This is a genomic window from Rhizobium sp. Rhizsp82, from assembly GCF_047325115.1.
Taxonomy (GTDB): domain Bacteria; phylum Pseudomonadota; class Alphaproteobacteria; order Rhizobiales; family Rhizobiaceae; genus Rhizobium.
This window is the reverse complement of sequence record NZ_CP168571.1, coordinates 57,672-487,500: the sequence shown is the minus strand read 5'-3', so window position 1 is coordinate 487,500 and position 429,829 is coordinate 57,672. Positions and strand designations below refer to the sequence as shown.

Here is a 429,829-nt window from a genome sequence, read left to right as displayed (position 1 = left end):
GCCGGCAGCAGGAACAGCGTCTCGAGCCGCTTGTCGCGGATCAGCGCCTGCGGCAGCTTGGCATCACCCTGGATGACGTTGACCAGATCGTAGACGACCCGGCGCTCGGCGCCCATGACCAGATCGAGATTGCGCAGACCGACGTCGAAATCGACGACGACAACCTTCTCGTTGCGCTGCGCGAGTGCTGCGCCGAGTGCCGCGGTGGAGGTCGTCTTGCCAACGCCACCCTTACCCGAGGTAACAACTATGACCTTACCCATATCCCCTCTCCTGCTCCTGAACCAATTCGTCTGTTAAATGAGCCGCGATGCCATGATCGCGTCGTTTTCGAGCCAAAGCTGCGCGGAGTGGCCGCGCAGGTCCGCGGGCAGATCGTCCGCGGTCTTGTAAATGCCGTCGATCGCCAGAAGCTCGGCTTCGAGCTTGCGGCAGAATATGCGCGCCGATGCATTGCCGACGGAACCCGCAAGCGCCCGGCCGCGCAGCGCGCCGTAAATATGAATGGAACCGCCGGCGATCACTTCGGCGCCCGAGGCGACCGAACCGATGATCGTCACATCGCCTTCCGGGAAGATGATCGACTGGCCGGAGCGCACCGGCTCGTGCAGTACTATCGAGGAGAGCGGTGCGCGGGTGATCACCTGCGGTGCCACGACCTGCACCGGCTCTTCAGCCTTCGGTGCGGAACCCTTTGCAGGCGCAGGCGCCGTTTCCGTCACCTCGACATCCGGCGCCGGGCGGCCGCCCGTCATGCCCGGAGGCATCGTCGCGTCAAGCTGCGAGGGACGCGCGCCTTCGATCCCCATGATCCGCACATTGCGCTCGGCGAGAGCCGCAATCATCGATTTCAGCAGCGCCCGGTCCGCCTGCAGGTCCGAAACGTCGAGAACCACGGGACGCCCCAGGAAGAATCCTGCCGAGCGCGAGGCCAGATCGTCGAGCCGGACCAGCCACTCCTCGAAGGGCAGATCGGGCGTCAAAACGACCGCCAGGAACGAACGGCCTTTGATACGGATGGAGCGTGCGTCGGTTAACACATTAGCAATCTTGGTTAATTTTTGATTGCTTCGGTGTAGCTGCTTCGTGGTTAACAAATAGTTAACGCGGGGCTCCCGGCCGCTACATTCGGTTAACGGCCGGGGGGCTTTGCAAAGGGCCGTGGCAGACGCGCCACAGGCTACTTTATCTCGACGGCGAGGTCCTCGACCTTGGGCGCCGTCTTGACCAGTCCCATCTGCTGCATGAAGGCGCCGAAGCGCTCGTAGCGGCCGGTATCGAGAGCGGCGGGGCGCTTGGCGAAGCGCGGCAGCGTGTCGAAGAAGGCCTTGCGGTTCAGCTCGTCATTGAGATCAGGATAGGCCTTGATGAACATCTGCCAGGCATCATCGGGGTGGTTGGTGATGAAGACGGAGGCCTGTTCGATCGCACCGAGGAAGCGCGGCAGCCGCGAATCGGCGGCCGAATCGCGATGGGCGATGAAGATCAGTTCGTCATAGGGCGGCACGCCGTTTTCTTCCGGGTAGAAGGCCATGCCCTCATGACCCTCGAGCTTCATCTGTGTCAGCTCGAAATTGCGGAAACCGCCGACGGTCGCATCGACCTTGCCCGCGATCAGCGACGGCGAGAGCGAGAAGTTGACGTTGACGAGCTCGACATCGTCCTTCTTGAGACCGGCATTTTCGAGCATCCGCTTCAGCATCGCATCCTCGAAGCCGGTGACGGAGAAGCCGACCTTCTTGCCCTTCAGATCGGCGAGGCTCTTGATCGGCCCGTCGGCCAGCACGGTCACCGTATTCAGCGGCGTTTCGACCAGCGTGCCGATGCGGACGATCGGCAATCCGGCTTCATGATCGAGATAGAGATTGGGCTGGTAGTGGATGCCGATATCGGCCTGCTTGGCAGCGACGAGACGCGGCACCGCGGAGGGATCGGCAGGCGGAATGAGGGTGACGTCGAGACCAGCCGCGGCGAACAGGCCCTTCTCTTGAGCGATCACCATCGGCGCGTGGTCCGGATTGACGAACCATTCGAGCATGACCGTCAGCTTGTCGTTGGCGAAGGAGGGCGACGCGAGGGTCGCGATCGCAAGGAGAGTGGCGGATATCAGACGCAGCATGTTTGCTCCATGATTATGCGGGAAGAAGAAGTCAGTTCGTGGTTGCCCATGGGGTCCAGCCGGAGGTGAGCCTGTCGACGGCGACGCGGCAGATGACGGTCATGGCGGCGAGCACGGCCATGGCGGCAAAGACCATGTCCGTCTGCATGCGGGCATTGGCCTGGACCATGACGAAGCCGAGGCCGGAGGACGCGCCGACCCATTCGCCGATCACGGCGCCGAGTGGCGCGAGGGGTGCAGCGATCCTGAGGCCGGAGACGAGGGACGGCAGGGCGAGCGGCAGGCGGATCCGCATCAGCGTCTGCCAATGGCTGGCCTCGGTCAGCGACACGGCATCGAGAATATCCCGCTCGGTGCGGCGCAGCCCGTCGGCAAAGGCGGAGGCGACGGGAAAGAAGATGATGATCGTCGCCATGGCGATCTTCGAGGCGATGCCGAAACCGAGCCAGATAACCAGGATCGGCGCCAGCACGAAGACAGGGAAAGCCTGCAGGATCAGTACCATCGGCCAGACGAGCGTGGCGGCAGCCGGAAAGGCGGCGAGCGCGAAGGCGACGGCAGCGCCCGATATGGCGCCGCAGAGCAGGCCGAGGACGATTTCGAGCGCCGTCGTCAGGCTCTGCTCAAGCAGGAAGAGCGGCTGCCTGCCGAAGACGGCGACGACGTCGGCAGGCGACGGCAGAATGAAATGCGCGGGCGCGAAGACCCAGATGACCGCCTGCCAGAGAGCGATAAGCAGGGCCACGCCGCCGAGGGCGTTGAGCGGACGCATCGCTAGGCCTTCGCGCGGGCCGGATGCGGGAACGGAAAGACAGACATGACGAAGCGATCTCCAGACAGAATTGGAGATCCAGGCAAAGCGAAGAAGAAGGGGAGATACCGCCGGTATCTTGTTCCGTTCCTACGCCGGCATGACCCGGATCAGGTTCAAGGGTCCGGCTCACCGCCATCTCAGCATCGTCAGATGCTCCCCTCGGAATGGGCGGAACCTGTCGTTTTCCCGGCCTGAAGTCAATGGCGCATCTGTCGCAGGCCGGTCGCCAGTCTTGTATTCCGGGGTCTCAGCTACAAAATTAATTAGAGACTTTTGGATCAGGCACCCTACTTGACCCTTAAGCATTAGGGAGACCGAATATGAAATTCGTTATTCTCACCGCGCTGGCTGCCTCACTTGCCGGCATTTCCGCTCAGGCCGCGGACCTGACGCCGCCGCCCGCCCCTGTCGAGCCCGAAGCGATAACACCTGTCTTCACCTGGTCCGGCCCCTATATCGGCGCCGAGGGTGGCTATAGCTGGAACACCTTCGATCCTTCCGGGGCATCGGATGTCGATGCCAATGGCGGCATTCTCGGCGTCTTCGGCGGCTATAACTATCAGTTCGACAACAACTGGGTTGTCGGTGTCGAAGGTGACGTCCTGCACAACTGGAACAAAGAGGATGTAGCCTTTGGCTCGGTCGAGACGACCTGGCAGGGCTCGGTTCGCGCCCGCGTCGGCTATGCCTTCGACAATGCGCTGATCTACGGCACCGCCGGCTGGGCGATCGCCCGGGCCGAGGCCAATCCGGATGTCGGGCCCGACGAATCGGATACGCTGAACGGCTGGACGATCGGGGCCGGCATCGATTACGCCTTCACCCAGAATATCTTTGCCCGCGGCGAATATCGCTACACCGATTACGGCAGCGGCAATTTCGGCGCGGCTGGCGGCGATTTCGACCTGAACCAGAACACCATCATGATCGGCGTCGGCGTCAAGTTCTAGGCGCCACTCGTTCTCTCCAATGTAAGGGCACGCCTTCATTCAGCGTGCCCTTTTCTATGATCGCCGGTACGCTTTCCAACATCTCGTGGAAAACCGGAACACCGTGTTGCACTAATTTAGGACTTCGACAAAAGTCATTCCCATCATGAGGAATGCTCACATGCTGTCGGGTCTCGGAACAATCACCATCACGGACGAGAACTATAGTGAGCATGTCGCCTTCGAGCTCGGAGAGCGCGATGGCCTGCTTTTCGGCGGCGAGGAAGTGCTGCGCAGAGCGCAGCGGGCCAAGAAGGTCTTCCTGTTTCTGCTGACCTCGCGGCGCGAATTGCGTATCCGCATTGCCAATGTCGAGCATAGCTGCGCCAATTTTGTCGTCATCAGCGAGCCCCTGCCCGCCGCCTGACATGCGAATGGCCACGATGGCCTGAGCGCATCGTGGCCGCCCTGACGCCGCCTGTGAGGGCAGGCCGCGCCTTAGTTCAGGTGTTCGAAATCCGCCATGTTCTTCTGGGTGACGAGCTGGAAGGGGATCCAGACCTCGCGGTCGAGCTTCTCGCCCTTGATCGCCTTCATCGCGGCATCGATCGATCCCTTGCCCTGGCCCTTGGCATCCTGAAACACGGTGACCTTGAGATCGCCTGTCTTCATCGCCTGCAGCGCCTCGGGCGTCGCGTCGATGCCTGAGACGATGATCTTGTCGGTCGAGGCGCCGGCGGCCTTCAGCGCCGAAATCGCGCCAAGCGCCATCTCGTCATTATTGGCGATGATGGCATCGAATTCGACGCCCGATGTCAGCCAGTTGGAAACCAGATCGGCGCCGTTGACGCGGCTCCAGTTGCCGACCTGCTCCTGGGCGACGTTGATGCCGCTGCATTCCGGCGTCTTGACGACATCGTGGACGTCCTGCGTGCGCTGGCGTGCCGCCTGGCTGGTGAGATCGCCGATCATGATGACGACATTGCCCTTGCCACCGAGCATGCGACACACCTCCTTGGTCTGCAGCGTACCGGATTCGGTTTCGTTGGAGCCGACGAAGGCCTGCTGCTTGCCGAGCGTGTTGAGGTCGGTCGGTTGAACGTTGACATAGATGAGCGGGATGCCGGCATCTTCGGCAACCTTGCTGAGAGCGGGCGTGCCATCTGAATCGACGGGGTCAACGATGATGGCGGAGACGCCGCCGGCGGCAAAATTCTTCACCTGATCGAGCTGCTTGTTGACGTCGGTCGTCGCATCTTCGATCTGCAGCTCCACGCCGATCGACTTGGCGTAGTCTTCCATGCCGTTGACGATCAGCGTCTGAAAGTTATTCGACAGCGTGCCCATCGAAACACCGATACGGTCGGCGGCGTGCGCCTGCGACGCAAGCACCAGCGCAACGGCGCTGGTGGTCAGCAATTTCAGCATGTTCTCTCCTCCCAGAGATAAGGCGGCGCCAGGCGGCCGCAGGAAAACGTTAGCCGGGGAAGGCCGTGCGGTCCGCCGATAATTTGATGAAAACGCCTCATTTGCAGGGCATCCGCATAGCAAAAAAGGCCCGGCTCTGAAGCCGGGCCTTTCTCGGTCGCTCGCTTGGGAAATCAGTCAGCTCGCCTGCTGCTCGCCGCGCGCCTTCTTTTCGGCGCGGCGCCTTGCCTGCTCCATGAAGCGCTTGTCCATGCGCTCCTGGGCTTCGGGCGAGCCGTCGTGAAAAGTGCCGAACCACTTGTCGAGCGGGATGACGCCATCGGCATAATTGCACTCGAAATACTTGTGATGGAGATAGTGGTCGTAGCTGTGGGTATCGATGGCGCTCTCCTCGCCGACGACGATCTTGTCGAAGCCCGCGTGGCCGGGTGCCGGGGCAAGGCCCGCATGTGCCAGGTGGAAGATCGCGTGCACTGGGTTGGACGGGACGATCCAGTGGATCAGCACACCGGAGAAATAGAGAAGGTGCTCGATCGGGTGCATGGCGAGACCGGACCAGGGGCCGGGATTGACGTTGTTATGATGCAGCTTGTGGACGGCATGATAGAGCGGCGGCCAGTGGATGAGGCGGTGCACCAGATAGAAGTGCAGGTCGCGGAAAGTCGGAATAAAGAACATCACGACGGCGCAATAGACCGGGTGCTCGGCGAAGGACACATAGGGAATGATGCCGTTGGCAAAAGCCCAGAGCGTCAGCACCTCGAAGGCGGTCCAGATCGGAACGGCACTGGCAAAGGTCCAAATGACGTTGTCGACCGTCTGGTTGCCGAACAGGAAAGCATCGTTGCCGACAGAGGGCCATTTTGCGTTGAACTTGAAGCTCGTGCCCTGCTTCTTCTGCATGTAGAGGCGCAGATGGAAGGCGCCGAAGAAGACCAGCACGATCGCCGCATTGCGGATGAGCAGATAGGCGATCCAGCCGATCGAGAAGGTCTTTGCCGTCTCCAGCGACGGCGTGGCGTAGAGCCAGAGCAGGGTGCCGATCACCGCGTAAAGGACGTTCCAGGGCATCAGATAGCCCGGATAGCCAAACAGCCATTTCAGGAAACGCAGCGGCTGGACCGGCCAGATGAACACAGGCGGATACTGGATGAGCTTGAACGGCGCCCAGTCGCCGCGTTTGTTGCGTTTGCCGTATAGTGTGTCGTCCATCTGAAATCCTCCAACTCGTGAGGCAAAAATTACCGCAGCCGCAGGGCCAATTCCCATCGCTGTTTTGATGTGTTTTGATCAATTGCGGTATTTCGCCCGAGAGGCTGGAATGCTTGACTGTCCAGGCGAGTTTGGGGGAGGTTTTGATGAAAAAGACGACGCTGCAGGATGTCGCCCGGGAGGCACGACTGGGGATCGCCACCGTCGAGCGGGTCATCAACGGCCGCGGCGGCGTCACCGAAAAGACCGCCGAGAAGGTCATCCGCGCCGCCAAGAAGCTCGGCTATGGCGAGCGTTCGACCGAGACCCATCGTGGCGCAATCCGCATCGAGGTCATTCTTGTCAGGCCAGAGACGTCGTTCTTTGCCCGGCTGAACCAGGCTTTCGAGCGCATCTCCGCTTCGCTCGACCGCGCCGTGATCCTGCACCGCACCTTCATCAAGGAAAGCGATCCGATCGGCATGGCGCACCACATCGCCAATCCGAGCTTTCGTCGCTCGGGGCTAATCATCTGTTCGCAGGATCATCCGAAGGTGATCGAGGCGCTACGCCAGGTGCGTGCCTCAGGCGTCGAGGTCGCCCAGGTCGTGACCCGGTGCGACGACGCGGAAGTCCCCTATCTCGGCATCGACAATTATGCGGCTGGCCGCAGTGCCGCCTATTATATGTCGGGCATGCTGGCCGCACGTCCCGGTCATTTCGCTGCCATCTGCCATAGCGGCTCCTACTCGAACCACCGCCAGCGCATCCAGGGATTTTCCGACTATATGGCCGAGCGCGGCTCCGAAGGCCACGCGCTCTCGCTGGTGATGATGGGCCGCGACGACGATCTGCAATGCGCCGAGCTGCTGGGAGAAGCGCTCAGGCGCGACCCCGAGATCATCGGCGTCTATTCGGCCGGCGGCGGTGACGAGGGCGTTGCGATCGTCCTGCAGCAATGGGCGAAGCAGCGGGATATCTTCTGGGTCGGCCACGAGCTGACCGAAAAGAAGAAGCGCTATCTCGAAAACGGCCTTCTCGACATCTGTCTCGACCAGGCGCCCGAAGTGCAGGCGCGCCGCTCGGTCGATCTCATCCTGCGCAAGCTCGACATCATCCGCACCGAGGTCATCACCGATCCCGTGCGGTTCATGACCGTCAGCGCGCAGAATCTTTGAACACCATACCCGGGAGGTAGGCCATGCAGACCCTCAACGTCTTCCAGTCGCTCTGGGCGATGGAGCTTCGAAGCGCGAGAGAACCGGAGCGATCGCTGGAGGAAAATATCCGCCTGATCGCGGAGGCGGGCTTCGATGGTGTCAGCGCCCACTGGTACGATCGCGACTATGTGCAGAACCTCGCCAGCCTGTTGAAAGAGCATAGCCTGAAGGCGGAGGGTCAGTGCTTTCCGAAGACGATCGACGACTTGAAGCCGGCGCTGGAGAATGCGGCGGAGTTCGGTGTTGCCCATCTCTGCCTGCAGCCGGATGTCCGGTTGCGCCGGATCGAGGATTGCCTGCCGCTGCTCGAAGGCTGGCATCGTCTGGCCGAAGAGGCGCGCATCCCTGTCTTCATCGAGACGCATCGCGACCGGATGACGACGGATCTCTTCTTCACCCTCGACCTGATGGACCGCCTGCCGGATCTGAAGCTTCTCGGTGACCTCTCGCATTTCCTGGTCGGCCGCGAATTCGCCTGGCCGGTTTCCGATGAGAACCACGCGCTGATCAACCGCATTCTCGACAGTTCCTGGGCCTTCCACGGCCGCGTCGCCTCCCGCGAGCAGGTGCAGATCGAGATCTCCTTCCCGCATCACAAGCCCTGGCTCGATCTCTTCATGACCTGGTGGGAGTATGGCTTCCTCAGCTGGAGGGGACGTGCCGGACCGGATGAGGTGCTCGCCTTCACCTGCGAGCTCGGCCCGAAACCCTATGCGATCACCGGGCGCGATGGCGAAGACAGCACCGATCGCTGGCATGAAGCCCTGTTCCTGAAAGACGAGATCAGAGCGCTCTGGTCGCGGCTCTGAAGGATCAGCAGATCAAACGCGGTAGAGCGCGGGTTTTTCGTGCTGAGCCACGGCAACCCGCTCCCCCGATTTCCAGGCTTGCAGGCAGGCCTTGGTGACCTGCATCGCCATGAAGCCATCAAAGGCGCTAGCCCCGGTCGGCGTTCCGCTCAGGATACCCGCCGTCCATGCCTCCAACTGCGCGCGATAGGCCTGGCGGAAACGCGGGCGCCAGTCGGCGGGCGTGCGGAAGCCATCGTTGCCTTTCACGCGCAGAGACGTATGGGGCGACGGATCGAGCGCCACCGTCCCGTCCTCGCAGACGAGCTCGGCGCGGACATCATAGCCATATTGCGCGTCGGTAAAGATCTCGATGTCGACGACGACGCCCGAAGCGGTTTGCAGCAGGATGAATTGCGGCTGGCGGTTCGGCGCATTGCGCGTCGCCGGAGGGCTTGCGACGTAGGCCGAGACGATTTCCTCGTCGAGCAGGAAGCGGGCGATGTCGAATTCGTGGCCGGCGGAATTTGCGATGACGAGATCCGAGGTCAGGTAATCTGGCGCAACCGCATTGCGGTGAATGCAATGGAGAAACAGGGCGCGGCCGAACTCGCCCGTGTTCAGCGCCTGCTTCATCTCGCGATAACCAGGGTCGAAGCGGCGCATGAAGCCGACCTGCACCAGGCGGCGGCCGGCTTTCTCCTCGGCGCGGATGATCTCTTCGGCTTCCGGAAGGCTTGAGGCGAGCGGCTTTTCGACGAGAACCGGCTTGCCGGCGGCAATTGCTTTCAATGCCAGCGCCGCATGCGTCTCATCGGGCGAGCAGACCATGACGGCGTCGATCTCGGGATCGGCGATCAGCGCATCGGCTTCTGCGATCACCCGCACGCCAAGCTGCCCGGCGACGGAAATCGCCCGCTCGCGGCTGAAATCCTGCACGGCGACGAGCCTTGCATTGGCGACACCCTCGGCAAGGATTGCGGCATGGTCGCTGCCCATCACGCCTGTGCCGATAATGCCGATCCTGATCTCTGCCATTGAATTTCCTCCCAGAATTTCGCAGATCCAACCCTAGCCGCGTGGCAGCAGGGATTTCAAGTTCACTGCAGGCGAAGTCAGTTCGCTTGCGTCGGGTGTCGCATGTTTGGCGATCAGCATCTCGGCGAGCCGGATGTCCTTGGCGATCCTGTTGCCCGGACCCCAGCCGCTCGCCGAGACGAGACGGCCGTTTTCGGCAAGATGGAAGAGAATGAAGGCGTCCTCGCCGATATTGCGGCGCACTGCTGACACTGCCTTATCCGCAAGCCCCGCGATCTGCAGCGTGTAATCGAACTGATCCGACCAGAACCATGGCACGGCTTCATAGGGCCCGGCGTCGCCGAGCATGCTTGCCGCCGCATGGGCGCCCTGATCCTGCGCATTGCGCCAGGCTTCGAGCCGGATCCGCCGCCCGTCATAGGGGAAGGAGCAGCAGTCGCCGGCAGCGAAGATGGCAGGATCAGACGTCTGTAGTGTCTGATCGACGGCAATGCCGTTTTCGATCGTAAGCCCTGCCTGCGCCGCGAGCTCGACGCGCGGCTGGGCGCCGATACCGACGACGAGCATATCGGCGTTCACCACAGTCCCGTCAGCCAATGTCAGGCTGACGCCGTCGCTACTGCCTGTGAGGCGCTCGATCCCGAATCCGCGAAGAATGCTGATACCGTTTGCCTCATGCAGCGCCTGGACTTTCTCGGCAATCGCCTCCGGCACGGCCCGCATCAGGATGCGCGGCAGCGCCTCGATGACGGTCACCTCAAGGCCGCGCTTTCGTGCCGAAGCGGCAAGTTCGAGACCAATGAAACCGGCGCCGATAATGGCAAGATGGCTGCCTAGCGACAGTCGCCCGGAAAGACGCGCCGCTTCGTCATGGGTGCGGAGATAGAAGACATGTTCCAGACCTTCGGCAGCCGGCAGCCGCCGGGGTGAGGCACCGGTTGCGAGCAGCAATTTGTCATATTGGAGCGTGCGGCCGCTCGCCAAACGGACCGTCCTGCTGTCGCGATCGATCCGGACCGCCGCGTCATCGGTGACAACTGCTATCCCCCGCTCGGCAAAGGCAGCGCCTTCGGCAATGAAGGGTGGCAATGCGCCCTCTGACACCAGCATATGCTGCTTGGAAAGCCGCGGGCGCTCGTAGGGCAGATGCGGCTCTTCGCCGACAAGCGTGATGCTTCCATCAAAGCCTTGCTCGCGCAGCGCCATGGCGGCCCGCGCCCCACACTGCCCGGCCCCTATGATGACGAAATCGGCCATCGGCATCACTCCAGACCGAGATAGACCGCGCCATCCTCGACCTTCACGGGGTAGGTCCTGAGGTTGACGCAGACGGGGGCGCCACGGGCCTCGCCGGTGCGATAGTCGAAGCGGCCGTTATGCTTCGGACATTCGACGATGTTGTCCATGACCAGCCCGTCAGCCAGATGCACCTTCTCATGCGTGCACATGCCGTCGGTCGCAAAGAACTTGTCATCGGGGCTGCGATAGACCGCGAATGTCCTGCCGGCGTGATCAAAACGGATCACATCCTCATTCTCGACATCGTCGATCTCGCAGGCCTTGATCCAGTTGCTCATCCCATCCTCCCGAAGTTCATGGCGTTTGATCGGAAACTAGGCGAGAGCGCCTGACTTGGCGGGATAATTCTTGATCAAATTCCATCAATCGCATCGGCGCCTGACAGCGCAGGACCAAGCTTGGGCGACCGTCAACATTATTTCTGAAAACCGTTTGACTAAATAAAAACTCGGTGCGAAGCTGATCGTGTTCTTGGGGGCAGTGACATGACGTTGCGCGGTACCAATCAGGAATCAGGCCGTCCGTACAACCGGCGTATCGTCCTCGAGGCGATCCGGCTGAACGGCCCGGTCACACGCGCCGAGATCGCCAAGCGCGTCGGCCTGACGGTGCAGACCGTTTCCACCATCGTCCGCGAGCTCGAAGAACAGGGCTACATCCTCTCCGTCCGTGAAGAGCCGAAAGGGCGCGGCATTCCCCCGTCGGTGCTCAGGATCAACCCTGAAGGCGGTTATGTCGCCGGCATCCATCTGACGCCGCTCGGCATCGATGCCGCACTCGTCGATCTCAGCGGCAATATCGTCCAGAGCGCCCATCGCACCGCCCCGAACGTCGCCCCCGACCTCGCCTTCCGGCTGATCGGCGAACTCGTTGCCGAACTGCGCGGTACCGGCGAGACGAAACGGATCCTGAGCGCCGGCATGGCGCTGCCCGGTCCTTTCGGCGTCGAATCCATGAGCTTCATCGGCCCGACGACGATGACGGGCTGGAAGGATGTGCCGCTCAAGGAGCGGCTCGGCGAGGCTTCCGGCCTGCCCGCCTTCATCGATACCGACATGGCCTGTGCCGCCCTTGGCGAACAGCTCTACGGCCTGGGCGCTGAGCTCTCGAATTACTACTACCTCTATTTCGGCGTCGGCCTTGGCGGTGCCATGGTTCATGACGGCGCGGTGATGCGCGGCGGCTGGGGCAATGCCGGTGAAATCGGCCATATCCCAGCTGTTCCCGATGGCGAGCCCTGCCCCTGTGGCAACCACGGCTGCCTCGAGCGCTATCTCTCGCTCGACGCCTTCAATCGCCGTGGCCTGTCGCAGCAGATGTGGGCCGAGGAAATCCGCCCGATCTTCCACAATGCCATCCGCACCATCGAGAACCTGCTCGATCCGCAGACGATCGTGCTTGGCGGGCTAGCCCCGCCGGAACTCATCGAAAAGCTGGTCGCTTCAGTGGGCCTGCCGAACTCGGTTGCCGTGCGCGAGGGCCGCAGCCACCCGCGGCTTGTGATGGCGAGCGACTGCCAGAACTCGGTGCTGCGCGGTGCGGCTGCCCTTGCAGTCTCCAGCCTGCTCTCGCCGCGTTTCGGCCAGATGTTTTCCACCCCTGACGAGAAAGGGATCGCCGCATGAGCGAACCGCTGCTGGTGCTCGACAATATCCGCAAGAATTTCGGCGCCATCGAAGCGCTGAAGGGCGTCAGCTTCTCGATCGGCAAGGGCGAGGTCGTGGCGCTGCTCGGCGATAACGGCGCGGGCAAGTCGACGCTGGTGAAGATCATTTCCGGCGGGCTGGAGCCGAGCTCGGGACGGATGATCTTCGAAGGCCGTGACTACGTGGCGAAAACTCCGGCCGAGGCAAAGGCGGCGGGTGTCGAGACCGTCTATCAGGACCTGTCGCTTGCAACCAATGTCGATGTCGTCGCCAATTTCTTCATGGGCCGCGAGATCACCCGCAAGGTGCTCGGCATCCCCTTCCTCGACGAGCGCGCCATGGAAAAGGTGGTCGGCGATGCGCTTGCCAATGCCGGCACCCGCATTCCCTCGCTGCGTACCAAGGTCGAGCATCTCTCGGGCGGCCAGCGTCAGGCGATCGAGCTCAACCGCTTCGTCCATTGGGGCGGCAAGCTGGTGCTGCTCGACGAACCCTTTGCCGCGCTCGGCGTCGAGCAGACGCGGCGCGGCCTGGAGATGATCCGCCACGTCGCCAACCAGGGCATCGGCGTCGTCATCATCACCCACATCATGCAGCAGGCCTTCCAGGTGGCCGACCGCATCGTGGTGATCCGCCAGGGCGTCGTCGCGGGCGATGTCGAGACATCGAAGACAAATGCAGACGCGGTGATCGGCATGATCACCGGACAAAACCTCGCCGGTGCCGGACCGGTGGGGTCATAAAAACTGAGGGTCCGGCGCAAAAGGAGAGAACGACATGAAGCGAATAGTCTTAGCCGCGCTGACCGTTCTGGCGCTCGGCCTGTCATTGATGACGACTGCCTTCGCGCAGTCGAAAGGCACCGTCTATTACCTCGTCCCGACGCTGCTTGACGAATTCCAGACCGGCTCGGTCAGCGCGCTCGAGATGTTTCTCAAGCAGACCGGCTATGAAATGAAGACGCTGAACGCCGACAACAAGACGGATGCGCAGCAATCGCAGATGAACGACGTCATCGCGCTGAAACCCGCGGCGATCATCCTTGCCGCCGTCGATTTCAACGCGCTGAAACCCTCGATCGAGGCCGCCCGTGCAGCCGGTATCCCGGTCGTCGAATTCGATCGCCAGATCACCTCGACGCCATCCGATTTCACCTCCGTCGCCGGAACGATCGAGATCGGTTACGTCGCCGCCGAACAGGCGGAAAAGCTCCTGAAGGCGAAGAATGGCGATGTGAAGGGCAAGGTTCTCCAGGTTCTCGGCGACCCCGGCGATCCCTACACGCTCGACATCCAGAAGGGCTTCGAAGAGAAGATGAAGGCCTTCCCCGATGTGAAGATCATCTCGGTGCCCGCCATGCAGTGGGAAGCCAGCAATGCCGGAACGATCGTTTCCGACCAGATGCTCGCCAATCCTGATATCGACCTGATCTTCAGCCATGCCGCGCATCTCTCGGTCGCCGCCGTCGCTTCGCTTGAAGCGGCCGGCAAGAAGCCCGGCAACGTCATGCTGATGAGCTCGAACGGTGCTCCTGTCGGTCTCGACCTGATCCGCAAGGGCTGGCTGAATGTCGAAGTCGAGCAGCCGCTTTATGCCCAGGCCGCAGCCGTTGCCATGTTCATGGACAAGATCGCCAAGAAGGAAGAGATCAAGCCCGGCGAATATGACGTGCTCGGCCTGAAGGGCGTCGTCACCAAGGAGGCATGGGGTCCGAACATCAAGATCCCCGGTGCCGCGATCACCAAGGAGAATGTCGACGACCCGGCCTTCTGGGGCAACCAGAAAGCGCCGACCGCTCAGGTGAAATCCGTCGAATGAGCGACATTCCAGCGCCCGGGCTTCAAGGCCCGGGCTCCCTCAAAGACAACCGGAGCGGCCGTATGACACCTCGCACGCGTCAATTCTTTGAGCTCGTCCTCGACAATCTCGTCTGGTTCATGCTCATCTTCGTGCTCGCCGTCTTTTCGGCGCTCGTCCCGAACTATTTCCAGCTCGGCATCTTCGCCAATATCATCGAGGCTTCCAGCGTTCTCGGCGTCATGTCGATCGGCCTGGCGCTGGTCATCATCGCCGGTCACATGGACCTCTCGGTGGAATCGGTCGCCGCCCTTTCGGCAATGGCCGTCGGCATCCTGTTCTGCTCGGCCGGTATCGGCATGGGCTTCACGCTCAGCCCCGAATGGCTGATGGTGCCTGTCTCGCTGCTGATCGCGCTGGCCGTCGGCGGGCTGATCGGACTGCTCAACGGCTTCCTGATCGTCAAGGTGAAGATGAATGCCTTCATCATCACGCTTGCCTCCTACATCTGGGTACGCGGCATCGTGCTCGCCGTCTCCGGCGGCCGCTCGGCCCAGGATCTGGCGCCCGCCATCCGTTGGTTCGGCATCCAGCGCCTCATCGGCCTGCCGCTGACGGCCTGGATCGCAATCGCCTGCTTCATCGTGTTTTCGGTGATGATGGCGAAAACCCCGTTCGGCCGGCATCTGACGATGATCGGCGGCAACGAGACGGCAACCTTCCGCGCTGGCATTCCGGTGCAACGCAACCTGATCATCGCCTTCGTGATGGCCGGTGCGATCGCCGGGCTCGCCGGCTGGCTGCTGGCCATCCGCACCTCGGGCGCCACTGCCAATCTCGGCGTCGGCCTGCTCTTCAACGCCTTCGCGGCCGTCGTCATCGGCGGCGTCAGCCTGAAGGGCGGCGTTGGTGCGCTTCCCGGCGTCTATGCCGGCGTACTTCTCCTGTCGTCGATCAATACGGCGATCAATCTCATGGGCCTGCCTGCCAATTTCACCCAGGTGATCCACGGCTTCCTGGTGCTGGCGGCGGTCCTTCTCGATACCTTCAAGCAAAAACTGCGTCAGAGGCTCGCATGACCGGAAGACTGGACGGAAAAATCGCAATCGTCATCGGCGCTGCCCGCGGCATCGGCAAAGCAACCGCCAAGCGCTTTCAGGAAGAAGGCGCGACGATCGTTCTCGCCGACTACGAAGAGGAAGGCGGCCGCGCCGCCGCCGCAGACCTCGGCGTCGCCTTCTTCAAGACCGACATTTCCAAGATGGAAGATGCGAAGGCCGTCGTCGCATTCGCGGTCGAGACCTATGGCAGGCTCGATATCATCGTCCAGAATGCCGGGGTCTATCCCTGGCAACTGATCGAGGACACCAGCCCCGAAGATTGGGACAATGTGATCGCGGTCAACCTGCGCGGCTCCTTCAATGCGGCACGCGCAGCCCTCGATCCGATGAAGAAGCAGGGCTATGGCCGTATCCTCTTCACCTCGTCGATCACCGGCCCGCATGTGACGAGCCCGGGCCATGGGCATTACTCGGCGACCAAGGCGGGGATCAACGGTTTCATCCGCGCAGCGGCCCTCGAGTTCTCCTCCTATGGCATCACCGTCAATGGCGTGGAGCCGGGCAATATCATGACCGAGGCCATGCAGCTTCACCGCGGCCCGGCCTTCATCAAGAACATGGAGGATGCGATCCCGCTCGGCCGGCTCGGCAGCCCGCGCGATGTGGCCAATGCCTTCCTGTTCCTCGCATCCGACGATGCGAGCTACATCACCGGCACGACCATCGTTGTCGATGGCGGGCAGCTGTTGCCCGAGGGAAGCGATTTTAAACTGCAGCCGTCGTGAGGCGGCTCATCACGCCCTCGTTACCAAACTCTTAACCAGCGCTATTGACCTTCCAGCCCCCATCTCTAATTCCGCTCGCAGGGGCAGCAGTTGGAAGTGATATGAAAGTACTGATAGTTGAGGACGAGGGCATCATCGCTTGGGATCTCGAAAGCATGGTGCTCGACAACGGCTTTGAAGTCGCAGGGCTCGCAAGAACGGAAATCGAAGCCATAGCACTGGCACGGCGGGCCGATATCGCCCTCGTCGATGTCCAGCTCGCCGACGGGCCGACCGGCCCGCAGATCGCCCGCACGCTGATCGATCAATACGGCATCGAAGTCGTCTTCATGACCGGCAATCCGGAACTGGTCGCCGACTTCGAGGGCGCAGTCAACGTCGTGACCAAGCCGCATCATCTCGACAAGGTGAAGGCAGCGCTGATGGACGCGCTGGCAGCGCGAACCCGAAAACAGGACGCGCGCTCCAACGGCGGCCTGACGCCGCCCCGGACAGTGCTCAGCGCCTGACGCGCCAGTACCGCTCCCTGTAGCCGGAGCCGTCACCCATATATTTCAGGAGTTCTTCCCGCGCATCGAGGCCGGGGAAGATTTCGGCGATCTGGGATTCATATTTCAGGATCGCCGCAAACTTCCGCTCGAAATCGACGGCGATATCGACAGGCCCGTCGATCGTCCACTTCGTCCGCTCCAATGCGGCAGGCACATTGTCCGGATAATTCGGCGGGAAGAAACCGGCCGAATAGGGAATATCCTCGTAGAAATAGACTTCCGCATCCGACGCGTCGTGAATGCCGCGGAACGTCTCCGTCGTCACCACATGATCGAGGTGCCGCCCGACCGCCATCGGGCAGAGAACGATGGTCGGCCTTATCCCCGCAAGCCATTGCCCAAGAAGCGCCCGCACCTCGTCCCATGCGGGATCATCGGCGACGGGAGGCGAAAAGACCGCCTGGCGCGTAGCATAGAGGGACGCACCATCCGGGCCGCGGCGATAGATCGAATCCGACAGGCCACCATGGATGTGATCCGCGCCGAGATAACCGATCGAGGCGATATCCTCCCTGCGGCGCACCTCGTATGGATTGGCGCCCAGACCCCACCACTCGTGGAGTTCACGAACCAGCGGCGACGGCTCACCGCCGATATCGGTATCGGCGGTGAAGATCGTCGCTGCGACGACGGTGATGCCATCCCTCACCGCTGTGTCCATGAGACCACCGCAGCTGAGCACCGCATCATCGAGATGCGGCGAAAGGATCAGGATGCGATCGTCCTTGGTGAGCTTTGTGAGCATTGCGGGCGTCCGTGGATGCAGGTTTCATCGTCTGCTCCCATGGATATACGACCCTGCCAAAGATACCAGCGCCGCTTTAGCCAACTCTCCGCAGCAGCCGAAAGATCGGGACGATGGCGGCAATGCAGAGCACGGCAGCGCCACCAAACAGGCTCTCATAGCCGAGACGCTCGGCAAGCCATCCCGCACCGAGGCCTCCTACAATGCTGACGATCCCATCCATGCACTGGAAGACCGTGAAATCGACGCCGGCCTGGCGCGGATCCGACCAGTCCATGAACTGGGCATAGAGGGCAACAAAGCCAATCGACATGATGCCTGAGGAGCTGGCAATGGCGATGGCAAGCGTCGCGGATCGCGGCATCCCGCCGCCGAGACCGGCATAGAGCAGACCGGCAAGCAGGAGCGCCTGGACGGCGAGCGATCCCGCAAGTACCGCCCGCGTCCCGAACATGCGCACCAGCGCTCCGCCCGCAAGCGCGCCAGCAAGGCCGACAAACATGCTTCCCGCGCCATTGAGCAGGCCGATGGTGGCGAGATCGAAGCCCTGGTCGATCAGGAACGGCCCGAGCATCGAGAGCCCCCATTTCTGGGCAGCAACGAAGAGCGCCGTCGCAATCATTCCGCGGCGGATCTCGGGCCGCCTGATGGTTGCGGCAAGTGAGGGCGTATGGCTGCGCTGCCGCTCGCCTTCGTTTGCCGCAGGGCCAAGCGAAAACGGCAGGCTGAGCGCCAGGATCGCACCGGCCATGATGAAGCAGGCATATTGCCAGCCGATCTTGTCCACCAGCACCAGGAACAGCCCGCCGCCGATCGCCGAGCCGAGGTAGGAGCCGCCAACCTGTGCCGCATTGCCCCAGCCGTGATGCCGCTTGGCGAGGTTTTCGACAGCATAGCCATCACAGGCGATGTCGACCGTCGAAGCCACCAGCGCGACGAAGGCGAGCGTCAGGATCACCGGCAGCAGCACCGCGGGCTGCAGGATGCCGACCGCGACGATACCGGCAACGCAAAGGAGATTGCCGCTCATGACGATGACGTTCGAACGGTTGCGGCCAATGGCCGGCAGGCGGAACCGCTCGATATGCGGCGACCACAGGAATTTCACCGCCCAGGGAAGCACGGTCAGATAAAGGAGGCCGATCTGGTCGAGCGGCAATCCCTGTTGTCTCAGCACGGCGGGAAGGCCGAGCATGGTCAGCCCGCCGATGACGCTTTGGGCCACGTAGACGCCGCCGATAGCGACGAAGATGGCGACCGGCGACGGGAACGCTGCGGGTGAGGCTTCGCTGGCGGACATCAGAACCGGTACCTCACGCTACCGACGATCTTGCGGCCTTCGTCGTAGTAGCAAAAGCCCGTGGTGCAGACCTGATCCACCTGATCGAGAAGGTTGGTCGCGTTGACCTGCAGCTTGACGCCTTCCATCGACGGGTTGAGCTTGCCGAGATCATAACGAAGTGCTGCATCGACGAAGGTGCGGGCACCGTTGTTCAAGACCGGCGTATGCTTGTTGTCGCCGAAGCTCGAGCCGACATAGCGAACGCCGGCGCCGACACCCAGCCCCTCGAGAGGACCGCTCTGAACCTCGTAATCCGCCCAGAGCGAGGCCATGTGATAGGGCGAGGAATTGAGCTGATTGCCGACCGTCTCGGGCGTCAGCTTGGTGATCTCGACGTCGTTATAGGAGTAGCCGCCGGTGAAGCTGAGGCCGTTATCCAGCGACGCCGTGACTTCGAGCTCGAAGCCGCGCGAGCGCAGGTCGAGCTGGCGCAGGAGATTGACGCCCGACGAGGTCTCGTAGACCGAGGCGTTCTTCTGGTCGATGTTGAAATAGGCCGCAGAGATCAGCACGTTCTGATCCGGTATCTGGTACTTCAGCCCGATTTCATATTGCTCGCCGAGCGTCGGATTTGCCTGGTGGCCGACACCGCCGCTGGTCAGCACGACGCCCGGATTTGCGACATAGGAGGTGCCGTAGCTGATGTAAGGCATGACGTTCCAGGGCGTCACATAGCCGATCGATGCGCGCCCTGTCGTCTCGCTGTCGTTGCGCACGTAGTCGACGCCGCCGGGCGTGTATTCGCTCCGGTGCCAGTCGTGGCGAAGTCCCGCCGCGATCCGCCAACTGCCGATCTCGATCTGATCCTGCAGGTAGATGCCGATCGAGTTCTGCTTCTGCTTTTCGAAATAGGTCAGCGCCGGCACATAGGTGTAGGTATCCGTGAAGAGATCAGGCCCGGAGCCCTGGCGGGCATCATATGTCATGAAGCTGTAGTCGACACCGGCGATCAGCTTGTGCTGGGCAGCGCCGGTGCTGAAATCGCCTTCGAGATAGGTGTCCGCCGCGAGACCGTGATTGTCCTCGTACCCGATCCCGGGATAGTCGGCGAAAACCCATTCCTGACGGGCGGAGAGATCGGAATAGCGCAGCTTGTGATGCAGCGTCAGGCCTTCGGTCAGCTCGTGCTCGAATTCGTAGCCGACGCGCCACTGCTTTTGCGTGAAATCGTTGAACCGCTCATCACCGCCGTAAACAGGCGTTGCCCCGATCGACGACCCTGAACTGTCGTAGTTGTTGATGTAGCCCCAGGTGCCGCCGGTGGTGGAATCCATATATTCGCCAAGAATGGTCAGCTTGGTTCCTTCGTCCGGCTGCCAGGTGAAGGCAGGCGCGATCATCAGCCTGTCGTCCTTGATGGCCTCGATCTCGTTGCGGGCATCGCGGGCGACGCCGGTCAGCCGGTAGAGGAAGACACCGTCATCGGTCACCGGTCCGGAAAGATCGAAAGCGGCCTGAACGCGGCCGTAGGAACCATATTGCAGTTCGATTTCCCGCAACTGCTCCTCCGTCGGGCGCTTCGAGATGATATCGACGATACCGCCGGAGCTGCTGGCGCCGTAGATGGATGCAGCCGGTCCACGCAGGACCGTCAATGCCTCGACGCCATAAGGCTCGATGCGGAAGAGCCCGTTCGGGCTGCTGATCTGGCGCAGGCCATCGCGGAAGATGCCGGTATAGGTGAGGTCTATGCCGCGGATCTTGAAGGCGTCGTAACGTGGCTCGGCGCCATACTGGCCGGCGCGGACACCGGGCGTATAGCTTACGGCCTCGCCAACATTCTGCGGAAGGCGGTCGTCGAGCTGCTTGCGGCTGATGACCGAGACGGACTGGGCAGTCTCGGCAACTGGCGTATCGGTCTTCATCGCCGTGCGTCCGGATTTCGGCACGTAGCCATCTGTCTCGACGATCTTTGCAACGCCCTGATCGCGCCCTTCGACAACGATCGGCGCTAGGTTCGTCGCGCCATCACCGGAGGCCGGTTTCTCCTGCTCTGCAGATTGTCCCCAGGCGGTATCGGCAGCCGCGACCGCAAGCAATGCAGCAGCCGAAAGCAGCTGCAGTTTTTTAAGTTTCAATGACATCTCTACGCCCCCACACTCATCGCCGGAAAAGGATTCAAAAACATGAGTCTTAGAATCAACTTTATGCGTAGCTAGCAAAAGCCAAAGGCGAGGCGCAAGGTCTCAAGGGCAAAAACTGCAACCGTGGTGTGCTATTGATCTGAATTTAAAAGGATATCAGTTCGCCTGGACGAGGCTGAAGCGATGCGCTGAGCCCACTCCAGCCTCTCAGCGACGCATCATTTTGGCTGCTACCAGCACTTGAAACCGGCGCCGCGATCCCCAAATGAGCGCGTGACCCGCTGGTCCGGGCCCCTCTGGCGAAAGCTTCGGCACTTTCGCGATGTCGGACCATTTCCGACATTCGCGCCGACGCCAAGGGAGCACCACCTTGATCTCCGAAATCGCCGCCTGGCTTTTTGCCCTGTTCGTCGTCGATCCGCTGCACGCTGAAATCCGCGAGCGCGTCGATGCCGCCAATCTTCCGGTTCAGGCTCTGCAGCAATCGCAGCAATGCGTTGCGACCCACGGCCCGCGCCTGCTGCAGCGCGCCGGCGAAGAGCCTGTATGGGCAACCGGCACGGCAATCGGCATCGCCACCGGCTGGACCTCGCCGACAACACTCTTCGACACCAGCGATCCCAATTGCGCGGCCCTGACGCAGATCTTCCAGGGTGAACGCGGCGACGCCGAGGCCTGATGCATGGCGGATGCGCAGCGATCAGAGGGCGTGGCCTCGCGCACGCTCGCCAGCCTTGCCGCCACCGCCCGCGAGCGGGACGGCCTCAGCATCGGCGAAGTCATCGATGAAATGGGACCGTCGGGCTTCGGGTTTGTTATCCTGCTGCTCGCCATCCCGCCGCTGATCCCGATCCCCGGGCCATTCGGCGCGGTATTCGGCACGGCGCTGGCGATCATCTCCCTGCAATTCGTCTTCGGCGCCCGCAGCCCCTGGCTGCCCGGGATCCTCCGCAACCGCCGCCTCTCCGGCAAGGTCTTCGAGAGCATGGAGCGTCACGCCGGACCGATGGTGCGGCAGGTCGAGAAGCTGATCCGGCCACAGCGCATGAAGGCCCTCGCCGGCCGCTTCCTCCCATGCCTGCTCGGCGTCCCGGTCTTCGCACTCGCGATCGTCATCGCCCTGCCGATCCCCTTCGGCAATATCGCACCCGCCGTCGCCATCTGCGTCATGGCCGTCGGCCTCATCGAGCGCGATGGCCTGGTCATTTTGGGCGGGCTCGCGCTGACTGCGGTCGCCGCTGTCGCGACGGTCTTCCTGTTTCGCGGTGCGGCTACGTTGATTGCTGCTGCATAAAGCGATGATGGCCGATCGCGGAAAGCCGCGACCGGCCATCGCTTTCTATCAGCCTTCCAGCCACTTCACCTGTTCCGGCGTCAGCTTGATGTCGAGCGCCGAGAGGCTGTCTTCCAGTTCGGCGATCGTTCGCGGGCCGATCAGCGGGATGACCGGGAACGGCTGGGCGACGACATAGGCGAGCGCGATGTGGATCGGGCTGCGGCCGAGCTTGTTGGCGAGTTCGATTGCCCGGTCGCGGCGTTCGAAGTTGCGATCCGAATACCAGCAACGGACAATCTCCTCGTCGTCCTGCTTGTCGCGCCCGGCGCGGTCGGTGAAGAAGCCGCGGCCCTGGCTCGACCAGGCGAAGTTCGGGATCTGCTTCTTGTTCAGCCACGCCTTCCACTCGTCGTCCGAAGCCGCGACGCAACCGGCCCAGATCGGATCCAGCATCTCGGCCAGCGAGAAGTTGTTGGAAAGGGCGGCCGGCGCCGTCTTGTGGTTCTTGTCGGCATAGGCGATCGCCTCTTCCATGCGCGCCCGCGTCCAGTTCGAGCCGCCGAAGATGCCGCGGATGCGGCCGCGCTTGACCTCCGCATCCATCGCATCGACGAATTCGCCGACCGGCACGGCTGTATTGTCGCGGTGCATGAAATAGATATCGACATAATCGGTCTTCAGCCGGTCGAGCGACTGGTCGAGTTGCTTGGCGATCATGTCAGGGTAGCAAAGCGGCGAATGGGCGCCCTTGCCGATCAGCACGATCTCATCACGCGGAACCTTGCGGCTCGTGTGCCAGTCGCCGAAGATAGCCTCGGTCTTGCCGCCGCCATAGACATAGGCCGTGTCGAAGGCATTGCCGCCTGCCTCGTAGAAGGCATCGAGCGTCAACGATGCGGCGGCAAAATTCGGGAAGAATTCGAAGCCGAGTGTGACGACAGAGGCGGGCTTCAGGATGCCCGGAATTTCACGCTTCGGAATGCTGTTGCCGAGCTTGACCGGTGCGCCTGCGAGATTGAGCGTCCGCTTCGTTGCCTTCTCGACCCCGTATTCCAGGCCGACGGAAGCGCGCCACTGGTCGAGAACCCTGAGGTTTCCGACAGAATCGGCCCAGCTCATGCCCGGCGACGTGAACTCATGCTTTCCAGCGCGGATCGCATCGCCAGCGGCATCGACCTCGAAGGAATAGAGCCAGCGGTCTTCCTTGATCTCGACCGTCTCCTGCTCGTTGCCCTTGATGATCTCGATCTTGCCGGTGCCGCCCTTGTGGCCGGATGCGAACCAGAAATCCTTGACCTCGATGCGGCCGTCCGAGCCGATGATGCGCAGCGTGTTGTCCTGGTTCGCCATGATCGAGCACGAGACTTCGGCGATGATCGAGTTCGGGAATTTCAGGACAGCCGAGGCCCATTCATCGACACCGGACTGGCCGAGATGGGCAACGCCCGAGACCTTTTCCGGCTCCAGGAAAGGCTTGCCTTCGGCAGCACCTGCGATCAGCCGCGCCATCGAGACCGGATAGCCGCCGACATCGAGGATACCGCCGCCCGCGGTGTCGTTGGAAAACAGCCGGTGCTCGGGGCGGAAAGTGCCCATGTTGAAACCGAAGCTCGAGCGGATGATCCTGACGGTGCCGATGACGCCGCTCTTCACCAGCTCGACGATCTTCGCCGTCTGCGGATGGACGCGGTACATGAAGGCTTCGCCGGCAAAGACGCCGGCCTTCCTGGCCTCGTGATAGATGGCGTCCGCATCGTAAGCGGAAAGCGCGATCGGCTTTTCGACGAGCACATGCTTGCCTGCGCGGATTGCCTTGATCGCCCATTCGGCATGGCCGGTATGCGGCGTGGCGATATAGATCGCGTCGATTTCAGGGTCGGTAAGCAGCGCGTCATAACCCTTGACGATGCGGGCGCCCGGGAAACCGTCGCCGAGGCCGGGCTTGTCGGGATTGCGCGTCGCGATGGCCGAAAGCTTGCCGGTCCGCGAATGCGCGATGCCATCCGCAAAGGTGCGGGCGATGGTGCCGGGACCGATGATGCCCCAGCGGATCGGTTGTTCTGAGCTCATATCTATTCCTCTTTCATAAAATGCGTCTTGGGATTGCGGATGGTCAGCGCAGGCGTTGGCCCGCGCTGTCGAACAGGAAACTGCGTTTGGCGGAGAGCGAGACGGTCAGGCTGTCGCGATTGCCGGTGGCGCGCGATTCCGGCCGCTCGATAATGAGCTGCTCGCCGCCGAGCGTTGCGTAGATGTAGCTGGTATTGCCGAGATGCTCGGCGACATCGACGCTGACGGTCAAGTCGGCATCGCCCTTGCCGGCATCGCCGAAATGTTCAGGGCGAACGCCGAGCGTCACTTCGGTGCCCTCGGCGAGCGCAGCCGAAAGCGGCAATGTCAGCCGGACATTCTTGTCGGCGGTGAGCGCGATCGTCAGTCCCGCAGCATCCTTGCCTGTGACAACAGCCTTGATGAAATTCATCTTCGGCGAGCCGACGAAGCCGGCGACGAACTGGTTTGCCGGATCGTCGTAGAGATCGAGCGGCGCGCCGACCTGCTCGATATTGCCGGCGCGCAGCACGACGATCTTGTCGGCAAGCGTCATCGCCTCCGTCTGGTCGTGAGTCACATAGATCATCGTCGTGCCGAGCTGCTTGTGCAGGCGGGAGATTTCGACGCGCATTTGCACGCGCAATTCGGCATCGAGGTTCGACAGCGGTTCGTCGAACAGAAAGACCTCGGGCTCGCGCACGATGGCGCGGCCGATCGCGACGCGCTGGCGCTGGCCGCCGGAAAGCTGCTTCGGGCGGCGCTGCATCAGCTCGTTGATCTGCAGGATCCCGGCGGCGTGCTGGACGCGCTTTTCGGTATCTTCCTTGGGATTGCCGTTCATCCGCAGGCCGAAGGAGAGGTTTTCGGCCACCGTCATATGCGGATAGAGCGCGTAGGACTGGAAGACCATGGCGATGCCGCGGTCGGCGGGCTCGACATCGTTGACCACCTTGCCCCCGATATTGATTTCGCCGCCGGAAACATCCTCCAGCCCGGCGATCATGCGCAGGAGCGTGGACTTGCCGCAGCCGGACGGGCCGACGAAGACGACGAACTCGCCGTCCTTGACCTTCAGATTGGCGCCATGGATGATTTCGAGAGCGCCGTAGCGCTTGATGACGTTCGTGAGTGAAAGCTCTGCCATGCGGCTCCCCGATTATTTGATTGCGCCGGCAGCGATGCCGGCGATGAAGTGGCGCTGCAGGAGCACGAAGATGATGAGGATCGGCGCGGTCAGCATTGTGGCACCCGCCATGATGCCGCCCCAGGACACCTTGGTGAGGCCGATCAGCGTTCCCAATGCGACCGGTGCCGTCATCATCGCCGGGCGCGAGTTGATCAGCAGCGGCCAGAGATAGTTGTTCCACGACACCAGGAAGAGAATGATGGCGAGCGCCGCCATGGTCGGCCGCGCCAAGGGCAGCGCGATCCTGAGGAAAATCTGCCATTCCTTGACGCCCTCGACGCGCGCCGCATCGAACAGCTCGTTCGGCATCATCGAGAAAGACTGGCGCATGAAGAGCACGCCGAGCGAATTGAAGAGCGGCGGAACGATGAGCGCCACCCAGGTATTCGCCAGCTTGAACTCGCGCGCCACCATGATGAACTGCGGGATGACGACCACGGCAAAGGGCAGCGTAATGGTGCCGAGGATGATGGCGACGACGACGGAGCGCCCGGCGAAGCGATAGCGAGCCAGCGCCCAGCCGGCCATCGAGGTCAAGAGCACCGAAAGAACGGTGTAGATGACGGCGACCGAGATCGATGTGAACATCGCTCGGGTGAAGCCGGTCTGCGCTTCCAGATCCTGGAAGTTCGTGACGAAATTCGTTGACGGCAGCAGCACGATCTCCGGGCTGAAGATGCCGTAATCGGGCATGGTCGAGAAGATGAACATCATCCAGAGCGGAAAGAGCCAGACGATCGCCAGCGGTGTCAGCACCGCATGCAGCGCGATCTTTCTGAGGAGAAGCGATTGCGATTTGGATTTCATTTCGGCTCCCTCCCGACCCACAGATTGAGCAGCGAGATTGCAACGGCGAGCGCTGCCATTGTGTAAGCGACGGCTGACGCATAACCGAAGTTCAGCGACAGGAACCCCTGGCGGTAGAGCAGCAGGCCAAGCGTCTCCGTGCCACCACCCGGACCGCCGCGATTGGTGATCAGAAACGGTTCGGTGAAGAGCTGCATCGTGCCGATAACCGAGAGCACCACGCAGAAGAGGATGATCGGCTTCAGCAGCGGCAGGGTGATGTGGAAGAATTGCTGCGTCTTGCTAACGCGATCGAGCGTCGCGGCTTCATAGACATCGTCAGGAATGGACTGCAGGCCGGCCAGAATGATGATGGCGTTATAGCCCGCCCAGCGCCAGGTCACCGCGATGATGACGAGCGCCATGGCGGCGTTGGCATTGTCGAACCAGGAAACGGCGGGCAGACCGACAGAGGTGATGAGCTTGTTGACGATGCCGAAATCGATGCTGAACATCAGCCGGAAGACGGCCGCATAGGCGACCTCGCCGACGACGACAGGCGCGAAAAAGGCAAAGCGGAAGAGCGGCCGCAGCTTCAGGAGCGGCGAATTCAGGAGCACCGCCATGACAGTGGCGATCGCGATCATCACCGGAACCTGGATCACCAGGATGATCAGCGTGTTGTAGAGCGCGTTGTAGAAAGCCGGGTCGCCGAACAGGCGCCCCCAATTGGCCGAGAGGCTGAACTTCCACGGATTGACGCGCGTATTCTGAAACGAAATCAGAAACGAGCTGATGATCGGCCACACCCAGAAGGTGGCGAAAACAATAAGATAGGGCGCGAGGAACGCGTAGGCGCTCCGGTTGCGGATCGGCATATTTTCCTCCTCACAGACGCAACGAGCCATCCCGGGGGATGGAGCGCCGGGCGCGCGGGGCGCCCGGCTTCGTCACTTATTCTGCGACCGGAAGACCCGTCGCGGTGGCGATCTGCTTGGCAGCGTCGTCAAGCGCTGCCTTGGCATCCGGATAGCCACCGGCGAAATACTTGGTCTGCGATGCCTTGTAGATGGCGTCCGCATCCGTCTGGAACTGCGTGCCGCGGCTCGGCACGATCTTCGGCAGGGTCGAGAGAATGTCGGCCCAGACCTTCTGGCCGCCCCAATAGGGCTGCGGCTCGTTGACGAACGGGTCCTGGACGGCAGAGAGCAGCGAGGGAACAAGGCCGAAGGACTTCAGCATCGTCACCTGGCCTTCATTGGTGGCCAGCGCGTAGTTGATGTAGTTCCAGGCCGCTTCCTTGTTTTCGGAATTGGCAGCGATCGCCAGCGACGAACCGCCGAGGTTGGCGGCATGCGGGCCATCAGCCGTCAGGCTCGGCATCATATAGACGCCCCACTTGCCGGAAAGATCGGGCGAGCCGGAGCGGATCGTGCCTTCATACCAGCCGCCATACATCTGGCTGGCGACCTTGCCTGCGGTGTTTGCCTGGATCTTTTCGTCCCAGATGGCGGCCGTCAGCGTGCCGGCATCCTTCATCTGCTTGACCTTTTCGAGGGTCGCGACGCAGGCGGGCTTGTTGATGGTGATCGACTGGCCATCCTCGGAGAAATAGCCGCAGCCCTGCTCGTTGGAGATCATGCGGAACCATTCGCTGTCGCCGTTGAAATCGGCCTGGGCCATGACGACGCCGGGATTGGCTTCGGAAATTTTCTTGCCGGCAGCGATGAAATCGTCCCAGGTCTTGATGCTTGCCGGATCGACACCGGCCTTTTCATAGAAATCGCGGCGGTAGAAGACGGCGACCGGGCCGGAATCCCACGGCATGGCGTAGGCGACATCGCCGACTTCCAGCTCGGTGCGCTTGAAGTCGGGGAATTTCGCCTGGATATCGGCGTTGTAGCCGAGGTCCTTCAGGTTGGTGAAGCAATCCGGGAAGCGGTTCCAGAAGATTTCCGCTTCGAAGTTTTCGACGGTGACGATGTCAGGCAGGCCGTCTCCTCCGGCGGCGCAGGCGGCCAGCATCTTGTCGAAGACCTGCTGGTTGCCGAGATCCTGAACGTCGACTTTGACGTCGGGGTATTTCTTGTTGAAGCCTTCCACAGTGGATTTCAGCGCCGATGCGGCGACGTTCCAGCTCCAGATGGTGAGCGTGCCCTGCTCTGCATAAGCGGAGCCGGAAGCAAGAAGCGCGACAGCAGCCGTCGCGCCGATAAGATTGAAGCGCATTGAAAATCCTCCCTTTTCAATTGCCGTCCCTTAGCGAACGTGCCTACACTAGCTTGCAGGCACCGGCTGTCTCCTAAAAAGGGAATATGGATTTGGCGGAAAGTAAGGTCGCGGGAAGAGCCATCTATCAACCGGGTGCGAGCAGCATCGAGGGCCTACCCACCGCTTTGCAGATGTTCCACGCCCATCCGCCCGTCATGGTCATGCCCCACTGGCACGCGCAGGTCGAGGTCAACTATGTGATGCGCGGCACCGTGCATTACCGCATGAGCGACCACCAATTTTCGCTGAAGGCCGGCGAGATGTGTCTGTTCTGGGGCGGCCAGCCGCATCAGATGGACGAATCATCGGACGATTCGATTTATGCGGGCGCCCATCTGCCGCTCGTCTATTTCTTCCGCATGCGCCTGCCCGTTGCCATCTCCAGCCAGCTGATGCGCGGCGCGACCATGCTGACCTCGGCGACCGATGCCGCCGACAACGAGAATTTCGCCCGCTGGCACCGCTACGCGACCTCCGGCGACCCGGCAAAGTCGCAGCATGCCGTCGACGAGCTGCTCCTGCGCATCGAGCGTATTCTGCTCGAACCCTATTCGATGATCGGCCTTGGCGCCGAGCTTGCCGAGAACGATCCGCCCTACGCCCAGTCGTCGCGCAACGTGGCGCGCATGTGCGATTTCATCGCCGCCAACTTCATGGAGGATATCGACACGATCGATATCGCCCGCGCCGCCGATCTTCATCCGAAATACGCGATGAACCTGTTCAAGAAATCGACCGGCATGACGCTCAGCAAATATGTGAACCTGCTGCGGCTCTCGCGCGCCCAGGCGATGCTGATGAGCGAGGAGGCCAACGTGCTGCAGGTCGCCATGGACAGCGGCTTCGGTTCGATCAGCGCCTTCAACAAATCCTTCCGGCACATCGCCGGCATGTCGCCCTCCGATTTCCGTCGCGACCTGCGCTCTTCGGGAATTTCGACGGCAAACTGAACCCATTCACATCAAACACGGAGACGTCCCCATGGCCGGAAGACTGGCAGGCAAGATTGCGATCATTTCCGGCGGCGCGACGGGCATGGGTGGGGCGGCATCGAAGCTCTTTGCAGCCGAGGGAGCAAAGGTGGCGATCATCGACCGCAACGAGGCAGCGTCCGCCGAGACCGTGAAGGCGATCCGGGATGCCGGTGGTACCGCCGAATACTGGGTCGCCGATGTCTCCGACGAGAAGGCCGTCAATGATGCGGTGAAAGGCGTCGAGGAGAAGTTCGGCGCGGTCACGGTGCTCTTCAACCACGCCGGCACGATCGTCATCAAGCCGTTCCTCGAAACGACCCTCGAGGAGTGGGAGTGGCTGCACGGCGTCAACGTCCGCTCGATGTTCCTGATGACCAAGGCCGTGCTGCCGAAGATGATTGCATCAGGTGGCGGCTCTATCGTCTGCACCTCGTCTATCTCGGCCGTTGCGGCAACGCCGATGGAAGTGCTCTACGACACGACAAAGGGCGCCGTGCATATGTTTGCCCGCGCCATCGCCGTCGAGTTCCGCGACCGCAATATCCGTTGCAATGCCGTCTGCCCCGGCTTCATCCGCACGCCGCATGGCCTGCGCGAGGTCGCCGAACTGCAGAAGCTCGGCGTCGATGTCTCCGACGCGGCGATCGCCGCCCAGCAGGGCCGGATCGGCGAGCCCGAGGATGTGGCGCGAGCCGCGCTTTACCTTGCCAGCGACGACTCGAATTTCGTCAACGGCGTCCATCTCTTCGTCGACAACGGCTTCACGGCGATCTGAAAGGTTTTGGTAACCACGACTGGCCAAATCGCCGCAGTGGATAAAATAGATAGCGAATAATTTGAATCCTATCGAATTTGGTGCTATATACGCCGCATGACCTCCTACAACAGCCTTCAGCGCGTCTTTACCGCCAACCTGCTTTCGACCGGCCGCCAATGGCGCCGTGCGGTCGATCTCGCTCTCAGCAGCCACGGAATTTCCGAGGCCTGTGCTGCCCCCCTGCTCTGGATCGGCCGCCTCGGCGGCGGTGTCCGGCAAGTGGTGCTCGCAAGCAATGTCGGCATCGAGGGCCCGTCGCTGGTGCGTCTTCTCGACCAGCTCGAGACGCTCGGTCTTGTCGTGCGCAAGGACGACCCGGCCGACCGCCGGGCCAAGGGTCTCTACCTGACCGAAGAAGGCAGCGCGCTCGCGGCGCGCATGGAAGCCGTGCTCGACGAGCTGCGCGGACGCATCATGCAGGACGTCAGCAAGGCTGACCTCGAAGCCGCCGTGCGTGTGCTTCAGGCCTTCGACAATATCGACGTGACGCAGACAGGCGCCATCGAAAAGGAAATCGAGGCAGCGTCGTGACACCTGGATGGCGTGACTGGTTGTTTTCGGGCAAGGCGTTCCTTGCGTCGATGCTGGCGCTTTTCGTGGCGCTTTCGCTCGGTCTGCCGCGACCCTATTGGGCGATGGCGGCCGTCTATGTCGTGGCCAATCCACTGGCAGGCGCCACGAGCTCCAAGGGGCTCTATCGCGCGCTCGGCACGCTGCTCGGCGCGTCGGCGGCCGTGTTCTTCGTTCCCCTCTTCGTCAACGCTCCTGAACTGCTGTCGATCGTGGTCGCGCTGTGGACGGGCACGCTGCTTTTCATCTCGATGCTTGATCGCAGTGCCAGAAGCTATGTCTTCATGCTTGCCGGCTATTCGCTGCCAATGATCGCCCTGCCCTCCGTCGGCTCGCCGGAAACGGTCTTCGATACGGCGCTTGCCCGTTCGGAAGAGATCATCATCGGCATCGTCTGCGCCAGCCTAGTCAGCGCGGTCGTCTTCCCGGCCAGCGTCAGCTCGCTGCTTGGCCAGCGCATCACCACCTGGCTCGACGATGCCGGAAGCTGGGCCGACGAGATCCTGCGCGGCGAAGGCGCCTCGCCCGCGACCCCGCTGAAGCGGCAGAAGCTCGCCTCCGACGTCACCGGCCTCGATCTCGTCATCAGCCAGCTCGGCCATGATGCCAACGGCCGCGATATCGTGCGCCATTCGCGCGAACTGCGCGGCAGATTGCTGATGCTGCTACCGCTGTTTTCCTCCCTCGCCGACCGCCTCCATGCCCTGAAATCATCAGGACAGGAGCTGCCGCCGGCACTTTCCGTTCTGCTCAACGACGCCGCATCCTGGCTGCAGCAGGGCGGCGCCGGAAAGCCGGATGGAACAGGCGCCAAGCTGCGCCGCCGCATCGATGACGTGCAGACATCCGAAAGCAACGAGACCGGCTGGAATGCGCTACTCTATCGCAGCGCGCTCGCCCGCCTCGGCGAGATCGTCGATCTCTGGCACGATTGCCTGACGTTGCGCGACGAGATCGCCAGCGGCCGTCATGCGGGCCCGTGGCATCCGGTTTTTCGTCATCGCCAGGTGGTTGGTCGCGTCCGGCACTATGATTTTGCGCTGATTGCCTTTGCTGCCGGTTCGGTCGTGGCGGGCATTGCCGTGGCCTGCTTCTTCTGGATCTTCACCGGCTGGCAGAATGGCGCGGGCTTCGTGACCATGGCGGCCGTCGCCTGCTCGTTCTTTGCGGCGATGGATCGCCCAGCACCCTTCATCCGCTCGATGTTCATCTGGTCGGCGGTGAGCCTTGTGATCTCCTTCACCTACATCTTTGCCATCCTGCCAGCGGTCAATTCCTATGAGCTCCTGGTGGTGGCCTTCGCCCCGCCATTCCTGCTGCTCGGTCTTCTGATCACCCGCCCGCAGTTCAACATGCTGGCGATGCTGCTCTCGGTGAACAGCGCCTCCTTCATTGCCCTGCAGGATCGCTATACGTCCGACTTCACGACCTTCACCAACGAGGCGATCGCAGCCCTTGCCGGCATCGGCTTTGCCCTCGTCTGGACGCTGATCGCACGACCCTTCGGCGCCGAACTTGCCGCCTGGCGGCTGGTGCGCGCCGGGTGGAAGGATCTGGCGGAAACGGCGGCCGGCGAGCGCCGCACCGATCATGAACGGCTCTCCGGCCGCATCCTCGACCGCCTCGGCCAGCTCGTTCCGCGCCTGGCCGCGGTCGAAGACCGGGAGCTCAAGAAGGTGGACGGCTTTGCCGATGTCCGTCTCGGCTTCAACGTTTTGATGCTACAGACGAAGCGGAAGGAACTGAGCGGCGCGAGCGCCCTCTCCATCGGCCGCGTCCTTGCAGGCGTTTCCGAATTCTACCGGTCGCGGCTCGATGCCGGCCAGGCGATCGATCCGCCCGACACGTTGCGGGCAGCAATCGACGACAGCCTGGGAACGATCGCCCATGAACAGGCGGAGACCCGCGATAACATAGACGCGCTGGTTGGCCTCCGCCGCGCACTCTTCCCCGAGGCGCCGCCACCCGAACATTGGCCCGCGCCCGAGACCATCCCCACCCCTCTTCAGATTGCAGCCGAGTAAACTGTCATGCCTGCCGAATTCGATCTTTACGGCGTCTATGTGCCGCGCCTTCTCGTTCTCATGGTGCTCTCTCTTCTTCTCGTGATGATCGTCCGCCGCGGACTGAGCTGGCTCGGCGCCTATTCGCTCGTCTGGCACCGCGGCCTCTTCGATCTCTCCCTCTATGTGCTGCTCCTTGGAGCGGTCTCCTCTCTGACACGCTGGTACTTCGCATGAATACGCTGAAATCAATCTCCCGCCTGCTCGTCACCCTCGCCTTCGTTGCCGCTGCCGCCTATGCCGGCCATGGCCTCTGGGTGCATTACATGGATGAACCCTGGACGCGCGACGCGCGCCTGCGCGCCGATGTCGTCGGCATCGCGCCCGATGTGTCCGGCCTCGTCAGCGACGTCGCGGTCAAGGACAACCAGTCGGTCAAGAAGGGCGACGTCCTCTTCCGCGTCGATGGCGAACGGTTCAAGATTGCGCTCGCTCAGACCGAAGCGGCCCTCGAAGGCGCCAAGGCGGCCCTCGAACAGGCCCGCCGCGAAACCGAGCGCCAGGAGCGCCTCGGCGACGCTGCCTCGATGCAGCAGAAGGAACAGGCGCGCACCGCCGCCGACCAGGCCGAAGCCACCTACCTCCAGGCCGTCGCCAACCGCGATCTGGCCCAGCTCAATCTCGACCGCTCCGCCGTCAAGGCCACCGTCAACGGCACGGTCTCGAACCTCAGCCTGCGCCCGGGCGACTACGTGACGGCGGGAACGGCGAAGATTGCGCTCGTTGATACGGATTCGCTGCGCGTCGAAGGCTATTTCGAGGAAACCAAGCTGCCGCGCATCCATGTCGGCGACAGCGTCACCATCCATCTGATGGGCCATCGCCAGACGCTGGAAGGCCATGTCGACAGCATCGCCACCGGCATCGAGGATCGCGAGCGCACCTCGGGTACGGGGCTGCTTGCCAATATCAACCCGACCTTCAGCTGGGTGCGCCTGGCGCAGCGCGTTCCCGTCCGCATCAATCTCGACAAGGTGCCTGATGACATCAAGCTGATCGCCGGCCTGACGGCAACGGTCGAGGTCGGCGGCCACAGCGGCGACCTCGCATCGCTGAACTGAGGCTTCTCAGAAGTCCCAATCCTCGTCTTCGGTAGCCACCGCTTTACCGATGACGTAGGACGAGCCGGAGCCCGAGAAGAAGTCGTGGTTCTCGTCGGCATTCGGCGAGAGCGCCGACAGGATCGCCGGATTGACCTTGCAGGCTTCCGGCGGAAACAGCGCTTCGTAGCCGAGGTTCATCAGCGCCTTGTTGGCGTTGTAATGCAGGAACTTCTTAACGTCTTCGGTCAGCCCGACGCCGTCATAGAGCGCCTCGGTATATTTTGCCTCGTTGTCGTAGAGCTCCAGCAGCAGATCGAAGGCGAAGTCCTTGATCTCTTGGCGGCTCGCCTCCGGCAGGCGCTCGACGGCGCGCTGGAACTTGTAGCCGATATAATAGCCATGCACCGCCTCGTCGCGGATGATCAGGCGGATCATGTCGGCCGTATTGGTGAGCTTGGCGCGGCTCGACCAGTACATCGGCAGATAGAAGCCGGAATAGAACAGGAAGCTTTCGAGGAAGACGCTCGCAACCTTCTTCTTCAAGGGATCGCCCGAGGCATATTGCTCCATGATCAGCGCCGACTTCCGTTGCAGGAACTCGTTCTCCTCCGACCAGCGATAGGCGTCGTCGACATCCGGCGTCAGGCAGAGCGTCGAGAAGATCGACGAATAGGAGCGTGCGTGCACGGCCTCCATGAAGGAGATGTTGGAGAGCACTGCCTCCTCATGCTGGGTCGCGGCATCCGCCATCAGCTTCACCGAGCCGACGCCGTTCTGGATCGTGTCGAGCAGCGTCAGCCCGGTGAAGACGCGGATCGTCAGCTGCTGTTCTTCGGGCTTCAGCGTCGCCCAGGAGGGGATGTCGTTCGATAGCGGCACCTTTTCAGGGAGCCAGAAATTGCCGGTTAGGCGGTTCCAAACTTCGAGGTCCTTGTCGTCCTCGATGCGGTTCCAGTTGATGGCGCGGATGCGCGATGCGGGTTTGGCATGCATGTTCATGGGAAATCTTTTCCTCAATCAATTCTGTCGGAGAGCGCGGCCCCCTCATCCGCCTGCCGGCACCTTCTCCCCGCTGGGGAGAAGGGACTTGTGGCAGCATCTCTTCAGACCTCGTCCCCTCTCCCCAGCGGGGAGAGGGTTAGGGTGAGGGGGCTCCGGTCTCAAACCTCTCGGTAGGACATCGAAATCAAAGCGTGCACGAAACACACCCTTCCACCTGCGTCCCCTCCAGCGCCATCTGGCGAAGGCGGATGTAGTAGATGGTCTTGATGCCCTTCTTCCAGGCGTAGATCTGCGCCTTGTTGATGTCGCGGGTCGTCGCGGTGTCGCGAAAGAACAGCGTCAGCGACAGGCCCTGGTCGACATGCTGGGTCGCCGCCGCATAGGTGTCGATGATCTTCTCCGGCCCGATCTCGTAGGCATCCTGGTAATAGTCGAGGTTGTCGTTGGTCATGAAGGCGGCCGGGTAATAGACGCGGCCGATCTTGCCTTCCTTGCGGATCTCGATCTTCGAGACGATCGGGTGGATCGAGGAGGTCGAGTGGTTGATGTAGGAGATCGATCCGGTCGGCGGCACTGCCTGCAGGTTCTGGTTATAGAGACCGCCCGACATGACCGCTTGCCTCAGCGCCATCCAGTCTTCCTGCGTGGGAATTTCGATACCGGCATTGGTGAACAGGTCAGCAACCGTCTGCGTGGCTGGTTTCCATTCCTGCTCGGTGTATTTGTCGAAATATTCGCCGGACGCGTATTTCGAGTTCTCGAAACCCTTGAAGCTCTGGCCACGCTCGACTGCCAGCCGGTTCGACGCACGGATGGCATGGTAGGTCACCGTGTAGAAATACATGTTGGTGAAATCGACGCCCGCTTCGGAGCCGTAATGGATCCGCTCGCGGGCGAGATAGCCATGCAGGTTCATCTGTCCGAGACCGATGGCGTGGCTTTCGTCATTGCCCTTCTCGATCGACGGGACCGAGGAGATATGGCTCATGTCGGAAACCGCCGTCAGCGCCCGGATCGAGGTCTCGATCGTCTTGCCGAAATTGGCCGAATCCATTGCTGCGGCGATGTTCAGCGAGCCGAGATTGCAGGAGATGTCCTTGCCCATGTGCTTGTAGGACAGGTCGTCGTTATATTCGCTGGCCTCGCTGACCTGCAGGATTTCCGAGCAGAGATTGCTCATGGTGATGCGCCCGGCGATCGGGTTCGCCTTGTTCACCGTGTCCTCGAACATGATGTAGGGATAGCCGCTCTCGAACTGGATTTCGGCAATCACCTGGAAGAAGTCGCGCGCCTTGATCTTCTTTTTGCGGATGCGGCTGTCGGCCACCATCTCGCGATACTTTACGCTGACCGAGATCTCGGTGAATGGTACGCCATAGACGCGTTCCACGTCGTAGGGCGAGAACAGGTACATATCCTCGTTGTTCTTGGCGAGCTCGAAGGTGATGTCGGGGATGACGACGCCGAGCGACAGCGTCTTGATGCGGATCTTTTCGTCGGCATTTTCGCGCTTGGTGTCGAGGAAGCGCATGATATCAGGGTGATGCGCATTCAGGTAGACCGCACCGGCCCCTTGCCGCGCGCCGAGCTGGTTCGCGTAGGAGAATGCGTCTTCCAGGAGCTTCATCACCGGAATGATGCCCGACGACTGGTTCTCGATATGCTTGATCGGCGCACCGGCCTCGCGGATGTTGGTCAGCGACAACGCCACGCCGCCGCCGCGCTTGGAAAGCTGCAGCGCCGAATTGATCGAGCGGCCGATCGATTCCATATTGTCCTCGACCCGCATCAGGAAGCAGGAGACGAGCTCGCCGCGCTGCTTCTTGCCGGCGTTGAGAAAGGTCGGCGTCGCCGGCTGGAAGCGGCCGGAAATGATCTCGTCGACCATGTCGCGTGCGAGCGCCTCGTTGCCGCGCGCCAGCGCCAGCGCCACCATGCAGATACGGTCTTCGTAGCGCTCCAGATAGCGCTTCCCGTCGAAGGTCTTCAGTGTGTAGCTGGTGTAATATTTGAAGGCGCCGAGAAAGGTCGGGAACCGGAATTTCTTCTCATAGGCATGATCGAAGAGATCGCGGACGAAATTGAACGAATACTGGTCAAGCACCTCCTGCTCGTAATAGCCCTCGGTCACCAGATAATCGAGCTTCTCCCGGAGGTTATGGAAGAAGACGGTGTTCTGGTTGACGTGCTGCAGGAAATACTGCTTGGCCGCCTGCCGGTCCTTGTCCAGCTGGATCTTCCCCTCGCCGTCATAGAGGTTCAGCATCGCGTTCAGCGCGTGATAATCCAGCGCGGCATCAGCGGCCTGCGCCTTCAAGGGGCGCTCGAGAACTGCCGTGTCCAAAATCGTTCCAATCCGTGTTTGACATTGGCGACGTCGTCAGCCGTGCCGAGGAGCTCGAACCTGTAGAGGTACGGCACCTGGCATTTGCGCGAGATGATGTCGCCGGCGAGCCCGTAGGTCTCTCCGAAGTTGCTGTTGCCCGCAGCGATCACGCCGCGAAGGTTCGAACGGTTTGCCGCATCGTTCAAGAAACGGATCACCTGTTTGGGAACGGCCCCCTTGCCGCCCTCGCCGCTATAGGTCGGGACGACAAGCACATAGGGCGACCCTGCCTGCAGGGTCTCGCCGGTAATGGGGATGCGCCGGGCGGGAAGGCCGAGCTTCTCGACGAAACGATGGGTGTTCTCCGACCGGCTGGAAAAATAGACGATCTCGCCCATCGCGGCAGCCGATCAGGCGAGCGCGCTGATCATGTCGGGGCGGAAGCCGGCCCAATGCTGCTCGCCGGCGATGACGACGGGAACCTGGCGGTAGCCGAGGCCCTGCACCAGCTCATAGGCAGCGCTATCGGTGGAAACATCGATGATCGTGTAGTCGATGCCCTGGCGGTCGAGGGCGCGGGTGGTCGCGGTGCACTGGACGCAGGCGGGCTTGCTGTAGACGGTGATGCTCATTGGAAAACCTCGTGACTGGAAGGCATGGGATATCGCTCGGACATCCGCCGATGTCCGCGCTTGGGAAGATCGAAATGGAAGGCAGCCGTTGCCGATTGCCGGGCGTCAGCAGCCCGTCATTCGCGCCGGTATGATCTGAAACTCAAAGACATAAGACTTCACCCCGAAGTGGCTCAAGCAGGACACACCGGAGGAAGCGAAGAGCCGCATCATGCGCGCACCTCATCGCTCGCCAGCCGGACACCCCGCCCGTGGACGTTTTCGCTCAAGGCAGGTCTCCTGGCTTGCGGATCATCACATTCATCCCGGCCTTCCCGGGTCCTCATGACCCAGTGACCCGAAATGGGACAGATGCTCGCCGCTTACAGTTGCGGGGGCAGCTCCGGCATTGTCCCGCATTGCAGCGGGCCTCACCGAATTCCCGTCTTAGCCCACGACCCCGACGAATCGTGAGAACCTCGAACACTAGATATAGTACGCGAGTCAAAATCAGCGTCAATAATTTGTTTGCCAACAGCACTGAGGAAAGTGGGGAAATCCGATGAACATGGTGAATGGGGAGTAAACGCAGCCGGTGTATCAAGGCCGCCCGCTCCCCTCCCGCGATCAATCCGCAGCCGAAAATCGATACGCAGTGCCCTGCCGCTCGGCATAGCCGACGCCGGGATAGGCCCAGTGGTAGCCGAGCAGCTTGAGCTTTTCGCCGGCGGCACGGTCGAGCATCGTCTTGCGGTTTGCGAGCGCGATCTCCGGCTCGGTGTCAAAGCCGAAGTGCCAGTCCGGGTGCTCGAAGAAGACGACATTGCTGGTTGCCGCATCGCCGGTGATCAGCAGATTGTCGCGGCCGCGAAGTTCGAGCGAGATATGGCCGGGCGTATGCCCGCGCGTGCTGACCGCCTGCATGCCGGAAACGATGTCGTCGCCGGGCTTTACCAGCGTCAGGCGATCCCTGACGGCGTTGAGATCGCGCTGGGCGCCACGGGCAAAGCCGTGAAGCGCTTCGGGCATGTGGATCTCGAAATCCTTGTCCGTCCAGAAGGCCCATTCCGCTTCGCTGACATAGTAGTCGGCATTCGGATAGAGCAGCGTTCCGTCGGGATTGACTGTGGCGCCGGAGTGATCGGGATGGACATGGGTAAAGATCACCTTGGTGATCGCTTCAGGATCGATGCCGGCGGCCTTCAGATTTCCTGCGAGGCGGCCCGCGGTATCCTGAAAGCGCGTGCCCGATCCGTTGTCGACGAGGATCAAATCCTTGCCTACCCGGATCAGCGGAATGTTGACCTGGAAAGGAGCGACCGTCGCATCGCCGCCGATACGGCCGAGGATGGCGGGGCGATCCTCCGCCGGCGTATCCGGCAGAATGATCTGGTCCGGCAGCATGATGAAACCATCGCTGAAGACGGTTATGTCGAATGCACCATGTTCGAAGCTATAGGGCTTGGTTTCGGTTATGCGGGTCATCTGGACACCCTCCGGTTTCGGTGAAAGGCAGGGCGGCGCCGGGATCGGTGGCACCGCCCGCGACAGGGGTTATGAACGGGCGAACTCGAGGAGATCGGCGTTCAGCTGATCCTTGTGGGTATCCGTCAGGCCATGCGGCGCACCGGGATAGACCTTGAGGATCGCGTGCGGGATGAGCGTCTTGGAAGCGCGGCCGGCGGCATCGATCGGCACGATCTGGTCGTCGTCTCCATGCACGATCAGCGTCGGCACGTCGAACTTCTTCAGATCCTCGGTAAAATCGGTCTGCGAGAAGGCGACGACGCTGTCGTAGGTGTTCTTGTGGCCGCCCATCATGCCCTGCATCCAGAAGCTGTCGATCATGCCCTGCGAAGCCTTGGCGCCCGGACGGTTGAAGCCGAAGAACGGGCCGCCGGCGATATCCTTGTAGAGCTGCGAGCGATCCTTCAGGCTCGCCGCCTGGATGCCGTCGAAGACCTCCTTCGGCAGGCCGCCCGGGTTCTTGTCGGTCTTGACCATCAGCGGCGGCACGGCGGAGATAAGGCCGGCCTTGGCGACGCGGCCCGTGCCGTGGCGGCCGATATAGCGGCTGATTTCGCCGCCGCCGGTCGAAAAGCCGATCAGGATGATATCCTTGAGATCGAGCTGCTCGATGAGATCGGAGAGGTCATCGGCATAGTGGTCCATGTCGTTGCCGTCCCACGGCTGGCTGGACCGTCCATGGCCGCGGCGGTCATGGGTGATGACGCGGAAGCCGTTATTGGCGAGATGGAAGGCCTGCGCTTCCCAGCTGTCGGCCGAAAGCGGCCAGCCGTGGCTGAGGATGACCGTCTGGCCCTTGCCCCAGTCCTTGTAATAGATTTCGACGCCGTCGCGGGTGATGATCCTGCTGCCCATGGTCCGTGCTCCTTCGTTGCTCTGGTTGGCCTTCGTTTCGGCCTTGGCTGGGGTTGCGATGGCGGAAAGTGCGGTTGCCGTCGCTGCTGCGCCGAATGCGCCGGCCAGCATGTTTCTGCGGGAAATCGTTGCGGTTGCTGCTTCTGCTTGTGCCATTGTCCTGTCCTCCGGTTGGTCTCTCAGATCTCGTCGCGTCCTGTCCGGTGCGCTGGTTGATTTGATAGACCCGCGGGCCTAGGCTCTCGACGGGCGAAGCTGACAACGATGGGGGCGGAATTGACAAAAGCGGCTTTGGACGCGCCGGTGGATATCGGCATCGTCATTTATCCGGGTGCCCTGATGTCGGCGATCTATGGTCTGACCGATATGTTCCAGGTGGCCGGCATGCAGGCAGCCGAGCACAGCGAGACCGCGCCGCAGGTGCGCGTCAGCCACTGGCACCTGCAAGAGGACGGTTCCGTCCGCAAGATGTTCGAAAGCCAGCCCGGCACCGGCGAGAAGCTGATGGCGCTGATCCTACCGCCGACGCTGAACGATCTGCCGGTCGGCCGCCGCATGGGCAGCCTTCCCGGCTGGATCCGCGCCCGCCACGCCGAGGGAACGACGATCTGCTCGGTCTGCGGTGGCGCCTATCTCTTGGCAGAAACCGGCCTCGCCTCCGGCCGCACGATCACCACACACTGGTCGCATCAGGAGCTGATCGCCAGTCGCTACGGCGATGTCGGGGTCAACACCGACAAGCTGATCATCGACGAGGGCGATATCATGACTGCCGGCGGCATGATGGCCTGGATCAATCTCGGGCTGAAACTCGTCGATCGGTTGATGGGCTCGAGCGTCATGCTGGCGACCGCGCGATTCATGCTGGTTGATCCCGGCGCCCGCGAGCAGAGCTACTACGCCACCTTCTCGCCGAAGCTCGATCATGGCGACACCGTGATCCTGAAGATCCAGCACTGGCTACATGGGACGAACGTGAAAGGATTGACGCTGCTTGCCATGGCCGAGCGCGCCGGGCTTGGCGAGCGCACCTTCCTGCGCCGCTTCCAGAAGGCGACGGGCATCAATCCGACCGAATACTGCCAGCGCCTGCGGATCGCCAAGTCCCGTGAGCTGCTCGAGCGGTCGCATATGACGATCGAGCAAGTGGCCTGGCAGAGCGGCTACGAGGATCCGAAGACATACCGCAAGGTTTTCAGGAAGATTCTCGGCCTCACACCGGCCGAATACCGCATCCGCTTCTCGCTCGGCCGCGGGCAGCCGGCAGCATTGCCGGCCTAGTTTCGCAGCCTAGGAGAGAAGCATCGAGGACGGAGCGCTGGTCTCGACCGGCGCCTGCAGCTTCTGGGCCGCAAGCACGACTTCGACGCGGTTGCGGGCGTCGAGTTTCTGCATCAGGAGCGTCATGTAGTGCTTGACCGTCTTCTCGCTGATATCGAGCATGCTGGCGATTTCGCGGTTGGTCTTGCCCTGCAGCAGGTAGTTGACGATCTGCTCCTCGCGGGCGCTGAGCCGCTTTTGCATCTGCGCCTTGCGGCGGATTTCCGCCGTCTTCATCGACAGGATGACCTTGGTGGCAAAGCCCGGCGTGATGAAAGTGCTGCCGTCATGGACGGTCTTGATCGCCTCGTAGAGATCGCGCGCCGTGCTGCCCTTGAGCACATAGCCGCAGACGCCGAGATTGAGAACCTGGATCGCCGTGTCGATATTGGCAGTCGCCGTGAAGACCACGACCTTGGTGCCTTCGTAATTCTTCTGGATCAGCTCAAGCGCCGCCAGCGTGTCGCCCGGCATGCTGAGATCGGTGACGAGGACATCGGGACGATGCTCCTCGACGATCTTCAGGGCGTCGATGGCATTCTCACCGCGCGCCGTGACCCGGAGGTCATCCTTAGCGGAGTAAAGATTAACCAGTCCATCCAGTAATATTGGATGATCATCTACGAACGCGACCGAGATAGACATGATGACGAATAACCCCCTCGTCTTTCTATCCAACAGCTCTAATGTAATCAGAGCAAAACATAAAGCTGGATTTTAATGCTTGGTTAACTTCATCGTATTTGTGTCTATTCCACATCTATGCTTATAGCTACCTATCAATTCGGCTAGTTCCGGCTCAATGGGCGGCGGCATCCGCCTGCTGCAGTTCCAGCGTCATCGCCAGCACCATGCCGCCATCCGGGCGCTTGCCGATGGTCAGCGACCCGCCGAAGCTTTCGATGCGCTGGCGAAGGCCGTAAAGGCCCATTCCGCCTTCGCGCGCCGCAAGCGGCAGCGTCCCCGCAGGCAGACCGTCATCCTCGACCGAAATCGAGACGACCGGCATGTCGATCCGACATCGGACACGCTGGCCGTTGGCGCCGGCATGTCGGTAGGCATTGTTGAGCCCCTCCTGCACGAAGCGGTAGATGCAGGTCTTCAGCGCCGGGGGCAGATCGGCATTCGTACCGCTTGAGGTGAAGGCGACCTTGGTTCGCGTGCGCGCCTCGTGCTGCTTGATCGCCTCGGCCACCACATCCTTGGCCCAGAGATGCAGGATCTCCGGCAGGAGCAGCGACTTCGTCACCGTGCGCGTTTCGATGAGCGCTTCCCCCAGCGCCTTGTTCGTCGCGTCGAGAGCCCTGTCGCGCTCGTCCTTGCGGGTCAGGTCCCGCAGCTCGTCGAGCTGCAGGATGGCGAGCGTCATCAGCTGAACGGGACCATCATGCAGATCGGCGCCGATGCGGCGGATGAAGGTCTCGTTCATGTTGGCGAGCTCCATCGAGGCGCGCCGCGCCGTATCGCGCAGCTCCATCAGCTCCTTGGAAGCCAGCTCCGCCTCCTCGGCGCGATGGCTCAGCGCATGGCGCTGGGTCTCGATCGTCCGGCTGCCGCGCCTGACGATCAGGAACAGGCCGAGCATGACGACGAATGAAAACAGAGCGACGGTCGCCCAGGTGACGATCCGCAGGCGCGCGACTTCGCCGGCGAAGCCACTCGGATCCTCGTGTATCTCGGCGACACCGATAATTCTCCCCGAGGCTTGGTCGTGCAGCGGGCTGTATATCTCAAGATACTGGGTGTCGATGTTGCGGAATGTATGCTCATCGGCATGAAGGTCCGCATAGACGGCAACGATATCACCTTTAAGGGCGCGCTTGAGGCCCTCCGGAAAACTGAACCGATGGCCGATCATCTGCTTAGTCCGCGAGTAGGCGACGGTACCGTCGGGTGCCCATATCTCGATATGCGGAAACCGCGCCTTGAAATCCGGATCGTCGAACAGCGAATCCAGAAGCTCGATGCTGGCCGCCGGAAGAACCTTCGAGAGCGCCAGCGCCTGGACCTCCGCCTCCGTCAGGCTCTGCACCAGAAGCGCTGTCGTCCCTGCCTTGCTGTTCAGCGCCTTGTCGGACACCAGCCGCGTCGTCAGATAGCCGGCCGAGAGCGTGGCGATCAGAATGACGAGGCCGCTCGCAATCAGAAACTGCGTCGAAAGCGTCCGGTGCGCCACCCAGGCGATCACATGCGTGAACAGCCGCGAGCGCTGCTGCGCTGGCTCCTTCACCTCTTCATGCACGTTAATATCCCCACCCTAAAGTATTCACTCGGCAAAACGTCCCCCAATGCCGATCAGGCTTCTATCGTCGCAGTATTGCGGCGCGAAAGAAAGGACCATTTTTATACTATAGACGCAGGCCGATTCTATCAGACCAAAGGCCAATTCATCATAGGACTTTGCTCCCGGAGTAATAAGGACCGAAGACCTGCTCCGCCGGTGGACGAACATCGAAAACATCGTCCGACCATGCGCCGTCAAAACCCCGGCAATTTTCCGCAAGATCGCATCATCCCAAGCCAGCCGTACAAGGCGGGCTTCTTGAAACATCAGGGGCAATTCAACCCCGCCGGCTTCGCAGCGCGATCCGGCGGACAGGACAAGTTTGCGAAAAACCAGGCGCCGGGACAGCGCGCCGACGGAGGGGAAAATGGTAACGCTTGTAAGACACGACCTCGAATTCATCCTGAAGCAGATCGCCATCGCCGAACAGCATGCGGCCGGCGGCGACCTCGCAGCACTCGTCGCCGAAGCCGGCGAAGCCGCCGGCGCGACCGGCACCGGTGCGCCGCAGGCACATCTCCTGCCTTACGGTCTCAGGACAGTCGACGGCAGCTACGATAATCTGCTCGACGGCAAGGAAACCTGGGGCGCAGCCGACCAGCCGTTCACGCCGCTGGTGCAGCCGAACTACCTCAACGAGAACGATGACACGCTGGCATTCGGCCCGGGAACGGTTCTCACCAACGGCAACTATACGCCGGGCACGCCCAGTGCCGTCGGCCCGGGCACCGTCGTTGATGCCGATCCGCGTATCATCTCCAACCTGATCGTCGATCAGACCAGCAACAACCCCGCAGCGATCATGGTCTATGACGCCCTGCTCGCCGAGGGTAAGGCGGCGACCCGCTCGCCGATGCAGGACGCCAACGGCGCCGCCGTCGTCCATGCGAATGACGTGATCGGTCCCGACGGCACCGTTCTCGCCGCGGCCGGTACGCCCGTCTACGTCTACACGTTCGAAAACGTCTCGCCCGATATCGGCGATTCCGCACCTTACAACTCGATGTTCACGCTGTTCGGCCAGTTCTTCGACCACGGCCTCGACCTCGTCGCCAAGGGCGGCGCCGGTACGGTCTATATCCCGCTGTCGCCGGATGACCCGCTCTACAATCCTGCATCGCCGCATACCAATTTCATGGTCCTGACCCGCGCCAGCCGCACCCCGGACGGCGAAGTCGCCGCCAACACCACGACCCCCTGGGTCGACCAGAACCAGACCTACACCTCGCATGCCTCGCATCAGGTCTTCCTGCGCGAATATGTCATGCACGACGGCAAGCCGGTCGCGACCGGCAACCTGCTGGACGGCGCCCGCGGCCTGCCGACCTGGGCCGACATCAAGGAACAGGCCCGCGAGATGCTCGGCATCGAGCTGACGGATGCCGATGTCACCAACATCCCGCTGCTGCGCACCGATCCCTACGGCCGCTTCATTCCCGATGCCAACGGCTATGCGCAGGTCATCACCGGCATTGGCGCCGACGGCATCCCGAACACGGCTGACGACATCGTCGTCTCCGGCACGCCGGGCGCCCCGGTCAGCACAGCCGGGGCCGTTCGCATCGGCCATGCCTTCCTCGACGATATCGCCCATGCCGCCGTTCCCGTACTCGTCGGTGGCGTGCTTGTAGCCGATGCCGATGACATCGCCGGCAATCCGGTCGCGACGAACACACGCGGCCAGAATGTCGAGTATGACAACGAACTGCTCGACGCCCACTACATCACCGGCGACGGCCGCGGTAACGAAAACATCGGCCTCACCTCGATCCACCACATCTTCCATTCGGAGCACAACAGCGTCGTCGAACAGACGAAGCAGGTCGTCCTCGACAGCGCCGATCTGGTCTTCATCAACCAGTGGCTCCTCGAGCCGATCACCACATTGCCGACGAGCGAAGCCGAGCTCGAAGGCCTTGTCTGGAACGGCGAGCGCCTCTTCCAGGCCGGCCGCTTCACGACCGAAATGCAGTATCAGCATCTGGTCTTCGAAGAATTCGGCCGCAAGATGCAGCCGGATATCGACGCCTTCCTCTTCGAGCCGTCGACGGATATCAATCCGGCGATCTTTGCCGAATTCGCCCACGCGGTTTACCGCTTCGGCCACTCGATGCTGAACCAGGATATCGACCGTCTCGTCGAAAATCCCGATGGAACCTTCAGCTTCGACAACATCACCCTCTTCGACGGCTTCCTGAACCCGCTCGAACTCGGCGAGGTCGATGCCAACGGCGATGTGCTGATCGATCACGACCAGGCAGCCGGCGCGATCATCCGCGGCATGACCCGCCAGGGCGGCAACGAGATCGACGAGTTCGTCACCGACGTGCTGCGCAACCAGCTGGTCGGCATTCCGCTCGACCTTGCTGCGCTCAACATCGCCCGCGGCCGCGACGTCGGCCTGCCGACGCTCAACGAGGCGCGTGCACAGTTCTATCAGGCAGCCGGCCAGGACACGCAGCTGAAGCCCTATGTCAGCTGGACGGACTTCGCGCTGAACCTGCAGAACACCGCCTCGATCGTCAATTTCATCGCCGCCTACGGCACGCATTCGTCGATCACCGGCGCAACGTCGCTCGACGCCAAGCGCGCCGCAGCCGCATCCATCGTGCTCAACACGGCGGGCGCACCGGCCGACCGCCTCGACTTCCTGAATTCGACCGGCACCTGGGCGAATGCCGAGACCGGCCTGAACGACATCGACCTCTGGATCGGCGGCCTTGCCGAGAAGAAGATGGATTTCGGCGGCATGCTGGGCTCCACCTTCTCCTTCGTCTTCGAACTGCAGATGGAAAACCTGCAGGAATCCGACCGCTTCTACTATCTCTCGCGTGTCCAGGGCCTGAACCTTCTCAACGAGCTGGAAAACAACTCGCTGAGCAAGATCATCATGCGCAATACCGATCTCGGCGCCGGCACGACGTCTCTGCCGGGCGACATCTTCTCGACACCCGACCATACGCTTGAGATGGACATCTCCAAGCAGGTCGGCCTGGACCCGGTCTTCACCGACGCGATCCTGCAGGCTCTGACGCCGCTGGTCGTGCGCCGCGACACCGATGGTGACGGCGATCTCGACTACATGGCCTATCACGGCGGCGATCATGTCGTCATGGGCGGCACGGATGAAGACGACACGATCATTGCCGGCGAAGGCGACGACACGATCTGGGGCTATGGCGGCAACGACACGCTCGAAGCCGGCTACGGCGTCGACCATGTCCACGGCGGCGACGGCGACGACATCATCACCAATGCCGGCACCGATATCGGCGCGGCCGACTTCCTGCATGGCGAAGGCGGCAACGACGTCATCCACGGCGGCAGCGGCCTGGCGCTGATCTTCGGCAATGACGGCAAGGACTTCATCATTGCCGGTCCTGACGGCAAGCACGTGCTCGGCGGCCTCGGCGATGACTTCATCCGCGGCGGTGATGGCGGCGACTTCCTGATGGGCAACGAAGGAAACGACTGGATCGAAGGCGGCGGGCGTTTCGACACGCTCTCGGGTGAAAACTCCGAACTGTTCTTCAACTCCTCGATCATCGGCCACGACGTCCTGAACGGCGACGGCAGCGACACCGACTACGACGCCGAATCCGGCGACGACATCATGTTCCAGGGCGATGGCATCCAGCGCAGCAACGGCATGGCCGGTTTCGACTGGGCGATCCACAAGGGCGACGACACGGCGGCCAATTCCGATCTCGGCATCCCGCTCTTCGCCACCCAGGAAGCCTTCATCCTGCGCGACCGATTCGACCTCGTCGAAGGTCTGTCCGGCTGGATCCACGACGACGTGCTCACCGGCCGCGTCGCGCCCACCAATGCCCGGGCGGAACTGCAGAACACCGCAGCGATCCCCGGCACCGGCAGCCCGCTCGAAAGCTACTCGAACGCGCTGCTTGAAAAGAACCTCAGCCTGATCAACGGCCTCTCGGCGCTCGTCGCCCATCGTGCCCGCACCACCGTCACCGTCAACGGCGTCACCGAGACGATCGTGATGGATACGGCCGATGCCTCCGACATCCTGCTCGGCGGCGGCGGTGACGACGTCATCACCGGCCTGGCCGGCGACGACATCATCGACGGCGACCGCTGGCTGAACGTCCGCATCCGCATCAACGACCTCAACGGCAACGAAATCGGCTCGTCCGACGGCCTCTCCAAGGGCGTTTTCGACGACGACGGTAACGCGATGTTCGGTGGACGGTCGCTGAGCGACCTGATGTTCGACCGCACGCTTAACCCAAGTCAGCTTGAGATCGTCCGCGAGATCATTGACGGCGAAGAGGAAGGCGACATCGACACGGCTGTCTATACCGACGTCCGCGCCAATTACACGATCACCCAGAATGCGGATGGCAGCATCACCGTCGCCCATACCGGCTTCGACGCTGACGGCGGCCCGGATGGCGAGGAGGAAACCGTCGGCAACCCGGTTTCCGACGGCACCGACCGCCTCTTCAATATCGAGAAGCTGCGCTTTGCCGACGGCGAATACTCGCTCAGCCCTCCGCAGCTCCAGCTCTATACGCTCGATCGTGGCCAGTATTTGGACGACTTCAGCCCGTCCAGCTACACGGGCTCCGATGGCACGACGCCCTGGACCACACCGTGGACCGAGAGCAGCGATAGCGGTGGCGCAACAGGTGGAGATGTACTCGTCACTGGTGGCGAACTCGTCTTCGACGAAAATGGCAACGGTGCCACGGTCCAGCGTGTCGCCAACCTTGCCGGAGCAACATCGGCTCGCCTGACCTACGATGTCGACGAAAGCGGCCTCGATCAGGGCGACAGCGTCACGGTCTGGTTTGCCGCCAATGGCGTCAATTTCATCCAGGTCGATCTCATCAACTCCAGCACCAACAGCGACCAGCGCAGCATCGACCTCAACGGCCCTTTTACGGCAGGCGCGATCATCCGCTTCACGTCAACCGCACTCGGCAATAACGACATCGTCAATATCGACAATGTCGCGATCGAGTTCACCCGCCCGGCAGCCGCACCCTCGACGAACTACGCGGCGACCTTTGTGGAGAATGGCGACCCGATCGCCATCGCCTCCGGCCCTACCATCACCGACGAAGACGGCCAGATTGTCTCCGCACGGATCGTGCTGACCAACGCCCAGAACGGCGACCTGCTGACCGCAGGCACGCTTCCGGCTGGGATCACGGCCCAGACCGACACGTCTGTCGCCGGCCAGATCGCGATAACGCTGACGGGGACCGCCACCCTTGCTGCCTACCAGGCGGCGATCCAGGCGATCTCCTTCGGCAATAACTCCGATCAGCCGGGAACCGTGCCACGCGTCATCACCGTCGTCGTCAATGACGGCCTGATGAACAGCAATCCATCGACAGCAACGATCTCGGTCACCGCGGTCAATGATGCACCCGTTGCGGGCAATGACAACATCATCACCAACGTCGAAACCGGCAGCTTCACGGTTCCGGAATGGGCGCTGCTCGCCAACGACACCGACGTCGATAGCGTTCTCAACATTACCGGCGCGACGGAAAACCAGACGAGCTTTGCCGTCTCGGTCAATGCGGCCGGCGATGTCAGCGTCACCCATTCGACGACGCAGCAGCGCACTTTCACCTACACTGTGAGCGATGGCGCCGCGACGGACACGGCCAGCGTCACGGTCACACGCGACACCGGCAGCGTCAACGGCACCGGTGGTGACAACATCCTCATCGGCGACAACGACGGCGACACCTTCGACGGCGGCACCGGCAACGACATCATCCTCGCCGGTGGCGGCAACGACACCATCGTCTGGAACGCCAACAACAACAACGCCGCAACAGACGGACGCGACATCGTCGATGGCGGCGCCGGTACCGATACGTTCGACCTCAACGGCCGCACCGGCCAGGGCGGCAACGAGACCTTCCGCATCTATACGCGGCAGGCCGCCGAACTTGCCGGCATCACCGGGCTGATGGCGACGACCGAAATCGTCATCACCCGCAACGGTACCGACAACGCTTCCATCATCGCAGAGCTCGACAATATCGAGGAGATCACCGTCGGCAACATCACGCTCGACGACGGCACGCCGACAGGCGGTGTGACCGGCGGCGACACGATCACCGTCATCGGCGACTTCTCGCAGACCAGCCTGGCGCTGAACACCATCACCATCGATGGCACCGATGGCGACGATGTCATCGACATCTCGGCGCTGCAGTCCGCCCACCGTATCGTCTTCCGCTCGAGCGGCGGTCACGACACGATCGTCGGCACGCTGCGTCCGCAGGATGTCATCGAACTGCCTGAGGGCCTCACCGCCGCCGACTTCGAAACGACTGTCGATGACGAAGGGCGCACGGTGATGACCCGTGACGGCAGCTCGATCACCTTCGTCGGTCCTGAAGGGTCAGTACCGCCGGTTGATCCCGGTGACGACGACCACGAAGAGGAAGAAGAAGAGCAGGAAGGTAGCGATGACGGTGATGACGACGACAACGGCGAGCAGCCGTCCGGTGGCGAAGGCCCGGCTCCGGCCACGCCTCGCACGCTGATCGGAACAGGTGCAGGCGAGGCCCTGCTCGGTGCGGCAGCCGCCGACATCATCCTCGCCGGCGACGGTAACGACATCCTCGTCGGCGAAGCCGGCGGCGACATCCTCCGCGGTGAAGGCGGCAACGACCTGATCACCGGCGGCGCGGGTGCCGATGTCACCTCGGGCGGCGACGGCGACGACGAGATCCATGGCGGCGCCGATGCCGACCATATCTTCGGCGACGCGGGTGCCGACCGGCTCTACGGCGACGATGGCGACGACGTCATCGAAGGCGGCGCAGGCGACGACCAGGTATGGGCGGGTGCCGGCAACGACCTCATCCTCGCCAAGCTCAACGACGGCTCCGACACTTACTGGGGTGGAGACGGCAACGACACGCTCGACTATGCCGCGGCCACGACCAACCTCACGGTCGATCTCGGCAACGGCTTCATGGGCAGAGGCAGCGTCGCGGGATCGAGCACCGGAAACGACACCGTCTACGGCTTCGAAAACTTCATCGGCGGTTCCGGCCACGACACGATCACCGCGTCGCTCGCCGTCAACATCATCGATGGCGGCGCTGGCGAAGATGTCTTCCGCTTCACCTCGGCGGCAGCGGCCAACGGCGACAAGATCTACGGCTTCCAGCCGGGCGACAAGATCGACTTCTCGGCCATCGACGCCAACACGTCGGTTGCCGGTGTCCAGGGCTTTGCCCTGAAGGCAGGCTCGATCACCGCCGCAGGCCAGATCGCCGTCAGCCACGAGACCATCGATGGCGAGGCCTTCACGGTGCTGCGCGGCAACGTCAACGCCGATCCGGAAGAAGACTTCGAACTGATGATCGCGGGCACCCATAACCTGAAGGCATCGGACTTCAACGGGGTCTCCTGATCGATGGCTCTGCCCCATGGCCGCTGACGGCCATGGGGCGCGCCGAATGAATTGCCGGAGGGGAAAATCATGGCAACGAAGAAGAAAGAGCCGCAGTACAAGATCGACAAGGCACGCGGCATCCTGACCTATCTGTTCGGCCTGTCCGGGCTTATCAACATCCTGGCGCTCACCGGCGCCTTCTACATGCTGCAGATCTACGACCGGGCGCTCGCCAGCGGCAGCATCTCCACCCTGATCGCACTCTCGGTCCTGGCGATCGGCCTCTATCTCTTCCAGGGTGTCTTCGACATCCTGCGCTCGCAGATCCTCGTGCGCCTCGGCGCCCGGATGGATACGACGCTGGCGCCGCTGACGCACCAGGTCGTCGTCGAGATGCCGCGCTACGGCTATTCGACCGCCGAAGCCGCCGAGCGCGGCCGCGATGTCGATACGCTGCGCAGCTTCCTCGGCGGCCAGGGGCCGATCGCTCTCTTCGACCTGCCGTGGATCCCGATCTACCTCGTCTTCGTCTGGCTTCTGCATCCGGTGCTCGGCATGCTGACGCTTGGCGGTGCCGCGGTTCTCGCCGGTCTGACGATCCTTGCCGAAGTTCTCACACGCCGCCATGCGCAGACGATGATCAAGGCGGCCGTCACCCGCAATGCCGTTCTCGACTCCAATACCCGCAACAGCGAAGTCCTGCATGCCATGGGCATGACACAGCGTGCGGTCGACCGTTTCGAGCGCGCCAACCGCTACCACCTCGAACACCAGACCAAGACCTCCGATATCGGCGGCACGCTGTCAGGCCTCTCCAAGGTGCTGCGCATGATGCTGCAATCGGCGATCCTCGGTCTCGGCGCTTATCTGGCGATCGGCGGCGAACTCTCGGCCGGCGCCATCGTTGCCGCCTCGATCGTCACCAGCCGCGCGCTTGCCCCCGTCGATCTCGCGATCGCCCAATGGAAGAGCGTCGTCTCGGCCCGCCGCAGCTATCACCGCATCCAGGAAACGCTCGCCGTGCTGAACGGCAAGGACGAGTTCATCCCGCTTCCCGAACCGAAGGAAAGCCTGAAGATCGAGGGCTTGACGACGGTTGCTCCGAGCACCGGCGCCGTACTGCTCAGCGAAGTCAGCTTCGAGCTGAAGGCCGGCCAGGCGCTCGGCCTCATCGGCCCGAGCGGCGGCGGCAAGACGACGCTGGTCAAGAGCCTGCTTGGCATCTGGCCGGCGCTGCGCGGCTCCGTACGCGTCGATGGCGCCGATCTCGGCCAGTGGAACACCGATTTCTTCCGCGATCACGTCGGCTACCTGCCGCAGGACGTGGCGCTGATGGACGGCACGATCTCGGACAATATCTGCCGCTTTGCAGAAGAGCCCGATCCGCGCAAGATCATCCTTGCCGCCAAGGCCGCCGGCATCCACGACATGATCGTCCACTTGCGCGACGGCTACCAGACCGAACTCGGCCCGCATGGCACCGCGCTTTCCGCCGGTCAGCGCCAGCGCGTGGCGCTTGCCCGCGCGCTCTACGGCGAGCCCTTCCTGGTGGTGCTCGACGAGCCGAATTCCAATCTCGACGCCGAAGGCGAAGAGGCGCTGACGACGGCCATTCTCTCGGTCCGGCGCCGCGGCGGCATCGTCGTCATCATCGCCCACCGCCCGAGTGCGCTGCAGGCGGTCGACATGGTCGGCCTGCTGCAGAACGGCAAGCTCGTCTCCTTCGGCCCGAAGGAAACGCTGCTGCAACCGAAGGCGCGGCCGATCGCGGTCGAGAAGTCGTTCGCCGAACGGCCGGCGCGCACCACCGCGGCAGAATAGGGAGGGCGTCATGGAGGAGAAGCTCACCCTTGGCCTGCCGGATGCGCAGGCAGCGATCGCCCCGATCAACAAGTATCGGGAAAAGGAAGAGGAGAAGCGCAGCGCGCGCAAATTCTTCGTGCCGCTGACCGCCTTCTCCGCCCTCGCCATGATGTTCGGCAAGGCCGAGCCGGAGGCGAAGAACCAGCAGACGGAAAGCCGCGAGAAGGAAGAAGGCCCGGCAGCGCGCGACGATTACGAAGTCATCGAGGATGTCACGGCCTTCCTGCAGCAGCTCGCCAGCGAGGAATACCCTGTCGAGACCGAGCAGCAGCCCGCGGTGCGCCTGAGCTTCCGCACCACGCTCTTCTACGTTTCCGAACTGCCGGAGCGCGTCCAGCGCGGCGTCGTCACCATCACCGCCAACGACAACCGCCGCAGCATCATCGATACCGGCGAGGGTTTCGAGTTCCCCTCGCCGCGCTCGCCGCTCAGCCTCGATTTCCAGCCACGCCCATCCCGCGGCACTCCCGGGCATGGCGGCGGCGGCCAATCTTCAGAAGACGATCCCAACCGGGCGCCGATGAGTTTCGGACGGCCGATCTTCTCGAGCGGCTTCGTCAACCTGTCGGCGCTGGTGCTGCTCGACGATCTGCTCGCCCATATCTACGATCCCGATGGCGACACGCTGAGCATCAACGATATCAGGGTCACCTCCGGCCAGATCCGCTCCTATGGCGCCGATGTCTGGCTCTATACGCCGCAGCGCGGCTTCGTCGGCGACGTCACCTTCACTTACGACGTTTCGGATGGCGCAGCCGAGATCCGCACCGCCGCGATCTTCCGACTGCAGAAGGCGCCGCCGCATGAATTGCAAGGCACTGAAGGCGACGACACGCTGACCGGCACGCCGGGCGAAGACCTGATCGCCGGCCTCGGCGGCAACGACACGATCTACGGCCGCGAGAGCGACGACGTCATCAATGGTGGCGCGGGCGACGACCTGATCCTCGGCGGCGACGGCAACGACACGCTCTATGGCGGCGCCGGTCACGACACGCTGTTCGGCGGCCATGGCAACGACGTGCTCTTCGGCGAAGACGGCAACGACCGCCTGTTCGGCGAGGCTGGCAACGATATCCTGATCGCAGGGCGCGGCGACGACCAGCTGAGCGGCGGTACCGGCGCCGACCGCATGTTCGGCGAAGAAGGCAATGACGACCTGCTCGGCGAAGCCGGCGACGACTATCTCGACGGCGGCGACGGCGCGGACACGCTGACCGGCGGCAGTGGCAATGACGTGGTGATTGCCGGCAAGGGCGACGATGTCATCAAGGCCGGACTCGCCGGCGAAGAAGCGCGCGCTTCGACCGCGCCCTCCAGCGACGGCAACGACACCTATTCCGGCGGTGAAGGCCATGACGTCTATGATGTCAGGAGCGCCCGCAAGGCGATCACCGCCGATCTGTCGCAGGGCACTGCGACAGGCGAGGAGATCGGTAGCGACCGCCTCACCGAGATCGAAGGCGTGCTCGCGGGCTCGGGCAACGACACGCTGACCGGCAATGACGAAGCCAATCTGCTTTCCGGCGGCGAGGGCAACGACGTCCTCTGCGGCCTCGATGGCGACGACAGCATTTCCGGCGGCAAGGGCGACGATGTCGTCGTCGTGCGCGGCCGCACCGGCGATGATGATGAAGACGACGACGATGGCGACGACGACTATTGCGGCGATGACGGCTTCGACACACTCGATCTCGCCGCGCTCGTGCAGGAAGTCATCGCCGATCTCGAAGCACAGCTCGCCGAAGGCCAGGAGATCGGCCGCGATACGATCATCGGCTTCGAGGCCGTCATCGGCGGCGCCGGTCATGACCGTCTCTCCGGCAACTCCGCCGACAACATCCTCGTTGGCGGTGACGGCAACGACCGCCTCTCCGGGCGCGACGGCGACGACGTGCTGACCGGTGGCGATGGCAACGACACCGTTTCCGGCGATGACGGCGACGATATCGTGCTGGCCGCCGTTCATGCCGCCGACGAAGACCGCGATGGCCGCAGCGATGGCGACGACAGCTACAAAGGTGGCGACGGCTTCGACACCTACAGCGCCGCAGGCGCCGTCCATGCCGTCATCATCGACCTCGACCGTGGAACCGCGACCGGCGTCGATATCGGCGCCGACACGCTCGACGGATTCGAAGCCGCGATCGGCGGCAGTGGCGCCGATATGCTGATCGCCGGCAACGGCTTGAATTTCCTGGCGGGCGGCGATGGCGCCGATGTCTTCGTGTTCCGCAGCCTCGCGGCGCTCGAAAACGATGGCGATGGCCGCGACGAGATCCGTGATTTCACTGTCGGCGACAGGATCGACTTCTCGGAAATCGCTGCCGGCATCGGCGGTCTGGTCTTCGGTGGCGATGATAGCGGCGGCCCGCAGGCGGCGCCAAACCGCATCGTCCTCTATCACGAGAATTTCGAGGGCGGCGACCGGACGATCGTCAAGGCGATCATCGATTTCGACCGGGACGAGGATTTTGAGATCCTTCTCTACGGCCGCCACGAACTGACCGAACAGGATTTCATTCTCGCAGCACGCGAGCCCAGCCAGGACGGCGTCACGCCGCATCAGAGCTGATCAAGAACAAGGACAATGAGGGGAAAGCACATGCAACCGGCAAAGAAAGAAACCCAGAAGCAGTTCGGCATATCCGGGCGCATCTATCTGTCCGCGTTCCTGGCAGGCGCGCTGGTCTTCGGCATCGGCGGCTGGGCGGCGCAGGCCAAGCTCTCGGGTGCCGTCATCGCGCAGGGGCAGGTCGCCGTCTCGCAACAAGTCAAGGTGATCCAGCACCGCGATGGCGGCATCGTCTCCGAGATCCTCGTGCGCAACGGCGATGCGGTGCGCAAGGGCTCGGTGCTCTTCCGCCTCGACGAGACGCAGACGCGCGTCGAGCTGACCATCGTCCAGGGCCAGCTGCAGCAGATGCTGGCGATGATGACCCGCCTCACGGCCGAGCGCGATGGCGCCAAGTCCCTTGACTTCAAGGGCCTTGCCATCCCCGCCCCGCTCCTCGAAAGCGAGACCAAGCTGTTCAGCGAAAATCTCGGCATGCTGACCAACCAGAAGGAGCAACTGCGCCTGCAGATCATCCAGCTGGAGCAGCAGGTGGCCGCCTATCGCGCCCAGGCCCAGTCGAACGAGGCGGAGCAGGAAATCATCGACAAGGAGCTGCAGAAGGCCAACAACCTTCTTGCCAAGGGCTTGATCCAGGTGGCCCAGCAGCGCGATCTCGCCCGGCAGAAGGCCCGCAACGAAGGCGCCAAGGGCGAGCTGATGGCGCGCATGGCCGAGACCGAAAACGAGATCAGCGAGGTTCGCATCAAGCTGCTGTCGCTCGACCAGAACCACCGCAAGGAAGCACAGACCGAGATCGTCGCGCTCGAAGCCAAGGTGGCGGAGCTCAGGGAACGCGAAGTCGCCGCCCGCGACCGGCTGACCCGCATGGAGGTCCGCGCCCCGGTCGACGGCCTGATCTATGACATGCAGATCCACACGATCGGAGGCATTGTCGGCGCCGGCGCGACCGTGATGTCCGTCGTCCCCGATAGCGAAGAGATGAGCGTCGAAATCCAGGTGCCACCGGCCGATATCGACCGTATCGCCCCGGGCCAGCCCGCCCGCATGCGCTTCACCGCCTTCAACCAGCGCACCACGCCGGAATTCCACGGCACCGTCGATGTGGTCGCTGCGGCGACCGCAACCGACCGCGCAACCGGCCGGCCCTACTATCTCGCGACCATCACGCCAGCCGATCTTCTGGCGCTCGGATCGCGCAAATTGATGCCCGGCATGCCTGTCGAGGTCTATGTCCAGACGGAGGAGCGCAGCGCCCTCTCCTACCTCGCCAAACCCTTTACGGATCAGATGATGCGGGCGTTTCGCGAGGAGTGATTGGCTTCCGCGAAACGTATCGGCAGCCGCGGCCCGGAGCGTACCGCCATCGCTCCGGGCCGCGCGCCGTTAACCCTTCGTTAACTATATTGGACCAGCCTTGCCGCTATCGAGGCCTCCCCGGAGGCGCGCTTCCAAGCTAAGTTGAGGTGGTAAGATGCGGCTCGTTACACTGCCCGGAAAGATACTCGCCAAGACAAACCATACGCTGATCATCATGGGCGACGGCGCGGCGCGACAGGCCGTCTGTGTGCTTGATGAAGCCCTGAAGGCTGCCAATCGTGTTGATGCGGTGCGCCAGCATCTCGGGCTGATCGAGCGCATCGCCAGCGGCAAGACCGACCGCGGCGAGGTCGCCTTCGACGGCCGCGTCTGGATTACCTCCGCCGATTTGGCCAGCGATCACGGCGGGCGCCTGCACTAGCGGTCGAAGAATTCCTGCCACTGCTTTTCGCCGGCCATGCAATCGCTCTTCGGCGCCGTGGCAGCCTTCTGGATTTCCGGCCAGGGCGTCACCCCGCTGACTTCGAGGACCAGCTTGCGGCGCACAGCAACGCCGAAATCCTCGATCTTGTAGACCGGCAGCACGAAAGCGCCGGGACCGCCGATGACGCAATCGGCATAATAGTTGTCGAGACCGCCGGGAGCGCCCGAGGGCCGCAGCATCAAGGCCAGTCCGTTGATGATCAAGCCCGCCTCCACGGCCTTGTCGCGCGTCGGGGCAACCGGGCTTCCGGCATTGTTGGTACCGTCGCCTGAGACGTCGATCACCTGCCGCATGGCGGAATAAGGACTGGTGACGATCATCGTCGCCCCCTGCGTGATCGCCGTCGAAATCGAGGTGCGGCGCTGGGTATTCAGCGGCCGCTCCTCCAGCCTGTTGGCAAAGGCGAGCGCATCGTCCTCGTTCTCGATGACATGCCAGTCGATCACCGAACCGGGCACGACATAGCCCGCCCACTCGAAATAGCTGATGGCGATCCGGCCGGTCAGCCCGCCCTTGACCGCATCGATGAATTCCCTGTGCTTGAGCGCCTCGACATAGCCTTCGCGTTGGATGCGGACCTCCTCGAAATCCATCGACCGGGATGTATCGACAGCAAGTACGAGCTTGACATCGACCTCGTTCGACCCGGCTTGCGCCAGGACAGGCGCGCTTCCCGAAAGACTCATGAGTATCGCGAGCGTCTCAAACATCGGCAATCCAATCACCGGCTATGGAGTCCGGAAAGGATATAGTCCGCCCCTTTCATCTGCCAATGAGGCAGGGAAAGTTTGCGCCTGTGCCAAAGATATGCGTCCGCGCGACGCACGTTTTCCTTGCGTTAAGCACAGATCGAGATCGAATGGCACAATCTCTGATGTACGCCGTTTTCGCTGCATGTCAGGCTTTCTGCACCATATGCGGCAGCTGAACAGCGACCGCAACGGCAACTTCGCGATGATGACCGCGATCGTCTTGCCTGTGCTCATCGGCGGCGCGGGACTTGCGATCGATCTCGGCAACATCATGCTGTCCCAGCGGCAGCTTCAGGAGGCAACCGATTCCGCGGCTCTTGCAGTCGCCACGGCCCTCGCCGACGGCAAGGTCGACGACACCGGTGGAAAGGCGCTCGCCAAGGACTTTGTCAGCGGCCAGATGGCGAACACGGTGAGCGCAGCGGCAGCCTCCGCCATCAAGAGTGCGACGAACACGACGATAACGACAACGACCAACGGCACTGCCAAATCGTTCACGGTCGCCGTCAGTTCATCGGCAAACATCACCTTGACACCGCTGATGGGGCTCCTGGCCGGCAATACGCGGACGATCACCGCGTCGAGCAATAGCGCCAGCGGATCGGGCAGCACCAAGAACGGGCTCTCGATGGAGGTGCTTGTCGATGAGTCCGGATCGATGGCGCAGAATACGACAACGGTGAAAAACACACCCTGCCTCATCCCGCTCTTGAACGGCTGCCTGCTTTACGGCCCGCCCGTTTACGTCACCAAGATCGAAGCCCTCAAACAGGCCGCCACCGCACTCTTCGACGCACTGGACAAGTCTGACCCCACCCCCCGATATGTCCGGACAGGGGTGATCTCCTATACGAATGGCATCAAAGGCAAATCGGCAATGGCCTGGGGAACGAGCGACTCCCGGCGCTACGTCACCAACATGACGCTAGCGCCGACGGGTGGCACCGATGCGACAACATCTGTCAACACCGCGACCACGGCGATCAAGAAGAACGGCTATGGGACCGACACCGAGAGTGTCGAGCAAATGAAGAAAAACAATGCCAATTCCGATCGGGTCATCATCCTGATGACAGATGGGGAAATGACCGGGAATTCCGACCAGTGGAGCAAGACCCTCGACCAGTCGGTGCGAGACGAATGCGCGGCCGCCAAGAGCGCAGGCATTGTCATTTATACTGTAGCCTTCATGGCGCCCGAGAACGGCAAGAGCCTGCTCAGATACTGTGCCTCGTCACCGGCCAATTACTACGAACCGAACACGATGGACGGGCTGGTTGCCGCCTTCGCCTCGATCGCCGAGACTGCGACCAAATCTGTCAGCCGCCTGACCAACTAGCCCTACGCACGCCGCCGATCTGTCGAGGACCGCTCGACCCAATCGGCCACCGCCCTGTTGCGTCCTTTCGCCTTGGCGCTCAACAGTGCCGCATCGGCGCGCAGGAGCACATCCGCCGAAGGGGTGTCCGCCGTCGATGATGCCGCGCCGAGGGAGATCGTCACCGCACCCAGCAGGCGGCCGTGATAGGTGACCGGCGTTGCCGCAATCAGCGTGCGCAGTTTCTCGGCGAGATCGAGCGCGCTGCCTTCGGCACCACCTTCGAGCAGGATCGCGAACTCCTCGCCACCGAAGCGATAGACCGTGCCCGCCTCGCCCACCGTCTCCGACAGGATCGCGGAGACGCGGCGCATCACCTCGTCGCCGGCGTCATGGCCGAATTCGTCGTTGAAGCGCTTGAAGTGATCGATATCCACCATCATGGCGATCACCTCGCCCTGTTCGTCTCTGGCGATCCGGTTCAGCGCATCATCCAGCGACCGGCGGTTCAGGAGGCCTGTGAGCCCGTCGCGGATCGCGAGGCTCATCAGCCGGTCGCGCAGCTGCAGATTGGCAACGCCGAGGCCGATATTCTCGGCGATCAGCTCGAAATAAAGACGCGCCGAGGCAATTGCATGACTGTCCGAAGCGCCTTCGAAATAGAGCAAGCCGACCGTATCGCCCTGCGCTGAGAGCGGGACGCAAATGCCCATCTCGTCTGCATGTTCCAGATGCTGGCAAGGAATATCGCCGGCAGCGGCATCGCTGACATGCGGACGGCCGCGCCGCAGCGCCCAGCATTCAGCCGACGTCAGCACGGGGCCGGCGCGGCGCGGTTCGCGCCAGCTGCCGATTGAGCTCAGCGCCGTGCGGCTGTCGTTCATGACATAGAGATGGCCGGCGAAGTCGGGGAAAATCTGCGGCGCGAAGAGCGAGACCACCTCGGCGAGCTCCTCCTGCCGCTGGCAGGCCTGCAGGCGGTGCATCATCTGCAGGATGAGATCCTTGGTGCGCTGGTCCGCCCGGCGCTCGGCATCCAGCCGCTCGCGCTCCAGGCCATTATCGCGAAAAATCTGGATGGCGTCGTTCATCTCGCCGATCTCGTCGCGCCGGTTATCGGTCAAGACCTCGACGGCATAATCCTGTCGCGCCAGCCGGTTGACGATCCCGGTCATGCGCATCAGCGGCATGGCCACACGCCGCCGCAGCACGAAATAGAGCACCCCGAGGAAAACCGCCGCCGTCAGGCCGAGGAGGCTTTTGGCCACCGCACCCCAGAAGTCGCTCCATTGCTTGGCGTCAGTGAGAGCATCATTGGTGCGGGTGGCGATGAGGTCAGTCAGCTGGCGAACGCTCGTCAGCAGATCGCTCTGCACCCGCTCGTGTTCGGCGCCGTAAAGCATCTGGCGCGCGCCTTCCTGATCGCCATTCGCATAGGCGGTTACCGCGCGCTCTTCGATCGCATCGAGCGCTTCGCCATCCTGCTCGATCTCCTGGATCAGAGCCATTTCCTGCTGCAGCAGAGCGGCGGCCTTGAAGGATTTCAGCGCCTGCTCGCGATCACGCTCGCCATTCTCGTCGCCACGGAAGGCCTGGAGATGGCGGTCTTCGCCGCGCATCACAAAGAGACGCGCATCCTCGCTGGTCTGCTCGGCCGCCATGGTCAGGCGCTCGGAAAGCTCGTCCAGCGCCTGGCTTTCGACGACCGTCTGCCGCTCGTGATCGGCGCTGCGCGCCGACAGGATGAAGGCACCGCCTGACAGCAGCGTCAGACCGACCGTGACGCCGTAAGCCCAGTTGGTGATCGTGCTAATCCGCATGTCGAAATCTCGCCTGCACGAAAGTCTGTGTCCTAAATCGTACGTCGATATGTGGACCTTAACGATCGAGCGTTAAATGAGTATTTAATAATAAGCGTGAAGGTTGAGCCACCAAAACGGGAACCGGGCATGGCGATACCACAGCTGCTTCAAGCGCAACAACGCGAAAATGTGGAGCTGGCGCAGCAGAGCGCGGCGCTGACGACGATCGACCGGGCGCTGAAGACCTTGCGCCGGCACCTGAAGATGGATGTCGCCTTCGTCTCGCGCTTCATGCCCGACCACCGTCTCTTCCGGAATGTCGATAGCGCCGCCTATCCTTCGCCGCTTCAGGCAGGCGACCTTCTGCCGCTCCATGACGGCTATTGCTACAAGGTGGTGACCGGCCAGCTGCCACGGCTCATTCCCGATACGTCGCTCTGCCCGGAAGCGATGGAGATCCCAGCGACGCATCAGATGCCAATCGGCGCCCATGTCAGCGTGCCGCTGGTGCTTCATGACGGGCGCATCTACGGGACGCTCTGCTGCTTTTCGAGACATGCCGATCCGACGCTGAACGAGCGCGACCTCGAGATCATGAATGCCTTTGCCGAGCTCATCGCCAGCCAGATCAGCGATGAGATCCGCCACAATCTCGATTTCTCGGAGCGACTGCTGCGTATCACCGAAGCGCTGGCGTTGCGCGAGCCGGCGATCGTCTTCCAGCCGATCTTCGCCATGGCCGACCGCCAGATCGTCGGGCTCGAGGCGCTGGCGCGCTTCGGCGGCGAACCGAAACGCTCGCCGGATATCTGGATCTCGGAAGCAGCCGATGTCGGCATGCGCTCGCGCGTCGAGCGCCAGGCGATCGAGAATGCCATCGACGAGTTCACGACCATCGGCGATGATACGATCTCGCTGTCGCTGAACGTCTCGGCGGCGACCATCGTCGACAGTTCGCTCGATATCGTGCTGCGCCATCTGCCGCTGGACCGGGTCATTCTCGAAGTCACCGAACACGAGAAAATCTACGATTACCAGCAACTCGCCGCCGCCCTCCATCCCCTGCGCGAGCGCGGGGTCCGCATTGCCATCGACGATGCCGGATCGGGCTATGCCAGCATGCGCCACGTCCTGAACATCCGGCCTGACATCATCAAGTTCGACATCAGCCTGACCAAGGATATCGAGACCGACAGCGTCAAGCGGGCGCTTGCCCATGCGCTGGTGACCTTCGCCCATCATACCGGCAGCCTTGTCGTCGGTGAGGGTGTCGAGACGGCATCGGAGTTGCGCACGCTCGGCGATCTCGGCGTCGATCTCGTCCAGGGCTATCATCTCGGCCGTCCCGTCGCCGCCGATCTTGTGCGCCAGCATCTGATGGCGAACTGACGATCTCTCGTCAGCCCCGCACGGCACTAGCAAATTTCGGATTGCGGATCGCCCAGCTGACGAGATCGACCTCGATATCGTCGAACCATGCCTCCAGCACCTGCCAACGATAGCTCATCTCATCGAGCAAGGGATGCTGGAGCTCGTGATAGGCATTGGTCAGTTCGGCGATCGCCGCGGTGTCGATCGGTTCTTCCCGGGACTTTTGCTGGAGGGTTTCGAGATATTCGGCCTGGTTCTGATCATGCGCGCGCTTGACCTGCATGTATGTGCGCAGCGTCACGAGAACTTGGTCTTTGTTGGCCATGAGTCGAATCCCGTTTGGAATCCGAATACCGCGAACCGCATATTCGCGCCAACGAAAAAGCCGGATCGCTAATATTTGTGATCACGCAAAAAGGGCGACCGCCGGCCGCCCTTTGCATGCTTAAACTCTTGCCGGATCAGGCGGCGCTGCGCTTCGGCAGCTTCCAGCCCGGGCGGATGAAATGGCAGGTATAGCCATTCGGGATCCGCTCCAGATAATCCTGGTGCTCCGGTTCAGCTTCCCAGAAGTCGCTGACCGCAGTCACTTCCGTCACCACCTTGCCCGGCCACAGGCCGGAGGCATCGACATCGGCGATCGTGTCTTCGGCAACGCGCTTCTGCTCGTCGCTCGTGTAGAAGATCGCCGAGCGGTAGCTCGGGCCGCGGTCGTTGCCCTGGCGGTCCTTCGTCGACGGATCGTGGATCTGGAAGAAGAATTCCAGAAGCTCGCGATAGCTGATCTTGGCCGGATCGAAGATGATTTCGATCGCTTCGGCGTGGTTGCCGTGATTGCGATAGGTCGCATTGGCCACCTCGCCGCCGCTATAGCCGACGCGGGTTGAGATGACGCCGTTATAGCGGCGAATGAGGTCCTGCATGCCCCAGAAGCAGCCGCCTGCGAGAACTGCGCGTTCCGTCGTCATTGAACTTCCTCCACCTGGTCGAGATAGGCACCGTATCCTTCCGCTTCCATGCTGTCGCGATGGACGAAGCGGAGCGATGCCGAGTTGATGCAATAGCGCAGGCCGCCGCGATCGCGCGGGCCGTCAGGGAAAACGTGGCCGAGATGGCTGTCACCGTGGCTGGAGCGCACCTCGGTGCGAACCATGCCGTGCGAGACGTCGGTGAGTTCCGCGACATTGGCGGGCTCGACCGGCTTGGTAAAGCTCGGCCAGCCGCAGCCGGATTCGTACTTGTCGGACGAGGCAAAGAGCGGCTCGCCGGACACGATGTCGACGTAGATGCCGGGCTCCTTGTTGTCGAGATATTCGCCCGTTCCGGGCCGTTCGGTCCCGGACTGCTGGGTCACACGGTACTGCTCCGGCGTCAGCTTGGCGATGGCGTCGGCACTCTTGGTGTAGTGCTGCATGTTTCTTCTCCTAGCGATCGATCGCCTGCACCAGCGTCCGGAAACGTGGGATCGGAACTGGACGAGGGTGGCGGATCGTTAAGCGCTATATAGGCATCCGCCTCGTAGTTTGTCAGGTCATACCAAGGCTAAACTTTGTATCACAACGTATCTGCGGGGCTCAGTTCCGGAAGACGAGGCAGGTGCCGTTGTTCTTGCGGATCTCGGCGCAGAGCTGGTCCGCCTCGGCGCGGGTCTGGCGGGCAATGCGCGTTACATAGCGCGGGCGGAAGCCGAAACTGCGGTCGCGCTGGCGCATGACCAGCGGCTGTTCGGCATTGAGCGGCGCCGGCAGCCGCTCGACGGCCGCCATGAACAGGCGGCGCGCCGCATCGGGATTGGCATGGGCGGCCAGCTGTACGCCCCAGGGCATCCATGTACCCTCGTTCTGCCAGACGGGCTCGCGCAGCTTCCGGCTTTCGGCAAGGGCAACACAGCTATCGAGGAAGGTCTTGGTCTTGTCGAGCGCAGGGGCCGCGATCTCCGGCGCCTCGCCCTTCCAGTCCTCGACACTGTGCGAGGTGATGCCGATGACATAGGCGCGGGTCTCCGACGGCAGGCCACCGCCGCCGAGATAGCTCGCAAGTCTGTTCTCGCCCGCATTATAGGCGGCCGCGGCCAGGCCGAGATTGCCGAAGCGGTCACGCAACTCGTCGAGATATTCCGCTGATTTCTGCAGCGCCTCCAGAACATCGTAGCTGTTTTGCAGACCGCGCAGCTTCGCCGTACCCGGCATGAACTGGGCGATGCCCTCGGCGCCCTTGTAGCTCAGGGCATCGGCGCGAAACCGGCTCTCGCGCCAGATCAGCCGCGCGAAATAGTCCGGCGGCAGCTCGAAATCGGCGGCGGAGCGCTCTATGGCACTGCAGAGATCGCGGTTGAAGCTGTCCTTGCGGATGCAAAGCGTCTCGCCCGTTCCAGACGCCGAGCGGGTATAGAGACATCCGGCAGGCGCCGGTCCTTCCGGCTCGCCTGCCGCGAAAGCGGAAGGGGCCGGCGACCATGCAGCGAGAACCGCTGCGAAGAGCGCCAACCAACGCGGTGATGACTGCCTCACTGCCTTCATCTGGTTCCGGCACCGCCAAGCAGCGCCGCCATCACATGGCTAATGTAGCCATACGAGATGCTTTGACGCCTCCCGTCAAGAGCAGGACCGGCGCCGACATCTGCCAGCGCCGGTCATTCGATCAGGCGGCGCGGACCTTGCGACCGCCGCGTGCCCATTCCGGCAACCAGTCGCCATGGGCGACGAGGAGATCGTCGACCAGCGACCAGATCTGGTCGAGATCGAGCTCGGCCGCCGTATGCGGGTCCATCATCGCCGCATGGTAGATATGCTCGCGATTTTCCGTCATCAGCGCCTGGACCGTCAGTTCCTGAACGTTGATATTCGTGCGCATCAGCGCCGTCAGCTGCGGCGGCAGGGCGCCGATATAGGTCGGCTGGATGCCGGAGGCATCGACGAGGCAGGGCACTTCGGCGGCGCAATTTTCCGGCAGCGAGGTGATGCAGCCGTTGTTGCGGACATTGCCGTAGATGACCGAAGGCTCGCCGGTCCAGACCGAGTTGATGATCGAGGAGGCATACTCCTTCGACTGCTTGACCTCGATCGTGTTGGCAGAGCGGTAGGTCTCCGCCTGGCCCTTCCAGCGCTCGATCTGCTCGATGCAGCGCTTCGGATATTCGTCGAGCGGGATGCCGAATTTCTCGATCAGGTCCTCGCGGCCTTCCTTGATGAAATAAGGCGTGTATTCGGCGAAATGCTCTGAGCTTTCGGTGACGAAATAGCCGAGGCGGGTGAGCATCTCGTAGCGCACCTTGTTCGGGCAGCGCGGGTTCCAGCCGGGTTTCGGCGCACGGCCCTCGCGGTAGCCGCGCACCAGATCCGGATAGAGATCGCGGTAGGAGCCGTCGGGCTGGCGATGCTCGAATTTCAGGTAGAAGGCCATGTGGTTGATGCCGGCCGAACGGTAGCGGATTTCCTCGTAGGGGATATCGAGGTCGTGGGCCAGTTCCATCGCCGTGCCCTGCACCGAGTGGCAGAGGCCGACCTGCTTGATCGTCGGGTACTTCTCCGAGATCGCCCAGGTGTTGATCGCCATCGGGTTGACGTATTGCAGCATGATCGCCTCGGGGCAGACCGCGAGCATGTCCTCGCAGATCTTCCAGAGATGCGGCACGGTGCGCAGACCGCGCATGATGCCGCCGACGCCGAGCGTATCGGCGATCGTCTGGCGCAGGCCGTATTTCTTCGGCACTTCGAAATCGGTTACCGTGCAGGGCTCGTAGCCACCGATCTGGAAGGCGACGACGACGAAATTGGCGCCGGCCAGCGCCTTGCGCTGATCCGAATAGGTTTCCGCCTTGGCGCTGACGCCCAGCGTCGAGATCAGCTTGTTGACGACGATGGCACTCTCTTCGAGACGCTGCGGATTGATGTCCATCAGCGCGATCGTGGCGCCCGACAGCGCCGGGCGCTGCAGGATGTCGCCGACGATGTTCTTCATGAAAACGGTGGAGCCAGCTCCGATGAACGTAATTCTGGGATTTGCCATGTAAACCTCCGGCAGATGCAAATCAGGCTACCTCGAAAGCGGCTTTGACGAGCCGTTCGGTGTAAGCGGTCTTGGGATTGGTGAGAACTTCGTTGACTGGACCCTCTTCCATGATCTTGCCATGCTGCATGACGATCACGCGGTGGCAGAGGGCGCGCACGACCTTGAGATCATGCGAAATGAACAGGTAGCTGAGGCCGCGCTCGTCCTGCAGCTTGCGCAGCAGCTCGATGATCTGCGCCTGGACGGAAAGATCGAGCGCCGAGGTCGGCTCGTCGAGCAGGATGAACTCCGGTTCGAGGGCAATGGCGCGGGCAATGGCGATACGCTGGCGCTGGCCACCCGAGAACTCGTGCGGGAAGCGCGACAGGATATTGCCCGGCATGCCTGCCGCCGAAAGCGCGTCGCGCACGCGGTCGAGACGCTCCGCCTTGGTGGCGCCGAGCCGGTTGACGACGAGCCCCTCCTCGATGATCTGGCCGATCGTCATGCGCGGATTGAGCGACGAGAAAGGATCCTGGAAAACGATCTGCATGCGCGCGCGCAGCGGCCGCATTTCGGATCGCGACTTACCGTGGATCGGCTGCCGGTCGAAATAGATCTCGCCGGTATCGGGGTCGTTAAGGCGCACCAGCGCCTGCCCGAAGGTCGTCTTTCCCGAACCGGACTCGCCGACGAGGCCCAGCGTCTCGTGCCGGCGCAGCGTCAGATTGAGGCTGTCGACGGCGACCAGTTCCTTCAGCTCAGGCTTGAAGAAGCCGCCATGGCGCATCATGAAGGAAACGCGGACGCCGCGCGCATCGAGAATGATATCCGATCCCTCAGGCAGCGGATTGGCCTGGCCGCGCGGCTCCGATGCCAGAAGATGCTTGGTATAGGGATGCTGCGGGTTGGCAAAGAGCTGCTCGGTCGTGTTGTGCTCGCGCATTTCGCCGTGCTGCATCACATAGACGTAGTCGGAAAACTGGCGAACGACCGTCAGGTCGTGGGTGATGAGGATCACCGCCATCCGCAACTCTTTCTGGAGGTTGCGAATGAGGTTGAGGATCTGCGCCTGGACGGTGACGTCGAGCGCCGTCGTCGGCTCGTCGGCGATCAGCACATCGGGGTTGTTCGACAGCGCCATGGCGATCATCACGCGCTGGCGCTGGCCGCCGGAGAGCTGGTGCGGATACTGCTTCAGCCGCGCTTCCGGATCAGGAATCTGCACCTGCTTCAGGAGCTCCAGCGCCCTCGCCTCGGCCTGCTTGCGGCTGACCTTGTTGTGGACGCGGATCGCTTCGACGATCTGGCTGCCGATCGTATAGATCGGGTTCAGCGAGCTCATCGGCTCCTGGAAGATCATCGAGATCCGGTTGCCGCGCAGCTTGCGGCGCGCCGGCTCGGAAAATTTCAGGATATTCTTGCCTTCATACTCGACGGTCGATTTCGGCGAGGTCATGGCACGCTTCGACAAGAGCCCCATGACGGTACGCGCCGTCACCGACTTGCCGGAGCCGGATTCGCCGACGATGGCGATCGTCTCGCCGCGATAGAGCTGGAAGGAAATATCCTTCACCGCTTCGACGAGACCGTGCTCGACCTTGAAGTTCACGCCGATATTGCGGGCGTCGATGATCGGGCTTTCCTTGCGGCCGTCATGATCGTGACGGACGGGCGGAGCAAAGGAACTGACAAGAGCAAGAGCCATCTTCATCACCTCAGTAAGGATCGACCGCATCGCGCAGACCGTCGCCCAGCGCATTGAAGGCGAAGACGGTGACGAGCACGAAGCCGACGGGGGCGAGAATCCACGGATAGGTCCCGATGACGGAGTAGTTCGCCGTATCCTGCAGCATCAGCCCCCAGGAGATCAGCGGCGGCTTCACGGCAAAGCCGAGGAAGCCAAGGAAGGATTCGAGCAGCACGACGCTCGGGATATGCAGCGTCACCGCCACGATCACATGGCTCATCACATTCGGCAGGATGTGCTGGAAGATGATGCGCCGGTCGGTCGCTCCGACAGCCATTGCGGCGCGCACATAGTCGATGCGCGCGAGCGCCAGCGTCTTGCCGCGCACCTCGCGTGACATCTGTGCCCAGCCGAGCGCTGACATGACGAAGATCACGAAGGCGAGGAAGATATTGGTCGGCGCGGTGATCGGGATCAGCGAGGTCAGCGCTAGGTAAAGCGGCAGTTGCGGGAAGGCGAGCACCAGTTCGACGAAGCGCTGCACCCAGACGTCGAACGCGCCGCCGAAATAGCCGGAGACCATGCCGACCGTCGTGCCGACGATGGTGACGATGAAGACGACGGTGAGCGCGATCATCAGCGAGATGCGCGAGCCGACGATGGCGCGGGAGAGCACGTCACGGCCGAACTTGTCGGTGCCGAGGAAATGCACCGGCTGGCCATCGACCGAGCCGAAGAAGTGGCGGTCGGCGGGGATCAGGCCGAGCAGCCTGTATTCCGCACCCTTGACGAAGAAGCCGAGCACCCGCGGATTGTCATAGTCTGGCCCGACGATCGGCTGGAAGGTGACGGGGTCGAGCTCCTCGGAATCGGCAAGCGCATAGACCCGCGGCCAGACGAGATTACCATCCTTGTCATGGATGCTCATGACCTGCGGCGGCGCAAAGCCGACATCGGTCGCCTTCGGATCGAGCGGCGCGAAGAAATCGGCAAAGATCGCCATGATCAGCAGCAGCCCGACGAGGATCAGCCCCATCATGCCGGTCCAGGAGCGGCGAAGGCGGCGCCAGACGAGAGCGAGATAGCTCTCGTTGCCATGAGCGGTCGCCTTGACGTTTTCTTCGTGCGGAGGCGGCGGAGAGGAATCGAATGCCAGCATCTCAGGCACCTCCATATTGGCGGACGCGCGGGTCGAGCATGGCAAGCAGCATGTCGGCGATGATGTTGCCGACGATCAGTGTGGCCGAGAGCACCAGCATGAAAGTGGCGGTGACATAGACGTCGCCGATCGCCATCGAGCCGACGATGGCCGGACCGACGGTCGGCAGGGCGAAGATGATCGCCGTCTCGATTTCGCCGGTCAGCATGTAGGGCAAGACGACGCCCTGATACATGACGAGTGGATGCAGCGCATTCGGAACCGCATGGCGCATGACGACGGCACTGCCCGAGAGACCCTTGGCACGGGCCGTCTCGACATATTGGGCATTCAGCGTATCCAGCAGATTGCCGCGCATGACGCGCATGTTGTAGGCGAGCCCGCCGAAGGTGGCGATCGCGACCACCGGCCAGACATGGCTGACGAGATCGACGAATTTCGCCCAGGACCACGGCGCCCCGCCATATTGCGGCGAGAAGAAGCTGCCGATTTCGCTGACATTGAACTGGAAGACCAGGAGATAGACGATGATCAGCGCCATGAGGAAGCGCGGCACCGTCATGCCGAGGAACGAGATGCCCGAGAGCAGGCTGTCGATCCAGGTGTACTGGCGCGTTGCCGCCCAGATGCCGAAGGTTATGCCGAGGATCGATGCAAAGATATGGCAGACCAGCGCCAGGGCCAGCGTGCGCGGCAGGCGCTCGCCGACGACATCGGCAACCGGCTTGTTGTAGAACATGCTGTAGCCGAAATCGCCTTCGGTGATGATGCCCTTCATCCAGTTGAAATACTGGACGACCATCGGCTTATCGAGGCCATGCTCGACGCGGTAGGCCTGCGCCTGTTCCTCGGCCTGCGCGAAGGACGCGCCACTCTGATTGATCAGCTGCGAGCGGATGTAATCGGCATAGTCGCCGGGTGGCGCCTGGATGATCGCGAAAGTCACCACGCTCAGAATGAAGAGGACGGGGATCGCCGAGGCGATGCGCATGAGCAGGAATCGTAGCATCGGACGGTTCGCTTCTCCTTGCCGCCAGTCGCTCGTCTAGCGCGGCCGGCTTGTTGATTATGCCCGGCCGCGCGCAGCACGCGCGGCCGGAAGCTCATTCGGTTGGGAGGGAGCTCTTAGTTGATCGGACCCTTGTCTCCGGGCTTGCCGGGCAGCTGTTCGGGGAACAGCTCGTACTTGCCCTGCTTGTCGGCAGCGACCCACAGACGCTCGCGGATGACGGAATCTTCAGCCCAGTTGAACATGAAGATCGGCGTACCCTGCGGGACGTTCGAGAAGCGCTTGTTGACGATCAGCGCACCCGGATATTCCGTGAGGCCGACGGTATCGACATGCTCGGTCGCGGTCTTCTGATACTGCTTCATCAGGTTGACGCGCTCGTCATTATCCTGCGTCGTGCGGAACTTGTTGACGATATCGGCAAGCTCCTTTTCGTAGGGCAGGAGATCGAGCTGATCATCCTTACCGGCGCGGTGGTGCCAGCTGGTGCGCGGACCGACGGCGGCAAGCTGTTCGGTATTCTGCACCACGGATGCGAGTTCCGTCGCATTGCGCTGGATCAGCCAGTCGAACTGGCCGGCATAGTGGGCATTGTCGCGCTTGGGACCATCGAGCGCATTGATGATGACCTTGATGCCGAGCTTTTCCATCTGCCCGACGACGCCTTCCGCAAGGCTCTTGTCGGTGGCGTAGCCGTTGTTGACGAGCAGCACGACCTCGACATCCTTGCCGCCGGCAGTCCCCGCCGGGAAGTTCACGAAGCCATCACCGTCGGTATCCTTGAGGCCGACCTTGGCGAGCAGCGCCTTGGCGCCTGCCAGGTCGAAGGGATAGTAGACTGTGGAGTTGCGATCGTAGAAGCTCGTGCCCGAAGACAGGCCGCCCGGATAGATCGCAGTGAACGGACCCTTGACGAGCGAGTCGCCGATCGCCTTGCGGTCGACCGCCATGGTGACGGCCTTGCGGAAGTCCTCGTTGCGGTTGAGGTTGCGGATCGCCTCGCCGCGCTCGTCCGGGTCACCCCAGCCGTTGGCGGACAGGTTCATGCGCATGTTGTAGCCGATCAGGCGCGGGCCGAAGGCGAGACGCGCCGGAGCGGTCTTTTCGGCAGCGCGCTTCAGCGACGCCACGAAGTTTTCCGGCTGCTCGAGGTTCGAGAAGTCACCGGAGCCGGCAACAGCCTGAACGTCGCGGTCTGCCCAGGTCGAGAGCTTGTAGTGCAGCTCGTTGAGGTAAGGCAGCTGATTGCCCTTCTCGTCGACCTTCCAGTAGTAGGGGTTGCGACGCATGACGATGATATCGTCAGGACGATATTCGACCGGCACCCAGGCGCCCATGACCGGCATGTTCATGAATTCCGGCGGGAAGGCGTTCTTGAACTGGTCGTAGGTGTTCTTCGAATATTTCGGATGCTGCGGCTTCAGGATATGCGACGGACCCGGGCAGAAGTTCGGGTAGGCCATCGTATAGAGATACTGCTTCGGGAAGGCATCCTTGAAGGTCCACTCGACCGTGTAGTCGTCGATCTTCTTGAGCGTCGTTCCCTCGCCGAAGGCCTCAGGCGATGCGCCGCCGCCAAGCGGTGAAACGTTCGGGTCGATGACCTCGTCTTCCCAGTAGAACATGATGTCGTCGGCGTTGAACGGCGCGCCGTCCGACCATTTCGCACCTTCGATCAGATGCATGGTCAGCTTGTGACCGTCGGCAGACCATTCCCAGCCCTTGGCTAGGTTCGGAAGCGGCTCGGTGTCCTTGGCTTCGACCTGGAAGAGCGGCGCGGTGCGCGTCAGGCATTCGGAGAGGCCGATATCGATGCCGCCCCAGCCCTGCGTCTGGCCGGCGCCATAGTTCCAGCCTTCCGGACGGCCGCCGATAACATGGCGCATCGTGTCGCCATAGACGCCGATACCGTCAGGCATGTTGCCGGTCTTGAAAACCAGCGGCTCCTTGGGAAGGCGATCCTTGACCGGCGGCAGTTTGCCGGTGTCGACGAAATTCTTCTTCACCCAATCGGGCTCGTTATACGAAGGAAGCGCCTTGAACTCCTCAATGGAGTCGCGCGACACATATTTGATCTTGCCTTCCGCCGGGAACTGCGGCGGCGCAGGCGGCGTTGTCGGTTCGGAAGCGTAGGCATTCAAGGCAGCAACTGAAACGCCGAGCGCCAGCCCTGCCAGGATGCCGATCTTGCGGAAATTCGTCATCGTCTCTCCCTCTTGTTCCGGAGCGCTTGCACGCGTCTCCGCTTCTCCTCAAAGAATGATGAAGCAAGCCTTGGCGCGGCGGCCTTCCTCCCGAAGAACCGCCGCGGCTTGCCTCACCGGAAAATCAGACCGCCTGCTTCAGCGCCGCCTTTTCGGCGCGAAGCTCTTCGATCGAGCGGACGTTGCGGCGGGCTGCACCGGCCCATTCCTTCGTCTTGACCTTGGAATTCGCCAGGCGCTCCTTGGCGGCCGGTACGGCGTCGGCATATTGCGGCAGCCAGCGTGCCTGGGCGACGACCATTTCATCCACCATCTGCCAGACTTCTTCCGGCGTCGAGACCGCACCGACGAGCGGGTCGTGCAGCACGGCGAGCTTCAGCAGATCGATATCGCCGGAGATTGCCGCGTGAACCGACATGCGCTGGACGTTGATCGACGCCATGCAGGTTGCGGCGCAGGCTTCCGGAATGGTGATGCCGGAGACCATGTTGATGCCGAAGCGGTCGACGAAGCCGGGCGATTCGATGATCGCATCCGACGGCAGGTTGGTGATCACGCCGTTGTTCTTGACGTTGAAGTGACCGCGATAGACCCGGCCGGTTTCCAGCGCTTCCAGAATATGGCTCGCATGCTCGTTGGAGCGCTTGGCCGGATCGATCGGCTTTTCGGCCGATGCGAGGAATTGCGGGAACTCGGTTTCGAACCAGTTGCGGGTTTCGGTCGAGTGGCGGAGGTAGCCGCCGGTCTCGCCGTGTATCCAGTCCGACATGTCGATCCATTTGGTGATTTCGTCAGGACGCTTGCGGTACCAGGGCAGGTATTCCGAGAGGTGACCGTTGCTTTCCGTCGAATAGACACCGAAGCGCTTCAGGACGTCGATGCGCAGCTTTTCCTGCTGCGAGAAGACAGGATGCGCCTCGAAGGCGGCAACCAGCTCCTCCTTGCCGATCTTGCGGCCGTTGAGCTTCAGATCGATGAACCAGGTCTGGTGGTTGATGCCCGAGCAGATGTAGTCGAGCTCGCTCTGCGACTTGGCGCCGAGCACTTCGGCGATCTGTTCGGCCCCATGCTGGACGCCGTGGCAGAGGCCGACCGTATCGACCTTGCCGTACTCGATCGCAGCCCAGGTGTTCATCGCCATCGGGTTTGCGTAGTTGAGGAATTTCGCGCCCGGCTCAGCCAGCTCGCGGATATCCTTGCAGAAGTCGAGAATGACGGGGATGTTGCGCTGGCCGTAAAGAATGCCGCCAGCGCAGATCGTATCGCCGACGCACTGGTCGATACCGTATTTCAGCGGGATCCTGATGTCGTCGGCATAGGCTTCGAGGCCGCCGACGCGCACGCAGCTGATGATGTAGCGCGCACCGGCGATCGCCTCGCGGCGGTTGGTCGTCGCCGTCACCTTGGTCGGCAGCTTGTTGGATTCGACGATCTTGTCGAGGATCGCCTTGATCATCTGCAGGTTATGCTCGCTGAGATCGGTCAGCGCGAATTCGATGTCCTTGAATTCCGGAACGCACAGGATGTCCGTGAACAGCTTCTTGGTGAAGCCGACGCTGCCTGCCCCGATGATAGCGATTTTGAAACTCATGTCCTTCACCTCGGTCCGATCGAATGTTACGTAGAAAGAAGACAAAAGGGTACCAGGCCGCCCGCTGGCGCAGGCGATCGAAAATCACTGGAAATGAAACCTGTATTCCTCCCAGCCGTTCGTCCAGCCGCGATCTCTTCCTCTTATGCGAGGGGATTATGCGTATATTCGATGAGGCGGCCAGAGAAGGATTATGCTTTCGAGGGTAATTTTGTGCTGCAGGATTTGATCGCCAACGGACAGGCCATGAGGACCGTTTCGCTGCCCCGCGGACGCCAGCGGCTGCACGCCATGCCGACCAGCGCCGGCTATGAGGTGCGCGAGAACGAGACCTATGATTGGGACGGGCGCAAGCGCGGCCAGACGCCGTTTACGGTGCTGCAGCACACGATCAGCGGCAGCGGCCATCTGCGCTACCAGAACCGCAACTACAAGCTCCAGGGCGGCGACACGATGATGGTGCTGGTGCCGCACAATCACCGCTACTGGCTCGAAAAGGGCGAGCGCTGGGAGTATTTCTGGATCTCGATGAACGGTGACGAGACGCTGCGCATCCACAAGATGGTGATGGCGCTGTCCGGCCCGGTCCTCAAACTGCAGCCATCGACCATCGATCACCTCGCCGATTGCAGCCTGCGTCTCGTCAAGGGCGCCACGACCCCGGGCTCAGCCTCGGCGATCGCCTACGAGGCGGCGATGGCGCTTTACGACGACGTCTTCGGCTCTCCATCCTTCATGGCCGAGCAGAGCCTGATGCAGCCGGTCATCGACCACATCAACACCAATCTGGAAAAACCGCTCCCGGTCAGCGAGCTTGCTGCCATCGTCGGCCTGAGCCGTGCCCACTTCTCGCGCAGCTTCGCCGACAGCGAAGGCGTGCCGCCCGCCGAATACGTGCTGCAGCAGCGCTTGCAGCGCGCAGCCAAGCTGCTGACCAAGGCAGATTTCCTGCCGGTCAAGGAAGTGTCGATCATGTGCGGCTTCGAAGACGCCAACTACTTCGCCAAGGTCTTCCGCCGCGTCTACGGCATCACGCCGACCGAATTCCGCACCACGGGCATGTATGCCAGCATCGGCCGCAGCCGGTAGGCGTCGGGACGGCCACGGCCGCCCCTCGCCCGATCATCAGATCGACCAGAGCGCGCCGCCGTCGCAGGCAACGGCCTGGCCGGTGATGTAGCCGGCCTTGTCGGAGGCGAGGAAGGTCGCGAGTGCCGCGAATTCCTCCGGGCGGCCGATGCGGCCCATCGGGATCATCTTGCTGACCTTGTCGAGGTCGAGCTTGGCTTCGGCCAACCGCTCGGTCATCGTGTAGCCGGGCATCAGCGCGTTGACGGTGATGCCGCTTGCGGCAAATTCGCGGCTTAGCGTCTTGGTCAGGCCGTGAAGCCCGGCGCGCAAGGCGTTGGAGATCGTGAAATTATTGATCGGCTCCTTTGCGGCGATCGAGGTGACCAGCAGGACGCGGCCCCAGTTGCGCTCGCGCATGCCCGGCAGTGCCGCGCCGATCGCGTCGGTGGCGCTGACGAACAGGCCCTCGAAGGCATTGCGCCAGTCGTCGCTGGCGATGTTCTCGAAGGGCATGGTCGGCGGACCGCCGGTGTTGACGACGAGAATATCGACCTTGCCGAGCGCCGCCACCGCCTGATCGACGACAGCGCGTCCGGCCGAGGGCTGGCGCAGGTCGGCCACGAACGGCGTCGCTCCGAGCCGCCCGGCGGCATCCTTCAGCCGCTCTTCGTCGCGGGCGCAGATCGCGACCTTGACGCCTTCCGCCGAAAGCTCCTTGGCGATCGCAAAGCCAAGCCCTTTCGAAGCGCCCATCACGAGCGCCGTTTTACCGTTCAAGCCAAGATCCATGGCAACCTCTTCTTCAAATCGTTCTTCGTCTCAAAAATCAGGAACCGCTGACCTCGACGCTGCCGATGCCGGAGACATCGAAGCGGTAGGTGAAAGGCCCGGTCGGAAAGCGCGTGGTGACGATGCTGCCGGTCATGACGATGTCGCCCTTGCGCAGCATCCGCCCGGATGCCGCCAGATGGTTCGCAAGCCAGGCAAGCGGCACGTAGGGATGACCGAGAACATCGGCGCCCAGCCCGCGGGCAAATTCGGTGCCGTCGAGATAGGCAACACCCGTCGCCTCCTCCATCTTCGCCGGCGGCGGCGTGAAGGCGCCGAGCACGACGCCGGCATTCCAGGAATTGTCGGCGATCAGCGTGCCGCAATGGAGAACGCTGTAATCGGCATGCCGGTCGTCGACGATCTCGATCGCTGCTGCGACCGCATCGACGGCGGCCCCCGCCGTTTCCGGCGTGAACGGCACGTCTGACGGCAAGAGGTCCTGGCCGAGCCGGACGCAGATCTCGAATTCGAGGCCGAGGCGGTGATAGTCGGCATGCGCCAGATGCGCGCCGGTGAAGGCGACGCGGCGCTTGAAGATCGTGCCGTGGATCGGCTGGTCGATGCCGCACATGTCCTGCATGCGCTTCGAGGTCAGGCCGATCTTGTAGCCGGCAGTCTCGTCGCCGTCGCGGATCGCGGCGATATACTTTTCCTGCACATTATAGGCGTCGGCGAGGTCGTTGATGCCCTCAAGCCGGTGAAAATTCGTGCCGCTGCGATGCTCGGCAACCAGCGTGCCGGCGAGTTCGGCGCTCTTGTCGGTCAAATCTCATCCTCCCGTTTTTCTCCTCCCATAGATGTTTCGCAGCGCGCTGAACAGCCACCTTGATCCGAACAGCCACCGTGAAATGTCTTCCAGGATGCCCGGGCGGAGCGAAGCATCCTGGAAGACGACCGGCCCGGTGTCCGGTTGCCGGGCCGATGGCTTTAATCGGAGAGATCGACCGTATCGAACTGGAAGGCGCCGAGCGGACTCTGGACGAAACCGACCACATTCTTGCGCATCGGCACGACCGCGAGCGAATGGTCCAGCGTGTCCCAGGGCGCTTCGCGCTTGAAGAGGGCTTGCGCCTCCTCATAGAGCTTGGTGCGGGCGGCGGTGTCGGTGGTTTCCTTCGCCTTGATCACCAGCGCGTCGAAGTCCTTGTTGCACCACTGCGCCCAGTTGTTGCCGCCGACGGCATCGCAGCTCAGCATCGCACCCAAGAAATTGTCGGGGTCGCCATTGTCGCCGGTCCAGCCGAGGATGACCGCGCCGTCGCGATCCTTCGCCTTGACCCGCTTAAGATATTCGGCCCATTCGTAGGTGACGATCTCCGTCTTGACGCCGATGGCGGCAAGATCGGCCTGCATCAGCTCGGCTGCGCGCCGCGCGTTCAGCATGTAGGGCCGCGAGACCGGCATCGCCCAGATCTTCATCGACAGATCCTTGACACCGGCAGCCTCGAGCGCCGCCTTTGCCGCCTTGGGATCATAGGGATCGTCCTTGATGGCATTGTTATAGGACCACATGCCCGGCGGGATCGGGTTCTTGGCGACCGTCGCCGCCCCCTGGAACACCGCATCGACGATCGCCTGCTTGTTGATCGCCATGTTGAGCGCCCGGCGGACCTCCGGCTTGTCGAACGGCGCCTGCATCGTGTTGTAGGCGAGGAAGGAGACATTCAAGCCGGCGAGCTCGGAGACCTTGAGATCGGGATTGGCCTTCATCGCCGCGACATCGACCGAGTTCGGATAGGACATCAGATTACATTCGCCTGCGGTCAGCCGCTGGTAGCGCTGCGTGGCATCGGGCGTGATGGCAAAGACCAGATCGTCGATCTTCGGCTTGCCTGCCCAATATCCGGCATTGGCCTTGTAGCGGATGACGGCATCCTGCTGGTAGCTGACGAGGCCGAAGGGGCCGGTGCCGACGGGCAGCTGGTTCATCTGCGCCATCTTGCCATCGGCCTGCAGCTTGTCGGCATATTCCTTCGACAGGATCGAGGCGAAAGGCGTGGCGATATTGGCGATGAACGGCGCCTCCTTGCGCTTCAGGACAAAGCGCACCGTCATGTCGTCGACCTTGTCGATCGACTGGATCAGATCGCCCATCCCCAGCGCGTCGAAATATTCCCAGGTGGCGGCGCCGGTATATTGATGCCAGGGATTGTCGGACTTCCACTGGCGCACGAAGGAGAAGATCACGTCGTCGGCATTCATGTCGCGTGTCGGCGTGAAATAGTCAGTCGTCTGGAATTTCACGTTCGGGCGCAGCTTGAACGTATATTGCAGCCCGTCGTCCGACACCTGATAGCTCTCGGCGAGAGCCGGAATGACCTCGGTCGTTCCCTTCTTGAACTCGACGAGCCTGTCAAAGATCGTTTGCCCGACGGCGTCGTAGGTGGTGCCGCTGGTGCTCAGCGCCGGATCGAAGCCGGAGGGCGAGGCCTCCGAACAGTAGACGAAGGTTTTTGCGCTCGCACTCGTGGCCCAAGCCGGCGCGAGCACAATCGCTGCGGCCAAGGCTATTTTCTGAAACATCGAAGTCTCCCAGTCGTCAGTGAGTTGGGTTTTATTATCCACTGCCTGCTTCCGGCATGATCCAGGCCCGGCTTTGCCTGGTCACGCCGGCTTCCCGCTTTATGCTTGTTGCCGGACAGGCTCCGCCCCCGGAGCCTGCAGTCTCTCAGAGGTCGTCGACGACGGCCGCGAGCGCTTCCAGAGAAGCCGCCCCGAAAAGCCGCGAACGGCGCGGCGACCAGCCGTTCCGCTCGTCGGGATGGAAGATGTCGTCGAGGAAGGGCAGCTCGATGATGAAGGAGACGCAGCCGAATGTTTCCGCCGTCCAGGAGATCGCCATGGCGAGCGGATCGGTGCCGGGCGCATGGTCGTAGTTTGGCTTCGGCAGGTCGGGCGTGTAGTTCGGCGAGGCGACGAGCAAGGCATCCTCGAAACGCTTCAAGAGGGTCGCCTGCTTGTTCGACCATGACGGCACACCGACTGGCCGTACCGGCCAGGGATGATGATTGCTTTCATCGCCATGGATGTCGTAGCAGAAATGCACGCCGGTCTGGCGCATCCGCTCGCGCACGAACCAGGTCTCCGGGCTTTCCTCGACTGTCGTCGTGCTCCAGGAACGGTTGAGATCGACATAGCCGGCATTGTAGCGATGGAAGCCCTTGATGCTGCCGTCCGGGTTCATGTTCGGAACCACGTAGAAGACGGCGCGCTCGAGCAGCGACTGCGACAAGGGGTCGGCGGTATCGATCAGCCGGTCGAGAAGCGCCTCGGCGGCAAACTCGGTCATCGACTCGCCGGGATGCTGGCGCGCCAGCACCCAGCAGGATTTCTTGCCCGGGCCGGGCTTGCCGACGGTGACGAGATCGATGCTGCGCCCCTCGAGCGTCTTGCCGAGGCTCTCGACCTTTGCCAGCGGGCTCGCTGCGCAGCGTTCGATCAACGAGAAGCGTTCCGTCTCGGTATAGGGCGCATGATAGGCGTAGGAGACGCGATCCTGCTCCGGCCGGTGGCTCCATTTCAATGAGGAGCCGTCGAATGTCGCGGGAATACGGAACCAGTCCTTGCGGTCATAGGAGGCGACGATCCGGTAGTCCTTGAAGCCGCGCGACCAGCGGCTCTTGCCGGCATCCTCGAGCGTATAGTGACAGTCCCTGCCCTTTGCGCCGGTGGCGGCGAAATAGAAGCCCATGAACTCGTCGGATCCTTCGCGGTCGGGAAGGATCGCCAGCCGCATCGCCGCCCAATCGCTTTCGTCGATGACCTTGATGCGCCCGGAATCGAAATTACTGCTGATTTTACTCATCGCTCAACACTACTCCGCAGTTGCCGTGACTTGCCGGCCGACCTGTTCTGCGAAGCGGGCGACCGGATGCTGGTGTTAGCCCATCATGTCTTCGACCGGTTCCTCTCGCGCGGCGCCGGTCTGATCGAGGTGATCCCGGCCTCGCTTGTCAGGGCCTCGTAGCGGGCCGAGATGACGGAGGTCAGTGTCTGGAGGTGGCGTTCGAAATAGGCCTCCTCCTTGTGGAACAGCCGCTCCAGGCTGAGGCCGCGGATGGCGATGAGCGTGAACTCCAGGAGTTCGAAGATCTCCCTCTTGTTCTTGCCCATGTCGACATGCTCTTCGAGCCAGCGGTAGCGGACTTCGCGGATCGCTTCCATGCGGTCCGAAACGGTGCTTGGCCGCACCTCGGCCTCGGCGCGCGTGCCGATCAGGATCTCCCAGATTGCCCAATATTCCGGATCGCCGTAGACGCCCCAGAAATAGCGCACCAGCTTGCCGACATTCAGCCGCCCGTGGGTTGCGAGGTTCTTCTGCTTGGTGAAGTCGTCGAGCACCCGTTCGGCCAGGTGATCATAGACAGTGAACAGCAATTCGAACTTGGTCGGGAAATGGTGGTGCAGCGCACCGGTCGTCAGCCCCGCCTCCTTGGCGACGTTGGCGGTCGTCAATCCCGAGAAGCCGATCTTGTGCAGCAGCGTCGTTGCGGCGCGGATCAGCTGGACCCGCGTCTCCGCGCTGCGGTCTGCCTGTGTACGTCTGACTTGGCGGGGCTGATCGGTCATGAGGCGATATAAATACATATCAGTCGGAATGTAAATACATACTAGTCGGAATGTAAGTTGAACTTTCAAGACCGCCGGGACAACCGGAAACCACCGGGTCAGCCGACCGAAGCGGGCGCCCGCCCGCTGCCGCGCGTCCCTTCGATCGAGAGCCTTAATGAGGATGGGGCGGGAGAGGCCACGGCTCCGCCAGGCCGGGCCTAGCGGCAGCCTCCGAGCCGGCATGTGCGAACGCCCAGGCTCAGAAATAGATCGACATCAGCAGGTCCTGGTCGAAATCGCCGAAACCCTTGCCGAAGATATTCATGCCGCCGGGATTGTCGGCCTTCTCGTCGATGCCGATGCGGAAGCGGATCGAGTGGTGGTCGGCGATGCCGAGCGAGGCGATGGTCTGGGTCGAGACCATGGCGCCGTCGATCCAGGTGCCGGTTTCGTCGATCGTCCAGGTTTTCAGCTTGCCGTATTGCGAACCCGAAAGCTTCCACCAGGCAGGCGAATACATGCCGCGGCGGTCGCCGAAATCGCCCGGCGAGGTCCAGTGGCCGGCCTTGATTCCGTTTATCCAGATCGAGATGTCGGATGGCCAGTTGGCATTGGTCGCGGGCGTTTCCGAGCTGAGTTCGGCGGAGAATTCGACCTTGCGGATCTTCTTGCCGGACACCTTGGCATTGTTCGGGAACTTGTATTCGACATAGCCGCGGGTGAACCACAGCAATGCCGCCTGCATGCGCTGCGGGTCGAGGAAGACCTCCTGCACATCGAGCATGCCGATGACATTGTTGACGGAACAGAGGCCGCAGGGCGCACCCACCTCGAACTCGGTAAAGAGGCCGATCGGCATGCTGACGGTGACGACGTCTTCGCTCGCCTTGGTGCCGCTGCTGTCGAAGCGGATCAGGATCTCGTCATAGATGCTGGAGCAGACCTTCTGGTTGCCCTTCGTCGCCTTCATCGTCTGGGTCTGGATCAGGCCCGCCTGCTCGAGCGACTTCAAATTCGTCGCCGTCGTCGACTGCGGCAAGCCCATCTGTGCCGCGATGTCGTTGACATTCAGCGGCCCCTTCTGGCGCAGCAGGTTGAGGATTTCGATGCGCGTCGGAGAACCGAGTGCCTGGACGACATCGGCGTCCCTCATCGGATCGACGGTTAGAAGCTTCGTCTCCATATTATAATACTGGTTCTCCAGTCTTTCTTGTTGGTTTCAGCTGATATCATGGGCGCATGCACTGTGTCGCTGCTCAAATTTTACTAGGGGCCGGTCCGCGCCTCGGGAGAACTCTCGCGGACCGGCAGGGGCCTTCTCACCTCGGCCCGAAAGCAAAGTCTCATGCACGTCACCCCTTGATGCCGGACGACAGCATCAGCGCCTGCGTCACCCGCTTCTGAAACAGCAGATAGGCAACCGCCACCGGCATCGCAGCCAGAATGGCGACCGCCATGTCGCGCGCATATTTGACGCCGAAGGCATCGCGGGTCTGTGTGATGCCGACCGTGATCGTCATCATGTCGTCCGAGTTGGTGACGAGGAACGGCCAGAGGAAGGCATTCCAGGCCATGATGTAGGTGATGATCGCCAGCGCCGTGGTGATCCCCCAGTTCAGGGGCAGATAGAGCTTGAAGAGGATCTGGAACTCGCCGCAGCCATCGAGCTTGGCCGCTTCGCGCAGCTCCTTCGGCACGGAATCGAAGAACTGCTTGTAGACGATGACAACGACGGGGACGATCAGCTGCGGCAGGATGATGCCGCCCCAGGTGTTGATCAGGTTCAGCTTGTGCATCAGCACGAACTGCGAAATCACCAGCGCCTGCGACGGCACCATGAAGCTTGCCAGGATGATGCCGTAAAGCAGCTTGCGGCCGGGAAAGACGATCTGCGACAGCGCATAGGCGCACATGACGCTGATCAGGATGACGACGATGGTCACCGTGACCGAGGTCACGATCGAATTCAGGTACCAGGTCGAGAGCTTGGTCTCGAACAGCGCATAGTAATAGCCCGAGAAGTTCAGGACGTCGGGGATGAAGGTCGTCTTTGCCACGACCTCCTGCTCCGGCTTGATCGAGGTGATGACCGCCCAGTAGATCGGGAAGGCCCACATGCAGGCGATCAGGAGCGTCAGGACGAGAAGCAGCGCATTGCCGATTGTCTTGCCGGGCATCTCAGCGCTCCCTTACACGCAGCAACTGGTACTGCAGCACCGACACGACGACGATGATCATGAACAGGATCACCGCGACGGCCGAGCCCGTGCCGCCATGGTTCGAACGGAAGGCTTCGCGATAGACGAGTTGCAGGAGCACGTAGGTCGAATTGAACGGCCCGCCCTCGGTCAGCAGATAGACCTGGTCGAAGATCTTCAGCTGCAGGATCAGCTGCAGCGTCAGCACCAGCGCCGTGACCGGCCAGATCAGCGGCCAGGTGATGCGCTTGAAGCACTGCCAGCGCGTCGCGCCATCCAGCATCGCCGCCTCATAGTAATCGTTCGGAATGTTGCGGAGGCCAGCGATGAAAAGCAGCAGGTTGAAGCTGTTGGTCCACCAGACGGTGACCAGCGCCACCATCGGCATGGCCCAGATTGGATCGCGAAAGACGCTGACGCGCTTGCCGGTCGCTGCCTCGATAACGAATTGCGCGACGCCGAACTGCTGGTCGAGAACCCACTTCCAGATCTGCGTGACGACGGAAACGGGAAGGATATAGGGGATGAAGAAGAGCACCAGCACCAGGCTCTGCACCCAGCCCTTGAGACGCACGACCATCAGCGCCAGGCCGAGGCCGATCAGTGTGTTCGGGATGACCGTCAGCACGACGAAATAGCCGGTATTCCAGGCAGACGTATAGAAGAGCTTCTGGTGGAAGAGCTTCACGTAATTGTCGAAGCCCACCCACTGGCCCTCGCCGACCAGCGGCGCGTCCGTGAAGCTCAGCTCAAACATCTTGTAGACTGGATAGGCAAAGACGGTCGCATAGGCGATCAGGAACGGGGCGATCATGGCGATCGCCGTCAGCGTCTTGCGTCTCTTCTCGGTATTGACCACAGATCATCTCCCACAGCGGAAGTGCTGGCCGGGGAAGCCCCCCGGCCAGCCGCTCGTTACTTCTGGCTTTCCAGCTCTTCGCGCATCTGGTCGATCGCATCGGCCGGATCAAGCTGGCCGTTGAGCGCGGGAACCACGAAGTTCTGGGTTGCCTCGTAGATCGGGCCGGCAACGCCTGCGAGCTTGGAAACCGGGTCGAAGACGGCGGTATCGGCGAGTTTCGCATAGGTGGCGTTCGGCTGCATGCCCTTGAACTCCTGGCTGTCGGTCACCGGCTTGTAGGCAGGGATGTGACCGGCGCTGGCCCAGGAAATGCTGTGCTCGTTCATCCAGGCGATGATCTGCAGCACGGCCTTCAGCTTCTCGGGCGAGATCGGCTTGCTCTCGCTGTTCGGCACGGCGAAGGAGTGGGAGTCAGCCCAGGTGGCCTGCGTGCCCATCAGGTTCGGGATTTCGATCGCGCCCCATTCGAAGCCGAGTTCGCCCTTCTTGGCGAGGTCAGTCATGGTCGGCACTTCCCAGACCCCGTTGACGTGCATCGCAGCCTTGCCGGAGGTGAAGAGCGCGATCGAGGCTTCGTAGGAGATCAGCTTCGGCGAATAGCCTGTTGAAACCCAGTTCGCCATGGTCTGCAGCGCCTTGACGCCGGCATCGCCCGGAAGGATCTGGTCGCCGTCCATGAACTTGGCGCCCTGCTGGGCGATCAGGGTGTAGAAGACGCGCCACATCGAGCCGCCTTCGTCGGTATGCAGAGACAGCGGATATTCGACCTTGCCGGTTGCCTTGATCTTCTCGAGCGCGGCATTGAAATTGTCGAGGCCATCAAGGCCCTTCGGCAGGCCATCGTCACCCAGCAGGCCGGCTTCCTTCAGGATGTTCTTGTTGTAATAGAGAACGATCGAGTGGACGTCGAAGGGGATGCCGTAGACCTTGTTGTCGAAGGTCGCCTGCTTCCAGGCCGCATCGACATAATTCTCCTTCTTGATGCCGGCTGATGCCAGTTCCTCATCGCTGAAGGGGCGCAGGATGCCGGTCGGAACGGCCAGTGGATAGCGCGACATGTGATAGGTCATGATATCGGGCTGCTGGCCGACGGCAGCTGCCGTCTGCACCTTGGTATAGAAGGGCACGCCCCATTCCAGCGTCGTGGCGTTGATCTTGATGTCAGGATGGGTGTCGTTGAATTCCTTGATCAGCGCCTTCATGCGCACGCCGTCGCCGCCGCTCAGGAAGTCCCACCAGGTCACATCTGTCTGCGCGAATGCGGCCGCCGAGGGCAGCAATGCAATGGCCGCCGAAACGGCGAGTTTCACAAGCTTTCTCACGTTTGTTCCTCCTCTTAAACATGGGTTACGGGTCACCCCGGGTCGCGGGATGGCGCTTTCCGCGCGCCTCCTCCAAGGATTGCGGATCACATTTCTGCAGTCATGCTCCGGCCGCCGATCCCCTCGGCGGCCATCCATCAGCTGAGCCTTCTGCCTTCGGCATCGAAAGCCAGCATTTCAGACACTCTCAGCGAGAGGCTGATCTTCTCCTTCGGCTGAGGCCTGCTCTCGCGGCACTCGACCGTCATTTCCGCACCGGTTGCCGTCAGCACATGCAGATAGCCGGTGCCACCGAGCTCCTCGGTGAATTCAGCCGTCACCGGCAGCGTCACGCCCTCCCCGGCGCCAAGGCCGATATGTTCAGGGCGAACGCCGACATGAACGGGCGCGCCGGTGTCGACGGGCGCCCGCGTCGGCAGGTCGAAGGCCTGGCCGGCTGCATCGTCAAGTTCGATACGGGCCGAGCCCTGCCCTGCCGCGACAACCTTGCCCTTCAGGAAATTCATGCCCGGCGAGCCGATGAAGCCGGCGACAAACATATTCGCGGGATCGCGGTAGAGATCGAGCGGAGCGCCGACCTGCTGAACGACGCCGTCTTTCAGCACAACGATTTTGTCGGCCAGCGTCATCGCCTCAACCTGGTCATGGGTGACGTAGACCATGGTGGCGCCGATCTGTCGGTGCAGGCGGGCAATCTCCATGCGCATTTTCACGCGCAGTTCCGCGTCCAGATTGGAGAGCGGCTCGTCGAACAGGAAGACGCGCGGCTCACGCACGATGGCACGGCCGATGGCGACGCGCTGGCGCTGGCCGCCGGAGAGCTGGCTCGGCTTGTGCTGCAGATAGTCGGTCAACCGCAGGATATCGGCCGCCGCCTTCACCTTCTGCTGGATCTCCGCTTTCGGCCGCTTTGCGATCGACAGGCTGAAGGCCATGTTCTCGAAGACCGAGAGATGCGGGTAGAGCGCGTAGGACTGGAAGACCATCGCCACGCCGCGCTTCGACGCCTCGCGATGCGTCACGTCCTCGTTCTCAATGCTGATTTGGCCGCCGCTCGTTTCCTCGAGCCCGGCGATCATTCTCAGCAGTGTCGACTTTCCGCAGCCGGACGGGCCGACGAAGACGGCGAACTCGCCCTGCTCGATCTCGATATCGACGCCGTGGATGACCTTGAAGGCTCCGAACGACTTGCTGACCTCGGTCAGTTTGATCCCAGACATATGTCCTCCCGGTTGGAACTCCCATCGGGGCAGCCTCCTCCGCTGCCCCGGTGGCAATCAGTTCACGCCGAAGCGACAGAGAGCAGGATGAAATGGTAGGACTTCGCCGGCAGCGAGCCGGTGAGCTTGCCCTCATCGGTGATCTGCAGCCCGGAACCCGCCTTGGGAACGATGCGGTTCTGGTCCTCGACCGAGTTGCGCGCCTTCAGATCATCGCCGACCATCGTGTGATGCTGGAGGATCTTCGCGCCCTTGAAGCCCTGAAGATCGACATCGAGGTCCATCGCCTCGTCGAGGCTGCGGTTGATCGCAAAGACGGCGATCGTCTTGCCGTCTTCCTGCTGAACCGCCGAGAGATCGAGATAGGGAACGTCCTGCGCCACGTCGCAATCGTAAGTCGGGCCTGACGCAGAGACCGAGAGCGCGGTGCCACGGCCATATTTCGAGGCAAATTGCAGCGGGTAGTAGATCGACTGGCGCCATGCCGGGCCGCCGGCCTTGGTCAGGATCGGCGCGATGACGTTGACGAGCTGCGCCATGCAGGCGATCTTGACACGGTCGGAGCGGCGGATGAAGACGTTGATCAGCGATGCCACGAAGATCGCGTCCTCGAGATTGTAGAGTTCTTCGAGCAGTGGCGGGGCTTCCGGCCAATCCCAGTTCTTGTAGCGCTGGTCGTCTTCCTTGCGGTCGTGATACCAGACGTTCCATTCGTCGAAGCAGATCTTCACGTCGCGCTTCGAGCGCTTCTTGGCCTTGATGTAATCGATAACGCCGCCGATGGTGACGATGTAGCGGTCGAGCTCGATCGCCTTGGCGTAGTAGTTCAGCGTATCGTTTTCCTCGTTGCCGAAATACTTGTGCAGCGAGATGTAGTCGACGCTGTCATAGCTCGCATCGAGAACGGTCGCTTCCCATTCGGGATAGGACTTCATCTTGTCGTTGGACGAGCCGCAGACCACGGTTTCGAGCGTCTTGTCGAAATACTTGAAGGCCTTGGACACTTCGTTGGCGAGATGGCCATATTCGGCCGCCGTCTTGTGGCCAACCTGCCAGGGACCGTCGATCTCGTTGCCGAGGCACCAGATGCGGACATTGTGCGGATCCTTGTAGCCGTGCTTGGCGCGAAGGTCGCTCCAGTAGGTGCCGCCGGGATGATTGCAATATTCAAGGAAGTTGCGGGCGTCGTTGAGGCCGCGCGAACCGAGGTTCATCGCCAGCATCATCTCGGTCTTGGCAAGCTTCGACCAGTCGGCGAATTCGTTGACGCCCATCTGGTTAGTTTCGCGGGTGCGCCAGGCCAGATCGAGGCGGGTCGGGCGCTGGTCGCGCGGCCCGATACCGTCTTCCCAGTGATAGGCCGAAACGAAATTGCCGCCCGGATAACGCACGATCGGCATATCGAGATCGCGCACCATATCAAGAACATCGGTACGGAAACCGTCCTTATCAGCCTTTTCGTGACCCGGCTCATAAATACCGGTGTAGACGGCACGGCCCATATGCTCGAGAAATGAGCCATAGACGCGCTTGTCGACGTTCGAAATCGTGAATTCCCGGTTCAGGGTGGCTTTAGCCCGCATGCTTGGTGTTCCTCATTTATTGAATTTGATTTTTTGCCACGCTATTCTGGGAGATTTTTTAAATCAAGCTTTTTGTTTTATATCAAAAAATCAGTTTTAGTTAGCGTCCCAAAGCGATCTGCGGCTCCATTTCGGCCGGTCAACTGCCGCACGAAATCGGTTGCATAGCAACGTCTTCGGTATCGCTTAAATTGAGACTTTCGTTACCAAGCTTTATCCATTTCGAATGGCGCATATTGCTGCGCGCCAAGGGCTATGCGAGGTTTCCCGCCTGACACCGTTCCCAATCAATGGCAGGACCAGATCCAGATGCGTCACCTCAACTGTTTGCGCCTCATCGCAGCAGTCGCCCTCGGCACCATCGCGGTATCGAGCACTCCAGTCCTTGCCGAACAGCCGTCCCACCCGTGGCCGCAGACGCAGAGCGACATTCCCGCAGACCCGGATGTGCGCTTCGGAGTTCTGCCGAACGGCATGCGCTATGCGATCATGCACAACGCCACCCCGCCCGGGCAGGCGGCGATTCGCTTCCGCATCGGCTCGGGTTCGCTCGACGAGAACGACGACCAGCAGGGACTGGCGCATTTTCTCGAGCATATGGCTTTCAAGGGCTCGGCCCATGTTCCCGAAGGCGAGATGATTCGCATCCTGCAGCGCAAGGGACTGGCCTTCGGCCCCGATACCAACGCCAATACCGCCTATGACGAAACGGTCTACTCGCTCGATCTGCCGGAGGTCGACAGCGACACGCTCTCGACCGGCCTGATGCTGATGCGGGAAACCGCCAGCGAACTGACGCTCGATGCCGGCGCCTTCGATCGCGAGCGCGGCGTGATCCTGTCGGAAGAAAGGTTACGCGACACGCCGCAATATCGGGCAGCAATCGGCATCACCAACATCCTGCTTGAAGGACAGCGCGCCGCTTCGCGCTCGCCGATCGGCAAGGTCGATATCATCAAGACGGCTCCGGTCGATCGCGTCCGCGACTACTACAATGCCAATTACCGTCCGGACCGGGCGGCCTTGATGGTCGTCGGCGACGTCGATCCGGCCGCGCTGGAGGCCGATATCCGCAAGCGGTTCGGCGACTGGCAGGCTCATGGTGCGCCAGCACCTGCACCTGATCTCGGCGCCCTGAAGCCGAAGACGGAAAGCGTCGATCTCCTGACCATCCCGAGTGGCATGACGAGCGCCCAGATCGTCTGGACGCGTCCTTTCGATGCCGCCCCGGACACCTACGCCAAACGGCGCCAGCAGATGGTGGAAGATCTTGGTCTTTCAGTGCTGCGGCGGCGCTTCTCGACGATCGCCAGCAAGCCCAACGCGCCCTTTACCGGCGCCAATGCCGGCTCGCAGGACATTCTGGAATCTGCCCACGCGGTGATGATCACCGCGAACAGCGATCCGGAAAAGTGGCAGGTTGCCCTAAGCAGCATCGAACAGGAGCAGCGCCGTCTCCTGCAATTCGGCGTATCGCAGCAGGAGCTCGACCGCGAGGTCACCGAATATCGCGCCTACCTGCAATCAGCGGCCTCGGGTGCGGCGACGCGCACGAGCACCGATCTCGCCTCTTCGCTCGCCTACACTGTCGATAGCGACCAGGTCTTTACTTCTCCGGCCGACGATCTCGCGCTCTTCGAAAAGATGACGAAGGATATCAGCGCCAAGGAAGTCAACGACGCCCTGCCCACCACCTTTTCCGGCAACGGCCCACAGGTCGTGCTGATGACGGCGGAGCCGCCGAAGGGCGGTACCGATGAGATCAAGAAAGCCTACGAGGCCTCCCGTGCGGTGACGGTCGCCGCCCCCGAAACCGCTGCAAACCTCGTCTGGCCCTATACCGATTTCGGCACGCCCGGCACGGTCGCCGAGCGCCGTGAGGTCAGCGATCTCGGCCTGACGATGGTGCGCTTTGCCAATGGCGTGCGCCTGACCGTCAAGCCCACCAAGCTGAGAGCCGACGAGGTTCTGGTGCGCGAGGATATCGGCTATGGCCGCAACAGCCTGCCGAAGGATCAGACATCCGTGCTCTGGGCGTCGCCCGCCGTCGTTCTCTCGGGCGTGAAAGCCATGGATTACCCCGATATTCAACGGGTGCTGGCAGCCAACATGTTCAACATCGACTTCTCGGTGGAGGACGGTGCGTTCCGGTTCAACGGTCAGACGCGGACCAGGGATCTCCTGATCCAGTTGCAGCTGATGACCGCCTATACGTCGGACCCGGCATACCGCCCGGAGGTCTTCGACCGCGTCAAGCAGGCCTATCTGAACGGGCTCAACCAATATGCCGCAACGCCCGGCGGCGTCATCAGCCGCGACTTTGCCGGATTGGTGCATGGCGGCGATCCACGCTGGACCTTCCCGGAACGAGCCGAGCTGGCCTCCTCGCAGCCGAGCGAATTCGAAAAACTCTTCAACGACAGGGCCGATCAGCCTGACCGTGGTCGGCGACATCACGGCCGACGAAGCGATCGCGCTGACGGCGCGGACATTCGGCGCCCTGCCCGCCCGCCCCGACAGCGCTCCGCATGGCGAGACGGCGAGCTTCCCGGCGGCCCAGGCGGCGCCTGCGATCGGCACACATACGGGACGGCCGGATAATGCCGCGGCGATCGTCGCCGCACCTGTCGGCGACATGCTCTCCGATCTGCCGCGGTCCTTCACGGCAAATCTGACCTCGCAGGTCATCCAGAACCGGCTGATCGACCAGTTCCGCATCGCCGAGGGCGCGAGCTACAGCGTCCAGGCGGATGTCGACCTCTCCAAGGACATTCCGGGCTACGGCTATGCCTATATCTATGTCGACACCACGCCGGCGAAGCTGCCCCGCTTCTTCGAGCTCGTCGACCAGGTCTCGGCCGACCTGAAGGCAAAGGACATTTCGGATGACGAGCTCGCCCGGGCCCGGGCGCCGATCATCGAAACCCTGAAACACCGCCAGCAGAGCAACGAATACTGGATCGAATATCTGCAGAACGCGCAGACGGATCCGCGTGGTCTCGATCGCGTGCGCGCCAATCTTACCGGCTACGACACGATCACTGCCAAGGACGTCCGCGCCTTCGCCAACGACTATCTCAAGCCGGAGAAATTCTGGAAGTTCGAGGTGCTGCCAGCGGCCGGCCAATAGCCGGCCGGACCGGCGGGGTCACAGCTTCAGCTCGGGATCCTGCCAGATCCGGAAGCCGCCCTTGAAGGCGTTTTCGTTGTCGCCGCGGCGGCAGTCTTCCGGCAGGTCCTTGATCTTGTCGACATTGCCGCCGCCGATGACGATGTAGTCGGGCTGCAGCGCCGCCTTCAGCCGCGCGGCTACATCGGCAACAGATTTGCGCCACTTCGTCTTGCCATGTGCCTCCAGCCCGCGCAGGCCGACATAGTCCTCGAAGGTCTGCTTCTTCTTGTAAGGCAGATGCGCTAGCTCCATCGGCAGGCAGACCTTGTCGACGACCATCGCCGCGCCGAGGCCGGTGCCGAGACCGAGAAACAGCATGCGCCCGCCCTCATAGCTGCCGATCGCCTGCATCAGCGCGTCGTTGACGAGCTTCAGCGGCTTGCCGAAGGCCTTTTCGAAATCATAGTCCTTCCAGCCGGGTGCCAGATTGTGCGGATCGAGCGACGGCCGGTTGTTTTCGATCGGGCCGGGATAGCCCATGCCGATCACGTCGAATTCCAGCCCCTTCGCCATTTCCTTGACCGCCTTGACCATCTTGTCCGGCGACATGTCCGGACCCGAGACCATCGCCCGCTTTTCGCCGCCGGTGCTGAGGAGCACTTTGACATGCGAACCACCGAGATCGATGGCGAGGACCGTCTTCTGCGTGGTGGAGCTATCGGCGGGGGCGTCCATGGGGAAATCCTGCTTTGAAATGTCGCGTTGATAGGCCGGGGAGGGAAGAACTAGGTCGTGACCGCGATCTGGAAATCCCGGCCCTCCCAGTCGTTTCGGCCGGTCCAGAAGATCGTGAAGGAAATGACCGAGCCGACAGCGATACCATCCGTCGGGAGGTCGGCGATCCAGGTGCCCATCGACGTGTCCCGCGCCGTCACATCATGTACCGTGTTCCAGCCATCCGCCGACCAGTGGACATAGGCGGGCTCGAACAGCTCGAAGCGCAGCAGGCGCCCGGCCGAAATGGTGTCGTAGGTCGAGTTGGTGCGCCAGATCCACGGCGCTGGAGCGGGCTGGCCCTTGACGTAGCGCGCCAATGTCTGAGGCGGCATGTCGAAGACGGCGCCGTCCTTCAGCGAGCGCAACAGCTTGATATGCTCGGCATGCGCCCAGACGAGCGGCATGGCACTGCCCGAGCGGCGGCCGAGGAAAAGCTCCTTGTCGGCGATATCGGCCTCGTCCCAGATCTGCTCCGGCAGCAGGCCGCCGGGGCTTGCAGATGCCTCCAGCGTCGCCAGCAGCCTGGTGGCCTCTTCGGTCCGTCCGGCCGCGATCTCGAAATGCGCCCGCTCGCCGGTCAGAAGCGGCCAGAGGCGGCCTATACCGGCCCCATCGAAGGGCGAGCCGTCCTCCTTCTCGCCGTAGCCATCCTCGTTGTAGCGATACCAGTACGGGCCGGCCGGAAGGTCGCGTTTCAGCAGCGCGTCGATCGCCTTCACCGTATTGACGATCCGCGGATCATCAGCCGCCCGCAAGCCGAAACGGACGAGCGCCAGTGCATCCGGGCTGACGAGCAGACCGGATTCCAGCGTCATGTCCGCATTGGTGCGGTTCTTGATCGGCACCAGCGCCGGGGAGCGCTTGTGCCCTTCGCCGGTGAAGCTGCCGATCCGCATGTAGTAGCCGTGGATGCCGAGGCTTTTCGACAGCTCCGTCCCGGTCGCGTAGGTCCAGCTTTCGATCTGCTCGTTCCAGCTATCGGCGACTTCACGCAGGTAGCGCCCCACATCCGCCTTGCCGGAAGCATCCATGGCATCGGCGGCCGCAAGCAGCCCGGCGATCTCGACGGCAAGCGTAAAGGGCGAATAGCCGCCGTCCTCTTCCCACCGGTCCTGCTGGGTGCAGGGACCGTTCCGGACGATATAGCGGGCGGCAGCCCGGATCATCGCCGTGTAGCGGCCGGCATCGGCAGCGCCGATCACCTTTGCCCGCAGCAGCATGTCGTAAAGCAGGATCGGAAAGGCGGTTTCGTCCATCTGGATGCCTTTCCAGTAGGGGCGCCCGTCCAGCCAGGAATTCTGCACCCAGTGGCCGTCGGCCTCCTGCGTCGCCACAAGATAATCGAGGACGGCAAGCGCATCCTTTTTGGCACCGGCCGCCAGCAGCCCGCCCGCGGTCTCCACGAGATCTCGCGTCCAGACCAGATGGTAGCCACCGAGATCATCGTCACCCTTCGCCGAACCCCAGGGGATCGAAAGGCTGGCTATGATCGCGCCAGAGGCATCGTCGCGATGGGTGGCGAGAACGCTGGTGCTAACACGGTAACGGTTGAGCTCGCGCGGATCATGCGGCTCGTCGAGCGGCAGAAGCTTGCCCTGCCATTCGCGCCAGCCTGACTTGAATGTCTTCAGCGCCGGTTCGATGCCCTGCTGCAGGCTGAGCAGCACACGGAAGGCAGCCTCCTCGGGCTGCGTTCCGAAGCCGAGCGCAAGCAGGGCACGCCCGCCCGTCTGCGACAGGTCGATCGTACCGCCAAGTGCGACATTGCCGTCCTCGGCGCGCTGATAGTCCTCGCGCAGACCTTGGCCTCGCGACAAAGTCTGCCACGCATCGGAAAAGCCGACGAAGCCAACCGAGCGCGCAAGCCACGGCACCGACGAGGCGACCGCCAGCGAGCGGCCTGTACCGTAAGCAAAGAGCATCGGATGCCCCTTGAAATCGTCGTACCAGCCTGTGTTGTTGGCGCCGCCATTGACGAGATGCGGCGAGACGATCGCGTGCAGCTGATAATCCTGGAGATCACCGACCAGCGCTTCGAAATGGATGTCCTGCAGCACGACTTCACGATCGGGATCGGCGAGGATCACCTTGGTGATCCGGTAACGGCCGTCTCTGGATGTGTTGGTCAGGCGAAAGGCGGGAACGCCGTCTTCAAGCGTTTCGACGAGATGATCGGCATCGCGCTTCTCTTCGGAGAAATAGTCCTTGGCTGTCACCACGAAGCCGAAATCGCGGATGCTCGCCTGGTCAAGACGCGGCGCGTAGACCTCGTTGAGGATGCCGTGGCTGGCGGTGAACCAGAGATTGCCCGCCTCCCCGGCAGCGCGCCCGACGGCGGTCTTGTCGCTTGAGGTCCAGCGCGGCTCGATGCCCGGCGCGCCCGGAGGGGTGGATGGCTGCGACACTGACCTGATCCTCCGTCTTGGGCTTCGGCGCAGTGAAGATAGTGCGCGCGAGGCATCAGGAAAGCACCTGACGCGGAAGCTGTCGAGGAGAGAGTGATCGGGGATGCGGCTAGGGCGTCAAGGTGACGCGGCCGGCATCATCCGGCCGGTGCAAAATGGCTCATCGCGCCGGTGAAGGGCTTCGCCAGCGGCGAGGCGTAGGAGCCGCGCTTGCTCGTCGAAAGACCGAGCGAGACCAGCGCTTCCGCCTGCTTGACGGCGGCCGCAACGCCATCGACGACGGGCACACCGTAATGCGCCTGGAGTTCCCGGGCGAGATCGGTCATGCCGGCGCAGCCGAGCACGATCGCCTCGGCGCCATCTTCGGCAAGCGCCCGCTCGATCTCGGCGCGCAGCGTGCCGATCGCGCCCGAGGCTTCGTTCTCCAGCTCAAGAACCGGGATATCCGAGGCGCGAACCTTGGCCCGGTCGCCCATGCCGTAGCGCCGGACCAGGTTGTCGATCAGCACGCGCGAGCGCTCCAGCGTCGTCACCACCGTGAAGCGCTGCGCCAGAAATCCGGCGGTCGCCACGGCGGATTCGCAGAGGCCGAGCACGGGCACGTCGCAGAAGCTGCGGGCGGCCTCCAGCCCGGTATCGTCGAAACAGGCGATGATGGCCGCATCGTAGCCGTCCGTCTGCCGCTCCTTCAACTCTGCCAGCAGACCGGGGATAGCTAGCGCGCCGTCATAGTGCCCCTCGATCGATACCGGCCCCATCCGCGAGGTCGCGGCGATGATTTCGGTGCCGGATGCGGCGACCACGCGGGCGGCAACCGCAGCCTTTTCGGTCATCGAGGCCGTAGTATTCGGATTGACCAGCAATATGCGCATCTTATTTGATCTTTGCCTGACGGCGGCCGAGCATTGTCATGATGCCGAGCGTGCCGAGGATGATGGTGAAGGAGAAGACCGTCGTGACCGTGCCAAGTGCATAGAGCACCGGCGTCGTGACGTTTGTGGTCATGCCGTAAATTTCGAGCGGCAGCGTGTTGTAGCTGCCTGAAGTCATCAGTGTGCGGGCGAATTCGTCGTAGGAAAGCGTGAAGCCGAACAGGCCGACGCCGATCAGGCTTGGCAGGATCATCGGCAGAACCACATGGCGGAAGGTCTGCCAGGAGCTGGCGCCAAGATCGCGCGCCGCCTCTTCGTAAGCCGGCGAAAAGCGGTTAAAGACGGCAAACATGATCAACACGCCGAAGGGCAGCGTCCAGGTGAGATGGGCGCCGAAAGCCGAAGAATACCAGGCGGGCTTCAGGCCGCTCTGCTGGAAGACGACGCCGATGCCGAGCGAGATGATGATCGAGGGCACGACGAGGCTCGCAACCGTTGCATAGAAGAGCGCGGTGGATCCCCGGAACTTCCGGCGGAAGGCGAGACCGGCGAGCAGCGAGACCACGACCGTCACCACCATGACCATCAGGCCGAGCGTGAACGAGCGGGTGAAGGAGGCGCCGAAATCGCCGACCGCCTGCTTCTCGAAGAGATTGAAGAACCAGTGTACCGAGACGCCATTCAGCGGGAAGGTCAGGCCGCCATCCGGCCCCTGGAAGGACAGGATCAGGATCGCCGAGAGCGGGCCATAGAGAAACAGCACGAAGACGATGAAGAACAGGGCGAGCACATAGAATTCGAGGCTGCGCGTTTCGCGGTTCATCTCAGAGCTCCTTGCGGATATCGACGACGCGCAGGATGGCGGCGACCATCAGGAGCACGACGGCGAGAAGGACGACGGCATTGGCGGCCGCCGCCGGATATTGCAGCAGCGACATCTGGTTCTTCATCATTAGCGCCACCGAGGCGCTCTGCCCGCCGGACATGACCTGGACGGTAGAAAAGTCGGCCATGACGAGGGTAACGACGAAGATCGAACCGATCGCCATGCCGGGCTTTGCGAGCGGCAGCACGACATTCCACAGCACCTGCCAACCGCTGGCGCCGGCATCGCGCGCCGCCTCGAACAGCGAGCGGTCGATGCGCATCAGCGTGTTGAAGATCGGCGTCACCATGAATAGCGTGTAGAGGTGGACCATGGCGAGCACGACGGCAAAATCGGAATAGAGCAGCCACTCGACCGGCTGCGGCACGATGCCTGCGGAGACCAGCGCCTGATTGACGAGGCCGTTGCGGCCGAGAACCGGGATCCAGGAAATCATGCGGATGATGTTCGAGGTCATGAAGGGGACGGTGCAGACGAGGAACAGGATCATCTGCGTCGAGGTCTTGCGGATATGGAAGGCCAGGAAGTAGGCGACCCAGAAGCCGATGAAGAGCGTCAGCGCCCAGACGATTACGGTGAATTTCAGCGTGTTGAGATAGGTCTTCCAGGTGACCCAGGAACCGAGCGTATCGGTGTAGTTCATGGTCAGGAAGGCCGGATAGAGACCGGCAAAATCGTAGTCCCAGAAGCTGACGACGGCGATCATGGCAATCGGCAGCAGGAAGAAGGCTCCGAGAATGACGAAGAGCGGCAGCGCCTGCAGATAGGAGATCGCCACCGACGGTAGACGGGCGCTGCGGCGTCGGACGCGGTCGAGTTTTTCAGCCGGCTGTGCGGAAGCGATCGTTGCCATCTGCCATCCTCTCGGACTTTTGAAACGGAGAGCGAGAGGGATCCAAAGACCCCTCCCCAGCCCTCCCCACAAGGGGGAGGGAGAAGTTCTGTCGCGGCCTCTGCTAACTCCCTCCGCTTTCTGGGGAGGGGAAACCGCAACCGCCTTAAGCGGCGATGAACTCGTTCCAGCGGCGGACCATGTAGCGGTCCTCGTCCATGACGGAGTTCCAGCAGGCGACATGGCCCATGCGCTCTTCGAAGGAGCCGCCGTCGCGGACTGCACCGGCCTTTTCCATGACCTTGCCTTCCGGAGACAGAATATCGCCCTGCGCCGCCTTGCCTTCGATCCAGTAGCCCCACTCGTCGGCCGTCATGAAGTTCTTGGCCGTGTCCATGCAGGCCGAGTAGTAGCCCTGGCGGTTGAGGTAGCCGCCGACCCAGCCGGACGTGTACCAGTTGATGTATTCATAGGCCGCATCGAGCTCGGCGCCCTTGAGGTGCGAGGCGAGGCCGAGGCCGCCGCCCCACGAGCGGTAGCCTTCCTTGAGCGGCTGATATTTGCAGGCGATGCCCTTGGAGCGGACGGCGGCGACGGCCGGCGACCACATGGACTGGATGATGACTTCGCCGGAGGCCATAAGGTTGACGGACTCGTCGAAGCTCTTCCAGAAGGCGCGGAACTGGCCGTCGCCCTTGGCCTTGATCAGGAATTCGATCGTCTTGTCGATCTCTTCCTTGGTCATGTTGCCCTTGTCGGCATATTTGATGTTGCCGAGCGATTCCATGATCATCGCGGCATCCATGATGCCGATCGACGGGATGTTGAGGATCGAGGTCTTGCCCTTGAACTTCGGATCCATGATATCGGCCCAGCTGGTGATATCGCGGCCGACGAGATCGGGACGGATGCCGAGCGTATCGGCATTGTAGATGGTCGGCATCATGGTGAAGAGTTCGGTCTCGCTCTTGGCGAAGGTCTTGGCATCGGCGCTCTCGACATAGCCGACGGTGTGCGGCGCGGTGCCCTGGGCGATGACGCTGTCCGGCTTCAGCTTGCCGTTCTTAAAGAGCGGAACGACCTTGTCGTAATATTTCAGCTTCTTGACGTCCATCGGCTGGATGACGCCGGTCGGATAGACCTTCTTCAGGATCCAGTATTCGATGTCGGCAATATCGTAGCTGTCAGGCTGGGTAACGGCGCGCTGGGCAGCCGCGTCGGAATCGGTCGCCGTCATTTCGAGCGTAATGCCGAGATCCTTCTTGCACTGTTCGGCGATCGCATTGATGTTCGAAACGCCGGTGCCGAACTGGCGCAGCGTGATGTTGGACTGCGCCCAGATCGTCGGGAAGCCAGTGATCAGGCCGGAGCCGGCAGCAGCGCCGATTGCGGCAGCGCCGGTCTTGAGAAGCGAGCGGCGGGAGATACCCGTCTGCGGCTTTGTCGTCTTTTCAGTCGTCATGTCAGTTCCCCTTCTTATGGTGGTGAGGTTCATGCACGGCCGAGGAGGACGGCGTCCTCCAGAGCCCAACTCAGAGACACCGCATCGCCGACCGATACGGGTTTGGCGAAATAATCGCCGTCGCTCGCGATGACCGTGAAGTCGTCACTGCCCGCGCCGATGACGGTGATCTTCACCGTCGCGCCGCGATATTCGATGTTGGAGACGATGCCGCCGAAGCCGAGCGTCTTGTCGTTCGCCGCCTCGAGGCGGACGCGGTCGGTGCGCACGCCGATATCGACCGGCTCACCGGCCAGCTTGCCGTTGCCGCGCACCGAAAAGGTCTGCCCCTCCGGCGCTTCCAGCACGAGCATGTCGTCCTTGACCGAAACGACGCGGCCGGAGAGCACGTTGTGATCGCCCATGAAGCGGGCGACGAAGGCGGTTGCCGGCTGCTCGAAGACCTGGCGCGGCGAAGCCGCCTGCTCGATCTTGCCGTCGTTCATGATAACGATCACGTCGGCGAGCGCCATCGCCTCTTCCTGGCTGTGCGTCACATGCACGAAAGTGATGCCGAGGGTCTTCTGCAGCTTCTTGAGCTCGGCGCGCATGCGGATCTTCAGGAACGGATCGAGCGCCGACAGCGGCTCGTCGAGCAGCAGCGCTTCCGGATCGGTGATCAACGCGCGCGCCAGCGCCACGCGTTGCTGCTGACCGCCGGAAAGCTGCGCCGGACGGCGGGATGCATAGACGTCCATTTGCATCAGCTTCAGCATCTCGAGCGCCTTGGCGCGGCGCTCTTCCTTCTCGACGCCCTTCATCTTCAGCGAGAAGGCGACATTGTCGACGAGGTCGAGATGCGGGAAGAGCGCATAGGACTGGAACATCATCGCCGTGCCGCGCTTGGCCGGCGGAAAGTCGGTTACGACAGTGTTGCCGAGACGCACGTCGCCCGATGAAATGGTCTCGTGGCCTGCGATCATCCGCAGTGTCGAGGTCTTGCCGCAGCCCGACGGGCCAAGGAAGCAGCAGTATGACCCTGCCGGGATCTTGAGGCTGATGGCATGCACCGCTGTCGTGGAGCCATAGACCTTGGAAACGGATGCAATATCGATCTCTGCCGCTTTCGACATCATGTCTTCCCCTGTTCGAGTAAGACAATGCATCTGCCGTGCCAGTTTCTATTGCACTGCGTCAAAGCCCTAGAATTCAATGGGAATCGGCGCCAGACCGGCGAAAGCCCAATTTAGAGGCGGTGAAAATTCTGCACAGGAAATAGGCTTTCGTCTGCAATTTACGCAAAGGATCGTATACAATTTGAGCGCCATTTTGCGCGCAAAATTCGTTTAACTTTTGACCCGAAGCTGGCTATCATTGCGGTTGCAAGAGGTGCCTTTTCCAATGACCCCATCAGCCAACGCGCTACCGCAGGGCGACGATTCAGCCGATAGCAGCACGCAGCAGATCCGCGACGCCATCCGCGAAGCGATCGTCGAGCGGCGGCTTTCGCCCGGAACCAAGCTGTCGGAAGCGGACGTCGGAAACCTCTTCAACGTCAGCCGCACTCTGGCACGCGCCGCCCTCCAGGCACTCTCCTATGAAGGGCTGGTCAGCGTCGAGAAAAACCGCGGCGCCTTCGTCGCCTACCCCTCGCCCGAGGAAGCGCGGCAGATCTTTGCGGCCCGCCGGCTCGTCGAGCCCGGCATCCTGCGCGAGGCGGCTGCCCGCATCACGCCGTCGCAAATCCAGTACCTGAGGCAGTTGCTGCAGGAAGAGGGCCGGCTGATTGGCGAACGCGGCCAGACGGCCCGGCGCGCCGAGATCAAGGCCTCTGGTGACTTTCATCTGACGCTGGCAACGATCTCCGGCAATGCCATCATGCAGCGCTTCATGGAGGAGCTGGTCGCCCGCTCCTCGTTGGTCATTGCCCTCTACGGCCAGTCCGCCGTTTCGAGCTGCGGCCATTCCGAACATGGCGATATTGTCACCGCCATCGAGACCAACGATCTCGACCGCGCCTGCCATCTGATGGTGCATCACATCTCCCATATCGAAGCCGATCTCGACCTTCGCGAGCGCAAGGGCTTCGGCCTCAAGGAAGCCTTCTCGATCTGAGACGCGGCACGCCTGACGGGCAAATCTCTGCTTTTCTTCCAGAATTCCCGCTCTAGTTCCAAAAAAGGGAGCCTGAGCGGCTGACATTCAAGGAGGAGTTCATGAGCGGTGTGCCGTTGGAAACCTTGCCGGAGCAGCCGGAGCTGAAGCGGGTGATGGGGCCGGGACTGCTGCTCCTCTTCATCGTCGGCGACATCCTCGGCACCGGCATCTACGCGCTGACCGGACAGGTCGCGGCCGAAGTCGGCGGCGTCGTCTGGCTTCCTTTCCTGATCGCCTTCGTCGTCGCGCTGCTGACGGCGCTCAGCTATCTCGAGCTGGTCACCAAGTATCCGCGCGCGGCCGGTGCGGCGCTTTATACCCACAAGGCCTTCGGCATCCACTTCCTGACTTTCCTGATCGCCTTTGCCGTCATGTCCTCGGGCATCACCTCGGCCTCGACGGCATCGCGCGCCTTCGCCGCCAATTTCTCGGAAGCCTTCGGTTTCGATTTCGGCGATTTCGGCGTCACCTTCGTCGCCGTTGCCTTCATCGCCTTGGTCGCCGCCGTCAATTTCCGCGGGGTGGGCGAGAGCGTGAAGCTTAACGTGCTCCTGACCGTCGTCGAACTGACGGGCTTGCTGATCATCATCGGCATCGGCTTCTGGGCGATCGCGGGCGGCGAAGGCGATGTGTCGCGCGCCTGGACCTTCCAGCCGAGCAGCGAGCACGGCGTCTTCTGGTCCGTCATCGCGGCGACGACGCTCGCCTTCTTCGCCATGGTCGGCTTCGAGGATTCGGTCAACATGGCCGAGGAGTGCAAGCAGCCGAGCCGGATTTTCCCGAAGGTGCTGCTCGGCGGTCTCTTCATCACCGGCGTCATCTATGTGCTGGTCGCCATTTCGGCGATCACGCTGGTGCCGGCCGCCGAACTTGGCGAAGGCGAGACGCCGCTCCTGAAGGTCGTGCAGGCGGGAGCGCCGAATTTCCCGATCGGCGTCTTCGGCATCATCACCATGTTTGCGGTCGCCAATTCGGCGCTGATCAATATGATGATGGCAAGCCGGCTGATCTACGGCATGAGCCGCGAGCAGGTGCTGCCCGAAGTGCTCGGCAAGGTGCATGCCGGCCGCAAGACGCCCTACATAGCGATCGGCTTCACCTCGCTGCTTGCCGTCGGGCTGATCCTGTTTGCCGGTGGCGTACCCGCGCTTGGCGGCACGACGGCGCTGCTCCTGCTCGGCGTTTTCGCCGTCGTCAACATCGCCGTCCTCGTGCTGCGCAAGGACAAGGTCGATCACCCGCATTTCCGCACCCCGACCATCGTACCGATCCTCGGTGCCGCGACCTGCCTTTTCCTGGTCGGCCCATGGACCGGGCGCGATCCCGTTCAGTACGCCATCGCTGCGGTCCTGATCGGCATTGGCGTCGTCCTCTGGTTCGCGACGATCGGCTTCATGCGAAGCGCGAACCAGAGTGCTTAGTGCGAAGACTGCTGCTTGGCGCGGGCAACGATCTGCGTCGGGTTGACGAACTGCAGCGCGATGATGAGCCAGAAGAGCGTCGTGATCATGTAGATCACCGCCATCGCATCGATCGACTGCGCGGCGCGCACGCCCGAGGCGAAGACCGCGTAATAGAGCGACACGACAAGCGTCTGCGTCGTCGGCCCGGCGATCAGGAAGGTCAGCTCGAACATGGCGATGGTGCGCACCAGCACCAAGAGCAGCGCGGCCAGCATGCCGGGCAGAAGCAGCGGCAGCAGAATGCGGATAAAGAGGCTCGTCGTTCCCGCCCCGAAGACGCGGGCCGCCGCCTCGATACGCGGATCGATCTGCTCGATGAACGGAATCATGACCAGCACGACGAAGGGGAAGGACGGCACGAGATTGATCAGCACCACGCCCCAGAACGTACCGCCGAGACCAAGCTGATAGAGCACGGTGGCAAGCGGAATGCCGTAAGTCAGTGGCGGAATGAGGAGCGGCAGCAGGAAAAGCAGCACGATCAGCTTCTTGCCCGCAAAATCCCGCCGCGCCAGCGCGTAAGCAGTCATCACGCCGAGGATCCCCGAGATCAGCGTCACGGTGAACACGATCTCGAAGGTGACGAGCACAACGCTCGACAGCTGGAACTCCTTCCAGGCGCTGAAATACCAGCGCGTCGTCCAGCCGGCCGGCAGCCAGGTGCCGAGCCAGCGCGTCGAGAAGGAATTGATGATGACGACGGCGATGACGGCAAGCAGGTTGAGGATGAAGAGCGCGGCAACGGCCCAGACGGCAAAGCGCCAGATTTTCGATGTCAGTCCCTGATCACGGATCATGGCTCAGCCTTTCGTGCCGCCGGCAGGGCCGCGATAGAAGAAGGAACGGCAGCCGAGGATCGCCACCACGACGACGAGTTCGACGGCTCCCATGATGAGCGCGATCGCCGAACCCAGCGAATGATCATACTGCTCGAAGGCCGCCTGATAGGCCGCGATCGAGATGACGCGCGTCGGCCCGGCCGGGGCACCGAGCAGCACGGCGGAGGGGAAGACCGCGAAGGCCTGCACGAAGGCGAGGCAGAAGGTGACGGCCAGCCCCGGCACCAGAAGCGGCAGGAAGACCCGGAAGAAGCGCTGGCGCGGGCTGGCGCCGAGCGTCGCCGCTGCCTGTTCGATCGCCGGGTCGATGCCGGTGACGTAGGAGAGCGTGAGCAGGAAGGCGAAGGGAAAGCCGGTGATCAGCAGCGAGGCGAAGACGCCCCAGTAATTGTTGGTGAGCTTGACGGGATCGCTGAAGATGCCGAGCGCCAGCAGCGTGTGATTGAACCAGCCGCGCGGACCGAGGAACGTCAGGAGACCATCAGCGACGAAGACGGTACCGAGCGTGATCGGCAGCACAAGGATGGTCGTCAGCAACCGCTGGCGCCGCATGAGGCGGACGCGAAACGCAATCGGCACGGCGAGCGTTAGGTTGACGATGGTGACAGGCAGCGCCAGCCACATGGTCGCGCCGATGGTGTTGTACTGAAAGGGATCGCTGAAGAACTTGACGTAATTCGCATACCACGCCCCACCATCCTTCGGCGTCAGCGAATCGACGACGCCGTAGATGAACGGATAGACGAACAGCGCGATCATGAAGATCAGGCCGGGCAGGACCAGCAAGGTCGTGCCGTCGAGGCCGCGGGCGGCAAGCCGGGTGCGGAGCGACGGCCCGCTCATGCGGGAGTTCCCTTGAAGAGCAGCGCCCGTCCGGCGACGGGCTGCAACCGCGTCTCGGCGCCGCGCGCCAGCGGGTCATCGGCGCGGAAATAGAGGTCCGACCCATCCTTGGCCTTGGCCATGCCGAAGAAGGCGCGGCCGCGATATTCCATGCTGGCAACCGTCGCCGGGATGCCATCCGCGGCGCCCGTCGCGACAAGATCTTCCGGGCGAACGGAGAGGACGGCGCTTTCGCCGGCCTGCAGCGGCGTGCGCATCGTGCCCGTCAACCGCGCACCGGCAGCCTCGATCGTGGCTTCGTCACCGGAAACCGAAACGACCTTGCCGGGAATGCGGGTTCGGAAGCCCATGAAGTCTGCGACATTCAGATTGACCGGCCGCTGATAGAGATCCTGCGGCGTACCGATCTGTTCGATATGGCCCTGGCTCATGACGACGATGCGGTCGGCAAGCGACAGCGCCTCGTCCTGGTCGTGGGTAACGTAAATCGTGGTCGAGCCGATCTGGTCGTGGATGCCGCGGATTTCGGCGCGCATCTCGAGACGCAGCTTGGCATCGAGGTTCGACAGCGGCTCGTCCATGAGGACAATCGGCGGGCGGATGACGACGGCACGCGCAATCGCCACGCGCTGCTGCTGGCCACCGGAGAGCTGACCGGGCAGTTTTTCCGCCTGGCTTTCCAGCCGCACCAGCGCCAGCGCATCATTGATCCGCTTGTCAGCCTCCGGTCCCTTGATGCCCTGCATGGCAAGGCCGAAGCCGACATTCTTGCGCACGCTCATATGCGGGAAGAGGGCGTAGCTCTGAAACACCATGCCGAAGCCGCGCTTTTCAGGCTCCAGCTGATCGATGCGGTTGCCGCCGAGACGGATTTCGCCGCCGGAAAGGCCGAGCAGTCCGGCAATACAGTTCAGTGCCGTCGACTTGCCGCAGCCGGACGGGCCGAGCAGCGCGATGAACTCACCGGGCTCGATAGCGAGATCGATACCGTCGAGCGCGTTATAGGCGCCGAACGAGCGGCGGATGCCGTCGAGTTCGAGGCGGGCATTGTTGCGCGAAGACGGCGCAGCGTTCTGGACTGGCGCGTTCAATCCAAGCTCCATATGTCAAAAGCAATGAGGGGCGCCGGCTCAACCGGCCGGCGCCGTTTTTGAGATCAGCCCTTCTTGGCGCCGATCTTTTCGTCCCAGATACGGAAGGCTTCGACGAGCTGCTTCGGCTCGAGCGGCGTTTCCAGCGGGTTGTTGGCAATCCAGTCGGCATATTCAGGACGGCCGAATTCCTTGATCACGTCCTGACTTTCCTGCGGCGCCATGTCGATCGTCACGTCCTTGACGGCCGGACCCGGATAGAAATAGCCGGCGTCATAGGCGATCGCCTGCTGCTTAGGCTGCAGGATGTAGTTCAGGACATCCATCAGCACCGCGACTTTCTCGTCGGAAACGCCCTTCGGAATGACGGCGTAGTGGGCATCGGTGACCCAGTGGAAGCCATCAAGCTTCTGTACCTTGGCTTCGGCCGGAACGATGCCGAGCGCACGCGGGTTGATATCCCAGCCTGTGGTCGTGGCGACGATGTCGCGCGTGCCTTCGCCGAGTTCCTTGAAGACGACGGCGGTGCCGGTCGGGTAATATTCGATATTCTCGCCGAGAGCGGCCAGATATTCCCAGGTCTTCGACCAGCCCTTTGCCGGATCGCGCGGATCGCTGTCGCCGAGCAGATAGGGAAGGCCCATGAGCAGCGTGCGGCCGGGGCCGGAATTGGCCGGACGGGCATAGAGGAACTTGTTCTTGTTCTGCTTGGTCCAGTCGAGCAGTTCCTGCGCCGTCTTCGGCGGGGTCGCGACCTTGTCGGGCATATATTCGATCAGCGGGCCCGACGGATAATAGGTGACGACGACGCCCTGATCCTTGGCGAGGCCCTGCATCTTGAAGGCCTGCGGCTGCAGGATGCTTTCGAGGTTCGGCAGTTCGGATTTGTGGGCGCCGAGATCGATCCAGAGGCCCTGGTCGACACCGGCCGACAGCGCGTCGGTGCCGGTCAGCACCAGATCGATATCGACCTTGCCTGCGGCCTGCTGCGCCTTGATCTTGCCCGGCAGTTCCGGTGCCGGTGCCTTGGTGAAGGCAAAGCTCGATACCCAATCGGCCTTCTCGGCAGCATAGGCTTCGAACATGCCCTGGGTCAGCGCCAGGTTACCCGCGACGTCTGCGATGGTGATGGTGACAGGGCTGGCAGGCTTCTTTGCCTGCGCGAAAAGCCGGTTCGGCAGCATGCCGGCGACCGCAACGCCCGCCGCGGTGCTGACGAATGTTCTGCGTGTGATGTTCATGACGGTCTCTCCTCCTCTTGTGCTGTTGTCGGCGAATGAACCCGGACAACCAGCTCTCCCGTGATCTGCCAGGCGAGATCAAAGCGCCGGCTCAACCACCGAAAAGCGGTTGAAAGCCTTGCAAAGCGACCGCTCCTCTTCGGCAAGCCTTGGCAATGGATGAGGATTGATATACTAGTATGCACAACAGAGTCAACGTGCAGGAAATAGCATGCGGCAGGCATCCGGTTCCGAAGCGATCGACTTTCCGCCTATGACGGAAAGACCGGCGAAGCTGCGCCGCGTGACGACTGCCGATGCCATTTTCAACCAGCTCTATGCGGATATCGTCTCGCTGCGCATGCCGCCGGGAATGCCGCTGCAGGAGAAGAAGATCGCCGAGGAATTCGGCGTCAGCCGCACCCCGGTGCGTGAAGCCCTGCTACGACTTGCCGAAGGCGGCCTCGTCGATATCTACCCGCAATCGGCGACCGTCGTTTCCCGTGTTCCGGTTTCCGCCATTCCCGAAGCCGTTGTCGTTCGCAAGGCGCTGGAGACGACGACAGTCGAAGCTGCGACTCGCGGCGCGACACCGGCTGATATCCAGCGGCTCGACATGATCATCAGCCGGCAGAAATCGCTGGCCTCGCTCGGCGACACCTCGGGTTTCCACGAGGAAGACGAGGCCTTCCATGAGGCGATCACCCGCATTGCCGGTTACCCCGGCATCTGGACGATCCTGAAGACGGTAAAGGTGCAGATCGACCGCGCCCGCCGCCTGACGCTGCCGGCGCTCGGGCGCATGGACAATGTGGTACGCGAGCATATCGTCATCCGCGACGCGATTGCCGGTCATGACGTGGAGGCCGCCCGCGAGGCGATGTTGCATCACCTCAGCGCCGTCATCCCTGACGTGGCGGAGCTGCGCACCCGCTATCCCGATTATTTCTGCTGATCCCGGCAGGGCAACGAAACAAGAAACAGAAGACAGACGAGGAGGAAACCGATGCGGCAAGGATGGAGATGGTTTGGGCCTGAAGCCCCGGTGACACTGGACGAGGTGCGCCAGACCGGCGCGACGAACATCGTCTCCTCGCTGCATCAGGTGCCGATCGGCCGCGCCTGGACCGAAAGGGAAGTCGCCGAGCGCAAGTCGATGATCGAGACGACGCCCGCCGGGCGCTCGCCGCTCGTCTGGTCGGTTGTCGAAAGCATCCCGATCCCCGATGCGGTCAAGCGCAAGGGCGGCAAGGCGAAGGCCGAGATCGAAGCCTGGATCGCCAGCATGGAAGCAGTCGCAGCCTGCGATATCCCGATCATCTGCTACAATTTCATGCCCGTCGTCGACTGGACCCGCACCGAGCTCGACTACATCACGCCGACAGGCGCGACCGCCATGCGCTTCGATCACGAGCGCTTCGCCGCCTTCGATCTCTTCGTGCTGCAGCGCCAGAGCGCCGGCGATGACTATTCGGCCGAGGACCAGAGGCGCGCGCGCGAGGTCTATGACGAGATGAGTGAGGAGGAGATTTCGGAAATCACCCGCATCATCACCTCGGCCTTGCCTGGATCGACCACCGAGCCGCTGACGATCCCCGGTTTCCGCGAGGTCCTGTCTGCCTATGCCGGCATCGATGCGGCGAAGCTGCGCCAGCACCTGATCGAGTTCCTGCAGGCCGTCACCCCGGCCGCCGAAGCCCGCGGCGTCAAGCTGACGCTGCATCCCGATGATCCGCCGCGCTCGCTCTTCGGCCTGCCGCGCATCGCCTCAAGCGCCGAGGACTACGCCGCCCTCTTCGACGCCGTGCCATCGCCGGCCAACGGCATGTGCTACTGCACCGGCAGCCTCGGCGTGCGCGCCGAAAACGACATGCCTGAAATCGCCCGCCGCTTCGCCTCCCGCATCTATTTCGCGCATCTGCGTGCCACCAAGCGCGAAGGCGACGGCCGCTCGTTCCACGAGAGCGCCCACCTTGAGGGCGACGTCAATATGGTCGCTGTGCTCAAGGAACTCGTCGCCGAGGACAACAAGCGCGGCGCCAGCGACCAGATCGTCTTCCGCTCCGACCACGGCCACCGCATGCTCGACGACCTCAACAAGACGGTCACGCCGGGCTATCCGGCAATCGGCCGCATGCGCGGTCTCGCAGAGCTCAGGGGCATTCTCTACGCCCTGGGCTCGATCCCGTCGTAAAACAGAAAAGGCGGCATCCCGGATGCCGCCTTTTTTCATGAGCGCCCGAGCGGCGGCGCTCACTCTTCTCAAGCGGCAGACTTATCCGCAGCCGTTGCCAGCACCTCTTCGGCCCACTGGTTCAGGCTCTTGCCCGCCAGCTCCGCCGCCCGTGCCGCACGGGCGTGGACATCAGGGTCGACACGGAACATCATCTTGCCGGAATAGGTTTTCTGCGGCTCCTTGCCGAGCTTCCGGCAGGTTTCGATATAATCGTCGACCGCTTCGTGAAAGGCCGTCTTCAGGCCTTCGACCGTATCCGCATGAAAGCCGATGACATCGGAAATGGCGGCGATATTGCCGAAAAAGATCTCGTCTTCAGCGTCGAACTCAATGCGCGCTGCATATCCGTTGTAATTCATGACATTCATGGCTCAACTCCCAATAACTGCAGGAAGCGCCGGGCATCCTTGACCTGGTAGCGCTTGGCTTCCTTCTGCGGATGCGGCCGATGAAAAAAGGCCAGTTTGCCGTCCTTCTCGAACCTCACGCGCGAGCCGCTTCCTTCGATGATGGTGCAGCCGACGGCGACGAGCAGGCTTTCAATGTCGTCCCAGATGATCGAGCCGGAGACCGGATCGTGGAAGACTGCCTGCAGTGTCCGTCGATGCCGCCCGTTCATCAGCAATAAAGGTAAGCGATGCTAGCATTTTTTGCAAGCATCACCGTTTCGGCACCGCCTTCAGATAGGCTGCGATTGCCTCGATATCGCTCTTCGGCAGGTGGGCGATGTTTTGCTGGACTTCGGTCATCGAGCCGCCGGCCGAGTCGAAATCCGGGGTGAAGCCGGTTTCGAGGTAGTTGGCGATGTCGGCTTCGCTCCAGTTGCCGACGTCCTGGCCGCCGGGGGTGATGTTGGGGATACGTCCCTCGCCTTCCGGGTTCGGCGCGCCTGCCAGCCACATGTCGGGCTTGAAGCCGCCCAACGCATCGCGCGGGGTATGGCATTCGCCGCAATGGCCGGGACCTTCGACCAGATACTGGCCGCGCTTCAGCTTGTCGTCGGCGTTCGCCAGCACGACGCGCGGCTGGTCGTTGAAATAGAGGAGCTTCCAGCCGCCAAGCGCCAGTCGGATATTATAGGGGAACGGCAGTTCGTGCGGCGGGGCGACATTGGTGCTCTTCGGCAGCGTCTTGATGTAGCCGAAGAGGTCGTTGACGTCCTTGTCACTGAGGCGCGCATAGGAGCCGTAGGGGAAGGACGGGTAGAGATGCTGGCCCTGCGGGCCGACGCCGCGCTTCATGGCATTGCCGAATTGCGCCAGCGTCCAGGTGCCGATGCCGGCCGTCTCGTCGGGCGAGATATTCGGGACATGGAAGGTGCCGAAGGGGCTCTTCAGCGCCAGACCGCCCGACAGCGTCAGCTTGGCATCGCCTTCAGAACCGGGCGCCGCATGGCAACTGACGCAGCCGCCCGCCCAGAACACCGTCTCGCCGTTCTTCACATCGGGCGCGCCGAGATCGGCCCAGTGGCTTTCAGGCAGCGGATTGGGCGCGGTGATGAAATAGAAGGCCGCGCCGCCGATGATGACGACGCCGATCAGACAGAGCACGAAGCGGATGAACCTGCGGACCATCGGCCGCTACCCCCATGTTTTTTACCAGATATCCCGGCTGAACATAAACCGGTCCGCACCCGCGGCAAGGCAGGGGCGGACCGAAAGCTTTAAGGATGGGGAAGACCTACCGCTATTCCTTGATGCGGTAGGCCTGATGACAGCCGCCGCAATTGGCGCCGAGCGTCTTCAGCGCGCCGCCGACACCGGCCTGATCTGCCGGAAGCTGGGCAAGAATGGTGTCCGCGTCAGCGCTCAGCTTGTCTGCCCGCGCCTTGAAGTCCGCCATGTTTTCCCAGATCTTTGGGCTGGCTTCCTTGTCGCCCTGCTCGGTACCCGGCTTGAACTGGTCCGGGAAGGCCTTGGCGGTTTCCGAAATAGTGGTGAGCGCGGCCTTGACGGCCTCGGCATCGTAGGGCTTTTCGCCCTTGGCGATCGCCGTCATGGCCCCGACCGAACCGCCGATCTTCTTCATCATGGCTTCACGCGCTTCATGCGTGCCGTCCTGTGCGAAGACCGCCGTGGCCGCCATTCCGGCAACCATGACAGCTGCCGCTATCGCTTTGAACTTCATAGTGTCGACTCCTCTTGGATACCGAGGGCTTAGAATCCCGGCGCCTCTTATTCGCGGCCGCATGATGGCAAATTTATGCGGGCCGCGAAGTAACAAGTGGGTGATATGACAGGGATTTCAAATTGGTAGGGTGCTAGCGAGAATGGCGCCGTCGCGCCCGGAGCCTCCTCACCCCGCTGACGCCACCTTCTCCCCGAGGGGAGAAGTGTCCCGAAAGTTTCAGGCGCAACTTGCTGCGGCGGGGATGAGGGGGCCACAGGCGCAAGGTTCTGCTATGCCGCCCGGAACTCGATCGCCCCGTTGTTCACGAAGCAGGTCTTGTCGAACAGGCCAAGGTCCAGCGGGTTCGGCAGCCTGACGTCGCCGATATCCGGGCAAGGCTTCAGCGCCGGGTCGTAGGACCGGTCGATCTGCGAGATGAAGACGATGACGATGCCCCTTTCCCGCGCGAAAGCTTTCAGAGCGCGGACCTGGGTCATCAGATCAGGATTGTCGCGCTTCTGGTCGAGGATCTGCAGATAATCGATCACGGCGAGCGTGCCGCGCGGCGCGGATGCAAGGCGGGCGGCGATATAATCGGCGCTGATCGCGTCGGACGTGTCGAACTCGAACAGGTCCCGGAAGCGCTCGAAATCCGCGCCGATCGCGGCGAAGCGATCGAGAACGTCCCGGCCGGTATATTCGAGCGTGAAGAAGGCGCTGCGATTGCCGGATTTCATCGCCTCGACGGCGAGCTCCAGGCTCATCAGCGTCTTGCCGTGGCCCGGACGTGCGCAGAGCAGCACGAGATCGCCGGGTTCAAGACGGGCGAAAAGCGCGCTGCCGGGCAGGACTTCGGTCATCCTGGCGGAGAGCAGGCTCCAGCCGCCGAAGCCTTCACCGGCGGCGATCCGGTCGAGCGCTTCGTGAAGGGGGATCTTCTCTTGGCGGGAAAGCAGTCTTGCCTTGCGTTTCAGGCGATAGACAGGTGCAGACAGTTTCATCAAAACCTCCTGATGCGAGCAAATGCTGCACTCCCTCCTTATGCGTCATGCCCGAACAGTGGGTTCGATAGTCAAATGCCCTGCATGATCGATACTTTCCCGATGGAGGGGGGAGGCACGGGCGGTGCCAGAATCAGATGATAGCTCAATTGCCGCCCGCCGAGAATGACACTTCCGTCTGCCATCCATGCCAGGCCGTCAGCACCGCAACGACGATCAGCAGCGCACCGGCGACACGGCCGATCAGGATCGTGGCGGCGGGGTTGGCGATCAGCAGCGTGCGGCTGCGGTCGGCGGTGAAGGCGACGGCGCCGTAGATGGCGAACTGGGTGGCGAGCGTCATGGCCCCCATGATGACGCCCTGCATCCAGATCGGGCCATAGGCGGGCTTCAGGAATTGCGGATAGACCGCGAGCATGAAGAGATAGGCCTTGGGATTGATCAGGCAGGTGATGGCGCCCTGGCGGAAGGCGCGCCAGTCGGTGCGCACGGCGCCGTCGCCGACGGTTTCCACCCGGATCGAAGAACGGATCAGCGTGAAGCCGATCCAGACCATGTAAGCGGCGCCGATGAAGAGCAGCGGCGCAAAGAGCGAGGGCAGCAGGCTGGCGAGAATGCCGACACCGATCGCGCCATAGAGCGAATGAACCGCCCCGCCCGCCATGATGCCCGCCGTTGCCGCCATGCCGCGGCCCCTGCCCCCGGTCAGCGCATTGGCGAGAACGAAGAGCATATCCATGCCGGGAACGATGATGATGCCGAAGAGAAGGGTGAAGTAGAGCCAGAGGTTTTCGCTGTAGGTCATGTCAGTTGCCCATTCGATATCAGGCGGCGCATTCCTGTTCTCCACCTGTGATTTCAATCCGATAGGCAGGTGCTATACGCGTGGGCAACTGACAGTGTATTGTCAGGAGCGTTTCAACGGGCGGGCAAAATGCGCAAGGCATCGCGGCTTTTCGAGATCATCCAGATTCTCCGGCTTTCGAAGAAGCCGATGACGGCGCAGGCGATGGCCGACCGTCTGGAAGTGACGGTGCGCTCGATCTACCGCGATATCGCCGCGCTACAGGCGATGCGCGTGCCAATCGAGGGCGGGCGCGGCATCGGCTATATCATGCGGCCCGGCTTCGACCTGCCGCCGCTGATGTTCTCGATCGAGGAGACCGAGGCGATCGTGCTGTCGCTGGCGCTGCTCGAGCGGACCGGCGACGAGGAGCTGAAGCAGGCGGCACGGCGCGTGAACCAGAAGATCGCCGGCGCGGTCCCGGCGCCGCTGCGCCAGGCGATGGAAAGCAAGGCGCTCTACGCCTGGGGCACGGTGGCGCCGCCGCCCGCAAGCTTCGATCTCGGGCTGGCGCGCCGGGCGATCCGCGACGAGCAGAAACTGGTGCTCGACTATCGCGACGAGCTTGGCCGCGCCACCGAGCGCGTCATCCGGCCGATCGCGCTGATCTACTATTCGCACTATGCCAATCTGGTCGGCTGGTGCGAGCTGCGCCAGGCGATCCGCAATTTCCGCAGCGACCGCATCGCCCATTGCGAGGCCGGCGACGCCTTCTTCCGCGGCGATGGCGACAGGCTGCGCGCCGACTGGATGAGCGGCTGGGCCAATCCTCCGGCCTGACATCAGGCAATCTTCGCCCTATGTTGCGGTTATCCCCGAGGAATCAGCATGGGAGTGGAGGAATGCGCAAGGCAATCGTCGTCTGGGGCGGATGGAAGGGCCACGAGCCGGAGGAATGCGCCGCAATTGTCGGCGACATGTTGCGCCGGGAGGGCTTTTCGACCGAAGTGACCGGCGATCTCGGTATCTTCGGCTCGCCTGACGTTGCCAGAGCCGACCTGCTGGTGCCGATCATCACCGGCGAGAAGCTGGAAAAGGCACATGCCGATGCGCTGGTCGAGGCGGTGCGCGGCGGGCTGGGGCTCGGCGGCCCGCATGGGGCGCTGGCGACCTCCTTCAAGGAAAGCGCGCCGTTCCGCTACGTCTCCGGCGTCACCTGGGTCTCGCATCCCGGCAACATCATCGACTTCCGCGTCAACATCACCAGGCAGAGCGATCCGCTTGTCTCCGGAATTCCGGATTTCGATTACCGCTCGGAGCAATATTACCTGCATTACGACCCGACCGTCGAAGTGCTGGCGACGACGACCTTTTCCGGCGAACACGACGAGGCGGCCCGCAATGTCGTGATGCCAGTCGTCTTCAAGCGCCATTTCGGCAGCGGCAGGGTGTTCTACTCCGCACTCGGCCATGTGGCGGCCGAATACGAGCATCCGCATATGCGTGAAATCCTGCGCCGCGGCCTCTTGTGGGCAGCGCGCGACTGAGCTGCCGCGCGCCTTCCGTTTCAGAGATTGGCGCCGCCGGAGACTTCGATGCGCTGGCCGTTGACCCAGCGGTTTTCGGCGGAGAGCAGCGAGGCGATCATCGGGCCGAGGTCTTCGGCGAGACCCGGGCGGCCGAGCGCCGTCTGGTCGGAGACCATCTTGTTGTAGACGGGGTTGTCGCGCACGATGCCGCCGCTGAAATCGGTCTGGACGGCGCCGGGGGCGACCGTATTGGCGGTGATGCCGCGCGGGCCGAGCTCCTTGGCGAGATAGCGGGTGAAGACTTCGATCGCGCCTTTCACCGAGGCATAGGCAGAGATGCCGGGAACGGTAAAGCGGGCAAGGCCGCTGGAGATATTGATGATGCGGCCGCCGTCGTTGATGAGGGGCAGCAGCTTCTGCGTCAGGAAATAAACGCCCTTGAAGTGGACGTTGACGAGCTCGTCGAAGGCCTCTTCCGTCGTCTCTGATATCGGCGCGTGATAGCTGTTGCCGGCATTGTTGACGAGGTACTCGAAGCGATTGGCGCCAAGCGCCCGCAGCGCCTCTTTCGCCTTGCCGACGAAGGCGTCGAAATCGGCGACGCGACCGGTATCGAGCTGGATGGCGACGGCCCTTGCGCCATGCGCCTCGATGGCAGCAACGGCGGCTTCGGCTTCTGCTTGATTTGCGCGGTAAGTGAAGATCACGTCGACGCCGCGGTTTGCCAGCGCCTCGACCGTGTTGCGGCCGATGCCTCGGCTGCCGCCGGTGACAATCGCGATCTTATGCTTTGAATTCACTTGGTTTTCACTGGACATCCTGGCATTCCCTTGTTGGAGTGGATGCCTAGACGGTAGGCCCGAGGCCGCCTTTTGTTGATGCCGGAACTCTCGAATTTCTTGCCTATTCCTCCAGCCTCCTTGCGGGATGGCGCACAGCGGCGCATAGCTTGGGGCAAGGAGTTCCAGACCATGCTGACACCATTGAGACACGCCATCCTCGACTATATCGACAGGCTCGCCGGCGATGCCGAAGGGCGTTTCGAGACGCCCGTGAAGGCGCTGTCGGTCTCGCGCGTCAGCCAGCCGGTCATGCCCCGCCACATGATCTACCGGCCGACGATCTGCATCGTGGTGCAGGGCGCCAAGCAGATCATGGTCGGCGACCGGGTGTTCGATTATCGCGAGATGCAGTCGCTGGTCGTTACCTTCGAGGTGCCGGCGCTCGGGCAGATCACCGAGGCCAGCAGGGAGGCGCCCTATATCGGCCTCAACATCGATTTCGATGTGGCGATCCTGCGCGAGGTGATGGAGGCGATGGAAGAGCCGCCGCGCCCGGCAGGCGAAGGGGCGGCCGGCGTCTTCGTGCAGGATTTCGACGGGGTGCTGGCCGATTGCGTGCTGCGGCTGGTGAAGCTGACGGAGACGCCGAAGGCGATCCCGGTTCTCTATCCCGCGATCATGCGCGAGATCTGCTACTGGCTACTGACCGGACCGAACGGCCGCGAAGTCTGCAAGCTGGCGCTGCCAGGCAGCCATGCGAGGCGGATGACCGACGCGATCAACCTGCTGCGCGACAATTTCACCGCACCCATGCGCATCGAGCAGCTGGCAGCGGCAGCGCGCATGAGCCCCTCCTCCTTCCACCAGCATTTCAAGGACATGACGGCGATGACGCCGCTGCAATATCAGAAGAACCTGCGGCTGCTGGAGGCACGACGCCTGATGGTGGCGGATGGCGCGAGCGTCGCAAGCGCCGCCTATCAGGTGGGCTATGAAAGCGCTTCACAGTTCAGCCGCGAATATTCCCGTACCTTCGGCACGCCGCCGAAACGCGATGTGACGGAAATCAAGGCAATGCCGTTCCAGGCTGTGGCTTAAACGCGGAGTTGATCCTATCGATCCGATGGAAATCGAAATTCGCTAAACTGCAACCCAAGATAATGGTACTTTGTTTTAATTCACGTTGCACAGTTCTAGCCAGAAGGCGTGACTAACGATGGGTGTGAACAAGCGATGAGCGGGCTGATTTTCGTTGCCTTTGTGGTCACATTCCTGCTGATCGTCGGATTATTTGCTTATTTGCCGACAGTGCTCTTCTGCATACTCATTCCAACAATAGCGTACTGCGTGCGGGCGTGGCACCCACTGGCCATCGCCGTGCTCTTTTCTGTCTATGCTGGCATCCCGTATTTTCTATGGCATCAGGCCGGAATCGCAACGGAGAGAGCAGAGAACGCCTATCAGGCGAATATCAATGCACTGCCGAGGCTACAATTACCAGCTGATCTACCGGATACAGTGCTAGTTAAAACGCAGCACGATGTTACGGTACAGGACTTTCACAACCTGAGCTGCGGCATGAAAGTTCATCCGGGAGAGAACGACTCTCGGGAACTCACGCTAAGTCCAACAACACCGGCTCGCTACCTGCTCTTGGATCTCTCGCCGGATAACCCCTTGCCCGAGCCTGGCCGAAGGCCGCAGGGTAGAGATGGTCCATTTGCCCTGTTTCTTGTTGAGGCGGAGAGACGCACCCTGATCAGATATCATCTTAAGGTGCATTTTGGCCGGCCGACTTTCCCGCCAATTCTCTCCATGTGGGGGTGGGCGCGGGAGAGAAATATCATTCGCGACCACGATCCGCTCGTGGACAACGCAGTGATCTTCATGCGCGATACTCTGGGCCGCTGTGCCGATTTTGCGCTCTACAAAATGTAGTTTGTATTTGTCGCAGCGTTCGCCCACCAGGCTGCTCTAAGCCGGGCCCGCGAAGCGGGCGGATGCCTCATACCCGAAGCACCCGCCCGTTCCGCTTATTCGGCAGCCTTCAGCGAGGAAATGATGCCCTGCAGCTCGGCTCCGTGGGCTTCCTGCGTGCCCTGCGAGCCCCAATAGGTGATGACCAGCAGCTTGCCGGCCTTCGGCGAGAGCAGCGAGAGGCCGACATTGACATCGCCGTCGTCGTCCTTGCCGGTCCAGTCGAAATTGGTCATGTCCATGCCGTTGATCTGCTCGTCGGACTTCTTCTGCGTCGAGCCGTCGATCTTCACGCCGTTCTTCTGGAGGAAGGCGATGGCATCGTCGATGACCTTGTCGGTGGTCTTCTCGTCGGCAACATCGATCGACAGATAGATGGCGGAATCTTCAGAGGTCGCCTGGATCCCGGTATCGGTTTCCTCAGGGTTCCAGCTGTCGGGAATGGCGATTTCGGCGATCGGCGCGTCGCCCGGGAATTGCAGCGTCTTGGCCTGAGCGATACCGGGCAGCAGCGCGGCGATAACGGCGCCTGCAAGCAAGAATTTCATAGTATGGTGTCCTCTATGGGAGTTGGGGGGCAACAAGCCATAGCGCAGCTCAGTTAATGGAAATCAGGATGTTTCGCATCGCGATGCCGGTTTCGCGCCATCTGCCCAAAAATGGTCCAGCGGCGCCTCTCAATCCAGGTCCTCCGGAATGAAACCGCCGGTCTGGCGGCGCCAGAGACGGGCGAAGAGACCGTCGCGTTCGGCGAGTTCAACGGGCGCGCCCTCCTCGATGATCCGGCCCTGATCGAGCACCACGATCCGGTCCATGCTGGCAATGGTCGAGAGGCGGTGGGCAATGGCGATCACCGTCTTGCCCTGCATCACCAGATTGAGCCGCTCCTGGATCGCCGCCTCGGATTCGCTGTCGAGTGCCGAGGTCGCCTCGTCGAGCACAAGGATCGGCGCATTCTTCAGGAGCACGCGGGCGATCGCGACGCGCTGGCGCTGTCCCCCGGACAGCCTGATGCCGCGGTCGCCGACAAAGGCCTCGTAGCCCTTGCGGCCGTCGCTATCGGCAAGGTCGGCGATAAAGGCATCGGCCTTGGCCATACGCGCCGCTTCCTCGATCTCGGCCTGCTCTGCCTCCGGGCGGCCATAGCGGATATTGTCGCCGACAGAGCGATGCAGCAGCGCGACATCCTGAGCGATGACGCCGATATTGCGGCGCAGACTCATCTGCGTCACCGCGCTTATATCCTGACCGTCGATCAGGATCCTGCCATCGGGAATATCGTAGAAGCGCAGCAGCAGGTTTGCGAGTGTCGTCTTGCCGGCACCCGACAGACCGACAAGACCAAGCTTCTCCCCGGGCCGAACCGTCAGCGAGAGCCCATCGATCACTGAAGGTCCCGATTTGTAGGCGAAGCTGACATTCTCGATACGGATTTCGCCGCGCCCGACCTTCAGCTCCCCGGCATCCGGCCGGTCGATGATATCAGGCGGCGTCGTCATGACGGGCATGGCATCCTTGATCGTGCCGACCGCCCGGAAGATCTGCTCGCCCATCTGCAGGAAGGTGTAGGTGTGGCCGGAGAGCCGCTGCAGGATATAGACGGCGGCGGCAAACTGGCCGATGCTGATGAAGCCCCTGACGAGACCGGAAAAGCCGATCGCCAACACCGTCAGCCAGAGCGCCATGTTGAGCGCGACGACGATCAGCTCCGAGGTGCGGTAGATCCGCTGTTCCTCGTGCTGGATGCGCACCGAATTGCCGATGATGCGGCGGATGGCGCCGGCCTCGCTGTCTTCGGCGGCAAACTGCTTGATCATCTGCATGTTGGTATAGAGATCGGTGATGGCGCCGGCGACGATGCTGCGCTGTTTGGCGGAGCGGCGCGAGCGCTCGGCAAAGACCGGCGCCATGCGGATGGCGAGCAGCACGTTGAGCGCGATCCAGATGACGACGGGCAGCGCCATCTGCCAGGAGAGCGTCAACAGGAGAATGACGGAACCGGCCAGCTGCAGCAGGAAGCGCGGGACTGTCTGGAAGGCGGCGATGATCTGCTGCTGCACGGCGGAGGCGACCTGCGACAGGCGCGACGCCACCTGCCCGGCATAGAGATCGTGAACGAAGGCCAGATCCTGCCGCTCCACCGCCTTGTGCCCCTGCCACTGGATGGCAGCGGGCATGCCGATGCCGAGTGTGTGCGACGTGAAAGTATTGACCAGGAACGAGGCGACCGGCATCGCCGGAAAGATCAGCAGGCCGAGGAAAGTCAAGAGCAGCCACTCGTCTTCCAGAAAGGCCACGGCACCCTTCTGCGTGACGCCATCGACGATGACGGACAGCCCCCAGACGACCGACAGGTTGATCGCCTCCATGGCCATCGAGGCGGCGGCCAGCGAAAACAGCACGCCGCGGAACATTGCGATGAAATGCAGCAGAACCGTCGCCGGCCCCTTGGCGGGCAGCGGCCTGTAGGGAATGTCGAGCGGCCTTATAAGGCGCTCGAAGGGACGGTAGATCGTATCTGAAATCGACATGGCTCGCTCGTGTGAGGGATCGAGATAGGACGAGAACTCAGTTACGCGGGGGCGCATAGGAACATCGATCGGCTGCAATCTCAATTAGAAAATACACGGCGGAGAGGGCGATATGGCCTGAAAGCTGCACCTGAAGACAGCTTTTGATTGTCTTTTCAGACCCTCCGTCACCGCGGCCAATACGATTGTCCGATTTTTCGTACAGCCCGTGCGGATTGTCGCCGCTTATGCCGGGAACCAAACCGGCCTATTTCTCGTCTATCCCGAAACGGAGGCAGACCATGTCCAATCTCGCAAAAGCAGGAACATTTACGCTCGGTAGCCGCACGGTGAACCGGCTCGGCTACGGCGCCATGCAGCTCGCAGGCAAGGGTGTCTTCGGCCCGCCGAAGGACCGCGCCGAGGCAGTCGCGGTTCTGCGTGAAGCCGTCGAAAGCGGCGTCAACCATATCGACACCAGCGACTTTTACGGGCCGCACGTCACCAATCAGATCATCAAGGAAGCGCTGCATCCCTACAGAGACGATCTGGTGATCGTCACCAAGATCGGCGCCAAGCGCGGGCCGGATGCCTCGTGGAACCCAGCCTTTTCGAAGGCAGAGCTAACCCTGGCGGTGCATGACAACCTGCGCAATCTCGGCCTCGATGCGATCGAGGTGGTCAACCTGCGCGCCATGTTCGATGTGCACGGACCGGCCGAGGGATCGCTGGAGGAGCCGCTGACGGTACTGGCCGATCTTCAGCGCCAGGGGCTGATCAAGCATATCGGCCTCTCCAACGTCACCGCAAAGCAGGTGGCTGATGGGCGCAAGATCACCGAGATCGTCTGCGTCCAGAACCAGTACAACCTCGCCCATCGCGGCGATGACGCGCTGGTCGATGCGCTGGCGGCGGCCGGCACCGCCTATGTGCCGTTCTTCCCGCTCGGCGGCTTCTCGCCGCTGCAGTCGACAACGCTTTCCGACGTCGCCGCGCGCCTTGGCGCCACGCCGCTGCAGGTGGCGCTCGCCTGGCTGTTGCAGAGAGCGCCGAATATCCTGCTGATCCCCGGTACATCGTCGCGGGCGCATCTGCGCGAAAATCTCGCGGTGGCGGATATCGCCCTGCCCCCGGAGGCGCTGACCGCGCTCGAGGCAATCTGAAAGCAAGATGCCCGGGCTCGCCCGGGCATCTTACACTAGCCCATCAGGTCGGTCATGATGGCCGTGACAGCGTCCAGTGCCGGACCGGCCCCGGAGACGCCCTTGCTGATCTGGTCCTTCGCCCAGGCGGACTGGACTTCCCGATATCGCGTAGCGTCGCTCCAGCGGGAGACTTCGCCGGGCTCAAGAATACGCACGGTCGCACCCGCCTTGCGGAGATCATCGAGTTGCGCCTCCAGGCTTGACGCCATTGCGGCACCGAGCGTCGGGTAGGAGCTGCGAGCCGCGCGGCGGATAGCATCCCGGTCCTCCGCCGCGAGGCTATCCCAGACGGTCTTGTTGATCGCCAGCAAATAGACGTGACCGAGCCACAGGTCATCGGACACCAGAACATGCGGTGCCGCCTCGTGAACCCCAAGCATGAAGCCGCTATCGACATTGACCATCAAGCCATCGAGCGTCTTCTGCTTCATTGCCTCGTAGATCTCCGGCCCCCAATGCATGGTGACGGGCGTCGCACCGGCATTGCGCAGGAAATCGAGATGCCAGAAGCTCGCCGAGCGCCATTTACCGCCCTTCAGACCATCAAGACCGACCATCGGCGCCGTGCTGAAGAAGGCGACTGGATAGCCAGTCCCGAAGAAGACCGGCACGACGTTGTTGTGCTCCAGCTCCGCCGCAAAAGCCGGAACATCGTCATAGACACGGCTGAAGAAATCGATCTGCCGGCCACCAGCCGGACCCACGGGAAAGCTCTTGAAGATCTGGTGCAGCGGCAATTCCTTGGCCGTATATTCCGGCACGACGGTCGCCATATCTGCACCGGACTTGCTGACCGCGCTGAGCGCGTCATAGGCGGCAGCGATCTCTCCATTCCAGTGATCTTCGATCTTCAGGCGTCCATGCGATTCCCGCTCGATCGCCGGAAACACGACATCGCGCAGAAAGCGCGTGCGCATGCCGCCAAGCGGTTCGTGATCGCTGAACTTGAGGACGCGCGGCTGCGCGGCCGCTTCTGACGGCAGCGCTGCGCAAGCGGCGGCTCCGGCGGCGGAAGCGAGAAAGAGCCTGCGGCTTATGCCGGTATTTGCGGTCATGCTGTCTGCCTCGCTCATCGTCTCACCTCTCATATCGATACCTCGCCGTCCCTTGCTTGACCGGGATGCTGCTCAAAAATATACCTGAACAATCCTTCAGTTCGGTATTCGCATTTGAATGACCCCGTTCCGCAGAGCCTGAAACCCCGCAAAAGCCCGATCCAGGCGCGCTCGGGCGCGACCGTCGAAGCCGTTCACGAAGCCGCGATTCAGGTTTTGCTGGCGGATGGACTGGCGAAATTCACGACGACCCGGGTGGCGGACCGCGCCGGGGTCTCGGTCGGCACGCTCTACCAGTATTTCCCCAACAAGCAGGCGCTGCTGTTTGCCATCCTCAGCCGCCACTTCGAGGAGATCGCCGCAGCGCTGGAAGGCATTCCGCTGACCCGCGACCGGCAACCGCTCAGCACCATCGCCCACGCGATTGCCGACGCCTATGTCTCGGTGAAGACCGCCCGCCCTGAAGCAACGACCGCACTCTACCGCGTCGCCGGCGCCATCGACCAGTTCCGCCTCTCCACCGACATCTTCAAAAGGCTGGAAACGGCAGTGACACGCGCACTCGCCAACGCCCGCGACGCCTCGTTCCGCGACCCCGCCCGTGCATCCTTCACCCTCCTCTCAGCCCTCGCCGGCCTCTCGCGCGGCAGCTTCGCCGGCCTGGTGGCGGGTCCCGAGGTTCTGGAGAGGTTTAGCGACGAGGCGCGACTATTGGCTGCAGCCTATCTGCGAGCAGCGGCGGAAGGTTAAGGCTCAGACGAAAAAGACCCGCCTATCGCAAGGCGGGTCTTTGACTGTGACAGATCCGGATAGCGGCGGGAGCGCCGAAGATCAGTTCGTCTTGCTGGAGAGGGTCGTCGAAAGGTTGGAGAACGTATTGTTCAGCGTGCCGCCAAGGCTGGTTGCGCCGGTGATGAGGGCGACCGAAATCAGGGCTGCGATCAGGCCGTATTCAATTGCGGTTGCGCCGGATTGGTCCTTGAGCAGACGAAGCATAAGGGTCTTCATGGGGGCTGTCCTTCGTATGAGATTGTAAAAAAGCAGATTCAATGCAGAGAAATATTCGGATATTTTATTTTAGCTCTCGTAAAATTGCTTGGTTAACGATTCATAAAAGGCATCATTATGCGCGTCGCTTTGATAGCCGCGGCGTGCCTATACTAATTTTCACGTATTTTAAGCCAGAAGATCCGTGTCGTTACTGCAATAACAACAAATACCCGACGCTGAAAAACGCCGGGTATCCTTCTCAAGACCAGGAAATTGCTTCAATCAGAACTTAACGTTCCAACCTGAGCGCAACCATACATTGGGATCATCACCCTCCGTGGTAACATTGAGGCCGAGCGAGGCGGTGCCGCCTGCGACGTCGAACTCGGTACCGACGGCACCGCGCAGCCAAAGCTGCTTGACGTCTTCACCCGCGAAGTCGAAGGCCGAGAGGCCGACGATTTCGCCGCTGATGCCAGCCGTGTTCTTCTCGAAGCGGTAATCGACTTCGGTACGGGCCGTTAGGCGGACAGTGTCCGTCAGCTCGTGGAGGAAGTCGACGCCGATACGGGCGACGGTCGAGTGGTCGTTGACGGAATCGAAGGCCGATGGGAACGAACCGCCCTCTTCCGTGTAGCCGTCCATATGCGAGTGCGCATAGGTCAAGCTGGCATAGGGCGTCAGCTTGGTGCCCGCGATCGTCGCAGCATTCAGCCAGTCGAAGCGGATCTTGGCGCCATAGGTGTCGACGTCGGTTTCGCCATGCGAATAATCCATGGCGGCGCCGTTCATATAGCCGCGGTGAACGTTCATCCGGCCGGTCGAGTAGTAGCCGCCGATCGTGGCATAGACGTTGCTGCTCCCGAGCGCGATGGTGGCTTCAGGCGCCATGTAGAAAGCCGCCTGATGGAAGTCGCCGCCGGTTTCGATGTCCTGCTTGGTGTAGAGACCACCGCCGGCAAAGCGGGCAGTGACACCTTCGGCAAGGCCGTAGCCGAAGGTCACGTCGCCGATGCCGACGCCGCCGTTGGAAACACGGCTGTCGTCATAGCCGATGTCGGCTGTGAAGGCGACAGAGCGTTGGCCGAGGCCAAGAAGGTCGCGCATAGGCTCGCCATGGGCGCCCTGGAGAACCGTATTGGCGTAGCCGAGACCGACCTGTGCCGAGGGCTTGGCGGCGATGGTGGTGTTGTACTGGTCGACGTCGATGATGCCGGAGCCGCCGCGAGCGATAAAGACGCCTCCATTATCCAAGTCACCGACTATGACGGTGCCGTCGGCGGAGATGCCGGTTGCCGTCTTCGTCACGTCGTCGCCGATGTCCTCACCTTGCCGGCTCAGCCAGTCCTCGACGGTCTCCATGCCAAAGGCTTCCGTCCAGCGGAATGCATGGGAGGCGTTGAGAAGACCCACTTGACCGACCACGACCGATCCATCGCCGCTGACGGCATTGGCGACAGAGAAATCGCTGTCCAACCCGTTGATGTCTTTCATCCCACTGGCCGTCCAGCGGAAAGCATGATTGGCACTGCCAACGCCAGCGTTGCCAATAATGACGGAGCCGTCCTCACTGGCGGCCTTTGCGCTTGACCACTGTCCACCCTCAAGGTGGCCGAGATCCTCGATATCCTGACCGTCGTTCGTCCAGCGGACTGCACGGCTTATACCGGCATTTGCGCCATCGGCCGCGACGCCGACGATGACCTTTCCATCGCCGCTGACGCCGAATGCCTGCGAGAATCCGTCGCCGTTCAGCCCGTCGAGACCTTGGATCTGGTTATTCTTCCAGCGGAAAGCCTGCCGGCTTGCAGAGTTGACCGTGCTGCTGAAGTTCGAATAGCCGACAACGACCGAACCGTCTCCGCTGACGCCAGTCGCGTAGGATCCGGTTGCATCATCCAGCCCGCCGAGGTCGTTGATGTCTCCATTCGTCCAGCTCACGGCATGCATACCATCCCAGCTTTGTGACGTACCGACGATAACCGAACCATCTTCGTTGACCGCCAAAGCTTCCGTCAAGCTGCTCACGGAGCTGCTCGTAGCCATCAACGAATAGATGGGAAGCGCATGAAGGGCGATCCATTCGCGGTCGACGGTGCTCCAGTAGAAGGCGCGCTCTTCATCTATGGTGCCAACGATAACCTTGCCGTTGCCACTGATCCCTGAGCTGGCAATCCCGTCAGATCCGGGAATAGGGTCCCACAACTCACTATTTCCCGCTTCACCCGCCCGCGCGACGCCCATGCCAGCTGCAAGCAATCCCGCCGAGAAAACCAGCGTCAGCGCCGAGGTTTCCAGAAGACGCCGCCCAAATCCGGCGGCCGTCCGATCTTTAATTTTCTTCATCATTGTCAAAAAGCTCACCCTGCTTTTTCAATAGCTTAAAAAGGAAATAAACTACGCATCCCCAACTTGCGGCCACACACAAACGGGCGGCCAGGCTGCTTTCGAGCAAGGCGAAAAGGGCATGTCAACATGGTTGCAATTCAGTATGAATTACACAAAAGGTTGCTGTATTAGCGCAATTTATGCGCTAATATTTGCCGCAACCTGCGCCGCCGCAGCCTCGGCAAGAACGTGCTCAAGAGCTTGATTAGTTTCAAAGCGGCACAGGACCGAGGTCAAAACCTCTGGCCAAATGCCAAAAAAGGTCCGGCCCGATGGCATCAAGGCACAATCTTGCCAGGTTTTTCAATGGGCTGAGCGGCGGCGAATCATCCCCGCCCCGGCAATAAAAAACGGCGCCGGTTCTCCGGGCGCCGTTTGCTCTCATTCCATCCAGCCTGCGCCCCGCCGCATATGGCGAGGCTGTTGCCGGTCTACTTCTTCTTGGTGTCGCTTTCGCTCGATTTCACCTGCGAGCCAAGAGTGGGGGCAGCCTTTGGCGCCGCCTTGTCCTTCTTCGGCTTGCGTGCCTCCTTGTTGCTGCGAACCTGCCCCTTAGCCATGATCGTCTCCTCCGGTTGAAGGCCTAGCTAGCATCCCATTCGACGAAAATAGCAAGAGCGTGAACCCTCTCCTGACGCAAAATCGCTGCCCGTGCTAATCTGGGCCCATCAGCCGATGGAGGGCATGGCGATGCGGAAAGGCGACGACGTCTTTGCGGGCTCGATTCCCGAGAATTACGACCGCCATATGGTACCGCTGATCTTCGCGCCCTTCGCGGCGGATCTGGCGCGGCGAGCGGTGGCGCTTTCGCCGCAAGCGGTGCTGGAAACGGCAGCGGGGACAGGGGTGGTGACGCGGGCCTTGGCGCCGGAGCTGCCCGCCGGGACGCGCTATGTCGCCAGCGATCTGAACCAGCCGATCCTCGACTATGCCGCTTCGCGGCAGCCCACCGGCAACCCTGTCGAATGGCGCCAGGCGGATGCGTTGGCGCTGCCCTTCGAGGATGCGAGCTTCGATCTCGTCTGCTGCCAGTTCGGGGCGATGTTCTTCCCCGACCGGCCGGCCGCCTATCGCGAGGCAAGGCGGGTGCTGAAGCCCGGCGGCCACTTCCTCTTCAGCGTCTGGGACCGGATCGAGGAAAACGTCTTCGCCAATGACGTCACCGAGGAGCTCGCCGATATCTTCCCGGACGACCCGCCGCGTTTTCTGGCCCGCACGCCGCACGGCTATCACGACAAGGCGCTGATCCGCCGCGACCTCGAAGCCGCCGGCTTCTCTTCCATCGCGATCGAGACGCGAGCCGAGGAAAGCCACGCCGCCTCGGTGCGCATCGTCGCGCTCGCCTATTGCCAGGGCACGCTGCTGCGAACCGAGATCGAGGCGAGAAAGCCGGGCGAGCTGCAGGCGGTGACCGATTACGTGGCGCTGGAGCTCGCGCGGAAGCATGGCGACAGCTCGGTGGCCGCGAAGATCCAGGCGCATGTGATTTTGGCGGCGGCGTAACGTCGCCCGTTAAGACGCCTCAATAAAGCGTCCGCTTATAATCCGCTTCCAGCTGGTCGTCGATGTCGCGCATCGCGCGTTCGTCGCTCGGCGCGCCGGTTGTTTCGTCAAGGATGATCTTCACCAGCGACGGCATTTCGCTGCGGTCCTGCCGGTAGTCCGGGTCCCAGAGATGGGAGCGGCGGAAGGCCTTGGCGCAATGCATGAAGACCTCGTCGACTTCGATGACGATGGCGAGCTTCGGCGCGCGACCGTTTACCGCCATGCTCTCCAGAAGCGCAGGTTCCGTCGTCAGTCTCGCGCGGCCATTGACGCGCAGCGTGTCGTCGAAGCCGGGGATGATGAAGAGCAGGCCGACGCTGGGATTGGCGAGTATGTTGACCAGCGTGTCGAGACGATTGTTTCCCGGCCGGTCGGGTATCGCCAGCGTCCGCTCGTCGAGAATCCGGACGAAACCAGCGGGATCGCCGCGCGGGCTGACATCCGCTTTTCCATCGATGTTCTGCGTGCCGATGCAGAGGAAAGGCGAACGGCGGATAAAATCCTGCGCGTGCGGGCCGAGCGTGTCGCGGCACTTCTGGATCGCCAGGGCATGCGTTGCTTCGAACAGACCGCGCAAAGCCTGTTCGTCCGCTATTGCAAATGCAGGATCGAGCTCGAACGCCTTCATCATAGCACCTCTCCTCCTCACGGCAACAAATCTGATGTACGTACCTCATTTACTGGATACACCAAACGCTGTTTGCGATCAAGCCGAGCTCCCTGTGTGCCGGAGGGCACCAGCCCAAACGAAAACACCCGGCGCTCTCGCACCGGGTGTCAGCAAATCCGTTCTGTCCGAACCGATTACTTCGTGGCTTCTTCGTAGCGCTCCAGGACGTAGTCCCAGTTGATCAGGCTGTCGACGAAGGCCTCGAGGTACTTCGGGCGGGCGTTGCGGTAGTCGATGTAATAGGAGTGTTCCCAGACGTCGACGCCGAGGATCGGGGTGGCGCCGTGGACGAGCGGGTTTTCGCCGTTCGGGGTCTTGGAGATTTCGAGTTTGCCGTTCTTGACGGAAACCCAGGCCCAGCCGGAGCCGAACTGCGTGGCGCCGGCATTGGCGAAATCGGCCTTGAACTTGTCATAGCCGCCGAGGTCGGAGTTGAAGGCAGCTTCGAGCTTGCCCGGCAGCTTGTTGCCGCCGCCGCCCTTCTTCATCCACTTCCAGAAGTGGACGTGGTTGTAGTGCTGGGCAGCATTGTTGAAGAGGCCGGCATTGGTGCCGAAGGACTTCTTGACGACTTCCTCGAGCGAAAGGTCGGCCATGCCTGCTTCAGCAGCCAGCTTGTTGCCGTTGTCGACATAAGCCTTGTGGTGCTTGTCGTGATGGAACTCCAGCGTTTCCTTCGACATGAAGGGCGAAAGCGCTTCGTAGTCGTACGGGAGTGCGGGCAATTCGAAAGCCATTGTAAGTCTCCTCTTGGCAATGGGTTGCGTGATCGGCAGGTGAGGCGGAACATAGGAGCCGAAGTTCGGCGTGGCAACGGCGGAACGATCAAAAAACGGAGCGTCAGAGGAAAAATTGCCTTGATTGCGGGCTTGGCTTTCTGCCCCCAAATCACCGATGATGCCGATGCAAAACCGGCAGGATCCGCAACAGCGAACTGAACGAGGCCATGATGCAGAGGAATAAAATCCGCTTTCTCCCCGCCCTCCTCCTGACTTTTGCCGCCGGCAGCGCCTCCGCCTCCTCGGACGACGCCTGGAAGGATTTTGCCGATGACGTGGCGGCGAAATGCAAGGAGGCGGCGACACCCTCGCTCGAATTTGCCAGAGCCGTCGTCGATCCGTTCGGCAGCGAGCATTACGGGCTGGCGCTGGTAACGGGCAAGCCGAAGGGCGGCAATGGCTTCGTCACCCATATCTGCGTCTACGACAAGCAGTCGAAGGCGGCCGAGATCGGCACCGAACTGAAGACCGACGAGCTCGACCTGCTGCCCGACGAATGAAGACTGGCAGCGGCGGTAACGAATCTTAAAAAACTGTTGATTTCATGGAACGATGCTTTGACAGGCGCCGGTTTTCGCGGCCTAGATGCGTCTACAAGTTATCCGGGCAAAGATCGTTAGGGCAACCTTTGATAGGATCAGCTTAATTAGCGTGAATTGATAGTTTCAGACTGCTTTTTGACATTCATTTTCTGGGGCGCGTGATGGTCATGAGTTTTTTCCGCCGGGGCGAAGAGCCGGGCAAGACGGATATTCGCAGCACTGGCCAGGCCTACCGGCCGGTCTCCATCACCGAGCAGCCGATGGCGCCGCAGCCGGCAGCCCCGCAACCCTACCAGATGCCGGAGATCGATGATTTCCAGGCTTTCGGTTCGGTGCTCGAAGAAAACCAGCGCAATTCCAAGGAACTCGTCGCCGGCCTTTCGGCCTTGCAGGATCGCGTCTCGGCACTGATCGGCGCCCATGACCAGTCCCTCAACGATACCGGCAGGCTGCAGGCCGAATGCGCCCGTATCAGCTCGCTGCTCGATTACGAAAGCAGCGCGCGGCGCAAGGCCGATGCGGACAATGCCCGGCTCGCCTCCGAGAACAAGGACATCCGCACCGCCAACGGCCAGTACCGCATAGAGATCGAAGCGGTGCGCGACGAGCTGACCAAGCTGCAGAACGTCCATGGCGTGACCTGCGAGGAATTCTCGATCATCGAAAGCCGGCTGATCGACGCGGAGCGCGAGCTTGCCGCCCGCGCCATGCAGTATGACGAGGCCTCGACGCTGTTGAAGCGCGCCCAGCAGGATCTGGACAGCCGCAGCCGCGAACTTTCCGCCACCCGCGACAAGCTGGACAGCGAGACCACCGCGCTGCAGCTGCTGACCGAAACCTCGCGGCGCGAAAGCGCCTCGCAGGCACGCGACATCGCCCGGCTGACGGAAGAGCGCGGTCACCTGAAGGCCGGCCTGATGGAACAGGAAGGCCTGGTTTCCAACCTGCAGACGGCGATCGCCAAGCTGAAGCAGGAATTGTCGCTGGTCGAGGAGCGCCACAAGCGCGCCGAGGTCGAGCTGCACACGATCACCACCTCCTCGGCGCTCGAGATCGCCCATCTGACGACGAAGAGCGACGCTGTCGGCTCCAAGGCGGAGCTTGTCGAAAAGCTGCTGATCACCGCCAACGGCCGCAACAAGATGACCGACGAGGAACTGCAGTCGGCGCGCGGCGAGATGAAGCGGCTGAAATCGGAACTGGCGGCAACCATTTCGCGCGCCGAGCGTGTCGAGGACGAGCTGCGCCGCACCCGCGTGACCGGCACCGAGAACGAGACCGCCCGTCGCGAACTCTCCGCCTATAACAACGAGCTGACCGCGAAGCTGCGCGAAGCCGAAACCCTGCGCACCCGCCGCGACCGCGAGGCGGACGCGATGAAGCGCGACCTCGATACCCGCATGGACAGCGACCGCCACGAGATCGGCCAGCTCAGAACCAGCCTGGAGATCGCCAAGTCGGAAATCCGCCAGCTGCGCGCCGAGCGTGCCATCCTCAACGGCCAGCTGGAAGTGGCTCGCGGCGACAGGCCTTCGGCGCCGGTCATGGAAGAAGCGGAAGAGCTGCGCATGCCAGCAGCCACCTACTCGCCGCTGATCGATATTTCCGAGAAGTCGCTGCCGATGGTTTTGCTGGCGAACGGGAAATGCCCGGCGAGCCGATGCGCGTACCGCCTGCGGAGTAAGCGGCACGCTCATTTTGAAGGCCTTGTTTTCGCCGGGATTTTAAGGGTTTCTTAAGAGGATACCGACCGGAGGAAAACCATGGCGCTTGGCGCATCTCACCGCCTGCACGACGGCATCGAAGCCGTCGAAACGATGACGCGCTTTGCGCTCGCGGTCCTCGCGCTCGCTTCCGGCGTCTATACCTATCTCGGCGTGCGCAGTCTTCTCGACGGCTCGCCGACCTCCACCTTCTTCGCGGCGCTGATCTATTCGGCGGCGGTCTCGGTGGCCATTTATGCCTTCTGGACCTATCTCGCCCGCTTCTATCCGCATGTGACGACGGTGGCGGCGCGCACCGCCCTGCTCGGCATCATGGCGCTCGGCTGCGCGATGATCATCGCCATGGCGAGCTGGCTGAATGCGGCGGCGCTTGCGGGTTCGGCAGCCCTCGAACAGCACCTTGCCGAAACGCTGGAAGACTATACCGGCGACCTCGATCGGGCGCACCAGAATGCGCTGGCGGCGCAGAGCCTTCTGCCGGATATCCAGCGCACGCAGGAACGCTTCCAGCGGCTCGCCGATCAGGAGCGCGAGACCGGCGCTCTGACCGGCACGACAGGCGCGGGCAGCGTCGTGCAGCTGCTCTCGCAGATGGCTTCGCAGCTGACGGAGCTGCAGAATAACATCAATGCCTCTCGCGAACGCGTCACCACCCTCTTCGACGATGGCCGCAAGCATCTGGAAACGATGCGGACGCTGGTTTCAGCGCCAGGCGCCATCGATCAGCGCGCCGATCAATTCGCCGCCGAGGTCGTTGCACTCACCGGCGTCATCACTTCGCTGGAACAGACCTCGATCGCCCCTTCGGTCAAACGCGCCGCCGAAGACCTGTCGCTCGGCTTCATCGCCCCTGTTGCCGATGGCCGCGAGGCGGAACTTGCCAACCGCCAGGATCAGGTGATGGAGACGATCCGCTCCTCGGTTGCGGCACAATCCAAGGTCCTGTCGCAGGCGGCCGACCAGATTCTGGCGCGCGAGCCCGTGGGCGAACGGCGCTTCGTGCCGCTGTCCTCGGCCGAAGCCGTGCTGCGCTATGCGTCTGATTTCATCCCCAGCTGGGCGGGTGCGATCTCGATCGACCTTCTGCCGGGCGTGCTGGTTCTGATGCTGTCGGTAGCGCATGGGGCGCTGCGGCGGCAGGAGCAGGCCATGCCATTCGCCGAGCGGATCACCGCCGCCGAACTTCTGGAGGCGATCGAGGTGCAGCGCGCGCTGCAGGCGCGCGGCATCGATATCGAGGCGGTCGTCGCGAGGGCGGAAGCCAAGGCCGATGCGAGGGCGGAGGGCCATGCGGAAGCGACGTCCGAAGCACATGCCGCCGATGCGCCTGAACCCGAGCCTTCCAACGTCACCAGCCTCGACCTGCCCGGCAAGCCGCCGCGCAAGGGACCACAGGCATGAAGATCGAGGCGGCGGGAGACCAGCTGAAACGCAAGCTGCTTTCGATCGACGATTCGACGCTGCCGCGGCTGGTGCTGCATGCGCTGATCGCCGCCGCCGTCGCCTTCCTCGTCATCGACTTCCGCAACCTGATGATCGCCAATGCCGAGCTGCCGGTCTTCGATCCGGCGGCCCCCGACAGCATGCCAGTGCTGCCACCCGTGCTAACCGATGGCGAGCCTGACAACGCGCCATCCGAAATCACCACCAGCGTCGAGCTGCTGAAACAGCCGATCACTTTCGAGCTCCAGCCCGGCGGCATCCTGCTTGCGCGCGGCGCGATCGACTATGGCGCAGCCGGACGTTTTCAGCAGGAGATCGAGGCCCGCGGCGAATATGTGAAGACGGTATCGCTGGATTCGCCCGGTGGCGCCGTCGGTGATGCGCTCGCCATGTCGAAGCTGATCCGCGAGAAGAAGATCGGCACGAAGGTCGTCAAAGGCGCGCTCTGCGCCTCCTCCTGCCCGATCGTGCTCGCCGGCGGCATCACCCGCAACGCCGAGGACGGCGCCGTCATCGGCGTCCATCAGGTCTTCAACGGCTCGAAGGAGAAGCTCTCGCCGGAGCGCGCCATGTCCGATGCGCAGCGGACCACCGCCGACGTCACCCGTCATCTCGACGAGATGGGCATCAAGCCCGGCCTCTGGATCCACGCGATGGAGACGCCGCCGGACCGGCTCTACTACCTGAGGCCCGAGGAGATGAAGGAATTCGCGCTGGTCACCACCGGGGAGAAGACGGCGGCAGCAGCGAAGGTGAAGTGATCAGGATTGGCTTTGCGGATGGGGCTGGCCTCCTGAGCGCAAACAAAAACCGGGGCGAATGCCCCGGTTTCCTTTTCAAGCCGTTCGGCTCAGTAGCGATCGTAGCCGCCCCAGCCGCGCTCGCGGTAATATGGGCGCGGGCGTTCCCAGCCGCCACCCCAGCCCCAGCGCGGCGGCGGAGGACGGTGCCAGTAGCGGACCGGCGGTGCGTAACGGCGATACTCGTTGCGGCGGCATTCGCCCCAGCGGGTCATGTGCCAGCCGCGGCCGCAGGCGTAGTCGACCTTGGTCACGTCGGGCGTGACAGTCGTGTTTGCAGTAAGCGGCGCAACCGGCATCGCTTCAGCGGATATCGCCGAAAGGCCTCCGATAACGAGCGCTGCTGCCAGCGTGATGATCTTCATTGCGAATCTCCAAAATTTCCAGCCAGGATGGAGCTTCTGCCGATCGCGCTGAACCGGTGATGAACCTGACGTTCATCTGAAATAAGGCAATTTACTGCTGATGCGTCTGCACCAGCCTGGAGGTCTTTTCCGGATGAATTTGCGGCCAGTTGCTGTTGGGCGCAGGTGCGCTGCCCATCGCCGAGATGGAGACAACGATTGCCGTTACGGCCGAGAAGAGCACGAGTGCATAGGTCATGAGCTTCGATCCTTCGGGGTTGGTTCCCAGCCACCCTGGCGCGCAAACTGCTCCGGGAGGATGAATCAAAGCCTAAGCAACATGGTTAAACCCACGTGTTTTTCCCGTTAAGGAACAAGGCGGGGGATGAAGTGGCACGATCCGGGTTCATCCGGAACTTTTCTCAGCCCCCGCGTGTTGTTTCCCGAACGTCGGTTTCGGGGGAATTTCATGACGCTCGATTTCCTGTTTTTCGTGTTGGTGGGCTTCTGTGCGCAGATCGTCGATGGGGCGCTCGGCATGGCTTTCGGGGTGCTGTCGACGACGAGCCTTCTGGCGCTCGGGGTACCGGCGGCCAATGCCAGTGCCATGACGCATGTGGCGGAGATGTTTACGACCGCTGCCTCCGGCGCGTCTCATGCCTATCAGCGCAATGTCGACTGGAAGCTCGTGGCGCGGCTGGCGCCGGCAGGGATGATCGGCGGCGCGGTCGGCGCCTATATTCTCGCCAATGTCGACGGCAAGGTGATCGAGCCCTTCGTCTCCGCCTATCTGATCGCCATCGGCCTCATCATTCTCTACAAGGCCTTCCGGCCGCGCTGGCCGCGCGATGTGCATGACTGGGCGGTGCCGCCGGTCGGTCTCTGCGGCGGTGTGCTCGATGCGATCGGCGGTGGCGGATGGGGGCCGATCGTGACAAGCACGCTGGTCGGGCGCGGCCATGATCCGAAGAAGGTAATCGGTTCGACCAATCTTACCGAATTTGCCGTGACGCTGGTGATCTCGCTGACTTTCGTGGTGACGCTCGGCTGGTCGGAACTGGATTCGGCGATCGGGCTGATCATCGGCGGCGTGATCGCCGCCCCCTTCGGCGCGCTGCTCGTCAAGCGGCTGCCGGTAAAGCCCTTGATGATCGCCGTCTCGATCATCATCATTGCGACATCGGCAATCCGCTTGTTCTAGGGAGGGCAACGCGATGCAGTATCACCAGGGACGACTGATCGATCATGTGCATCTGAGAGTGCGGGATCTGGAAAAGAGCCGGGTGTTCTACCAGGCGGTCCTCAGCGCGCTCGGACGGCGCTTCACGCATGAGGGCGAGAATTTCTTTTCCTCGGACGAGCTCTATGTCGATGCCGCCGAGAGCTATGTCAGCCACCTGCACCTCGCCTTCCAGGCCGCCGATCAGGACGCGGTCCAGCGATTCTACGAAGCGGGACTGGCGCATGGCGGGCGCGAGCACGGCGCGCCGGGCGAGCGGCATTATCATGCCGGCTACTATGCCTGCTTCCTGCTCGACCCCGACGGCAACAATATCGAGGCCGTCTATCATGGGCCGGCGACACGCTCGGCCCACGAAATCGTCATCGAGCGCTAGGCTTCGCGACCGAAATAGACGTCCACCGAAGCGACCTTGCCGCCCCTGAAGCGGAAGCTTTCCATGTTGCGGAAAGCGGTACCGTCATGCTTGACGGCGCGGTAGCGGACAGCCGCCTCGTCGCCTTCAATTGAGAGATATTCGATCTCGATGGCCCCGAAAGGCGGCTTCTCGGGCCAGCAGCGCTCGAAATAGGCATCACGGCCGATATGGTCGTCACGCGGGCTCGAAAAGGTGAAGTCATCCGCCAGCATCGGCCGCGCCAGATCCTTGCGGCCCTGGACATAGGCGGCGAACAGGCCTCGGATGATGGCTTCGTGCTCGTTGCTGCTGCTCATTGCAACCTCCGTTATCTGATTGCATTTCGCAATTGGTTTATAGCAAAAATCGACCTTTAGGGCAAACCAGCCGACGGTTCGGGGCCGAACCGTCCTTGGCAGGGCGCAAAGCCGGGCGTAACCTGGCCCTCCCCCAAGATTGCAATGCAAGAGCCCCTGATATGACCGACACCCCGATGGACGCAGCAGATGCCGCGGCCGGGTCCGTTTACTGGAAGCGCAACCTGACGATCTCGCTGATCGGCTCCTTCACCACGATCGTGGCGATGACGCTGCTGCTTCCCTTCCTGCCGCTCTATGTCGAGGAGCTCGGTGTCAGCGATCACCCCGCGATCGTGCAGTGGTCGGGCATCGCCTATGGGGCGACCTTCTTTGCCGCAGCCTTCGTGGCGCCGCTCTGGGGCAGGCTCGGCGATATCTACGGCCGCAAGCTGATGCTGGTGCGCGCCAGCCTGGGCATGACGATCGCCATCTCGCTGATGGGCATGGCGGGTGACGTCTGGCAGCTGGTGGCGCTGCGCCTCTTCGTTGGCCTGGCGGGTGGTTACTCCTCGGGCTCGATGGTGCTGGTCGCGACACAGACGCCGAAGGACCGTTCGGCCTGGGCGCTCGGCATGCTCTCTTCGGGCATCATGGCCGGCAATCTCGTCGGCCCCCTGATCGGCGGGGTTCTGCCGCCGATCATCGGCATTCGCGGCACGTTTCTGGCGGCCGGCGGCATCATCTTCCTCGCCTTCCTGGCGACGGCGTTCCTGATCAAGGAAGAGAAATCCCCTTCCCGCAAGCAGGCGGCGAAGGCGAGCGGCGGCTGGAGCTCCATCCCCGACAAGGGGCCGGTGATCGCCATGCTGTTGACCGGCATGCTGCTGATGCTCGCCAATATGTCGATCGAGCCGATCATCACCGTCTATGTGGCGCAGCTCGCCAAGGAGCAGTCGCAGGTGACGATGATATCAGGCGTCGTCATGTCGGCGGCGGCGCTCGGCAGCATCCTGTCGGCCTCGCGGCTCGGCAAGCTGGCCGACCGGATCGGCCATTGGCCGGTTATCGCCGGAGCGCTGGCTGTCGCAGCGGTGCTGCTGATCCCGCAGGCGTTCGTCACCAGTTCCTGGCAGCTGATCATCCTGCGCTTCCTGATGGGGATCGCGCTCGGCGGCTTGCTTCCGTGTATTTCCGCCGTCATTCGCCATAGCGTTCCAGACAGCGCGGCGGGCAGCATTCTCGGTCTCTCGGTCTCGTCGCAATATGTCGGCCAGGTCGCCGGTCCCGTGCTCGGCGGCTTCGTCGGCGGCCATATCGGCATGCCCTCGGTCTTCCTCGGAACCTGCGTGCTGCTGGCCGGCGGCGCGGTCTTCACGTGGATTGTGAAGCCAAAAGACGAAAACTGAGACTATCGTTTGCAACTCCTGCCGCTATGATTGCGTTTCAGAACGAAACCGCATGCAACGGGGGAAACGGAGTTTGCAGCAGATATTCGTCACCGATCGTCTCATTTTGCGCCCGCGCACGCTGGCTGATCTCGATGACTGTATGGCGATGGACCGCGACCCCGAGGTGACACGCTACATCCCCGGCCCCTGGGCCGATCCAGAAGCGCATCGCCGTTTCGTCATCAACCGCATGGAAAGCGATTTCGGCGAAGGTCTCGGCTACTGGTCGATCTTTTCCAAAACGGCGCCGAAGCAGTTTCTCGGCTGGATCATGCTGATCCCCTACGACACGATCGGCCCGGATATCGAAATCGGCTGGCGCCTGAACCGCCACGCCTGGGGTCAGGGCTACGCGACGGAAGCCGCCCGCCCGGTACTCGACCACGGCTTCGACACGCTCAACTTGCCGCGGATCGTCGCGAATATCTTCGCCGGCAACGATGCATCGATCAAGGTGGCGGAGAAGCTCGGGATGAAGTTCCTGAGCGACGAGGTCTCGGATGGCCTGCCCTGCAAGGATTACGGGATCACGCAGGATGAGCGTGCGCGGATGCTGGCAGTGTGAGGGCGCAGCTGGTGCTTTCGCCCTGAGGAATTGACGGCAGTGGGTGAGCCCCCTCACCCTGCCCTCTCCCCGAGGGGAGAGGGGATGTAGGCGCGCGACGCGAAACGGTATTCCCTTCTCCCCGCGGGGAGAAGGTGGCCCATAGGGCCGGATGAGGGGGCCGCGGGCGCTGGCTTGGCGATTGCGGCCTTACCTACGGCTCATTCGCCGCTCGCCGTCCGCCCATAAGCCCAGTTCATGTAAAGCTCGAGCGCCTTGCGGGTGACCGGGCCTTCCTGGAAGTCGCGGCCATCGAGACGGTTCACGCCGACGACCTTGGAGTAGTTGCCGGAGGTGAAGATCTCGTCGGCACCCATGAAGTCTTCGACGGAGAGCGTTGCCTCGCGCACGTCGAAACCGGCCTGGCGCAACAGGCCCATGACGCGGGCGCGGGTGATGCCTGCGAGGAAGGTGCGGTTGGCGACGGGGGTGAAGACCACGCCGTCCTTGACCATGAAGACATTCGAGGATGCCGTTTCGACGACGTTGCCGTTGGTGTCGCGCATCAGCGCGTTGTCGAAGCCGCGCGAGCGGGCCTCGGCGATGGCGCGGCCGGAATTCGGGTAGAGCGAGCCGGCCTTGGCGTCGGTCATCGCCGTCTCGGGCGTCGGGCGGCGGAAGGGCGAAACGGTCAGCGACGAGCCGCCATGGCCGCCCATCGGCGCTTCGAAAAGGCAGAGGACGAAACGGGTCGATTCCGGATCGGCGGTGACGACGCTAAAGGGGGCGCCGTGTTCTGCCCAGTACATCGGCTTGATGTAGATCGGTGTCTTGCCGTCGAACTTCTTGATGCCTTCCCACGCGAGAGCCTCGATTTCCTCGGGCGTCTTGGTCGGCTTCAGGCCCATGTTGAGCGCCGAGCGGTTGATGCGCTGGCAGTGCTGGTCGAGATCCGGGGCGATGCCATCGAACCAGCGGGCGCCGTCGAAGACGGTGGAGGCGAGCCACATCGCATGCGAGGTCGGGCCGATCAGCGGCGGATTGCCGGAAAGCCACTCACCATCGACATAGGTCCATGTGGTCGAGCGGGGCGCTGTGTTGACGGCCATTTTTCTTCTCCTCAAACAAGTTGCAGCAGCAAAATCCTTCCCCGTTGGCGGGGTCAAGGAGAAACTCGTGCGCCAAAACCGGACGCAAGAAAATGGCGCGGGCGCATCGCAAGCCGCAACAATCCATCGTCGCGCTTCACGCGGATGCGATGGGTCTATCAGCAAAAATGATGGAATCCTGTGGCGTCCGCGTGCGATGATATGGACGGAATCGCAGACGAAGGAGAGCCCGATGAAAGCCATGTATTACGACGCCTTCGGCAAGACGCCGGAGATCCGCACCGTGGCCGATCCCTCGCCTTCGGAAGACGGCGTCGTCATCGCCGTCGGCGCCACCGGGCTCTGCCGCAGCGACTGGCACGGCTGGATGGGCCACGACCCCGACATCCGCCTGCCGCATGTGCCGGGCCACGAGCTTGCCGGCAAGGTGGTGGCAACGGGCAAGGGCGTGATGCGCTTCAAGGTCGGCGACCGCGTCACCGTACCCTTCGTTTCCGGCTGCGGCCATTGCGGCGAGTGCCATTCGGGCAACCAGCAGGTCTGCCCCAACCAGTTCCAGCCTGGCTTCACCCATTGGGGTTCGTTCGCCGAATATGTGGCGATCGATTATGCCGAGACCAATCTCGTGCATCTGCCCGAGGAGATCGACGATGCGACCGCCGCGAGCCTCGGCTGCCGCTTCGCCACCTCGTTCCGCGCCGTGGCGGACCAGGCGCGCACCGGCCCCGGCGAATGGATCGCCATCCACGGCTGCGGCGGCGTCGGCCTCTCGGCGATCATGATTGCCGCGGCGCTCGGCGCCAATCCTGTTGCCATCGACATCTCCGACGAGAAGCTCGCGTTTGCCCGCGAATGCGGCGCGGTGGCGACGATCAATGCGGCGACCGTCGGCGACGTCCCGGAAGCGGTACGCGAGATCACAAAGGGTGGTGCGCATGTCTCGATCGACGCGCTCGGCCATCCCGTCACCTGCTTCAACTCGATCAAGAACCTGCGCCGCCGCGGGCGCCATGTGCAGATTGGCCTGATGCTCGGCGATCACTCGACGCCGCAGATCCCGATGGCGCAGGTGATCGGCCACGAGCTGGAGATCTATGGCAGCCACGGCATGCAGGCCTGGCGCTACGACGCGATGCTCTCCATGCTTTCGGCCGGCAAGATCGCGCCTCAGAAGCTGATCGGCAAGCGCATCAGCCTCGAGGAGGGAGTTCCGGCGCTGGTGGCAATGGAGCGCTCCGAAGGGCTCGGCATCAGCGTCATCACCCAATTCTGATTGGCCTCTTGGAATGTTCGGGATCGGGACAGTCGAGGCGCAATCGTTAACTATTTATTGGTGTATTTAGTCGAATTGCAATTTATAATACATGAGGCATAATCCCGCTCGCCCGGAATGACTCCGGCGTGGAGGGGACCATGACAGTTCGATTCATCCTGTCGATCGATGGCGGCGGCATTCGCGGCCTCATTCCAGCAATCATCATCGAGGAGCTCGCCAGGCGCCTGAAGGGGCCGGCGATGCACGAGGTTTTTGACCTGATCGGCGGCACCTCGACCGGCGGCATCATCGCGGCAGGGCTCACCTGCCCGAACCCGAAGAACAAGAAGACCGCCGCCTGCACGCCCGGTGATCTCGTCAAGCTCTATGCGGACGAAGGCAAGGATATCTTCTACTCGAAACTGATCTCGCGGATCATCAATATCGGCGGCTGGCAGGAAGAACGCTACAGCGCGGCGACGCTGGAAGAAAAGCTGCAGGCGCGGCTCGGCGCCAACACACTGATCGCCGACGGGCTGACGAAGGTGCTGATCACCGCCTACGACATCCACCAGCGCGAAGCGGTGTTCATGACCAATTGCGATATGGAGAATGCCAAGTTCCGCTTCTGGGAAGCAGCGCGCGGCTCCTCCGCGGCACCCACCTATTTCGAGCCGGCGCTGGTCGAGAACCTGGCAAAACCCGCCGGCGACGAGCAGCGGAAGATCCCGCTGATCGATGGCGGCGTCTTCGCCAACGATCCGGTTCTGGCCGCCTATGTCGAGGCCCGCAAGCTCTGGCAGGCGGCGAGCGACAGTTTCGTCGTGCTCTCGCTCGGCACCGGGCGGCAGAACCGCAAGATCCCCTATCAGCAGGCCAAGGACTGGGGCGCCTTCGGCTGGATCAACCCGCAGAACGGCACGCCGCTGATCTCCGTGCTGATGCAGGGACAGGCGAGCACGGCAGCCTATCAGGCCAACAAGCTGCTGAACCCGAAGGGTGCCAAGCTGAACGCCGAGGGCTCCACCGACATGAGCTTTGCCAAGCCCGAAACACTCGCCTATTTCCGCATCGACGGGAGGCTGCAGGGCGCCAATGACGATCTCGACGATGCCAGCGCCACGAATATCGAGCAGTTGAGGACCGTGGCCGAACGGTTCATCGCCGACAACGGCGCCGTGCTCGACGCGGTGGTAGGCCGCATCAAGACGGAGAAGAAGATCTAGAGGGTCGCCATACCCGCGAACAGCGCCGAGAGACGTTCCCAGATGGCGCTGACCCTCGGCACGTCCCTGAGGCCGGGCGGCGCCAGCATCCAGAGTTCGCGGTCAGGCATAACGGCACCGAAATCGATCTCGACGAGCGAGGGATATTGCCGTGCCTGGAACCGCTGGAGCATCGCGACACCCATGCCGCCCGCGGCGGCGACGGCCTGGGTGATGGCGCTGCCGGAGCGCACCGAATAGGGATGGCGCGCATGGTGGGTCTCCAGCCAGCGGGCTTCGGCGATCAGCAGGTCGCTGTCGAGGTCGAATCCGATCAACGGCACGGCTTCGCCACTCCTCCAGCGGGCAGCCACCGCCTCGCTGGCATAGAAGCCGTGGGTAATCGTTGCGACACGCTTGCCGGTGAGATCGCTATCCGCAGGGCGGCCGAGCCGCAGCGCGATATCGGCTTCGCGATGCGCAAGACTATGGACGCGGACATCGGTCAGAATCTCAAGCTCGATGCCTGGAAGCCCATCGAGGATTTTGCCGAGATGCGGCGCCAGAAGCAGATCGGCAACCGAGCGGATGGTCGTCAACCGCACGCGCCCGCTCGGCCCCTCCGGCGACACGAGCCGATCGCGGATGACGGAGGCCGCGGTCGCCATCGACGTCGTCTCCGCCGATATCGACTGCCCCTGCACGGTCAGGACATATCCATCCGGGCGGCGCTCGAAGAGCTGGACGCCGAGCGTCATTTCCAGCGCCGATATGCGGCGGGCGACGGTGGCGTGATTGACCTTGAGCGCGCGGGCCGCCGCCGACAGGCTGCCATGGCGAGCGAGCGCCGCAAAGAAGCGCAGGTCTTCCCAGTCGATATCTGTGCGTTTCTGCTCAGTCATTGCGCTTAAATAGCGAATATTCGCTCATGACGGAAGCCGCTATTCCTGCGCTGCCAACCGAAACAGGAGATAGATCCATGGCTCCCCTCACCCTTCTTCAGCGCAGCGGCGCCACCGCCGAAGCCGCCGACTGGCAGAAAGCCGTCATCGTGGTGATCGACGCGCAGAACGACTATGTCGACGGAAGCCTGCCGCTCACCGGCGTGGAAGCGGCCGTCGCCGAAATCCGCCACCTGCTCGATCTGGCGCGCGAAAACGGCGTTCCCGTCGTTCATGTCATCCATAAGTCGGGAGCGGGAAGCTGGCTCTTTGACCCCAGCTCGCACGGCGCCGAAATCATTGCGGCGCTGGCGCCCGTCAACGGCGAACGCGTGGTCGAAAAGACGCTGCCGAATGCCTTTGCCGGAACGGACCTCCATGCCGTCCTGACCGGCATAGCCAGGGAAACCGGCAGGAGCGAACTTGTGCTCACCGGCTTCATGACCCACATGTGCGTCGGCGCCACGGCGCGCGCGGCACTCGATCTCGGCTTGAAGTCGACGGTCATCGCCTCGGCCACAGCAACACGCGACCTGCCGGACCCGCTGGGCGGCGTGATCCCGGCCGAGACGGTCCAGAGAACGGCGCTTGCCGAGATCGCCGATCGCTTCGCGACCGTAGCACGCGACATCTCAGCCGTTGCCAAACGCGCCGCGAAGGTCTAACGGGCGTGCCGTAAGAAAAAGAATGAAAGGGACGTTAATGTCCAACTCCAGTGTTAAGACTTTGGCGCAGACGGGCGCGAAGGTCTATTTCGTGGCCGGCGACCGCATCGAGCGGCAAGTCCGGCTGCAAGGCTCCTGGCTGAGCATCGTCGACGTCACCGTTCCGGCCGGCGGCAGCGCCACGCCCGAGGTGATCGACAGCCCGCAGGTGCTGCGCGTCATCGCGGGACGCCTGTCGATCTGGCGGATGGCCGATGGACGGCGCGAAGAGATCGCCGCACTCGCCGGCGATATCGTTTCGATCGCCGCGCATCAGGCCTATGGCTATGCCAATCCCGATAACGTCGAGATGATGTTTTCCGCCACCATCGACAGCGCCAGCGGCGAGGCTCTGGTCACCGCAGGCGAGACACCCGCATTGCCCGGCCCGATCCAACGGATCGGGCCTGCCGCAAACAGCGACGGCACAACCATCCGTGCCGCATAAACCCTTGAAAAGGCGCCTCATTGCAGGCGCCTTTTTCGTTCCAGTTCACCTGGATGTCATCAGGCAGCGCATATAAGCCCCGGTGAATTGCTGATAGAGAAGAGCCGCGGCGCGCCAGCCGGCGATCCGCAGAAAGAAAGCCAAGCAGGAGGTTCCCCATGGCATGGTCTGCCAGCCAATACGTCAAATTCGAGGATGAACGGACGCGCCCGGCGCGCGATCTTCTGGCGCAGGTGCCGCTGGCATCCGTCAGGAACGCCATCGACCTCGGCTGCGGACCCGGCAATTCGACGGAGCTGATCATCGACCGCTACGGCGTCGAGAATGTTTCCGGTCTCGACAGCGACGACAACATGCTGGAAGCCGCCCGCAAGCGCCTGCCGCAGACGCGCTTCGACAAGGCCGATCTCTCGGCCTGGCGGCCCTCCGGCCAGCCCGACCTGCTGTTTGCCAACGCCGTCTTCCAGTGGCTGCCAAATCACCTCGACGTCTTCGAGCGCCTGATCGATGGCTTGGCGCCGGGCGGTGTTCTCGCCGTGCAGATGCCCGATAACCTCGCGGAGCCGACGCATCTCGCGATGGAAGAGACCGCCCATGCCGGGCCGTGGAAAGCCAATTTCGAGAAGAAGAGCGTGCGCCGCAACCCGCTGCCGCCGGCATCGACCTATTACAGCCGCCTCTCCCCCAAGGCTGCGCGTGTGGATATCTGGCACACGATCTACAATCATCCGATGGCCGATGCTGCCGCGATCGTCGAATGGCTGAAAGGCACCGGACTGATGCCCTATCTCGCGCAGGCGGGTGAAGAGCACCGCGAGGCCTTCCTTGCGGATTACCTCTCGCGTATCGAAAAGGCCCATCCGAAAATGGCCGATGGCCGCGTGCTGCTGCGCTTCCCGCGGATTTTCATGGTGGCGGTGAAGGCTTAGGGGGCCGCCGGGGCGTCCCCGTCGTCATCAAGGACGACGTTCCTGCCGTGATGGAATACTCGCAGGATCGTCACTTTGCCCGCTCCGACGAGGAAGGCGATCGTCGCCTTCTTCTTGAAGCCTACCGTTCGCAAGCCCGGCCGCAGATGATCATGGCTGCGGCCGCGTTCGGGGAAGGTTTCGAATTCCTCGCAATAGTCGATGATGTGATCAACGTACGTCCGGGCGCTGATGACCCGCCACATCGGCCAGATACAGATAAATTTGCTGCAAGTCCGCTTCGGCCAGAGGATCGAAGGCGACAGCGTATTTCATTTCCGTTCGGACTTGCCGGCGTGTTGGCCGTCCATGAAGGATTGAAGGCGCTTTCGCGTCTCGGCGATCGGTATCGCCCGGCCGGGATCGGCATCCTGCGCATCGGCAGCAGGAAGAACCTCTTCCAGCAACCACTTGTCGATGGCCGCACTCTGCGCGCTCAACGCACGCAAACCGGCGCGGATGACCTCGCTTTCGCTGGCATACTCACCCGACGAAACCTTGTCCTTGACCATCTGCGCCATCTCGACCGGCAACGTGATGCTGAGTGCTTGTGTGGTGCGCATTGCGATATCCTCGATACGATTAAATCATATCAAGCTTCGCCGCATTCTACAAACCAGATGCACCCTACCCCCGCCGCGCCGCCTCGATCTTGGCGATGTCGATCTTCTGCATCGTCATCATCGCATCGAAGGCGCGCTTGGCTTCCGCGGGATTTGCCTTCAGCGCTTCGCTCAGCACCCGCGGGGTGATCTGCCACGACAGGCCCCATTTATCCTTGCACCAGCCGCAATCGCTTTCCTTGCCGCCATTGCCGACGATAGCGTTCCAGTAGCGGTCGGTTTCTTCCTGATCCTCGGTGGCAATCTGGAAGGAGAAGGCCTCGCTGTGCTTGAAGGCCGGGCCGCCGTTGAGGCCGATGCAGTCAATGCCGGCGACAGTAAACTCGACGACCAGGACATCGCCCTCCTTGCCATCCGGATAATTGCCCGGCGCGCGGACCACAGCGGTCACGGCGCTGTCGGGAAAGGTCGCCGCGTAGAAGCCGGCAGCCTCCTCGGCATCTCCGTTATACCAGAGGCAGATGGTGTTCTTGGCCATGATGCGTTTTCTCCCATTCGCTTTCCATTGCCTGGAGACATAAGGGCCGCCTTGAATTTCTCCAGTCCGGATGCGGCTTCAGGCGGCGATGGCGATATGGCGCTCGCACGGCTTCGGTGATAGGCCGGTGGCCTCGCCCGCCCGCAGCATCCCGCCTGCAGCCCAAGGAGTTCGACATGCCCAGCCCCACCGCCGATCATCTGGAAAGCTTTCTCGGCAACCGCCGTCTCAGCCAGCAGATTGCCTTCATCCTCGAAGTCGAGAAGCTGAAGACCGTGCTGCGCCGGACGCTGCTTCTCGATCGCTCGCGGGTCGAGAACGATGCCGAGCACACCTGGCAGCTGGCGCTGATGGCGATGGTGCTTTCGGAGCATTCGCGCGAGAAGGTCGAGCTCGTCCGCGTTCTGAAGATGCTGCTGATCCACGACATCGTCGAGATCGATGCCGGCGATACCTTCGCCTATGACACCGTGCTTGCCGCCAGCCAGGCGGAACGCGAACTGAAGGCCGCCGAGCGGATCTTCGCGCTGCTGCCGGAAGATCAGGCTAAAGAATTCCGGGCGCTCTGGGATGAGTTCGAAGCGAAGGCTTCGGCCGAATCCCGCTTCGCCAATGCCATGGACCGGTTGCAGCCGCTGCTGCACAATTTCTTCACCGAAGGCGGCACCTGGAGCTCGGGCGGGATAACGGCGGCAAATGTCGAGCGCCGCATGCAGCCGATCAGCATGGCTTCCGACACGCTCGGCGATCTCAGCGCCCAGTTGATCGCGCTCGCCGTCGAGCAGGGCATTCTGGCGCCGGCGCCGCAGGAGGCCTGAGCCGATCGGCGGGTGGCGGCGTCTGCGTCACGCCGCCCGCTTGCCCGCGCCGCGCCGCCGCTTATATTCGCCTGACCAGCCAAGGAGCGAGACGCCATGACCGATGCCGTGCCCACCCCGCCCGCAACGCTTGTCATCTTCGGCGCCACGGGCGACCTGACGCGACGCCTGCTCATTCCTGCGATCATCAACCTGACGCGAAGCGGCCTCGTCGGCGACGATCTCAATATTCTCGGCATCGGCATCGACCAGGGCGACGACGAGATGCTGCGCGGCAAGCTCGACGACTTTCTCTCCGGCCTCGGCGGCGACCAGCCGCTTTCGAAGGACGAGGCATGGCTGAAGCTGCGCAAGCGCATCTCCTATCTCGCCGGCGATTTCACCAAGGACGAAATCTATGGCGAGATCGGCAAGCGGCTGAATGGCAACGCCGCCTTCTATCTCGCCGTGCCGCCGCGCTTCTTCGGCGAGATCGTCGAGCGTCTGGCGGCCAACAAGCTGACCGGCGAAGGCGAGAATTGCTTCCGCCGCATTGCCATCGAAAAACCCTTCGGCACCGATCTCGCCTCAGCCAAGGCGCTCAACGCGCAGATCCTCTCCCAGGTTGCGGAGAGCCAAGTTTACCGGCTCGACCATTTCCTCGGCAAGGAAACGGTGCAGAACCTAATGACGGCGCGCTTTGCCAACATGATGATCGAGGCGCTGTGGAACAACCGCTATATCGACAACGTGCAGATCACCGCCGCCGAGATCGTCGATGTCGGCTCGCGCGGCGCCTTCTACGACGCGACCGGCGCGCTGCGCGACATGGTGCCGAACCACCTCTTCCAGCTTCTGGCGATGATCGCCATGGAGCCGCCGAACAGCTTTGATGCCGAGGCGATCCGCAACGAGAAGAGCAAGGTGCTGAAGGCGCTGCGCGTCTATACGCCCGAGGAGGCGAAGACCCATGGCGTGCGCGGCGTCTATACCGCGGGCAAGCTCAACGGCGCCGATATCACCGCCTATCACGATACGCCGCAAGTGGCGCCCGGCAGCAAGACCGAGACCTTCGTGGCCCTGAAGCTCTATGCCGATACCTGGCGCTGGGCGGGCGTGCCCTTCTATCTCCGCACCGGCAAGGCGATGACGGCGCGCGATACCGAGATCGTCGTCACCTTCCAGCCGGTGCCCTTCGCGCAGTTCCGCGAGACCGAGGTCAACCGCCGCCTGCCGCCGAACCGGCTGATCATCCAGGTGCAGCCGGATGAAGGCATGAGCATGGAAATCTCCATCAAGTCCCCCGGCCTTTCCGTCGATACCGTGCCGGTGTCGCTCGATTTCCGCTACGCCGACAAATTCGATATCGGCAAGATGACCGGCTACGAGTCGCTGATCTACGACCTGATGATCGGCGACCAGACGTTGTTCCAGCGCGCCGACGGCATCGAGGCCGGCTGGGCCGCCGTCCAGCCCTTCCTTGATCTCTGGGCCAGGGAAGGCGAGCCGGAAGCCTATGCGCCGGGCACGATGGGCCCGGCCTGCGCCGACGAGCTCATCGAGCGCGACAACCGCCACTGGCACGATATCGGCGCGATCGCCAAGAAGACGTAACCGCCCGGTTCAAGCCACGCGGCAGAAATGCTAGGTTTCCTCAGGACCAGTCGACAGTCCACGCATGGCTGAATGTCGATCGGTCCAAAACCAAAAAGGCCCGGAGCCCGGCTGACGCCCCCTTTGCCCGCCTCCGCATTGCGCGCACGCGCGTTAAAAAGGGAGGCATTCGCATGCAGACTTCAGTTCTGTTCTGGCGCCGCACCGATATCGAAGGGTTCGAGCGCCTGACGCTCAGCGTCGGCGCCGAAAGCGTGACGGCATCGTCGACCGTTCTCTGTCTCGAAGACGGCGGCTTCCGCCTCGACCATCACTGGCGGCTCGACGGCGGCTGGAGCGCGCAATCGGTCACCGTCGAGCGCTGGAACGGCCGCGACCATAGGAAGCTGACGCTGGAGCGCGTGCCCGGCGGCTGGGAAGTCGACGGCTTGCCCCGCCCCGATCTCGACGGCGCCGACGAACCCGACCTCTCCGTCACCCCTTTCTGCAACACCTTCCCGATCCGCCGCACACCGGAAACACCAGGCAGTACCCTCCCCCTCGACACCGCCTTCATCGACGGCCCGGCCATGACCGTGACCCGCTCGAAGCAGCGCTACGACCGGCAGGGGCCGGGGCGCGTGCGCTATATCGATCTCGGGTTATCGATTGGCTTCGAGGCCGATCTCAGGGTGGATGAGCGGGGGCTGGTGGTGTTTTATGAGCACTTGTTTGAAAGGGTGGCTCCTCCCGCCTGATGGCCAGATGTTGCTATTTCGTTCCTGCCTCGCTTCTATAGGCGGCAACGCGCCGATTCGGGAGATGGATTTGTGATCGGGATGACGAGTGGAGCACGCCAGACACCGGCAGGGCGGCCTGCATCGTGAAAGCCTACCTCGCCATTCTAGCCATGCCCGCAGCCCGCTGGTCCTATATCGCCGCCTTCGTCGCGCGGTTGCCGATCGCCATGGTGCCGCTCAGCCTGCTGATCTTCGTCGAGGCAGCGACAGGATCCTACGCGCATGGCGGTCTCGTCTCTGGCGCCTTTGCGCTCGGCAGCGCCTTGTCCGTGCCCTTCTGGGGACGGGCGCTTGATAGAGGCTCCCACCGGCGCGTCATAGCAGGAACCTCGCTCACCTCGGCCGCTTTCCTCGCCCTCGCGCTGATCGGCACCGCGCAGCACTGGAGCCTGCCCGCCATCGCGGGATTATCGCTCGGCGTCGGCCTGTTCTTTCCGCCGATCACCCCGGCGATGCGCGTCGCCTGGCGGCGTTTGGTCCCTGACGGTTCCGGCCTGTTGGCGCCAGCCTATGCACTCGACGCGGTAGCGGTTGAAACGCTGTTCGTCCTTGGACCGCTGGTGGTCGGCGGCCTCTATGGCGGCGGCCCCACCCTTCCCGTGATCGCCACCTCCATCCTGCTTGCGACGGGTGGCGTGGGTTATGCCGCCTCTCCGGCGGGGCGCGTCAGCGGCGAGGCGGACGGCCGATCGGCGGGCGACGCTCCCGGCGCCGTCCTTTTGCAGCCGGGCATCCTGCTTGTCGCAATCATTGCAGCCACCATGGCGGTCGGCTTCGGCCAGATGGACGTCGCGCTGACTTCCGCGGCGCAGGCGATCTCCACCCATGGCCTGATGCTCGGCCTGATGTTTGCCGCCGTCGCCATCGGCAGCATTGGCGGCGGCCTGTTCTTCGGCGCAAGGGAATGGCGCTTTTCCGCCTATCGCCTGCTTGCCGCATCGCTCGGCGGCTTCGGCCTCGGACTCGCCGGCGCCGGACTTGGCCTATGGCTGGCACTCCCGCCGCTTCTGCTGCTGCCCATTCTGACACTTACCGGGCTATTCATCTCCCCGGGCCTGCTCGTCATGCAGCAAATGATCGATCAGATACTGCCGCCCGGACGGACATCGGAGGGCCAGGCGCTGCTCAATGCAATGCTAACAGCAGGCGGAGCGGCAGGGATGGCGCTGGGCGGCTTGTGGGCTGATGCGGGGCCACCGATGCTGGTGTTTTTCGCGGCGGCGGGGACGCTTTTGGTTGGGGCGGGGATAGCGGGGTCGGCTGGTGAAAGACTGAGGGATGCCAAGACATAGTCTATGCGTGCTGGCAGTTCGACGATGGAGGAAACGATCGTCGAGAGAAGGAAAAAGTATACTGGTTGAGACCATTCAGAGCAGGGATCGACCCAGTCGGATTCATCGACCCGCAGGTAGCTCACCGCATAATCCGAGGCAGAGCATCTGACTACTTTAAAGCGATAGAGGACTCCCGTGAACAACACTCGCAATCAGCATTTCGTACCACGTGCTTACCTTCGTGGCTTTGCGAAGGGTTCGCCAGCCTATGCGGACAAGTTCCAGACTTTTGTCACTGACTTAGTTCGCCAGAAATCATTCACGACGGAAGTCCGCAATGTAGCCGCCTTGCGTGATTTTAACCGCGTCGAATTTGAGGGCGACGAGCATGATCCCAATATTCTAGAAGCGGCCTATGGCATTTTCGAAAGTTCGGCGGCATCGGCTATCCGAAGAATAGGGCGGAAGGGACAATTTGAGGGCGAGGACAAAATCACAGTTCTGAATCTTATTGCCCTGATGGCGACCAGAAATCCGCGGTTGCGGAAGAACTGGTCTGATTTTCAACAACGTCTCTATAAGACTATTGCCGCCATCACGGTTTCATCACGAGAGCGGTTCGAAAGCATAGCCAGACGAGCTGAGGCGGTCCGTCCGGCTGATGTGCGACGTGAAATCAAGCCAGAAGACTACGATAACGTGAAAGCCCTTGTGTCTTCAGATGAATACGACGTCATCACTCACCAAAACACACACATCAATCTCGAACTAAAAACTTTCGAGACGGTCCTGAGCACTCTAGTTGACCGGAAATGGATTCTTCAAATCGCGGCAAAGGCTGCTGGAGATTTCGTGACTTGCGATCATCCCGTTGTTCTCCGAAGCACCCGCGAATTGCCTGGCATTTTCGGACACCGTGCTGGTCATGGCATGCGAAATACGATGCTCTTGTTTCCGCTGACGCATCGCATGTCTCTTGTTGGTCTTTTTGAAGGCCAAGATGGCGTTATCCCCGTAGGAGCAAAATTAGTGGCACGCACGAATTCGATGATCATCGATAATGCCGACGCTCAAATCTATGCTTTTAACGATAGTTTTCAGTATTGGAAAAGTCACAGATTGCACCAGGGCAAGGAACTGTATCGGGATACGGACGCCGCACGGCGAACTGACGAACGCAATGACTAAGGCCGATCTATTGAGCCCCCCAATCCCACCGCATCTCCCAGCTATCGAGCACGTAGATCAAGTGGCTGCGACCTGCAGTTCGGTGAGATGGGCAAGCCCGCGCCTTCGCGCGGCGCGCAGGATGAGGTCGCCTTGATCGAGTACGGCGGCACCCAGGAGAGCTGGAGCCGTGTAAGCCAATGAAGCTTTCAGGAGCCTCGAAACCCCCAGCACTAAAAACCACCCAGTTTATTCAACTTATCCTTTACATATCGATGGTTACCTCATGCGGGATTGCCACGATTGTGTGAGGCCGCAGTTGTTTAAATTCGCCCGGGCAGGTGTTCTGTCAGCGATTTTGATCGGATCGCTCCTGTATTTGCCGCCGTTTAACGGCTACGTGCGCGATACCGTGGACTTCTTCGACAAGAGGCCGCGCGAGACCGCGCTGTTTATCGGCAACAGCCGGACGTTCTATCACAACATGCCCGACATGGTGCGCTCGATCGCCGACTCCGCCGGCTATCCCAACATGCTGCAGGTCGTCATGGACGCCGAGCCGGGCGTCAGCCTGGAAACGCATATGGGCGACCCGAATACGCAGGCTTTGCTGGCGCAGCGCTGGGACCATGTCGTCCTGCAGGTCCTGAGCAGCGACCAATACAGCGCCGAGCGCGCCGGCCGGACATGGGAGGTCGCCGCCGATCTGATCCGGGAAGCGCAGGCGAAAGGGTCCACGCCCGCGATGTTCGTGACCTGGCGCTACACCGATCAGTGCAAGGACAATCAAGGCATGCCGAAATCGGCAGCCGGCGTATCGCCTTCGGGCTATGCCAACATGCACCGCAACATCCAGGAGCAGCATGCGCGCCTGGCCGCATTGACCGGGGTCGATCTCGTCAATGTCGGCCTTGTCTGGGAAGACCTGCAGAGCCGTCCGCAGTCCTTCACCCTCTATGACGACTGCAACCATCCGTCGATCTACGGCAGCTATCTCTCGGCGCTGATGTTCTACGGCTATTTCTCGAAGCGTGAGGTGGCGGATGTCACTTTCAAGCCGCGTGAAATTTCACCTGAAGATGCCAGGATGCTGCGATCAGTCGTTTCCCGGTATTTCAAGGAAAAGGCAATCGCCACTCCTCCATCTGCCGATCTTGGTGGAGGAGATGGGACGTCCGGGCCGGGCTGAACACCGGCTCTATGCGGGTTTTCCGGCGGCAATAAAGATTGCCGTTCGCGATCAGCTAATGCAACCAGAGAAGAAAAATTAACGTCCGTTAAACAATCTTATGATTGTATTGCCTTGGTTGGGGCAAAACATCATGACGGACATCAAACTGAGCGGGCGGCGCCACGATCTCGATGCGTTGCGCGTTTTATGCTTCGGTACACTTATTATCTATCATACGAGCCTCGCATACGGCACGCGAACATGGCTGCTCAACGCAAGTGACGGTAGCCGCCTCATCGATCTGATTGCGGCGGGTTCCCATCCGTGGCGGATGAGCCTGCTTTTCTTCATCTCGGGCCTCGTCACGCAGTCGCTGCTGCGCAACAGGTCGATCAGCGAGGTTCGCACGGCGCGCACGCGGCAATTGCTCCTGCCGTTTGTGCTGGGCGTCCTGCTGATTGTCCCCCCGCAATTCTATCTATCGCAGCACAATCCTTTTCCGGGCCTGTCTTACTGGGAATTCTGGAAAGCGTACATCGTGTCCGGGCTGAGGTTCGAACATCTGTGGTTCCTGGCCTATCTCTGGATCTACATGTTCCTGTGGTCGCTGCTATGGCCATGCATCCAGCGACTTTGTCCGAATTTGCCGTCCGCCTTCGCAAATCAGCTCCGGGGCGCGAAGCTGCTGCTGATCCCGATCATCTTCCTTTCCGTCCTCAGGGTCTGGCTCTACCCGATCTTCGGCGAGACGCTGGTGATCAGCACCGACGTCTACGCGCATCTCGTCTATTTCCCGATGTTCCTGGCGGGCTCGCTACTGATGAACGAGCCGTCGTTCTGGCGCGAGGTGGACCGGCAACGATGGGTGAGCGGCGGCCTTGCCATCCTCTCCTTTCTCATCATCGCAACAGTCGTTCTTGCCGTTCCGCAGGACTATCGGCCGGATAGCCTCGTCATCCCGATGCGGATCGTCAGATCGATCTTCCAATGGTGCGCCATACTGGCGCTGCTGGGATTTGCGGCCAGGATCGCCAATCGCCCCAACCCGGTGATCGCCTTCCTGAACAGGTCGATGATGACCTATTATGTGGTCCACCAGACGATCATCATCATCGTTGCCTATTACATCGCGAAGTTGGGCATGCTGAATATCAGCTCTTTCATCCCCGTGATGCTGATCACCGCGATCGGCTGTGGCGTGATCGGCGAGGCGCAGAAACTGGCAATGAGATATCTTCCCGTTGTGATCTCAAGATTGGTCGCCTTGGTGAGAGTGCCCACCAAGCTATCGCCACCGGGCGCCGCGCTGGACTAGCCGCTGAGGCCACGGCGTTCACTCCGCCGTGTCCCCCTCAATCCCACCGCATCTCCCTCACCACCTCGATAAATGCCCTCAGCTTCGCCGGAATATGCCGCCTGCCGGGATAGTAGAGGCACAAGCCGGGATAGGGCGCCGTCCAGTCCTCGAGCACGCGGATCAGGCGGCCGGCCGCTAAATCTTCGCCGAGCTGCCATTCGCTGAGATAGGCGAGGCCCGCGCCTTCGCGGGCGGCGCGCAGGATGAGGTCGCTTTCGTCGAGGATGAGATTGCCGGGCACGTCCATGGTAAAGGCGTCGCCGCGCCTTTCGAATTCCCAGCGGTAGATGCTGCCGCTGGCCATGCGGGCGCGGATGCAGCGGTGGGTTTCGAGATCGGCCGGGGTTTTCGGCCGCGAGCGGGTGCTGAAATAGGCGGGCGAGCCGACGATGGCCGGGCGGATCAGGCGGTTGATCGGCACCGATATCATGTCAGGCGGCACGGCTTCGAGAATGCGGATGCCGGCGTCGAAGCCCTGGGCGTTGATATCGACCAGCGCCCCCTCGGTGACGATCTCCAACTGCATGCGGGGATAGCGCCGCAGATATTCCAGCGCCAGCGGCGCCAGCACCATGCGTGCGGCACCAACGGACGTGTTGATGCGCAGCATGCCCGAGGGTTCCGAGCGGTGCTCGTCGGTAAGATCGATGGCATTGCGGATGGCCGTCAGCGCCGGGGTGATCTCGGCGACGAACTGCTCGCCCGCCGATGAAAGCGTGACGCTGCGGGTCGTGCGGTTGAACAGGCGCACGCCGAGCCGGGCCTCGAGCGCGGCGATCTGCTGGCTGAGCGCCGAGGAGGATATCCCGAGCTCGCGGGCGGCGGCGCGGAAGCCGCCCTTTGCCGCCACCGTCACCACCGCTTCCAGCTCCGCCAGTGTGCCGCGCATCATTGTCCCGATTTTCTTATCAGCTCGTCCTTTATTCGACAGCTTATCAGAGCAATCGACCGATGCCAGATAGGGCGTATCGCAGACAGGAGAAAAGCGATGCGCAACATTACCGAGATCTATATCGACGGCGCCTTCGTGACGCCGCATGGCGAGGAGATCGCCGAACTCTTCAACCCCTCGACGGAGGAAAAGATCGGCACCGTCCGTCTTGGCGACCGCGAGGATGCGCGCGCCGCGATCGCCGCCGCCAAGCGCGCCTTCCCGGCGTCTTCGCGCACCAGCAAGGCCGAGCGGATCGACATGCTGCAGCGGCTGGCGGCGGCCGTTTCGGCCCGTGCCGGGGAGATGACGGCGGCGATGGCCGAAGAATACGGAGCGCCGCAATATTTCACCGGCTTCTCCGTCCCCTACGCCGCCTCCGCCTTCCTGAAGATGGCCGAAGTGCTTGAGACCTATGATTTCGCCCGCGTGATCGGCCGCGCCGAGGTGACCATGCAGCCGCTCGGCGTCGTCGCGGCAATCACGCCATGGAACAGCAATTACGGTTTCATCTGCGCCAAGCTCGCCACGGCACTCGCCGCCGGCTGCACCGTGGTCATCAAGCCGAGCGAGATGAGCGCCATCCAGACGCAGCTGATCACCGAATGCCTGCACGAAGCGGGACTGCCGAAGGGCGTGTTCAACATCGTCAACGGCCGCGGCGATGTCGTCGGCGCCGAGTTCAGCGCGCATCCTGATATCGCCAAGGTGAGCTTCACCGGCTCCACCGCCGTCGGCAAGCAGATCCTGCGATCCGGCGCCGAGACGCTGAAGCGGGTGACGCTGGAGCTCGGCGGCAAGGGGCCGAACATCATTCTCGACGATGCCGATCTCGACAGCGCGATCCCGACCGTGCTGATGATGGGGCTCGCCAATAGCGGCCAGGCCTGCATCGCCGGAACGCGCATTCTGGCACCCGAGAGCCGGATGGCCGAGATCCTGCCGCGGCTGAAGGCCGGGGCCGAAGCGATCAAGACAGGTGATCCCAGTGATCCGGAGGTCAAGATAGGGCCGATGGTGAGCCAGAAGCAATATGAGCGGGTGCAATCCTATATCCGCCTCGGCGAAGAGGAAGGAGCCGAGCTGCTAACCGGCGGTCCCGGCAGACCGGAGGGGCTGGAGCGCGGCTGGTTCGTACGCCCGACGATCTTCGCCAATGTCCATAACGGCATGCGCATCGCCCGCGAGGAAATCTTCGGACCGGTTCTCTCGGTGATCCCCTACAGGGACGAGGAGGACGCCATCCGGATCGCCAACGACACGAGCTACGGTCTGCAGGCCTATGTCCATTCCAGCGATCCGGCCCGCGCCAGGCGCGTGGCCGAACAGATGGAATCCGGCCGCGTCGTCATCAACGGCGCGCCGCATGAGCCCTTGGCACCCTTCGGCGGCTTCAAACAGTCAGGGATCGGGCGCGAGTTCGGGGTCTTCGGGCTGGAGGCGTTTCTGGAGCCGCGGGCGATCTTGGCTTGATGGTTAGGGCACCCGTGCGGCGATGGCGATACGGGTGCCATTACTGTTCGGGCACCTCACGCTCTTGCAGTCGGGTTTGTCCGATCTCTAAGGCTCTGAAGTTCACGCATCGCAGTGACTGTATCTTCAATGCCAACAAAAGCCAGTCTCAGCATGGTCTTGCCATCGGATGTGTCCTGAACCTCTTGGCGGAAGACGACGTTGCCCCATCCGAGAAGATTTTCGCGAAACTCGATGGCGTTGATTGCGTTTGGTCCAAAAGTCAGGACGCGCTTCCGGAAAAGCTTGGACACGATGAGAACGCGGCGATCTGTAATGGCATAGCCTGTCCACGGCGCCGCGATGGCTTCCATGATCGCCTTGCCGGCTATTCCAATCCCGACGAAAACGAAAAGAGAGGAGAAAAGGGCCAGAGGAATACTATCGGGCCGGCTGCCGTCCAGCAGAAACGGACCCAGCGGGGTACCCCCAACGATCGCAAAAACAATGCCGAAACCGATGTTCATGGCATTGCTCAAGAGCATCGCCAACGCAGTCGGCTGGCCGCTCCATCGCAGGACCTCGCCCGGCTGCAATTCGGAGAGCACGATATTTCTGGCATCCATCTGCTGAGACATGTTCGCGCCCTCCGCAACCGGACAATAGCATAACGCCGTCGGCCCACAATCGCGACCGAGCACCGCGGTCATCGGTTGGTCCTCCCGAAATTTCAGGAGTATAAAATGACCGTTAGCGTTGTATAAACAAGCATGCATATGCTGCCCGTAGCAACCGATCAGCGAATCGATCGCGCGAGACGGTTGGACCAAACGACGGGGACTGAATTGGCAGCCTGGTTTTACAAGCATCTTAACAGGGAAGTCGGCCCGGTCTCAGAAACCGAAATTCGTATTCTGCTCGAAAGCGGTCAACTGACGCCGGGGACAAAGGTGCGCACCGGGCCCGACAGTGACTGGCGCTCGATTGCGACAGCATTTGCGACGGATATGGCGACCTTGGCCGAGGCCGCAGAGACCCGGATTCCAGGAAGCGAAGGTTGGCTGACAGACGCACCCCGGGCGGATGAACGGCGTGAGCCTCAGCACTATTTCTATAATCGCGGCAAAGTTGCCAAGCCGCTTCTCATTGGCCTTGCCCTCGCCGTCGGCCTCGGCCTGGCAGGATTCCGATCCCATAGCGAAGCGGCTGCATTTGCCTACCTCGCCTATGCCTCCGCCGGGTTTTTCGCGCTGGCCGTCGTGATCTGGACGAGACGATTGCTGCAGCGTGAACCTGCTCTGACGATGGATCCCGAGGGCTTCAGGCTCGCCGAGTTTTCTGAAGACCGGGTTCCCTGGACGGCCGTGCGTGATGCCGTGAGGCACCGCTCAAGACACGCCGACAATCTCATTTTCGAGCTCGACCGCGACGTCGCCAAGACCCTCCGGCTCGCTGGCCTGAAAGGGCTGATGCAGCGGTGCCTCGGCAGGTCACGCAACAAGGCCACCGTCATGATCGCACATATGCGGGCAAAGCCGGATGTCATCGTGCGCGAAGCCAATGCCTATCTCGCAAGGGCGCAGGTGACCCGTCCACTGTCGCCGGTCGAGCAGGCGCAGGCGGCGGCGGAACAGGCGATGTCCGGAAGGCTGGAGCGCGATCGCCCGCTGATCACCTACCTTCTGATGGTGTTGCTGAGCGCGATCTACACCTGCGAGGTGGTGTTCGGCGTCGATGCCGGAGACCACGGGGCGCCCTCGATACGAACGCTTTTCGTCTTCGGCGGCACGATGCACGACAGCATCTTCATCGATCACAACTATTGGCGCCTATTTACCGCCCCGTTCCTGCATGCCGACTTTCTCCACATCCTGTTCAATCTGGTCGGCCTATGGCTGGCGGGGCGCCGGCTTGAGCCGCTCGTCGGGCGCCGCTGGTTTACCGCGCTGTTCCTGGTCAGCGCGCTGGGTGGCTCCGTGGCCTCCATTCTCTTCAACCCGCCGAACCTCGTCGGGATCGGCGCGTCCGGCGGCATTGTCGGCCTGTTCAGCGCGCTCATTGTCGCCAGCTTCCGATTTCCCGCAGGCGCGACGCGAACCGGATTGCAGATTTCGGCCGCCCGCGTTCTCATCCCCTCACTCCTGCCGCTCATCCATGCGGCCAGAGACGGAAACCAGATCGACTACGCCAGCCATACCGGCGGCGCGATTGCCGGCGCAATCGCGATGTTTGCCCTGCTCAGGATCTGGCCTCTGGAGGCAAATATCCCGCGGTTTCCGCGGGTCGCCTCCCTGCTGGGCGGCGCCTACTGTCTGGTCCTGTTGCTGGCGCTCTTCCCCATTCTCGTTGCCAGGCAGGATATTGTCGCAGATCCGTTCCTGAATTTCGTTGCCGGCCGCTACACGGAGGCGGCTTCGATATTCACGGAGAAATCGGAGAAGGGCGGAGAGCCTGCGCCCTATTACCTTCTCTGGCGATACCTCGCTCAGGTTCGCGGCGCAGATCCACAGGCGAGCAGCAATCTGCGAAATGCATTCGCGGCCGCACCCGACATCTGGCCGAAGCCGGTCTCGAAATTGCTGCTCGGCGAGGCAAGCGAAGAGGCCACCATAGCAGCAGCCGGAAACGACAACCAAAGATGCGAGGCGACGTTCTACGTGGGCGAGTGGTATCTCCTTCACGGCAAGCGCGACGTGGCCAGAGATCATTTTGCCAAGGCGCTGGCCTGGTGCCCGAAGACATACATGGAGTTTGATGGCGCCAGGGGCGAGTTGCAGCTGATGGCTGGAATAAAGCCCTGACACCGTCGCAACCTGGGAGAGGATGAAATGAAAATCGAAGTCGGCATTCTGGCGATCATCTTGACGGCATTATCCCATGGAACCTGCGACGCCGCCAAATTTCCTTCCTACTGGCAAAAGACGATGACCAACGATCCGGCAACGAATTACTTCGTTGCCCAGTCGATGAAGCCGCTTGGCAGCAGCGATGCGCAGACGCTGCGCGTCGTCCAGCTCGCCGGCGTTGCCGGTACGCAATGCCGCGGCGCCGCGCTCAACAGCAAGGCGATGCGAGCCTACAAGAAATCGACGGGCTATGAAGGAATAAAAGGCAAGGCCTATGACGACGCAGCATTTCTGGCCGACGACAGCTTCAAGTATTTCAATTTCGGCGCACTCGCGCATCTCTGTGCCGGCACCGACTATCTGTTCGGCCCTGAAGGGCATCTCGCTCCAGGATTGGTCAGAGCGGGCAAGGGCGTTCCGATCGCATCATACGATCCCCAGAACCCTTATGTGCGCCTGAAGCAACTCAAGCGGCCTCAACGATAAGCACACATACCCCCTGCCCGCCCGCAACACCGCGGGCGGCCGCTTGGGGCAGGTGAGCCCAGCCTAGTTGGCGCGGTCCGGGCAGGCCGCGTTGACGGTGCCGTCGTGGCGGCTGGTGCGGGTGTTCTCGCGCTCGCACGGCGCCGTCCAGCTCGACGGCCGGACGATAGTGATCGTGCCGGTTTCGATCGGGTCCAGCGGGATTTCCAGACCGCTCTGCTGGGCGTCATATTCCGGCGACGTGCCGGGAGGCGGGCTGCCGTCGAAACGGCCGTTGGTATCGACGCCCATGCTCGACTGAGCGAAGGCCGGAGCTGCAATGAGAAGCACTATGGATGTCACTGAAATGAGTTTACGCATGATCGTTATCCTTCCGGTGTGATCATCGCCTCTGAAACAGCAAATTGAGTGGTTTTGTTCCGCAGGTGCAGGCGGCAGGCGTCATCAAATTTCGGCGATTGGAAATGCCGGGTTAAGCGGGTTTGCGGCTGTCTCATTTCCGGGCTCGAAGCCGCAAGCAATGGACCCGCCAAGAAACGGATTCAACGACTTCGTGCCAGATACCATGAGTGGCTCGTATGCGTTTGAAAAAACAACTCTTTGCCAATCAGGCGTGCGGCGAAATATCTCATTGGTTGCCGGAGGAAGCGGAGCGTAGATCGTGAGATCTCGATGGAGGCTGATCTTGCCTGAAACCGCGCCAGTCCAATGTGCCGACGCCTGGAATTTCCGGCGGATCCTTCAAGCTGTCGTGCTTTCGGCGATTTGCGCCTTCTACTCACACACCCTCGATTTCTGGGCGGTCGGCACCGCCAGTGGGTTAAGAGGCATTTTCGACCTGTTGGGTGGCCTGCTGCTGATCCTGACGACGATCGGTTTTTTACTCGTTATGTTAATCAGCACCATCGTTTGCGTGTTTCGTCTCCGCTTCCGCAGACTTGCCAGCAACGTACTCGCGTTCCTTTGTATCCCCGTCTGTCTGACGACGCTGATGCTCGTACCGCTTTTCGACCCGTGGTTCTGGTATGTCGTCGTAAACCAGTCGGCCTTCGAAGCCGAGGCAGCCGCCAAAACGCCGAAAGAGGGTTCAAAAATTGTCATCATCACAGGGCGCGATATCTCGACCGGCCTCGCCGGAGCAGGCGACAATCATTTCGTCCAGATTGTCTATAGCGGTGCTGACCCGAATACATTGAAATCCTCGGATCCCCTCTTGTCGCATATCTACGGTAAATTCTACCGGCAGGACGAACACTGGTAATGCCTGCCGAGCAACCGAAGCGACACGACACAAAGCCCCGCGCAATGCGCGAGGCTTTCATCTTAAGAACGCAATTCAGTTCAGACGAACTGGCTCAGGCCCGGTACCGAGGCCACCACCTGGTCGACGATCTCGTCGCCGGCATATTGCTTGGCGACGGCGATGGTTTCCTTGGCGAGCGCGGTGATCTCGCTCATGCCGAGGCCTTCGCTCATCAGCTGCTGTCCGAGGCCCATGATACCACCGCCGCCACCGAGCGCGCTCATCAAGCCGCCGAGCAGGCCGCCGCCACCGGCGCCCTCACCGTTGAACTGGGCGACGAGATCGGCGCCGCCGGGAATCGCTTCGATCATCTTGGCCACCGGACCGTCATCGGCTTCGCGCTGCAGGAAACCGAGCATCATGCCGAGCGCCTTTTCGGCGAGGTCGGGCGCAATGCCCACGCGGTCGGCAATCTGGGTCACAACTTCATTCATCGTCAGCCTCCTGTTATTTGACGTTAACGTCAACGTTAATCGAACTTCTTCCGCAACTCAAGCGGCCTTCGACAGGACCGCGTATCGTCCAGAATTGCTTTTAATGCAAACAGTTGCTGCCATCACACTCCCTGCTTATAACAGGTACAAGATAGGAAAATGAATGCGGCTGATCTTCGCATTCCAGCTTTAGCGGCGGCCTTGGCCCAAGGGAGAATTGGCAATGCTTGAAGACGGCAAGATTTTCATCGGCGCCAGCCGCAATCCTGATGATAGCATCAACAAACCGGAATATCTGGACCTGAAATTCGGCAATCGCCACGGCCTCGTCACCGGGGCCACCGGCACCGGCAAGACGGTGACGCTGCAGGTGCTGGCAGAGGGTTTTTCGAAGGCCGGCGTGCCCGTCTTCTGCGGCGACATCAAGGGCGACCTTTCGGGCATCGCCGCCAAGGGCGAAGCCAAGGATTTCCTGACCAAGCGCGCCGAGCAGATCGGTTTCACCGATTACGAGTTCGACCAGTTTCCGGTCATCTTCTGGGATCTCTTCGGCGAGAAGGGCCATCGCGTGCGCACCACCATCGCCGAGATGGGACCGCTGCTGCTGGCGCGGTTGATGGATGCCTCGGAGCCGCAGGAAGGCGTCATCAACATCGCCTTCAAGATCGCCGACAAGGCCGGTTTGCCGCTGCTCGACCTCAAGGATTTCTCCTCGCTGCTGAACTACATGGCCGAGAATGCCAGCGAGCTTTCCAACCAGTTCGGCCTGATCTCCAAGGCCTCGGTCGGCTCGATCCAGCGCGCCATGCTGGTGCTCGAGCAGCAGGGTGCCGAGCATTTCTTCGGCGAACCGGCGCTGAAGATCTCCGACATCATGCGCACCGACAATCGCGGCTACGGCCAGATCTCGGTGCTGGCCGCCGACAAGCTGATGATGAACCCGCGGCTCTACGCCACCTTCCTGCTGTGGCTGCTCTCCGAACTCTTCGAGGAGCTGCCTGAAGTCGGCGACCCCGACAAGCCGAAGCTGGTGTTCTTCTTCGACGAGGCGCATCTGCTGTTCAACGACGCGCCGAAGGTTTTGACCGAGCGTGTCGAACAGGTCGTGCGCCTGATCCGCTCCAAGGGCGTCGGCGTCTATTTCGTGACGCAGAACCCGCTCGACGTGCCGGAAACCGTGCTCGCCCAGCTCGGCAACCGCGTGCAGCATGCGCTGCGCGCCTATTCGCCGCGCGAGCAGAAGGCGGTGAAGACCGCCGCCGATACCTTCCGCCCCAACCCGGCTTTCGATTGCGCCACCGTCATCACCACGCTTGGCACCGGCGAGGCGCTGGTGTCGACACTGGAGGCCAAGGGCGCGCCGTCGATCGTCGAGCGCACGCTGATCCGCCCGCCGTCCGGCCGCGTCGGCCCGCTTACCGATGCGGAGCGCCAGCAGGTGATGGACCACAGCCCTGTGCTCGGCGTTTATGACGAAGACGTCGACCGCGAATCCGCCTTCGAAATCCTCGCCGCCCGCGCCAAGAAGGCGGCCGATTCCGAAGCCGCCAAGCAGGCGCAGGAGGCTCAGCCGACGGAAGCCGGGACGACCTCCGGCTGGAGCCTGCCGGGCTTCGGCGGCGGTGACGACGACAAGCAGAGCAGTCAGGGCCGCGGACGTTCGTCGGGCTACCAGCGCGAGACGGTGGTGGAAGCGGCGATGAAGAGTGTTGCGCGAACGGTGGCGACGCAGGTCGGCCGGGCGCTGGTGCGTGGGATCTTGGGGAGTTTGAAGCGGTAGGCTTTTCGGGCGGGTTCACCCCCCTCTGCCCTGCCGGGCATCTCCCCCACAAGGGGGGAGATTGGCTAGGGGCGCTCGCTCGCGACACTTTACCGTTGGGTAGTACGACCCTACCGCACTCCCTGGCGCGGGAGACTTCTTAAGTAAGCATATGAGTCATTCACCGCGTACACACGCGGTGAATGACAAGCAGAGGAAAGAGGGCGGTTGAGGCGGCGCCTCCAGCCGATCTCCCCCCTTGTGGGGGAGATGCCCGGCAGGGCAGAGGGGGGTGCCCTGACCCATTACCGCTTCCGCACAAACTCCGTCCGCAATACCAGCCCCTTGATCGCATCATGGCGGCAGTCGATTTCTTCCGGATTATCCGTCAGCCGGATCGAGCGGATCACCGTGCCCTGCTTCAGCGTCTGGCCGGCGCCCTTGACCTTCAGGTCCTTGATCAGCGTGACGGAGTCCCCGTCCCGAAGCACGTTGCCAGAGGCGTCGCGGACTTCTGCGGCAGCGGCGGCGGCTGCCAGTTCGGATGCCGGGCGCCATTCGCCTGTTGCTTCGTCGTAAACGTAATCGTCGTCACCGGCTGCCATCGGCCGCTCTCCTTGAAATGAATGTCAGTATGAGACCGGCGCTTACAGGAGCGGGAGGGCGGCGGCAAGACCGGTGTGCCCGCAGCGTACAGTTGCGAAGCGGGCGGCGCGATGCTATTTCATTGCCATGCGCTCAAAGAGAAAGGAGGGTCACGTGCAGAATTTCTATTTCCGGTATTACCGGCAGCGTGGCCCCGTCAACGCCCTGCAGATGCGTTTGCAGGGCTGACCAGAGACCGTTTCTCGAGACACCTCTTCCTGGTCTGCCCCTCGTGGCATGCAGCGCCTGCCCCCCGTGGTTTGCGGCTGCAATCATCTATCCACCGCCGCTGACGCATTCATCGATGATGGCCTGATGCCCTCGATGAATCCGGCGCGCGGACCGACCAGAGAGTTTCTGACATGACCCTCATCAATATCCGCAATCTCGGCATCACCCTGTCGTCGCCGCTGTTTTCCAGGCTCAATCTCGCCGTCAACGCCGGCGACCGGATCGGGCTCGTGGCCGCCAACGGGCGGGGGAAATCAACCCTGTTCCGCTGCATGGCCGGCGCGCTTGAGGCAACCGAGGGCGAGATCACCCGCGCCCGCGGGGCGACCGTCGGCTATGTCGAGCAGAATGTGCCCGCCCCGCTCCTCCCCCTCTCCTTCTACGAGGCGGTGCTCGATGCCCTGCCCGCGGAACAGGCGGAGAGCGAAAGCTGGCGCGTCGATGTCGCGCTTGAAGGGCTGGAGGTGCCGGAGGAGTTCCGCAGCCGTGCGCTTTTGGCGCTGAGCGGCGGTTGGCAGCGGCTGGCGATGCTGGCGCGTGTCGCGGTGACCGAGCCCGATGTGCTGATGCTGGACGAGCCGACCAACCATCTCGATCTCGGCAAGATCGCCATGCTCGAGACCTGGCTCAATGCCCTTCCGCGCGACACGGCTGTCGTCATTGCCAGCCATGACCGCGCCTTTCTCGATGCCGTCAGCAACCGGACGCTGTTCCTGCGACCCGAGAATTCGCAGCTCTTTGCGCTGCCCTATTCGCAGGCGCGCGCAGCGCTCGACGAGACGGATGCCGCAGATGCCAAGCGCTACGAGCGCGACATGAAGGCGGCCGATCAGCTGCGCCGGCAGGCGGCCAAGCTTCACAATATCGGCGTCAACTCCGGCAGCGACCTGCTGGTGGTCAAGACCAAGCAGCTGAAGCAGCGGGCGGAGAAGCTGGAGGATGCGGCAAAGCCGGCGCATCTGGAGCGCTCGGCCGGCACGATCAAGCTCGGCAATCGCGGCACCCATGCCAAGGTGCTTGTTACCCTCGATGATGCCGAGGTGCGCACGCCGGATGGAACCGTGCTGTTCAAGACCGGCAAGCAGTTCATCTGCCAGGGCGATCGGATCGTGCTGCTTGGGGAGAACGGTGCGGGCAAGTCGCGCTTCATCGCCATGCTGCGCAAGGCGATCGGCAACCCCGAGGCCGCGCAGGACGGCATCAAGGCGACGCCCTCGCTGGTGCTCGGCTATGCCGATCAGGCGCTGGCCGATCTCAGGGATGCCGACACGCCGATGGAGACGATCATCCGCCGCTTCGATGTCGGCGACCAGCGGGCGCGCGCCTTGCTCGCCGGTGCGGGGATGACGATCGACATGCAGGCGAAGCCGCTCGGGCGCCTTTCCGGCGGGCAGAAGGCGCGCCTCGGCATGCTGGTTCTGCGGCTGACGGAGCCGAACTTCTACCTGCTGGACGAGCCGACCAACCATCTCGACATCGACGGACAGGAAGCGCTGGAGGGCGAGCTGATGGCGCATCAGGCAAGCTGCCTGCTCGTCTCCCACGACCGCAGCTTCGTGCGCGCCACCGGCAACCGCTTCTGGCAGATCGAGCGCAAGCGGCTGGTGGAGGTGGAGAGCCCGGAAGGGTTCTTTGCTGCGGCGGCGGCTGCGGGAGCGGACTAAGCTTAGAGGGCAGTCGCGGCCTCAGCGGCCGCGACTGGCTGATGGCTTCAGGGCAGCGCCTTGGCGCTTCGCCCGAAATAGGGCTGGCGTTGCGTTTCGTTGGCCTGCAGGGAGTGGCGAAGCCGCAGCAGATCCTTCCGGGCGACGAGGCCGGCGAGCTGGCCGCTCTCGGGATCGACGATCGGAATGCGGCCCGCATCCGTCGCCAGCATCAGGTCGGCGACATAGCCGACCGTGTCGTCGGGATGGGCGAGCGGCAGGGAAGCATCGGAGACGAGATCGGCGAGCGGCTGATCGAGCTCCGCCCTCTCCTGCTGCCAGCGCAAGACATCGCCACGCGAGACCAGCCCCTTGAGAATGCCGAGCTCGTCGACAACGGGATAGACGCGGTGCGTTTTCTCCTTAGTCGTGAAATGGCCGATCGCCTCGGCGACCGTCATGTCGGCCCGGAAGCTGTCGACGTCAGAGATCATGATGTCGCGGGCGCGGGAGAATTCGAAGGGATCGATGCCGTATTCGCGGGTGATGTGCTGGCCGCGGCGGGCGATCTTTTCGGTGAGGATCGAGCGGCGCAGCAGCAGCACGGTGACGGCATAGGCCGAAACCGTCGCCGCCAGCAGCGGCAGCAGAGCGGAGACGTCGCCGGTCAGCTCGACGGCGAAGAAGGTGCCGGTCAGCGGCGCGCGCATCGTGCCGCCCATCATCGCGGCCATGCCGAGCAGCGCCCAGAAGCCGGGATCGCCGGGCAATACCAGGCCGACCAGCCAGCCGAGCGCGCCGCCGAAGATCAGCAGCGGCGCCAAGACGCCGCCCGATGTGCCTGACGACAGCGCGACAAGCCAGATCGCCGCCTTGACGAGCAGGATCGTCAGCACCGCTTGCGGCAGCATCTTGCTGTTCAGGAGACCGTCGATGATATCGTAGCCGACGCCGAGGACGCGCGGCTCGATCAGGCCGCCGAGGCCGATGATCAGCCCGCCGAGCGCCGGGCACCACATCCAGTGAATCGGCAATGCCTCGAAGAGATCCTCGATCTTGTAGAGCAGTGTCGTCAGGATGCCCGATTGCAGGCCGGAGACGATGCCCATGCCGGCACAGAGCAGGATGCCCCACCAGGGCAGGTCCATGTGGAACTGCTTGGGAAAGAGAGCGCCAGCCTCGAAAAGGAAGGGGCGCCAGCAGATCGAGACACAGGCTCCAACGGCGACAGGAATGAAGCTGCGTGGCTTCCATTCGAACAGCAGAAGCTCGACGGCGAGCATGATAGCGGCGATCGGCGAGCCGAAGATCGCCGTCATGCCGGCTGCGGCGCCGGCGACGAGCAGCGTCTTGCGCTCGGCGGAACTCAGATGGAAGCACTGGGCAAAGAGCGAGCCGATGGCCCCACCCGTCATGATGATCGGGCCTTCCGCGCCGAAGGGGCCGCCGGTTCCGATCGAGATTGCCGAGGAGACCGGCTTCAGGATCGCGACCTTGGGCGACATCCGGCTGCCGCCGATCAGGATCGCCTCGATCGCTTCAGGAATGCCGTGGCCCCTGATCTTCTCGGAGCCGAAGCGGGCCATCAGGCCGATGACGAGGCCGCCGAGAACCGGGATGGCGACCATCCAGAGCGAACGCGGCGCCTCGGCCAGCGAAACCGCATGGATGCTGAAGCGGCCGAACCAGACGAGGTTGGTGACCAGCGAGATGAGGCTGACCAGCACCCAGGCGGCAAAGGCGCCGCCGGTGCCGACGATCACCGCCATGCCGATGAGGGCGATGACGCGCTTGTCCGTGGTGAAATCTCCGGCCTCGCGCCGGGAAAGGCCGCCCATGAAATCATGCGGCCGGTGTTTGCTGTGTGGGGACATCGGGGTTCCTGTTGACAGGCTGGCAATGCCGGGCCAGATATATCGTATTACGATATAAATCAAGTCATGGTTTGAGGATGAGTGAGATGCCCGGAGAAAGCCTGTCAGAGATGGAATATGAGGCGCTTGCCAATGTGAGATACCGGATCCGCAAGTTCCGTCAGTTCAGCGCCGAAGCCGCAGATCGCCTCGGGCTGTCGCCGCAGGAGCATCAGGCGCTGCTCGCGATCAAGGGGCTCGGCATTGGTGGCGCGATGAGCGTTTCCAGCCTCGCGGAAAAGCTCTTCCTCACACCGGCAGCCGCGGCAGAACTGGCGGCGACGCTGCAGGCGCGCGGCCATCTGACTGTGCACATCAAGCCCAAACGCCGCGCGCATGTGCGATTGACAGATCAGGCAGAAGAGCTATTGCGTCGGCTGACACCTGCTCACCTCCACGAAATCCGCGAGATGGCGCCGGAACTGATGCAGGCACTACGCGCGCTGCAGGATCACCGGCGGATGGAGATGGCGGCATGGATGCAGTGACGGCGGGGGATTGATGGCCAGGAAGCCGAAGGACGATCTGACGGATGCCGATTACGAGGCGCTTTCCAATCTGCGCTACACGCTGCGCCGCTTCATGGATTTCAGCGCCTCCGCGGCCCAGGAGGAAGGTCTGCCGGCGCAGCAGCATCAGGCGCTGCTGGCAATCAGGGGCCACCGCAGCGAGGAGGCGATGACCATCGGCCTGCTCGCCGAGCGGCTGCTGATCGCCCCGCATTCGGCAACCGAGCTCGTCGGCCGCCTGGTGACCGCCGGCTACGTGTCACGCAACGCCGACCCGAACGACAAGCGCCGCCAGACGCTGGCGCTAACTGCCAAGGCCGAAACCGTGCTCAAGCGGCTGACCGCCATTCACCTCACCGAAATCCGCGACCTGGCGCCACGGCTGATCGCCATCCTGCATGGCCTGCAGGATGGGGTAGAACTCCAGGACGATCCCTGGTCGGATTAGGCGTCAGCCTCCCCACCAATCTCCCTCGCCACCTCCGATATCAGCGAACGCAGCCAGCGGTGCGCGGGGTCGTGGCGGTAGCGAACGTGCCAGGCGATCTCGACGGGGAAGGTGCCGAGATCGGCGGGGGCGGGCAGGATCTTCAGGCGGGTGTCGCGGGCGAGCCGCCGGCAGATCTGGCGCGGCAGCGTGGTGCAATAGTCGGTGGCGGCGATCATTTCCGGCACGGCGAGGAAATGGGTGACGGATACGGCGACCTCACGGCGCAGGCCGCGCTGCTCCAGTGCCTGGAACAGGCCGGCGCGCAGACGCCCAGGCGGCAGCACGTTGACATGCTTCAGCCGCTCGTAATCTTCCTTCGAGATACTGTCGCCGATCTCGGGATGATCGGCGCGGACGACGCAGGCGAGCCCGTCATCCATCAGGTGCTGCACGACCATATTGTCCGGCGGATCGGTGATGCGGCCGAGCACCATCTCCGTCGTGCCCGAGACGGCACCGGTTTCGGAAAGATCGCTGCCGAAGGGGATGAGGCGGAGCTTGATGCCATCGGCGCGCTCCCGGAGGCGAGCGACGACTTCAGGCATCAGCACGAATTCGACATAGCTGTTCGGCGCGACGGTGAAGAGACGCGATGCCTTTTCCGGATCGAATTCCTGCTGGCCGAGGATCAGCTCGTCGAACTGCGCCAGCGCCGTGCGGATCACCGGGGCCATCTCTTCGGCAAGCTGTGTCGGGCGCATGCCGTAGCGCTCACGAATGAACAGCGGATCGCGCAGCGTGTCGCGCAGGCGGTTCAGCGCGTTCGACAGCGCCGGCTGGGTAATCCCCAGACGCTCGGCGGCGCGGGTGACGTTGCGCTCCTCCATGAGGGCGAGGAAGACGGGCATCAGGTTCAGGTCGTATCGCATCCAGTTATAATTCCATGCGAATATCTGGAATAGAACAAATAAATTTCCGAAATACGTTGAGAAACAGCATCATCCAGTTATCGAAACGAGGCCAGAGGGCCAAGGAGATGACAATGAGCAAGGGTAAAGTTCTCGTAATCGGTTCGAATGCAACGCGCATCGAAACCAAGGGCGGCCGCACCGGCGCAACCGGCCAGTATCTGAACGAAACCGTGGTTCCGGCGATGGCGGTGATCGCAGCCGGTTACGAGGTAGTGCTCGCCACCCCCAACGGCACCAAGCCGCATATCGACGAGGTCTCCGACAAAGCCGATCATTTCGGCGGCGACGAGGCGGCCTACCGCAAGGCCAAGGCCTTCTACGCCGAGGACCCCTCGATGAACAATGTGCGCACACTGGCGGCGGTGATTGCCGAAGGCCTGGATGACTATGCCGGCGTCTTCGTGCCCGGTGGCCAGGCACCGGTCGTCGACCTGATGCAGGATCCCGATCTCGGCGAAATCCTGCGCCACTTCCATGAGAAGGCCAAACCGACCGCGCTTCTCTGCCACGGCCCGATCGCCGTTGCCTCGGCCATGCCGCATGCCCGCGAATTCCGCGCCGCCCTTGTCGCCGGCGACCCGCTGAAGGCTGCGGAATGGGCCAGGGATTGGCAATATGCCGGCTATCAGATGACCGTCTTCTCCAACAGCGAAGAAAAGATCGTCGAGGACTACATTCTTCACGCCAAGCTCTATTTCAACGTCGTCGATGCGCTGCAGACGGCCGGGGGCAAGGTGGTGACGACAGCGGTCGATTTCGAACCGCACGTCATCGTCGATCGTGAACTGATCACCGGCCAGAACCCGCGTTCCGACCATCCGCTCGCCGCCAGGCTGGTCGAGGCTCTCGACCGCGCGACGGCAGCCTGAGACTGGGGGAAGACAGCCATGCCGCATCCCGTGAAGATCATGGCGATCCTCGCCGCCCGGCCTGGCAAGGCCGAGGAACTGGAAGCGCTCCTTTCCGGCATGGCACCCGCCTGCCGGGCGGAGCCGGGCAATCTGCGCTGGGACATCTGGCGCCATCAGGCCGATGCCACGCGCTTCGCGCTTGATGAACTCTACCAGGATAATGACGCGGTGGCCGCCCACCGCCAGACCCCGCATTTCAAGGCCTATCTCGCAAAGATCAACGATCTCGCCGAACGCACCGCGCTCGTGCTCGATCCCGCCGATATCGGCTGACCCTGACAACAAGGAGAGGACAGACCAATGGCACTCAAGGATATTCTACCGAGCAAGCTCGGTTTCGGCGCCGCGCCGCTCGGCAACATGTTCCGCGACATTCCGGAAGCGGAAGCACAGGCAACCGTCGATGCCGCCTGGAACGACGGCATCCGCTACTTCGACAACGCGCCCTTCTATGGCGCTGGTCTTGCGGAAATCCGCATGGGCGACGCGCTGGCCGGCAAGAAGCGCGACGATTACGTGATCAGCACCAAGGTCGGCCGCGTCATCCTCGACGAGATCGAGGATGTCAGCGCCCGCGATCTTGGCGAGAAGGGCGAGGTCTTCAAGTACGGCCGCCCGAACAAGATCGTCAACGACTACTCGGCGGACGCCACCCTGCGCTCGATCGAGGACAGCCTGAAGCGGCTGAAGACCGACCGGATCGATATCGCCTTCGTGCACGACGTCGCTCAGGACTTTTACGGCGACGAATGGCTCGATGTCTTCGAGACCGCCCGCAAGGGTGCCTTCAAGGCGCTCGACCGGCTGCGCGACGAGGGCGTGATCAAGGCCTGGGGTCTCGGCGTCAATCGCGTGGAGCCGATCGAACTGCTGCTCGGCCTGCAGGGGCCACGCCCCGACGGCTTCCTGCTTGCCGGCCGCTATACGCTGCTCGACCATGACCGCGCGCTGCAGCGGGTGATGCCGCTGGTTGCCGAACGCGGGCTCGGCATCGTCGCCGGCGGTCCCTACAGCTCCGGCGCGCTCGTCGGCGGGCCGAATTTCGAATATGCGCCGGCCACGCCTGCGATCCTCGACAAGGTGGCGCGCATCAAGGCGATCGCCGACCGCCACGGCGTCAGCATGAAGGCTGCGGGCCTGCAATTCTCGCTTGCCCATCCGGCCGTCGCCGCCGTCATCCCGGGCGCCAGCAAGCCCGACCGTATCTCCGAAGACAGCGCGGCGCTGAACGAGACGGTTCCTGCCGAATTCTGGCGGGACCTGCGCAAGGCCGGCGTCATCAACCCCGAGGCACCGCTGCCGCACGGGCAGTGAGCTCAGCTAGGGATATCGAGCGCGACCCAAGGCAAGGCGTTTTCATCGAAGACGCTCTGCCCTGGCGTCAGCGTTTCCGGCTCCTCGAAACAGCCGAGCGCAATGGCGATCAGCTGGTCGCGAAATTCCGGCAGCCAATAGACCGTCGAGCCGCAGGACGGGCAAAAGTGGAAAGTGATCGATTTGCCGCTCCGGCCCAGGCGGCTGTAGGTCTGCGAGACACCAGCGCATTCCACCCACCCCTTGTCGAAGAAGACGGCGACGCCGAAGGCGCTGCCGGTTCGCTGACGGCAGGCTGCGCAGTGACAAACGGATATCGTCAGCGGATCGCCTTCGGCAGTGGCCGAGAGCTTGCCGCAGGAACAGGATGCCAGGCGTTTCATGGCCATCTCCTTGGTTTGCAGACAGGGGCGGGCCCCAGAGCCGCCGCCGGGCAAACCGCGCGATGGCTTCAGAATGCCTTGGGGGCCGCGACGAACAGGTTGGGCTTGCCGCCCGTCAGCGTAAACAGGCTGAGCTTGCGCTCGACGCCGCCCGAAGCGTTCAGGCGGAAGAGGCCGGTAATGCCGCGGAAGCCGGTCTTGCTGGTCAGGTTCTCCGCGGTCAGCGCCTTGGCATCCTTGGTGCGGATGATGCCGGAGGCGATCGCCACCGCGTCGTAACCATAGGCGGCGTTGGCCGTCAGCGGGCGGCGGTAGTGGCGCTGGTAGCGCTCCGAGATCATCGAGGCGCCCTCGGGATCGACCATGGCGATCAGCGCGCCCTGCACCGACGGGCTCGTATAAGACTGCTGCGGCCAGCCGCTGGTGCCGACCAGCGTGATATTGTTGAAGCCCGCGGCCTTGATCGCGCCCGCAACCGTGGTGACGATAACCGACTTGCCGAGCACGACGACGGTATCGGCGCCCTGCATCTGCGCCTTGCTCTTGGCGACGGCATCCGCGGCAGAAGCATCCGAGAGCGCATAGCGCGCCGAGCCGAGATAGGTGCCGCCGCCGGCGCGAACGGCATTCGAAATCTCCGCCTCGCCCATAGCCGTCAACTCGGTCGTCGCGAAGACGAAAACCTTCTTGTGCCCGCCGGCAACAGCCGTGCGCGCGCCTTCGGCGGCGCTATCGGTCTCGTCGGAGACGAAATTATAGACATTGCCCGTCGCCGTCGGGACCGGGGCACCGAGATTTATCAGCGGCGGACGGTCAGCCGAGGGAATGGCTGCGACAGCGGCGGCCGTTGCCTGCGGCGCAAAGCTGACGAGCAGCGCCGAATTGCGCGCCTTGGCGGCCGAAACGGCGGACGCCACCGCAGCCGGGCCGCTTCCGACATCGATCACCTTGACGAAGACCTGGCCGTTGCCGACTTCGCCGGTGCCGAGCGCTGCGCCATCGCGGATATCGCGGGCCTCACCTTCATAGATGCCGCTTGCGCCCTTCGGAATCAGCAGGGTGATCTCGGCGCCGGTCTCGCCGAAGCTTTCCTCAACATCGCTGGACGGCGCCTTGATATCGGTGTTCTTGACCGTGTTGGAGAGACCATCGCCATCCGCCTGGCAACCGGCAAGAAAGCCGCCGGCCAAGAGCGCCAGAACCGGAACCATGCGGCGCATCGCACCAGACGTCTTGAGAGCCGCCTGGCGTAAACCATGCGCGCGCCCGGTGTTCACATTCAGATGCGGCGTCACTGTTTCCCCCGAGGATGCGATGTCGCGGCCTTTGGCGGCCTTTTTAGAATGGGCTTATTTCTGCACCGGGCGGGCGCGAAAATCAAACCATTCCCCCAAACTTGGTTGACGCAAACGCTAAACTTTTATGCGTCTTTGACCGGAATATTTATACTTGCATTTCCCAAGCTTCCACACCGCATATTTATAGCTCATCGGTACATTACTCTCAAACAGTGAGAGAAAAATCCGATGAAGCGCAGCACAAAATCAAAAATACTTGCAGCTTTTACTTTTGCATCTTTCGCATCTCTTCTTGGTTCGGCGCCTGCAAACGCTGGACCGTTGGTTTCCCCGCAGATTTCTGCAACGACCTATGCCAGCGTTGCTTCGGAAAATACCCTGGCTGCACTTGCAAGTGCCGCAAGTATATCCGGCCTCTACGGCATGGTTGAGACCGCTTACAGCGGTATCACGGCAAGCTTCCAGCGCATTGATCTTGCCGCCATTGCACGGCCGCAACAGGTGGACGAACCGCAGACGACCGCCTCGATCAAGCCCGACATGCCGGCCAAGCCCGCCGCCTCGAAGGATGCGGTGTTCGGCTCGGTCACCATTCCCTTCAAGCGGCTCGCCGCCGTGAAGCGCTTCGCGCCGTCGCTCGCCGAAATGGAAAGCGGCGCGGCGATCAACTGCAACGCCAAGGGCTGCACCAACGCCGCGCAGGTGATCAAGGCCGCCCTCGGCCAGGCATCGCAGGCCTCGATCCGCGATAAGCTGAACACCGTCAACGCCGCCGTCAACCACGCCATCCGCTACCGCAAGGATATCGAGACCTACAAGGTCGCCGATTACTGGGCGACGCCATCGGAAACGCTCGCCCGCCAGCAGGGCGACTGCGAAGATTTCGCGATCCTGAAGATGGCGGCGCTGAAGGCAGAGGGCGTCGACATGAAGGACATGTCGATCGTGGTTCTCTTCGACCAGAAGCGTCACTTCTACCACGCCGTGCTCTCGGTCGCCGTCAACGGCAACTACTTCATCCTCGACAACATGCGCGACCAGGTTCTGACCGACAATCGCCTGCCCGACTACCAGCCGCTCTACTCGATCACATCGGGCAAGGGCTATCTCCACGGCCTGCGCGCCGGCAACAAACAGGTGGCTTCCGCCATGCCGCTCGAAAAAGTCGCCCCTGGCGAAGGTGTCCCCTACTGAGCCTCAGGCGATATCGAGCGGAGTGCAAGAGCCGGCCTTTGAGGCCGGCTTTTTGTTTCCGAACATCCCCCCCCCCATCCCTGTGCTTGCAACACGAATGAGGGAAGGTGGTGGAACCTTGCACCCCACTTCTACCCCCGTATGATAGCGGCCATCCGAAACACCATGGCATCACATGCGCATCTTTCTCGTTCGACACGGCGAATCTCTCGGCAATCTCAGCGACAGCGCCTATCGCCAGTTCGGCGATCACAACGTCCCGCTGACGGAGTGGGGTTACCGCCAGGCGCTGGCGGCAGGAGAGAGCATCACGGCCTATCTCGGCGGTCTCACCGACGCCGCGCCAAAAGCCACGATCTGGCATTCGCCCTATCTGCGCACCCGCCAGACCAAGGATGCGATCCTGGAAGCCCTGCCTGCGGCCGCCGTCGGCGCGGTGCTTGAGGACTACCTGCTGCGCGAACAGGATTTCGGCCTGTTCACCGAGATCTACGACCGCGCCGAGCAGCGGCGGAAATTTCCGGAGGAATTCGAGAAATGGGCGCGACTGCGCAACAATAGCGGCAAATTCTATGCCCGCCCGCCGGATGGCGAGAGCCGGGCCGATGTGGCGCAGCGCGTGCGGCTCTTCCTGCTGACAGTCATGCACGATATCGGCCGCGGCAACGATACCGCCATCATCGTCGGCCACGGCGTCACCAACCGGGCCTTCGAGATGAACTTCCTGCATCACGGCATCGACTGGTTCGAACACTCCGACAACCCTGGCAATGCCGACGTGACGCTGATCGAGGGCACGCATGCCGAAGGTTACAGCTCAATGCTGCTGCACAAGGCCGATGACCGCACGCCGGAAGCCGCAACAGAACTGCGCGCAGCCCATGGCTCGGATCTGACGATCACACCGAAATCAAATAGTTAGATCAGTAGCGGGAGATATAGCCGACCAGCATCGGCTTTTCGTGCGTCGGCGCCAGTGCCAGGTTGATCTGGCCCTTCATCGCCTGCGAACCGGCGGCAATGCTGAAGCCGGTGTTCAGCGTCTTGCCCTTGTTCATCGCAAGCGTTGCCATCGCATCCTCGATCTGCGTATCGATCGAGAAACGCAGGCTCTTGGTCAGCTGCGCCGCATCGCCCATCGGCAGGCGGTGGCGCAGCATCGACAGGAAGGCATCGTTGAAGAGCTGGATCTTCTTGTCCAGCGTCAGCAGGATGGTGGGTGACGGCGAGGCCTGGATCAGCGCATTCAGATTGGCCATCGAGGAGACATCCTCGACCGTATCGAGACGCTTCAGCGCCCATTTGAAGCTGAGCACGCGCAGCAGCGAGGCGAGGTTGCCCGTCTCCGGCATCTGTGCCGCGGTGTGATGCACGAGATCGGCAGTCGTCATCTTCCCGGCCGACGACATGCGGCCGAGGCCGTCCCAATAGATCCGCTCAAGACGAATGCCACGGCGCTCCCCGCCGCGGCCGGCAACGGCGCGGAAACGCGGCTCGATCTCTTCGGCGTCGATCGCCGGCAGCTGCTCGTCGACGGGCTCGGCATTGGCGAGATCAGTTGCGGCGGCCTTGCTGATCAGCATCTACCGCTCCGTCAGCGCTTCAGAGCGCGCCTTGTTGATCGGCTTCAGGAGGTAGCTCAGAACGGTCTTATTGCCGGTCATGATTTCGACCGAGGCGACCATGCCCGGGATGATCGGATAGGCCTTGCCGTTGCGCGAGAGCTCGGACTTTTCAGTCTTCACCTGCACGAGATAATAGGTCTCGCCCTTTTCCTTCTCGACGAGGCTGTCCGCCGAGATATTCTCGACGACGCCTTCGAGGCCGCCGAAGATCGAGAAGTCGTAGGCGGTGATCTTGACGACGGCCGGCTGGCCGCGGCGGACGAAAGCGACATCGCGCGGCGAAATTTTCGCTTCGATCAGCAGCGTATCGGCGGTCGGCACGATGCCGGCGATGACGCGGCCCGGATCGACATAGGCACCGATCGTGTTGACCTCGAGCGTGTTGACGATGCCGTCGACAGGCGAGCGGATATCGGTGCGCTTGACGCGGTCCGAAGCGCCGCGGATCGTCTCGTCGACAACGGAGAGCTCGGCCAGCGTCGTCGCCTTTTCGGTAAGCGCCTGCTGACGCAGCTCCAGCGCCAGATCGCCAACCTGCAGCTTGGCTTCCTGAACGGCAGCTTCGAGGCGATCGATACTTTCCTGATAGACCTTGAGCTGGCCCTGCTGATCGGTGAGATCGCGCTCGACCTTGAGCATTTCGGTCTGGGCAACCAGCTTCTTGTCGCTCAGCGGCTTGATCAGGTCGTACTGGCGCTTGGCGCCGTCGATGTTGTCGGTCAGGCGGGCGATGTTGGCATGCGCCTCGTTGAGCTCGTTCTCGCGCTGCTTGACGCGCTCCTGGAGAACACCGAGCTTGTTCTCATAGCTCGCACGGTCGGCGGCAAAGAGGTTTTCTTCGTTGTCACAGACCGGTTTGGCAACGGAGAGAATCTCAGCAGGGCAGACGAATTTCGTGTCGTAGAGACCGGCTTCCTCGAGCTTCAGGCGGGCGACCTTGGCGCCGAGCGCGCGGGCCTTGGCAACGGATTCACCGAGCGTCGAGGCGGTCGTCGTATTGTCGAGCTGCACCAGCAGCTGGCCCTTGCGGACGACCTGGCCGAGCGTGACGGCGATCTGCTGGACGACGCCGGGTTCCGACGACTGGATGATCTGCGTCTTCGAGACCGGGATGACCTTACCCTCGCCGCGGGCGATTTCATCGATGCTGGCGAAGGCCGCCCAAGCAAGGAAGCTCGCGATCAGCAGAGCGCAGAGCGCCAGGATGGCACGGGCAAAGAGCGGCGGATTGTCGATCTGGGCGCGGTTCATCGGACAACTCCTGCGGCAGCCGGAGCTGCCGGGGCAGCGGCGGCCGGACGCGGCTGCTGCATCGCCTGGATGACGGCCTGCTTCGGGCCATCAGCGATGATCTTGCCCTTGTCGATGACGATCAGGCGATCGACCAGCTCCAGCATGCTGTGACGATGCGTGGCGATCAGCAGCGTCGTCTCGGGGCCGAAGGCATTCGACAAGCGCGAGATCAGGTGGCGTTCGGTCGCAAGGTCCATGGCGCCGGAGGGCTCGTCGAGGAAGACGATCTTGGGCTTGGTCAGCAACAGGCGGGCAATGGTCAGCGCCTGCTTCTGGCCGCTCGACAGGTTGGTGCCGCGCTCGCCGACCGGCATGTCGAAGCCGCGCGGATGATTGCCGACGAATTCGTCGACACCGGTGATGCGGGCGACCTGCAGCAGTTCCTCATCGGAGGCATCGGCGCGGCCGATCAGCAGGTTTTCCTTGACGGTGCCGGAGAAGAGATCCGAGGACTGGCCCGCGACGGCGACGGCCGAACGGACTTCCGCCATATGATACTGGCGGATATCGACGCCATCGATCAGCACGCGGCCGGCAGCCGGCGCAAAGAGGCCATCGAGCAGGCGTCCGAGTGTCGTCTTGCCGGAGCCGATGCGGCCGATAATGCCGATCTTTTCGCCGGGGCGGACATTGAAGGACAGGCCGTTGATGACAGGGTGATCCGAGCCCGGATACTGGAACGACACGTTCTGGAAGCTGAAGCCGCCATGGGCGATCTGGCGGTTGACGAAGCCGACCGTGGACGGCCGGTCGTCGGGCTGTTCCATGATCTTGTCGAGGATGCGCAGCGACATGGTGGCCTGGCGGAAACGCGCCAGCGTCATGGCGATCTGGCCGAGCGGCGCGCCGGCGCGGCTTGCCAGCATCACGGTGGCGACGATAGCGCCCATGGCGATGCGGCCCTCGGAGAATTCATAGGTACCGGCGATGACGATGAAGACGCTGACCATCTGCTGGATCAGCATCGTCGTGTTGATCGCATTGGTGGAGATATGCTTGATGTCTTCGCTGGTGCGGCTCGAATATTTCGTCAGTTCCTGCCAGCGGCGCAGCATGGTGGCTTCGGCGCGTAGGCTCTTCAGCGTTTCGATGGTCGAGATCGTCTCGACCAGCAGCGACTGTCGGCGCGAGGCCTCGTTTGCCGCCGTTGCCATGCGCTTGCCGATCGCCGCCTGCGCCCAGAGGCCGATGGCGACGGAGGCGACCAGAGCGACGGCGGGAATGACGACGAGCCAGCCGGAGATCAGATAGATCACGAACAGGAAGATGAACACGAAGAGGCTGTCGATGAGGACGCCGATCGTGTTCGAGGTGAAGAATTCGCGAACGAACTCATATTGCGTGACGCGGTTGGCATATTCGCCCGTCGACATCGGCCGCGAGGCGAGCGTCGAGTTCAGCACCTTGTCGAAGATCATCTGCGACAGGCGCAGATCCGCCTTGCGGCCGGCATAGTCGATCAGCGAGGAGCGCGCGGTCTTCAGCAGGAAATCGAAGAGATAGGCGAGCGAGATACCGGCCGAGAGAACCCAGAGCGTCGGCATCGCCTTGTTCGGTAGCACGCGGTCATAGACGTTCATCGTGAACAGCGGCGAGCCGAGCGCGATGAGGTTGATGAACAGCGCCGCGACCATGACGCGGACATAGGTGCGCCAGTAGGGCGCCAGCGTCGTTGCCAGCCAGTGGCGCCTCTCGATCTCGACGGCGTTGCCGACAAGCGCCTCTTCCGAAGCGTTCTGATAATAGAGCGTGAAGGCGAAAGCCGTATGTGGCTTCAGCGCCGCGAGCTCCTGCCGCGTGATACGGATTGGCGCACCCGGGATCGCCACGATATCGGTAACGTAGGAGCCGTCTTCGGCGATCTCGAGCAGCGGCAGCACGCCGCCATCTGCAAAGGCGACGATCGCAGGACAGTCGAAATTGCCGGTGCGGCAATCGCGCTCTTCGTGCTTGATGACCTGCAGGCCGATACGCTCGGCCATGCGCTCGACATCGTCGACCTCGAGCGATTCGGTGATCTCATCCGGCAGGCCGGAAAAGAGCACCGTATCCGAGGATGGACGGCCATAGAACGCAGCCACAGACTTGAAAGCGGCTTTGAATGTTTGCAGCGGCGTGCCGCTGGAAGTTTCGAGCGCTACGTTCAGCATTGTTCCATGGCCGTGTCGACTACTGCTGTCGAATTGGCGCTAGGAGGTCCAGGGGCATGCCAGCCTTCTGCGTGGACTGCAGCTCGACATAACCCGGATCAGCGACGCCCGCGGGGACAACAAACTCTTCCCGCGCATAAGCCTTGGCCTGCTCGACCGGACGCAGCTTCATGGTCTGAAGCAGGTTACCGGAGGCAGCCAGGATCTTGTATTCGGCAAACAGCGAGGCAACGCGCGCCGTGTCTGCCAGAACTCTGGTGTTGAAATTGGTGTTCTGCGCGTCCAGCACGTCGAGCAGCGAGCGCTGGCCGACACCGAACTGCTGACGGTAGGACGAAACGAGCTGGGCGTTGGTCTGCGCCTGCTTACCGAGGATACCGGCAAGGGTACCGCGGCTGGTGCGCTCATTCCAAGCGGAACGGACCGACTGCTCGACTTCGCGCTGCACCTGAGCCAGCGCGTAACGCTGCTCGCCGGCGCGGCGGATCTGCTCCTGCTCGCGGGCCGTATCGATACCGCCGCGATAGAGGTTCCAGCGGGCAACGACACGAACCTGGTAGTCGTTGGTGTTGCCTTCGTCGCCATCGATGTCATCGCCGACGCGGGCGGTGCCTTCGAGATCGACCTTCGGCAGGTAGTTGGCGCGCGACCCGCGAACGCCGGCATCGGCGGCATCGACATCGGCATTGGCCGAGTAGATGCGCGGGCTGTTCTTGGCAGCGACGAAGACCGCGTCATTCAATGTCTTCGGCAGGAACTTGCTGACCGACGGCGGGGTGGACGCATTGGTGATCGGCTCGCCGACGGCCTGGAGGAAGCGGATGCGGGTCGCTTCCAGCTCTTCCTTGGCTTCCTGGAGGCGGGCCTGAGCAGCCTGCTGACGCTCGACGCCCTGCAGGCGGTCGGCATCGGTGAGCGTACCGCCCTTGATGCTCTGCTCGATATTGCCGAGGATCTGGTTGTGGAAGCCGACGTTATCCTGCGCCGCCTTCACGATCTGGTTCTGGAGGATGTATTCCAGATAATCCTGCGTGACTTCGAGGGCGAGCGCTTCCGAGCGTTCGAGAACGCGGAACGAGGCGCCATCGACGCGGGCGGCCTGCTGCTCGACCTGCGAGCGGCGGCTGCCGCCGTCAAACAACGTCTGCGTAACGGTAAGACCAACTTCGCCCGGCTTCAGGTAATCATGGTCCGACGTCAGCGTACCTGTGCTGGAATTGGACAGCCTGCGGCGGCCGACACCAGCTTCAAGATCCACGGACGGCAAGTAAAGGCCGCGTGCCTGGCGCAGCTCAAATTCGACAGCTTCACGATCCTTGGCAGCCTGCAAGATCTGCGGGTTCGTCTTCATCGTCTTTTCGATCGCCTGCTGCAAGGTCATTGCATCGGCGTTAATCGAAAACGCGAAGCTGAAAGCAACGGTAGCGGACAGAGCCGCAAAAATTCTTTTGCCTTTAAACAAGACTGATGCCCCTCAACATCTCAGATTCACCGGGCGAAACCCATATAACCACCAAGATATAGCCGATTATGCTTCCACCCAAAAATGTTCAGGGACAGTTAACCTTGGGAAGGCCTTTTCGGGTCAGAACGCGAAAATTTGAATAAAATTAAGGAAGTAGCAAGGGGTTTGAGACCCCAAAACGGTTAACGGCGACCCCTGTTTTCAGGGGCCGCCGTTAACCTTGAGAGGTGTCGATTCGGGGCTTTCGGAGGTCGCCGGACGCCCCTTGTTGCGAGGTCAGCGCCTGGGTGCCACGAGGCAGAAATAGGCCCCCTGCGGATCGATGCCGTTGATCACCCAGCTGCCGCCCGGAACCTCCATCGGACCGAAGACGATCTTGCCGCCTCCCGATGTAACGCGCTCGATCGCACTGTCGATTTCGGGCACGTTGAAGTAATAGGCCCAGTAAGTCGCCGGCATGTCGGCCGGCTTGGTCATCATGCCGCCGGTCTGCTTTCCGTGTTCGGCGAAGATGCGATAAGTGCCCATCTCGCCCATGTCGAAGTCGTGATCCTTGGTCCAGCCGAAGATCTTCGCATAGAAATCGAATGCCTGCTGCCAGTCCCCGGACATCAGTTCGTGCCAACCGACATGGCCGGGCGTTGCCATGTCCGGCCGCCAGCCGTCGTCATTTTCCATCGGGAATGGCGTCATGATGCAGAGAACGGCGTCGCTCGGGTCAGCGACGACGGCGAAGCGGCCGATCGTCGGGATATCCTCGGGCGGGCGGCGGACGCTGCCGCCATTGGCGGCGAAATCCCGGGCGGACTGATCGACGTCATCGACCGCGACATAGCCCGTCCAGTTCGGCGGGATGCCCTGCCCTTCGAGCTCGGCCGGAAACTGCATCATGCCGGCGACGCCGCGGCCATTGGCCTCGAAGATCGTATAAACGCCCATCTCGCCCATCGGCATTTCCTTGGTCGCCCAGCCGACGACCGAGCCGTAGAATTTTGCAGCTGCCGCCGGATCAGGCGTCATCAGCTCGCACCATATGAACTTGCCATGCGTATCGGATGCCATGATCTTTCCCTTTCAGACTATCGGATGTCATTTCCATCGGGCGCCCTGGACGCGCCGGGGATTACGGCTTGCGTGCGTAGCGCGCTTGCATGAATTGCTTCCAGCTGCCGTCGGCCTGCTTGGCCGATGAGGTAAAGGTGCGGTTGTCATCGTCTATGAAGGCGATCTGTTCGCGGTAATCCTGCTCGGCGCCGGAAAACTCGAAATCAGGACCGCGGGTATAGAGGGTAAGAACCTTGCCATCGGGCGACATCTCCCCTTCATAGATCCACATATGGTCCATCATCGAGCCGATCCAGGTGCCGATATATTTGCCCCTGGAGGCGGAGTAGCCGAGGGTCAACACCGTGGTTCCGGCGCCACAACCCGGCACGTCGCCGTTTCCTTCGGCGACGAACCAGATGCCGTGAAGCGAGCGGACCACCTCGGTCCATTGCTCGTTTGGGCTCATGTCCTTGGACGTAACGCTCCAGGTGCCGACGAGCTTTTCGAGAAAGCGGTGCTCCTCGCGCACCTTTGCAGGTTCCATCATCCTTCATCCTCCCTTGAATGATGTTGGCTTGAACGATGCTGGCAGATGTCAGTGACAGCAGGATGGACCGTTCCTGGCGCTCTCGTATTCGTCATGGCGCTTGACGAAATCCATGGTCGAGGTCTCGTTGCGGCCCTTCGGGGCGCAGTCGAGCACCATCAGTGTGCCGAGCGCTTCCTCGCCGCCGCGGGCATAGTTGGAATAGGTGTGGAAGATCTCGCCCTTGTCGTTCTTGTAGAAGACGCTCATGCCGGGAAGTTCGTCATGGGCATCCTCGGACTTGATCTCGGTGAAATTGTAGAAAACCTTGCCCTTGGCCAGATCCTCGGGCGTGAAGGAGACGTGGTAGTCGAAGTTGAAATCGCTGTTCAGTGACGAGACCCAGGGGAATTTCCAGCCCATGCGCTTCTTGTAGGCTTCGATCCGCTCGACCGGGGCGCGGGCAACGGCAACCCAGGTGACATCGTGATTGTTGAGATGCGGCAGCATGCCGTCGACATGATCGGACAGAAACGAGCAGCCGGTGCAGCCTTCCTTCCATTCCGGCCCCATCATGAAATGATAGACCATCAGCTGGCTGCGGCCATCGAAGAGATCGGAGAGCGACTTCTGGCCCGACGGCGTATCGAAGCGATAGTCCTTGTCGACCTTGACCCAGGGCAGCGCCATACGCTCAGCGCGCAGCTTGTCGCGCTGGCGGGTCTCTTCCTTTTCCTTGAGCAACAGCGCGCGGCGGGCTTCGAGCCATTCTTCGCGGGAAACGACAGCATTCTGCATGATCGCACGCCCTCCTCCGGCGTGGCCGGCAAGGACCGGCATTTCGTTCTGCTTCGCTTGACTAAATAGATTGATATCAATAGAAATAGATCATGTCAAATTCGGCCGAGATTCCCTATTCCACAACGCTTCTGGTGCGAGACACCTGCCTCTGCCTGCATGTTCAGCGGGCCGCGCGGGCCCTCGCCCGGCTGTTCGACGATGCACTGCGTCCTGTCGGCCTCACCAACGGGCAATTCTCGCTGATGATGTCGCTCAACCGGCCGGAGCCGCCGCCGATGGGGCCGGTCGCCAATCTGCTGGCCATGGACCAGACGACGCTGACCGCCGCCCTGAAGCCGCTGCAGCGCCGTGGATGGGTAAATGTGACGCCGAGCCCGAAAGACAAGCGCTCGCGGCTCCTGAGCCTGACGGCCGAGGGCAAATCGGCGCTCGCCGCTGCCGTGCCGATCTGGCAGAGCACGCATGCGATGCTGGAAGACAAGCTGCCTGGCGCCAATGGCGACGGGTTGCGCGCGATGCTGCTGTCGCTCTGCTGATCAGGGCGCGATGCGCGGATCGGCGCCGAAATCGGCGCGCGAGAAACCGATCCTGACCTTCGGAAATTCGCAGATCGCCTGAACGCCCGTGGCCGACAGCCGGATGCGCCAGGTCTGCCGCTCGGTGGGTTCGCGGGCGCTGAAGACGCTGGCGGTCAGCAGCGCAATATTGCGGCCATGACGGGGATCGCGCACGGATTCATAGAGGATCGCTTCGCCACCGGCAGCGCGGGCGGCTTCGGCCAGCGCCTGGCATGGCTCGTAATTCTGCAGGTCCGTCCATGCGGCGCGGTCGCGGTCGAGCGGCGGGGCCGTCAAATCGAGCGCTGCCCTGGTCGAAACCGGTGCCGAAAAGGCGGTATATTCGGCGGCATTGGCGGGCAGCGGTGTATCAGGCGAATCCGCGAAGAACAGCAGGCGGTAGAAGGCCATTTCCGACAGCGCCGTCTCGACCTTTTCCGACGCGTAGAAGACCCCGAGCGTGCGCCCTGCCCGGCGGAAGCGCGAGCCGTGCGGATAGACGGCGCTGTAGCGGAAAGGCGTCGCCAGCAGATAATCCAGCCCCTGACATTCAGGCGGCAATGCCGGCTTGCTCTCTTCCAGCAGGTTTTCGAGCAGCGACTGCTCCTCCAGCGTATCGACGAGCTTCAGCGTCGAGATCTGATGCTGCGCCTCCACCAGCCGCCAGAAGTGGCCGGAGATGGCACGCAACTCAGACGACAGCGCGGCGGGCGTCCAGATAGGCAAGGACATCGGTGAGGCCTGATATGCTGACGATCTTGTCGAGGGGCGTGGCGCCGAGCGCCGTATTGGCATTGCGCAGCCACTGCCGCGCCACCGCCTCGTCGCCGCCGACGATCGCATCGAGCGAGCGGAACAGCCGCACCAGCAGGATGGCGAGCTCGAACGGCTTGCTGTTGCGCTCCAGCAGATGATCCTGCCGCTTCATGCGCGAAACGGTAGCTTCGGAAACGCCGAGCACGGCTGACAATGTGCGCGCGCTGATGCCAAGCCGATCGGCAGCGTTGACGGCGGCTTTGGTGATGACGGCGGCTTCGGCGATCGCGCGGGTTTGATCGGGGCTTGGTACAGGCATGCGGCTATCCTTTCCTTGGAAAGAATATAGCGATTTTACTTCATATGAAAAGAGGCTCGAGTTGGTCCTCGCGCTCGCCCACGCTCCCTCACTCCTGCGACAAGCAAAGCAATGAGGGAGCGTGTGGTTGGTGGCGCGACCTGGCTCCTCACCTCGCGGCAAGCGCAAGCGTCCGCGCCTCGCATCCCTTCTCCCCTCGGAGGTCCTAAGGACGGGTCGAGACCGTTGGCTCGACCCCGGTGGGTAGGGTGAGGGGGCTCCGCTCAGCCAACAGAATCCAAACCAAGCGCCAGCTGACGATCAAGCTGCTCGATCTCGGGCTTGGTCAGCACAATCCCCTCGGCAAGCGACTTCACGCGTGCCGTATACCGCCGCTGCGACGGAAGCCGAGCGCCCTGGCCGGCGATGGCTTCGAAGAGCAGTTCGGCGCGGGCGAAGGGATCACCGGCGCGGCCGGCCGCGAAGGCCTTCGGCGAGAAGGCAAGCACCAGTTCGCCGTGGCGTGGGGCGAGCGTCGTGGTGCCGAGATAATCGAGGACCTCGGGGCTGGTGAGGTCGCCGATCATGATGCCGGCGAGCAGTTCGACCATCGTGCTGATCGCCGAGCCCTTGTGGCCGCCGAAGGGCAGCATGGCGCCTGCAAGTGCAGCTTCCGGCTCGATGGTCGGCTCGCCGTTGGCGTCGATCGCCCAGCCCTCGGGCAGTTTCTTTCCGGCGCGGCGATGCAGCTCGATTTCGCCGCGAGCGGCGACCGAGGTGGCGAAGTCGTAGACGTAAGGCGTCTTGTCGGGGCGCGGCCAGCCGAAGGCGAGCGGGTTGGTGCCGAGCAGTGGTTTATTGCCGCCTGCCGGTGCGACGGTCGCATAGCTTGGGCACATGACGATGGCGGCGAGACCTTCGGCGGCGACCGCCTCGACCTCCGGCCAGAGCGCTGAGAAATGCGTGCAGTCGTTGATGACGAGGGCCGCAAGACCGGAGGTGCGGGCGCGCTCGGCAAGCAGCGGCAGGCCGAGTTCGAAAGCCGGATTGGCAAAGCCGCCTTTGGCATTGACCTTGACGATTGCCGACTGCTCCGGCTGCGGCTCGACTTCGGGCACTGCATCCGGCGTCACCTTGCCCGCCTTGATGGTGCGCAGCACACCTTCGATACGGTAGATGCCGTGCGATTTGCAGGCATCGCGCTCGCCCGCGGTGATCACCCGGGTGACGGCCGCTGCCTGGATGGCATTCATCCCGGCCTTGCGGAAAATCGCCACGACGCGGGCTTCGAGCTCGGCGAGCGTCAATGTGGAAGTGTCGGTCATCTCTGTGTCCTGTTTCTCGGCGGGCCGGATTATTTCGCTGTGGGCGCCAGCTGCTGCGCGACCAGCGCCAGCCAGTAATTGACGCCGTGAATGATCGCGTCATCGTTGAAATCATAGGCCGGGTTGTGCAGGTCGGCGCTGTCGCCGTTGCCGAGCCAGATGAAGGCGCCGGGCCGCTTCTCCAGCATGTACGAGAAATCTTCCGAACCCATGGTCGGCGGATAGTTGTCGTCGACGCGGCCGTCGCCGGCAACGCGGCGGGCGGCCGATACGGCGACCTTGGTCTTCTCGGCATCGTTGACGGTCACAGGGTAGCCCGGGCGCCAGTCGATCTCGGCCTCGGCGGCGAAGGCCTTGGCGGTCATGGTGACCACGTCGCGGAAGCGGGCCTCGACGGCTTTGCGGGTCTTCGGCTGCATGGTGCGGATCGTGCCGCCGATCTTGACGGCGGGCGGGATGACGTTCAGCGCCCGGTCGCTGCCGCCGTTGACATAGGTGATCGACACGACAACCGGATCGAAGGGATCGGTGAAGCGCGAGGCGATCGACTGCAGCGCGGAAATCATATGCGCCATGACGACCACGGGGTCGTGGCTGAGATGCGGAGAGGCGGCATGACCACCCTTGCCGTTGATGGTGATGACGAAGCGGTCGCCGCCGGCCATCAGCGGGCCGCTGCGGATCGCAAAGGAACCGACCGCGAGACCCGGCTCATTATGCATGCCATAGACTTCCTCGATGCCGAAGCGCTCGAGCACGCCTTCCTCGATCATCACCCGGCCGCCGCCGCCGCCTTCTTCAGCCGGCTGGAAGATCAGGACGGCCTTGCCGGCGAAATCGCGGTTGGCGGCGAGATGCTTGGCGGTCGCAAGCAGCATGGCGGTATGCCCGTCATGGCCGCAGGCATGCATCATGTTCTCGACCTTGGAGGCATAGGGCAGGTTCGTCTGCTCCGACATCGGCAGGGCGTCCATATCGCAGCGGAGCGCAATCGTCTTTCCCGCGCCGCGCGAACCGTTGATGACAGCAACGACGCCGGATGTGGCGAGCCCGGTCACCACTTCATCGCAGCCGAATTCCTTCAGCTTCTCGGTCACGAGCGCCGATGTCTTCGGCAGATCGAAAAGCAGCTCCGGGTGCTGGTGGATGGTGCGGCGCCATCCCTTGGCTTCTTCGGCAAGGGCGGCGAGGGTGGAATCGGGCGTCATGGGAGCCTCCGGAAACGCATTGGCCTTCAACTGGGTAACGGCATAGCCCGCCACCGGGCCGTTTTCCACAGTGCAGTCGTTCCAGCCCGGACTTTTTCACCGTTTCACCCAATTGGGGGCGGTAGAATCGCGACGAATATCCGATTATACTGCAATCAGTAGACGGGGAATTTGATGTATCGCGAAGAAACAATTCCTGCACTTGTCATAAAGCTTGTGTCGGTTGCCAATAAAGTCACTGATCTTTCCGATGTCGGGAAGCGAGACCTGGTGCAGGATACGGTCCTCAAGGTCGAGAACATCTGTGAATTGCTTGGCGGCGGCCATGACAATCTGCGCGTGATCGCGGATGAGTTGTGGGGTGCCGTCTTCGAACTTGGTGCCGGCAAAAGCACCGATGCACAGCTGAGAACCGCGCTTCTGGGGCTCGCCGCCGCCGCTGCCGATCTCCACAGCAGCGCCAAACCCGTTCCCGCGACGTCCCCCACGCCGCAGCGAACCATCCACTGATCCATCCCCAAACTCTCTTCGCGCGAATTAGCATCATCGAACGCTTGACATCGCTGCGGTTAAGGACGAAGCCGCATTCGGCGCCGATTGCGCCGGCATAGCGGGGCAATGCAGGAAAAATGAAACCGAGTTCAGCGACGGCGGCAGCCGGAAACGTCATCATGACAGGCATCGTCTTCATGCTGATCGGCGATATGCTTTTCGCGCTGAACGATGCGATGGGCAAATGGCTGGTGGCGAGCTTCGCGGTCGGCCAGGTGCTTGTCATTCGCTCCGTCGGCGCCTTCATCGTGCTTGGGCCGATGATTGCCCGCCAGGGGCCGGGCGCGCTGTTCCGGGTCGAGCGGAAACCGCTCCATCTGATGCGGGTGCTGATGACCACCTGCGATGTCGGCCTCTTTTATGCGGCGGTCGCCTATCTGCCGCTTGCCGATGTCATGACCTTCTATATGGCCGGGCCGATCTACGTTGCGGCGCTGTCGCATTTCTTCCTGGGCGAAAAGATCGGCTGGCGGCGCTGGCTCGCGGTGTTCGTCGGCTTTGTCGGCGTCATCATTGCGCTGCGTCCCTCCTCGGCGATGCTGTCGCTGCCGTCGCTCTTCGGCCTGGCCGGCAGTCTCTCCTTCGCGCTGACGCTCGTCATGAACCGCTATCTGCGCTCTACCAGCGACACGACGCTGGTGACCTGGCAGACACTTGCGGCGCTGGCGACCGGTATCGCCGTGGTGCTCCTGACCGGCGACTGGCGGCAGGCGAGCATGATCGACTGGGGCGGCATGCTGCTTCTCGGTGTCGTTGCCACCTGCGCGCATCTGCTGATTACCCGGGCGCTGAAACTCGCGCCCGCTTCGCTTCTCGCACCGCTGCAATATACGCTGCTGCTCTGGGCGATCGTGCTTGGCTATGTCTTCTTCAGCGACGTGCCGGATGCGCAGATCATCGTCGGCGCTGTCATCATCGTGTTTGCGGGCCTCTTCATCTTCCACCGCAAGAACCTGAAAGAGACAGTCCCCGAGGAAGCGGTCCCGGTCGACGGCCACTGAACTTTTAGTGGCCGCCGGGCGCAGCGCCGTGTTTCAGGTCGATGCGCCGCAGGATCAGCGCCAGCGGCACCATCAGCGCCGAGATCACCATCAGCACATGGAAGACGTCGATATAGGCGAGATAGCTCGCCTGCGTCTGCACCTGCGTGCCGATCCAGCCTGTCGCCTGCGCCTGCGCGTCGAGCAGGCTTGAGCCGCGGTCGGTGAAGAACTGGGTCGCCTGGTTGAAGGCATTGGTATAGCCGGGATCCGACGGGATCACGTGCTCCACGAGCCGGCTCTGATGCCATTGTTCGCGATGCGCCAGCACGTTCGAGGCGATCGACACGCCGATCGAGCCGCCGGTATTGCGCGCCGCATTGATCAGCGCCGAGGCCTGGTCGGTCTGGTCGGGGCGCAGGCCATCATAGGAGGCCGCGGTGATCGGGATGAAGATCAGCGGCAGGCCGAGGCCGAGATAGAGACGCGACCAGACGAAGAAGCCGAAGTTCAGGTCGGCGTTCAGCCGCGTCATGTCCCACATGGCAAGCGCGATGATGCCCATGCCGATGGCGATCAGATATTTCGGCTGGAACATGCCGGTCAGGCGGCCGGCCGCAAACATCATTGCCATCGTCACCAGCCCGCCCGGAGACAGCGCCAGACCGGCCCAGGTCGCGGTGTAGCCGTAGTTGGTCTGCAGCACCTGCGGCACGAACTGCGTGGTGGCGATCAGGATCGCGCCCGTCGCCAGCATGACGATGACGCAGGCGCCGAACTGGCGGCTTGCCAGCAGACGGACGTCGATCACCGGGTTCGATTTCGTCAGCAGCCAGGGAATGGCAAGCAGAAGCGCGAGCGCCGAAATCGCCGATACGACGATGATGAAATTGGAGCCGAACCAGTCCTCCGTCTGGCCACGGTCGAGAACCAGCTCCAGCGCGCCGAGGAAGGTGGCTACGAGCAGGAAGCCGGTGATGTCGAAACGCGTCCCCTTCCTGCGCATCTCGGCGCGTTCCTTCCTCAGCGTCTCAGGCTCCTTCACCAGCATGTAGACGAGGATGAAGGCGAAGACGCCGACTGGGCCGTTAATCAGGAAACACCAGTGCCAGGAGAAATTGTCGGAGAGATAGCCGCCAAGCGTCGGGCCAATGACAGGCGCGACGACGACGGCGACACCGAACATCGCAAAGGCCTGGCCGCGTTTGGCGGGTGGGAAGGAGTCGGCGAGGATGGACTGCGAGATCGGCACCATGCCGCCGCCGGCAAAGCCCTGGATCATCCGGAAGACCAGAAGGGATTGGAGGTTCCAGGCAAGGCCGCAGCAGATCGAGGCGACCGTGAATGTCGCGAGGCAGAGCAGATAGAAGCGCCGCCGCCCGTAGCGCTTGGCGATGAAACTTGAGGCAACCAGAATGATCGCGTTCGAGACGAGATAGGTGGTGACGACCCAGGAGGCCTCGTCGGCGCTGACGGCCAGTCCGCCGGAGATGTAGCGCAGCGCCACGTTGGCGATCGTCGTGTCGAGCACTTCCATGAAGGTCGCGAGCGACACGACCATCGCGATGAGCCATGGGTTCGAGGTGCCGGACGCAGCTTTTGGTGCGCCTCCGGCCGTGGTTGCTGCGCCGCTCATCTCAGTTCCTCGGCTGCACCGTCACCGTCGGGATCACCGACATGCCGGGGCCGATGGCGATATCCTTCGGCCAGTTGTCGACCACGATCTTGACCGGCACGCGCTGGGTGACCTTCACGTAGTTGCCCGTCGCGTTCTCGGCCGGAAGCAGCGAGAAGGCGGTGCCGGAGCCGGGCTGCACGGAATCGATCTTTCCCTTCAGCACATGGTCCGGATAGGCATCGATCGTCACATCGACCGGCTGTCCCGGACGCATGTCGGTCAGCTGGGTTTCCTTGAAATTGGCGGTCACCCAGATTTCGTCCGGCACGAACATCGAGATCGCCTGACCGGCCTGCACATATTGGCCCTTGGATCCGCTGAGCTTGACGACGCGGCCCGGCTGGGCGGCGGTGATCGTCGTATAGTCGAGGTTCTGCTGTGCGGCTTCGGCCTGCGCCTCGGCCTGATGCAGGCTGGCGATAGCGCTTGCCTTCTGCGCCTCGGCCGCGGCCTGGTTCTTGACGGCCGAGGTCACGCTTGCCTGCGACTGGGCATAGCTCGCCTGGCCCTGGCGGAGCGTCGATGCGGCCTGTTGGGCCGCCTGTTCGGAGCCCGCGCCGCTTTTCACCAGCTGCTGCTGGCGGTCGTTCTCGTCCTTGGCATATTGGAGGGCCGCAGCCGCCGATGTCTGCTGCGCCTTCGCCTCGTCGATCGCCGCACCCGCAGCCGCAATCTGCGCATCGGCGCTCGCGACTGCCGCCTTGGCAACGCCGATCTGCCCGTTCGCCTGATCCAGCGCGATCTGGTAGTCGCGCGGATCGATCTTGGCGATCACCGCACCAGCATCGACATGCTGGTTATCGGAGACCGGAACATCCGCCACATAACCGGAAATCTTGGCCGCAACCGAGAAACTGCGCGCATCGATAAAGGCGTCGTCGGTGCTTTCATAGGGATGGAAATAGATGAGCCAGACGAAATAGCCGATCACGGCAACGGCAATGATCGCGACGACGATCAGCAGCGTTGCCAGCGGATGGCGGCGGATGATCGACGGCTTCTTCTCTTCCGTCTCGTCCCGCTGCTCTGCTTCGGGACTTGCCGTCTGCGGGCTCGCGCCCTTCCCCGTCTCCACGCGTTCGTCTTCATCCAGTTGCGGTGTCTTGCGCTTGGTCTGGGTCACGGCGGCTCTCGTTCATGAGGGAGGAACAGCCGGGAGAACGCGTCAGATCTGCTTTCTGTTCCTCGCCAAAACGCCGCGGCCTTTGAGCTGGCTATTGCGTGTCGATGCGCAATCCCTGCTCGTCGAAAAGGTGCCAATGGCCGGCCCGTGGTGCGATCTTCAGTGTATCGCCGCGCTCGACCCGGCTCTGCCCCTGCTGGTGCACGAGGATCGGCTCTCCGTTCTGCAAGGTGCAATGCAGATAGCTGTTGGCGCCATGCTGTTCTGCGACGGTCAGGTTCGCCGGCCAGCCGGTGTCGCCGACGATGATGTCCTCCGGGCGGATGCCGAGCGTCGCCTTGGCGCCGACGGGAAGGTCGATCCCGAGCGGCAGCGTTAGCGGAGGAAGGCCATTGCCCTCGAAAGTGACGGAGCCGCTGCCTGAAGCGGTGATCTGGCCGTCGATCAAGTTCATGCGCGGCGAGCCGATAAAGCCGGCGACGAAGGTGTTGCGCGGCTTGTTGTAGAGCTCAAGCGGCGCGCCGACCTGTTCGACCACGCCCTTGCGCAGAACGACGATCTTGTCGGCCATGGTCATGGCCTCGATCTGATCGTGCGTCACATAGATCATCGTGTTGCCGAGGCGCTCGTGCAGCTTGGTGATCTCGACGCGCATCAGCACGCGCAGCTCGGCATCGAGGTTGGAAAGCGGCTCGTCGAAGAGGAAGATCTTCGGATCACGGGTGATCGCCCGGCCGATCGCGACGCGCTGGCGCTGGCCGCCGGAAAGCTGACGCGGCCGGCGCTCCAGCAGCGCATCGATCTGCAGCAGTCGCCCTGCGGCCTCGACGCGCTTGTTGATCTCCTCCTTCGGCATGTGGATGTTTTCAAGCCCGAAGCTCAGGTTCTGGCGCACCGTCATGTGCGGATAGAGCGCATAGGATTGAAACACCATGGCGACACCGCGGTCGGCCGCCGGCGTGTCGATAACGCTGCCGCCGTCGATGCGGATATCGCCCCCCGTCGTCTCCTCAAGGCCGGCGATCATCCGTAGCAAGGTCGACTTGCCGCAGCCCGACGGTCCGACGAAGACGACGAATTCGCCGTCCTTGATATCGAGGTTGATGCTCGGGATCACCTCCAGCGCACCAAAGGATTTCCTGACATTTTCGAGAACGAGATTGGCCATGGATAAAACTCACTTGATGCCTGTGGAAGCGATGCCCGTGGTGATGTAGCGCTGCAGGAAGATGAAGGCGCAGGCGAGCGGCAGCGCCGTCAGCGTCGTCATGGCGAGCAGCATGTCGTAGCGCACCTCGAATTCGCTCTGGAAGGAATTGAGAGCGAGCTGCAGCGTGTAGACCTCGCGCTTGTTGAGGACGACGAGCGGCAGCAGGAAGTCGTTCCAGCGCGACAGGATCGAGAAGATCGCGACAACGGCAAGCGCCGGCGACGACAGCGGCAGGACGATGCGCCAGAAAATCCGCCATTCGCTGGCGTGGTCCATGCGGGCGGCCTCGATCAGTTCGTCCGGGATCGTCAGCATATACTGGCGCAGCAGGAAAACCCCGGTCGGTGTCGCCACGGTCGGCAGGATCACGCCCCAGAGATTGCCGACGAGACCGAGCTCGGAGACGATCAGATAGGTCGGAACGAGCACGACAGTCGCCGGGATCATCAGCGTCGAGAGGATCGAGACGAGCGCAACGTTGCTGCCGGCGAAACGGTATTTCGACAGCGCGAAGGCCGCCATCGAGTTCATGATCAGCGTGATGATCGTCGCCACGACGGTGATGAACAGGCTGTTATAGACATAGAGGCCGATCGCCTGGCCGGAGCTCGCGACAAGGTTCGTATAATTCTCGGTTGCGAGGCGCAACTTTCGGACAGGCACAGCATCCGTCACCGCGATCGTGACCCGGCCGGCGGCCGGATTGTCGGGGTCGATCATCTGGGCGTTCTTACCGACACGGCGGATCTGCGCCAGACGATCCTTGCTGCCGTCCTTCATCGTCACGTCGAAGAGCGGCAGCGGCTGGTCGAAGCCTTCGACCGTGACCGTCTCGCTCGCATAGGGCAGGATGCTCGGCGGAAATTCCTGCAGGCTCGATTGCGTCTTGAATGACGACAGCACCATCCAGGCAACCGGCGTGAACATGATCAGCAGGCCAAGTACGAGGAAGCCGTAAGTCAGCCAGTCGCTGAAATCGAGCCGCTTGCGGCCGCGGCGTGCGAAAAGCAGGCTGCGGGCCGATGTTTCGGACTTGGACAGGGCAGCATCAGCCATTCTGCGAACCTTTCGACAAGCGGAGCTGGATGCCCGTGAAGATCAGGAGCACGACACCGAGCAGCAGCGATGCCGCGGCGGCCAGTCCGAAATTGCGCGGCTGCACCGCAAAGCCGACCTCGTAGATATATTGAACGATCAGCATGGTCGCCGATCCCGGGCCGCCGCCGGTCAGCACATAGAGCTCGTCGAAGGTCTGCACCGAGCGGATGACGCAGAGCACGAAGACGACGAGGAGAACGGGCTTGAGAAGCGGAAGGGTGATGCGGGTGAAGACGCGCCAGTTGGTAGCAGAGTCCATTTTGGCCGCCTCGTAGACGTCACGCGGGATCGATTGCAGTCCGGCCAGCAGGATGATCGTATAGAAGCCCATATGCGCCCAGACGGTGACGAAGACCGACCAGAAGAAGGCCGTGTTCGGAAAGACCAGCCAGTTGACCGGGGACAGCCCGGCCCAGATCAGGATGCCGTTCAGCGCGCCATTGCGCTGCAGGATCCATTGCCAGGTCAGCGCCACGACGACGGGTGACAGCATTACGGGAAAGAAGAAGACGGCACGGAAGAACCCGCGCCCGCGGATTTCCCGGTTGAGGCAGACGGCGGCGAGCAGCGCCACCCCGATCATGCAGATGACCTGGATCGGCACGAAGACCAGGCTGTTGCCGACCGCTCGCCAGAAGAGATCGGTCGTGCAGCTCGATGCATCGAGATAATTGCCGCAATCGAACAGCGTCTCGTAGTTGAAGCCGCCGATATAGGGGCGTTCGCTTGGATAGAGCCGGTCGCTGCCGGTGACGGAATAATAGACGTTGATGGCGACGGGCAGCAGCGAGAAGAGGGTCACCGCCAGGAGGTTCGGGATGAGGAAGACCCATGGCATCCGCTTGATACCGAGGAGCTTCTGCAGCCCGGTCATCACGGGCTCCACAATCCGTGCCGGCAGCATTGCGATGCCGCCGGTGGTGTTTGCGAATTGGGCCTTTATGCCCATGCTCGTCTCCTTCGGGTCTGGGCTTATTGACCAGCGGCCTTGATGGCTGTCTCGACATCCTGCTTGACGCGGGCAAGAGCCGTGTCGACGTCAAGTTCGCCGTTCAGCACCTGGCTGATGCGTGTCGTCATCGCGTTCATCATGGCGCGCTGATAGCGCCAGCCCTGGAAGCGGTAGGCGGCAGGCGCCATCTTCGGGATCTGGCCGATATAGGTCGCAAGCGATTCCTGCGTGCGCTTCGACGCACCCGGATATTGCACGCCGCCCTCGATCAGCGACTTCGCTGCGGGGATCTCGACCGCTGCCGAGACGATCTCGGCATTGTTCTTCGATTGCGCCAGATAGTCGATGAACTTGCCGACGGCTTCGGGGTTCTTGGTATGCTTGAAGCCGACAAGCGCGCCGCCGCCGGGCATCACGGTGCAGGACGACGGGCCGCAGGGGGCTGGCGCCACTTCCCAATCGAAGAGGTCGCCCACTTCCCGGTCCATCTGGCTGAGCGTCCAGGAGCCGCCGAAGTAGAGCACGGTCTTGGCGTTCAGGAAGTCGGAGAACAACTCGCGGTGCGTTGCGCCGCCGACGGCACCCCAGAGGTCCATCGGCATCGTGCCGTCCTTGTGCCAGGCAACGAATTGCTCGACGGCATCCTTCAGGCCCTTGTCGATGACCGGCTGACCCTTGTCGTCGACGAGTTCGGCGCCGTAGCTGATTGCCAGGCTGGCGAAGCGATGGCCGGAACGGTCCATTTCCATCGCGAATTCGGTATTGGTGGCCTTTGCGACCTTGCGGGTGGCATCCGCCCACTCGGCCCAGGTCGCTCCCTCCTTCGGCACGGGCACGCCTGCCTGTTCGAACAGCGTCAGGTTCACATAGGCGCCGTTCACCGTCAGCGTCGTCGGCATGCCGTTGATCGCCTTGCCGTTCGGATCGAGACCGCGCAGCCATTGAAGCGTCTGGTGATATTCCTTGTCGAAATTCGCGGCATCGACATAGGGCGTGAGATCGAGATAGTAGCGGCTGAGGCCGCCGAGATCGGTGATGATAGCGGCATCCGGTCCCTGGCCGGATTCCAGCTGCACCGGCAGGCTCTCGACCAGCGACTGGTAGGGCACGACCTCCAGTTTCACCTTGATGCCTGAATTTTCCTGCTCGAAGCGTTTGACGACCGGTTCCATGGTCGGGCAGCCGAAGCCGAGGTCGTCGCAGAAGACTGTGATTTCCTGCGCCCGGGCAATACCCGTCAGCGCCGTGGCTGCAAGCAGCGCAGACGCTGCCCACAGGCCAATGCGGGTGAGTTTCATATTCAAGCTCCTCCAGCGATCGCGGCTAAGGGCCTCCCGCCCAGTCAGGCGATCTGTCTAAAACATGTCTGGTCTTACCAGATTGTCAACCGCCTTTCGGAAAGAAATTTCTAAAAGCCTGATACACGCCGGTATGCGCCGCATTTGTCGCATATGGCGCGCAAAAACATTCTTGACAGCTGTGGGGTTTGAGTATCTGGTTTGACCAGATTGAGGAGAAGAGAGGCCGCGCTCCCACGGTCTTTGCAGGAGGAATATACCAAAATGTTGAGATTTGCCGTCGTCGGGATCGACCATGGGCATACGTTCGATCACGTGAAGGGATTGCTTGCGGCGGGTGGGGAGTTTGTCGGCTATTGCCCGAAAACTTCGGTCCCGGCGCTGCTCGATAATTTCAAGAAAACCTATCCGGATACGCCGCAGATTGATCGCGAGGCGCTGTTTGCCGATCCGTCCATCAATGTCATCTGCATCGCCGCGATCCCGCGCGATCGCGCCGGTCTGGCGATCCGCGCCATGAAGGCCGGCAAGGATGTGATGACCGACAAGCCTGGCGTCACCACTTTCGCACAGCTGGAAGAGGTTAAGAAGACCGTTGCCGAGACCGGCCGTATCTTCTCGATCTGCTTCTCGGAGCGCCATTGCGTGCGTTCCGCCGTCAAGGCGGGCAAGCTCGTCAAGGAAGGTGCGGTCGGAAGAGTCATCCAGACGATCGGCATGGGGCCGCACAAGCTGCAGCTGCCGACCCGGCCGGACTGGTTCTTCGATCCCGAAGCTTTCGGCGGCATCATCGTCGACATCGCGTCGCACCAAGTCGATCAGTTCCTGTTCTATACCGGCTCGACCACGGGCGAGGTCGTCGCGAGCTCCATCGGCAATTTCGGCATGCCGGAAAAGCCGAAGTTCGAGGATTTCGGCGAGGTGTTGCTGCGCTCGGATCGCGGTTCCGGTTATGTCCGCGTCGACTGGTTCACCCCCGAAGGTCTCGGCACTTGGGGTGACGGGCGCCTGACCATTCTCGGCACCGAAGGCTATATCGAGCTGCGCAAGTACATCGATATTTCCGGCCGTCCCGGCAAGGACCACCTGTTCTTGGTCAACGGCACGGAAAACAGGCACATCGATTGCAGCGACGAAAAGCTCGATTACTTCGACGCCTTCACCGCCGACGTTCGCGACCGCTCCGAAACGGCGATGACCCAGGCGCATGTCTATGAGGTCTGCCGCCTTTCGCTGGAAGCGCAGACCAAGGCCGTCCGGCTCGGCGGACGCTAGGAGGAGATATCATGACCAAGAAATTGCGCGTTGGCGTCATCGGCGCCGGTATCGCCGCCCGCCACATGATCGGCTACGACTGGAACAAGGATCTCTTCGAGGTTCCCGTTCTCTGCTCTCTCGATGAAGATCGCGGCCGCGAATTGTGCGCCAAGCACGGCATCCCCGAATATACGCAGAATGCCGACGAGCTCTTCGCCCGCGACGATCTCGACATCATCGACGTCTCGACCCCGCCGGATTCGCATTTCGAGCTCTGCAAGAAGGGTATCGAGTTAGGCAAGCATGTCATCTGCGAGAAGCCGCTTTTCGGCTCGATTGCCGATGTCGATGAGATGAGCCGCATTGTCGCCCGCTCGGGCAAGAAGCTGATGCCGATCTTCCAGTATCGCTATGGATCCGGCCTGCAGAAGCTGAAGCGGCTGATCGAACTCGGCCTGACCGGCCGCCCGTTCATGACGACGATCGAGACCCATTGGTGGCGCGGTCCCGCCTATTACGAAGTTCCGTGGCGCGGCAAGTGGAAGAGTGAACTCGGCGGCGGCCTTCTCGGACACGCGATCCACGCCCATGACATGCTGAACTACGTGCATGGCGCCTGCGCTGAAGTTTTCGCCTATGGCGCGACGCTGGTGAACAAGATCGAGGTCGAGGACACGATGGCGCTTGCCGTCAAGATGCAGAACGGCTCGCTGGCAACGCTGTCGATGACGCTCGGTTCCCGCAAGGAGATCTCGCGCCTGCGTTTCTGCTTCCACGATCTCGTTGCCGAAAGCATCCTTGAGCCCTACACGATGGGCCGCGATCCCTGGACCTTCATCGCCGGGACCGAAGAGCACCAGAAGCGGGTCGATGACGCGCTTGCCGGCTATGAGCCGACGGAAGACGGCTACACCCGCCAGTTCGAGCTCTTCCATCAGGCAATCATCGACGGCAAGGAGCCGCCGGTGACGCTGCAGGATGCGCGCAATTCGCTGGAACTCGTCAGCGCTGCCTATTATTCGCAGCGCACCGGCAAACCGACGCCGATGCCGATCACGGCGGAGCACCCGCTCTACCGGTCGTGGCTGCCCGAAGAAGAGCGCCGCATGGCCGCCAGCGCCTGAGGCTGGTTATCGAAACGGCGCCACCCGGCTTTAGAGGGTGGCGCGCAAGGAGAAGAAGATGGAAGCAGCCGCACCACCGCTGAGGGTCCAGGGGGAACAGCGGCTCTACCAGATCGTCGCGCGGCGGATCGCCCGGATGATCGAGGCGAATGTCAAGAATCCCGACTGGCGCATGCCTTCCGAGCGCGAGCTTGCGGAAGAGCTCGAGGTCAGCCGCCCCGTCGTGCGCGAGGCGGTGATCGCGCTCGAAATGCGCGGCCTCGTCGAAGTGAAGGGCCGGGCCGGTATCGTCGTGCTGCCGGTCCGCGGCAACCAGGTGAATTTCGACAAGATCAATGCCGATGCCGGGCCGGGACCGTTTGAGTTACTGGAAGCCCGGCTTGCGATCGAATCCAGCGCGGCGGCGATGGCCGCCGAGCGGGCGACGAATTACGATATCGCGGTGCTCGAAGAATGCATTGCGCAGATGGAACACGAGACCGATGTCACCCTGCTCAACGAAAAGGGCGACCGCGATTTCCACATGACCATCGCCCGGATGACCGGCAACGCGATCATCGTCTCGATCGTCGAGGCGCTCTGGGTGCAGCGCGACGAGTCGCTGATGTGGAAGAAGCTGCATGAGCACATTCACGCACCCAGCGTCCGGCCGCTGTGGATCGGCGATCACCATGCGGTTCTGACGGCGCTCAAACTGCGCAATCCCGACGCCGCCTACAAGGCGATGGCCCGCCATATCCGCAATGTCAGCAACGAGCTGATGGAAGCCGACGAACGCGGCCGCTTCGCGCCTGATGTGATGCAGGCCGATGAGGGCAAGACGCGGTAATCAAGCGAAGACGTAAGCCCAATAAAAAGCTCCCGTGGCGTAAGCCAGGGAGCTTTTTTTCAATGGAGCGATCCGCCTTTAGCCGCCGGCGCGCAGCGGCCCGAGATTGAGCGATGCGCTGTTGTAGGCCGGGCGCGGCGTTGGCAGGACGACGCGGGTGGGCGGGGTCAGCACATCGGCGGCGGGCTGCAGCTGTGGTGCCTGCAGGGTCTGGGGTGCCGGCTGCGCCTGGAATTGCATCTGCATCTGTGAGGCCTGCGGCAGCGAGCCTGTGGAGGCGGGCTGGAGGGCCAGGGCGGGTGCGGCTTCGCCGGGCATCGCAGCCGGGACCGGGCCGGTCTCCGGCAGCAGGATTTCGAACGGCGCCGGGCCATCCGGATCAGCGGCGGCGACCTGCGTATAGGCGACCTGTGTCGAAGGCGGCGGCGGAGCGCCGACGGCAGGCGTTGCCGGGGCCGGCTGCGGCGCAGCGCTATACTGCTCGACGCCGGCGAACTGGACGGCGCCCGAGCGCTGGTCGTTGGAAACGTAGTTCATCGCGACTTCATAGGAAGGCATCGGCGCCGGCGTCTGCAATTCGCCGTCCTTGCCGCGCTTCTCGTAGAAGACGTTGCCGCCGGCGGCGGTGACGTAGTGCATATTGCCATAGGGGAATCTCAGCCCCTCGGTATGGAAGAACATCGCTTCCTTGACGCCCGGATGGCGGGCGCCGCGCAGAATGTCGTCGGCGGCAGCATCGAGCTGCGGCTCGGCAACCGGCTCGACTGTGCGGGTCAGGACGCCAGGCGCAAACTGCTTCTTCTGGCCGACAACACCGCAGATGGAATCGGAATAGGCCTGCGAGGTCAGGCGGTTCATCACCACAGTACCGACGGCCATATAGCCATCACGATCCGAATGCTCGGATTCGAAATACATCGCGCGCTTCAGGCACTCGCGGTCCTTGGCGGTGTAATTATAGGTGACTTTGCCCGGAGCGGCGGCGACTGTCTTCTTCGCTGCGGGCGTTGCTTTGGCATCGAGTGCGTCCGGCTCGTTGGCCGTGCTGCAACCCGTGACGGCCAGTCCTGCGAACAAAATCGCGGAGATGGTTTTGCCCCTCAACGGCAGTGCCTCCCAAGTTTTATCGGTCCAGCCCCAAATCACTCGGCGAGACGTTGTACCTCACGTTCCCGATTATGCCAAACACATTTCGTGATCGGCTTTTTTAAGGCAGCTTGGCAAACAAGTCGTTAAGCAGCGGCTTTTTTCGCAATCGTGGTCGTGCATCCGGAGGCTTCGAGGGCGGCCGATGCCACCTCGATGAACAGTCTGCGGAACCAGACGGCCCGGCCGTCGGCCTGGTCGACGCGGCGGTAAAGCATGGAGACGGGATCGGCCGGAATGTCGAAGGGCAGCCTGGCGATCGCCAGGCCGTGCAGCTGTGCCATGCAACGGGCGATTGCTTCGGGCACCGTCGCGATCGCCGGCATTGCCTTCAGCGCCGTCGGCAGCGCCGAGAAGCGGGGCACGCTGGCGGCAACCGTCCGCTTCTGGCCGATGCGGGCAAGCGCGATGTCCAGCGTGGTCGCCGCCACGTCGCTGTCATAGGCGATGGTAATATGCGGGTTGGCGACGAAATCGGCGAGGCCGAGCGGTGCCTTCAGATGGAGCTGAGTGGGGTCGTAAATCGACATCGAGCATTGCTCGAACAGCGGCTCCCGTACGTGCCATGAGGCCGGTTCGTCATGGACGGCGACACTGAAGTCATAGGCGCCGTCATCGAGAAGCTTGGCCGCCTCTCGCTTTTCCGAGGCGACGCCGATCAGCTTCGCGCCGGGCGCCAGCCGCCGCAGGCGCGCCGCCAGCGGGCCGAAGAAGGCGGTCTCGAGATTGTCGCACATGCTGATGCGGAACTCGCCTTCATAGCTTGCGGGCTCGAAGGCGGCGGGTGGACGGATGGCTTTCTCGATGCAGGTGAGCGCCTCCTCGATGACCGGCGCGATCGACAGCGCCCGCGGCGTCGGCTGCAAGCCACGCCCGACGCGCACGAAAAGTTCGTCGTTCAGCGCCTCCCGCAATCGCTTCAGGGCGGCTGAAAGCCCGGGCTGCCCGAGCAGCAGCCGTTCGGCCGCGCGGCTGACATTGCGCTCCTGCATCAGCACCGAGAAGGCGAGAAGCAGGTTCAGGTCGATCTTTCTAAGGGTCGCATCGTTTATCATTATCAGTAATACCTGCCATGGGTACTATCAATTTGCAATAGGATTAGGAGATGGTCATTTTCTCGTTCCCTGCCGCTTCCTCCCAACCGCGGCAGCCGAAAGGAACGATTTCGATGACACTCTCCCAATCGCCAAGGGGCGCGGGGCTGGCATTGCTGCTGCTCTGCGCCGCCAATTTCCTTGATGCCATGGATGTTTCCACCATCGGCGTGGCGCTGCCCGCCATCCAGGCGGAACTTGGGATGCCGGCCACCTCGCTGCAATGGGCCGTCAGCGCCTATGTGCTGGGCTATGGCGGCTTCCTGCTGCTCGGCGGCCGCGTCGCCGATGTCTTCGGCCATCGCCGCGTCTTCCTCTGGTCGCTCGCTGTCTTCGCCGCCGCCAGCATCGCCGGCGGCTTCGTGGACAGCGGCCCGACACTGATCGCCGCCCGTCTGATCAAGGGCATCGCCGCCGCCTTTACCGCGCCTGCTGCACTCGCCCTGCTGCTCTCCGTCTTCGGGGAAGGCAATGCCCGCGCCAAGGCGCTCGGCGTCTTCGCCTCGACGGGGGCGACCGGCTTCGTGCTCGGCATGGTTCTCGGCGGTGCCGCCACCATCATCAGCTGGCGGGCGACGCTGGTCATGGGCGCCCCGGTGGCGATCCTTGCACTGATCGCCGCTCCCTATGTGCTGCCGCGCGACGTGGCGCTCGGCGGCAAGCGCCCCTCCTTCGACTGGGCCGGCGCGCTGACCATCACCCCCGGCCTGCTGCTCTTCGTCTTCGGCATCACCAATGCCGCTGCCGAGGGCTGGAATGCGGTCCCGACCTGGGGCTCGCTCGTTGCCGCCGCAGTGCTGATCGGCCTCTTCCTCGTTGTCGAATCCCGGCACAAGGATCCGATGGTGCCGCTCGGCATCTTCCGCAAGGCGAAGCTCAGCCATGCCAACCTGCTGGCAGCCCTTTTCCAGGGCGTCTATGTCGGCTTCCAGTTCATCGCCACGCTCTATTATCAGGATGAACTCGGCTGGTCGGCCTTTGCGACCGGGTTCTGCTTCGCCTTCGGCGGCGTCTGCGTCATGGTGCTGGCACCGCGCTTCGCCACGATCGCACAGAACCGCGGCACGACGGCGCTGATGACTGCAGGCGTCGCCCTGCAGGCCTCGAGCTATATCTTCTGGGTGCTGGCCGCCGGCCACGTCAATCCGGTGCTGCTCGTTGCGCTGTCGCAGATCCCACTCGGCGTCGGCTATGCGATGACCTATCCGTCGGTGCAGGTTGCGGCACTCTCTGATGTCGAGGAAGACAAGTCGGGCCTCGCCTCCGGTCTGCTCTTCGCCGCCTTCCAGATCGGCGGCGGCATCGTGCTCGCAGCAGCCTCCGCCGTCTTCAGTGCCGCCCCGTCGATGAGCTACGACGCCTATACCGCGGGCGTCAGCTTCGTCGCCATCCTCTCGGTGCTGGTGGTCCTCTTCGCCGCTCTCGGTCCGCGCGGCTCCCGCGCTGCAGTCCCGGCCGCCTATCAGGCCGCCGAATAACAAAACCGGCCCGCGCCATCGGCGCGGGTCTCTTCACTCCGCGCCGTTCAAATTCGACCGCAGGCCTTCCAGCAGCTTGCGGATCTCCGTCATTTCATCGAGCGTGCAGCCGATCGCGTCGCCGATCGAGCCCATGATCATATCGACCTCGCCGCGCATCGCGTCGCCCTTCGGCGTCAGCGAGACCAGCACCTGGCGCTCGTCACGGGAATCGCGGGTGCGCTTGATCAGGCCGTTCTGTTCCAGCCGCTTCAGGAGTGGCGAGAGCGTGCCGGAATCGAGGTCGAGCTTTTCGCCGATCGTCTTCACCGGCAATTCCGATTTTTCCCAGAGCACCAGCATGGCCAGATATTGCGGGTAGGTGAGGCCGACCTTGTCGAGGATCGGCTTGTAGGCGCGGGTGAAGGCGTGCGCCGTCGAATAGACCGCGAAACAGAGCTGGCGCTCCAGCTTCTTTTCCTCTGCCGGTATTTCCATCGTCCTTGCCGTCTGCGCTTTCATATCCGTGTGTCCTGTCTCTGCAATTGTCGTCTTTTCAGATTCCGAATGCAATTTGCAAAATTCACTTGCGTACAATTTAATTGCGCATTATATAAATCGCAACCCCAGCGCAAAGGAGACTGACATGCCTATCCTCTACACCACCCAAGCATCCGCCACCGGTGGCCGCGCCGGCCGCGCCGTAACCGATAACGGCGTTCTCGACGTCACGCTGACGGTTCCGAAGGAACTCGGCGGCGACGGCGCCACCGGCACCAACCCGGAACAACTCTTTGCCGCTGGCTACTCCGCCTGCTTCCTCGGCGCTCTGAAATTTGTCGCTGGCCAGCAGAAGGTCAAGATTCCGGAAGACGCGACGGTCTCCGCCAAGGTCGGCATCGGCCCGCGCGAAGACGGCACGGGCTTCGGCATCGAAGTGGCGCTGACGGTCCACATCCCGGGCCTCGATCGCGAAACGGCTGAAAAGCTTGCCGCCGCCGCCCACATCGTCTGCCCGTACAGCCACGCGATGCGCACCTCGACCGAAGTTCCGGTCACGGTTGCCTGATTGCGCTTCACCTTCTCCCCGCGGGGAGAGCGACTGTCTTTGGCGTCAAGCGTTTTGCCATGGTTTTGCGTCCCGGATGATAGCGTTGAGGATGGTGAGGAGCTTTCGCATGGTTGCGACGATGGCGACGATCTTCGGCTTGCCCGCGGCGACGAGCCGGTCGCGGAAGGCCTTGAGACCTGGGTTGTGACGGCTTGCGACGAGGGCGGCCATGAACAGAACGGCGCGCACCTTGCCTCTGCCGCCGCCGATGAAGCTCTTGCCCTTCCATTTGCCCGACTGCCGCGTCCAGGGCGCCAATCCTGCCAGTGAGGCGATCTGGCGCCGGTCGAGGCTGCCGAGCTCCGGCAGTTCGGCCAGCAGCGTGCGGGCCGTTGTCGACCCGACGCCTGGCACGGAGACCAGCAGGCTCTCGCGCACCCGCCATATCGGCGACTTGCGGATATGGTCGTCGAGATCGGCATCGAGGCTTTCGAGTTCGCGCCGCAAGGCCGCAAGCAAGCGCTTGATGCTTTTCTGCGCCTGTCTTGCCAACACCATACGCAGCCGGTTCTCCTCGGCAACGATCATCTGCACGATCTGGCGCCTGCGGGCGACGAGTTCCGAAAGAGCCTGCGTCTCGGCATCGCGCAGAGGCCGGATCTCGGGCTTGGTCGCCAGCACGAAGGCGGCAATGACGGCCGCATCGATCGGGTCGGTCTTGGCCTTGCGGCCAATGGCATTGGCATAGGCACGCACCTGCGCCGGATTGACGACGAGCACCGTCAGGCCTGCCGATGACAGTCCGGCCACAGCTTGCGTCTCGAACCCGCCAGTCGCCTCAAGCGCGATCGCATCGGCCCCGATCGCCTTCAGTCGGCCGGTCAGCTCGCCAATGCCGGCATCGTCGTTGTCCACCGCAAAAGCCTCGCCCTGCGGAAGCACCGCCACGTCGAGCCGGTCTTTCGAAACATCGATGCCTACTATCGTCTCCATCGGATCCCATCCTTGCCTAAGCGGGCTTTGCCTGCGCAAGCGGCCCTGGCGACTGTTCGGGTTCAATGGAACGGCGGACGGAGACCCAGGCTCTCCCACGGGCTTGGTGTCCCAAAGGTGCATCGGTCTTCCATCCGCCACCGCGATAGGCATTACAGCCTCGATAGCGGATAAAGGGAAGTTACAAAGGTGGCGGCAGCCGGATGAGGGGGCCGCGCACGCTCAGCCTCCCTCATCTCCGCACCCTAAGGGCTTCGCCACAGGATCTGACAGAGGTCCAGCCGGCCCCAACTCCTTGGGGTGACAAGCGACTCTTCTCGCTGCTCAGACGCGCGGCGGCTGGCTTCCCCTGACATCCCGTGGGCGCAACCCCAAGGGCATCGGAAAGAGAGAAGCCATAAGAAAAGCGGCTGGAGTTACCTCCAGCCGCCTCAAAACTCAGACCTCAAAGAAGCCCTCAGGCCTTGTACTTCGCAACCGCACCCGGGAGCTTGCTCCACTCGGCGTACCAGCTGTTGAACAGCTTGAACTGGCTCTCGACATAGCCGCGCTGGCTGTCGCTGAGCACGTCGCTTTCGTTGAAGTGCAGCGTGTATTCTTCGTCACCCTTCAGCACCATCATGTGCTTGAAGAACAGCACGAGATCCGGGCCTTCGTCGAAGGAAGAGAGAACGGCGAGTGCCTGTTCCAGTTCCTGGGCGCGCTGGCGGGCGTCGACGTCACCCTTGGCTGCAGCCTGGGAGAGATTGCAGAGCGTGATGACTTCCTTCGGCAGGACGTTGCCGATGCCGGTGATGGCGCCGGTTGCGCCGCAATTGACGAAGCCGTGGAAGACGGCCGTGTCGACGCCGATCATCAGCGAGACGCCGTCATCGCGGCTGGTGATGTTTTCAGCCGCATAGCGCATATCCGCCGGGCCACCGAATTCCTTGAAGCCGACAAGGTTGGAATGTTCGGCGCGCAGCGCGAAGAACAGGTCGGCGCGGGTGGCGAAGCCGTAATAGGGGCTGTTGTAGATGACAGCCGGAAGATCGGGAGCAGCAGAAAGGATCGCCTTGAAATGGGACTTCTGGGCAGCGATGACCGAACCGCGGGAGAGGACGCGCGGGATGACCATCAAGCCCTGGGCGCCGACCTTTTGGGCATGCGCCGCATGGGCGACGGCGGACGCCGTGTTAACTGCACCGGTGCCGACGATGACCGGAACGCCGGCCTTGACCAGGCGCTCGACGCCTTCCATGCGCTGCTCGTCGCTAAGGAGCGGCCAGTCACCCATAGAGCCGCAATAGACGACGGCCGACATACCGTCGGCGATCAGCTGCTTGCCCTTGCGCACCAGCTGATCGAAATCAGGAGTGCGGTCCTTCTTGCAGGGGGTCATGAGCGCCGGGATGACGCCGGAAAAGATCTTGGCCTTCATGTCAAACTCCTTCAGCGGATAGCGAATGATCGTAGCTACAAAGGCGCAAAATCAGCTGCGCTTCAAGCTCTGATATATCATCTAGCACTTTGTATTTTATTTGTCGACAAGAATTCGACGACGCCTCACAAATCGATATCGTGCCGCTGGTTTCGCGAAAACAGCGTCTGGATCTGGGCGACGATCTGCTCGGCATGCGCCTTCGCGAGCCGGTCGGCAGCGTCGACGTCGCGGGCCTCGATTGCGGCGATCATGTCCTCGTGCTCGTCGACGAATTGCTGCGGCAGCCGGTCGCCATAGGACTGGTAGTAGAGCCTGAGGATCCGGCGGCCCTCGTCGAGCAGCCGGTTGAACAGGCTGATGTAATAGGGATTGCGTCCGGCCTCGGCGATCGCCGCGTGCAGCGCAGCGTTGGTGGCGATCATCGCCAGCGCATCCTGCGCCTCGGCGGCAGCGGTAAAGCGCCCCTGCTCCGCCCGGATCGCCTTCAGATCCTCGGGGCGGTGATACTGCGCCGCAAGCCGCGTCGTCACCCGGTACATCAGCACCAGAGCATCGAAGAAGGTGTGCATGTTGAGGAAATCGATATTCGCCACCATCGTCGAGCGGTTCGGCAGCGTATCGATCAGTCCCTCGCCCGAAAGCCGCACCAGCGCCTCGCGGATCGGCGTGCGCGACATGCCGAACCGCTCGGCGAGCTGCACCTCGTCGATCGGGCTACCCGGCGGCAGCACAAGATCGAGGATCTCGTCGCGCAGCACTTCATAGACCATCTTCACCCCGGAGCCGCGTTTGCGCTCGGGAACGGAGGCCGGGTCGGTATCGGTCATCGGCAGAATCCTTGTCTCTGACCTATCGAGTAAGGGCGGGCGCCAGCCGGATCAATCTTTTTCGGCATGCCCGCCCGCGCAACGGTGGAACACCACAAACAGGTTTACAGTCGCATACTGACATGTTAGTCAACATGTCACTGACCTCAGGGAGATGAAACGGTGGCGGGATTTGGTTTGTCGGTCGCTCTGGCGACGCCTTTCAAGAGCAGCGGAGCGATCGCGGCGGATGTGATGCTTGCACAGGCGAAGCGTTGCCTGGCATCCGGATGCGAGAGCGTCACGCTGTTCGGGACGACCGGCGAAGGCGCCTCGGTCGGCACCCAGGAACGCGAGCGCATTATCGACGCCTTTCTGGCCGCAGGCATCAAGCCATCGCAGATCGTCGTTGGTGTGCTGGTCGATGCGGCCGAAGATGCTGCCCATCAGATGGGGCAGGCACTGGCAAAGGGTGTGCGCAACATCCTTCTTGCTCCACCGTCCTATTTCAAGAACGTCGCCGATGACGGTCTCTTCGCTTGGTACGCGGATGTTTTTGCGCAGGTCGGAGACAAAGCGCGCGACGTTCTCGTTTACAACATCCCCTCGGTCACCATGGTCGCGCTCAGCATTGAGCTGATCGGCCGGCTGCGCAGTGCCTTCCCGTCGATCGTCACAGGTGTGAAGGATTCCTCGGGCGACTGGCCCTACACCGAAGTGCTGCTGCGCCAGCATGGCGATCTCATCATCCTGATCGGTGACGAACGGCATCTCGCCAAGGGTGTCCGCCTCGGCGGCCAGGGCGCTATCTCCGGCATGGCGAATTTCGCGCCGCTCGAAGTGCGGGCCATGGCGGTCGACGGCAAGGACGATATCCGCGTCGAGCGCTTCGTTGCCGAGCTTCTCAAGCATCCGGTGACACCGGCGGTGAAAGTCATGGTAGCAACCATGACCGGTGACGAAACATGGCTTGCAGTCCGTCCGCCTTTGACGTCAATCTCCGCCGACGGCAGGCGTGAGCTTGCGGCCGCCTTCGACAGCCTTTTCCAGACGAAGGCGGCTTGAGCGGCAATGTACGAGGAGAAGCCCATGGATGGAGCCGACGAGCAGCCGACGCTGCGGGAGAAAGCTTACGAGAGCTTTACCCGGCATCTGCTGGCCCGCGACGTCCGCCCTGGGCAATTCGTCTCCCAGCGCCGTCTGGTGGAACTGACGGGACTGACGCTCGGCGCCATTCGCGAACTGATCCCGCGGCTGGAGGCCGAAGGGCTGATCAAGACCGTGCCGCAGCGTGGATTGCAGATTGCCCATATCGACCTCAACCTGATCCGCGAAGCCTTTCAGCTTCGCCTCTTTCTGGAGAAGGAGGCCGTTGCGCTTTTCACGCAGTCGGCGACCGACGACACGATTGCGGCGATGCTCGCGACCCATCGTGAGATCGTCGCGGCGATCGAAGGCGGCAATGCTTCGCACGAGCTCGAAGGCTATGCGCAGGCGGTCGACTGGGGCATGCACGACGCCTTCATCGATGCGCTCGGCAACACGATCATTTCGAACGCCTACCGTGTCAATTCGATCAAGATGCGCCTGATCAGCCAGGAGCGCTTCCGCATCGACGGCCGCGTCGGCCCGGTCATGGGCGAGCATCTGCGGGTGCTGGAAGCGATCGAACGGCGCAACACAAATGAAGCGGTCGAGGCGCTCGCCGCGCATATCAATCACGCACGGAGCCGCGCGCTGAGATTATAGACGAAACGCCCGCGGTGAGGAGATCGCAGGGCATAAGGAGGAGGAGGAGAGACTAGCATGGCATCTTCATTCATCAATCCCACACGTCGCGGGTTCCTCGCGGGATCGGCCGCGATCGGCGCCGCCGGTCTGCTCGGCGTCAAGCCGGCATCGGCAGCCGTCGATTGGAAGCGCTTCGCCGGCACGACGCTCGAGGTCAATCTCGTCAAGAGCCCGCGCAGCGAGACCATTCTCAAGTATCTCAGCGAATTCGAAGAGATGACCGGCATTAAGGTCAATGCCGAGGCAACGCCGGAACAGCAGCAGCGCCAGAAGACGACGATCGAGCTGTCTTCCGGCAAGCCGAGCTTCGATGTCGTGCATCTCAGCTATCACGTCCAGAAGCGCCAGTTCGAAAAGGGCGGCTGGCTCGCCGATATCAGCGAATTCGTCAAGGATCCGTCGCTCACCGACCCGTCGCTCGTCGAGAGCGATTTCGCTGAAGCCGGCCTGACCTTCGCCAAGGATTCCGACGGCAAGCTGCGTTCGCTTCCCTTCTCGGTCGACTACTGGATCGTCTACTGGAACAAGGAACTCTTCGAGAAGAAGGGCCTGTCCTACCCCTCGACCTTCGAGGAAATGGTCAAGGCTGCCGAAGCCCTGACCGACAAGAGCACCAATACCTACGGCTTCGTCGCCCGCGGCCTGAAAAACGCCAACGTTCCCGTCTGGACGACGCTAATGCTCGGTTACGGCGGGACGCCGCTCGGCCCCGACGGCAAGCTGCGCACGACCTCCGACGAAGCTGTCGCTGCAGCAAAGATGTATCAGGAACTGATGACCAAGGCCGCGCCCGTCGGCGTTTCCGGCTTCAACTGGGCGGAGGCGCAGTCGGCCTTCCTTCAGGGCAAGATCGGCATGTGGCTCGACGGCGTCGGCTTCGCGCCGCCGATCGAGAACCCGGAAAAGTCCCGTGTTGTCGGCAAGGTCGGCTATGGCGTGATGCCGAAGGGCCCGAAGGCTCAGGCCGCTGCCACGACCGGTGACGGCATCGGCGTGGTCGCTGCCAGCAAGAACAAGGAAGCCGCCTACCTGTTTTGTCAGTGGGTCATTTCCAAGGAGATGGGTGCCCGTCTGCTGCAGGCCGGTGCCGGCGTGCCGTTCCGCAATTCCGTTCTCGAGGATCCGAAGGTCCGCGAAGGCGTCAAGATGCCGAGCGCATGGGTCGATGCCGTTGCCGCTTCGGCAAAGGTCTCGCAGCTGGCTCTGCCGGTCATCATCCCGGTCACCGAGTTCCGCGACATCTATGGCGTCGGCCTCACCAACATGATCGGCGGCGCCGATCCGGCCGCCGAACTGAAGACCGCAACCGCGCAGTTCGAGCCGGTCCTGGCACGAAGCGAGGGATAATGGCAGCCGTGAGCATGGAAACCGCGCGGAGCGATAGCGCCGCCAAGAACGGGGGCAAGCTGCGGCTTGCTCCCAATTACTGGCCCTTCGTGATCCCGGCACTTGTCGTCATTGCCGCGGTCATCGTCTTTCCGTGGGTTTTCACGCTCTGGATGAGCGTGAACAGCTGGACGCTTGGCCAGCCCGTCGTCTTTGCGGGTCTGGACAATTACGTCAGGCTGTTTACCGATTTCCGCTTCTGGGAGTCCCTCTGGCACACAGCGCTCTATACGCTGCTTGCAGTCGTGGCGCCTCTCTTCTTCGGCACGCTCGCTGCCCTGATCTTTGACGCGCAGTTTCCGCTGCGCGGTTTCCTGCGCGGCATCTTCGTCATGCCGATGATGGCAACCCCTGTCGCCATCGCGCTGGTCTGGACGATGATGTTCCATCCGCAACTCGGCGTGCTCAACTATCTCCTGTCGCTTGTTGGCATCGGCCCGCAGGAATGGATCTACAACCAAACCAGCGTCATCCCGTCGCTCGTTCTCGTCGAGACCTGGCAGTGGACGCCGCTGATCATGCTGATCGTGCTCGGCGGGCTAGCCGCCGTGCCGCGCGAGCCGTTCGAGAGCGCGGAAATCGATGGCGCCAATGCCTGGCAGAAATTCCGCTATCTGACACTGCCGATGATCGCCCCTTTCCTGATGATCGGCGTCATCATCCGCTCGATCGATGCGGTAAAGAGCTTCGACATCATTTATGCGATGACCCAGGGTGGTCCCGGCACGGCGTCGGAGACGATCAATATCTACCTCTACAACACGGCCTTCTCCTACTACGACATCGGCTATGCATCGGCGATGGCCGTCATCTTTTTCGTCATCATCGTCGCCCTCTCCTTCGTGCTGATGATGGTTCGCCAGCGCGCCAACTGGACCGATGTGGAGACACGATGATGAAGCGCAAGACGATCGATCGCATCGGGCTGTTCTTCGTGGCACTGGTCATGGTGTCGCCCGTCATCCTGTTCTTCCTATGGATGATCTCGTTGTCGCTGAAATACGAGATCGACAACGGCGCCTATCCGCCGATCCTGATTCCGGAACGCTTCGCCTGGTCGAACTATCTGCAGGTCTTTCAGGAGAACAATTTCTTCCTGTATTTCTGGAACTCGATCCTGGTGACTGGCGGCGCAACCCTGCTCGCCCTGCTGATCGGCGTTCCGGCCGGCTACGGCATCGCGCGGCTGAAGGCCGAGCGCTCGGCGATGGTGATCATGATCGCCCGCATGACGCCCGGCCTCTCCTTCCTGATCCCGCTTTTCCTGCTGTTTCAGTGGCTGAACCTGCTTGGGACGCTCTGGCCGCAGATCATCATCCATCTCGTCGTCACGGTCCCGATCGTCGTGTGGATCATGATCGGCTATTTCGAGACGACCCCAATGGAGCTTGAGGAAGCCGCCAGCATCGATGGCGCCACGCCTTGGCAGGTCTTCCGGCTGGTGGCGCTGCCGATCGCCAAGCCCGGCATCGTCGTCGCCTTCATTCTCTCGGTGATCTTCTCCTGGAACAACTTCGTCTTCGGCATCGTGCTGGCAAGCCGCGAGACCCGCACGCTGCCGGTTGCCGTCTACAACATGCTGTCCTTCGAACAGGTCAGCTGGGGACCGCTTGCCGCAGCCGCATTGATCGTCACGCTGCCGGTGCTGGTGCTGACGATGTTCGCGCAGAGACAGATCGTTGCGGGCCTCACGGCCGGTGCAGTCAAGGGCGGCTGACAGGCCGCATACAGGGAACGATTACATGGCAACCGTCAATATCAGGAATGTCCAGAAGCGCTTCGGCGCCGTCAACGTCATCCATGGCATCAATGTCGATATCGCCGACGGCGAATTCGTGGTGCTTGTGGGGCCGTCGGGCTGCGGCAAGTCCACATTGCTCCGGATGATCGCCGGCCTCGAGGAGACCAGCGACGGCGAAATCCGCATCGGTGCCCGCGACGTCAGCAATCTGCCGGCCCGCGACCGCGATATCGCCATGGTGTTCCAGAACTACGCGCTCTATCCGCACATGAGCGTTGCCGACAACATGGGCTTTGCGCTGAAGCTGAAGAAGGCCGATGCGGCTGAGATCACTGGGCGCGTCAACAAGGCGGCGGCAATCCTCGGCCTTGAAAAGCTGCTCGACCGCTATCCTAAGCAGCTCTCCGGCGGCCAGCGCCAGCGTGTCGCCATGGGCCGGGCCCTGGTGCGTGATCCGCAGGTCTTCCTATTCGATGAACCGCTTTCCAATCTCGACGCCAAGCTGCGCGTGCAGATGCGCGCCGAGATCAAGTCCCTGCATCAGCGTATCAAGACGACGACTATCTATGTCACGCACGACCAGATCGAGGCCATGACAATGGCCGACAAGATCGTCGTCCTGCATGACGGCGTCATCGAGCAGGTCGGCGCACCGCTGGAGCTTTACGACCGCCCCGCCAACCTCTTCGTCGCGGGTTTCATCGGCTCGCCGTCGATGAACTTTCTGGACGGCCGTATCGAGGAAGGCGTGTTCCGCACGGACAAGGGTCTTGTCCTGCCGCTGCCGGAGAACCTCAAGCTGTCGCCTCCGGCGGGACCTCTGGTTTATGGCGTGCGCCCGGAACATATCCGCAGCACCGCGAGTGGCATTGCCGGAACGGTCGGGCTGGTCGAAGGCACGGGGTCGGAGATCTTCGCCAAGCTGGACTGCGGCGGCGAGGAAATCTCCTGCCTGTTTCGCGAGCGGCTGACGATCGGCTACGGCGACAAGCTGACGGTTTCGATCGATCCCGCCCATATCCACCTCTTCGATAAAGCCAGCGGACAGCGGATCTGACGGCTGCGATGAGCGCTCCGGCCAAACCCCGCCATGTGCTTTTCGTCGGCGCCGCCGTGCTCGACACGTTGTTTCGCGTGCGCTCGATCCCGGCGCGGCCCTGCAAGGTTTTGCCGGACGAAATGCTGCAGGTCGCCGAGGGCATGGCGTCGAGCGCCGCTTATGCTGCCGTCAGGCTCGGCGGCATGGCAAGCCTCTGGGCTGCCGTCGGGGATGATGCCGCCGGTCAGCAGATAACATCGGAGCTTGCGGATGCCGGCATCAATGTCGAGGGCGTGCTGCAGGCGGCCGGAGCGCGCTCGGCGGTGTCGACGATCCTGATCGACGATGACGGCGAGCGGCTGATCGTACCCTTTTACGACAAGCGCCTTCACCACGAGATCCGCGACGTCACGCCCGGCGACCTCGCCGGCTTCGATGCCGTCATGGTGGACGTCCGCTGGCCTGCGCTGGCTGTCAAGGTATTGCGCGCGGCCAGACAGGCCGGAATGCCCGCAATCCTCGACGGCGACGTCGCGCCCGCAGCCGCGCTCGATATGCTGGCAGCCGAGGGCGACCACCTGCTCTTCTCCGAGCCCGCCGCGCATCTGCTGTCGGACAGCCCCGACCCGGCCGAAGCCGCAGCGATCCTCAAGAGACGCTATCCGCATGCGCTGGTCGCGGTCACCGCAGGCGAACATGGGTGCTATTGGTGGAACGAGGCGGCGGGGGCAGTCGCGCATGTCGCGACTTTCCCCGTCAAAGCCGTCGATACGCTCGCGGCGGGCGATATCTTCCACGGCGCTTACGCGCTGCTGACTGCCGAAGGATTAGCAGCGCAGGAGGCGATCCGCATGGCATCGGCCGCGGCAGCGTTGAAATGCACCGTCTTCGGCGGACGTCTCGGTGCACCCGATAGGGCCGCCGTGCTCGCGCTGATGAGCGGCCACTAGCCCTCAGACCCGGCCCTTCATCGAGCGGATCAGATTACGGCTGCGTCTGAGCGCAGTGAATGCCGCACCGATGGCGACGATCCAGAGGGCGGCGCGGAGGATATCGTTGTGAAGCCCGGCGAACGGTTCGAAGATCGACAGCACGGCGGAGGCGGTGACCGTTGCCATGCGGTGCTGCTTGGCCATCGGGCCGGAGAAATCGGCGCCCTGACCGGAGGCGCGGCCGAGTTCGCGGACATAGGCGGTCAGCACCGCGAAGGCCGCCGCCGCCCAGCCGAGGCCGGGATAGCCGATGCCAAGACCGATGCCGGCGAAAACAAGGATATCGGCGGCGCGGTCCGGAAACTCGTTCCAGAATGGCCCGTCGGCCGCCGCCTTGCCGCCCTCGACGGCGACCATGCCGTCGAACAGGTTGCAGAGCAGACGGAGCTGGCAAGAGAGCGCTGCGAGAAGCAGGAAGACGATCCGGGCGGAGCCCAGCCCCTGTCCCGCGAGGTAGAAGAACAGACCGGCGACCGCCGCGGCAAGGATGCTCGCCTGCGAGATCTGGTTCGGGGTAACCGATTTTCCGGCGAGCCAGCGCGCGGTCGACTGCGCCCACCAGCTGTTGCGGCTCGTCAGCGGACGGCGGTCTCCGGTCTCGGTCACGTCAGCTCCTCCCTTTCGATATCGAATAATTATAGAGCGCAGCATAGCTCGTCGAAACGAGAAGCGGCACGGCAATGGTCTTCAGGATTTCAGGCGTGCCGCTCAGCATGTGGAAAGTGACGAGCAGCGTCCCCGAACCCAACAAGGCGATCACCGGCGGCGCGACGAGGCGAAGCGGGCCGGAAAATATTGCCGACAGCCTCTCGACCACCCGCTTCAGAAACAGCGTCAGGCAACCCGACAGCGCGCCCTGCACCAGACCTGCCAAGAACATGCGCGGCAGGGGATAGGCGCGGTTGGCAAACAGCGCCCAGCTCCCCATCGCCACGAAGGCAAAGGCGACATGAACAGCGCTGCTTCGGCCAAGCCGCGCGACGAGGCCGCTCATGTCAGCGACCACCAGTAGCGGACGAGGTGGAAGAAGATCGGCGCCGAGAAGACCACCGAATCCAGCCGGTCGATCAGCCCGCCATGGCCCTCGATGATATGGCCCCAGTCCTTGACGCCGCGGTCACGCTTGATGGCCGACATGACGAGGCCGCCGAAGAAGCCCATCAGCGTGATGATCAGCGCCAGAAGGCCGGCCTGAAACGGCGTAAACGGGGTAATCCACCAGAGTGCCGCACCGATCAGCGTGGCGCTGGCAATGCCGCCGACGAAGCCCTCGACCGTCTTCGACGGCGAGAGTTTCGGAGCGATCTTGGTGCGCCCGAAGAGCTTGCCCCAGACATATTGCAGCACGTCGGAAAGCTGCACGACGATGACCAGGAAGGCGATGAGGAGAACGTTGCGGCCCTCGTAGCCTGGGATGGTCAAGGTCAACAGTGCCGGTACATGCGAGGCGCAGAAGACGCAGATCATCAGCGCCCATTGCACTTCGGCAATGCGGATCAGGAAGCGCTCGGTATCGCCGCGCAGCACCGAGACGATCGGCATCAGCAGGAAGGCATAGACGGGCACGAAGATGGAATAGATGCCGTATTCCTCCGCCCAGAGTAGATAATACTGGATCGGCAGGACGACGAAGAAGGCCGAGGCCAGCGCCCAGTGATCGGCCCGCTTGGTATTGGTGAGCGTGATGAATTCGCGCAGCGCCGCAAACGAGCAGAAGGCGAAAAGGATGATGACGCCCGCCCGGCCCGCCAGGAAGGCGATGCCGATGAAGATCACCATGATCCACCAGGCCTTGATGCGGGCATTCAGGTTTTCGATGGCGCTGTTTGCGCCGTCGGGCGAGAATTTCTTCTGCAGCACATAGCCGACCGCCGAAGCGACGATCAGGATGCCAAAGATGCCGAGAACCAGGGTGATGAGATCGGATTGAGCCTCGTTCATTCCGCAGCCCCTGCATGCTTGGGAGACAGCGCCAGCAATGCCCCGCGCGTCCGTTCGATAAATGCCTCCTTGGCCTCGCCCGCCTCAAGCCGCATCGGACTGCCGAAGGTGACGGTGCAGATCAGCGGGATCGGCACGATCTCTCCCTTCGGCATGACGCGGTTGAGATTGTTGATCCAGACGGGCACGAAATCGAGCTCCGGCCGCGCCTCGGCGAGATGGAAGATGCCGCTCTTGAAGGGCAGCAGCGGCTCCTCGGTCTGGTTTCTCGTGCCTTCGGGGAAGACGATCAGCGACGAACCGCTGTCGATCGCCGCCGCCATCTGCTCGATCGGGTCCTCGGTCCGGTGCTCCCTGTCACGCTGGATCAACACCGAGTTGAAGACATCGCGGCCAATGAAGGTACTGAGCGATGACTTCAGCCAGTATTCGGCGCCGGCGACCGGCCGGGCGCGCCGCCGCATCCGGGGCGGCAGCACCGCCCAGACCAGGATGAAATCGCCATGGCTGGAATGATTGGCAAAATAGACGCAGCGGCGGGGCGGCAGCCCCTCCGCCGACCAGATGGCACGCACCGCGGTGATGGCGCGCGCAAAGAGCACGATCGCCACCGCTGCAGGCTTGGCTAAGAAACGTCGCAAGTCTTGCATCGAGGTTCCTGCATTCAGGGTTGCAGAAACCTAGCCGCGTTTTAGGCGGACGTGAAGCAGCGCAGTAAGCCGGGTAAGATTTCCACAGGCGGCCGGCGTCAGGCCGACCGCGCTTCGCTTTCCTCGACCTCTGCGGAAACGAGGATCTTGTCGACGCGGCGGCCGTCGAGATCGATGACCTCGAAGCGCCAGCCGTTCTTGACGAAGCTCTCGCCGAGTTCCGGCAGGTGCTTCAGTTCCTCGAGGATCAGGCCCGCAACCGTCTGGAACTCGATGTCGTCATCAAGCTTGAAGCTCATGAACTCGGCGAATTCGTCGATCGGCGTCCAGCCGGAAACGAGATAGGAACCATCCGTGCGGCGAACGATCGCCTGCTCTTCGGACGGACCTTCGAGCAACGCGCCCATGATCGCTTCCATGATGTCGCCGGACGAGATGATGCCTTCGAAATGGCCGTATTCGTCATAGACGAGCACCATATGCACCGGCGACTTGCGGATCGCCTGGATCGCGTGGGTGGCGGTCGACAGGTCCGAGATGACCGGGACTTCGTGGGCCAGCGCCTGGATATCGGCATGGCCGTTGCTGTTCATCGCGTCATAGTAATCCTTGACGAAGAGCACGCCGAAGACTTCGTCGGAACTGCCGCGGCGCACCGGAACGCGCGAACGGCGCGTCTCTTGCAGCTGCTTGCGGATTTCTTCCGGAGTGTCGTCGATATCGACGACCTCGACATCACGGCGCGGCGTCATCAGCGCGCGCGCCGTGCGGTCAGCCAGGCGCATGACGCCTGAAATCATTGCCGATTCTTCGCTCTCGATAACGCCGGCGCTCTGCGCCTCGGCAAGAACGGTCTTGATCTCTTCGTCGGTCACGCCATCGCTGACCTTGCCGGACTGGCCAAGCAGCCTCAGCACCAGCTTGCCCGATGCATCGAGCAGCCAGACGAGCGGCAGCGCGAATTTCGACAGCACGACCATGGCCGGCGCCACCTTGGCGGCAACCGCTTCCGGCTCCCGCAGCGCGATCTGCTTCGGCACGAGTTCGCCGACGATCAGCGACAGATAGGTGATAGCGACGACGACGGTACCGACGCCGAGCGCATCAGAGAGTGCGGGGCCAACGCCCTGCTCGGAGAGCCACTGTGTCAGGCGGCCGCCGAGGGTGGCGCCCGAAAAGGCACCCGAGAGAACGCCGACCAGCGTGATGCCAATCTGCACGGTGGACAGAAAGCGTCCGGGATTTTCAGCAAGTCTGATGGCTTGAGTGGCGCCCCGGCTTCCGTGATCGGCGAGAACTTTAAGACGGGCGGGACGGGAAGAAACGACAGCAAGTTCGGACATGGCGAGCACACCGTTCAGAACGGTGAGCAATACCACGATAATGATTTCGACTAACAAAAGAAGCCTATAACATCGACAAGGATGGCCCCAAGATAAGGGCAAAGCGCTGACAATGAAAGCAAACGATCCGCGGAATTGCGGATATTTTTCAGTTCTCTTCTGACATTTCCGGGAGGAAGGCGGTACCGGGACGCCTCCGAACCGCTACACGCTGGCCTTGCGGAAGAGCATTGCCGCCTCGTCGACGGTCACCAGAGCGGTCACCGCCTGACCATGCTCGATGCCCGAGGAGATCAGCGGCGAGGCGTCACCCTCGATGCCATCGGCGGTCACCGTCAGCCCCAATCCATGGCCGAGACCGGCAAGCGCCCGCATCATCCGCGCCGAGCGGTCGTCGTTCAGATTTTCCGTGAAGCGCCGGTCGATCTTCACCTTGTCGAGCTTGAATTCCTGGATGTGATAGAGATTGGAATAGCCGGTGCCGAAATGGTCGAGCGTCATCGTCACGCCGGTTTCGCGCAGTGGCGCCAGCGCCTGCTTGGCGGTCTCGAAATCGCGCACCAGCGTTGCCTCGGCGATTTCCACTTCCAGCCGGTGCGGATCGAAATTGCAGGTCTTCAGGATCGACAGGATGGTCTGGCCGAGATTGGCATCCCGCAGCTGACCGGGGAAGATATCGATCGACAGCCTCGTTTCGGGCGGCCAGTTGCGTGCTCCGGCGCAAGCGCGTTTGAGCACGCTTTCGAACAGCGCATGGATCATGCCGGTCTCTTCGGCGATTGCCAGGAAGCGCTCGACGGGCACTTCCGTCTCTTCCATTTCCCAATAAGGCACAGCCTCGAAAGCAGTTACTTCGCCGGTATTAAGATCGAAGGAGGGCCGGAAGCGCGGTTCGATGGCGCCGTCCGCCATCGCCTTGCGTAGCGCCACTTCCATGCGGCCCCTCTCCTTCAGGAGCAGATCCATTTCCTCTTCGAAGAAGCGGATCGCCGAGCGCTGCTCGCCCTTGGCGCGGTAGAGCGCGACATCCGCCTTTCGCACCAGTTCGCTCGGCTGTTCGCCATCCCGCGGATAGAGCGAGATGCCGATTCCGGTGCCGATCTGGTGGATGATCGAGCCGGTGGCGATCGGATCGGCAAAGGCCTGGACGATGCGCATCGCGAGCGTCGTCGCGGCTTCGGCGCCCAAGAGATGCGGCGCCAGAATGACGAATTCGTCGCCGCCGAGACGGGCGACGAGATCGCCGGGCCGCACTGCAGAAAGAAGGCGCTGGGCGACGATCAGCAGCACCTCGTCACCGGCGCCGTGGCCGTAGCTGTCATTGATCTTCTTGAAGCCGTTGAGATCGAGCAGGAAAATGCCGTGCTGCTGGCCGGCCGCCGGCGGCGAGGAAGCCGCGACGCGCAGCGCGTCGTCGAACTGGCGCCGGTTGGCGAGACCCGTCAACGGATCCTGAAAGGCCAGTTCGCGTGCCTTGCGCTCGGCCACGATGCGGCGCGTCGTCTCACGCTTCTGGTCGATATAGCGGCGCACGGCAAAGACCAGCATGCCGACGGCGAGCAGCCCGCCCAGCATCAGCGCCTCATCGAGCTCGATCGTCTCCTCGGCCGCGCTGACCGCGCCTTCGGTGACGAAAATATCGACCTCGAAGGCGACATAGGCGACGACGAGCATCGCCGCTATGAGAATGAGAAGATCGTGTATCGAAACCCGATGCCGCATGTAGAACTGCCTGATATCACTGCGCTTCACGTCTTGTCTCCAAGCGCCTAAATCTGCGCGATTATCGGGGCTGCGCGTTAACGCTTCCTGCACGTGCAGCCTCACCCCGGCACAACTCGACGCGTCATCCACAGGGAACTTTTGTCCGCCTCGCCGGTTCCTTCTCCTCAACGAGCCTGGGGAGAATTATCTCATGACACAGATCCGTGAAACCGAACGCCGCGGCCGCACCCTGCGTGGCCGTCCCTACAGTCTGAGCGAGTTTGCGGAAAAATATGGCCTGGAAGATGACCAGGCAGAAGACCTCTTCTCGCGCTTCGGCCCGTCCTCGATCGAACTCGATCTGCTGATGGCCGCCAAGCGCCGTCCTCCGATCCGGCTTGAACAGGTCCTGCTCTGAGACGGGCCTTCAGTTCGGCCGAACATGCCGGTTTGTGACGCAAAGGACGGGTGATGAACACCACGGCGACAGCGACAAAGAAAGGCAAGGCGAACCCGGCGCTGATGAAGGCGCGGGCCGTTCCGCAGCTGATCGATCCGGACGCCGAACCCTTTGTCGCCGATGCCGTGCGCGAACTCGTCGATTGCAAGATCCCGTTCCTGGTCGCCGGCACCTATGCGGTCTGCGCCTATACCGGCATTACCCGGCAGACGAAGGATTTCGACATCTTCTGCAAGGCAGGCGACTACGGCCGTATCCTTGGGCATTTCAAGGAGAAGGGCTATGTCGTCGAGGTCGAAGACGAGCGCTGGCTCGGCAAGGTTTTCAAGGGCAAGCATTTCTTCGACGTGATCTTCGCCTCGACCAACGGCACCATGCCGGTCGGCGACGACTGGTTTCAGGATGCCCGGCAGGTGGAGATGTGCGGCTCTCCTGTCTGGATCATCAGTCCGACCGAGCTTCTATGGTCGAAATTCTTCGTGCAGCTGCGCCACCGCTATGACGGCGCCGACATCGCCCATGTCATCCTGCGCGCCCACGACAAGATCGATTGGCGGAAGCTGCTCGGATACATGGAAGTGCACTGGGAAGTGCTGTTGATCGCCATTTTGAACTTCCGCTGGATCTACCCGACCGAGCGCGACAAGGTTCCGCAATGGCTGCTCGACGAACTCCTGGAGCGCCTGGCTGCCCAGCGCGAATTGCCCCTGCCGCAGATGCGCATCTGCCGCGGCCGCATGTATTCGCGCGTCGATTTCGAAATAGACGTCAAGGAATGGGGCTTTGCCGATGTCGGCGGAGAGGGCCAGCCCCGTGGCGAATGGGAAGATCGAGATGGCTGAGAAGAATAGAAAGGTCCGCGTCGCCGCCGTCGCCGACCTGCACGTGAAGGAAGACGGCGGCAAATCCTACAAGGAGCTGTTCGGCGAGATATCGAGCGTCGCCGATATTCTCGTCATGGCCGGCGACCTGACCGATCTCGGCAAGCCGAAGGAAGCGGAACTGCTCGCTGCCGACCTGCGCAGCTGCACCGTTCCCGTTGTCGCCGTGCTTGGCAATCACGACCATGAAAGCGGTTCGGTCGATGACGTGACTCAGATCCTGACGGATGCCGGCGTCAAGCTTCTCAACGGCCAGGCGGCCGAGATTTCAGGCGTTGGCTTCGTCGGCGTCAAGGGCTTCGCCGGCGGCTTCGGCCGCCACATGCTGGGCTCCTTCGGCGAAAGTGCTATCAAGGCGATGGTGGCCGAAAGCGTCGAGGAATCGATGCGGCTGGAAAACGCCATGCGCCAGGTGCGCGCCGAAAAATCCATGGTGATCCTGCATTATGCGCCGATCGCCGAGACGGTGGCCGGAGAGCCGCTGGAAATCTATCCGTTCCTCGGCTCCTCGCGCCTAGCCGAGACCATCGACCGTTTCAAGGTCGATGCCGTCGTCCACGGCCATGCCCATCGCGGCACCTATGAGGGCCGCACACCGGGCGGCGCCCCTGTTTTCAACGTTGCCGCCCATATCGAGAAACCGACGGGCAAGGCCTACGCACTTCTGGAGCTTTGAACTGTGAATACCCGGCAAGCGATCTTCCGGAATTTCATGATTTCGACGCTGCCAGCCGCCGATTTCGCCAAGCTGGAGCCGCTGCTGGAGCGCGTCTTACTGCCGCTCGGCGAAGAGGTGGAGAAGCCCAACCAGCCGCTGGAATTTGCCTATTTCATGGAAAGCGGCCTCGCCTCGACCATCGCCTCGATGTCGCGCGGCCGCGATATCGAAGTCGGCGTCATCGGCTGGGAAGGCTTCGTCGGCTCATCGGTTGTGCTCTGGGACGATCAGGGGCCGTTCAAAACCTATATCCAGATACCCGGCGAGGCCTATCGCATACGGTCCGGGGAACTCATGGAACTGATGGACGCCCGGCCGCAGATGCGCCGCCATTTCGGCCGTTTCACCCGGGCGCTGAACCTGCAGGTCGCCTCGACCGCCTGGACCAACGGCCATACCGTGCTGGAAAACCGGCTGGCCCGCTGGCTGCTGATGGTACATGATCGCATCGAAGGACAGAAACTGGCGCTGACCCATGAGTTCCTGTCGATCATGCTCGGCGTGCGCCGCCCCGGTGTCACCGTCGCGCTGCATATGCTTGAGGGAAAGGGGCTGATCCGCTCGCACCGCTCCGAGATCACCATCATCGACCGCGAGGGCCTGAAGCAGCAGGCCAATGGCAGCTATGGCCGCACGGAAGCCGAATATGAGCGCGTGCTAGGCTGGAAAATCCGTTGATCAGACCAGGCTGCCCCAAGCTTCGTTCCAGAGATCCGGATTGCCGGTCACGACCGCGACCTCGATGAATCCGTAGTGCACACGGACATCCTCGGCCCGCTCGATCGCCAGCGGCACATAGGTCGGGTAGAGATAGTTTCCCGCATCCGTCTCGGCATTTGCCGGCCATTCGACATCGGCAACGACACTATCCTCGATGACCCTCAGGATCAGGCGCACGGCTGTGTTGGGCACATCCTGTGATCGCGCATATCGATGGAACGTTCTCGCCGCCACGCCGGACACTCCGTTCTTTGGGTGTCGAACTTCAAAACCGGTGATGTTGTTCCATTCCGGCGATCGCTCATCTTTGTACGGTAAGAGACAGTCGGTTGTACTGCAATTTCAAGGCGGTAGGTTCCTTTTCAATCGAGTCGGCTTTACCCCGCCGGCCGTGGGGACGAGAATGCCAACTGAAGAGCGCCACTACCGCAATGAACTGCTGAAAAGCCTCGATGCCAGCGATCTGGCTCTTCTTTCCCCGCATCTCGAATTCGTGACGCTCGATATCCCCTACCAGATCGAAAAGGCGCATGTGCCCGTCGATTTCGTCATCTTCCTGGAATCAGGTCTCGCCTCGATCGTCGCCCGCCTCTCGGGCGGGCGGGACATCGAGGTCGGCATTGCCGGACGCGAAGGAATGACCGGGGCCGCGATCGTCCTCGGCGGCGAGCAATCCCCGAACATGACGTTCATGCAGGTCTCCGGTACGGGCTACCGAATCACCTCTGCGGCGCTGCAAACGGCAATCGACACGAGCGCCACATTGCGCGCCAAGCTGCTTGCCTATGTTCAGGCCTTTCTGGCGCAAATGTCGTCGACCGTGCTGGCAAACGGTCATGCGAAACTCGAAGAGCGACTCGCGCGCTGGCTGTTGATGGTCCATGACCGCATGGACGGCAATACCATCTCGCTGACCCACGAATTCCTCGCCGTCATGCTGGGTGTCCGCCGCCCCGGCATCACTGTCGCACTCCATATTCTCGAGGGAAAAGGCCTTGTTCGCGCCAATCGCGGCCAGATCACTATCCTCAGCCGCCGGGGCCTGATGGAAGAGGCGAACGGCTCCTATGGCGCGGCGGAAGAGGAGTACCGCAGGTTGCTCGGAGTGGCATTGTCGCGGCTGAATCAGTAGCTCATAATTCAATAGATATTGATATGCATATCCTTCGCAGTGTTATAAAAATAACACAAGAATTTATACTGCCCTTTTTTGGGGTAATCCAAGAAGTTAGACTTTTGGTGCCCCGGCACGTGCCAGCATTACGCGAAAATTAACCCATAATTAGGGCTTCCAACATATTTCTATTTTTGGCCGTGGGGGTCTCAGAAACCAAGGCTAGAGATGTGCGGCTTCCTGCCGGGCGTCTTCGGTTTAGGAACCGGCGTCTCAAATGCGAGGCGCCGTACGCATGATGCTTGTCCTAAGCGACTGCTCTCTCGAGCGATGTCTTCCGAAACATTTCGTCTAAGCCGATCGGCCTTGCAGTTGTGCACGGCACGAGCCCCCGTGTCTGCAGTTGGGGATCTGCCAACTTCTTGGGAACGACGCGCGGACGAATGACACTGTCACCGCTAACGCCAGTGCAAGGGCACCTTTCATGACCTCGATCGTTACTTCTCTCTCTGCAAATCAAATCAAAGCTCTTTCCGCTACAACCATCAAAGCCTTTACCAAGGACGACGTTGCAGAATTCTCCGTCGACCAGCTGAAGCTTCTCAACAAGACGCAGGTTGCTGCCTTCGAAGCCGAAGATGTGGGCGCTCTCGGTTCCGACCAGCTCGGCGCGATCTCCACAGCCGCGATCGGCGGCCTCAGCGCCGCCCAGATCGGTGCAATCGATGCCACCAAGTTCAAGGACCTGAGCAACGCCCAGGTCGCTGCCTTCAGCACCACCCAGATGGCCGCGCTTTCCGCCGATCAGGTCGAAAACCTGACCTCCGACCAGATCAAGGGCCTGAGCGCCGCGCAGATCGGTTCGCTCGGCGCAGACGACATCGCCAAGTTCTCGGCTGATGAAGTTGGCGCCATCAGCGCCAAGGCAATCGCAGGCCTGAGCAACGACGCCGTCGCCGGCCTGACCGACGACCAGATCGCCAAGCTCAGCACCGACCAGATCGCGGCGCTGACCACGAAGCAGATGACTGCGCTGACCTCGGCCCAGCTCGGCAAGTTCAGCGAAGCACAGATGGGCGCCCTGTCGGCCGTACAGGTCGGCGCTCTCAGCACCACCCAGGTTGGTGGCTTCAGCGGTGACCAGGTCGGCCAGCTCAGCCTCAAGGCTGTTGCCGGTCTCAAGGCAACCCAGATCACCGCCATGACGTCGTCTCAGGTTGAAGGCTTTACCGCCGACCAGGCAGGCGTTCTGAGTGCTGCGCAGGTCGCCGGCTTCACCGCCACCAACATCACGGGCCTCTCCGAAGATGCTGTTGCCAAGCTCGGCACCAAGGCAATCGTCAGCCTGAAGAATGAAGCAATCGCCGTCCTCACCGAAGACCAGGTTGGTGCACTCTCCGCCGGCCAGATCGGCGCGATGACCGCCAAGCAGATCACCGGCTTCACGTCGGCGCAGATCGGCAAGTTCAGCGATGAGCAGATGGGCGCCCTGACGGCGGTTCAGGTCAGCTCGCTGACCAATGACCAGATCAGCGGCCTCTCTGCCGACCAGATCGGCAAGCTGAGCGACAAGGCTGTCGTCGGCCTGAAGGCCACGCAGATCGCTGCCATGACCGACGAACAGGTTGGCGGCATGACCGACACCCAGGCTGGCCTGCTCACGGCAGCCCAGGTTGGCGGCTTTAGCGCAACCAACATCACCGGCCTCTCCGAAACCGGTGTCGCCAAGCTCAGCACCAAGGCAATCGCTGGCCTGAAGAACGAAGCAATCGCTGTCCTCAGCGACGATCAGGTTGGCGCTCTCTCCGCTGCTCAGGTCGGCGTGCTCAGCACCAAGCAGATCACCGGCTTCACCGCCGCTCAGCTCGGCAAGTTCAGCGATGAACAGATCGGCGCTCTCACTGCAGCTCAGGTCGGCTCGCTGACCAACGACCAGATCACCGGTCTCTCTGCCGCCCAGATCGGCAAGATCAGCGACAAGGCCGTCGCAGGCCTCAAGGCTACGCAGATCAGCGCGATGACAGACGTGCAGCTCGAAGGACTGAGCGTTGCTCAGGCCGGCGCTCTCTCGGCTGCCCAGGTTGGTGCTCTCTCGGCTGACGACATCAAGAAGTTCTCTGCCGACGAAATCGGTGCGATCAGCACCAAGGCGATCGGCGGCCTGAGCAACGATGCGATCGGCGTCCTGACCGAAGCACAGGTTGGCAAGCTCTCCGCTGGCCAGATCGGCGCGATGACTGCCAAGCAGATCACCGGCTTCTCCGCAGCGCAGCTCGGCAAGTTCAGCGATGAACAGATGGGCGCTCTGACGGCAGTCCAGGTCGGCTCGCTGACCAACGACCAGATCGGCGGCCTGACGGCAGATCAGATCGGCAAGCTCAGCGACAAGGCCGTCGTTGGCCTGAAGGCAACGCAGATCACTGCCATGACCGACGAACAGGTTGGCGGTATCACCGACACCCAGGCTGGCCTGCTGTCCGCAGCACAGGTTGCCGGCTTCACCGCTGACAACATCACCGGCCTCTCCGAGACCGGTGTCGCCAAGCTCAGCACGAAGTCAATCACCAGCCTCGCAAACGCAGCGATTGCTGTTCTCAGCGATGATCAGCTCGGCGCACTGTCCGCTGCACAGGTCGGCGTACTCAGCACCAAGCAGATCACCGCCTTCACGGCTGATCAGCTCGGCAAGTTCAGCGATGAACAGATGGGCGCCCTGACGTCAGCTCAGGTCGGCTCGCTGACCAACGATCAGATCGCAGGTCTCTCTGCCGCCCAGATCGGCAAGATCAGCGACAAGGCCGTCGCAGGCCTCAAGGCTACGCAGATCAGCGCGATGACAGACGTGCAGCTCGAAGGACTGAGCGTTGCTCAGGCCGGCGCTCTCTCGGCTGCCCAGGTTGGTGCTCTCTCGGCTGACGACATCAAGAAGTTCTCTGCCGACGAAATCGGTGCGATCAGCACCAAGGCGATCGGCGGCCTGAGCAACGATGCGATCGGCGTCCTGACCGAAGCACAGGTTGGCAAGCTCTCCGCTGGCCAGATCGGCGCGATGACTGCCAAGCAGATCACCGGCTTCTCCGCAGCGCAGCTCGGCAAGTTCAGCGATGAACAGATGGGCGCTCTGACGGCAGTCCAGGTCGGCTCGCTGACCAACGACCAGATCGGCGGCCTGACGGCAGATCAGATCGGCAAGCTCAGCGACAAGGCCGTCGTTGGCCTGAAGGCAACGCAGATCACTGCCATGACCGACGAACAGGTTGGCGGTATCACCGACACCCAGGCTGGCCTGCTGTCCGCAGCACAGGTTGCCGGCTTCACCGCTGACAACATCACCGGCCTCTCCGAGACCGGTGTCGCCAAGCTCAGCACGAAGTCAATCACCAGCCTCGCAAACGCAGCGATTGCTGTTCTCAGCGATGATCAGCTCGGCGCACTGTCCGCTGCACAGGTCGGCGTACTCAGCACCAAGCAGATCACCGCCTTCACGGCTGATCAGCTCGGCAAGTTCAGCGATGAACAGATGGGCGCCCTGACGTCAGCTCAGGTCGGCTCGCTGACCAACGATCAGATCGCAGGTCTCTCTGCCGCTCAGATCGGCAAGCTCAGCGACAAGGCGGTCGCGGGTCTGAAGGCAACGCAGATCGCTGCGATGACGGATACCCAGGTGGCAGGCATCTCCGACACTCAGGCCGGTCTCATGACCGCGGCTCAGGTCGGCGGCTTCACCGCTGCGAATGTCACCAAGCTGTCTGAGGATGCTGTTGCGAAGATCAGCACCAAGTCGATCAGCGGCATGAAGAACGAAGCCATCGCCGTTCTGACCGACGGTCAGGTTGCGAAGCTCTCGGCTGCACAGATCGGCGCGGTTACGACCACGCAGGTCACTGCCTTCACCGCAGGTCAGCTCGGCAAGTTCAGCGATGAACAGGTCGGCGCCCTGACGGCGGCTCAGGCTGGCGCTCTGACGACCACGCAGATCGGTGGCTTCACGGACGACCAGATCGGCAAGCTGAGCGACAAGGCTGTTTCCGGTCTCAAGGCAACGCAGATCACTGCCCTGACCGACGAACAGGTTGGCGGCATCACCGACACCCAGGCGGCCCTCCTGACGGCAGCCCAGGTTGGCGGCTTCAGCGCTACCAACATCACCGGCCTGTCTGAAGACGCAGTTGCCAAGATCGGTACCAAGGCCATCCCTGGCCTGAAGAACGAGGCAATCGCCGTCCTCAGCGATGACCAGCTTGGCGCTCTCTCTGCCGAACAGATCGGTGCAGTCACGACCACGCAGGTCGCCGGCTTCACCGCAGGTCAGCTCGGCAAGTTCAGCGATGAGCAGATCGGCGCCCTGACGGCCGCTCAGGTCGGCGCTCTGAGCGATACGCAGATCGCCGGCTTCTCGGCCGCCCAGATCGGCAAGCTCAGCAACGCCGCTGTCGGCGGACTGAAGGCAACCCAGATCTCCGGCATGTCCGACGTGCAGCTCGAAGGGCTCAGCGTCGCTCAGGCAGGTGCTCTCTCGGCTGCCCAGGTCGGCGCCCTGTCGGCTGATGACGTCAAGAAGTTCTCTGCCGATGAAATTGGCGCCATCAGCGCCAAGGCGATCAACGGCCTTAAGAACGACGCCATCGGTGTTCTGACCGAAGAACAGATCGGCAAGCTGAGCACGGATCAGATCTCCGGCCTGCTCTCGACCCAGATGGCTGGCTTCTCGGCTGCCCAGCTCGGCAAGTTCAGCAGCGCACAGATGGGTGCCCTCTCTGCAGTACAGGTCGGCGCTCTGACCACTGACCAGATCGCTGGCTTCTCCGCTGACCAGATCGGCCAGCTGAGCAACGCAGGCACCACCGGCCTCAAGGCAACGCAGATCACTGCGATGACCGACGAGCAGGTTGGTGGCCTGACGGCGACCCAGGCTGGTCTCCTGACCGCAGTTCAGACTGCTGGCCTCACGGCCGACAACATCACCGGCCTCTCCGAGGATGGTGTGGCTGCGATCACCAAGGCTGCAGTCGCAGGTCTGAGCAACACCGCCATCGGTGCACTGAGCGACGACCAGATCGGCAAGCTGTCGGTCGACCAGATCGGTGCGGTCTCCGCCAAGCAGATCACCGGCTTTACGGCTGGCCAGCTCGGCAAGTTCAGCGATGCCCAGCTCGGTGCCCTCTCGGCGGTCCAGGTTGGCGCGCTGACGGACGAGCAGATCGCTGGTCTCTCTGCTGCCCAGATTGGCAAGCTCAGCGTAACGGCCGTCACCGGTCTGAAGGCCTCCCAGATCACCGGGATGTCGGCAGAGCAGATCGGCGGCTTGACCTCCGACCAGACTGCAAAGCTGACCGCCACGCAGATCGCCGCCATGTCGCCTGAAGACCTCAAGGAGTTCTCCGAGGAAGACATCGCAGCCATCAACGTCAAGGCAATCTCCGGCATCGCTGCCGAAGATATCGCTGGCCTCGACGAGGATCCGCTGAAGGCCTTCACCTCGGACCAGATCCAGGCGATGAACGACACGCAGATCGGCGCAGTCGCAGCGGCAATCGCCGCCTACGGCGAAGCATAAGAACGTCCCCTAGGGACAACGGAAAGGCGCGGCCACAAGCCGCGCCTTTCTTGTTTTCCGGCCTTCGGCCGTCATTTCCGGCCGCCGGCCGATAAATCGCAGTACGCTTTCGTACCCAACGGCACACCCCCCGGAACGCAGCCCATCAAGCGGCATTACCCTTCCACCAGAAGGAAACCGCCATGACCCAGACTGCAGTTGCCTTGTCCGGCCACCAGGCCGAAATCGTCTCTCTTCTTCCCGCCCTCAAATCTTTCGCCCGGCGCTTCGAGCGCGGAGAGAACGATGCCGACGATCTTGTGCAGGAGACGCTGTCGCGGGCGCTCGGGCATATGGACCAGTTTCACGACGGTACCAGCCTGAAATCCTGGCTTTTCACCATCATGCGCAACACCTATTGCAGCGCCTACCGGCGTCGCCGGCGCGAGCCGGTCGGCTCCGTCGACGATCTCAGCGATTACCAGCTGCCGGTGAAATCGACGCAGGACTGGGCGATGCGGGCGCTCGATGTCCAGGCGGCGATCGCCAAACTTCGCAACACGCATCGCGTCGCCCTTCTCCTCGTCGTTTCGGGCGCTAGTTATGAAGAGGCGGCGGTCATCTGCAATTGTGAAATCGGCACGATCAAGAGCCGGGTCAATCGCGCCCGCTGCCATCTGCTGGAAATGCTCGGCGAGACCGAATTTTCGGAAGCGACATCCATTCATTAAATCATTGCTGGAGAACGTGATGGCCGATGCCAGAGACGAGTGGATCGCCAAGCGCGCCTATGCGCTTTGGGAACTTTCCGGCCACCTGAGCGGACATGATGCGGAACACTGGATACAGGCCGTCCGCGAACGCGACGAACTGGAGCGCACCCGCGCCTCGCTCGATGGCGCCGAGGTTCTGGTTCGCTTTCGCCTGAAGTCACCAACGGCCAAGCCTTCGGCCCGCGACCGCCATCGCAGCACGGGCCGCTGAGCTCTTTTTATCCCAAACCCGCCGCCTGACGCACCCGGCTGCGCGACAGCGGCAGATCGGTCAAACGCTTGCCCGTCGCGTTGCGGATGGCGTTGGCGACGGCTGCCGAGGTTGGCCCCTGCGCCGCCTCGCCGGTGCCCAGGAAGGGCTGGCCGGGGCGGTCGACCACATGCACCTCGATACTTTCAGGGACGCTGGCAAAGCGCAGGATCGGATAGCTCGACCAGTCTGTGCTGGTGATCCGCGTGCGGTCGAAGGTGACCTGCTCGTAGAGCGTCCAGCTGATCGATTGCAGGATCCCGCCTTCCGTCTGGTTGCGGATGCCGTCAGGATTGACCGCCTGGCCACTATCGATGGCGGCAACGGCACGGAGCACCTGCACGCGGCCGGTTTCGCGCTCGATGCGCGCTTCGAGCGCCAGCGCCAGATAGGCGGCGTGGTTCTTGTAGCGCGCAAAGGCGAAGCCGCGGCCATGGCCCTGCGGCACCTCCCCCTGACCCCAGCCGAATTTCTCCGCCGCCATTTTCACGACGTCGCTGGCGCGGCTGTCCTGAAGATGGCGCAGGCGGAACTCGACCGGATCGGCCTTGGCGGCGATCGCCAGTTCATCCATCGTGCTCTCGATCGAGAAGACATTGGCATAGGCGCCGAGCCCGCGGAGCGCCGAGACGCGGATCGGCATATCCGGCAGGAAATGCCACAGGATCTTCCGGTTCGGGATCGCATAGAGGGGATCGGCATTGCGGTCGCCATTGCCGTTCGGATTGATCGAAAGCTTCGGCAGTTTCAGCGGCACTGCATCCGCCTTGGTGCGCCCGGCAAGCAGCGATCCGGCATCGCCGGGACGAGTGCCATGCGAGTTGCTCCAGAGATCGTAGGTCCAGTTGTCGATCTTGCCGGAAGCGTCGAGCGATGCCCTGACCTTGGTCACCATACCCGGCCCATAAGGCTCCCAGCCATGCTCCTGCTCGCGCATCCACTGGACGCGGACCGGACGGCCGGGGACCTTCATGGCGATCAGCGCCGCATCCGCGGCCGCGTCATCGGCGCCGTTATGGCCATAGCAGCCGGAGCCCTCCATATGGATCACCCGCACCTTGTCCTCCGGCAGGCCGATCATCTGAGCGATCGCCGTGCGATCCGGAAAGACACCCTGCGTATGCGACCAGACGTCGATCATGCCGTCCTGCTTCAGATGTGCCACGCCGCAGGAGGGACCAATCGAACCATGCATATGGTAGGGCCGCGTGAAGGTCGCCTCGTAGGTTGCGCCGTTAGGAAAGGCGGGTGCACCCGATTCCGCAACGGTGCCGACCTCCTTCTCCATGCCGACAAGAACGGTGTAGAGATCGGCCTGGTCCGGCAGCGTTGCCGGCTCATCCCAGTGGGCTACTTTCTCCAACGCGCGCATCGCCTTGACCACATGCCATTCGCGGTCGGCGACGACGGCGAGGAAATTGCCGTCGCGGATGACCGAGACGACGCCGGGCATTGCTTCGATCGGCGTGGCGTCGAGTTCCTTCAGCGTCGCGCCATAGCTTGGCGGGCGGATGACGCGGGCATGCACCATGCCCTCCAGCTTCAGATCCTGAACATAGGCAACGCCGCCGGTGACCTTTCCGGGAATATCGACGCGCTGCACATCCCGGCCGATGACACGCAGCATATCCGGCGCCTTCAGCTTCGATTTCGGCTGCGCTTCGACATGCAGAAACTGACCGGCAACGAGTTCGCCGTAGGTCGCAGATTTTCCATCAGGACCGCTGACCGATTTCTTCTGCGCCTTCAGCTGTTCGGGCGGCAGCGAGAAGCGGCGCGCGGCTTCGGCGATCAACATCTCGCGCACCTGCGCCGCCGCATTGCGGATCGCCGTGCCGCTGTTCTGCATCGACTGGCTTCCGGCCGTGAAGCCTTCATCGGGCGTGCGGCCGGTATCGGCAGTGACCAGCGTGATGTCGCCGGGCTCAACCTCCAGCTCTTCCGCCGCCACCTGGATCAGCGGCGTGCGGATGCCCTGTCCGAGCTCCGCCTTGCCGGTGAACACGGTGATCCTGCCATCGGCATCGATCCTGATCCAGCTATCGAGATAACGGTCGTCATCAAGGCTGCCCGGCAGCTTGGGCTTGTCGGGTGCCGCAGCGGGCGCGTCCTGCGCAAAGGCCCGGACAACGGAGAAGCTGACGACGAGGGCGCCGGTTCCGGCAAGCAGGCCGCGGCGGGTGATTTCGTCCCTGGTGAGAATGTCCATCAGCCGGCACTCCTGTTTGCGGCCGGCAATTCGGCGGCCTCCATGAGCTCGCTCGCGCGCCGGACGGCGGCGAGAATGCGCATATGCGTGCCGCATCGACAGAGATTGGTGCGCAGCGCGTTGCGGATCTCGTCGTCGCTCGGCTTGGCGTTCTGCTTCAGCAGTGCCGCAGCGCTCATCATCATCCCGGCGATACAGTAGCCGCATTGCGCCGACTGCTTTTCGATGAAGGCGGCCTGCAGCGGTCCGGGCTTGTCGATCGTCCCGAGACCCTCGACGGTGACGATCTCCTTGCCCTCGACCGCGATCAGCGGCGTGACGCAGGAAAGCACCGCCTGTCCATCGACCATGACGGTGCAGGCGCCGCACTGGCCGAGACCGCAGCCGAACTTGGCGGCATTGAGCTCGAGATCGTTTCTGAGAACATAGAGCAGCGGCGTATCCGGCTCGCTGTCGATCTGATGGCTCTGTCCATTCACATTGAGTGTCGTCATTGCGCTGCCTTTGCGCCGACATTGGACGGCGCCCTTTCAATGCCTTCGGAAGGACGGACGGCGACGAAATAATCGCCGGATCGGGTGCGGCCCACCTGTTGCGGCAGATCGGCCCACGCCGGTTTGCCATCGGCGAAGCGCTGGCGGAGATAGCCGAGGAGATCGGCAACCTGCTGGTCGTTCAATGCGCCGCCGAAGGCGGGCATGACCGCGCTTGCCTGGCCATCGGCCGGCGGCAGGCCGAACAGGGTGACGTTGATGATGTTCTGCGGGTTCGGCGCGTTGACTGCGGTGCTGAGGTGGAAGTTCATGCCGCCGAAGGGCGGCTTCTTGCCCGCCTCGTGACAGCTGGCGCAGGTGGCCATGTAGATCTGCGCGCCGGGATGTGAAGCGAGATCGCCGGATGGTTTGGCATCGACGGCTGCCGTCACGATGCCGTCGGCCTCCGAACCGAACTGCTTCTTCAGCTCCTCGCCCTTGGCGGCGCGATCGGCGGACGGCTCGCCCATGCCGGAAGCGACATAGGTGGCGATCGCCTCGACATCGGCATCCGGAAGCGCTGCGAGATTGCCGGTGACCTCCGCCATCGGGCCGCGCGAGACGCCGTGCAATTCGTGATAGCCGTGGCGCAGATAGAAGGCGATCGCATCCTTGTCCCAGGGGATCGGCGCGCGGCTATCGGCATTGATCGCATAGGCCTGCCAGCCCTCCGCCTCGCCGCCGGCGAAATGCTTCGCCTTGTCTTCAGCGCCGAGCGAATTGCGCGGCGTGTGGCAGGCGCCGCAATGGCCGAGACCTTCGGCGAGATAGGCGCCGCGGTTCCATTCATCGCTCTGCTGCGGATCGGGCGCAAAGGCGCCGTCATCGAAGAACAGCAGCTTCCAGCCGGCAAGGATCGGGCGGACATCGAGCGGGAAAGGCAGCTCGTTCTTCGGCGCCGTCGCCTTCACCGGCGTGCGCGTCATCAGATAGGCATAGAGCGCCTTGTTGTCCTCGTCGGTGACCCGGGTGAAATGATCATAGGGGAAAGCCGGATAGAGGTGTTCCCCCTGCCGGTCGACACCATGACGCATGGCACGCTGGAAGGCCGCCTCGCTCCAGAGACCGATGCCGGTCTCTTCATCCGGGGTGATGTTCGTCGAATAGATCGTCCCGAAAGGCGTCGGCAGCTTCAGGCCCCCGGAAAACGCCTCCTTCCCGGGAACCGTATGACAGGCAATACAGTTTCCGACCGCCGCGAGGCTGGCGCCATGGGCGACCAAGGCGGGATCGAACGGCTGCCGGTCGGCGACTTTCTGCGGCGCTATCTCCGAATTCCAGGCAAGGAAGAAGAAAGCGAGGCCGAGAATGATGAAAAGCGTGATGATCGTAGAGAGAACGCGAATGGCTCGCATTGCGGATCAGGCCCTCCCAGCCGCGCAAACCGATCCGATTAAACGCGGAAGGAGAATTAAAGTTCCCGCAATATGAGAATTTTTATGCGCGCCTGATGGCCTTGCGCGCCGGCTTCTGTTCCGGCCGGACCACGCGCAGAGCATCGTTTTCGGCAGCGCGCATCAGCCGGCCGGTACGGCGCAGCATCTCGATCAGCTCATTTCCATCCGCCGAGGCGCGTGTTCTTTCCAACTGCTCGTATTCGGCGGCGGCCTGCTGCCAGTGAGCGCCGCCGCGATCATGCGGGCGGCCCTCTTCTTCCCAGATGGAATAGGCGCGCTGATTGATCCAATCGTCTTTGTTACGGCTCATGGTATCCAACTGAAATATGTAATTTAATCTACAGAGGAGACTGCCAGAGCAGACTTACGGAGTCGTTACTTGCGCATGTAAAATCCGAGCAAGAATTGTTTGTCGCGGGGCTTTAGTTTTTACGCTCGGCAAGCTCGATGATGATGCCGTCGGGATCGCGCACGAAGGCCACCTTGTGCAGCACTTCGGGGTTGTAGGTGAAGCGCGGCCGCTCCTTGAGATCGACGCCGGCCGCCTCGAGTTTGGCAAAGGTTTCATCGACGCTTGTGTAAAGGAAAGTCAGATGGCGGAGCCCGGCGGTATCGTCTGGCACATCGACGGCCCGCTTGGCGCCGTTCACCGGCGCGATGATCTCCAGCATGCCGCCGCCGGCATCGAGAAAGGCGAGATCCGAGCCGTCATCGGTCTTTTTCCTGAGATGCAGCGTCAGGCCGAGAAGATCGCAATAGAATGCAACGGCCTGGTCCATATTGCTGACGGTCATGCCGACATGTTCGAAGGATTTCAGCATTGCGGACGGGGCCTCCTCTCCCCGGGTACACGTTTGAAAGCCGGTCCCGACCCTAGACGCTGAGAGCTCTGCCGCAAGTCCGAAATCTAGCCTTTCAACCAAACGTGCAGTCTGTTTTTCCGGCAACCGGCCTTGCCGCCGCGGAGCGAATGTGATCGATTTCCGGCGCTGCTGGAGGGCGGCAATCAGATGATAAAATGAGCGATCGCTCATCAGCATTGGAGGGCTCATCATGTCTCAGCTTCTCGACGCCGCCGCCTCGGCCGGTCTCTTCGTCGGCCGCGTCTGGAACCCCAAGGTTTCAGGCCCGTCGATCGTCACCATCCGCGACGGACAGCTGATCGACATCACCTCCAGGGATGCACCGACGCTGAGCGCGCTTCTCGAGCGGGACGATCCGGCCGCCTTCGTGCGCGCCGCGAAGGGCGAGGCGATCGGCACGCTTGACGATGTTTCCAAGAACAGCAGCGGCAAGCCCGATGCATCGAAGCCCTATCTTCTGGCTCCCGCCGACCTGCAGGCGATCAAAGCCTGCGGCGTCACCTTCGCGCAGTCGATGATCGAGCGCGTCATCGAGGAAAAGGCGGCCGGCAATCCTGACCGCGCCGCCTCGATCCGTGACCGCGTCGGCGCGCTGATCGGCGGCAGCCTTGCCAATATCAAGGCCGGCTCGCCGGAAGCCGCCAAGGTCAAGCAGGCGCTGATCGAAGAGGGCATGTGGTCGCAATATCTGGAAGTCGGCATCGGCCCGGATGCCGAGGTCTTCACCAAGTCGCCGGTCCTGTCCTCGGTCGGCTGGGGTGCGGATGTCGGCCTGCACCCGATCTCCACCTGGAACAATCCGGAGCCGGAAATCGTGCTCGCGGTAAACAGCCGCGGCGAGATCAAGGGCGCGACGCTCGGCAACGACGTCAACCTGCGCGACGTCGAGGGCCGCTCGGCGCTGCTGCTCGGCAAGGCGAAGGATAACAACGCCTCCTGCTCGATCGGCCCGTTCATCCGCCTGTTCGACCAGAGCTTCACGCTGGATGACGTGCGCAAGGCCGAGCTCGACCTCAAGGTAACCGGCGAAGACGGCTTCGTCCTGCATGGCAAGAGCTCGATGTCGAAGATCAGCCGCGACCCGGCCGATCTCGTCAAGCAGACCTGCGGCGCCCATCACCAGTATCCTGACGGCTTCATGCTGTTCCTCGGCACGCTGTTTGCGCCGACGCAGGATCGCGATGCCAAGAATCAGGGCTTTACCCACAAGATCGGCGATATCGTCGAGATCTCCTCGGCGGGGCTTGGGACGCTTGCCAATACCGTGCGCCTCTCCACCGAATGCCCGCCCTGGACCTTCGGCATCTCGGCGCTGATGGGCAATCTCGCAAAGCGCAGTCTCCTCTGACCGCCGATTGCCCTGCGCCGGAAAATCGGGTTAGAACCGTGCCATGAACGACAACGTCATCAAATTCAAAAAGCCGAACAAGCCGAAGCCCCCGCGCCAGATCAACCCGGCGCTGCGCAAGCTGATCGTGGTGCTGACCATCGTGGCCCTTTTCGCTATCGCCTGGGCCTATTTCAACTATTTCGGCGGCCAGCCGGGCGTTTGAGATTCACAGGCGCGGCCAGGCCATCATCGCGACATCGATCATATGATGGAGCGCGCTGCTGTCTGCGCCGGCATTCGGGAAATTCAGCACTGCCTGCAGCACGCCGAGATAGTACCAGGCGAGCGCCTCCACGTCCGCATCCCGGCTGAGCTCGCCCGTGGCAATCGCCCGGCGCAGTAGCGCAGCGAAGATCTGCCGCTGATCGGCTGCCGCCTGCAGGGCCGCCGCCTGCCCTTCTGCGCTCAACTCACCCTTTTCCACGCAGCTTCGGGCAATCAGGCAGCCGGCCGGACGGCTTATCGGCTGTTCCGGCAAGAAGCCGCGCAGGATCGCCTCGACGGCGCCGCGTGCGGAGGGCGCCTCGGCGCCGTTCATGCGCGCAAGCACGCGCCGCGTATAGGCCGCCAGCGCCTCGCGAAACAGTCCGTCCTTGTCGCCGAAGCGTTGATAGATGCTTGAGCGTGAAAGGCCGGTCGCCTCCGTCAGGTCGCTGATCGAGGCCGCCGCATAGCCCTGGCGCCAGAAGACGATCAGGGCGGCATCGATAACGGCAGCCTCGTCGAATTGCGGTTTTCCGCTCATGCATCCTCGCTTGACATCTTGGAACGATCGGTTCAACTATAATGGAACAGTCGTTCCAAGATACATAGGTTGTGCCTCCATGCCAAACGAATCTTTGCAATCCGCTTCGACCAGCCGCATCGCAATCGCCGGTTCCACCGGCCGCGTCGGCGCCGAACTTACCCGGCTTCTGACCGCTGATCCCATGACCCCGGTGGCGCTGACCCGCCGGCCCGACGCCACCGGCATAGCCGAAGGCGCGGAGATCGCCGTCATCGATTTCGACCGGCCGGAGACTTTGGCGTCAGCGCTTTCGGGTGCGGACCGTCTGTTTCTCTCGCATGGCACCTCTGCGCGGCAGGTGACCAACGAGATCGCATTGATCGATGCCGCCGTTGGCGCCGGGGTGCGCCATATCGTCAAGCTCTCGGCACTCGGCCCGGCAACCCGGCTCAACCCCTTCGCCTGGCACATGGAGATCGAGGCGCATCTCGCGCGCCAGCCGGTCGCCTCCACCGTGCTGCGGCCATCCGCCTTTCCCGATATCCTGAAACGGTCGGCGGCCGAGATCGCTACCGGACAATGGGCGGGCGCGGCCGGAAACGGCCGGGTGAATTTCATCGACACCGCCGACATTGCAAGAGCGGCACGCGCCGCCCTGCTGGAAGAAGTCTGGCCGTGGTCGCAGCGCGCCTATCACCTGACGGGTTCGCGCGCCTGGACGATGGCGGAAGTCGCCGCCGAGCTTTCCGCCCAGCTCGGACGGCCAGTCACTTACGGACATCGCTCGCCGGAACAACAGCATGCGGCACTGTTGGCAGGCGGTCTGCCGCCCTTCGTCGCCGAACTGCTGCTCGGTCTCGACCAGGTCTTCCGCGAATCCGTTCTCGGCGAGACGACCTCGACCGTCGAGGCGCTGACCGGCACGCCGCCGAAGAGCCTGCCGCAATGGCTGAAGGAAAACCTCGCCGCCTTCCGCTGAGCTGCGCTCGACGAGGCTTAGGCCGGCTGCAGATCGCAGCCGGCTGCTGGTTACCAATTGAACGTCAGCTTGCCCATCACCGTGCGCCCGTCGCCATAGGTGCAGCCGAACGAGCTGCAGCTGGCGATATAGTCCTTGTCGGCAAGGTTGCGGAAATTGAGCGAGGCGGTGATGCCTTCCTTCTTGTAGGTCAGCGCCGCATCGAAGAGGGTGACGGCGTCGAGGTCGTAGATATGCAGCGCTGCAGGGCTGCCGTATGTGGCATATCCATAGCGCTCGCCGACATAGCGAACACCGGCACCGATGCCTACACCTTCGAGCGGAGAGCCTTCGGCAAAGCTGTAATCGACCCAGAGGCTGGCGGCGTGTTCGGGAACGTTGTCGAGCGGAAGGCCGTTCAGCAATGTCCCGGGCGCATCAGCCTTGGCATCCGTGTAGGTATAGGCTGCGCGAAGATTCAGGCCATCGGTCAGGCTCGTTACACCTTCGAGCTCAACACCTCTGACACGGACTTCGCCGATCTGATTGGTCACCGAAGTGCCGCCAATGCTCTGGGTGTTCGAAACATTCTTCTGGCGGAGATCGTAGACCGCTGCAGAGAAAAATCCGTCCCAACCATCAGGCTGATATTTCACGCCAATCTCGAGCTGCTTGCCTTCGGTCGGCACAGGGTTCGCCAAGCTGGTCGACGGCGCGACCGGTTCGAACGACGTGCTATAGTTGATGTAAGGGGCAATACCGTTATCGAAAACATAGCCCAGGCCCGCGCGGCCCGTCAGCTTGTGGTCGTTCTGATCCAGTGATCTGCTGACCGGCGTTGCCGGCAGGAAATTGGTCGTGTCGCCCTCAGTGCTCGCCCAATCCTGACGCAGCCCGAAGGTTGCCCGCCAATTATTGTAGGCCATCTCGTCCTGAATATAGATGCCAACCTGACTAAGATCGGTGTCCACTATCGTGTCAGTGGTTCGCGAGAGCAGACTGATCGGACCACCATAGACCGGGTTCAAGATATCGAGCGGCGTCGCCCGGAAGAATCGCGTGTGAACGTTGTTGCTGAAATATCGGTAGTCGAGCCCCACCAGGAGCTTATGCTCCAAATCACCTGTCTCAAACTCACCAAGCAGGTTGTTGTCGACGCTGAACGTATTGAGCAATTCGTCCTGAAAGGTCGCATTGCGAAGAATTGAATGGCCATCCGCTCCGACGCCCGGACCGTAGGCGGGATTTGCAACAGTCGAAGACATCCCCAGCGCCTGATAGTTCCAGTCGAAATTCGAGTAGCGAAGGTTCTGGCGGAAGGTCCAGGTGTCGTTGAGGCGGTGCTCGAATTCATAACCGAGATTGGTCAGCGTCCGGTTGGAATGATCGAAACTCTTGTCGCCGACATAGAAGTCGCGGCCGAGCGTATCGGCGAAGAGCGCCGGGACGCCGGACGGCGTGCTTGGATTGTCGTGCTGCACGCTCGTCAGGATCGTCAGCTTGGTGTCTTCGTCGGGCTGCCAGGTGAAAGCGGGGGCGATGAAATAGCGGTCGTTGTCGAGCTCATCGACCTGCGCGCTCGCGGTGCGGGCAAGGCCGGTGACGCGATAGGCGAAGTCCGAGCCGTCGGTGACCGGGCCACCGACGTCGAAATAGGTGCCGTAGGTATCGTAGCTGCCGAACTGCAGGCCGATCTCGCCGAAGCTGTCGAAGGTCGGGCGCTTGCTGATCAGGTTGATGATACCGCCCGGATTGCCCTGACCGAACATCACGGAGGCCGGGCCGCGCAGCACTTCGATGCGCTCCAGCTGGTAGGGATCGATCGCCGGCGCGCCGGCCGTGCGCATCAGTCTCAGACCATTCAAATATTGCGACTGGCGGCCATCGAACCCACGGATGCGCGGCGCGTCGAAGCGCGGATCCGAGCCGCCTGGCTGGCTGACGACGCCGGGGGTATAGTCGAGCGCCTGGCCGACGGTCTGGGCGTTCTGCGCCTTCAGCTGATCGGCCGTGATCACCGAGATCGACTGCTGCGTTTCGAGGATCGGCGTTCCCGTCTTCGTCGCCGTCGAGCTGGTCTTGGCGACAAAGCCCTTCACCGGCGCCTTCGGATCTTCCTTGGTCTGCCCCTGCACGGTGATCGGCGCAAGCTCGGTAGGCTCCTGTGCAAAGGCCGCGGCCGGAAGAAGCGCTGCTGCGCAAACGGTGGACAGCAGGACGAGCGAAACATTCTTCAGGCGCACGGCAACCTCATGGAGACCCGGACGGGGCGATCCGTCTCAAAACTTGATAATTTCAGTCACGTTACTAGACGGATTCATTTCGATGATCCAATAAGGTCGTCAGCGTTTTTCAGAAGCGCGGATTATGAAAAGAGGTGGCATTTGATCAGTAGCGCAGCTCTCGAGCTCAGGCATCTGAGATATTTCGTGGCCCTCGCCGAGGAGCAGAATTTCGAGCGTGCCGCGGCGCGGCTCGGGATTGCGCAGCCGGGTCTCAGCCAGCAGATCATCAAGCTCGAGGCGCTGTTAGGCGTATCGCTTCTGGATCGCAGCCGCCGCTCGCTGCGCCTGACCCGGCCGGGACTGGAGCTCGCAGAGCAGGGCCGGCGTGTTCTCGGACTTGCGGAAAGCGCCGTCGAGGCCGTCCACCGGGCGGCGAAGGGCGATCTGGAGCGCGTCGCCGTCGGCTATGTCGCCTCGGCGGCCTATTCCGGCGTGCTCGGCGATGCGTTGTCGAAGTTCAAGGCGTCGCGGCCCGGAGTCGAGTTTCAGCTGATCGAGATCGAAATGCGCCAGCAGCTGGAAAAGATCGCCGACAAGACGCTCGATCTCGGCTTCATCCGCCCGCCGATTGCGCTGCCAGCGGGGCTGGCGGCCGAGATCGCTATGCGCGAAGAATTCGTCGTGGCGCTGCCGGCGAACCACGCCCACGCAGCATCGCCGTCCGTCGCGCTGAAATCCTTGGCCGGCGAAGTCTTCATCACCCCGCGCCAGCCGCCCGATGTCGGCTTTCACCGCAATACGATCGCCGCCTGCCGGGAAGCAGGTTTCGTGCCGGATATCAACAGCTCCGGCCGCGACTTCATTACCATCGCGAGCATGGTCGTGCTCGGCACCGGCGTGGCGCTGGTGCCACGCTCGTTCCAATGCGTGCAGCTGCCGGGAATTGCCTATACCAGGCTGAAGGGCTCCTCGGTCACCTCGGACCTGGCGATCGCCTACCGGAAAGTCGAGCCCTCGCCGATCATCAAGAGCTTCATCGCCCATTTCAAGAAGAGCCTGTCGCGCGACGAGGACAGCTTCTGAGAGGGATCACGTATTGCGCCTGATCCCCTGCAGGAGGTCGAGCACCGAATTTGCGGCGTCGAGCACATTGGTGCCGGGGCCGAAGACGGCGGCAACGCCGTGGTCGGTGAGGAACTGGTAGTCCTGCCGCGGAATGACGCCGCCGCAGACGACGATGACATCGCCACCGCCCTTGGCCTTCAGCGCGTCGACCAGCTGCGGCAGCAGCGTCTTGTGGCCGGCAGCCAGCGACGAGACGCCGATGACATTGACCTTTTCGTTCAGCGCCATGCCGGCCGCCTCATCAGGCGTCTGGAAGAGCGGACCGGCCAGCACATCGAAGCCGACATCGCCGAAGGCCGAGGCGATCACCTTGGCACCGCGGTCGTGTCCGTCCTGGCCGAGCTTGGCGACCATGATCTTCGGCTTGCGGCCAAGGCTGGCGCTGATATCCGCCATGCGAGCCTTCAGGATTTCGAGTTCCGGCTGATCGCGATAGGCTTCGCCATAGACATCCCTGATCACCTCGGGCACCGCGGCGTGATCGCCGAAGGCCTGGCGCATCGCATCCGATATCTCGCCGACAGTGGCGCGTGCCCGCGCCGCCTCGACGGCAGCGGCAAGCAGATTGCCCTCTCCGCTGCGGGCGACCTCTGAGAGCGCTTCCAGCGTCTCACGCACCTTGCCGCTGTCACGGCGGCGGCGGGTATCCTCGATGCGCTTGACCTGCGCGGCGCGCACCGCGGCATTGTCGATCGCCAGGATTTCCAGCTCTTCCTCAGTTTCCAGCCGGTATTTATTGACGCCGACGATCACCTCGTCGCCCTTGTCGACCGCCGCCTGACGGCGCGTCGCGGCTTCCTCGATCAACCGTTTGGGCAAGCCTTCGTTGACGGCCTTCGTCATGCCGCCGAGCGCCTCGACCTCCTCGATCAGCGCCCAGGCCTTGTCGGCAAGTTCCTTCGTCAGGCTCTCGACATAATAGGAGCCTGCGAGGGGATCGACGACCTTGGTGACGCCGGTCTCGTGCTGCAGGATCAGCTGCGTGTTACGGGCGATGCGGGCCGAAAATTCCGTCGGCAGCGCGATCGCCTCGTCGAAGGAATTGGTGTGCAGCGACTGCGTGCCGCCGAGCACCGCCGACATCGCCTCGAAGGCGGTTCTGACGATATTGTTGTAGGGATCCTGCTCCTGCAGCGAGACGCCTGACGTCTGGCAGTGGGTGCGCAGCATCAGCGAGGAGGCCTTCTTCGGCTCGAATTCCTCCATGATCTTCGTCCAGAGCAGACGGGCGGCACGCAGCTTGGCGGCCTCCATGAAGAAGTTCATGCCGATCGCGAAGAAGAACGAGAGGCGGCCGGCGAAGTCGTCGACGTTCAGTCCCTTGGCGATCGCCGCCCGCACATATTCGCGCCCGTCGGCCAGCGTGAAGGCGAGCTCCTGCACCAGCGTCGCGCCCGCCTCCTGCATGTGATAGCCGGAGATCGAGATCGAGTTGAACTTCGGCATCTCCCTGGCCGTATATTCGATGATATCGGCCACGATCCGCATCGAGGGCTCGGGCGGATAGATGTAGGTGTTGCGGACCATGAACTCCTTGAGGATGTCGTTCTGGATGGTCCCCGAGAGATCGGCGCGCGACACGCCCTGCTCTTCGCCCGCAACGATGAAAGAGGCGAGGATCGGGATGACGGCACCGTTCATCGTCATCGACACCGAGATCTTTTCGAGCGGAATGCCGGCGAACAGGATCTTCATGTCCTCGACGCTGTCGATCGCCACGCCGGCCTTGCCGACATCGCCCTCGACCCGCGGATGGTCGCTGTCATAGCCGCGGTGGGTAGCGAGATCGAAGGCGACGGACACGCCCTGCTGACCGGCGGCGAGCGCCTTGCGATAGAAGGCGTTGGAGGCTTCGGCGGTCGAGAACCCGGCATACTGGCGGATCGTCCAGGGGCGCCCGGCATACATCGTGGCGCGCGGTCCGCGGGTGAAGGGCGCAAGGCCCGGCATGCTGTCCAGATGATCGGCAGAGGCGAGATCGTCGGCGGTATAGAGCGGCTTGACGTCGATGCCCTCGGGCGTCTTCCAGACGAGCGTCTCAGGCGAGGCTTTCAGTTCCTTCTCGGCCAAAGCCTGCCAATCGCCAACCGTCTTCTTCGTCATGTCATCCTCCGGCATGTCATTGCGCCGCACGCTATCACCTGGAACGCATGCGGCGCGATAGGGCCTTAGGATAATTTACGCGACGCGCTGCGTCACGCGCCCGGTCATGCGTGGGCGTGCTTCGGTATCTTCGGCAGGAAGATCGTCAGCAGGCCGAGCAGCGGCAGGTAGGAGCAGATGCGATAGACGAATTCGATGCCGTGGCTATCGGCAAAATCGCCGAGAAAGGCAGCGCCGAGACCGCCGGCGCCAAAGGCGAAGCCGAAGAACACACCGGCAATCAACCCGACACGGCCCGGCACCAGCTCCTGCGCGAAAACGACGATTGCCGAGAAGGCGGAGGCGAAGATCAGGCCGATGACCACACTGAGAACACCGGTCCAGAACAGGTTCGCATAAGGCAGCAGCAGTGCGAAGGGAATGACGCCGAGGATCGAGAACCAGATGACGAAGCGGGCACCGAGACGGTCGCCGATCGGGCCGCCGAGGAAGGTGCCGACGGCAACGGAACCGAGGAACAGGAAGAGCATCAGCTGCGCCTGCTGAACGCCGAGCTGGAAGCGGTCGATCACATAGAAGGTGAAATAGCTGGAGACGCTCGCCATGTAGACGTTCTTGGTCGCGGTCAGCAACACGAGGATGAGCAGGGCGACGACGACCTTGTTCTGCGGCAGCGGCAGCGTGCGGCTGACGGCGGGCTTGCCGGCATTCTGGCGGCGGTGGCTCATGTACCAGTTACCAACCCAGCCGAGCACGATCATGCCGACGAGCGCGATGCCCGACAGCCAGGAGACGCTGTGCTGGCCGAGCGGGAAGACGATGAAGGCGGCAATCAGCGGGCCGATCGCCTGGCCGGCATTGCCGCCGACCTGGAAGAAGGACTGCGCGAAGCCGTGGCGACCGCCGGAGGCCAGACGCGCAACGCGCGAGGATTCCGGATGGAAGACGGCCGAACCGAAGCCGATGAGGCTGGCGGCGACGAGCAGCAGCTCGAAGCTGCCGGCATTGCCGAGCAGGATCAGGCCGCAGAAGGTGCTCGCCATGCCGACCGGCAGCGAATAGGGCATCGGCCAGCGATCGGTGAAGATGCCGACGAAGGGCTGTAGCAGCGACGCCGTGACCTGGAAGGTCATCGTCAGCAGGCCGATCTGCACGAAGTCGAGGTTATAATTGGCCTTGAAGAGCGGATAGAGCGACGCAAGAAGCGACTGCATGATGTCGTTCAGCATGTGGCAGAAGCTGACTGCCATCAGGATCGACATTGTCGTCTTCTGGAAACGCGGCGCGGTTTCGCTCACTACGGCCATAGGTATTCCTCCTGCAGCAAAGGTTTGTGCTGCGGTCATGTGCTGAAGAAATGGAAGCGTTCGGGATCGGGGGCTGATGGGCTCGATGGCGTTCGCTGACAGAGCATGTATCGCAACTTCTCTTTGCGGCACAGCCCGCTTTCCGCGGGAGCGGTACGCCGATGCCTAAATTTTGCGCGGCTGCGCCATTTTTGCTTCGGCTGCTTCCCCGCGGCGCGGTTTGCATGTCACGGCCTTCCTGAAGTAAGGGGTATCGAAACGCAAATTCAGGGAACCGCATGCAGGCGCCGACGTCTTCACCCGCTCTCGAAGTCAGCACCATCAGCCGCAGCTTCGGCGCGCAGGCAGCCCTTGCCGGGCTGTCGCTGACGGTCAATCGCGGCGAGATCGTCACACTGGTCGGCCATTCCGGCTGCGGCAAGTCGACTTTGCTGCGCGTCATCGCCGGGATCGAACGGCCGGATGCCGGCTCCGTGCGGCTCGACGGCGAGGAAGTATCCGGGGCGCAGCGCTTCGTCGAGCCCGAGGCACGCAATATCGGCTTCGTATTTCAGGACTACGCGCTCTTTCCGCATCTGACGGCGATGGAGAACATTCTCTTCGGCCTGCGCAAGCGCCCGAAGGCCGAAGCAGCAGCGATGGCCGACGAGGTTGTCCGCATTGCCGGCATCGCGCATCTCATCGATCGCTATCCGCATATGCTCTCGGGCGGCGAGCAGCAGCGTGTCGCGCTGGCCCGGGCGCTCGCTCCGCGGCCGCGAATTCTCCTGATGGACGAGCCCTTCTCCAATCTCGACCAGGGCCTTCGCGATCAGGTGCGCGGCGAGACGATCGGGCTGATCCGTTCGCTCGGCACGACCGCGATCATCGTCACCCACGATCCGCAGGAAGCTTTGTCGGCCGGTGACCGTGTCGTGCTGATGCGCGCCGGTGAGATCGTTCAGCAGGGCTCCGGCTACGACCTGCATGACCGGCCGAACTGCGCCTATGCCGCGGATTTCTTCTCGCCCTCCAACAAGATCCCCGGGATCAACCGGAACGGGCGGATGGAAACGGCAATCGGCAGCTTCGCCCACGAGCTCGATCTCGGGGAGCAGGACGCGGCCACGGTCTTTATCCGGCTTCAGGACGTCGCGGTCTCGCTCGGCGACGGCGCCATCGCCGCCAGGATCGAGGGACGAGCCTTCCACGGCGAGGTCGAGGAACTGACGCTTGCGGTCGATGGCCTTGCCGCGCCGCTGAAAGCGCGGACCATGCGGCGCCTGCCGGAAACGGCGCGTGCGGTGACGATTTCGGTCGAGAACGCCCGCGTCTTCGCTTCCGTTTGAGAGCCGCCGACATATCACGTCTTCGTGATGCTTCGGCTTAAAACTTGACTATTACCCTCAAGAACTGCAGCTACGGGGCGCATTCATTTACGGGGGTAGATATGATGCAAGTTAAAATGTCCGCGGCATTCGCCGCTGTTTCTCTGTGCGCTCTTCCGGTTACTGTTTCGGCCGCCGAGCTCAATCTCTACACGACAAGAGAGCCGGCGCTGATCGCGCCGCTTCTGGAAGCCTACACGGCAAAGACCGGCACCAAGGTCAACACCGTGTTCCTGAAGGATGGTCTTGCCGAACGCGTGGCAAGCGAAGGCGAAGCCTCTCCGGCAGATATCCTGATGGCCGTCGACGCCGGCAATCTGGTCGATCTCGCCGAAAAGGGCGTCACCCAGCCGATCGAATCCGCAACGCTCAACGCCGCCATTCCGGAACAGCTTCGCGATGCGAAGGGCTACTGGTTCGGCCTGTCGATGCGCGCCCGCGTGCTCTACGCCGCCAAGGATGTCGATCTGACGGCCTTCAACTACGAAGACCTCGCCGATCCCAAGTGGAAGGGCAAGATCTGCATCCGTTCGGGCCAGCATCCGTACAACACGGCTCTGTTTGCCGACTACATTGCCCATTACGGCGAAGCCGAAACCGAGAAGTGGCTTTCCGGCGTCAAGGACAACCTCGCCCGCAAGGCGGCCGGTGGTGACCGCGACGGCGCCAAGGACATCCTCGGCGGCGTCTGCGATATCGCCATTGCCAATTCCTACTATGTCGGCCTCATGCGCTCCGGTAAGGGCGGCGAGGATCAGGTGAAGTGGGGCGAGGCGATCAAGGTTGTCCTGCCGACCTTCAAGAACGGCGGCACGCAGGTCAACATCAGCGGTGCGGCTGTTGCAAAGCACGCGCCGAACAAGGCCGAAGCCGTGAAGCTTCTCGAATATCTCGTCTCCGACGAGGCGCAGAAGATCTATGCTGAAGCCAACTACGAATATCCGGTCAAGGCTGGCGCCTCGGTCGATCCGATCATCGCCTCCTTCGGCGAGTTGAAGATCGACAGCAAGCCGCTTGCCGAGATCGTCGGCTACCGCAAGGAGGCGAGCGCGCTCGTCGACAAGGTCGGTTTCGACAACTAAGGCGATCGGGGCGCTGGTTACCCGGCGCCCCTTCCCTTCCCGGATGATCGCATGTCCCTGATATCAGCGGCAAACCGCCCGGCGAGGCGGCCCGTCAGCGCCTGGCTTTCCGGAGCCGGGCTTGTTGCGTTTCTCGTCCTGCTGCCCTTCGGCGGCCTTGCCTTCGAAGCCTTCAAGGGCTCGCCGTCGCTCTGGAGCCATCTGTTTTCGACCATTCTGCCGGTCGCACTCGCCGATACCGTGATCCTGCTTGGTGGCGTCGGGTTGATGACGGCAGCAATAGGCACGACAACAGCGTGGCTTGTAACCGCCTATGATTTTCCCGGCCGCCGCATTCTCGAATGGGCGCTGCTGCTGCCGCTCGCGGTGCCGACCTACATCGTCGCCTATGCCTATCTCGATATCCTGCACCCGATCGGCTCGGTGCAGGGCGCGATCCGCTGGATGCTCGGCTACGAGAGCCCGCGGCAGTTTCGCCTGCCGGATATCCGCTCGATGATCGGCTGCATCCTGCTGCTCGGCATGGTGCTCTATCCCTATGTCTATATCCCTGTCAGAGCGATGTTCCTGACGCAGTCGGCCAATCTCATCGAGGCCGGGCGGATGCTCGGCATCACCAGGCGCGGAGCCTTCTGGCACATCGCCCTGCCGCTCGCCCGCCCGGCCGTTGCTGTCGGCGTCAGCCTGGCGCTGATGGAGACGCTGAACGATGTGGGTGCCGCCGAATTCCTCGGCGTGCGAACGCTGACCGTCTCGATCTACACGACCTGGATCACCCGCACCGACTTGCCCGGCGCCTCGCAGATTGCGCTTGCATTGCTTTTCATCGTCGTGGCGCTGATCGCCATCGAGCGCTGGGCGCGGCGCAATCAGCGCTACGCCACCGACAGCCGCCGCAGCCGCGGCCTGCAGCCGCAAAAGGTGTCTAGACCCAAGGGCATCGTGCTCGCGGTTCTCGGCTTCCTGCCTGTTATCCTCGGCTTCGGCGCGCCGGCTATCTACCTGGCTTCCGAAGCCTGGAAGCGCTTCCGCTTCGCCGGCGTTTCCGCCAATTTCCTCAGCGAAGCGGTCAACACCGTCCTTTTCGCATCGATCGCCACTGCCGCCGCGATCCTTCTTGGCCTGATGCTCGCCTATGCGGCTCGCCTGCGGCCCGGTACCGGCTCGTCGTCACTGCTGCGCCTTGCCGCAACCGGCTATGCCGCGCCGGGCACTGTCGTTGCGATCGGCGTGCTGATCGTTCTCGGCGGTGCCGACCGGCTGATCTTTCATGCCGGTGCGCAATGGTTCGGCATCGCCACCGGACTGTTCTTCATGGGATCGGGAGCGGCGCTCGTCTATGCGCTGACGGTCCGCTTCCTGGCGATTTCGGCGGGTGGCATTGACGCCGGATTGGCGCGCATTCCCGTCTCGCTCGACCACGCATCGCGCACGCTGGGACAGACGCCATCGGGCACATTCCGCCTCGTGCACCTGCCACTGTCGAAAACGGCGATCGCCGCTGCCGCGCTTCTGGTCTTCGTCGATTGCGTCAAGGAATTGCCGGCGACGCTGCTGTTGCGCCCACTGAATGTCGAGACCTTCGCCACGCATCTCTACGGCGAGGCGGCCCGAGGTACCTATGAGGAGGCATCGATCGCCGCTCTCGCAATCGTGCTCGTCAGCCTGCTGCCGGTCATCCTGCTATCGCGGGTCGGCAGTATCAAACGCTGAAAGACGCCCGCGCGCTTTGCACGCGGGCGCCTCATCTTAGCCTTCGCGCTCGAAGAGGGCGTCGGTTTCCTGCCAGAGAACCTCGGGGATCGGCAGTTTCGCCCAGTCGAGATTCTGCGCGATGCGCTCCGGTCGGCTCATGCCGAGGACGGCCGCTGAGACCTGCGGATTGCGGAAGGCGAACTGGATCGCCGCCGCCTGAAGCGGAACGCCGTGACGCGTGCAGATCTCCTCGATCCTCTTTGCCCTTGCGACCACATGCTCAGGCGGCGCGCCGTAATCGAAGGTCGCTCCCGAGCTGGCGGCGCCGGTTGCGAGAATGCCGGAATTGAACACCCCGGCAACGACGATCTCGACGCCCTGACGCTGTGCTTCCGGCAAAAGGTCAGCCTCGGCCGCCCGGTCGAGCAATGTGTAGCGCCCGGCCATCATCACCGCATCGAGCGCGCAGGTCTTGATGAACCGCGTTGCGACGTCGCTCTCGTTGACACCGACGCCGATCGCCTTGATGTGACCGGCCTTCCTGAGATCGTCGAGCGCCCGGTAACAGCCCTCGACGGCTTCGTTGAAGCGCCGCTCATAGGCATCGCCATGGGTGAAGCGGTCGACATCGTGGATATAGACCAGATCGAAATCGGCAATACCCAGCCGGCTCGCCGACTGCTCCAGCGAGCGCATCGTTCCGGCATAGCTGTAGTCGAAGACCGGCTTGAGCCGCAGCGGCGAGGCCCAGAGGCCATAATCGACCGCCTCGCCATAGGGCGGCGCCATATAGCGCCCGGCCTTGGTCGAGACGGTGACGGTCTTGCGATCGATCGTCCGCAGGAAGGTGCCTAGACGCAATTCGCTCAGCCCGTGGCCATAGAGCGGCGCGGTATCGAAGTAGCGCATCCCGCCTCCATAGGCCGCAGCCAGCACCTCGGCCGCCTGCGCCTCGGTGACATCGCGATAGAGCGTGCCGATGCCGCTCGCGCCGAAGCCAAGACGCGAGGCAAAGCCGATCTTGCTCGGGGTCATAGTGTCACTCATACCCTGCGCTCCTGAAAGCCGGGGAGACGATAGGCCTCGATGGCGTTCAGCCCGAAGATCCGCTCCCGCTCGGCGCTGGAAAGATCCTTGAGGCATTGCTGCAGCGCCTCGATAACGCGGTCGTAGCTCGCCGCCACCAGGCAGACCGGCCAGTCGGTACCGAACATGCAGCGGTCGGTGCCGAAGACGTCGAGCACCTCATGGACATAGGGCTTGAGATCCTCCGGCGTCCAGCTCTGCCAGTTCGCTTCGGTGACCATGCCCGATAGCTTGCACCAGACGTGATCGCGCTGCCCCCTGAACTGACGGATCAGCACCGCCCATTCGTCGAAGCCGCGATTGCGGATCTCGGGCTTCGAAATGTGGTCGAGCACGAAGCGCATCTCCGGGAAGGCCTGCGTCGTGGTGATGCAGGAGGGCAGCTGCGGCAGGTTCGGCACCAGGTCATAGACCAGACCGGAAGCCTGAACCGCCAGAAGCCCGGCCTTCACATCGGCGCGCAACAGCCAGTTCGGATCGCGCTCCGTCTGGATCAGGTGACGCACGCCGACCAGCCATTTGCCTTCGGGCGAAGACTTGAGTTCGGCAAGCGTCTGGCCGAGCTTCGGGTCGGTCAGGTCCACCCAGCCGACGACGCCGGCGACGAAATCCGTGGCTTCGGCCGTGCGGATGAAGTCCCAGGTCTCGCCGAGATCGTTCCAGGTCTGGACGAGAACGGTGCCGGCGACGCCATTTTTCTGCAAAGCCGGGCGAAGATCATCAGGCTCGAAGACGCGGTTGATCGGCTCGAACGGGCCGCTCAGCCAGCCGTAGTCGCCGCCGCTGGCGGGATCCCAGAAGTGATGATGGGAATCGATGATAGGGCTCGTCATAGCTGAAATCCCCTACCAGCGCTGATGCACATACTGCTTGATGTAGGTGTCGTAGATCGACTTGATCTCCCGCATCGCACTGTCGGAAATGGCCGGAAGACCGGCAGCTTCGGCATTCGAGCTCGCCTGCGCCGGATTGCGCGCACCGGGGATCGCCACCGTCACGGCGTCGAACATTAGAATCCAGCGCAGCGCGAATTTCGCCATGGCCGTATCGCCTGAAACGAGCGGACGAACCTTTTCGACAGCTTCGAGACCGACTTCATAGGGCACGCCCGAGAAAGTCTCGCCGACATCGAACGCCTCGCCATTGCGGTTGAACAGGCGATGGTCATTAGCCTCGAACTTGGTGTCCTTCTTGAACTTCCCGGACAAGAGACCGCTTGCCAGCGGCACGCGGGCAATGATCGCCACCTTCTTTTCCAGGGCCTGCTTGAAGAAATGCTCGATCGGACGCTGGCGGAAGGCATTGAAGATGATCTGGACGCTGACGACGCCCGGATATTCGATCGCCTTCAGCGCTTCCTCGACGCGCTCGACGCTGACGCCGTAATTGCGGATCTTGCCCTTCTCGACCAGCTTGTCGAGGCGGCCGAAGACCTCAGGGTGGTAGTAGAGATCCGTCGGCGGGCAATGCAGCTGCACGAGATCGAGGCAATCGGTCTCCAGGTTCTTTAGGCTGCGATCGATCCAGCCGTCGAGGTTTTCGGCGCTGTAGCCCTCGACTGATTGTTGCGGCAGGCGACGCCCGGCCTTTGTGGCGATGAACGGACGCTCCCCGCCCCGCTCCTTCATCACCTTGGCAATCAGCCGCTCCGAATGGCCGTCACCATAGACGTCGGCCGTATCGATGAAGGTGACGCCGGTATCGAGAGCGGCGTGAAGGGCGGTGAGTGCCTCCTCGTCATTCACTTCCCCCCATGCTGCGCCGATCGCCCAGGCGCCAAATCCGATCTCGCTGACCTTCCGGCCGGTGCGGCCGAATTCCTTGGTTCGCATAACTCACTCCCTCGTTTTGCGGCGGCCGGCACGCCGGCGCCGCTTGGTTGGACTTGCTTGACATTCTCCGTCAACCCAATTATCAGAAAACAGGGTTGTACGACAACCCGGTAAGTACGCAAAATCTGCATCGGGAGGATGAGACCGTGCGATCACTTGTTTTGGGAGGCATTTCTCTAGCGCTGGGCCTCGGCGCGTCTATGCAAATGGCAGCCGCCGAAGACACGATCAAGATCGGCGTCGTCGCGGCGGAATCGGGCGCTTTCGTCTCGGCCGGTCACACCCTGCCGGCGGGCGTCGGCCTCGCGGTCAAGGAAATCAACGACGCGGGAGGCGTCAAGGTTGGTGACAAGACCTACAAGGTCGAGATGGTCAAGCGCGACGACCGCACCGATATCTCCACCGCAATCGCGGCAACGCAGGAGCTTGTCCGCGACGAAAAAGTCTCGGCGATCTTCGGTTCCGAAACCCATGACTTCACGCTGGCGATGACCAAAATCACCCAGCCCGCCAAGGTCATCCAGTTTGCCGGCAACAGCACGCTGGCCAAGATCCTGAACCCGCAGTCCGTCGCCCCCGGCGCTGAGGATCACTATCTCTTCCAGTCCGAGCCGCAGGAATTCCAGCGCTCCGGCTCGACCGCCCGCGGCGTTCTCAGCCTGCTGACGCCGCTTGTCGGCCATCCGCTGAAAAAATCCGTCGTCATCGTCGGCAACGACGCGACCGGTCAGTTCCTGACTTCCTACTACGTCAAGGCACTGAAGGCCGAGGGCCAGGAAGTGCCTGAAGTCATTTCCTATCCGCCTGATACCACCGACTTCTCGCCGTTCCTGACACGCGCCAAGAGCCTCAATCCTGACGTCGTGCACTTCTGGTACAATGGCGACTCGACGCTGACGGCGCTGCCGCAGGCGCTCGAACTCGGCGTTGCCCCGAGCTACTTCCTGTTCGGCGTCGATCCGGGCATCTGGAAGGAGCGTGGCCTCTCCGCCGACGTGCCGGTGGCCATGAGCTGCGTGCCGATCTGCTGGGGTGAATCCTCCAACGCCAACGCGAAGACCTATTTCAAGGCCTATTTCGCAGCCGGCGCCCCGAAGGGCGTGACCTCCTCGGTCTCGCTGCTCTACTACGATTATGTGCACATGCTCGCCGAAGCCTGGACCAAGGCCGGTTCGCTCGATCCGGACAAGACGGTCGCAGCGCTTGAATCGCTGCACCACAAGGGCGTCGTCTCCGACGATCTCTCCTTCAACAAGAGCCACCAGGTGACCCACGCAACCGAGGTCTGCGCCGCAGCTCCGGGTGGCGACATCTCCTGCGCGATGCAGCAGCCACCCGCCGAAGCCCCCGCGGAATAAACTGCCGATGCGCCTCCCGCCGGCCCCCTGCGCCGGCGGGACTTTCATTCAGAAAACCGACGGGCCGCCCGTGCGGTCCGCGCAACAGCGGAACAGGGCTGTGGACATTCTCATTCAGCAAATCCTCAACGGTCTGTCGATCGCAAGCGTCATCACGCTGATCGCCGTCGGGGTTACCTTGATCTTCGGACTGACCGGCATCATCAATTTCGCCCATGGCGAATTCCTGATGATCGGCAGCATCGTGACCTGGCTCGCCGTGCAGGCAGGCCTCAGCTTCTATCTGGCTCTTGTGCTCGCCATTCTCGCCGTCGGGGTCATGGGCTTCGTTCTCGAGCGCGCGCTCTTCCGCTTCACGCTCACGCGCCCGACCAACGGCTTCATCGTTTCGCTCGGCCTGATCGTCGTGCTGCAGCACATCGTCATCTTCTTCTATGACCCGAACCAGAAGAGCATTCCGCGGCCGCTGACCGGCATCTGGGATGTCGCGGGCGTGCGCATCGCCTCGGTTCGCGTCATGGTCATCCTCGTCACCATCGCCGTCGTGGCGCTCACTTTCGTCATGGTCACCCGCAGCCGCTATGGCCGCGCGCTCCGCGCCGCCGTCGACGATCGCGATACCGCGGCCCTGATGGGTATTCCGGTGCGCCGCTATATCACCGGCGTCTTCGTGCTCGGCAGCGCCCTTGCCGGTCTCGGCGGCGCGCTGCTGATCGCGCTCTTTCCGATCACGCCGTTCACCGGCGGCACGATGGTCATGAAGGGATTTGCGGTCGCGCTGATCGGCGGCCTCGGAAACCTGACGGGGGCCGTCGTCGCCGGCCTTATCCTCGGCATCGTCGAGGGCTTCAGCGCCGGTTACGGCTTCTCCGCCTGGACCGACGCCTATTCCTTCGCCCTGATGATCCTCGTTCTGCTCTTCCGCCCGAACGGCCTGTTCGGCGGCACCAGCGGCCCGAAGATGGCGTGACGCACGAAAGGCACATGCTATGAACACCCCTCTTTCGTCGCTCCGCTCGCTGGCCCCGGCTCTCGTCGTGCTGGCGATCCTAGCCTTCGTTCCGGCAATCGGCGCCAGCAACCGCATGCTGTCGCTCGCCATTTCGGCCGGTATCAACATCGTCGCCCTCTACGGCCTCTCGGTACTTTTCGGTCAGACCGGCATTCTCTCGATGGGACATGCGGCACTCGTCGGCGTCGGCGCCTATGCCGCCGCGCTCCTTGCCCGCGACACCGGCATCGGCTTCTGGCTGGCGCTGCCGATCGGCGGCATTGCGGCAGCGGCCTTTGCAGCAATCATCGGCGTGCCGTCGCTGCGCGTCAGCGGCCACCACTTCGTCATCATGACCTTCGCCTTCGGCCAGCTGCTGACCATCGTGCTGACCAATGGCGGTGACTTCACCGGGGCGGCAACCGGGCTCGACCTGCAGCTTCCCGTGAACTTCTTCGGCATGCGCGCCGACGATCTCGTGCCGTACTACTTCGTCGTCCTGGCCTTCGTGACGCTCAGCGCCATCGCCAGCTGGGCGATCATCAACTCACCCTATGGCCGCACGCTTCGCGCCATCCGCGAAAACGAGAAGCTGGCCGGCTCGCTCGGCATCAATGTCGGCCGCCACAAAATCGGCGCCTTCGTCGTCAGCGGCGTCTTTGCCGGCGTCTCCGGCGTGCTGCTCGCCTATTTCCTGCGCCACATCTCCCCAAGCCAGTTCGCCTCCTTCCCCAGCATCTACCTGGCACTGATGGTGATGATCGGCGGCGCGCGGTTGCTTCTCGGGCCGATTGCCGGCGGCATTCTCGTGTCCTTCCTGCCGGAGGTTCTGAACCTCGACCCGGTCCAGTCGCGCATTCTCTACGGCGTCTGCCTGATCGCGGTCATCCTGCTTCTGCCGAACGGCCTGATTGCCGGCCTCGCCGATGGATGGCAGCGGCTGTTCGGCGCCAGCCGCAAACAGGCGCCGTCCCCTGCCGCCGGACGCAACCACGCTTCGGAGGCCGGACGATGAACGCCATTCTCGAAATATCGGGCTTGAAGAAGCAGTTCGGCGGCGTCACCGCGCTCTCCGGCGTCGATCTCTCGATCGAAGAGGGCGAGATCCTCGGCATTGTCGGGCCGAACGGCTCGGGCAAGACGACGCTCTTCAATGTCATCACCGGCGTCTACAAGCCGACCGAGGGGCACGTCACCTGGCGCGGCCGCGATATCACCCGCCTTGCGGCCCACGAAGTCTCCGGCGCCGGCATCGGCTACACGTTCCAGCAGGCCATGGCATTTCCCGGGCTGTCCGTACTCGAAAACGTCCAGATCGCCTGCGAACACGCCCGCAAGACCAGCCGTCCCTATCCCTGGACGACGCCGACGGCATTGCTCGACTTCGTCGGCCTGACGGCGCTCGCCAATGAGCGCGCCGGTGTCCTGCCCTTCGGCAATCTTCGCCTTCTCGGCATCGCACTGGCGCTCGCAACCCACCCCTCGCTGATCCTGCTCGACGAACCGGCCGCCGGCCTCAATGACCGCGAGACGGCAACGCTTGTCGGCCTGGTGAAGCAGTTCCCCGGCCACGGCATCAGCGTCTGCGTCATCGATCACGACATGAAGCTGATGCAGATGCTCTGCAAGCGTCTGGTGGTTCTCGACTTCGGGTCGAAGATCGCCGACGGCCCGACACAGGCCGTGCTGTCCGATCCGAAAGTGCTGGAAGTCTATCTCGGAGGTGCGCTTTGATGCTGCTCAATGTTACAAACGTGACGACGGGCTATGGCGCGACGGTCGTCAATCGCGATGTTTCACTCACCCTGGAAGACGGCGAGATCATCACCATTCTCGGTCCGAACGGCGCAGGCAAATCGACGCTGCTGCGGACCATCGTCGGCCTCGTCAAACCGCGGTCGGGAAGCGTCAGCTTCGCCGGCGAGAACGTCACCGGCCGCACGCCCGACATCATGGCCAAGCGCGGCGTCGTCCTCGTTCCCGAGGGGCGGCGGATCTTTGCCGACATGTCGGTCGAGGAAAATCTCCGGCTTGGCGCCTATGCTCGGCGCGACACGGATGCCGTCGAGACCGACGTCAAGACCATGGAAAGCTTCTTTCCGATCCTTGCGACCAAACGCCAGCAGAAAGGCGGATCGCTGAGCGGCGGCCAGCAGCAGATGCTGGCGATTGCCCGCGGGCTGATGGCGCGCCCGCGCGTGCTCCTGCTCGACGAGCCCTCGCTGGGCCTCTCGCCGCTGCTGGTGAAAGAAATCCAGCAGATCATCCTGAATATCGGCAAGAGCTTCGGCGCCTCCGTTCTGCTGGTCGAGCAGAATGCCGGGCTGGCGCTCTCGGTCGCCAGCCGCGGCTACCTGATGCAGAACGGCCGGATCGCAACATCGGGGCCGATTGCCGAACTCAAGGACATGTCGCTGATGCGCGAGCTCTATCTCGGCGGCGTGGCGGAGCAGGCCTGACATGAACGAAATCGCCCTCTCCTATGGCCGCGGCCATCTCGACATCACCCTTCCACCGGGCGCCCGCCCGGCGGTGATCCGAAAGCAGGCACTTCCGAAGCTCGCCGACCCCAAGGCGGCCATTCGGGGCGCTCTCGACAATCCGATCGCCTCGGCACCGCTTGCCGAGCTTGCAAGGGGACGCAGAAGCGCCTGCATTCTGATCTGCGACATCACCCGGCCGGTGCCGAATCGGCTGTTCCTGCGCCCGATGATCGAGACGATGATTGCGTCCGGCATTGCTCGCGAAAAAATCTCGGTGCTGGTCGCAACCGGCCTTCACCGCCCCAATCTCGGCGATGAACTGGCCGAACTCGTCGGCGATCCCTGGGTTCTCGAGAATGTCAGGGTCGAGAACCACTACGCCCGCGATGAAGATGCCCATGTCGATTTCGGCTTCACGAAGACACGAAACACGCCGGTCAAGCTCGACCGGCTGTTTGCCGAGGCCGATCTCAAGATTGCCACCGGCCTCGTCGAGCCGCATTTCATGGCCGGCTGGTCCGGCGGGCGCAAGGTCATCGCACCGGGTGTCGCCCATCACGAGACGATCCGCACCTTCCACTCGGCCCGCTTCATGGAAGACCCGCTCGCGGTGCAGTGTAATCTGATCGGCAATCCCCTGCACGAGGAGCAGCTGGAGATCGTCCGCATGCTCGGCGAGGTCTTTGCGCTGAATACGGTGCTGGACGAGGAGCGCGACCTCGTCTGCGTCACCTTCGGCGAGATCATCGCCAGCCACCAGGCGGCCGTCGATTTCGTCAGCGGCGCGACGCAGGTGCCGATGGACCGCAAGTTTTCGACCGTCGTCACTTCGTCCGCCGGCTATCCGCTCGACAAGACCTATTACCAGACGATCAAGGGCATGGTGACGCCGCTCGATATCCTGAAGCCCGGCGGCACGCTGATCATCGCGTCGGAATGTTCCGAAGGCTTCGGTTCGCCCGAATTCCGCGAGGCGCAGGCGCGCCTTGTAGAACTCGGCCCTGAACGCTTCCTGGCGACGCTCACGGCCAAGAGCCTTGCCGAAATCGATGAATGGCAGACGGAAATGCAGCTGAAGCCGATGCGGCTCGGCCGGGTCGAACTCTATACGACCGGGCTTTCCGGCGGCGACCAGGAGCTGACCGGCGTCGGCGTGATCGACGACCTGACGGCCGCGATCGCCCGCAGCATTTCACGAAGCGGCGATCCCGATGTCGCGATCATTCCGGAGGGGCCCTATGTCGTGCCTCGCTATGCGGGCTGACCGGCTATCGATGAAGGCGGGCGTCGCGGAGCTCTTCGAAGCGCGCCGTGCTCTTCGACAGGTGAGCGCGCAGCGCCTTGCGCGCCGCCGCTTCATTGCCATCGCGGATCGCCTGGAAGATCGCGTGATGTTCCTTGCGCATGCGGGCTGCATGTCCCTCGCGCTCGAGCGCCGTCATGTTGTCGAGCCGCGCCCACTGGCGCGGCACCATGGCCGTTCCAAACGTGTCGAACAGCCGCCCGTAATAGGAATTCTGCGTTGCGACCAGGATCGAGCGATGGAAGGCGAAATCCTCTTCGGCCCCGTAGCCGCCCTGTTCGATCGCCTGATCGAGCGCATCCAGCCGCGCCTGCATGCGAGCGATATCCTCAGGCGTGCGCCGCAGGGCCGCAAGACCTGCGGCCTCATACTCGATGCCGATGCGCAGTTCGAGAACGCGCAGCACTTCGTCGATCGATTCCAGGTCGTTCGGGATGATGGAGAAGGAGCGCGGCGTCGGATCGTTGGAAACGAAAGCGCCGAGACCCTGGCGTGTGGTGATCAGCCCCTTGGCCCTGAGCGTCGCCAGCGCCTCGCGCACTATGGTGCGGCTCACGCCCGTCGCTTCCATGATCGCCTGCTCGGTCGGCAGGCGCTGGCCGGGCTTCAGGTCGCCGGATTCGATCTGCGCGATCAGGCTGTCGGCCAGTCCGCTGCGCAGATTGGGCGTCTGCGGGATGGTGTTGAAAACCGCGCTGTCCCTGTCCTTCATTCCGTTCCGAAGTCCAATCTCGCCGTCCGGCGCCGGGCTGCCAATACTGCCGTTGCTAAACCATACCACTAGAAAAAGCAAAAGCCCGCATACCGGGATACCGAAACCAACCGGGAGGAAAGCATGAAAGAGAAAATCGGGTTCATCGGTCTCGGCGCCATGGGCTCCGGCATGGCCGCCAACCTTCTGAGCAAGGGCTGGCCGCTGACCGTGATGGCGCATCGCAGACGCGAAGCCGTGGAGGCGCTGAAGGCGCAGGGCGCCAGCGAAGCGGCGACGCCCAGGGAATTGGCACAGGCATCCGACGTGGTGATCCTGTGCGTCACCGGATCGGAGGAGGTCCAGCAACTGCTGTCGGGTGCGGATGGCCTGCTTGCCTCCGGCAAGCGGATGCTGCTGATCGACTGCTCGACATCCAACCCGGCCGTGACGATCAGGCTTGCCGCCGAGCTTTCGGAGCAGGGCATCACGCTCGTCGATGCGCCGCTCGCCCGCACGCCGAAGGAAGCGGCGGAGGGCAAGCTGGATGTGATGGCGGGTGGATCTGCCGATGGTATTGCCCGCGCCCGACCGATCCTCGAAGCCTTCGCCGCCCGCATCATCGAGACCGGTCCCGCCGGAACGGGACATACGATGAAGCTTCTGAACAACTTCGTGTCGATGGGCTATTCGGCAATCTATTCCGAAGCGCTGATGATCGCCGCCAAGGCGGGGTTGACACCAGAGGTTTTCGACAGCGTGCTGCGCGGCAGCCGCATGGATTGCGGCTTCTACCAGGCCTTCTTCGAATTCGTTTTGAACCGCAACGAGAACGCCCAGCGTTTCGCGATGGCCAATGCACTGAAGGACATGTCCTACCTCGCCTCGCTCGCCCAGGCACTGCAGGCGGTCAACCCGGTCGGTGCAGCCGTGCGCAACAGCTTTGCAACCGCAGTCGCCGCCGGCCAGGGGCAATCCTTCGTACCGGCGCTCTCGGATGTCATCGCGGCGGCGAACGGCGTGTCGCTCACCGCCCACAGGACCGGAAAATAGGGACGGAAACGTGCTCGAAATTCACCTCGATCCGGTGGGCGGTATTGCAGGCGACATGTTCGTCGCCGCCCTTCTCGATTTTCGGCCAGACCTGCAGGAAGGCCTGCAGGCGACAATACTGCTTTGCCCGCTGATCGAGCGCGTCGATTGCGCGCTTGTTGCCCATGACGACGGCATCCTCACCGGCCGCCGCTTCATTGTGAGCCATCGCGATCATGGGCCTGACCACGCGCATGATCACGGCCACGGGCATCATCACCACCATCATGGCCATCATCACCATGAACATGAAGCCCACGATCACGGCACGGATCACCACACACGCGGCCACGTAGCCTGGCGGACGATCCGCGATGCTCTGGCACATTCGTCCCTCGATGCCGAAACCATACGCCATGCCACCGGCATCTTCGGAAAGCTCGCCGAGGCCGAGGGGCGGGTGCATGGGAAAGCGCCTGACGACGTGACGTTCCACGAAGTCGGCGCCTGGGATTCCATTGCCGATATCGTCGCCGCCGGATGGCTGATCGGCCAGGTCGGCGCGACCGGCTGGACCGTCGGCCCCATTCCGCTCGGCAGCGGCCGGGTGAAGACCGCGCACGGGCTTCTTCCTGTCCCGGCACCGGCGACCGTTCACCTGCTCCAGGGCTTCGATGTCATCGACGACGGCATTGCCGGCGAGCGGGTGACGCCGACCGGTGCGGCAATCCTCGCCTATCTCTGCGAGAAGCCGGCGGCTCCCGGGCGCAGGGCTTTGAAGGCTTCGAGCCACGGTTTCGGCAGCAAGCGGCTGGCGGGCGTCAGCAACTGCCTGCGGCTGCTCGCCTTCGAGCGGCGGGAAAACGCAGCTATCAGCGAGGAGACAATCGCAGTCCTCGAATGCGAGATCGACGACCAGACCGGCGAGGACATCGCCCAGGCGATCGACAGGTTGCGCAGCCAGGACGGCGTGCGCGATGTCATCCAGGCGCCAGTGTTCGGCAAGAAGGGCCGGATGATGACGCATCTGCGCGTGCTTGTCGACCCGGCCGCAAAGGAAGAGGTCGCCAATGCCATCCTCGACGAGACGACGACGATCGGCCTGCGGCTTTCGACGGCGGCGCGCATGACGCTGCGCCGCGAAAAAGAAACCGTCGAGCACGGCGGCCAGGTCTTTGCCTTCAAGTTGGTCGAGCGCCCGTCCGGGCGAAGTGCCAAGCTCGAAGCCGATACGCTGGCCTCGACGTCGGGTGCGGCCGCCCGTAACGGGTTGCGCCGATTGCTGGAAGGACTGCTGAAGCAGAAGAGGGGAGATCTGCTGTGAGAGACGCGCTCGACACGGTGCTCGACACGCTGGGCGACGTCTCGATCGCCGTCAGCGGCGGCATCGACTCGCTGACGCTGGCGACGATCGCCGTCCAGCGCCTGGGCGCCGGGCGTGCCGGCATCATGCACGCCGTTTCGCCGGCCGTGCCGCCGGAGGCGACGGAGCGGGTGCGGATGCTCGCCGACAAAGAAGGCTGGGAACTGCAGCTGATCGATGCCGGCGAATTCTCCGACCCCGATTACATCGCCAACCCCCTCAATCGCTGCTTCTTCTGCAAGGGCAATCTCTACGGCGCCATCACCGCACGGACCACCCGGCAGGTGCTGTCGGGCACCAATCTGGACGATCTCGGCGAATACCGGCCGGGCCTTGATGCCGCCCGCAATTTCTCTGTCAGGCATCCCTTCGTGGAGGCCGGGATCGGCAAGGCCGATGTGCGGCGTCTCGCGCGCGAGGCTGGTCTCGGAGACCTGTCGGAACTGCCGGCTTCGCCTTGCCTTTCCAGCCGGATCGAGACATCGATCGCCATCGACGCCGGAACGCTGGCGGCGGTGCATCGCATCGAGACTTTCCTCACCCAGGCGATCAGCCCGAAGACCGTCCGCTGCCGCATCCGCCGCAACGGCGTCGTCATCGAACTGGATCCCGGCAGCCTTCAGCGCACAGGGGACATGGGCGCCGTTATCAGCGAGATGCTGCCTGAAGCCTATCAGGATAGGCCGGTGACCTTCGAGCCCTACCGCAACGGCAGCGCCTTCATCGGTGCACGGCCATGAGCAGCACCGATACCGTCTTCGATTTCACCCGGGCCGAGCGCATCGGTCTCAGCGAAGCCGTCTTCTGCGCCGGGAAATCGCCGCAGCAGATCGCGGGCATTCTCGAAAGCGCAAGTGCGCGTGATGCGAGCCTGCTTCTGACCCGTCTCGATGCGGCAAAACACGATGCACTACCGGCGCATCTCAAGGCACAAACCGACTGGTGCGAGACGTCGAAGACGGCCTATTTCGGACAGCTGCCGCCGCTGTCGCTCACCGGAAAGGTTGCGATCGTTTCAGCGGGAACATCGGATGCCCCGGCAGCGCGCGAGGCCGAACGCACCCTTCGCCACGCCGGCGTCGAGTCCACCTTCATCATCGATGTCGGCGTCGCCGGTCTCTGGCGGCTGATGGACAGAGTCGAGGACATCAGCCGTTTTCCAATCGTCATCGCCGTTGCTGGAATGGATGCGGCGCTCGCAAGCGTCCTTGGCGGCCTCTATGGCGGCGCCCTCATCTGCGTCCCGACCTCTGTCGGCTATGGTGCCGCCGAAGAGGGCCGTACGGCGCTGAATGCGATGCTCGCCAGCTGTGCGCCCGGCCTTCTCGTCACCAATATCGACAATGGCTATGGCGCAGCCTGCGCAGCCCTTCGGCTGCTCAACACCATGCAGCTTCGGTAAGTGGGGAGCCGTAAAGGCGGCTCCCCATTGTCGTCAAGCAGCGTCAACAGTCAGCTGCGTCTGTTCGCCGAGACCCTCGATGCCGAGCTTGATCGTCTGGCCCGCCGTCAGGAAGACCGGCGGCTTCATGCCGAGGCCGACGCCCGGGGGCGTGCCGGTCGAGATGATGTCGCCCGGCTGCAGGCTCATGAATTGCGAGATGTAGTGGACGAGGAAGGAAACGCCGAAGATCATCGTCTTCGTCGAGCCGTTCTGGCGCATCACGCCATCGACGGAGAGCCACATCTTCAGATCCTGCGGATCGGCGACTTCGTCGCGCGTCACCATCCAGGGGCCGATCGGGCCGAAACTGTCGGCCGACTTGCCCTTGGTCCACTGGCCGCCGCGTTCCGCCTGGAATTCGCGCTCCGAGACGTCGTTGATCAGGCAATAGCCGGCGACATGCTTCATCGCATCGGCTTCCGAGACGTAGCGGGCTTCATCGCCGATGACGATGCCGAGCTCGACTTCCCAATCGGTCTTCTTCGACTTGAGGGGAATGATGACATTATCGTTGGGGCCGGTGATGGCGCTCGTCGCCTTCATGAACAGGATCGGCTCTGCGGGAATGGCAGCGCCCGTCTCGGCAGCATGGTCGGCATAGTTCAGGCCGACGCAGATGAACTTGCCGGTGCGCGAAACGCAGGGACCAAGCCGGCCTGGCTCGGCGACGACGGGCAGGCTTTCGATGTCGATGGCAGCGATCTTGGCGAGGCCCGCAGCCGTCAGATTGGCGCCGGCGACGTCATCGATCTGACCGCTCAGGTCTCTCACCTTGCCGTTCCTGTCGAGGATGCCGGGCTTTTCGGCGCCGCGCTGACCGTATCTCAGAAGCTTCATATCGATTATCCGTTCAAGGGGTTTGTCTTCAGGCGTTCGCCCAACCGCCATCGATGACGAGGGCATTGCCGGTCATGAAGGCCGATTCATTGCTGGCGAGGTAGACGACGAGATCGGCGACTTCTTCCGCGGTGCCAAGCCGTCCCATCGGCTGGCGGGCGATGAAGCCAGCCCGCGCCTGATCGTAGTCGCCGAGCGCACGCATACGATCCTGCAGCGACGGGCTTTCGACCGTGCCCGGGCAGATGGCGTTGGCGCGGATGCCCTTGCCGACATAATCGAGCGCCACCGATTTCGTCAGGCCGATGACGGCAGCCTTCGTGGTGCCATAGATGAAGCGGTTCGGTGCGGCGATGACGGTCGAGGCGACCGAGGCCATGTTGACGATCGAGCCGCCACCGCGCTCGATCATGCCCGGCAGGAAGGCCCGGATCATCCGGTACATGGCGCGGATGTTCAGGTTGACGGAAAAGTCGAAGGCGTCCTCGTCGCAATCGAGGATCGAACCGTGATGGACGAAGCCGGCGCAGTTGAAGAGGATATCGGGGGCACCGATCTCACCGGCAAAGGCGGTAATTTCGGCCGGGTTCAGCACATCGAGCTTGCGCGTCGTCACACCGGCATGTTCGTTCAGCGTTTCAAGCTTGGCAGCGTCGATATCGGTCGCCCAGACACGGGCGCCCTCACGCAGGAAGGCCAGCACCGTGGCACGCCCCATCCCCTGCCCGGCCGCCGTGACGACGGCCGTCTTTCCCTCAAGTCTTCCAGTCATGTCTGATCCTCAACAGATTACTCGGATTGTTCTCCGGCAAGACCGACGCGGCTTGCGGCGCCATGGAGATGGTCGCGCATCGCATCGCGGGCTTCGTCACCATCGCCTGCCTCGATCGCATCGAGGATACGCTGGTGTTCGCCGAGCGTGACGGCTGCCAGGTCTTCCGAGCGCTGCTGGTTGCCCGATGCGAGAATGGATTCGCGCACCCGCTCGGAAACGAACATCAGGAACTGCACCATGTAGACATTGCCGGTCGCCGCAGCGACGGTCTTGTGGAATTCGAGATCGGTCTTCAGCCACATGACGCTGCCATAAGGCGCATCGCGCATGGTCACCAGCGCCTCCTTCATGGCGCTGAGATCGTCGGCAGTCCGCCGCTTGGCGGCAAGGGCTGCGGCCTCGACTTCGAGGATGCCGCGAAGCTCGAAGAGCGACTGGAAGGCGTTCGCCTGCTGCAGCGCCTCGTAATCGATGGTCAGCACGGTGGCGTTCGGCTGATCGGCGACGAAGGCGCCGCGGCCCTGCTGAGACCAGATGCGCCCCTCGGAGCGCAAGCGCGCGATGGCCTCACGCACGACATTGCGGCTGACGCCGAATGTCTGCGCAAGCTGCTGTTCGGTCGGAAGCTGATCGCCCGGCCGCAGACGCCCTTGGGCGATCTCGCGCGAGATCGAGCTCGCGACCAGCGTCGACAGATGCGGCCCCCGATTGACCTTGTCGAGTTTCAACGTCATTCCCTACCCCTCTGCACTGCCTGCTGCACTTGCCAATATACGCCCCTCGCTCAACAGATGCTTCGGGTCGAATGCATCCTTGATCCGGCGCGAAAGTTCCAGCGTCAAGGGGTCGGCGCGCTTCAGGAAGGCGCTCTGCTTGACGCGGCCGATGCCGTGCTCGGCGCTGATCGAGCCGCCATGCTTGTCCGTCACGTCGAAGATCACCTCTTCCGTCGCGTGAAAGAGAGCATCGTACTGATCGGCAGGCATGCCGACGGGCGGCACGATGTTCAGATGAATATTGCCGTCGCCGACATGGCCGTAGGTCACCGCGATCGCTTCCGGGTACTTGCTCGACAACGCGTCCAGCGTGTCAGTCACGAATTCCGCGAGGCTCGAAATGGAAACGGACACATCCGTCCTGAGATATCGTCCGCCACGCCCTTGCGCCTCCACCATCATTTCACGCAGCAGCCAGAGGCGGTCGCCCTGTGCCTTGCTGCTTGCTATGACGCCGTCGAGGACGAGATCGGATGCATCGGCGAGGAAACCTTCGAGCAGAGCCCGGAGATCGACACGCCCGGCTGCCGACGCCTCGATCAGCACATAGACGGGATAGGGCTCGCTCAGCGGATCGGGCAGGTCGTCCCGGGAGTTGATGGCGATCTCCAGACCGCCGCGCAGGATCAGTTCGAACGCAGTCAGGAGATCGCTGCACTGGCGGCGCGCCCGCGCATAGAGCTGCATCGCGTCATCGACGGAGGAGAGGCCGACGAGCGCCGTCTCCACCTGTTCCGGCTTCGGAAACACTTTTAGCGCCACAGCAGTGACGATGCCGAGCGTGCCCTCGCTGCCGATGAAAAGCTGCTTCAGATCATAACCGCGATTGTCCTTGCGCAGCGTCCTGAGGCCATTCCAGATGCGGCCATCGGCGAGCACGACCTCAAGGCCGAGAACCAGATCGCGGGTCATGCCGTAGCGCAGCACGTTGAAACCACCGGCATTGGTCGAGACATTGCCGCCGATGCGGCAGGTCCCCTGTGCGCCAAAAGTGATCGGCAGGATACAGTCCTTCGCCTCGGCATGGCGCTTGGCATCTTCGAGAATGCAGCCGGCATCGACGATCATGGCGAAATCGATCGGATTGACCGAGCGCACCTTGTTCATCCGCTCCAGCGAGACGACCACTTCGCCGCCCGGGTAACTGGCAACCGCCGCGCCGACGAGACCGGTCAATCCGCCCTGGGGAACGACGTGGATTTTCTCTTGGTGACAGAAGGCCATCAGCTGGCTGAGCTCTTCGGCCGAACGAGGCCGCGCAACCGCCAGCGGGCGGCCGTAATGCTCGCCGGACCAGTCACGGCTATAGCGCTCGAGTGCCTCGCCATCCGTCAGCAACAGGTCTGCCGGCATGGCGGCAGCGAGGGCGGCGAGCGCTCTTTCCTGCAGGGGCGAATGGGCATTCATGCGGTTGCTCCGGTTCAGCGGGAAAACATCTGGACAATTGGGTCACTTACATGGTTATCATACAACACTGGTTTCGAACATCAAGTGCAGGGTTACTTTCCGCTGCTCGCCATTCGCTAAAAACCAGTGTAAAATCGATAACTTGCAGGAGGATCCGTATTATGACCGCAGCGTCCGGCCAATTTCGAAATATGCACACCATGATCCGCGTGTTCGACCTCGACAGGTCGATCAAGTTCTACACGGAACTGCTCGGGATGACGCTTCTGCGCAAGGATGACTATCCGGGCGGAAAGTTCACCAACGCCTTCGTCGGTTACGGTCCGGAGGAGACCGACACCGTCATCGAACTGACCTATAACTGGGGCCGCGAAGAGCCCTACGAACTCGGCACCGGCTTCGGCCACCTGGCGCTCGGCGTCAACGACATCTACGCCGTCTGCGCCGCGCTCGAAAAGCAGGGCGCCAAGATCCCGCGCCCGCCGGGCCCGATGATGCACGGCACGACCCATATCGCCTTCATCGAAGACCCCGATGGCTACAAGATCGAGCTGATCGGCCTCGACACGATGTAACGGCCGGTCTGTTTTCGGAGAGCCGCGCCCCTGGGCGCGGCTTTTTTTGTTGAGAGCCATCCTCATTTGATGATCGCAATCTTGCTGCGGTCGATGGTGATGGCGACAGCGAGGATCAGCACCGAACCGAAGACGACGTTTTCGGCAAAGATATTGATGCCGATGAAGGTCATGCCGATGCGCACGATCGAGATGATCAGCGCGCCGACCGCCGTTCGCGCCACACCGCCGAGGCCGCCGGTGATGGCGGTACCGCCAACGATGACGGCAGCGATCGCCGGCAGGAGCAGCTGGTTGGCGAGATTCGGCGAGCCGCTGGAAAGACGGGCGGCAAGGATGCAGCCGGCAATCGCCGCCAGCATGCCCGAGATCGCAAAAGCGACGATCTTGGTGCGCTCGACATTGATGCCCGCCGCAATCGCCGCAGGCTCACCGGCACCGATCGCCAGACTGTGGCGGCCGAAGCGGGTATAGCGCAGGCCGACAAAGGCCAGGATGCCAATGACGGCGGCAATCCAGATGACGGTCGGAAGACCGGCAAAATTGCCGTTGATCCAGGCCGTGTTTTCACGGCCACCCTCTTCGATGGTGATCGCCCGTCCAGCCGCGGCCCAGAGCGCGATACCGGCAACGACGCCACCAGTCGCCAAGGTAGCGACGAAGGATGGCACCTTCAGCCGAACATGGACGTAGCCGCTGAGCACGCCGAAGATGAGGCCCGACAGGATCGCGACCGGGAAGGCGAGCATACCGATCTGCGGCAAGAGCTGCGCCAGGATGACGCTCGAGAGCGATGCCACCGACTGGATCGACAGATCGATGCCACCGATCAGGATGACGAAGGTCACGCCCGCGGCGAGGATGAAAAGCACTGCCGTGTTCGACAGGAGCAGGATCAGCGTATCACCGGTGAGGAAGCCCGGCGCCGCCACCTCGATGACCAGCACCAGCACGACGAGCAGCGCCGGCGGAATGGCGCCCTGCATCCAGCCTGCCGTGAGAAGGGATTTGATGTCCTTGAACATGATTGCCTCCTCACACCATTGCCGCAACGAGATCGACCTGATCCGGTTTGGCACCCGGAGCCGCATCGAAATGAGCGGTCACCGCACCGTCGCGCATCACCAGCACGCGATGCGACAGGCCGATCGTTTCTTCCAGCGTGTCCGATATCAAAAGGATCGCGACGCCTTCCGAGGAAAGCTGCCGGACGAGCTCGTAGACCTCTTCCTTGGCGCCGACATCGAGGCCGCGGGTCGGATGATCGAGGATCAGGATCCGTGATCCTGCCGTCATCCAGCGCGCCAGCACCACCTTCTGCTGGTTGCCGCCCGAGAGCTTACGGCAGGCAATATCCGGTCCCGGCGCCTTGATGCGCAGCCGCTTGATCCAGTCGGCGGCGAGCTTGCGTTCACGCCGGTAATCGATCGCGCCGCCGCGCATGACGGAGGAGAGATCGGCAAGGCTGATATTTTCGGCGATCGACAGGAACATCACCAGCCCCTCGACGCGCCGTTCGCGGGGGATATAGCCGATGCTCTTGCGCACCGCCTGCTCCGGCGAACGGAAATGCACCGGCTCGCCATTGATCTTAAGCGTACCGGCCGTATGCGTCAGGAAGCCGCCGATCGCCCGCGTCACCTCTTCGCGGCCGGAGCCGACGACGCCGGCAATGCCGACGATCTCGCCAGCACGGATCTGCAGGTCGACATCGTGGAATGCGCCGTCGATCGACAGCCTGCTGGCATCGACGACGATCTCGCTTTTCGGCGGCAGCTGCTTGTCTTCCTTGTAATAGGTCGATTGCAGCCCGCGGCCGACCATGATCTCGTGAAGCTCGGGACCGGTAACATCGGCGGCCCGATGCTCGGCCACCACCTGGCCGTCCTTCATCGTGTAGACGCGGTCGGAGATGCGCAGCACTTCATCCAGGCGGTGCGAGACGAAGACGAAGCTTGCCCGCGATTTCAGAGAGCGCACCCGCTTGAAGAGCACGTCGATATCGCTACCGCTCAAGACCGATGTTGGCTCGTCGAGCAGGATGACGAGCGGGCGCGAGACAGTCTCTTCCAGCGTCAGCGCCTTGGCGAGCTCGACCATCTGGCGGGCCGCGAAGGTCAGTTCCGAGGTCCGCGCCGTGACATCGATATCGACGCCGATCTTTTCGAGCTGGCGGCGGGCGGCGGCGCGCATCGCCTTCCAGTCCATGATGCCGAAGCGGACGAACTGGTCTTCCTGGCCGAGATAGATGTTTTCGGCGACCGAGAGGTTGAGAAGCAGGGACTGTTCCTGAAACACCATGCCGATGCCGTGGGCCGCGCCATCGCGCGCATTGCGCAGCTTCAACGGCTGCCCGTCGAGCATGAGCGTGCCGCCATCGGGCTGGTGCGTTCCGGCGAGGATCCGCATCAGCGTCGATTTACCGGCACCATTTTCGCCGATGAGGCCAACGACCTCGTTCGGGCGGATTTCAAGCGAGACGTTCTTCAATGCGTGAACGCCGGCGAAGGATTTGCTGATTTCGTTGGCTGACAACATGGCGGTCACTTCACGATCTGGAGGCGCAGGCGGTCGAGCGACAGCGCAACGGCGGCGATGATCATCAGGCCCTGCACGGTCTGCTGCACATAGGGCGAGACGCCGAGCAGGATCATGCCGTTGCTGAGCACGGTGACGATCAGCACGCCGACCAGCGTGTTGATGACCCCGCCTTCACCGCCGGTCAGCGCCGTTCCGCCGACGACGACGGCGGTCACGGCGGCAAACAGGCGGCCATCGGCGATGACGGCATCCGAGCGGCCAAGCTGGGCGGCAGCCAGCACGCCGGCAACGCCGAAGAAGAAGCCGGCGAGCCCGAAGGCCATGATGCGGACACGGCGCAGATTGATGCCCGAAAGCTCGGCCACATCCTCACCGCCGCCGATCGCCATGATGTGGCGTCCAAGGCGGGTGTAATATTGAACCGTGCAGGCAATCAGGAAGGCGGCAAGCGCCACCCAGACTGCCACCGGCAATCCGAGAAAGCGCGCCAGCGCCAGATCGCGGATCGACGGATCCATCAGACGCACGGCCGAACCGCCGAGCATATAGACAGAGATCCCGAGCCCGATGAACCAGACGCCGAGCGTCGCCATGAAGGACGGGATCCTCAGGAACGTCTGGATGATGCCGGTCGTGAAGCCCATCAGCGTGCTGGCAGCGATGGCGGCGATCACGGCGAGCCAGCCATAGGCATTGGCATTCGCATCATTGGTGGCCAGCAGCACGGTGACCATTGCGGCCACCGACAGCGATCCCTCGACCGAAAGATCGATGCTGCCGAGCAGGATGATGAAGGTGAGCCCCATGGCAAGCGTCAGCGGCACCGCGGCGGAATTGGCGATGCGCACGAGATTGCGCGGCTCGATGAAGTTGGGATTGGCGATGGTGATCAGAATGCAGAGTGCGATCAGCACCAATGCCGGGGCATAGGCGCGCAAGCGCTTGCGATCGAGCCCGCCGAACAGGCGGCTTCCAACAGTCGGCATGTCACCTGCCTGTTCGCTTTTGGTCATAGTCTTGATGTTTTCGGCATTGATGGTCAACAGACTGCACCTCGCTGCGTCATCCGAAGTTGCTGGCAGGCGCGGAAAGCGCCCGCCAGCGAGGAGGCAACCGCGGAGGAGCCGCTGGCTGCGGGAGGAGACACACTGCCGCTTAGGCGCGGATCGCACCCGTGACGCGGCCCCACAGGTCGTTCCAGTCCAGTGTCGGATGGGAGTCGATGTTGGTCTTGTAGTATTCCTCGACATTCTCCTTCGCGATCAGCACGGCCTTGCCGTAGAATTCGCGATGGTCGGCCGGCTCCTTGGCCGGGTCGAACTTCTTCTGGAGCGCGGCGAGACCGATCGCCAGGCCCATGCCGCCCTGCCAGAACGGATCGGACGTCACGGTGCAGGCGAACTCGCCCTTGCGCACCGCATCGACCGCAGCCTTGATGCCGTCGACGCCGACGACCGGGACCTTGCCCGCGAGGTTTTCAGCGCGCAGCGCCTCGAGTGCGCCGGTGCCCATGTCGTCATTGGCGGCCCAGATGCCCTTCACGTCGTCGCCGAAGCGGGTCAGCAGGTTGCTCGTCAGGTCATAGGCTTCTGAAGACTTCCAGTTCGCCACCTGGAAATCCAGGAGCTTGATGTTGGTGTTAGCCGCCAGCGCGTCTTCCAGGCCCTTCTTGCGTTCGATCGCCGCGGTGTTGGAGATCTGGCCGCCGAGCGCGATGATGCCGCCGGAGCCGCCGATCGACTTGAAGAGGATTTCGGCGATCTGCTTGCCGCTGGAAATGCCGTCAAACTCGATATGCGAGACGTAGTTCGGGTTGAAGTCCTTCGGATGCAGGTCCGCCGGCTTGTTCCACTGGGTCACGACATAGGCGCCGGCCTTGGCGCAGGCCTCGACGATCGGGCGCGCATCCGGCGTATCGTTCGGGTCGGAATTCAGCACCATGTTGCCGCCGGTCTTGGCGAGCATGGCCTTGATGTCGGCAATGCCCTTTTCGCTGTTGCCTTCGGAAACCAGCGTGACGTGGTCGAGGCCGATGGCGGAGGCGAAGGCCTCGGCACCAGTCTTCCAGACCGCATGATACGGATTGGAAAGCGAGCGGATAGACGTGACAAGCGTCGGCTTGTCGGCGGCGAAGAGCTGCTTGGGCAGCGCTGCGACGGTTGCGCCCGCCGCGACGGTTGCCAGAAACGATCTGCGGTTCATGCTGCCGAAATGCGAATTTATCTTATCGATCATTCGAAAACCTCCCGTTGAATGACGAAGATGGCGATGCCGTCCTTCTTTCCCCGGCACCGCGATCTGAAGCAACGTCGTCATAGCATTTGTACGACAACCCTTCAAGACGATAACCGTACCCTTTCTCTTGACGAGGGGCAAGAGACTTGAGATTGTGATCGCGAATTGATGCCGCGGCAACGAGGAGCGCCCGGCATCACATGCATTTTACGGAGGAGAGAATGCCCGATTACATCATCGTCGGGGGCGGCTCGGCGGGATGCGTGCTTGCTGCGCGCCTGAGCGAAGACCCTGATGTTTCCGTGACCCTGCTGGAAGCCGGCCCGCGCGACAGCAATATGTATATCCATCTCCCCGTAGGCTTCTTCAAGATGACGGCCGGCCCGCTGATCTGGGGCTATGAGACGGTGGCAGGGCGCGAGATCGCCGGGCGCAAGATGGTCTATCCGCAAGCCCGCGTGCTCGGCGGCGGCAGCTCGATCAACGCACAGGTCTTCACCCGCGGCTGCCCCGAGGATTACGACGGCTGGCGCGACCTCGAGGGATGCGCTGGCTGGGGCTACGAGGATGTGCGCCCCTATTTCCGGAAATCAGAAGGCAATGACACCTTCGGCGGCGCTCACCACGGCACCGAAGGACCGCTCGGCGTCAGCTCGCAGAACCCGCATCCACTGACGCGCGTCTTCGTGCGCGCCGCGCAGGAAGCCGGTCTTCCCTTCAATCCCGATTTCAATGCCGGATCGCAGGCAGGCGCCGGTTTCTATCAGACAACGACGAAAAATGGGCGCCGTAGCAGCACCGCCGTCGGCTATCTGAAGCCCGCTGCACATCGCAGGAACCTGACGGTGCGCACCGATACCGCCGTCAACAGGATCGTCATCGAGAATGGCTGCGCTGTCGGCATCGAGATCATCGAGAACGGCCGGGCGGTGCTGTTAAGGGCCGAGCGCGAAGTCATCCTGACATCGGGCGCCATCGGTTCGCCGAAGATGCTGATGCTCTCGGGCCTCGGCCCCGCCGACGAGCTGCGGGCGCTCGATATCGACGTCGTCAGGGATCTGCCGCAGGTCGGCAAGAACCTGCAGGACCACATGGATGTCGACGTCCTCGCCGAACTCAGCGGCTCGCACGGCATCGACCGCTACAAGAAGCGTCACTGGCAGGTCGCGGCCGGGATCGAGTACGCCCTGTTCGGCAAGGGGCCGGCGGCCTCCAACATCGTCGAGGGCGGCGGCTTCTGGTGGGGCGACAAGGCCGAGAAGACCCCGGATCTGCAGTTCCACTTCCTGCCGGGCGCAGGCGTCGAGGAGGGAATCGGCGGCGTGCCCGGCGGCAATGGCTGCACGCTGAATTCCTATCACGTGCGGCCGCGCTCGCGCGGGACGGTAACTCTGCGCTCGAAGGATCCATCCGTCCCTCCGGCGATCGATCCGAACGCCTTCGCCGAACCCTACGATCTGGAACGCGCCGTCGACGGCATCAAGATCTGCCAGGAGATCCTCTCCCAGCCGGCCTTCCGGCCCTTCGTCAGACGGCTGCATCTGCCTGACGGCAATATCCGCACGCAGGAGGAATACCGGCAATTCGCCCGGCAATACGGCCGCTCGGCCTATCACCCCGTCGGCACATGCCGCATGGGCGGTGGCGAGGATGCTGTCGTCGATCCGGATCTCAAGGTGCGCGGCATCGATCGGCTCCGGGTCTGCGACAGTTCCGTCATGCCGCGGCTGATCTCGTCGAACACCAATGCCGCCACCATCATGATTGCCGAGAAAGCGGCCGATATTCTCAAAGGCGTCTTGCAGCGGCAGCCGCAGCACGATTACGCATAGTAATGACATCAAGCGCAGATCATTCCATGACCCATTCCATCTCCTCGCCGCGTGAATTCCTTGCTTCGCTTTTCCACGCCGCCGTCAAGGCCGCCGACCCGCTGACGGGGATCAGGGCGCATTTGCCGGAAAAGCCGAAGGGCAAAACGGTGGTGATCGGCGCAGGCAAGGGCGCAGCGCAGATGGCGCGGGCATTGGAGAGCCTCTGGGACGGCCCGCTCGAAGGCGTCGTCGTCACTCGCTACGGCTACGGGTGCGAGACAGAGCATGTCGAGATCATCGAGGCATCGCATCCGGTTCCCGATGCCGCCGGTCTCACCGCATCAAAGCGGCTGCTCGAAACGGTCCGGGACCTGACGGCCGATGACCTCGTTATCGCACTGGTCTGCGGCGGCGGTTCGGCGCTGCTGCCATCGCCGCCGGAGGGACTGACGCTCGACGACGAGATTGCGCTGAACGAGATGCTGTTGGCATCCGGCGCGCCGATCTCGGCGATGAATGTCGTGCGCAAGCATCTCTCGATGATCAAGGGTGGCCGTCTCGCCGCCGCGACCAAGGCCCGCATCGTCAGCCTCATCGTCTCGGACATTCCGGGCGACAACCCGGCCCATGTCGCGTCAGGCCCGACCGTCCCCGATCGCTCGACCCGGCACGAGGCGCTGGAGATTATCACGCAATACGGACTGAAGCTGCCGCAGGCGGCGCTCGACCATCTGAATTCGGAGAGGGCAGACGCGCCGCTGCCTGACGATCCGGCCTTTGCCCGCAACAGCCACCATATCATTGCTTCCGCAGGCGTTTCGCTGGAAGCCGCTGCCGCGCTCGCGCGCGAACAGGGTATCGAAGCCGCGATCCTGTCTGACGCGATCGAGGGAGAGTCCCGCGACGTTGCGCTCGTCCATGCAGCCATCGCCAAGGAAGTGCTCGGCCGCAACCGCCCGTTCGCCAAACCCGTCGTCATCCTCTCCGGCGGCGAGACGACGGTGACGCTGCGCGCCAAGGGCGGCAAGGGTGGCCGCAACGGCGAATTCGCGCTCGCCGCCGCCCTCGCGCTCGACGGCCACGACATCCACCTGCTCGCTGCCGACACCGACGGCATCGACGGATCGGAGAACAATGCCGGCGCCTTCGCCGATGGCGGCACTGTCAAGCGCCTGCGCGGCGCCGGTCTCGACCCGCGCCGCGTGCTCGACGGCAATGACAGCTATAGCGGCTTCAAGGCGATCGGCGACCTCTTCGAGACAGGCCCGACCGGGACCAATGTCAACGATTTCAGAGCCATCCTGATCCTGTAAGGCGACCCGCCATGAAACATCTGCTCTTCATCGGCACGCTCAACCAGCCGACCTCCTATTTCGAAGGCGCCAATGGCGATGGCCTCTCGGTCCATCTCTTCGATGACGAGACCCTGACCGCCGAGCGGCTGGCTTCCGCACCGCAGATCGTCAATCCGACCTTCCTCTCGCCGACGCCGGACGGTAGCCTCGTCTATGCCAATTCCGAGATCGAGGGCTGGTACGAGGGTTTGGTCACTGCCCTGTCCTTCGACAGGAAGACCGGACGCCTTGATCACCTCAACATGCAGCCTTCGCTTGGCGCAACGACGGCGCATAACGCGATTTCCCGGGATGGACGGCATCTCTTCGTCGTCAATTACGCGATGGGTGCGGGTGGCCCGGATCAGGCACTGGTCGCCTTCGAACGCCGGGCAGACGGCTCGTTGGCGCCCGGCCGCATCAGCGCCGCGCAATCCGGCACCGGCCCCAATGCCTCCCGACAGGAACGCAGCCATCCGCACAGCGTCACCGAGATTGCGCCCAATCTGCTGCTGGTCGCCGATCTCGGCACCGACAGGCTGACGGTCTACAGCCTGGAAAGCGGGCAACTCGAAAAGATCAGCGAGACCGCCACACGGCCAGGCGCCGGACCGCGCCATGCCGCGCTGCATCAGTCCGGGCGCTTCGTCTTCGTCATCAACGAACTCGACTCGACGGTGGCAAGCTACCGGATCGGCGCAGGCGGGAAGTCACTCAAAGAGATCGGCGTCTATCCGACCGTTCCCGATCAGGCCGCTGCCGCAAACCACGCCTCCGACCTGCAGATTTCGCCTGACGGACGGTTTCTCTACGGCGCCAATCGCGGCCATGACAGCATCGCAGTCTTCGCGGTCGATGCTGAAACCGGCAGGCTCTCGCCAATGGGTCAGGTCCCCTGCGGTGGCCGGACGCCGCGCAATCTCGCGATCGCCCCGCAAGGCGGCCACCTGCTTTGTGCCAATCAGGACAGCGACGTCGTCAGCATCTTTGCCCGCGATGCGGAAACCGGATCGCTGGTTGACAGCGGCAAGACCATTCGCATCGGCACGCCGATGTGCCTGCGTTTCGCCAGGGCCTGAGCGGTGGCCGCTCAGTGCTTGAGGATCTGGCTGAGGAACAGCTTGGTCCGCTCGTGCTGCGGATTGGTGAAGAAGTCGTTCGGCTTGCCTTCCTCGACGATCTGGCCTGAATTCATGAAGATCACCCGGTCGGCGACGGCGCGGGCGAAGCCCATTTCGTGCGTCACGCAGACCATCGTCATGCCGTCCTTGGCAAGCCCGGTCATCGTCTCCAGCACTTCAGAAACCATTTCCGGGTCGAGCGCCGAGGTCGGCTCGTCGAAGAGCATCACGGCCGGCTGCATGCAGAGCGAGCGGGCAATGGCGACGCGCTGCTGCTGACCGCCCGAAAGCTGGATCGGATATTTGTTGGCCTGTTCGGGAATACGCACGCGCTCTAAAAATTTCAGCGCCGTCTTCTTGGCTTCCGCCTCCGGCACGCCCTTGATCCACATTGGGCCGACCATGCAGTTCATCAGCACCGTCATATGCGGGAAGAGATTGAAGTGCTGGAACACCATCCCGACATTCTTGCGGACCTCGCCGACATTGCGCATCTTGTTGTGCAGCGTGATGCCGTTGACCGAAATCTCGCCTTCCTGATGCGCTTCCAGCCGGTTGAAGCAGCGGATCAGCGTCGACTTGCCGGAGCCCGAAGGGCCGCAGACGACGATGCGCTCGCCCTTGCTGACCGTCAGGTTGATATCCTTCAGCACCTGGAAGGCGCCGTACCACTTGGAAACGTTCTTCGCTTCGATGATCTTGTCGCCGTTCATCGGACTTTGCTCCTGGCGTAATGACGCTCGATGCGGGATTGGATGAGCTCCAGGCAGATCGACATGATCCAGTAGAGCATGGCGGCCGAGATCAGCATTTCCATGTGCTGAAAGGTCTTCTGGCCGAGCGTGCGGGCGAGGAACATCAGTTCCCAGACGCCGATCACCGAGACCAGCGAGCTGTCCTTCAGCATGGAGATGAACTGGTTGCCGGTCGGCGGGATGATGACCGGCAGCGCCTGCGGCAGGATGATCTTGCGCATGGTGATGCCGAAGCCGAAGCCGATCGAGCGCGAGGCCTCCCACTGGCCGCGGTCGATGCTCTGGATGCCCGAGCGGAAAATCTCCGTCATGTAGGCGCCGTAGCAGAGCGACAGGGCGAGAATACCGGCCGGAACCGCATCGATGACGAAGCCGAGCTGCGGCAGGCCGAGATAGATCAGGTAGACCTGCATGAGGAGCGGCAGGCCGCGGAAGAACGACGTGTAGAAGCTGGCGATCGCATAGGCGAAGCCATTGGTCGAAAGCTTGGCGACGGCGCCGAGAATGGCGATCGCCGAGGCGATGACGATCGAGATTGCCGAGACATAGATCGTCGTCACCAGGCCCTGGGTAATCATGAAGGGCAGTTTTTCGGCGATGAACGGCAGGCTCAGATGAAAGGTCGCGAAGAAGGCGAGGAACAGAAGCAACAGTTCCAGCCAGACAACGGCGATCTGCACCCTGAGCGGCGCAAAGCCGATCAGCACGACATTGAGCACGAACATGACGGCGATGACGAAGGCGATCGCGAAACGTCCATACAGCCCGCTGGCTGCGGGATCGCCGATCACGGGGCGCATCAATTCGCCCATCGCCGTGCCGGTCATGTTGAACATCAGGAAGAAAGCCAGCACGACCGCAAACATCGTCGCGATGAACCACGGCTTATGGACGAGCACTTCAGACTCGACGGTATCGGGATAAAGCATCTCTTGTCCCTTGCGGCAAATCGACGGTCCGGTTGCCCGGACCGTCCGCTTCTGGCGGTGGTTACTTTACGACCGTATAGTCTACGCCATACCACTTCACGGAGAGCTTGCTCAGTGTGCCATCGGCCTGCATGCCCTTCACGGCTTCAGCGATCTTGTCGTTGAATTCCTTGTCGCCATGCTCGATCGCAACAGCGAGCGGCTCGTAGAAGACCGGGTCGCCGATCTGCTTGATCGGGTAGCCGGCCTTCACCGCATCGAGAATGCTCGGCAGCGAGGAGACGACGGCATCGAGACGGGTGCCGTCACCGAGACGCAGGTCGTCGAAGGCGGTGGTCGAGTTGGCGTAGGACTTCACTTCCTTCGGCTTGAACTCGTATTTGAAGGGAGGCGCGCCGGCAGCATCAAGCGTCAGGTCGCCCTTGGCATAGGCTTCAAAGGTCGAGGTTGCCGTGGTGCCGACCACCTTGCCGTCGAGATCGGAAAGCTTCGTCGCCTTGCTGTCTTTGTGAACGGCAACGGCTGCCGGGGTGTAGTAGTAGACGGCCGGGAAATCGAAGATCTCGGCGCGCTTCTTGGTCGGCGTCATCGAGCCGACATGCATGTCCCAGCGGCCCGCCCAGTTGCCGGCAGTGATGATGTCCCAGCCCGGGGTCACGAACTCGACCTTCACGCCGAGACGCTTGCCGATATCCTTGGCGACATCGACGTCGAAGCCGTCGAGTTCGTTCTTCTCGTTCATGAAGGATTGCGGCGCCCAGTTGGCGTCGGTCGCAACCTTCAGGTCCTTGGCCGCCATGACGCGGTCGAGGACGGCACCGGCATTGGCCGGCAGCGCCGCGAAGGCGACGGCAAGCGATGCTGCCGCTGCGGAAATCTTGGTCAGTCTGTTCATGCGATGGTTCCCTTTATTGTCATTCTTGGTTTTTGGCCCGGGCTCATTCCCGTACCGTCATGCAATCTTGATGTCGAAGAGACCTTTTCGTCTTCCGGCGATTTGAAGCAGCCGCAGGCCGGTCGCTTCCTTGAATCGATGGAAGTCAGAGCTCTCCTTTCTGACGCATCTCGTCGCGAATGGAGCGGGCGACCCGGAAGGCCTCGACGCCGGCCGGAATGCCGCAATAAACCGCGATCTGTACGAGTGCTGCCCTCAGTTCGTCATCGGTCAGGCCATTGCGGATCGCGCCGCGAAAATGGATGCCGAATTCATGCATGCGGTTCAGCGCCGCCAGCATGCCGAGGTTGAGGAGGCTGCGCTGCTTGAGGTCGAGCCCTTCGTCGGTCCAGGCCGTGCCCCAGCAATATTCGTTGAGCACATCCTGAAACGGTGCCGAGAAGCTGTCGGCGCCGTTGATGGCGCGGTCGACATAGTCGTCACCCAGTACCTTGCGGCGAACGGCCTCGCCGCTTTTTCTGAGCGCCTCATCCATGGTTCGTCTCCTTGGCGGCCAGGAAGCCGCGCATCAGGTTCGCCACCGTTTCCGGCGCCTCGATGAGAATGGAATGGCGCAGGCCCGGCAGGATCGACAGCGTCGAGCCCGGAATGCGCTCGTGCATGTAGCGAGCCATGCGCGGATTGGATCCGGCATCGTCCTCGCCCGTCGCGATCAGCGTCGGGCAGCGGATCTGGTCGAGGAAGCCGCCGAAGTCGGTCTCGGCGAGCACGCGGTAGGCGGCCGCATAGCATTCCGGATCGTTCTCGGCATCGCGCCGGCGAAGCCTTGCGATGATCTCCGGGTTCGCGGCCTGGAATTCTTCGGTCAGCCAACGCGACAGCGAGGCATTGTGATGGTCGGCTGGCGTACCTGCCCGCAACGCCGCAAGGCGCTCCAGAACCCGCGTCCGCTCTTCCGGCGTGCGGCCGGCCACCGTGGAGAGCAGCACCAGCTTGCGCAGCCGGTCGAGATGGGTCAGCGCCAGGCGCTGGGCGATCAACCCGCCGAGCGAGAAGCCGGCGAGATTGAAACTCGAGAAGCCTGCCTTGTCGGCGAGCGCCAGCGCCTCGTTGACGAAATCGTCGATCTCGTAGCGGCCCTTCACCCGGCTCGATTGGCCGTGGCCGCGCAGGTCGAAGGTCAGGATGGTGAAACTGTCCTTCAGGCGCTCGACCACACCCGACCACGCCTCCAGATAGGAGCCGACGCCGTGGATGCAGACCAGCGGATCGCCGCTACCGTCGATCCGGTAGTTGAGCGTCACGTCTCCGACGGTATGGCGCTGTGCCTCTGCCATGTCAGCCTGCCGCCGCCTTGCGCTGCTTGTCCTTTTCGCGCGCCGCGAAGAAGGGCATGATTTCCTTGACGAACAGTTCGATCGTCCGCTTCTGCAGCTCGAAGGGCAGGTTGAAGGTCAGGCCGAGGCAGTATTGATCGACACCGGCTTCTTCATAGACCAGCAGCTTCTCGATCGCCTCGTCGGGTGTGCCGAACATCAGGTTCTTGCGGATATTGTCCGGATTGTAGTTGTCCTTGCCCTTGACCGCTTCATAGGGCACCGCTTCCGGGAAACCTTCGCGGACATTGCCGATATTCTGCATCAGGTTTTCGAAGGCGCGGCCGTAATCCATGCTGTGCTTGACGGCCAGTTCCCAGCCGTCGGCCTTGTCGTAAACGCAGGTGCGGCGCTGCATCATGAAGCGCGGGCGCGGTACCTCGGGATGATCGGCAACCGCCTTGTTGAACTTGTCGGCCAGAACCTGGATCTCGGCTGCCGGCTGCGAAAGCGGCGTGGAGAGGATGCTGGCGCCATTGGCGATCGCCCAGTCGAAGGAGCCCGGATCGCGGGCCGCGACCCAGATCGGCGGATGCGGCTGCTGCAGTGGCTTGGGCACCGACGTGGCGGTCGGGAATTTCCAGTAGTGCCCGTCATGGGCGTAGTCGCCGGCCCAGAGCTTCTTCACAGCCGGGACGATCTCCTTCATGTAGGCGACGCCTTCCTGCTGCGGCATGCCGCCAGCCATCCGGTCGAACTCATACTGGTAGGAGCCGCGGGCGATGCCGAATTCCAGGCGGCCGTTGGTGAGATGATCGCAGAGCGCGGATTCGCCGGCGAGGCGGATCGGGGTCCAGTATGGCGCAACGAGCGTCGAGGTACCCAGCCGGATCTGCTCAGTGTGCTGCGCCAGCCAGACCAGCGTCTGGAACGGATTGGGAGAGATCGTGCATTCGATCGTGTGGTGCTCGGCGGTCCAGAGCGCCTCGAAACCGCCTTCGTCGGCCATCCGTGCCAATTGCAGGAGATTGTTCTTGACCGTCGACATCGGGATGTCGGGCGAGAAGCGTTCCATAGTCAGCGATACTGCGAATTTCATCTGCTAGCCTCCCTTTCGGGTTCAATTTTGTGCGTGCCGTCACTTCAGACGGATGACGAAGGGGTCCTGCATGGCGCCGGAATAATCGATGATGACGTTCTTCAGCCGTGAGAACTCGTGCATCACCTCGAAGCCGCCGCGCCGGCCGTAACCGCTTTCCTTGAAGCCGCCATTGGCGGACATGAAGGAGGCAGAGCGATAGGTATTGACCCAGACGGTGCCGGCCTCGATCTGGTTGGCGAAGCGAAGCGCCCGATCGATGTCCTTGGTCCAGATGCCGGAGGCGAGGCCGTAATGGCTGTCATTGGCAAGCGTGATCATCTCCGCCTCGTCGCGGAACGGCATGACGCCGACCACGGGGCCGAAGATTTCGTCGCGCATGAAGCCCATGTCGTTCTGCGCATCGACCATGACGGTAGGCTCGTAGTACCAGCCGCCGCTCGAGAGACCTTCCTTCCGCGGACGGCGGCCACCGGCCGCGACCTTGGCACCTTCCTTGACGCCCGACGCAACATAACCCTCGACCTTGGAAAGCTGGTCGGCGAGCGCCAGCGGGCCGATATCGGTATCATCGACCGTCGGCAGGCCGACCCGGATGCGGGCAGTGCGGGCGATCAGCGCATCAATGAACTTGTCGTAGATGCTGGCTTCGACGAAGCAGCGCGAACCGGCAACGCAGGTCTGCCCGGCAGCGGCAAAAACGCCGGAGACGACGCCGTTGACGGCATGCTCGATCTCGACATCGCCGAAGACCACATGCGGCGACTTTCCGCCGAGTTCCATCGAGCAGGGCACGAGGTTCTGCGCGGCATTGCCGGCGATACGGCGGCCGGTCGCGGTGCTGCCGGTGAAGACATATTTGGCGACGCCCGGATGGCGGGTCAGCGCCTCGCCGGCGCTCTTGCCGGTGCCGGTGACGACGTTGACGACGCCGGCCGGGAAGCCGGCTTCATGGATCAGTTCGGCCAGCGCCAGCGTCGAGGCGGTCGCATGCTCCGACGGCTTGATGACCACGGTGTTGCCGATCGCCAGGCATGGCGCCAGCGTGCCGGTCAGCAGCATCAGCGGCGAATTCCAGGGCGTGATCATGCCGACGACGCCGAGCGGTTCGCGCAGGTTGATGTTCAGCGTATCGGCCCGGTTGATCGGAATGGTGTCGCCCTGCAGCTTGTCGGCCATGCCGGCGAAATAGTGATAGCTATCAGGCATCGACCGCATCTGCGCCCGGGTTTCCTTGAGCAGCTTGCCGTTGTCTCGCGTCTCGATCTCGGCGAGCGTATCGGCATTGGCGCGGACGAGTTCCGCGAGCTTGCGGACCAGCGCACCGCGGTCCGTCTGCGTCATGCGCCGCCAGGCCGGGTTGCGGAAGGCGGCATTCGCGGCAGCGACGGCCGCCGCTACGTCGTCGGCATCGGCTTCGGCCAGATCGTACCAGCGCTCGCCGGTGGTCGGGTCGTAGCTGGCGATGTAGTTGCCGTTCTTCGGCGCCACGAATTCGCCATTGATGAACAGGCCCTGTCGCGACCCTTCGATGGAGCTTACCGTCGTCTTCATGTCACTGTCCTTGGTCTTGGGAGGCTTGGATCCAGGCACGCGCTTCGCCGTCGATCATCGCGACGCGGCCGCCGTCGTCCGAATCCATGTAGATGCCGAACCGGCCCGCCTGCCGCTCGCGGACGTAGCGGCGCAGCATGGAGCGCAGTTCGTGGGTGGCGATCGCTTCGTAAGGCAGATCGTCGATGGCGAAGAAGCGCAGGTCCGCAGGCAGGTTGACGCCCGCCCCCTCGCCCGCCAACCGGGCACGATAGACGAGATAGCCGGGATCGCTGTCGGCTACGTCGAAGACGGAATAGAGGAAGGTCTCTTCCGGAACGAGGCTCAGCGCATCTCCGCCTTCGACCACCAACTGGCTGTCGGCCTTGCGGCGGCGCGCCGAGGGAAGCACCCAGCCACCCTTGCCATCCGAGCGCAACAGCAGGCCGTCGCCGGCTTCGATCAGATAGCCGATGATCATCCCATGCGAGGCGAGCCATCCCGATGGCAGCGGATCCTTGACGCTGGCATAGCGGCCGCGGCAGAAGCCGAGCGGCGCCGTCGGGCTGGTGCCGAAAGCCCGGACTTCGCCGATCAGCACCGCATGATCACCGGCATCGACGGTATTGTATGTCGTGCAGTCGAACCAGGTGAGGCTGTCGGTCAGGACAGGCGCGCCGGTATGGATATGGTCGTGGGTGACGGACTGGAACTTGTCCGGCGACTTGGAGGCAAAGGTCGCGGATACGCCGACCTGTCCTTCATGGAGGATATTGACCGCGAAGCAACCGGCGCCGGTGAAAGCCTGATAGCTGGATGCCGACTTGGCGATGCAGACCAGCAGCAGCGGCGGATCGAGCGAGACGGAGGTGAAGGAATTCGCCGTCATGCCACGCGGCGTTCCGTCCTCGTCACGGGTGGTGATGACGGTGACGCCGGTTACGAAGGTTCCGAAGGCTCGGCGCAGGGCGATCGGGTCGATCGGCGCATCCGCCTTTGCCGCTATCTCCACCATCTCTCAGCGCCTCCTCGTGCTTGATGAGGAGAGGCTATCGTTGCCGGTGCAGCCGTTCTTCCTTGGCTTCGACGGAGTGAGCGGAAAACTTCTGCTGCGATCCGTAGGAGACGAAAAGCGGCCAGCAGCAAGCGCTGTAAAACCACGGATACCGGTCGGCGGAGGTTACTTTTCGGCGCTGACCCGATTGTCGATGACACCGTGCAGGCGGATCGCCAGCTCGACGGCGAAGCGCTTCTCGGGCGTCTCTACATCGACGCCGAAAAGCTCCTGGATGCGAGACAACCGGTAGCGCAGCGTCGTCACATGCAGGCCCATCGTATCGGCGCAGGCCTGACTGCGGCAGCCTTCCTGCAGATAGGTGGAAAGCGTCTCGAGATAGGGCGTGCCGTTCTCACGGTCATGCTCGGCGATGGCGCCGACGCTTTCCTGCACGAAGCTGCGCACATCGCCTGCCTCGGATGCCGCCACCAGCATCGGCAGCGGCCCGAAATCCTGCGCCGAGACGGCACCGGTGAGCCCAAAGGACCGGCCGATGCGGATCATCCGGCTGCAGCGTTCCCAGGCGGCCGGATAATCGGACAGCGCCGCGCAACGATTGCCCGCAACGACGACAGGCGGCTCGTCGAAATAGCGGCCGAGCTCCTCGGCGATCCGACGCGTCAGCTTGACCGTGCGCTCCTGCCGCTTGCTCGCGTCGTGGGGCACGAGGCAGACGACGCCGCCATCAATGGCGATCAGATTTGCCTGCAGCGAGGCCTGTTGCATGATGCGGGCAAGCGTATGCTCGACATCGACGGAGGCACCGCCGAAGGCTTTCGTCTTGTCGGGGAAATCGATGACGATCATCTGCTGCGGCGTGGCGAAATTCAGCCCCAGGCGCTGGGCGCGCTGGGCGACATCGCCGGCATTGCGCCAGCGGGCCTCGACGACCTCGAAGAACAGCTCCGTCTGTGTTCTCGTTTCGAAGCGGAAGCGGATAAAGCTGCGCATCATCTGGACGCTGAGCGCGAACTTGGCGCTGTCGAGCATCAACAGATCGAGATCGCTGAATTCGCGCGAGGTCGGAAAGATGATCAATGCGCCGACCAGCTGATTATCGACCGTCAGCGGCTCGATGCGCGCCGAGATCTTGAAGCGCTGCGCGCCATCATCGAGAAACAGGCTGGCGGCATCGGTGGCGCCACGATCGATCGCCTCGCGCGCCGACTTCATCAAGGGACGGGCAAGCGTCGTCGCTGCCGCTTCCTGCCAGGAGGCCTCATCGTAGAGCGCATTCGGCGGGCGTCCTGCAATCACCTGATTGGCGGTGAAATCGACGACGACGGTCGGGTTCGGCAGCATCATGCCGACCATGGCCGAGAGCGGCGCGACGGCACCGTCGCTGAGCACATGTTCGAGCAGCGAGGTATGCGCCTGCAGCGCCCGCTCGAGCCGCTGTGCCGCACGCTTTTCGGCCTCCAGCCGGTGTTCGCGCTCGACGGCGATGGCGCCCATGTGGATGATGGCGCCGAGAAAGGCGAGGTCGTCCTCGGAGACGTCGGTGATCTGGCGCGAGATGACGCTCAGCACCATCGGCCGGCCCTCCGCGTCCTTGCAGTTCATCGGCATGACGACGACGGTGCGGTAATCGCGCTCGAAGGCTTCCTTGCGGTAGCCGGGAAACTCGACGGACTCGCGGGCGTCGCGGAGATAGACGGGCTCGTTGCGCTGCAGGGCAATCAGCGACGGGCTGGTCGCGAGCTCCCACTTCTCAGGCAGCTGCCGCTCGATCAGCGTCGGATCGTAGCGGACGATGACACAGGCATAACCATGCGCCGCATCGATGCCCATGATCGAGCCGAGCGACCAATGGGCATGGCGGCAGGCTGCCGCAATCAGATGCTGCAGCACGGTCTGCAGATCGCCGCCGCTGTTGATCTGGCTTGCGACGTCGCGGAGCGCCAATATCTGAGACTTCTGATCCAAACTGCCTCGCTCCCTCCAGCTGCCCGCATCATGCGCGCGCATTCGGCGGAAATCTACTCCGTTTCGATGGAAGCCGACGCAACGCCCTTCCGCCGATCGGAGGAAGACGTTCGCCGTTTAACCGCTAGGCTTTTGGGAGTTTCAACATTTCGTATCGGCGCAAGGCATGACACTCGGCATTAGAAAGATATCCACCTTCCTCGAAGAAACGCATGTCGAAGGCGGCAAGGCGGCAGCTCGGCCGGTGACCATGGTCGTCGTCGCGGCCGTCATCCAGAACCCCTGGGCCGGGCGCGGCTTCGTCGAGGATCTGCGGCCGGAGATCATCCGCATCGCCGGCGACCTCAGCCATGAGATGACGATGCGACTGCTGCGCCAGATGGATGCCGGCAAGATAGAGGCCTGCGGCAAGGCGGCAGCGGTCGGCATCAACGGCGAGATCGAGCACGCGTCGGCGATGATCCACACGCTGCGCTTCGGCAATCCGTTCCGCGAAGCGATCGGCGGCACCAACTACCTGGAATTCGCCAATACCCGCAACGGCCCGGGCGCGCTTCTGTCGCTGCCGATGATGCACAAGAGCGAGAGCGGCAAGCGCTCGCATTTTCTGACCGCCAATTTCCTGATTGCCGATGCACCCGGCCCGGACGAAATCGTCGTGGCGATCGGCGCCGCCGATGGCGGCAGGCCGCATGCCCGCATCGCCGACCGTTTCCAGGATATTGCGGAGATGGAAGCCGAGATGGCCGCCAAGGGTTAGTCAGCCCGCCGGGCGGGGCGGCGGCATCAGGCCGCCGTGCGCTTCCAGTTGGACTTGACCGACGAACCGTCGTCGCGCTGCACGGCGCGGCGGTTCAGCTTGAACAGGCTGACGAGCTGCGACAGCGCGTCGGCACCGAGCGCCAGCGTGCTCGAGATCGCCGTGGTGCGGGCGCTCATCGCCGCATTTTCCTGCGTCATCCGGTCGAGACGTCCAACCGCCTTGCTGATTTCGCCGAGACCCGTGGTCTGCTCGTCCGCGGCCTTGGCGATCTTGTCGACATTGCCGTCGATGCGCTTCACGAGGACGTCGATTTCCTTCAGCGCCTCGCCGGTCTCGCCGACGAGACGGACACCTTCGAGAACCTCGGCGCCCGAATTGTTGATCAGCACCTTGATTTCCTTGGCGGCATTGGCCGAACGCTGGGCGAGTTCGCGCACTTCCTGCGCCACGACCGCAAAGCCCTTGCCAGCTTCACCGGCACGCGCGGCCTCGACGCCGGCGTTCAGCGCCAGCAGATTGGTCTGGAAGGCGATCTCGTCGATGACGCCGATAATCTGGCTGATTTCGCGCGATGCCGCCTCGATGCGCTGCATGGCATCGACGGTCTGCTGCACGACCTCCGTCGAAGCGGCGGTCGAGACGCGGGCGCTCTGGACGAGCTGGCGCGTTTCCTTGGTATTTTCAGTGGACGAACGGACCGTCGCGGTGATCTCGCTCAGAGCCGCCGTCGTCTCGTCGAGGGCGGCTGCCTGTTCGCGGGAGCGCTCGGCCAGGTGCTCCGAGGCTTCGCGCACTTCCTGGCTGCTCTTGCTCAGGTCGCCGGTCTGGCCGAGAACGTTGACGAGGGTCTTCTGGAACTCGCCGATCGACTTGTTGAAGTCGCGGCGCAGGCGCTCGAATTCACCGACGAAGGGCTCGTCGAGGGTGATACGGATATTGCACTGTGAGAGCCGCTCCAGCGCCGAACCGAGCTCTTCGACGGCATGCATGCGATCGGTCACGTCGATCGCGAATTTCACAACCTTGAAGACTTCGCCATTGTGATCGAGGATCGGGTTGTAGGAGGCCTGGATGAAGATGCGCTTTTTATCCTTGCCGAGCCGCATGAACTGGCCGTTCGAGAACTTGCCGGTGCGCAGGTCGGCCCAGAAGTCGCGATATTCCTGAGACTGGGCATAGCCCGGCTCGCAGAACATCGAGTGGTGCTTGCCGACGATCTCGTCGGCCGAATATCCGAGCACCGAAAGGAAATTCTCGTTGGCGCCGAGAATGCGTCCGTCGGGCGTGAACTCGATGACTGCCTGAACGCGCGACAGCGCCGCGAGCTTGCCGGCATCCTCGGCGCTTTTGCGCTTGATCGCGGTGATGTCGGTGGCGATCTTGACGACCTTGTAGGGCTTGCCGCGGCGGAAGACCGGATTGTAGGAAGCCTCGATCCAGATTTCCTGGCCGCTCTTGGCGCGGCGGCGATACTGGCACTGGTCGTATTCGCCGCGCGCCAGCTTCGCCCAGAAGGCCCGGTATTCTTCGGATTTCGCCTCGTCGGGCAGCACGAACATGCTGTGGTGGCGGCCGACGATCTCGGATCGCTGGTAGCCGACCGCTTTGCAGAAATTCTCGTTCGCCGTCAGGATATTGCCCTTCAGATCGAACTCGATGATGGCCTGCGAGCGGCTCAGCGCATCGATAACAGCCGATGCATCCAGGCCGAGAATGGAAAAGCGAGACATGCAGTAAGAACCCCCGGTGACCACAGGCTTCTCCGCCGCACGCAAAGAGCAGCCAAAGACCTTTTGGTGAACAGTAGGGGGACAGCGTTAATTAGCGATTAAGCATGTCTAAAGCTTGGATATTTTCAATTACGCGTTTGCTGCGCGGCAGGACGGCCCGCCTCTCGGCGCGCCGTCTTGCGATGAAGGAAGATCAGTTGGTGATCTCCGGCTCGACCAGTTTTGCCAGGTTGCGCAGCGATTCCTGCCAGCCGAGATAGCAGGCTTCCGGCGGAATGAGATCCGGAACGCCGGCCTGGGTGATGTCGACCTCGGTGCCGACGGACACCTTCTTCAGGATCACCGTGACTTCCATTTCGCCGGGCAGGTTCGGATCGTCGAACTTGTCGGTGTAGCGCACGCGCTCGCCCGGGATCAGCTCCTTGAATTCGCCGCCGAAGGAATGGCTATCGCCGTTGGTAAAATTGCGGAACGACATCTTGAACGTGCCGCCGACCTTCGGCTCCATGTGGTGGACAGTGCAGGCAAAGCCGTTCGGCGGCAGCCACTTCGCCAGTGCATCGGCCTCGATGAAGGCGCGGTAGATCTTCTGAGGGCTGGTGGCCAGCACGCGGTGCAGACGGATGGTACTCGGCATGGTTCGGTTTCCTCCTTTGATTGCGTGGACATCCCAAGGACGTGCGTCGCCGCCGCAATCCGACAGCGCAGTTTCGATTTAGCCAAGAAATATGCCGCCCGGGCCGAAGGCAAGCCCGCACGCTGTGATCTCTGCCAGCAAAATCTATTCGTCCGGTTACATTGTTGTACGACAAATTCTGTGCCACTATGCCATTCGCAATGGCGCCGCGGCCCGTTCCGCTGGCGCACGGATGAACAGGATGGTCAAGGAAGAGAAATGCCCGATCTGGAGAAGAGAAGCGTAACCAAAGGCGGCCTTGCGGTCACCACCATGGGCTTGGGAGGAACGGGCCTTGGCAATATGTACCGGGCGACCGATCCGAAGGTGGCACACGAGACCGTGCATGCCGCCTTTGAAAACGGGCTGCGCTATTTCGATACCGCCCCGGTCTACGGCTTCGGCCTTGCCGAAACGCGGCTCGGGGAGGCGATCCGCACGCTACCGCGCAGTGAGATCGTGATTTCCTCCAAGGTCGGCTACGATCTGGTGCCGATCCCCCAGAGCGAGGTCAAACCCGTGCTCTGGGACGAGGCACCACCCTTCCGCGCCGATTTCGACTATTCGCGCGATGCCGTGCTGCGCTCGATCGAGGGATCGCTGAAACGGCTCGGCACCGACTATATCGACATGCTGGCAATCCACGATCCCGACGAGGCGATCCATTTTGCCAAGGGTGAGGATCCCTACGCCCGCAGCCGCTTCAAGGAAGCGATGGACGGCGCCTACCCCGCGCTCGACGAACTGCGGTCGCAAGGCGTGATCAAGGCGATCGGCGTCGGCATCAACCAGTGGCAGATGCTGTCGGATTTTGTCGAGGCCGGTCAGTTCGACTATTTCCTGCTCGCCGGACGCTACACGCTGCTCGAACAGGAGCCGCTCGCGACCCTTCTCCCCGCCTGCGAGCGCAAGGGCACCAAGCTGGTCATCGGCGGCCCCTATAATTCCGGGATTTTGGCGACCGGCGCGGTCAACGGCGCGACTTTCAATACCCGCAATGCACCGGCCGAAGTGCTCGATAAGGTGGCGAAGCTCGCAGCCGTCTGCGACAACTACAAGGTTCCGCTCGCCGCCGCTGCGCTGCAGTTTCCGCTGGCGCACAAGCTCGTCGTCAGCGTCATTCCCGGCGCCCGCTCGGTGGAGGAACTCGAGCAGAACCTCTCCTATCTCCATTGGCCGATCCCGGCAGCGCTCTGGTCGGATCTGCGGGCGCAGGGCCTGATCGATCCCGCCGCTCCGCTTCCGGCCGGTGGCTGATGCAGTTGCGGCCGGCCGCGGCGGTGATCGGCGAGTTCGAGACGCTTCTGTCCTCCCGGCGCGCCGATCTCATTGCAGCGGCCGGTCTGCCGGAACTCGAACTCTTCGGGCAGCGGACGCGGCTGCTGCTGGTTCGCGAACCTGCATCCCCTATCCCCAACTCGCCGGCCCTGAAGGCGCGGGCCCGGCGCACCGCTGAAACACTCGGAAAGATCGGCGTGACGCCGGTTCTCGTGACCGGCGATCCCGCCTCCTCCCTGGCAATTGCGCTCGGTGATGCCGGATGGGGTGTGTTTCGGGACGGTGTCGATCTCCGTCCGCGCGGCGAGCTCATGCTGGACGCAAAGCCGATCCCCGCTTCAAAAACCAAACTCTCGCTGCTCTGCGCCCTCTGGCATCTTCGCCATCGACCCTTCACGGCAGCGGAACTCGGCCGATCCGCCGGCATCTCGGCAACGTCGGCCCGCACCGCCATCGCTGAAGCAATACAGGCCGGGTGGGTCAGCCGGAATCGCGATGTCGGCGCTCATCTCTACCGCCTCGACCATCCCCAAGCGATCGTCGACAACCTGCCCCATGCGGCGTCGTCACGGCCGAACCGCTGGCAGCATTTCGCCCTGGCGCCGGATCATCTGGCAGCGCTGCCGCAGCGGCTCGACGGCTTCTGCCGCAGTCATCGGATCGGCTATGCCCTGACCGGCCGATATGCCGCCACCTATTTCCTCGGCCGCCGGCAGGACGTGCCGGAGCTGCAGGTCAGGCTCGCCCCGACCGCCGAATTTGCTGATCTGCTCTCTCATCTGCGCGCTGTGCCCGCGCCAGCGCCCGCGAATCTCGCAATCGTGATATCGGCCGATGCCGCGAGCTGGCTGCATGGAAGGCGGGTACACGGCCTCGACCTTGCGAACCCGCTCGTCGTCATGACCGACCTCTTGGAAACGAAGAGCTTGGAAACAAACGCATTTCAGGCTTGGCTGGAAGCAGAAGCGCAGCGCCCGGAAAATGTCCAAAACCACCCGTAAGTACTATATACACAAGCGCGCAGCGGCGAATGGTCCATCCCCAGAAGTAGTGATTGAATTTTTCACTTAGCTCATACACTATCTATTGGCCCCCCAAGTGATCGGTCTCCCGCAAGGACGCCCATCGAACCTCGCGGTAAACGGAAAAAACAAATGAACGCCAAGGCCCCGAATGCAATCGACGTCTATGTCGGCTCCCGAGTAAGAATGCGCCGGCTCCTTCTCGGCCTCAGCCAGGAAAGGTTGGCCGATCAGATCGGCGTGACGTTCCAGCAGGTCCAGAAGTATGAGAAGGGCATGAACCGCATCGGCGCCAGCCGCCTGCAGAAGATCGCCGAAGTGCTTTCGGCGCCGCCGAGCTATTTCTTCCAGCAGGAAGACTCTCAGCCGCTGACGCTCGAAGGCCTGGAAATGCCACAGAAGGCCGATCCGGTCTCCGAATTCCTGCGCTCCAAGGAAGGCCTCGCGCTCAACCGCGCCTTCCTGAAGATCAACGACCCGCAGATCCGCGAAAAGATCGTCTCGCTGGTCAAGGCCATGGCGCAGGCCGAAGGCCATCGCGACACCGCGGTCGGCGCTTCCGCTTCGGAAACCAGCCAGCCGCTGAACGGCTAAGCAGCCGTCAGTATCAAAGTTTCGAAGGCGCGGCCGAAAGGTTCGCGCCTTTGCCATATCCTGTAGCGGCGATGTCACGCCGATTGCGGAATTTGAAGTTGAATCTGCAAGTGTTTTCTGATGCCTGCAGGTGTGTCACGCTTGTGTCACGCGCGCCGCGCGAGAACTTCCCCTAACGTCACATTGCCGCCACGTCCCAAGGCGGCGATCTGACGAGGTTTGACAATGGAAGATGCGGTCATCGACGTCACCCATGCGAAGAGCGAAGAGCAGCTGAAGGAGCTGGCATCGCTGGCAAGACTGATTGCTTTCGCACGCGAAAATGCCAAGGAGCTGAGTGCCGAATTCCCGGCGCATTGCCTCGACCTGGCGCTCAATTCCCTGCTTCAGGACCTTCAGAACAGCGCAGCACCGGCTATCGCCGAAGAAGGTCAGCGTATCGAGGCAGCTTTCGCAGTACGCCACTGAACGAGACATTCTCTCACTCCGGAAAGCCGGAGTGAGACGATCTCTCGGATTTCGTTGCTCTATCTGATTAAACGTTACAGCAGATCATCCGGCTGCATTTAAGAGACGACATTCCTGATGAAGCGAACGGTCTCTCTGCCGTTGTTGAGATAGGAATAGATCTGCGCCGAGCTGTAGATCGCAAAGGTTCCGGCCGGATAATCGGTCTCGGTGCCGCTGAGCGACAGCGTCAGCACGCCCTCGATGATGAAGATCATTTCGTGCCAGCCCTGCGGATCAGGCTCGGCATCATAGCGTTCGCCGGCTTCGAGCGACCAGTGCCACATCTGCGTCTCATGCGCGGCGGGTGCCGTGCCAAGCAGCACGCCGGAGCTTGCTGGGCCGCGCCCGCGCCAAGTCACTTCGTTGATATCGGATGAGGACGTGCGGTTCGGATCGCGAACGAGATCGACGAAGCCGACCCCCATGGCTGCCGCCAGCTTGTCGAGACTGGAGAGGCTGATATTGGCATCGCCCGCCTCGACAGCGACGATCATTCGCCTGCTGATGCCCGAAGCTTCCGCCAGCGCTACCTGGCTCAGACCCGAGGCCTGCCTTAGTCTGCGAAGATTTCCAGAAACATGCGACAAGACATCGCCCCCGCCTTGACTGTGCAATATATTGCTCATAGGCTTCCTCTAATCACATTGGGCAGTCAGATCAATCGCGATCTCGCCGTGCGTCCTATCCGGCCGCGCGAACGGATAGCTGCGTTCCATCGGCTGTTCCGCATGTAAAGGCGAGGAAAGCATGACGCAACCGATCGTTCTCCACGAAGCCGATATCACGGCGCTTCTTCCGAAAGTCGATGTCCGCTCGGTGCTGGAGCGCATGTTCCGGGCGCTGGCCGACGGCGATGCCGTACAGCCGCCACAGACGCTCAGCCTCTTCCCGCGCGATGCCGGCGACTTCATCACCTATCTCGGCGTTCTTGCCGGCGAAAAAGTCTTCGGCGCCAAGCTCTCTCCCTACATCCCCGGCGACGGCAAGGCGCTGGTCACGGCCTGGACGCTGCTGATGTCGATGGAAACCGGCGAGCCGGTTCTCCTCTGCGACTCCAAGAAGCTGACGACCGAGCGCACCGCCGCGACCTCCGTCATCGCCGCCGATGTGCTAGCCGATGCCGGTGCCTCGGTACTGACCATCGTCGGCTCCGGCCCGGTGGCGCTGGCGCACCTGCGCTATGCCGAGGCGATCCGGCCGTGGAAAGAGATCCGCATCGCCTCGCCGAATATCGCCGGCCGCACCGGCATTCCCGAGAAGAGCGCTGCCGGCTGCAGCATCACCAAGTTTACCGACGTCAACCAGGCAGTGCGCGGCGCCGATGTCGTTCTGCTCTGCACCTCATCGGGCAAGCCGGTCATCGATACGGCCGCGCTCTCGAAGGCCGCCGTCGTCACCTCGATCAGCACCAATGTGGCCAATGCCCATGAAGTCGATCCGGCAGCGCTGTCGGGCTTCGACGTGTACTGCGACTACCGCGCCACGACGCCCGCTTCGGCCGGTGAAATGAAGCTTGCCGCCGCTTCCGGCGCCTGGAGCCCGGATGCGCTTTGCGGCGACCTTCCGGAACTGCTTGCCGGACGGGCAAGGGCCCCGAGCCGCGAACGCCCGGCCTTCTTCCGCTCGATCGGCCTCGGCCTCGAGGATGTCGCCGCTGCCGTCGCCCTGCTCGCCGCTGCACGCAGCCAATAATCGTAATACCGAGGAGAATGACATGAAGATCCGCAATTTCGGCGTCGAAATCTGGATGAACAAGTACGAGACGACGTGCGAGCTCAATCTGGCCGAGACCTGCGTCGAATCCCTGACCGTCGCCGAACTGCTCGACATGGCGGGCAAGACCGACATCGCCGCCGAACTGCTGCCGCTCAAGCTGACCTATGGCGAGATCGAAGGCAGCGTTCGCCTGCGCAATCTGGTGGCCGGTCTCTATGAAAACCAGAAGCTCGAAAACACCGTCATCACCCATGGCGCGATCGGCGCCAATGCGCTCGTTCACCTGACGCTCGTCGAGCGTGGCGACCGCGTCATCTCCGTGCTGCCGACCTATCAGCAGCACTATTCGATCCCCGAAAGCATCGGCGCCGATATCCAGATCCTGAAGCTCACCGAAAAGACCGGCTTCCTGCCCGATCTCGAAGAGCTGAAAAAGCTGGCAACGCCGGGCACCAAGCTGATCGCCATCAACAACCCGAACAATCCGACCGGTTCGCTGATGGACCGCGCCTATCTCGAAAAAATCGTCGAGATCGCCCGTGCATGCGGCGCCTGGATCCTCTGCGACGAAGTCTATCGCGGTACGGATCAGCAAGGCGAAGACGGCATGACCGCCTCGATCGCCGATCTCTACGAAAAGGGCATCAGCACCGGCAGCATGTCGAAGACCTATTCGCTGGCGGGGCTGCGCCTCGGCTGGATCGTCGCGCCGGAAGAGCTGATCCACGCGGTCTCCGTCCACCGCGACTACAACACGATCAGCGTCGGCCGTCTCGACGACCATTTCGCGGCGATCGCGCTGGAGAACAAGGACAAGATCCTGAAGCGCAGCCACGAGATCACCCGCTCGGCGCTGGCAATCCTCTCCGACTGGGTCGATGCCGAACCGCTGATTTCCTGGATCAAGCCGAAATCCGGCACGACCGCGCTTCTGAAATACGACCTGCCGATCACCTCCGAAGAATTCTGCCTGCGTCTGCTCGACCAGAAGGGCGTGATGCTGACGCCGGGCAGCGCCATGGACATGGAGGGCTATCTGCGCATCGGCTACACCAATGGCGAAGACGTGCTGAAGGAAGGCCTGAAGCGTATCTCGCAATTCCTGAAGGAAGCCGCCGCTTCGGCCGCCTGATCTCCACCCATCCCAAGAATTCCTGCCGCCCGTCCCGGGCGGCGGATTGAGTCCGTTTCCAAACAAAAGGGGAATTTCATGAAACGACTTTTGACCGTACTCGCTCTCTCGATGCTCGCCGGCGCCGCCTCGGCCGACGAACTGCGGATCGGCACCAGCGCCGACTACCCGCCGTGGGAATCCGTCGATGCCGGCGGCAACATCATCGGCTTCGACAAGGATGTCGGCGACGAGATTTGCAAGCGCATCGCGGCAACCTGCAACTGGCAGAACCAGGCCTATGACGGCCTGCTGCCGGGCCTGCAGGTCGGCAAGTTCGACCTCGTCATCTCCGGCGTCTCGATCAATGACGAGCGCTCGCAGAAGGTCGACTTCTCGGTTGCCTATGCTGATGCGCCGAACGCCATCGTCACCGCTCCGGGCAGCGATGCCGCTTCCGCCAAGTCCGCTGCCGATCTCGCCAAGGCGCTCGGCAAGGCTGCCATCGGCGTACAGTCCGGCTCGACCCACGAGCAGGTCATCCGCGCGCACTTCCCGGATGCCGACGTGCGCGTCTACGACCGTCCCGACCAGATCGCCGACGACCTCGTTGCCGGCCGCATCGACGCCGGCCTGATGGAACGCTCCGCCTGGGAGCCGCTCATCAAGGAACGCGGCGCCGACAAGCTCGCCTATGCCGGCCCGCTGCTGACCAGCGCCGACTTCCCGGAATTCGGCAAGGGCCAGGGCGTTGCCATGGGCAAGGGCAAGACCGAGCTGAAGACCAAGGTCGATGGCGCTGTCGATGCGATGCTGAAGGACGGCACGGTCAAGACCATCGCCGAAAAGTGGTTCGGCTACGACATCTCCAAGAAGTGATGGCAGGCGGGAGGCGGTATTCCCGCCTCCCGTTTTCAGGAGACACTATGCGCATTCCCGCCGACATTCTTGCCGCCGCCGTCAAAGACCTGTCCGATCTCGTCGCGATCCCGTCCGTCAGCGCCCGTGGCGAAGGCATGGAAGCCTGCGCCGACAGCATCGAACGGCTGCTGACCGAGGCGGGTTTTGCCACCGAACAACATGCCGGCGATGTCGGCCCCTTCGTGGTCGGCGAAACCGGCGACGGCCTCTTCACGCTGGTGATCTATAATCACTACGACGTGCAGCCGGAAGATCCGGTCGATCTCTGGACCGCGCCGCCCTTCACGCTCTCCGAACGCGACGGCCGCCTCTATGGCCGCGGTTCGGCAGACGACAAGGGTGAATTCGTCAGCCGCCTCGCCGGCTGGCGCGAATTCCGCAAGACCTATCCCGGCCCCCTGCCCTTCAAGCTGATCTGGATCGCCGAGGGCGAAGAGGAGATCGGCAGCCCGTCGCTCAACCGCTTCCTCGACAAGCGCTTCCCCGATACCAAGGCCGATCTCTGCTGGTGGGAATATGGCGAGGTCGACAAATCCGGCCGCCCGATCATCCTGATGGGCTTCAAGGGCATCCTCGCCGTCGAGCTCGAATGCCGCACGGCGCGCGCCGATCTTCATTCCAGCCTCGGCGCCATCTTCGACAACCCGCTCTGGCGTCTGGCTGCTGCGATCTCGTCGCTGCGCGATGCCTCCGGGCGTATCCTGATCGACGGCTTCTACGACAGCGTCATCGCGCCCGATCCGCGCAGCCGCGAGCTTGCCGCAAAGCCCCCCTTCCCGCTCGAAAGCCTGCAAGAGGAGACCGGCGGACGGCGGCTGCTCGAAGGCGTCGATGCCGCGACCTTCTATGAACATCTGAATTTCGAGCCCTGCCTCAACGTCAACGGCTTCCACGGCGGCTATGACGGCGAAGGCGCCAAGACCGTGCTGCCCTGCACCGGCATGGCGAAACTCGACTTCCGCCTGGCGCCGGGCCAGAACCCGGTTGAGATCGCCGAGCTGCTGCGCCGCCATCTCGACGCCAAAGGATTTGACGATATCGCGCTGAAGGTTCTCGATGCCGAAGTGCTGGGGGTCCGAAGCGATCCGTCGCATGCGGCTGTCGATCTCGGCGCCGAGCTGCTGGAGAAATGGTTCGGCCGCCCGGCGATCATCCAGCCAAGTTCGGCCGCATCCGGCCTTGCCCATCCCTTCATCCACAAATTCGGCGCCACCCTGTTCGGCGCCGGGCTGACGCATCATGGCGCCATGCTGCACTCGCCCGACGAAAACATCCTCGTCTCGCATTTCGAAAACATGATCGGCTTCTCGGCGGAATTCTTTGCCGCACTCGCCGGCCGCTTCGGATCGGCGCCGGAGGCAGAACCGCATGTTTGAGGCGCTCTACCAATATCAAGGACAACTGCTGCAGGGGCTGACGACGACGCTGATCGTCGCCTTCGGCAGCTTCGTCGTCGGCTTCCTGATCGCCGCCGTACTGGCACCCGCTGCCGTCTATGGCAATTCGCTGACCCGGCGGATCATCATGGGCTATGTCGGACTGATCCGCGGCCTTCCGGAACTGCTGGTAATCTTCCTGATCTTCTACGGCGGCACCGTACTGCTGACCAAGCTTGCCGGCCGCTATGTCGAGGTCGACGCGCTGACCGCCGGCATCGCCTCGCTCTCGGTCGTCTCCGCCGCTTATCTCACCGAGATCCTCCGCGGCGCGCTTCTGAGCGTCGCGCAAGGACAATGGGAGGCGGCACTCTCGCTCGGCTTCCGCCGCCCGCGCGCCTTCCTGCTCGTCGTCCTGCCGCAGATGATGGTGAAGGCGCTGCCGGGGCTCACCAACCAGTGGCTGGTCATCCTCAAGGAAAGCGCCCTCGTTTCGGTGATCGGCCTCGAGGAGCTGATGCGCAAATCGGTGGTGGCAGCAGGAGCGACCCACCAGCCGCTCGCCTTCTATCTCGCAGCCGCCGGCTTCTACGTCATCGTGACCGGGATCTCGACCTTGCTGCTCAAGGCCTACGAGACGCGGCTGACGCCGCATATGAGGTAAGCCATGCTGTCCTTCGATCTCTTCCTGCCCGCCTTCATGGCCGTCAAGAACGGCTTCCTTCTGACGATCCTGATCACCATCGCCAGCTTCGCGCTCGGCCAGCTGCTCGCCCTGCCGATCGCGCTGGCGCTGACCTCGGACCGGAAGGCGATCCGCGCGCCGTTATCGACCTATACATTCCTGGTGCGCGGCAGCCCGCTACTCGTCCAGCTCTTCATCATCTATTACGGCCTCGGGCAGATCGACGCCGTGCGCCACAGCATCTTCTGGCCGCTGCTGCGCAATCCCGTCTATTGCGCCATCCTGGCGATCGGCCTGAACTCGGCCGCCTATGCCGGCGAGCTGATTGCCGGCGCCATCCGCCAGCTACCGGCAGGCCAATGGGAAGCGGGCAAGGCGCTCGGCCTTCACCACCGCATCCTGCTGATCAAGGTGATCCTGCCACAGGCCTACCGCGCCATCCTCCCGGCACTCGGCAACGAGCTCATCCTGGTGATGAAAGGATCGACGCTCGCCAGCGCCGTCACCGTCATGGAAATGACCGGCGCCGCCCGCGTCTTCGTCGCCAAGACCTACGCCCCCTTCGAAACCTTCCTGATCGCCGGCACCTGCTACCTGCTGATGGGCGCAGTCTTCGGCCGTATCTTCCGGGCGATCGAGGCGAAGGTTGCGATTCCGGGAAGGTGATGGCGGTCATCACAACGGAGCCGCTTTCAGGCCGCTCCGGTATCGCTCGCAAGCCCTAGCGCTGTCGCCTGTAATAGCTGGCGCAGGCGCGGCGCGAAATCGAGCGCGACATGACCCCACCTCGGCTCCTGCGCATATAATCTCGCAAGCGTCGGTGTCGGGTGCGACACCTGCCAGAGACCTGAGGCCAACATTAGTGTCGTAGCGACAAGGCCCGCGATTTGCTCGCCGGTCATGCTTCCCGCCCCCTCCACCGCAGCGACGATATCATCATGCGCGGCGAAGGCGTTGGTCTTGTAACGACGAGCACGCTCGATATCGACGTCCCCCTCAAGGCTGAGCGTCACATGGGTCAGCAGGTCGCAAAAGACCGGCATGGACGTGATGGTGTCAACGAACAGTCCAGCAATCTCCGCCGGTCCCAAGCCAGCTCGGCCGCTAAGTGTGGCCACGATCGCATCCCGCCAGCGCCGCCAACCACGTTCGGCGAGTTCGAGCAGCAGTTCCTCTTTGCTCGCATAATATCGCAGCACGCCCGTACGGTGCAGCCCAACGCGCTCGGTCACGGCAGCGACGGTGATGAACCGGATGCCGCCGAGCTCAATAGCCAAAGCTTCGGCGGCATCAAGCAAAGCCTCCGAACGCTGCTGTTTGTCTTCGATCGACCGAGCTCTCTCTCTCATTCGTCTTCCCTACGCTATCCAAAACGAGAGAGCCACCCCTTGTAACACATCGCAATGTTCGTTAAATGCATTTAACGCATCATTAGGTGCGTTATTAATGATGGTCGAGTAAAAAGGAAATTTCCCGTGAAGGCTGTCCAAGCTACTGGCTTCGGTGATCCAAACGTTCTCAAGATGGTTGATCTTCCTGATCCCGCGCCCGATCCGGGCCAGGTGGCGATCGATGTCACCCACGCCGCTGTCGGCCTCATCGACTTGCTCTTCCGCCAAGGCCAGTTCAAGGATGTGCCCGGCATGGCGCAGCCGCCGTTTGTCCCCGGGCTCGAAGTGGCGGGAACGATACGGGCGCTTGGTGAAGGCGTGACGGGCTTTAACGTTGGGGAGAAGGTTGTCGCAATGTCCGGCACGGGCACGGGCGGCTACGCATCCGTCTATATCGCTCCGACGCACGTTGTCATTTCAACCGAAGGCTATGCGATCGATCCGGCCCTTGCCGTCTCCGTCATTCCCAACGCCGCAATGGCCCATGTTGCCCTTACTCGTGTCGCCCATCTCTCCGAGGGAGAGACGGTGCTCGTCCACGGCGCGCTCGGGGGATTTGCCGCGGCGTTCCCGGGAATTGCCAAGCGACTTGGCGCCTCGCGCGTTGTCGGCTCGGTGCGCGCGAGCAAGCTCGAAGCCGCCGCCAGAACGAAGCTGCCTTATGACCGGATCGTCGATTCAGCCGATCTGACCAGTGCCTTGGCGGACGAGAAGTTCGATGTCGTCGTCGACGCTGTCGGCGGAGCGGTCCGAAGCCAGAGCTTCGCATTGATGAGGCCGGGCAGCAGGCTCATCGTTGCCGGCAACGCCAGCGGCGACTGGAGCCACGAAGTGAAGACCAATGATCTTTGGCTCGGTTGCGTTTCGGTGACCGGTTTCAATGCCGGCGCCTATCTGCCGACACATCCGCACACCATTCGCCCCGCATTGGAAGCGGCGTTGAGGGTCGCAGCGGACGGCCTGGGCGAAATGGAAATCGACGTGCTGCCTTTCAGCAAAGCCGTCACCGCACATGAGCGCATGGAGAGTCGCGCACTCAACGGCCGGATCGTGCTCACGCCGGACGGCTGATCTGCGAAGTGCATGAGTTAGAGAGTGAGGAGCGTGCCACGACCATCACGGCACGCTTCTTGGATCGCTGCGCTCCGACACCACTGTCCGGCTCGCGCCGCGCGCCGATCTCGCTCGACCGGGTATCCCCCTCGCAAAGCTGTGGCTGGCGGGTGTTTCGCATTGCTCAAACAGCACAAATCCGGTGTAGAATGAGGCATCAGCTGGCGGATGTGATTCGATTCGCGGCTTTCGGGACCCAAAACGGCCAGATGCTAATGCGCTGATATGGTTAACCTTCATTCTCAAACGGAAATGAAGAGCCACATTTCTTCCGCTGCCCATGCTGCCTCCGGATTGACCGCTGAATCGCTGCCGATTCTTAGCCGGCGACGATTTTCACGGTGAAAAAAGCCTCGAAGAAAGCGGGTTAAGCCCCTGTTAACCCTAATTGCCTTGCAAGAAAATGAGAATCGGAGCTAAATGCGCTTTCAAAGCCCGTAAGGCGTTTAAATCGCATTTTCGAGATTTCCATGAATATGGCAACGACAATTGATAAGGCAATTTCTGACGTCGATCAGCTGATCATCGCTCAGGCCCAGGAACTGTCAGACAAGCTGAAGCAGCATCGTCTGGAAATGTTCCCGCCGCGGGCGATGAAGGATCTGCGCGAGTTTCAGCTCGCCGAGGCCGCGCGCTTTCTGGGCGTCACCAGCGGCTATTTGAGAAATCTGTCGCTGGAGGGCAAGGGCCCCCTCCCCCAGGTCACGTCATCGGGCCGCCGTTCCTATACGGCCGAGCAAATGGACGAAATGCGCCAGTTCCTGGATCAGAACGCCCGCGGCGGCACGCGCTATGTTCCCCACCGCAAGGGCAGCGAGCATCTACAGGTCGTCGCCGTCGTCAACTTCAAGGGCGGTAGCGGCAAAACCACCAGTGCCGCCCATCTCGCCCAGCACCTGGCGCTCACCGGCCACCGTGTTCTTGCCGTCGATCTCGACCCGCAGGCTTCGCTTTCGGCGATCCATGGCTTCCAGCCGGAGTTCGACGTCAACGAGAACGAGACGCTCTATGCGGCGATCCGTTATGACGACGAGCGGCGGCCGCTGAAGGAAATCATTCGCAAGACCAATTTCCCGAACCTTGATCTGGTGCCCGGCAATCTCGAGCTCATGGAGTTCGAGCATGATACGCCGCGCGTTCTAGCGCAGGGCAAGACCAGCGATTACGGCCGCATCTTCTTTGCCCGTCTCGATGAGGCGCTGTCCTCCGTTGCCGATGACTATGATGTCGTGGTTATCGACTGCCCGCCGCAGCTGGGCTTCCTGACGATGAGCGCCATCTGCGGCGCGACCGCGGTTCTGATCACGGTTCACCCGCAGATGCTCGACGTCATGTCGATGTGCCAGTTCCTGCAGATGCTCGGCGAAGTGCTGAACACGCTGAAGGGCGCCGGCGGCAACATGAACCTCGACTGGCTGCGCTATCTCGTGACCCGCTACGATCCGCAGGACGGACCGCAGACGCAGATGGTCGCCTTCATGCGCTCGATGTTCCGCAACCACGTGCTCACCAATCCGATGCTGCGCAGCGTGGCAATCTCGGATGCGGCGATGACCAACCAGACGCTTTACGAAGTCGAGCGCAGCGCCTTTACCCGCGCCACCTATGACCGCGCGATGGAGGCCATGGATGCCGTCAATGGTGAGATTGCCGATCTGATCCACAAAGCCTGGGGCCGCAAATGACCCGGGCGCAATTGACCACAGCAGCCAGATCGATGGGCCGGAGGGAGATAAATGGCACGTAAGAACATCCTCTCGGGCCTGATGGACGATTCCAAGAAGTTTACCGCCGTAAACAACGAGCCCGACTCGGCTGCCGAGAAGCAGATCACCTTCAAGGGTATTGGCGCGCTCGGCGCGGTGACGCGCAGCATCGATGCGCTGGCTGCCCGGGCCGATGCCGCACGCGATATCGAAGAAAAGCTGGCGCATGGCGAGACGGTAATCGATCTCGACACGGCGCTGATCGAGGATTCCTTCGTCGCCGACCGCCTGGTGCAGACCGACGAGCAGTTCCAGGAGCTTCTGGAAGCGATCCGTACGCGCGGGCAGGACTCCCCTATTCTCGTGCGTCCGCATCCGCAGAAAGACGGCAAGTATCAGATCGCCTTTGGCCATCGCCGCGCACGCGTTGCGAAAGAGCTTGGCCGGCCGGTTCGCGCCGTCGTCAAGAAGCTCGACGATCGCGACCACGTCATCGCCCAGGGCCAGGAAAACTCCGCCCGCGCCGATCTCTCCTTCATCGAACGTACGATGTTTGCCGATAAGCTCGACAAGCTCGGTTTCGACCGCGAGACCATCATGTCGGCGCTCAGCGCTGACAAGACGACGATCTCGAAGATGCTGTCGGTCACCCGCCGCATTCCCGCCGATGTGCTCTCAGCCATCGGTGCGGCTCGTGCGATTGGCCGTGACCGCTGGCATGAGCTCTCGGTCAAGTTCGAGGAAGAGAATGCGCCAGAGCGCGCCAAGCTCTTTGTCGAGACCGATGATTTCATCGCTGCGGAACCCGACACCCGCTTTGATCTGCTTGCCGGATTCCTCAGCCGCAAGCCGTCTTCGACAGCCGCAACGCATGCTGAACCCGCTGCCGTAACGCAGTGGCAGCGCCGCGACGGCTCGGTCAAGGCGAAGATCAAGAATGACGGGAAGCAATTCACGATCGCGCTGAAGGCAGCCAAGGCATCGGCCTTCGGCGCCTATATCGCAGACAATCTGGATCGTCTCTTTGAGGCGTTCGAGAAGGATCAATTGTCAGGAAAGAACGGAGATCAATAGCAAAAGAAAAGGCCCCCAAAACGTTGCCGTAGTGGAAGCCCTCTCTGATCTAGACACCCAGAGAATCACATTTCCACTCCCCATAGTCAAGAGTCTTCGGCACCTATTTTTGGTGAGCCCATATCTTTTGCCTTGAAGAAGGCGAAGAAAAATGGACAGCGGACGTGTGACGACGCCTTTCGGGCGGCGGCCGATGACGCTTGGCTTGCTCGCAAGTCAGATCAAGGCACAAAAGATCGAGGAAAGCCCTTCGGTCGACAAATGGAAAATCCATCGCGCCCTTTGCCAGGCCAAACCTCTGCTCGATATTTCGGACAGAGCGCTTGCCGTGCTGAATGCGCTTTTATCTTTTTATCCCCACAACGAGCTCTCCAGCGAGCGCAATCTCGTTGTCTTTCCCTCCAATACGCAGCTGTCGATCCGCTGCCATGGCATGGCCGAGCCGACGGTTCGCCGTCATATGGCCGCACTCGTTTCCGCAGGTCTCGTCATCCGCAAGGATAGTCCGAACGGCAAGCGCTATGCCCGCAAGACCCGGCAGGGCGATATCAGCGAGGCCTACGGATTTTCGCTGGCGCCATTGCTTGCGCGTGCTGCCGAGATCGAGCGTCTTGCGGAAAAGGTCGCTGCCGAGCGCTTGCATGTGCAGCTGATCAAGGAGCGGCTGACCTTGTGCCGCCGGGATATTTCCAAGCTGATTAGCGCTGCGATCACCGAAGAAGCCGGAGGTGATTGGTGGCGCGTCCAGGAAGCTTTTCACCTAATCCTGAACAAGCTTCCGCGGGTCGCTCCGCCGCATCTGATCGCGTCAGTTCTGGCAGAACTCGAAGATCTCCGCACCGAAATCCTCAAGCGGCTGGAAACACAGGTTAAAACGGAAAATTCGAGCGCCAATGACTCTCAAAATGAGCGGCACATACAGATAACAGAATCCGAATCTTATCTTGATTCTGAAGCGCGGCCGGAAAGCGCAGAGATCGAGTTTACCACCGTAAACTCCGTCAACCACGCTAACACCATGCATGCCGAAGATGACGCTTCCGTTACAGCAGAGAATGTTATCCCCAGCTCTGTGTCTCTCAGTACCATCATCGATTATTGCCCCGACATCGCCCTCTACGGACCGAATGCGAGAGTGCGGAATTGGCAGGATCTCATTCAGGCCACCACGCTCGTCAGCACCATGCTGCAGATCGGACCATCCGCCTATCGGCAAGCATCAGCGGCAATGGGACCGCAAAATGCCGCTGCCGTCGTCGCCTGCATTCTTCAGAAAGGCGAGAGCGTGACGTCACCCGGCGGATATCTGCGTTCTCTGGCACGGCTTGCGGAGCAGGGACGGTTCAATGCGTGGCCAATGCTGGCGGCTCTGAGGCGGAACTCGGTTTCCGGTGAGAGAGGCGCGCAACCAGCACCGTATGCACCTCCGCCGAACTGAGGGAAAGAAAATTGCTTTTCAGTTCCGTTGCGAAAAGAAAACCGAATAGAAACAATTGCATCTCGTTCGGCTGAAAACGCAACCGGAGTGATCAAAACCGAAGAAATCCAATAAATTCAGGCTTCTAGAGGCTGCGTCTGTTTCCATCGAGATAGAGCAGCCAGCCGGTGCCGATCAGGCCGGACAAGGCGCCGACCAGCGCGGTCCCGGAATAGGTGGTCACGGCGGTGCCGGCAGCGAAGAGCAGGGCGCTCAAACCGGCGCTGAGGAAGATGTTGACCGAGATCAGTGCGCTTCCGAGGCCGGGTCGTTCAGCGATCAGGTCCTGGAGATAGGTGATCGGAATGCTGATCAGGGCTGCGGCACCGATGCCGCTGATGAGGGTGAGGGCATAGACATGCCACGGTTCGTAGGCGACGGCGAGAAGCAGCAGGTAGACGGCGTAGATCACGGCGCCGGCCGCCAGTGCCTTGAGCTGGCTGATGACCCGCAGCATGCGCGACCAGATGATGATGAAGACGACTTCGAGAAAGGCGACGATGCCGACGAGAATACCGACATCGGCAACCGTCCCATGCGCGGCACCGGTCACCACCAGCGGCAGGATGGCGCCGTTGACATGAAGCGTGCTGCTGATCAACGCAATGGCGACGACGCGTCCAAAGATCTTCGGCGAGATCACCTGGCCGAGGGCTGCGAGATAGGAGAGGTGATGGGTGGCAGCGCGATCGGTTCCGCTTTGCCGCGGCAGGAAGAGGCCGATCAGCCCGAGACAGACCAGGCAGGAAATGCAGGCAAAGAGATAGGCGGGCAGCATGGTCGGCGAACCGGACAGCAGGATGCCGGTCAATCCGGGAACCAGCACCCAGGAGAGCGAGATCATCGCGCGGACGCCGGAATTGACGGTCGCGACTTCGCTACGCTCCATCTTTCCCGTCGCGGAACGAACATTGGCGAAGAGCAGCGAGTTCAGAGAGCCATAAACGGGAAGCAGGAGCAGGGCGCTGAGAACGAAGATCTCCTGCGTCGGAAAGACGAAGATCGCGCCGTAACCGATAATCCCAAAGACCGCCGCAACCAGCATCATCGTCCGATATTCGCCGAGCCGGTCCGCCAGATTGCCGAGCAGGATGCTGACGATGACGTTCACCGTGGCTGCGGCAAAGATCAGCGCCGAGTAGAGCGCGTTCGACAGGCCGAGCTCGCGGATGCCGACGACGGACTGGTAGGGCGAGGTCGTGGCTCCGGCAAAGCCAAAGGTGAAGATGGCAATCATGCTCACCCGGATAGCCGGGTTGCGGAAGACGTCGGGGATCAGGCGTTTCATTGTCGTCGTTCGAGGCTAGAGGCGCGCCGAGGCGGACGGGGAGGAAGATCCCATCCGCACTCGGATCGCGGCAGATCGGTTTCAGTCGCGCCAGCGGGAGGAAAGGCGCGCCTGCGGCGTGTAGCTGAAATTCTTGTCGAAGGGAAAGGCCGGACGGCTGCGCCGCAGACTTATCAGATTTTCGATGTCCTGGCCGACCACACCCTCGGTCAAGGCCATCAGGTTCGGGTTGGCGATCGGCGCCAGCTCGGGGGAGAGATATCCGGATTTGACGACGAGCAACCGCACTGCTTTCGGATCGAGGCCAAGCTGGGTGAAATCGGCGATGTTGTGATAGGGGCGGCGGCGCGCCGCGAGCACGACGCTTACACCACCGGTTCTGACCACGGCTTCACGCTCGGCAGCGGAGCCGGGATCGTGGAGCGTCACGACTTCGGCGTCGAAACTGACGGGCGCGCTCGACGGATCGAGACTGCCGCCGACGGAAAGCGCTATTCGCGCACCCTTGCCCGCCGCAAAGCAGGCGTCGACGGCCAGGCGATCGGTAATGCCGGCAAAGAGGGCATCGTCGAAACCGCGGGCGAGGACGGCGCTCAGTACATCGGCACGGTCGCCAACGCCGCCGCCGGTCGGATTATCGGCGGAATCGGCGAGAATGACGGGCGCTGTCGCGGATTTTCCGGCAATATCGAGCATCTCGCCCAGCGGACCGGTCACCGGACCAAAGCGGAAATCGGACCGCGCGTCCCAATAGGATTGGGCGATGCGGTTTACTGCAGTCAACACCGCGTCCTTGTCGGTGCCGGTCGCAACCGCGCAAGCCGTCGCCCGAGGCTCGTCGGCCCAGACATAGCCGATCATCAGATTGGCATCGAGAACGCCAGCTATTGCATCGTGGTCGGGCAGCTTGGCGTAAAGGCTTTTGGCAGGCTCGTCTTCGGTCGAGGTCCGCTCACCCGGCCAGAGAACCGGAACCGGCGCCCATGCGACGCCCGGCCGCTTTCCGGTCCTCAGCGCTTCCAGAAGCATCGACCAGGCGCGGACCATCGTCTCGCGCACATCGATATGTGGCGCCGTGCGATAGGCGGCGAAGATGTCGAGCTGGTCGATGATGCGCTGGCTGACATTGCCGTGCAGGTCATAACTCGCCGCGACAATGCAGGCGTCGCCGACAACATCGCGCGGCGCCGAGATCCAGTCGCCCTCGGCGTCGTCCATGCCCTCGACATTCACGGCACCATGCATCGCAAGATAGAGCCCGTCGAGCGGCAGCGCCGCCTTCAGCCGTTCGATAAACTCGGCCTTGAAGCTTTCATAGGCGACGCGCGAGACGGGGCCGCCGGGGACAGCGCGGGCGTGAAGCAGCGGCGAAAGCTCGGCGGCGCTGCCATCGAGAAAATCGAACTGCGGTGCGCGGAGAAGTTCCTCCCCGCGCAACACCCTGAAATCGTCGACCGACATCAGCACCGGCGAATAGGTGCTGCATTCGGTATGGAGCCCGCCGATCGCGATCCGCATCGCTTCCTCCTCAGAGTTTCGGGCTGAGCGGAACGATGGCCGCGAAGCGATCCCAATCCTTCAAGGCCTTCGGCGTCCAGGCTGCTTCGGCAATCGCCGGCAGGCGCGGGAAGACGAGGCGGTTGAAATAGCCGCGCGACAGGAAGTGTTCGGACCAGATGCAGGCCTGAACGCCCTTCAGCTTGTGCTGCAGTTCCTCGGGGAATTCGCCGGCCGCTTCGTAGGCATAGGTATGTGCCGGCGGCACGGTGCCGGCCCAGCTTGCGCCCGGTTCCTGAAAGGCGGTCGCTTGAACCATGTCGAGATAATAGGCCTGGCCCGGCGTCATCACGACGTCGTAGCCTTCCCTGGCGAGCTCGATGCCGACCTGCGGGTTTTCCCAGGCCATCAGCAGCGTGTCCTCGGAAGCGACGCCACCGCCATGAGACACTTCGTTCCAGCCGGAGAGCTTGCGGCCGCGCGCCGTCAGCATCGCCTTGACCTTCTTGAGGAAATAGGACTGCAGGCCGAAGGTGCCGTTGGTGATGCCTTCTTCTTCCATCAGCTTCTTCGCCATCGGCGAGGCAAGCCACGACCCGTTCGCCACCTCGTCGCCGCCGATATGGATGTAGGTGGAGGGGAAGAGCTCGACCATCTCGTCGAACACCTTTTCGAGGAATTCGTAGGTGAGCGCGACGGCCGGGTTCAGCGCGTTGTTCGGATAGCCCTGGACCGAGTGGTAGCTGTCAGGCGCCTCCTGGCCGTCGGTCAGATCGGGCAGGGCGATCAGCGTCGCGGCATTGTGGCCGGGAATATCGATCTCGGGGATGACCTCGACATTGAGAGCGCCGGCGTGGGCAACGATGTCACGGATATCGTCCTGCGAATAGAAGCCGCCAACCGGTTCTGCGCCGTTGCCGAGCTGCGGCAGCAGCGGCTCGTCGGGACCGCGCAGGACGCCCGTCGTCGTCAGTTGCGGATAGGCCTTGATCTCCAGGCGCCAGGCCTCGTCGTCGCTCAGGTGCCAATGGAAGATGTTGAGCTTGAACCAGGCGAGGATATCGATCAGCCGCTTGACGTCGGCCACCGGATAGAACTGGCGGGAAACGTCGAGATGGCAACCGCGCCAGCCATAGCGCGGCTTGTCGGAGATCGTGCCCGAGATCGGGAAGCGGAACTTGCCCTTGGTGACGCGAGCACCGTTCAAAAGCTGGGCAAGCGTCGTCAGGCCGTATTGGCGCCCGGCCGCGCCGGAATAGGCGAGCGTCACGCGGTCGGCTGCGAAAGTCAGCTTGTAGGCTTCGGCATCGAGCGCCGCATCCTTGCTGAAAGTGAGCGCCCGGCCCTGCGGCGAGGGCACGAGATTGAAGACGGAATGATCGCTTTCGAAAAGACGGCGCGTCAGCGAGATGACGGTCGAGATCGCCGAGAGCTCCTCGCTCGAGGCGCCCTGCGGATAGAGCACGACCGGGAAATCATCGCCGGGCTTGGCATCGATTTGGGCCGGCCAGGGCTGCAGCGCGAAAGGCAGGTCAAGGCGTCCTTCGGGCAGCAGAACCGGCGGCGGCTCGCTGGCCGCGCCTTCGAGCAGTAGATCGGAAACGGCGACCGGCACATGCTTGCCGGAGGACAGCGTCAGATAGGCAGATTTGGCGCCATCGGTGCAATGCTGCGCCTTGCGATGGAGGCCGGCGACTGTGAAGGTCCAGCTCTCGCCGGGCGCGACGCTCAGGCCGGCCGGCGGGCCGAATTCGTGGAAATTGGCATTGCGGCGCAGGAAGGTGGCGTTGCCGCAGGCGGCAGCATCGATGACGCGGGTCAGCGAGGTATAGACGAGCTTGAAACCGGAAAGCGCCTCATCGGACAGGTTGAAAAGCGTGAAAGTGAATTCGCCGTTCGGTCCCCCGTTGGGGTTCCAGCTGTTCTCAAGGCGGTAGTAAACCGGTTTCATATCTCGTTCCTCTCATTTTCTCTTATGTTTTTCAGTAGTGCTCGGACTGGGAGAAGGTGCGGGCGAGCTCCGCTTGGCCAGCCGTCAGGCCGCAATCGACCGGCAGGCAGACGCCGGTAATGGCAGCCGCCATCGGCCCGGCCAGGAAGCTCACGGCATTGGCGACGTCCTTAGGATCGACGACGCGCTGCAGCGGATACCAGCGGCGGGCATCCTCGAAGACATTGGGATTGGCCGCAGCCCGCGCTTCCCAGGCCTGCGTCTTCACAGTGCCGGGGGCAACGGCATTCGAGCGGATACCGAACTTGCCGTATTCCACGGCGACCAGCCGTGTGAAATGCAGCAGCCCCGCCTTGGCGGCGCTATAGGCCGGATGGCCGAAGACATTCATGCCGTTGACGGAGGCGATATTGACGACCGAGCCCTTCGAGGCCTTCAGCTGGTCCTCGACGGCCCGGAAGGTCAGGAAAGCGGCTTCAAGATTGAGCGCATTGTCGGCGCGCCAGATCTCGGGCGTCGTATCATGCAGGCTGACGGCGCGCGCAGCACCGGCATTATTGACGAGGGTGCGCAGGCTGCCGGTTCCGGCGGCGCGCTCGGCGAGAGCCGCGACACTGGCCTCGCCCGTCACGTCGCATTGAACGGCAATGAAGCGGCCGGCATCGCCGAGCTTTCCGGCGGTCGCGGCGGCAGCCTTGGCGTCGATATCGGCAAGCAGGATGACGTCATGATCATCGGCAAGCCGGGCGGCGATCGCCGCGCCGATATCGCCTGCTGCTCCCGTCACGATGGCCACCGATTGTGTCATTGCCGCTTCCCTCTTGTTTATCAGTCTCCGAGCAGCTGCTTGTCGTCGCTGCCGTCACGGTGGGTGACCAGCTGCTGCTTGATGCGTCTCAGCGTCGTCGTCGCCTTCGGCTGGATGGCGTAGGCAACGAGGCTCGCCAGAATGTCGACGGTCGCGATATAGGCGATGCGCGTCGAGGTCGGGCGATAGATATTGGTGCCCTCGGGCAGGTCGATCGGCACGACGACCTCGGCCGCCTTGGCGACCGCGCTGCCGGTCTGCGTCAGCGCGATGGTCTTCACCTTCGCTTCGCGCGCCAAGGCGAAAGCGCGCACCAGCTCGGCATTGCGGCCGGAGAATGAGGAGCCGATGATCACGTCGCCGGATTTCGCTGCGGCAGCCATCATCAGCTGCATGCTGTGGTCGGAACTGGCGGTGATCCGCAGGCCGAGGCGGAAGAGACGGTTCTGCAGCTCGTCGGCGATCATCGAGGAATTGCCGCCGGAGCCGAAGGCGTAGATCATCTCGGCCTTGGAGATCAGCCCGACGGCCGCCTCGATCGCGGCGAGATCCAACGAGCGGTGCAGCAGGAAGAGGGCGTTCTGCGCCTTGGTGATGATGTCCTGGGCGACATCGGCCGGATCGCCGCTCTTCGATTCCGGCTTCAGGTAGCGAACGCCGATATGGGCGGTGCGGGCAAGCTGCACCTTGAAATCCGAAAAGCTCTCGCAGCCGAGCCGGCGGCAGAAGCGCGTCACCGTCGGCGGCGAAACCTGCGCCCGTTCGGCAAGTTCGATGATCGAGGCATTCACCGCGAATTCGAAATCGTTGACTATGATCTCGGCGATGCGGCTCTCGGAGGCTGAGAGCCGGCTCTTGTCTTCCTGCAATGTAGAAAAGATATCCAAGCCGGTCCCCCGTAATCGCCGCCGTCAGTCTTTCTTCTTATAGGCGACGCAGTCGATCTCGACCTTGCAATCCACCATCATGGACGATTGGACGCAGGCGCGCGCCGGCGGGTGCTCGCCGAAATATTCCTGATAGATCTTGTTGAAGGTCCAGAAGTCGCGGGGATCGTCGAGCCAGACGCCGACGCGCACGATATCCTCGACGCCGTAGCCGGCCTCATGGAGAATGGCGATCAGATTGGCGATCGTCTTGTGCGTCTGCGGGATGATATTGCCTTCGATGATCTCGCCATTTTCCATGGCCACCTGGCCGGAAACATAGAGCCAGCCATCGGCTTCCACGGCGCGCGCGAAAGGCAGCGGCTTGCCACCGGCGCCGGTTTGAACAGTGCCATATCGCTTGATGGACATACGCGGATCCCTGCAAATTATTTTCTTGATAAGTTGACAAGTGACCATAGAAAGCGGAATTTGACCAGCGAAAAACGCCATTTATGAAAACTATTTAAATCGGGGGCGAGCATGCGTGATCCTTTCAAGAATCCTTTCCCCTCCTCCGATACCGCCAGACACTCTATCTGGGAGATGCTGGTGACGCGCGATATCGATGCGTTTCTGGCCGCCGACTGGTCCGCCGTCGAGCATGATTTCGTCGAGGAAGGCTTCATCGGCATCGATGGCCGCAAGGAAGTCAGCCCCGACAAATGGCGCCTCGCCTTCCCGACGCTGAAAGCCTATCGCGACGAGTGGCTGACGCAGGCCAAGGACTTCGCGACGCAGAGCTTTGCCGAGGATACCCGCACGGCGATCTTCACCACCACGACCCTCGAAGATATCGAGATCGAAGGCGAGATGGCGCTTGTCCGCAAGAAGTTTGACGGAGGCCTGACCAAGAGCGACGGCAGCCGCGACATCATGCAGTGGCAGACGCTCTATTATTGCAGGCTCCACGAAGGACGGTGGAAGATCTGCGGATTCACCGGCTACCTGCCGAACCCGATGGGTTGACGCGGGGCCGACAAAACAAGGCCAACTCACTTGCGCATTTTCACGGCAGCACTGGCGACCGAGACCAATACCTTTTCCCCGATCTGTGTGGATCGCCGCGCCTTCGAGGCATCCCTCTATGCGCCGCCTGGCCAGCATCCGGAAACGCCGACGCTCTGCACCGCGCCGATCACCGTCGGCCGCCGCGTCACTGCCGAAAAGGGCTGGGAGCTGATCGAGGGCACGGCCACCTGGGCCGACCCCGCCGGCCTCGTCAACCGCAATACCTATGAAGAGCTGCGCGACGAGATCCTCGGACAGCTGCGCGCAGCAATGCCCGTCGATGCCATCGTCATGGGCCTGCACGGCGCCATGGTCGCTGCCGGATATGAGGATACCGAAGGCGATCTCCTGAGCCGCATACGCGAGATGGTCGGACCCGACGTGCTGATCTGCGCCGAACTCGATCCGCACAGCCATCTGACGAAGAAGCGTATCGAAGCGCTGAACTTTGCCGTCTATTTCAAGGAATTCCCGCATACCGATTTCGTCGATCGCGCCGAGGACCTGTGGCGGATCGCCGTCGATGCGCTTGAGGGCCGGGTAAAGCCTGTGAATTCGGTGTTCGATTGCCGGATGATCGACGTTTTCCCGACCTCGCGCGATCCGATGCGCTCCTTCGTCGACAAGATCATGCGCATCGAGAAGGAAGACCCGGAGGTCCTGTCGATCTCGGTCGTTCACGGCTTTATGGTCGGCGACGTGCCGGAGATGGGCACCAAGCTGCTGGTCGTCACCGACAACAAGCCGCAAAAGGGTGCGGCGCTCGCGCGCGAACTCGGCATGGAGCTGTTTTCCAAGCGTGGCACGTTCATGGTGCCGCAGATCGACGAGAAGGAAGCGGTTTCCCGCGCGATCGCCGCCAAGGCCTGGCCGGTGGTCATCGCCGATGTCTGGGACAATCCGGGCGGCGGTACGGCGGGCGATGCGACGGTCATCCTCGAGGAATTGCTGGCCCGCGGTGTGACGAGCGCTGCGATCGGCACGATCTGGGATCCGATCGCCGTCCAGATCTGCTTTGCGGCGGGCGAGGGGGCTGAGATCCCGCTCCGCTTCGGCGCCAAATCTGCACCCGGCACCGGCAATCCCGTCGATGGCATGGTGAAGGTCGTCAAGCTGGTGAAGAATGCCGAGATGCAGTTCGGCGAGAGCCTGGCGCCTTTCGGCGATGCCGCGCATATCGTACTCGACGGTATCGACATCATTCTCAACTCGACGCGGGCGCAAAGCTTTGATCCGAGCCTGTTTTCGGTAATGGGCATCGATCCGGCAAAACAGAAGATCCTGGTCATCAAATCGACCAACCACTTCTTCGCCTCCTTCTCGAAGATTGCCGCCGAGATCCTTTACTGCTCGGCGGGAACGCCCTATCCCAATAATCCGGCGACGACGCCTTACCGCCGGGCGCCGAAGAACATCTGGCCGATCGTGGCCGATCCTCATGGAAGCGAACGCGGAGCCGCCTGAGATGCATGACAACCAGTTTGCCGTCGTCGCCAAGGCTGGTGACAGGATCGCGGATCTCTCGACCCCCCGCCCCGTCATCGACGAAGACAAGCTGGCCGCCAATATTCACCGGGTTCAGTCCTATATGGACGAGCACGGCCTGAATTTTCGCCCGCATATCAAGACGCACAAGATCCCCGCGCTCGCCGTTGCCCAGGTGGCGGCCGGCGCCAAGGGGATCAATTGCCAGAAGGTCACCGAGGCCGAGGTCTTCGCGGCCGCCGGCTTCGAAGACATCCTGATCACCTTCAATATTCTCGGCCCGCAGAAGCTCGACCGGCTCGGCGCTCTGAACGACCGTATTTCCGGTCTCAAGGTGGTGGCCGACAGCGACGTCACGGTCGATGGCCTGTCTGCGCATTTTTCCGGCCGCAAGCCGCTGACCGTGCTCGTCGAGTGCGATACCGGCGGCGCGCGCTGCGGCGTCCAGACGCCGGAACAGGCGGCCTCGCTTGCCAAGCGCATCGCCGCTGCCGACGGCCTGACCTTCGGCGGCATTCTCACCTACCCGAAGCCGCAGGCGGCCGATGCCGTCGAAGCCTTCATCCAGGCGACGCTGCAGCAGCTGGAAGCCGAAGGCATCGCCTGCCCGATCGTCAGCAACGGCGGCACGCCGAGCCTTTTCGACGCCCATCTCGTCAAGTCGGCCACCGAACACCGGGCCGGAACCTACATCTACAACGACCGACAGATGATCCGCATGGGCCACTGCACGGAGGACGACTGCGCCATGTATATCGTCGCGACCGTCGTCTCCCGGCCGAACGGCGATCGCGCCGTCATTGATGCCGGTTCGAAGGCGCTGACCTCGGATCTGCAGGGTTTCAGCGATTTCGGCCTTGTGGTCGGCTATCCCGAGGCGAAGATCGCCAGCCTTTCCGAAGAGCATGGCGTGATCGACCTCTCTGCCTGCACCGGACCGCGCCCGCAGATCGGCGAGAAGATCTTCATCATCCCCAACCACACCTGCGTCGTCTCGAACCTCTTCGACACCATGGTGTTTCACCGCAACGGCGTCGTCACCCGCGTCGAGGAAGTCGCGGCCCGCGGCCTTGTCTGGTAGCCGACCTGCCATTCGCGCTTGCGCCTGCGGCCACATCCGCTAGATGGAGGCCAACGAGCGAAGGAGAGCGGCGTGGAAGAACAAATCCAGATCGGAAATCGCGGTGATTTCGGCCAATGGGCGATCGAAGTCGCCAAGCTGATCGTCAGCGAACAGGGCTTCGAGCTTGCCAGGTCCGCGCGCGATGGCGACGAGAACGATGTTCGTGCCGCGGGTGCCGCACTCGGGCAGGCGATCACCAATGCATTGATGGAAGTCTATGACGGCCTGACCGACGGCGAATAATGCGCGGGCCTGGGCCCAGGGTTCGTCTCACTTGAGACGCATCTCGACAGCAGAGAAAAACAGCTTAATTCTGTGCCGCGTGATGTTCGCGAGGAAGGGCGATGCTGAAACACAGGTCCACGGCTGCGAAACGGGCACTGGGCGCGAAATCCGCGTCATTGTCCGGCAATCCGCCGACCTATGAGCACATCGTCACCAACGCCAATGAGACTTTTCTCTGGCGGGTTGACGATTATCCCTGGGAGCGCAACGTCTGGAACTATCACCCCGAGATCGAAATCCATCTTCTGCGAAATTCCAGCGGGATGGCCTTCGTGGGCGATCATATCGGTGAGTTCCATTCCGGTTACCTGACCGTCGTCGGCCCGAACCTGCCGCATGACTGGGTCACGGCAACGGAGCCTGGCGAGATCATAAAGGGGCGGGATGTCGTCATCCAGTTTGACCCCGACCGCGTGCGAGGCATTTCGGCAGCCTTTCCGGAGTTTGGACAGCTCGACGAGTTCTTTCGCAGGTCCGAGCGCGGACTTGTCTATGTCGGAGCGACGAGGGCAAAAGCCGCTGAAATGATCGAGCAGATGGGCGATCTGACAGGGTTTTCGCGATTGTCCCTCTTTGTCCAGCTCCTTGATCTGCTTGCTTCATCCACCGAGTACGAGCTTCTCTCGTCACCGGAATTCGCTCCGAAGCTCGAAACGGAGTCACTGGACGCGCTTCAGAAGTCGCTGATCTACATCTTTCAGAATCTCGCCACGGATATCCATATGGCGGAGGTCGCCGAGCTTGCCGGCATGAGCGAGAGCGCCTTCTCGCGCTTCTTCAAGAAAAACACGGGCAATACCTTCACCGACCACGTCAACAAGCTGCGCATCTGGCAGGCCTGCAAGCTGTTGTCCGATACGGATATGCCGATCACCGATATCTGTTTTGAGGTGGGATATCTGAACATCTCCAATTTCAATCGGACGTTTCTGCGCCACCACAAGGTCACTCCGTCGGCATATCGCCGGCTGACGACCCAGCGGCGGCCTGTGCGACCCGCAGACCAAACGGCCGCATAACGCATTAAAGTATAGATTTGTCGCATGGTGCGCGCTAGTTCGCCGCAAGAGACTTCGTACTATGACCACAGCGATCGACATCGCTGGGAGGCGCAGACGGGATCGGGAAATCCATAGTCTGCTCGGTAGTTTTGGGAGATTCACACATGAAACCGATGAAGACGCTCGTTTCGAGCATTGCTATCGCATGCGCTTTTTTCGGCGCTGCAACATCCTTCGCAGCCGCAGCAGAGTGCTCCGGCACCATCCGCGTGCTCGCTCAGCCCCGCGATGGATTGACCCTTCTTGAGAAGTACAAGGACGAGTTCACGAAGCTCAGCGGAGGCGCTGACTTCCAGATCGACTACCTGAACGAGAACGATCGCCGCGCCAAGACCAAGGCCGACGCCTCGACGATCGGGAAGTACAACGTGTACTATATTGACGAAGCCAACGTCGCGCTGTTTGCGTCGTCCGGCTGGGTCGCGCCTCTGCTCGACTACTACCCCAAGGACTATGACTACGCCGACTTCGATCCGGGCCGCCAGAAGGTTGCGACTTTTGACGGCAAGGTATGGTTCGCGCCGCTGACCGGTGGCGGCGACCTGATGGTCTATCGCAAGGACCTGCTTGAAGCGGCCGGAATCCAGCCGCCCAAGACCCTCGACGAATATGTTGCCGCGGTCGAAAAGCTCAACCAGCCCGACAAGGGCATCTATGGCACGGCGCTTCGCGGTCAGCGCGGCTCGGGCGCGAACGTCTGGCGCTGGATGCCGTTCTTCAAGGGCTTCGGCGGCAACTGGTTCGATGGCAAGACGCCGGCATTCGACAGCGATGCGGCAGTGAAGGCGACGGAAACCTATCTCAAGCTCTTCAAATATTCGGCTCCGGGCAGCCAGACCGGTGGCTGGGACGAAGCCGTCGGGGCCTTTACCTCGGGCCAGGTGGCGATGCTGATCGAATCCACGCCGCTCGTCGGCATGGCGCTCGACAAGAAGTCTTCGCAGGTCGCCGACAAGATCGGTTACCTGCCGCCTCCGACACCGCTGACTGGTGGTGGCTATGGCCACGGTCTGGCAATCGGCACCAAGGCGAACAAGGATGACGCGGCCAAGCAGTGCGCCGGCCTGTTCATCGGCTGGGCGACGTCGAAGGAGAATGAGCAGCGTCGCCTTGCGGAAGGCCAGTTCAGCGAGCTGAACCGCACAAGCGTGATGACCAGCCCGAAGTTTGCCGAAATGTACGGCCCGGCACTCGGCCAGGCCCTGGCCGATACCGGCAAGGTCACGGCCGTGAACTTCTGGCAGAACCCGCAGTGGCCCGATCTCGGCGACCGTTGGGGTATCATCCTCGAAGAGCTGATCACCGGCAGCCGCACCGACATCAAGGGTGGCCTCGACGAGCTGAACGACTTTGCCAAGGATCTGGCGTCGCGCAGCCAGTAATCAGCAACCCATTCGATCCATGTCCCGGCGGGTGCGTCCCGCCGGGTTTGCTTTCCATCGGCGTGCCGCCGCCGGAGGTTTTCCCGTGAAAAACAAGCTTGCCCTGCAAACAGTCTTTCTGACGCCGGCGATGGTCGTCCTGGCCATCCTTGCGCTTGTGCCGACTGTCTACGCCATCGTCATCTCATTCCAGGACCGGGAGCTCAGCCGTCCCGATGGCCGCTTCATCGGTTTCGCGAACTATATCTCGCTCTTCTCCGACAGACGCTTCCTCAACTCGATCCAGGTGTCGCTCACCTGGGAAGTGCTGACCGTCACGGCAACCCTCGTGATTGCCGTCGGCCTCGGGATATTGCTGTTCGAATGTGCCTCGCCAAAGGCACGAAACGTGCTTTCGCTTCTGTTTCTGATGCCTGTGATCCTGCCACGGGTTTCCGCGGCTTTCGTCTGGAAATTCGCCTTCCATCCGCTCTACGGCATCATCACCTATCCCTACAAGGCGATCACCGGCCAGCCGCTTGATCTCTTGTCTAGCCCCTTGACCGCGCTTGGCACCGTCGCTCTGGTCGACGTCTGGCAATGGGGTCTGTTCTTCTCGGTGATCGTGCTCAAGCTGCTCGAGACGCTGCCTCCGCAGCCTTTCGAGGCTGCCAGGCTCGATCACGCGCGGACCTGGGAGGTCTACGCCTACGTCGCTTTGCCGATGTTGAAGGCGCCGCTGATCTCGCTGGCTTTCGTCAAGATGATCGAGTCCCTTCGTGCCTTCGACCTCATCTACGTGATGACGCGTGGCGGGCCGGGTATCTCCACCGAAACCCTCGATATGTATGCCTTCTCGCAAGGTTTTATCGAGTCAGGCCGGATTTCATACGCTTCGAGCATGGCGGTGCTCATGATGATCGCAACCTCGGTCGCCTTCACATTTATTTGGAAGAGGGCCAAGGTATGAGGAAGTTCAAGTTCGGCCGTCTTGCCGGCCAGGCCATTCTCGCACTCGCGGCGTTCTCGGCCGTGTTCCCGGTATTCTGGACGACCCTCAACGCCTTCAAGAACCGCGTCGATATCGTTACGCCGACGCCGTTGTTCTTCTTCACCCCAACCCTCGACAATTTCGCCTATGTACTCGGTCGCGACAGCGTCTTCGCAGGATTGGTCAACTCGCTTATCATTTCCGGCACAGCCGTGTTGATCGGCGCGGTTCTCGGTCTGCCGGCGGCCTATGCAATCGCGCGCTATCCGAACCGCTGGTCAAAGGACATCCAGTTCTTCGTTCTGTCCCTGCGCTTCTTGCCCCCGGTGGCGGTGGCGATCCCGCTGATGGTTATCTGGCTGGATTTCGGTTTCTACGACACCCGGCTGTCGATGATCGTGACCTATACGCTTCTGACGCTCGCAACGGTGGTCTGGCTCAGCGTCCCGGCCTTTGCGCGTGTTCCCAAGGAAGTCGAAGAAGCCGCCCGCGTCGATGGATATGGGCTGTTTTCGATCTTCTTCCTGATTGCGTTGCCGATTGCGGCGCGGTCGCTGATCGGAGCGGTGGCCTTCAGTTTCGTTCTTGTCTGGAACGAATTCCTGATCGCGCTGATGCTGACCACTTCCGACGCCAAGACGCTGCCGATCGTGGCTTCTGAACTCACCCAGCTCGGCCGGGACGTCCCTTGGGGCATCCTCAACGCGTCGGTCGTCCTGCTATCCATTCCCCCGCTGCTCTTCCTCGGAGTCCTGAGCGGGATGCTGAACAGCGCCTTCAAGCGCAAGTCGTCTTAGTCAAAAGGAATCTTGAAAATGGAAGCTCTCGTTCTGGAGCAAAAGGGCGTATTGGCGTTGAGGGATATCGATCTGCCGCTGGCCGTCGGACCTGACGACGTGAAGATCAAGATCAACACGGTCGGCGTTTGCGGAAGCGACGTGCACTATTACACCCACGGTGCCATCGGCCCGTTTGTTCTCAGGGAACCGATGGTTCTCGGTCACGAGGCTGCCGGCACCGTTGTCGAAGTCGGATCGAACGTGAAGAGCCTTGCCGTCGGCGACCGGGTCTGCATGGAGCCCGGTATTCCGAACCTCTCGTCGCGCGCCTCGAAGCTCGGCATCTACAATGTCGACCCGAGCGTCCGCTTCTGGGCGACGCCACCCATTCACGGCGTGCTGACGCCCTACACGGTGCATCCGGCCGCCTTCACATACAAGCTCCCGGACAATGTTTCGTTCGCCGAAGGGGCGATGGTCGAGCCGTTTGCGATCGGCATGCAGGCGGCAGCCCGTGCCCGTATCGCGCCGGGCGACGTCGCCGCGGTGATCGGCTGTGGCCCGATCGGCATCATGGTGGCTCTCGCAGCGCTCGCCGGTGGGTGCAGCCGGGTCTACATCTCGGACTTCAGCGCCGAGAAGCTGGAGATCGCCGGACGCTATCCCGGCATTATCCCCGTAAATATCGCCGAGCGGGCGCTCAAGGATGTCATCGCCTCCGAGACCGAAGCCTGGGGCGCCGACGTCGTGTTCGAGGCGAGCGGCAGCCCCAAGGCCTATCAAGGCCTCTTCGATCTCGTCCGCCCCGGCGGAACGCTGGTCATGGTCGGTCTGCCGGTCGAGCCCGTTCAGTTCGACGTCTCCGGCGCGATCGCCAAGGAAGTGCGTATCGAAACCGTCTTCAGATATGCCAACATCTTCGATCGGGCGCTTCAGCTCATTGCTTCCGGAAAGGTCGATCTCAAGCCGCTGATCACCGAAACCTTCGATTTCCGCGAAAGCGTGAAGGCGTTCGAACGGGCGGCCTCTGCCCGTCCGACCGATGTCAAGCTGCAGATCCTGATGGAAGCGGGAGAAAACTGATGTCCAATATCGCCTGCGCCAACGTAGACAAGAGCTACGGTTCCATCAACGTCATCAAGGACTTCAATCTCGATGTGGCTGACCGGGAGTTCATCGTTTTCCTCGGCCCGTCCGGCTGCGGAAAATCCACGCTCCTCAGAATGATCGCCGGGCTGGAAGAGATTTCCGGCGGCTCGGTCTCGATTGGCGGAACCGAGGTCAACGATCTCGAGCCCCGCGACCGCGGCGTAGCGATGGTTTTCCAGAATTACGCGCTCTATCCGCACATGACGATCTACGACAATATCGCATTCGGCCTCAAGCGGATGAAAGTTCCCAAGAGCGAGATCGACCAGCGGATCAAGGCGGTCGCCGCCACACTTGGCCTCGAGCCGTATCTCACGCGCAAGCCGACCGAGCTTTCAGGCGGCCAGCAGCAGCGTGTCGCGATCGCGCGCGCGATGATCAAGACGCCCAAGGTGTTCCTGTTCGACGAGCCGCTTTCGAACCTCGACGCCAAGCTCCGTCATCACATGCGGGTCGAGATCGCAAGGCTTCACCGGAAGCTGCAGACCACGACGATCTACGTCACGCATGATCAGCTTGAAGCGATGACGCTTGCCGACCGCATCGTTCTGATGAAGGGGGGGGCGATCGAGCAGGTTGGAACGCCGGCCGAGATATACGAACGCCCGAGAACGCTGTTCGTGGCGGGCTTCATCGGCACGCCGAACATGAACCTGATCGATGTTTCGGTCGCCAGAGGCGAGCGCGGCTGGATCCTTCGCGCTGAAGGCTCGGACATCCATATCGTCGGCGACGCATTCTCGCTCACGGAAGGCCAGAAGGTGGTCCTCGGCATTCGGCCGCCCGACCTTGCCGCCGCGCCGCCCGGCGCCGCCAACGCGCTTTCCGGCCTGGCCGACCTTATCGAGTTTCACGGCAACGATGCCCTGGTCACTTTCCAGGTCGCAGGAAAGGAAGTGGGCGCACTGGTAAAGGCCGCGTCCTGCCCCAAGTCGGGCGATCGCGTCTCGTTTGCGCTCGATGAGACGCGCATCCATCTGTTCGACGCCGGCACGGGGCTGACCCTGCGCCGGTCCGGTGTGAACTAGAATTTGCTTCGGTCCGTCGCCCCGCGCGGCGGACCGGGCGCTCGCAGCTTACGCTGCGTGCAACTTGAAGACTTCAGCGGAGTGGGCTGGCACGAAATTCTGCTCGAAAGCCGTCTCGTCGTAGACAGAAAAAATGCCCCGATGATCGCGAACGACGAAATCGGCAGGCTGAGCTCTGAGAGCCTCCGGGCCGTTGAATACCGTGACCCCCGTCGCGGAGATAACCATCCCGCCACGGTCGTAGCATTCGCCAACCCAACCCGGCAAAGTGTCCCAGCTTTCTCCCGATGCCGAAATGATCTCGCGAGCGCGGACAACTTCAACCCGGCTCGGTATTTTCAGATATTCGCGCATCGGCTCGAACATTGCCCCTTCGGGATGCAGCAGTTTCCTGCCGCATCTCCAATCGTCAGACTGCAGAATCGCTAGCGCTAGGCTAATGCCTCCTTTGCCGATGAACGGCAATCGAAACTTCGAATGTTCACAGGTTGGCCCGGTGATCGCGGTGAAAATGACACAAGTCACTTGGCTGGGTAACGCTGGCGCAATCGGTGCTCGAACAGCACGCCGAACGCTCAGCCGAAACTTGCGGATGGCATCCGCCCCTTCACAGATTGTAAAGCGATTCCATGTCTGTTCGGGTCTCGTCAACTTGGCGTCTTGGTTGCCCGCTACGTCTCTTTTGAGATGCAGCTGAAAGTAGGCGGTTCGGAGGTTTCGTTTGGGTCTGACGCTGGCAAAAATCGAGGAGCTTGCACCGGATCAAGGCTCATTGGCAGCGGCGAAGAAGCTTTTGAGGCCTTCGAGCTGGCCGACGATTGCCGAGGATCGCGCCGGGCTCATCTGGGGGGAGTGCCAGGGTTCGGGAGCGACCCCTTACAGGATCTCGGTGACCGAGGCCGATGCCGGCTATAAGTGCAGCTGTCCGAGCCGGAAATTTCCCTGCAAGCATTCGCTCGCCCTGATGTGGATGCGGGTCGAGGGCAAGGTGGATTTTCAGGAGCGGCCGGTGCCGGACTGGGTGAGCGACTGGCTTGCGCGCCGTCGCGGTCCATCGGCCGCGTCACCGGCGTCCGCACCCGAAAAGCCCAAGGCTTCGATCTCGGCCATCGAGGAGATTGAGGCTGAGGCCGATCCCAAGGCGGAAGCCCGGGCGGCGGCTGCCCGCGAGCGGAATCGGCTCGAACGCGAGACGTCGATCACAAACGGTCTTGATGAACTGGATATCTGGCTTGCCGACCAGACGGATGCTGGGCTTGCAGCCTTTCCGGCAAAGGCGTCTGCCGTCTGCCGGGTTATGGCTCAGCGTCTGTTCGATGCAAAGGCAGCCGGTCTGGCGCTTCGGGTGGATACAATGCCCAGCCGCCTGTTTGCGCTCCCCGACGCAGAGCGTCCGATGGCCGCGATACGCGAGCTTGGCATGCTGCACCTGCTTGCTGAGGCCTATCGCCGGCAAAATGATCTCTCCGAACCCATGCGCCATGATATCCGGCAGCTGGTCGGCTGGAACGTCACGCGCGAGGCGCTGCTGGAAGACAAGCAGGCACTGCGCGTTTCGGGAACATGGCGGGTCTGGGCGGTCCGCAGCGAGGTGCAGCCCGACAAGTTGCGGCGGATCGAGACCTGGCTTCAGGGCGATGACAGGCAGGCGGTCCTCATCGAATATGTCCCGGTGTCGACCGGAGCGTCTTCAAGTGGTTATAGTGTCGGCGATGCCTTCGAGGCCGAATTGGTCTTCTACCCCGCGAGCGTGGCGCTCCGTGCGTTGATCGCCAATCAGCTGACCGGCGCGGAGCCTTCCGATGCGCCTTTGGCTCTCCCAGAGCAGAATCTGGCCGCAGCCTACGGATTGTATGAAGACGCGCTGATCGAAAAGCCCTGGCTCCAGGAATATCCGATGATGTTTCGTGGGGCACGGCTCAGGCGATCGGGCGATGCTTTCTACCTGCATGACGGCGAGATCAGCCTGCCTGTCGCAAGGTCGCAATCGACTGTCAGCTGGCCGCTGCTGCAATTCGAGACGATCGATGGGGCCGCTCTCTGGGATGGCAGTGAGCTGATGCTTTGCTGGTCGGAGACGGCACTGGGGCGGTGGACGGCATGATCGCAGGAAGACTGAAGACCGCAATTCTGCCGAAGCTTCTTACCGGCGCCCGCGATGGCCTGCCGCTTGACGCGATCGGTGCGACGGATCCCCTGCAGGCTCTCGCATTGGCCGCTCAGGCCCTGCGGTTTGACCGTCCGCCGCAGCCGCCGCAATTTCAGATCGAGGATGTGATCGCGGACAGTGCCACGATCATGCCGGACGCGGCGCGCAAACTTCTGATCCGTCTTATGGCGGGCAAGGGCCAGGCATCGCTGTCCGCCGCGATCGTGCGAAAGCTTGTCGAACGGAAGCTGAGGCTGCATCCCTTCGATCTGCCGAAGCTGGAAACCTTCGTGAAAGCCCATGCGGAAGATCTCGGTGCGGAAGCGCTTGCCTTTTCCGAGCGGGAGAAGCCGGTCGCTCAGAAGCAGAATTACTTCGCGCCCGATCGCCTGAGCGACGAAAACTGGGTGCTTGCGACGCCGGCGGTGAAGGCGGGCTATATCAGCGGCCGCCGGGCAATCGATCCGGACGCGGCGAGGACGTTGGTCGAAGCGGTCTGGAAAACGGAGGATGCCGATAGCCGCTTCCGTCTGCTTGGCGCCTTTCGTGAGCGTCTTTCGGAAGCCGATACACCGTTCCTGAAGAGCCTCGAAAAGGATCGCGCACCACGTGTTCGCGCGCTGGCGCAGAGATTGATCGTGAAACTGCCTGGTTTCGAGGGCAGCGATCCTGCGCTGCGCGAGGTGTTGGAGCGCATCAAGGTTTCGAAATCCGGGCTCATATTCAAGAAGACGGTTCTGACGCTGGAACTGCCTGCGACCGTGCGGGATCACACCAAGAGGGCCTGGCTCAATCAAGCCTTCGGGCCGATCGGCCTTGAGATGCTTGCCGGCGCGCTGTCGCTCTCGGTGGAGGCCATGATTGCTGCCGCTGAAAAGCAGAACGATCTGCTGCTGGCCTTCTTTCTCATGGCAACACAGGACGGGCGGCTCGATGTCGTGGAAATGGTCACCGACGGCCATCTGCCCGATGCCTGGGCGCTGGTTGATGCGACGGATGATGAAGCGCTGGCCGACTACAATCAGGACATGCGGCGCGCCTGGGTTGCCCATGTCTTCCGGCCGGACAGATGGGGAAGCGATACGACGCCATGGGTGATCCGTCGTATGGCGATGCTGTTGGCCGCAGAAGCAACCGAGAAGATGTTCGCCGATGTGCTGAGATCCAAGCCATGGCTTGCCCTTCGCAAGCCAAATGCCGGCTACGATGCGGATATCATCGACGACATGGCCGCCATGTGCCCGCCGGCGATGCGTCCGGCCTTGCGAACGGAGTTCGCTGCGCTCGACCCCGCCAAAACCGGCAACGCCATTCTTTTCCTCGATCTTATGAATAGCCTGGAGACCGACCATGTCTGAAGCCCACCTTCGCCGCCCTGCGGAAGAAATCTATGCCGGCGAGCTGGCCGCGCTTGCAAAGGGCGACGATCGCCCGCGGCCGAGCAACTGGAAACTGTCTCCGCAGGCCGTGGTGACCTATCTGCTGGGCGGAAAGGCATCCGATGGAACCGCGATCACCGCCAAATATGTCGGCAATCGACGGCTGATCGAAACCGCTGTCGCGACGCTGGCGACCGACCGGGCGCTATTGCTGCTCGGGCTTCCGGGCACTGCCAAATCGTGGGTTTCAGAACACCTCGCCGCAGCGATCTCCGGTTCGTCGCAGCGTCTCATCCAATGCACGGCCGGCACTGACGAAAACCAGATCCGCTATGGCTGGAACTACGCCCTGCTTCTGGCTAAAGGGCCTTCGCCCGAGGCTCTCGTCAAGACGCCGCTGGTGCGGGCGATGGAGGAGGGCACGCTCTTGCGGCTCGAAGAGCTGACCCGCATGGGCTCGGATGTGCAGGACACGCTGATCACCGTGCTTTCCGAAAAGACGTTGCCCGTACCGGAACTCGATATCGCCATCGGCGCGGAACGGGGCTTCAATATCATCGCCACGGCGAACAATCGTGACAAGGGCGTCAACGATCTCTCCTCGGCGCTGAAGCGGCGTTTCAACGTCGTCGTGCTGCCGTCGCCGAGCTCGCTCGATGAGGAAACGCAGATTGTCGTGAAGCGTGTCGGCGAGATCGGCACCAATCTCAGCCTGCCGCCAATCCAGCCGGCCGACAAGGAGCTGGCGCGCGTCGTCACCTTGTTCCGCGAAATTCGCGATGGCAAGACGCTGAACGGCAAGACCAAGCTCAAGACCTCGACCGGTACGCTCTCGACGGCGGAAGCCATTTCCGTCGGCGTCTCGGCCTGGACGGAGGCGGCCTATTTCGGCAACGGCCGGATCGATGCCAATGCGCTTGCCACCAACATCGTCGGTGCCGTGGTCAAGGATCCGGTGCAGGACAGCGTGGCGCTGTCCGAATATCTGGAAACCGTGGTGCGCACGCGCGACGGCTGGAGCGATCTCTACGAGGCCATCCGCGAGGTGATCTGATGGCTGCCAAGCGAAAGGCGCATCTCTTCGGCATCCGCCATCACGGACCGGGCTCGGCGGCGCTTCTCAAGGGCGCGCTCGACGCCCTCGATCCCGCCTGCGTTTTGATCGAGGGCGCGCCGGAGGGGGATGCACTCATCCAGTATGCGGCGCTGCCCGGCATGAAGCCACCGCTGGCGATGCTGTTCTATGCTGCGGACGAGCCGGCAAATGCCGTATTCGCGCCTTTCGCGGAATTCTCGCCGGAATGGGTTGCGATGCAATGGGCGCTCGCCCGTGGCCGCGCCGTACGCTTCATCGATTGGCCGGCTTCCGTGTCCCTCGCGCTTGCCAAGGCAGCCAAGGAGGAGGCCCGCTCGACCCTCGAGAAACCCGACGAGGTGCAGGACGAAGGGAGTGATGCCGCAGCGGATGAGGGCTCGGCACTCCGCTTCGACCCGCTCGATCTCCTGGCGGAAGCGGCCGGATATGGCGACGGCGAGAGTTTCTGGAACGGGCTGATCGAGCAGCATGGCGGCGGCCAGTCGCCGCTCGAAATCTTTGCCGCCATCGAAACCGCCATGACGGAAGCGCGTCAATACCAGTCGGATGCCGGAGGCATGAGTGATCGGCAACGGCTGCGCGAGAGCCGCCGGGAGGCCTTCATGCGCGGGCATATCCGCGATGCGCTGAAGAGCCATGAGGGCGAGGTCGCGGTCGTGGTAGGCGCCTGGCATATCGGCGGGCTTCGTGAGGAAACGACGGCTGCCGAGGACCGCGCCATCGTCAAGGATCTACCGAAGATCAAGGTGGAAGCAACCTGGGCGCCGTGGAGCGACGGGCGTCTCAGCTATGCGTCGGGCTATGGCGCGGGCGTCATCTCGCCTGGCTGGTACCGGCATCTCTGGGGGCTCTATTCCGGCGATCGGCATGATGGCCCGGAAGCCTTTGCCGCCGTCTGGCAGGCACGGACCGCAACCCTTTTGCGGCAGGAAGGTTTCGATGCCTCCACGGCCTCGGCCATCGAGGCGGCGCGGCTTGCACTTGGGCTCGCCAGCATGCGGGGTCTGAGCATGCCAGGCCTGGCCGAAATGCGGGATGCCTCTCTGTCGTCGCTGTGCCATGGCGACGGCCTGCAGCTCGCGATGATCGAGCGCAAACTCTACATGGGAAACCGCATCGGCGAAATCGACGAGGCGGTGCCTCAGATGCCGCTCGCCAGGGACTTCGAGGCCTGGTGCAAGAGGACGCGGCTGAAGCCGGAAGAGGCGGTGAGCGAGATAAAGCTGGACCTGCGCAGCGAGGCGGGCCTGCTGAAATCCACCTTCCTGCATCGGCTCAACCTGATCGGCATCCAGTGGGGGCGGCTGATCGATGCGGAGGCCGGAAGAGGGACATATCGCGAAATCTGGCGCCTCACCTGGTCTCCGGATATGTCGGTGGCACTGGCCGAAGCGCTTGTCTGGGGTCTGACGATCGAACAGGCTGCCGCGGCCGCAACGATCGATCGCGGCCGGAAGGCGGAAGGTATCGCGCCGCTTTCTGATCTGGTGCGGGGCGCCCTTGTCGCCGATCTTCCTGATGCGGCAAGTGCCTGCATCGGTCTTCTGCAGGCTGCAGCCGTCCAGAGCAACGACATTACCGATCTCATGAATGCGGTGCCGCCGCTTGTGCGCATCGTGCGCTATGGCACCGCCCGCAAGCTGCCGGAGCCGGAGCTGCGGGCGCTGGTCACCGCGATCAGCGTCGAGGTGAATGCCGGCGTGCGCATCGGTTCACGCCAGCTGGATGAGGACGCGACGTCGAAACGCATGAGCGCGATGCGCGCCTTCGACGAAGCGCTTGGCCTTTTCAGCGATGCCGCGCTGCTGGCGGAATGGCGCCGCCAGCTTGCGCTGCTGGTCGATGACGACCAGGCGGTGGAGCCAGCCGTCGGCTTCAGCCTGCGCCGGCTGCACGATCTCGGCATCTGGGATAGGCAGCAGGTTTCAGCAGCCTTTTCCCGCCAGATCGTCGGCGAGGAGCCGGCACGCGCTGGCCCCTTCATCGAGGCATTTATCGCAGGCTCGGCAGAGGTTCTGATCCAGGGTCAGACGTTGCTCTTGCTGATCGACGAGTGGCTTTGTGGGCTGGACGAGGCGGTCCTCGTCGAAAGCTTGCCGCTTCTGCGCCGCGCCATGTCGGGCTTCGATGCGAGCGGCCGGAAAAGGATCATGGAACGGATCGCCGGCGGACGAAGAGAAACCTTGCCTGCCAAAGCCGAAACCGCGGACAATTCCGCCTTCGAACGCGCCTTGCCGCTTCTGAAGCACATTCTGGGAATGAGCCAATGACCTCCGAACAGATCCGCCGCTGGAAGCTTGCTCTCGGCGATGACGATATGGAAGGGCTTGGCGAACGCGATCGGCGGCTGAGCCAGGCACTGTCGGCTCTCTATGATGGCGAGGGCAAGAAGGGGCGCGGCGGGCTTGGGGCTTCTTCACCGAAGGTCTCCCGCTGGCTCGGCGATATCCGCGAATTCTTTCCGACGCCGGTCGTGCAGGTCATCCAGAAGGATGCCTTCGAGCGCCTGAACCTCAAGGCGCTGATGATGGAGCCGGAGTTCCTGGAAACCCTGGAACCGGACGTCCACCTCGTCGCCGATCTGATTTCGCTGCGTGGCGCCATGCCGGAAAAGACCATGGAGACCGCCCGCACCGTTGTCGACAAGGTCGTCGCGGACCTGATGAAACGGCTGCAATCCAAGACGGTGGAGAAGCTGACCGGCGCGGTGAACCGCTCTAAGCGAACGCACCGGCCGCGGCATGCCGATATCGACTGGCCGCGCACCATCCGCGCCAATCTCCGCCACTATCAGAAGGACTACAATACGGTCGTACCGGAGACGCTTGTCGGCTTTGCCCGCAAGACGCGAACGCGCGCCGATCTCGACCATGTCCTGCTCTGCGTCGACCAGTCGGGCTCGATGGCGCCATCGGTCGTCTATGCCTCGATCTTTGCTGCGGTCATGGCTTCGCTGCCGGTTCTGTCGACGAAGCTGGTCTGCTTCGACACCTCGATCGTCGACCTCACCGAGGATCTTGCCGATCCGGTCCAGGTGCTCTTCGGCGTTCAGCTCGGCGGCGGCACGGATATCAATGCCGCACTTGCCTATTGCGAGACCAAGATCGACCGGCCGGCCAAGACGCATCTGGTGCTGATCACCGATCTCTACGAGGGCGGCGATGCAGACGCGATGCTGGCGCGGGTGGCGGCGCTGAAACAATCCGGCGTCAACGTCATCGTGCTCCTGGCGCTCTCCGACGACGGCCGGCCAAGCTACGATAGCCGTCACGCCGGTGCTATTGCTGCAATGGACTGCCCGGTTTTCGCCTGCACGCCGGATCAGTTCCCCGATCTGATGGCGACGGCTCTGACGAAGCAGGATATCGGCCAATGGGCCAGCGCAAACGGCATCGAGCTCATCCGAGGAAGCGAACCCTGAAATCAAGGACTGCTCGATGAGCGGAGGCATCGCGAGGATGCCGGCCCCTAGCCAATCATCGCTTGAACTCCGGCGCTCGCCACCTTCGTTACCTCCTTGAGCTCTTCGCGCGTGTTGCCGTCCCGGGCCTGTACCGACAAGCCCTGAAGAACAGCAAGAATGTAGCGGGCAACGGACGAAGCCCGATCTTCAGGCAGCCAACGCTGCAGTGTGCCGGCAATCGCGAGACGCATTTCGTTGCGCCTATCTGCGAGCTCTTTCGCCAGATCGGAATGTTCGGCCGCAGTTTGCAGCATGCCGCTCGAAATCATGCATCCGCGCTCCCCTGCGGGATCAACGACCGCATCGATGGCCCTGGCGAAAAGGGTGTCGACGGTTTCGGCAAGCGTTTCCTTCTCTCCCAGATCCTTCAAGGCACCCGGAAGGCCGAAGTAATGGTCGAGCGCCTCCCGGTAGAGGCCGGCCTTGCTGCCGAAGGCGGAGTAGATGCTTGGGGGAGCGACGCCAATCGCCTCGGTGAGATCGTTTAGAGAAACGCCCTCGTATCCATGCCGCCAGAAGAGGTGCATTGCGGTGTCAACCGCCTCTGCTCTGTCAAAGGTACGCGGGCCTCCGCGGCGCCGCTTGATTGTCTTATCCATAGCGATCACTAAAAACAAGTTGACACCAAAAATCAAGCCTGTAGTTTTTAGCGGTCACTAAAGACAAGTGATTGCGGTTCCGGAAGCCATTCTGGCGCGGTGGAGCCGCAGGCCAGATCACGAGCCGATCAAATCGATCCAACCAACGCGGAAGCCTCGCCTTCCGCGAACGAAGAAGTGCGTCATGAAAAGAGAGAAAATTGTAAAAGCCGTCCGCGGGATGCTGACATCGGTCATCCTGCTCGGTCTGTCATCCGTCGCGATGGCCGCGGAGAAGGATTACACAGTCAAGGCACCCGACGGTGTCGACATTGCCGTGCAGGAAACTGGCAATCCAGCAGGGAGGCCGATCGTCTTCATCCACGGCTTGCTTGGCAGCCATCTCAACTGGGACAAGCAGACTGGCAGCGCCGATCTGCAGCAATTCCGCCTGATCAGTTACGACATGCGCGGGCATGGTCAGTCCGGAAAGCCTGACGGGGTCGAATTCTATCACGATGGCCGCCGCTGGGCCGACGATCTTTCGGTGGTACTCAAGGCAAGCGGCGCGAAAAACCCCGTTCTCGTCGGATGGTCGCTGGGCGGTGTCGTCCTTTCCAACTACCTCGCTGCTTACGGGGACGGTGGCATAGGCGGCATCGTCTATGTGGACGGCGTCATCGATCTCAATGCCGAGCTCATCACATCGCATCCGCAGGTCTATGCCGGGATGGCATCTGACGACCTCAGAACACATCTCGATGCGGTACGCACATTCCTCAGCCTTTGCTTCGAAACGCAGCCCGACAGGGCGACATTCGAGCGCCTGCTGTCAAATGCCGCCATGGCCTCTTGGGTCATGACGAAGGCGACACCCTCGATGACGGTCTCCGTCGCGCAAGGCCTTCCCAAGGCGCAGGTTCCGGTTTTGCTGCTCTATGGGGGCAAGGACAATCTCGTGAAGGTCCAGCCCAGCATCGATCGGGCCCGCGAACTCAATCCGAAAATCCGGACAAAGATCTACGCCAACTCGGGTCACGCACCGTTCCTCGAAGAAGCCGCCCGCTTCAACCGCGACCTGTCCGCCTTCGCCGGTTCTGTTTCCACGGCGAACTGATTTCGACTTCGGGGCGGGCGAGGCGTCCGCCCCGAGCGACCAGCATCTTCGGGCTGTCCGGCATTGTCTGAGCGTAATGACGATAATATAGGGCTTTTCCGACGTGGAACCTTGGCGAAGTGCGCAAGCCGCGAAGACGGCGGCGCACCGATGCATGCATATTGAAGGCCTGGAGAATATGGACGATCAGAAGCACGGTGTAGCAATGCAGGCGCGTCACGTGCCGTTTCCCACCTCGATCAGCAAGGAGGCTCTGGCTGTGCTTGAGCGGATGGTACGGGAGGATGGCGTGCCGCTCAACGCCATGCACAGCATGCCGGGCCCGGATGACCGGGATGGATGGATGAAGATCAAAGCCGCCGTCGACATGCAATATTCGGCGGCGGTGGCAAGGCTCGCCGGAAGCCTGCATTCCAGTGCGGATACCATCAAAGTGAGCGAGGCAACGATCCATGTCGCGACCCCGCATAAAACGTTCGATCCCGCTCGCGCCTATCTCGATCTCCATGGCGGTGCGCTTGTGTTCGGCGGTGGAGAGGCCTGCCTGGCCGGCGCCCGGATGCAGGCAGACCAGCATGGAGTGCTCTGCTATGGCGTCGACTACCGGATGCCGCCCGAGCATCCCTATCCAGCGGCACTCGACGACTGCGTCGCGGCCTATCGCTACATTCTTGAGCGGCATGCGCCTGGAGACATCGTTGTTGGCGGCCGGTCGGCCGGAGGAAATCTCGCGGCCGCGTTGATGCTGCGAGCGCGCGATGAAGGGCTTCCGATGCCGTCCGGCCTGGTATTGCTATCCCCCCAGGCCGACCTGACGGAATCCGGCGACAGCTTTGAAACCAACGGGATGATCGACGTGGTGCTGCCCAGCTCGCTGATGTCCAGCAATCTACTCTACGCCAATGGTGCAGACCTGAAGCACCCCTACGTCTCGCCCCTGTTCGGCGATCTCAAGGGGCTGCCGGCGACCTTTCTCCAGACTGGTACGCGCGATCTCTTTCTGTCCAACACGGTTCGCATGCATCGTGCCTTGATAGCAGCTGGCGTCAAGGCGGAGTTGCATGTCTTCGAAGCCATGCCGCATGGCGGTTTCATGGGCGGGACGCCGGAGGATCGCGAGTTGCAGAAGGCGGTTTCGCGTTTCGTGCAGGACCGTTGGGCATGCACCATCGTTCACGCAGGCGAATGAGGAGCTATGTGCAGAAGGCCGGCGATGGCCGATCAAGCCGCGAGCGCCGCGACTGTCCGATGCTTTTCCGCGCCGGAGATCAGCAGTAGCTTACTCACCGTCGTGGCGGTGGGGGAAAGAAAATCGCCTGCTTGCGGTTTCAATTCCAGGCGCGATACGCGCGGACACCCTGTCGCCTTGCTTGTCGATTGCTTTGGAAAACGGCCGATTCGCGGCGAAAGTGGCGCATTTCTCAGGGTGACAGCCTCACGTCTTTCCAGCCACTGGCCGTCAGCTCGTTCGCCCAACGCAGGTGATTTTCGCCGCTGACGTCCAGCCATTCAAGTCGAGAGAGACGAACGACGATAACCGCCAGTCTCGCGAATGCCACGTCCGGATTGTCGAGGGCGGCGCGATGCAATGCATCGCCGTCATCGCCAATGGCAGTTCCGGGAGCCAGAGGCATTTTGAAAAGTGCGGCGGTTCGCTCCGGCAGTGCTGCCCAGATCTCGTGCCGCTCTTGCTCGTCGGTGATGAGTTGAGCGTCGCCGGAGAGGCGTAGCTGGATCATTCGGGCGGGATCGAAGCCGAGGAGCGAAACGCGCGGGTCGCGGCCGATCTCGATTGCTTTTGGCGATCTGGTGTCGGTGATGAACGTAATCGTTCCCTCCTTCGGATCACAGCGCCGGAGCACGACGGTGCGCAGCTGCGGTGAGCCGTCGAGCCCGGATGTCGCGAGCTGAAGGAAGTTGAACGGCGATCTGCTGCGCGCGGCGTTTGCAAGCTCGTCCCAGGTTCTCTCGGCTATTGATGTCATCGCAAAATGGACAGGTCTCCTATCGTCGTTCGACGTAAAGCTATTCACTCAGCGCATGCAAGGCTTTCCGGATTGGCTATTTATGTGATCGGCCTAAAACACTATTTTCCGCGACTTCGATCCACCGGACCAAGCCCTTGCAACCCCATTTCGAATGCACGCGCGCCAACAAATCCCTGCGCAATCTCTCGAACAAGATCTTCTATCTGATCGCTGCAGTGATCATGCTCGCCCTGTGGGCAGGCGGTGGCGACAGGCAAACCGGGCATCAGGCTTCCGTCGCACAGGCAAGCGCGAGATCCTAACGCTTCTTACGCGCAGGCGCGGCTAGGCCCTGGGAATATAGTCGAGCCCGATGTCTATTGCCTGCGGCCGCCCGTCGATCGATATGGTCGTGATCCGAGGCGCGGTGCGCGCGATCACCCTTCCGCCCTTGATAACGGCTAGGCGAACCGGCTTGAGGCGAAGCGCTTCCAGCGGATCGGCCGCCTGAAGGATGACGAGGTCGGCATTGCAGCCCTTGTCCAGCCCATAGCCTTCGAGCCCGAGGGTTTTCGCCGAGTTGACGGTCAGGGCCTCGAAAATCTTCTTCTTGTCCTCCACGCCCGCCATCTGCGCCACATGGATCGCCATATGGCCGACCTCCAGCATGTCGCCGGAACCCATCGAATACCAGGGGTCCATGACGCAGTCGTGCCCGAAGGACACGTTGAGGCCGGCATCCATCAGCTCGCGTACGCGCGTCATACCGCGGCGCTTGGGATAGGTGTCATGCCGGCCCTGCAGCATGATGTTGATCAGCGGGTTCGGGATGACGTTGATCCGCGCCTCGGCCATCAGCGGAATGAGCTTCGAGACATAGTAGTTGTCCATCGAATGCATCGAGGTCAGGTGCGAGCCGGCCACCCGGCCCTGCAAGCCGAAACGGACTGTTTCGGCGGCAAGCGTTTCGATATGGCGCGAGTGAGGATCGTCGGTTTCGTCGCAATGCATGTCGACCGGCAGGCCGCGGTCGGCGGCGATGCGGCAGAGCGCCTCCACCGAAAGGCGCCCCTCATCCATCGTGCGCTCGAAATGCGGAATGCCGCCGACGATATCGACACCCATGTCGAGGGCGCGATTGAGCGAAGCGACCCCGTCCGCGGCGCGGTAGTACCCATCCTGCGGGAAGGCGACGAGCTGCAGGTCGATATAGGGCTTCACCCGCTCCTTGACCTCGAGCAGGGCCTCCGCCGTCACCAGTTTCGGATCAGAGGTGTCGACGTGGCTGCGGATGAAGAGCAGGCCCTGGCTGACGGCGAGGTCGCAATATCTGAGTGCGCGCTCGACCAGTTCCTCCTTCGTCACGATCGGCCGCAATTCACCCCAGAGCGCAATGCCTTCGAGCAATGTGCCCGAGACATTCATGCGCGGCAGGCCGAGCGACAATGTCGCATCCATGTGAAAATGCGGATCGATGAAGGGTGGCGAGACCAGGCGATTGGTCGCCATGATCTCCTCGCCGGCCGTTGCTTCGATATTTTTCTCGACGGCCGCGATCAGGCCGCCGGAAACGGCGATGTCCATTCCCTTGCGTCCATCAGGCAGGTTGGCATCGCGGATGATCAGATCGAACATGGCTGGCTCCTTTTCGGAAAATTATCGTTCGCCGCGGCGGTAGGGTTGCATCAGCGCCTGCGGCACGCGGGCGCGCCGCGCCATGACGGCGAGCGCGACGATGGACAAGATATACGGCGTCATCAGGAAGATCTGGTAGGGCACGCCGCTGACGGCAGTCTGCAGCCTGAGCTGAAAGGCATCGAAAAAGGCGAAGAGCAGGGCGCCGAACAGCGCGCGGCCCGGCCGCCACGATGCAAAGACAACGAGCGCGATGCAGATCCAGCCGCGGCCCTGCACCATCGTCGGAAAGAAGCTGTTGAACGCCGACAGGGTCAGGAAGGCACCGCCGACGGCCATCAGCGCGCTGCCGGCGACGATCGCGCCATAGCGGATCCGCACCGGATTTAGTCCCTGCGCTTCTGCCGCATGCGGATTTTCACCGGTCATGCGAATGGCCAGCCCGAAAGGCGTGCGAAAGATCACGTATCCCATCAGAAGCGCGACGGCGATCGCCAGATAGGTCGGCGCCGTCTGCGTGAAGAGCGCCGGGCCGATGAAGGGCAGGGATGAGAGGCCGGGAATGTCGATCGGCTGGAACGGCACGATCGTCGGCGGGGTGCCGGCGACGGGAACGATCAGCCGGAACACGTAGTAGCTGAAGCTGGAGGCAAAGAGCGTCACGCCGAGGCCCGTGACATGCTGCGAAAGACCGAGCGTCACCGTCAGCAGCGAATGCAGCAATCCGAACAGGCCGCCGGCGAGTGCCGCCACCAGCAATCCCGTCCAGAGATCGGCACCGTGATAGACGGCAAGCCAGCCGATCATGGCGCCGAAGGTCATGATCCCCTCGATGCCGAGATTGAGCACGCCTGCGCGCTCGCAGAGCAGGGCGCCGAGAGTGCCGAAGATCAGCGGCGTCGCGATGCGCAGGATCGCCGCCCAGAGGCCGGCCGATGCAAGGATGTCGATCAGCGTGCTCATCGGCGGATCCTATACTGCGTGAAGAACAGTGCCACGACCATCGTCAGAAGCGAAAGCGCGACCGTGACGTCGGCAATATAGGTCGGGATGCCCAGGCTGCGGCTCATGCCGTCGGCGCCGACAAACATCACGGCCGTAAACAGCGCCGCGAAGATGACGCCAATCGGATTGAGGTTCGCCAGCATGGCAACCACGATGCCGGAATAGCCGAAGCCCGGCGAGAGGTCGGTGGTCACATAGCCCCTGACGCCCATCACCTCGATGGCACCGGCAAGGCCCGCCAGCCCGCCGGAGATGCAGGCGACCTTGACCAGCGTGCGGGCGAGCGGAACGCCGGCGAAGACGGCCCCCTGCGGATTGAGCCCGGCAGCCCGCGACTGCATGCCGAAGACGGTGCGCGACTGGATGAAATGGATGGCGATCGCCAGGCCGATGGCAATCGCCAGGCCGATATGGAGGCGAGAGCGGGCAAGCAGCTTCGGCAACATGGCGTGATCTGCGACCGACTGCGATTGCGGCCAGCCGAAGGCGAGGGGATCTTTGAGCACGCCATCGATCAGCATCGAAACGAAGAGAATGGCGATGAAGTTCATGAGCAGGCTGGTGACGACCTCATCGACCGAAAAGCGCAGGCGCAGCCAGAGCGGCACGAGGATCAACACCATGCCGGCGGCGGCGCCAATGACGAGGAGGAGAGGAATGAGCGCGACGGAGGGCAGGCCGGCAAGCAGTTTCGAGCCGAAGGCGGCGACCGCGATGGCGCCGAAATAGAACTGCCCCTCGGCCCCGATGTTCCAGAGGCGGGCGCGAAAGGCGACTGCGGCGGCAAGCCCGGTCAGGATCAGTGGTGTGGCCCGGGTCAGCGTTTCCGTTGCCGAAAGCCGTGAACCGAAGGCGCCGATGAGAATGCGCCTGTAGGCTTCCAGCACCGGCGCACCGGCAATGGCGATCAGAATGCCTGACAGCGCCAGGGCAATGATGATTGCGGCGACCGGCGCCCCGGCCATCAGATAGAGCGGCCGATGCTCGCGGCGTTCAAGGCGCATGACGGGTCTCCGCAGTATGGCTCCAATCGCCCGCCATCATCAATCCGAGACGGCGCGCATTGGCTTCCACCGCATCGACAGAAGGCGACAGACGCCCGCCGACAATCGCCTGAATGCGGTCGGCCAGCGATATCACCTCGTCCAGATCTTCGGAGATCAGCAGCACGGCGGTGCCGGCGCGGCGCGCTTCGAGGATACGGGCGTGCACGGCGGCGACCGCGCCTTCGTCGAGACCGCGGGCCGGCTGCGCGGCGATTAGGATGCGTGGACGGCGCTGAAGATTGCGCCCGAGGATCAGCTTTTGCATGTTGCCCCCGGAAAGAAGCCGGGTGCGGCTTGCCGCTGTTCCACCGCGCACGTCGAATTCCTGAATGATTTCGGCGGCGAAGGCCATGCCGGCCTTTCGGTCGACCAGGCCATTGCGGGAATATTCCGGCAGCCGTTCTAGTACGGCGTTCTCCCAGATGGCCATGCCGCCGATCGCACCTTCCCGGTTGCGATCCTCCGGAATGCGGCCGATGCCGGCGGCAATCACATCATTGACGCCGAGATTGCCGACGGGCTCGCCATAAAGCAGGAGATCGCCTCCTGTGCGGGCCAGCGTGCCGGAGAGGAGCTGAGCGAGAGGCGCCTGGCCGTTTCCGGAGACCCCGATGATACCGAGAACCTCGCCCTCGCAAAGCGTGAAGCCGATCTCTTTCAGCCGGTCCACGCCGCCGATGCGGACCGTCAGGCCGCGCGCTTCAAGCGCAACGGCGCCAGGCGTCGAGGGTTCGCGCACCGGCCGCTCGACGCGCCGCCCGACCATCAGCTCGGCAAGCTCCGCCTTGCTGGTCTCCGCGGCCCGGCGCTCGGCGACCATCCTGCCGCCTCTCAAGACGACGATACGATCGGCCGCGGCCATGACCTCGTCGAGCTTGTGCGAAATAAAGATCAGGGAAAGGCCCTGACGCGCCATTTCCTTCAATGTCGAAAACAGCCGCTCGGCCTCGATATTGGTCAGTACGGCCGTCGGCTCATCGAGGATCAGGATGCGCGCATCGTTATACAGCGCTTTCAGGATCTCGACGCGCTGCCGCTCGCCGACAGAGAGATCGCCTAGACGGGCATCCGGGTCGACCTTGAGGCCGAAGCGGTCGGCTATCCCGGCAAGTTTCCGTCGTGCCGCAGCCGATTGCGAGCGGATATTCCAGAGCGTCTCCGTCCCCGTCATGACGTTTTCGAGCACGGTCAGGTTGGGGGCGAGCGCGAAATGCTGGTGAACCATGCCGACCCCTGCGGCAATCGCGGCACGCGGCCGCCCGGGCGGGATATCCTTTCCGTGAATGCGGATCGATCCGCTGTCCGGCACATAGTGGCCGAAGAGGATGCTCATCAGCGTCGTCTTCCCTGCTCCGTTCTCGCCGAGAAGGGCAACGATCTCGCCCTTGTCGAGAGCGAGCGAGATGCCGTCATTGGCGAGATTGTCGCCGAAGCGCTTGCTGATGCCGAGGAGCTCGAGAACCTTTTCGCTCATGCGTTCAGTCCTGCAACGCTGAAGGGGTGCTGCCAGCGTTCGTCGGCTTCCAGCGTGGCGGCCAGAGAAAGCAGCAGCTTCTCCTGGCTGAACGGAGCGATGATCTGGACCGGCAGCGGCAGGCCGTCGGCATCCTTGCCGAAGGGCAAGGTGATCGCCGGAAAGCCCGATATATTGGCGAGCGCTGCGAGCGGCGCAAAGGCGGTCATGCGGTTGAGATGAAGCTCGGTGTCATCGTGATCCGATGGAAACGAGCCGATCGGCAACGGTGCGCTTGAAAGCATCGGCGTGACAATCGCATCGACGCTGTCGAACTGGGACCAGAGACCATGGCTGACCCGCACACCGGCATCGAGTGATTTCCAGAGTTCCGTTGCCGGCATGGTGCGTCCACGGTTGATGAAGGCCTGCGTCATCTTTTCCGTCTTGCCGGCGTCGAGAGCAAGGCCATCGATCAAGGCGGCAAGATTGGCGGCGATAATGTTGCCGAAGACTTTCGCGCTGGTGTCGGCGAGAGGCGCAAAATCCTGCCAGGCGAGCGCCACGATGGCGTGACCGCGGCTTTCCAGGAACTTCGCGGCGTCTTCCACCGCCTGCGCGCGGTCTGCGGTGGTCGGATGGGCCGCGCCCGTATCGATCAGCACGCCGATCCGCAGCGGCCGCTCCGGTGGCGCCGCAGATGGTGCGTCCGCAAATGGACCGCGGGCAGGGCCTCCGAGCGCTTCGAATATGGCGGCGGCGTCCCGTACGGAGCGCGTGACCGCCATTTCGCTGGCAATCCCGCCGAGATGGTTGCCGAAGAAAGGTCCGGCGGGCATTGCGCCGCGGCCGGGCTTCAGGCCGACGAGGCCGCAGCACGCTGCCGGCACACGGATCGATCCACCGGCGTCGGTCGCATGCGCGATCGCCACGATGCCAGCGGCAACGGCCGCCGCCGCCCCGCCCGACGAGCCTCCGGGTGTCCGGTTCCGGTCGAGCGGATTGCGGCAGAGCGGACCGATCGCCGGCTCGCTGGCGAGCGACAGGCCAAATTCCGGACTGGTGGTCAGGCCGAAGGGAACAAGACCGGCGTCGCGAAAACGGCCGGCGAGGTCGGAATCGAGACCGGATTTCCGGCGCTCGAAGAGCCGAGAACCGGCCGCAACGGGCAGGCCCGCAAACGGCCCGCCGAGATCCTTGGCGAGCGTCGGCACGCCAGCGAAGACGCGGGCGTTGAAACGCTCGGGCTCGCTTTGCCGCTCGGCGTCGAGGCGGCGCGCAGCTTCTACGCCCATCCCGGTATCGAGATAGGCGATCGCGCCAAGCGCCTCCTCACGCGCGGCCGCCTCGATAGCGGCCTGCATGGCCTCGCTTGCCGAGGTGCGGCCGTCCCTGATCGACCCGGCGAGCGCGGTTGCGTCCTGAAACATGGGCGAGAATTACTTCGGCTGGTCCATGTTTCTCGGAACTTCGAAGGTCCCGGCCTTGATCTCGGCCCGCTTGGCTTCCATCGCTGTTTCGGCATCGGCCGGGGCCACACCCTTCACATAGACGATGTCGCTGCCGCCTTCCTTCATCAGGCCGAAGGCCGTGTAGTTCTTGCCAACAGGCTTGCCGGCCTGAACGTCGGCGATCGCCGCATTGAGGATCGGACGGAAGCCCCAGAGCGCGTTGGCGAATACCGTGTCGGGATAGCGCGGCGAGTAATCGATCAGCGATCCGACAGCCTTGATGCCGCGCTCCTTGGCGGCATCCGCCGTGCCGATGCGCTCGCCGAACAGAATGTCCGCGCCTGCATCGATCTGGGCAAGGCCGGCTTCACGCGCCTTCGGCGGGTCGAAGAACGTGCCGATGAAGGCAACGAGGTGCTTGGCGTCGGGGTTCACGGCCTTGACGCCTTCGCCGAAGGCATTGATCAGCATGTTGACTTCGGGGATCGGGATCGCACCGACGGAACCGACGACGTTGGACTTCGTCATCTTGCCGGCGAGCATCCCCGCCAGATAGGCGCCGTCATGGTTCCAGGTGCCGAAGACGCCGAAATTGCCGCCTTCCTCATTGCCGCTGGAGCCGAGAACAAAAGCGGTGTCGGGATATTCGGCGGCCACCTGGCGCGCTTCCTTTTCGACCGCATAGGCCTCGCCGATGATCAGCTTGTTGCCCTGTTCGGCATATTCGCGCATGGCGCGCGGGTAATCGGTGCCCGAGACGCCCTCGGAGAAGACATATTCGATGACGCCTTCCTTCGCCGCGGCTTGAAGGGCCGCATGGAGACAGGAGTTCCAGGCATTTTCGACCGGCGAGGCGTGGATGCCGGCCACCTTGAGCGGTGCGGCGGCGCGTGCGGCGGGAGAAAGCGCGCTGACGCCGAGCGCAATGCCCGAGGCCAGAACGCTACGGCGAGACATGATGATCTGATTTTTCATAGTCGTTCCCCTTTTTTGACTATTTGGTAAAAACCATAGGCAGGGGTTAAAAAAGTGTCAAGCAGAGTTCGTGATCAATGAATGGGCACAGCTAAAAATAGTATATTCGATTTCAAATGGTTATGGAATCAGCCGGCATTTTCAGCGGCGCCGGATACCGTTCGCGGCCCGATTGCAATCATGCCCGATGGATAGCCGGCATATAGAGGCAAATGACCTGCCAGCCCGCCGGTCGTCTCTGACGGGAAAGGCGGCAGCAGGCGCAATTTTTCAAGAGTGGCGGTTGCTGGCGTCTTAGAATTTTCTCAGTTTCGGATTCAAATAGAATACTAATTCTATATACAATAGTCATAAGGCGTTAGCGTCAGCTCATCACTTTCGAGGGAAAATCGATGAGCTTAATGGCGACTGCTAAAACCCTGCTTCTTGCGAGCGCAATTTCAGTTTCGTTCTCGGCCTTTGCATCCGCTGCAGATGCGAGCGCAAAGCCCGTTCAGGGCGGAACTCTGATCTATCTCGAGCAGCAACCGCACACGAACCTCTATCCGCCGGCCGGCGGCTTCTATCCGAACGGCGGCGTGCTCAACCAGATCACCGACAAGCTGACCTACCAGAACCCTAAGACGCTCGAGATCGAGCCGTGGGTCGCCGAGTCCTGGACGGTCAATGACAACGCGACGGAATATACGTTCAAGCTGCGCAAGGGCGTGACCTTCTCCGACGGTACGCCGCTCGATGCTGCCGCTGTCGCCAAGAATTACGACACGTTCGGTCTCGGCAAAAAGGAGCTGAAGCAGCCGGTATCGGAAGTGATCAACAACTATGATCGTTCCGAAGTCATCGATCCGCTGACATTGAAGTTCTATTTCAAGAAGCCGTCTCCGGGCTTCCTGCAGGGTACATCGGTCATCGGCTCCGGTCTTGTGTCGCTGAAGACGCTGGCGCTGCCCTTCGACCAGCTCGGCGACGCGACGAAGATCATCGGTTCCGGCCCGTTTGTGGTGGATAGCGAGACGCTCGGCAAGGAGCTGACGCTGAAGGTGCGCGAGGACTATGCGTGGGGTCCGGCGAAGCTGGAGCATCAGGGGCGCGCCTATCTCGACGGCATCAAATACGTCATCACCGGCGAAGACAGCGTGCGCATCGGCGCTCTTCTTTCCGGCCAGGCCGATTTCATCCGCCAGGTTCAGGCCTATGACGAGGAACAGGTCGAAAGCCAAGGTTACAAGATCTACGCGGCACCGACCCGCGGTGTGAACAACAGCGTCGTCTTCCGCCCGGACAATCCGCTGGTCTCGGACGTGCGCGTCCGCCAGGCGCTGCTGCATGGCACCAACAGCGCCGAGATCATTTCCACGCTGTTCTCGGCAAACTATCCGCAGGCAAAGTCGATCATTGCATCGACTGCCCAGGGGTATCTTGATCTGTCGCCGAAGCTTACCTATGACGCCGACAAGGCTGCCAAGCTTCTCGATGAAGCAGGCTGGAAGCCGGGCGCAAACGGCATTCGCGAGAAGGATGGCAACCAGCTTGTGCTGACGGCCTACGAATCTCCGCCACAGCCGCAGAACAAGGCGACGCTGCAACTCGTCGCCCAGCAATGGGCCAAGCTTGGCGTGACGCTGAACGTGCTTGCCGGCGATTCCGGCAGCAAGACGGTCGACGATCTCGATCCGGCCAAGACACCGGTTTCGCCCGCCATGGTCGGCCGCGCCGATCCCGATGTGATCAAGAGCCAGTATTACCCGAAGAACCGTGACGTGCTTCGCCAGAAGGGCGGGCCGAGCGACAAGGTGAAGTCCTTCGTCGACGACAAGCTGAACGGCCTGCTCGAACAGCTGTCCTCCGAACCGGACCGCGCAAAGCGTCTCCAGTTAGCCGGCGACGTCCAGAACTACGTGATCGACCAGGCCTATGCCATCCCGATCTTCGAGGAGCCGCAGGTCTTTGCCGGCGCGCCCTACGTCCAGGGCGTCGGTTTCGAGGCCGTCGGCCGCCCGAGCTTCTACAGCACCTGGCTTGTCGAACATTGATCGAGCCGGAGTCGGCCGCAAAGCCGGCTCCGCTACCCCGAAAGGAACGGCATGACCCGCTATTTCATCTCCCGCATCGGCCAGGCACTGATCGTCCTGTGGGCGGCGTTCACGATCTCTTTCATCCTGCTGCAGGCAATGCCGGGTGATGCCGTCCTCATCAAATTCCGGAACCCGGAATATGGCCTGAGCCCAGAGCAGCTTGCCGATATTCGCGCCGCCTATGCTGCCGACGGATCGCTGATCAGCCAATATCTGCATACGGCGGGGCGGTTCCTGACCGGGGATTTCGGCTATTCGCTGCAGGCAGGCGTTGCCGTCAGCGCGCAGCTTGCCGCCGATATCCCGCCAACCATCCGGCTTGCGGGCTTCGGCTTCCTGGTTGCAGCACTGATAGCCGTGACGCTGGCGGTCCTCGCCAATCTGCAGGGTTTCGGCCGGTTGCGCAGCATCATCATCCAGTCGGTGCCGTCGCTCTTCGTATCGGTGCCGACCTTCTGGCTCGGGATCATGCTGATCCAGATCTTTTCCTTTCGTCTGCGGCTCGTTCCGGTGATCAATCCGGGGCCGTGGGAAGGCCTGATCCTGCCGGTGCTGACCGTTGCCGTCCCGATCTCGGCGCCGCTTGCCCAGATCCTGCTGCGCAATATCGACAAGGTGCTGACGCGCCCCTTCGTCGCCGTCGCCCGCGCCAAGGGCGCTTCGCATGGCTGGGTTCTCTGGCGTCATGTCGCCAAGAACGCCTTCCTGCCGGTGCTGACCGTTGCGGGCGTGCTGTTCGGCGAGCTGCTCGCCGGCGCGGTGATCACCGAGACCGTCTTTGGCCTGAATGGCATCGGCAGCCTGACCGAGCAGGCCGTCAACTTCCAGGACGTTGCGGTGCTTCAGGCGATCGTCGTGCTCTCGGCTGCCGCTTTCGTCACCATCAACCTGTCGATCGATCTTCTCTATCCCATTCTCGATCCGCGGCTGAAAGCCGGACCGGAGACCGCACGATGACCAGCCTCGACATTGCCGAAACATCACAGGGCCTGAAGCCTGCCGAAACGGCGGAACGATCCCGATCGGAAGCCGTGCGGAACTCAAAACGCCGTCGTATCGACATCGGCCTCGTGCTTGCGGGTGCCGTCCTGCTCATCGTTCTGCTCTGGGCCATCGCGCCGGGTCTGTTCACCGGCTATGACCCGATCAAGGGACTGCCAGGCCAGCAACTGAAGGCGCCGAGCGCCGTTCATCTGCTGGGCACGGATGCGCTCGGGCGCGACCTCTATGCGCGTCTCGTGCACGGGGCGGTGCATTCGCTTTCCGGCGCGCTCGCTGCCGTCGCCATCGGCCTTGCGGCAGGAACGGCGCTCGGCGTGCTGGCCGGTTCGCTCGGCGGGCGCACCGACGCGGCGATCATGCGCCTTGTAGACGTGCTGCTGTCCATTCCCGCTCTCCTTCTGTCGCTCAGCATCATCATTCTGCTCGGCTTCGGCACGATCAACGCCGCGATCGCCGTCGGCATCACATCGGTGGCGAGCTTTGCGCGGATCGCCCGGTCCGAAGTCGTGACCGTCCGGCGCAGCGACTATGTCGAGGCCGCCTTCGGCAGCGGTGGCACGTTCTTCAGCGTGCTCTGGCGCCACGTTCTGCCGAACTCGTTGACCTCGGTAATCGCCTTCGCGGCGCTGCAGGTCGGCTGGGCCATCCTGCAGCTTTCGACGCTCGGCTTCCTCGGCTATGGCGCGCCGCCGCCGACGCCCGAATGGGGCCTGCTGATCGCCGAGGGCCGCAACTATATTGCAACCGCCTGGTGGCTGACGGCGGCGCCCGGCATCGTCGTGGTGCTGGTCGTCCTCTCCGTCAACCGCGTCAGCCAGGCCATCGGAAGGATAGAACGATGACGATCCAACCCGTGGACTTGCCTCGCAGCACGCCGACGGCCTCCCCCATCCTCGACGTCTCTGGCTTGACGGTCAGCTACGGCGATCGCAACGGCGTGCGGACCGCCGTGCACGGTATCAATTTCACAGTCGGCGCGGGCGAGGTGGTCGCGCTCGTCGGAGAGTCCGGTTCCGGAAAAAGCTCGACGGCACAGGCGATCATCGGTCTTCTGCCGGAGAATGGAAAGCTTGAAGGCGGCAGTATCCGGCTGAACGGCCAGGAGATTGCAGCCTGGCCGCAGCGCCGGCTGGACGCGATCCGCGGCGCGGTCATCAGCCTCGTGCCGCAGGATCCCGGAAGCTCCCTCAACGCGGTCAAGACGATCGGCAAGCAGGTGGCGGAGATCCTGGCGATCCACGGCGAGGCGTCCGGGCCGGCTGCCTATGCGCAGGCGATCGAACTTCTCGAGCGCGTCGGCCTCAGCGAACCCAAGCTCAGGGCGCAGCAATATCCGCACGAGCTTTCGGGCGGCATGAAGCAACGCGTGCTGATCGCCATCGCCATTGCACTCAAGCCATCGCTGATCATCGCCGACGAGCCGACAAGCGCGCTCGATGTCACCGTGCAAAAGCATATCCTCGACCTGATCGACGAGTTGCGGCGCGAATACGGAACTGCCGTGCTTCTCGTCACCCACGATCTCGGCGTCGCTGCCGACCGTGCCGATCGCCTGATCGTCCTCCGGCACGGCCGCATTCAGGAGCAGGGTCTGACGGCGGATGTGCTCGCCAGACCACAAAGCGCCTATACAAGGCAATTGCTTGCCGACGCCCCATCGCTCAATGCCGCCGCGCGATCGCCAACCGACAGCTGGCATGAGGGCGGCGAGGACATCATCGTCGTCGAAAATCTCGTCAAGGATTTCGGCCTCGGCGGGCCGAACCGCTTCTTTGCCGTCGACGGCGTCTCCTTTCGCGTCAAACGCGGAACGACCCATGCGCTGGTCGGAGAATCCGGGTCTGGCAAGACTACCAGCATCCGCATCATCTCGGCATTCGAGAAGCCGACGGCCGGGCGGGTGGTTATCGATGGCCTCGACCTCTCCACGCTGCGGGGCGAGAACCTGCGGCTCTTCCGCAAGAAGATCCAGCTTGTCTATCAGAACCCGTTCGGCTCGCTCGATCCGCGCCAGACGGTGCGGCGGATCGTCGAGGAGCCGCTGTTGAACTTCGAACCGGTCACACGGCAGGAGCGGGCAGAGCGCGTCGTGTCGATCATCGACAAGGTCGGACTTCCGGCGGATGTCCTCGACAGGCGCCCGCATGCGCTATCGGGCGGGCAGAGGCAGCGCGTGGCGATTGCCCGGGCACTGGTGCTCGGGCCGCAGATCCTGGTGCTCGACGAGGCCGTCTCGGCGCTCGACGTCACGGTGCAAGCGCAAATCCTGGCGCTGCTTCAGAAGCTGCAGCGGGAACTCGGTCTGACCTATCTGTTCGTTTCGCACGATCTCGCCGTCGTCAGGCAGATCGCCGACACGGTCTCGGTTCTCAGCGCTGGAAAGATCGTCGACAGCGGTCCCGTCCAGGAGGTCTTCGGCAACCCTTCGAGCGCCTATACGCGCGAATTGATCGAAGCGATCCCCGGCAAGAAATTTCCGGCCCAGCGGCCATCCCCCTTGATCAGCACAGGAACTCAGCCATGAGTCATTCCCCAACGCCGAAGCGCCTCGGCTTCTTCAGCCGCGTCCTCGACCAGGCCGATCCGGCGACCCGCTACAGGCTGGTTGCCGAGCAGATCCTGCACGCGGAGAAACATGGCTTCGACAGCGCCTGGGTGGCGCAACACCATTTCAACGGCGAAGAAGGCGGCCTTCCGGCGCCGCTCGTCTTTCTCGGCGAGCTCGCAGGCAGGACGTCGCGCATCCGGCTGGGCACGGGCGTCATCACGCTGCCGATGGAGAGTGCTGTGCGCGTCGCAGAAGACACTGCCGTTCTCGACCTTCTCGCTAACGGCCGTCTGGAAGTCGGGTTCGGAACTGGCGGTACGCCGACGTCCTTCCTGCCATTCGGGCTGGAAAGCAGCGATCGCGGCGCCGTCTATGCCAAGAGCCTCGCAACGGTACGGGATGCTTGGGCCGGCCGCGAACTCGCCGGCGGCAACCATCTCTATCCTGCGGCGCCGCATCTGCTCGATCGTGTCTGGCAGGCGACGTTTTCGGTTGGCGGCGGTGAACGGGCGGGGCTGGACGGGGACGGCCTGATGCTGTCGCGGACGCAGCCGCGCCCGGTAGAGAGCCCCGAAGCGCTGCTCTGGGATCTCCAGAACCCGATCATCGATACCTATCTGGCAAACCTGCCCCAGGGACGAGCGCCCCGGATCCTGGGATCGCGCAGTCTCTTTGTCGCCGAGGACCGGAAGACCGCGCTGCATTTTGCCGAGCTCGGGCTGCAGCGCAGTGTCGAACGCTTCATCGCCAGCGGCCATCAGGTCGCAAGCAAGAAGACCGAAGATCTCATCAGGGCCTTCGACGTGCATGTCGGCACGCCTGACGATGTCATCGCATCGCTCAGCGCCGATACCGCGCTGGCGCGGGTCACCGATCTCGTCTTCCAGGTTCATTCCGTCGACCCGCCGCACGAACACATTCTTCGCTCGCTGGAGCTTGTCGCCAGCGAAGTCGCCCCGGCGCTCGGCTGGGTCCGCAATGGACCGGCAATCCACGAGCGCCGCCTCGCAACCGCATGAATTTTCCAGGAAAGGCATCAGACATGAGTTCTTCTCCCACGCCTGACATCATCGATCTCCTCACGGGAGCCCAGGCCGGTTCATTCATCGACCGGCTTCGCCGCGAGCGCCCGGAAACCCGCGCCAACGCCCAGAAGAGCTACCTCGCCCTCTTCGAGCCTGTTTCGGAAGACGCGGTGACGCGCGCCGAGCGGCTTGCGGTCGCGGCCTTCGTTGCCGGCCTCAATCAGGCCGGTGCAGCCGGCGAATTCTACGCCGCCGGTCTCGCCGATCTGAATGGCGGCGCATCGCTGGCTGCCGCAGTGAAGACCGAGATCGCGAGGGGTGCGGCACGCGGGCCGTATGGCCACTATCCCTCGGGACCGCTCTCTGTCGAGGATACTGACGGGCTGGTCTTCGCCGTTTCGGATTTCAGCCGTGCCGTGCTCGGCGCCAAGCTCAGTGCCGGTCTCGAACACGCCCATCTCCTGGTCTACCGGCCAAGAGAAGCCAGCCCGGAGGCCCTGCAAAAGCTTCTCGACGCAGGCTGGTCGACAACCGGCATCGTCACGCTTTCGCAGCTCGTCGCATTCCTGTCCTTCCAGATCCGTGTCGTTGCCGGGCTTTCGGCACTCGGTGCTGCCGGTGAAGGCAGTCTCGCGCGCGCAGCAGCGGAATAAGGAGAAGCATCATGACCGAAACTGTCACCCGCCCTGAGATCGACAACCGCCCGAACGCCTTCACCCAGGCCGAAATCGGCTGGACACCCTGGCTGACACCGCTCACCGAAGACGAGCTGACCGATCGCCATTGGGCTGGGCTTGTCGATGCCTCGCGCTCAAAATCGCCCTATTTCATGCTTCTTGCCAGAGACCCCGAAACGCTTGAGGCGCGCACGAAGACCGACAAGGATATCTTTTATAATACCCGCGCCGGACTGCCTCGCGCGGAACGCGAACTGTCCGCAACAGCCGCGTCGCGCACGAACGGCTGCATCTTCTGCGCGTCGGTCCATTCGCGCTTCGCATCGCATTATTCAAAGCGTACCGAAGACGTCCAGCGGCTGCTAGAAGAGGGGACCGGCGCCGAACTCGGCAGCCGCCGATGGAATGCAGTCGTTGCGGCCTCGGTTTCGCTGACCGGGACACCGTCGAGCTTCGGCGCTGACGACATCGCTCACCTGCGCGAGCAGGGGCTGGACGATCTGGAGATCGCCGATGCCATTCATGGTGCTGCCTTCTTCAACTGGGCCAACCGGCTGATGCTCTCACTCGGCGAGCCCACACCGGCGGCATGAAGCGAGGCGGGGGCGAGAACCCGCTCGCTTGCCCTCACGCTGTCGCCGGCGACAGCAGGTTCATGTCGATTTCGGTGAGTTCGACCCGGCGCTCGAACGCCTTGCCTTCCTCGTCGAAGAGATGGCAGTCGGCGGCGTTGATGCCGACGGTGACAGGCTGGTCGGCGCGGATGCCGACGCTGCCGGGGAGCATGGCGCAGAAGTTTTCCGTTTCGCCGCCGAGTGCTGCATAGGCAACGGTATTGGCGCCGAGCCGCTCGATGACGCTCGGGGTGACGGCGAGCGAGATGTCACCGTTGGTCAGCTGGATATGTTCCGGGCGGATGCCGAGCGTCAGCGTTTTGCCGACCATGCCGTCGCGCGGCGTGACCGGCAGCGTTGCCGTCTGGCCCCGATAATCGACGGTGACGCCGGAGGCGCTGGCCGCCGTGCAGGTGACCGGCAGGAAATTCATTTTCGGATTGCCGATGAAGCCGGCGACGAACTGGTTTGCCGGCTTGTGATAGAGCTCCAGCGGCGCGCCCGTCTGCGAGATGTTGCCGGCGTCGAGCACGACGATGCGGTCGGCCATGGTCATGGCTTCCACCTGGTCGTGGGTGACGTAGATCATCGTCGCCTTCAGCTGCCGGTGCAGCTTGGCAAGCTCGATGCGCATGTCGGCGCGCAGGGCCGCGTCGAGGTTCGAGAGCGGCTCGTCGAACAGGAAGATCTTCGGTTCACGGACGATCGCGCGGCCGATCGCGACACGCTGGCGCTGGCCACCCGAGAGCATGCCAGGCTTCTGCTGCAGCCGCGTTTCGAGATGCAGGATGCGGGCCGCATTCTCCACCTTGGCCTTGAGCTTCTCCTCCTCCATCTTCTCGACGCGCAGCGGGAATGCGATGTTCTCGAAGACGCTCATATGCGGATAGAGCGCGTAGGACTGGAAGACCATGGCGATGCCGCGCTTGACCGGCGGTAGATCGTTGACGCGTACGCCGTCGATGACGATGTCGCCCTTGGTGGTCGCATCGAGGCCGGCGATCATCCGCAGCAGCGTGGACTTGCCGCAGCCCGACGGGCCGACGAAGACAACGAACTCGCCGTTCTTCACGTCGAGCTCGACGCCTTTCAGAACTTCGTAGTCGCCATAGAATTTTTGAACTTTATTGAGCTGAAGCTGTCCCAAAAATCTGTCTCCGGTCCCGGCCTTGAACGCGCATGAAGTTGGTCGGTGAGGATCGCGGCCGGATGACCGCGATCCCCGTTTCGAGGCTTACTTGAAGGCTTCGATTTCGCCGGCAGCCTTCTTGAGGGCGGCTTCCGGTTCTGCCTTGCCGGTGACGACGGACTGGACCATCTCGATCATTGAGTTCTGGAAGCCCTTGTAATCGGTGAAGAGCGGCTCCGGACCACCGTAATCGATACCCTCGATGAACGGCTTCCAGAAGGGATCCTTGGCAACGAACTCGTCGACCTTCTTGGACGGACGCAGCGGGGTGAGGCCAGCGCCGCCCTGCAGTTCGTATTCGCCCTGGATATCGGGAGAGGTGATGTACTTGGCGAAGTCGGTCGCCTTTTCTTCGACGCCCGAGCCCTTGAAGATCGCAAGGCTGTCGGTGATCAGCAGCGTGCCGGCGCCCTTGGCATCCGGACCAAGCGGCAGCGTCGCAACGCCCCAGTTGATCTTGGTGTCCTTCAGGCGGTAGGCAGCGCCGGAGCCGGCCTGGATCATCGCGACCTTGCCGTCGAGGAAGATGGCGCGAACTTCGTTCTGTTCGTATGCTGTCGGGCCTTCTTCGGCATAAGCGGCGATATCCTTATAGGCCTTCAGGGCCGCGAGGATCTGCGGGCTGTCGAGGGTCACCTTGCCTTCGGCATCGGTGACGGCGCCGTTATTCGTATAAACCCAATGCATGAACTGGTGCATCGTGTTGTCGAAGGTCTTGGCCGAGAGGCCGAAGCCCGGAACGCCGGTCTTTTCCTTGATGGTCTTTGCCATCTCGATTTCTTCGGCCCAGGTCTTCGGCGGCTTCTCGGGGTCGAGACCGGCCTGCTTGAAGAGATCCTTGTTCCAGTAGAGGGCCTTGGTCGAGAAGGCGATCGGAACGCCCCACTGGTTGCCGTCGAAGGTGACGGTGTCGACGATGTGCGGGTAGTAACCCTTCTTCTCGTCGTCACTCATCGGAACCGGAACGATCAGGTCGTTCTGCGCGAATTCCTTCAGCGTGCGCGAGCCGACATAGGCCATGGCGACGGGCGTGCCGGCGGCTGCCAGCGTCGTAGCCTTGTCCTGGCACTGCGCCCAGCCGACAACTTCGGGCGCGACCTTCCAGCCTTCGTTCTTGGATTCCCATTCCTTGATGTATTTGGTGTGGATCGGGTCGATCGTGTCGCCGCAATAGATCCAGCTGATTTCCTTGTCGGCTGCCTGGGCAGTGACCGCGGTCAGTGCCGTCGAACCGAGCAAGGCGAGCGCCATTAGGCCTGTCTTGATGGTAGTGTTCACGTCGTGACTCCCATTCTCGTTGTTAGCTGTTCACTCTTTTCTTGGTCTTATTGTTTCACCGCACCGGCGGTCAGGCCGCCGACAAGGTAGCGCTGAAGGAAGAAGATGACGACCATCGCCGGCGCGATGCCGACGAAGGAGGCCGCCATCAGTTCGTTCCAGATGACCTCCTGCTTTCCGAAGTAAGCGAAGAGTCCCACCGGCAGGGGCATGTATTCAGTCTTCGAGTTGAAGGTCAGCGCGAAGATGAACTGTTGGGCATAGGCGCCGATGAAGGTGGTAATCGCGACGACGATAATCCCCGGCATCGCAATTGGCAGAATGACGCGGCGGAGCGTGTAGAAATGGCTGGCGCCATCCATATAGGCCGCTTCGTTGAGTTCCTGGGGAATGCGGATCATGTAGGTGCGCAGAAGCCAGATCGCCGACGGGATCAGGAAGGCGACACCCGGCACGATCATGGCGAAATAGGTGTTGAGCACGCCCATCGTGCGCATCAGGCGGAAAAGCGGAATGAGCAGCACGGCGCCGGAGAACATGTTCACCGTCAGGAAGGCGCCGAGCAGGATGCCCATGCCGCGGAATTCGAACTTCGCGAAGGCATAGGATGCCGGGATGACCAGGCAGAGCACGATGACGGTCACGATGATCGAGATGAAGAAGGAGTTGAAGATATAGCGCCCGAAGCCCGGCACGCTGATCCACATTGTCCTGTAGGCCTCGAACGAGCCGTTCTCCGGCCAGAAGCGGTATGGCGAGGAGAAGAGCTGGCTGAGCGGCTTCAAGGATACCAGGAAGCCTTCGACGAAAGGCGACAGCACGAAGAAGAGAAACAGCGCGATGCCACAATAGATGAGGATGATTTCCCACCAACTGTAGCGATCGATCATGGGACGGCTGCTCATGCGCGCTTCTCCGGGTTGAGGCGGCGGGTGACGCGGAAATAGGCGAAGCAGAAGAGCGACAGGAAGATGCAGATCAGCACGGCGCGGGCTGCACCTTCACCGTATTTCTTCGAGCCGATTGCCGTCTGATAGGTGTCGATGATCATCGTCGTCGTTTCACCGCTCGGACCGCCCTGCGTCAGGATCCAGATGATGTCGAAGGAATTGAAGGTCGCGATCAGCGACAGCATCGACATGGTGATGATGGCGGGAACCATCAGCGGCAGCGTGATGCGGCGGAAGCGGTACATGCGGCCGGCGCCGTCGGTCCATGCGGCCTCATAGAGATCCTTCGGGATCGACTGGATGGCGGCGAGGAAGTAGATCGTCACCAGCGGCACGCCGATCCAGACGTCGGTCACGATCGTCGCCCAGAAGGCGGTGCTGCCATAGGCAAGGAAGGCGACGGGGCCATCGACCAGGCCGAAGCGCTGCAGCAGGCCGGAGATCATCCCGAACTGGCCATTATACATCCAGCCCCACATGAAGATGCCGATTGCCATCGGCACGATCCATGGCGGCATGGTCAGCAGCCGGAACAGCGAACGGCCGGGCACGGCGGCATTCAGCATGACAGCGCCGAACGTGCCGATGATCATCTTCAGGGCGACCGAAAAGAACGTCCAGATGAAGGTGCGCAGAATGACTTCCGCGAAGGTGGAATTGAAGATCTTCTCGTAATTGACCCAGCCGACCCAGTTCGTGACCTTACGCAGCGATGCGTCAGTGAACGACAGGATGAATGTGTCGACCAGCGGATAGGCAACGATTGCCAGGACGTAAAGGACTGCCGGAAGGAGAAGGATCCAGGCGAAGATGACGGCACTTTTCTGAGCACTCATCTTGCCGCCTCCCTCAAGCCGCTCTGGCGTGTAGCGCCTCGTCGAACCTGTCCCAGACGGGACGAAGGTCGATGACGGCCTTCTTCATGCGGGCTTCATCCATGGCAAGCGCCAGGATGCCGGCCTCCAGAGCATTGAGCGTCGAGACCGGAAGCTCGGACCCGGTGCGCACGCTCTCCAGGATATCGGCCGCCATCTGCTCGTCGGCGCCGTAATGCTGGGAGAGTTCGGTCGCGGCATATTTCGTCTCGACGACCTTTTTGCCAGTCAGCTGCTCGTGGACATCGAGATAGCCACGGACGAAGTCGCCTTCGGCCATGCCGCGCGACCCCATGATCGCGAAACGGCGGAACTGGTCGGGGACGTTCAGGTTTGTGTGAAAGTTCATGCCGACGCCATTGGCATATTCGACGATTGCCACCTGGTAGTCGATGATATCGGCGTCGCTGTCGAACACCTTGTCGGAGCCCATCCAGCCGCTCGGCTTGCGATGGAAGAGTTCGAGATCGTTGATGCCTTCGCGGGCCGGGTCGTTGGCGGGAATGAAGCTCTTGCGACCGCCGAAGCTCGCGACGCGCTCGGGACGTGCGCCGACGACGCCATTGTAGAGATCGAGATCATGGCAGCACTTTTCCAGCATGAAGCTGCCGGAATAGCGCTCGTAGCGGCGCCAGTCGCGCATGAAGAAGGCGCCGTGATAGGGCTCGATATGCTCGGATGCCTCGATCGAGACGATCTGGCCGAGCTTGCCTTCGGCCTGGATGGCGCGCAGGTCCTTGTAGAGCGGCGAGTAGCGCAGCACGAGGCCGACCATCAGCCGCTCATGGCCGAATTTCGCCATCAGATGAGCGAGCTCGATGCTCTCGGCGATCGTCGTGACGATCGGCTTTTCGCAGAAAACCTTCAGGCCGGATTCGAGGCCGAGGCGGATGTGGTCGAGATGCATGTGGTTGGGAGAGCCGATCATCAGGAGATCGAGCTTTTCGGAGGCCAGCAGTTCCTGCGGCGTGCCATAGGCCTTGCCGACCGAAATGCCCTTTTCCGTCAGCCCCGGAAGACCCGCGGGCTCCGGATCGACATAGCCGACGATTTCGAAGCTGCTGTCGATAGCCGTAAAGACATGGCCGAGGTAGCCGAGCCGGAATCCCAGCCCTATGATTCCCACTTTCATCCCGATGACGTTCCCAATTTCGTAATTTATTTTCTTCAAGTTGGGACAAAAATCAGGGGCCGTCAACCGAAAACGGGCCTGAAAGCGCATTGATGAAATTAATTTTCATAATATACGGGATAAGCGCGTTTCTGGGCATATCCGCGCAAGCAAAGCAGGCAGCCGATGAAAACGGCTGCCGCTGGCGTCATGAAACTGGTTTCGTTCCCTGGAACCAGTTGGCTGCCGCACTTCAGAGGCGGTGCAGCGGCCCTGAGGCCTATTCGTCGAGATAGCGCTCGGTCAATCGCGCCCACATGGCAGCACCCGCTACCAGGCTTTCATCGGCAAAGTCGTATTTGGCGCTGTGCAGGATGGCCGAGTTGACGCCGTTGCCGAGGCGCAGGAAGGCGCCGGGCTTATGTTCGAGGAAGTGCGAGAAGTCTTCACTCCCGGGGATCAGGGCGCAGGTCGTCACCTTGTCGGCGCCGACGAGTTCTTCGGCAACCTTCCAGGCAAATTCCGTCTCCGCCTCGGAATTGACGACGACAGGGTGGCCGTGGACGTAGTCGATCTCCACCGTGGCGTCGAAGCCGTCGACGACGGACTCCGTCAGCTTGCGGACGCGGGCTTCCAAGAGTTCGCGGGTCTTCGGATCGAAGGACCGGACGGTGATCAGCAGTTTGGCGCTTTCAGGAATGACGTTCGAAACCTCGCCGCTATGGATCGCGCCGACGGTGACGACCGCCGTCTGGGTCGGGTCGACGCTGCGCGAAACGATGGTCTGCAGCGCGACGACGAGATGGCAGGCGACGACGACGGGGTCGATCGTCAGGTGCGGGCGCGAGGCATGGCCGCCCTTGCCGGTGATGGTGATCTCGGCGGTATCGGCGGCTGCCATCAACGGGCCGGAGCGCATCAGGAAGGTGCCCTCGGGCGCGCCCGGATGATTGTGCAGACCGTAGATGACATCGAAGGGAAAGCGTTCGAACAGGCCGTCGGCGATCATTGCCGGGGCGCCGCTGACGGCACCCGCTTCTTCTGCCGGCTGAAAGATCAGCGTCACCGTGCCGTTGAAGCGGCGGGTGCGGGCCAGATATTCGGCGGCGCCGAGAAGAATGGTCGTATGGCCGTCGTGGCCGCAGGCATGCATCTTGCCGAAAACCCTGCTCGCATAGTCGAGGCCGGTCTGCTCGGCGATCGGCAGCGCGTCCATGTCGGCGCGGATGGCCATGCTCTTCTTGCCGCTGCCGGCCGTCATGCGTGCGACGACACCGTGGCCGCCGACATTGCGCGTCACGTCATAGCCCCAGGCCTCGAGCTTTTCGGCGACGAGACGCGCGGTTTCGGCTTCTTCGAAGGAGAGTTCGGGATTGGCGTGAAGGTGGCGGCGGGTCGCCGTGAGCTCTGCCTTCATCGGTTCGAGATCCGAGAGGCTGGCGAAATCGTTCTTGAGGGTCATGGCCGTTCCGGTCTTGCGGGAGTGCGGCCGCTGCCGCGAGGGCGGCGAGCGGCGCGCATCTTTTCGGGAGGAGAATTGCCGCGCTCAGATAAAGCGCGACAAGAAGCTTCGGGTGCGGGGGTGCTGCGGATTGCCGAGCACGTCTTCGGGCTTGCCCTGTTCGACAACCTTGCCGCCATCCATGAACACCACGCGGTCGGCCGCTTCGCGGGCAAAGCCGATCTCGTGGGTGACGACGATCATCGTCAGGCCCTGATTGGCGAGGTCGCGCATGGTGGCGAGCACTTCGCCGACCAGTTCCGGGTCGAGCGCCGAGGTCGGCTCGTCGAAGAGCATCAGCTTCGGCTTGATGGCGAGCGCCCGGGCGATGGCAACGCGCTGTTGCTGGCCGCCGGAGAGCTGGCGCGGATAGTTGTCCGCCTTGGCCGAGAGGCCGACGCGTTCCAGCAGGCGCTTGGCATTCTCGGTCGCTTCCTTGCGGCTTTCGCCGTGGATGCCGACGGGTGCCTCGACGATGTTCTGCAGCGCCGTCATATGCGGGTAGAGGTTGAACTGTTGGAACACCATGCCGATCTTCCGGCGCTGGAGCGCGACAGCGTGATTGGAGAGCTGCACCAGCTTGCCCTTGCGGAAGCTGTAGCCGATCTGCTCGCCGTCCACCTCGATCGATCCCTGATTGATGGTCTCAAGGCGGTTGATACAGCGCAAGAAGGTCGACTTGCCGGAGCCCGACGGTCCCAGGATGACGACGACTTCCCCGGGGGCGACGTCGAGGTCGATGCCCTTCAGCACTTCGAGCTGGTCGAAGGACTTGTGGACATTTCGGGCGCGCACGAGCGGCTCGATGGTCGCGATCGCGTTCATTGGCTCACCTCCTGTGCGGCAGCAAGAGCCGGTGCCGGCACGGCGGCCTCCTTCGCGGCCCTAGGGGCGCCGGTGCGGCGGTCGCCACGGCTATAGTAGCGCTCGATGTAGCTCTGGCCGACATTCAGGACCGAGGTGATGAGCAGGTACCATATGACGGCGACGAGCAGCATCGGGATGACTTCGAAGGTGCGGTTGTAGATCGACTGGACCGAGTAGAGCAGGTCGGCCATGGCGATGACGCTGACAAGCGAAGTCGCCTTGATCATGCTGATCAGCTGGTTGCCGGTCGGCGGAACGATCGAGCGCATCGCCTGCGGAATGATGATGCGGCGCAGCGCCCTTGCCCGGGTCATGCCGAAGGCTTCGGCAGTTTCGAACTGGCCCTTGTCGACCGAAAGCAGGCCGCCGCGGATGATCTCGGCCATATAGGCTGCTTCATTGAGGGCGAGACCGGCGATCGCGGCGGTCATCGGACTGATGACGGAATTCGTGTCCCAGCTGACGAAGGTCGGCCCGAAGAACGGGATGCCGATCGACAGCGTCGGGAAGAGGGTCGAGAGGTTGTACCAGAAGATCAGCTGCACCAGCAGCGGCGTGCCGCGGAAGAACCAGATGAAGAGCGATGCGAGCGAGTTGGCAAGGCCGTCCTTTGACAGGCGGGCGATGGCAAGCAGCAGGCCTAGGATGACGCCGATGATCATCGCTACGACGGTCAGGCCAAGCGAAACATAGAGACCGCTGATGACGACTGGATCAAAGAAATACTTGGCGACGACGGGCCAGCCGAAATTTTCGTTTCCGGCGATCGACCAGGCAAAGTAGGCGGCAATCGCCAGGACGATGACCCAGGCCGCGACGCGGCCGGTGGGGAAGGGTTTGTGGGCATGCGCCACATCCCGAGCTGCCGCATCGCCGGGTGGCGATGCGGTGTTCTTGATATCAGTGCTCATTTCGGCAACGTCCCGCCGAGGTTGATGCCCGGCTCCTTGATCATGTTGTTCTCGAGGCCCCACTTCTTCATGATGGCCGCATAGGTGCCATTATCGATCAGAACCTTGACCGCGTCACGCAGAACGGGGCCGAGCGGCGAACCCTTGGGAACCACGGCACCCTGATAGAGCGCTTCGAAGCCGTTCTTCTGGCCGACACCCGTCAGTTCCAGCTGGCCATTGGCCTGCGAGACGAAATAGGTGAGCGGTGCCTGGGAGGAGAAGAAGGCGTCCGAACGCTTGGAGCGGACCGCCAGGATCGAGCTCGGCTGGTCGGTGAAGGACTGCACTTCGATCGGGTCCTTGCCGTCGGTCTTGCACTTCTCGGCCTGGACCTGGATGACCTTTTCGGCCGAGCCGCCGGCCATGACAGCAATGCGGTTGCCACAGGCACTGTCGAGCGAGGTGATCGCCTTCGGATTGCCCTTCTGAACGGCGAAGACGACGAATTCCTGAACCCAGTCGACGAAGTCGTTGGCCTCTTCGCGGCTCTTGAAATCGCCGACGGGGCCGAAGGCGAACTGGTAGCGGCCAGAATTGACGCCAGCAAGGAGGGCGGGAAGGCCGCCGACCGTTTCATGCTCGATCGTGACGCCGAGGATCTGGCCGAGCGCGTCGGTCAGATCGGCGCTGGCGCCGGTCATCTCGGTGCCGGTGACGATTTCATAGGGAGGGAAGGAGCCGTTATTGACGGAGATCATCTTGCCAGCCGTGCGGATCGCCTCTGGCAGCTTCGCCTTCAGCTCCTCGTTGACCGAAAGCTTCGGCAGATCCTGCGCCAGGGCCGCTCCGGAGAGCATGACGCCGGCGAGCGCAAGAGTGGTCATTTTCTTCAATTGCATGGTCATTCCCCTTTTTGATTTGATATTCTCGGGTGTCAGGCGGCGGCAGCTACCGGTCTGCCGTCAATGTCGAGTGGAAAGAGTTCTTCCGGCGTCATCAGCCGCGGCAGGATGCCCTGGGCATGAAGCTCTCCGGCGAAATCGGCGATCATCTTGCGGTTGGGCGCAAAGCCGCTCGCATCCCAACCTTCGGGCAGTTCGGCGGCGCATTTAAGAAGCTCGTCGAACATGAAGGGCGTCGTCTCGGCATATTTGCGCCGCTTGGAGAGCCACATGCGCTGCGATTCATCGATCAGGCGGCTGAGCTCTTCGATCACCCAGGGATGCTCGGCGGCGATCTCCGACTTGATGCCGATCAGGTGCATACCGGGTACATAGCCCACCTCGTCGAAATAGCGACGCTCGGCGCCTCGGAAGTCTGAAAGAAGCTGGCGGAAGGGCGAGCCGCTGGCGAAGTAGCCGTCGGGCATGAAGGGCGTGAAGATCGCGTCGAGCACACCTTCCTTCAGCAGCTCGACCATCGGGCGCTCGCCGGGAGCGGCTTCGATGCGCCCAGCGCGGCCGAAGCCGTCGAGGCGGTCGACGATCGGATGCGCCTCGGTCAGGCGTCCCGCATACCACATGGCATCCTCGACGCCGACGCCTTCGCGGCGCACGGCGGCGCGCGTCCAGGTATTGCCGGAGTCGCGCCAGCCGGTGACGCCGATGCGCTTGCCGGCGAGATCACCGAGTTCGCGCAGCTTGCTGTCCTTGGTCGTGACGATGCAGCGATGGCGGAAGCCGCGCATGATGAAGTTCGGAATGCCGACGACGCTCTCGTCGCCGTCGATGCGCAGCTGCGTGTAGCGGCTGAAGGACATTTCGGCGGCGTCATAGCTGTCGCTCTTGCCGACATGCGAAAGCAGCGTGCCGACGCGATCGACCTTGATGTCGAGCTTTGGCGAGGAGACGTCACCGAGAACCAGCGGCGTCATGTAGTCCCAGTCACGAAGGGCGAGGCGTAAGGTCAGGGGCATGTGCATCTACTCTTAAAAAGCTTGTGTTCATGATCGATAAATGTTCAAAATACATTGATCAAATGTTATTACGTTATTGAACATTAAAAAATGGCGCGAAAATGAGCGAAATACGGGACGCAAACTGGTTTGCTGAAAAATTGAACGATCGTACGATTCGCGGAATCGCGATTGAAACCAGTGCCTTGATCCGCGCCGGCGCGCTGCCTGTCGGCACCAAATTGCCGGCGATCCGCGATCTCGCCTTCGCGCTCGGGATCAGCCCCGCGACGATCTCCGAGGCCTGGAGCGAACTGCGGCGGCAGAAAATCATCAGCGGCCGCGGCCGCAACGGCACCTGGGTCAGCGGCGATCGCTTCATTGCCAAACCGGAGCGCCTGGCAAGCGTCGGCGACTATGGCGAGGGGGTGCTGGACCTCACGGCGGCTGTGCCCGATGTCCGCCTGCTGCCGAAGCTTGCCGAAGCCATGGCCTATGGCGCCTCGGCCGAGAACCTGAACAGCTACGAGCGCAGCCGCATCCTGCCGGAGCTGGAAGAGGCGGTCAGGCGTTCATGGCCCTACGAGCCGGAAGCCTTTCTCGCGACCAATGGCGGCTACAATGCTGTCTATACGCTGATCCATGCGCTGGTAACGCCGGGGGCCTCGGTGGCGATCGAGGTCCCGACCGGGATGCGTCTCCTCGATATTCTCGAAGACCGCGGCGTGCGCATCCTGCCGGTCCAATGCGATGGCGAGGGGCCGGTTCCGGCGTCACTGGAAGCGGCGATGCGGCTGCGCCCGGCAGCCTTCATCTTCCAGCCTCGCATCCATTCCGTCACAGGCCAGAGTGTCAGCGCCGAGCGGATGGAGGCACTGGCGGCGATCCTGAAAGATAGCGATACGCTGATCGTCGAGGACGACGGCGTTGCCGATATTTCGTCGGCGCCGCGCCATTCGCTGGGCTCGCTCTATCCTGATCGTGTTATCCACATCCTGTCCTTCTCGAAGACCCATGGCCCGGATCTCCGGCTCGCGGTGCTCTCCGGCTCTCGGGCGATGATTGAGCAGATTCAGTCCTACCGCGCCTTCAGCGCCGGCTGGACCAGCCGCATCCTGCAATCCGCGGCCGCTTGGCTGCTTCGCGATCCCGCAACCGGCGAAACGCTGGAGCGGGCGCGCGACATCTACATCAAACGCCGCGCCGACCTGATCAATGCGCTTGGCGAGCGCGGGGTCGAGGCGGCCCATGGGGGCGGATTATGTGCATGGGTGCCGGTTTCCTCGGAGCCGTTTGCTCTGGTGACGCTCGCCGCCCGCGGCATCGCGGTTCATCCGGGCGCGAAGTTCTCGGTCCTGCCGAGCAGCCACCTGCGCGTTGCGACCGCCAACCTGACGGACCGTTGCCAGGAGGTTGCCGACGGCATCGCGCTCGCGGCGGTTCACCAGTGAGGAAGAGTTATTCGCCGGCGGAGCGGCCGGTCGCCAGTTCCATCTTGCGCAGGCAGTCGTCATTGCCGGCAAAGCGGAAGATGCCGTAGACGGCGAGGCCGAGCTCGTCGCTGCCCGATATCGTCAGGCTAGCGGACTCGGCATTGCCGAAGCGCAGCGAGAGGTCGTTCCACTGGTCGAAGATCTGCCGGTCTTCGCTGATGATCGCCTCTTCGAACTGCCGGTTGTCGCGGAATTCGTTGCTGGTGGCGTGATCGACCGTTTCGTCGGGTTTGCCGAGCTGCTGGCTCATCAGCGCGTAGGCCTTGCCGAACAGCGCGCGGGTTTTCCTTCCGTCGCTGTCCTCCGCGATATAGGAGGAGACCGCCGAGATATTGCAGATCCCGGTGCCCTTCACATAGGCGAGGATATATTCGCTGAAGAGATCGCTCGCTTCCGGCGCACCCTTGCAGACATACTGTCCGGTCGCATCGCTCGTGCTGCTGCCGCCGCCATCGATCGCCTCGCAGCCGAGCGTTGAGGGGCGCATGTCCTGCGATATGCCGAATGGCAGCATCGCCGGCGCCGTCTCCTGCGGAGCGGCGGCGGGTGCGACGATTGCTGCAGCAAGAGCAATCGGAAGCATGCCGAAATCGAAAGCCATCATGTCCTCGTCAGCGATTCCGCATCAGTCAATCGCATGCCGGGCACGCGATTTCTACCGTTTGGAAAACGCAGCTGTGGACAAGCCCGTTCCTTCACGATTGCACATCGGCCGGTAACATAGCCGCAGCAAAGCCTTAGCGGACGGGGAGCATCATGCGCCGGGCGGCCTGCTTGCCGCCCGCGTCGAGGTCGATAAGAGCGCCGGCTGGACTAGCGGGCAGCCTTCAGCCGGAAGCGAGCTTCCAGGTGATTCCAGCCGCGGCGCAGCAGCTCGACGATGATGATGTAGACGATCGCCGCCGCAATATAGAGCTGGAAATCATAGGTGCGCTGGAAGGCAAAGCGCGTGGCGCCGAGCAGGTCGTAGACGGTGACGACGCTGGCGACTGCGCTGCCTTTCAGCACCAGCACCACCTCGTTGCCGAAGCCGCGCAGGCCGTGGCGGATTGCCTGCGGCACGACGACGAGGAAGGTCGCCAGGAACGGCCTGAGTGCAAGCGCTTTCGCGGCTTCCATCTGTCCGCGCGGGACGGCGAGAACCGCGCCGCGGAAGATTTCCGACTGGTAGGCGGCGGTGTTGAGGCTGAAGGTCAGAAGCACGCAGAACTGCGGCTCGCGGAACAGCTGCCAGAGGCCGAGCGCCTGCAGTTCGGGCCGGAACTGTCCGGAACCGTAATAGACCAGGAAGACCTGGGCAAGCAGCGGCGTGCCGCGCACCGCATAGGAATAGGCGAAGGCCGCAGCCCGCACCGCCTTCGGGCCGGACAGCCTGGCCCAGGTCAGCAGCGCGGCGAGGACGGCGCCGAGCGTGATGGAAATGACCGTCAGCTCGATGGTGACGAGCAGGCCGGAAAACAGGCGTCCGCCATATTGCTGGAAAACGTCGAGATCGATCATCGCGCATGCCCCCAGCCACGGTTGGCATAGCGTTCGAGCGCAATCAGCACCGTGCTCGAGAGCATCGTCAGCAGCAGGTAGATCGTGCAGGCGGCGGCATAGAAGAGAAAGGGCTGCTTGGTCTGGCCCGAGGCCAGATAGGCCTGGCGCAGGATGTCGTCGAGAGCGATGACGGAAACAAGCGACGTTTCCTTCAGTAGCGCCAGCCAGCAATTGCCGAGACCGGGCAGGGCCGGGCGCAAGAGCTGCGGGAAGATCACCTTGAGGAACAGCGGAAAGGGTTTCAGGCCGAGGCTGAGACCGGCTTCGATCTGGCCGCGGTCGATACCGCGCAGTGCGCCGAGCAGCACTTCGCTGGAATAGGCAGCAAAGACCGCGCCGAGCGCGATGACGCCGGCGATGAACGGGCTGAGTTCGAGATTGACGCTGTAGCCCATCCATTCGCCGACGGTGCGAATGGCGATGGACGAACCGTAATAGATGAGCAGCAGCGTCAGCAGTTCGGGCAGGCCGCGAAAGGCTGTCGTGAAGCCTTCGCCGATTGCCCGCAGCAGCTTGCTGCGGGCATTCTTCATCAGGGCAAGGCCAAGCCCGAGGGCAAAGCCGAACGGCAGGGTTGTCAGTGCCAGCTCGATCGTCAGCAATGTGCCGGCGAGGAGCTGGCCGCCCCAGCCATTCGCGCCAAATCCAAGGGTTTCCATGGCCTTTTCGTCTCCGGGCGCGACGGCTTAGTAGATCGAGAAGGGGAAGTACTTCGCGTTGATCGTCTTGTAGGTGCCGTCGGCAACGATATTGGCGAGCGCCTTGTTCAGCTTGGCCTGCAGGTCCGGTTCGGCCTGGCGGATGCCGATACCGACGCCGTCGCCGAGATAGTGCGAGTCCTTGATGTCGTTGCCGGCGAGCTGGCAGCAGTCATTGCCCGACTTCTTGAACCATTCGGTCAGCGTGATCTTGTCGGCCATGACGGCATCGACGCGGCCGGCGACGAGGTCAAGCAGGGCTTCGTCGACGGTGCCGTACTGGCGCACGTCGGCATCCTTGTACTTGTCTTCGATCAGCGTCGAGAAGGTCGAGGAGGACTGGACGCCGAGCGTCTTGCCCTTCAGGTCGTCAGGCGTGTTGCCTGCGAGGGGAGCGGACTTCAGAACCGCGAGCGCACCGGCCGTGTGGTAATAGGGGTCGGTGAAGGCGATCTTCTTCTTGCGCTCCTCGGTGATCGACATCGAAGCGACGATCGCGTCGTAGTGATGGGCGAGCAGGCCCGGAATGATGCCGTCCCAATCCTGGGCGACGATCTTGCACTCGACCTTCATGTTGTCGCAGAGCGCCTTGGCGATATCGACGTCGAAGCCGGCGAGCGTGCCGTCGGCCTGCTTGAAGTTGAAGGGCGGGTAGGCGCCTTCGGTGGCGATGGTCAGCTTTTCCTGAGCGAAGGCGGAGGATGCCGAAAGGCCGAGCAGGCCGAGTGCGGCGAAAGCGGCCGCAGCGATAGTTCTATTCATGTCTCAGTTCCCTTTATCTTTATGAGGTGGTTGCCGAAGGCCGGCCGGCGGGGGCGCCGGATAGCCTCAAATTTCCTCCTGGAGCGCCCTGGCTCCCGGAGAATTCCTGCCGCTCTTCTTGTCTCTCAGATCCTTGAGATGCTTGTAGAGCGTCGCTCTCGACATCCTCAGCACCTCGGCGATGTACGGGGTGGCGTTGCGGATCGAGAACAGTCCCTGATTGTCGAGAATGGAGACGAGCTCGCTGAGATCGTCCTTGCTGAGGCCGGCTTCCGTCAGATGCCGCTCGCGCAGATAGGCGTCGATCGTGGCGCTGACGACCTCTTTCCAGTCGCTCTTGAACAGCGCTTCCGGCGGTTCGGAAGGCGGCGAGAACTGGATGAGGTTGCGGATGAACTCGACCGCGCCCTCGAACACCGAAATATCGAGGTTGATGCAGAGCAGCCCGACCGGCCGGTTGGCGTGGTCGCGCAGGACTGCGGTGACCGAGCGCAGCTGGCGGCGGTCCCAATTGGTCTTGCGATAGGGGCCGATGACGGAGGAGTCGATCGAGATCGCCACTTCCACATCGGTCATCGAGGAGTCCCCCGGCCGGCGCTTGGAAAAGGCGTTGGCGATAAAGGCGATGTTGCCGGTCGCAAGGTCGTGCAGCACGACTTCGGCATGCGGCTGCAGCAGCGTCGCAATCGCCTGGCAAACGGGAACGTATGGCTTCAGAACTTCCTTCATGCTTAACGGTTACGCCCTGTAAGACATTTTGTCAAACAAGACATATTGTCTCAAATCTCGTCCGGGTATAGGAAGTGTTCAGGGAGGAAGTGGATTGCGTGCCGTTAGCTGCGAAATCGCTACTTAGGGCTGGATTTCATAGCATCTGACGTCGCGGAACCGCCTTTTCTCGAGCAGAGGTTGAGGATGCAGACGCAGTGTCTCCCCATGGATTTTTTGTCTAGTCTTCGGCCCGCTGAGACGATCGCCCGTCAGCATTCAAGAATGGAGTTTTATGTGAGCATTTCTGAGACCATCGAAGCGGCAGAACGCCGCATCCGCCCTTACGCACGCGAAACGCTGCTGGAGGCATCGCCGACTTTCTCGGACAAGATCGGCCAGGAAGTTCTGCTGAAACTCGAAAACCTGCAGCACACCGGATCCTTCAAGCTGCGCGGCGCGCTGAACAAGATCCTCGCCATGGGCGATGAGGCGGCAAAGACCAAGGTGGTCACCGCTTCCTCCGGCAATCACGGTGCGGCCGTCGCTTACGCGCTGCGCGTCATCGGCGGCAATGGCCTGGTCTTCGTTCCCGAGGGCGCCTCGCCGTCGAAGGTTGCCAACATCCGCAAGCTCGGCGCCGAAGTCGCCTTCTACGGCGATGACAGCATCGACACGGAAATCCATGCCCGCGCTTATGCCAAGGAGCATGGCTGCCTCTACGTTCCGCCGTACAACGACTATGAGGTCATGCGCGGCCAGGGCACGATCGGCGTCGAGCTGATGCGCCAGAGCGCCGGCCAGCCGATCGACAATCTTTTCGTCTCCGTCGGCGGCGGTGGCCTGATCGGCGGCATTGCCGCCTATATGAAGGCAGTCTCGCCGAAGACCCGCATCATCGGCTGCTCGCCCGCGAATTCCTGCGTCATGGCGCGCTCGGTCGAGGCCGGTTCCGTTCTCGACCTGCCGTCTGAGGATACGCTTTCGGACGGCACGGCCGGCGGCCTGGAATCCGATACGATCACCTTCCCCTTCTGCCGTGATCTGGTGGATCACTGGGTCGACGTTTCCGAAGACGAGATCGCCGAGGCGATGCGCACCTTCATCGACGGCCACCACATGCTGCTCGAAGGCGCCGGCGGCGTGGCGCTGGCCGGTCTCTGCAAGGTCGCGCCCGAATGGACCCGTGGCCGTTCGGTCGCGGTCATCTGCGGCGCCAATGTCAGCCGCGATGTTCTGAGGAGCGTCATTTGACCGCCTCCGCCCGTCTTTTCTCGCTCGAGGAAATCCGCAGCCGCCTGACCGCGATCAATCCGGTCGTCTGTGTCGAGGAGGCGTTCCGCGCCTTCTCGGCGGGTGATGCGATCGTTCCGGCTCCGGGCGAGCTGATCTTCGATAATCCGCCCGGCGATGTGCACATCAAGTATGGCTATATCGGCGGCGGCGAATTCTATGTCGTGAAGATCGCCTCGGGTTTCTATGAAAACCCGCGCCATGGCCTGCCGAGCAGCAACGGTCTGATGCTCGCCTTCGAGCGCCAGACGGGGGCGCTTGCCGCCATTCTCGACGATCGCGGGCACCTGACGGATATCCGCACGGCAGCCGCCGGTGCGGTCGCGGCTAAATATCTGGCGCCCGCTGAGGTCGACACGATCGGCGTCATCGGCACCGGCATGCAGGCGGAACTGCAGGTGAAATTCCTGCAGACGGTCCGTCCCTGCAAGAACGTGCTCGTCTGGGGCCGCCGCAAGGAAGGCGCCGAAGCCTATGCCGGAAAAATGCGGCAGGACGGCTATTCGGTGACCGTTGCCGGAAGTGTCGAGGAAGTGGCCGAGCGCTGCCGGATCATCGTCACGACGACGCCGAGCATCGTCCCGCATCTGCATGGCGCGATGATCCGCAAGGGCACGCATATCACCGCAATGGGCGCCGATACGCCGGAGAAGCGCGAGCTGCATGCCGATGTGTTTTCGGCAGCCGACATGGTCGTCGTCGACAGCCGCGTCCAGGGATCGCTTCGCGGCGATCTGAAGGGCGCGCTCGATGCCGGTACGGTGGATATCGGCCGCGTCAGCGAACTCGGCCAGATAATTGCCGGCGATGCCAAGGCGCGCTCCGGCGCCGACCAGGTGACGATTGCCTCGCTCACCGGTCTTGCCGTGCAGGACGTGGCGATCGCCTCGGCAGTGATTGCGGGAGACGCGTGATGTCACGCATGCAGGCGGTGGTTTTCGGGAGTGAGTGCCGTGCTTGAGTTGATTGCAGATGCCTTTCCTAGCCTGAAGGCGATGCGCCACGAGATGCATAGGCATCCGGAGCTGTCGCTGGAGGAAGAATGGACGGCGGCCTTCGTCGCCGATCGCCTTCGCGAGCTCGGCATCGAGGTTCATACCGGAATCGGCGGCCATAGCGTCGTCGGTGTCATCCATGGTTCGGCGCCTGGGCCATCCGTGGCGCTGCGCGCCGATATGGATGCGCTGGCGATCCATGAGCAGAGCGGTCTGCCCTATGCCTCAAAGACGACCGGCAAGATGCATGCCTGCGGCCATGACGGCCACACGGCGATCCTGATCGGCGCTGCGACGCATCTCGCCCGCACCCGTCAGTTCCGCGGCACCGTCTATCTGTTCTTCCAGCCCGCCGAGGAGCGCTACGGCGGCGCGCAGATGATGATCGACGACGGGCTTCTCGCCCGCTTCCCGGCAGAGCGGATCTTTGGCCTTCACAACTGGCCGGGCCTTCGGGCCGGTGCCGTCGTTGTCCATGATGGGCCAGTGATGGCCGGAACCGGTGAATTCGAGGTCACCTTCACGGCGCGCGGCGGCCATGCGGCGATGCCGCATCTGACGGGCGACCCGATTTTGGCTGGTGGCCATTTCGTCACCGGCGTCCAGCAGATCGCGGCACGCGCGATCGATCCCCTGAGCGCATCGGTCGTGACGATCGGCTCCTTCCAGGGCGGTATCGCCCAGAACATCATTCCGACGAAGACGGTGCTGACCGGCACCTTCCGTGCCTTCAGCCTCGATACGCTGAGGCTGATTCAGCGCCGCCTCGAAGAGATCGTCGGCTCTGCGGCCGCGATTGCCGGTGCGCAGGGCAGCATTCGGTTCGACGACGGGCTCTGCCCGCCGGTTGTGAATACAAGGGCGGAAGGCAAGCTGATCCGCGACGTTGCCGCCGATCTCTTCGGCGAAAGCGAGCTCGAAAGCCTGCCGCCGACCATGGCGGGCGACGATTTCGGCGTCTTCCTGCAGCATCTGCCGGGTGCCTATATCTGGATCGGCAACGGCGAGACGGGCGAGGGCGCCGGCCTGCATCAGCCGGGTTACGACTTCAACGACGATATCCTGGTGCGCGGCGCAAGCCTTCTGGCGGCAACGGCAGAGCGGGCGCTGGCATGAAGACCGGAGGCGCAGCCATGGACGACCGCAGTTTCCTGGGTGACTTCTCGGCCGACTTTGCTTCGGCTCGCCACAAGTTCCGCGAGGCCTGCTCCGGTGCCGCAAGGCTCGACGCCTTCCCGCATCCCGGGAAGGGGCCGGATGGCGAGGCGCTCGCCACTGACGTCGCCTATTTTGGCCGCGCCGACGCGCCCTATCTCGTCGTCTCGGTCTCCGGCACGCATGGTGTCGAGGGCTGGGCCGGATCGGCCTGCCAGATCGGCTGGATTCGTGCCGGCATGGCGCTGCCCGACGATGTCGCGATGCTGCATATCCATGCGATCAATCCCTGGGGCATGGCCTGGGACCGCCGCCAGCAGGAAGACAATGTCGATCTCAACCGGCACTATGTCGACTTCGCCAGCCCGCCTGCCAATCCCGACTATGCGGAACTCTACGAGCACGTCATGTGCCCCGAAGACGATGCCACCAGCCGCAGTGCCGCCGATGCGGCGCTCGCCGCCTATCGCGAGCAGCATGGCCGCCTGACCGCCGGCATGACGCTGCAGGGCGGCCAATATTCCTTCCCCGATGCTCCCTCCTATGGCGGTGCCGCGCCGGTCTGGAGCCGCAAGACGATCGACGAAATCTTCGCCCGCTATTGCGGCAAGGCGAAGCGCATCGCCGTCATCGATATCCACACCGGTTACGGTCCCTACGGGTATGGCATTCCGCTCTGGCACATGCCGGGCGGACCGCAGCTCGACAAGGCGAACATCCTGTTCGGCCCGACCATCGAGGCGCCGCTTGCCGGCGATCGTGCCCATGAGGAATTCATCCAGCACGGCCATTTCTACGGCTATTGCGAAAGCCAGCTGCCGCATGCCGACGTGATCGCCATGTGCCTGGAATTCGGTGGCGCATGGCTGGCTGATGGCCAGCGCGCCCGGTTGGAGCGCAATGACGCGCTGCTGTGGCGCGATGCGGATCGCCTGTCTGGCGAAGCGCGCGCCGCCCGCCGACGCTGGCGCGATATCCACTGCCCCGACCGCGACGACTGGCGCGAAATGATCTGGTTCCGTGGGCGCCAGGTCTTCCGCGAGGTGGCCGAACGCATCCGCCTCAATGACGAAACACCAATGCCGAAATGACCCCAGCATGACATTACGCATCATCGACCAGCCCATCGTCCGCGAATTGCTGACCATGCCCGTTTGCATCGGCCTCATGGAACAGGCCATGCAGGCGACCGCCAAGGGCGAGACACTGCAGCCGCCGCGCTGGATCATCGGCCTGCCCGGCGATCAGGGCCGCGGCTTCGGCCTGATGCCCGGCGCCATGAATGCGCCGGCAAGCTTCGGCGCCAAGCTCACCGCGGTCTACCCTGAAAACGGTGCGAAGGGCCTGCAGTCGCATCGCGGCATCATCGCCCTCTTCGAGGCCGAAGGTGGCGCGCCGGTGGCGATCGTTCACGGCGGCGAGGTGACGGCGATCCGCACGGCTGCCGCGAGTGCGCTGGCGACCCGGCTTCTTGCGCGGGCCGATGCGGATGATCTGGCGATCCTCGGCTATGGCGAGCAGGCGCTGCAGCATCTGCGCGCCATGGCCGCCGTCCGCAAGCTCCGGCGCGTTCGCGTCTGGGGCCGCTCGGCCGAGCGTGCCGCGCATTTCGCCCGGGAAGGCCGGGAAGCCGTCGATTGCGAGATCGAGATTGCCCCGACCGTCGAAGCGGCCGTCGCAGGCGCGAGCCTGATCTGCACGGTAACAGGGGCGGCCGAACCGATCCTGGCAGGACGGATGATCAGCCCTGGAGCGCATGTCAACGTCGTCGGCTCGAGCGTTGCCGCAGCCCGCGAGATCGATGTCGATGCCGTCGAGAAGGCCCGGTTCTTCGTCGACTACAAGCCTTCGACCCTGCTGCAGGGCGGCGAGTTTCTCGCTGCCAAGCGCGAAGGGCGCGTCGGCGACGATCATATTCTGGCCGAGATCGGCGAGATCCTCACCGGCAGCAAGACCGGACGCCGGACGGACGATGAGATCACCATCTACAAGTCGCTCGGCATCCCGGTCGAGGATCTCGTCTGCGCGCATTACCTTTATACAGCCGCTGCCGAGCGCGGGCTTGGCGCCAGCGTCGCTTTTTCATAGTCAGGACGGAGAAGGATCATCATGAGCTTGCTCGCCGATATCGAACGCGCCCGCAGCGCCGTTCAGCCGCACATCCACCGCACGCCGCTCTGGCGCTCCACCACCCTGTCGAAGATGATCGGCGAGGAGGTCTATCTGAAGGCCGAGCTTCTGCAGAAGACCGGTTCCTACAAGCCGCGCGGGATGATCTGGGCGCTGATGTCGCTCTCCGACGCCGAACGTGCTGCCGGTGCGATCACCTTCTCCGCCGGTAACGCGGCGCAGGGGCTTGCCTATGCCGGTGCAGTCCTCGGCGTGAAGACGGTCGTGATCATGGCGGCCACCGCCAACCCCACAAAGGTTCAGGCGACGAAAGATTACGGCGCGGAAGTGATCCTCCACGGCACGCCGCAGGAAGCCGCGCAGTTCTGCCTCGATACGGCCAAGGAGCGCGGCCTCACCTATATTTCCTCCTATGACGACGACGCGCTGATGACCGGCCATGCCTCGCTCGGCTGCGAGATCTTCGAGGATCTGCCGGACGTTGGCACGATCTTCCTCGGCATGGGCGGCGGCGGCATGGCCGGTGGTCTCGCCAAGGCGGCGATCGCCCAGGACCGCGCCGTCGCGCTCTTCGGCATCGAGCCGGAGGGGGCGCCCGCCATGTATGAAAGCCTGAAAACCGGCAGCGCCGTGCGCCTGCCCGTCGTCAAGACGATCGCCGATGGTCTTGCGGCTCCGAGCGCGGGTGTGAAATGCTTCGAGCTGGTGCGCCAGCGTTTCGAGGATGTGCTCCTCGTCAATGACGAGCAGATCGTCGAGGCGATGAAGCTCCTGATGCAGCGCTGCAAGCTGATGCCGGAGCCTGCCGGCGCGGCTGCTCTTGCCGGCCTGCTTGCCAATCGCGACCGCGTGCGCGGCAAGGGCCCGGTGGTCTGCGTCGTCTCCGGCGGCAATGTCGATCTTGCCCTGCTCAAGCAGTGGCTCTGAAATAATCTCTAGGAAAAAGCATATGCGTTTTGAAACTGATGTCAGGGAAAGCACGCTGGTCACCTTCGCCGCCGGCGAGGTGAAGGGCAGCGGCACGGTGCTGTTTGCCGGCGCCGGAGAAGACGGCAACACGCTCGTCGTCTGCGACAGCACGCCGGTTCATCCGGTGAGCTTCCGCTGGCCCGACCAGCCGGCCGACCGCGGCACCATGACCGGCGCCGGTGGTGTCAGCCATCCTGTTGTCGATGCCCTGACCGGAATGGCCAATAGCGAGACCGGCGAGCTTGTGCTCGGCGAAGATGCCCGCGCGCTTGGCCGCACCGGCGACGAATGGAAGAGCGTCGTCGTGCATGTCGTCAGCGGCGCGAAGCCGGCTATCGGTAGCGCCGTATCGATCGAGGTCGATGCCGATTACCGCCGCAAGCTCAGCGTCGCGCATACCGCCGCGCATCTCTCAGCCTTCGCGCTGAACCGCGCTTCCAAGGCCTACTGGACGAAGGAAGGTGCGGCCGTCGATAGCCTCGGCAGCCCCGATCTCGACAAGGAAGCGATCGTCAGCGCGTCGCTGTCGGAGAATGTCTCCGTCGATACCTACCGGGTGGGCAAGACGCTGCGCAAAAAGGGTTTCGAGCTCGACCGCTTCATCGCCGATCTGCCTGACGTGATCGCCGCAGCAAACGAGACGCTGAAGGGCTGGCTCTCGGCACCGGGCGCGGTCTCGCTGACTCCGGTTCCCTCGACGCTCGATGCGCGCCGCCTGTGGCAGTGCAGCCTGGATGGCCAGGATGCGCAGATGTATTGCGCCGGAACCCATGTCGCCGATCTCGCCGACCTTGCCGAGGTCAGCGTGCTGATCGAACCCGCCGAAAGCGGCTTCGTCATGCATACGAGAGCGGCCGGCCGCTAAGATTAAACTCTCCTGGTGCCCGCTCGCTCAGCGGCCGGGCACCAGCCTCAAACGGGTGATCTCGGAGGGTGCTGCAAGCCTCAGCGGCGGTCCCCAATAGCCGGTGCCGCGGCTGGTATAGACCCAGAGATCGCCGAGCTTTGCCAGCCCGTGAACGAAGGGCTGCTGCAGCCGCACGAAGAACATCCATGGCAGGAACTGGCCGCCATGCGTATGACCGGAGAGCTGCAGCGTGAAGCCTGCCTCGGACGCCGCTGCGGCGCTGCGCGGCTGGTGGGCCAGCAGCAGCCGGAAGGGCACATCGGGCGCGCCGTCGATCGCCTTTGCCGGATTACTCTCATGCGCCGGATCGAAGTGACCGCCGCCGTAATCCGTGACCCCGGCGACCACCGCGCGGGCCGTACCGTGGTCGATCACCACATGCTCGTTCATCAGCACGTTCAGCCCGAGGCGGCGGAACTCGGCGATCCAGGGATCGGCGCCGGAATAGTATTCGTGATTGCCGGTGACGAAGAAGGCGCCGTGGCGGGCGGACAGCGCCCTCAGCGGCTGCGTATGCGACAGCAGCTGTGAGACGGAACCATCGACCAGATCGCCGGTGACGGCGATCAGATCCGGCTCCAGCGCATTGACCGATGCAACGATGCGCTCGACATAGCCGCGCTTGATCGTCGGGCCGATATGGATGTCGCTGACCTGGACGATGGTGAAACCATCGAGATCGTCATCGAGCCCCGCTATCGGCACATCGACCGTCTTCACCGGCGCGACGCGGCGGGCGTAATAGAGCCCGAGCAGGCTGAGCGCCAGTGCCAGGACGGGAACGGCTACGGCGCTATAGGCGGTAAGCGGCGGGAGCGCCTGCGTATTTCCGGTCATCCAGGAGAAGATATTGGCGGTGATCAGAATGATGTCGCGCAGCACCGTCAGCGCCAGCAGCGACGAAAAGAAGCCCATCGCCGAGAGGCCCGCCCAGGCAATCCGGTCGGAAAGCGGCTGCCGGGCAATGAGCCGGGCCGACATGCCGAGCGGGATCAGGATGAGCGATACGAGAAGGAAGACCACCGCGAACCAGGTGACCCAGCTACCTGCCGGGACGGCGGAGGTCAGCCGGATGCCGACATAGAGATGCAGCAGGATGCCGAACGTCAGGACGCGGGCGAAAAACGAGATCGGGAGCATGGTGGCCTTGGAGCAGGGGACGGGCGGTATCCCATCCTATATGTGAGGGCCGCCTGCATTATGCAAAGGGGCTCGAAGCGAGGCCGGCAGGACCGGCCCCGCATTGATCGGGAGCGATGTCAGCCCGCGGCCGCCATGGCCGCCTCAAGGCTGCGGCCATCATTGGCCCAGAGATGCTCGATCTGCTGTGCCGTCGGGTCCGGGAAGATGTAGGCATCGCCGTTTTCGAGGCCGCGAACGATGTTGGCGGCAGCATGCTCCGGCGTCACCTTCTGCAGCGGGATATGCTTGGCGAGGTCGGTATCGATCGGGCCTGGATAGATGCCGATGACATCGATGCCCGAAGGCTTCAGCGTGCCGCGCAGCGTCTGCGTCAGGGAGTGGAGCGCCGCCTTCGAGGCAGAGTAGCTGCCGAGCGGCGGAGCGGAAACGAGGCCGACGATGCTGACGACATTGACGACCGTGCCCGAACCGCGGGCGGCAAAACCCGGCACGAAAGCGCGGATGACGCGGAGCGTGCCGTGATAATTGGTCTCCATGTCACCGTTCAGCTCCTCATGCGAGCTGGTGATGAAATCGTTGAAGGCCAGGCTACCGGCATTGTTGAGCAGCACATCGACATCCGGAGCGGCGGCGAGCGCCTGCGCCACGGAGGCGTCGCTGGTGACGTCGAGCTGCAGCGGCACGACGCGCTGATCGCCGAAATCGGGAAGCGAGGCAAGATTGCGGGCGGTGGCGTAAATCTTCTTGACGCCGGCTCCGAGCAGTTCGCGCACGGTTGCCGCGCCGATGCCGCGGTTGGCGCCTGAAACGAGGACGACCTTATTCTTCAGTGACATGACATTCCTTCCCGAGCGTTGCTTCGGCAAATGGGGCAAGATGTAAACCGATCTGTTTACACCAAGGGTGAGATAAACAGATCTGTTTACCTTGTCAACGTGATTTGCTAATAGGTCTCTGAAACGCAGGGAAGGTGATGATGTCCGCGACGACCGCGATGCCGGCGAAAAAGCTTGAAATCCTGAAGCTCGCCTTCGAGCGCTTCTATGACGGCGGCTTCCATGCCACCGGCATCGACAGCGTCATGGCCGAAAGCGGCATCTCGAAGCGCACGCTCTACAAGTATTTTCCGTCAAAGGAGGATCTGATCGAGGCGGTGCTCGATTATTACGGCGAGGGCATTGCCGACGCCTATTTCGCACCGGCCCTTGCTGCCGATAGCGATCCGCGCGCCCAGATCCTTGCCTGTTTCGACAGCCGCCGCGTAATGCTGGAGGCCGACCGGCGCGGTTGCCTCGGCGTGCGCGCCTCGCAGGAATATGCCGGCAAGCATGAGGGTATCGCCGCCCGTGGCGAAAGGCTCGGCTACTATGTCGAGCAGCGCTTCATCGAGATGTGCGCCCGCTTCGGCGCCGCCGATCCGAGTGCCCTTGGAAAGCAGATCGCCGTACTGTTTCAGGGGGCGCTGGTGATGGCGCAGGTCTGCCGCAACTCCGATCCCTTCGCCTCTGCCACGCTTGCCGTCGGCACCCTGCTCGACAATGCGGCGCGGGCCGGGCGAGCCTAGGCCGTGTCCAGCGCCATGACGAGGCTGGCGTTCTGCCCGCCGAAGCCGAAGGAGTTCGAGAGGACGGCGGAGACCTGCTTGTCGCGCTTGCGGTTCGGCACCACGTCGAGCGCGATCGCCGGATCGGGATTGGCGTAGTTGATCGTCGGCGGCAGCGTGCCGGTCAGCATCGTCTGCAGCGAGAAGACGGCCTCGACGGCGCCCGCCGCGGTCAGCGTATGGCCGATCATCGACTTGTTGGACGATAGCGGAATGCCCGCGAGCGCATCGCCGAAGACCGCCGACATCGCGCCATATTCCATCTTGTCGTTCTCGGGCGTCGAGGTTCCGTGGGCGTTGATATAGCCGATGCCGCTTTCATCGAGACCGGCATCGGCGAGAGCCGCGCGGATCGTTGCGATGGCCGGGCCGCCATCGGGTGACGAGCGGGTGCGATGGAAGCTGTCGGCCTTGTCGCCTGCGCCCTTCATGATGCCGAGGATCCTTGCGCCGCGGGCAACGGCGGCTTCCAGCGATTCCAGCACCAGCGTGGCGGCGCCTTCCGCAATGACGAAGCCGTCGCGATCCTTACTGAAGGGCTTGGAGGCCTTGCTCGGCGGGTCGTTCTGGGTCGAGAGAGCGGAGAGCAGCGAGAAGCGGATCAGCGCTTCGGCGCTGAGCGAGCCATCGGTCGCGACCGTCAGCGCCCGCTCGGTGCGGCCCTGGCGGATGGCCTCGATGCCGAGCTGGATGGCGGTGACGCCAGATGCGCAGGCCGTCGACAGCGTCACCGGCAGGCCGCGGGTGCCGAAGCGATCCGACAGCCGCTCGGAGATCGCGCCGAAGAGTGCGGCCTCGTAGAAATCAGGATCGTTTTTTGAACGCATCGCGGCGAGGAAGCGCTTGTAGCCGTCGCCCGGATGACCGGATGGCGGCGCGCGGTCGGCGAGTTCGAACCGGGCGCTCCACTCCGGCTCGATCGGCGGAGCCGCCAGAAACAGCGGGCCGTTGAAATCGCCGGAGAGGCCGGCCTGCGCCAACGCTTCGATCGTCGTTTCGCGGGCGAAGGCATAGGCGCGCTCGACGGCGTTCGGCGCGGGAGTGCCGATGAAATCGACGGTGCCGGCGATCCGGGTCGAGAGCCCTTCCGTCGGGAAGCGGGTGATCTCGTGAATGCCTGAGGTTCCCGATGTCAGGGCATCCCAATTGTCCTTCATGCCCTGACCGAGCGAGGTGATGATGCCCATGCCGGTGACGGCGACAACCGGGCGGCCGAGGTGATCCCTGTAAGCTGTCATTTCATTGCTCCTGATCAGTGACCGCCGCCGCCTGGCTGCGCGCCCTTCGGCGGGGTGACGTTGCGCAACAGCGGCACGAGCGCGGTGGCGAAGACGAAGGCGACCATGATCACCCGGAAGGCATCGGCATAGGCCATGGTCGAGGCTTCGCGATAGGCGAGCTTGAAGAGTTGCTTCAGCGCTGCGGTATGGCCGTCATTGATGCTTCCGGCGACCTCCGAATAACGCTGGGCAACGCCGCCCGTCAGCCGCTCCATGGCGCCGTTTGCGGGCGTCAGGTTGGAGGCGATGGCGTTGAAATGCATGTTGGTGCGGTTGTTGATGATCGCCGCGCTGACGGCGATGCCGACGGCGCCGCCGAGATTGCGCATCATGTTGAACAGGCCGCTTGCATATTTCAGCCGTTCCGGCGGCAGGCTGCCGAGGCCGAGCGTGACGCTCGGCGCCACCGCGAAGACCTGCGGGAAGCCGCGGAAGACCTGCGGCCAGAACAGCTCGTCGCCGCCCCAGTCATGGGTAATGTAGCTGAAGCCCCACATGGAAATGCCGAAGGAGGCAAGGCCGAACATCATCAGCCAGCGGATGTCGTAGCGCTTGGCGAGCATGATGTAGAAGGGCACGCCGATCATCGATGCGGCGCCCGTCGAGAAGACGGCAAGTCCCGTCTCCCAGGCATTGAAGCCGCGCACATAGCCGAGAAACAGCGGTGTCAGGTAGATGGTCGAGAAGATGCCGATGCCGGTGACGAAGGAGAGCAGGCAACCGATCGCGAAATTGCGGTTTCCGAAGGCGCGCAGATCCACGACCGGCTTCGAGTAGGTGAGGCTGCGGATGAAGAACAGCAGGCTGGAGATGGCGGCGACCGTCGCGGTCGTGCGGATCGTCTGGTCGTCGAACCAGTTGGCGCGCGTTCCTTCTTCGAGCGTGTATTCCAGCGTCCCGAGCGCGATCGCCATCAGCACGATGCCGGGATAATCGGCCTCCTTGAGGAGCTTCAGGTCGGGCTCGTCGATCTTCACGAGGATGGCGACGAGGACGGCAATCAGCGCACCGGGCACGACGTTGATGTAGAACAGCCAGTGCCAGTTCCAGGTATCGGTGATCCAGCCGCCGATGACCGGTCCGAGCGTCGGCGCGACCGAGGCGATGGTGCCGACGACGGCTGCGGCATAGACCCGCCGCGGGCCGTCGAAATAGTGGAAGGACGAAGTGAAGACGGTCGGGATCATCGAGGCGCCGAGCAGGCCCTGCAGGGCGCGGAAGACGATCATGCTGTCGATGTTCCAGGCGAGCCCGCAGAGCATGCTGGTCATGGTGAAACCGGCAGCCGAGGCGGCAAACAGCCAGCGTGTCGAGAACACGCGCGTCAGCCATCCCGATAGCGGGATGACGATGATCTCGGCGATCAGATAGGCGGTCTGTACCCAGCTGATCTCATCCTGCGAGGCCGACAGACCGCCGCCGATATCCTGCAGAGAGGAGGCGACGATCTGGATGTCGAGCAGGGCGATGAACATGCCGAAGCACATCACCACGAAGGGCAGCAGACTGCGAACCCAGCTTTGCTGGGCAGGCGTGACGGGGGCTGTCATTGTCCACTCCTGTCAGGGGCGTGTGTCGACCGTGACTGTCGTCGACAGGCCGGGGCGCAGCACCTGATCCTTGAGAGAAGCATCGTCGAGCGTGACGCGAACCGGCACGCGCTGGACGATCTTGGTGAAGTTGCCGGTGGCGTTTTCCGGCGGGATGACGCTGAAGGTGGCGCCGGTCGCCGGCGCGATGCTGGTGACGGTGCCGTTCAGATCATGGCCGGGATAGATGTCGGCGACGACGGTGACCTTCTGGCCGGACTTGATGACGGCGAGCTGGTCTTCCTTGAAGTTGGCGTCGATCCATAGGCCCTTGTCCGGGATGACGCTGAGCAGATAGCTGCCATCGGAGACGAAGGCGCCGATCTGGGCGGCGCGGTTGCCGACATAGCCGTCAACCGGCGAGCGGATCTCGGTGTAGCCGAGGTTCAGCCGGGCCGTCTCGACATCGAGCTTGGCGCCTTCGAGCGCCGACTCGCCCTGGGTGATCTGGGTGTTCAGCACCTGGATTTCCTGCCGCGCCGCGGTGAGCCCGGCCTCGGAGGCGTTGACGGCGGCTTTGGCCTGCATGTCGGCCATCACCGCCTTCTGGGCGTTCTGCTCGGTGCCGGTGCTCTGGCTGGCGAGGTTCTTGTAGCGGACGGCGTCGATCTCGGTGAAATCCGCGGCCGCCTTCTTGGCTTCGAGATCAGCTTCGGCCTGCTTCACCAGCGAGGCCTGCATGTCCGACTGGGCGTGCAGATTGTCGAGGCTGGCCTGCTGTTCGCGCACGGCGGCTTCGGCGCGGTCGAGCGCCGTCTTGAAGGTGCGGTCGTCGAGGCGCACGAGCAGCTGCCCGGCGCTGACATGCTGGTTGTCGCCGACGAGCACGGCCTCGATATGGCCGGAAACGCGCGGCGAGAGCGCCGTGGTATTACCGCCGATATAGGCGTCGTCGGTGGTCTCCAGGAAGCGGCCGGTCTGCGACCAGTAGTAGCCGTACCAGCCGGCGCCGCCTGCAATGGCGATGAGGGCAAGAATGCCGAGCGGGCGCTTCAGGCTTCTCTTCGGCTTCAGGGCAACGGCACCCTGCGTGAGTTCGGATTCAGTCACGACCTTATTCATGGCCATGCTCCAGTCTTATTGTTCTTGGTTGGAAAGGGGCGGACGCTCGATCAGCGCCGTGCCCGGCGCCTCCGAACGGAAGGGGTAGCGGGCCTGCAGCGTCTCGCCGGCGGCGGGACCCGCAGCAACGTCATATTGCGGCTTGGCCAGCGGGTTGCCGGTATTGCGGTCGACCAGCACGGGATCGGCCCAGGCGCCGCTCTCCTTGTCGACGATGACAAGGCTCGGTCCTTCCGGCGCAAAGTTGCGGTTGCTCCAGGCGATCATCGACCAGATCACCGGCCGGAAATCTTCGCCGCAGGCCGTCAGCACATATTCGAAACGCTGCGGCCGCTCCTGATATTGCCGGCGTTCGAACAGCCCGGCTTTCACCAGAGCATCAAGGCGGCGGGTCAGCGTTGCGGTGGCGATGCCGAGGCTCTTCTGGAAATCGTCAAATCTCGTCACACCGCGCATGGCGTCGCGAAGGATGAGGATACTCCACCATTCGCCAACGCGATCGAGGCTGCGGGCCACCGGGCACTGCATGGATTTGAAGCTCTTATTCTGCATCTCGCCACCTAGTAGCTTTCATCATTGAAGTTACGATACGCCGACCAATTGCATTTTGCAAGCGGTTCGTGACCGGTCGCTTAAACAGGGTAAATTCGACGGCGTCGAAGCCCGGAAATCATGGCTGGGATACGGATGAAAATTTCAGACATCAAACCGGATGTTTGTAATTTTTCATATTGACAGCATGATGAAAAAAAATGAACATGTGACCATAGCTTCAGAAAAAAAGGGAACAGCTATGGACACGACACCGGTATTTTCCGGCTTCATTGATGAGTTTGGGCTTTGGACGGAAGAGCAGCGCGAAGCGGCGCGCGACATTGCGGCGCTGGTCGATAGCGGCAAGCTGAAGACCTTCCGCGTCTCGGTGCCGGATGCGCAATCCAAGCTGCGGTCCAAGACGCTGCTGCCCGATGCCTTCAAGTCGGCGCTGCGCGATGGTGTCGAGTTTACCAGCGCATTCTTCAGCTTCGATTCCGCCGAAGGTGTCGCCTACAATCCCTTCGGCAAGAGCGGCGGCATCGGCCTCGACGAGATGCATGGCTTCTCGAACGCGATCCTCGTTCCCGATCCGCTGACCTTCCGCGTGCTGCCCTGGGCGCCGACTGTCGGTTGGGTGCTCTGCGATATTCATCTGCGCAGCGGCAAGCCGGTGCCCTTCGATGCGCGCCACCAGCTGAAGTCGTCGATCTCCCGGCTGAAGACGCTCGGTTTCGAGCTGGTCACCGGTCTGGAAGTCGAATTCTACGTGACCCGCGTGCTCGACCAGAATCTCGGCGAAGAGCATATGGGCGGGCTCGGCGTGCCGCCGACGCCGCCGACGGTCGAGGCGCTCTGGCGCGGTTTTGCTTATATGTCCGAGGACCAGCAGGACCGGATCAGCGAGATTACCGATTCCCTGGCCGACAACTGTCTCGGTCTCGGCCTGCCGCTGCGCACCATGGAAGACGAGATGGGGCCGGGGCAGCTGGAATTCACCTTCGACGTTCAGGATCCGCTGAAGGCTGCCGATTCCATGGTGCTGTTCCGCTCGATGGTGAAGCAGACCATGGCCCGCATGGGCCTGCACGCCACCTTCATGACCCGGCCGATCTTCCCGAGCTTCGTGGCATCCGGTTGGCACCTGCACCAGAGCCTGTCGTCGCCCGGCAATCGCAATGCCTTCGTCGCCGCGCCGGGCACCAACGAGCTGCTTTCCGCAACCGGTCAGGCCTATGTCGCCGGTCTCCTGGAGCACGCAGTCGAGGCTTCGGTCTTCACCACGCCGACGGTTAACGGTTACCGTCGCCGCAAGCCGAATTCGCTGGCGCCGGACCGCTCCACCTGGGGCTATGACAACCGCGCCGCCATGGTCCGCGTTCAGGGCCGGCCCGGCCACCGCTCGTCGCATATCGAAAATCGCATCGGCGAGCCGGGTGCCAACCCCTATCTCTATATCGCCTCGCAGATCCTCAGCGGCTGCGACGGCCTGGAGCGGCAGCTCGACCCCGGTCCGGTCGAGGCCAGCCCCTACGAGGCGGCGCACCGGCCGAAGCTGCCGACCAATCTGATGGAAGCGACGGCTGCCCTCGACAAGAGCCAGTTCTTCAGAGCGGCGATGGGCGATCAGTTCATCGATTGGCTGGTCGGCATGAAGAAGAGCGAAATCAACCGCTTCCTCGCAGCCGAGCCCGACTGGGAGAAGAACCCCGATGCCGTGACCCAATGGGAGCACCGTGAGTATTTCACGCGCTACTGAGACGGCAGCAACAAAGGAAAATTGACGTGAACGTTCACACTGCAACAAGGGGCTTCGGTCATCTGATCGAAGACCGGCGGGTTCACCGTACCCTTTATACAGACGCCAGCATCTTCAATCTCGAGATGAGCCGCATCTTCGGAGGCACCTGGACGTATCTCGCTCACGCCAGCGAGCTGCCGAACCCGAACGATTTCGTGCGCAAGCGGCTCGGCCTGCGCCCGGTCATCGTCACCCGGGATCGCGAGGGCAAGTTCCACGGCCTCCTGAACCGCTGCACCCATCGCGGCGCGACGATCTGCCGGCAGGACGAGGGCAATGCGCGCCGCTTCACCTGTCCCTATCACAACTGGTCGTTCACCAATACCGGCGAGCTTGCCGCCGTGCCGATGGAGGAGGGCTACGGCCCGTCCTTCGACAAGAGCGAGCTCGGCCTCGGCAAGCTGCGCGTCGAGAGCTATCGCGGCTTTATCTTCGGCACGTTCAATCACGACCTGCCCGACCTGAAGACCCATCTCGGCCCTTCGGTGCAGCTGCTCGACGAGTGGCTCGACCGCTGGCCGGGCGCCGAGATCCAGCTGCGCCGCGGCGCCCACAAGCTGATGTGCGCCGGCAACTGGAAGCTCATCTACGACAACGCTGCCGACGGCTATCATCCGGGCTTCTCGCACGCCTCGCTGCTGCGCATGCGCAAGGATCGCTATGGCGGCGGCGTCGACATGCAGTGGACGCTGGGCAACGTCGACGACGGCCTGCAGACGGTTGCCGATACCGGCAATGGCGGTACCTTCATCGACCAGCGCGCCGAGATCACCCGCTACTGGGACCAGTCTGCGCCGATGCCGGGCGAGGATGCCTATGCGCGCATCATCCGCGAGCGTCTGGGCGAGAAGGGCGAGGACGCGCTCGACGTCGTCATGGGCTCGGGCATGAACCTGAACATTTTCCCGAACCTCCTGATCATCGGCAACCAGATCCAGGTTCTCGAACCGCAGAGTGTCAACCAGACCCATATCAACTGGTATGCGACGGCGCTCGTCGCCGACGATCTGCCGGATGAGGTGAATTCGCTGCGCATGCGCCTGCAGGAGGATTTCCCCTCCTTCGGCGAGCCGGACGATCTCGCCAATTTCGAAGAATGCCAGGCCGGCCTCGAAATCGAGGAAGTCGCCTGGGTTCAGACCAGCCGCCATCTCGATACCGGCAAGGAATATATCGGCGCCAAGGGCATGCTGACCGGCCCGGTTTCCGACGAGCTGCCGCTGCGCGTCTTCTGGCGCGAATGGCTGAAACGCATGGAATCCGGCAACGCATGGGTGGCGCAATGAACATCAAGACAGACCCGATGCAGGGCGGCTTCACGCTCGAAGATATCCTGCGCGACACGCTGGATTCGACCTATATGGACGATGCCTATTACGCCAAGCTGCGTCATGACATGGTCGAGTGGGACGGCAAGGGCATGCTGCTCAGCGAAGCCGAGCGGCATATCTACGAGGCGCTGATCATCGAGGAAAACTGGCTGCTCGACCGGCGCGCCTTCGAGCGCTGGTATCAGCTCTACAGCCGCAAATGCGTCTACTGGGTTCCGGCTGTCGGCGATCTGCCCGATCCGGTGAGGGCCGATCCCCAGCGCCAGGTGACGATCGCCTTCGACGACCGCCGCCGTCTCGGCGACCGCATCGTCTGGCTGCGCACTGGCGTTGCCTATTCCCAGCTTCCGCCCTCCTACACCTCGCATATCAGCACGGCCTTCGTGCGGATGCCGTCGGAGAACAAGTCGGAAGTGAAGGTGCGCTCGCAGTTCCTGATCCAGGAGATGCGCGCCGGCCACGAGATCCAGACCTTCAGCGGCTGGATGGGGCACGTCTTCGTCGAAGAGGACGGGATCACCAAGATCGACCGCAAGGTCGTCTGCCTGCTCGATGCCCCGCGCAGCCACCACAACATGACGTTCCTGCTGTGAGATAAGATGATGAACGCCTCTGCTGCAGCCTTCAGAATGCCCCCAGAAACCGCGGTCGCGCCGAAGTTCCGTCTGCGGCTCACCGTGCAAAACAAGGAGGCTGCAGCCGATGGCATCGTGAGGCTGCGGCTTGCCGGGGCGGACCTTCCGGCTTGGGAGCCGGGAGCCCATATCGAGCTTGCGCTTCCCGGTGGATTGGCGCGCGCCTATTCGATCGTCTCTGGCGATCCAGGCCGCAGCTACGAGCTGGCGATCCTGCGCGAACCGCAGAGCCGCGGCGGCTCGCAATATGTTCACGAACAGCTGCTGCCGGGCGATACCGTTTTTACCACCGAGCCGAAGAACTCTTTCGCTCTGGAACCGGCCGGGTATCATGTCTTCGTCGCCGGAGGGATCGGCATCACCCCGATCCTGCCGATGATCGACAGGTTGAAGCAGGAGGGAAGACCCTGGCGGCTCTACTATCTCGGCCGCTCGCGCGGGCGGATGGCCTATCTGGAGACGGTCGCCGGCCTCTCGCCGGCAGATCCTGATCAGGCCGGTATTCACATCGATGATGAGGGTACGAGCATCGATCTTGCGGCGCTGGTTGATGGCCTGCCGGATGGAACGGCCGTCTACACCTGCGGTCCGAACGGGCTGATGGACGCGCTGGCAGCGCAGGTCGCGCGCCGCCCGTCGATCCATCTCCACATGGAGCGCTTCGGCCGCGCCGAGATCGCTGTCGCGGCAGATGTCGAGGCGATCGCCGACGATGCCACGCAGCAGGCTTGCGATGCCGATGGAGCTTTCGAGGTCGAGCTGCGCAAGACCGGCGCGACGGTCACCGTCGGCAAGGGCCAGACGATCCTCGAATGCGCCCGCACCGTTCGCCAGGGCCTGTCCTTTTCCTGCGCCGACGGCTATTGCGGCACCTGCGAGACGGCCGTGCTTGCCGGGCTGCCTGAACATCGCGATACGGTGCTGACCGATGAGGAGCGGCAGGCAAACCGGACGATGATGATCTGCGTTGGCCGATCGAGAACGCGCAAGCTGGTGCTCGACCTCTAGCACCTGGGACCGATCGCGTTCGGTCTCCGCGCCTTCCGGTTCGTCTCGATATTCGTCCGGCCGGGCTTGCCGCAGGCCGGGCGGTCGAATACAACCGAAGCGGCAATGGTAGCGAAAAAAGGCGGAATGACAGAGAAAGACGGAGCCGATGGGACTGTTTCACAGCGCATCAGGGTGCTTCGCGATCGCTTGCCGCCAGCCGAACTCGCCGTAGCCAATTCGATCTCCGAAAATTACCCGATGGGCGGCCTCGTGCCGATCGTCCAGCTTGCCGCCAATGCCGGAACAAGCCCGCCGACCGTCGTCCGCTTCGTCCGCAAGATGGGTTTCGAAGGCTATCCGGAATTCCAGGAAGCGCTGCGCCAGGAAGCCCAGAACCGGCTGTTCTCGCCGGTTGGCAGCTATCCCAACAATCGCGCCTCGTCGGATGAATCCTCGCCCGCCGGGCAGGCGCAGCTCGTCTATCTTGAAAGTATCCGCAACACGTTCGCCTCGCTCAGCGATGACGAGATCGCCAATGCTGTGCGGCTGCTCTGCGACCGGGAACACGATATCGTCGTGGTCGGTGGCCGTTTCAGTCAGGTTCTGGCGCAACAGCTTTATCGCTACCTGTCGATCCTGCGCCCGCAAGTGCGTCTTTCGGTGCCTGATATTCATAGCCTCGTCGACATCAGTCCCTCGACCGTTGCCGTGATCTTCGACTTCCGCCGCTACCAGCAGACGACGATCAATTGGGGCATCGAGGCGATCAACAAGGGCGCCAAGATCATTCTGGTCACGGACCAGTATCTCTCACCGCTTGCCTCCAAGGCAACGGCGCTGCTGACCGCCAGCAACAAGGGCCTGGAACCCTTCGATTCCATGACCGCAGCCTTCGCGCTGACCGAGCTCTTGATATCCGAAACCGCAAGGACGCTCGGAGAACCCGCCCGCAGCCGCCTGACGGAATTCGTTCAGCGGCAGGATGACGAAGACCGGTTGATTCTCAAGTTCGAACCGCCGGTTCGCGATTAGGACCGATATACTCGGCTCAACCTGAACTGAATGTCGATCGGTCCTAGCCTTTCGGCCTCGTTTCGCGCAATGACGGCTTGCCGTCCGCAGTCGCACGTTCGAGCGCCCGGATATGGGCGTCGAGCAGCGAGACCGCAGCGTGATAATCCCGCTTTCTCAGCGCATCGACGATCTGCCGGTGGGCGATGCTGGATCCCGGCCGCCAGCCGGCCGAGCGGGTTGCCGAGAAGATGATGCGCGAGTTGGCGAGCTGTAAGTCGTCGAGCATCGCCAGCAGCCTCGGCATGCGGCATGCGCTCACCAGTTCGCGGTGGAAGACGCGGTTGGCGCTCTCCCATTCGGCGATGGTCTCGGCCTTGTCGCCGGCCGCCAGCGCCAGCTCGATCCGCTCAAGCGCCGCCGCATTGATCCGCGGGGCGGCATGCCGCAGCGCCAGCGCCTCCAGCGCGGCGCGGATCTCGACGGTTTCCTGAATCGAGGCCTGATCCAAGGGGGCGACGCGCATGCCGCGGCGCGGCAGGCTGACGGCAAGCCCCTGGGCGCGAAGCAGCTGCAAGGCCTCGCGGGCGGGCACATGGCTGGCGTCGAATTCCTCGGCGATATGATCCTGCCGAAGCGGCGTTCCGGCCGCCAGTTCTCCCGAAACAATTCTCTCCCCGATCACTCGGGCCATGCGTTCTGCAACAGTTTCAGCCATAGCATATCCATAGATAATCTATTAAAAAATAGATTGATTGAGTCAAAATCGGCCGATAGCCTTTTCGATAGGCAGCATAATTATAGATAATCTATAATTCAATGAGTTTTGTGCGTTGCCTTGAGACCGATAGAGAGGAAGGCGACATGCTGAAAACTGAAGTGGCGATGGCAGCGGAGCGCGGATCTGCCGAAGGCCGTTGGACGCTGGATTCGGCGCGGGAACTCTATGACCTGCCCTTCAACGACCTGCTTTACCGGTCGCATGGCGTTCATCGCGCCAACTTCGATCCGAATGAGGTTCAGCTCAGCAAGCTGCTCAACATCAAGACCGGCGGCTGTCCCGAGGATTGCGGCTATTGCAGCCAGTCGGCGCATGCCTCGGGTCTTGCTGCCTCCAAGCTCATGAAGCTCGACGACGTCATGTCGGAGGCCCGCAAGGCCAAGGAGAGCGGCGCCACCCGCTATTGCATGGGCGCTGCCTGGCGCAGCCCGAAGGCGCGGGACGAGGCGGCGATCGTCGCCATGGTCAAGGGCGTGAAGTCGCTCGGTCTCGAAACCTGCATGACCCTCGGAATGCTCTCGCCCGAGCAGGCGGAAACCTTCGCCGACGCCGGTCTCGATTATTACAATCACAACGTCGACACCTCGGAGCGCTTCTATCCCGAAGTCATCACCACCCGCAGCTTCTCCGATCGCCTTGAGACCCTGGCGCATGTGCGCGATGCCGGCATCAAGGTCTGCAGCGGCGGCATTCTCGGCATGGGCGAGACGGTCGATGATCGCATCGACATGCTGGTGACGCTCGCCAATCTGCCGGAGCCGCCCGAGAGCGTGCCGATCAATCTGCTGATCCCGATGCCGGGAACCAGGATGGCCAATGTCGATCCCGTCGACCCGATCGAGTTCATCCGCATCATCGCGCTGGCGCGGCTGATGATGCCGGCGTCCTCCGTCCGCCTGACGGCGGGGCGCACCGCCATGAGCGACGAGATGCAGGCGCTGTGCTTCTTTGCCGGCGCCAACTCGATCTTCATCGGCGATACGCTGCTGACGGCGGCCAACCCTGGTAATGATCGGGATTCGAACCTGCTCGCCCGGCTCGGCATGACCGCTACCAGCCTGGAGATCCCGGGTGAGTGCTGACCGGCTTGCCCGCTACGGCGCGGCGCTCGGCCAGCTTCGCCAGAAGGGCCGGTTGCGCGCGCTGAAGCGCGATACCGGCGCCGACTTCACCTCCAACGACTATCTGGGGCTGGCCGCGTCGGCGGAGATGCGCGATGCATTGTTCGCCGCGATCGAACGCGGCGTTCCCGCGGGTGCGGGTGGATCGCGCCTACTGCGTGGTAATCATGCCGAGCATGAGGCGCTCGAGGAAGAGGCGGCCGCCTTCTTCGGCTGCGAGCGGATGCTCTATTTCGGCAGCGGCTATGCCGCCAATCTGGCGATCCTCTCGACCTTGCCGCAGCGCGGCGATCTCATCGTCTACGATTGCCTCGTCCACGCCAGCGCCCATGAAGGAATGAAGGCGGGGAAGGCCGAGATGGCCGCAGTGCCGCATAATGATCCCGATGCGGTCGAGGATGCGATCCGCGCTTGGCGCGCCGCTGGCGGCACCGGCTTTCCCTGGATCGTCGTCGAAAGCCTCTATTCGATGGATGGTGACCGCAGCGCGCTCTCCGAGCTTCTCACTATCGCCGATCGCCACAATGGCTTTCTCTTCATCGATGAGGCGCATGCAACGGGCGTGCATGGCAGAGGTGGGATCGGCTATTCGGCCGGGTTCGAAGGCCGCGACAACGTCATCGTTCTCCATACCTGCGGCAAGGCGTTGGGTTCGGCTGGCGCGCTTGTCGGCGCCAATCGCGTGCTCTGCGATTTCCTCGTCAATCGGGCGCGTCCTTTCATCTATTCGACGGCGCCGTCTCCGCTGCAGGCGGCCAGTGTGCGCCATGCGCTCGGCATTCTCGCCAGTGAGCCGGAGCGGCGCAGCCGGCTGCATGCGCTGATCGACTATGCCAATGGCGAATTTTCCGGCCGCTTCGGCATGCCAGCAAGCGGCACGCAGATCCTGCCTGTCATCATCGGCGACAACAGCCGCACCATCCGCATCGCGGAGCGGATGCAAGCCAGAGGCTTCGACATCCGGGCGATCCGCCCGCCGACCGTGCCTGCGGGCACGGCCAGGCTCCGCATCACGATCACGCTCAATGTCGATAGGCCCGCCATTGCGCGAATGATGGATGGATTGGCAGAGGCGATGGAAGAGGAAAGAGCATGAGCAGGTACTTCGTTGTCACCGGAACAGATACCGGCATCGGCAAGACCGTCTTTTCGGCGGCGCTGGCAGGCGCGCTCGATGGCTATTACTGGAAGCCGGTGCAATCGGGCCTCGATGAGGAGACGGATAGCGAGACCGTGAGGCGGCTATCCGGTCTGTCGGCGGAGCGGATATTCCCGGAAGCCTGGCGCCTGCAGACGCCGGTCTCGCCGCACCTCTCGGCCGAGATCGATGGCGTGGCGATCGATCCCGATGCGCTTCGGCTTCCTGAGACCGACGGTCTCCTTGTCGTCGAAGGCGCCGGCGGGCTGCTCGTGCCGCTGACCCGGCAAAGCACCTACATCGACGTCTTCGCCCGCTGGGGCCGGCCCGTCATTCTCTGCGCGCGCACCGGGCTGGGCACGATCAATCACACGCTGCTTTCCGTCGAGGCATTGCGCCAGCGGCGCATCCCGATCGCCGGAATAGCCTTCATCGGTGAGGAGCGCTCCGACACGCAGGCGATCATTGCCGAGATGAGCGGCGTGCCGGTCCTCGGCCGTCTGCCGGTGCGCGATGTGTTGACACCGGAGAACCTGCGCCGGGCGTTCAGGGATCATTTCGATCTCTCGCTCCTTCAGGAAAAGGCTGCCGCATGACCGGCATTGCGAAGACATCGCCGGTCTGGCACCCGTTCAGCCAGCACAAGCTCGAACCGGCTTTCAAGAAGATCGTCAAAACCGAAGGCGCCTATCTGATCGACGAGGACGGGCGCTCTGTTCTCGATGCGATTTCCTCCTGGTGGGTGATCACCCATGGGCATCGCCATCCCGTGATCACCGAGGCGATCCGGCTTGCGGCGGAGCGCTACGACCAGATCATCTTTGCCGAATATACCCACGAGCCGGCTGAAGAATTGGCGAAAGGGCTGATCGAACTTGCGCCGCCTGAAATGGCGCATGTCTTCTATTCCGATAGCGGGTCGACAGCGGTCGAAGTCGCGCTGAAGATGGCGCTCGGATTCTTCCACAATAACGGCGCGGCGCGCTCGCGCGTCGTCGTCATGGAGCACGGCTACCACGGCGATACGATCGGCACGATGTCCGCAGGCGAACGCGGCGTCTTCAACGCCGCCTATGCGCCGCTGCTCTTCAATGTCGACACGATCCCCTTTCCGGAACCCGGCCGCGAGCAGCAGACGCTCGATGCCCTCGATCGGTTCTGCCGCGGTGGTGACGTCGCAGCCCTGTTGATCGAGCCGCTGGTCCTCGGCGCTGGTGGCATGAAAATGTATCCGGCTCATCTTCTGGCGGAGTTCCGGCGCATCACTCAGCGATACGGGACGCTGCTCATCGCCGACGAGGTGATGACCGGATGGGGGCGGACGGGATCGCTGCTCGCCTGCGATAAGACCGGTCTCGCGCCCGATATCCTCTGCCTGTCGAAGGGTATCACCGGCGGCGCCCTGCCGCTGGCGGTCACCCTGTGCACCGCCGATATTTTCGACGCGCACCTCTCCGAAGACCGTCGCCGGACCTTCTTCCATTCGAGCTCCTATACGGCCAATCCGATCGCCTGCGCCGCCGCCGTCGCCAACCTCCAGATCTGGCGTACCGAACCGGTCGCCAAGCGCATCGAGGCCGTGGCGGCAATGCATCGCGACAGGCTGGCGCGGTTTCGCTCGGATCCGCGTTTCGTCAATATCCGCCAGCAGGGCACGATTGCGGCGCTCGATCTCGCGGCCGATACGACGGGCTATCTCTCGGAAGTCGGGCCGCGCCTCAGAGCCTTCTTCCGCCAGCGCGATCTCCTCATCCGCCCGCTCGGCAATGTCATCTATCTGATGCCGCCCTACTGCGTGACCGAGGCGGATCTCGACAGGGCCTACAACGCCATCGACGAGGCCGCCGATTTCATCAGGAGCGCGGCGCGATGACGGTTGCCAGCCGGATGGCGGGTTTCGGGCATTACGTGCCCGAGCGGCGCGTCGACAATTTGGAGCTCGAGCTGCAGCTGGGTCTCGACGCCGGCTGGATCGAACGGCGCACCGGCATCCGCTCGCGGCGCTGGGCAGCAGCGGGAGAAGCGCTGACGGATATTGCGGCGAAAGCAGGCGAGATGGCTCTTCAGGAAGCTGGCGTGGATCGCAAGACCGTGGCGCTGACGCTGCTTGCAACATCGACGCCGGATCATCTCCTGCCGCCATCGGCACCGCTGCTGGCATTCCGCCTTGGCCTCTCCGCCTCGGGCGCGATCGACCTTGCGGGCGCCTGCTCCGGCTTTCTCTACGCGCTGGTGCTCGCCGACGGTTTCGTCAGGGCGCATGGCAAGCCGGTGCTGGTCGTTGCCGCCAACATCCTGAGCCGGCGTATCAACATGAAGGAGCGGGGTACGGCCGCAGTCTTTGCCGATGCCGCCGGCGCCGTCCTGCTGATGCCGTCGGCCGTGCGGGATAGCGGTGTGATCGGTGTCGAGCTTATTCAGGAGGGGCAGAACTACGATCTGATCCAGATCCCCGCCGGTGGCAGCGCGCGCCCCTTCGAGCCCGGTTTCGATATCGGCGTTTGCGCATGACGATGCGCGACGGCAAGGCGGTCTTCGCGCACGCCGTGCGGATGATGACGCAATCGGCGGCACGGGCGATGGAGCAGGCGGGGCTTGCGGCACAGGACATCGGCCGCTTCGCACCGCATCAGGCCAATTCCCGCATCATCGATGCGGTCTGCGACCAGCTTTCGATTACGCCGGATGCGGCGCTGCGTACCATCGGCGAGTTCGGCAATTCGTCGGCGGCGACCATCCCGCTGTCGCTCTCGCTGGCCAACAAAGAGCGGCACTTTGCTTCCGGCGAGTGCCTGCTGTTGGCGGCGGCCGGCGCTGGCATGGCCGGTGGGGCTGTTGCCTTCCGCGTTGCCTGACTAGCGCGAAATCCGCGTCGAAAGGATGATCGACGAGAGCGTCCGCTCGACGCCCTCGATCGTGCCGATATCGTCGATCATCTGGTCGAGCTCCGAGATCGACGGTGCGGCGATAATGGCGATCAGGTCGAAGCTTCCGCTGACGGAATGCACCTCGGTTACGGCCGTCATCTTTTCCAGCGACGCCGTCACCTGCGACAGCGCCTTCGGCGCAATGGTGATCAGGATATGCGCACGCACCAGGCTGGACGCATAGCTCTCCGACAGCCGGATCGAATAGCCGGCGATAACCTTGTCTCTCTCGAGACGTTCGAGGCGGGCCTGGACGGTGGTGCGCGACAGCGACAGCCGCTTGGCGAGAGTCGCGACCGGCATCCGGGCATTTTCGCTGAGCACGGCGAGCAGCTCGCGATCTTTGTCAGATAGTGCCATGCTTCCCACAATCTGCCGATCATCTCCGGCATTATGCCGAATTATCTACGTCATATTGCTCATAATGTCGCTATGAATCGTCCTGCCTCGGCGGCAAACTTATAAAAATCTTATAGGAAAACCCCAGGGGATTTATATGAAGGAAATAGTGGTTATCGGTGCTGGCAAGATCGGCGGAGCGATTGCGCTGATGTTGGCGGAGACGGGCGACTACAAGGTCGTGGTCACCGATCGCGACGAGAAGCAGCTTTCGAAGATCGACCGCCATCCGGCGATCTCGACCGCAGCCGTCGACATCACCGATAGCGCCGCGCTGGTCGCCGTCCTCAAGGGCAAGTTCGCCGTTCTCTCGGCCGCCCCCTTCAACCTGACCGGCAAGGTTGCCGAAGCTGCGCTCGCAGCTTCCGTCCACTATCTCGATCTCACCGAAGATGTCGCCACGACCAAGAAGGTCGAAGAGCTTGCGAATGGTGCCGATGTCGCCTTCATTCCGCAGTGCGGCCTGGCGCCGGGCTTCATCTCGATCGTCGCCAATGAGCTCGCCACCCGCTTCGACACGCTCGACAGCGTTCGCATGCGCGTCGGCGCCCTGCCGCAATATCCGTCCAATGCCCTGAACTATAATCTGACCTGGAGCACGGACGGGCTGATCAACGAATATATCGAGCCCTGCGAAGCTGTCGTCGAAGGCAAGCTCGTGACGGTTCCGGCGATGGAAGAGCGCGAAGAGTTCTCGCTCGATGGCGTCACCTACGAAGCCTTCAACACGTCCGGCGGCCTCGGCACGCTGGCGAAGTCGCTCGAGGGCCGCGTACGGACCATGAACTACCGCACGATCCGCTATCCCGGCCATCAGGCGATCATCAAGGCGCTGCTGAACGACCTCAACCTGAAGAACCGCCGTGACGTCCTGAAGGATCTCTTCGAGAACGCGCTTCCGGCCACCATGCAGGACGTCGTCGTGATCTTCGTCACCGTCTGCGGCTGGAAGGATGGCCGCTACATGCAGGAGACCTACGCGAACAAGGTCTATGCAGGCGTCGTCGCCGGCAAGAAGATGAGCGCGATCCAGATCACCACGGCAGCCGGCATCACCACGGTTCTCGATCTCCTCGCAGACGGCAAGCTCCCGCAGAAGGGCTTCGTTCGCCAGGAAGAGATCACGCTCGCCGACTTCCTGAACAGCCGCTTCGGCCGTGTCTATGATCCGGAAGCGATGCGCCTGAAGCAGGCGATGTAATCCTGCGCTGAGCAGGTAGGAACGCCCGGCCGCGAAAGCGATCGGGCGTTTTTTATTGCCTAGTTGACCAACTGGCTGAGAATTTCGAGCGGGTGAGGCGGGCGGATGGCGTCGATCGCCTTTGCCTGTGAGCGGCAGGAATAGCCGGTCACCATGACGACGGTGTCATCCGAAGCGGCGGCGATGGGGCCGGCCCAGCTCATCGCATAGAGCTGTTCCGAGACGGCGCGGTTGCGGGTCTCGTGGCCGAAGGTTCCGGCCATGCCGCAGCACCCGGCCTGGATGGTTTCAAGCTTGATCTGGACGGCGTCGAAGACGGCTTTCCACTGTGCCGTCGAGGCCGGAGCATTGCTGCGTTCGGTGCAATGCGGCAGCAGCTGGAAGCGCCTGCCGGAGGGCGTCGTGATGTTTTTCGCCAGCCGCTCGAGATTGGCGGCCAGCCATTCCTGCGGCAGCAGCACCGGTGCGGAGAGTGCGGTGCCCTTGTATTCGCTGCGGAAGGCGAGCGTCATGGAGGGATCGAGGCCGACAAGCGTCACGCCGGTCTCCGCGAGCCGCTGCAAATGGTTCGCGGTCTTGAGGGCCGCCTTCTCGAACTGGCCGAGATAGCCGTGAACATGCAGCGCCTTGCCGTTGACATGCGATGCGGCAAGCAGCGGCGAAAGCCCCATCTTCTGCGCCAGCTTGATCGCGGCGATCACCACGTCGGGATCGAAAGACGCCGTGAAGGCATCCGGCACGAAGACGACGATGGCCTGCCGCTCCGCGGCGGAGAGCTTGGCAATGGCCTCCGGGTCCGCAGTGGCGATGCCGAGACGGCTTGCCGCCGTCTGCAGCGAGGTCTTCGGCAGCAGCGGAAGCGATGTCAGGCCGGCAGTCCGCATCAGGCGCTGGCCGAGAGCTGTTCCGGCGGCGAGATTGTAGAGCGGCCTGACCCTTCTCATCCACGGCAGAGTGGTCTCGATCGCCGAGACGAGCGGGTCCTTCAGCGGCCGCAGGTAGCGGCCATAGTAAAGCTCAAGGAACTTGGAGCGGAAGGCGGGGACGCTGACCTTCACGGGACATTGCCCGGCGCAGGCCTTGCAGGCGAGGCAGCTGTCCATCGCCTCGCGCACCTCATGGGAAAAGTCGGCGCGGTTTTTGGGATTGAGGCTGTTGAAGAGGCGCGCCGGAAGACGGGCAAACGAGTTGCCGCTCCGCAGACGTCCGGCTTCCTTGCGGGGATCGATACCCTTCTCGGAGAGCAGCCGCAGCCATTCCCGCATCAGCATGGCGCGGCCCTTCGGCGAGAACCGCCGGTCGCGCGTGGCCTTGTAGGACGGGCACATCGGGCTCGTCTCGTCGAAATCGAAACAGGCGCCGTTGCCGTTGCAATAGGCGGCATTGTCGAAGGCAGCGCGGATCTCGTTGCCGATCACCCGGTCGGATGCACCGCGCAACGGCACCTCGTCGATCTTCAGGAGAGGGGCGGGAGCCGAGGACGGCGCGGCGATCTTGCCGGGATTGAGCCGGTTTTCCGGGTCGAAGGCGCGCTTGATGTCCTGGAGGTCGGGATAAAGATCACCGAAGAATTCGGGCACGTATTCGGAGCGCACACCCTTGCCATGCTCGCCCCATAAGACGCCGCCATGCTTGCGCGTCAGCGCCACCACGGCATCGCTGATCCGGCGCACCATCGGCACATGATCCTCGCGGGTGAGATCGAGCGCCGGGCGGACGTGGAGCACGCCGGCATCGACATGGCCGAACATGCCGTAGGAGACGCCGGCATCGTCGAGCAGCGCGCGGAACTCGCGGATATAGGCCGCGAGATTCTCCGGCGGCACCGCCGTGTCCTCGACGAAGGCAACCGGCCTGATGGGGCCATCGACATTGCCGAGCAGGCCGACGGCGCGCTTGCGCATCGTCCAGATCGCCTCGATATCCTGGGGATCGCGGGCAACCGTGTAGCCGAGCCGTCCGGCATCCTGCCCCCGATCGAGCGTTTGTGTCAGTGCCGCAAGTTTCTCTTCGAGCCCGGCAGCATCATCGGCAAGCACCTCTACGATGTTGATGCCGTTTGCCGCAACCGCGTCACCCTCCGGGAAGAAGCCGGCGATGCCGGTCCAGACGATGTCCTTCCGGGCGAGACCGAGAACCTTTTCGTCGACGGTCTCGACCGAGGCGACCTTCAGGGCCGTCAGGCTGCGGGCATCCTCGAGCGCCGCGTTGAAGTCGCCATAGCGGATATTGACGAGTGCGGCCTTTGCCGGGATCGGCAGGAGGTTCAGCTCCGCCTCGGCAATCATCGCCAGCGTGCCTTCCGAACCGCAAAGGATGGCGTTCAGGTCAAAACGGCCGTCCTCACGGCGGATATGGGCGAGGTCGTAACCGGTCATATAGCGGTTGAGCTTCGGAAACACCGCGGCGATGCGCTCGCGCTTTTGCCGCGCGATTGTCTCCACCGTGCGGTGGATGTCGCCGATGCGGTCCTGCTGCGCCATGATGCCGGCAAGCTCCGCATCATCCATCGGTCGCGACCACCATTCCGAACCGTCGGTCAGGACGATATGCAGGCCGAGCACGTGATTGGAGGTCTTGCCATAGAGGCAGGAGCCTTGGCCGCAGGCATCCGTCGAGACCATGCCGCCGATCGTCGCGCGGTTCGAGGTCGATAGCTCAGGTGCGAAGAAGAGGCCGTAGGGCTTCAGCGCCCGGTTCAGCTGGTCCTTGACGACACCGGCCTGGACACGGGCGACCCGGCTTGCGGGATCGATCTCCAGAATGCGGTTCATATGCCGGGAACAGTCGACCACCACGCCTGAGGTCAGCGACTGGCCATTGGTGCCGGTGCCGCCGCCGCGGGGTGCGATCGCGATCTTCCGGAAGCGGGGTTCCGAGAGGACGCTGGCGATCACCTTCAGATCATCGACACCCTTCGGAAAAAGGATGCCCGACGGCACGATCTGGTAGATCGAATTATCGGTCGCCGAGACGGTGCGCGAGGCAACGCTCGTTTCCACGTCGCCAGCAAACCCGGCTTCGACGAGACGTTCGAAGAAGCCGGGATGTGATGGCTGCTGACCATGATCGGAGCGAAGACGTGGGATCATTGCCGAGTGGTGCCGGGACGGGTCAGGTCCGCAATGCGGCGCAGGCGCGCTCGATGCGGTCGAGGGCCTCGACGAGTTCCGCTTCCGATGTCGCGTAGGAAATCCGGAAGTAGGGCGAAAGTCCGAACGCTGATCCCGGAACCACCGCGACATGCGCCTCTTCGAGCAGGTAATCGGTGAAATCCTGATCGGCTTCCAGTCTCTTGCCCTTCGGCGTCGTCTTGCCGAGTACGCCCGCACATCCCGAGAAGGTGTAGAAGGCGCCTTCCGGCGTGCGGCATTCCAGGCCGTCGATCGCGTTCAGCCGGGAGACGACGAGATCGCGCCGCTGGCGGAAGCTGTCGCGCCGGCCCTTCAGGAAATCCTGCGGCCCGTTCAGCGCCTCGACGGAGGCCGCCTGGCTGACGGAGGAGGGGCAGGAGGTGGCCTGGCTCTGGATGACCGCCATGGCCTTGATCAGCGCCTTGGGGCCACCGGCATAGCCGATGCGCCAGCCGGTCATCGCATAGGCCTTCGACACGCCATTGATGGTCAGCGTGCGCTCCTTCAGCCGCGGCTCGATCGCAACCGGCGTCACGAAGGCAAAATCGTCATAGACGATGTGCTCATACATATCGTCGACCATCAGCCAGACATGCGGATGGCGCAAAAGCACATCGAGCAGCGGGCGGTAGTCTTCGGCGCTATAGGCAGCACCCGACGGGTTGGACGGCGAGTTGAGCAGCACCCAGCGGGTCTTCGGCGTGATCGCCTTTTCCAACTGCTCGGCCTGCAGGCGGAATCCCGCCGCTGCATCGCAGGGGATCAGCACCGAAACGCCGCCGCAAATCTCGACGATATCGGAATAGGAGGTCCAGTAGGGGGTCGGGATGATCACCTCATCGCCCGGATCGATGCTCGCCATGAAGGCGTTGAACAGGATCTGCTTGGCGCCGGTGGCAACCGTCACTTCCTCGGTCGTATAGTCGACGCCGTTTTCGCGGCGGAACTTTTCGACGATCGCCTTCTTCAGGGCCTGTGTGCCGTCGAGAGCGGTATATTTCGTCTCCCCGGCGTCGATCGCCCGCTTGGCGGCATCCTTGACATTATCAGGCGTGTCGAAATCGGGCTCGCCGGCGCCGAGAATGATGACCGGAAGGCCATCACGCTTCATGGCGGCGGCCTTCGCGCCGATCTGCAGGATCTTCGAAACGCCGACCGAGGCGATCCGCGAAGCGGGCCGGAAGCCCGCCTCCTCGATTTTCGCTGAAACCGTCATGACAGGTCCACCTTATGCGATGTCGAAGGATACGCCCTGTGCCAAAGGCAGGGCCTTCGAATAGTTGATCGTGTTGGTCGCACGGCGCATGTAGGCGCGCCAGGCGTCCGAGCCGGATTCGCGGCCGCCGCCGGTTTCCTTTTCACCGCCGAACGCCCCGCCGATTTCGGCGCCGGATGTGCCGATATTGACGTTGGCGATACCGCAATCCGAACCGTCGGCGGCAAGGAAGCGCTCTGCCTCACGCATGTCGAGCGTGAAGATCGACGAGGAGAGGCCGGCACCGACCGCATTGTGATCGGCAATGACGGCGTCGAAATCGGAGTATTTCATGACATAGAGGATCGGCGCGAAGGTTTCTTCGAAAACCGGACCTTCGTGCTTCGGCATTTCGACAAGCGCCGGCTTGACGTAATAGGCATCGGGATGGCCGAGATCGACGCGGTCGCCACCATGGACGCTGCCGCCATGCGCCCGGGCTTCGCCGAGCGCCTTCTGCATGCCGTCATAAGCGGCCTTGTCGACGAGCGGGCCCACGAGAGCTGCGCTGTCGAGCGGGTTGCCGACGGAGACGCTGGCATAGGCCTTCTTCAGGCGCGGAACGAGCTCTTCATAAACGCTGTCGTGGACGAAGAGGCGGCGAAGCGTCGTGCAGCGCTGACCGGCGGTGCCCATGGCGCCGAAGGCGATGGCGCGCAGCGCCATGTCGAGATCGGCCGACGGGCAGACGATGCCGCCGTTGTTGCCGCCGAGTTCGAGGATCGAGCGGGCAAAGCGCTTGGCAAGGCGCGGGCCGACTTCACGGCCCATGCGGGTGGAGCCCGTCGCCGAGACCAGCGCGACGTTTTTGTGGTCGACGAGTGCTTCGCCGATCTCGCGGCCGCCGATGATGACCTGCGACAGGCCGGCCGGCGCGTCGCCGAAGCGCTTCAGGGCGCGCTCCAGAATGGCCTGCGATGCGAGCGCCGTCAGGGGCGTCTTTTCCGACGGCTTCCAGACGACGCTGTTGCCGCAGACGAGGGCGAGCGCAGCATTCCAGGACCAGACGGCAACCGGGAAATTGAAGGCGGAGATGATGCCGACGACGCCGAGCGGGTGCCAGGTTTCCATCATCCGGTGGCCGGGACGTTCGGTGGCGATCGTCAGGCCGTAGAGCTGGCGCGACAGGCCGACTGCGTAATCGCAGATGTCGATCATTTCCTGCACTTCGCCGAGACCTTCAGACGGGATCTTGCCGGCTTCGATCGAGACGAGGCGGCCGAGATCGGCCTTGGCGGCGCGCAATTCCTCACCGAGAAGACGCACGAGTTCGCCGCGCTTCGGAGCGGGCGTCAGGCGCCAGGTCTGGAAGGCCGCATGCGCCTCTTCGATCGCGGCGGCTGCACCCTTCGCGTCGACGGTCTTCAGCTTGCCGATCTTCTCGCCGGTGATGGGGGAGAAGGAAACCATGCTGCCATCGGTATAGGCGGACTTGTCGACGCCGAGGCGATCGAGAATGGCGTGTGCTTCGTCGAGGACAGAAGAGGACTTTACGGAAATGTTCATGTGCCGGACTCCAATGTGCGGATTGCTGCCGTGTTTTGACGATTACTGAGCCGCGGGGCGGCGCGAGAGCCTCGAAAGGCATTCGTCGATCGATGCTTGCTCGATCCCTGCATAGTGATCGAATTCGTTGAGAACCTTGGCGCCGAGATCGGTCTCGAAGCGCTGCTGGTTGGGGCTGGCGACGAATTCCTGTTGCGCGCCGTCGCCGAGATTGGACTGAAAAATCCCGGCGGCGCTGACCGGCAGGAAGTCTTCGTAGACGATTGGGTCGAACTGGACGAGACCGTCCGAAACCAGCGTTTCGATGTCGGCTGCATCCGTCGATGCCTTCATGCCCTTCTCGGTCAGCGAATAGCTGAAATAGCCGAGCCCTTCGGCGCGGATCGCCGCCCAGTCATCGGGGAAGGCCTCGAAGGTGGCGGCAAGCGCTGCCTCGTAGGCATCGGCATTCGAACCGTCGGCCGCCGGGCGCACGACCTTGCGCGACTGTTCCAGAAGCTGGTCGTAGAGGCCGCGGCCCTTCGGCGTCAGCGCAATGCCGCGCTGTTCGATCTCGCCGAAACGCGCCGTATGCGAGCCGGTCTGCCAGCCGCCCTTGCCATCCGAAAAGGCGACGGCTTCTTCGAGCGCCTTGAACGAGGTCTGGCGCAGCAGAATGGCGCAGCGCCGGGTCGGCGGACCCTCGACAACGGCCTTCGGCGCAATGCCGTACTCGGGCATCAAGCTCTGCACCTTGTCGATATCGAGCGTGCGCGGCGTCAGGTGATTGATATGCGGGCCCTTGAAGGAGACGACGTCGGCAATCAGGCGGTGCGCGTCATGCAGACGATGGTACATCGCGACATCGACGATCGCCTTGTCGTGCCAGCGGAAGGTTTCGAGCACAGCAGCCACGAAACGATCGGCATCGTCCTTGGTTAGCCCGCCGTTCTCTTCGGCTTTCTTCGTCAGCTCGATCGCCTCACCGGTGAAGATGCGGCGGGTCGCCAGGATCTTTGCCGCTTCCTCGCGCAGCTCAGCGTCGGCAATGAGATCAAGGCGGAGCAGCGAGGTGAAGACGCGGAAGGGATTGCGCTTCAGCGCGGCGTCGCCGACCGGCCGGAAGGCGGTCGAATGAACCGGAACGCCTGCAGTCGAGAGATCGTAATAGCCGACCGGATACATGCCCATGACGGCAAAGACGCGACGCATCATCGCCAGCTCTTCAGCCGTTCCGAGACGGATCGCCCCGTGGCGTTCCTCGGAAATGCGCTCTAGATTGTCGGTCGCTTCGAGGCGCGTTTTGAGTTCCGGCTCGGCGGAGAGGGCCTCGTCATTGACGCGCGCGACCAGGTCCATCAGCGTTCCGTAAGCGGGAACCTCGGTGCGGTACATGGCCGACATGGCCGCGGAAAAGGACGACCGGATTTCGCTCGACGTGACGTGCTTCGTCATTTTGCTCAACCTTCGAAAACGATAGGACTTCATGCTCGAAATGCACTATATTCCGTCCATATAGTCTCGTGTTGTGAAATCTACACCTAACTTGATGCCGAAACGGAATGATATGCGCAGAAGCCTGGTTCCCGACATCGTCACGTTGCAGGCTTTCGAATGCGCCGCACGGCATGGAAATTTTTCGCGCGCCGCCGAAGAGCTGAACCTGACGCAGAGCGCCATCAGCCGCCAGATCGCCGATCTCGAAAAGCAAACGGGGCTGAAGCTGTTCGAACGGATACGCCAGCGGGTCATACTGTCGGAGGCCGGGCGCCGGCTGCTTTCGGAGGTCCGGGATCTTCTGTCGCGTTCAGAGCGGCTGATGATCGATGCGGCCGCTGCCGGGCGCATGCGCGCCACACTGAAGGTCGCGACCCTGCCGACATTCGGGGCGAAATGGCTGGTGCCGCGGCTCGGCCGCTTTCTGGCGCGTTGCCCCGATGTGTCGCTGACGATCGAATCCCGCTCCAAGCCGTTCAGCTTCATGGAAGACAGCTTCGATCTCGCCATTCATTACGGCCTGCCGGTCTGGGCGGGCGGCACTCCGGTCTTCCTCTGCGACGAAACCGTGATCCCGGCCGCAAGCGCCGAGCTCGCCAAGCAGTACCGCATCGATGGCCGCCCGGACTTCACGCAGATGCCGCTTCTGCATCTGACCACCCGCCCGAAGCTGTGGTCCGATTTCTCCCGCCTGCAGGAACTCGGCATCGAAAACGCCTATCACGGCCTGCGTTTCGACCAGTTCTCGATGATGGTCTCTGCTGCCATATCCGGCCTCGGCGCCGCCCTGCTGCCGACCTACCTGATCGAGGAAGAACTGCGCTCCGGCCTCCTCACCCCGCTGCTGCCGACGACGATGCGCACCGAAAACGCCTACTACGTCGTCCGGCCCGAGGAAAAGCAGAGCCATCCCGTGGCGGAGGAGTTTCAAAGCTGGCTTTTGTCGGAAGTGGGCGCGGATGAGCCGGTGGCCGCAAGCGTGGCCCGCGCGGAGTAGCGCTGTTTAACCATTAGCGCGTCTCGCGATCGATATCCCGGCGCAGCACGACCGCCGTGGTGATGTCGTCGACGGTCTCGTGGCTGGCGATCATATCGCGGATACGATTGAGATCGTCGATCGAGGCTGCTTCCAACTCTATTATAAGGTCGAGCTGACCGCTGACCGAGGAAACACGGCGAACCTGCGTATTGCGGGCAAGCAGATCGAGCAGACCGAGGGCGGGCGTCCGCTTCAGGCTGACCAGCAAGATCGCCCGGATGACATTGGCATCGATCTCACCAATATCGGCGCGATAGCCCCTGATAATGCCGCTGCGCTCGAGATTCGTCACACGCTCGCTCGTCGCGCTGCGCGACAGCCCGATTCTTCCGGCCAAAGTCTTCAGAGCGATACGCGCTTCCTTGGACAGGATCTGGAGTATCTCGCGATCTTTGACGTCGAGCTCACGCATGCCCATCCTCCTCAGGACCGGACATATGTCGGCCCATCCCGACAATATGCCGGTTCGATCCGACAGCTTACTTGATGCCTCAAAACACATTGCATGCCAAGTTGTTCGAATAAGAAATAGCTTGGAAAAACAACGACTATGACCGATCTTTCCCATCCGGCGCCACAGTTTTCTCCTGATGATGCGGAACGTCTCGCCAAGGATATATTCGGGGTTGAGGGAACTGCTTCGCCTCTTGATAGCGAGCGTGATCGCAACTACCGCATCAAGACGGAGACCGACGCCGGCTGGATCCTCAAGATCGTCAACGCGACCGAACCGAAGATCGAAAGCGAATTCCAGACCGCTCTTCTTCATCATCTTGGCCGGGCAGCACCGGACCTCATGGTGCCGCACCTCAAGGAGAGCCGCGCGGGCGATTTTCTGGCCAGCACGTTTGCTGCCAATGGCGAGGCACATGCGGTGCGGCTCGTCGGCTGGCTGGCCGGCAAGCCGCTTGCGGAGGTCGGCAGGACGACCGAGCTCATGCGTAGTTTTGGCCGCTCGCTGGGCGAGCTGGACCGCGCCCTTCAAGGCTTCATTCATCCGGGTGCCCTGCGTGATCTGGATTGGGATCTGCGTCATGCCAAGCGCGCGCGTCAGCGTCTCCACTTTATCAGGGACGAGAGCCGGCGGGCGATCCTCGAGCGCTTCATTGCGGCCTTCGAAGACAAGGTCGAACCGAAGCTCTCGCGTCTGCGGTCACAGGTCATCCACAACGACGCCAACGACTGGAACATTCTCGTCGACGAGAACGACCATCAGCGGATTTCCGGCGTCATCGATTTCGGCGATGCCGTCCACACCGTCCTCATCGCCGAAGTCGCCATTGCCTGTGCCTACGCCATTCTCGATATGGAAGACCCGATCGGCGCGGCCGCTGCTCTGGCTGCGGGATTCCATGAGCGTTATCCGCTTCAGGCGGAGGAAATCGACGTCCTGTTCAACCTGATCGCAATGCGCCTCGTCACCAGCGTGACCTTCTCGGCGTCGCGTCACGAGCAGACCGGCGACAATCCCTACCTGGCAATCAGCGAGGCACCGGCCTGGCGATTGCTTGAAAAGATGGATGCGATGAACCCGCGCCTTGCGACAGCGATCCTCCGGAAAGCCTGCGGCTTCGATGCCATCGAGGGTGCCGGCGCGGTGCGCCGCTGGATTTCTGACAATAGCAAGTCGTTCTCGGATGTCGTTCGCCCTGCGGCGGCGCAGATGACCAAGGCAATCGTGCCTTATGGCGATCCCGCACATGTGATGACCGTTGCCTCGGCGGAGCAGCGTCCCGAAGAGGCGACAAAATGGTGGGACGACTTCTCGGCACGCCACAAGGTCACGCTCGGTATCGGCCCCTGGGGCGAGGCGAGAACCGTCTACACAGACAAGGCCTTTGAATCGCGCTTCATCGAAGGCAAGCGGCGAATTCATCATCTCGGCGTCGATCTGTTCATGCCGGCGCAAACGCCGCTCTTTACCCCCCTTGCGGCGACCGTGAAGAGCGTCGAGGTCGAGCGCGAACCTCTCGGCTACGGCGGCTTGGTCCTGCTTGAGCACCGGCCGGAAGGATGCCCGCCCTTCAACACGCTTTGGGGTCATATGGCCCATGAAGCCCTCGAACGCCTCAAGCCCGGCGATCGGCTGGAGGCCGGTGATCTCGTCGGCTACATGGGTGGTATCGGCGAGAATGGCGGCTGGACGCCCCATCTCCACTTCCAGGTATCATCAGACACCGAATTGACCGCGGCCGAGATCATCGGCGTCGGCGAGGCTGCCTATCTCGACGTCTGGGAAGACCTCTTTCCCGATGTCGCGGCGCTCGCCAAGATTCCGCCGGAAGCATTCGGTCAGACCGGCCGAACGAGGGAAGAAATCATTTCCAAGCGCCGGGAACTTCTGCTTCCCAACCTGTCGATTTCCTATTCCGAGCCGATCAAGTTCGTGCGTGGTGAAGGCGCATGGCTGATCGACAATTTCGGCCGCGCCTATCTCGATTGCTTCAACAACGTATGCCATCTCGGCCATAGCCACCCGGATGTCGTCGAGGCGGTTTCACGTCAGGCAGCCGTGCTCAACACCAATACGCGCTATCTTCACGATAACATCGTTGAATATGCCGAGCGGCTGACGGCAACGTTGCCCGCGGGCCTCGCTGTTGCTTCCTTCGCTTGCTCGGGCAGCGAAGCCAATAGCCTGATGTTGCGGATGGCGCGCAATCATACGGGCCACAACGAGGCTATCGTCCTCGACTGGGCCTATCACGGCACGACGCAGGAACTTATCGATCTCAGCGCCTACAAGTATAAGCGCAAGGGCGGCAAGGGACGGCCCGACCACGTCTATGAAGCGGTCATCCCAGACAGCTACCACGCACCCGAAAGCTGGCCCCATGCGGAGCACGCCAAGCGTTTCGCGCAGAGCGTTGCGGATCATATCGAAGCGATGCGCAGAGACGGGCGCTCCCCGGGCTTCTTCATTGCGGAATCCATTCCGAGCGTCGCCGGTCAGGTCTTCTTGCCGGACGGCTATCTCAAGGAAGTCTATGCCATGGTCCGGGCCGCAGGCGGCCTTTGCCTGGCCGATGAGGTCCAGGTGGGCTTTGGCCGGGTCGGAAGCCACTGGTGGGCCTTTGAAACGCAGGATGTTGTTCCCGACATCGTCTCGATGGGCAAGCCGATCGGCAATGGCCACCCGATGTCGGCCGTGGTGACCACACGTGAAGTGGCGGACAGTTTCAACAACGGCATGGAGTATTTCAATACGTTCGCCGGAAATCCGGTGTCGTGCGCGATCGGGCTCGCCGTGCTGAATGCGATCGAGCGCGACCGCCTGCGGGAGAATGCTCTCAGCGTCGGCAACTATCTGCTCGATGGCTTCCGCAAGATGCAGCAGCGCTTCGACATCATCGGCGACGTGCGCGGGCTGGGGCTGTTCCTTGGTATCGAACTGGTCGTTGATCGCAAGACGAAAGCTCCGGCGACGGACCTGGCAAGGAAGATCAACGACGGGGCGCGCGAACGTGGGATCCTGATGGGAACGGAAGGGCCGCACGACAACGTCCTGAAGATGCGGCCGCCGATGGTCTTTTCGCAGGCCAATGCCGACCACCTGCTCGACGTGTTGAGCGCGAGCTTCGAAGCAGCCCTGAAATAGAGCGGAGAATCCAGCCTATCCGGCGCCGCTTGGCCGGCGCCGGGACCTTGCATCGCGCCCATAGCATCGGCCGGCAAAGTGCCGGTCGTTTCCGGCAATGTGTCAGCCCGACTGACATCTTGCCGGATGCCCATGGAAAACCGCCATGCAAAACTCTTCGGGTGACGGTTGCCCGGTGAGACCCACAAGAACGAAATAAAATAATCCCAGAGGAGATATGACGTGCCCAATCATAGGCTTAAAAGTTTCATCGCGGTCGCCGCTATCGCGGTTGCAGCCGCATTTTCAACGTCGCCGGCATCGGCCGACGAACTGAAGACGATTCAGGATTCAGGCGACCTTCGCGTTGCGATGAGCGGCCAATATCCGCCGTTCAGCTTCGCGAACGACAAGAACGAGATCGTTGGCTTCGACGCCTCGATCAGCGAGGCCATGGCAGAGCGCATGGGTGTCAAGGCGAAGATCGTCACGACGCCGTTCGACGGCATCATCGCCGGCCTTCTGGCCAAGAAATATGACGCAATCGTCGCGTCCATGACGATCACTCCCGAGCGCGAAAAAGCAGTCGACTTTGTCGGACCTTACTACCACGCGGGCCGCACGATCGTCGTCAAGGCGGACTCGCCGATCCAGAAGCTTGAAGAGCTCGCCGGCAAGACCGTCGGCGTCACGCTCGGCGATTCCCACGACAAGTGGGCGCGAGCCCAGGGCAATCTGACCGTGCGCACCTACAAGGGTCTTCCCGAAATGCTCGTCGACCTTGATGCCGGACGCATCGATGCGCTCGTCATGGACAGCATCCCCGTCATGGTCGCTGTCAAGGAAACGGGCCAGAAGGTTCGCATCCTCGATACCCCGAACATCGAAGGTGGCCGCGAAGCTCTCGGTATTGCGATCCGCAAGAACAACCCGGAGCTCAAGGCCAAGATGCAAAAGGTCCTTGAGGACATGCAGGCGGACGGTGCCTACGAAAAGATCTCGATGCAGTGGATTGGCCGCGACATCCGCTGATCCCGATAAGGGCCGGATCAATTCCGGCCCTGACCATTCGACTTTTCGGAGCGTTTCTATGGATTTGGCGCTTATGCAGCGCGTCCTCCCCTTCTTTTTGGAGGCCGCGTGGGTGACGGTGCAGATATCTTGTCTTTCACTTTTGCTCGGATTCCTGGTCGCGATCGCGCTGGTCGCTCTCCGGCTTTCCGATTTTCTTGCTGTCCGGTGCCTCTCCAGGCTCTACGTTAGTGTGTTCCGCGGCACGCCCTGTCTGGTTCAGCTCTTCGTCATCTATTTTGGCGGACCGCAAATGGGCCTGGAGCTTGACCCTTTCGTCGCCGGCGTGATCGGCCTCGGCCTGAACATTGCCGCGTATATGGCGGAATCCATCCGCGGAGCCATCGAGAATGTCGACCGTGGCCAGTCGGAAGCCGCCAGATCGATCGGATTTGGACGGGCTGCGACACTCAGGCTCGTGGTGCTGCCCCAGGCGGCGCGGTTGATGATCAGACCGCTCGGCGTGAACGCCGTGGGGCTGATCAAGGGATCTGCCTTGGTGTCATCGATCTCCGTCGTGGAGCTGACTTACACCGCCCAGCGGTTCATCAGTTCAACCTACAAGCCGTTCGAAATCTTCTCGGTATCCGCAGTGCTTTACATCGTCATGGTCTATGCGGTCCGGTTGGTCGTCGATCGCCTTGATCAGCGTTTCGCGGCAAGGTGAGGACGCCGATATGCAGAATCTGGATTTCTCCATCGTTACGCCCTATGCCGGGCTTCTTGCGACCGGCTTGTGGTGGACACTCGTCATGTTCGTCGGCTCAAGCATACTGAGCCTTACCTTCGGCATTGGCTTTGCGCTCGTGCTGCTTTACGCCCCGTGGTTCTGGGCCTTGCCGGTTCGCTTTCTGACCTGGCTTCTCATGGGAACGCCGCTGCTTCTGCAGCTCTATCTGATCTATTACGGTCTGGTGCAGGTCGGCATCGACATTCCGGCGATCGGCGCCGGTATCATAGGCCTCAGCCTGCATTTTGCCGTCTACAATGCCGACGTCTTCAGAGCCGGAATATTGTCTGTCGACGCAGGACAAATGGAAGGCGCCCGTTCGATCGGGCTCAGCCGCGGTCAGGCACAGCGCTACGTTATCGTTCCGCAGGCGCTGCGCCGGACGATTGCGCCCATCGGAAACAACCTGATCGTTCTCCTGAAGGACACATCGCTGGTCTCCATCATCGGCATTGCCGAACTGGTCTACAGCGCACAGCTCGCTATCAGCGAGACCTACAGCCCGTTCGAATTCTACCTGACTGTCGCCGCCATCTATTACGCGGCCAATCTTGTTCTCGAAGCCGGCCTGCAATTTCTTGAAATCAAGGTGGAGATGTCACGGTGAGCACCGCAAAGCTTATGGTCGAGGTCAAAGGCGCCCGGAAGGCATATGGGCCGCTGGAGGTCCTCAAGGGTATCGACCTCTCTGTGTCGCGGGGCCAGATCATCGCGATCATCGGCCCCAGCGGGTCAGGAAAAAGCACGCTTCTGCGATCGATCAATCAGCTCGAATTGCTCAACGCCGGAGAGATCTGGCTGGACGGGGAGCAGGTGAACAGGCCGCTTAAGGGGCAAGCCTTCGAGAAGCATATCAATGCCGTGCGCCAGCAGATGGGCATGGTATTCCAGCACTTCAATCTGTTCCCGCATCTGACGGTTTTCGAGAATATCGCGCTTGGGCCGATCAAGCTCAAAGGCCTTTCGAAACAGGCGGCCCGGGAGCTCGCGCTCGGTCTGCTGTCGAAGGTCGGCCTGGCGGACAAGATCGACGAATATCCGTCCCGCCTGTCGGGTGGCCAGAAGCAACGCGTGGCCATTGCCAGAGCGCTGGCCATGCAGCCGAAGGTGATGCTTTTCGACGAGGCGACATCGGCGCTGGATCCCGAGCTGGTGGATGAGGTCAACGCCGTGATGAAACAGCTCGCTGCCGAGCACATGACGATGTTGATCGTGACCCATGAAATGCGCTTCGCCGGCGAAGTCGCTGACCGGATCGTCTTCATGGACGGCGGTGTCGTCGTCGAGGAAGGGACGCCGCAACAGATCTTCCAGAATCCGGCGCAGGATCGAACCCGCTCATTTCTGAAGAAACATCTGCACGACCGGTAAGGCTCACGCTCGCAGTGGAGGCTCGCCTGCCGAAAAAAGGCGCGCCCTGCTGGCGAAATAGTCAGCCTTCGGCCGCCATAGGCGGAAAACACCGGGATTAGAGGGGTGGCACGGCGCTTGCTTCGATCTGATATCGACAGATCGATGGGTGCCCATGTTCAACCTTGCGATAACCTGCCTGCTTCTTGCCGCAGCACTTGGCCTCAGCCTGCGCCGGTTCAGCCTGCCTTATCTCGCGAAAGGCGAGATTGCTGAGCAGTCCTCGCCGGTGACGATGGTGGCGAGTGCGGTGTTCCTGGCGGCACTCGCGCTGGCGGTTTCCGATCGGGGGCTGTGGTATGCGGCCGTCGCCATCGGCGGTGGCCTTCTGGTGGCGCTGGTCTTCGATCACGACAATCCGCGGATGACGGCGGCGTTGTCGGTCGCCTGCCTGCTCAGCTACGTTGCGCTGAGATAGGCGGTCCCTCTTTCTTCGGAAGCGACCGGGCGACGGCGCTCAGCAGATCGGTTTGCGAGATCAGCCCGAGGATATGACTGTTGTCGTCGACGATGATGACGGCGTGGGTGCGGCCATCGGTCAGAAGCGGCAGGAGATCGAAGGCCCGGTCTTCGGCGCGGGCGGTGACCGCTTCCGAAATCTGACCCTCCAGTGAGCCTGGCAGGAGCGCGATTTCGCGCAGGCCGACCGTTCCGATCAGCCGCCTCTCCGCGTCCCTGACCGGCAGCGTGCGGATATTGTGGTGGAGAAGCAGCCATCGGGCCTGCTCAATGGTACCATCGAAATCGATGGCGATGACGTCGCGCGACATGATGTCGGCGCAGGTGATTTCGGCGTTCGAGCGGGCAACGGCCTCGAATTCGACGCGGCGCAGCACGCGGCCGAGATCGGCGCGATCGATGTCGAAGGCTTCGTTCAAGGCGGCGAGCGCCGCATCGATATCCTCGTCACGAAATCCGGTGCGCTCGGCTGCCGGCGGATCGGCCGTCAGGTGCGTGTTCACAGGGGCGGCGGCAACATGCGGATAGTTGTGGCGCGACAGCTTGTGGAACAGCAGGCCGATCGCCACCAGCAGGCAGGAGTTCAGCGCCACCGGCACGAAGGGAAACAGCATTCCCCAACTGGCGACGACAGGCCCGCCGAGAACGGCCGTCAAAGCCGCAGCACCGCCCGGCGGATGCAGGCAGCGGGTGAAGGACATGGCGGCGATCGCCAAGGACACGCCGACGCCGGTGGCGATGATCGGATCCTTGATCAGGCTGGCGGCGGCAACGCCCATGATCGCCGAGATGGTATTGCCGCCGATGATCGACCAGGGCTGCGCCAGCGGACTCGCCGGCACGGCAAAGAGAAGCACGGCGGAGGCGCCCATCGGCGCAACGATCAGCGGCAGATGCGATCCTTCGCCAAACAGCAATCCGCACATAAGGCCGGTGAGCGCGATCGCCACCAGCGCCCCGAGACAGGCAAGAAGCCGGTCGCGAAGCGTCGCGCCCGCCAGCATGGGGTGGAAGAGCCTGGATGATAGGGAGCGCTTGCTCGCTGCGTCGCGCGGTCCTTTAGGGGGCATGGATCGGCCTGTCAGATGAATTGCTGTCTTCAGTGAGAAATCTGTGCCGGGGAGGCGGATGGCGCGGCAAGGAGCAGGTCCTCGGTGCCGCTAAGGGGATCAACGGTGATAGGGAATAAACCGCCGCATCGGCCAGGCATCTCAACTGTCGAGGCTCTTCTATTCTCGAAATGAGAACGCGATCAAGACCTGCTGTGCCAGAGAACCAGGACGAGGTGACGCATCTTGTGGTCCGAAGCGCGCTTTCCGTTCGGCACACTATACGCTAGACGACGGCAGGCGCTTCTATCGGGACGCCTGCCTCGGAGGCGGCGGAGATGAAGCTCAGCCTCGCTTCCAGCGGCGTGCGCAGCCCGGCCTCGACATCCGAGCAGATCTGCAGTGCTTCCATGAAGGCGCGGCCGTTCGAAACCGGCCATGCGTTCAGCAGGATGGCCAGGGCCTCTGCTGTCGTCGCCACGATATGCATGTCGCCCGTTCGCTTGCAGGCGACCAGAACCGGCATTTCCCAACGACGTGTACTCATGTCCAGCCCTCAACCAAGACAGGAAAACCATACAGAGTACACCGTCACGGCGTCAAAGCCGGAAATCTCCGCATTCGCAGCATGATTAAGGAGGCGCTAAGCGGTTGTCCATGCCGTAGTCGGGAACCGGGAGGCCATTCCGCGAATTTATGGAATGCAGAGGAGATGACCATGATCCGCAAGCTGAAATCCGGCGAATACCGGCTTTATTCCCGCAAGGTCGATCCGAAGACCCACAAACGGCGCAATCTCGGGACGTTCAAGAGCCGCGAGGCGGCCGAGAAGCATGAGCGCGAGGTGCAGTATTTCAAGCGCCACGGCTGACGTCTGCGATCGTCCGGTTGCTCAAGGAGGATAGTGCAGTGGTCGACGACGAAGAAGTTCTGATGAAGCGCGACTGGCTGGCGACGGTCTCGGGCGTCCATCTTCACAATGTGCATGGCGACGATCTCGAAGAAAGCCCGTGCAACATGCTGCTCGGCAACGCGATCCTGCATGTGGCCAGCCTGGAAAAGGCCGCCTGCGAGCATCGCGGGGCCAAGGTGGTAATGGGAGAGCTGATGCTCGATTGCGCCGAATGCCGGGCGCTCGCCGAAAAATTCGGGACGCGCCTGGCGGTCATCGAATAGGTGGCCCCTGACTTGGCGGGGCTGATTAGAGCGCGCCGTTCGCGCGGCCATCCCTGGCCGTCAGCAGGGCGAGAGCCGATTGCGCGACGCCGACGATCGCTTCCAGCAGCTCGCTCTCGCTCGCCTGCATCATGCCCAGTCCGGTGATGGCATCCTCGAATTCACTCGCTGCCGGCGTCCCGTCGTCGAGCTTTCCCGACAGCTCGAACCCCGCCTCGCAGACCTTGGTCAGTTCGTCGCGTTTGCCGATATCGGTCATGCCGGGCAGCGATATGGCGACACGCTCCAGCTCGGCGATGAAGGCGGCCGTCTCCAGCGACAGCTGCGTCAGCGGCATGTGCCGGGCATCGGCGTGGATGCGGGCGAGCGAGGCGCGCATTTTCATCCGGTCAGCTCGCATGACCGGCTCCATCCAGGCTTTCCGACGCCGCATTGTCGTTCGACGAGTTGATGCCCAGGCTATCCTCGATCATCGCCCGCAGCATGGCAAAGCGAAGCTCGAGCGCCGTCACCTCGACCGATTTCGTCAGATTCGAAAGGTCGGCTGCGAACAGATCGAGCTCGTGCAGGAGCGATTGAACATCGGATGTCAGATAGCCCATGAGGTTCCTATGTCTGAAGCGACTCGGGATCGAGTTTCGCTAGACACTTAACCGGCAATCATGGCCTGCGAAGGCCGATGCGGCTGGCATGGTGAACATCCCGTAAATACTGACAGGGTGTGTTTCAGGATGATCCGCCGCCCGGCCGCACCTGCCTCAACCTTTTCAACGCGGTAGCTTTCCGTCGAAGAGATTCATGACGGTGCGGGTCATTATTCCATCGCGCGTCTTGAAACCTTCCAGCACTTCGAAGTGGTTTGCATTCGGCAGGACGAAGCTGCTGGAGCGATTGCCGCTGGCTTGCCAGGCCTCCTCGAAACGCCGGGATTGCCCGGCAAAAGCCTCCGGATCCGCATCGCCCCAGGTCAGCGCAAGCGGTGCGGCGAGCTTGCGGACATTCAACAGCGGGCTGTCGTTCTGGATCGTTGTCGGCGTCAGCCTCAGCGACGGCTGCAGGAAGCTGCCGGCAAGCGGTGTCAGGTCGAACAGGCCGCTGATCGCAAAACCGGCCTTCACCGTGTCGTCAGGCAGGCCGTAGCGCGACCAGTCGGTCAGCAGCGTGGTGGCCGTCAGGTGGCCGCCCGCAGAATGCCCGCCGACAACGATCCTGTCGGGATCGCCGCCGAAAGATTCGGCATTCCTGTAGGTCCAGGCGACGGCGGCCCTGACCTGGCGGACGATCTCGCCGATTTCGACGGTGGGGCAGAGATCGTAGGTGACGTTGACGACACAGGCACCCGCCGCGACCGGCCCCGGCGCCACCATGGAGAAGACCCGCGAGGTCAGCGATTTCCAGTAGCCGCCGTGAACGAAGACGAAGATCGGCGCCTTCTTCGGAGAAGGCGAGGGACGGTAGAGATCGAGATGCTCCATCAGCGTCGGGCCGTAGGCGATACCGAGCTGCTTGTCGGCGATGGCCGCCTCCGCGGCCGCGCTGTCTTCCATGAAACGGCGCGCATAGATCATGAAATCGGGAACGGAGGCCTCGACGTCATAGGCGGCATCCAGCGCGGCCTGGGTCTCGTAGCCTGAAAACAGCTGTGTCATTGCGCTTCTCCTGAGGTGGATGGTTGCTGTAGCGATCGGGTGAGGGCGGGGCGGTGCCCGCCACGCCGCTCGAGAAGGCCGGCGAGCCCCTGCGGCAGAAACAGCATCAGGGCGATCGATATCAGTCCGAGCACCAGTTGGCCCTGGCCGGACATCTGGCCGAGGATGCGGTCGACGATGACGAAGAGGACAGCGCCGATCAGCGGGCCGGAGACGGTTCCCATGCCGCCGGCCACGGCGACGAAGACGACGTAGGACGCCCAGGAGATCGAGAAGCCGGATGCCGGCGTGATGATCATCGCGTCCATGAAATAGAGCCCGGCCGCGAGCCCGGTCACGAAGGCACTGATCAGGAAGATCGCGGTCTTGATGCGCATCACGTCGATGCCGCTGCTTTCGGCCGCCTCCTCATCGTCGCGCACCGCCATCAGCGCCAGTCCGTAGGTCGAGCGCATCGAGAGGAAGATGCCGAGCGTGACGGCGGCGGCGAGGCCGAGCGCCAGATAATAGAGCGTCAGCGCATCGACACCGGCATTGATCTGCATGCCGCCGCCTGCACCCGCAAGCGGCCAGCCGTTGAAGATCGTCGCGACGGATTCGGCGATCAGCCAGGTGGCGATGGCGAAATGCGCGCCGCGAAGCCGCAGGAGCGGCAGGGCGCCGAGAAACAGGAAGAGCAGCAGCGAGGCGCGGCGGGTGAAGGCGTCGCCGAAGAGATCGAGCTCGGGTCGCAGCGTCACGGCGATCTCATATCCAACGGCAAGACAGAGGGCGGCGCCGAGCGCCCAGGATCGCCTCACCGGCCGTTTGAAGCCCATCGGCACGACGAGCAGCACGGCAAAAGCCAGCGGCACGAGGCCGGCAAAGATCCAGACCGCCGCCATGGGTGCGGCGGCGTAGTAGATCAGGATGGCTTCGGAAAGGCCGGCAAGGCCGATGAATACCTGCTGGCCGAAGGAGAGCATGCCGCCGAACCCGGCCATCAGGTTCCAGGCATGGCCGAGCGTCGCGAAGATGAAGACCGACATCAGCAGGTGGACGACATAGCTGTCGGCGCCGGTTGCTATGGGAACGAGCATCAAGGCGGCGAGCAAAGCGAATACTGCGGTCAGCCGCGGCGCCGGTCTGGCAAGGCTGGCGGTTGCCGGAGGCGAGCCGATGGCGGGGGAACTGGAGATGTCCATGGGTGCCGGTCCTATCGCTTGAAGAGCCCCTGGGGGCGTGCTGCGAGTACGAGAAGAATGAGCAGGTAGCCGGCGAGCTGCTGCGCCGCCGGCCCAAAATAGGTGCCGGCCAGAACCTGGGTGATGCCGAGCGCGATACCGCCCAGGAAGCAGCCACCGAGCGATCCGAGCCCGCCGATGACGACGACGCCGAAGGCGGTCAACAGGTAGGGAGGGCCATCGAACGGCTGGAAGGAGCGCGACATGCCGATCATGAACCCTGCGAAGGCGGCAAACATCAGCGAAAGCCCGGCGGCAACGCCATAGACATGGGCCGTGCGCATTCCCATCAGCGCGGCGATCTCGGCATCATCAGATGTCGCCCGGATCGCCCGGCCGATATGGGTGCGCTGGATGAACAGCGCCAGCGCGCCGATCAGCAGGGCGGCGAGCACGAGAAAGCCGAAGCGCAGCGTCGAGATGCTGAGATCGTCGCTGAGCGCTATCGCCGAGAAGGAATAGCTGTTGCGGATCGTCTGGGCGTTGGTGCTGAACACCACCTGCATTGCCTGCGACAGCACCGTCGAGATGCCGAAGGTGATCAGCAGCGGCAGCATCATCCCCATGATCGGCGAGAGGCCGCGCCGCTCGACGGCGAATGTCGAGACGCGGTTCAGCAGTCCGCGCTGCAGGGCATAGCCGATGAGAAACATCACGGGCACCAGCGGCAGCAGCGCCCAGAAAGGCGAGACCGGATAGAGCCCGAGAATGACGACGGCGAGATAGGCCGCCAGGATCAGCCAGTCGCCATGCGACAGGTTGACGAGCTTCATGACCCCGAAGCTGAGCGCAAGGCCGACGCTGATCAGCGCGTAATAGCCGCCAAGCGTCGCTCCCGTCATCAGGCCGTTGACGAGGTCGATCCAGGCCCAGTAGAAATCCTCCATTGTCATGATCACAGAGCTCCCTGGGCAAATTTGCGGATCGAGGGATGGGAATGGCGGCCGCCGCCGAAATAGGCGGCGGTGATCGCCTCGCGGGTGAGCGCAGCGGTCTCACCGGACAGGACGATGCGGCCCTCCAGCATGACGGCGGCGCGCCCGGCAAAGGTCATCGCCCGCTGCAGATCCTGTTCCACGAGGATGATGCTCAACCGGTCGCGCAACCGCTGCAGATTGCCGTAGAGGTCCTCGACGGTGGCAGGCGAAAGCCCGAGCGAGACTTCATCGAGCAGCAGCAGGCGCGGCGAGGTCATCAGCGCCCGGCCGATCGCCACCATCTGCTGCTCGCCGCCGGACATTTGCGTCACGATCTGGCGGCGCCGTTCGGCAAGCCGCGGGAAGAGATCGTAGATTTCATCGAGTTTCAGCCGGGCGCTATGGCGCCAGACCGGCAGGTAGGCGCCGCAGAGCAAATTGTCTTCGACGCTCATGCGCGAAAACAGCCGCCGTCCCTCCGGGACGAGAGCAATGCCCAGCTCGACGATGCGCTCGGGCGGCAGGCGTTCGATCGCCTGGCCCTCGAAGCGCATGCGGCCGGTCAGCCGCGTCTTGCCGCCGACGGCCGTCAGTCCGGTGATGGTCCGCAGCAGCGTCGATTTGCCGGCGCCGTTGGCTCCGATCAGCGCCAGAATGTCGCCGCGGCGAAGCTCGAGATCGAGATCGAACAGCGCCTGCAGCTCGCCATAGAAGGCGGAGATTTCGTCGAGTGCGAGAATGGTTTCGGTCGCGGCCATCGTCAGGCTCCGAGATAGATGCGGCGGGTTTCGGGAAGGGCCATGACCTTGTCGGGATTGCCGTCGGCGACGATCTCGCCGCCGGCCAGAACCATCAGCCGATCGGTGGCGGTCAGCATCGTGCGGATCACATGCTCGATCCAGACGACGGCGATACCGAGGGTGCGCACGCTTTTCACCATGGAGATGAAGGCGCTCACCTCCTCCTCGGTCAGCCCCGCCGCCACCTCGTCGATCAGCAGCAGGCGCGGCCGCATGGCGAGCGCGCGGGCAAGCTCGTGGCGTTTGCGCACCAGGAGCGGCAGGCTGCCGGCGAACATGCCGGCATGGGCCGAAAGCCCGGTCAGCGCCAGCGTCTCGCCGACCCAATGGTCGGCGGAACGCTGGTCCATCTGTCCGGCAAAGGTTGCCGCCACGCGCAGGTTCTGCTCGACGGTCATTTGCCCGAAAGGCTTCGGCACCTGATAGGTCCGCCCGATGCCGAGCCTGGCACGGCGATGCGGCGGCGCCGTCGTGATGTCCTTGCCGCAGAACCGCACCATGCCGGACGAAGGCTTGATATGGCCGGAGAGCATGCCGAACAGCGTCGTCTTTCCGGCGCCGTTCGGGCCGATCACGCCAAGCACTTCGCCTTCCGAGACATGGAAACTCACGTCTTTCGCCACAGTGAGCGCGCCGAAGGATTTGGTGAGATTGGTGACTTCGAGAATCCTGGTCATGTCGGGTGTCTCCGTCCGGATGTGTCGCAGATCGAAGGCGCCCTATTCGTAGAGCTTCATCTCGGCCGTCTTCTGGACCGACGGATAGACGGCGTTGAAGACGTTTTCCTTGATGATCTTTCCCTGCGCCTGGTCGAAGCGCCATTGCGCGCCGCCGAGCGGCTGGACCGAGAAGTTCTGCTTGTTGAAGGCGACGGGACCGGCGACGGTATCGACCTTCGTCGTCCGCAGCGCGGCGAGGACCGCTTCCCTGTCCTTGGTGCCGGCGCGCTGGATGGCGCTCAGCAGCACGTCATAGGAGGCATCGTCGTAACCGAGCGGCGGGATATACTGCTTGCCGGTCGCCTTCTCGAAACTGTCGACCAGCGCCTGGCCGCTATAGCCGCCGAAGGACGAGCTGCCAGGATAGGCCGGCGACCAGAAGTTCACCGAGAGCAGCCCGTAGCCGACCTCGCCGAGGGCCGCCATCGGCTCCGGATAGCCGGTGCCCTTGTCGATGATGTACATTTTCGGCTTGAAACCTGCCTGGGCGGCCTGCTGCAGATAGTTCTGCATATCCGGCGGGGCGAGCACACCGGCGACGACCTCGACGTGATTGCGCTTGAACTGGTTGATCAGCGACGAGAAGTCGGGCAGCCCCTGCTGGAAACGGCCGGGATCGACAGGCTTCCAGCCCTCCCCCTTGAAGACCGGATCGAAGATCTTGGCAAAGACGGTGCCGTCGGCATCGTTCGGATAGAGATAGCCGATCTTGCCGTTGAAGCCGCCCGGCAGCGCCTTGATCATGCCGACATGGTTCTTCACCAGATCGGGCACCGAGAAGAAGAATTCGGAGGCGTACTTGTATTCCTTCGGCTTGCCGTCGGGGCCGAGAAGCCAGGCTTCGACCGGGGTGTTGGTGACGATGCAGGGGATCTTGTTGCGCTCGCAGAGATCGGAGGGCGCATTGGTCGTATCGGGCGTGCCCTGCGCCATCAGGAAATCCACCTTGTCCTGCAGGATGGCCTGGGTGGCGGCTTCGGCCGAACCGGCGACGGTGCTCTTGCTGTCGTAGATCTTGTAGCTGATCTTGCAGAGATCGTTGCCGACCTTCAGTCCACCGGCGTCGTTGATCGGCTTCAGCTTGTTGTCGTCGACCCACGGCGTATCTTTGCCGACATCGGCGAGCGGGCCGGTCATCGGAACGATGCGGCCGATGTTGATGTTACAGTCCGCCGCCAGCGCCTGCCCGGCGGGCAAAGCGGTAAGCAGAAATGCGCCTGCGAGAATTCTCTTCATGCTGATAAGGCTTGCCGTCATATCGTTCCCCTTTATTGGCAGCAAAGAACCTGTCTCCCGGAGGGCATCTCCGGGCGATTGGGCATGCGTGACCGATCGTTTTGAGGCCGAGCGAGACCCTTCGCCGCCGCTATGCGCGGGGCGTCGAACTCACATTCCGCGGCCTGAACGGGCGGGCTGACTGTCTGGTATTGATCTGCCGTGAAGTCTATTATTTTTCATAGTTACGTCAATATGAAAAAAATAAGACATTAACAATTTTTCGGCGTTTTCCTGCCGGGCTGCAAATACGGCAACGCCGCGCCTTTCCTATTGAAAATCAACAGGAAATCAGCGCGGCAGGAAGCCACGGCAGAGCATGTTTCAGCCCGCAGACCGGGCGCTATCGGCCGCCCTTCTAGAGCGATGCCGCCTGCGTGAGCAGCGCTTCCGACGACCGCGCCAGCAGCCCGGCATCGACGCCGACGGCGAGAAAATCGACGCCGGCTTCCGCCGCCATCTTCATCAGCACCGGATCGCCGCTCAGAAGCCCGGCGGGCTTGCCAGCTGCCTTGATCTTGCTGATCGCATCGACGACCGTCTTGCGCAGGCCGGGATTGCTAAGATCGGCGCCGAAGCCGATGCTGGCGGCGAGATCGGCGGGACCGACGAAGAGCGCATCGACACCCGGAACCGCCGCGATGGCTTTGAGGTTGCCGAGCGCTTCCGCCGTCTCGATCTGGACGATGACGCAGAGATCCTCGGCGGCCTTGTCGAAATAGCCCTTCTCGCGGCCAAAACGGGTCGCCCGGGTCAGGCCGGAGACGCCGCGTATGCCGCATGGCGGATAGCGGGTCGCGCGCACGGCGGCTTCCGCCTCCGCCGCGTTCTGGACATAGGGGATCAGCAGCGTCTGGGCGCCGATATCGAGCAGCCGCTTGATCAGCACCGCATCGTTGGAAGCGGGCCGGACGATCGCGGAGACGCCGGGATAGCCGGCGATCACCTGGAGCTGCGGCAGCACGGTCAGCGCATCGCCGGGCGAATGCTCGGTATCGAGCAGCAGCCAGTCGTAACCCGCCCCTGCTACCACTTCTGTGGCAAAGGCAGAGGACAGGGTGCACCAGAGGCCATGCTGGCGGCGGCCCTCCGAGAGGGCCTGTTTGAACAGATTGCGGGGCATGGCGTCACCTATGCGAAGGAGATGCCGATGGCGCCGAGCGGGCCGTAATCGGCCTGGATGACGTCTCCGGAGACGATATCGACGGGGCGGGTGAAGGAGCCGCCGAGAATGAACTGGCCCTTGCGCAGGACCTCGCCCTGGTCTGCAAGCTTGTTGGCGAGCCAGGCGACGCCGGCGGCCGGGTGCCCCATGATAGCGGCCGATACGCCCGATTCCTCGATGATACCGTTCTTCGACAATGTCGCGGCGACCCAGCGGATATCGACATCGAACGGCCGTACCGGCCGCCCGCCGACGACCACGCCGCCCGATGCCGCGTTATCGGCGATCGTATCGGTGATCGCGCGCGGCACTTCCGTGCGGTAGTCGATGATCTCGAGCGCGGGAACGACGACTTCGGTGGCGCGCATCACGTCATAGATGTTGCAGCCCGGTCCGCTCAGATCGTCCTTCAGGACGAAGGCGAGCTCGACCTCGAGCCGCGGCTTGATGAAACGTCCGGCCGGGATTGTCTGGCCGTCGCGGAACATCATGTGATCGAGCAGGGCGCCGTAATCGGGTTCGGTCATCTTCGAGGCCATCTGCATGGCGCGCGATGTCAGACCGATCTTGTGGCCGACGATGCGACGGCCTTCGGCAAGATGATGCTTCACCCAGCGGCGCTGGATCTCATAGCTTTCGGCGAGCACGAGTTCGGGATGGCTCTTCGAGAGCTGCGGAATGACGGCGCGGCTCATTTCCGCATCGAAAAGCGAGCGGGCTGCGGCGTCGAGTTGGGCTTCGGTCAGTGGCATTTCGGGTGTCCTTGAAACGGGATGACGAAAGCGGCCGGGATGCGGCCGCTTTCCTGATGTGCTCGGGGGCCTCAGACGGCCGCGGTCACAAGCTGCGACACCAGAAATGCGGTGACGGCGACGAAGGCGACCATCGTGGTGAAGATGGTGATGTTGACGTCGAGCGCGAGGCCGAGCGGGCCGCCAACCGGCAGGTAGCCGTTCTCGTCGTAGTTCTCGCCCGCGTAGAACCGCTTGCCGAGCACCGCGGCGAAGAAGCCGCCATAGACCGCCACGGCAGCCACCAGCGGCAGGATCAGCTGCGGCCGTTCCGGCAGGATCGGGAACCAGATGATGGCGAGCATGGCGATGGCGAGAATGATGTAGCTCACCACCTGCCACACACAATGGAAGCGCGCATGGCCGGTCCAGCGCGGGTTGGTCGCGTGCGTCTTGTTGAGATCGGCCAGAGCCGGAATGAGGCTGTAACCGAGGGTCACGATGGTCAAAAGAATCTTTACGGCAAGCAGCATGGTTTCCTCCTCCAGAAAGGCTGCGGCATCTGAGGCTGTATCGCTATACGGTACAGTTGTATCGAAATTGTAGATACGCGAGCGGGAAATTGTCAACGGCAAAACGCCGCGCAGCCCCGCGGGCACGCGGCGTCTCGAGTTAACATACTAATTTCGCTTGGATTTATCGATTGCCGGAGACCGGTCGGTCAGCGGCCGGTTACGGTCTCGATCGAGGCCCGGCACTTTGCCAGCGCCTCGCGCACCAGTCCGGCGCGCTCGTCATACCGCTGCCGCGGCATCAGGACGCCGAGCGCGTAACTGGCATTTCCGACGCCGCGAACCGGAAGCGATAGCGCGCAGACGCCCGCCGCATATTCCTCCTCGTCGGCCGCAATGCCGCCGGCGCGGATCTTGGTGATTTCGGCGAGCAGCGTGGGGCCGTCGGTGATTGTCTGCGGCGTGATCTTCGGCAATCCGCCGGCGATGATTTCGGCGACATCGGCATCGGACATCTGTGACAGATGCGCCTTGCCGTTCGAGGTACAGTAGAGAGGAAGGGCCGAGCCGACCTGCGAGACGACGCGCAGCACCCGCCCGGCGCCCTGGACCTGGTCGATCACCACGGCGGCGTTGCCCTGCAGCAGGGTCAGGTCGACGCTTTCCTCGACATCCTGATGCAGCTGCTCGATCGCCGTGCGGAAGAACTGCCTGATATCGCGATAGGCGAGCGTCGCGATCCGCGGGATTTCCGAGCCGATCCTGACTCCGACCTTGTCCACTTCGGTCGCCACCAGCCGCTCGACTTCCATCGCCCCCACCAGCCGCTGCACGGTTGCTCGGGCAAGCCCGGTCTGCTTGGCGATCTGGCCGAGGCTGAGCCCCGAAGGCTCCTCGGCGAGCGCCCGCAGGATTGATGCGGCACGCGCGATCAGGCGGATCTCGTTGCGTTGGCCCTTGGCCTTGGTCGGGGAAGAGTCTGGCGGCGTCATCGATGCTTCTTCTGGGTTGGTCCCCTTTTCGTAGCCGCTGACCGCCGTCAGTCAATAGCAGAATGGCTCGGCGCCTGCTTCGCGAACGCCGCGCCGGAATGCGTCAGCCGATCCGCTTGCCGTTGCCGTTGAAAGAATGAAGGCTGGATTGGGCGGCGCCGATGGTGACGCGGGAATCGATGGCGATCTGCGAGCGGCCGGGGACGCGGAAGACGATATCCTGAGCGTTCGGCAAGGTGCCGTGGACATAGCTTTCGGCGCCGACCAGCTCGACAGCGCCGACACGGACATCGGCGGTGAAGGCGTCGGGCTTGCCGGGTTCGGCGAGATGCAGGTCTTCTGGGCGAATGCCGAGGGTGGCGGTATCTGATGGCAGCGGCGTGGCGCCGTTGCCAAGTGCAAAGCCGCTGCCGCTGGTCCCCAGGAGGTTCATCGACGGCGAGCCGATGAAGGTGGCGACGAAGGTGGTGGCGGGCTTTTCGTAAAGCTCGATCGGCGTGCCGACCTGTTCGATCTGGCCGCCGTTGAGGACGACAAGCCGGTCGGCGAGCGTCATGGCTTCCATCTGGTCGTGGGTGACATAGACGCTGGTCGTTGCGAGCGCCCGCTGCAGCCGCTTGATCTCGACGCGCATCTGCACACGCAGTTTGGCATCGAGATTGGAGAGCGGCTCGTCGAACAGGAAGGCCGCGGGTTCGCGGACGATGGCGCGGCCCATGGCGACGCGTTGGCGCTGGCCGCCGGAGAGCTGGCGCGGCTTGCGCTCGAGGAAGGGCTCGATCTCCAGCGATTTCGCCGCCTTGACGATCCGCCGCTCGATTTCGTCCTTCGGCGTGTTGCGGTTCTTCAGGCCGTAGGCAAGGTTCTGGCGCACGGTCATATGTGGATAAAGCGCATAGTTCTGGAAGACCATGGCGATATCGCGCTCGGAGGGTTCCAGGTCGTTGACGACGCGCTCGCCGATGGCGATCTGGCCAGACGTGATGCCTTCCAGGCCGGCGATCATCCTGAGCAGCGTGGACTTGCCGCAGCCGGAGGGGCCGACGAGAACGACGAGCTCGCCGTCGGCGATGTCAAGCGAAACGCCCTTGATGACTTCGCCGCCGCCGCCATAGGTCTTGCGGACATCCTTGAGGGTGATTCTGGCCATTACTTCTCCGTCTCCACAAGACCTTTTACGAACCAGCGCTGCATCAGCACCACGACGAGGATGGGCGGGATGATCGCAAGGATCGCCGTCACCATCACGAAATTCCACGGTGTCGCCGCATCGGCGAAATCCACCATTTTTCTCAGCCCAATAATGATCGTGTTCATCTTGGCGTCGTTGGTGACGAGCAGCGGCCAGAGATACTGGGTCCAGCCATAGATGAACAGGATCACGAAGAGCGCGGCGATATTGGTGCGCGACAGCGGCAGCAGGATATCGCGCATGAAGCGGAACGGGCCGGCATTGTCGATGCGCGCCGCTTCCAGAAGTTCGCCGGGGATGGTCAGGAAGAACTGCCGGAACAGGAACGTGGCCGTCGCCGATGCCATCAGCGGCAGGGTAAGACCCGCATAGGTGTCGATCATGCCGAGATCGACGATCACCTTGTAGGTCGGCAGGATGCGCACCTCGACCGGCAGCATCAGCGTCACGAAGATCATCCAGAAGAACACCATGCGCAGCGGAAAGCGGAAGAAGACGATCGCGAAGGCCGAAAGGAACGAGATCAGGATCTTGCCGACGGCAATCAGCATGGCGACGACGAAGGTGTTGAACAGCAGCCGCTCGAGGCTGACGCCGACGACCCGCTCGACGCCGCCGGAGAGCGCCTCGCCGTAATTCTCGGCAAAGTGGCCGCCCGGCAGCAGGGAGATCGGCGGCTTGATGATCTCGGCAGAGGTCATCGTCGAGGCGATGAACGTATAGTAGATCGGGAAGGCGACGATGATGATGCCGATGATCAGCATCAGGTGGCCGATGAGGCTGGCGATTGGGCGTTTTTCGATCATTTCAGGCCCTCACGCATAATGCACGCGCTTCTCGACGAAGCGGAATTGGAAGGCAGTCAGGGCGATGACGATGATCATCAGGATCACCGACTGTGCTGCGGACGAGCCGAGATTGAGGTTCACGAAGCCGTCGTTATAGACCTTGTAAACAAGCGTTTCCGTCGCCTTGGCCGGGCCGCCGCCGGTTACCGAATGGATGATGCCGAACGTGTCGAAGAAGGCATAGACGGTGTTGACGACGAGCAGGAAGAAGGTTGTCGGCGCCAGCAGCGGGAAGACGATCGTCCAGAAGCGGCGGCTCCCGCGGGCGCCGTCGATGGCGGCTGCCTCGATCAGCGATTTCGGGATCGCCTGCAGCCCGGCGACGAAGAACAGGAAATTGTAGCTGATCTGCTTCCAGGCGGCCGCGACGATGACCAGCGTCATCGCCTGGTTGCCGTTCAGAAGCGGATCCCAGAGAAAGCCGTTGCGGCGCAGGATATAGGCGAAGGTGCCCATGGCCGGATTGAACATGAAGAGCCACAGCATGCCTGCGACGGCGGGCGCCACGGCATAGGGCCAGATCAGCAGCGTGCGATAGAAGGTTTGCCCGCGCACCACCTTGTCGGCGGCCGTCGCCAGGGCCAGCGCCACGACCATCGAGAGCAGCGCGGTCAGAACGCTGAAGACGACGGTGACGTAGAGCGAATGCAGATAGTTGGGGTCGGCCAGAACATCGCGAAAATTCGCGAAGCCGACGAAGCCGCTTTTCAGGCCGAAGGGGTCTTCGCGCTGCATCGACTGGTAGAGCGCCTGGCTGGCCGGCCAGAAGAAGAAGACCACCGTGAGGATGATCTGCGGGGCCACCAGGAAATAGGGGAGAATCTTGTTCGGAAAGACGACGCGCTGCACGGCGATCTCCTTGGCATGAAGGGACCGCCCGCGGCCGAAGCTGCGGGCGGCATTGCGCCGTAAATTACTGGCCGATTGCCTGCTGGATGGCGGCGTTGCCGCGTTCGACGGCCTTGTCGAGGGCAGCCTTTGCATCCTGCTTGCCGGCGAGCATCGCCTCGAATTCCTCGTTCATGATGTCGCGCACCTGCGGCAGGTTGACGAGGCGCACACCCTTGGAGTTTTCGGTCGGAGCCTTGCCCATCATCTGCAGGATCGGCGTTTCGCGGCCCGGGTTCTTCTCGTAGAAGCCGGACTTCTTGGTGTCCTCATAGGCGGCCATGGTGACCGGCATGTAGCCGGAGACCTGGTGCAAGCGCGCCTGGATCTTGGTCTGCGACAGGAAGTGGAAGAACTGGGCGATGCCCTTGTATTCCTCGTCACTCTTGCCGGCGAAGACCCAGAGGCTGGCGCCGCCGGGAATGGTGTTCTGCGGACGTCCTTCGCCTTCATAGTAAGGCAGCTGGCCGATGCCGTAGTTCATGCCCGTCTTGATGATGTCGCCGAGGCCGCCGGAGGATTCCGTCATGATGCCGCATTCGCCGGAGGTGAAGAGCTGCTTGGCCTCGGAGGTGCGGCCGCCGTAACGGAACGTGCCGTCCTTGGCGAGATCGGCGATCGCCTGGAAATGCTGGACGAAGAGCGGCGAGTTGAAGGCGAGCTTCACGTCGGTGCCGGCGAGACCGTTCTCGTTGGAGCCGTAGGAAACGTTGTTCCAGGCAGCGAGGTTTTCGGTCTGGATCCAGGTCAGCCAGGTGGACGTCAGGCCGCAGGAGGAGGCGCCGCTCGACTTGATCTTCTTGGCGGCCTCGAACACTTCAGGCCAGGTCTTCGGCGGGCTTTCCGGGTCGAGACCGGCCTTCTTGAAGGTGTCCTTGTTGTAATAGAGGATCGGCGAGGACGAGTTGTAGGGGAAGGACAGCATCGTGCCGTCGGGCTTCGAATAATAGGCGGCGATACCAGGCAGGTATTCCGACTTGTCGAACTTGAAGCCGCCCTTTTCGAGAACCTGGGCCGCCGGCATGATCGCGCCTTCGGCGCCCATCATCACGCCGCTGCCGGCATCGAAGACCTGCAGGATCGCCGGCGCCTGCTTGGCGCGGAAGGCGGCGATGCCGGCATTCAGGGCTTCCGGATAGGTGCCCTTGAAGACCGGAACGATCTTGTAGTCCTTCTGGCTGTCGTTGAATTCCTTGGAGAGCTGGTTGACCACCTCGTTATTGGCGCCCGCCATGGCGTGCCACCACTGCAGTTCAGTCACCGCGAAAGCGCTCGAAGCGAAGGAGAGCGACAGGGTGACAGTTGCCGCCGATGCGGCGATGAAACGAATGGACATGGTTCCTCCCTATGTGTCCTGCCGCGCCGTTTCAGCCGGTCACGGCTTGCCGGCGCAGATCCTCCTCGATCTCACCGGCCGGTTTCGTTGCGAAACTTTGCGCATACAAAACGAAAAGAAACGAACTGGCAAATGAAATTGTGAAGGTTTTGTGACATAGTGTTTATGACAGTTTTGTCGAGTGCGGCTTTGGTCGAATTCGCAAGCCATCTTCTCTCCCGCGGGACGACCTGATAGCGTCGCCGCCATGCATTCCTCGCTCCAGCTTTCCCCCGATGATCACGCCCTTCTCGACGGCCGCCACGGCGAGGCTGCGGCATTTGCGATGCGGCTTCTGGTGCGCTTTGCCGAAGCCGTCGGCGCTCAGGAATTGGTGGATATCGAAGCGGCCCATATCGACGGCTGTCTCTATCTCGGCGAGGTCAGCCTCGATTTCGTCGAGCGCATGGTCTCATGGGGCGGGCGCGTCCGGGTGCCGACGACGCTGAATGTCGGCTCGGTCGATCTCATCCATCCCGAACTGTTTCGCGGCGACGCGGAGCTCGGCCGCAACGGCGCGCGGCTGATGCGGGCGCATGAAGAGCTCGGCTGCGTGCCGACCTTCACCTGCGCCCCCTACCAGACGATCTTCCGGCCGCGCTTCGGCGCGCAGATCGCCTGGGCGGAATCGAATGCCATCGTCTTTGCCAATTCGGTGCTCGGCGCCCGCACCAATCGCTATGGCGATTTCATCGATCTCTGTTGCGCGCTGACCGGCCGGGCGCCCTATTACGGGCTGCATGTCACGGAGAACCGCCGCGCCACAGTGCTGATCGATGTCGAGGCTTTCCCTGACGGCGATGCGGGATCGATCTGCGTTGCGGCCGGTCACGCCATCGGCCGCCGCTGCGGCGACAGGATCCCGGTTATCCGTGGTTTGCCGACGGAAAGCTCCGAGGACGATCTGAAGGCGCTGGGCGCCGTTGCCGCGTCGGCGGGTGCCGTGGCACTTTTCCATGCCGTCGGGCTGACGCCGGAAGCGCCGACGCTGGGCGTGGCCTGTGGCGGAAGAGAGCCGCAGGAGATCATCCGGCTCAGCCACGATGATATCCGCGAGACGATCCGCAATCTCTCGACGGTAGCGGAGGGCACGCCGCTTGCCGCGGTCAGCATGGGGACGCCGCATTTCTCGATCGGCGAGTTCGAGCGGCTGATGCCGCTGCTGACGGCAGAGAAGGCGGCGACCGACATCTATATCAACACGAACCGCGAGGTTCTGGTCGAGCTCGAAAACCGCAGCTGGCGGACGAGGCTGGAGGCCGCGGGCATCACGCTCGTCATCGATACCTGCACCTATGTGACGGCGATCATCCGCGACATGTCCGGCGCCGTCATGACCAATTCCGGCAAATGGGCGTATTACGCGCCCGGCAATATCGGCGTCGACGTCGCCTTCGGCTCGCTGGCCGAATGCATGGCTTCGGCCCGGGCGGGCAAGGTGGTGCGGCTGTGACGCGTTTTTCCGCAACGACGCTCATGGAAGGCAGCGCCGAAGCACTGGCCTTCGTGCTGGCTGAGCCCCTGAGCTTCTGGGGCGGCGTCGATTCCGCGACCGGCCGGATTATCGACCAGTGGCATCCGCAGAGCGGCCAGTCGATCAGCGGGTCGATCCTGGTCATGGAAGCCGGACGGGGATCGAGTTCGGGAAGCTCGGTGCTCGCCGAAGCGATCCGGCTGAAGACGGCGCCTTCAGGCATTATCCTATTGAAACGCGACGCGATCGTCGTCACCGGCGCAATGGTCGCCGAGGCGCTCTATGGCATCGGCTGTCCGGTTGTGCTGGCGCGGGCGGAGGATTGGACGCAGATCGTGCAGGCCGAGCGCTTGTCTGTTGTAGCAGGAGAGCGCGAGGCGCGAATTGAGATTGTGCAGCCGTGAGCGGCCGCGGGAGGAGGATGAAATGACCAAGACCGAAAAGCCACTGGCGATCAGCGCACCGGAGCCACGCACGCTCGACCTGATCTTCAGCGACGCGGCGCGTCGCGTGCTTCATGATAAGTACGAGATCGTCGAGGCGGACCCGGAGAATATCGCCGGTCTTGGCGATGGCGTGCTCGGCAAAGCCCGCTACATCATCGGTCAGCCGCCGCTCTCGGAGGAAACGCTGGCGCGGATGACCTCGCTGCGCTGCGTGCTGAATGTCGAAAGCAATCTGATCAACAACATGCCCTATGACATCCTCTTCCAGCGCGGCATCCATGTGGTGACGACCGGCCAGGTCTTCGCCGAGCCGGTGGCCGAGATCGGTCTTGGTTTCGCGCTCTCGCTGGCACGCGGCATCGTCGATGCCGATGTCGCCTTCCGCGAAGGCAGCGAGCTCTGGGGCGGCGAAGGCAATGCCAGCGCCCGGCTGATCGCGGGATCGGAGATCGGCATCGTCGGCTTCGGCGATCTCGGCAAGGCGCTGCGCCGCGTACTCTCGGGCTTCCGCGCCAAGGTTAGGGTCTTCGATCCTTGGCAGCCGAAATCGATCCTGGAGGAAAACAATGTCGAGGCGGCAAGCCTTGAAGACGTGCTGACGAAGAGCGATTTCGTCTTCGTCGTTGCTGCCGTGACCAGCGAGAACAAGGGTTTCCTCGGCGCAGAGGCCTTTGCCAGCATGCGCAAGGCTGCGGCCTTCATCCTGCTCAGCCGCGCCGATGTCGTCGATTTCGATGCGCTGATGGCGGCCGTTGCCTCGGGCCATATCGTAGCGGCAAGCGATGTCTATCCGGAAGAGCCGTTGCCGCTGGATCATCCCGTCCGCAAGCTCAAGGGCTTCATCCGCTCGGCCCACCGCGCCGGAGCCCTCGACAGCGCCTTCACGAAGATGGGCGACATGGTGCTCGAGGACATGGACCTGATGGATCGCGGCCTGCCGCCGATGCGCTGCAAGCGGGCCGAACGGGAAACGGTTTCACGCATGCGCTCGAAGGGCGTGAAGATCAACTGATCAAATCTTCGCGGAGGGCTATTCCTTGCATTGTCAACGCAGGCGGCTCTTGCTAGTCCGGGCCGTCCGCTCATGCATTCCTTCGCAGGCCTTCCATGTTTTCCAGATCGACCGATGAGGCGCCATCCCCGCTGGTGGGAATAGCCCTTGCCTGCATCGGCTATTCGCTGTTCGCCATCCAGGACGCCGTCGTCAAATGGCTGGTGGCCGATTATGCCGTGCCGCAGATCCTGTTCATCCGCAGCGTGATGATCGTCGGTTTCTCGGCCTTCTTCATCCATCGGAACCGGCATCCGTCGATCCTGAAAAGCCCGCACAGAAGTTCCGTTCTACTGCGCGCGGTCTTGATGCTCGGCGCCTGGCTTTCATACTATTCTGCGGCTCGCCATCTCGGGCTTGCGGAAATCACCACGATGTATTTCTCGGCACCCGTCATCACGGTCGTGCTGTCCATCTTCATCCTGCGCGAAAATGTCGGGCCGATCCGCTGGCTGGCCTGCATCGGCGGTTTCGTCGGCGTCGTTCTGGCGGCCGATCCTGCCGAGGCGCCAAGCCTCATTCCGGCCGGCATGGTGTTCTTCGCCGGCTTCTGCTGGGCCTGGAGCACCATCCTCGTTCGCCTCGTCAGCCGCACGGAAAGCACGGTCAATCAGATGCTGGCCACCGGCGTGCTGTTCACCGTCGTTTGCGGCGCGGCGCTGCCCTTCGTCTGGAAGACGCCCGACCTCTTCGGCTGGGCGCTGATGATCGGGCTCGGCTGCATCAGCGCAGCCGGTCAGTACATCCTCTACGAAGGTTTCCGCTATGCGCCGGCCTCAACGCTGGCGCCGATCGAATATAGCGGTCTGATCTGGGCATTCCTCTACGGCTACCTGATCTGGGCCGAAATCCCGACGCTGAACGTCGTCGCCGGAGCGGTCCTCATCGTCGGCTCCAGCCTGATCCTGATCTGGTGGGAACGCCGTCTGGTGATCATGTCGCGACGCCGCCTGACGGCTTGAGATTGCGCTTGGATTTCAGCCGGAAGGCAAAAAACGTAAGACTTCGTTAACCACGTTTGGATAGGAGTTGTTAACCGTACCGCTCCACGGCGGTGCGCGCTAGCACCGGCCGATCCAAAGATGAAACCTCTGCTTCCGGCATTTTCGCGCCGTCTCGGCCTCTTCACGGCACTGGTCTCCGCTGCCGTGCCTGGCCATGGCTATGCGCAGTCGGCATGGTCGGGAAGCGCGGATAACGAATTCAGCAACTCGGCAAACTGGACCCCGTCTGCTCCCGGTGCCACGGATACAGCAACCGTTGATACTGGATCGCCGCAGGTCACCAATGGCGTGACGGTCGACAAGCTCGATGTCGATGGCGGCAACGTCACGATCACCAATACCGGCGCATTAACGGCGACCGGCGGCAGCACGATCAGCTCGGGCAGCGTCAGCATCAACGCCGGTGGCGTCCTGAATTCCGATGTCGATCTCAATGGCGGCAGCCTGTTGGTCGATGGCGATCTCAATGGCCGGCTGATGCTGAACAACGGCAATGTCACCGTCAACGGCACGCTCGACAGCGGCGTGGTCGGCTCCGGTACCCAGCTGTCGAACAACGGCGTTATCGATGGCGTCGATGTCTCGTCCGGCGGCACCTTCGTCAACAACACGGGCGGCACCGCTACGTCGGTGACCAATGCGGGCACGGCATCCAATGCCGGGACGATCGGCAATCTCACGAACACGGGCGGAAATTTCACCAACAATACCGGCGGCATGGTGACGGGCAAGACGACGGTCTCCGGCGGCACCGTGACGAACAACTTCGTCATCACCGATGCCGATGTCGCGGCCGTGGCGGCCTTCGTCAACAACAATGGCGCGACGGCGGGCAATGTCAGGAATGCCGGCACGACATCGAATGCCGGGACCATCGCCTCGCTGCGCAATGAAGGCGGGACCTTCACCAACAATTTCGGCGGTGTCGTCACCGGTGGCACTGTTGTCACGGGCGGCACGGTTACCAACAATGCGACGTTGAATACCGTCGATGTCGGCACCAATGGCACATTCAGCAATGCGAGCGGCGCGACCGCGGGGGCGGTTACCAACGCCGGAACGAGCTCGAATGCCGGGACGGTTGCCTCGGTCACCAATGCCGCGGGAAGCTTCACCAACAATGCCGGTGGCAGGGTGACTGGCAACACCGTCGTCACCGGCGGCACGGTCACCAACAACTTCGTCATTACCGATGCCGATGTCGCGGCGGTCGCCGCTTTCGTCAACAATAGCGGTGCCACGGCAGGCAATATCAGGAACTCTGGGACCGTCACGAATGCCGGGACGATCGCTTCGCTCCGCAATGAGGGCGGCACATTCACCAACAATGCCGGCGGCACCGTCACCGGCATGACGACGGTGACCGGCGGTACCGCGGTCAACAACGCGACCCTGGCCGATATCGATATCGGCGCGGCCGGCAGCTTCATCAACAATAGCGGCGCCGTCGCCGGCAGGGTCACCAATTCCGGCACGGCATCGAACGACGGAACTGTGGCCGAGCTCGTCAACAATGACGGCACCTTTTCCAACACCGGCACGATCACCGGATCGGCACGGGTAGCGGGCGGTTCGCTGATCAATGACGGGACGATTTCGGGAACCGTCGATGTCGATGACGACGGGCTCCTCTCCGGCAGCGGCGCGGTCGGTGCGCTTTCGGTCAATACAGGCGGGGTGCTCTCGCCCGGTCCGGGCATTGCGGCTCTGACGGTCAACGGCGGCGTCACATTCCGCGCCGGTTCGACCTATCAGGTGGATGTCAGCGGCGGTGGCCTTTCCGATACCGTGAACGCCTCGGGCGCCGTCGTTATCGACGGCGGCACGCTGGATATCCGCAGCACCGGCGGCAGCTACGGGCTGACCAACAACTATACGATCCTGAGCGGCTCGGGCATCACCGGCACCTTCGACGACATCACCAGCAACTTCGTCTTCCTGTCGCCGACGCTGACCTATGGCGCGACCGCGATCGACCTGGCGCTGGACCGCAATGCGGTACAGTTCGCCGATGTCGCGGAGACGGCAAACGGGCGCGCGACCGCAGCGGCAGTCGAGGCGCTCGGCGGCGCAAACGCGCTTTACTCCGCCATCCTGCCGCTCGATGCTCAGACGGCCAATGACGCATTCACGCAGCTGAGCGGCGAGAGCCATGCCTGGCTCGAAAGCGCACTCCTCTGGGAAAGCCGCTTCGCACGCGAAGCAGTCCTCGACGAGATCGCCCTCGATCCCGCAAGACAGAAGGACGGCGTGCGGTACTGGAGCTCCAGCTTCTACGCATCGAACCTCTGGTCGGCAGATGGCAATGCGGCGGGCTTCGATGGCAATGTCGCGGGCGTCATGTTCGGCGCCGAC

General features: G+C 62.6%; 404 protein-coding genes, 2 pseudogenes and 2 riboswitches (2 of these 408 only partly in view). Of the genes and pseudogenes, 189 read left to right on the top strand and 217 right to left on the bottom strand.

From position 1 onward, the window contains the following. The 4 genes from minD to ACEN84_RS26400 all read right to left on the bottom strand — a co-directional run. Positions 1-263 carry the 5' portion of a septum site-determining protein MinD gene (gene minD / locus ACEN84_RS26415; protein ID WP_112718510.1) on the bottom strand. The gene continues 553 nt to the left of window position 1, outside the view, so the window shows 263 of its 816 coding nt (coding positions 1-263); it begins with the start codon at positions 261-263; the stop codon falls past the left edge of the window. 33 nt (positions 264-296) lie between these two features. After that, complete coding sequence (gene minC, locus ACEN84_RS26410; protein ID WP_413712495.1) at positions 297-1,049, bottom strand: septum site-determining protein MinC; 753 nt, start codon at positions 1,047-1,049, stop codon at positions 297-299. A gap of 131 nt (positions 1,050-1,180) precedes the next feature. Continuing rightward, on the bottom strand, positions 1,181-2,119 hold the full coding sequence (locus ACEN84_RS26405) for an ABC transporter substrate-binding protein (RefSeq protein ID WP_413712250.1): 939 nt from the start codon (positions 2,117-2,119) through the stop codon (positions 1,181-1,183). A 31-nt stretch (positions 2,120-2,150) separates the two neighbouring features. Next, a complete protein-coding gene (locus ACEN84_RS26400) occupies positions 2,151-2,891 on the bottom strand; it encodes an ABC transporter permease (RefSeq protein WP_413712249.1) in 741 nt (246 codons plus the stop codon). A 109-nt stretch (positions 2,892-3,000) separates the two neighbouring features. Continuing rightward, a riboswitch (TPP riboswitch) is annotated at positions 3,001-3,103 on the bottom strand. Positions 3,104-3,253: 150 nt separating this feature from the next. On the opposite strand from ACEN84_RS26400, the gene ACEN84_RS26395 reads away from it, so the two are divergent. Together ACEN84_RS26395 and ACEN84_RS26390 are read left to right on the top strand one after the other, a co-directional pair. Further along, positions 3,254-3,883, top strand: coding sequence for an outer membrane beta-barrel protein (locus ACEN84_RS26395; protein WP_199625869.1), 630 nt, complete (start codon positions 3,254-3,256; stop codon positions 3,881-3,883). A 160-nt stretch (positions 3,884-4,043) separates the two neighbouring features. Continuing rightward, positions 4,044-4,289: a hypothetical protein gene (locus ACEN84_RS26390; RefSeq protein ID WP_112718516.1), complete on the top strand. Its 246-nt coding sequence runs from the start codon at positions 4,044-4,046 to the stop codon at positions 4,287-4,289. A 71-nt stretch (positions 4,290-4,360) separates the two neighbouring features. Here ACEN84_RS26390 and ACEN84_RS26385 read toward each other — a convergent pair whose 3' ends face one another. Together ACEN84_RS26385 and ACEN84_RS26380 are read right to left on the bottom strand one after the other, a co-directional pair. Next, a complete protein-coding gene (locus tag ACEN84_RS26385) occupies positions 4,361-5,290 on the bottom strand; it encodes a sugar ABC transporter substrate-binding protein (protein ID WP_199625867.1) in 930 nt (309 codons plus the stop codon). Positions 5,291-5,467: 177 nt separating this feature from the next. Beyond that, the gene (locus tag ACEN84_RS26380) at positions 5,468-6,502 is read right to left on the bottom strand and encodes a sterol desaturase family protein (protein ID WP_413712248.1); all 1,035 of its coding nucleotides are present in this window, start codon (positions 6,500-6,502) and stop codon (positions 5,468-5,470) included. A 146-nt stretch (positions 6,503-6,648) separates the two neighbouring features. Between ACEN84_RS26380 and ACEN84_RS26375 the strand changes: the two genes are divergently transcribed. Together ACEN84_RS26375 and ACEN84_RS26370 are read left to right on the top strand one after the other, a co-directional pair. Continuing rightward, positions 6,649-7,659 carry a LacI family DNA-binding transcriptional regulator gene (locus tag ACEN84_RS26375; RefSeq protein WP_413712247.1) on the top strand — a complete coding sequence of 337 codons (1,011 nt, stop codon included), beginning with the start codon at positions 6,649-6,651 and terminating at the stop codon, positions 7,657-7,659. A gap of 23 nt (positions 7,660-7,682) precedes the next feature. Next, entirely contained in the window at positions 7,683-8,510 is an 828-nt protein-coding gene (locus tag ACEN84_RS26370) for a sugar phosphate isomerase/epimerase family protein (RefSeq protein WP_413712246.1), read from the top strand. 12 nt (positions 8,511-8,522) lie between these two features. Here ACEN84_RS26370 and ACEN84_RS26365 read toward each other — a convergent pair whose 3' ends face one another. The 3 genes from ACEN84_RS26365 to ACEN84_RS26355 are packed head-to-tail and all read right to left on the bottom strand — an operon-like array spanning position 8,523 to position 11,104. Next, positions 8,523-9,527, bottom strand: coding sequence for a Gfo/Idh/MocA family oxidoreductase (locus tag ACEN84_RS26365; protein ID WP_413712245.1), 1,005 nt, complete (start codon positions 9,525-9,527; stop codon positions 8,523-8,525). Between the two features lie 33 nt (positions 9,528-9,560). Further along, entirely contained in the window at positions 9,561-10,784 is a 1,224-nt protein-coding gene (locus ACEN84_RS26360; protein ID WP_413712244.1) for an NAD(P)/FAD-dependent oxidoreductase, read from the bottom strand. A gap of 5 nt (positions 10,785-10,789) precedes the next feature. Next, positions 10,790-11,104: a MocE family 2Fe-2S type ferredoxin gene (locus tag ACEN84_RS26355; protein WP_130280899.1), complete on the bottom strand. Its 315-nt coding sequence runs from the start codon at positions 11,102-11,104 to the stop codon at positions 10,790-10,792. Between the two features lie 207 nt (positions 11,105-11,311). On the opposite strand from ACEN84_RS26355, the gene ACEN84_RS26350 reads away from it, so the two are divergent. The 6 genes from ACEN84_RS26350 (at position 11,312) to ACEN84_RS26325 (ending at position 16,624) form a co-directional block, all read left to right on the top strand. Next, positions 11,312-12,451 (top strand): ROK family transcriptional regulator, encoded by a 1,140-nt coding sequence (locus tag ACEN84_RS26350; protein ID WP_413712243.1) that lies wholly within the window; start codon positions 11,312-11,314, stop codon positions 12,449-12,451. Continuing rightward, positions 12,448-13,215: an ATP-binding cassette domain-containing protein gene (locus tag ACEN84_RS26345; protein WP_413712242.1), complete on the top strand. Its 768-nt coding sequence runs from the start codon at positions 12,448-12,450 to the stop codon at positions 13,213-13,215. Before ACEN84_RS26350 ends, ACEN84_RS26345 begins: the two co-directional genes overlap by 4 nt. 34 nt (positions 13,216-13,249) lie before the next feature. Next, on the top strand, positions 13,250-14,290 hold the full coding sequence (locus ACEN84_RS26340) for a sugar ABC transporter substrate-binding protein (RefSeq protein ID WP_413712241.1): 1,041 nt from the start codon (positions 13,250-13,252) through the stop codon (positions 14,288-14,290). A 62-nt stretch (positions 14,291-14,352) separates the two neighbouring features. Next, complete coding sequence (locus tag ACEN84_RS26335; protein ID WP_112718644.1) at positions 14,353-15,348, top strand: ABC transporter permease; 996 nt, start codon at positions 14,353-14,355, stop codon at positions 15,346-15,348. Continuing rightward, the gene (locus ACEN84_RS26330; protein WP_112718536.1) at positions 15,345-16,115 is read left to right on the top strand and encodes an SDR family NAD(P)-dependent oxidoreductase; all 771 of its coding nucleotides are present in this window, start codon (positions 15,345-15,347) and stop codon (positions 16,113-16,115) included. The genes ACEN84_RS26335 and ACEN84_RS26330 overlap by 4 nt, the downstream gene beginning before the upstream one ends. A gap of 101 nt (positions 16,116-16,216) precedes the next feature. Then, positions 16,217-16,624 carry a response regulator gene (locus ACEN84_RS26325; RefSeq protein WP_112718538.1) on the top strand — a complete coding sequence of 136 codons (408 nt, stop codon included), beginning with the start codon at positions 16,217-16,219 and terminating at the stop codon, positions 16,622-16,624. Here ACEN84_RS26325 and ACEN84_RS26320 read toward each other — a convergent pair. The 3 genes from ACEN84_RS26320 to ACEN84_RS26310 all read right to left on the bottom strand — a co-directional run bounded on the left by ACEN84_RS26320 (position 16,614) and on the right by ACEN84_RS26310 (position 20,837). Next, on the bottom strand, positions 16,614-17,411 hold the full coding sequence (locus ACEN84_RS26320; RefSeq protein ID WP_413712240.1) for a PIG-L deacetylase family protein: 798 nt from the start codon (positions 17,409-17,411) through the stop codon (positions 16,614-16,616). The two genes, ACEN84_RS26325 and ACEN84_RS26320, sit on opposite strands and share 11 nt — an antisense overlap. Positions 17,412-17,487: 76 nt before the next feature. Continuing rightward, complete coding sequence (locus tag ACEN84_RS26315) at positions 17,488-18,711, bottom strand: MFS transporter (RefSeq protein ID WP_413712239.1); 1,224 nt, start codon at positions 18,709-18,711, stop codon at positions 17,488-17,490. Then, on the bottom strand, positions 18,711-20,837 hold the full coding sequence (locus ACEN84_RS26310; protein ID WP_413712238.1) for a TonB-dependent siderophore receptor: 2,127 nt from the start codon (positions 20,835-20,837) through the stop codon (positions 18,711-18,713). The genes ACEN84_RS26315 and ACEN84_RS26310 overlap by 1 nt, the downstream gene beginning before the upstream one ends. A gap of 370 nt (positions 20,838-21,207) precedes the next feature. Between ACEN84_RS26310 and ACEN84_RS26305 the strand changes: the two genes are divergently transcribed. Beyond that, complete coding sequence (locus ACEN84_RS26305) at positions 21,208-21,516, top strand: hypothetical protein (RefSeq protein ID WP_130280883.1); 309 nt, start codon at positions 21,208-21,210, stop codon at positions 21,514-21,516. Positions 21,517-21,519: 3 nt separating this feature from the next. Next, the gene (locus ACEN84_RS26300) at positions 21,520-22,131 is read left to right on the top strand and encodes an exopolysaccharide biosynthesis protein (protein ID WP_112718548.1); all 612 of its coding nucleotides are present in this window, start codon (positions 21,520-21,522) and stop codon (positions 22,129-22,131) included. Between the two features lie 48 nt (positions 22,132-22,179). On the opposite strand, the gene ACEN84_RS26295 is transcribed toward ACEN84_RS26300, so the two are convergent. The 5 genes from ACEN84_RS26295 to ACEN84_RS26275 form a co-directional block, all read right to left on the bottom strand. Further along, positions 22,180-24,183: an aldo/keto reductase gene (locus ACEN84_RS26295; protein WP_413712237.1), complete on the bottom strand. Its 2,004-nt coding sequence runs from the start codon at positions 24,181-24,183 to the stop codon at positions 22,180-22,182. A 43-nt stretch (positions 24,184-24,226) separates the two neighbouring features. Next, positions 24,227-25,309: an ABC transporter ATP-binding protein gene (locus tag ACEN84_RS26290; RefSeq protein ID WP_413712236.1), complete on the bottom strand. Its 1,083-nt coding sequence runs from the start codon at positions 25,307-25,309 to the stop codon at positions 24,227-24,229. 12 nt (positions 25,310-25,321) lie between these two features. Continuing rightward, positions 25,322-26,158, bottom strand: coding sequence for a carbohydrate ABC transporter permease (locus tag ACEN84_RS26285; protein WP_413712235.1), 837 nt, complete (start codon positions 26,156-26,158; stop codon positions 25,322-25,324). Continuing rightward, positions 26,155-27,015, bottom strand: coding sequence for a carbohydrate ABC transporter permease (locus ACEN84_RS26280; protein ID WP_112718556.1), 861 nt, complete (start codon positions 27,013-27,015; stop codon positions 26,155-26,157). Before ACEN84_RS26280 ends, ACEN84_RS26285 begins: the two co-directional genes overlap by 4 nt. Positions 27,016-27,091: 76 nt before the next feature. Continuing rightward, positions 27,092-28,366, bottom strand: coding sequence for an ABC transporter substrate-binding protein (locus tag ACEN84_RS26275; RefSeq protein ID WP_112718558.1), 1,275 nt, complete (start codon positions 28,364-28,366; stop codon positions 27,092-27,094). An 86-nt stretch (positions 28,367-28,452) separates the two neighbouring features. Here ACEN84_RS26275 and ACEN84_RS26270 point away from each other — a divergent pair, with 86 nt between their 5' ends. From ACEN84_RS26270 to ACEN84_RS26245, 6 genes are all read left to right on the top strand, one after another. After that, positions 28,453-29,358: a helix-turn-helix domain-containing protein gene (locus ACEN84_RS26270; RefSeq protein ID WP_112718560.1), complete on the top strand. Its 906-nt coding sequence runs from the start codon at positions 28,453-28,455 to the stop codon at positions 29,356-29,358. Between the two features lie 31 nt (positions 29,359-29,389). Next, a complete protein-coding gene (locus ACEN84_RS26265) occupies positions 29,390-30,157 on the top strand; it encodes an SDR family NAD(P)-dependent oxidoreductase (protein WP_112718562.1) in 768 nt (255 codons plus the stop codon). Positions 30,158-30,253: 96 nt separating this feature from the next. Continuing rightward, complete coding sequence (locus ACEN84_RS26260; RefSeq protein WP_413712234.1) at positions 30,254-30,730, top strand: MarR family winged helix-turn-helix transcriptional regulator; 477 nt, start codon at positions 30,254-30,256, stop codon at positions 30,728-30,730. 50 nt (positions 30,731-30,780) lie between these two features. After that, the gene (locus ACEN84_RS26255) at positions 30,781-32,793 is read left to right on the top strand and encodes an FUSC family protein (protein WP_413712494.1); all 2,013 of its coding nucleotides are present in this window, start codon (positions 30,781-30,783) and stop codon (positions 32,791-32,793) included. Between the two features lie 6 nt (positions 32,794-32,799). Then, positions 32,800-33,009, top strand: a complete 210-nt coding sequence (locus tag ACEN84_RS26250; RefSeq protein ID WP_112388635.1) for a DUF1656 domain-containing protein — start codon at positions 32,800-32,802, stop codon at positions 33,007-33,009. Further along, entirely contained in the window at positions 33,006-33,893 is an 888-nt protein-coding gene (locus ACEN84_RS26245) for an efflux RND transporter periplasmic adaptor subunit (protein WP_413712233.1), read from the top strand. The genes ACEN84_RS26250 and ACEN84_RS26245 overlap by 4 nt, the downstream gene beginning before the upstream one ends. Positions 33,894-33,899: 6 nt before the next feature. On the opposite strand, the gene nrdF is transcribed toward ACEN84_RS26245, so the two are convergent. The 6 genes from nrdF to ACEN84_RS26215 form a co-directional block, all read right to left on the bottom strand. After that, positions 33,900-34,874 carry a class 1b ribonucleoside-diphosphate reductase subunit beta gene (nrdF, locus tag ACEN84_RS26240; protein WP_413712232.1) on the bottom strand — a complete coding sequence of 325 codons (975 nt, stop codon included), beginning with the start codon at positions 34,872-34,874 and terminating at the stop codon, positions 33,900-33,902. Between the two features lie 187 nt (positions 34,875-35,061). Further along, a complete protein-coding gene (gene nrdE, locus ACEN84_RS26235; RefSeq protein WP_413712231.1) occupies positions 35,062-37,221 on the bottom strand; it encodes a class 1b ribonucleoside-diphosphate reductase subunit alpha in 2,160 nt (719 codons plus the stop codon). After that, complete coding sequence (gene nrdI, locus ACEN84_RS26230; RefSeq protein WP_413712230.1) at positions 37,191-37,601, bottom strand: class Ib ribonucleoside-diphosphate reductase assembly flavoprotein NrdI; 411 nt, start codon at positions 37,599-37,601, stop codon at positions 37,191-37,193. The genes nrdE and nrdI overlap by 31 nt, the downstream gene beginning before the upstream one ends. 12 nt (positions 37,602-37,613) lie before the next feature. Further along, entirely contained in the window at positions 37,614-37,835 is a 222-nt protein-coding gene (nrdH, locus tag ACEN84_RS26225; RefSeq protein WP_109462202.1) for a glutaredoxin-like protein NrdH, read from the bottom strand. A 251-nt stretch (positions 37,836-38,086) separates the two neighbouring features. Next, a riboswitch (cobalamin riboswitch) is annotated at positions 38,087-38,311 on the bottom strand. A 130-nt stretch (positions 38,312-38,441) separates the two neighbouring features. Further along, entirely contained in the window at positions 38,442-39,299 is an 858-nt protein-coding gene (locus ACEN84_RS26220; RefSeq protein WP_413712229.1) for an MBL fold metallo-hydrolase, read from the bottom strand. 69 nt (positions 39,300-39,368) lie between these two features. Continuing rightward, a complete protein-coding gene (locus ACEN84_RS26215; protein WP_413712228.1) occupies positions 39,369-40,352 on the bottom strand; it encodes an alpha/beta fold hydrolase in 984 nt (327 codons plus the stop codon). Between the two features lie 120 nt (positions 40,353-40,472). Here ACEN84_RS26215 and ACEN84_RS26210 point away from each other — a divergent pair, with 120 nt between their 5' ends. After that, a complete protein-coding gene (locus tag ACEN84_RS26210) occupies positions 40,473-41,477 on the top strand; it encodes a GlxA family transcriptional regulator (protein ID WP_413712227.1) in 1,005 nt (334 codons plus the stop codon). Between the two features lie 9 nt (positions 41,478-41,486). On the opposite strand, the gene ACEN84_RS26205 is transcribed toward ACEN84_RS26210, so the two are convergent. The 3 genes from ACEN84_RS26205 to ACEN84_RS26195 form a co-directional block, all read right to left on the bottom strand. After that, complete coding sequence (locus ACEN84_RS26205; RefSeq protein WP_203430440.1) at positions 41,487-42,161, bottom strand: response regulator; 675 nt, start codon at positions 42,159-42,161, stop codon at positions 41,487-41,489. 154 nt (positions 42,162-42,315) lie between these two features. Next, positions 42,316-43,758, bottom strand: coding sequence for a sensor histidine kinase (locus ACEN84_RS26200; protein ID WP_413712226.1), 1,443 nt, complete (start codon positions 43,756-43,758; stop codon positions 42,316-42,318). A 24-nt stretch (positions 43,759-43,782) separates the two neighbouring features. Next, positions 43,783-44,067, bottom strand: coding sequence for a hypothetical protein (locus ACEN84_RS26195; RefSeq protein ID WP_413712225.1), 285 nt, complete (start codon positions 44,065-44,067; stop codon positions 43,783-43,785). Between the two features lie 100 nt (positions 44,068-44,167). Between ACEN84_RS26195 and ACEN84_RS26190 the strand changes: the two genes are divergently transcribed. The 5 genes from ACEN84_RS26190 to ACEN84_RS26170 all read left to right on the top strand — a co-directional run bounded on the left by ACEN84_RS26190 (position 44,168) and on the right by ACEN84_RS26170 (position 57,375). After that, positions 44,168-51,214, top strand: a complete 7,047-nt coding sequence (locus ACEN84_RS26190; protein ID WP_413712224.1) for a peroxidase family protein — start codon at positions 44,168-44,170, stop codon at positions 51,212-51,214. A 69-nt stretch (positions 51,215-51,283) separates the two neighbouring features. After that, positions 51,284-53,017 carry a type I secretion system permease/ATPase gene (locus tag ACEN84_RS26185; RefSeq protein WP_199625841.1) on the top strand — a complete coding sequence of 578 codons (1,734 nt, stop codon included), beginning with the start codon at positions 51,284-51,286 and terminating at the stop codon, positions 53,015-53,017. 10 nt (positions 53,018-53,027) lie between these two features. Continuing rightward, positions 53,028-55,634, top strand: coding sequence for a cadherin-like domain-containing protein (locus tag ACEN84_RS26180; protein WP_413712223.1), 2,607 nt, complete (start codon positions 53,028-53,030; stop codon positions 55,632-55,634). 30 nt (positions 55,635-55,664) lie between these two features. Next, positions 55,665-56,951 (top strand): HlyD family type I secretion periplasmic adaptor subunit, encoded by a 1,287-nt coding sequence (locus tag ACEN84_RS26175; RefSeq protein ID WP_413712222.1) that lies wholly within the window; start codon positions 55,665-55,667, stop codon positions 56,949-56,951. Between the two features lie 157 nt (positions 56,952-57,108). Continuing rightward, complete coding sequence (locus ACEN84_RS26170; protein ID WP_112718590.1) at positions 57,109-57,375, top strand: hypothetical protein; 267 nt, start codon at positions 57,109-57,111, stop codon at positions 57,373-57,375. Here ACEN84_RS26170 and ACEN84_RS26165 read toward each other — a convergent pair. Next, on the bottom strand, positions 57,372-58,148 hold the full coding sequence (locus ACEN84_RS26165; RefSeq protein WP_413712221.1) for a DUF1194 domain-containing protein: 777 nt from the start codon (positions 58,146-58,148) through the stop codon (positions 57,372-57,374). The two genes, ACEN84_RS26170 and ACEN84_RS26165, sit on opposite strands and share 4 nt — an antisense overlap. On the opposite strand from ACEN84_RS26165, the gene ACEN84_RS26160 reads away from it, so the two are divergent. Beyond that, positions 58,123-59,529 (top strand): pilus assembly protein TadG-related protein, encoded by a 1,407-nt coding sequence (locus ACEN84_RS26160; RefSeq protein WP_413712220.1) that lies wholly within the window; start codon positions 58,123-58,125, stop codon positions 59,527-59,529. The genes ACEN84_RS26165 and ACEN84_RS26160 overlap by 26 nt on opposite strands. A gap of 2 nt (positions 59,530-59,531) precedes the next feature. On the opposite strand, the gene ACEN84_RS26155 is transcribed toward ACEN84_RS26160, so the two are convergent. Beyond that, entirely contained in the window at positions 59,532-61,328 is a 1,797-nt protein-coding gene (locus ACEN84_RS26155) for a diguanylate cyclase (protein ID WP_413712219.1), read from the bottom strand. 129 nt (positions 61,329-61,457) lie between these two features. Here ACEN84_RS26155 and ACEN84_RS26150 point away from each other — a divergent pair, with 129 nt between their 5' ends. Further along, on the top strand, positions 61,458-62,699 hold the full coding sequence (locus ACEN84_RS26150) for an EAL domain-containing protein (protein WP_413712218.1): 1,242 nt from the start codon (positions 61,458-61,460) through the stop codon (positions 62,697-62,699). 10 nt (positions 62,700-62,709) lie between these two features. On the opposite strand, the gene ACEN84_RS26145 is transcribed toward ACEN84_RS26150, so the two are convergent. From ACEN84_RS26145 to ACEN84_RS26100, 10 genes are all read right to left on the bottom strand, one after another. After that, a complete protein-coding gene (locus tag ACEN84_RS26145) occupies positions 62,710-63,006 on the bottom strand; it encodes a hypothetical protein (RefSeq protein WP_112718600.1) in 297 nt (98 codons plus the stop codon). 136 nt (positions 63,007-63,142) lie between these two features. After that, positions 63,143-63,649 (bottom strand): peptide-methionine (S)-S-oxide reductase MsrA, encoded by a 507-nt coding sequence (gene msrA, locus ACEN84_RS26140; protein ID WP_413712217.1) that lies wholly within the window; start codon positions 63,647-63,649, stop codon positions 63,143-63,145. After that, positions 63,646-64,095, bottom strand: a complete 450-nt coding sequence (gene msrB / locus ACEN84_RS26135; protein ID WP_112718604.1) for a peptide-methionine (R)-S-oxide reductase MsrB — start codon at positions 64,093-64,095, stop codon at positions 63,646-63,648. Before msrB ends, msrA begins: the two co-directional genes overlap by 4 nt. 160 nt (positions 64,096-64,255) lie before the next feature. Next, positions 64,256-65,200 (bottom strand): lytic transglycosylase domain-containing protein, encoded by a 945-nt coding sequence (locus ACEN84_RS26130; RefSeq protein ID WP_413712216.1) that lies wholly within the window; start codon positions 65,198-65,200, stop codon positions 64,256-64,258. A 121-nt stretch (positions 65,201-65,321) separates the two neighbouring features. Further along, a complete protein-coding gene (locus ACEN84_RS26125) occupies positions 65,322-66,689 on the bottom strand; it encodes an alpha-glucosidase/alpha-galactosidase (protein ID WP_130280831.1) in 1,368 nt (455 codons plus the stop codon). 22 nt (positions 66,690-66,711) lie between these two features. Next, positions 66,712-68,379: an ABC transporter ATP-binding protein gene (locus ACEN84_RS26120; RefSeq protein WP_413712215.1), complete on the bottom strand. Its 1,668-nt coding sequence runs from the start codon at positions 68,377-68,379 to the stop codon at positions 66,712-66,714. 10 nt (positions 68,380-68,389) lie between these two features. Next, positions 68,390-69,520 carry an ABC transporter permease gene (locus ACEN84_RS26115; protein WP_413712214.1) on the bottom strand — a complete coding sequence of 377 codons (1,131 nt, stop codon included), beginning with the start codon at positions 69,518-69,520 and terminating at the stop codon, positions 68,390-68,392. A 1-nt stretch (position 69,521) separates the two neighbouring features. Beyond that, complete coding sequence (locus ACEN84_RS26110; RefSeq protein ID WP_112718612.1) at positions 69,522-70,529, bottom strand: ABC transporter permease; 1,008 nt, start codon at positions 70,527-70,529, stop codon at positions 69,522-69,524. 116 nt (positions 70,530-70,645) lie between these two features. Continuing rightward, positions 70,646-72,733, bottom strand: a complete 2,088-nt coding sequence (locus ACEN84_RS26105; protein WP_199625829.1) for an ABC transporter substrate-binding protein — start codon at positions 72,731-72,733, stop codon at positions 70,646-70,648. 124 nt (positions 72,734-72,857) lie between these two features. Further along, on the bottom strand, positions 72,858-74,324 hold the full coding sequence (locus tag ACEN84_RS26100) for an alpha-glucosidase/alpha-galactosidase (RefSeq protein ID WP_413712213.1): 1,467 nt from the start codon (positions 74,322-74,324) through the stop codon (positions 72,858-72,860). Between the two features lie 213 nt (positions 74,325-74,537). Here ACEN84_RS26100 and ACEN84_RS26095 point away from each other — a divergent pair, with 213 nt between their 5' ends. Then, positions 74,538-75,413, top strand: coding sequence for a helix-turn-helix domain-containing protein (locus tag ACEN84_RS26095; RefSeq protein ID WP_413712212.1), 876 nt, complete (start codon positions 74,538-74,540; stop codon positions 75,411-75,413). Between the two features lie 36 nt (positions 75,414-75,449). Here the strand turns inward: ACEN84_RS26095 and ACEN84_RS26090 are convergent, their stop codons facing one another. From ACEN84_RS26090 to ACEN84_RS26040, 11 genes are all read right to left on the bottom strand, one after another. Then, positions 75,450-76,184: an SDR family oxidoreductase gene (locus ACEN84_RS26090; protein WP_203430423.1), complete on the bottom strand. Its 735-nt coding sequence runs from the start codon at positions 76,182-76,184 to the stop codon at positions 75,450-75,452. Positions 76,185-76,221: 37 nt separating this feature from the next. Beyond that, entirely contained in the window at positions 76,222-76,992 is a 771-nt protein-coding gene (locus tag ACEN84_RS26085; protein WP_413712211.1) for a 2-keto-4-pentenoate hydratase, read from the bottom strand. A 161-nt stretch (positions 76,993-77,153) separates the two neighbouring features. Next, the gene (locus ACEN84_RS26080; RefSeq protein ID WP_413712210.1) at positions 77,154-78,749 is read right to left on the bottom strand and encodes an ABC transporter substrate-binding protein; all 1,596 of its coding nucleotides are present in this window, start codon (positions 78,747-78,749) and stop codon (positions 77,154-77,156) included. A gap of 145 nt (positions 78,750-78,894) precedes the next feature. Beyond that, entirely contained in the window at positions 78,895-80,031 is a 1,137-nt protein-coding gene (locus ACEN84_RS26075; RefSeq protein WP_413712209.1) for a M14-type cytosolic carboxypeptidase, read from the bottom strand. Positions 80,032-80,114: 83 nt separating this feature from the next. Next, complete coding sequence (locus tag ACEN84_RS26070; RefSeq protein ID WP_413712208.1) at positions 80,115-80,795, bottom strand: TetR/AcrR family transcriptional regulator; 681 nt, start codon at positions 80,793-80,795, stop codon at positions 80,115-80,117. A 241-nt stretch (positions 80,796-81,036) separates the two neighbouring features. Continuing rightward, positions 81,037-81,960, bottom strand: a complete 924-nt coding sequence (locus ACEN84_RS26065) for an ArsR/SmtB family transcription factor (RefSeq protein ID WP_130280809.1) — start codon at positions 81,958-81,960, stop codon at positions 81,037-81,039. Between the two features lie 169 nt (positions 81,961-82,129). Further along, a complete protein-coding gene (locus tag ACEN84_RS26060; protein ID WP_112718630.1) occupies positions 82,130-82,954 on the bottom strand; it encodes a carbohydrate ABC transporter permease in 825 nt (274 codons plus the stop codon). 1 nt (position 82,955) lies between these two features. Continuing rightward, positions 82,956-83,789, bottom strand: a complete 834-nt coding sequence (locus ACEN84_RS26055; protein WP_413712542.1) for a carbohydrate ABC transporter permease — start codon at positions 83,787-83,789, stop codon at positions 82,956-82,958. 101 nt (positions 83,790-83,890) lie between these two features. After that, positions 83,891-85,159: an ABC transporter substrate-binding protein gene (locus tag ACEN84_RS26050; protein WP_413712207.1), complete on the bottom strand. Its 1,269-nt coding sequence runs from the start codon at positions 85,157-85,159 to the stop codon at positions 83,891-83,893. Positions 85,160-85,296: 137 nt separating this feature from the next. After that, positions 85,297-86,379 carry an ABC transporter ATP-binding protein gene (locus ACEN84_RS26045; protein WP_413712206.1) on the bottom strand — a complete coding sequence of 361 codons (1,083 nt, stop codon included), beginning with the start codon at positions 86,377-86,379 and terminating at the stop codon, positions 85,297-85,299. 62 nt (positions 86,380-86,441) lie between these two features. Then, on the bottom strand, positions 86,442-87,962 hold the full coding sequence (locus ACEN84_RS26040; protein WP_413712205.1) for an alpha-N-arabinofuranosidase: 1,521 nt from the start codon (positions 87,960-87,962) through the stop codon (positions 86,442-86,444). Positions 87,963-88,271: 309 nt separating this feature from the next. On the opposite strand from ACEN84_RS26040, the pseudogene ACEN84_RS26035 reads away from it, so the two are divergent. Continuing rightward, a pseudogene (locus ACEN84_RS26035) lies at positions 88,272-91,092 on the top strand (M16 family metallopeptidase). An 18-nt stretch (positions 91,093-91,110) separates the two neighbouring features. Here ACEN84_RS26035 and ACEN84_RS26030 read toward each other — a convergent pair. From ACEN84_RS26030 to ACEN84_RS26000, 7 genes are all read right to left on the bottom strand, one after another. Next, on the bottom strand, positions 91,111-91,809 hold the full coding sequence (locus ACEN84_RS26030; RefSeq protein WP_112715078.1) for an ROK family protein: 699 nt from the start codon (positions 91,807-91,809) through the stop codon (positions 91,111-91,113). A 50-nt stretch (positions 91,810-91,859) separates the two neighbouring features. After that, the gene (locus ACEN84_RS26025; RefSeq protein WP_413712204.1) at positions 91,860-94,256 is read right to left on the bottom strand and encodes a glucan 1,4-alpha-glucosidase; all 2,397 of its coding nucleotides are present in this window, start codon (positions 94,254-94,256) and stop codon (positions 91,860-91,862) included. 137 nt (positions 94,257-94,393) lie between these two features. Next, complete coding sequence (locus ACEN84_RS26020; RefSeq protein ID WP_413712203.1) at positions 94,394-95,128, bottom strand: aspartate/glutamate racemase family protein; 735 nt, start codon at positions 95,126-95,128, stop codon at positions 94,394-94,396. Position 95,129: 1 nt separating this feature from the next. Then, positions 95,130-95,951: an ABC transporter permease gene (locus ACEN84_RS26015; protein WP_199625819.1), complete on the bottom strand. Its 822-nt coding sequence runs from the start codon at positions 95,949-95,951 to the stop codon at positions 95,130-95,132. A gap of 1 nt (position 95,952) precedes the next feature. Continuing rightward, on the bottom strand, positions 95,953-96,867 hold the full coding sequence (locus tag ACEN84_RS26010) for an ABC transporter permease (protein ID WP_413712202.1): 915 nt from the start codon (positions 96,865-96,867) through the stop codon (positions 95,953-95,955). 145 nt (positions 96,868-97,012) lie between these two features. Then, complete coding sequence (locus ACEN84_RS26005) at positions 97,013-98,308, bottom strand: ABC transporter substrate-binding protein (protein ID WP_413712201.1); 1,296 nt, start codon at positions 98,306-98,308, stop codon at positions 97,013-97,015. Positions 98,309-98,337: 29 nt separating this feature from the next. Beyond that, a complete protein-coding gene (locus ACEN84_RS26000) occupies positions 98,338-99,420 on the bottom strand; it encodes an ABC transporter ATP-binding protein (protein WP_413712541.1) in 1,083 nt (360 codons plus the stop codon). A 268-nt stretch (positions 99,421-99,688) separates the two neighbouring features. Between ACEN84_RS26000 and ACEN84_RS25995 the strand changes: the two genes are divergently transcribed. Further along, positions 99,689-100,402: a GntR family transcriptional regulator gene (locus ACEN84_RS25995; RefSeq protein ID WP_413712200.1), complete on the top strand. Its 714-nt coding sequence runs from the start codon at positions 99,689-99,691 to the stop codon at positions 100,400-100,402. Between the two features lie 101 nt (positions 100,403-100,503). Next, positions 100,504-101,865 (top strand): APC family permease, encoded by a 1,362-nt coding sequence (locus ACEN84_RS25990; protein WP_413712199.1) that lies wholly within the window; start codon positions 100,504-100,506, stop codon positions 101,863-101,865. Here the strand turns inward: ACEN84_RS25990 and ACEN84_RS25985 are convergent. The 4 genes from ACEN84_RS25985 to ACEN84_RS25970 are packed head-to-tail and all read right to left on the bottom strand — an operon-like array spanning position 101,862 to position 105,921. Then, complete coding sequence (locus ACEN84_RS25985; protein WP_112715059.1) at positions 101,862-102,704, bottom strand: ABC transporter permease; 843 nt, start codon at positions 102,702-102,704, stop codon at positions 101,862-101,864. The genes ACEN84_RS25990 and ACEN84_RS25985 overlap by 4 nt on opposite strands. 3 nt (positions 102,705-102,707) lie before the next feature. Continuing rightward, the gene (locus ACEN84_RS25980; RefSeq protein ID WP_413712198.1) at positions 102,708-103,589 is read right to left on the bottom strand and encodes an ABC transporter permease; all 882 of its coding nucleotides are present in this window, start codon (positions 103,587-103,589) and stop codon (positions 102,708-102,710) included. After that, complete coding sequence (locus tag ACEN84_RS25975; protein ID WP_413712197.1) at positions 103,586-104,692, bottom strand: ABC transporter ATP-binding protein; 1,107 nt, start codon at positions 104,690-104,692, stop codon at positions 103,586-103,588. The genes ACEN84_RS25980 and ACEN84_RS25975 overlap by 4 nt, the downstream gene beginning before the upstream one ends. A 53-nt stretch (positions 104,693-104,745) precedes the next feature. Continuing rightward, entirely contained in the window at positions 104,746-105,921 is a 1,176-nt protein-coding gene (locus ACEN84_RS25970; RefSeq protein ID WP_112715053.1) for an extracellular solute-binding protein, read from the bottom strand. Positions 105,922-106,132: 211 nt separating this feature from the next. Here ACEN84_RS25970 and ACEN84_RS25965 point away from each other — a divergent pair, with 211 nt between their 5' ends. Next, on the top strand, positions 106,133-106,855 hold the full coding sequence (locus ACEN84_RS25965; protein WP_112715051.1) for a GntR family transcriptional regulator: 723 nt from the start codon (positions 106,133-106,135) through the stop codon (positions 106,853-106,855). Between the two features lie 51 nt (positions 106,856-106,906). After that, positions 106,907-108,094 carry a mannonate dehydratase gene (gene uxuA / locus ACEN84_RS25960; RefSeq protein WP_413712196.1) on the top strand — a complete coding sequence of 396 codons (1,188 nt, stop codon included), beginning with the start codon at positions 106,907-106,909 and terminating at the stop codon, positions 108,092-108,094. 68 nt (positions 108,095-108,162) lie between these two features. Here uxuA and ACEN84_RS25955 read toward each other — a convergent pair whose 3' ends face one another. From ACEN84_RS25955 to ACEN84_RS25930, 6 genes are all read right to left on the bottom strand, one after another. Continuing rightward, entirely contained in the window at positions 108,163-108,504 is a 342-nt protein-coding gene (locus ACEN84_RS25955) for a type II toxin-antitoxin system HicB family antitoxin (RefSeq protein WP_413712195.1), read from the bottom strand. After that, positions 108,501-108,755 (bottom strand): type II toxin-antitoxin system HicA family toxin, encoded by a 255-nt coding sequence (locus ACEN84_RS25950; RefSeq protein ID WP_413712540.1) that lies wholly within the window; start codon positions 108,753-108,755, stop codon positions 108,501-108,503. Before ACEN84_RS25950 ends, ACEN84_RS25955 begins: the two co-directional genes overlap by 4 nt. Before the next feature lie 40 nt (positions 108,756-108,795). Further along, positions 108,796-109,710 carry a c-type cytochrome gene (locus tag ACEN84_RS25945; RefSeq protein ID WP_413712194.1) on the bottom strand — a complete coding sequence of 305 codons (915 nt, stop codon included), beginning with the start codon at positions 109,708-109,710 and terminating at the stop codon, positions 108,796-108,798. 112 nt (positions 109,711-109,822) lie between these two features. Continuing rightward, positions 109,823-110,263, bottom strand: coding sequence for a c-type cytochrome (locus ACEN84_RS25940; RefSeq protein WP_112715045.1), 441 nt, complete (start codon positions 110,261-110,263; stop codon positions 109,823-109,825). A 272-nt stretch (positions 110,264-110,535) separates the two neighbouring features. Then, on the bottom strand, positions 110,536-111,246 hold the full coding sequence (locus tag ACEN84_RS25935; RefSeq protein WP_413712193.1) for a DNA helicase: 711 nt from the start codon (positions 111,244-111,246) through the stop codon (positions 110,536-110,538). Between the two features lie 145 nt (positions 111,247-111,391). After that, a complete protein-coding gene (locus ACEN84_RS25930) occupies positions 111,392-112,051 on the bottom strand; it encodes a LysE family translocator (protein WP_413712192.1) in 660 nt (219 codons plus the stop codon). Between the two features lie 129 nt (positions 112,052-112,180). On the opposite strand from ACEN84_RS25930, the gene ACEN84_RS25925 reads away from it, so the two are divergent. Next, the gene (locus ACEN84_RS25925; protein WP_112715039.1) at positions 112,181-112,870 is read left to right on the top strand and encodes a helix-turn-helix transcriptional regulator; all 690 of its coding nucleotides are present in this window, start codon (positions 112,181-112,183) and stop codon (positions 112,868-112,870) included. 62 nt (positions 112,871-112,932) lie between these two features. Beyond that, on the top strand, positions 112,933-113,577 hold the full coding sequence (locus ACEN84_RS25920) for a ThuA domain-containing protein (RefSeq protein ID WP_199625810.1): 645 nt from the start codon (positions 112,933-112,935) through the stop codon (positions 113,575-113,577). Between the two features lie 20 nt (positions 113,578-113,597). Here the strand turns inward: ACEN84_RS25920 and ACEN84_RS25915 are convergent, their stop codons facing one another. Beyond that, positions 113,598-114,377, bottom strand: coding sequence for an SDR family NAD(P)-dependent oxidoreductase (locus ACEN84_RS25915; protein WP_413712191.1), 780 nt, complete (start codon positions 114,375-114,377; stop codon positions 113,598-113,600). 153 nt (positions 114,378-114,530) lie between these two features. Between ACEN84_RS25915 and ACEN84_RS25910 the strand changes: the two genes are divergently transcribed. Together ACEN84_RS25910 and ACEN84_RS25905 are read left to right on the top strand one after the other, a co-directional pair. Continuing rightward, entirely contained in the window at positions 114,531-115,439 is a 909-nt protein-coding gene (locus ACEN84_RS25910) for an AraC family transcriptional regulator N-terminal domain-containing protein (RefSeq protein WP_413712190.1), read from the top strand. A gap of 135 nt (positions 115,440-115,574) precedes the next feature. Beyond that, the gene (locus tag ACEN84_RS25905; protein ID WP_413712189.1) at positions 115,575-116,279 is read left to right on the top strand and encodes a hypothetical protein; all 705 of its coding nucleotides are present in this window, start codon (positions 115,575-115,577) and stop codon (positions 116,277-116,279) included. Positions 116,280-116,374: 95 nt separating this feature from the next. Here the strand turns inward: ACEN84_RS25905 and ACEN84_RS25900 are convergent, their stop codons facing one another. Next, positions 116,375-116,866 (bottom strand): histidine kinase, encoded by a 492-nt coding sequence (locus ACEN84_RS25900; protein ID WP_112715031.1) that lies wholly within the window; start codon positions 116,864-116,866, stop codon positions 116,375-116,377. A 129-nt stretch (positions 116,867-116,995) separates the two neighbouring features. After that, positions 116,996-118,849: an ABC transporter ATP-binding protein gene (locus ACEN84_RS25895; RefSeq protein ID WP_413712188.1), complete on the bottom strand. Its 1,854-nt coding sequence runs from the start codon at positions 118,847-118,849 to the stop codon at positions 116,996-116,998. Between the two features lie 281 nt (positions 118,850-119,130). Here ACEN84_RS25895 and ACEN84_RS25890 point away from each other — a divergent pair, with 281 nt between their 5' ends. Further along, positions 119,131-119,991, top strand: a complete 861-nt coding sequence (locus tag ACEN84_RS25890) for an aldo/keto reductase family oxidoreductase (protein WP_413712187.1) — start codon at positions 119,131-119,133, stop codon at positions 119,989-119,991. A 35-nt stretch (positions 119,992-120,026) separates the two neighbouring features. Here the strand turns inward: ACEN84_RS25890 and dctP are convergent, their stop codons facing one another. Further along, positions 120,027-121,106 (bottom strand): TRAP transporter substrate-binding protein DctP, encoded by a 1,080-nt coding sequence (dctP, locus tag ACEN84_RS25885; RefSeq protein ID WP_413712186.1) that lies wholly within the window; start codon positions 121,104-121,106, stop codon positions 120,027-120,029. A gap of 96 nt (positions 121,107-121,202) precedes the next feature. Between dctP and ACEN84_RS25880 the strand changes: the two genes are divergently transcribed. After that, complete coding sequence (locus ACEN84_RS25880; protein WP_413712185.1) at positions 121,203-121,838, top strand: TetR/AcrR family transcriptional regulator; 636 nt, start codon at positions 121,203-121,205, stop codon at positions 121,836-121,838. Positions 121,839-121,919: 81 nt separating this feature from the next. Here ACEN84_RS25880 and ACEN84_RS25875 read toward each other — a convergent pair whose 3' ends face one another. The 3 genes from ACEN84_RS25875 to ACEN84_RS25865 all read right to left on the bottom strand — a co-directional run bounded on the left by ACEN84_RS25875 (position 121,920) and on the right by ACEN84_RS25865 (position 125,026). Next, positions 121,920-122,096, bottom strand: coding sequence for a Flp family type IVb pilin (locus tag ACEN84_RS25875; protein ID WP_413712184.1), 177 nt, complete (start codon positions 122,094-122,096; stop codon positions 121,920-121,922). A 264-nt stretch (positions 122,097-122,360) separates the two neighbouring features. Further along, on the bottom strand, positions 122,361-124,427 hold the full coding sequence (locus tag ACEN84_RS25870; RefSeq protein WP_413712183.1) for an autotransporter domain-containing protein: 2,067 nt from the start codon (positions 124,425-124,427) through the stop codon (positions 122,361-122,363). A 470-nt stretch (positions 124,428-124,897) separates the two neighbouring features. Continuing rightward, complete coding sequence (locus ACEN84_RS25865; protein WP_354541113.1) at positions 124,898-125,026, bottom strand: hypothetical protein; 129 nt, start codon at positions 125,024-125,026, stop codon at positions 124,898-124,900. A gap of 130 nt (positions 125,027-125,156) precedes the next feature. Between ACEN84_RS25865 and ACEN84_RS25860 the strand changes: the two genes are divergently transcribed. Next, on the top strand, positions 125,157-125,969 hold the full coding sequence (locus ACEN84_RS25860) for a class I SAM-dependent methyltransferase (protein WP_413712539.1): 813 nt from the start codon (positions 125,157-125,159) through the stop codon (positions 125,967-125,969). A 19-nt stretch (positions 125,970-125,988) separates the two neighbouring features. Here ACEN84_RS25860 and ACEN84_RS25855 read toward each other — a convergent pair whose 3' ends face one another. Together ACEN84_RS25855 and ACEN84_RS25850 are read right to left on the bottom strand one after the other, a co-directional pair. After that, a complete protein-coding gene (locus tag ACEN84_RS25855) occupies positions 125,989-126,639 on the bottom strand; it encodes a pyridoxamine 5'-phosphate oxidase family protein (protein ID WP_413712538.1) in 651 nt (216 codons plus the stop codon). A gap of 176 nt (positions 126,640-126,815) precedes the next feature. Next, entirely contained in the window at positions 126,816-127,418 is a 603-nt protein-coding gene (locus ACEN84_RS25850) for a superoxide dismutase (protein WP_112715021.1), read from the bottom strand. A gap of 212 nt (positions 127,419-127,630) precedes the next feature. Here ACEN84_RS25850 and ACEN84_RS25845 point away from each other — a divergent pair, with 212 nt between their 5' ends. From ACEN84_RS25845 to ACEN84_RS25830, 4 genes are all read left to right on the top strand, one after another. Then, positions 127,631-127,960 carry a hypothetical protein gene (locus ACEN84_RS25845; RefSeq protein WP_112715136.1) on the top strand — a complete coding sequence of 110 codons (330 nt, stop codon included), beginning with the start codon at positions 127,631-127,633 and terminating at the stop codon, positions 127,958-127,960. A 203-nt stretch (positions 127,961-128,163) separates the two neighbouring features. Next, a complete protein-coding gene (locus ACEN84_RS25840; RefSeq protein WP_413712182.1) occupies positions 128,164-129,741 on the top strand; it encodes a hypothetical protein in 1,578 nt (525 codons plus the stop codon). Between the two features lie 24 nt (positions 129,742-129,765). Next, positions 129,766-131,127, top strand: a complete 1,362-nt coding sequence (locus tag ACEN84_RS25835) for a hypothetical protein (RefSeq protein WP_413712181.1) — start codon at positions 129,766-129,768, stop codon at positions 131,125-131,127. After that, positions 131,124-131,930, top strand: a complete 807-nt coding sequence (locus ACEN84_RS25830; protein WP_413712180.1) for a hypothetical protein — start codon at positions 131,124-131,126, stop codon at positions 131,928-131,930. Before ACEN84_RS25835 ends, ACEN84_RS25830 begins: the two co-directional genes overlap by 4 nt. A gap of 89 nt (positions 131,931-132,019) precedes the next feature. Here ACEN84_RS25830 and ACEN84_RS25825 read toward each other — a convergent pair whose 3' ends face one another. Together ACEN84_RS25825 and ACEN84_RS25820 are read right to left on the bottom strand one after the other, a co-directional pair. Continuing rightward, complete coding sequence (locus tag ACEN84_RS25825) at positions 132,020-132,334, bottom strand: GCG_CRPN prefix-to-repeats domain-containing protein (protein ID WP_130280741.1); 315 nt, start codon at positions 132,332-132,334, stop codon at positions 132,020-132,022. A gap of 91 nt (positions 132,335-132,425) precedes the next feature. Continuing rightward, complete coding sequence (locus ACEN84_RS25820; RefSeq protein ID WP_162708655.1) at positions 132,426-132,572, bottom strand: hypothetical protein; 147 nt, start codon at positions 132,570-132,572, stop codon at positions 132,426-132,428. 210 nt (positions 132,573-132,782) lie between these two features. Here ACEN84_RS25820 and ACEN84_RS25815 point away from each other — a divergent pair, with 210 nt between their 5' ends. Beyond that, positions 132,783-133,514, top strand: a complete 732-nt coding sequence (locus tag ACEN84_RS25815) for a sulfite exporter TauE/SafE family protein (RefSeq protein WP_413712179.1) — start codon at positions 132,783-132,785, stop codon at positions 133,512-133,514. 13 nt (positions 133,515-133,527) lie between these two features. After that, positions 133,528-133,929: a VOC family protein gene (locus tag ACEN84_RS25810; protein WP_413712178.1), complete on the top strand. Its 402-nt coding sequence runs from the start codon at positions 133,528-133,530 to the stop codon at positions 133,927-133,929. On the opposite strand, the gene ACEN84_RS25805 is transcribed toward ACEN84_RS25810, so the two are convergent. Further along, a complete protein-coding gene (locus ACEN84_RS25805; protein ID WP_413712177.1) occupies positions 133,926-134,267 on the bottom strand; it encodes a nuclear transport factor 2 family protein in 342 nt (113 codons plus the stop codon). The genes ACEN84_RS25810 and ACEN84_RS25805 overlap by 4 nt on opposite strands. Before the next feature lie 161 nt (positions 134,268-134,428). On the opposite strand from ACEN84_RS25805, the gene ACEN84_RS25800 reads away from it, so the two are divergent. Next, complete coding sequence (locus tag ACEN84_RS25800) at positions 134,429-135,655, top strand: MFS transporter (protein ID WP_413712176.1); 1,227 nt, start codon at positions 134,429-134,431, stop codon at positions 135,653-135,655. Positions 135,656-135,728: 73 nt separating this feature from the next. Next, entirely contained in the window at positions 135,729-136,262 is a 534-nt protein-coding gene (locus ACEN84_RS25795; RefSeq protein ID WP_246777600.1) for a GNAT family N-acetyltransferase, read from the top strand. A 200-nt stretch (positions 136,263-136,462) separates the two neighbouring features. Here ACEN84_RS25795 and ACEN84_RS25790 read toward each other — a convergent pair whose 3' ends face one another. After that, complete coding sequence (locus tag ACEN84_RS25790; RefSeq protein ID WP_413712175.1) at positions 136,463-137,350, bottom strand: branched-chain amino acid aminotransferase; 888 nt, start codon at positions 137,348-137,350, stop codon at positions 136,463-136,465. A gap of 232 nt (positions 137,351-137,582) precedes the next feature. Here ACEN84_RS25790 and ACEN84_RS25785 point away from each other — a divergent pair, with 232 nt between their 5' ends. Further along, positions 137,583-138,623, top strand: a complete 1,041-nt coding sequence (locus ACEN84_RS25785; RefSeq protein WP_130280729.1) for a zinc-dependent alcohol dehydrogenase family protein — start codon at positions 137,583-137,585, stop codon at positions 138,621-138,623. 140 nt (positions 138,624-138,763) lie between these two features. Beyond that, positions 138,764-139,831 (top strand): patatin-like phospholipase family protein, encoded by a 1,068-nt coding sequence (locus ACEN84_RS25780; RefSeq protein WP_203430384.1) that lies wholly within the window; start codon positions 138,764-138,766, stop codon positions 139,829-139,831. On the opposite strand, the gene ACEN84_RS25775 is transcribed toward ACEN84_RS25780, so the two are convergent. Beyond that, complete coding sequence (locus ACEN84_RS25775; RefSeq protein ID WP_413712174.1) at positions 139,828-140,712, bottom strand: LysR family transcriptional regulator; 885 nt, start codon at positions 140,710-140,712, stop codon at positions 139,828-139,830. The genes ACEN84_RS25780 and ACEN84_RS25775 overlap by 4 nt on opposite strands. A 77-nt stretch (positions 140,713-140,789) precedes the next feature. On the opposite strand from ACEN84_RS25775, the gene ACEN84_RS25770 reads away from it, so the two are divergent. The 3 genes from ACEN84_RS25770 (at position 140,790) to tam (ending at position 142,832) form a co-directional block, all read left to right on the top strand. Then, positions 140,790-141,416, top strand: coding sequence for a cysteine hydrolase family protein (locus tag ACEN84_RS25770; RefSeq protein ID WP_413712173.1), 627 nt, complete (start codon positions 140,790-140,792; stop codon positions 141,414-141,416). A gap of 37 nt (positions 141,417-141,453) precedes the next feature. Continuing rightward, positions 141,454-141,903 carry a cupin domain-containing protein gene (locus ACEN84_RS25765; protein WP_413712172.1) on the top strand — a complete coding sequence of 150 codons (450 nt, stop codon included), beginning with the start codon at positions 141,454-141,456 and terminating at the stop codon, positions 141,901-141,903. 158 nt (positions 141,904-142,061) lie between these two features. Continuing rightward, complete coding sequence (gene tam, locus ACEN84_RS25760; protein WP_413712171.1) at positions 142,062-142,832, top strand: trans-aconitate 2-methyltransferase; 771 nt, start codon at positions 142,062-142,064, stop codon at positions 142,830-142,832. On the opposite strand, the gene ACEN84_RS25755 is transcribed toward tam, so the two are convergent. From ACEN84_RS25755 to ACEN84_RS25745, 3 genes are all read right to left on the bottom strand, one after another. Beyond that, on the bottom strand, positions 142,829-143,077 hold the full coding sequence (locus ACEN84_RS25755; protein WP_413712170.1) for a type II toxin-antitoxin system RelE/ParE family toxin: 249 nt from the start codon (positions 143,075-143,077) through the stop codon (positions 142,829-142,831). The two genes, tam and ACEN84_RS25755, sit on opposite strands and share 4 nt — an antisense overlap. Before the next feature lie 66 nt (positions 143,078-143,143). Beyond that, positions 143,144-143,434: a type II toxin-antitoxin system ParD family antitoxin gene (locus ACEN84_RS25750; protein ID WP_413712169.1), complete on the bottom strand. Its 291-nt coding sequence runs from the start codon at positions 143,432-143,434 to the stop codon at positions 143,144-143,146. Between the two features lie 64 nt (positions 143,435-143,498). Next, positions 143,499-143,972, bottom strand: coding sequence for a VOC family protein (locus ACEN84_RS25745; RefSeq protein WP_413712168.1), 474 nt, complete (start codon positions 143,970-143,972; stop codon positions 143,499-143,501). Between the two features lie 176 nt (positions 143,973-144,148). Here ACEN84_RS25745 and ACEN84_RS25740 point away from each other — a divergent pair, with 176 nt between their 5' ends. The 7 genes from ACEN84_RS25740 to ACEN84_RS25710 all read left to right on the top strand — a co-directional run bounded on the left by ACEN84_RS25740 (position 144,149) and on the right by ACEN84_RS25710 (position 152,089). Next, the gene (locus ACEN84_RS25740; protein ID WP_413712167.1) at positions 144,149-144,790 is read left to right on the top strand and encodes an HD domain-containing protein; all 642 of its coding nucleotides are present in this window, start codon (positions 144,149-144,151) and stop codon (positions 144,788-144,790) included. Positions 144,791-144,886: 96 nt separating this feature from the next. Then, entirely contained in the window at positions 144,887-146,383 is a 1,497-nt protein-coding gene (gene zwf / locus ACEN84_RS25735; protein ID WP_413712166.1) for a glucose-6-phosphate dehydrogenase, read from the top strand. A 173-nt stretch (positions 146,384-146,556) separates the two neighbouring features. Further along, entirely contained in the window at positions 146,557-147,120 is a 564-nt protein-coding gene (locus ACEN84_RS25730) for a putative glycolipid-binding domain-containing protein (RefSeq protein ID WP_413712165.1), read from the top strand. Between the two features lie 125 nt (positions 147,121-147,245). After that, positions 147,246-148,454, top strand: a complete 1,209-nt coding sequence (locus tag ACEN84_RS25725) for a hypothetical protein (RefSeq protein WP_413712164.1) — start codon at positions 147,246-147,248, stop codon at positions 148,452-148,454. A 177-nt stretch (positions 148,455-148,631) separates the two neighbouring features. Then, positions 148,632-149,624, top strand: a complete 993-nt coding sequence (locus ACEN84_RS25720; protein WP_413712163.1) for a DUF4238 domain-containing protein — start codon at positions 148,632-148,634, stop codon at positions 149,622-149,624. A 358-nt stretch (positions 149,625-149,982) separates the two neighbouring features. Beyond that, positions 149,983-150,792, top strand: a complete 810-nt coding sequence (locus tag ACEN84_RS25715) for a DUF4886 domain-containing protein (RefSeq protein ID WP_413712162.1) — start codon at positions 149,983-149,985, stop codon at positions 150,790-150,792. Between the two features lie 100 nt (positions 150,793-150,892). Further along, positions 150,893-152,089 (top strand): acyltransferase family protein, encoded by a 1,197-nt coding sequence (locus tag ACEN84_RS25710; protein ID WP_413712161.1) that lies wholly within the window; start codon positions 150,893-150,895, stop codon positions 152,087-152,089. A 37-nt stretch (positions 152,090-152,126) separates the two neighbouring features. Here ACEN84_RS25710 and ACEN84_RS25705 read toward each other — a convergent pair whose 3' ends face one another. Further along, the gene (locus ACEN84_RS25705; protein ID WP_413712537.1) at positions 152,127-153,020 is read right to left on the bottom strand and encodes a LysR family transcriptional regulator; all 894 of its coding nucleotides are present in this window, start codon (positions 153,018-153,020) and stop codon (positions 152,127-152,129) included. A gap of 99 nt (positions 153,021-153,119) precedes the next feature. Between ACEN84_RS25705 and ACEN84_RS25700 the strand changes: the two genes are divergently transcribed. Continuing rightward, complete coding sequence (locus ACEN84_RS25700; protein WP_413712160.1) at positions 153,120-154,535, top strand: aldehyde dehydrogenase family protein; 1,416 nt, start codon at positions 153,120-153,122, stop codon at positions 154,533-154,535. A 56-nt stretch (positions 154,536-154,591) separates the two neighbouring features. Here the strand turns inward: ACEN84_RS25700 and ACEN84_RS25695 are convergent, their stop codons facing one another. Then, complete coding sequence (locus ACEN84_RS25695) at positions 154,592-155,152, bottom strand: PH domain-containing protein (protein WP_130280697.1); 561 nt, start codon at positions 155,150-155,152, stop codon at positions 154,592-154,594. A gap of 207 nt (positions 155,153-155,359) precedes the next feature. On the opposite strand from ACEN84_RS25695, the gene ACEN84_RS25690 reads away from it, so the two are divergent. Both ACEN84_RS25690 and ACEN84_RS25685 read left to right on the top strand, forming a co-directional pair. Further along, positions 155,360-157,315 (top strand): rhomboid family intramembrane serine protease, encoded by a 1,956-nt coding sequence (locus ACEN84_RS25690; protein WP_413712159.1) that lies wholly within the window; start codon positions 155,360-155,362, stop codon positions 157,313-157,315. A gap of 27 nt (positions 157,316-157,342) precedes the next feature. Further along, positions 157,343-157,846 carry a hypothetical protein gene (locus ACEN84_RS25685; RefSeq protein ID WP_130280693.1) on the top strand — a complete coding sequence of 168 codons (504 nt, stop codon included), beginning with the start codon at positions 157,343-157,345 and terminating at the stop codon, positions 157,844-157,846. Between the two features lie 63 nt (positions 157,847-157,909). Here the strand turns inward: ACEN84_RS25685 and ACEN84_RS25680 are convergent, their stop codons facing one another. Beyond that, positions 157,910-158,206 carry a hypothetical protein gene (locus ACEN84_RS25680; protein WP_199625772.1) on the bottom strand — a complete coding sequence of 99 codons (297 nt, stop codon included), beginning with the start codon at positions 158,204-158,206 and terminating at the stop codon, positions 157,910-157,912. Positions 158,207-158,531: 325 nt separating this feature from the next. On the opposite strand from ACEN84_RS25680, the gene ACEN84_RS25675 reads away from it, so the two are divergent. Further along, entirely contained in the window at positions 158,532-159,107 is a 576-nt protein-coding gene (locus tag ACEN84_RS25675; RefSeq protein ID WP_413712158.1) for a hypothetical protein, read from the top strand. Between the two features lie 80 nt (positions 159,108-159,187). Here the strand turns inward: ACEN84_RS25675 and ACEN84_RS25670 are convergent, their stop codons facing one another. Beyond that, the gene (locus ACEN84_RS25670; protein ID WP_413712157.1) at positions 159,188-159,583 is read right to left on the bottom strand and encodes a hypothetical protein; all 396 of its coding nucleotides are present in this window, start codon (positions 159,581-159,583) and stop codon (positions 159,188-159,190) included. A gap of 223 nt (positions 159,584-159,806) precedes the next feature. Between ACEN84_RS25670 and ACEN84_RS25665 the strand changes: the two genes are divergently transcribed. Further along, entirely contained in the window at positions 159,807-161,363 is a 1,557-nt protein-coding gene (locus tag ACEN84_RS25665; protein ID WP_130280687.1) for a helicase HerA-like C-terminal domain-containing protein, read from the top strand. A 284-nt stretch (positions 161,364-161,647) separates the two neighbouring features. Here ACEN84_RS25665 and ACEN84_RS25660 read toward each other — a convergent pair whose 3' ends face one another. Next, positions 161,648-161,947: an alkylphosphonate utilization protein gene (locus tag ACEN84_RS25660; protein WP_413712156.1), complete on the bottom strand. Its 300-nt coding sequence runs from the start codon at positions 161,945-161,947 to the stop codon at positions 161,648-161,650. 402 nt (positions 161,948-162,349) lie between these two features. Here ACEN84_RS25660 and ACEN84_RS25655 point away from each other — a divergent pair, with 402 nt between their 5' ends. Next, positions 162,350-163,882, top strand: coding sequence for an ABC-F family ATP-binding cassette domain-containing protein (locus ACEN84_RS25655; RefSeq protein WP_413712155.1), 1,533 nt, complete (start codon positions 162,350-162,352; stop codon positions 163,880-163,882). Between the two features lie 47 nt (positions 163,883-163,929). On the opposite strand, the gene ACEN84_RS25650 is transcribed toward ACEN84_RS25655, so the two are convergent. Further along, positions 163,930-165,735, bottom strand: coding sequence for a chloride channel protein (locus ACEN84_RS25650; protein ID WP_413712154.1), 1,806 nt, complete (start codon positions 165,733-165,735; stop codon positions 163,930-163,932). An 86-nt stretch (positions 165,736-165,821) separates the two neighbouring features. On the opposite strand from ACEN84_RS25650, the gene ACEN84_RS25645 reads away from it, so the two are divergent. Then, positions 165,822-166,262 carry a MarR family transcriptional regulator gene (locus tag ACEN84_RS25645; protein WP_413712153.1) on the top strand — a complete coding sequence of 147 codons (441 nt, stop codon included), beginning with the start codon at positions 165,822-165,824 and terminating at the stop codon, positions 166,260-166,262. Between the two features lie 13 nt (positions 166,263-166,275). Then, the gene (locus ACEN84_RS25640; protein WP_413712152.1) at positions 166,276-166,731 is read left to right on the top strand and encodes a MarR family winged helix-turn-helix transcriptional regulator; all 456 of its coding nucleotides are present in this window, start codon (positions 166,276-166,278) and stop codon (positions 166,729-166,731) included. Here the strand turns inward: ACEN84_RS25640 and ACEN84_RS25635 are convergent. Beyond that, a complete protein-coding gene (locus ACEN84_RS25635; RefSeq protein ID WP_413712151.1) occupies positions 166,728-167,642 on the bottom strand; it encodes a LysR substrate-binding domain-containing protein in 915 nt (304 codons plus the stop codon). The genes ACEN84_RS25640 and ACEN84_RS25635 overlap by 4 nt on opposite strands. Positions 167,643-167,755: 113 nt before the next feature. Between ACEN84_RS25635 and ACEN84_RS25630 the strand changes: the two genes are divergently transcribed. From ACEN84_RS25630 to ACEN84_RS25620, 3 genes are read left to right on the top strand one after another with little or no spacing between them, the layout of a single operon-like run. Then, positions 167,756-168,553 (top strand): type 1 glutamine amidotransferase domain-containing protein, encoded by a 798-nt coding sequence (locus ACEN84_RS25630; RefSeq protein WP_413712150.1) that lies wholly within the window; start codon positions 167,756-167,758, stop codon positions 168,551-168,553. An 18-nt stretch (positions 168,554-168,571) separates the two neighbouring features. Continuing rightward, a complete protein-coding gene (locus ACEN84_RS25625) occupies positions 168,572-168,868 on the top strand; it encodes a putative quinol monooxygenase (RefSeq protein WP_413712149.1) in 297 nt (98 codons plus the stop codon). 27 nt (positions 168,869-168,895) lie between these two features. Beyond that, the gene (locus ACEN84_RS25620; RefSeq protein ID WP_112714939.1) at positions 168,896-169,909 is read left to right on the top strand and encodes an aldo/keto reductase; all 1,014 of its coding nucleotides are present in this window, start codon (positions 168,896-168,898) and stop codon (positions 169,907-169,909) included. A 2-nt stretch (positions 169,910-169,911) separates the two neighbouring features. Here the strand turns inward: ACEN84_RS25620 and ACEN84_RS25615 are convergent, their stop codons facing one another. Then, on the bottom strand, positions 169,912-170,292 hold the full coding sequence (locus tag ACEN84_RS25615) for a GFA family protein (protein ID WP_413712148.1): 381 nt from the start codon (positions 170,290-170,292) through the stop codon (positions 169,912-169,914). A 68-nt stretch (positions 170,293-170,360) separates the two neighbouring features. Then, positions 170,361-171,587, bottom strand: a complete 1,227-nt coding sequence (locus tag ACEN84_RS25610; protein ID WP_413712147.1) for a hypothetical protein — start codon at positions 171,585-171,587, stop codon at positions 170,361-170,363. A 426-nt stretch (positions 171,588-172,013) separates the two neighbouring features. Between ACEN84_RS25610 and ACEN84_RS25605 the strand changes: the two genes are divergently transcribed. Next, positions 172,014-172,784: a transglutaminase-like cysteine peptidase gene (locus ACEN84_RS25605; protein WP_413712146.1), complete on the top strand. Its 771-nt coding sequence runs from the start codon at positions 172,014-172,016 to the stop codon at positions 172,782-172,784. A 175-nt stretch (positions 172,785-172,959) separates the two neighbouring features. Further along, complete coding sequence (locus tag ACEN84_RS25600) at positions 172,960-173,706, top strand: histidine phosphatase family protein (RefSeq protein WP_413712145.1); 747 nt, start codon at positions 172,960-172,962, stop codon at positions 173,704-173,706. A 1-nt stretch (position 173,707) separates the two neighbouring features. Here the strand turns inward: ACEN84_RS25600 and ACEN84_RS25595 are convergent, their stop codons facing one another. The 7 genes from ACEN84_RS25595 to ACEN84_RS25565 form a co-directional block, all read right to left on the bottom strand. Then, positions 173,708-174,367, bottom strand: a complete 660-nt coding sequence (locus ACEN84_RS25595) for a ribbon-helix-helix domain-containing protein (protein WP_413712144.1) — start codon at positions 174,365-174,367, stop codon at positions 173,708-173,710. Then, on the bottom strand, positions 174,368-175,660 hold the full coding sequence (locus ACEN84_RS25590) for an HlyD family type I secretion periplasmic adaptor subunit (protein ID WP_413712143.1): 1,293 nt from the start codon (positions 175,658-175,660) through the stop codon (positions 174,368-174,370). Further along, positions 175,657-177,852 (bottom strand): type I secretion system permease/ATPase, encoded by a 2,196-nt coding sequence (locus tag ACEN84_RS25585; RefSeq protein ID WP_413712142.1) that lies wholly within the window; start codon positions 177,850-177,852, stop codon positions 175,657-175,659. Before ACEN84_RS25585 ends, ACEN84_RS25590 begins: the two co-directional genes overlap by 4 nt. A 19-nt stretch (positions 177,853-177,871) precedes the next feature. Beyond that, positions 177,872-179,233 carry a TolC family outer membrane protein gene (locus ACEN84_RS25580; protein WP_130280653.1) on the bottom strand — a complete coding sequence of 454 codons (1,362 nt, stop codon included), beginning with the start codon at positions 179,231-179,233 and terminating at the stop codon, positions 177,872-177,874. A gap of 360 nt (positions 179,234-179,593) precedes the next feature. Then, entirely contained in the window at positions 179,594-180,379 is a 786-nt protein-coding gene (locus ACEN84_RS25575; protein ID WP_413712141.1) for a VOC family protein, read from the bottom strand. A 61-nt stretch (positions 180,380-180,440) separates the two neighbouring features. After that, a complete protein-coding gene (locus tag ACEN84_RS25570; protein WP_130280649.1) occupies positions 180,441-180,911 on the bottom strand; it encodes a DUF1579 domain-containing protein in 471 nt (156 codons plus the stop codon). A gap of 48 nt (positions 180,912-180,959) precedes the next feature. After that, entirely contained in the window at positions 180,960-181,688 is a 729-nt protein-coding gene (locus ACEN84_RS25565) for a DUF899 domain-containing protein (RefSeq protein WP_413712140.1), read from the bottom strand. 92 nt (positions 181,689-181,780) lie between these two features. Between ACEN84_RS25565 and ACEN84_RS25560 the strand changes: the two genes are divergently transcribed. After that, the gene (locus tag ACEN84_RS25560) at positions 181,781-182,227 is read left to right on the top strand and encodes a MarR family winged helix-turn-helix transcriptional regulator (RefSeq protein ID WP_413712139.1); all 447 of its coding nucleotides are present in this window, start codon (positions 181,781-181,783) and stop codon (positions 182,225-182,227) included. On the opposite strand, the gene ACEN84_RS25555 is transcribed toward ACEN84_RS25560, so the two are convergent. The 4 genes from ACEN84_RS25555 to ACEN84_RS25540 form a co-directional block, all read right to left on the bottom strand. Beyond that, positions 182,228-182,980: an RES family NAD+ phosphorylase gene (locus ACEN84_RS25555; RefSeq protein ID WP_413712138.1), complete on the bottom strand. Its 753-nt coding sequence runs from the start codon at positions 182,978-182,980 to the stop codon at positions 182,228-182,230. Continuing rightward, a complete protein-coding gene (locus tag ACEN84_RS25550; protein WP_413712137.1) occupies positions 182,940-183,323 on the bottom strand; it encodes an antitoxin Xre/MbcA/ParS toxin-binding domain-containing protein in 384 nt (127 codons plus the stop codon). Before ACEN84_RS25550 ends, ACEN84_RS25555 begins: the two co-directional genes overlap by 41 nt. Positions 183,324-183,586: 263 nt before the next feature. Then, positions 183,587-184,627 (bottom strand): Ldh family oxidoreductase, encoded by a 1,041-nt coding sequence (locus ACEN84_RS25545; RefSeq protein WP_413712136.1) that lies wholly within the window; start codon positions 184,625-184,627, stop codon positions 183,587-183,589. 29 nt (positions 184,628-184,656) lie between these two features. Then, the gene (locus tag ACEN84_RS25540; protein WP_413712135.1) at positions 184,657-185,835 is read right to left on the bottom strand and encodes a M20 aminoacylase family protein; all 1,179 of its coding nucleotides are present in this window, start codon (positions 185,833-185,835) and stop codon (positions 184,657-184,659) included. 174 nt (positions 185,836-186,009) lie between these two features. Between ACEN84_RS25540 and ACEN84_RS25535 the strand changes: the two genes are divergently transcribed. Both ACEN84_RS25535 and ACEN84_RS25530 read left to right on the top strand, forming a co-directional pair. Then, entirely contained in the window at positions 186,010-186,345 is a 336-nt protein-coding gene (locus ACEN84_RS25535; RefSeq protein ID WP_413712134.1) for a hypothetical protein, read from the top strand. A gap of 119 nt (positions 186,346-186,464) precedes the next feature. Continuing rightward, positions 186,465-187,388 carry a DMT family transporter gene (locus tag ACEN84_RS25530; protein WP_413712133.1) on the top strand — a complete coding sequence of 308 codons (924 nt, stop codon included), beginning with the start codon at positions 186,465-186,467 and terminating at the stop codon, positions 187,386-187,388. 4 nt (positions 187,389-187,392) lie between these two features. Here the strand turns inward: ACEN84_RS25530 and ACEN84_RS25525 are convergent, their stop codons facing one another. From ACEN84_RS25525 to ACEN84_RS25500, 6 genes are all read right to left on the bottom strand, one after another. Continuing rightward, positions 187,393-189,003 (bottom strand): DHA2 family efflux MFS transporter permease subunit, encoded by a 1,611-nt coding sequence (locus ACEN84_RS25525; protein WP_413712132.1) that lies wholly within the window; start codon positions 189,001-189,003, stop codon positions 187,393-187,395. A gap of 1 nt (position 189,004) precedes the next feature. Next, on the bottom strand, positions 189,005-190,168 hold the full coding sequence (locus ACEN84_RS25520; protein WP_413712131.1) for an HlyD family secretion protein: 1,164 nt from the start codon (positions 190,166-190,168) through the stop codon (positions 189,005-189,007). A 91-nt stretch (positions 190,169-190,259) separates the two neighbouring features. Next, on the bottom strand, positions 190,260-191,336 hold the full coding sequence (locus ACEN84_RS25515) for an ABC transporter ATP-binding protein (RefSeq protein ID WP_413712130.1): 1,077 nt from the start codon (positions 191,334-191,336) through the stop codon (positions 190,260-190,262). Positions 191,337-191,345: 9 nt separating this feature from the next. After that, a complete protein-coding gene (locus ACEN84_RS25510; RefSeq protein WP_413712129.1) occupies positions 191,346-192,434 on the bottom strand; it encodes a carbohydrate ABC transporter permease in 1,089 nt (362 codons plus the stop codon). Then, positions 192,427-193,425 carry a carbohydrate ABC transporter permease gene (locus ACEN84_RS25505; protein WP_413712128.1) on the bottom strand — a complete coding sequence of 333 codons (999 nt, stop codon included), beginning with the start codon at positions 193,423-193,425 and terminating at the stop codon, positions 192,427-192,429. The genes ACEN84_RS25510 and ACEN84_RS25505 overlap by 8 nt, the downstream gene beginning before the upstream one ends. 23 nt (positions 193,426-193,448) lie before the next feature. Then, on the bottom strand, positions 193,449-194,726 hold the full coding sequence (locus ACEN84_RS25500; protein ID WP_199625744.1) for an ABC transporter substrate-binding protein: 1,278 nt from the start codon (positions 194,724-194,726) through the stop codon (positions 193,449-193,451). Positions 194,727-194,990: 264 nt separating this feature from the next. Between ACEN84_RS25500 and ACEN84_RS25495 the strand changes: the two genes are divergently transcribed. From ACEN84_RS25495 to ACEN84_RS25485, 3 genes are read left to right on the top strand one after another with little or no spacing between them, the layout of a single operon-like run. Further along, entirely contained in the window at positions 194,991-196,001 is a 1,011-nt protein-coding gene (locus tag ACEN84_RS25495; RefSeq protein ID WP_413712127.1) for a Gfo/Idh/MocA family protein, read from the top strand. A gap of 11 nt (positions 196,002-196,012) precedes the next feature. Continuing rightward, positions 196,013-197,107: a Gfo/Idh/MocA family protein gene (locus ACEN84_RS25490; RefSeq protein ID WP_413712126.1), complete on the top strand. Its 1,095-nt coding sequence runs from the start codon at positions 196,013-196,015 to the stop codon at positions 197,105-197,107. 58 nt (positions 197,108-197,165) lie between these two features. Continuing rightward, positions 197,166-197,936, top strand: a complete 771-nt coding sequence (locus ACEN84_RS25485; RefSeq protein WP_130280629.1) for a FadR/GntR family transcriptional regulator — start codon at positions 197,166-197,168, stop codon at positions 197,934-197,936. A 78-nt stretch (positions 197,937-198,014) separates the two neighbouring features. Here ACEN84_RS25485 and ACEN84_RS25480 read toward each other — a convergent pair whose 3' ends face one another. After that, positions 198,015-199,040 carry a cell wall hydrolase gene (locus tag ACEN84_RS25480; RefSeq protein ID WP_246777594.1) on the bottom strand — a complete coding sequence of 342 codons (1,026 nt, stop codon included), beginning with the start codon at positions 199,038-199,040 and terminating at the stop codon, positions 198,015-198,017. 128 nt (positions 199,041-199,168) lie between these two features. Further along, positions 199,169-200,137: a LysR substrate-binding domain-containing protein gene (locus ACEN84_RS25475; RefSeq protein WP_413712125.1), complete on the bottom strand. Its 969-nt coding sequence runs from the start codon at positions 200,135-200,137 to the stop codon at positions 199,169-199,171. 113 nt (positions 200,138-200,250) lie between these two features. On the opposite strand from ACEN84_RS25475, the gene ACEN84_RS25470 reads away from it, so the two are divergent. Beyond that, complete coding sequence (locus ACEN84_RS25470) at positions 200,251-201,654, top strand: MFS transporter (protein WP_413712124.1); 1,404 nt, start codon at positions 200,251-200,253, stop codon at positions 201,652-201,654. A 33-nt stretch (positions 201,655-201,687) separates the two neighbouring features. Here ACEN84_RS25470 and ACEN84_RS25465 read toward each other — a convergent pair whose 3' ends face one another. After that, a complete protein-coding gene (locus ACEN84_RS25465) occupies positions 201,688-202,155 on the bottom strand; it encodes a MarR family winged helix-turn-helix transcriptional regulator (protein WP_413712123.1) in 468 nt (155 codons plus the stop codon). A 124-nt stretch (positions 202,156-202,279) separates the two neighbouring features. Between ACEN84_RS25465 and ACEN84_RS25460 the strand changes: the two genes are divergently transcribed. Then, positions 202,280-202,702, top strand: a complete 423-nt coding sequence (locus ACEN84_RS25460) for an organic hydroperoxide resistance protein (RefSeq protein WP_112714911.1) — start codon at positions 202,280-202,282, stop codon at positions 202,700-202,702. A gap of 45 nt (positions 202,703-202,747) precedes the next feature. Here ACEN84_RS25460 and ACEN84_RS25455 read toward each other — a convergent pair whose 3' ends face one another. The 3 genes from ACEN84_RS25455 to ACEN84_RS25445 form a co-directional block, all read right to left on the bottom strand. Beyond that, a complete protein-coding gene (locus ACEN84_RS25455; RefSeq protein WP_413710052.1) occupies positions 202,748-203,677 on the bottom strand; it encodes an IS110 family transposase in 930 nt (309 codons plus the stop codon). A 457-nt stretch (positions 203,678-204,134) separates the two neighbouring features. Beyond that, positions 204,135-205,097, bottom strand: coding sequence for a dihydrodipicolinate synthase family protein (locus ACEN84_RS25450; protein WP_413712122.1), 963 nt, complete (start codon positions 205,095-205,097; stop codon positions 204,135-204,137). 125 nt (positions 205,098-205,222) lie between these two features. Beyond that, positions 205,223-205,927 carry a GntR family transcriptional regulator gene (locus ACEN84_RS25445; RefSeq protein WP_413712121.1) on the bottom strand — a complete coding sequence of 235 codons (705 nt, stop codon included), beginning with the start codon at positions 205,925-205,927 and terminating at the stop codon, positions 205,223-205,225. A gap of 162 nt (positions 205,928-206,089) precedes the next feature. Between ACEN84_RS25445 and ACEN84_RS25440 the strand changes: the two genes are divergently transcribed. Genes ACEN84_RS25440 through ACEN84_RS25410 form a run of 7 tightly spaced genes read left to right on the top strand, consistent with a single transcriptional unit; the run spans position 206,090 to position 212,813 of the window. Beyond that, the gene (locus ACEN84_RS25440) at positions 206,090-206,971 is read left to right on the top strand and encodes a dihydrodipicolinate synthase family protein (protein WP_413712120.1); all 882 of its coding nucleotides are present in this window, start codon (positions 206,090-206,092) and stop codon (positions 206,969-206,971) included. 24 nt (positions 206,972-206,995) lie between these two features. Then, positions 206,996-207,655 (top strand): GntR family transcriptional regulator, encoded by a 660-nt coding sequence (locus ACEN84_RS25435; protein WP_112714885.1) that lies wholly within the window; start codon positions 206,996-206,998, stop codon positions 207,653-207,655. A gap of 57 nt (positions 207,656-207,712) precedes the next feature. Then, the gene (locus tag ACEN84_RS25430; protein ID WP_413712119.1) at positions 207,713-209,044 is read left to right on the top strand and encodes an ABC transporter substrate-binding protein; all 1,332 of its coding nucleotides are present in this window, start codon (positions 207,713-207,715) and stop codon (positions 209,042-209,044) included. Beyond that, on the top strand, positions 209,044-209,979 hold the full coding sequence (locus tag ACEN84_RS25425) for a carbohydrate ABC transporter permease (RefSeq protein ID WP_413712118.1): 936 nt from the start codon (positions 209,044-209,046) through the stop codon (positions 209,977-209,979). The genes ACEN84_RS25430 and ACEN84_RS25425 overlap by 1 nt, the downstream gene beginning before the upstream one ends. Next, the gene (locus tag ACEN84_RS25420; protein WP_112715124.1) at positions 209,979-210,800 is read left to right on the top strand and encodes a carbohydrate ABC transporter permease; all 822 of its coding nucleotides are present in this window, start codon (positions 209,979-209,981) and stop codon (positions 210,798-210,800) included. The genes ACEN84_RS25425 and ACEN84_RS25420 overlap by 1 nt, the downstream gene beginning before the upstream one ends. 25 nt (positions 210,801-210,825) lie before the next feature. Then, a complete protein-coding gene (locus ACEN84_RS25415; protein WP_413712117.1) occupies positions 210,826-211,881 on the top strand; it encodes an ABC transporter ATP-binding protein in 1,056 nt (351 codons plus the stop codon). An 8-nt stretch (positions 211,882-211,889) separates the two neighbouring features. Continuing rightward, positions 211,890-212,813, top strand: a complete 924-nt coding sequence (locus tag ACEN84_RS25410; protein WP_413712116.1) for a PfkB family carbohydrate kinase — start codon at positions 211,890-211,892, stop codon at positions 212,811-212,813. Positions 212,814-212,816: 3 nt separating this feature from the next. Here the strand turns inward: ACEN84_RS25410 and ACEN84_RS25405 are convergent, their stop codons facing one another. The 6 genes from ACEN84_RS25405 to ACEN84_RS25380 form a co-directional block, all read right to left on the bottom strand. Further along, on the bottom strand, positions 212,817-213,461 hold the full coding sequence (locus ACEN84_RS25405) for a CDP-alcohol phosphatidyltransferase family protein (protein WP_413712115.1): 645 nt from the start codon (positions 213,459-213,461) through the stop codon (positions 212,817-212,819). A gap of 1 nt (position 213,462) precedes the next feature. After that, complete coding sequence (locus ACEN84_RS25400; protein WP_413712114.1) at positions 213,463-213,849, bottom strand: hypothetical protein; 387 nt, start codon at positions 213,847-213,849, stop codon at positions 213,463-213,465. Next, positions 213,846-214,796 carry a phosphatidate cytidylyltransferase gene (locus ACEN84_RS25395; protein WP_130280605.1) on the bottom strand — a complete coding sequence of 317 codons (951 nt, stop codon included), beginning with the start codon at positions 214,794-214,796 and terminating at the stop codon, positions 213,846-213,848. The genes ACEN84_RS25400 and ACEN84_RS25395 overlap by 4 nt, the downstream gene beginning before the upstream one ends. After that, positions 214,793-215,446, bottom strand: coding sequence for a lysophospholipid acyltransferase family protein (locus tag ACEN84_RS25390; protein ID WP_413712113.1), 654 nt, complete (start codon positions 215,444-215,446; stop codon positions 214,793-214,795). Before ACEN84_RS25390 ends, ACEN84_RS25395 begins: the two co-directional genes overlap by 4 nt. A gap of 98 nt (positions 215,447-215,544) precedes the next feature. After that, a complete protein-coding gene (locus ACEN84_RS25385; protein ID WP_112714869.1) occupies positions 215,545-216,846 on the bottom strand; it encodes a hemolysin family protein in 1,302 nt (433 codons plus the stop codon). Between the two features lie 147 nt (positions 216,847-216,993). Continuing rightward, positions 216,994-218,541 (bottom strand): putative bifunctional diguanylate cyclase/phosphodiesterase, encoded by a 1,548-nt coding sequence (locus ACEN84_RS25380; RefSeq protein WP_413712112.1) that lies wholly within the window; start codon positions 218,539-218,541, stop codon positions 216,994-216,996. Positions 218,542-218,704: 163 nt separating this feature from the next. Here ACEN84_RS25380 and ACEN84_RS25375 point away from each other — a divergent pair, with 163 nt between their 5' ends. From ACEN84_RS25375 to ACEN84_RS25360, 4 genes are all read left to right on the top strand, one after another. Then, positions 218,705-218,911, top strand: a complete 207-nt coding sequence (locus ACEN84_RS25375; RefSeq protein ID WP_130280599.1) for a hypothetical protein — start codon at positions 218,705-218,707, stop codon at positions 218,909-218,911. Between the two features lie 104 nt (positions 218,912-219,015). Then, entirely contained in the window at positions 219,016-219,795 is a 780-nt protein-coding gene (locus ACEN84_RS25370) for a nucleotidyltransferase family protein (protein ID WP_130280960.1), read from the top strand. Then, a complete protein-coding gene (locus ACEN84_RS25365) occupies positions 219,788-220,510 on the top strand; it encodes a metallophosphoesterase family protein (RefSeq protein ID WP_413712111.1) in 723 nt (240 codons plus the stop codon). The genes ACEN84_RS25370 and ACEN84_RS25365 overlap by 8 nt, the downstream gene beginning before the upstream one ends. A 3-nt stretch (positions 220,511-220,513) precedes the next feature. Next, on the top strand, positions 220,514-221,230 hold the full coding sequence (locus ACEN84_RS25360) for a Crp/Fnr family transcriptional regulator (protein ID WP_413712110.1): 717 nt from the start codon (positions 220,514-220,516) through the stop codon (positions 221,228-221,230). Here ACEN84_RS25360 and ACEN84_RS25355 read toward each other — a convergent pair whose 3' ends face one another. Next, positions 221,231-221,464, bottom strand: coding sequence for a hypothetical protein (locus tag ACEN84_RS25355; RefSeq protein WP_413712109.1), 234 nt, complete (start codon positions 221,462-221,464; stop codon positions 221,231-221,233). Between the two features lie 211 nt (positions 221,465-221,675). Here ACEN84_RS25355 and ACEN84_RS25350 point away from each other — a divergent pair, with 211 nt between their 5' ends. The 4 genes from ACEN84_RS25350 to ACEN84_RS25335 all read left to right on the top strand — a co-directional run bounded on the left by ACEN84_RS25350 (position 221,676) and on the right by ACEN84_RS25335 (position 228,906). Continuing rightward, positions 221,676-222,404 (top strand): Crp/Fnr family transcriptional regulator, encoded by a 729-nt coding sequence (locus ACEN84_RS25350; protein ID WP_413712108.1) that lies wholly within the window; start codon positions 221,676-221,678, stop codon positions 222,402-222,404. A gap of 466 nt (positions 222,405-222,870) precedes the next feature. Continuing rightward, on the top strand, positions 222,871-227,943 hold the full coding sequence (locus ACEN84_RS25345) for a beta strand repeat-containing protein (protein WP_413712107.1): 5,073 nt from the start codon (positions 222,871-222,873) through the stop codon (positions 227,941-227,943). Positions 227,944-228,125: 182 nt separating this feature from the next. Beyond that, positions 228,126-228,653, top strand: a complete 528-nt coding sequence (locus ACEN84_RS25340) for a sigma-70 family RNA polymerase sigma factor (RefSeq protein ID WP_112714855.1) — start codon at positions 228,126-228,128, stop codon at positions 228,651-228,653. A 19-nt stretch (positions 228,654-228,672) separates the two neighbouring features. Beyond that, positions 228,673-228,906, top strand: a complete 234-nt coding sequence (locus ACEN84_RS25335) for a DUF2934 domain-containing protein (RefSeq protein ID WP_413712106.1) — start codon at positions 228,673-228,675, stop codon at positions 228,904-228,906. Positions 228,907-228,913: 7 nt separating this feature from the next. Here ACEN84_RS25335 and ACEN84_RS25330 read toward each other — a convergent pair whose 3' ends face one another. The 5 genes from ACEN84_RS25330 to ACEN84_RS25310 all read right to left on the bottom strand — a co-directional run bounded on the left by ACEN84_RS25330 (position 228,914) and on the right by ACEN84_RS25310 (position 233,905). Then, complete coding sequence (locus ACEN84_RS25330; RefSeq protein WP_413712105.1) at positions 228,914-231,154, bottom strand: molybdopterin cofactor-binding domain-containing protein; 2,241 nt, start codon at positions 231,152-231,154, stop codon at positions 228,914-228,916. Then, entirely contained in the window at positions 231,154-231,648 is a 495-nt protein-coding gene (locus ACEN84_RS25325; protein ID WP_130280581.1) for a (2Fe-2S)-binding protein, read from the bottom strand. Before ACEN84_RS25325 ends, ACEN84_RS25330 begins: the two co-directional genes overlap by 1 nt. Continuing rightward, positions 231,645-233,042 carry a c-type cytochrome gene (locus tag ACEN84_RS25320; RefSeq protein WP_413712104.1) on the bottom strand — a complete coding sequence of 466 codons (1,398 nt, stop codon included), beginning with the start codon at positions 233,040-233,042 and terminating at the stop codon, positions 231,645-231,647. Before ACEN84_RS25320 ends, ACEN84_RS25325 begins: the two co-directional genes overlap by 4 nt. Positions 233,043-233,124: 82 nt before the next feature. Beyond that, positions 233,125-233,394 carry a DUF2934 domain-containing protein gene (locus ACEN84_RS25315; RefSeq protein WP_413712536.1) on the bottom strand — a complete coding sequence of 90 codons (270 nt, stop codon included), beginning with the start codon at positions 233,392-233,394 and terminating at the stop codon, positions 233,125-233,127. A 112-nt stretch (positions 233,395-233,506) separates the two neighbouring features. Further along, a complete protein-coding gene (locus ACEN84_RS25310) occupies positions 233,507-233,905 on the bottom strand; it encodes a VOC family protein (RefSeq protein WP_413712103.1) in 399 nt (132 codons plus the stop codon). A gap of 232 nt (positions 233,906-234,137) precedes the next feature. On the opposite strand from ACEN84_RS25310, the gene ACEN84_RS25305 reads away from it, so the two are divergent. Together ACEN84_RS25305 and ACEN84_RS25300 are read left to right on the top strand one after the other, a co-directional pair. Beyond that, a complete protein-coding gene (locus tag ACEN84_RS25305) occupies positions 234,138-235,295 on the top strand; it encodes a fumarylacetoacetate hydrolase family protein (protein WP_413712102.1) in 1,158 nt (385 codons plus the stop codon). A 43-nt stretch (positions 235,296-235,338) separates the two neighbouring features. Beyond that, a complete protein-coding gene (locus ACEN84_RS25300) occupies positions 235,339-235,500 on the top strand; it encodes a hypothetical protein (protein WP_413712101.1) in 162 nt (53 codons plus the stop codon). A gap of 3 nt (positions 235,501-235,503) precedes the next feature. Here the strand turns inward: ACEN84_RS25300 and ACEN84_RS25295 are convergent, their stop codons facing one another. After that, complete coding sequence (locus ACEN84_RS25295) at positions 235,504-236,082, bottom strand: TetR/AcrR family transcriptional regulator (RefSeq protein WP_413712100.1); 579 nt, start codon at positions 236,080-236,082, stop codon at positions 235,504-235,506. 79 nt (positions 236,083-236,161) lie between these two features. Here ACEN84_RS25295 and ACEN84_RS25290 point away from each other — a divergent pair, with 79 nt between their 5' ends. Next, positions 236,162-237,043 carry an NmrA family NAD(P)-binding protein gene (locus ACEN84_RS25290; protein ID WP_413712099.1) on the top strand — a complete coding sequence of 294 codons (882 nt, stop codon included), beginning with the start codon at positions 236,162-236,164 and terminating at the stop codon, positions 237,041-237,043. 50 nt (positions 237,044-237,093) lie between these two features. On the opposite strand, the gene ACEN84_RS25285 is transcribed toward ACEN84_RS25290, so the two are convergent. Continuing rightward, positions 237,094-239,265 carry a TonB-dependent siderophore receptor gene (locus ACEN84_RS25285; protein ID WP_413712098.1) on the bottom strand — a complete coding sequence of 724 codons (2,172 nt, stop codon included), beginning with the start codon at positions 239,263-239,265 and terminating at the stop codon, positions 237,094-237,096. Positions 239,266-239,406: 141 nt separating this feature from the next. On the opposite strand from ACEN84_RS25285, the gene ACEN84_RS25280 reads away from it, so the two are divergent. Beyond that, positions 239,407-240,330 (top strand): LysR family transcriptional regulator, encoded by a 924-nt coding sequence (locus tag ACEN84_RS25280; RefSeq protein ID WP_413712097.1) that lies wholly within the window; start codon positions 239,407-239,409, stop codon positions 240,328-240,330. Between the two features lie 6 nt (positions 240,331-240,336). Here the strand turns inward: ACEN84_RS25280 and scpA are convergent, their stop codons facing one another. Together scpA and ACEN84_RS25270 are read right to left on the bottom strand one after the other, a co-directional pair. Beyond that, complete coding sequence (scpA, locus tag ACEN84_RS25275; protein ID WP_413712096.1) at positions 240,337-242,475, bottom strand: methylmalonyl-CoA mutase; 2,139 nt, start codon at positions 242,473-242,475, stop codon at positions 240,337-240,339. Between the two features lie 104 nt (positions 242,476-242,579). Next, on the bottom strand, positions 242,580-243,782 hold the full coding sequence (locus ACEN84_RS25270) for an MFS transporter (RefSeq protein ID WP_112714833.1): 1,203 nt from the start codon (positions 243,780-243,782) through the stop codon (positions 242,580-242,582). Positions 243,783-244,060: 278 nt separating this feature from the next. Here ACEN84_RS25270 and ACEN84_RS25265 point away from each other — a divergent pair, with 278 nt between their 5' ends. From ACEN84_RS25265 to ACEN84_RS25255, 3 genes are all read left to right on the top strand, one after another. After that, on the top strand, positions 244,061-245,110 hold the full coding sequence (locus ACEN84_RS25265; protein ID WP_413712095.1) for an ABC transporter ATP-binding protein: 1,050 nt from the start codon (positions 244,061-244,063) through the stop codon (positions 245,108-245,110). A gap of 116 nt (positions 245,111-245,226) precedes the next feature. Next, positions 245,227-246,231, top strand: coding sequence for an extracellular solute-binding protein (locus ACEN84_RS25260; protein ID WP_246777591.1), 1,005 nt, complete (start codon positions 245,227-245,229; stop codon positions 246,229-246,231). Between the two features lie 51 nt (positions 246,232-246,282). Then, complete coding sequence (locus tag ACEN84_RS25255) at positions 246,283-247,944, top strand: ABC transporter permease (RefSeq protein ID WP_413712094.1); 1,662 nt, start codon at positions 246,283-246,285, stop codon at positions 247,942-247,944. A gap of 36 nt (positions 247,945-247,980) precedes the next feature. Here the strand turns inward: ACEN84_RS25255 and ACEN84_RS25250 are convergent, their stop codons facing one another. Genes ACEN84_RS25250 through ACEN84_RS25240 form a run of 3 tightly spaced genes read right to left on the bottom strand, consistent with a single transcriptional unit; the run spans position 247,981 to position 250,844 of the window. Then, on the bottom strand, positions 247,981-248,973 hold the full coding sequence (locus ACEN84_RS25250; RefSeq protein WP_413712093.1) for an aldo/keto reductase: 993 nt from the start codon (positions 248,971-248,973) through the stop codon (positions 247,981-247,983). After that, entirely contained in the window at positions 248,970-249,845 is an 876-nt protein-coding gene (locus ACEN84_RS25245; RefSeq protein ID WP_413712092.1) for an amidohydrolase family protein, read from the bottom strand. Before ACEN84_RS25245 ends, ACEN84_RS25250 begins: the two co-directional genes overlap by 4 nt. A 12-nt stretch (positions 249,846-249,857) precedes the next feature. After that, positions 249,858-250,844, bottom strand: coding sequence for an aldo/keto reductase (locus tag ACEN84_RS25240; protein WP_413712091.1), 987 nt, complete (start codon positions 250,842-250,844; stop codon positions 249,858-249,860). 200 nt (positions 250,845-251,044) lie between these two features. Here ACEN84_RS25240 and ACEN84_RS25235 point away from each other — a divergent pair, with 200 nt between their 5' ends. The 6 genes from ACEN84_RS25235 to larA all read left to right on the top strand — a co-directional run bounded on the left by ACEN84_RS25235 (position 251,045) and on the right by larA (position 256,940). Further along, a complete protein-coding gene (locus ACEN84_RS25235) occupies positions 251,045-252,202 on the top strand; it encodes an ABC transporter substrate-binding protein (RefSeq protein WP_413712090.1) in 1,158 nt (385 codons plus the stop codon). A gap of 100 nt (positions 252,203-252,302) precedes the next feature. Continuing rightward, complete coding sequence (locus tag ACEN84_RS25230; protein WP_199625704.1) at positions 252,303-253,172, top strand: branched-chain amino acid ABC transporter permease; 870 nt, start codon at positions 252,303-252,305, stop codon at positions 253,170-253,172. Between the two features lie 19 nt (positions 253,173-253,191). Next, complete coding sequence (locus ACEN84_RS25225) at positions 253,192-254,208, top strand: branched-chain amino acid ABC transporter permease (RefSeq protein WP_413712089.1); 1,017 nt, start codon at positions 253,192-253,194, stop codon at positions 254,206-254,208. Beyond that, the gene (locus tag ACEN84_RS25220; RefSeq protein ID WP_413712088.1) at positions 254,205-254,927 is read left to right on the top strand and encodes an ABC transporter ATP-binding protein; all 723 of its coding nucleotides are present in this window, start codon (positions 254,205-254,207) and stop codon (positions 254,925-254,927) included. The genes ACEN84_RS25225 and ACEN84_RS25220 overlap by 4 nt, the downstream gene beginning before the upstream one ends. After that, on the top strand, positions 254,927-255,652 hold the full coding sequence (locus ACEN84_RS25215; RefSeq protein WP_413712087.1) for an ABC transporter ATP-binding protein: 726 nt from the start codon (positions 254,927-254,929) through the stop codon (positions 255,650-255,652). Before ACEN84_RS25220 ends, ACEN84_RS25215 begins: the two co-directional genes overlap by 1 nt. A 1-nt stretch (position 255,653) precedes the next feature. After that, positions 255,654-256,940, top strand: a complete 1,287-nt coding sequence (gene larA, locus ACEN84_RS25210; RefSeq protein ID WP_413712086.1) for a nickel-dependent lactate racemase — start codon at positions 255,654-255,656, stop codon at positions 256,938-256,940. Between the two features lie 4 nt (positions 256,941-256,944). On the opposite strand, the gene ACEN84_RS25205 is transcribed toward larA, so the two are convergent. Beyond that, on the bottom strand, positions 256,945-257,691 hold the full coding sequence (locus ACEN84_RS25205; RefSeq protein ID WP_112714809.1) for a FadR/GntR family transcriptional regulator: 747 nt from the start codon (positions 257,689-257,691) through the stop codon (positions 256,945-256,947). 123 nt (positions 257,692-257,814) lie between these two features. On the opposite strand from ACEN84_RS25205, the gene ACEN84_RS25200 reads away from it, so the two are divergent. Genes ACEN84_RS25200 through larB form a run of 4 tightly spaced genes read left to right on the top strand, consistent with a single transcriptional unit; the run spans position 257,815 to position 261,467 of the window. Beyond that, a complete protein-coding gene (locus ACEN84_RS25200; RefSeq protein WP_413712085.1) occupies positions 257,815-258,723 on the top strand; it encodes an NAD(P)-dependent oxidoreductase in 909 nt (302 codons plus the stop codon). Further along, positions 258,668-260,026 (top strand): LarC family nickel insertion protein, encoded by a 1,359-nt coding sequence (locus ACEN84_RS25195; RefSeq protein ID WP_413712084.1) that lies wholly within the window; start codon positions 258,668-258,670, stop codon positions 260,024-260,026. The genes ACEN84_RS25200 and ACEN84_RS25195 overlap by 56 nt, the downstream gene beginning before the upstream one ends. After that, complete coding sequence (locus ACEN84_RS25190; RefSeq protein ID WP_413712083.1) at positions 260,023-260,805, top strand: adenine nucleotide alpha hydrolase; 783 nt, start codon at positions 260,023-260,025, stop codon at positions 260,803-260,805. The genes ACEN84_RS25195 and ACEN84_RS25190 overlap by 4 nt, the downstream gene beginning before the upstream one ends. After that, the gene (gene larB / locus ACEN84_RS25185) at positions 260,802-261,467 is read left to right on the top strand and encodes a nickel pincer cofactor biosynthesis protein LarB (RefSeq protein ID WP_413712082.1); all 666 of its coding nucleotides are present in this window, start codon (positions 260,802-260,804) and stop codon (positions 261,465-261,467) included. Before ACEN84_RS25190 ends, larB begins: the two co-directional genes overlap by 4 nt. Before the next feature lie 33 nt (positions 261,468-261,500). Here larB and ACEN84_RS25180 read toward each other — a convergent pair whose 3' ends face one another. From ACEN84_RS25180 to ACEN84_RS25165, 4 genes are read right to left on the bottom strand one after another with little or no spacing between them, the layout of a single operon-like run. Beyond that, on the bottom strand, positions 261,501-262,346 hold the full coding sequence (locus tag ACEN84_RS25180) for a fumarylacetoacetate hydrolase family protein (RefSeq protein WP_413712081.1): 846 nt from the start codon (positions 262,344-262,346) through the stop codon (positions 261,501-261,503). A 28-nt stretch (positions 262,347-262,374) separates the two neighbouring features. Then, a complete protein-coding gene (locus ACEN84_RS25175) occupies positions 262,375-263,118 on the bottom strand; it encodes an SDR family oxidoreductase (protein WP_130280529.1) in 744 nt (247 codons plus the stop codon). A gap of 17 nt (positions 263,119-263,135) precedes the next feature. Then, complete coding sequence (locus ACEN84_RS25170; protein ID WP_112714795.1) at positions 263,136-263,855, bottom strand: FadR/GntR family transcriptional regulator; 720 nt, start codon at positions 263,853-263,855, stop codon at positions 263,136-263,138. Between the two features lie 3 nt (positions 263,856-263,858). Further along, the gene (locus ACEN84_RS25165; protein WP_413712080.1) at positions 263,859-265,304 is read right to left on the bottom strand and encodes an FAD-binding oxidoreductase; all 1,446 of its coding nucleotides are present in this window, start codon (positions 265,302-265,304) and stop codon (positions 263,859-263,861) included. 161 nt (positions 265,305-265,465) lie between these two features. Between ACEN84_RS25165 and gloA the strand changes: the two genes are divergently transcribed. After that, a complete protein-coding gene (gene gloA, locus ACEN84_RS25160; protein ID WP_112714791.1) occupies positions 265,466-265,879 on the top strand; it encodes a lactoylglutathione lyase in 414 nt (137 codons plus the stop codon). A gap of 62 nt (positions 265,880-265,941) precedes the next feature. On the opposite strand, the gene ACEN84_RS25155 is transcribed toward gloA, so the two are convergent. The 4 genes from ACEN84_RS25155 to ACEN84_RS25140 all read right to left on the bottom strand — a co-directional run bounded on the left by ACEN84_RS25155 (position 265,942) and on the right by ACEN84_RS25140 (position 270,655). Continuing rightward, the gene (locus ACEN84_RS25155; RefSeq protein ID WP_413712079.1) at positions 265,942-266,904 is read right to left on the bottom strand and encodes an ABC transporter permease; all 963 of its coding nucleotides are present in this window, start codon (positions 266,902-266,904) and stop codon (positions 265,942-265,944) included. Between the two features lie 10 nt (positions 266,905-266,914). Continuing rightward, positions 266,915-268,417: a sugar ABC transporter ATP-binding protein gene (locus ACEN84_RS25150; protein ID WP_413712078.1), complete on the bottom strand. Its 1,503-nt coding sequence runs from the start codon at positions 268,415-268,417 to the stop codon at positions 266,915-266,917. Positions 268,418-268,422: 5 nt separating this feature from the next. Next, positions 268,423-269,463 carry an ABC transporter permease gene (locus ACEN84_RS25145; RefSeq protein WP_354541106.1) on the bottom strand — a complete coding sequence of 347 codons (1,041 nt, stop codon included), beginning with the start codon at positions 269,461-269,463 and terminating at the stop codon, positions 268,423-268,425. A gap of 112 nt (positions 269,464-269,575) precedes the next feature. Then, complete coding sequence (locus ACEN84_RS25140; protein ID WP_130280521.1) at positions 269,576-270,655, bottom strand: sugar ABC transporter substrate-binding protein; 1,080 nt, start codon at positions 270,653-270,655, stop codon at positions 269,576-269,578. 221 nt (positions 270,656-270,876) lie between these two features. Between ACEN84_RS25140 and ACEN84_RS25135 the strand changes: the two genes are divergently transcribed. The 3 genes from ACEN84_RS25135 to ACEN84_RS25125 are packed head-to-tail and all read left to right on the top strand — an operon-like array spanning position 270,877 to position 274,882. Then, positions 270,877-272,487, top strand: coding sequence for a GMC family oxidoreductase (locus ACEN84_RS25135; protein WP_413712077.1), 1,611 nt, complete (start codon positions 270,877-270,879; stop codon positions 272,485-272,487). Between the two features lie 26 nt (positions 272,488-272,513). Next, on the top strand, positions 272,514-273,782 hold the full coding sequence (locus ACEN84_RS25130; protein WP_413712076.1) for a glycerate kinase: 1,269 nt from the start codon (positions 272,514-272,516) through the stop codon (positions 273,780-273,782). Positions 273,783-273,793: 11 nt separating this feature from the next. Continuing rightward, the gene (locus ACEN84_RS25125; RefSeq protein ID WP_413712075.1) at positions 273,794-274,882 is read left to right on the top strand and encodes a lactonase family protein; all 1,089 of its coding nucleotides are present in this window, start codon (positions 273,794-273,796) and stop codon (positions 274,880-274,882) included. A gap of 11 nt (positions 274,883-274,893) precedes the next feature. On the opposite strand, the gene ACEN84_RS25120 is transcribed toward ACEN84_RS25125, so the two are convergent. The 9 genes from ACEN84_RS25120 to ACEN84_RS25080 all read right to left on the bottom strand — a co-directional run bounded on the left by ACEN84_RS25120 (position 274,894) and on the right by ACEN84_RS25080 (position 284,434). Beyond that, entirely contained in the window at positions 274,894-275,637 is a 744-nt protein-coding gene (locus tag ACEN84_RS25120; RefSeq protein WP_281438215.1) for an amino acid ABC transporter ATP-binding protein, read from the bottom strand. Beyond that, positions 275,634-276,608, bottom strand: a complete 975-nt coding sequence (locus ACEN84_RS25115) for an amino acid ABC transporter permease (RefSeq protein ID WP_112714775.1) — start codon at positions 276,606-276,608, stop codon at positions 275,634-275,636. The genes ACEN84_RS25120 and ACEN84_RS25115 overlap by 4 nt, the downstream gene beginning before the upstream one ends. Positions 276,609-276,669: 61 nt before the next feature. Continuing rightward, the gene (locus tag ACEN84_RS25110) at positions 276,670-277,503 is read right to left on the bottom strand and encodes a transporter substrate-binding domain-containing protein (RefSeq protein ID WP_130280511.1); all 834 of its coding nucleotides are present in this window, start codon (positions 277,501-277,503) and stop codon (positions 276,670-276,672) included. Positions 277,504-277,648: 145 nt separating this feature from the next. Then, positions 277,649-278,038, bottom strand: a complete 390-nt coding sequence (locus ACEN84_RS25105) for a carboxymuconolactone decarboxylase family protein (protein ID WP_112714771.1) — start codon at positions 278,036-278,038, stop codon at positions 277,649-277,651. Further along, positions 278,031-278,840 (bottom strand): alpha/beta fold hydrolase, encoded by an 810-nt coding sequence (locus tag ACEN84_RS25100; protein ID WP_112714769.1) that lies wholly within the window; start codon positions 278,838-278,840, stop codon positions 278,031-278,033. The genes ACEN84_RS25105 and ACEN84_RS25100 overlap by 8 nt, the downstream gene beginning before the upstream one ends. Position 278,841: 1 nt before the next feature. Beyond that, positions 278,842-279,918 carry an LLM class flavin-dependent oxidoreductase gene (locus ACEN84_RS25095; RefSeq protein ID WP_130280507.1) on the bottom strand — a complete coding sequence of 359 codons (1,077 nt, stop codon included), beginning with the start codon at positions 279,916-279,918 and terminating at the stop codon, positions 278,842-278,844. A 39-nt stretch (positions 279,919-279,957) separates the two neighbouring features. Then, positions 279,958-281,472, bottom strand: coding sequence for an aldehyde dehydrogenase (locus tag ACEN84_RS25090; RefSeq protein ID WP_413712074.1), 1,515 nt, complete (start codon positions 281,470-281,472; stop codon positions 279,958-279,960). 1 nt (position 281,473) lies between these two features. Next, on the bottom strand, positions 281,474-282,466 hold the full coding sequence (locus ACEN84_RS25085) for a flavin reductase (protein WP_199625682.1): 993 nt from the start codon (positions 282,464-282,466) through the stop codon (positions 281,474-281,476). Positions 282,467-282,631: 165 nt separating this feature from the next. Next, positions 282,632-284,434, bottom strand: a complete 1,803-nt coding sequence (locus tag ACEN84_RS25080) for a helix-turn-helix domain-containing protein (protein ID WP_413712073.1) — start codon at positions 284,432-284,434, stop codon at positions 282,632-282,634. A 166-nt stretch (positions 284,435-284,600) separates the two neighbouring features. Between ACEN84_RS25080 and ACEN84_RS25075 the strand changes: the two genes are divergently transcribed. Continuing rightward, positions 284,601-285,194 (top strand): amino acid synthesis family protein, encoded by a 594-nt coding sequence (locus tag ACEN84_RS25075; protein WP_413712072.1) that lies wholly within the window; start codon positions 284,601-284,603, stop codon positions 285,192-285,194. 26 nt (positions 285,195-285,220) lie between these two features. On the opposite strand, the gene ACEN84_RS25070 is transcribed toward ACEN84_RS25075, so the two are convergent. Next, the gene (locus tag ACEN84_RS25070; protein WP_413712071.1) at positions 285,221-286,927 is read right to left on the bottom strand and encodes a methyl-accepting chemotaxis protein; all 1,707 of its coding nucleotides are present in this window, start codon (positions 286,925-286,927) and stop codon (positions 285,221-285,223) included. A gap of 193 nt (positions 286,928-287,120) precedes the next feature. Continuing rightward, a complete protein-coding gene (locus ACEN84_RS25065; protein ID WP_203430299.1) occupies positions 287,121-287,564 on the bottom strand; it encodes an SRPBCC family protein in 444 nt (147 codons plus the stop codon). Positions 287,565-287,822: 258 nt separating this feature from the next. On the opposite strand from ACEN84_RS25065, the gene ACEN84_RS25060 reads away from it, so the two are divergent. From ACEN84_RS25060 to ACEN84_RS25045, 4 genes are all read left to right on the top strand, one after another. After that, positions 287,823-288,860 (top strand): aldo/keto reductase, encoded by a 1,038-nt coding sequence (locus ACEN84_RS25060; RefSeq protein ID WP_413712070.1) that lies wholly within the window; start codon positions 287,823-287,825, stop codon positions 288,858-288,860. After that, positions 288,860-289,882 (top strand): hypothetical protein, encoded by a 1,023-nt coding sequence (locus ACEN84_RS25055; RefSeq protein ID WP_413712069.1) that lies wholly within the window; start codon positions 288,860-288,862, stop codon positions 289,880-289,882. The genes ACEN84_RS25060 and ACEN84_RS25055 overlap by 1 nt, the downstream gene beginning before the upstream one ends. A 153-nt stretch (positions 289,883-290,035) precedes the next feature. Continuing rightward, entirely contained in the window at positions 290,036-290,497 is a 462-nt protein-coding gene (locus tag ACEN84_RS25050) for a helix-turn-helix domain-containing protein (RefSeq protein ID WP_112714749.1), read from the top strand. A gap of 225 nt (positions 290,498-290,722) precedes the next feature. Further along, entirely contained in the window at positions 290,723-290,965 is a 243-nt protein-coding gene (locus tag ACEN84_RS25045) for a hypothetical protein (protein WP_112714747.1), read from the top strand. 98 nt (positions 290,966-291,063) lie between these two features. Here ACEN84_RS25045 and ACEN84_RS25040 read toward each other — a convergent pair whose 3' ends face one another. Then, positions 291,064-291,594: a helix-turn-helix domain-containing protein gene (locus ACEN84_RS25040; protein ID WP_413712068.1), complete on the bottom strand. Its 531-nt coding sequence runs from the start codon at positions 291,592-291,594 to the stop codon at positions 291,064-291,066. Positions 291,595-291,754: 160 nt separating this feature from the next. Between ACEN84_RS25040 and ACEN84_RS25035 the strand changes: the two genes are divergently transcribed. From ACEN84_RS25035 to ACEN84_RS25010, 6 genes are all read left to right on the top strand, one after another. Further along, positions 291,755-292,699, top strand: coding sequence for an ornithine cyclodeaminase family protein (locus ACEN84_RS25035; RefSeq protein ID WP_413712067.1), 945 nt, complete (start codon positions 291,755-291,757; stop codon positions 292,697-292,699). A gap of 22 nt (positions 292,700-292,721) precedes the next feature. Further along, positions 292,722-293,855: an aminotransferase gene (locus tag ACEN84_RS25030; RefSeq protein ID WP_112714741.1), complete on the top strand. Its 1,134-nt coding sequence runs from the start codon at positions 292,722-292,724 to the stop codon at positions 293,853-293,855. A 78-nt stretch (positions 293,856-293,933) separates the two neighbouring features. Continuing rightward, positions 293,934-294,713, top strand: a complete 780-nt coding sequence (locus ACEN84_RS25025) for a transporter substrate-binding domain-containing protein (RefSeq protein ID WP_413712066.1) — start codon at positions 293,934-293,936, stop codon at positions 294,711-294,713. Between the two features lie 47 nt (positions 294,714-294,760). Beyond that, a complete protein-coding gene (locus tag ACEN84_RS25020; protein ID WP_413712065.1) occupies positions 294,761-296,131 on the top strand; it encodes a M20/M25/M40 family metallo-hydrolase in 1,371 nt (456 codons plus the stop codon). After that, positions 296,124-296,795 carry an ABC transporter permease gene (locus ACEN84_RS25015; RefSeq protein ID WP_413712064.1) on the top strand — a complete coding sequence of 224 codons (672 nt, stop codon included), beginning with the start codon at positions 296,124-296,126 and terminating at the stop codon, positions 296,793-296,795. Before ACEN84_RS25020 ends, ACEN84_RS25015 begins: the two co-directional genes overlap by 8 nt. A 3-nt stretch (positions 296,796-296,798) precedes the next feature. Then, complete coding sequence (locus ACEN84_RS25010; protein ID WP_199625671.1) at positions 296,799-297,482, top strand: ABC transporter permease; 684 nt, start codon at positions 296,799-296,801, stop codon at positions 297,480-297,482. Between the two features lie 26 nt (positions 297,483-297,508). Here the strand turns inward: ACEN84_RS25010 and ACEN84_RS25005 are convergent, their stop codons facing one another. Continuing rightward, the gene (locus tag ACEN84_RS25005) at positions 297,509-298,165 is read right to left on the bottom strand and encodes a TetR family transcriptional regulator (RefSeq protein WP_130280475.1); all 657 of its coding nucleotides are present in this window, start codon (positions 298,163-298,165) and stop codon (positions 297,509-297,511) included. A 213-nt stretch (positions 298,166-298,378) separates the two neighbouring features. Between ACEN84_RS25005 and ACEN84_RS25000 the strand changes: the two genes are divergently transcribed. The 4 genes from ACEN84_RS25000 to repC all read left to right on the top strand — a co-directional run bounded on the left by ACEN84_RS25000 (position 298,379) and on the right by repC (position 303,538). Then, entirely contained in the window at positions 298,379-299,278 is a 900-nt protein-coding gene (locus ACEN84_RS25000) for a quinone oxidoreductase family protein (RefSeq protein ID WP_413712063.1), read from the top strand. Positions 299,279-299,790: 512 nt separating this feature from the next. Then, positions 299,791-301,005: a plasmid partitioning protein RepA gene (repA, locus tag ACEN84_RS24995; RefSeq protein WP_112714731.1), complete on the top strand. Its 1,215-nt coding sequence runs from the start codon at positions 299,791-299,793 to the stop codon at positions 301,003-301,005. Between the two features lie 51 nt (positions 301,006-301,056). Beyond that, positions 301,057-302,100, top strand: a complete 1,044-nt coding sequence (gene repB / locus ACEN84_RS24990; RefSeq protein WP_413712062.1) for a plasmid partitioning protein RepB — start codon at positions 301,057-301,059, stop codon at positions 302,098-302,100. 151 nt (positions 302,101-302,251) lie between these two features. Continuing rightward, entirely contained in the window at positions 302,252-303,538 is a 1,287-nt protein-coding gene (gene repC, locus ACEN84_RS24985) for a plasmid replication protein RepC (protein WP_413712061.1), read from the top strand. Between the two features lie 124 nt (positions 303,539-303,662). Here repC and ACEN84_RS24980 read toward each other — a convergent pair whose 3' ends face one another. The 6 genes from ACEN84_RS24980 to ACEN84_RS24955 all read right to left on the bottom strand — a co-directional run bounded on the left by ACEN84_RS24980 (position 303,663) and on the right by ACEN84_RS24955 (position 310,419). Then, on the bottom strand, positions 303,663-304,865 hold the full coding sequence (locus ACEN84_RS24980; RefSeq protein WP_413712060.1) for an MFS transporter: 1,203 nt from the start codon (positions 304,863-304,865) through the stop codon (positions 303,663-303,665). Positions 304,866-304,946: 81 nt separating this feature from the next. Further along, on the bottom strand, positions 304,947-306,383 hold the full coding sequence (locus tag ACEN84_RS24975) for a M81 family metallopeptidase (protein ID WP_413712059.1): 1,437 nt from the start codon (positions 306,381-306,383) through the stop codon (positions 304,947-304,949). A gap of 10 nt (positions 306,384-306,393) precedes the next feature. Then, positions 306,394-308,313 (bottom strand): beta-N-acetylhexosaminidase, encoded by a 1,920-nt coding sequence (locus tag ACEN84_RS24970; RefSeq protein ID WP_413712058.1) that lies wholly within the window; start codon positions 308,311-308,313, stop codon positions 306,394-306,396. A gap of 31 nt (positions 308,314-308,344) precedes the next feature. Next, positions 308,345-309,121 carry an SDR family oxidoreductase gene (locus ACEN84_RS24965; protein WP_413712057.1) on the bottom strand — a complete coding sequence of 259 codons (777 nt, stop codon included), beginning with the start codon at positions 309,119-309,121 and terminating at the stop codon, positions 308,345-308,347. Positions 309,122-309,141: 20 nt separating this feature from the next. Continuing rightward, complete coding sequence (locus ACEN84_RS24960; protein WP_203430287.1) at positions 309,142-310,008, bottom strand: MurR/RpiR family transcriptional regulator; 867 nt, start codon at positions 310,006-310,008, stop codon at positions 309,142-309,144. A gap of 24 nt (positions 310,009-310,032) precedes the next feature. After that, positions 310,033-310,419 (bottom strand): RidA family protein, encoded by a 387-nt coding sequence (locus tag ACEN84_RS24955; protein ID WP_130280459.1) that lies wholly within the window; start codon positions 310,417-310,419, stop codon positions 310,033-310,035. Between the two features lie 111 nt (positions 310,420-310,530). Between ACEN84_RS24955 and ACEN84_RS24950 the strand changes: the two genes are divergently transcribed. From ACEN84_RS24950 to ACEN84_RS24905, 10 genes are all read left to right on the top strand, one after another. After that, positions 310,531-311,016, top strand: coding sequence for a hypothetical protein (locus tag ACEN84_RS24950; protein ID WP_413712056.1), 486 nt, complete (start codon positions 310,531-310,533; stop codon positions 311,014-311,016). Positions 311,017-311,046: 30 nt separating this feature from the next. Continuing rightward, a complete protein-coding gene (locus ACEN84_RS24945; protein WP_413712055.1) occupies positions 311,047-312,522 on the top strand; it encodes a M81 family metallopeptidase in 1,476 nt (491 codons plus the stop codon). Position 312,523: 1 nt separating this feature from the next. Beyond that, complete coding sequence (locus ACEN84_RS24940) at positions 312,524-313,624, top strand: D-TA family PLP-dependent enzyme (protein ID WP_413712054.1); 1,101 nt, start codon at positions 312,524-312,526, stop codon at positions 313,622-313,624. A gap of 72 nt (positions 313,625-313,696) precedes the next feature. Beyond that, a complete protein-coding gene (locus tag ACEN84_RS24935; protein WP_413712053.1) occupies positions 313,697-313,909 on the top strand; it encodes a hypothetical protein in 213 nt (70 codons plus the stop codon). Positions 313,910-314,010: 101 nt separating this feature from the next. After that, complete coding sequence (locus tag ACEN84_RS24930; protein WP_413712052.1) at positions 314,011-314,970, top strand: AraC family transcriptional regulator; 960 nt, start codon at positions 314,011-314,013, stop codon at positions 314,968-314,970. A gap of 155 nt (positions 314,971-315,125) precedes the next feature. Further along, positions 315,126-316,394, top strand: coding sequence for an ABC transporter substrate-binding protein (locus ACEN84_RS24925; RefSeq protein ID WP_203431173.1), 1,269 nt, complete (start codon positions 315,126-315,128; stop codon positions 316,392-316,394). Between the two features lie 130 nt (positions 316,395-316,524). Continuing rightward, complete coding sequence (locus ACEN84_RS24920; protein WP_413712535.1) at positions 316,525-317,343, top strand: carbohydrate ABC transporter permease; 819 nt, start codon at positions 316,525-316,527, stop codon at positions 317,341-317,343. Further along, a complete protein-coding gene (locus ACEN84_RS24915; RefSeq protein ID WP_112714703.1) occupies positions 317,340-318,161 on the top strand; it encodes a carbohydrate ABC transporter permease in 822 nt (273 codons plus the stop codon). Before ACEN84_RS24920 ends, ACEN84_RS24915 begins: the two co-directional genes overlap by 4 nt. Before the next feature lie 18 nt (positions 318,162-318,179). Then, on the top strand, positions 318,180-319,226 hold the full coding sequence (locus ACEN84_RS24910) for an NAD(P)-dependent alcohol dehydrogenase (RefSeq protein ID WP_413712051.1): 1,047 nt from the start codon (positions 318,180-318,182) through the stop codon (positions 319,224-319,226). Further along, positions 319,226-320,320, top strand: a complete 1,095-nt coding sequence (locus ACEN84_RS24905) for an ABC transporter ATP-binding protein (protein WP_413712050.1) — start codon at positions 319,226-319,228, stop codon at positions 320,318-320,320. Before ACEN84_RS24910 ends, ACEN84_RS24905 begins: the two co-directional genes overlap by 1 nt. 48 nt (positions 320,321-320,368) lie before the next feature. Here the strand turns inward: ACEN84_RS24905 and ACEN84_RS24900 are convergent, their stop codons facing one another. Continuing rightward, positions 320,369-320,971: a hypothetical protein gene (locus ACEN84_RS24900; protein WP_413712049.1), complete on the bottom strand. Its 603-nt coding sequence runs from the start codon at positions 320,969-320,971 to the stop codon at positions 320,369-320,371. 70 nt (positions 320,972-321,041) lie between these two features. Here ACEN84_RS24900 and ACEN84_RS24895 point away from each other — a divergent pair, with 70 nt between their 5' ends. The 5 genes from ACEN84_RS24895 to ACEN84_RS24875 are packed head-to-tail and all read left to right on the top strand — an operon-like array spanning position 321,042 to position 328,365. Next, positions 321,042-322,424, top strand: coding sequence for an SWIM zinc finger family protein (locus ACEN84_RS24895; protein ID WP_413712048.1), 1,383 nt, complete (start codon positions 321,042-321,044; stop codon positions 322,422-322,424). Beyond that, a complete protein-coding gene (locus tag ACEN84_RS24890; protein WP_413712047.1) occupies positions 322,421-323,827 on the top strand; it encodes a DUF5691 domain-containing protein in 1,407 nt (468 codons plus the stop codon). The genes ACEN84_RS24895 and ACEN84_RS24890 overlap by 4 nt, the downstream gene beginning before the upstream one ends. Then, positions 323,820-324,902 carry an ATP-binding protein gene (locus ACEN84_RS24885; RefSeq protein WP_112714691.1) on the top strand — a complete coding sequence of 361 codons (1,083 nt, stop codon included), beginning with the start codon at positions 323,820-323,822 and terminating at the stop codon, positions 324,900-324,902. The genes ACEN84_RS24890 and ACEN84_RS24885 overlap by 8 nt, the downstream gene beginning before the upstream one ends. Then, the gene (locus ACEN84_RS24880) at positions 324,902-327,214 is read left to right on the top strand and encodes a DUF5682 family protein (protein ID WP_413712046.1); all 2,313 of its coding nucleotides are present in this window, start codon (positions 324,902-324,904) and stop codon (positions 327,212-327,214) included. The genes ACEN84_RS24885 and ACEN84_RS24880 overlap by 1 nt, the downstream gene beginning before the upstream one ends. Further along, a complete protein-coding gene (locus tag ACEN84_RS24875; protein ID WP_130280437.1) occupies positions 327,211-328,365 on the top strand; it encodes a VWA domain-containing protein in 1,155 nt (384 codons plus the stop codon). Before ACEN84_RS24880 ends, ACEN84_RS24875 begins: the two co-directional genes overlap by 4 nt. A 47-nt stretch (positions 328,366-328,412) precedes the next feature. Here ACEN84_RS24875 and ACEN84_RS24870 read toward each other — a convergent pair whose 3' ends face one another. Beyond that, positions 328,413-329,006 (bottom strand): TetR/AcrR family transcriptional regulator, encoded by a 594-nt coding sequence (locus ACEN84_RS24870; protein WP_413712045.1) that lies wholly within the window; start codon positions 329,004-329,006, stop codon positions 328,413-328,415. Positions 329,007-329,190: 184 nt separating this feature from the next. Here ACEN84_RS24870 and ACEN84_RS24865 point away from each other — a divergent pair, with 184 nt between their 5' ends. Together ACEN84_RS24865 and ACEN84_RS24860 are read left to right on the top strand one after the other, a co-directional pair. Then, positions 329,191-330,102: an alpha/beta fold hydrolase gene (locus tag ACEN84_RS24865; RefSeq protein WP_413712044.1), complete on the top strand. Its 912-nt coding sequence runs from the start codon at positions 329,191-329,193 to the stop codon at positions 330,100-330,102. Between the two features lie 178 nt (positions 330,103-330,280). Beyond that, positions 330,281-331,291 carry an alpha/beta hydrolase gene (locus ACEN84_RS24860; protein ID WP_413712043.1) on the top strand — a complete coding sequence of 337 codons (1,011 nt, stop codon included), beginning with the start codon at positions 330,281-330,283 and terminating at the stop codon, positions 331,289-331,291. 232 nt (positions 331,292-331,523) lie between these two features. Here ACEN84_RS24860 and ACEN84_RS24855 read toward each other — a convergent pair whose 3' ends face one another. The 7 genes from ACEN84_RS24855 to ACEN84_RS24825 all read right to left on the bottom strand — a co-directional run bounded on the left by ACEN84_RS24855 (position 331,524) and on the right by ACEN84_RS24825 (position 339,634). Beyond that, entirely contained in the window at positions 331,524-332,135 is a 612-nt protein-coding gene (locus ACEN84_RS24855; protein ID WP_413712042.1) for a pyridoxamine 5'-phosphate oxidase family protein, read from the bottom strand. 279 nt (positions 332,136-332,414) lie between these two features. Beyond that, complete coding sequence (locus tag ACEN84_RS24850) at positions 332,415-333,704, bottom strand: amidohydrolase family protein (protein ID WP_413712041.1); 1,290 nt, start codon at positions 333,702-333,704, stop codon at positions 332,415-332,417. A 21-nt stretch (positions 333,705-333,725) separates the two neighbouring features. Continuing rightward, positions 333,726-334,667, bottom strand: coding sequence for an ABC transporter permease (locus ACEN84_RS24845; protein WP_413712040.1), 942 nt, complete (start codon positions 334,665-334,667; stop codon positions 333,726-333,728). Then, entirely contained in the window at positions 334,664-335,713 is a 1,050-nt protein-coding gene (locus ACEN84_RS24840; RefSeq protein ID WP_413712039.1) for an ABC transporter permease, read from the bottom strand. The genes ACEN84_RS24845 and ACEN84_RS24840 overlap by 4 nt, the downstream gene beginning before the upstream one ends. Next, positions 335,703-337,229, bottom strand: a complete 1,527-nt coding sequence (locus ACEN84_RS24835; RefSeq protein WP_413712038.1) for an ABC transporter ATP-binding protein — start codon at positions 337,227-337,229, stop codon at positions 335,703-335,705. The genes ACEN84_RS24840 and ACEN84_RS24835 overlap by 11 nt, the downstream gene beginning before the upstream one ends. Further along, entirely contained in the window at positions 337,226-338,638 is a 1,413-nt protein-coding gene (locus tag ACEN84_RS24830; protein WP_413712037.1) for an amidase, read from the bottom strand. The genes ACEN84_RS24835 and ACEN84_RS24830 overlap by 4 nt, the downstream gene beginning before the upstream one ends. A gap of 9 nt (positions 338,639-338,647) precedes the next feature. Then, on the bottom strand, positions 338,648-339,634 hold the full coding sequence (locus tag ACEN84_RS24825) for a BMP family protein (protein WP_413712036.1): 987 nt from the start codon (positions 339,632-339,634) through the stop codon (positions 338,648-338,650). Positions 339,635-340,035: 401 nt separating this feature from the next. Here ACEN84_RS24825 and ACEN84_RS24820 point away from each other — a divergent pair, with 401 nt between their 5' ends. The 7 genes from ACEN84_RS24820 to ACEN84_RS24790 are packed head-to-tail and all read left to right on the top strand — an operon-like array spanning position 340,036 to position 347,554. After that, positions 340,036-341,667, top strand: coding sequence for a TIGR04028 family ABC transporter substrate-binding protein (locus ACEN84_RS24820; protein ID WP_413712035.1), 1,632 nt, complete (start codon positions 340,036-340,038; stop codon positions 341,665-341,667). A 51-nt stretch (positions 341,668-341,718) separates the two neighbouring features. Beyond that, positions 341,719-342,666: an ABC transporter permease gene (locus ACEN84_RS24815; protein WP_413712034.1), complete on the top strand. Its 948-nt coding sequence runs from the start codon at positions 341,719-341,721 to the stop codon at positions 342,664-342,666. Then, positions 342,663-343,553, top strand: a complete 891-nt coding sequence (locus ACEN84_RS24810) for an ABC transporter permease (RefSeq protein ID WP_413712033.1) — start codon at positions 342,663-342,665, stop codon at positions 343,551-343,553. Before ACEN84_RS24815 ends, ACEN84_RS24810 begins: the two co-directional genes overlap by 4 nt. Further along, a complete protein-coding gene (locus tag ACEN84_RS24805; protein WP_413712032.1) occupies positions 343,550-345,235 on the top strand; it encodes a dipeptide ABC transporter ATP-binding protein in 1,686 nt (561 codons plus the stop codon). The genes ACEN84_RS24810 and ACEN84_RS24805 overlap by 4 nt, the downstream gene beginning before the upstream one ends. Beyond that, complete coding sequence (locus ACEN84_RS24800; protein ID WP_413712031.1) at positions 345,232-346,278, top strand: putative FMN-dependent luciferase-like monooxygenase; 1,047 nt, start codon at positions 345,232-345,234, stop codon at positions 346,276-346,278. Before ACEN84_RS24805 ends, ACEN84_RS24800 begins: the two co-directional genes overlap by 4 nt. Before the next feature lie 23 nt (positions 346,279-346,301). Further along, complete coding sequence (locus ACEN84_RS24795) at positions 346,302-346,937, top strand: CMD domain protein (RefSeq protein WP_413712030.1); 636 nt, start codon at positions 346,302-346,304, stop codon at positions 346,935-346,937. A gap of 11 nt (positions 346,938-346,948) precedes the next feature. Next, the gene (locus ACEN84_RS24790) at positions 346,949-347,554 is read left to right on the top strand and encodes an alkylhydroperoxidase domain protein (protein ID WP_413712029.1); all 606 of its coding nucleotides are present in this window, start codon (positions 346,949-346,951) and stop codon (positions 347,552-347,554) included. Between the two features lie 34 nt (positions 347,555-347,588). Here the strand turns inward: ACEN84_RS24790 and ACEN84_RS24785 are convergent, their stop codons facing one another. The 10 genes from ACEN84_RS24785 to ACEN84_RS24740 all read right to left on the bottom strand — a co-directional run bounded on the left by ACEN84_RS24785 (position 347,589) and on the right by ACEN84_RS24740 (position 358,154). Next, entirely contained in the window at positions 347,589-348,722 is a 1,134-nt protein-coding gene (locus ACEN84_RS24785; protein WP_413712028.1) for an ABC transporter ATP-binding protein, read from the bottom strand. Between the two features lie 87 nt (positions 348,723-348,809). Next, positions 348,810-350,015: an ABC transporter substrate-binding protein gene (locus ACEN84_RS24780; RefSeq protein WP_413712534.1), complete on the bottom strand. Its 1,206-nt coding sequence runs from the start codon at positions 350,013-350,015 to the stop codon at positions 348,810-348,812. Between the two features lie 74 nt (positions 350,016-350,089). Further along, positions 350,090-350,947 carry a carbohydrate ABC transporter permease gene (locus ACEN84_RS24775; RefSeq protein WP_130280411.1) on the bottom strand — a complete coding sequence of 286 codons (858 nt, stop codon included), beginning with the start codon at positions 350,945-350,947 and terminating at the stop codon, positions 350,090-350,092. Then, the gene (locus ACEN84_RS24770) at positions 350,944-351,828 is read right to left on the bottom strand and encodes a carbohydrate ABC transporter permease (protein WP_112714657.1); all 885 of its coding nucleotides are present in this window, start codon (positions 351,826-351,828) and stop codon (positions 350,944-350,946) included. The genes ACEN84_RS24775 and ACEN84_RS24770 overlap by 4 nt, the downstream gene beginning before the upstream one ends. 13 nt (positions 351,829-351,841) lie before the next feature. Beyond that, entirely contained in the window at positions 351,842-352,999 is a 1,158-nt protein-coding gene (locus ACEN84_RS24765; protein ID WP_112714655.1) for a Gfo/Idh/MocA family protein, read from the bottom strand. A gap of 259 nt (positions 353,000-353,258) precedes the next feature. Beyond that, positions 353,259-354,440: a M20 aminoacylase family protein gene (locus ACEN84_RS24760; RefSeq protein ID WP_413712027.1), complete on the bottom strand. Its 1,182-nt coding sequence runs from the start codon at positions 354,438-354,440 to the stop codon at positions 353,259-353,261. 84 nt (positions 354,441-354,524) lie between these two features. After that, entirely contained in the window at positions 354,525-355,304 is a 780-nt protein-coding gene (locus tag ACEN84_RS24755) for an amino acid ABC transporter ATP-binding protein (protein WP_130280405.1), read from the bottom strand. Next, a complete protein-coding gene (locus tag ACEN84_RS24750) occupies positions 355,301-356,257 on the bottom strand; it encodes an amino acid ABC transporter permease (protein ID WP_413712026.1) in 957 nt (318 codons plus the stop codon). The genes ACEN84_RS24755 and ACEN84_RS24750 overlap by 4 nt, the downstream gene beginning before the upstream one ends. Continuing rightward, positions 356,254-357,138 (bottom strand): ABC transporter substrate-binding protein, encoded by an 885-nt coding sequence (locus ACEN84_RS24745; RefSeq protein WP_203430265.1) that lies wholly within the window; start codon positions 357,136-357,138, stop codon positions 356,254-356,256. The genes ACEN84_RS24750 and ACEN84_RS24745 overlap by 4 nt, the downstream gene beginning before the upstream one ends. Before the next feature lie 35 nt (positions 357,139-357,173). Beyond that, a complete protein-coding gene (locus ACEN84_RS24740; protein WP_413712025.1) occupies positions 357,174-358,154 on the bottom strand; it encodes a nitrate ABC transporter substrate-binding protein in 981 nt (326 codons plus the stop codon). Between the two features lie 101 nt (positions 358,155-358,255). Between ACEN84_RS24740 and ACEN84_RS24735 the strand changes: the two genes are divergently transcribed. Beyond that, on the top strand, positions 358,256-359,584 hold the full coding sequence (locus ACEN84_RS24735; protein WP_413712024.1) for a PLP-dependent aminotransferase family protein: 1,329 nt from the start codon (positions 358,256-358,258) through the stop codon (positions 359,582-359,584). Between the two features lie 7 nt (positions 359,585-359,591). Here the strand turns inward: ACEN84_RS24735 and ACEN84_RS24730 are convergent, their stop codons facing one another. The 5 genes from ACEN84_RS24730 to ACEN84_RS24710 form a co-directional block, all read right to left on the bottom strand. Next, complete coding sequence (locus ACEN84_RS24730; RefSeq protein WP_112714643.1) at positions 359,592-360,227, bottom strand: hypothetical protein; 636 nt, start codon at positions 360,225-360,227, stop codon at positions 359,592-359,594. A gap of 212 nt (positions 360,228-360,439) precedes the next feature. Beyond that, positions 360,440-361,126, bottom strand: a complete 687-nt coding sequence (locus tag ACEN84_RS24725; protein WP_112714641.1) for an ABC transporter permease — start codon at positions 361,124-361,126, stop codon at positions 360,440-360,442. Then, entirely contained in the window at positions 361,123-361,827 is a 705-nt protein-coding gene (locus ACEN84_RS24720) for an ABC transporter permease (protein WP_199625629.1), read from the bottom strand. Before ACEN84_RS24720 ends, ACEN84_RS24725 begins: the two co-directional genes overlap by 4 nt. Positions 361,828-361,854: 27 nt before the next feature. Beyond that, positions 361,855-362,628: a lysine/arginine/ornithine ABC transporter substrate-binding protein gene (locus ACEN84_RS24715; RefSeq protein ID WP_112714637.1), complete on the bottom strand. Its 774-nt coding sequence runs from the start codon at positions 362,626-362,628 to the stop codon at positions 361,855-361,857. A 66-nt stretch (positions 362,629-362,694) separates the two neighbouring features. Continuing rightward, complete coding sequence (locus ACEN84_RS24710) at positions 362,695-363,357, bottom strand: PAS domain-containing protein (RefSeq protein ID WP_112714635.1); 663 nt, start codon at positions 363,355-363,357, stop codon at positions 362,695-362,697. A gap of 276 nt (positions 363,358-363,633) precedes the next feature. On the opposite strand from ACEN84_RS24710, the gene ACEN84_RS24705 reads away from it, so the two are divergent. From ACEN84_RS24705 to ACEN84_RS24675, 7 genes are read left to right on the top strand one after another with little or no spacing between them, the layout of a single operon-like run. Next, positions 363,634-364,590 (top strand): threonine/serine dehydratase, encoded by a 957-nt coding sequence (locus ACEN84_RS24705; RefSeq protein ID WP_246777587.1) that lies wholly within the window; start codon positions 363,634-363,636, stop codon positions 364,588-364,590. Further along, positions 364,587-365,543 carry an ornithine cyclodeaminase family protein gene (locus ACEN84_RS24700; protein WP_413712023.1) on the top strand — a complete coding sequence of 319 codons (957 nt, stop codon included), beginning with the start codon at positions 364,587-364,589 and terminating at the stop codon, positions 365,541-365,543. The genes ACEN84_RS24705 and ACEN84_RS24700 overlap by 4 nt, the downstream gene beginning before the upstream one ends. A 39-nt stretch (positions 365,544-365,582) precedes the next feature. After that, on the top strand, positions 365,583-366,740 hold the full coding sequence (locus ACEN84_RS24695) for a M20 metallopeptidase family protein (RefSeq protein ID WP_413712022.1): 1,158 nt from the start codon (positions 365,583-365,585) through the stop codon (positions 366,738-366,740). 17 nt (positions 366,741-366,757) lie between these two features. Further along, positions 366,758-367,870, top strand: a complete 1,113-nt coding sequence (locus tag ACEN84_RS24690; RefSeq protein WP_413712021.1) for a DUF2817 domain-containing protein — start codon at positions 366,758-366,760, stop codon at positions 367,868-367,870. Between the two features lie 7 nt (positions 367,871-367,877). Continuing rightward, complete coding sequence (locus ACEN84_RS24685; protein ID WP_413712020.1) at positions 367,878-368,867, top strand: ornithine cyclodeaminase family protein; 990 nt, start codon at positions 367,878-367,880, stop codon at positions 368,865-368,867. Between the two features lie 21 nt (positions 368,868-368,888). Beyond that, complete coding sequence (locus ACEN84_RS24680) at positions 368,889-369,836, top strand: threonine/serine dehydratase (protein WP_203430258.1); 948 nt, start codon at positions 368,889-368,891, stop codon at positions 369,834-369,836. A 22-nt stretch (positions 369,837-369,858) separates the two neighbouring features. Further along, on the top strand, positions 369,859-370,743 hold the full coding sequence (locus ACEN84_RS24675) for a hypothetical protein (RefSeq protein WP_413712019.1): 885 nt from the start codon (positions 369,859-369,861) through the stop codon (positions 370,741-370,743). A 27-nt stretch (positions 370,744-370,770) separates the two neighbouring features. On the opposite strand, the gene ACEN84_RS24670 is transcribed toward ACEN84_RS24675, so the two are convergent. Together ACEN84_RS24670 and ACEN84_RS24665 are read right to left on the bottom strand one after the other, a co-directional pair. Beyond that, a complete protein-coding gene (locus ACEN84_RS24670; RefSeq protein WP_413712018.1) occupies positions 370,771-371,925 on the bottom strand; it encodes a metallophosphoesterase in 1,155 nt (384 codons plus the stop codon). Between the two features lie 119 nt (positions 371,926-372,044). Continuing rightward, the gene (locus ACEN84_RS24665) at positions 372,045-372,764 is read right to left on the bottom strand and encodes an SDR family oxidoreductase (protein WP_413712017.1); all 720 of its coding nucleotides are present in this window, start codon (positions 372,762-372,764) and stop codon (positions 372,045-372,047) included. Between the two features lie 140 nt (positions 372,765-372,904). Here ACEN84_RS24665 and ACEN84_RS24660 point away from each other — a divergent pair, with 140 nt between their 5' ends. Further along, complete coding sequence (locus ACEN84_RS24660) at positions 372,905-373,492, top strand: TetR/AcrR family transcriptional regulator (protein WP_413712016.1); 588 nt, start codon at positions 372,905-372,907, stop codon at positions 373,490-373,492. On the opposite strand, the gene ACEN84_RS24655 is transcribed toward ACEN84_RS24660, so the two are convergent. Genes ACEN84_RS24655 through ACEN84_RS24640 form a run of 4 tightly spaced genes read right to left on the bottom strand, consistent with a single transcriptional unit; the run spans position 373,489 to position 378,014 of the window. Continuing rightward, on the bottom strand, positions 373,489-374,769 hold the full coding sequence (locus ACEN84_RS24655; protein ID WP_413712015.1) for a beta-ketoacyl-ACP synthase: 1,281 nt from the start codon (positions 374,767-374,769) through the stop codon (positions 373,489-373,491). The two genes, ACEN84_RS24660 and ACEN84_RS24655, sit on opposite strands and share 4 nt — an antisense overlap. A gap of 14 nt (positions 374,770-374,783) precedes the next feature. Beyond that, positions 374,784-376,361, bottom strand: a complete 1,578-nt coding sequence (locus ACEN84_RS24650; protein WP_112714615.1) for a DHA2 family efflux MFS transporter permease subunit — start codon at positions 376,359-376,361, stop codon at positions 374,784-374,786. Between the two features lie 12 nt (positions 376,362-376,373). After that, entirely contained in the window at positions 376,374-377,462 is a 1,089-nt protein-coding gene (locus ACEN84_RS24645) for an HlyD family secretion protein (RefSeq protein WP_112714613.1), read from the bottom strand. 15 nt (positions 377,463-377,477) lie between these two features. Further along, on the bottom strand, positions 377,478-378,014 hold the full coding sequence (locus tag ACEN84_RS24640) for a winged helix-turn-helix transcriptional regulator (protein ID WP_112714611.1): 537 nt from the start codon (positions 378,012-378,014) through the stop codon (positions 377,478-377,480). A gap of 241 nt (positions 378,015-378,255) precedes the next feature. On the opposite strand from ACEN84_RS24640, the gene ACEN84_RS24635 reads away from it, so the two are divergent. The 5 genes from ACEN84_RS24635 to ACEN84_RS24615 all read left to right on the top strand — a co-directional run bounded on the left by ACEN84_RS24635 (position 378,256) and on the right by ACEN84_RS24615 (position 383,785). Continuing rightward, positions 378,256-379,755, top strand: a complete 1,500-nt coding sequence (locus tag ACEN84_RS24635; RefSeq protein WP_413712014.1) for a glutamine synthetase family protein — start codon at positions 378,256-378,258, stop codon at positions 379,753-379,755. A 26-nt stretch (positions 379,756-379,781) separates the two neighbouring features. Then, a complete protein-coding gene (locus ACEN84_RS24630; protein ID WP_246777584.1) occupies positions 379,782-381,083 on the top strand; it encodes an aromatic ring-hydroxylating oxygenase subunit alpha in 1,302 nt (433 codons plus the stop codon). Then, positions 381,080-381,721 carry an aromatic-ring-hydroxylating dioxygenase subunit beta gene (locus ACEN84_RS24625; protein WP_413712013.1) on the top strand — a complete coding sequence of 214 codons (642 nt, stop codon included), beginning with the start codon at positions 381,080-381,082 and terminating at the stop codon, positions 381,719-381,721. Before ACEN84_RS24630 ends, ACEN84_RS24625 begins: the two co-directional genes overlap by 4 nt. A gap of 36 nt (positions 381,722-381,757) precedes the next feature. Continuing rightward, a complete protein-coding gene (locus tag ACEN84_RS24620) occupies positions 381,758-382,771 on the top strand; it encodes a PDR/VanB family oxidoreductase (protein WP_413712012.1) in 1,014 nt (337 codons plus the stop codon). 126 nt (positions 382,772-382,897) lie between these two features. Next, positions 382,898-383,785 (top strand): MurR/RpiR family transcriptional regulator, encoded by an 888-nt coding sequence (locus ACEN84_RS24615; protein WP_199625612.1) that lies wholly within the window; start codon positions 382,898-382,900, stop codon positions 383,783-383,785. Positions 383,786-383,828: 43 nt separating this feature from the next. Here the strand turns inward: ACEN84_RS24615 and ACEN84_RS24610 are convergent, their stop codons facing one another. After that, a complete protein-coding gene (locus ACEN84_RS24610) occupies positions 383,829-384,482 on the bottom strand; it encodes a GntR family transcriptional regulator (protein WP_413712011.1) in 654 nt (217 codons plus the stop codon). Positions 384,483-384,628: 146 nt separating this feature from the next. Here ACEN84_RS24610 and bioB point away from each other — a divergent pair, with 146 nt between their 5' ends. The 5 genes and pseudogenes from bioB (at position 384,629) to ACEN84_RS24585 (ending at position 389,659) form a co-directional block, all read left to right on the top strand. Then, positions 384,629-385,627 (top strand): biotin synthase BioB, encoded by a 999-nt coding sequence (gene bioB / locus ACEN84_RS24605; protein ID WP_413712010.1) that lies wholly within the window; start codon positions 384,629-384,631, stop codon positions 385,625-385,627. Next, positions 385,617-386,762, top strand: coding sequence for an 8-amino-7-oxononanoate synthase (locus ACEN84_RS24600; protein WP_413712009.1), 1,146 nt, complete (start codon positions 385,617-385,619; stop codon positions 386,760-386,762). The genes bioB and ACEN84_RS24600 overlap by 11 nt, the downstream gene beginning before the upstream one ends. Beyond that, the gene (bioD, locus tag ACEN84_RS24595; RefSeq protein WP_413712008.1) at positions 386,759-387,400 is read left to right on the top strand and encodes a dethiobiotin synthase; all 642 of its coding nucleotides are present in this window, start codon (positions 386,759-386,761) and stop codon (positions 387,398-387,400) included. The genes ACEN84_RS24600 and bioD overlap by 4 nt, the downstream gene beginning before the upstream one ends. After that, positions 387,397-388,677 carry an adenosylmethionine--8-amino-7-oxononanoate transaminase gene (locus ACEN84_RS24590; protein ID WP_413712007.1) on the top strand — a complete coding sequence of 427 codons (1,281 nt, stop codon included), beginning with the start codon at positions 387,397-387,399 and terminating at the stop codon, positions 388,675-388,677. The genes bioD and ACEN84_RS24590 overlap by 4 nt, the downstream gene beginning before the upstream one ends. Next, a pseudogene (locus ACEN84_RS24585) lies at positions 388,674-389,659 on the top strand (beta-ketoacyl-ACP synthase III). Before ACEN84_RS24590 ends, ACEN84_RS24585 begins: the two are co-directional and overlap by 4 nt. On the opposite strand, the gene ACEN84_RS24580 reads toward ACEN84_RS24585, so the two are convergent. After that, on the bottom strand, positions 389,660-390,091 hold the full coding sequence (locus ACEN84_RS24580; protein ID WP_112714591.1) for an Lrp/AsnC family transcriptional regulator: 432 nt from the start codon (positions 390,089-390,091) through the stop codon (positions 389,660-389,662). 136 nt (positions 390,092-390,227) lie between these two features. Between ACEN84_RS24580 and ACEN84_RS24575 the strand changes: the two genes are divergently transcribed. Further along, positions 390,228-391,331 carry a saccharopine dehydrogenase family protein gene (locus ACEN84_RS24575; protein WP_199625605.1) on the top strand — a complete coding sequence of 368 codons (1,104 nt, stop codon included), beginning with the start codon at positions 390,228-390,230 and terminating at the stop codon, positions 391,329-391,331. Between the two features lie 59 nt (positions 391,332-391,390). Here ACEN84_RS24575 and ACEN84_RS24570 read toward each other — a convergent pair whose 3' ends face one another. From ACEN84_RS24570 to ACEN84_RS24555, 4 genes are read right to left on the bottom strand one after another with little or no spacing between them, the layout of a single operon-like run. After that, entirely contained in the window at positions 391,391-394,423 is a 3,033-nt protein-coding gene (locus ACEN84_RS24570) for an FAD-binding and (Fe-S)-binding domain-containing protein (protein WP_413712006.1), read from the bottom strand. Between the two features lie 22 nt (positions 394,424-394,445). Further along, positions 394,446-395,681 (bottom strand): pyridoxal phosphate-dependent aminotransferase, encoded by a 1,236-nt coding sequence (locus ACEN84_RS24565; RefSeq protein WP_413712005.1) that lies wholly within the window; start codon positions 395,679-395,681, stop codon positions 394,446-394,448. A gap of 12 nt (positions 395,682-395,693) precedes the next feature. Continuing rightward, entirely contained in the window at positions 395,694-397,226 is a 1,533-nt protein-coding gene (locus ACEN84_RS24560) for an aldehyde dehydrogenase family protein (protein ID WP_413712004.1), read from the bottom strand. A 42-nt stretch (positions 397,227-397,268) separates the two neighbouring features. Then, positions 397,269-398,660 (bottom strand): VOC family protein, encoded by a 1,392-nt coding sequence (locus tag ACEN84_RS24555; RefSeq protein WP_413712003.1) that lies wholly within the window; start codon positions 398,658-398,660, stop codon positions 397,269-397,271. A gap of 112 nt (positions 398,661-398,772) precedes the next feature. Here ACEN84_RS24555 and ACEN84_RS24550 point away from each other — a divergent pair, with 112 nt between their 5' ends. Continuing rightward, the gene (locus tag ACEN84_RS24550; RefSeq protein ID WP_413712002.1) at positions 398,773-399,699 is read left to right on the top strand and encodes a LysR family transcriptional regulator; all 927 of its coding nucleotides are present in this window, start codon (positions 398,773-398,775) and stop codon (positions 399,697-399,699) included. A 13-nt stretch (positions 399,700-399,712) separates the two neighbouring features. On the opposite strand, the gene ACEN84_RS24545 is transcribed toward ACEN84_RS24550, so the two are convergent. Beyond that, the gene (locus tag ACEN84_RS24545; RefSeq protein WP_112714577.1) at positions 399,713-400,153 is read right to left on the bottom strand and encodes an Lrp/AsnC family transcriptional regulator; all 441 of its coding nucleotides are present in this window, start codon (positions 400,151-400,153) and stop codon (positions 399,713-399,715) included. Positions 400,154-400,291: 138 nt separating this feature from the next. Between ACEN84_RS24545 and ACEN84_RS24540 the strand changes: the two genes are divergently transcribed. The 6 genes from ACEN84_RS24540 (at position 400,292) to ACEN84_RS24515 (ending at position 406,947) form a co-directional block, all read left to right on the top strand. Further along, on the top strand, positions 400,292-403,339 hold the full coding sequence (locus ACEN84_RS24540) for an aminotransferase class III-fold pyridoxal phosphate-dependent enzyme (RefSeq protein WP_413712001.1): 3,048 nt from the start codon (positions 400,292-400,294) through the stop codon (positions 403,337-403,339). A gap of 222 nt (positions 403,340-403,561) precedes the next feature. Further along, positions 403,562-404,350 (top strand): ABC transporter substrate-binding protein, encoded by a 789-nt coding sequence (locus ACEN84_RS24535; protein WP_413712000.1) that lies wholly within the window; start codon positions 403,562-403,564, stop codon positions 404,348-404,350. A gap of 58 nt (positions 404,351-404,408) precedes the next feature. Further along, positions 404,409-405,056 carry an amino acid ABC transporter permease gene (locus ACEN84_RS24530; RefSeq protein WP_112714571.1) on the top strand — a complete coding sequence of 216 codons (648 nt, stop codon included), beginning with the start codon at positions 404,409-404,411 and terminating at the stop codon, positions 405,054-405,056. A gap of 10 nt (positions 405,057-405,066) precedes the next feature. Continuing rightward, complete coding sequence (locus ACEN84_RS24525; protein WP_199625599.1) at positions 405,067-405,726, top strand: amino acid ABC transporter permease; 660 nt, start codon at positions 405,067-405,069, stop codon at positions 405,724-405,726. 14 nt (positions 405,727-405,740) lie between these two features. Continuing rightward, positions 405,741-406,490: an amino acid ABC transporter ATP-binding protein gene (locus ACEN84_RS24520; RefSeq protein WP_112715094.1), complete on the top strand. Its 750-nt coding sequence runs from the start codon at positions 405,741-405,743 to the stop codon at positions 406,488-406,490. 154 nt (positions 406,491-406,644) lie between these two features. Then, entirely contained in the window at positions 406,645-406,947 is a 303-nt protein-coding gene (locus ACEN84_RS24515; protein ID WP_413711999.1) for a hypothetical protein, read from the top strand. On the opposite strand, the gene ACEN84_RS24510 is transcribed toward ACEN84_RS24515, so the two are convergent. Together ACEN84_RS24510 and ACEN84_RS24505 are read right to left on the bottom strand one after the other, a co-directional pair. Further along, positions 406,925-408,058, bottom strand: coding sequence for an HPP family protein (locus tag ACEN84_RS24510; protein ID WP_413711998.1), 1,134 nt, complete (start codon positions 408,056-408,058; stop codon positions 406,925-406,927). The two genes, ACEN84_RS24515 and ACEN84_RS24510, sit on opposite strands and share 23 nt — an antisense overlap. A 265-nt stretch (positions 408,059-408,323) precedes the next feature. Then, positions 408,324-408,584 carry a DUF982 domain-containing protein gene (locus tag ACEN84_RS24505; RefSeq protein WP_112714563.1) on the bottom strand — a complete coding sequence of 87 codons (261 nt, stop codon included), beginning with the start codon at positions 408,582-408,584 and terminating at the stop codon, positions 408,324-408,326. 171 nt (positions 408,585-408,755) lie between these two features. Between ACEN84_RS24505 and ACEN84_RS24500 the strand changes: the two genes are divergently transcribed. Both ACEN84_RS24500 and ACEN84_RS24495 read left to right on the top strand, forming a co-directional pair. Beyond that, positions 408,756-408,908 (top strand): hypothetical protein, encoded by a 153-nt coding sequence (locus ACEN84_RS24500; protein ID WP_413711997.1) that lies wholly within the window; start codon positions 408,756-408,758, stop codon positions 408,906-408,908. 38 nt (positions 408,909-408,946) lie between these two features. Next, complete coding sequence (locus ACEN84_RS24495; RefSeq protein ID WP_413711996.1) at positions 408,947-409,213, top strand: hypothetical protein; 267 nt, start codon at positions 408,947-408,949, stop codon at positions 409,211-409,213. A 25-nt stretch (positions 409,214-409,238) separates the two neighbouring features. Here the strand turns inward: ACEN84_RS24495 and ACEN84_RS24490 are convergent, their stop codons facing one another. The 16 genes from ACEN84_RS24490 to ugpB form a co-directional block, all read right to left on the bottom strand. Continuing rightward, positions 409,239-409,613, bottom strand: a complete 375-nt coding sequence (locus tag ACEN84_RS24490; protein WP_203430235.1) for a hypothetical protein — start codon at positions 409,611-409,613, stop codon at positions 409,239-409,241. Beyond that, positions 409,603-409,815: a hypothetical protein gene (locus tag ACEN84_RS24485; RefSeq protein WP_112714557.1), complete on the bottom strand. Its 213-nt coding sequence runs from the start codon at positions 409,813-409,815 to the stop codon at positions 409,603-409,605. Before ACEN84_RS24485 ends, ACEN84_RS24490 begins: the two co-directional genes overlap by 11 nt. Before the next feature lie 165 nt (positions 409,816-409,980). Next, positions 409,981-410,862 carry an alpha/beta hydrolase gene (locus tag ACEN84_RS24480; RefSeq protein ID WP_413711995.1) on the bottom strand — a complete coding sequence of 294 codons (882 nt, stop codon included), beginning with the start codon at positions 410,860-410,862 and terminating at the stop codon, positions 409,981-409,983. Next, on the bottom strand, positions 410,859-412,046 hold the full coding sequence (locus tag ACEN84_RS24475) for a branched-chain amino acid ABC transporter permease (RefSeq protein ID WP_413711994.1): 1,188 nt from the start codon (positions 412,044-412,046) through the stop codon (positions 410,859-410,861). Before ACEN84_RS24475 ends, ACEN84_RS24480 begins: the two co-directional genes overlap by 4 nt. Before the next feature lie 11 nt (positions 412,047-412,057). Then, positions 412,058-412,978, bottom strand: coding sequence for a branched-chain amino acid ABC transporter permease (locus tag ACEN84_RS24470; protein ID WP_413711993.1), 921 nt, complete (start codon positions 412,976-412,978; stop codon positions 412,058-412,060). 2 nt (positions 412,979-412,980) lie between these two features. Then, positions 412,981-413,760, bottom strand: a complete 780-nt coding sequence (locus ACEN84_RS24465) for an ABC transporter ATP-binding protein (RefSeq protein WP_413711992.1) — start codon at positions 413,758-413,760, stop codon at positions 412,981-412,983. Positions 413,761-413,762: 2 nt separating this feature from the next. Continuing rightward, positions 413,763-414,479 (bottom strand): ABC transporter ATP-binding protein, encoded by a 717-nt coding sequence (locus tag ACEN84_RS24460; protein WP_413711991.1) that lies wholly within the window; start codon positions 414,477-414,479, stop codon positions 413,763-413,765. A gap of 42 nt (positions 414,480-414,521) precedes the next feature. Further along, a complete protein-coding gene (locus ACEN84_RS24455; protein ID WP_413711990.1) occupies positions 414,522-415,778 on the bottom strand; it encodes an ABC transporter substrate-binding protein in 1,257 nt (418 codons plus the stop codon). A 376-nt stretch (positions 415,779-416,154) separates the two neighbouring features. Then, on the bottom strand, positions 416,155-416,919 hold the full coding sequence (locus ACEN84_RS24450; protein WP_413711989.1) for an HpcH/HpaI aldolase family protein: 765 nt from the start codon (positions 416,917-416,919) through the stop codon (positions 416,155-416,157). Positions 416,920-416,927: 8 nt separating this feature from the next. Then, positions 416,928-417,713 (bottom strand): 2-oxo-hept-4-ene-1,7-dioate hydratase, encoded by a 786-nt coding sequence (hpaH, locus tag ACEN84_RS24445; protein WP_112714541.1) that lies wholly within the window; start codon positions 417,711-417,713, stop codon positions 416,928-416,930. Between the two features lie 71 nt (positions 417,714-417,784). Continuing rightward, entirely contained in the window at positions 417,785-418,225 is a 441-nt protein-coding gene (locus ACEN84_RS24440; protein ID WP_413711988.1) for a hypothetical protein, read from the bottom strand. A gap of 188 nt (positions 418,226-418,413) precedes the next feature. Continuing rightward, positions 418,414-419,196 carry an IclR family transcriptional regulator gene (locus tag ACEN84_RS24435; RefSeq protein WP_413711987.1) on the bottom strand — a complete coding sequence of 261 codons (783 nt, stop codon included), beginning with the start codon at positions 419,194-419,196 and terminating at the stop codon, positions 418,414-418,416. A 103-nt stretch (positions 419,197-419,299) separates the two neighbouring features. After that, on the bottom strand, positions 419,300-420,346 hold the full coding sequence (locus ACEN84_RS24430) for a sn-glycerol-3-phosphate import ATP-binding protein UgpC (RefSeq protein WP_413711986.1): 1,047 nt from the start codon (positions 420,344-420,346) through the stop codon (positions 419,300-419,302). Beyond that, positions 420,346-421,194, bottom strand: a complete 849-nt coding sequence (ugpE, locus tag ACEN84_RS24425; protein ID WP_413711985.1) for a sn-glycerol-3-phosphate ABC transporter permease UgpE — start codon at positions 421,192-421,194, stop codon at positions 420,346-420,348. Before ugpE ends, ACEN84_RS24430 begins: the two co-directional genes overlap by 1 nt. A gap of 9 nt (positions 421,195-421,203) precedes the next feature. Next, positions 421,204-422,085 (bottom strand): sn-glycerol-3-phosphate ABC transporter permease UgpA, encoded by an 882-nt coding sequence (gene ugpA, locus ACEN84_RS24420; RefSeq protein WP_112714517.1) that lies wholly within the window; start codon positions 422,083-422,085, stop codon positions 421,204-421,206. Positions 422,086-422,149: 64 nt separating this feature from the next. Next, positions 422,150-423,460, bottom strand: a complete 1,311-nt coding sequence (ugpB, locus tag ACEN84_RS24415; RefSeq protein ID WP_130280297.1) for a sn-glycerol-3-phosphate ABC transporter substrate-binding protein UgpB — start codon at positions 423,458-423,460, stop codon at positions 422,150-422,152. Between the two features lie 247 nt (positions 423,461-423,707). On the opposite strand from ugpB, the gene ACEN84_RS24410 reads away from it, so the two are divergent. The 5 genes from ACEN84_RS24410 to ACEN84_RS24390 all read left to right on the top strand — a co-directional run. Then, positions 423,708-424,952, top strand: coding sequence for an aconitase X (locus ACEN84_RS24410; RefSeq protein WP_413711984.1), 1,245 nt, complete (start codon positions 423,708-423,710; stop codon positions 424,950-424,952). Further along, complete coding sequence (locus ACEN84_RS24405) at positions 424,949-425,377, top strand: aconitase X swivel domain-containing protein (protein ID WP_413711983.1); 429 nt, start codon at positions 424,949-424,951, stop codon at positions 425,375-425,377. The genes ACEN84_RS24410 and ACEN84_RS24405 overlap by 4 nt, the downstream gene beginning before the upstream one ends. A 22-nt stretch (positions 425,378-425,399) precedes the next feature. Further along, entirely contained in the window at positions 425,400-426,431 is a 1,032-nt protein-coding gene (locus tag ACEN84_RS24400) for a hydroxyacid dehydrogenase (protein WP_413711982.1), read from the top strand. 95 nt (positions 426,432-426,526) lie between these two features. Further along, the gene (locus ACEN84_RS24395; protein ID WP_203430215.1) at positions 426,527-427,432 is read left to right on the top strand and encodes a DMT family transporter; all 906 of its coding nucleotides are present in this window, start codon (positions 426,527-426,529) and stop codon (positions 427,430-427,432) included. A 120-nt stretch (positions 427,433-427,552) separates the two neighbouring features. After that, positions 427,553-429,829 carry the 5' portion of an autotransporter domain-containing protein gene (locus tag ACEN84_RS24390; protein ID WP_413711981.1) on the top strand. The gene runs 696 nt beyond the window's last position, so 2,277 of the gene's 2,973 nt are visible here — the first part of the coding sequence; its start codon is at positions 427,553-427,555; its stop codon lies off the right edge, out of view.

What these genes read in the sequence shown, in the direction of transcription:
- ACEN84_RS26405 (WP_413712250.1), bottom strand. Translation starts at nt 2,119, where the DNA reads ATGCTGCGTCTGATATCCGCCACTCTCCTTGCGATCGCGACCCTCGCG.
- ACEN84_RS26400 (WP_413712249.1), bottom strand. Translation starts at nt 2,891, where the DNA reads ATGCGTCCGCTCAACGCCCTCGGCGGCGTGGCCCTGCTTATCGCTCTC.
- ACEN84_RS26395 (WP_199625869.1), top strand. Translation starts at nt 3,254, where the DNA reads ATGAAATTCGTTATTCTCACCGCGCTGGCTGCCTCACTTGCCGGCATT.
- ACEN84_RS26390 (WP_112718516.1), top strand. Translation starts at nt 4,044, where the DNA reads ATGCTGTCGGGTCTCGGAACAATCACCATCACGGACGAGAACTATAGT.
- ACEN84_RS26385 (WP_199625867.1), bottom strand. Translation starts at nt 5,290, where the DNA reads ATGCTGAAATTGCTGACCACCAGCGCCGTTGCGCTGGTGCTTGCGTCG.
- ACEN84_RS26380 (WP_413712248.1), bottom strand. Translation starts at nt 6,502, where the DNA reads ATGGACGACACACTATACGGCAAACGCAACAAACGCGGCGACTGGGCG.
- ACEN84_RS26375 (WP_413712247.1), top strand. Translation starts at nt 6,649, where the DNA reads ATGAAAAAGACGACGCTGCAGGATGTCGCCCGGGAGGCACGACTGGGG.
- ACEN84_RS26370 (WP_413712246.1), top strand. Translation starts at nt 7,683, where the DNA reads ATGCAGACCCTCAACGTCTTCCAGTCGCTCTGGGCGATGGAGCTTCGA.
- ACEN84_RS26365 (WP_413712245.1), bottom strand. Translation starts at nt 9,527, where the DNA reads ATGGCAGAGATCAGGATCGGCATTATCGGCACAGGCGTGATGGGCAGC.
- ACEN84_RS26360 (WP_413712244.1), bottom strand. Translation starts at nt 10,784, where the DNA reads ATGGCCGATTTCGTCATCATAGGGGCCGGGCAGTGTGGGGCGCGGGCC.
- ACEN84_RS26355 (WP_130280899.1), bottom strand. Translation starts at nt 11,104, where the DNA reads ATGAGCAACTGGATCAAGGCCTGCGAGATCGACGATGTCGAGAATGAG.
- ACEN84_RS26350 (WP_413712243.1), top strand. Translation starts at nt 11,312, where the DNA reads ATGACGTTGCGCGGTACCAATCAGGAATCAGGCCGTCCGTACAACCGG.
- ACEN84_RS26345 (WP_413712242.1), top strand. Translation starts at nt 12,448, where the DNA reads ATGAGCGAACCGCTGCTGGTGCTCGACAATATCCGCAAGAATTTCGGC.
- ACEN84_RS26340 (WP_413712241.1), top strand. Translation starts at nt 13,250, where the DNA reads ATGAAGCGAATAGTCTTAGCCGCGCTGACCGTTCTGGCGCTCGGCCTG.
- ACEN84_RS26335 (WP_112718644.1), top strand. Translation starts at nt 14,353, where the DNA reads ATGACACCTCGCACGCGTCAATTCTTTGAGCTCGTCCTCGACAATCTC.
- ACEN84_RS26330 (WP_112718536.1), top strand. Translation starts at nt 15,345, where the DNA reads ATGACCGGAAGACTGGACGGAAAAATCGCAATCGTCATCGGCGCTGCC.
- ACEN84_RS26325 (WP_112718538.1), top strand. Translation starts at nt 16,217, where the DNA reads ATGAAAGTACTGATAGTTGAGGACGAGGGCATCATCGCTTGGGATCTC.
- ACEN84_RS26320 (WP_413712240.1), bottom strand. Translation starts at nt 17,411, where the DNA reads ATGCTCACAAAGCTCACCAAGGACGATCGCATCCTGATCCTTTCGCCG.
- ACEN84_RS26315 (WP_413712239.1), bottom strand. Translation starts at nt 18,711, where the DNA reads ATGTCCGCCAGCGAAGCCTCACCCGCAGCGTTCCCGTCGCCGGTCGCC.
- ACEN84_RS26310 (WP_413712238.1), bottom strand. Translation starts at nt 20,837, where the DNA reads ATGTCATTGAAACTTAAAAAACTGCAGCTGCTTTCGGCTGCTGCATTG.
- ACEN84_RS26300 (WP_112718548.1), top strand. Translation starts at nt 21,520, where the DNA reads ATGGCGGATGCGCAGCGATCAGAGGGCGTGGCCTCGCGCACGCTCGCC.
- ACEN84_RS26295 (WP_413712237.1), bottom strand. Translation starts at nt 24,183, where the DNA reads ATGAGCTCAGAACAACCGATCCGCTGGGGCATCATCGGTCCCGGCACC.
- ACEN84_RS26290 (WP_413712236.1), bottom strand. Translation starts at nt 25,309, where the DNA reads ATGGCAGAGCTTTCACTCACGAACGTCATCAAGCGCTACGGCGCTCTC.
- ACEN84_RS26285 (WP_413712235.1), bottom strand. Translation starts at nt 26,158, where the DNA reads ATGAAATCCAAATCGCAATCGCTTCTCCTCAGAAAGATCGCGCTGCAT.
- ACEN84_RS26280 (WP_112718556.1), bottom strand. Translation starts at nt 27,015, where the DNA reads ATGCCGATCCGCAACCGGAGCGCCTACGCGTTCCTCGCGCCCTATCTT.
- ACEN84_RS26275 (WP_112718558.1), bottom strand. Translation starts at nt 28,366, where the DNA reads ATGCGCTTCAATCTTATCGGCGCGACGGCTGCTGTCGCGCTTCTTGCT.
- ACEN84_RS26270 (WP_112718560.1), top strand. Translation starts at nt 28,453, where the DNA reads ATGGATTTGGCGGAAAGTAAGGTCGCGGGAAGAGCCATCTATCAACCG.
- ACEN84_RS26265 (WP_112718562.1), top strand. Translation starts at nt 29,390, where the DNA reads ATGGCCGGAAGACTGGCAGGCAAGATTGCGATCATTTCCGGCGGCGCG.
- ACEN84_RS26260 (WP_413712234.1), top strand. Translation starts at nt 30,254, where the DNA reads ATGACCTCCTACAACAGCCTTCAGCGCGTCTTTACCGCCAACCTGCTT.
- ACEN84_RS26255 (WP_413712494.1), top strand. Translation starts at nt 30,781, where the DNA reads ATGCTGGCGCTTTTCGTGGCGCTTTCGCTCGGTCTGCCGCGACCCTAT.
- ACEN84_RS26250 (WP_112388635.1), top strand. Translation starts at nt 32,800, where the DNA reads ATGCCTGCCGAATTCGATCTTTACGGCGTCTATGTGCCGCGCCTTCTC.
- ACEN84_RS26245 (WP_413712233.1), top strand. Translation starts at nt 33,006, where the DNA reads ATGAATACGCTGAAATCAATCTCCCGCCTGCTCGTCACCCTCGCCTTC.
- nrdF (WP_413712232.1), bottom strand. Translation starts at nt 34,874, where the DNA reads ATGAACATGCATGCCAAACCCGCATCGCGCATCCGCGCCATCAACTGG.
- nrdI (WP_413712230.1), bottom strand. Translation starts at nt 37,601, where the DNA reads ATGGGCGAGATCGTCTATTTTTCCAGCCGGTCGGAGAACACCCATCGT.
- nrdH (WP_109462202.1), bottom strand. Translation starts at nt 37,835, where the DNA reads ATGAGCATCACCGTCTACAGCAAGCCCGCCTGCGTCCAGTGCACCGCG.
- ACEN84_RS26220 (WP_413712229.1), bottom strand. Translation starts at nt 39,299, where the DNA reads ATGACCCGCATAACCGAAACCAAGCCCTATAGCTTCGAACATGGTGCA.
- ACEN84_RS26215 (WP_413712228.1), bottom strand. Translation starts at nt 40,352, where the DNA reads ATGGCACAAGCAGAAGCAGCAACCGCAACGATTTCCCGCAGAAACATG.
- ACEN84_RS26205 (WP_203430440.1), bottom strand. Translation starts at nt 42,161, where the DNA reads ATGTCTATCTCGGTCGCGTTCGTAGATGATCATCCAATATTACTGGAT.
- ACEN84_RS26195 (WP_413712225.1), bottom strand. Translation starts at nt 44,067, where the DNA reads ATGTTTCAAGAAGCCCGCCTTGTACGGCTGGCTTGGGATGATGCGATC.
- ACEN84_RS26190 (WP_413712224.1), top strand. Translation starts at nt 44,168, where the DNA reads ATGGTAACGCTTGTAAGACACGACCTCGAATTCATCCTGAAGCAGATC.
- ACEN84_RS26185 (WP_199625841.1), top strand. Translation starts at nt 51,284, where the DNA reads ATGGCAACGAAGAAGAAAGAGCCGCAGTACAAGATCGACAAGGCACGC.
- ACEN84_RS26180 (WP_413712223.1), top strand. Translation starts at nt 53,028, where the DNA reads ATGGAGGAGAAGCTCACCCTTGGCCTGCCGGATGCGCAGGCAGCGATC.
- ACEN84_RS26175 (WP_413712222.1), top strand. Translation starts at nt 55,665, where the DNA reads ATGCAACCGGCAAAGAAAGAAACCCAGAAGCAGTTCGGCATATCCGGG.
- ACEN84_RS26170 (WP_112718590.1), top strand. Translation starts at nt 57,109, where the DNA reads ATGCGGCTCGTTACACTGCCCGGAAAGATACTCGCCAAGACAAACCAT.
- ACEN84_RS26160 (WP_413712220.1), top strand. Translation starts at nt 58,123, where the DNA reads ATGAGTATCGCGAGCGTCTCAAACATCGGCAATCCAATCACCGGCTAT.
- ACEN84_RS26165 (WP_413712221.1), bottom strand. Translation starts at nt 58,148, where the DNA reads ATGTTTGAGACGCTCGCGATACTCATGAGTCTTTCGGGAAGCGCGCCT.
- ACEN84_RS26155 (WP_413712219.1), bottom strand. Translation starts at nt 61,328, where the DNA reads ATGCGGATTAGCACGATCACCAACTGGGCTTACGGCGTCACGGTCGGT.
- ACEN84_RS26150 (WP_413712218.1), top strand. Translation starts at nt 61,458, where the DNA reads ATGGCGATACCACAGCTGCTTCAAGCGCAACAACGCGAAAATGTGGAG.
- ACEN84_RS26145 (WP_112718600.1), bottom strand. Translation starts at nt 63,006, where the DNA reads ATGGCCAACAAAGACCAAGTTCTCGTGACGCTGCGCACATACATGCAG.
- msrA (WP_413712217.1), bottom strand. Translation starts at nt 63,649, where the DNA reads ATGACGACGGAACGCGCAGTTCTCGCAGGCGGCTGCTTCTGGGGCATG.
- msrB (WP_112718604.1), bottom strand. Translation starts at nt 64,095, where the DNA reads ATGCAGCACTACACCAAGAGTGCCGACGCCATCGCCAAGCTGACGCCG.
- ACEN84_RS26130 (WP_413712216.1), bottom strand. Translation starts at nt 65,200, where the DNA reads ATGAAGGCAGTGAGGCAGTCATCACCGCGTTGGTTGGCGCTCTTCGCA.
- ACEN84_RS26125 (WP_130280831.1), bottom strand. Translation starts at nt 66,689, where the DNA reads ATGGCAAATCCCAGAATTACGTTCATCGGAGCTGGCTCCACCGTTTTC.
- ACEN84_RS26120 (WP_413712215.1), bottom strand. Translation starts at nt 68,379, where the DNA reads ATGGCTCTTGCTCTTGTCAGTTCCTTTGCTCCGCCCGTCCGTCACGAT.
- ACEN84_RS26115 (WP_413712214.1), bottom strand. Translation starts at nt 69,520, where the DNA reads ATGCTGGCATTCGATTCCTCTCCGCCGCCTCCGCACGAAGAAAACGTC.
- ACEN84_RS26110 (WP_112718612.1), bottom strand. Translation starts at nt 70,529, where the DNA reads ATGCTACGATTCCTGCTCATGCGCATCGCCTCGGCGATCCCCGTCCTC.
- ACEN84_RS26105 (WP_199625829.1), bottom strand. Translation starts at nt 72,733, where the DNA reads ATGACGAATTTCCGCAAGATCGGCATCCTGGCAGGGCTGGCGCTCGGC.
- ACEN84_RS26100 (WP_413712213.1), bottom strand. Translation starts at nt 74,324, where the DNA reads ATGAGTTTCAAAATCGCTATCATCGGGGCAGGCAGCGTCGGCTTCACC.
- ACEN84_RS26090 (WP_203430423.1), bottom strand. Translation starts at nt 76,184, where the DNA reads ATGGATCTTGGCTTGAACGGTAAAACGGCGCTCGTGATGGGCGCTTCG.
- ACEN84_RS26080 (WP_413712210.1), bottom strand. Translation starts at nt 78,749, where the DNA reads ATGTTTCAGAAAATAGCCTTGGCCGCAGCGATTGTGCTCGCGCCGGCT.
- ACEN84_RS26075 (WP_413712209.1), bottom strand. Translation starts at nt 80,031, where the DNA reads ATGAGTAAAATCAGCAGTAATTTCGATTCCGGGCGCATCAAGGTCATC.
- ACEN84_RS26070 (WP_413712208.1), bottom strand. Translation starts at nt 80,795, where the DNA reads ATGACCGATCAGCCCCGCCAAGTCAGACGTACACAGGCAGACCGCAGC.
- ACEN84_RS26065 (WP_130280809.1), bottom strand. Translation starts at nt 81,960, where the DNA reads ATGGAGACGAAGCTTCTAACCGTCGATCCGATGAGGGACGCCGATGTC.
- ACEN84_RS26060 (WP_112718630.1), bottom strand. Translation starts at nt 82,954, where the DNA reads ATGCCCGGCAAGACAATCGGCAATGCGCTGCTTCTCGTCCTGACGCTC.
- ACEN84_RS26055 (WP_413712542.1), bottom strand. Translation starts at nt 83,789, where the DNA reads ATGATCGCCCCGTTCCTGATCGCCTATGCGACCGTCTTTGCCTATCCA.
- ACEN84_RS26045 (WP_413712206.1), bottom strand. Translation starts at nt 86,379, where the DNA reads ATGTCTGGGATCAAACTGACCGAGGTCAGCAAGTCGTTCGGAGCCTTC.
- ACEN84_RS26040 (WP_413712205.1), bottom strand. Translation starts at nt 87,962, where the DNA reads ATGCGGGCTAAAGCCACCCTGAACCGGGAATTCACGATTTCGAACGTC.
- ACEN84_RS26030 (WP_112715078.1), bottom strand. Translation starts at nt 91,809, where the DNA reads ATGGACGCCCCCGCCGATAGCTCCACCACGCAGAAGACGGTCCTCGCC.
- ACEN84_RS26020 (WP_413712203.1), bottom strand. Translation starts at nt 95,128, where the DNA reads ATGCGCATATTGCTGGTCAATCCGAATACTACGGCCTCGATGACCGAA.
- ACEN84_RS26015 (WP_199625819.1), bottom strand. Translation starts at nt 95,951, where the DNA reads ATGAACCGCGAAACGCGCAGCCTCGAATTCTATGTGCTCGCCCTGTTC.
- ACEN84_RS26010 (WP_413712202.1), bottom strand. Translation starts at nt 96,867, where the DNA reads ATGGCAACGATCGCTTCCGCACAGCCGGCTGAAAAACTCGACCGCGTC.
- ACEN84_RS26005 (WP_413712201.1), bottom strand. Translation starts at nt 98,308, where the DNA reads ATGACGACTGAAAAGACGACAAAGCCGCAGACGGGTATCTCCCGCCGC.
- ACEN84_RS26000 (WP_413712541.1), bottom strand. Translation starts at nt 99,420, where the DNA reads ATGTCGAAAGCGGCAGAGATCGATATTGCATCCGTTTCCAAGGTCTAT.
- ACEN84_RS25995 (WP_413712200.1), top strand. Translation starts at nt 99,689, where the DNA reads ATGACCCCATCAGCCAACGCGCTACCGCAGGGCGACGATTCAGCCGAT.
- ACEN84_RS25990 (WP_413712199.1), top strand. Translation starts at nt 100,504, where the DNA reads ATGAGCGGTGTGCCGTTGGAAACCTTGCCGGAGCAGCCGGAGCTGAAG.
- ACEN84_RS25985 (WP_112715059.1), bottom strand. Translation starts at nt 102,704, where the DNA reads ATGATCCGTGATCAGGGACTGACATCGAAAATCTGGCGCTTTGCCGTC.
- ACEN84_RS25980 (WP_413712198.1), bottom strand. Translation starts at nt 103,589, where the DNA reads ATGAGCGGGCCGTCGCTCCGCACCCGGCTTGCCGCCCGCGGCCTCGAC.
- ACEN84_RS25975 (WP_413712197.1), bottom strand. Translation starts at nt 104,692, where the DNA reads ATGGAGCTTGGATTGAACGCGCCAGTCCAGAACGCTGCGCCGTCTTCG.
- ACEN84_RS25970 (WP_112715053.1), bottom strand. Translation starts at nt 105,921, where the DNA reads ATGAACATCACACGCAGAACATTCGTCAGCACCGCGGCGGGCGTTGCG.
- ACEN84_RS25965 (WP_112715051.1), top strand. Translation starts at nt 106,133, where the DNA reads ATGCGGCAGGCATCCGGTTCCGAAGCGATCGACTTTCCGCCTATGACG.
- uxuA (WP_413712196.1), top strand. Translation starts at nt 106,907, where the DNA reads ATGCGGCAAGGATGGAGATGGTTTGGGCCTGAAGCCCCGGTGACACTG.
- ACEN84_RS25955 (WP_413712195.1), bottom strand. Translation starts at nt 108,504, where the DNA reads ATGAATGTCATGAATTACAACGGATATGCAGCGCGCATTGAGTTCGAC.
- ACEN84_RS25950 (WP_413712540.1), bottom strand. Translation starts at nt 108,755, where the DNA reads ATGAACGGGCGGCATCGACGGACACTGCAGGCAGTCTTCCACGATCCG.
- ACEN84_RS25945 (WP_413712194.1), bottom strand. Translation starts at nt 109,710, where the DNA reads ATGGTCCGCAGGTTCATCCGCTTCGTGCTCTGTCTGATCGGCGTCGTC.
- ACEN84_RS25940 (WP_112715045.1), bottom strand. Translation starts at nt 110,263, where the DNA reads ATGAAGTTCAAAGCGATAGCGGCAGCTGTCATGGTTGCCGGAATGGCG.
- ACEN84_RS25935 (WP_413712193.1), bottom strand. Translation starts at nt 111,246, where the DNA reads ATGAAACTGTCTGCACCTGTCTATCGCCTGAAACGCAAGGCAAGACTG.
- ACEN84_RS25930 (WP_413712192.1), bottom strand. Translation starts at nt 112,051, where the DNA reads ATGACCTACAGCGAAAACCTCTGGCTCTACTTCACCCTTCTCTTCGGC.
- ACEN84_RS25925 (WP_112715039.1), top strand. Translation starts at nt 112,181, where the DNA reads ATGCGCAAGGCATCGCGGCTTTTCGAGATCATCCAGATTCTCCGGCTT.
- ACEN84_RS25920 (WP_199625810.1), top strand. Translation starts at nt 112,933, where the DNA reads ATGCGCAAGGCAATCGTCGTCTGGGGCGGATGGAAGGGCCACGAGCCG.
- ACEN84_RS25915 (WP_413712191.1), bottom strand. Translation starts at nt 114,377, where the DNA reads ATGTCCAGTGAAAACCAAGTGAATTCAAAGCATAAGATCGCGATTGTC.
- ACEN84_RS25910 (WP_413712190.1), top strand. Translation starts at nt 114,531, where the DNA reads ATGCTGACACCATTGAGACACGCCATCCTCGACTATATCGACAGGCTC.
- ACEN84_RS25905 (WP_413712189.1), top strand. Translation starts at nt 115,575, where the DNA reads ATGAGCGGGCTGATTTTCGTTGCCTTTGTGGTCACATTCCTGCTGATC.
- ACEN84_RS25900 (WP_112715031.1), bottom strand. Translation starts at nt 116,866, where the DNA reads ATGAAATTCTTGCTTGCAGGCGCCGTTATCGCCGCGCTGCTGCCCGGT.
- ACEN84_RS25895 (WP_413712188.1), bottom strand. Translation starts at nt 118,849, where the DNA reads ATGTCGATTTCAGATACGATCTACCGTCCCTTCGAGCGCCTTATAAGG.
- ACEN84_RS25890 (WP_413712187.1), top strand. Translation starts at nt 119,131, where the DNA reads ATGTCCAATCTCGCAAAAGCAGGAACATTTACGCTCGGTAGCCGCACG.
- dctP (WP_413712186.1), bottom strand. Translation starts at nt 121,106, where the DNA reads ATGAGCGAGGCAGACAGCATGACCGCAAATACCGGCATAAGCCGCAGG.
- ACEN84_RS25875 (WP_413712184.1), bottom strand. Translation starts at nt 122,096, where the DNA reads ATGAAGACCCTTATGCTTCGTCTGCTCAAGGACCAATCCGGCGCAACC.
- ACEN84_RS25870 (WP_413712183.1), bottom strand. Translation starts at nt 124,427, where the DNA reads ATGATGAAGAAAATTAAAGATCGGACGGCCGCCGGATTTGGGCGGCGT.
- ACEN84_RS25865 (WP_354541113.1), bottom strand. Translation starts at nt 125,026, where the DNA reads ATGGCTAAGGGGCAGGTTCGCAGCAACAAGGAGGCACGCAAGCCGAAG.
- ACEN84_RS25860 (WP_413712539.1), top strand. Translation starts at nt 125,157, where the DNA reads ATGCGGAAAGGCGACGACGTCTTTGCGGGCTCGATTCCCGAGAATTAC.
- ACEN84_RS25855 (WP_413712538.1), bottom strand. Translation starts at nt 126,639, where the DNA reads ATGAAGGCGTTCGAGCTCGATCCTGCATTTGCAATAGCGGACGAACAG.
- ACEN84_RS25850 (WP_112715021.1), bottom strand. Translation starts at nt 127,418, where the DNA reads ATGGCTTTCGAATTGCCCGCACTCCCGTACGACTACGAAGCGCTTTCG.
- ACEN84_RS25845 (WP_112715136.1), top strand. Translation starts at nt 127,631, where the DNA reads ATGCAGAGGAATAAAATCCGCTTTCTCCCCGCCCTCCTCCTGACTTTT.
- ACEN84_RS25840 (WP_413712182.1), top strand. Translation starts at nt 128,164, where the DNA reads ATGGTCATGAGTTTTTTCCGCCGGGGCGAAGAGCCGGGCAAGACGGAT.
- ACEN84_RS25835 (WP_413712181.1), top strand. Translation starts at nt 129,766, where the DNA reads ATGGCGCTTGGCGCATCTCACCGCCTGCACGACGGCATCGAAGCCGTC.
- ACEN84_RS25830 (WP_413712180.1), top strand. Translation starts at nt 131,124, where the DNA reads ATGAAGATCGAGGCGGCGGGAGACCAGCTGAAACGCAAGCTGCTTTCG.
- ACEN84_RS25825 (WP_130280741.1), bottom strand. Translation starts at nt 132,334, where the DNA reads ATGAAGATCATCACGCTGGCAGCAGCGCTCGTTATCGGAGGCCTTTCG.
- ACEN84_RS25820 (WP_162708655.1), bottom strand. Translation starts at nt 132,572, where the DNA reads ATGACCTATGCACTCGTGCTCTTCTCGGCCGTAACGGCAATCGTTGTC.
- ACEN84_RS25815 (WP_413712179.1), top strand. Translation starts at nt 132,783, where the DNA reads ATGACGCTCGATTTCCTGTTTTTCGTGTTGGTGGGCTTCTGTGCGCAG.
- ACEN84_RS25810 (WP_413712178.1), top strand. Translation starts at nt 133,528, where the DNA reads ATGCAGTATCACCAGGGACGACTGATCGATCATGTGCATCTGAGAGTG.
- ACEN84_RS25805 (WP_413712177.1), bottom strand. Translation starts at nt 134,267, where the DNA reads ATGAGCAGCAGCAACGAGCACGAAGCCATCATCCGAGGCCTGTTCGCC.
- ACEN84_RS25800 (WP_413712176.1), top strand. Translation starts at nt 134,429, where the DNA reads ATGACCGACACCCCGATGGACGCAGCAGATGCCGCGGCCGGGTCCGTT.
- ACEN84_RS25790 (WP_413712175.1), bottom strand. Translation starts at nt 137,350, where the DNA reads ATGGCCGTCAACACAGCGCCCCGCTCGACCACATGGACCTATGTCGAT.
- ACEN84_RS25785 (WP_130280729.1), top strand. Translation starts at nt 137,583, where the DNA reads ATGAAAGCCATGTATTACGACGCCTTCGGCAAGACGCCGGAGATCCGC.
- ACEN84_RS25780 (WP_203430384.1), top strand. Translation starts at nt 138,764, where the DNA reads ATGACAGTTCGATTCATCCTGTCGATCGATGGCGGCGGCATTCGCGGC.
- ACEN84_RS25775 (WP_413712174.1), bottom strand. Translation starts at nt 140,712, where the DNA reads ATGACTGAGCAGAAACGCACAGATATCGACTGGGAAGACCTGCGCTTC.
- ACEN84_RS25770 (WP_413712173.1), top strand. Translation starts at nt 140,790, where the DNA reads ATGGCTCCCCTCACCCTTCTTCAGCGCAGCGGCGCCACCGCCGAAGCC.
- ACEN84_RS25765 (WP_413712172.1), top strand. Translation starts at nt 141,454, where the DNA reads ATGTCCAACTCCAGTGTTAAGACTTTGGCGCAGACGGGCGCGAAGGTC.
- tam (WP_413712171.1), top strand. Translation starts at nt 142,062, where the DNA reads ATGGCATGGTCTGCCAGCCAATACGTCAAATTCGAGGATGAACGGACG.
- ACEN84_RS25755 (WP_413712170.1), bottom strand. Translation starts at nt 143,077, where the DNA reads ATGTGGCGGGTCATCAGCGCCCGGACGTACGTTGATCACATCATCGAC.
- ACEN84_RS25750 (WP_413712169.1), bottom strand. Translation starts at nt 143,434, where the DNA reads ATGCGCACCACACAAGCACTCAGCATCACGTTGCCGGTCGAGATGGCG.
- ACEN84_RS25745 (WP_413712168.1), bottom strand. Translation starts at nt 143,972, where the DNA reads ATGGCCAAGAACACCATCTGCCTCTGGTATAACGGAGATGCCGAGGAG.
- ACEN84_RS25740 (WP_413712167.1), top strand. Translation starts at nt 144,149, where the DNA reads ATGCCCAGCCCCACCGCCGATCATCTGGAAAGCTTTCTCGGCAACCGC.
- zwf (WP_413712166.1), top strand. Translation starts at nt 144,887, where the DNA reads ATGACCGATGCCGTGCCCACCCCGCCCGCAACGCTTGTCATCTTCGGC.
- ACEN84_RS25730 (WP_413712165.1), top strand. Translation starts at nt 146,557, where the DNA reads ATGCAGACTTCAGTTCTGTTCTGGCGCCGCACCGATATCGAAGGGTTC.
- ACEN84_RS25710 (WP_413712161.1), top strand. Translation starts at nt 150,893, where the DNA reads ATGATTGTATTGCCTTGGTTGGGGCAAAACATCATGACGGACATCAAA.
- ACEN84_RS25705 (WP_413712537.1), bottom strand. Translation starts at nt 153,020, where the DNA reads ATGCGCGGCACACTGGCGGAGCTGGAAGCGGTGGTGACGGTGGCGGCA.
- ACEN84_RS25700 (WP_413712160.1), top strand. Translation starts at nt 153,120, where the DNA reads ATGCGCAACATTACCGAGATCTATATCGACGGCGCCTTCGTGACGCCG.
- ACEN84_RS25695 (WP_130280697.1), bottom strand. Translation starts at nt 155,152, where the DNA reads ATGTCTCAGCAGATGGATGCCAGAAATATCGTGCTCTCCGAATTGCAG.
- ACEN84_RS25685 (WP_130280693.1), top strand. Translation starts at nt 157,343, where the DNA reads ATGAAAATCGAAGTCGGCATTCTGGCGATCATCTTGACGGCATTATCC.
- ACEN84_RS25680 (WP_199625772.1), bottom strand. Translation starts at nt 158,206, where the DNA reads ATGCGTAAACTCATTTCAGTGACATCCATAGTGCTTCTCATTGCAGCT.
- ACEN84_RS25670 (WP_413712157.1), bottom strand. Translation starts at nt 159,583, where the DNA reads ATGAATGAAGTTGTGACCCAGATTGCCGACCGCGTGGGCATTGCGCCC.
- ACEN84_RS25665 (WP_130280687.1), top strand. Translation starts at nt 159,807, where the DNA reads ATGCTTGAAGACGGCAAGATTTTCATCGGCGCCAGCCGCAATCCTGAT.
- ACEN84_RS25660 (WP_413712156.1), bottom strand. Translation starts at nt 161,947, where the DNA reads ATGGCAGCCGGTGACGACGATTACGTTTACGACGAAGCAACAGGCGAA.
- ACEN84_RS25655 (WP_413712155.1), top strand. Translation starts at nt 162,350, where the DNA reads ATGACCCTCATCAATATCCGCAATCTCGGCATCACCCTGTCGTCGCCG.
- ACEN84_RS25650 (WP_413712154.1), bottom strand. Translation starts at nt 165,735, where the DNA reads ATGTCCCCACACAGCAAACACCGGCCGCATGATTTCATGGGCGGCCTT.
- ACEN84_RS25645 (WP_413712153.1), top strand. Translation starts at nt 165,822, where the DNA reads ATGCCCGGAGAAAGCCTGTCAGAGATGGAATATGAGGCGCTTGCCAAT.
- ACEN84_RS25640 (WP_413712152.1), top strand. Translation starts at nt 166,276, where the DNA reads ATGGCCAGGAAGCCGAAGGACGATCTGACGGATGCCGATTACGAGGCG.
- ACEN84_RS25635 (WP_413712151.1), bottom strand. Translation starts at nt 167,642, where the DNA reads ATGCGATACGACCTGAACCTGATGCCCGTCTTCCTCGCCCTCATGGAG.
- ACEN84_RS25630 (WP_413712150.1), top strand. Translation starts at nt 167,756, where the DNA reads ATGAGCAAGGGTAAAGTTCTCGTAATCGGTTCGAATGCAACGCGCATC.
- ACEN84_RS25625 (WP_413712149.1), top strand. Translation starts at nt 168,572, where the DNA reads ATGCCGCATCCCGTGAAGATCATGGCGATCCTCGCCGCCCGGCCTGGC.
- ACEN84_RS25620 (WP_112714939.1), top strand. Translation starts at nt 168,896, where the DNA reads ATGGCACTCAAGGATATTCTACCGAGCAAGCTCGGTTTCGGCGCCGCG.
- ACEN84_RS25615 (WP_413712148.1), bottom strand. Translation starts at nt 170,292, where the DNA reads ATGAAACGCCTGGCATCCTGTTCCTGCGGCAAGCTCTCGGCCACTGCC.
- ACEN84_RS25605 (WP_413712146.1), top strand. Translation starts at nt 172,014, where the DNA reads ATGGTTGAGACCGCTTACAGCGGTATCACGGCAAGCTTCCAGCGCATT.
- ACEN84_RS25600 (WP_413712145.1), top strand. Translation starts at nt 172,960, where the DNA reads ATGCGCATCTTTCTCGTTCGACACGGCGAATCTCTCGGCAATCTCAGC.
- ACEN84_RS25595 (WP_413712144.1), bottom strand. Translation starts at nt 174,367, where the DNA reads ATGCTGATCAGCAAGGCCGCCGCAACTGATCTCGCCAATGCCGAGCCC.
- ACEN84_RS25590 (WP_413712143.1), bottom strand. Translation starts at nt 175,660, where the DNA reads ATGAACCGCGCCCAGATCGACAATCCGCCGCTCTTTGCCCGTGCCATC.
- ACEN84_RS25585 (WP_413712142.1), bottom strand. Translation starts at nt 177,852, where the DNA reads ATGCTGAACGTAGCGCTCGAAACTTCCAGCGGCACGCCGCTGCAAACA.
- ACEN84_RS25580 (WP_130280653.1), bottom strand. Translation starts at nt 179,233, where the DNA reads ATGACCTTGCAGCAGGCGATCGAAAAGACGATGAAGACGAACCCGCAG.
- ACEN84_RS25575 (WP_413712141.1), bottom strand. Translation starts at nt 180,379, where the DNA reads ATGGCATCCGATACGCATGGCAAGTTCATATGGTGCGAGCTGATGACG.
- ACEN84_RS25570 (WP_130280649.1), bottom strand. Translation starts at nt 180,911, where the DNA reads ATGATGGAACCTGCAAAGGTGCGCGAGGAGCACCGCTTTCTCGAAAAG.
- ACEN84_RS25565 (WP_413712140.1), bottom strand. Translation starts at nt 181,688, where the DNA reads ATGCAGAATGCTGTCGTTTCCCGCGAAGAATGGCTCGAAGCCCGCCGC.
- ACEN84_RS25560 (WP_413712139.1), top strand. Translation starts at nt 181,781, where the DNA reads ATGTCAAATTCGGCCGAGATTCCCTATTCCACAACGCTTCTGGTGCGA.
- ACEN84_RS25555 (WP_413712138.1), bottom strand. Translation starts at nt 182,980, where the DNA reads ATGTCCTTGCCTATCTGGACGCCCGCCGCGCTGTCGTCTGAGTTGCGT.
- ACEN84_RS25550 (WP_413712137.1), bottom strand. Translation starts at nt 183,323, where the DNA reads ATGCCTGTACCAAGCCCCGATCAAACCCGCGCGATCGCCGAAGCCGCC.
- ACEN84_RS25545 (WP_413712136.1), bottom strand. Translation starts at nt 184,627, where the DNA reads ATGACCGACACTTCCACATTGACGCTCGCCGAGCTCGAAGCCCGCGTC.
- ACEN84_RS25540 (WP_413712135.1), bottom strand. Translation starts at nt 185,835, where the DNA reads ATGACGCCCGATTCCACCCTCGCCGCCCTTGCCGAAGAAGCCAAGGGA.
- ACEN84_RS25535 (WP_413712134.1), top strand. Translation starts at nt 186,010, where the DNA reads ATGTATCGCGAAGAAACAATTCCTGCACTTGTCATAAAGCTTGTGTCG.
- ACEN84_RS25530 (WP_413712133.1), top strand. Translation starts at nt 186,465, where the DNA reads ATGAAACCGAGTTCAGCGACGGCGGCAGCCGGAAACGTCATCATGACA.
- ACEN84_RS25525 (WP_413712132.1), bottom strand. Translation starts at nt 189,003, where the DNA reads ATGAGCGGCGCAGCAACCACGGCCGGAGGCGCACCAAAAGCTGCGTCC.
- ACEN84_RS25515 (WP_413712130.1), bottom strand. Translation starts at nt 191,336, where the DNA reads ATGGCCAATCTCGTTCTCGAAAATGTCAGGAAATCCTTTGGTGCGCTG.
- ACEN84_RS25510 (WP_413712129.1), bottom strand. Translation starts at nt 192,434, where the DNA reads ATGGCTGATGCTGCCCTGTCCAAGTCCGAAACATCGGCCCGCAGCCTG.
- ACEN84_RS25505 (WP_413712128.1), bottom strand. Translation starts at nt 193,425, where the DNA reads ATGGGCATAAAGGCCCAATTCGCAAACACCACCGGCGGCATCGCAATG.
- ACEN84_RS25500 (WP_199625744.1), bottom strand. Translation starts at nt 194,726, where the DNA reads ATGAAACTCACCCGCATTGGCCTGTGGGCAGCGTCTGCGCTGCTTGCA.
- ACEN84_RS25495 (WP_413712127.1), top strand. Translation starts at nt 194,991, where the DNA reads ATGTTGAGATTTGCCGTCGTCGGGATCGACCATGGGCATACGTTCGAT.
- ACEN84_RS25490 (WP_413712126.1), top strand. Translation starts at nt 196,013, where the DNA reads ATGACCAAGAAATTGCGCGTTGGCGTCATCGGCGCCGGTATCGCCGCC.
- ACEN84_RS25485 (WP_130280629.1), top strand. Translation starts at nt 197,166, where the DNA reads ATGGAAGCAGCCGCACCACCGCTGAGGGTCCAGGGGGAACAGCGGCTC.
- ACEN84_RS25475 (WP_413712125.1), bottom strand. Translation starts at nt 200,137, where the DNA reads ATGATAAACGATGCGACCCTTAGAAAGATCGACCTGAACCTGCTTCTC.
- ACEN84_RS25470 (WP_413712124.1), top strand. Translation starts at nt 200,251, where the DNA reads ATGACACTCTCCCAATCGCCAAGGGGCGCGGGGCTGGCATTGCTGCTG.
- ACEN84_RS25465 (WP_413712123.1), bottom strand. Translation starts at nt 202,155, where the DNA reads ATGAAAGCGCAGACGGCAAGGACGATGGAAATACCGGCAGAGGAAAAG.
- ACEN84_RS25460 (WP_112714911.1), top strand. Translation starts at nt 202,280, where the DNA reads ATGCCTATCCTCTACACCACCCAAGCATCCGCCACCGGTGGCCGCGCC.
- ACEN84_RS25455 (WP_413710052.1), bottom strand. Translation starts at nt 203,677, where the DNA reads ATGGAGACGATAGTAGGCATCGATGTTTCGAAAGACCGGCTCGACGTG.
- ACEN84_RS25450 (WP_413712122.1), bottom strand. Translation starts at nt 205,097, where the DNA reads ATGAAGGCCAAGATCTTTTCCGGCGTCATCCCGGCGCTCATGACCCCC.
- ACEN84_RS25445 (WP_413712121.1), bottom strand. Translation starts at nt 205,927, where the DNA reads ATGACCGATACCGACCCGGCCTCCGTTCCCGAGCGCAAACGCGGCTCC.
- ACEN84_RS25435 (WP_112714885.1), top strand. Translation starts at nt 206,996, where the DNA reads ATGGATGGAGCCGACGAGCAGCCGACGCTGCGGGAGAAAGCTTACGAG.
- ACEN84_RS25430 (WP_413712119.1), top strand. Translation starts at nt 207,713, where the DNA reads ATGGCATCTTCATTCATCAATCCCACACGTCGCGGGTTCCTCGCGGGA.
- ACEN84_RS25425 (WP_413712118.1), top strand. Translation starts at nt 209,044, where the DNA reads ATGGCAGCCGTGAGCATGGAAACCGCGCGGAGCGATAGCGCCGCCAAG.
- ACEN84_RS25420 (WP_112715124.1), top strand. Translation starts at nt 209,979, where the DNA reads ATGAAGCGCAAGACGATCGATCGCATCGGGCTGTTCTTCGTGGCACTG.
- ACEN84_RS25415 (WP_413712117.1), top strand. Translation starts at nt 210,826, where the DNA reads ATGGCAACCGTCAATATCAGGAATGTCCAGAAGCGCTTCGGCGCCGTC.
- ACEN84_RS25410 (WP_413712116.1), top strand. Translation starts at nt 211,890, where the DNA reads ATGAGCGCTCCGGCCAAACCCCGCCATGTGCTTTTCGTCGGCGCCGCC.
- ACEN84_RS25400 (WP_413712114.1), bottom strand. Translation starts at nt 213,849, where the DNA reads ATGAGCGGCCTCGTCGCGCGGCTTGGCCGAAGCAGCGCTGTTCATGTC.
- ACEN84_RS25395 (WP_130280605.1), bottom strand. Translation starts at nt 214,796, where the DNA reads ATGAACGAGGCTCAATCCGATCTCATCACCCTGGTTCTCGGCATCTTT.
- ACEN84_RS25390 (WP_413712113.1), bottom strand. Translation starts at nt 215,446, where the DNA reads ATGCAAGACTTGCGACGTTTCTTAGCCAAGCCTGCAGCGGTGGCGATC.
- ACEN84_RS25375 (WP_130280599.1), top strand. Translation starts at nt 218,705, where the DNA reads ATGACACAGATCCGTGAAACCGAACGCCGCGGCCGCACCCTGCGTGGC.
- ACEN84_RS25370 (WP_130280960.1), top strand. Translation starts at nt 219,016, where the DNA reads ATGAAGGCGCGGGCCGTTCCGCAGCTGATCGATCCGGACGCCGAACCC.
- ACEN84_RS25365 (WP_413712111.1), top strand. Translation starts at nt 219,788, where the DNA reads ATGGCTGAGAAGAATAGAAAGGTCCGCGTCGCCGCCGTCGCCGACCTG.
- ACEN84_RS25350 (WP_413712108.1), top strand. Translation starts at nt 221,676, where the DNA reads ATGCCAACTGAAGAGCGCCACTACCGCAATGAACTGCTGAAAAGCCTC.
- ACEN84_RS25345 (WP_413712107.1), top strand. Translation starts at nt 222,871, where the DNA reads ATGACCTCGATCGTTACTTCTCTCTCTGCAAATCAAATCAAAGCTCTT.
- ACEN84_RS25340 (WP_112714855.1), top strand. Translation starts at nt 228,126, where the DNA reads ATGACCCAGACTGCAGTTGCCTTGTCCGGCCACCAGGCCGAAATCGTC.
- ACEN84_RS25335 (WP_413712106.1), top strand. Translation starts at nt 228,673, where the DNA reads ATGGCCGATGCCAGAGACGAGTGGATCGCCAAGCGCGCCTATGCGCTT.
- ACEN84_RS25330 (WP_413712105.1), bottom strand. Translation starts at nt 231,154, where the DNA reads ATGGACATTCTCACCAGGGACGAAATCACCCGCCGCGGCCTGCTTGCC.
- ACEN84_RS25325 (WP_130280581.1), bottom strand. Translation starts at nt 231,648, where the DNA reads ATGACGACACTCAATGTGAATGGACAGAGCCATCAGATCGACAGCGAG.
- ACEN84_RS25320 (WP_413712104.1), bottom strand. Translation starts at nt 233,042, where the DNA reads ATGCGAGCCATTCGCGTTCTCTCTACGATCATCACGCTTTTCATCATT.
- ACEN84_RS25315 (WP_413712536.1), bottom strand. Translation starts at nt 233,394, where the DNA reads ATGAGCCGTAACAAAGACGATTGGATCAATCAGCGCGCCTATTCCATC.
- ACEN84_RS25310 (WP_413712103.1), bottom strand. Translation starts at nt 233,905, where the DNA reads ATGCTGAAATCCTTCGAACATGTCGGCATGACCGTCAGCAATATGGAC.
- ACEN84_RS25305 (WP_413712102.1), top strand. Translation starts at nt 234,138, where the DNA reads ATGTCTCAGCTTCTCGACGCCGCCGCCTCGGCCGGTCTCTTCGTCGGC.
- ACEN84_RS25300 (WP_413712101.1), top strand. Translation starts at nt 235,339, where the DNA reads ATGAACGACAACGTCATCAAATTCAAAAAGCCGAACAAGCCGAAGCCC.
- ACEN84_RS25295 (WP_413712100.1), bottom strand. Translation starts at nt 236,082, where the DNA reads ATGAGCGGAAAACCGCAATTCGACGAGGCTGCCGTTATCGATGCCGCC.
- ACEN84_RS25290 (WP_413712099.1), top strand. Translation starts at nt 236,162, where the DNA reads ATGCCAAACGAATCTTTGCAATCCGCTTCGACCAGCCGCATCGCAATC.
- scpA (WP_413712096.1), bottom strand. Translation starts at nt 242,475, where the DNA reads ATGACGAAGAAGACGGTTGGCGATTGGCAGGCTTTGGCCGAGAAGGAA.
- ACEN84_RS25270 (WP_112714833.1), bottom strand. Translation starts at nt 243,782, where the DNA reads ATGGCCGTAGTGAGCGAAACCGCGCCGCGTTTCCAGAAGACGACAATG.
- ACEN84_RS25265 (WP_413712095.1), top strand. Translation starts at nt 244,061, where the DNA reads ATGCAGGCGCCGACGTCTTCACCCGCTCTCGAAGTCAGCACCATCAGC.
- ACEN84_RS25260 (WP_246777591.1), top strand. Translation starts at nt 245,227, where the DNA reads ATGTCCGCGGCATTCGCCGCTGTTTCTCTGTGCGCTCTTCCGGTTACT.
- ACEN84_RS25255 (WP_413712094.1), top strand. Translation starts at nt 246,283, where the DNA reads ATGTCCCTGATATCAGCGGCAAACCGCCCGGCGAGGCGGCCCGTCAGC.
- ACEN84_RS25250 (WP_413712093.1), bottom strand. Translation starts at nt 248,973, where the DNA reads ATGAGTGACACTATGACCCCGAGCAAGATCGGCTTTGCCTCGCGTCTT.
- ACEN84_RS25245 (WP_413712092.1), bottom strand. Translation starts at nt 249,845, where the DNA reads ATGACGAGCCCTATCATCGATTCCCATCATCACTTCTGGGATCCCGCC.
- ACEN84_RS25240 (WP_413712091.1), bottom strand. Translation starts at nt 250,844, where the DNA reads ATGCGAACCAAGGAATTCGGCCGCACCGGCCGGAAGGTCAGCGAGATC.
- ACEN84_RS25235 (WP_413712090.1), top strand. Translation starts at nt 251,045, where the DNA reads ATGCAAATGGCAGCCGCCGAAGACACGATCAAGATCGGCGTCGTCGCG.
- ACEN84_RS25225 (WP_413712089.1), top strand. Translation starts at nt 253,192, where the DNA reads ATGAACACCCCTCTTTCGTCGCTCCGCTCGCTGGCCCCGGCTCTCGTC.
- ACEN84_RS25220 (WP_413712088.1), top strand. Translation starts at nt 254,205, where the DNA reads ATGAACGCCATTCTCGAAATATCGGGCTTGAAGAAGCAGTTCGGCGGC.
- ACEN84_RS25215 (WP_413712087.1), top strand. Translation starts at nt 254,927, where the DNA reads ATGCTGCTCAATGTTACAAACGTGACGACGGGCTATGGCGCGACGGTC.
- larA (WP_413712086.1), top strand. Translation starts at nt 255,654, where the DNA reads ATGAACGAAATCGCCCTCTCCTATGGCCGCGGCCATCTCGACATCACC.
- ACEN84_RS25205 (WP_112714809.1), bottom strand. Translation starts at nt 257,691, where the DNA reads ATGAAGGACAGGGACAGCGCGGTTTTCAACACCATCCCGCAGACGCCC.
- ACEN84_RS25200 (WP_413712085.1), top strand. Translation starts at nt 257,815, where the DNA reads ATGAAAGAGAAAATCGGGTTCATCGGTCTCGGCGCCATGGGCTCCGGC.
- ACEN84_RS25195 (WP_413712084.1), top strand. Translation starts at nt 258,668, where the DNA reads ATGTCATCGCGGCGGCGAACGGCGTGTCGCTCACCGCCCACAGGACCG.
- larB (WP_413712082.1), top strand. Translation starts at nt 260,802, where the DNA reads ATGAGCAGCACCGATACCGTCTTCGATTTCACCCGGGCCGAGCGCATC.
- ACEN84_RS25180 (WP_413712081.1), bottom strand. Translation starts at nt 262,346, where the DNA reads ATGAAGCTTCTGAGATACGGTCAGCGCGGCGCCGAAAAGCCCGGCATC.
- ACEN84_RS25175 (WP_130280529.1), bottom strand. Translation starts at nt 263,118, where the DNA reads ATGACTGGAAGACTTGAGGGAAAGACGGCCGTCGTCACGGCGGCCGGG.
- ACEN84_RS25170 (WP_112714795.1), bottom strand. Translation starts at nt 263,855, where the DNA reads ATGACGTTGAAACTCGACAAGGTCAATCGGGGGCCGCATCTGTCGACG.
- ACEN84_RS25165 (WP_413712080.1), bottom strand. Translation starts at nt 265,304, where the DNA reads ATGAATGCCCATTCGCCCCTGCAGGAAAGAGCGCTCGCCGCCCTCGCT.
- gloA (WP_112714791.1), top strand. Translation starts at nt 265,466, where the DNA reads ATGACCGCAGCGTCCGGCCAATTTCGAAATATGCACACCATGATCCGC.
- ACEN84_RS25155 (WP_413712079.1), bottom strand. Translation starts at nt 266,904, where the DNA reads ATGTTCAAGGACATCAAATCCCTTCTCACGGCAGGCTGGATGCAGGGC.
- ACEN84_RS25150 (WP_413712078.1), bottom strand. Translation starts at nt 268,417, where the DNA reads ATGTTGTCAGCCAACGAAATCAGCAAATCCTTCGCCGGCGTTCACGCA.
- ACEN84_RS25140 (WP_130280521.1), bottom strand. Translation starts at nt 270,655, where the DNA reads ATGATCGATAAGATAAATTCGCATTTCGGCAGCATGAACCGCAGATCG.
- ACEN84_RS25135 (WP_413712077.1), top strand. Translation starts at nt 270,877, where the DNA reads ATGCCCGATTACATCATCGTCGGGGGCGGCTCGGCGGGATGCGTGCTT.
- ACEN84_RS25130 (WP_413712076.1), top strand. Translation starts at nt 272,514, where the DNA reads ATGACCCATTCCATCTCCTCGCCGCGTGAATTCCTTGCTTCGCTTTTC.
- ACEN84_RS25125 (WP_413712075.1), top strand. Translation starts at nt 273,794, where the DNA reads ATGAAACATCTGCTCTTCATCGGCACGCTCAACCAGCCGACCTCCTAT.
- ACEN84_RS25120 (WP_281438215.1), bottom strand. Translation starts at nt 275,637, where the DNA reads ATGAACGGCGACAAGATCATCGAAGCGAAGAACGTTTCCAAGTGGTAC.
- ACEN84_RS25115 (WP_112714775.1), bottom strand. Translation starts at nt 276,608, where the DNA reads ATGCTTTATCCCGATACCGTCGAGTCTGAAGTGCTCGTCCATAAGCCG.
- ACEN84_RS25110 (WP_130280511.1), bottom strand. Translation starts at nt 277,503, where the DNA reads ATGAACAGACTGACCAAGATTTCCGCAGCGGCAGCATCGCTTGCCGTC.
- ACEN84_RS25105 (WP_112714771.1), bottom strand. Translation starts at nt 278,038, where the DNA reads ATGGATGAGGCGCTCAGAAAAAGCGGCGAGGCCGTTCGCCGCAAGGTA.
- ACEN84_RS25100 (WP_112714769.1), bottom strand. Translation starts at nt 278,840, where the DNA reads ATGGCAGAGGCACAGCGCCATACCGTCGGAGACGTGACGCTCAACTAC.
- ACEN84_RS25095 (WP_130280507.1), bottom strand. Translation starts at nt 279,918, where the DNA reads ATGAAATTCGCAGTATCGCTGACTATGGAACGCTTCTCGCCCGACATC.
- ACEN84_RS25090 (WP_413712074.1), bottom strand. Translation starts at nt 281,472, where the DNA reads ATGAAGACGACGGTAAGCTCCATCGAAGGGTCGCGACAGGGCCTGTTC.
- ACEN84_RS25085 (WP_199625682.1), bottom strand. Translation starts at nt 282,466, where the DNA reads ATGGTGGAGATAGCGGCAAAGGCGGATGCGCCGATCGACCCGATCGCC.
- ACEN84_RS25075 (WP_413712072.1), top strand. Translation starts at nt 284,601, where the DNA reads ATGACACTCGGCATTAGAAAGATATCCACCTTCCTCGAAGAAACGCAT.
- ACEN84_RS25070 (WP_413712071.1), bottom strand. Translation starts at nt 286,927, where the DNA reads ATGTCTCGCTTTTCCATTCTCGGCCTGGATGCATCGGCTGTTATCGAT.
- ACEN84_RS25065 (WP_203430299.1), bottom strand. Translation starts at nt 287,564, where the DNA reads ATGCCGAGTACCATCCGTCTGCACCGCGTGCTGGCCACCAGCCCTCAG.
- ACEN84_RS25060 (WP_413712070.1), top strand. Translation starts at nt 287,823, where the DNA reads ATGCCCGATCTGGAGAAGAGAAGCGTAACCAAAGGCGGCCTTGCGGTC.
- ACEN84_RS25055 (WP_413712069.1), top strand. Translation starts at nt 288,860, where the DNA reads ATGCAGTTGCGGCCGGCCGCGGCGGTGATCGGCGAGTTCGAGACGCTT.
- ACEN84_RS25050 (WP_112714749.1), top strand. Translation starts at nt 290,036, where the DNA reads ATGAACGCCAAGGCCCCGAATGCAATCGACGTCTATGTCGGCTCCCGA.
- ACEN84_RS25045 (WP_112714747.1), top strand. Translation starts at nt 290,723, where the DNA reads ATGGAAGATGCGGTCATCGACGTCACCCATGCGAAGAGCGAAGAGCAG.
- ACEN84_RS25035 (WP_413712067.1), top strand. Translation starts at nt 291,755, where the DNA reads ATGACGCAACCGATCGTTCTCCACGAAGCCGATATCACGGCGCTTCTT.
- ACEN84_RS25030 (WP_112714741.1), top strand. Translation starts at nt 292,722, where the DNA reads ATGAAGATCCGCAATTTCGGCGTCGAAATCTGGATGAACAAGTACGAG.
- ACEN84_RS25025 (WP_413712066.1), top strand. Translation starts at nt 293,934, where the DNA reads ATGAAACGACTTTTGACCGTACTCGCTCTCTCGATGCTCGCCGGCGCC.
- ACEN84_RS25020 (WP_413712065.1), top strand. Translation starts at nt 294,761, where the DNA reads ATGCGCATTCCCGCCGACATTCTTGCCGCCGCCGTCAAAGACCTGTCC.
- ACEN84_RS25015 (WP_413712064.1), top strand. Translation starts at nt 296,124, where the DNA reads ATGTTTGAGGCGCTCTACCAATATCAAGGACAACTGCTGCAGGGGCTG.
- ACEN84_RS25010 (WP_199625671.1), top strand. Translation starts at nt 296,799, where the DNA reads ATGCTGTCCTTCGATCTCTTCCTGCCCGCCTTCATGGCCGTCAAGAAC.
- ACEN84_RS25005 (WP_130280475.1), bottom strand. Translation starts at nt 298,165, where the DNA reads ATGAGAGAGAGAGCTCGGTCGATCGAAGACAAACAGCAGCGTTCGGAG.
- repA (WP_112714731.1), top strand. Translation starts at nt 299,791, where the DNA reads ATGAATATGGCAACGACAATTGATAAGGCAATTTCTGACGTCGATCAG.
- repB (WP_413712062.1), top strand. Translation starts at nt 301,057, where the DNA reads ATGGCACGTAAGAACATCCTCTCGGGCCTGATGGACGATTCCAAGAAG.
- repC (WP_413712061.1), top strand. Translation starts at nt 302,252, where the DNA reads ATGGACAGCGGACGTGTGACGACGCCTTTCGGGCGGCGGCCGATGACG.
- ACEN84_RS24980 (WP_413712060.1), bottom strand. Translation starts at nt 304,865, where the DNA reads ATGAAACGCCTGATCCCCGACGTCTTCCGCAACCCGGCTATCCGGGTG.
- ACEN84_RS24975 (WP_413712059.1), bottom strand. Translation starts at nt 306,383, where the DNA reads ATGCGGATCGCGATCGGCGGGCTCCATACCGAATGCAGCACCTATTCG.
- ACEN84_RS24970 (WP_413712058.1), bottom strand. Translation starts at nt 308,313, where the DNA reads ATGAAACCGGTTTACTACCGCCTTGAGAACAGCTGGAACCCCAACGGG.
- ACEN84_RS24965 (WP_413712057.1), bottom strand. Translation starts at nt 309,121, where the DNA reads ATGACACAATCGGTGGCCATCGTGACGGGAGCAGCAGGCGATATCGGC.
- ACEN84_RS24955 (WP_130280459.1), bottom strand. Translation starts at nt 310,419, where the DNA reads ATGTCCATCAAGCGATATGGCACTGTTCAAACCGGCGCCGGTGGCAAG.
- ACEN84_RS24950 (WP_413712056.1), top strand. Translation starts at nt 310,531, where the DNA reads ATGCGTGATCCTTTCAAGAATCCTTTCCCCTCCTCCGATACCGCCAGA.
- ACEN84_RS24940 (WP_413712054.1), top strand. Translation starts at nt 312,524, where the DNA reads ATGCATGACAACCAGTTTGCCGTCGTCGCCAAGGCTGGTGACAGGATC.
- ACEN84_RS24930 (WP_413712052.1), top strand. Translation starts at nt 314,011, where the DNA reads ATGCTGAAACACAGGTCCACGGCTGCGAAACGGGCACTGGGCGCGAAA.
- ACEN84_RS24925 (WP_203431173.1), top strand. Translation starts at nt 315,126, where the DNA reads ATGAAGACGCTCGTTTCGAGCATTGCTATCGCATGCGCTTTTTTCGGC.
- ACEN84_RS24920 (WP_413712535.1), top strand. Translation starts at nt 316,525, where the DNA reads ATGGTCGTCCTGGCCATCCTTGCGCTTGTGCCGACTGTCTACGCCATC.
- ACEN84_RS24915 (WP_112714703.1), top strand. Translation starts at nt 317,340, where the DNA reads ATGAGGAAGTTCAAGTTCGGCCGTCTTGCCGGCCAGGCCATTCTCGCA.
- ACEN84_RS24910 (WP_413712051.1), top strand. Translation starts at nt 318,180, where the DNA reads ATGGAAGCTCTCGTTCTGGAGCAAAAGGGCGTATTGGCGTTGAGGGAT.
- ACEN84_RS24905 (WP_413712050.1), top strand. Translation starts at nt 319,226, where the DNA reads ATGTCCAATATCGCCTGCGCCAACGTAGACAAGAGCTACGGTTCCATC.
- ACEN84_RS24890 (WP_413712047.1), top strand. Translation starts at nt 322,421, where the DNA reads ATGATCGCAGGAAGACTGAAGACCGCAATTCTGCCGAAGCTTCTTACC.
- ACEN84_RS24885 (WP_112714691.1), top strand. Translation starts at nt 323,820, where the DNA reads ATGTCTGAAGCCCACCTTCGCCGCCCTGCGGAAGAAATCTATGCCGGC.
- ACEN84_RS24880 (WP_413712046.1), top strand. Translation starts at nt 324,902, where the DNA reads ATGGCTGCCAAGCGAAAGGCGCATCTCTTCGGCATCCGCCATCACGGA.
- ACEN84_RS24875 (WP_130280437.1), top strand. Translation starts at nt 327,211, where the DNA reads ATGACCTCCGAACAGATCCGCCGCTGGAAGCTTGCTCTCGGCGATGAC.
- ACEN84_RS24870 (WP_413712045.1), bottom strand. Translation starts at nt 329,006, where the DNA reads ATGGATAAGACAATCAAGCGGCGCCGCGGAGGCCCGCGTACCTTTGAC.
- ACEN84_RS24865 (WP_413712044.1), top strand. Translation starts at nt 329,191, where the DNA reads ATGAAAAGAGAGAAAATTGTAAAAGCCGTCCGCGGGATGCTGACATCG.
- ACEN84_RS24860 (WP_413712043.1), top strand. Translation starts at nt 330,281, where the DNA reads ATGGACGATCAGAAGCACGGTGTAGCAATGCAGGCGCGTCACGTGCCG.
- ACEN84_RS24850 (WP_413712041.1), bottom strand. Translation starts at nt 333,704, where the DNA reads ATGTTCGATCTGATCATCCGCGATGCCAACCTGCCTGATGGACGCAAG.
- ACEN84_RS24845 (WP_413712040.1), bottom strand. Translation starts at nt 334,667, where the DNA reads ATGAGCACGCTGATCGACATCCTTGCATCGGCCGGCCTCTGGGCGGCG.
- ACEN84_RS24840 (WP_413712039.1), bottom strand. Translation starts at nt 335,713, where the DNA reads ATGCGCCTTGAACGCCGCGAGCATCGGCCGCTCTATCTGATGGCCGGG.
- ACEN84_RS24835 (WP_413712038.1), bottom strand. Translation starts at nt 337,229, where the DNA reads ATGAGCGAAAAGGTTCTCGAGCTCCTCGGCATCAGCAAGCGCTTCGGC.
- ACEN84_RS24830 (WP_413712037.1), bottom strand. Translation starts at nt 338,638, where the DNA reads ATGTTTCAGGACGCAACCGCGCTCGCCGGGTCGATCAGGGACGGCCGC.
- ACEN84_RS24825 (WP_413712036.1), bottom strand. Translation starts at nt 339,634, where the DNA reads ATGAAAAATCAGATCATCATGTCTCGCCGTAGCGTTCTGGCCTCGGGC.
- ACEN84_RS24820 (WP_413712035.1), top strand. Translation starts at nt 340,036, where the DNA reads ATGGCGACTGCTAAAACCCTGCTTCTTGCGAGCGCAATTTCAGTTTCG.
- ACEN84_RS24815 (WP_413712034.1), top strand. Translation starts at nt 341,719, where the DNA reads ATGACCCGCTATTTCATCTCCCGCATCGGCCAGGCACTGATCGTCCTG.
- ACEN84_RS24810 (WP_413712033.1), top strand. Translation starts at nt 342,663, where the DNA reads ATGACCAGCCTCGACATTGCCGAAACATCACAGGGCCTGAAGCCTGCC.
- ACEN84_RS24805 (WP_413712032.1), top strand. Translation starts at nt 343,550, where the DNA reads ATGACGATCCAACCCGTGGACTTGCCTCGCAGCACGCCGACGGCCTCC.
- ACEN84_RS24800 (WP_413712031.1), top strand. Translation starts at nt 345,232, where the DNA reads ATGAGTCATTCCCCAACGCCGAAGCGCCTCGGCTTCTTCAGCCGCGTC.
- ACEN84_RS24795 (WP_413712030.1), top strand. Translation starts at nt 346,302, where the DNA reads ATGAGTTCTTCTCCCACGCCTGACATCATCGATCTCCTCACGGGAGCC.
- ACEN84_RS24790 (WP_413712029.1), top strand. Translation starts at nt 346,949, where the DNA reads ATGACCGAAACTGTCACCCGCCCTGAGATCGACAACCGCCCGAACGCC.
- ACEN84_RS24780 (WP_413712534.1), bottom strand. Translation starts at nt 350,015, where the DNA reads ATGGCGCTCGCCTTGCTCGGTTCGACGGCACTGACCGCGGTCACTGCC.
- ACEN84_RS24775 (WP_130280411.1), bottom strand. Translation starts at nt 350,947, where the DNA reads ATGAGCAGCCGTCCCATGATCGATCGCTACAGTTGGTGGGAAATCATC.
- ACEN84_RS24770 (WP_112714657.1), bottom strand. Translation starts at nt 351,828, where the DNA reads ATGAGTGCTCAGAAAAGTGCCGTCATCTTCGCCTGGATCCTTCTCCTT.
- ACEN84_RS24765 (WP_112714655.1), bottom strand. Translation starts at nt 352,999, where the DNA reads ATGAAAGTGGGAATCATAGGGCTGGGATTCCGGCTCGGCTACCTCGGC.
- ACEN84_RS24760 (WP_413712027.1), bottom strand. Translation starts at nt 354,440, where the DNA reads ATGACCCTCAAGAACGATTTCGCCAGCCTCTCGGATCTCGAACCGATG.
- ACEN84_RS24755 (WP_130280405.1), bottom strand. Translation starts at nt 355,304, where the DNA reads ATGAACGCGATCGCGACCATCGAGCCGCTCGTGCGCGCCCGAAATGTC.
- ACEN84_RS24750 (WP_413712026.1), bottom strand. Translation starts at nt 356,257, where the DNA reads ATGAGCACTGATATCAAGAACACCGCATCGCCACCCGGCGATGCGGCA.
- ACEN84_RS24745 (WP_203430265.1), bottom strand. Translation starts at nt 357,138, where the DNA reads ATGCAATTGAAGAAAATGACCACTCTTGCGCTCGCCGGCGTCATGCTC.
- ACEN84_RS24740 (WP_413712025.1), bottom strand. Translation starts at nt 358,154, where the DNA reads ATGCCCCTGACCTTACGCCTCGCCCTTCGTGACTGGGACTACATGACG.
- ACEN84_RS24735 (WP_413712024.1), top strand. Translation starts at nt 358,256, where the DNA reads ATGAGCGAAATACGGGACGCAAACTGGTTTGCTGAAAAATTGAACGAT.
- ACEN84_RS24730 (WP_112714643.1), bottom strand. Translation starts at nt 360,227, where the DNA reads ATGGCTTTCGATTTCGGCATGCTTCCGATTGCTCTTGCTGCAGCAATC.
- ACEN84_RS24725 (WP_112714641.1), bottom strand. Translation starts at nt 361,126, where the DNA reads ATGATCGATCTCGACGTTTTCCAGCAATATGGCGGACGCCTGTTTTCC.
- ACEN84_RS24720 (WP_199625629.1), bottom strand. Translation starts at nt 361,827, where the DNA reads ATGGAAACCCTTGGATTTGGCGCGAATGGCTGGGGCGGCCAGCTCCTC.
- ACEN84_RS24715 (WP_112714637.1), bottom strand. Translation starts at nt 362,628, where the DNA reads ATGAATAGAACTATCGCTGCGGCCGCTTTCGCCGCACTCGGCCTGCTC.
- ACEN84_RS24710 (WP_112714635.1), bottom strand. Translation starts at nt 363,357, where the DNA reads ATGAAGGAAGTTCTGAAGCCATACGTTCCCGTTTGCCAGGCGATTGCG.
- ACEN84_RS24690 (WP_413712021.1), top strand. Translation starts at nt 366,758, where the DNA reads ATGGACGACCGCAGTTTCCTGGGTGACTTCTCGGCCGACTTTGCTTCG.
- ACEN84_RS24685 (WP_413712020.1), top strand. Translation starts at nt 367,878, where the DNA reads ATGACATTACGCATCATCGACCAGCCCATCGTCCGCGAATTGCTGACC.
- ACEN84_RS24680 (WP_203430258.1), top strand. Translation starts at nt 368,889, where the DNA reads ATGAGCTTGCTCGCCGATATCGAACGCGCCCGCAGCGCCGTTCAGCCG.
- ACEN84_RS24675 (WP_413712019.1), top strand. Translation starts at nt 369,859, where the DNA reads ATGCGTTTTGAAACTGATGTCAGGGAAAGCACGCTGGTCACCTTCGCC.
- ACEN84_RS24670 (WP_413712018.1), bottom strand. Translation starts at nt 371,925, where the DNA reads ATGCTCCCGATCTCGTTTTTCGCCCGCGTCCTGACGTTCGGCATCCTG.
- ACEN84_RS24665 (WP_413712017.1), bottom strand. Translation starts at nt 372,764, where the DNA reads ATGTCACTGAAGAATAAGGTCGTCCTCGTTTCAGGCGCCAACCGCGGC.
- ACEN84_RS24660 (WP_413712016.1), top strand. Translation starts at nt 372,905, where the DNA reads ATGTCCGCGACGACCGCGATGCCGGCGAAAAAGCTTGAAATCCTGAAG.
- ACEN84_RS24655 (WP_413712015.1), bottom strand. Translation starts at nt 374,769, where the DNA reads ATGACAGCTTACAGGGATCACCTCGGCCGCCCGGTTGTCGCCGTCACC.
- ACEN84_RS24650 (WP_112714615.1), bottom strand. Translation starts at nt 376,361, where the DNA reads ATGACAGCCCCCGTCACGCCTGCCCAGCAAAGCTGGGTTCGCAGTCTG.
- ACEN84_RS24645 (WP_112714613.1), bottom strand. Translation starts at nt 377,462, where the DNA reads ATGAATAAGGTCGTGACTGAATCCGAACTCACGCAGGGTGCCGTTGCC.
- ACEN84_RS24640 (WP_112714611.1), bottom strand. Translation starts at nt 378,014, where the DNA reads ATGCAGAATAAGAGCTTCAAATCCATGCAGTGCCCGGTGGCCCGCAGC.
- ACEN84_RS24635 (WP_413712014.1), top strand. Translation starts at nt 378,256, where the DNA reads ATGGACACGACACCGGTATTTTCCGGCTTCATTGATGAGTTTGGGCTT.
- ACEN84_RS24625 (WP_413712013.1), top strand. Translation starts at nt 381,080, where the DNA reads ATGAACATCAAGACAGACCCGATGCAGGGCGGCTTCACGCTCGAAGAT.
- ACEN84_RS24620 (WP_413712012.1), top strand. Translation starts at nt 381,758, where the DNA reads ATGCCCCCAGAAACCGCGGTCGCGCCGAAGTTCCGTCTGCGGCTCACC.
- ACEN84_RS24615 (WP_199625612.1), top strand. Translation starts at nt 382,898, where the DNA reads ATGACAGAGAAAGACGGAGCCGATGGGACTGTTTCACAGCGCATCAGG.
- ACEN84_RS24610 (WP_413712011.1), bottom strand. Translation starts at nt 384,482, where the DNA reads ATGGCTGAAACTGTTGCAGAACGCATGGCCCGAGTGATCGGGGAGAGA.
- bioB (WP_413712010.1), top strand. Translation starts at nt 384,629, where the DNA reads ATGCTGAAAACTGAAGTGGCGATGGCAGCGGAGCGCGGATCTGCCGAA.
- bioD (WP_413712008.1), top strand. Translation starts at nt 386,759, where the DNA reads ATGAGCAGGTACTTCGTTGTCACCGGAACAGATACCGGCATCGGCAAG.
- ACEN84_RS24590 (WP_413712007.1), top strand. Translation starts at nt 387,397, where the DNA reads ATGACCGGCATTGCGAAGACATCGCCGGTCTGGCACCCGTTCAGCCAG.
- ACEN84_RS24580 (WP_112714591.1), bottom strand. Translation starts at nt 390,091, where the DNA reads ATGGCACTATCTGACAAAGATCGCGAGCTGCTCGCCGTGCTCAGCGAA.
- ACEN84_RS24575 (WP_199625605.1), top strand. Translation starts at nt 390,228, where the DNA reads ATGAAGGAAATAGTGGTTATCGGTGCTGGCAAGATCGGCGGAGCGATT.
- ACEN84_RS24570 (WP_413712006.1), bottom strand. Translation starts at nt 394,423, where the DNA reads ATGATCCCACGTCTTCGCTCCGATCATGGTCAGCAGCCATCACATCCC.
- ACEN84_RS24565 (WP_413712005.1), bottom strand. Translation starts at nt 395,681, where the DNA reads ATGACGGTTTCAGCGAAAATCGAGGAGGCGGGCTTCCGGCCCGCTTCG.
- ACEN84_RS24560 (WP_413712004.1), bottom strand. Translation starts at nt 397,226, where the DNA reads ATGAACATTTCCGTAAAGTCCTCTTCTGTCCTCGACGAAGCACACGCC.
- ACEN84_RS24555 (WP_413712003.1), bottom strand. Translation starts at nt 398,660, where the DNA reads ATGACGAAGCACGTCACGTCGAGCGAAATCCGGTCGTCCTTTTCCGCG.
- ACEN84_RS24550 (WP_413712002.1), top strand. Translation starts at nt 398,773, where the DNA reads ATGCGCAGAAGCCTGGTTCCCGACATCGTCACGTTGCAGGCTTTCGAA.
- ACEN84_RS24545 (WP_112714577.1), bottom strand. Translation starts at nt 400,153, where the DNA reads ATGCGTGAGCTCGACGTCAAAGATCGCGAGATACTCCAGATCCTGTCC.
- ACEN84_RS24540 (WP_413712001.1), top strand. Translation starts at nt 400,292, where the DNA reads ATGACCGATCTTTCCCATCCGGCGCCACAGTTTTCTCCTGATGATGCG.
- ACEN84_RS24530 (WP_112714571.1), top strand. Translation starts at nt 404,409, where the DNA reads ATGGATTTGGCGCTTATGCAGCGCGTCCTCCCCTTCTTTTTGGAGGCC.
- ACEN84_RS24525 (WP_199625599.1), top strand. Translation starts at nt 405,067, where the DNA reads ATGCAGAATCTGGATTTCTCCATCGTTACGCCCTATGCCGGGCTTCTT.
- ACEN84_RS24520 (WP_112715094.1), top strand. Translation starts at nt 405,741, where the DNA reads ATGGTCGAGGTCAAAGGCGCCCGGAAGGCATATGGGCCGCTGGAGGTC.
- ACEN84_RS24515 (WP_413711999.1), top strand. Translation starts at nt 406,645, where the DNA reads ATGTTCAACCTTGCGATAACCTGCCTGCTTCTTGCCGCAGCACTTGGC.
- ACEN84_RS24510 (WP_413711998.1), bottom strand. Translation starts at nt 408,058, where the DNA reads ATGCCCCCTAAAGGACCGCGCGACGCAGCGAGCAAGCGCTCCCTATCA.
- ACEN84_RS24505 (WP_112714563.1), bottom strand. Translation starts at nt 408,584, where the DNA reads ATGAGTACACGTCGTTGGGAAATGCCGGTTCTGGTCGCCTGCAAGCGA.
- ACEN84_RS24500 (WP_413711997.1), top strand. Translation starts at nt 408,756, where the DNA reads ATGATCCGCAAGCTGAAATCCGGCGAATACCGGCTTTATTCCCGCAAG.
- ACEN84_RS24490 (WP_203430235.1), bottom strand. Translation starts at nt 409,613, where the DNA reads ATGCGAGCTGACCGGATGAAAATGCGCGCCTCGCTCGCCCGCATCCAC.
- ACEN84_RS24485 (WP_112714557.1), bottom strand. Translation starts at nt 409,815, where the DNA reads ATGGGCTATCTGACATCCGATGTTCAATCGCTCCTGCACGAGCTCGAT.
- ACEN84_RS24480 (WP_413711995.1), bottom strand. Translation starts at nt 410,862, where the DNA reads ATGACACAGCTGTTTTCAGGCTACGAGACCCAGGCCGCGCTGGATGCC.
- ACEN84_RS24475 (WP_413711994.1), bottom strand. Translation starts at nt 412,046, where the DNA reads ATGGACATCTCCAGTTCCCCCGCCATCGGCTCGCCTCCGGCAACCGCC.
- ACEN84_RS24470 (WP_413711993.1), bottom strand. Translation starts at nt 412,978, where the DNA reads ATGACAATGGAGGATTTCTACTGGGCCTGGATCGACCTCGTCAACGGC.
- ACEN84_RS24465 (WP_413711992.1), bottom strand. Translation starts at nt 413,760, where the DNA reads ATGGCCGCGACCGAAACCATTCTCGCACTCGACGAAATCTCCGCCTTC.
- ACEN84_RS24460 (WP_413711991.1), bottom strand. Translation starts at nt 414,479, where the DNA reads ATGACCAGGATTCTCGAAGTCACCAATCTCACCAAATCCTTCGGCGCG.
- ACEN84_RS24455 (WP_413711990.1), bottom strand. Translation starts at nt 415,778, where the DNA reads ATGACGGCAAGCCTTATCAGCATGAAGAGAATTCTCGCAGGCGCATTT.
- ACEN84_RS24450 (WP_413711989.1), bottom strand. Translation starts at nt 416,919, where the DNA reads ATGCCCCGCAATCTGTTCAAACAGGCCCTCTCGGAGGGCCGCCGCCAG.
- hpaH (WP_112714541.1), bottom strand. Translation starts at nt 417,713, where the DNA reads ATGCCACTGACCGAAGCCCAACTCGACGCCGCAGCCCGCTCGCTTTTC.
- ACEN84_RS24440 (WP_413711988.1), bottom strand. Translation starts at nt 418,225, where the DNA reads ATGCTGCTTGCCGTAAAGATTCTTTTGACCATCGTGACCCTCGGTTAC.
- ACEN84_RS24435 (WP_413711987.1), bottom strand. Translation starts at nt 419,196, where the DNA reads ATGACGCCGCCAGACTCTTCCCCGACCAAGGCCAAGGGCCAACGCAAC.
- ACEN84_RS24430 (WP_413711986.1), bottom strand. Translation starts at nt 420,346, where the DNA reads ATGGCCAGAATCACCCTCAAGGATGTCCGCAAGACCTATGGCGGCGGC.
- ugpE (WP_413711985.1), bottom strand. Translation starts at nt 421,194, where the DNA reads ATGATCGAAAAACGCCCAATCGCCAGCCTCATCGGCCACCTGATGCTG.
- ugpB (WP_130280297.1), bottom strand. Translation starts at nt 423,460, where the DNA reads ATGTCCATTCGTTTCATCGCCGCATCGGCGGCAACTGTCACCCTGTCG.
- ACEN84_RS24410 (WP_413711984.1), top strand. Translation starts at nt 423,708, where the DNA reads ATGCATTCCTCGCTCCAGCTTTCCCCCGATGATCACGCCCTTCTCGAC.
- ACEN84_RS24400 (WP_413711982.1), top strand. Translation starts at nt 425,400, where the DNA reads ATGACCAAGACCGAAAAGCCACTGGCGATCAGCGCACCGGAGCCACGC.
- ACEN84_RS24395 (WP_203430215.1), top strand. Translation starts at nt 426,527, where the DNA reads ATGTTTTCCAGATCGACCGATGAGGCGCCATCCCCGCTGGTGGGAATA.